The following is a 337,640-nucleotide window of genomic DNA, read 5'->3' on the forward strand; positions in this document are numbered from 1 at the left end:
AAAGAACGTGTCTTCGTGATCGGGGGTGCGCATTTCCTCGCCCTTTTCAGGGTTGGCCGCCGACAGGATCAAGCCGCCGTGCAGCGCCAGCGCCAGCGTGGTGGTGAAGAACAAGGTCACCGCCAGCATGTGAGCCGGATTGTAGTGGAAATGCAGGTACGCGTAGCCTGTGTTGCTGACCCAGTCGAGGTGGCTGAAAATCCCGTAGGGAAATCCATGCCCCCAAGCACCCATCAGCAAAGGACGGAAGATGACCAGTGTCACATACGCCAGGATCGCAAAACTGAAAGCAAAGGGCACGTGATAGCCCATACCCAGTTTACGACAAATCTCGACCTCTCGAAGCGCCCAGCTGACGAAAGCTGCCGTCGCGCAAATCGTGATGATTTGCCAAAGGCCGCCCTCCATGAGCGGCGCCATACCAAGACCGTAGCTGAGGTCAGGTGGCGCAATGTTGATGAGCCAAGGGTTGAATGTGCCTTGATGCGCGGCGCCCCAAAGGATGAGGATCGTACCGAGCATGGCAAAAAAGGCGGTCGTGACCCCGAAGAAGCCCACGTAAAAAGGGCCTACCCAAAAGTCGAACAGATCGCCGCCGATCAGCGTCCCTCCGCGGACGCGATACTTTTTCTCGAAGCTGAGCAGCGCCATCTTCAATTCTCCGCGTTTGGCGGCGCGACCTCGAGTTCGAGGGGGCCGTCATGGTTATCATTTGCTTGCCGCGGGCGACGCGGGGTCCGCCCCGCCCGCCGGCTTCTTTTGGTTGGGCTCTCATGTCCCACGCTGGGCCTAGATGGCCGGCGTGTTTACATGCCTGCCGCTGCTGCGGTGTCGAACCAGTTGATGCCGTTGGACAGCACCACCATGTGGATCATCGCAGCCAGCAGAAACAGGAAGACGCCCTGCGCCACGAACACGCGGCGGGGATCGAAAACGAGCCAGATCTTATAGAACTTTGCCATTTGCTATGCCTTCCTCAGAACCACGGACGCCAGATGAAGGTCGCGAGGTGTGCGACCACCGCAACCGCCGAGAACAGCCAAAGGCCGCTCATGTAGACGGAATGCAGTTCCTGCGCCTGCTCGTCGGTGAGACCTGTGAAGGACAGGTCGGAATTATCAGCCATGAACTTTCCTCCGGAATGTTAGGACTGACGCCGCACACCCTGCGGCCGGGTTTCCCATGGAGAATCCACAGGCATCTGTCCGTCCCTTTCGGAAACGGTCAGCTCTTGCTCCCCACATGATCACGCCGCGCCCCTCGCGCGGCTTTCGGGATCACGCAGAGAAGATCAGGGGCGTGATCCGGTCAGCTTCGGCCCAGGCACGGGCCAACGGGCCGTGCAGCATAAGCGTCTGCTTTTGGAACACCTCCAGCACCCACCCAACGAGGGCGAATGGGATCGCCAACACGAAGATGAGACTGAAGTAGAAAAGAAATTCCGTTCCACGTCTGGCGGTATGCCCTTTGTGGCGCGGTTCGCTCGAAGTGAAATCGGTCATGGCCCGACCTCCTTTTGTTGAACGCGTGGAGCGAGAGCCTGCACCGTTTCAAGAACGACACGTTCAGCCCCCTGTTTCAGCGCTTCGGCCTCAGCGGCGTCGCGCAGATTCTTTGCTGCGGAAATTCGGGTAAGAACCGGATGCTCTGAAACAATGCGATCCAGTTCCGTCTGAGCGTCGGCATCCCAGGGGAAGTCGCGCCGCAGCGGAGTCAGTGTTGCATCGGTCTGATCCATATCGGTTGCCAAAGGCAGGATATGGAACAGGGCATCGAACAGCCCGTTGCAGACTTCTTGCAGAATGTAGGTTGCGCCTGCGTATCCCATAAAGGGTGTTCCGGTATGCCGCCGGATCGCGGCGCCCGGGAAACTGGCAGGCATAAAGACCGGTTGCGGCCCGTGTCCGGCCTTGGTTTCGGCCAGATACATTTTCTCGTTGATCGAGCCCATCAGAACAAGCGGACGCTTGTTGTGCACCAGACTGCGAACTTCTTCATTGTTTGTTTTTGACCCGGCACAGCGTGCCACGGCAAAGGCGCATGGCAGACCCAGATCGTTTTCAAGGTAGTTTCGTACACCGCGTGCGTAGGTTTCGTTTGCCACGATCCCAAAACTCGCGGTGGCAAAGAAGTCCTGTGTCACTGAACGCCACAGATCCCAGACAGGTTTCAGGGTCGAATGCTTTTCCTGTTCGATAAACGGCTCTGGATCGAGATCCAGCATTTCGCCCAGCTTGCGCAGGAACTTGGTTGTGCTCTCAACACCGATCGGAGCCTGAAGATAGGGCTTGCCCAACACTTCGGCCAAACCACGCCCGAATTCACGGTACATGCAAATATTGGCGTCGGCGTTGACCAGATTGCGCATTTCAGCCAGATGAGCGCCCAACGGCATCACCATGTTGACCTCAGCGCCGAGCCCCTCCACGAGACGCCGGATTTCATGCAAATCCGATGGCATATTGAAAGTGCCGTACATGGGCCCAAGGATGTTCACCCTGGGCTTGGAGCCCTCTTCGCGTTTCTTTTCCGGTGGCATCCGGCCTTTGGTCATACCGAATTCGGTAAAGATCCATGTCATGGCGCGGTCCGCGCTCTCCCACTGATCTTCATCGATCGTTCTGGGCAGGAAACGCTGGATGTTGGTGCCTTGCGGCGTGACTCCACCCCCGATCATTTCGGCGATTGAACCGGTCACAACAACAGCTGGTAGAGCCGGGTCGAGCACACCCCAGGCGCGCTTCATGGCACCCTCGGTCCCCTCCCGACCCAGCTCCTCCTCACCGAGGCCAGTCACCACGATAGGGAGCTCATGAGGGGGCAATGCGTCTGTATAGTGCAGAACCGATGTGACAGGCAGGTTTTCGCATCCAACTGGACCATCGATAACGACCTGCAGTCCTTTGACGGCGCAAAAGGCATAGACCGCGCCCCAGTATCCACCCGCTCTGTCATGATCTTGAATCAGCATCAGATCATCTCCTGCGCTTTGGCAGCACGGGCCAGTTTGTCGAGTTTCTTCTGGTGCTGAGCTCGGAAGTCGGGCCGTAAATTGGGCGAGCCCTCCCAGACGCCAGCGGTGTCGCCACTCCCGACACCTTCAAAGAAGTCCTTCATGTGATCCATGCGCGCTTTGCCAGCGATGGCGGCGTTGACCACTTCAGCGAGGCTGCCGGCTCCAGCTGGTCCCATCAGCGGACGCGCGGATATCAGATTGGTGTAGTAGAGACCCGGAATGCCAAGCTCTTTGGCCTTCTGAACAACCGGTGTCGTGCCAATGGCCAGATCCGGCTGGACAGCTTCCATCGCTGCGCAATCGTCCTCGAGCGATGCGCGGAATTTGACCTTGATACCTTTGGCTTCGAGCCATTCACGATCCGGGTCGGACCAAGGTGTCTTGGGGCAAGCCGTGCCGACGTACCGCAGATCCGCGCCACTCTCGACAAGCAGACGCGCGACCAAAAGCTCGCTGCCTTCGTACCCGCTCAGGGTAACCGTTCCCTTTATTGGTGCACCGGCAAGTGCACCTTTGATAGCCGGCAAAAAGGCGTTTTGCGCCGCCGCGATCTGCGCAGCCGGAACGCCGTGTGCTTCTCCGATGGCGCGCAGCCATTCCGCTGTGCCATCATGCCCAACCGGGGCGCTGCCGACGATCGGACGTCCGGCCGCCTGAAACTCACGCACGGCAGCCGTATAGAAAGGGTGAACAGCGGCAACCACAGTGCTGTCCAACGCCGCATACAATTCGCGCCACTCCCGGCAGGGTACAACCGGCCCGGCGGCCATTCCCATTGGGGCCAGCATTGCGCCGATCATCATCGGATCGGCAGGAAACATTTCGCCCAGCAAGGCAACCGTGGGACGGTCAGACTTGCCGCCTTCCGGCGCAGCAACAGGCCCAGCCTCGATTTCCTGACGCGCATAGTTGAGCATGGCGCCAGCCAGAATGTCTTTTGCTTCGGCATGCGTCGGCACCCCGAAACCCGGAACATCAATGCCCACGATTCGGACGCCGTTTATCTCGTCCGGAAGCAATCTCAGCGGCACCCCGGACGCGGTGGGAACGCAAAGATTGGTCACCACAATTGCATCAAAACGATCCGGGTCGGCCATTTCGTGAACACTGTCGCGAATGTCCTCGAACAGCTTTCCGGTAACCAATGTTTCAGAATTGAAAGGCACATAGCCGACAGAACGACGCGCGCCGTAAAAATGGGAAACGAAGGTCAGGCCATAAACACAGCAGGCCGAACCCGAAAGCACGGTGGCGACCCGCTTCATTCTCAGACCAACACGCAGACTCCCGAATGCGGGGCACATGCTCTGAGGTTGATCATGCGGGCCGACAGGGTAATCCTTGGCGTATTGATCCAGCATCTCGGAATTGCCCGCCATGCGCGCGGCCTTTTCCATTTCGGCTCCCGAGTGGCAACCAAGCCCATCTGCCGGAACGCCTTCCACGCTGACTTCATCCCGAGGCGCGCCTCGAATGACCTCAACTTCGGCCGTTTCGTCATATGTCTTTTCGTTGCTCACGGTATGTCTCTTCTTCTCTGTCCCAATACCTCCGGGGTCCGGGGCAGAGCCCCGGGTCCTGCCGTCAGGCGTCGTCGTAAATCACCTCGAGGGATTCTTTTGGCGCTGCATTGCTGCCACGCATGTCCATGTCAGTCGCTGGCTCAAGCACGATGCCCGCGCCAGTTTCCGAACCATCAAACAAATCAAGCAATCCGTCCTGGCTCAGCGGCTTGGGCCGGACTGGCGGAGCCTTGGCAACGTTGTCGCCCAGCGCTGCAAACAATGCGCCCCACTGGCTCTCTTGCGTTCCGACAATCTGGTAGTTGGCCGATTTTTTCCGCAGATCATCATCCTGAGGAATAGAAGCCAGCACAGGAATGCCCGCCGCTTCAGCAAAGGCCTGCGCCTCGCCGGAATGATCGTCTTTGTTCACAACAAGCCCGGCAACACCGACGTTCCCGCCCAGTTTGCGGAAATACTCAACCGCGGAACAAACATTGTTCGCGACGTACAGCGATTGCAGATCGTTGGACCCAACCAGAATGACCTTTTGCGCCATGTCACGCGCGATCGGCAGACCAAAGCCGCCACAGACCACATCGCCGAGAAAGTCCAAAAGGACATAGTCGAAGTCCCAGTCGTGGAAGCCCAGCTTTTCCAGCAGTTCAAAGCCATGGATGATCCCGCGACCACCACATCCGCGCCCGACTTCTGGACCGCCGAGTTCCATCGCGAAAACACCGCCGCGCTTGAAACAGACGTCCCCGATCTTCACCTCTTCTCCGGCCAGTTTCTTTTTGGTCGAGGTTTCGATGATCGTCGGACAGGCCTTTCCGCCAAACAGCAATGACGTAGTGTCAGACTTTGGATCACAACCGATCAGCAGAACGCGCTTGCCCTGCTCTGCCATCATGTGGCTCAGATTTGCCAGCGTGAAGCTTTTGCCAATTCCGCCTTTGCCATAGATCGCGATGATCTGTGTCTTGGACGTTGGTTCTGTCACCGGAATTTCATCCAGTTCCTCGGTCGCTTCGTCTTTGAGGCGCTTGTCGTACCCCTTCAGGTTCGGCACTTCGTCCTTCATGCGGCATTCTCCGATTGTGGCCCGGACGTGTTTGAACGCGTGGGCGACCAGTTCAGGATCATTTTGAGACAGGCCGGATCTTCGAAGGCCGTTTCATATGCTTGCGGGGCTTGCGTGGCGTCGGATTGATGCGTGATCAGTCCGTCAAGGCTCAGCGCACCGTTTTCGACGAGAGCGCGCGTGGCACAGAGGTCGTCGCGCTCCCACTCCGCGGCGACGCGGAAACGCGCTTCTTTCATGAAGGCTGGCGGAAACGCGAATTGGAGCGGCTGAGTGTAGAAACCAGCCAGAACAATTTCTCCGCCCTTCGCAATGCGACCAACCAATTCGTTGAGCAGGTCGCCGCGCCCCGAAGCGTCGTAGATCGATTTGTAATCGCGCCGTTCATCGCTGTCGGGATGAATGACTTCATAGCCGGCTGCGCCCTTTGAGCGGTCGGCATCAATTTCCCAGACCGTCGGCGCAGGCGCGCCCGCAGCAACGGTGAGACGGGCCAAAAGCCGGCCCAAAACGCCATGCCCGACGATGAGGTCAGGCAATGCCTTGTCCAAACCAGCCATGGCATGCCGGGCGGTGGCCGCCAGAGCGAGGAGGGCGCCCTGAGGACCATGCCCCGGATCGATTCGGGTCACACGATCCACATCCGTCACGACACGCGATGCAGCTCCTCCGAACAAACCAAAGGCGCCGTCGTAGCAATTCGCTCCCGGCACAAACACATGTTCACCAGCCTTAAAGCCAGTCTCTGCGCCAGCTTCTACAACTTCACCAGCCGCCTCGTAGCCCGGGACCAGAGGGTAACCCATGCCGGGAAAGGGTGGCATCTGGCCAGACCAGAACAGTTTTTCGGTGCCGGTCGAAATTCCAGAATGTTTGATGTCGACAACAAGATCACGGGGTCCAGGCTGGGAGAGGCTGAGTTCGGACACAGCGAGCTCCTTGGGCCCATTCAGAAGGACGGCGTTGGTCTTCATGATGTTACCCCCCTTGTTCTCAGTTGTTTGCTGCGCTTCAGCGAATCCCCAAAACGGCAAACAGGTTTACATCGTTATTGTAAGTTTACCGTTACATCTTTTAGTGTCAACTAAAATAGACAGTCTGAATTTGCAGGCCTTACGGCTTGGTCGCCGTGACCACGGAAGTCACGAAAGGCCTTGCAGATTTGGGTGTCTGAACGTCGCTAAACCCGGTAGTTTTCAAGAGTTCCGCGATCCGGTTCTGACTGCGTACAGTGCCGGTGCGCATGGCCATGCAATAAAAGGCAAAGTAGACATCACCGGATTTTTCAGGGGTCTGGCCGCCTGACATTGGCTCTGAAATGATGATTCTGCCGCCGCTAGGAAGCGTGCCAAACGCTGCCTCCAACAAGGCCACAACTGTTGTGTCTTCGTGGTCGTACAAAACCCGGATCAGTGAAATCGCTTCTGCGCCCTGCGGGAGCGGGTCATCACGGAACGATCCTGCGCTGGCTTCGATTCGGTCTTTGACCGCTGAATTGCTCAGACGCGTACTCGCGGCATCCACGACCTTGGGCAGATCAAACAAAGTTACCTTTAGATCGGGATAGGCGGTTGCGGCCGCTTCGGCAAAAGCACCGGAGCCACTGCCGACGTCCAGCATCATCTGGATGCCATCCAGTTTGATTGCGCGCAAAGTGTCTTGGGCAACCAAACCCTGAGACTTTGCCATCAGGTCGGAATAAACGGCGGTCGTTTCAGGATCCGTGGCCCCTTCAGCGCCAAATACATAGGGCCAAAAGCCGGCCAGCTCTGTTTCTTTGTTGCCCTTCAGGAACTCAACGGGGTCACTGAGATCGCGGTACAACACATCATGATGAAGGATCATCTGTTGCAGACCCGGGACTCCGATCAGAGCGGCCCCTTTTTGCGTGACCGAAAACAGATCCCCTCGTCTGCGCATCAGGCCCAGAGCAGCGCCAGCCTGAACCAGGCGCTGCATCCGTTCGACCGGAACGCCGGATCCCTGCGCCAACTGCCCCACAGTCATCGGCCCATCCATCAATCGGTGAATCAATTCCAACCGAACGATGGCGAACAGTACCTGCGAAGACACGAAGCCCTGAACAAGGTCGAACAGCGCTTCGCCTTCACGTCTGGCAACACCCCGGGTCAGTGGGAAACGTGCCGCCCACCGTTGAAAGCCGGGCTTGGCAATGATCCGGGCAATTCGGGTGCGCAGACCAACCCGACGAGATTTGGCCTCCGAAGGATTGTCTGCCGTCATCGTCATGATTTAGGCTCTTGCCTTTGCCAAGACTTCTGCCGGGACGAGCTTTTCTGCATACATCCGGACCATTTGCGCCAGCTGTGCCTCGCCCGGACAGGCCGGTATCGAAGCGATTGCGCCGGAAAGAATGTCATTCAATCGGCTGACCGCCCCATTCAGACCCAGCTGCGCAACTGCGTTTGGTCTGCCGTGCAAATCATCCTGTCCCGCTGGCTTGCCCAGCTCCGCTTCGTCACACAGGGCATCGCGCAGATCGTCAGCAACCTGAAACGCTTCACCGATGCGAGCGCCCAACTCAAACCATGGTTCTGCTTCTTGCCCAGCGGCCACCGCGCCCATCTGGGTCGCCGCAATGAACAGCGCGCCTGTTTTGGACAGGTGATAGGCAGACAAATCAATGTCGCTTTCACTTTCCCACCCCTGCCCCGCGCAGATTCCGTGCGGCATTCCGGTTTGACGGGACAGAATTTCAATCAGGCCCAAGGCGCGATCAGGCGCGGCTGGTGCCGCAGCAGCAAGAATTCCAAAACTCTGAATAATGAGAGAGTCGCCCGCCAGTACCGCGAGCGGTTGCGAGAAGGCGCGATGAACGGATGGTTTACCGCGCCGAAGATCGGCGTCGTCAAAGCATGGCAAATCATCATGGACTAGACTGGCGCAGTGGATCAGCTCCAACGCTGCAGCGGCTGCGTCGCTTAGTTTGGGCTGATCGTCGCCACACGCCATGGCAACAGACATCAAGATCGTGGGTCGGATGCGCGCGCCGCCAGGGGTGCAGGCATAGTGTAGGGCGGAAGACAATCTGGCGGGTGCTGTACGGCCCTGCCCCGTCGCGATGGCTGCTTCTATTGCTGCGTCAATTCGAGCATGCATTCCCATTCAGGACTCCCTTGGAGAAGTGCGCTTTTGCGCGGTGTGTCATTCTTTTTAGACATCTATGTGTAAATCATACTGGACAGTTGAAGTTCGCGAGTCAACTATTGGTCTATGAAAAGAACGACAGATACCTTCGGGACAGCCCGCAAAGGACCAGTGGTCGTGGTGGGTGCTGGCATTGGTGGGCTGTGCGCTGCGCTGCCCTTGGCCCATGCCGGGCTGGATGTGACTGTCGTTGACCGGCTTGATGCACCCGGCGGGAAAATGCGCCAGATTCCCAGCGATGCTGGCGGTGTCGATGCCGGCCCCACCGTCCTGACCATGCGCCATGTGTTCGACCACCTATTCGATCACGTCGGCGAAAAGCTGGAATCTCACGTATCGCTTCACAAACAGGATGTGCTGGCCCGTCACTGGTGGCCAGAATCTGGCCCTTTGGATCTATTTGCCGATCGAACACGCAGCGCAGAGGCTATCGAAGCCTTTTGCGGGAGTGCATCACGGCGTGAGTTCGAGGCATTTTGCGCAAGAACAGAGACATTGTTTGCCGCTTTCCGTCAGCCGATGATGGAGGCGCCCGAACCTGAGTTGAGCCAACTGGTCAGGGTGGTTGCATCCAATCCTTCCCTGCTTGGCGCCATGGCGCCTCTTTCGACCTTGGCAGCACTTTTGAAGCGCAGTTTTTCAGACCCGCGCTTGCGGCAATTGTTTGGGCGATACGCAACTTACGTGGGCGGCTCACCTTACAAAGCGCCGGCTCTGCTGTCGTTGATTTGGCAAGCCGAAGAAGCGGGTGTCTGGGTGATCGAGGGTGGGATGCATCGGCTGGCCTGCGCCATAGCCGATCTTATTCAAGCGCGGGGCGGTCAGTTCAGGTTTGGCGCCCATGTAACAAGGATTTTGACAGACAGTGAAGGCGTGACAGGAGTCGCGTTGCAAGACGGAAGCATTTTGCCAGCTGCCCAAGTTGTGTTCAACGGCGATCCCCGGGCATTGGCGCTCGGCCAGCTCGGCGATGCGATGACCGACGTTGCGCCGCAGACAGCCAAGGCCGCGCGCAGTTTGTCTGCTCATGTTTGGGCGTTTGCAGCCGAAGCGAAAGGGCCCGATTTGGCCCATCACAACGTTTTCTTTTGCGCCGATCCTCGCACGGATTTCAGCGCGCTGGAGCGTGGCACGCTTGCAGACGACACAACCTTGTATGTCTGCGCTGAGGATCGTGGGCAGTCCAAGCAAGTTCCGAAATTGGAACGTTTTGAAATCATCCTGAACGCGCCGCCAACCTCAAGGCGCAGTTTGGATGAACGGGAGTTTGAAACATGTCACAGACGGACCTTCACGGCGCTGGAACGCTTCGGCCTGACCTTCTCACCGGCTCCGGGAAAACCTGCGCTGACGACGCCTCAAAAATTCGACACGCTCTTTCCGGGCAGCGCAGGGTCCCTTTACGGGCAGAGCCCGCATGGGATGACAGCGGCCTTGAACAGACCGCGCGCCCGAACGGCCATACCGGGGCTGACGCTGTGCGGAGGCGGGTGTCACCCGGGGGCAGGGGTTCCGATGGCGGCGCTCTCCGGCAGGCACGCGGCCGAGGCGATATTGGGGGGCCAAACTTCCACCTCAACGTCCCGGAAAACGGCTATGCCTGGTGGTATGTCGACGGGATCTCAGATTGCGGGACACGCGCGCTATCCGTCATCGGGTTTATAGGATCTGTCTTCTCGCCCTGGTACGCCTGGTCAGGCAGAAAGGATCCCGAAAACAACGTCTGCATCAACGTCGCGACTTATGGGCCGGGCGGACGGTTCACTATGACAGACAGAGGTCGTAGTGCGCTGCGACAGAGCCCAAGACGATTCACCGTCGGGCCGTCATCCATGACATGGGATCGGGGCACATTGGTTATTGACGTCAATGAGGTTTCCGGACCCCCAATTGTATCCCGCGTGCGTGGACAAATTCGCGTCACGCCCAGCGCGATTACAACAGTCGAATTGCCGCTGACACCGGATGGTGCCCACATTTGGCGTCCATTTGGCCCTTGTTCCCGCATCGAATGCGATCTCGAAGCCAAGGGATGGCAATGGTCTGGTCACGGGTACTTTGACGCTAACTTTGGTACACGAGCGCTGGAGCAGGATTTCAGCTATTGGACATGGGGGCGTTTCCCGGCCAAGGGCGGGGCGACGTGTTTCTATGATGCGACCCGATTGGATGGATCCGAGTTGGCCTCCGGTTTTCATTTTGACGCGCAGGGCAATGCACATGAAATCGCGCTGCCTCCAAAGCTTGGCTTCCGTAGATCTCTTTGGGCGGTCAAACGCGAAACGCGCGGTGACAAAGGAACCAAGCCACGGCAGATCATGAATATGCTCGATGCACCGTTCTATTCCAGATCATCTGTGCAAACGACGATCGACGGCGAGACATGCACCGGTGTTCACGAAGCGCTCGATTTAACCCGCTTCAGATCTCCGCTTCTCAAACCAATGCTTGCCGTGCGTGTCCCGCGACGGGCGGGATGGTCGTTCGGAATTTAGCGCTCTTCCGGGTTCAGCCGCATAACGGATGCATTCAGGGCACCGGCGATCGTCACCCAAACAAGATAGGGTACGAAGAGCAGACCGGATATCCAGTCAACCATCCAAAGGGCAATCATCGTGGCTGCAACAGAAAGCCAAAGAGCGATCAATACAATCAGCCCCAGCTTGATCTTCTGCAATCCAAAGAAAACCGGGGTCCACAATCCGTTCAAAGCGATCTGCAAAGACCACAGCGCCATGGCAAAGGCGTTATCATCGGCCAAGGCAACACGCGCGCCCGCGCTCGCCATACAAATGTAAAGCGTCGTCCACGTAACCGGGAAAACCCAATCCGGCGGTGTCCAGCTTGGTTTTGACAGTTCGCGATACCATGGGCCCGGTGGGAACAAACCACCAGTGGAACCTGCCGCAAAGCAGGCCGCTAAAAAAATCAAGAACAATGCATAGACCATGAGAGGTCAGGTAGGCCGCGCGCGATCCGTTAGCAAGGCTTGTTTGCGGGCGCGGTCATTGGCCGCGAGTGCCGTCAAAGCATCCATCAGACTGTCTGCGCGGCTCCAGGTCTGTTTTTGCTCAGCCGCGGCATCAACCAAAAAGGCCACTTCTGGCAATGGTTCGGCATATAGTGTTGCCGCCTGTGGGCTGACGCATGACAATGCGGATCGCAGTCCGGCCTGCATCAACCATCCCACTTTTTGAACCTTGGACGTGTGCGCACGCGACGTGATGGAATCGTAACCGGCCTCTGCCACTTCAGACCCTATTCCGGCATAAATCAGTCTCGCTGCGTATATCCCGGGACGGCATTTTAAGGGCAGTGCTGCGATGCCCGGTTCCGATCGATAGTACAGTCGGTTGGCTTGCATCACGAGCCGACGGGTCATTTGGCGGATCGCCTTGGTCGGCATCGGATTAGCGAAAAACGCCTCGGGTTCCAGCCCCGCGTCGCTTAGCCAATCAGTCGGTAAATACAGCCTATGTTCCAGAGCATCTTCGCCAACATCGCGCGCAATATTTGTCAATTGCATCGCCACGCCCAAATCGCATGCGCGTGCCAAAGCGTCACGATCACGGACACCCATAAGAACAGACATCATCGCACCAACAGCCGACGCGACGCGCGCAGAGTAGGAAAAGACATCTGACAGCGTCTCATACCGCCGGCCCATGGCGTCCCAGGCCAATCCTTCGAGCAAAGCCTCGGGCAAAGCGCGGGGCATCTGAAAAGACTCGACAACCGCGGCGAACGCACGGTCTGGCGCTTCGTTTCTGGGGCGGCCTTCATAGACCAGCGTCAATCGCTCCTGAAGCTGAAGAACCGCCGCAGCCTTTTCCTGCTGCAAGTCGACGGCGTCATCGGCCAGCCGACAAAAAGCATAGAGTGCAAGTGCAGGGTTTCGCACATCGGCCGGCAACAGTTTGGAAGCGGCATGAAACGACAGGGATCCATGACGGATCATTTCTGCGCAGGCTTCCATATCTGCATTTGCCTGCGTCATTCGGCAGCGACCTTTTGGTGCACAGGCAAATATTCCGGGTCCGGAACAAGCTGACTCAGCACTTCGGCTGACGAAATGACGCCTGGTAGCCCAGCGCCCGGATGTGTTCCGGCACCTGTCAAGTAAAGGCCATCGACCTCTTCGGAAACATTGTGCGGTCTGAACCACGCGCTTTGAAGGATTCGGGGTTCTATTGAGAACCCGGTGCCAAAGGGAGACCGATACCGCGATTCAAAAGTATCAGGGGTAAAGGTTTCTTGCGCTGTGATGCGGTCCGCGAAACCGGGGATCAGCTGTTCATCCAGAACCTTGATCATTTTCTCCCGGTAGCTGTCAGAAACCAACGACCAGTCCGTTGCCTGATCGTGACCAAGATGCGGGACAGGGGACAGAACGTAAAAGGTATCGTCCCCCTCTGGTGCGGCGGTGGGATCAGTCACCGATGGTCTGTGCACATACAAAGACATGTCATCGGCCAATTTGCCTTTGAGAAAGATGTCGCGCACCAGACCTCGGTATCTGGGTCCATTCAGGATGGTGTGGTGACCCACATCCTTCCACATGTTCGCTGTGCCTTTTGTTCCGAAGTACCAGACATACAGCCCCATCGACCAACGCGATTTTCGAAGCTTCTTGGCGGTCCAGCGTTTGCGACTATGGTTTCGCAACAGGTGATTGTAGGTGAACCCGGCATCCGCGTTTGAGACAACCACATCCGCGTCGATCGTTTCGCCCGATGCCAAACGGACACCGGTGGCGCGACCGTTCTGAACGACGATCTCATCCACGTCTGTTTTCATCCGCAGGACACCGCCTTGATCCTTGATAACATTGCCCATGCAACGGGCCATTTCAGCAACGCCGCCCATCGCATAGTGAACCCCGAATTCCTTTTCGAGATGCGACACCAGAATGTACATCGACGTGACGTTGAAGGGATCGCCTCCGATAAACAGGGGGTGAAAGGAAAGCGCCATGCGCAAGCGTTCATCTTTTACCCGTTTGGCAGCATGCGCGTAGACGGACCTGTCAGCGCGCAGCATCGCAAAGCGGGGCAGCACCTGTATCAAATCCCAAAGCTTGTGCATGGACCGGCGGCCCAGATCCTCGAAACCAAACCAATAGCGTGCTTCGCTGTCCTTGATGAACTTGTCATACCCGGCAAGATCACCGGGTGACAGGCGACGCACTTCTTCACGCATCGCTTCACCATCCTGCCGGGCGGTGAATACAGACCCATCTGGCCAGCGAATTTCATAGAATGGGTCCAGCGCACGCAGATCCACTTCTGAATGGAAGTCACGCCCGCAGGCCGCCCACAGCTCCTTGAACACCTGAGGTACGGTGACAATTGTGGGCCCCAGATCAAATCGATGCCCGTCTTTCCAGATAGCAGAGCCACGGCCGCCGGGCACATCAAGTCTGTCGATCACAGTCACCCGGTAGCCACGCGCACCGAGTCGCATTGCCGACGCAAGGCCACCGAGCCCAGCCCCGACGACTATCGCATGCGCATTGGGCGCCGGAGTCATAGATGTGTCTATCTTAGTCATGTCGGATCGAGCCTAGCACTGTCAACTTAAGCTGACAATGTTTCGTTGTATCCCGTTTTCAAGAGGGCATTTTCCTTTTCTTTATACGATCTATGTGTCAGACTAAGTTGACATGCATGGGAAATGCAAAGATGCAAACCGTTAGTCTCAGCCTGTTCCGTTTCGACGGACTCTCGTCACGTCTTTGGGCGCTGGCCATGATGGGCGCGGCACGTCTTTCCCTTCCTAGAATTGATGGATTGTCGTTTTGGAAGCTGTGTGGCTCCGGCACCGGTGAAGGGTTTACGCCTGTGCCAAACACCGCTGTTTACGCCATCTTGTGTGTTTGGGATGACCTGCACACAGCGCGCACGGCCCTTCAAACTCAGAACGTCTTTGCCCGGTATCGAGCGCGCGCTGCCGAAGATTGGACTGTCTTTCTGAATCCAATTTCCTCGCGTGGTGAATGGGCCAACGAAACACCGTTCGTTCCCCAGGACGATTCGGGGGCCGGCCCCATCGCTGCCCTGACCCGCGCCACCCTAAAGCCATCGATCGCGATGAAATTCTGGGGGCAAGTTCCGGACATCAGCGCTGTAATTGGCTCTGATCCAAACGTGATTTTCAAGATTGGCATCGGGGAAGTTCCGCTTTTGCATCAGGTCACGTTCTCCATTTGGCCTGACACCGCAAGCATGGCGAATTTTGCGCGCAAGGATGGCCCCCACGCCAAGGCAATTGCTGCCGTCCGCGACGGACAGTGGTTTCGCGAAGAGCTTTACGCCCGGTTCCGCATCGCTGGCGAAACCGGCAGCTGGGACGGTCAAAGCCCAAGAATTCTCAAGGAGGTCCAGAGATGAGACCCACTAAGCAACCATTCCCGTTTTCTGCCATCGTCGGACAAGAGGCCATGAAGCAGGCCATGATCCTGACAGCGGTTGATCCGGGTATCGGCGGTGTTCTGGTTTTTGGTGATCGCGGAACCGGGAAGTCGACTGCGGTCCGCGCGTTGGCCGGTTTGCTGCCACCGATTGCTGTCGTTCGGGGCAGCCCAACCAATGCGGCAAGCCCCGATGAAGAAGCTGAATGGGCTGAAACAACGTCGGACGAAATCGCCGAAGTTCCGACCCCAGTCATCGATTTGCCGCTTGGCGCGACCGAAGATCGGGTTGTCGGGGCATTGGACATTGAGCGCGCTCTGACCCGTGGCGAGAAAGCGTTCGAGCCCGGACTTCTGGCACGTGCAAATCGCGGTTATCTTTACATCGACGAAGTGAACCTGTTGGAGGACCACATCGTCGATCTTCTTCTTGATGTTGCGCAGTCCGGTGAAAACGTCATCGAACGCGAGGGGCTTTCTATTCGCCATGATGCCCGGTTCGTGCTCGTTGGCTCGGGGAATCCCGAAGAAGGCGAATTGCGCCCTCAATTGCTTGATCGTTTCGGATTGTCGGTTGAGGTTCGCTCCCCGTCTGACATCGAAGAAAGAATCGAGGTCATACGACGCCGCGCGGGTTTCGAAGCAGACAAAAGCCAGTTTCTCAATAAGTGGCGTGCTGAGGACGCCAAGATTCGTGATGCGATTCTGTCCGCCCGCAGTGTTCTGGCTGATGTTCAAACACCAGACGACACATTGCGCGATTGCGCGCAGCTTTGTGTCACGCTCGGTTCGGATGGTCTTCGCGGCGAGCTGACCTTGCTTCGCACTGCCAAGGCGATGGCCGCATTCGAAGGTGCCAGCGTTGTTACCCGCGATCATTTGCGCGCAGTGGCGCCTATGGCGCTGTCCCACCGGTTGCGCCGCGATCCTTTGGACGACGCCGGTTCTGTAACGCGAGTCCAGCGCACGGTGGATGACGTTTTGGCATGATTGAGGATTCCGCCCAGTCTTGGATCACAGGTCAATTGGCCCTGACCCTGCTGGCCGTTGATCCTGCCGGGTTGGGCGGACTGCACCTGCGGTCACGCGCCAGTCCGGTTCGTGATATTTTTCTGGGTTCCCGACCTCCAAGCCTTGCCCCATTGCGGCGCATCACGCCCAACATTGCCGATGCGCAGCTATTCGGTGGCATAGACATCTCTGGCACCTTGGCCCAAGGGCGCGTGGTCAAGTCAAAGGGGCTTTTGGCCGAGCCTCAATTTCTGTTGCTGACGATGGCCGAACGCTGCACGGCAGGATTGGCCGCGCGTTTGGCGCAGGCACTGGATACGCAAATGGGCCATTGCCTGATCCTTATGGACGAAGGCGCCGATGATGACGAAGTGGCGCCAATGGCGTTGCGCGAAAGATTGGCGTTTTCCTTGGAGCTGGACGGTTTGCGCGCGGCAGAACTGGCCGAGATCGTTTTGGATCAGCACGACGTCCTGCGCGCAAGAAAAGCTGTCGGTGAAATCGGCGTTCCAGAAGACGCGCTTGAGATGTTGGTCGTGACAGCGGCGCGATTTGGCATCGACAGTTTGCGCGCACCGCTTTTGGCACTGGCCTGCGCACGCGCACATGCGGCCTTGGTTGGTCATACATCTGTCACCGGTGAAGACCTGCAAATCGCGGCGCAACTGGTCTATTCGCACCGCGCAACGATGATCCCGCAAGAGGCCGAAGACAGCCCTGATCAACCCGATCAAGCCCCTGAGCCAGAAGAGCCACAAAACCATGAGGCGGATGAAAATCTGCAAGACATACCAAGCGAGATGTTGATCGAAGCGGTCAAGGCTTTGCTTCCCCCAGAGATCTTGTCTGCATTGAACAAGCCCGGCAGCGCCAAAGGTGCAAAAGGCTCTGGCGGCGCGGGGCAAAAACGAAAAGGCAACCGGCGCGGCCGGCCACTGCCATCGCGGATGGGTACACCGACCGGAGACAACCGAATAGACATCGTCGCCACACTGCGCGCAGCGGCACCGTGGCAACCGATGCGCCGAAAGGCACAGCCAGAGGCAAGTGGCCTTCTCATCCGATCCAGCGATATTCACATCCGCCAATATCAGGAACTGTCCGATCGTTTGATTATTTTCGGGGTCGATGCCTCCGGCTCATCAGCCGTTGCCCGATTGTCCGAAGCCAAAGGCGCTGTCGAATTGATGCTGGGCGAAGCGTACTCGCGGCGTGACCATGTGGCTTTGATCGCCTTTCGTGGTGAAGGCGCGGAGGTGATCTTGTCGCCTACGCGTTCTCTCGTTCAGACGAAACGCAGGTTGGCAGGATTGCCGGGGGGCGGTGGAACGCCTTTGGCCGCGGGTCTTAAGGCCATGTCCGAACTTGCTCAACAAGCGCAAAGCCAGGGTTTGTCGCCGTCGTTGGCTATACTGACCGACGGCCGCGCCAATGTACCCTTACCCGGACGGGTTGGACGTGCCGCAGCAAAGGAAGACGCCGAGACAATGGCCAGTGTCCTGCGGTCAATGAACTTACCCTCTGTTATGGTTGATACGTCAGTGCGACCGCAGCGCGACTTGAATGTTCTTGCCGGTGTTTTGGGCGCAACTTATGTGCCCCTTCCACGCGCGGATGCACGCGGTCTGAGCAAGGCCATCGGCGCTGCTTTGGAGGTATAAGGTGGATCGCTCTGTGCCGCCGGATTGGCCTTGGGCAGATCATTCGACAGTTATCAGAAACCGGCCACACGAGTGGCATGTCCAATGTGTTGGGTCTGGGCCAGAACTGCTGCTGCTTCATGGCACAGGCGCCTCGACTCACAGCTGGCGCGATCTCATTTCAATTCTGTCAAAGTCGTATCGGGTCATCGCGCTCGATTTGCCCGGGCATGGGTTTACCAGTCTGGGAAGCCGGATGCGATCATCCATGGACTGCGTGTCGCAAGACATTGCAGGTTTAATCAGAGCGCAGGGTTGGCAACCAAAAGCGATTGCGGGTCATTCGGCCGGTGTTGCGATTGCTCTTAGGTTGGCAAGTCTGTTGGACAACGACGCGAAAATCGTTGGGATCAATCCAGCACTGCAACCATTTCAGGGGTTGGCCGGACTCATGTTTCCAATGGCGGCACGCATGATGGCAATGACACCCGGTATGGTCGATATCCTCACAAAGAGCATGGCCCAGCCTGATCGTGTTCTATCACTTTTGGCTGGAACAGGGTCGGATATACCCAGCTCAAACAAGGATCTGTACGCGCGGCTTTTCCGTAAAAGATCACATGTGGATGGGACGCTGCTCATGATGGCCCAGTGGAAACTTGATGGTCTGCTCAGTGATCTGGGACGACTGGAACACCCTTGTTTGTTCCTAACAGGGAGCAACGACAAAATGGTTTCACCGGTCGGTGCGGTTGAGGCCGCAGATCGCATGGTCAACGCACAGGTCATCAGTCTCGATGGCTATGGCCATCTGGTGCACGAAGAAGTGCCCGATGTCGTCGCCGACTACATCCAGCGTTGGTTGACGGCCAACGACATTTAACAGGAAACGCTTGCGAGATTTGATTGGCAGGTTCATAGGCAATTTATGGGCCTGTTCAATTTTCTCAGAGATAACGCACGCTGGCTTTCTGCTGGTGTTCTCCTGACATTTCTTTCCAGCTTTGGACAGACATTCTTCATTTCGATCTTTGCCGGTGAAATCCGCGAAACCTTTGAACTCAGCCATGGGGAATGGGGCGGGATCTATACATTGGGAACCAGTGCATCGGCTGTCGTGATGCTTTGGGCCGGTGGCTTGACGGATCGCTTTCGCAGCCGAACGTTGGGGGCCGTTGTTCTGGCCATGCTCGCGAGCGCCTGCCTGTTGATGGCGCTGAACACTTGGGCTGCTTTGCTTCCGTTTGTCATCTTTGCGCTGCGTTTCAGTGGACAGGGAATGGTTAGCCATATCGCGGTTGTATCGATGTCCAGATGGTTCGTGGCAACGCGGGGCCGGGCGCTATCTGTTGCAGGGCTCGGGTTTGCCATCGGCGAAGCGCTTTTGCCTATCAGCTTTGTGTCGCTCATGCTGATCATGGACTGGCGCTGGCTGTGGGTTGGGGCCGTGATGGTTAGTCTGGTATCCATTCCAATTCTGCTGACTTTGCTAAAACAGGAACGAACCCCGCAAAGCCATGCCGAAGAAGATCATGCCAATGGCATGTTGAACAAACATTGGTCCCGCAAAGACGTTATGGCGCACCCAATGTTTTGGTTCATGGTTCCAGCTTTGTTGGGGCCCTCAGCGTTCAACACTGCGTTCTTTTTCCAACAAGTTCATTTCGCCGAAATCAAAGGCTGGGCTCACATTGATCTCGTTGCTCTGTTTCCGGTTTATACAATGGCCGCAGTGGCTGTGATGGTGGCGTCTGGCTGGATGTTGGACCGGTTTGGCTCTGCTCGTTTGATCCCCTGGTATCAGCTGCCCATGGTCTTGGGGTTCGTCGCTTTTGCGCTGGGACAAAGCATTACGTCTACCTTTGTCGGAATGCTGTTTCTGGCTATGACGACAGGAGCAAATGCAACCTTGCCCAATGCGTTTTGGGCAGAGTTCTACGGCACCCGCCATCTGGGTTCGATAAAGGCAATGGCCGCAGCAATCATGGTTCTTGGATCAGCCATTGGGCCGGGCATAACCGGTGTGTTGATTGACGCTGGTATCGGTCTTGAAAGCCAGTATCTCGGCGTGGCAGCCTTTTTCGTTCTCGCCACGGTTTGCATGGCCGTAGGTGTCGGTCGCTCAGCGCCAGATTTACCGCCCAGCGCGGCCTAGCGCCGCCTGCGAAGATAGACGTAGTAGGCACCACCCCCGCCATGTTTCCGGTGTGCTTCGCTAACCTGCAAGACGGCCTGCGCCACAGGCGGCATGCGAAGCCAAAGGGGCACCTGCGTTTTCAAAACACCGCGTCGGCGCGGCATGGGATCATAAGGATCTTCGCGATCGCCTTTGCCAGTAATCACAAGCACAAGTCTGAACCCGCGGCTTTGAGCCGTTAGTATATACCGAACCAAAGCGCCATGCGCCTGATCCAGCGTCATTCCGTGCAAATCAAGTCGACCTTCGGGGACGAGCTTGCCGCGTTTCATCCGCCCGAACGCTTTTGCATCCATCGAAACGCCATCCTGCTTTAACCGATCGGCAGTGGTCGGCGGCGGGATGATCGTATCGCTTCTGAATTGGGCGGATTGGCCTGCTTTGAAAGGCGTAATAGCTTTGGGATTATTCTCGCCAATCGAAGCCTTTTTGGGCAGTGGTTTGGGTTTTGGCTGCGGCGGTCGATGCTTGTGAAGCGGATCAGTACTACGGGCGATCTGTTGCCAAAGCTCCAATTCGTCCGGCCGCAAGTGCCGCTTCGTCATTGCACCGCTTCCGGCAGCAGAGCATAGGCGCGCTGAATTGGCATCAGAACGACCAGACGACCGGGGTCCTTGATGCGGCCTGCCATGCGACCAGCCTCATCCCCGGTTCCAAAGAAAATATCCGCGCGTTGGGCGCCCTTGATCGCGGATCCCGTGTCTTGCGCCACCATCAGCTGGCGTATTGGCGACTTTCCCTCTTTCTCAATCCAGACCGGCGCGCCCAGCTTGGTAAATGCGGGATCAACTGCGATTGAGCGCATTGTCGTAATGGATCGGTTCATCGCACCCAACGGACCTTTGTCTGCCGGGACTTCGCTGACCTCTCGAAAGAAGACGTAGGATCCGTTGTGGTACAACAATTCCTCGCCTTGTTCAGGGTTTCGGCGCACCCAGTTGGCTATGACCTGAGCAGAGACCTGATGCGGTTGATATGTGCCGCGGCGTACAAGCTCTTGGCCGATTGAGCGGTAGGGATGACCGTTGAAACCGCCATACCCGACGCGGATATACGAACCATCCGGATACTTGACGCGACCTGAGCCCTGAACCTGCAAAAAGAACAGCTCAACCGCGTCATCAACCCATGCAATTTCCAATCCACGACCCTGCATCACATCTGTCGTCAGAATTTCGCGTCTGGTCAGCCAGGGCCGAATTTTTTTGGCCTCGGGGGGCATCGCGTAGATGGGATATTTGTATCGCGGCGTGCGTACAGGAGAGCCATCCAGCTCGGGTTCAAAGTAGCCCGTGAATAGTCCGTCGTTTCCGTCGGTAATCATCACCGGACGAAAGAAAAGTTCAAAGAACTGCTTTGCGTTGCCAGCCTCAGCCGCAAGATTGCAAAGTGCAGTCCAGTCTGGATCTTTCATGTCGCCGCAAGTGTTCTTGAACACCTCAAGCGCGGCGGCATGATCATCGTCTTCCCAGCCGTTCAAATCCTCGAATCCGAGGATGGCATAGCTGGGTTCTGTTTCAGCAGAAACCGGGCCAGCCATCAGGGATATCGCAATTGAAATAGCAAGGAGGTACCGGGTCATTCGTCCGTGGCGATAAGTTGCCAGTTAGGATCGCCTGTTCCCATTTTCCGTGCATAGGTCCAAACGTCTTTTTGTTTCTTTACTGCGCGGTCAGAACCTTCGACGATTTCACCTTCGGCGTTCTTAACCACAGACGACAGTTCACCGATGTACTTCACAGTGATTTCGCCGGTCGCAGTCGCTTCGTCAAAATTGGCATCCACGAGGGACAGTTCCCGGACGCCAATGAACTCCGCCTCAATCTTGAGGCCTTGTTCCTCGCGTGCGGCCACAACTTCAGCAAAGGTCTGATAGACATCATCGGCCAGGAATGGCTTCAGCTCTTCGATCTCGCCACGCTCAAAACCCATGAGGATCATCTCATAGGCGCCCCGCGCGCCGCCCAGAAAATCGGAAACACCGAAACCGGGTTCGGCCTTCTTCATTGCGGCCAAGGCTTCGGCAGCATCACTGCCTGCAAGAACATGGTCTGTGATATCCAGATCTGGGCCGCCATCGATAACTTCGAAGTCGCGGCGCGGGTCGGGGCCAGCCGGTGCTGTAGGCGCTTGGGGCTTTTCAAAACCCTCGCGCGTGCCCAGCACGCTGCGCAAACGCAAAACGAGAAAAATGGCGATACCGGCCAGAACCAGTAGCTGCAGGATAGCGGAATTCATCGGCACCTCTTTCAGGGTGTGGATGGAAAAGGAGTGTTCGAATTCCTATGTAGGGGCTGCACCCGGGCGAGTCCACCTACGCCCAGCTATTGGAGGCGATGCTATGTGGCTGTTTTTGGCCTTTCTATCTGTTCCACTGATCGAAATTGCCCTGTTCATCCAGATTGGCGGTCTGATCGGGCTTTGGCCGACGCTCTTGATTGTGGTTCTGACAGCGATTTTGGGAACTTGGCTGGTGCGTGCGCAGGGAAGGCTGGCCATGAATGACCTCAGAAACAGTTTTTCCCAACTGAATGATCCAAGCGAGCCTTTGGCACACGGGGCAATGATCCTGTTTTCCGGCGCTTTGCTCCTTACACCCGGCTTTTTTACCGATGCCGTTGGTTTTGCCTTGCTGGCACCCCCCGTTCGAAAGGCGGTTTTCCAGTGGGCCCGCAAGCGAGTGAACGTGCAGCGGTTTGATATGGGCGGGCCACCCCAATCCGGTTTTGATGATCACCATCAGCACACGAGCCCCGCTAAAAGGCCGCAGGATGACGTGATCGACGGCGACTACACTGAGGTTTCAGAAGAAAAGAAAGCCAATCATCCGGGTTCTGGCTGGACACGGCATTGAGCAAGGCGCGTCAGCCTGCTATGCCCTGCTGCGATCTATTTTAGCGGAGAGCGGTAAATGGCCGAGAACGAAAACGGTGCAGCGGCGGCGGATGCGCCCCAAGCCCCAAAAATGAACGTATTGGCACAGTTTGTGCGGGACATGTCTTTTGAGAACATTCTTGCGCAAAAAGGCATCAATGGCGAAGTGCAGCCTGATGTTCAGGTGCAGGTAAATCTGGATGCAAAAAAGCGCGCCACAGAAAACCAGTACGAAGTTGTTATCAAGCTCAAGATCGATAGCAAATCCAAGTCAGGCGGCGAGCAGCTGTTCTTGCTTGAACTCGACTACGCAGGCGTTTTCCAGATCGAAAACGTCCCTGAAGAACAGGTTCATCCGTTCTTGCTGATCGAATGTCCTCGGATGATTTTCCCGTTTGTGCGTCGCATCGTTTCTGATGTCACCCGCGACGGTGGTTTCCCACCGCTGAATCTCGAGACTATTGATTTTCTTGCGCTCTACCGCGCAGAAATTCAGCGTCGTCAGGCTGCTACGGCACAGGGTACTGCCTGATCCTAAGGCGTCTAGGTCTTGGACCAAAGTGCCTCAGACCCAAGCTTTTCGACAAAGGCGGCGTGAGCCGCCTTTTCTTTTTCTGACAGGCGCGGCTCTAGCGGAGCAGGGCGGGGTGTGGGTCTCCAAGCTGTCTCGCTACCACCTGCAACCTCGACCTGCTGGCCCGGTGATGCGAGCCCAAAGTCCGGCTGTTTACCACCAATCAGTTCAAGATAAACTTCGGCCAGGATTTCACTGTCGAGCAAAGCGCCGTGTAGCGTTCTGGCGGAATTGTCGATGTTGAAGCGGCGGCAAAGTGCATCAAGAGACGCAGGCGAGCCGGGAAATCTGCGACGCGCAATGTCTAGGGTATCGATAGCGCAGTCAGGTGCTAGGACTGGACGCTTGCACCAACGCAGCTCAGCGTTCAGAAATTTCACGTCGAAAGACGCGTTATGAATGACCAGCTTTGAATCCCCAATGAAGGCGAGAAAATCGTCGGCGATTTTTTCAAAGACCGGTTTATCCCGAAGGAAGTCATCGCCAAGCCCATGCACCTCAAAAGCTTCCTGTGGCATCGACCGTTCAGGATTTATGTACTGATGATACGTCTTACCTGTGGGCACGTGACCCATCAGTTCAACAGCACCAATTTCCACGATGCGATCACCCGTTTCCGGATCAAAACCTGTGGTTTCTGTATCCAAGACGATTTCACGCATCCGGCAAATCCTTTTGTATTTCCCGCAGTATAGCCTGAACCTGAGCCTTTGCATGCTCAAGAGTGTCGGTGACGATTATGAAATCGGCCCGTTCTTGTTTTTCAGCATCCGGCATTTGCCGTGACAAAATGTTTTCAAGGTCTTGTTCAGTCATAGTTCCGCGCTCAAGCACCCTGCGTTTTTGGGTTTCAGCGTCGACTGTCACAACGGCGACTTTATCGCATTGCTCATCCAGACCAGTTTCAAAAAGAAGGGGCACATCCAGAACGACCACGCCTTGGGCCACCTTTAGGAATTCGGCGCGATTGCGCGCGACCATAGGGTGAACAATTGCATTGATTTGATCCAGTACGGTTGAATCCTTGGCGATCAGAGCGCGCAAAGCATCACGGTCAACATGTCCATCAGGTCGGATTGTTCCCGGAAACCGGGCCTCCAACGCTTTGGGTGCAGGTCCATCGGGTGCGTAGAGTTTGTGAACAACTGCATCGGCATCCCAAACCGGAATACCGAGATCTGCAAACATCTGGGAGGTTGTCGATTTGCCCATACCGATCGAGCCGGTCAGGCCGAGAACAAAGGTCATCGCAGTACAGCGGCACGCGTCGCTTCGTCGACTGTTGGCCGTTCTTCGAACCAGCGCTCAAATCCGGGTACAGCCTGATGCAACAGCATGCCCAAACCATCCACTGTCGTGCAGCCCTGTTCAGCCGCGGTTCTAAGCAATTTCGTGTTGAGCGGCGTATAGACGAGATCGTTCACAACCGTCCCTTTGCGCAGCCCATCCAGCGGAACACGCAGTTCTTGCTTTCCCGTCATGCCCAAAGAGGTTGTGTTGACTACCGTCACTGCGTCTTCGAACAAATTTCCGGCCTGAACCCAATCATAAACGTGAACACGATTGCCAAAATCAGCGCGCAGCTTGTCTGCCCGCAGGCGAGTGCGATTGGTCAAACGGATCTCAGGAACACCAACGTCTAGTAGCGATGCGATCACGGCCCGCGCCGCGCCCCCAGCACCAAGGACTGTGGCTGGGCCTGACGAGGCTTTCCATTGCGGGACATTTTGGCGAAGGTTTTCGATGAAACCATAGCCATCTGTGTTGTCCGCATGGATCAGACCGTCTTTTCGAAAGATCAGCGTGTTGGCTGCACCGATCAACGTCGCGCGATCTGAGATAAGGTCGGCGATCTCCATCACGCGTTCTTTGTGCGGAATGGTTATGTTGACGCCGACGAAGCCAAGCTTTGGCAACATGCGCAGCGCGTCTTCCAGATCGTCCGAGGCAATATCCATCGGTATGTAATGGCCGGCGATGCCGTATTTTCGCAACCAGTGCCCGTGCAATCTGGGAGAACGGGAATGTGCAACCGGTGATCCGATTACACCTGCCAATGGTATCTTCGGGTTTGTCATGCCTGGATCGTTCCCCGTAGCGCGAGATAGTTGAGCAGTTCGAGCAGCGGCAAACCTAGAATAGTGAAATGATCACCCTGGATTTGCGCAAAGAGGCGTACCCCTTCTTCTTCGAGTTTATAGCCCCCAACCGAGGTTTGCACAGAGGGCCAATTGCGTTCGAGGTAAGCTTCGAGGAAATCGTCGCTGAAAGGTCGCATGGTCAGACGGGCCATGGAAATGTGGCGCCAGACAGGTTCTCCGTTTTCGTACAAAACCGCGGCCGACAGTAGGCGGTGTGTTTTACCACGCAAAGTTACAAGTTGTTCGCGTGCTTCATCGATTGTCTCAGGCTTGCTGAAAAGCTTGAACTCATGCTCCAGAACTTGATCACAGCCAAGCACCAATGCCCCCGGAACCTTACCCGAAACTTTGCGCGCCTTTGCCTCAGCCAAAGTGTCGGCAATGTCCCTTGGTTTTGCTTCTTCTTCGAGAAGCGCGTTTTTGATCGACTCTTCATCGACGCGAGGCGATTCGACAGCAATCATCAGACCTGCTTTTCTGAGCAGATCAGCGCGGATTTCAGAGCCAGAGGCCAGGATAAGATCAAAATTCATGCGGATGGATTTGTGGACAAGTTCTGTGGAAAGGGTCTGATGGTTTTGAGGATAATCAGACCAATCCGCAAGCCCATGAATAACTCCTCGCTTTTCCAGTCATCTTCAGTGGTTCATGCAGACTGTGAAAGGGATAACCCGGCACCTTGCATGAACGAACTTCAACACTGGTGATCCCTAGTCTTATGCACAAAATTGAATTTTGGTTGAGTTCCAGAATTTTGGCTTTGTTTATCTCGGAGTTTTAGGAATGGTTACTGATGCGTACAGGAACAATCCTGTAAGATGTCCACAGATCAGTGCGGTGTGGATGAAACTTGGGTAAGTCAGTAATCCACAAAGAGTGCGCTGCCTAAGTTCTACTACCACCTTAAATTCTTTTTTATATTTGGTTTTAAGAAAGCAGTGAAAACCACGTCTGATTGACATTTTGCCGTCTTGGTTCTATCGACGCTGTACCTCCTGTTCTGGAGGGTTTCCCCGACACAAGAAAATACAGGGTCATATTTGATCCTGAAGGATATCGTATGAGCCAGGAAAGACTGAACCTAGCAGACCTGAAGGCGCAGAGCCCCAAGGATCTCTTGGCCATGGCCGAAGAACTGGAAATCGAAAACGCCTCGACGATGAGAAAAGGCGAAATGATGTTTCAGATCCTGCGCGAACGCGCGGATGAGGGTTGGGACATCTTCGGTGACGGCGTGTTGGAGGTTCTTCAGGACGGTTTTGGTTTTCTACGCTCACCCGAAGCAAACTACCTTCCGGGCCCGGACGACATCTACGTGTCTCCGGATATGATCCGCAAATATTCCTTGAGAACAGGGGACACCATCGAAGGTGAGATTAAAGCACCGGATGAAGCTGAGAGATATTTTGCGTTGATCAGTGTGACTCGGATCAACTTTGAAGATCCTGAGAAGGCGCGCCATAAGATCGCGTTTGACAACCTCACACCACTTTATCCGGATGAACGTCTGCGTATGGAGATTGAGGATCCGACGATCAAGGATCGATCTGCGCGGATTATCGATCTCGTAGCGCCGATTGGTAAAGGTCAGCGTAGCCTCATCGTGGCGCCGCCTCGGACTGGTAAGACGGTATTGTTGCAAAACATTGCTACCTCAATCGAAAAGAACCATCCTGAGTGCTACCTAATCGTTCTGCTGATTGATGAAAGACCGGAAGAAGTGACCGACATGCAGCGTTCGGTTAAAGGTGAGGTTGTTTCCTCTACCTTTGACGAGCCGGCAACACGCCACGTTGCGGTGTCTGAAATGGTTATCGAGAAAGCCAAGCGTCTCGTGGAACATAAACGAGATGTTGTGATTCTTCTCGATTCGATCACAAGACTTGGTAGAGCGTTTAACACCGTTGTGCCGTCTTCGGGTAAAGTTTTGACTGGTGGTGTGGACGCGAACGCGCTGCAGAGACCCAAGCGTTTCTTTGGTGCGGCGCGGAACATCGAAGAAGGCGGTTCGCTGACGATTATTGCGACTGCGCTTATTGATACTGGTAGCCGGATGGACGAAGTTATCTTTGAAGAATTCAAAGGCACGGGTAACTCTGAAATCGTTCTGGATCGCAAGGTTGCGGACAAACGGGTCTTCCCTGCGCTGGATATCCTTAAGTCTGGAACACGGAAAGAGGATCTGTTGGTGGACAAGATCGATCTGCAGAAGACGTTTGTCTTGCGCCGTATCCTGAACCCGATGGGTACGACCGATGCCATCGAATTCCTGATTTCGAAGCTCAAGCAGACCAAGTCGAATTCTGAGTTCTTCGACTCAATGAACACCTAATCTCAATCGAGGTTGAACATGGATACGATTTTTGCTCAGGCCACGGCGCCTGGAAAAGCAGGCGTGTCGATTGTTCGTGTCTCGGGGGTAGGGGCAGCAGCTATTGCTGAGACGCTTTGTGGTCCTCTTCCAGAGGCCAGAAAAGCAGTACTGCGCGAGCTTAGAGACAAAAATGGCGTGGTATTGGACCAGGTTGTTTTGCTTTATTTCAGCGAGGGTGCCAGCTTTACCGGGGAGCCAATTGTCGAGTTTCACTGTCATGGCAGTGTTGCTGTGGTGTCATCACTGCTGCGGCTGTTGTCTGAATTTGAAAACACAAGACTAGCAGAAGCGGGCGAGTTTACACGCCGGGCTTTGACCAACGGCCGTATGGATTTGACCCAAGTCGAAGCGCTCGCGGATCTCATCGAGGCAGAAACCGAAGCGCAGCGTAAGTCGGCATTGGCTTTGCTTTCAGGGGAACTGTCTCAGAAGATCGCAGTATGGCGATCCAAATTGGTGCGGGCCGTGTCACTACTGGAGGCCGTAATCGATTTTGCAGATGAAGAAGTTCCGGTGGACGTCAGCGACGAAGTAGCGGAGCTTCTTGAATTTGTTTCGATTGAAATTTCTCGACAGTTGCGAGGGTTGGATAGTGCTGAAAGGGTAAGGACCGGTTTCGAAATTGCGATAGTCGGGGAACCCAACGTTGGCAAATCCACATTGTTGAACCAGTTGGCGGGGCGTGAGGCTGCGATCACTTCTGAAATCGCGGGCACGACACGGGACGTGATTGAGGTACGCATGGATATTCTTGGGTTTCCTGTCACGTTACTGGACACGGCCGGAATTCGGGAATCTGACGACACAGTCGAAAAGATCGGGGTTGAACGGGCGCTGGCCCGCGCGCAGGGTGCGGATCTCCGAATCCATCTTTATGCCGATTCAGAACTTGCGATGCAGCCTGGTAGCGATGATATCGTTGTTAAATCCAAGGAAGATGGCGGGACCGGCCCGGATGGGATTTCTGGGAAAACAGGTGCAGGCATTTCTTGGCTGCTTGAGCAAATTGGCTCACGGCTGGAAAATCAAGTTTCTGGTGCAGAGCTTGCCAATCGTGAACGCCATAGAGTTTGTTTGGAGCAAGGTCAGGAAAAGCTGGATGTGGCTCGCAGAATGTTGGTAGACGGTCCCGACGTTTACGAACTGGTCAGTGAAGAAGTTCGTTTTGGTATCCGTGCTTTGGAAAGTTTGGTGGGCCACATTAATGTAGAACATGTTCTGGATGAAATCTTCTCCAGCTTCTGCATTGGGAAATGAGGATTGTTTCACGTGAAACACAGTGATTTCGACGTTGTGGTTGTTGGTGCTGGGCACGCAGGTACCGAAGCCGCTTCGGCTGCCGCGAGGATGGGCGCCAAGACAGCCTTGGTTTCGCTCAAGTTTGCGGACATCGGAGTGATGTCATGCAATCCCGCCATTGGCGGTTTGGGCAAAGGTCATCTCGTTCGGGAAATTGATGCGCTTGACGGGTTGATGGCTGGTGTCGCGGATCGGGCAGGAATCCAGTTTCGTCTTTTGAACAGACGCAAAGGCCCTGCGGTACAAGGCCCCAGAGCACAGGCGGACCGGCAGCTTTATCAAGCCGCGATGCAGGAAGCGATCGGTAAGATCGAAAACCTTGAGTTTATCGAGGGGGAGACCGTCGATTTCTTGATGTCAGGTTTAAATGTTGCTGGCGTCATTTTGCGTGATGGATCTGAGATCAAAGCCAAATCAGTTGTTTTGACCAGCGGGACTTTCCTAAGGGGCGTCATCCACATCGGGGACGTTTCATACCCCGGAGGCCGAATGGGTGATGACCCGTCTTTGAAGCTTGCAGAGCGAATTGATCAGTTTGCCCTGCCTTTGGGGCGTTTGAAGACTGGAACTCCACCGCGGCTTGATGGAAAAACCATCGCTTGGGAAAAACTGGAAGAGCAGCCAGGGGACGAAGATCCAACTCTGTTTTCGTTTCTTTCCAATAAGCCATTTGCGAGGCAGGTTTCTTGTGGGATCACGCATACCAATGAACAAACCCACGACCTAATTCGTAAGAATCTGGATCGTTCTGCCATGTATGGCGGTCATATTGAGGGTGTTGGCCCGCGGTACTGCCCGTCAATTGAAGACAAAGTTGTTCGGTTCTCTGACAAAGCCAGCCATCAAGTTTTTCTTGAGCCTGAAGGGCTGTCAGTGAATACCGTTTATCCCAACGGAATATCGACCTCTCTGCCGGCGGATGTTCAGGAATCCTATGTTCATTCGATTTTTGGTTTGGAGAATGCTGAGATTTTGCAGCCAGGCTATGCGATCGAATATGATTATGTTGATCCCCGGGCGCTTTCGTCGACCTTGGCGGTTCGTGATGTTGCGGGTCTTTTTCTGGCCGGTCAGATCAATGGAACAACCGGTTATGAAGAGGCGGGCGCGCAGGGGTTGGTTGCCGGCCTTAACGCTGCAGCTGTTGCGCTGGGTAAAGATGAGATCACGTTTTCCAGAATGGAAAGCTATATCGGTGTGATGCTGGATGATCTCACGACACGGGGTGTTAGTGAGCCATACAGAATGTTCACATCAAGAGCCGAGTTCCGGTTGTCGCTGAGAGCTGACAACGCAGATCAACGCTTAACGCCTAAAGCGATCGATCTTGGTATTGTTAACGAAGAACGTCGTGAAGCCTTTGAACACAAGGCTGAAATGCTGGAATCAGGTAAAAAAGCCCTGTGCACCAAAACCTTCTCGCCTAGTGAAGTTCAAAAGATTGGTGTGACGGTGAATCACGATGGTACAAAGCGCAGTGCGTTTGATCTCTTGTCGTTCAAAGACGTTACTTTTGAGCACGTTTGTATGCTTGATCAATCGCTTAAGGTCTTGGAACCAATGATTGCCCGGCAGCTCTCCATAGAAGCTCTTTATTCGAATTATATTCAAAGGCAGCAACGTGACGTGGATATGTTGCGTAAGGATGAGGGTATCCAGATCCCGAACGATTTCGATTATGAATCGATCTCTGGGCTTTCGAACGAACTAAAGGCAAAGCTGATCAAGTCTAGACCGGAGTCGATTGGGCAGGCTGGCCGTGTTGATGGTATGACTCCCGCCGCGTTGACTTTGATCCTGGCCTTCATCCGTCAGGCAGAGCGAAAGAAGCGGGCATGAGCCACCCTGTTGTTTCACGTGAAACAAAGGAAAAGCTCCGGCATTTCCTGAATCTCCTGAAAAAATGGAACCCAAAAATCAATCTCGTTGCAAAGTCGACGATCAATGAGGCTTGGGATCGGCATATCGAGGATTCGATACAGGTTTTTGACTGCCGGCCAGACGCTTACGGGGGCTGGGTTGATCTGGGGTCGGGGGGTGGATTTCCCGGGCTGGTCGTTGCAATCCTCAGTCAAGAATTCTACCCAAATAGCTCAGTCACAATGATTGAGAGCGATGTGAGAAAAGCAACTTTTCTTCGTACGGTGCTCCGCGAAACCGACACAGCCGGCACTGTTCTGGCGGAGCGGATAGAATCCGCAACTCCACAAAACGCGGAAGTGGTAAGCGCGCGTGCTTTAGCCCCGTTGGATCATCTTTTGGGTTACTGTGCCCCGCATATCGCGGAGGGTGGCGTTGCGTTGCTTCCCAAGGGGGCTAGTTGGAAAAAAGAGTTGGACCAGGCGTTACAGACGTGGCGCTTCGATTGGGAAATCACTACAAGTAAAACCCAGGCAGATGCCGTGGTAATGAAAATCCGGAACATAACAAATGCTTGACGTTCTTCGAACGAAAACTCCGAAAATCATAGCTGTAGCCAATCAAAAAGGCGGTGTCGGCAAGACCACGACCACGATTAATCTTGGTGCTGCGCTGAGTGAATCTGGGTCCAAGGTGCTGATCGTCGATCTTGACCCTCAGGGAAATGCCTCGACGGGGCTGGGTATCGAGCCCGAAGATCGCGAATTTACGACTTATGAACTCTTGCTGGAGGACGTGGACCTGCAAGAGGTTATCGTGCCAACAATGATGGATGGACTTTCGTTGATCCCGGCAACGGTTGATCTTAGCTCAGCGGATATGGAGCTGATCTCCAACGAAAAGCGTAGTTTTCTTTTGCATGACGCGTTGCGGCAGCCGCAGATAGACGGGTTTCAGTTCGATTATATCCTGATCGACTGCCCACCTTCGTTGAACCTGCTGACAGTGAACGCCATGGTCGCCGCTGATTCCGTGCTGGTCCCCCTGCAAAGCGAGTTTTTTGCGCTTGAAGGGCTTTCACAGCTTATGCTTACGGTCCGAGAGATCAGACAAACAGCAAACCCAAAGCTGAGGATCGAGGGTGTAGTTCTGACGATGTATGACAATCGCAACAACCTTTCGCAGCAGGTTGAGGCGGATGCCCGTGACAATCTTGGAGAGTTGGTTTTTTCGACAATAATCCCAAGAAATGTTCGGGTTAGCGAGGCACCTTCCTATGCGTTGCCGGTTTTGTCCTATGATTCTACATCAAAGGGTGCATTGGCGTATCGCGCGTTGGCCAAGGAATTGGTTGAAAAGAACGGAAAAAATGCCGCCTGACGGCACCGAAAAGGGATTTAACTGATGGCAGATCGTAAAGACCAGAGACGGGGTTTGGGCCGGGGCTTGTCTGCACTTATGGCGGATGTTGAACCGCGCGTGACGGAAGGTGATTCCGCTGGCGCACAGCCTGATCGCAGAATCCCGATTGAGAACATTGCGCCAAACCCTGATCAGCCTCGGAGGCACTTTTCCAAGGATCAGCTCGAGGAGCTGTCCAACTCGATACGGGCAAAAGGCGTGCTGCAGCCCTTAATCGTTCGCCTGGATCCTAAAAATGAGGGGCAATACCAGATTGTGGCAGGCGAACGCCGTTGGCGTGCTGCCCAAATCGCGCAAGTTCACGAACTGCCTGTTATCGTACGCGACTTTGATGATACCGAAGTTTTGGAAGTCGCAATTATTGAGAACATCCAGCGCGCTGACCTGAACGCAATCGAAGAAGCGGCCGGTTATCGTCAGCTAATGGATAAGTTTGGGCACACGCAGGAAAAATTGGCTGAAGCCCTTGGAAAGAGCCGCAGTCACATCGCGAACTTGCTACGTTTGCTTAATCTGCCGCCGAGTGTTCAGGACATGGTTTCAGAGGGCGTGCTTTCTGCAGGCCATGCCAGAACGATGGTTACCGCTGATGATCCTGAAGGCCTTGCCAAGGCGGTTGTACAGCGTGGTTTGTCCGTAAGAGAAGCTGAAAAGCTGGCCAAAGGGGACACCCCAAGTGGGAAACAGAAGAACCCGGCGTCCAAAAGCCAAACTTCAACCAAAGATGCTGATACCAAAGCACTGGAAGGCGATCTTTCTGCGGCTCTGGGTATGAAAGTCACGATCGATCACGCTGCGGGCAAGGAATCTGGGCGCATTTCGATCAACTATGACTCGCTGGAAGATTTGGATTTGCTTTGTGGAGTTCTGAGTTCGGCTAAATAGCGGGCTAGACAGGTTCAGGCAAAAGTTCAGTAATCACTGAGTTCAGCAACAGCGTACCTTGACGCGTCGGTTTGATCCGGCCCCCGTCCAGTTCGATTAAATTGAGATCCTGTAACTCACTCAGCTTTGCTGAAGGCAGAGCATCCGGGTGGATTTGGCGAACCCGATCAACATCTAGGCCGTAAATAGTACGAAGTCCCATCATGATGGCTTCACCTGCCATATCTGGTGGGCTGATCACTGCACTCAAAACATCGGCGTTTCCGAGTTCTGCGGCTTTGATCCATGCACCCGGTGCAGAGATAGCCTCCGTCGCATATTTCTGGCCGTTCTTTGTTACACGACCATGCGCGCCGGGCCCAACACCAATGTAGTCCCCGTAGTTCCAATAAACCAAGTTGTGCCGAGATTCAGATCCATTTTGTGCATGATTAGAGACTTCATAGGCCGAATAGCCAGCCTGATCACAAAGTTCCTGGGTCAAATCATACATATCCGCTGACAAGGAATCTTCTGGCAGGCCCCTCAAACCACCGCGCTGGGCGCGATCCCAAAATGCGGTGCCGGGTTCGATTGTTAGCTGATACAAAGAGAGATGATCGCCTGCCATAGATAGCGCTTCGGTCAATTCACTCCGCCAATCTGCCAAGGATTGGTCCTGCCGTGCATAGATTAGGTCAAAGCTGACCCTGTCAAAGAACTTGCGCGCGGTATCAAACGCAGTTTTGGCCTCGGCTACCGAATGTAAACGACCAAGACGTTTTAGATCAGTGTCGTTCAAAGCCTGTATGCCGAGGGAAACCCGGTTCACGCCAACTTCCGAAAATCCCTGGAATTTTGCGGTTTCGACAGATCCAGGGTTCGCCTCGAGTGTGATTTCGATATCGTTCGCCCAAAGCCAGTTCTTTTTGGATGCTTCCAGAACGGACTGAACGGTTTCCACGGCCATCAAAGATGGGGTACCGCCGCCAAAAAAGATCGATCTCAAAACCCGACCTTTGGTGAGCTCAGAATACCGATCTATTTCTGACACCAAAGCACGCGCCCAACGCTGCTGATCCACAAATTGGGAAACATGTGAGTTAAAGTCGCAATAGGGGCATTTGGACTCGCAGAAAGGCCAGTGCACATAGAGTGCAAAGCCGCCTGCTTTCCAGTCGTCAGCGATCAAAACAGCCCGTCACAAACTTTGAAAACGCATCTGCCCTGTGGCTGATCTTATTTTTTTCCCAGCGATCCATTTCCCCAAAGGTAATTGCATAGCCTTTTGGTTGGAAAATAGGGTCATATCCATGGCCTTGATCGCCACGCATTGGCCAAACGACGCTGCCTTCCATCACACCTGGAAAAACTTCATCGTGACCGTCTGGCCAAGCCAAAACAAGTGTGCAGCAAAACCGTGCCGTCCAAGGCTTGGGCGCACCTGATTGGGCAAGCAAATCATATGACTTTTTCATGGCCATGACAAAGTCCCGACCAGACTCTGTTTCTGCCCAATCCGCAGTATAAACCCCTGGTGCTTTGTCCAGCGCATCGATCTCGATACCGCTGTCATCAGACAGCGCAGGCAATCCTGTGGCCTTGGCCGCGGCATGTGCCTTGATCCGGGCATTTTCTACAAACGTTGTGCCGGTTTCTTCAGGCTCTGGCAGGTTCATTTCCTTTGCGCCGACCACTTCAACACCAAATGGTGCCAAAAGGGCGGTGATCTCTTCCAGTTTGCCCTGATTGTGCGTGGCAACAAGAAGCCGATCACCGTCAAATTTGCGCGTCATGCGACCGCTGAACGTTGAAGAGCAACCAGCTCGCCTACGCCCTTTTCCGCCAGATCCATCAATTCGCCCATTTGCTGTCGCGAAAAGGTCGATCCTTCTGCGCTCATCTGGATTTCGATCAGACGACCGTCACCACGCAGAATGAAATTCCCGTCGACGCCCGCATCACTGTCTTCAGGATAATCAAGGTCCAGAACAGATTGCCCGGCATAGACACCACAGCTGACCGCCGCCACTTCTGAGATCAGGGGATCTGATACCACGGCACCGGTCTTCATCAACTTGTTGACCGCCAATCTCAGGGCCACCCAGCCACCTGTAATGGCGGCGCAACGTGTACCGCCATCAGCCTGAATGACATCACAATCGATCGTGATCTGGCGTTCACCCAATGCAACACGGTCAACACCAGCCCGCAAAGCACGACCGATGAGCCGTTGAATTTCAACAGTACGGCCACCCTGTTTTCCGGCGGCAGCCTCGCGGCGCATTCTGGAAGACGTCGAACGCGGGAGCATTCCGTATTCCGCAGTCACCCAACCGAGGCCAGAGCCCTTGATGAAAGGCGGAACGCGCTCTTCCAATGATGCAGTGCAAAGAACATGAGTATCACCCATGCGGATCAAGCAGGACCCTTCGGCATGTTTTGTAACGCCCGTTTCAATTGAAACTTCGCGCATTTCGCTTAAATCTCGTCCCGATGGTCTCATTTCTTTTCTCCATTGTCTGGTTTTAGGGGATAGCCATGCAGACACATTGGGCGCAACCCTGTTCCGACGCATTCAGCACGGATTGACGCCCGCGCTCAGCCGTCTTTAATGATCCCGTTGCCAAAGGACTGTCATGTCGGATCACGATCAGCTTTTTTCACAAATGAACGATCGGTCACGCGAGGTGTTCCGGCGTGTGGTCGAGGGCTACCTTGATTCTGGTGAACCGGTTGGCTCTCGTTCACTGACACGCACTTTGAGCGAGCAGGTGTCTGCAGCCACGATCCGAAATGTCATGCAGGATCTGGAGTTTCTTGGATTGCTTGATAGCCCGCACGTCAGCGCAGGCCGTATTCCGACGCAGCTTGGTCTGCGGATGTTTGTGGATGGCTTGTTGGAAGTACGTGATCTGGATGAAAACGACCGTGAAAAACTCGACGCCACCATGGGCAGCAACACTCAGGATGTTGGTGGACTGTTGGACCGTGTGGGATCCGCTTTGTCCGGGGTTACGCATGGGGCCTCTCTTGTACTGACTCCAAAACATGAAGCGCCGTTGAAACACGTTGAGTTCGTCAGCCTGTCACAAGACAAAGCGCTGGTTGTTATTGTGTTTGCGGATGGTCACGTGGAAAACCGCTTGTTCACGCCACCACCCGGACAAACCCCCAGTTCAATGAGAGAAGCCGCGAACTTTCTGAATGCGTTTGCCGAAGGCCGTACTCTCAGCGAACTGCAGACTGTGATGACCCATGAAATCAAAAGACGCCGGCAAGAGCTGGACAGTCTGGCCGCACAGCTGGTTGAAAATGGCATCGCATCATGGAGCAGCGATACAGATAATTCCGCGCGCCTGATCGTACGGGGACGGGCGAATCTTTTGGGCGAAGAAACGGCCGAAGATGAGCTTGAACGCATCCGCGAGCTGTTTGATGACCTGGAGCGCAAGCGAGACATCGCTGAATTTCTGGAACTTACCGAAGCTGGCGAAGGTGTTCGCATTTTTATTGGCTCAGAGAACAAACTTTTCTCACTTTCGGGTTCCTCTCTGGTGGTCTCTCCATATATGAACGCTGACCGTAAGATAGTTGGCGCCGTGGGAGTCATCGGGCCGACGCGTTTGAATTATGGCCGGATCGTTCCCATCGTGGACTATACGGCACAATTGGTTGGCCGGCTGATAACAGACCGGTGACAGAGGTGAAGAATGGCAGACGCAAACAAAGATGAGGAATTCCTCGACGATCCCGAAGCTGTCGAGCAGGATCAGGAATTCACTGCAGACGAAGAAGACACGCTTTCGTTGATTGACCAGATCGACGCGTTAACGGCTGAGCGGGACGAATACAAAGATCGCTTTATGCGCGCTTTGGCAGAAGCTGAGAATGCGAGAAAGCGGGCGGACAAAGATCGCCGAGAAGCCAACGCATATGGCGGAACACGGATCGCACGGGATCTTCTACCGGTGTACGACAATCTGCAGCGCGCGTTGGCTGCCGCCAAAGAAGACGAAGGCAATGCTTCGGTCGCTCTGGTCGAGGGTGTGGAACTGACGCTCAAAGAACTGCTAACCGTTTTCGATCGCCATGGCGTGAAACGCATTGCGCCCGAAGTTGGGGATCGTTTTGATCCACAAAACCACGAAGCAATGTTCGAAGCCCCTGTTCCGGGAACAAAAGCGGGGGATATCATTCAGGTCAGCGCAGAGGGATTCATCCTTCACGATCGACTGTTGCGCCCTGCACAGGTTGGCGTTTCGTCAATGACGGGCTAATCCGTGTCGAAAGATCATGAACGGGGCGGGATTTTCCCGCCCTATTTCTTTTGGAGCGCCTTGAGTTCGTAAAGCGCTTGAAGCGCCTCTCGCGGCGTCATTTCATCTGGCAACAATTCGTCCAGTTTGTCTTGTAGCTCAGAGTCGGCTGCGGAAAGAACTGCGGGTTCCGGCGCCGTAGATGCCGCCGAAAACAGCGGTAAATCGTCAATCAGAGCTTTGGGTGATGTTCGGTCACGTTCACCCTGTTCCAAAGCGTCCAAAACTGAACGCGCCCGCGATATTACAGCTTTGGGCAAACCGGCCAATTGCGCCACTTGTACACCGTAAGAACGATCGGCTGCACCATCACGAACTTCGTGCAGGAAAATCACTTCGCCGTCGAACTCCTTAACAGACACAGTGGCATTCTTTACGCCGTCCAACGTGCCTGCCAGTTGGGTCAATTCATGGTAATGGGTAGCAAACAATCCGCGCACCCGGTTCACCGACTGAAGATGCTCTAGGGTTGCCCAGGCAATGGAAAGCCCATCGTATGTGGCTGTGCCTCGCCCGATTTCATCCAAAATGACCAAGGCGTGATCATCAGCTTGGTTAAGGATGGCGGCTGTTTCAACCATTTCGACCATGAATGTTGAACGCCCTCGCGCCAGATCATCCGAAGCACCAACACGGCTAAAGATCTGGCTGACTAACCCGATGTGCGCCGCTGATGCGGGCACAAAAGACCCGATCTGGGCCAACAAAACGATCAAGGCGTTTTGCCTGAGATAGGTCGATTTACCAGCCATGTTTGGACCAGTCAGCAACGTTACAGAGGCACCTTTGTCCGCTGCTGTGAGATCACAATCATTTGCGATAAAGGGTTCGCCAGAACGTGAAAGCGCGTCTTCGACAACCGGGTGTCTTCCTCGTTCAATCCGAAATGCACGCGAAGTGTCCACTTTGGGTTTCGACCAGTCACGAGATCGCGCCAAATGACCCAGACCAAGGGCAAGATCGATTTCCGCCAAGCCCAACGCGCAAAGAGACAAGGCCGGTGCAGATGCCAAAATTGCCGATTTTAAGGTGTCATAGACACGTTTCTCTATCTCGAGCGCCTCATTGCCAGCATTCAATATCCGGGTTTCAAGCTCTGATAGCTCAACGGTCGTGAAGCGAACTTGATTGGCCGTTGTTTGGCGGTGGATGAAGGTTTCAGAGAGAGGGGCCGACATCATCTTTTCGGCGTGGGTTGCCGTGGTTTCGATAAAATAGCCAAGTACGTTGTTGTGTTTGATCTTCAGGCTTTGAACACCCGAAGCCTCAGCATAGTCGGCCTGCATCTGCGCGATAACTGCACGCCCTTCATCCCTTAAACGGCGCGCTTCATCCAATGCGGGGTCATAGCCGGGGGCGACAAAACCGCCATCGCGCAACATCAGCGGGGGCTCAGCCACCAACGCAGAGTCCAGTAACTCCAAGAGGGTGTCATGACCGCTCAAAGAACCAACTGCGTCGGTGATCAGTTCTGGATGTTGTGTGTTATCCAGTGTTTCACAAATCGTTTCTGCTTGGCTTAGTGCATTTCGAACAGCGGCGAGATCTCTTGGGCCTCCACGATCCAGACCAAGACGCGAAAGCGATCGATCCAAATCCGGCACGCGTCGCAGCGCATCACGCAGTTGGTCCGCGATACTGGTCTCGAGGCCCCACTGAACCGCCTCTTGCCTCGCATGGATCAGTGTCAGCTCACGCGACGGCGATGAAATACGTCTTTCCAGAAGTCTGGCGCCGGCTGCGGTCACGGTTTTGTCGATCACGGCCAACAATGACCCTGCACGCCCTCCGTTCATGCTTTGCGTTAGTTCCAAATTCCGACGCGTGGCAGAATCGATTTGCATCAAGCGTGAAACTGTTTCCGTCTTGGGTGGCTGCAGCAGAGGCAGTCGTCCCTTTTGTGTGATGTCCAGATAATCAACAACAGCACCCATCGCGGATAGCTCAACCCTAGAAAAGGAACCGAACCCAGCAAGGCTTTTGACACCAAAAAGACCGCAAAGTCTTGTGTCCGCAGCGGTGCTGTCAAATGACGACGCGCCGATGATTGAGGGGTAAACGCCAAGATCGGACAGCACCTCCCGCATCGATTCATCGACGGCTTCAGTGGTCAAAAGCTCTGATGGCGCAAGGCGAGCGATTTCGGCCCCAATCCGGGATTGGCCAACCGACATAACTTGGAAAGCGCCTGTGGAGATGTCAGCCCAAGACAGGGCCCATTCGTCTCTAACACACGACAAAGCAGCCAGATAGTTGTGCCGACGAGCCTCCAGAAGAGATTCTTCGGTCAAGGTTCCGGGGGTAACGAGACGAACAACATCGCGTTTTACGACGGCCTTGTAACCTCGCTTTTTCGCTTCTTCCGGACTTTCCAACTGTTCGCCGACTGCGACACGAAATCCTTTGCGAATGAGGGTCAGCAGATAGCCTTCAGCTGCGTGGACCGGGACGCCACACATCGGGATGTCTTCGCCGTCGTGCTTTCCGCGTTTGGTCAGCGCAATGTCCAACGCTTCGGCGGCGGCCACGGCGTCATCAAAGAACATCTCGTAGAAATCGCCCATGCGGTAGAACAACAAGGCATCTGGATACTGCGCCTTGATTTCCAAATATTGCGCCATCATGGGCGTTACGGCATTTTTATTAGCCTTGTTTGCGCTCACGGCCTTCCCCCCACCGATTTGCCGTGACATTAAGGCGGCTGACAATCGGGTAAAACCCGAAACAGACAGCCGGTACGGAAAGAACATGTCCAAACTCAAATATACGCGCGAAGAAGCCCTGGCTTTTCACCTCGAGCCTACCCCTGGAAAGTGGGAAGTTCAGGCCACCGTTCCGATGACCACCCAGCGCGATCTTTCGCTGGCGTATAGTCCAGGTGTTGCGGTGCCCTGCGAGGACATCGCTGAAAACCCAGAGCTTGCCTATGACTATACCAACAAAGGCAACCTTGTTGCGGTCATCTCAAATGGAACGGCTGTTCTGGGTCTTGGCAATCTGGGCGCGCTGGGCTCGAAGCCGGTCATGGAAGGCAAGTCGGTTCTGTTCAAACGCTTCGCCGACGTGAACAGCATCGACATTGAACTGGATACCGAAGACCCGGATGAGTTCATCAAGGCTGTTCGTTTGATGGGCCCCACCTTTGGAGGTGTGAACCTTGAAGACATCAAGGCGCCAGAGTGTTTCATCATTGAGCAAACTCTCAAGGAGCAGATGGATATTCCGGTGTTCCACGATGACCAGCACGGGACCGCTGTTATTTGTGCTGCCGGTCTGATCAACGCGCTGCATTTGTCTGGCAAAAAAATTGAAGATGTCAAAATCGTTCTGAATGGTGCGGGCGCTGCTGGAATCGCCTGTTTGGAGCTGCTCAAAAGCATGGGCGCCAAGCACAACAACTGCATCATGTGCGACACAAAAGGCGTAATCTATCAGGGCCGTTCCGAGGGCATGAACCAGTGGAAATCTGCCCATGCGGTTAAAACCGACCTTCGGACGCTGGAAGACGCGATGAAAGGCGCTGATGTGTTCTTGGGTGTGTCGGCAAAAGGCGCGGTCACTCAGGACATGGTGGCCAGCATGGCGGACAATCCCGTGATTTTTGCCATGGCCAACCCGGATCCTGAAATCACGCCTGAAGAGGCGCATGAAGTACGGGTAGACGCAATCGTTGCGACCGGCCGCAGTGACTACCCGAACCAGGTGAACAATGTTTTGGGCTTTCCGTATCTTTTCCGCGGCGCTCTCGATGTCCACGCACGCGCGATCAACGATGAAATGAAGATCGCTTGTGCAAACGCATTGGCTGAGCTGGCACGTGAAGACGTTCCTGATGAGGTTGCGCTGGCCTATGGCAAGGCGCTGACTTTTGGTCGGGACTATATCATCCCGACACCCTTTGATCCGAGACTAATTCACCGCATTCCGCCTGCTGTGGCCAAGGCGTGCATGGACACCGGTGCGGCGCGGCGTCCGATTATTGATATGGAAGCATACGAAGTCGGTCTGAAATCCCGGATGGATCCAACCGCCAGTATTCTTCGGTCGATAAACGCACGTGCACGGGCCGCGCAGGCCCGGATGATCTTTGCCGAAGGGGATGACCCTCGGGTCCTGCGTGCCGCGGTTATGTACCAGCGATCGGGTCTGGGTAAGGCGCTTGTTGTCGGTCGCGAAGCGGACGTGAAAAAGAAACTGGAAGACGCCGGTCTGGCAGACGCGGTCCGTGAGCTCGAAGTCGTCAACGCGGCAAACACACGGCATTTGGAAACCTACAAGGATTTCCTGTACCAGCGCCTGCAACGCAAAGGCATGGACCGTTCCGATATTCACAGACTTGCCGCCCGCGATCGTCACGTGTTCGCGTCGCTGATGCTTGCGCATGGCCATGGCGACGGTCTGGTCACGGGCGCCACGCGCAAGAGCGCTCATGTCATGGAATTGATTAACCACGTTTTTGACGCGGACGCCTCTCATGGGGCGGCCGGCGTTACGGCGCTTTTGCACAAAGGACGGATCGTGATGATCGCGGATACCTTGGTGCATGAATGGCCTGATGAAGAAGATCTGGCAAACATCGCGGAGCGCGCCGCCGGTGTAGCACGGCATCTGGGGCTTGAGCCAAGGGTCGCGTTTGTTTCCTTTTCGACCTTTGGATACCCCGTGTCCGAACGCGCTGAGAAAATGCACATTGCGCCACGCGTTCTCGATAAACGGGGCGTGTCATTTGAATACGAAGGCGAAATGACAGTCGACGTTGCGCTGAACGTCAAAGCGCAGGAAAGCTATCCGTTCCAACGTTTGACCGGACCCGCGAACATATTGGTTGTTCCAGCTCGGCATTCGGCATCAATCTCGGTCAAGCTGATGCAGGAAATGGCAGGGGCTACCGTGATTGGCCCAATCCTTGCGGGTGTCGACAAGTCTATCCAGATTTGTTCAACCAACATGACGGCCAATGACATTCTCAACATGGCTGTCTTGTCCGCCTGCAAGGTGGGATGATCGCGCGTTCTGTGTCATGGTTTGATGGCTTGCGCGTCTGGCGCAAGTCATGAACGGAGGACACTGGCGTGACCATCTTCAATCTTGGATCGATCAACGCAGACCAGGTGTATCGGTTGCCGCATCTCCCAGGACCGGGTGAGACGCTGGCTTCGACCGGCTACAAGCGCGGATTGGGCGGGAAGGGCGCAAACATGTCTGTCGCGGCGGCCCGCGCGGCAGCTCATGTTGTTCACATTGGTTCTGTCGGCCCGGATGGGCAGTGGGCGGTTGAGCGTTTGATGGAATACGGTGTCGACACGCGTCAGCTCGAAATGGTTGAAACAGTGACCGGCCATGCGATCATCGCTGTCGATGATCATGGCGAGAATTCCATTATTCTGTACCCCGGAGCCAACGCGGAAGTATCTGAGACCAAGATTGAGACGGTTCTGGCTGAAGGAACCGAAAACGACCTGTTTCTTTTTCAAAATGAAACCAACGCTCAACGGTACGCCGCTGAAACAGCATCGAAACAGGGTATGCGCATCGCCTATGCGGCTGCGCCATTTGATGCGAATGCTGTCAAATCAGTATTGCCGTTGTTGGACCTTCTGGTCCTGAATGAGGTTGAAGCCGATCAGCTGGAAGAAGCCATTGGCCAAAGTGCTGAACAGCTTCCCGTCAGGGATGTGATTGTGACTTTGGGGGGTGATGGCTGTCGCTGGCACAACACGGATGACGGCATCACGCGGGAATTCCCGGCGATACCCGTCGACCCCATCGATACGACTGGTGCGGGCGACACATTCACAGGGTACCTGCTTGCTGGTTTGGATCGGGGCATGCCCACCGAGCAAGCCATTCAACTTGCCATAAAGGCGGCGGCCTTGATGGTAACCCGTCTTGGTACCGCGGACGTCATTCCGGATTTGAAGGACGTTCAGGACTTTGCGCCCTGAACGCCGATCTTAGCCTGCAAAAGCGGCGTTCTTACCCCAGAGCTGTTTAACCCGTTTGTCACGACCACAAGCGGCTCGATATCTTTTGTAGGCCTTTTCACGCGTGATGTATCCAAACCGGGTCAGAGTCTGTTTCTGGCTCTTGTAGTAGTTCTGGTGAACCTTCTCGGCTTTGTAGAATTTGGATGCCGGCAGGATTGGCGTGACAATCTTACGGCCCAACGCCTTTTCAGCGGACGCTTTGGCGGCCTCGGCCATCAAACGATCTGTCGGGTTGGCGACAAAGATGGCTGTGCGATAGCTGTCACCGCGATCACAAAACTGGCCGCCCGCGTCTGTCGGATCTACAGACCGGAAGAACAAATCATACAGCCGACGTGTATCAACCTTCTTTGGATCATACTTGATTTTGACGGCTTCGTAGTGGCCGGTCCCGCCATTGACGACCTGTTTGTAGTCGGGGTTTTTGACAGATCCCCCGGTGTAGCCGGAAATCGCTTCCTTGACGCCTTTGACCTTTTCGAAGTCCGCTTCCACACACCAAAAGCAGCCACCGGCCACGATGATTTCCGCGGCTTCGACCCGGGGACTGGTCAGGCCTAGGATGACGATCAGGGACAGAACAAAGCTACGCATTTCATACTCCGGTTTGTTTCGTGAAAGATTGCTCTTGTTGGCTGGCTGACTCAACTCACCGCAGCGTGATGTCACGCGGCTGTGAACGCCGCTTGTTTCTGGACAGACCCACTCAATCGTGGTCCGCTTGCCGAAAGCGACAGAATAATGGAACCGGGACAGGTACAGATGAAATCACCGCATTCAGGAGAAAAGGCATGAGGCTGGCTGTTTGGAGCGGGCCGCGAAATCTGTCTACGGCAATGATGTACAGCTTTGCGCAGCGTGCAGATTTCACGGTGTGGGACGAGCCGTTTTACGGCCCGTATCTCCGATTGACTGGCTTGAATCATCCGATGCGCGACGACGTGCTGAAATCCAGGCCAGAGACTGCAGAACAGATTGAACAGACTCTATTAAAGCAGGAATCGAGTGAAAAGACGCACCTCTATCACAAACATATGTGCCAACACATGATCGACGGAATCCCGCGATCGTTCATGATCCAATGTAAAAACGTATTCTTGCTCCGCCACCCAGCGAGGGTCGTCGCCAGTTTTGCCAAGAACTATCCAGAAGTAGACGCCGAAGACATAGGATTTGCAAAACAGGCTGAGCTGTTCTCAGAATTGGTTGATGCCGACCAGCAGCCTTTGGTCCTGGACAGTGAGGATGTTCGACGAAACCCAGAGCACATGCTTCGATTGCTTTGCGAAAGATTGGGTCTGCCGTGGGACTCAAAGATGCTTGCGTGGCCAGCAGGGCCCAAACCCTATGATGGGGCATGGGCGCCGGTCTGGTATAAATCGCTTCACGCGACAACTGGCTTTGCCGGCCCCGAAGGGCCATTGCCGGAATTGAGCGGACGATTGGCCAGTCTCGCGAATGGAGCTTTGCCGCACTACGAATTGTTGCGCGAAAAGGCCATAAAAGGCAGATAGCGGGAAAGGCGTGTTGTTTTCCCCGATGAAACCTGACTGTTGCAGCACCATCTCTGTTTCATGAAACGACGTGATTTTCTTGCCCTCACTGCAGGTGGTGCCGCTGCCGCCACACTGCCTGTTCCTCAAATGGCCGCGGCCACTACGCGGGTTGCTCCACGGTCCATGATGACCGCATGGGCCACAGCAATGGCGCGCGCTGGGAATCCGATTTCTCACAAAACGCTGAACAGCGCGCTCAAGGTTTCCAGCGCCGAGGCATCTGCCATCATGAACCGCTTGGCAGCCCAGGGCGTCATTGCGGCGCCGAATGCCATCGGTGTCGCGCGGGCGGTTTCCGGAAAATCACACACAGACCTATCAAGTGACGGACTGAATCGTTTGCGTGGGTTTGTTGAGCGTTGGGCAAATGAAAAAGGCGCGCCCGAAGAAGACGCGCCCAATTCAAATCTCGATGCTTCGTCCGAACCGGAACAGCTCGATCAACCCTGACGTTTCTTGCGGGCTGCCAACAAGCGCAGACGCAACGCGTTCAACTGGATGAAACCTGCTGCATCCTTCTGATCGTAGGCACCTGCGTCATCCTCGAAAGTAACGTGGGCCTCGGAATAGAGCGAGTTGTCGGACCAGCGACCAACCGTACGCGCCAGACCCTTGTACAACTTCAGACGAACAGTTCCCGAAACATGTGTTTGAGAAGCGTCGATTGCGGCCTGCAACATTTCGCGTTCCGGCGAGTACCAGAAGCCATTGTAGATCAATTCAGCGTAGCGGGGCATCAGTTCGTCCTTAAGGTGGGCTGCGCCGCGATCCAGTGTGATCTGCTCAATTCCGCGGTGCGCTTCCAACAGGATCGTGCCGCCTGGAGTTTCGTAGATGCCGCGTGATTTCATCCCGACAAAACGACCCTCAACCAGATCAAGACGGCCAATGCCGTGTTTGCGACCGTATTCGTTCAGAGCGGTCAGGATCGTGGCGGGGCTCATTGCTTCGCCATTGATCGCAACCGCATCACCCTTGTCGAAGGTCACTTCGATAAATTCAGGCGTGTCAGGCGCTTCTTCGGGTGAAACGGTCCGCTGATACACATACTCAGGTGCATCCTGTGCCGGATCTTCCAGAACCTTGCCTTCCGAGGATGTGTGCAAGAGATTGGCATCAACGCTAAAGGGCGCTTCGCCGCGTTTGTCCTTGGCGATCGGGATCTGGTTCTTTTCTGCGAAATCAAGCAGCGATGTCCGTGAATTCAAATCCCATTCGCGCCAAGGCGCGATGCATTTGATATCCGGGTCCAACGCGGCGGCGCTCAGCTCGAACCGAACCTGATCGTTGCCCTTGCCCGTGGCGCCATGGGCCACAGCATCAGCACCTGTTTCATGTGCGATTTCAACCAGCCGCTTTGAGATCAATGGACGTGCGATTGACGTTCCCAGAAGGTACAGACCTTCGTAGACAGCGTTGGCGCGGAACATCGGGAAAACAAAGTCGCGCACAAATTCCTCGCGAACATCTTCGATGTAGATGTTTTCCGGGGCGATCCCCAACATTTGCGCCTTTTCGCGCGCCGGTTCCAATTCCTCTCCCTGACCGAGGTCAGCGGTGAACGTAACGACTTCACAACCGTATTCGGTTTGTAGCCACTTCAGGATGATGGATGTATCGAGGCCGCCGGAATAGGCGAGAACTACTTTCTTGGGCGCGGACATGGGGATTCCTCTTGTCGGGTCGGGCGCGGATTAGCGGTTTTTCGCGCCTTGAGCAAGCATAGGGCGTTGACGCGAAGCCGCAGGCTGTTACCGGTTGAGTTGCCCAGTGATTAGGAGTGGCCTGATGAAAGGTTGGCAGATTTTTATGCATTCGGTTCGGTTGGTTTTGAACAATCTCGGACCTGCCCTGAAAATTTCGGCGGTTTTATATATGGCTCAGGTCGCGCAGCAGCTGACCTTTTTCATGAACCCTCCGAACATCGATGAAGACGGACTGGTTTTTGTAGCGCCAGATGCCGCTGTTCAGACACTCGTTCTGAGCCTCATTTCACTGATCGCCGGTCTTTGGATTGCGGTGGCCTGGCATCGCTATGTTCTGGCCAACGAAGAACCGCAGGGCTGGCTGCCCAGATGGCATGGTTCAAACATCCTCAGCTATCTTGGACGTTCGATCATGATCGGTCTGCTAATCGGCCTTGGTTTGATTGTTGCAGCTATCCCCGTTGGGTTAGTCGGGGCGTTTGCACCCGGACTTGTCGGTGTGTTGACTTTTGGGTTGATCGGTTTGGCTTCTTACCTGTTTTTCAGGATGGGTGTCATGCTTCCGTCTGCAGCCATGGGTGAACCCATGAGACTGGGTGATGCCTGGAGCGCAACCAACGATAATGATGGCGCGGTGGTCGTTCTGGCGCTGTTGGTCATCGCCGTGAGTGTTCTGGTCCAGATTCCATCATGGCTGAACCCTGATCCGGGTTCGATCATCAACCTGATCTACGGTATCGTGACGGGCTGGTTTGTGACGATCATTGGTGTGTCAGTATTGACCACGCTGTATGGTCATTATGTCCAAGGCCGCCCAATCGACTGACTTGCTTTGGCGATTGCGCTGCGGCACTGATACCAAATGACTAATTTTCGTGATCAGGTCGAAACGGCCACCCAAGCCATGCGTGCGGTTTTCCCCGAAACACCGCTTTTGCTGAATGCGCACTTGTCAGACAGATTTGGTGCTGAAATTTGGTTAAAGCGCGAAGACCTGTCCCCTGTTCGAAGCTACAAGCTACGCGGCGCTTTCAATGCAATGCGCAAACGCGAGAGCGATGACCTTTTTGTGTGCGCCAGTGCCGGAAACCACGCGCAAGGTGTCGCCTACATGTGTCGGCATTTTGGCAAGCGTGGCGTGATCTTCATGCCTGTGACAACACCTGATCAGAAGATTCAAAAAACGGGCATGTTTGGCGGCGATAGTGTCGAAATCAAACTGGTTGGCGACTATTTCGATGACTGCCTTCGTGCGGCCCAAGAGTTCTGCGCCAAGGAAGGCGGTCATTTCCTTTCTCCGTTCGACGATGAGGATGTCATCGAAGGCCAGGCCTCTGTCGCCGCGGAAATCGCGCAGCAGTTGGGCCGCGTACCGGACCATCTTGTGATCCCGGTTGGTGGCGGTGGACTAAGCGCGGGCTGTCTCAGCTATTTCGGAAATGACTGCCAGTACACGTTTGTCGAACCTTCAGGTGGGGCCAGCCTTCGTGCTGCACTGGCAGACGGGAAACCCGCCACTCTGGAGCATGTAAATACCTTTACGGACGGCGCTGCGGTTGCGCGGATTGGAGAAAAGCCGTTTGCGCGGCTTGCCGATGTCGGGCTGGCCAGCACATTGACCATCGACGAGGACCGACTTTGCACAACGATGCTCGAGATGTTGAATGTCGAAGGCATCGTGCTGGAACCGGCCGGAGCATTGTCGGTTGATGCGTTGAAAGATCTTGGTCAGGCTATTCGGGGACGCACGCTCGTCTGTGTGACGACCGGTGGGAACTTCGATTTTGAACGGTTGCCAGAGGTCAAAGAGCGCGCTCAGCGCTGGGCGGGTTTGAAGAAGTATTTTATTCTGCGATTGCCGCAAAGACCGGGTGCTCTCAAAGATTTCCTGAGTCTTATGGGGCCAAACGACAACATCACCCGGTTTGAGTACCTCAAGAAATCGGCCCGGAATTTCGGCTCGGTTCTGATTGGAATTGAAACATCGGACCCAACCAACTTTCCACGCTTGTTCTCTTTGATGGAGGATCAGGGGTATGCCTATCAGGACATCACTGATGACGAGATCATCGCACAGTTTGTAATATGAGCTTTGCCGGAAAAACTGCTTTTGTAACGGGTGCGGGACAAGGCATAGGGCAGGCTCTTGTCCGGCAACTTGCCAAACGCGGAGTGCAGGTGTGCGTGGTTGATTTAGACTCTGTTTCAGCGGAAAATACAGCGTCAGAGATTGGTGGCATTTCTCTGACCTGTGATGTCAGTAAAGCCTCTGAACTGGAATCTGCCATCGAAACGGCCCGCGAAAAGTTGGGGCAAATCGACATGGTGATTTCCAATGCCGGGTTCGCCCATGGTGCATTGGATGGGCCGGCCAGTGCCGATGATCAACAATGGCAAATGAGCTGGGATGTGCACGTTATGGCTCATCTGCGCGCATGCCGAGCGGTCCTGCCGGAAATGCTGGAACGCGGTGAGGGTTGGCTGATCAGCGTCGCATCGGCAGCAGGCTTGCTGAGCCAAATCGGAGATGCCCCCTATTCTGCGACCAAACATGCGGCTGTTTCGCTGGCCCAATCGTTGGCCATCGAACATGGGCATCAGGGAATCCGGGTCAGTACGGTTTGCCCTCTGTACGTGGCGACGCCTTTGCTGGGATATGACGCGGATCAACCGAACGACCGTCCAAATGATCGGGTCTTAACCGCCGCAGAAGTGGCCGCTACGATTGTGCAGGGTATCGAAGAAGAACGATTTATGATCCTGCCGCATCCTGAGGCAGCGGCGCACTTTCAACGGCGCGCGGCCGATACGGATCGATGGATCAAAGGAATGCAGCGATTGCGGGGAGACGCATTTGAGTCGGGGAATCCGCAGCATTTCGTCGATCTGCATCGCTTGATCTGACAGGCGGGTTTCAAGCGGCAAACCGCACGTGAAACCCGGCAAAGAACGCCTCTTTGGATTGTTCAAAGCAGGCTGCAACGACATCCGACTTTACCGCTTGATCGTCGCCACCTTTCGCCCTTTGCTCTGCCTTTGCACATAGATCGGAAAGCTCTGAAAATCCCAGGTTTAAGGCTGCGCCTTTCAAAAAATGCATCTGTTCCTCGGACAGTTTGGCGTCGCCCTGGCATTGTGGGATCTGTTGAATTGCGCTGCCCACCTCGTCGAGGAACAGTTCCACAACTTCTTCGAAATCATCCGCACCGATTTCATCGCGCAGTTCAGAAACCCTTTGCCAGTCAATCATGGGGCGCCCTTTCGTTTTGGTGAAAGAGTGATGCGGGATGGTTAAGAACTTATGTCCGACCCCTGATGAACTACGCAGTATTTTAGCATTCACACACTCTTAATTCCGATTCCACTAAATGGTCTGAACGAGACTTTTTGAGGCGATAAAAGTGAGTAACCCGTCCCCCATCTCAATCGGGCTGGATGCGCAAACGGCGCAGACAAAAAGGGTTTTGATTGTTGACGATAGCCGTCTGCAGCTCAAAATCATGCGTTCGATTTTGATGAAGCAAGGCTATGAGGTTGTCGAGGCAGCCAGCGGCTCTGACGCCTTGGAAATCTGTAGATCGGATCCACCTGAATTGATCGTTTCGGATTGGATGATGCCCGGAATGGACGGGCTGGAGTTCTGTCGGCGGTTCCGGACCCTTCCGCATGAGGGGTATGTTTATTTTATTCTTCTGACCTCAAAGAGCGAAAAGGGCGATATCGCTGAGGGACTGGATGCCGGTGCCGACGACTTTCTGACAAAGCCAGTCAATCCAGCAGAACTGCGGGCGCGGCTGAATGCTGGCGTTCGAATATTGTCGATGCAGCAAGAGCTGTCTGAAAAAAACAGACTGATATCCGAAGCTTTGAGCGAGCTGCAGGTTGTCCATGAGGCAATCGACAAAGACTTGCGACAAGCGCGCACAATTCAGCAATCTCTGGTGCCAGAGCGGAGCCGTGTTTTCGGAACGTCCCGGGTCAGTCTGTTGCTTGAACCATGCGGCCATGTCGGCGGCGATCTGGTGGGAATGTTTTCGCCAAGCGAAGGGCGTCTCGGACTCTACAGCATTGATGTGTCAGGCCATGGGATCACATCGGCCATGGTTACAGCACGGGTTGCCGGCTACATGTCCAGCACCTTTGCGGATCAGAACATCGCTCTGCGCAAAGTCAGCGACGATTGCTACGACATGCGCCATCCTGAAAAAGTTGCGGTTATGTTGAACGATCGTTTGGCCGCTGATCCCGGCGTAGAAGAGTATCTGACCATGGCCTACGTGAACGCCGATCTTTCTTCGGGACATATGAATATGGTCCAGGCTGGACACTCTCCGCCCTTGGTTCTGCGCGCGGACGGTGCAGTGACCTTCTTCGGAGACGGGGGATTGCCAATCGGTTTGGTTGACGACGTCGATTACGATGGCCTTAGCTGTGATCTGTCATCTGGGGATCGCTTATTGCTCTATTCGGATGGCTTTACAGAGGCTGTCCTAAAATCCGGAAAAATGCTGGGCGAATCTGGATTGGCCGATCTGTTTCGAGCCGCCGCAAGACAAGGCGAGGGAACAGAGCTACTGGCTGACATGTTTTGGCGGCTGCGAGAAGCCATGGCCGACGGCGGAACGCTGGGTGATGATGTTTCAGCCGCTCTTCTGGAATACGATGTTGTCTGAAACACGTCTCTAACTCAGCACAAAACGCGCCACGAAGGCTCGATCCCCAGGATTACCCAAATGCGCAACGGCGACCTCTGGCGGCATCCAAAGTGCAAGGTGATCTGGCTCGGTTGGTGGCCCTAGCTGGCGGACAGGTCTGGCCGTGTAAATGATGCAGATTTTTTCGGCCCAGAGGTCGTATTCCGGCATATAGGTATAGCGCCGAAAGGCACCCAACCTGCGCGGGCAGGCGATGCGCCAGCCGGTCTCTTCGAAAACCTCTCGGTGCAGCGCTGCCAAAGGATGTTCACCGGGGTCTATCCCTCCGCCGGGCAGCTGCAATTCCTGTTGATCATCGTCCTGATAGGTCAAAAGCAACGCGTTTTTTTGGGGCAAAATCGCATAGGCGCCGGGTCTGACACGGTATCTTTTGCCCGGTTCTGGCGGGCTTCCTATGCGCTGGATCATATCGCCCCCGTTGCGCTTGCCTTGATCGTCCCTATATGGCTGCGGTATGCCAGCCCCCGGCACATAAGGAAACCCCATGAGCATCGGCACAAAACTCGCTTGGGACGATACAGTCCTGCCCTTTCAGCTTGATCAGGCGGATATCCGTGGTCGCATTGCGCGATTGGACGGTGTTTTGTCCGGCGTTCTAAAGCAACACGCCTATCCGGAGCCGGTCGAGGCCTTGATCGCGGAAATGGCGCTGTTGACCGCGCTGATCGGCCAGACGATCAAACTGCGCTGGAAGCTGTCGCTTCAGGTGCAGACAAAAGGTGCGGTGCGCATGATTGCGACGGACTATTATGGGCCGAACGAAAAGGGTGAACCGGCTCGGATCCGGGCATACGCCAGTTTTGATCAAGATCGCATCACTGACCAGGACCCCTTTACCCAGCTTGGCGAAGGGTATTTCGCGATCCTGATCGATCAGGGTGAAGGCATGCAGCCCTATCAGGGAATTACGCCGATTGCAGGCAATTCCCTGTCTGATTGCGCGTCCGCCTATTTCGCGCAGTCCGAACAGTTGCCAACCAGTTTTGCACTCTCCTATGGCCGTTCCACTGAGGCTGGCGGGCAAGAGCACTGGCGCGCGGGCGGCATCATGCTTCAGCATATGCCCAAGGCGTCGCCCTTTGCCGAAGGTGCCAGTGGCGAAGAAGGGCTGTTGCAGGAGGCTGATCTGGTTCACGGTGAAGAAGGTGAGAATTGGAGCCGTGTGAATTTTCACCTCGATACGGTTGAAGATCTCGAATTGATTGGACCCAGTGTATCGCCCGACCAATTGCTGGTTCGACTGTTCCACGAAGAGTCGCCGCGGGTGTTTGGGGCCCAGTCCATTCGGTTTGGCTGTACCTGTTCAGAAGATCGGGTGCGTCAAAGCCTGTCGATCTATTCTGCAAAGGACATCGAGAAGATGACCAACGAAGACGGTCGAGTAACGGCGGATTGCCAGTTTTGTGGAGCACATTACGATTTGGATCCAACAACCGTTGGATTCGAGGCAGGCAATGACAGCCCCTGATCAGGAACGGGCGCTCAGACGCGCGCTTGCGTGTAAGAGCGGCCCTTCTACAGATTTTGATCTGAACCCTCAGGTTGAATTGCCAGAAGGGCGCAAGTTGCGTGCTGCCGGTGTTCTTGCCGCGTTTCAAAAAAGTGATCACGGACTCGAACTGGTTTTGACGAAACGATCATCGCGGTTGAAACACCACCCGGGCCAGATTGCCTTTCCCGGCGGCAAGCAAGACGAAGGTGATCGTGATCCGGTAGCGGCGGCACTTCGGGAGGCTCAGGAAGAAGTCGGGCTTGCCCCGGATACAGTTGATGTCCTGGGCACGCTTCCCACGCATGAGACTGTGACTGGTTTTCTGGTGACGCCGGTATTGGGCATAATCAGAGACACATTTGCACCCATCCCCGAACCTGGTGAAGTGGACGAAGTGTTTACTGCACCGTTTTCTCATGTGACAGATCCGGCCCGTTTCAGGATCGAAGGCAGGCGGTGGCGCGGGCAGCGCAGATTGTACTACACCGCGCCGCTTGGGCCCTATTATATCTGGGGCGCAACGGCCCGAATTCTGCGCGGTTTGGCGGAGCGTATGAACCGATGACTGGTGTATCCGGTGAATGGCTGACCAATCCCAAGACCCAGCATGTTCTGGGCATGCTCGAGGCTGGGGGCTATGAGGCCTACGTGGTTGGGGGTTGTGTCCGAAACGCACTGTTGGACGTTCCTGTCACTGATGTTGATATCTCTACAAATGCAAAACCCGACGCGGTGATCGCCTTGGCCGAAGCTGACGGTTTGCGATCGATTCCTACCGGGATCGATCATGGCACGGTCACTGTCTTGATCGATGATGAGCCTTTCGAAATCACGACGTTTCGGGCAGACGTCGAAACAGATGGTCGTCGTGCCGTCGTGCGATTTGCCGAAACACTGGAACAGGATGCTGTGCGCCGTGATTTCACGATGAATGCGCTTTACGCAGATCGGTGCGGCAAGCTTTTCGATCCGCTTGGTGGGTTGCCCGATCTGAAACAGCGTCTGTTCCGATTCATTGAGAATGCAGAAACGCGTATCCAAGAAGACTATTTGCGAACTCTGCGTTACTTTCGGTTTTCCGCTTGGTATGGCGATCCCGACGCCGGAATGGATCCCGATGCTCTGGCGGCCATAGCTGACAACCTCGAGGGCCTCGATACTCTCTCACGCGAAAGAGTTGGGTCAGAGGTACGCAAATTGCTGGCGGCACCTGACCCGGTCATGGCGGTTTCAGTGATGGATCAAACCGGAGTGCTGCAACGTGTCCTTCCGGGTGCCTGTGTGCGGCCCCTTGGTCCGCTGACCGTACATGAACGGACTCTTGGTTTGATGCCAGATCCCCTGCGCCGCTTGGCCTCGATCGGGTTTTGGGATGGGGCTGCGCTTCGGTTCTCAAAGGCTCAGACTTCGAAACTTGGGCTGTATCAGAGACTGATTGAATCCAGCCAGGGACTGGCTGAAATCGCTTGGCGTGACGGGTCTGATACTGCATTTGACATTGCTGCTTTGCGGGCGGCCATGTTCGAAAGCCCGCTGGATCCCGCGACGGCTGCGCATATAGCTGAGGGGTCACAGGCTTGTTTCCCGGTTTCGTCTGCAGATTTGAAAGATGATTTTCAAGGTCCAGCGCTGGGCGCGCGTTTGCGTGCGCTTCGGGCCGCGTGGATCGCGTCGGGATTTGCGATGACCAAGGCGGAATTGCTGGCCTTGCCAGCGCAACCAGACAGCGAGGGGTGACAGGCGGTCATATCTGAGCTATGACGTCTGCATTCATTCGGAGGATAGCGCATGTATCGTGACAGGACCCTAATCAGCTTTAACTAAGGCTGCCCTGCGCGCGCGGTGGCCGAGTTGTCCCGCTTTTCCATGCACTATTTGCTCGTTTTTCCCGGAGCTTCCGAATGTTTCGCTTTTTTGAAAATCTTGTAGACCCTTATTGCGACTATCCCCAAGTGGATCGTCCTCCAACGCGTCTTTGGCCGTTTATGAACGACTATGCGCGCCCGTTTCGATCGATATTTGTGGTTGCGGCGTTTCTGTCGCTTGTGACCGCTGCGGTCGAAATCGCTTTGATCCGAATAATGGGCTGGGTGGTCGATATTTTGGCAGGTGATCCTGCACAGGTCTGGGCGGATCACGGCAATACGCTTATCTGGCTTGCTGTTTTTGTTTTGCTGGTTCGTCCGCTTTTGCAGGGCATCGATGTCATGGTCCTGAACAACGGGATCATGCCGAACTTTGGCACATTGATCCGCTGGCGCGCGCATCGTCATGTTCTGCGGCAATCGGTTGGCTGGTTCGAAAATGACTTCGCAGGACGAATTGCCAACCGGATAATGCAAACGCCGCCTGCGGCCGGAGAGGCGGTGTTTCAGGTTTTCGATGCGCTGACCTACGCTGCGGCCTATGTGGTCGGAGCGCTGATCGTGCTGGGCGGCGCCGATCCCAGATTGATGATCCCCTTGGCGGCCTGGTTGGTGCTGTATGGTCTGCTGATGCGCTGGACGATCAGGCGTGTTGGCCCCGCGTCCGAAGCTGCATCAGATGCACGATCGGAAGTCACTGGGCGTGTTGTCGACGCCTATACAAACATTCACAGCGTCAAGATGTTTGCGCATCACGACAATGAAATGGCCTACGCCAAAGAGGCAATCGACAAGACTCGCAGCACATTCATGCGTGAAATGAGAATTTACACGGTGATGGACATCTCGCTGGTGTTCCTCAACGGCCTGTTGATCGTTGGCGTGGTGGGCTGGGCAATAGCCCTGTGGATGAGTGGCGCAGCCAGTGCTGGTATTGTGGCCGCCGCTGCTGCCTTGACGCTTCGGCTGAATGCAATGACGGGCTGGATTATGTGGGCCCTGACCTCGTTCTTTCGCCAACTTGGCGTTGTCGCCGAAGGCATGGAAACCATCGCACAGCCGATCACGTTGCTTGATGCGCCAGATGCAAAACCATTAAGCCTCGAACACGGAAAGATAGAGATACAGTCTCTAACACACCATTATGGACGCAAATCTGGTGGGCTTGAGAGCCTTGATCTGACTATTCAACCGGGTGAAAAAATAGGTTTGGTCGGCCGGTCCGGTGCTGGGAAGACTACGTTGGTCAAGCTTCTGCTGCGTTTCTATGACGCTGAACAGGGCAAGATCCTGATTGATGGTCAGGACATCCAGTCCGTAACGCAGGACAGCCTGCGCCTGAATATCGGGATGGTTCAGCAAGAGTCCTCTTTGTTGCACCGGTCGGTTCGGGACAACCTTCTCTACGGACGGCCGGACGCAACTGAAGAAGAGATGATCGCCGCTGCCAAACAGGCGCAGGCGCATGACTTTATTCTAGATCTGCAGGATCCACAGGGTCGCATGGGCTATGATGCGCAGGTGGGCGAACGCGGTGTCAAATTGTCAGGCGGGCAGCGCCAAAGGGTGACTTTGGCCCGGGTCATCCTCAAGAACGCGCCCATCTTGCTGTTGGACGAAGCGACGAGCGCGTTGGACTCTGAAGTAGAAGCCGCCATTCAGGATACGTTGTATGGCATGATGCAAGGCAAGACGGTCATCGCGATTGCACATCGGCTTTCAACCATCGCGCAGATGGATCGCATTCTCGTGCTTGATCAAGGCAGGATTGTTGAACAAGGCAATCATGACGCGCTTTTGAAGCGCGGAGGCCTATATGCTCAGTTCTGGGCACGACAAAGTGGCGGCTTTATTGATCCGGATATGCGGGCAGAAAAATGAACCTTTTTCGAATTGATCCATTCCAGCCCGCAGATGGCCCACCCCCAAACCGGCTAACCGGGTTTTTCGCTTGGGCACTCAAGGGCAGTTGGCCTGTTATCCTTCTGGCCGGGACATTCTCGGTCATTGCCGGGGTAGGCGAAGTGTTTGCCGCAATCTTGTTGGGCTGGGTTGTTGATGCCGCGCTCGATTCCGATGCCGCAACAGTCTTTTCAGATCACACTGGGCTTTTGACCGTCTCATTGTTGTTCTTTGTTGTGTTCCGGCCTGGCCTTTTGGGTTTGTCCGCGTACAGCCAGTCGATCCTTATGCAGCCGAACGTCATGAATTTGGTTCTGTCGCGTGTGCACAGATACACGTTGGGCCAGTCAGTCACGTTTTTTGACGATGATTTTGCTGGCCGAATTGCGCAGAAAGAAATGCAGACCGCACGCGCGTTGAACGATGTTGTGGTCGAAATCATTCACACGGTTCTTTTCGCTCTGGCCTCGGTTATTGGGGCGATCCTTTTGCTGGGGACTGTGGACTGGCGCATTGCGGCCGGTTTGTTGGTTTGGTTGGTAGGATATGCCTTTCTGATCCGTTTCTTCATGCCCAAGGTTCGCCAGCGATCAAAGGCCCGTGCCTCAGCGCGGGCGATGGTGACAGGACAGGTGGTCGATACGGTAACAAACATCAAAACCGTAAAGCTGTTTGCACATGCCGAACACGAAGACCGTGCCGCGCTGGAAGCCATGGGTACCTATCGAGACAGATTCCTTGAATTCAGCTGGGTTAGTGTCTCATTTCGGTTCTGGCTCATGGCTTTGGCCGGGATCCTGCCGGTTCTGCTTGTTGGCGGCGCACTGTGGTATTGGTCGCTTGGGTTCATCACTGCTGGTGATATTGCCGCAACTGGCGCTGTCAGTCTCAGGCTGGCACAGATGACGGGTTGGGTCAGTTTCACGCTGATGGGACTTTACGCCAATTTGGGCGAAGTCGAGGACGGTATGCGGACTTTGACGCCGGCTCACACTCTTGTTGATGCAAAAGACGCGCCAGACCTGTCTGTTGAGCAAGGCGAGATTTCTTTTGACGATGTTGGTTTCGCTTATGGCCGCGATGTGGGTGGTGTTGAGGGGCTCGATCTGACGATCAAGCCGGGTGAGAAACTGGGCATTGTCGGCGCGTCGGGCGCAGGGAAATCCACATTGGTTGCGCTCGTCCTTCGCCTCTATGATGCCGAGCGCGGCAAGGTGGAAATTGATGGCCAGAACGTAAGCACGGTTACGCAGGAAAGTCTGCGCCGGCAGATCGGCATGGTCACTCAGGAAACGGCGATGTTCAATCGTTCGGCCATGGACAACATTCGCTATGGCCGTCCAGACGCCAGTGACGAAGAAGTCTTCGAAGCGGCCCGCAAAGCCGAGGCTCACGAGTTTATCCAAAGCCTTCAGGATCATGCTGGCAGAAAAGGTTACGCTGCCCATCTTGGGGAGCGCGGTGTCAAATTGTCTGGCGGTCAGCGCCAGAGAATTGCGTTGGCGCGCGCAATCCTGAAAGACGCACCAATTCTTGTGCTGGATGAGGCAACGTCTGCGCTGGATTCCGAAGTTGAGGCAAGCATTCAGGATGCGTTGCAGCGTGTCATGGAGGGCAAGACCGTTTTGGCCATTGCGCATCGGCTTTCGACAATTTCCAGCATGGACCGCATCATCGTACTTGAAAAAGGCCAGATCGTCGAAGCCGGAACACATGATGCGCTTTTGGAACAGGCTGGTTTGTATGCGCGCTATTGGGACCGGCAATCTGGGGGTTTCCTTGGCGCGGATGACCAGCAAGCTGCAGAATGAAACGTGTCATGATTTTGGGGCAACCGGGCTCTGGTAAATCAACACTCGCTGTCTGGCTCGGGCAACTGACGGGCCTACCCGTGGTGCATATAGACCGCATTCATCACATGCCGGGGTGGGTCGAGCGGCCAAAGCCGGAAAAGATCGTTCTTGCCATGGCTGAACAGGCCAAGGATCGATGGATCATGGAAGGCGGATTGTCTGCCACTTATCCGAACAGGATGGACCGGGCAGACACGATTATTTGGCTCGATCTGCCTTTGGGGCTCAGAGTACGCCGGGTGGTTTGGCGAACTTTGCGGTTCTATGGCACGACCCGACCAGACATGCAGGATGATTGCCCCGAAGGCTTTCACTGGGATTTTTTCAAATGGATCTGGGACACAAGGCGCACAGGGCGCCAAGGTCCTGCGCGGGTGCTTGCCTCTGCTGGTCCTGAAAAGGCTCTATTTCACCTCAAGTCACCCAAAGATGTCAGGAACTTTCAATTCAGAATAAAGACGGAATTTGATCCTTTGCATTCCACGCGGGATTCAACCACTTGACGAAGTTATGCAGCCTTGGGATTGCGTAGCCTAGCAAAGCGGTGCGCAAGGCAGACAGAAAGCAGATGGGCAAATGCAGGTAAAGATCGACAGGCTTGGACATCTTGGCGACGGCATCGCGCATACAGACGAAATGGGCGTTGTCTATGTGCCTGGCGGGCTGCCCGGTGAAGTTGCCGAAGGTGCCGTTGAACGCGGCGTGATGTTGGCGCCAAAGATTGTCACACCTGTCCCTGAGCGGATCAAGGCGCCCTGTTCGCATGCCAAAAGCTGTGGCGGCTGTCAGCTGCAGCACGCTTCGGAATCGTTTACAGCGCAGTGGAAGGAAATGGTCGTTCGGCGTGCGCTGGAGGCACAGGGTCTTGAGGCGGAAGTGTTGCCCTGCATCACATCCCCATCGCATTCGCGCCGTCGTGCTTCGTTTTCTGCCAAGAGGACCAAGAAGGGCGCGCTTGCCGGATTTCATCAAAAGAACTCTGATGTCATCGTTGCAGTTCCGAACTGCACATTGGTCACACCTGCATTGGTATCATCTTTGAAAATGGTCGAGGCCTTGGCGGTTTTGGGCGCTTCGCGGAAACATGAACTGTCTGTGCAGGTGACGGAATGTCTGACAGGCCTCGATGTGGCGGTCACTGGCGGCAAACCTGTGGATTCGGCGTTTCGGTCGGCTTTGGCGGATTTGGCCCGCGAATATGATTTGGCGCGTATCGCTTGGGATGACGAAGTTTTGGCAAGACGCCCGGCGACCCAGCGGTTTGGCGAGGCCGATGTTGTTCCGCCGCCCGGGGCATTTCTACAGGCAACGAGATCTGGCGAAGCGGCATTGCTAAAGGGTGTTCTGACGGCGGTGCAGGGCGCCAAGCGTGTGGCTGATCTATTTGCAGGTTGCGGGACCTTTGCCTTGCCCTTGGCCCAGAATGCCGAGGTGCTGGCAGTAGAAGGTGACAAGGCCATGGTTCAAGCCTTGGATCATGGATGGCGCAACGCGAAGGGGCTGAAAAAGGTGACCAGCCATTCGCGCGACTTGTTTCGAAACCCACTGTTGCCGGATGAGTTTGCAAAGATCGATGCGGTGGTGGTTGATCCACCTCGCGCAGGCGCCGAAGCGCAAATTGCGCAGCTGGCCAAGTCAAGGATTGGTCAAATTGCCCATGTTTCGTGCAATCCGGTCACCTTTGCCCGGGATTGCGCGACTTTGGTTGCGGCGGGTTATCGCCTTGGGCCGGTTCAGGTGGTTGATCAGTTTCGATGGTCGACCCATGTCGAAGTCGTCGCAGGTCTTACATTTGAGGGATAATCCATGGGTTTTCGTAGCCAGCTCGAGCAATTCCTAGATCGCGCAACTGTACGCAATGCGATCATTGTGGTGATTGTCCTGAATGCGATCGTGCTTGGGATGGAGACCTCTGAAACATTGATGGCATCCTTCGGGCCATTGATCACGGCGTTCGACAAAGCGTGCCTGGCAATTTTCATCGCTGAGATTGCGGCGAAACTGGTCGCAAAAGGACCGAGGTTTTTCCGTGATGGATGGAACGTTTTTGATTTTGTGATCGTAGGTATCGCACTGATTCCTGCGGCGCAGGGTCTGTCGGTATTGCGGGCGTTGCGAATCTTGCGGGTTCTGCGGGTCATTTCTGCGGCCCCAAGCTTGCGCCGAGTGGTCGAGGGATTCGTCACAGCCCTCCCCGGCATGGGGAGCGTGTTCCTGTTGATGGCTCTGATTTTCTACATTGGGTCTGTCATGGCGACGAAACTCTTCGCGTCCAGCTTTCCCGAATGGTTCGGCGATCTTGGTTTGTCGGCATACTCGTTGTTTCAGATCATGACCCTGGAATCATGGTCCATGGGAATCGTTCGGCCAGTGATGGAGGTCTATCCATACGCCTGGGCGTTTTTCGTGCCGTTTATCATGGTGACCACCTTTGCCGTGGTGAACCTGTTGGTGGGTTTGATCGTGAACTCGATGCAGGACGCCCATACGCAGGAAGAGACCGACAAAACGGACGCCTACCGGGACGAGGTCATGGCGCGGCTAAATGCGATTGAGCGTCACTTGTCCGAAAGCAAAGGGAAGTAGTGCCAAAATCGTGATCTTCTTTGTTGGTCTACTTCAGCCTATACTTGGCAAAAATATTTGAGGCACCGTTATGCGTTTTATCAAGTTCCTGTCAGTTCTGATCTTATTTGCCGGGCTTTCAGCCTGCTCGAAGATTCCGGTTTATACCGGTCCGGCTGTAACCCAGATCGTCGTCAACAAGGGTGCGCGCGAGATGTTCTTGCTGCACCATGGGCAGGTGCTAGAGAGATATGACATCGGGCTTGGCTTTGCCCCGATCGGTGACAAGAAAGTCAGAGGTGACGGAAAAACGCCCGAAGGCGACTATCGAATCGATCGTCGGAATCCGAATTCGGCATTCTACCTAAGCCTCGGAATCGACTATCCACGCCCCGAGGACATTGCCGAAGCGAAGGCGATGGGCAAAAATCCGGGCGGTGACATCTTCATTCATGGACGCGCGAATAAGAATTGGCGACAGCTGCGCAAGCGCGGTCGTGATTGGACCATCGGCTGTATCGCGGTGACCAATGCCGAGATGCGACAGATCTATTCGATGGTCCGCAATGGAACACCGATAAGGATCAACCCGTAAATCGTGAGATTTAGGTCAGGATGCCGTTTCCACCGGTGCAGCACCCGTTCCCGGGATGGCTGCTACGCCAGGGGCGCCCAGAACCATGCACCACCAGATCTTGCCGTTGCTTTCCTGATGCCAAGAAAACCCAAGATCGCGGGCTGTCGAATCGATGATGACCCGGCGTGTTGGCTCTTCTTCCATCCACGCGGCCAACGTCTCCAGCTCGGTCTCATAGGTTTCCGAAATAGTTTCGCCAACAAGACGGCCGTTGTAGCCGACGCGCTGAAGTCGATCGATTGGCGATGAACCATCGGACCCGAAATGCCACGGACGATTTTGAACCGACATATCCCGAGCATGGGTCGCAGCGGCGGCATTGAGCTTTGAGTTCAGTGAGACCGCCGGAACGCCAGCGGCTTCGCGGAGCGAATTCACCGAATCAAGCATTCTGAATTGAATACGTCCGGCCATTCCCGCGGTGATCCGGTAGAGCCGTGGCAGTGGTTTTCCGTCAGGCCCCAACTTGTTTGCGGGTGGCGGGGTCGAAGCGCAAGCCGTCAGGGCCAGCGCTGAAGATGCAATTACGAAAGACCGACGGTTCATTTTTCTGCTCACAAACTTAACTTGTTTGCCTTGGCTTATCCCGACCTGCGTTGCCAATCAAACCCACATCGGCGTGAGCTTGCCAAATAACGGGTGTTTGATTTGCGACTGAGGCTTTCAGGCAATATGTTGCCGATCCAGAAAAACACTGTCTGAGAGGAGCCTCAGAATGAAGAATTTGGCAGGAACATCGTTGGGACGGCGCGCTTTTCTGGCGGGCACCGCTGCTGCGATTGCGTCACCGGCGGTTGCCCAGGACGTCAACGATGGCACGACAGAGATCGAGCGTGACATTTCCAATGTGGTGCGTCGCAATATTTCCAGCTTTCGTACGCTGGATTGGCAGCCCTACTTCACCAACCTGAACAAAGGGGCGATTCTGGTCGATATCAGCTCGCGCGCTTTGCATTACTGGGAAGAAGGCGGTCGATACCACCTGTATCCTTCGTCAGTTCCACTGACCGAAGACCTGACACGCCGGGGCCGTACACAGGTGACGCTCAAGGATCCGAGCCCGGACTGGCGTCCAACGCCATCCATGAAAAAGCGGAACCCTGAATGGCCGGATTACGTGGGTCCTGGTCCTGATAATCCGCTTGGCACACGTGCTTTGCACCTCAGCTGGACGTATTACCGAATCCATGGAACGCACGACACCCGCAAGATTGGCCGTCGTTCGTCCAACGGTTGCATCGGTCTCTACAATGAGCACATCGAAGAGCTGTATGAGATGGCAAAAGTAGGCACACAGGTGTTGCTAATTTGACGACACAAGGGCGTAGCTCGGATTTTCGGCTGCAAGATGCATTTGCAATCGCCTGAAAATACTGGTTATACGGAATTACGAGGTAAGTCTTGGGTGCCTGTCGTGCGGTCCTTTGTGGCCACGATGGGTGAATATCTGGAGGATAACATGAAGAAACTCGCACTCGCCGCAGCATTCGCTGGCGCAGCATCGACCGCAATGGCCGGTTCCTATGCAAAAGACGACGTGGTTATGGAACCAGTCGTAGTGGTTGAAGAAGCCGCACAGAGCTCGTCCTCTGCTGGCATCCTGATCCCACTGCTCCTGCTGGTGGTCATCGCTGCTGCAGCAAACAACTAAGTTGTTGCTGAAGATTTAGGAGAAGGCGGCGCGACGGTGCCGCCTTTTTCTTTTTGTGCAGGACGCATCTGCAAAAAAAGGCTGGCCAGTGAATGGCCAGCCTTTTTCAATTTGCGTTGATTTCGCGGGTTAACGCGCAATCCAGCCGTTCAAATTCTCATCAATAACGGCACAAAGCGCCTTAATATGCGCGTCATCGTCGTTAAGGCATGGGATATAGGTGAATTCTTCACCACCAGCCTCTTCAAAGCTTTCTTTGATCTCTTCGTTGATCTCTTCAAGCGTTTCGATGCAATCGGCTGAGAATGCAGGCGCGCAAACGGCGATATTCTTTTTCCCGTCTTCTTCAGCCAGCCGGGCCACTTCCTCGACGGTATATGGTTTGAGCCATTCTTCGGGTCCAAACTTGGATTGGAAGGTCGTACAGATTTCGGTTTCGTCCCAACCAAGCCGTTCCCGCAATAGCCGCGTCGTCTTTTGGCATTGGCAATGGTACGGATCACCTTCCATCAGGTATCTCTTTGGGACACCGTGATACGAGCAAACCAGAATGTCCGGGCGCTTCTCGATTTTCGCGTAGGCTGATTCGATAGATTGGGCCAGGGCCTCAATATACAGCGGATGTTCAAAGTAGGGATCGACCGTGCGGACCGTCGGTTGCCACTTCTCTTCCATCAAAGCGCGGAAAAATTGGTCATTTGCCGTTGCGGACGTTGCCCCGGCGTAATGCGGATAAAGTGGGAAAAACAGAATCTTACGGCAACCGGCTTCGACCATTTCACGAACTTTGGATTTGGTAGAAGGATTGCCGTAGCGCATGCAGAAATCGACCATCACGTCGTCCCCATACTGCGCTTTCATCTGCTCAGTGACCTTTGTGGCCTGATCCTTGGTGATCGTCATCAAGGGGCTTTCGCCCTGCTCTTCGTTCCAGATCGACTTGTACGCTTCGCCCGAGCTGAAAGGCCGCTTGGTTAGGATGATCAACTGCAACAAAGGCTGCCAAAGCCACGGTGAATAATCGATCACACGACGATCGGACAGAAACTCATTCAAATACCGCCGCATCGACCAATAGTCGTAGTTGTCAGGCGTTCCGAGGTTGGCGAGAAGAATACCGATTTTGGCGGGTTTGACCTTTGGATGGTCAGCTGCCGCATGTGTGGGCCGCATGGCCGTGTTTGTGGCGTCCAACATAACAGGTCCTATCGTAATTTCCGTGCTTGAAGGGCTAAGTAACCTCTACGTCGCTCAGGTCAATCTTTCAGCGGTGTTTCATTGGTATTCAGGGCATCCGCCAAACGGGCCGAAGCAGAGCCGGGTCGCAACGGTTTTGGCTGGCTTTCGTCAGGTGCCCATCCTGTAAGCGTTATGATCTCAAAGGTCGCCGACACCCGGCCATCGTCTGATCCGAACTCCTGCGCATAGAGTGATGCGGCGCGCATCATCACAGAACGGGGGGCTGTCCGGCGCAGACGTTGTGCCAATGCGTTGGTTTCACCCATGGCTCTGAGGTCTCGCATCAGGTGCAGCGCGGATTCGTAACTGGCCTTGAGCGGCCAGCTGTCCGCAACCGGAAGCGCGAGACCTGCGCGCTGCAACAATGCGCCCAAATCACGAATCTCTGCCATGGGCAGCACACGCGGTGACAACCCACCGAGTGTTTCAATCTCGGCCTGACCCAAAACACTGCGCAACTCGTGCAGCGTTTGACCGCCAAGACAGGCAACAAGCAGCAAACCATCCGGCCGAAGCGCGCGTTTGCATTGGATTAGTTGTCCAACGGGATCGTTCGCCCAATGCAGGCACATTGCGTGGATGACCAGATCGTGGCTGTTTTCCTGAAGATCGAGAACGTCATCGTCCGAAACGATATGAGCGTGGTCGAACATGCCATGCCAAATCTGGGCAAAAGGCGAGACGATGGCGACTGATTTAAAGCCTCTGTTAACCATCGACAGCCGATCCTGAATCTCGTCACGAGCGGCTTCGTGCAGAAAAAGCGCCGGTGACTTTGCTGCCCGGGCGCGATGCGCTGCCAAGGCTTGGCGGTCGATGAGTTCAGGAGCAGAGGACATGGAGGACCAAATATGATGTGGCAGCGCGGGATGCAAACTTTGGTTCAGTTGGTGTATCCGCCCCGCTGTCTTTCGTGTGGCGGGCTGGTCGAAAGCGACTTTGGTCTGTGTGGGGCATGCTGGCGTGACACACCTTTCGTGACGGGGCTTGTTTGCGATTTATGCGGCGTGCCATTGCCGGGTGAGTCTGACAGCATTGAACACTGTGATGAGTGCCTTAAGACCGCTCGGCCCTGGATGCAGGGACGCGCCGCGCTGATTTACAAGGATCGCGCCCGCCGTTTGGTTCTGGCTCTGAAACATGGAGACCGGCATGACATCGCAAAACCTGCCGCCAAGTGGATGGCGCGACAGCTACGCCCTATCGTCAAACCAGACACCATCGTCGTCCCGGTACCACTGCACCTCTTTCGGTTAATGGGGCGGCGCTACAACCAGTCAGCGCTGCTGGCGGATGCCTTGGCCACAGAATTGGGATGTGTTTGGTGTCCGGATGCTTTGGAAAGGCGCCAATCAACGCCAAGTCTGGACGGGAAAACTCGCGATGAGAGGTTTGCGATCCTAGCGGGCCGAATCTCGGTTCCGCGTGAGAGAGCCCCATTGCTCAAGGATCGACCGGTTCTCATCGTGGATGACGTTATGACCTCAGGTGCAACGCTGGCGGCTGCCACTGAAGCCTGTTTTGCAGCAGGCGCATCAGAGGTTTGCGTGTCGGTGCTGGCACGCGTGGCGAAAGAAGATTAAGTATCCCGAAACTGCCCATCAAACGGGGAACGGATATGCAGCCTGTCGAACTCTATACCTCGCCACTTTGTGGTTTCTGTCACGCGGCCAAGCGTTTGCTGAAGTCCAAAGGTGTGGATTTTTCCGAGGTCGACATCATGGCCGAACCGAACCGCAGGTCCGAGATGATGGATCGTGCCGGAGGACGGCACACAGTTCCACAAATCTTCATCGGTGACACGCATGTTGGCGGCTGTGATGAACTCTATGCGCTGGAACGGGCTGGAAAGCTTGATCCCATGCTTGCGGGCTGATGCGCGCTGCGATTTTGCAACTGACGTCTTCGGACGATCCTGAGCAAAACACAGAACATGTTCAGTCCTTGCTGGTGGAAGCGGCCGGCAAAGGGGCAGAATGTGTCTTCACTCCGGAAGTCAGCAACTGCGTATCCATGGACCGGGCGCATCAAAACGCCGTTTTGGTCCAGCAAGAGCAGGACGGGTTCCTGCACATGGTCCGTGAACAGTCGAAGGCTTTGAACCTATGGATTCTGACTGGCTCTGTCGCACTCAGGGCGGAGCCCCCGGAAGACCGGTTTGTGAACCGTTCGTTTCTGACGGCACCCGACGGGGGAATCGCCGGACAGTACGACAAGATTCACATGTTTGATGTGCAGGTCAGCGTCGAGGAAACCTATCTCGAATCCAGTGGCTATGCGCCGGGCAGCCGTGCTGTGGCCTGCGAAACGCCTTTTGGCAAAATCGGAATGACGATCTGCTACGATCTTCGGTTTTCCTATCTCTACCGTGCATTGGCCCATGCCGGTTGCTCGATCCTTGCGGTACCATCAGCTTTTTCACCGGGTACAGGGCCCGCGCATTGGCAGCCGCTTTTGCAGGCGCGTGCGATTGAAACGGGCTGTTTTGTCATCGCCCCGGCCCAAACTGGAACGCATTCTGCAAGCAAAGGTAGACAGCGCAAAACCTATGGTCATTCGATGGTGATCAACCCTTGGGGCGAAGTTGTGCTGGACGCAGGAACAGAGCCGGGTATCCATATGGTCGACCTTGACCTTGCTCAGGTGGCAGATGCGCGACGCCGCATTCCTGCTTTGACGCATGACCGGGCTTTTGAAGGACCCTGACTGATGAACGATGCCAGCTCTGTCGCAATTTCGCTGTTCAGCGAACTGCTGACCGCAGACCAGCTCTTGCGGGCGCGGCTGACGAAAGTGCTGCCCAACAAAATGGAGATTTCCCATTTTTCGGTGCTTAATCAGTTGGCCCGCGGTGGCGAACGCACGCCAGCCCAATTGGCGCGGTCTTTTCACGTCACGCGCGGCGCGATGACCAATACGCTGGGAAAGCTCGAGCTGGCGGGCTTCGTGCATATCCGCCCGGATTGGGACGATGCGCGACGCAAGCTGGTTTCGATCAGTGGGTCAGGTCAAGCGGCGCGTGATGCGGCCTTGGCGGCGATCACCCCGTTGATTTCGGAAATGGTTGGCGATCTTGGAGAGGCCAAGGTCAGAGCTGTTCTGCCGGTGTTGCGTGAGTTGCGCGTCAAGTTGGAAGAAGAGTAGCGACGCCGGACGCCGCTCGTTGCCTCTGGCAACGTCGCCCCGCCCGCCGTCCCGTTGACCAGTCCCTGCAATCAGGATTCGAAAACGGTTGAAATCGTATTTGCGCGGAACTCTGTGATCGTCACGGTGACCGCCCCGGCCGTGCAAAACGGATCTTGTGCCATGCGCTGTTCCAAGGCCTCTCGCGATGGCGCGCTGGCGAGGATCATGCCGCCGTTTCGCGGAACTTTGGGCCCGGCCACCAGAAACGTCCCATCATCGAACCCCTGTTTGATAAAGACCATGTGATCATCGATCAGCGGTTCGATCCGATCGAATGGCCAGTCGTAGTGGATATCCACTGCAAACAGACTTTGGCCTTTTTCAAAGATACTCATTGTGGGTTCCCTGAGGATTTATGGTTTGAGTGCGGCGGTCACATAATTGACTGACAGATCCCGATCAGACAGCTTCCACGTCCAGGAAATAGGATTGAAGACAAACCCCTTGCGATCCACCGGGTTTAGCCCGGCATTGCGCATCAGATCGAAAAGCTCATCCGGTGTGATGAACTTGTTCCATTCATGTGTGCCTTTGGGGAGCCAACGCATCACGTATTCCGCACCCACGATGGCCATGGCAAAGCTCTTGGGATTTCGGTTGATCGTTGAGCAAACATGCAAGCCGCCGGGTTTCAGCAGTTGCTGGCAGGCGGTCAGATAGGCCAGTGGATCCGCCACGTGTTCGACGACTTCCATGTTCAGGACGATATCGAATTGTTCGCCTGCTGCGGCCATGGCTTCGGCAGTTGTGTGCCGGTAGTCGATCGTGAGGCCGGATTGAGCTGCATGCGCCTGCGCGACTGGAATGTTTCGTTCCGCTGCGTCCACTCCGATGATTTCGGCGCCGAGACGGGCCATTGGTTCGCATAGCAATCCACCGCCGCAGCCGATATCGAGAATGCGCAGGCCAGCGAAGGGCGTGGCACTGTCCAGATCCTTTTCAAACTCACCAGCGATTTGCGTTGTAATATAGTCGAGCCTGCAGGGGTTCAGCATATGCAATGGCTTGAACTTTCCGTTGGGGTCCCACCATTCTGCGGCCATGGCCTCAAACTTGGCGACTTCGGATGGATCAACGGTATTAGTCATGACATTCCCCATGGTCTTTTGCCTGCCTCAACCAATATAGATGTCCTATGGATAAATTCCCGAGCCAAAAGCGCGCAGTTCAGTATCTCTATCCGCCGATCGACCCGTTCGATCAGCAAATACTGGATGCGAGCGGCGGGCACCGGATTTATGTTGAGCAATGCGGAAATCCTGATGGCGTTCCGGTGATCATCCTGCACGGCGGTCCGGGCGGGGGATGCAGCCCAGCGATGCGCCGATATTTTGATCCCAAAGTCTATCGGGTGATCCTGTTTGATCAACGTGGATGTGGCCGATCGCGCCCGCATGCGAGCGTCAAGGACAACACCACCTGGGATCTGGTTTCGGATATTGAACTTATCCGCACGACGCTGGGCGTTGAGAAGTTTATTTTGTTTGGTGGAAGTTGGGGTGCCACGCTGGCGTTGATTTATGCCATCAGCCACCCCGAGCGCGTGACCCACATGGTGTTGCGTGGTGTGTTCCTGATGACCCAATCAGAACTGGACTGGTTTTACGGTGGTGGTGCAGGAAAGTTCTGGCCAGAGCCTTGGGCCCGGTTTGTCGATATCATTCCAGAAGACGAACAAGACGATTTGATCGCAGCATACAATCGACGCCTTTTCAGCGGTGATTTGAGAATGGAGACCAAGTTTGCACAGGCTTGGTCATCTTGGGAAAACGCTTTGGCGTCTGTGTACTCCAGTGGTCAAGGCGGCGAAGCGCCGGGCGACTATGCGCGGGCTTTTGCGCGATTGGAGAACCACTATTTCATTAACAACGGGTTCCTTGAAGAAGACGGTTGGATTCTGAAAAATGCCGGTCGCCTGAAAGGCATTCAGGGTGTGATCGTTCAGGGACGCTACGATATGATCTGTCCGCCACGTGGTGCCTGGGAACTGGCCCGTGCGTGGCCCGAGAGCGATCTGCGCATGGTGCGAAATGCAGGTCACGCGCTATCCGAGCCGGGAATTAGCGCCGAATTGGTCCGGACGATGGATCAAATTGCCGAAAACCTCTCGTAAATCGGACATCTTTGGTCGAATCGGACTTAGAGGCTTTACACTTGTTGCTCAGCCGTTAACGTTATCGGCAACAATAACAATACGCCGTCAGGGATCTTGAACTCAGTTTTGAAAATCATTCTGCAACGTCTGGCGCTTGGCCTTTTGACGTTGTTCATCGTCTCGATTGTCATCTTCACCGCTGTGAACATGTTGCCGGGCGATTTTGCGCAAGCCATTCTCGGCCAGAGCGCAACTCCGGAAGCTGTCGAAGCGATCAGGAAAGACCTGGGCCTCGATAAAGGGCCCGTGACCCGGTACTTTGAATGGCTTGGTGGCGCGTTGCGCGGCGATTTGGGCAATTCTTTCGCTCAGGCCAATTTTGCAAGCTTTGTCGGCGATGACTCAGGCGTCCGAACATCGGTCGCCCAGCAGATTGCGCCGCGGTTTGCCAATACGATGTTCCTTGCGGGTGTGACGGCGGCGATTGCTGTGCCCTTTGCGGTGACACTGGGAATACTGGCTGCGCTTTACCGAAACTCGGTTTTTGATCGCGTTGCCAACATTTCGACTCTGACGTCGATCTCCAGCCCTGAATTCTTCATGGCTTATGTGCTGATCCTCTTTCTGGCTGTGCTGAACCCGATCCTGCCATCGCTGTCCAACATCTACGACGGGATGAGTTTTGGTGAGCGTCTGGAAAAGACGCTGCTGCCTGCACTGACGCTGACATTGGTGGTGACGGCACATATGATGCGGATGACCCGCGCTGCGATTATCAATCTGCTGGCATCGCCCTATATCGAGATGGCGCGCCTGAAAGGCATCAAGCCAATGCGGGTGATTGTCCGGCACGCGTTGCCGAATGCACTGGCGCCGATCATCAACGTTATCGCGCTCAACCTTGCCTACCTGATCACAGGTGTGGTGGTGGTAGAGGTGGTGTTTGTTTACCCAGGCATTGGTCAGCTGTTCGTAGACAGCGTCAAAATTCGGGACATCCCTGTTGTGCAGGCATGCTGCCTGATTTTCGCGGCGGCATATATTCTGCTGAATCTTCTGGCTGACATCCTGTCGATTTTGTCCAACCCCCGTTTGAGGCATCCGAAATGAGCGGTCTCGCCACCATCGTTGTCGCTCTTGTGGCGATTGGCATTGTGGCCTGGGTGGGCCGCTTTGCGATGCAAAAGATATCCGGTAATGCGCCAAAGTTTCGCGACATGCCCTTTGCAGTCGCTTTTGGTTACGTATTGGCTGCGGTTCTTGTGGCGCTGGGTGTCTGGTATTTCTTCCAGCCCAAAGCCAATGACCAAGGTATTCAGAACGCTGGGGTGATCTTTTTCCGCTGGGCTGTACAGGGCGTTCTGATTGGCATGGTTGCGGCTTGGATCTTTCGCTTTCTGGGTCGCATGGTGGGAACATCCGGTTCTCGCAAATTGTTCCGGCAGATGCCGCTTACAGCCAGTTTTGGAATTCTGGTCATCGTCGTCTATGCGGTTCTTGCGATTTTTGCGGGGTTGATCGCGCCGCATGGGCAGGAAACAGTATTTGCTCAGGCGAACGTCGTTCCGGGCGGAAACCCTGCGCTGGGCGGCAATCCTGACTTTCCACTCGGCACCGACCAGATCGGCCGTGATATTCTGTCCCGATTGATCTACGGGGCACAGAATACCGTTGGCATTGCTTTTGCGACGACGTTGATCGCTTTCTTCATCGGCGGCACGCTTGGGTTTCTTGCGGCAACACTGCAGGGCTGGCTGGATCAGGTTCTGAGCCGCGCTGTTGATGTACTGATGGCAATCCCCTCGCTCATCTTTTCGCTGCTGTTGATTACAGTGGCGTCGGCTTGGGTTTCCGGCTTTGGCCTGACCATTGCGATGGTGCTGATCATTGCCGTGATCGATTCGACACGCGTGTTCCGGCTGGCCCGCGCGGTGGGCATGAACATCGTGGTCATGGATTACATCGAGGCAGCCAAACTACGCGGTGAAGGTTTGGGATACTTGATCTTCAAGGAAATCCTGCCGAACGCGACAGCGCCATTGCTGGCCGAATTCGGTTTGCGTTTCTGTTTCGTGTTCCTGACCATATCGGCGCTGTCTTTCCTTGGCGTTGGTATCCAGCCACCCTTGGCGGATTGGGGGACGATGGTTCGTGACCTGTCAGCCTTTATCAACTACGCGAGCTTTGCGCCTTTGGCGGCCAGTGTCCCGCTTCTGGCGGCTGGCGCGATTGCGCTGCTGACTGTGGCGGTAAACTTCGTGGTGGACTGGATGCTGTACCGCAGCTCCGGACTGAAGGAGTAAGCGCATGTCTGATACCGGCGAACTTCTTGTCGAAATGCGTGGCATCCATATGGAAGGCCGCAGTGATGAGACCTGGAACCCGATCATCAAGGGTGTGGACCTGACGCTTAACAAGGGTGAGGTTCTTGGCTTGATCGGTGAATCCGGTGCGGGCAAATCCACGTTGGGTCTGGCGGCGATGGGCTTTACCCGTGACGGCGTGCGGATCTCTCAGGGATCGGTAATGTTCGACGGGATTGACCTGCTTGCAGCCTCAGCCGACCAGAAACGAGCCTTGCTGGGCAAACGCATCGCCTATGTGGCGCAATCGGCGGCAGCCAGCTTTAATCCCGCACACAAACTGATTGATCAGCATAGCGAAGCGCCCGTGCAGCACGGTGTTATGTCCCGAACTGAATCTGAACAGGACGGGATGGAACTGTACCGCAAATTGCGGCTGCCCAATCCTGAACAAATCGGTTTTCGCTATCCCCATCAGGTTTCTGGTGGACAGTTGCAGCGCGCGATGACGGCCATGGCCATGTCATGCCGCCCCGATCTGATTATTTTCGATGAGCCCACAACCGCGTTGGATGTGACCACGCAGATTGAGGTGCTGGCTAGCATTCGCGATATTGTCGAACAGTTTGGTACGGCGGCGATCTACATCACGCATGACCTTGCCGTGGTTGCACAGATGGCCGACCGCATCAAAGTGCTGCTTAAGGGTGATGAGGTCGAAGAGGCCGAAACCCGCGAGATGCTTTCGAACCCGCAACAGGACTATACCAAGAGTCTCTGGGCTGTTCGTGAATTCCAGCGTCCGCAAAAACCAGCCGTTTTGACAGACGCAACCCCAGTCATTTCGGTACAGGGTGTGACGGCTGCCTATGGCAAAGTTGACGTGTTGCATGACGTCAGCTTCGACATCCACGAAGGCCGCACAGTGGCCGTTGTTGGCGAATCCGGGTCCGGAAAATCAACGACTGCTCGCTGTATCACAGGTTTGCTGCCGCCTCGTCTCGGACAGATTGAACTGGATGGACAGGCGCTGCCGCTTGATTATCGCAAGCGCAACAAGGATCAGCTGAGACAGGTTCAGATGATCTATCAGATGGCCGACACGGCGCTGAACCCTCGTACGCGCATTGGTGACATCATCGGGCGTCCTGTGCAGTTCTACGGGGGCCTGACCGGTAAAGACAAACGCAGGCGCGTCGAGGAATTGCTGGATCAGATCGAGCTTCCGGCGGCCCAGTATTTTGATCGTTTACCATCCGAGCTTTCGGGTGGACAGAAGCAGCGCATCGGGATCGCGCGCGCCTTGGCGGCGGAGCCGAAGTTCATCATCTGCGACGAAGTCACTTCGGCGCTGGATCAGTTGGTGGCCGAGGGCATCCTAAGATTGCTCGCGCGACTACAAGACGATCTGAAGCTATCTTATATGTTTATCACACACGATCTGGCCACAGTGCGCTCTATCGCCGATGAGGTCGTCGTCATGAAGGATGGTGTTGTTGTCGAGCAGGGGCCGAAAACGGACATGTTTAAGCCGCCGCATCACGCCTACACCGACTTGTTGCTGTCCTCGGTTCCCGAAATGGACCCGGATTGGCTTACGAATCTGCTCACTGAACGCGGAGTTGATAACATCGGCGACGCTGCAGTTGATAAGATGACATGAGAATCAGTGCATAACTGAAGAATCGAACGGGCGGGGGACGCCGCCGAAACTAACTAGGGAGATAAAAATGACACGTATCAGCCGACGTGGACTACTTAAGACAGGGGCAGCAGCCGGTGTACTGGCTGCATCCGGTCTGCCACTGCACGCGCAAGCCAAGCGGGGCGGACGCCTTCGCGCAGGCCTGTCCGGTGCCAACACATCCGACAGCTGGGACGGCCGGACGCATTCCGACCTGTTCATGATCGCAGCAGCGCAAGGCACCGTTTTTGACAGCCTGACCGAAGTTGCTGCCGATGGCTCGCTCAAGGGCGAACTGGCCGAGAACTGGGAAGCCTCCGCTGACGCAAAGACGTGGACGTTCAACCTGCGCTCTGGCGTGACCTTCCACAACGGTAAGGCCTTTGGCGCTGACGACGTAATCGCGTCGTTGCAGATGCACGTTGCAGAAGGCGCGAAGTCGGCGGCCAAGCCGATCGTCGAAGCCATCACGGAAATGAAGAAGACAGGCGATCTGCAGGTTCAGTTCACGCTGGCCGCGGGCAATGCTGACTTCCCATATCTGATGTCTGACTATCACCTGCTGATCTACCCAGCGGGTCAGATTGAAGAAGCGATTGCGAAGGGCATCGGTACCGGCCTCTACGCCGTTGACAGCTTTGAGCCTGGTGTCCGCATGGTCGCCAAGCGTGTGGACAGCCACTACAAAGGTGACAACGCTGGTTACTTTGACGAAGTCGAATACATCGCCATCAATGACAACACAGCCCGGATGAATGCGCTGCTGACCGGTCAGGTTGATGCCATTAACCGCGTCGATCTCAAGACCATCCAGCTACTTCAGGCGAACCCGATGGTGCGCATTCAGGAAGTGACGGGCAACCAGCATTATACCTTCCCGATGCTGACAGACGTTGAGCCTTTCAACGACGTGAATGTTCGTCGCGCGCTCAAGTATGCGATCAACCGTCAGGAAATGGTCGACAAGGTTCTGCTGGGTCACGGACGTGTCGGTAACGACAGCCCCATCGGTCCCGCTTCTCAGTTCTTCCACGAAGACATGGAGCAGCTGGCCTATGATCCGGACAAGGCAAAGTTCTACCTCAAAGAGGCAGGTCTGTCTGAACTCAACATCGACCTGTCTGCTTCCAACGCTGCCTTTGAAGGTGCGGTAGACGCGGCCCAGCTGTATCAGGCTTCGGCAAAGTCAGCAGGCATCAACATCAACGTGGTGCAGGAGCCAGCCGATGGCTACTGGTCCAACGTTTGGCTGAAAAAGCCGTTCTGTGCTTGCTACTGGTCGGGTCGTGCGACTGAAGACTGGATGTTCTCTACTGCCTACGAAGCTGGCGTTCCATGGAACGACACCCAGTGGGATCGTGATGACAGCGGTCGGTTCCAGGACCTGCTTCTCGAAGCGCGCGCAGAACTCGACAGCAACAAACGTCGCGGCATGTATCAGGAAATGCAGACCATCCTGAAGGACGACGGCGGTGTGATCCTGCCGATGTTCGCCAACTACGTGCAGGGCGTCTCCAACAAGGTTTCCAGCCCGGAGACTGTTGGTAACCTCTGGCAGATGGACAACGGCCGCATGGCGGAACGTTGGTGGATGGCATAAGCCAAATCAAAGCTTAAACGCACAAACGCCCCGCGGTTTCCGCGGGGCGTTTTCTGTTTACGAGGGTCCTTGGCATCTACCACGACATAGGGGTTTGCTCTGATTCGCAGATTCTGTTATAGAATAGGAGTCAGGCTTGAGGCTTCGCGCCCAAGATTGAAAAGGTCTCAAGCCGCAAGCTTGGGGCCTTTTCTAATTGAGCTCTGGCTGGACGTAGGCGCAAATCGATCTTCGGATCGGACCTCATGACTTTTTCAAGCAATTGAAAACAAACAATTTTTTCCCTTTTGCGAATCGATTCAACGGCTTATGCTTTAGTTCCAAGGAGCGGCGCTAAGCCTTCAAGCCTGACACCTTGGACAGCGTCTCTCCGAAACAGAGTAAGGAGTGACGCCATGATTTGGCCAATTCGAACTAACTCAACCCATCTGTGTCCTAAGACCGGTATCTGGCAGCCCGTGGACGGGCCGCCTGACCGGCAAATTGTGCTGAGGGGAGCTCCATTCCCGAAGCACGACAAGCATCGCGACTGGATGCTGGTTGGAAAATTTGAATGACCTTAGCGCGCCTCTGGCGCGCTTTTTTTGTCCGAGGAGAACTCGATGGAAATTAGATCATATCAATCGGCCGAGCGTTGCCCGGTTTCAGGTATTTGGCGCTGCAACTCATGTCAGATGGCAACGGCAGTATTCGCCGCCGGAGAGCCATTCCCCAAACTACATGGCCAGTCTGTCAAATGGAGACTGGTCCGTTCGTTCGCCTGCTAGACGAGCTTAGAGAACGTAGCGGCTGAGGTCGGTGGAACGCGTCAGTTCGCCGAGGTGACGTTCAACAAAGTCGGCATCAACGACGATGTCTTCGCCGGCCTTGTCCGGTGCGTTGAAAGACAGCTCTTCGAACACGCGTTCCATGACAGTGTACAAACGCCGGGCACCGATGTTTTCTACGCTTTGGTTAACTTCGGCGGCGATCTTGGCCAGCGCCGCGATGCCTTCTTCGGTGAAGGTCACAGTCACTTCTTCGGTTGCCATCAATGCAGTGTATTGAAGGGTCAGCGCATTGTCGGTTTCTGTCAGAATGCGAACGAAGTCTTCTTCGGTCAGCGGACGCAGGTTCACCCGGATCGGTAGTCGGCCCTGCAGTTCTGGCAGCAGATCCGACGGCTTCGCGATGTGAAACGCGCCAGAAGCGATGAAAAGGATATGATCGGTTTTGACAGCCCCGTGTTTGGTGCTGACGGTTGTTCCTTCGATCAGGGGAAGCAGATCACGCTGCACGCCTTCACGGCTTACGTCGCCGCCGCGTGCTTCTTGGCGCGCACAGACTTTGTCGATCTCGTCCAGAAAAACGATCCCATTCTGTTCGACCGCCTCAAGAGCAGCCTGTTTGACTTGCTCATCGTCCAGCAGTTTGTCGGCTTCTTCGGCAATCAACACCTCGTAGCTGTCGGCAACGGTCATTTTCTTGCGAGTGGTTCGCCCGCCCAGTGCTTTGCCGAACAGATCGCCAAGGTTCATCATGCCCATGTTACCGCCGGGTTGCCCGGGTATGTCCATCATTGGAAATGGCGAGGCTGTTTCAGCCACGTCCAGTTCAATCATGGTATCATCCAGCTCGCCGGATTTTAGTTTGCGGCGAAACATCTCGCGCGTTGCGTCGCGCGCATCTTCGCCCGCGATGGCCTCGATCACACGCTCTTCTGCGGCCGCATGGGCGCGCGCTTTGACGTCTTCGCGCATATGTTCACGGACCATCGCGATCGCTGCATCAACCAGATCGCGAACGATCTGTTCGACATCGCGCCCGACATAGCCAACCTCGGTGAATTTGGTTGCTTCAACCTTGATGAACGGGGCTTTGGCCAGCTTGGCCAGGCGGCGACTGATTTCGGTTTTGCCAACGCCGGTTGGCCCGATCATCAAGATGTTCTTTGGATAAACCTCATCCCGCAGATCATCAGAGAGCTGCTTGCGGCGCCAACGATTGCGCAGCGCTACGGCGACCGCGCGTTTGGCGTCACTTTGTCCAATGATGAAGCGATCGAGTTCGCTGACAATCTCACGCGGCGTTAGGTCGGTCATGACGATCCTTTCCGGTGGCCGAATTTCTTTGTTCATTCGGCCAGGCATTGAATTAGCTTAGCCGCCGATTTTCTCGACGGTTAGATTTCCATTGGTGTAAACACAAATGTCGGCAGCAATCGCCATGGCAGACCGCGCGATCTCTTCGGCGCTCTTGTCTGATTCCATCATGCCTCTCGCCGCGGCGAGCGCGAAGTTCCCGCCTGACCCAATGGCTGTCACATCGTGCTCCGGCTCCAGAACGTCGCCCGCGCCGGTGATAACCAACAAGTCGGTCCCGTCCGTCACAATCAACATGGCTTCGAGCTTTTGCAGGTATTTGTCTGTGCGCCAGTCCTTGGCCAATTCAACACTTGCCCGCTGCAATTGGCCGGGAGTTGCCTCCAGTTTTGCTTCGAGCCGCTCAAGCAGGGTAAAAGCATCGGCGGTCGAACCCGCGAACCCACAAACCACGTCATAACCACCCGGGGACAGCCTGCGAACCTTTCGCGCTGTTCCTTTAATGACCGTCTGGCCCAGAGAAACCTGCCCGTCACCAGCAATAACGACTTCGCCACCTTTGCGAACGCCGATAATCGTTGTGCCGTGCCAACCGGGAAATTCATTGTCAGCCATGGGGTCTCCATCCTTGTTCGTGCCCATATGGGGGCTGGACTTTCCCCCGGCAAGGCAGTGCATTGATCGCATAGCGTTATTGGCGGGGAAAGGGAATGGACGCACTCGCGACCGAAGCCATGGGCCTTTGGCCCGAATTGGCATCTCAAATGGGAGAAGACCCCGGCAGCTGGACTGCAAAAGTCATTGCAAAAAGATCTGACAGCCGTGTGCAAATGGTGGTTCTCAGTTTGAACAAAGCGGACCAGAGGCTTGTGCTGAAATGGCAGAAGTCGCCCATTGCCACAGAAGATTTTGCCAAATCCATACATGTCCAGATTCAGGCCGCGGAGGTATTTGAAACTGGCGTTCCGGCGGTTCATGCGATCGATCTGGAAAGACAGGCCTGCGTCATGGATTTCGCTGGCGGCCTGCCATTGGCAGTCGCCATTCAGAACGGCAAACCCGAGGAAAAGCTTCAGCAGGCCGGACAGTGGCTCGACCGGTTTCATAGAACAGGCTTGGCTGAACCAAGGGTGTTTCAGCCCAAATATACGATAAACTATCTTCGGCAGATCCTGACGGAGATCAATCAAGGCATCCGGACTGTGCTGGACCGATCACAGTTCGAACAATGCGCGGCTGCGTTGATCGATCGGCAACCTGTTTTTGAGGGCCGGGTCACACAGGCCGCCACCCCGCATGGTGACCTGCACATGCGCAATCTGATCATGGGTGAGGTCGTAACCGGAATTGACTTTCGCGGTGGCAATCCGGTTCCGGTGGGCCATGATATCGGCAGACTTCTGGCGGATGTGGCCATTCTGCGGGCTGACCACGCGACAGTTCCGCCAGGACAGGTGTTGCCCAGTCCACTGATGGATGCGTTTTTTGCAGGATACACGCTGGTCGGCCCAGAAGACCCATCGGTGCAACTGCTCATGCGTCACCGGTTTCTGGCAGAATGGTGGGGTTTACCCGCCGATATCGACCGTTTGAGCATGGCACAGTTTCGTCGATGGCAAGGCATTCAGAGCCTGTACCCACGGATATTTCCGGCGGTTTAGACACCTGAAAAAAGAACGCCCCACCTATTTGGCGGGGCGTCGTGTATCAGCTGATCAGCCAGTGATCAGATTGTTTCTTCAATCCAGCTTTGCAGAGCTGCCTTTGGTGCTGCGCCGGCGCGGTTCGAAATTGGCGCGCCATCCTTAAAGATGAACAGCGCCGGAATGCCGCGAACGCCCATGGCAGCAGCCGAGTTGGGGTTGCTGTCTACATCGACCTTCACGATTTTGACCTTGCCATCCATTTCGGCGGACAGCTCTTCCAGAGCGGGGCCGATCTGTTTGCAGGGGCCACACCATTCGGCCCAGAAATCCACCACAACGGGGATATCGGAATTCTTTACTTCGGCATCGAAGGTATCGTCGGTGACGGCAACAGTGGCCATGTCAGTCTCCTTGGGATCAGGTGGGAGTCGCGCTGCGTTTCAGGTCAGGGAAGGTATGAGCGCAGGGTGTCGACGTCAAGATGTTGTGGCACGTTGCAGGGCATTGCTCACAAGATCGTGCGACAATGGCATGTAGACCGGTTTTGCGGTCCAGATCAGACCCACCTCAATCTGATGGTCAGGATAGAGCTGGGACAGCATAGCTTCATAGGCACCCATCTGCCGCAGCAGACCTTCGGGCGTCTTTACGCTGTCATCTGGGATCACCCGGTTTGATTTGTAGTCGATTGCCGTGACTTTTTCCGGTGTCACGATCAGCCGATCGATGATGCCATGTAGACGACCGATACCAGCGACTTTGGCCGAAATAGAGACTTCAGCCAAGGATTCAGGCCCGTGCAGCGACGCCAGATCGGGATTGGACAGAACGTTCAACGCTTCGGTTCGAATCTTTGGCAAGAGATCGAAAATGGGTTCCAGATCAATGTCGGTGTTTTGATGGGCCATCAGGGCATCTGCAGCCTCTTGCCTTTCGCTCTCTGGTATCGCCGCGAGCAACTCCAACATCTGGTGCAGCGCGCTGCCCCGAAGCTTTGCGACTTCTTCGGAATCACCTTCGGCACCTGGCAGAGCCTTTGCTCCCCCAAGGTCTGAGGGTGATTTGGTTTCGGGAAAAGGATCGGCTGGCTTGGCTGGTTCCAACAGATAGGCATCCAAATGGGGGGCCGTGTCCGGGACAATTTTCTCTTGAACGAAGGGCAAGTGATCCCAGTCGTTTCCGACCCTCAACCCATCTGTCAGATCAGGCTCACCCAAATCAAACTTTTGCGGAATTGCGCCCGCCCCATCCATCCCGCGTTGGACTTTCTCGTACCAGGTATTTCCACTTGTTCCCGGACTACCAGCACCGGCCACAACCAGCCATTTTTCCGCTCGCGTCAGCCCGACATAAAGCAATCTGTCACGTTCCTGTGCTTGCCTTGTCTTCGCGTCTTCAAGCACCTCGATTTGTCTATCCGGCTGGAGTTTTCCGGGCTGTTTCCAGACGAGCCCTTCGTTGTCCTTCAACAGCTCGCTTCGGATATCGTTCTTTACGTTCACGCAATCGGGCATGATCACAATTGGGGCTTCCAGCCCTTTGGCGCCATGCACAGTCATGACGCGCAGCGTACGCCCGGCACCCTCGGCGGCGCGTTTTATCTGAAGATCATCCGCCTGCACCCATTGCAAAAAGCCTGTCAGAGATGGCACGTCGCTCTGTTCGTATGAAAGGGCCTGACCAAGCAATGCGTTGATCCCGTCCTCGGCTTCGTTGCCAAGACGTCCGATCAGACGGCGACGGCCCGAATGTCGGGTAAGGATGCGATCAATCAAATCGAAAGGCCGCAGGAAATCCGTATTGTCGCGAAGATCCTCTAAGACAGAGACTGTTTCTGCGTAATTTGCCCTTTGCTCTCGTAGATACTCCCAAAGATAGGCTTCGCCACGCCGGTGCGCGAGATCGAACAGATCCTGTTCAGACAGACCAAAGAGGGGTGATCGCAGCGCTGTTGCAAGAGAGAGGTCATCTTCCTGCGTGGCCAGGAATTGCAACAGCGCAACAATGTCCTGAACCGCCAGTTCAGCAGTCACCTTCAGGCGGTCAGCCCCGGCAATCGGAATTTCCGATTGTTTGCAGGCTCTAATGATTTCGCTGAACAGGCGTTGGCGTCCGCGAACAAGAATGAGGAAGTCACCGGCATGCGCGGGCCGTGTTTGATAGGTGCCCGTGTTTCCGATTTCCACCGGAATGGGTGTGCCGATCGTTTGCGCAACGAAATGAGCGACGCGTTTTGCCAGTATGACGGTGTGATGTTGGCTGCCCAGCCGATCAATCGGATCGTACCAGTCGCCGTCAGTTTCGCGGGGGGCGTTGTCAACCAGCGGCCAAAGATCAACCCGTCCAGGCATTTCGGATTTAAACGCCGCGTGTGTTTGATCTGGCTCGAAACCGGATGGCTGAGCGCCGGCAAAGGTGTTGTCAACGACCCGCAGGATTGGTTCAGCCGACCGGAAGCTGTATTTCAATGCGAGGCTTTGGAGTGGTGCGTTGGTGTCTTTCAGACGTTCCGCGAATTCGTTGCGCATGCGGTCGAACTCGTTTGGGTCGGCCCCTTGAAAGGAATAGATTGATTGCTTTTTGTCTCCGACCACAAAGATCGTCCGGGAGACATTGGCGCGCGCGCCAATCCCAGCGGTGAACTCTTGGGCCAGACGTTCGATGACCTTCCATTGCACCGGGGATGTGTCTTGGGCTTCGTCCACCAGAATATGATCGATGCCGCCATCCAATCGGTAGAGAACCCACTCGGCGACGTTTGAATCAGAAAGCAGATCTCGTGCCCGGGTGATCAAATCATCAAAGTCCAGCCAGCCGCGCGCTTGCTTGGCCGCCTCATAGGCTGGAACAAACACGCGACCAAATTCGTATAGCGCCAGTTCACGGTCAGCCGCGACCAACGCCAGCATTTTTTGATGAAGGGCCATGACCTGTTCAGTCAGCGTTGCAAATCGGGGCAGATGCACAGCCATCGGGCCTTCGGCCAGACCCTTGTTAAAGAACTTTTTGCGCAGCTCATTCTTTTGCGTCGTTATGGCATCGAACAGCGCGTCAAAGCTGGGCTTGTCGTTGCCTTTCACCGGTTTCAACGCGGCTCCGAATTTAAGGTCGTTCGCTGATCCGTGAGCGAGGCAAAGCTCAGCCACGTCTTGCACGAAAGAGACGGTATCTTCGAAAAAAAGATCAGCGATCAGGCTTTGTTCGTCCACGCCGGGTTGGATTCCATAGGCAGACCGAATTTCCTGTCGGGTTCGACCGGGGACAAAGTCATCACCATGTTTCGTGATGGCGCGCAGCAGGTCGTCCACATTCTCCTCGACAACGAAAGGCGCGATGCCGCGAACCAGTCTCGATTGCGGCCCATCAGCGATCTGATCGAGGATTTCGGCACGCAGCAGATCGGCTGCACGGTCTTCCATTTCTGTGAACTGTGGGCTGACGCCCGCCTCGAGCGGGAACCGTCGCAAAAGGGCAGCACAAAATGAGTGGATGGTTTGAATACGTAATCCACCCGGTGCTTCGATTGCGCGGGCAAACAGGGTGCGGGCTTGTTGAAGAAATTCGTCCGATAGATCAGCGTCAGCGCCAAGTTGGCGCAACTCGTCGCGCAGGGCGTCGCTGTCCAGCATTGCCCAAGCACCAAGCCGTTTGAACAGGCGGTTCTGCATCTCTGTCGCGGCGGCCTTGGTGTAGGTCAAACACAGGATGTGTTCTGGCTGCACACCGTCCAGAAGCAGTCGTGCAACCCGATCTGTCAAAACCCGTGTTTTGCCCGATCCGGCATTGGCAGCCAGCCAGGTTGAGGCGCCCGGTTCTGCTGCACGAACCTGTGCCTGTGTTGCTTCGTCCCGGATCATTTCAACACAACCTTTTTCGGCGCATCCGTCACGTCCCACTCCCCGAACCGGGACAGGTGATCGTAGTTGGCGCGATCATCATCCTTGAGCAAGGCGCGGCGCGCGGTGAATCCCTGTTCTGCGGACAGATAGGCCGTGATCAGTCTCGTGAACTCTTGCCACGTTTCCTGCGGTGGGCACTGCTCCAAAGGCGCCTCGACTTGTTTGGGATCGCTTGGCTTCAAAGAAACAAATTTGGCGGCTTCGATGTGGCGTGGGCTTACGCCGGGAAACCCACCTTCCAGCACCATGGCCGCCTCAAGCAGCAGCTGGCGATCAAAATGGATCTGCTGTTGTTCACTCGAAGCCTTGCCTGTCTTGTAGTCGTAGATATAGGCCCCTCCGCGTTCGTCGATGTCGATCCGATCGGCCTGAGCGGTCAATGTAAAACCAAGCAAGGGAAGCTGGACTGCGCCTTTGACCTCGAAATTGTCCGGGTGTGGCGTTGCATGGAATTGGCGGTCTTTTTCAGACTGAACAAACCAGTCCGCAACCTTTTGCATGCGGGCAAGCCACAAGGCTCTTGTGGTCGGAAACGGCACCTTTCCGGGATCGCCGATAATTCGCTCTGATACCTCCATGAAACTTTCCGGGGTAAGCCGGTTTGGATCAGCCATCGACTCGCGCAGGAATGCCTCGATGGTGTCATGCAGCATGATGCCCCGCATCAGGGCATCCGGTGCGCGCATCAGCGGATCCAGCTCGCGCAGGCGCAGCACTTTGCTCGCGTAGATATCGTAGGGGTCCCGAACCAGCCTCTTGATGGCCGTGACGGATAGTTGCCGCGGACGTGAATCTACGGGCGGCGCGGGTGAGGGCCGCGGCTCGGGGCTGGTTTCGATAGGAGTTTCCGCGACGCGCGCCAGTGCAAGCCAATGGGCACCGCGATCCTTCATTTGCCCAAGAGCGTCCGGGCCCTGTTGTGCAGGCAGGCCAGCCATGAGATTCATCAACCGATTGACCCACCGCGACGGCACGGTTTCCGCATCATCCGATTTTACCGCCCGCGTCAGCCAGACTTCGGGTGCGGCGGCGGCCTGCTGAAAGTCGTGCGCAGAAAGGCCAATGCGCCTTTCAGGCAATAATAGACCCGCATCTGACCGCATTTTTCTGTTCAGCCAAGGATCAGCACCGGGCATCTCGGGCCAGCTGCCTTCGTTCAGCCCCGCAAGGATCAAGAGATCTGCATCCATGACTCGGGCTTCGAGCGTGCCCCAAATCAGAATATTCGGATGCGGCGCATCGCGATCCCGAACATCTGACTGGGACAGGATTGCGCCAAACAGACTGGCGTAGTCCATTGCAGACATATCTGCGCCGTAACCGGCTTCGGCCTCGAGGTTTTGAACGACGGCCTTTACAACGCGACCGGCGTTTTCCGCCCAAAGCGCACCTGCGTCATCACTGGATGATCCCGCCACGATTGCACTGGCCAGTGCAATATGCTGCTTGACCCAATCCGCCAGTGATCTTTGTCCTTCGACCGAATTGTCCGAGAAGGTCTTGGCCACCCAATTTGCCCAGTCAGGACAATTGCGCGCCTGCCCCCAGGCACGGATCAGATCGGCGTCGGGGTAAGGCCATCCTTTTCTGCGGATGTGTAGTTCGAGATTGGACGAGTTTAACCGATGGGGCCCGCGTTCCGCGCCAGTGTGGGTCAGCGGATGCTTGAGCAGTGTCAAAAGCGCTTCGGCTGTCAAAGGGCCTGAAAAGAGTTCAGCCACGTGGCGCAACAGACGCCCCGGGGGGCTGAGTTGCGCAGGCGTTCCGGCGCTGTCGTCTGGCAGAATATCCCAGCGATCCAGAGCCGATGTCACCTGTCGGGTCAACATACGATCCGGAGTAATCAGCGCGGCCCGAGTTCCCTTTTCCGCGGCCTCACGTAGCCGCAGGGCAATTGCGATGGCTTCTTCGCGCGGACTGCGCGCCTCGAGCAATGTAACGTCGTTCATTGCGTCGGGTAGGCTGGGAAGGTTTGGTCCCTCGCTGCGCCATTGATGGGTGACGGGTGCCGGCCTTAAGGCCAAGGATACTACCGCGTTGCGCGCTGGGCTGGGGGCCGGGTCATTCGCCCAATGACCAACCCGCGAGACACGATAGTCCAGATCAGCCATCATGCGCGCAAAGCGATATTGCGGATGATCTTCAGCCGCGAGGCTGCCCTGATCAGACGACAGCGCCAACCGATCCCAAACGGTTTGTGGCATATCGAAATCGAACCCGGGCAAGATCACTGCTCCTTGTGGCAACTGCGTAACCGCGCGCATCAATTCAGCCGTGGTGCCGCGTGACCCAGTTGATCCCGCAATGATAATTGGGTTTTGAGGCGGATTCTGTTGCCAGCTCTCGAGTTTGGCCCGAAGGGCAATTCTATTAAATCCTGCTGAATCAGGCTCTGATTCCGGGTCGAAAAAGGGCTGAACGATCTTAATGAACTGCAGTGCACGGGCCCAATGGCCGGACTGATCCGAAACGTCGAGGTTGGCCACGGTTTCCGGCAGAACACCTTCACCCTGCATCTCTTCCATAAGCGATGCAAGGCTGTCGGACAGATCAAAAAGCGCACTGCGTGGCGCCAGCTCTTTTTCGGCGTCCAAAAGCCGTGAAACCAGTTGGGTCAGCTCCAAACGACGACGCAATGGCGGGACCGTGCAGGGCAATTTTGCGCGCAGCAAAGGATCCGCAAGATTGGTCACGAGCTTGATCTTGGGAAGGAAGGTGTGTTCGCCGGCGTCAAAAACCGTTCTCAAGCGGCGTGCCATTCGGGTTGTGTTCACAAACAACTCGATCTTTGCAATCTCCTCAGGCGGACCAGCGAGACGTTGTCGCAGCCCGGCCACGAGTTGTTCCGCGAAGTCAGCCCCGGGGGGTAGTCCGAACAGGCGCGGCTCTGCTTCGTCAAACATCATTGGCCAACATCTCTTCTGCCAGACTGATACCCTCTGGATGACCAACGTCACACCAATTGCCCGCATATTGCAGACCATGTAGCCGCCCGGATTCGGCCATTCGATTCCAAAGGACGTTCAGAGAAAAAGCCTCTTCTTTGACCTCATGCAGTAGATCGGTCTTGATGATTTGCGCCCCGGTGTAGACCAGATCGCCTTTCCGAGTGAGGCGGCCCTCTGGCGTTAGACTGAAGTCTCCGCCGCCTTTTCGTCCAATCGCCCGTTCTACCGGAACACACAGCAACAGAGCATCCATGGCGTCAGGGCGCCAAGCGTCACGCAATAGGCCCAGAGGTGCGTCGCCGGACCAAACAGCATCCGTGTTCAGCGTATAGACCGGCGACGTGTTCAGCAGGGGCAGCGCCTTACGCAATCCTCCACCCGTGTCGAGGATGTTCGGCTCTTCAACAGACACAGCAATTCCGGAACCCGCCAGATGATCCACAATTTGATCGGCGTAGTAGTGAGCGTTTACCACCCTGTTTGGAATACCTTCCGTAAGCTCTAATGCATGATCCAGCAGTGTTTTGCCTGCGACGGGAACCAGCGGTTTTGGGCGGCGTTTCGTCAGATCACCCATCCGGGTGCCAAAACCGGCGGCAAAGAGCATTACTGCATCGGGCATGCGGTTTTCAGCCTTTCAAGATGATCGCCAGTTGGCTCTGGAAGAGCATCCAGGATCAGTGGTGCAACATGGGCCAGCGCAGGATGTTTGAGGTCGTTTTTGAGGTGTCCCCAAACACGCGGGATCAGATCAATATACCCGGGCTTCCCACGGGTTTTCGCAAGGCGAGCGAAAACACCCAGAATTCGCAGGTTTCGTTGTGCTCCAAGTACACTCAACGACGTATTAAACTGATCGGAATTCAGCCCAGTTGTGGTGATATAGTGACTGATGCAGGCGTCTTTGGTGCCCGGAAACAAATCCCGTCTGGCGTCTTCGAGCAAAGAAATCAGATCGTAAGCCCTGTGCCCCTGCAATGCGTCCTGAAAGTCCAATAGCCCGGCGCGCGCCGGTCCGTCGCGAGTGTCCAGATCGAGGATGTTTTCCGCATGGTAGTCGCGCAGGATCATCACATCGGTTGGCGTGGCATGGGCTTCGAGGATCGGTTGAAAAGCTGCGGCAACTTTGGCCGCCACATGCTTTTGATCAGCGTAGTGGACAAAAGCCAGGTCGGTCATGTTTGCCAGAGTCCGCGCATCGGCGACCGGCAAATCGGAGGGCGGCTCATGGCGATGCAGTTCTATCAATGCGTCCGTGGCCGTCAGATACAATGCACGTTCCGTGTGGTCATCAATGGCCAGCTTTGCGATCAGACTGTCACCAAAATCTTCAATCAGCAGTAGCCCTGCTTCTGGGTCTTCTGCGTAGATTTCCGGCGCACTGAGTCCCAGAGACTTAAGATGCCGTGAAAGACGAGCAAACAGTGACACATCGCCGTCAGGGTCTTGCATCAGCATCGCGGTTTGACCGTTCATTCGTAGACGAGTGTACCGGCGCGTTGACGCATCTCCCTGCAATGGGTGGTGCTCCGCATCGCCCCACCCGGCATTGACCAGAAACGAATTCATGCCCTCAGCTCCGCACAGACGGTGTCCCAACGAATGTTTGACCAAGTGAACGTCAATGTTCGCTCATGTTCGGATCGGGGCGGGGCATGAGTTTCGAAATTGACCGACAGTGCATTTTCGGGCGTCATGTCCTCCAAACGGTTCGGCCATTCGATCAGACAAATCGCATCCTGCATTGCGTCCAGTAGTCCAAGTTCGGCCACTTCGTCCGGATCGGATAGGCGGTACAGGTCAGCGTGCCACAGCATGCCTTTTTGGGTTTCGTACTCCTGAACCAATGTAAACGTAGGTGATGGGACATCTTCGGGGACGTCTTGCAAAGACTGGATCAAACGACGGGCAAAATGCGATTTTCCGGCGCCGATACCGCCAGACAAAAGCAACACGTCTCCACTCCGGAGCGTTGCGCCGATCCGCACTGCGATCTCGGCAGTTTTTTCCGGTCCATTTGTTGTCAGGGAGGTTGATCGGCTTGTCATAGGCGCAAGGATACCGGGCGGGCAGTCAGCCGCAAGTGCAGATCAATCCCTGACTACTCCGTGGTGTCCATCGTTGCTGCCGGAACCGCGCTTGCTGCGGTCATCTTGGAAAAACGAACTAGGGTCGATCCAGCTGCGACTGGCTCGACAGAGCAAAAGAGGCTCCCACCTTGGCGCAGATCAAGCCCGGTATCCCAAGCAGCGCGATCCCGTAGCGTCAAAACGAATTCACGTATTTCCGGCCATACGGGTGTGGGCACGCAGGCTTTCGACCATGCCTGTGTTGCGTCGACAATTGTCATTTCGGCAAAGGCGCTGTCCGGCTCGCAATCCCACAGGGTTCGGTATGCCGTATTGCAAAACGTCAAAACGCCCAGCTGGGAAAAAACGGCGACCGCGTCGTCAAAACTGTCGATCACAGATTGCGTCATTTCCAGTTCTGATCGAAATCGTCTCGTCAATGAAATCTCGGCGCTGATGTCTTCCAGTAGGAAAGCGATTGCACCGTCGGGATGCGGACGGCCTGTGATCTTGTAGGTCAACCCGGATGGCAGGTTCCAAGTCTCGCAATAGCGGTCATCCTGAGCGGCGTTGACAACGTTGGTCAACTGGTCGCGCCAACTGGTGTAGTTCTTTGGCTCTGGCATCATGCGGTTCTCACGCATGTGATCAAAAAAGCTGAGCAGGTTGGGACGCGCAGACAGGAATTCGACCGGTAGTCTGGTCAGATCAAGGAGCGCGGGATTGAAAAGAACCAGACGGTGATCTTTGTCGAACACGGAAAGCCCGATGGGCAGGTGTGCAAAAGTCTTGGTCAGGGTTTGCACGAAATTGCGCTGGGCCAATTCGGCCGTGACAAGCGCATCAATGTTGCTGGCATAGTAAAGCGTTCCGGTTTCGGTGGGTTGGCTGGTGATTTCAAACCAATGTTTTTTGCCAGCAGCGGTCTCAAGACTAGCACGGGATTGCCGGGCCGTTTTCGTGTCAATGACAGGCAGGTTAAACAGTTGTGTTGCCTGTTCCCCGGCCGCGCCGCAGTCGCGGATCAAAGCATTATAGGCCGCATTGGACCAAATGATTTGGCTGTCGCTATTGGTTTTCCACATGGGTGTGACCGCCATTTCCACGGCTTCTGTGGAAGCATCCTCTGGTGTATCGGCGGCCGCAATGTCGCCGGATGAATGGATGTCTCCAAGCTCAAGGATTCTGGTTTCGCCGTCTGTCCGCAGGAATAGCTGCTGGCCTTTGGCACCAGTGTCGCCCAGAACAACAGGCTGGTCCGGAAGTTCATCGGGGAGACCATCTATAAATGTCGCCAGCCTGTCTTTCAGCCGACACCAACTTTGGCCGGGCAACACGAGATCACCCAGGGAACGCTGTGCATGCTCGTTGCTATGGATGACCAATCCATCACGCAACAGGATCACCGACCGTCGGTTGACTGATGGGCCGACGAACGACGCTTTTTGTATACGGTTGGTCGTCGCTATCAGGAACAAGCCAACCAGCCCGATCCCAATTCCGGCAAAGGATGCTAACCATATGTTCACCAACGATCCCCCCGAATGGCGCTTCGAGGAGAGCGTCGATGACAAAGGTTAATAGCCGCTTAATCGTGTTGGTTAAGTGGGTCCTAGACTTCAAACCTCTGGTTTTCGCCCAGCACCGCTCCGCGCTTGCCTGCCTCGGCCAGAATTTTACTTGCGGGCCAGACCACTTCGACAATGGCGCCGCGGCGCTCGTTGTTTTCCGGACTTGGGAGAAACGGGTCAGTGCCGTTCGCAAAGCTTAGCTCGGCGCCCGTTCGTTCCAAAAGCGTTTTTGCGATGAACAGTCCCAAACCCATACCCTCGTATTCGGGCCGTTCTTTCTTTTCTTCTTCGGTTCGCCGCTTGCGGACAAACGGGTCGCCCATTCTGCCGATCAGATGAGGCGGAAATCCCTGACCGTCGTCCAAGATCCTGATTGAAACCAGGTCATCGGTCCATGTTGCTTCGATCCAGATATTGGCCCGGGCGAAATCAACGGCGTTTTGTACCAGATTCCGCAAACCGTGTATGACTTCTGGACGCCGCAGAATCTGAGGTTGGTTGAAATCGCCGCCGGGGCCCGGACCGTCTTCGATAAAAATATCTTTGCCTCGGTCCTGATGCGGCTCTGCGGCTTCTCGGATGACTTCGACCAGAGGAGCGTGGCGCATATGCAGGTCGTCCTTGCCGGCCCTTCCCATGGATCGCAGGATATCGCTGCACCGATCGGCTTGTTCACGGATCAACAAGGCATCTTCCTGCAACTCCGGGCGATCATCCAGATCGTCGGCCAATTCGGCTGATGTCAGCTTGATGGTGGCCAGAGGAGTGCCAAGCTCATGCGCGGCGGCGGCAACCACACCACCGAGATCATTCAGCTTCTGTGCGCGAGCCAGCGCCATTTGTGTCGCGGCAAGTGCGTCGGACATGGAATGCATCTCGCGGGAAATGCGGCGCGCGTATATCGAAATGAAAACAAGGGCGATGGTGATCGCTGTCCATTGGCCAAAGACGAACACATCAGGTATCCGCAGGATGAAACCCTGTTCGGTCCTAAGCGGCATGTGGTAATAGACCATCCCTGTCACCAGAAGGAACGCTGTTCCGCCCAGAATGATGGTCGACCGCAGCGTCAAGACTGCCGCGGAAACGGTTACCGGGCCCAGCACAAGCAAAGAAAACGGATTGTGCAATCCGCCTGTCAGGTAGAGCAGGAAACACAACTGGAGCAGATCAAACAGAACCATGAGCAGGTTCTCGTTCTCTGAAAGGCGCTTGTTTTCCGGGAATACGAAGATGGCCACCAGATTGCCAACCACGGAAACCCCGACCGCCAGATAGCAAAGCCCGAGTTCAAGTTGCAGGTTGTAAAGACGCTGAGCAATCGTGATTGCGCTGATCTGGCCAATAATGGCCAGCCAGCGCAGCCAGATCATCGTCCGCAGACGAATCCAGTTGCTTCGCTTTTGTTCGCTTAGAAATCCAAGTTCCGATTGTGCCATCTGCGCCTTTTCGTCCCTTGTGCACGGCTAGCCAATTGTTAGGTCTGATGCAGACTCCAATCAATTGGTCAAAAAGGTGCGACATGCAGAAACTTGCGGCGGCGTCAGGTGGTGTTGCCATCCTCGCTCTGATGGGGGCGATGTATTACGTCACAATGGGTCCGGACAGCGATGACAGGTTTGCGGGCTGTCGAAGCGGCGCGATTGCAGGCGGGCCGGGGGCTATTGGTGGGCCGTTCGAGTTGCTGGATGCCAACGGCCAGACGGTTACCGACGCTGACGTCATCACCGAACCAAGCATCGTTTATTTTGGTTACACGTTTTGCCCGGATGTTTGCCCGCTCGACACTGCGCGGAATGCCGAAGCCGTCGATATTCTGGCGGATCGCGGCTATAGCACGACCCCGGTCTTTATTTCTGTGGACCCTGAACGGGATACGCCCGAAGTGGTCGGTGACTTTGCCTATAACCTTCATGAAAAGATGATCGGGCTAACGGGTTCACCGGAACAGGTAAAGGCCGCAAGTCAGGCGTACAAAACCTACTACAAGGCACAACCCGCCGAGGATGAGTACTACCTCGTTGATCATTCGACCTTCAGTTATCTGGTTCTGCCGGAAGAAGGGTTTGTTCAGTATTTCCGAAGAGAAGTTGGGCCGGAACAGATGGCCGATCAGGTGTCGTGCTTTATCGATGCGATGTAGGTTCACAGACAGTGCTCAAATCAATGGTTTGACCCCCCAAAAGCCTAGGGGTAATACTTTTCTTCACAACCGCATCAATCCCGGGAGGAGCGCGCGTGGCTGATCGAGCAATCGAGGAATTGGGTGACGACCGTTCGCTGCTATTGGTTGATGATGACGAGCCGTTCCTCAGGCGATTGGCCAAGGCCATGGAAAAACGGGGCTTCGAGGTAGAGACAGCAGGGTCTGTTGCAGCCGGAAGCGCGATTGCTACGGCCCGTCCACCGGCCTATGCGGTGGTGGATCTGCGGTTGGAGGACGGCAATGGCCTCGACGTGGTTGAGGTGCTTCGCGACAAGCGCCCGGACAGCCGTATCGTGGTTCTCACTGGATATGGCGCCATTGCCACTGCTGTTGCTGCGGTCAAAATTGGTGCCACCGACTATCTGTCGAAGCCAGCCGATGCGACTGACATCATGAACGCATTGCTGGCGCGTGGAGATGATTTGCCTCCACCGCCCGAAAATCCAATGAGTGCCGATCGCGTACGCTGGGAACACATCCAGCGAGTTTATGAACTCTGCGACCGTAATGTTTCAGAGACCGCCAGGCGGCTGAACATGCACAGAAGAACACTGCAACGGATTCTGGCCAAGCGCAGCCCGCGCTGAAGCTTGATTAGATCAAGGACAATGAGGACCGCGCTGACGTGGCGTGTTGTTCTAGCTTTCGTGTCTTTTGCAGGTACCAAGCGATACCGGGCTGACCCTGTTTTTCAGCGTTTTCCAGCGCAATGCGCGCCTCTGCCAAATCCCTTGCACTCAGCAATAGCGCTTCTGCTGCCTTTGCACGAATGTCACGAATTTCAGTCAAACGGGCCTGATAGGAATCCGGCGTGATTTCTCCGGTTTTACGCTGCCGTTTAAGGGTTTCCAATTCCGCAGACTGCGCAGCCAACATCGCGTCCAAGGTCGATTGAAGTGTTGTCATTTGGTCATCTGCCTTGGAAATGGCAGGCATTACGCGGTTCAAATCCACCAGCGCCATACGTTGTTCGACCTGCTTGCGTCCATTGGCATGTCCAATGACGCCACCAACCGCGCCGCCGACCACAGCCGCTTGAGCACAGCGCCCCGCGCCTGACGCTGAAACAGCCGAAAGCCCGCAGCCCAGCACCGCCCCAACGGCAACGCCGCGCATCGTAGATTTGCGCAGGATGTCCTTGGACAACTTCGAAAGCCTGACGGCTTGCTCGCCAAGCGCGACCTCGTGAATGTCGGCACTCTGTACCGGCGCAATCGTTGCGTTGACTGTATTCTTTGACACGAAGGACGGCGCTGCAGTCTCACTACAGCTGACCAACATCCCCGTGCTCAATACGGCGATCAACAAACCTTTTGCACACATGACTACTGCCCTCTGAAACCATAGATGTTTTTTTCTTGTCGTTTCAGATCAGAGAACACTGAGGCAGAAATTGGGCGAATTGTTCGCAAATTGAAGGGTTTTCGAAGGTTTCCGATAGTTTTTTGGGTCACTTCCCCTACAGCGTGTATCTCTTGATTACTCTGTCAACCTTGGCGCCATCTGCGCGGGTGAAGTCATCTTTCCAGACTTCGTGGTCTACAAATCCAAGTCGGCTGTAGAACGCCAGTCCACCGGTGTTATCAGAGGTGATCTTTGCAATGATTTCTTTAGCGCCAAATGCGCGGCTGTCTGCCAGAGTTTTGGCAAACAAGGCGCGGCCGGCCCCTTTGACCGGATTTAGTCGATCAGTAAAGCTGCCGATCGACAGAACGTCATCACCCACATCAAAGGCACCCTGAAACCCAACCACACGTGTTCCAAGCAAGGCCACGTTTGTGACCGGCGCTTCATCCAAGTAGTGATCCGAGAAAGCGTCCTCGGAAAATGGATCTTCGTAGGCTGTTGAGCCGCCCAATGCGATGATGTGGTTCACAATTGCCGTGCAGGCCGGCACATCCACCCGTTTCATGCCGCGAACTCTGATCATCCTGTCTGCTCCAGCAATGTGGCATGACGCGCAGTGAAATCCCGGCGCACTTCCATGGGGGGCCTCAAGCGTATTTGCATGCCTTGAATCAATTCTCGATCCGGGATGCCAAAGAACTTGTTGGCTTCTTCTTCGGTAAATCCGGCGATCTGGATTGCCTCCATCCATGCGCTGATCCGGTCTGCCTTTTTGATAAGCTTCTTGAGCTTGGCCGGTGTCGTTGCGGGTAGTCCAAACCGGATGTGCACCGCTGCCTCGAGCCTTTTATCCAGTTCAGAATAGCCCGGCCCGACAGCCGCTTTCACCGGAGAGATCATATCACCGATGACGTATTCCGGGGCATCGTGCAGCAAAGCGGTCAGCCGTTCTGTCGCCGTTGCAGTTGGGCAAATGCGTCCAAACAAGGCTTCGACCAGCAAGGAATGTTCGGCAACCGAATAGGCGAAATCGCCCCGTGTCTGGCCATTCCAGCGCGCAACAAAGGCAAGCCCATGCGCGATATCTTCGATCTCGATATCGACCGGTGTTGGATCCAGCAGGTCCAACCTGCGTCCGGATAGCATGCGTTGCCACGCTCGGGGTTGTTTGGCCATCTGTTTACTCGTTGTACAGAGAAGTGGCGCCTAGCTAGCGCGAAGGCCTTGGCGCGTAAACTGATCAGATTGAAATGCCGGACCCTTCGACAGCATAAACATGGTTTCCGTGCAGTTTGCCGATACGCTCGTAGCCCAGCCCGCGAAAATTGCGGTTAATCCAATGAAGCTGTCCAAAGTACTCCAATACCAGAATGGGCTTCCATCTGTTGATGATGTGGTACGCGCCTTTCATGGCCTCTTTTTCGTGACCTTCGACATCCAGCTGCAAGATGCTGACCTTTCGATCCAGCGGTACAACGTAGTCGAGCATCATGGCGTCAACGGCCTCGACGCCATCGCCGTCCTCTTGGACGAAATGGGACAAGCCCCCCAGCGACTTTCCCTTGTCGTCCTTGGTTTTGAAGAGAATTTGACCAGAGGTGTTTGAAAGCGCGGCATTGAACAGATTGGCATTTTTCAGCTTGTTCATCTTGGCGGTTTTTTCGGCCGCTTCGAAATTGCCGGGGTTCGGTTCAAACCCCCACAACTGAGCATTCTTTGCCAAGGCGGTGCTCAGGGCGGGCAGGAAATCTCCGAAAAACATACCCGCATGAATGATGTCACCATCCCCGGCGTTGGCGCGCATGAATTTCAACGTGTCGGGTTCGTAGGGAACGCCGGACAAAACGGCCTTGGCAGCGGGCCTGCCCTCGAGGCCTTCGGGTACATGGTAGGTGCCATACTCATTCTGAGGTTTTGCTTTTGTACCGGTCGTTGCCATTGCGCTGCTCGCTTCGCTTTTTAGTTGCATGCAGCTTATCCTCGTTGCTCAAATTGGCAAGGAATGATACCTGCCTGCGCAAGATTAAGAACGAGCAACCTCGGAGGCAGGCCCATGGCCAAGGACTATATTGTCAAAGACATCGAACTGGCCGAATTCGGTCGCAAAGAACTGGACATCGCCGAGACAGAAATGCCGGGCCTTATGGCTTGCCGGGCGGAATATGGCGAAAGCAAACCGCTGAAGGGCGCGCGCATTGTCGGTTCGCTTCACATGACGATCCAGACCGCGGTTCTGATTGAAACGCTGGTGGCGTTGGGCGCAGATGTGCGCTGGGCATCGTGCAACATTTTCTCAACACAGGATCACGCTGCTGCCGCCATTGCGGCAGGCGGAACACCCGTGTTCGCGATCAAAGGTCAGAGCCTGGAAGAGCACTGGGACTATCTCGACAAATCCTTCCTGTTCGATGATGGCCCGAACATGATCCTGGATGATGGCGGCGACGCGACCCTGTACATCCTTCTGGGCGCTCGCGCCGAAGCTGGCGAAGACATCATCCCGGTGCCGACATCGGAAGAAGAAGAGGTGATCAAAAAGCAGATCGCCAAGCGCATGAAGGCAAGCCCCGGCTGGTTCACCAAAATCCGTGACCAGATCAAGGGTGTGTCCGAAGAGACGACAACCGGTGTTCACCGCCTCTATGAACTGGTCAAGCAAGGCCAATTGCCGTTCCCGGCGATCAACGTGAACGACAGCGTGACCAAGTCGAAATTCGACAACAAGTACGGCTGCAAGGAATCGCTGGTTGATGGCATTCGCCGCGCAACAGACACCATGATGGCTGGCAAGGTTGCCGTGGTCATGGGCTATGGTGACGTTGGCAAAGGCTCTGCCGCGTCGCTGCGTGGCGCTGGTGCCCGCGTGAAAGTCACCGAGGTTGATCCGATTTGTGCGCTGCAAGCTGCAATGGACGGTTTCGAAGTCGTGCTGCTGGAAGATGTCGTCGGTGATGCGGATATCTTTATCACCACAACTGGCAATAAGGACGTGATCCGCATCGAGCATATGCGCGAGATGAAGGACATGGCGATTGTGGGCAACATTGGCCATTTCGATAACGAAATTCAGGTTGCTGCACTCAAGAACCACAAGTGGACCAATATCAAGGAACAGGTCGACATGATCGAGATGCCAAACGGCAATCGTCTGATCCTGCTGTCCGAAGGCCGCTTGTTGAACCTTGGCAACGCTACGGGCCATCCTTCGTTTGTGATGTCTGCGTCGTTCACGAACCAAGTCCTCGCTCAGATCGAGCTTTGGACAAACGGCGGCAATTACAACAACGAAGTGTATATCCTGCCCAAGCACCTCGACGAAAAGGTTGCGCGTCTGCATCTGGACCGCATCGGTGTGAAGCTAACCAAACTGGACACCGAACAGGCCGCGTACATCGGTGTGACACCAGAAGGTCCATTCAAGCCAGAGCACTATCGCTACTGATCACGGTCTTCTGGACCTTCAAAATGTTTTGTGGTGCGGCAGTCCAAAATGGATTTGCCGCACCATTCACGAAAAATTTCCCTGTCGATCCGCTCGTTGTCGTTGAAACTCCGGTCGATTTGGACCTTTGATCAATCTCAGATGTTTCGGGCATCCAATGGCCCGAATGTGTAGATCGGAAAGGTCCCAGATGTTCACTAGACGTCACATGGTTGCGACAACTCTTACTGCTCTGGCTGCGCCTGCGTTGATCAATCCTGCATTGGCTTCGCCCAGCGATTGGGACGGCTGGGATTCGCAGGTCACGCCCGCAGACTTCGATCTTGAAAATTCAAACCCCTGGGGATTGCACCGCCGGTTCCTTCCGCGCCGCGTACAGGCAAACGAAGGATTGAAGCCGGGTGATATTCATGTCGATGCTGTCGCCCGCTATCTCTACCACATCGAAGAGGGCGGGACCGCGATGCGCTATGGCGTCGCGATTGGTCGTGACGGGCTCTATGAGCCGGGCGTCTATACAATCAAGCGCAAAGCCAAATGGCCGCGTTGGGTGCCGACCAATGCAATGATCGAGCGTGAACCCGAGAAATATGCACGTTGGGCCGATGGCGGACAGGATCCGGGCCCGGCCAATGCGTTGGGTTCACGGGCCTTGTATCTCTATGTTGGCAACAGGGACACCTACTTGCGCATTCACGGCACGCCCGCTCCGCGTTCCATCGGAACACGGGCCAGTTCAGGCTGTGTGCGTATGGTCATGGCGCATATCAACACGCTTTATGATGCGGTTGATACAGGTGTTACGGCACACCTTTATCCAACGGATGGCGGTGCGCTTTAGCCTTCGGCGTCCTGAGCCTTGGTGCAGATCGGATTTCCTGCTTTGGTCCGCAGGGGAAGCTGCGTCGTCTCGACCGGCCCCTTGTGTGTGTACCAGTAGCATCCGTCTTCTGACCGGATGCGTGCAGTGGTCAGATCCTGAAAGGGCGCCGCGATTGATGAAACGGACTCCGGAACGGTCACGATACCACCGGTAGCTCCGGCATCACCGGGTACAGGTTCGCAGGCGGCCAAGGCCAAGAACACCAGAGGGCAAGCAACAAGAGCGATGGATCGGGTCATTTCAGGACTTTCTCAGGTCTAAACAATTGCCCGCACCGTCGCACCCGGTGCGGTGTTCTACAAGTTCTCACAGAGTATCTGAGCCAGTTAGCACGCTAACGTGACCTTCGCGTAGCACATCAGGGTCATAAGCTTTGCGGCCAAAGACCTCTCGAACCATGGGTTCGAAGTGCTCCAGAGTTTTGCTGTCGTAGTCAGGGTCAAAGCTGGATTGATCCCACCGCTCGCAGAACGCGGCGCAGCTGTCGTAGCAAGGGTGATCCTTGAACTGTTCGCGCGCATTGCGATCCCAGCCATAGTGGTGCCCGTAGTAGAACATTTGGAAAATACCGTGGTGTTCGACCACCCACGCCACGTCCCATCTTACGAAGGGGCGGATCACTTCGGCTGACATGCGGTCGTGGTTCTGAGGAGCCAACCCGTCACCGATGTCGTGCAAGAGCGCCCCAACGACCCAATCAATATCGGCGCCGTCTCGTTCCGCGCGGGTGGCCGATTGAAGGCCATGTTCCAGCCGGGTGATCTTGTAACCTTCCAGCGTGGCCTCACCGGCGCGCTGCAGTTCATCCAATACTCGATCCGCCGTCATACCCAGGAACGGCTTTTCCAGTTCTTCCAGCAGCGCGTAGTCTTGCTGCGTGCCGTCTTTCATCTGCGTAAAGCTGACAGTTCGCGGGTCCGTCATCACTGTTGTCCTTGTGCTTGATAAAGGCCGACGCTGGATTCCGCCCCGGCGGCAAGTGCCTTGGATTGATGGGCCAGAACCTGATCATAAAGCGCCAGATCATCCGGTGCAAAAAGCGTACTGGCACCTGCAACATTGATCCACCCCCGAACAGGATCGCATCCACGCACCAACATCGCGTAGTCGGGGCCCAATGCGGGTTGCCGAACTTCAGGTGTGACATAGCGGATCGCCAGACCAATGCGCCGGTCGTCGGACTCATTCGGGCCGGATGCATGAAAACAGCGGCCGTGATGAAACGACATTTCACCGGGCCGTAGTGGGCCGTGAACCGCCTGCGTTTCATCGATGCCCTGAATTTCCTGGCCGCGTGATAGAAGGTTGTCTGGATCGAATGTGTCGTCGTGATCGACGATTTTCCCTTTGTGGCTGCCTGGAATGAACCGCATGCAGCCGGCTTTGATCGAAACATCCGAAAGGGCAATCCAAGCCGTCAGTTCTTCATCCGTTTCCCCCATGCCCCAATAGGTCAGATCCTGATGCCAACTGACCACGGATTGAGTACGCGGTTCCTTGATGAACAATTCGACCGACCAAACCAGCAGGTTTTTGCCAAGCACGGATTGCACGGCGTCCAGAATGCGGTTCGACCGGCCAACCCGGGCAAGCAGCGGTATGACAAGCTGTCCGTTCACGCGGAAAAACTGACCCAGGTCATGTGCCCCGGACCCAGAGGTATGATTTCTCTCCAGCGTCTCGATCTGCGTTCGCAAGTCGCGCACTTCATCAGCGTTGAATGCTGCCAAGCCGGTGACAAAGCCGTTTTGCCGGTATTGGTCGAGCTGCGAAGTCGTCAAAGTCATGCAATACCCTCCTTCTTCGCTACAAGTTTTCTGGTGTTTTGGAGGTCGTTCTATGCATGTGGCGACATCGTGTGCGTCGTTTCCATACCGCGCGAACGGTTCAGAGGGGAAAAGTCCTGCGGTTTTTTCCGTTGCCCGCACCGGATTTCCCGTTAACCTTGCGCGCGAAGGCTAGAGCCATCACACCAAGCAATGCGGTAGTCCGCTTTATTTTAGGGAGAACACCATGGGAAAACGTGACGATTTGATCGCGAAGTATGCAGACGACCTGCGCAACAAATGCGGAATGGAGCCTGACATGGCCCTTTTGACTAAGGTCACAATCGGTTGCGGTCCCGCAATCTACAATGCAGATGCATCAACCGTTGCAGGTGGTCAGCCCCAAGAGCTGGAAACTGTCAAGAACAACTTCCTCATGAAGAAGCTGGGTCTTGCAGATGGTCCTCAGCTGATGGAAGCCATCGACTCGGTCATCGAAACCTATGGCCGTTCCGAGCGCAACAAGTACCGCGCCGTCATCTATTACATGCTGACCAAGCACTTTGGCAAAGAAGCCGTCTACGGCTGATCTGCTTAAAAGATCTGGTTCAAAAGGCTCCTGCGATTTGCGGGGGCCTTTTTTGTTGTTTGAACCCGCGGTTCGGGCCATCGGAAATTTGACCGACTGCGGCCAAGGGGGTTTGAAACGCCCGAACCCGCTGGGCTTGGACTGGATCAACTGTTTCTGATTTCGAGGCAGTTTGGTGTTCTGGTCCGTGGATTGGGATCATGAACGGTTCCAAAGACCTTATATATGTCATGGTGCCGCTGAAGGGACTCGAACCCCCGACCCCATCATTACGAATGACGTGCTCTACCAGCTGAGCTACAGCGGCCCTTGGTGGGCGGCCAGATAGCACTCCGGCCGCCTTGGGAAAAGCACTATTTGGCAGCCTCTTTTTCCGCTTCCGCGATCGTTTCCGCGTCTTCGATTTCCGGCTCTGCCTCGGGTACTTCCGGTGCCGCCTCAACCTCGTCGACCGGGGTGACCTCGATCATGCCGGGGGCTTCTTCCACCTCTTCCAGTGCAGTTTGCGGGTCTTCAGTGGCCCCGATGAGCAGCGGCAGCATATCTGCGCCTGCCGGCAGAACCACTTCGGATTGTGGTGGCGATTTCCAGCTCAGGGTATCAAAGGCCCCGCAGTTCGAGCAAAGCGGTGCCCATTCTGCGTGGATGGTGTTGCAGTTGTCGCAAACCCACTGTGGCCCACGTGGCGCCGTCAAGGCGCGGGCAAGCCAGCCCCGGACCACATTGTCCGATGCACCTTCACCGCGCTCAACGGCGGCCATGATCGCGAGAACGCGGGCATCCGGATCCTCTTCGACCAGAGTACCCAGTGCACGGCGTGCGGCTGGAAAATCTTCGGCGGCCAGGTTCAATTCCGCGTTCAGCAGTTTTGTTTCGCGATGATCTGCGTTCAAGGACGTCAGTGTGCCAAATCGTTTGAGCCGCTGTGCCGGTGTCTCGTCAGGTTCGATCTCTGCAAAGGCACTGGCAAGATCAGGATGGGGATGGGCTTTCCAAGCCGATTTCAGAACTCGGACAGCATTGCGCTTTCGGTTTTGCTTGATGTAGCCCCGAGCCGCCATGGCGGCCGCCGGGATCAGGTCAGGCGAAGCTTTGTTGGCCTTAATCGCGGCCTCAGCTGCCTGTGCGCTTTGCTCATCGTCCGTGATGGCTTGCGCCTCGGACAAGGCCAAAACTGCATCACGACGGCGATACACGTCGCGGGGCAAAGTGCCGTGTTTGAGCTTTGCAGCAAGTGTTTTGCGCGCACCTTCGTAGTCAGCGGATTCAGCCTGAAGGCGCAGTAGGGTATCCTGCACTTCACCGTGCTTGGGCTTGATCGCAAAAGCGCGCTCAGCCAGTTTGAGCGCTGTGTCGGTATCGCCTGCGTTCAGTTTCTGCTTCATCAGGCCACGCACACCAACGAACCGGGTCTGATCGTTTTGCAAAAGACGTTTGTAGACTTCTTCCGCCTTTTTCTGATCGCCGGTCATCTCTGCTGCCTGCGCGGTCACGAGATCAGTCAGTTCCGGTTTGTGCAGGTATTTTTCGGCACGGGTCGCCTTGGCCATAGCAAGGCGGCCTTCACCAGAGGCCAACGCCATCAATCCTTCGGAGAGGGCCTGATACCCCTTGCGTTCGCGGTTCCGGTCAAAATACCGGCTGAGCGCGGTTTCGTCGCCGTTGATGAATTTGAGCACGGCGATGATCAGGCCGAAAACCTTGAAGAAAAGCCAGGTCAGAATAATCAGCGCGATCAGCGCCAGCGCCAGCTTCAATGGGCTGAGCGAATACTCCACGCCACCAAGTACGACACGGGCTTCTGCCATTCCCGACCCATCGCTTTCAATGAGATAGCCAAGTCCGTAGGTCAGTGCCGCAACGATCGCGACGAAAACGACAATCTTAATAAGAGACCAAAGCATGATCGAAGACCCTTGTTACTGGTTCAGTTGCTGAGCGAGATCAGACGCGGCTGACAGCGCATCGCGCCGCAATTCAGCCTTGCTGGTCCAGTCGGCCAGAACGGATTGCGCGCCTTCCGGCAGCGCACTGATTTCGGTCAGCGCAGCGTCCAAATCACCGTTCTTGACCGCCGCTTCTGCGCGCGAAAGAACTGCATCAGGATCATCACCTTCCCGTGGGGTGACTGAGCGTGCACCAAGTTGATTTTGTAGAAAGCTTGCAAAGCCGCCGCCGCCTTCTTCGGTCTCGTCCGCTGAAGATCGGGCAACACTCAGCGCTTCGCGGGCGACACCCGGGAATTCGGTCGCCAGCGCCGCGAGTGTCGGAACACCATCTGCTGCGGCTGCGGACAGAGCGTCCGGAACAGCAACGCCGTTTGCGGCTAGCACTGACAGAGGACCTGCAAAACTGCGTCCTGCCTGGGCTGCACTGGTCAGTTCCGCCAATGCTGCGCGGCTTGCGGCCAAGGTGGCCTTTTCTTCGGCGCCCGCTTCGGCAGCCATGGCATCTTTTGCCATGGTTTCGATTTCAGCTTTCTGCGCAACCAGAGCGTCCTTCTGATCCTGAATAGCAGCGCGAAGCTCTCCCAGCTCCCGTTCGTAAGCGGCAATTGCTTCAGGGCCAACCGCCGACGCAACGGGCTGCTTTTCCAGAGCGGTCAGGCGACTGTCGAACCCAACAACCTGATCTTCCAGATTGGCCACGGCATCATTGGCTTGAGCGATCTGATCCTCGACACCCGCCAGAGCAGACATGACCGGGTTCAGGTCAATGACCTCGATGGCTTTCTGGGTGTTCTCTACGGATGCGCCCAATGCAGCAATCTGTTCTGCTTGCGCATCCAGACTCTGTTCAACTTCCGCTTTGAAGGGGTCCGGCTCTGGCGCCGGGCCGAAAGGCAACGAAATGTCCGTGAATTGTGCGGCTGCAAATCCGAGGCCTGCAGCCACCACGCCTCCGAGCGCCATAGGGAAAAACCCGCCTTTCCGCTCAATTACCTTTTGTTCGATAATCTGCGGTTCCGGTGCGACGTCCGCGCTGTCAGTCGGTGATTGCTCGGCTTCCGATTCGGCCAAGGCGGCAGCCTCTGGTTCGGATTCGGTCTCAACGATCTCCGGCTCTGCCGGATCATCGTCGCCGCCTTCAATAGCGGAGGCACTGTCTGACTGTTCTTCTGTTTCGGCTGTGACTTCATCAACGGCTTCGACAGTTTCGTCGATCACTTCGGCAGCGGTTTCCTCTACCTTTTCCGCAACTTCCGTTGCGTCTTCAGCGATGTCCTTTGCAGTCTCGACTACATCATCAATCGCCGTTTCGGCTTTTTCGGAAACAGCCTTGTCGGTGGCCGACTTGCTTGCTGTCTTACCTTTTTTAGACTTGGCCACGTCCCGCCACCTCTTCAATAACAATCAAAGTAGACACTCTATGTGTCTACATTAGTTTACACTTACTGCCCATGCCTCTCAAGCGACCTAGCCTCTTCGAGCAGGTCGGCAACGCATTGCCTCATCGAATGAGAATCTGGATTGGCAGCCGTTCTCAGTTTCTGAATATGGAGTTTTTCAAATGGCTTGGCCACTGCTTCACTCATAGCTGCGACAAGAAGCGGTGCCTTTGCCGGTATTTTCGTCAGTTCCAGCGCGGTGCGTGGTGAAAACACCGGCGCAACCACGGGGCTTTCGCCCTGAAGTGCGGCAAGTGCCGCCGGTGTCGGGGGCACCGCAGGTTGGCCGTATAAAACAGTTTCTTGCGTTGGAATCCCTGCGCGCGACAGTTTTTCTGCGACCGAACCGCGGCTGTGTTCGCCGCGAATGTGCATCAAGGGCGCATCGGGTTTGGCATCCACGATCATCTCAATCAGGGCCTGCGCGTTCCCGCTTGCGCTGTTGCTTTGCATTCCCAGTTTGCGACTGGCCTCAGCGGTTTTGTCACCAACACAATACGCCGGCAGATCCAGACGGCCACCAGCGTGGTGGTAGGCCAACACGCCTGCGGCAGAGGTAAAGATCAGACCTTTGAAGCCGTTCAAATCGGGCAGCGCGCGGTTGCGTTCGACGCGGATCAGGGGGCTGACGATGGTTTCGAATCCGGAAATGCCCATTTCTTCCAGCTCGGCCAGAAAACGCGCTGCTCCGTTTTCGGGGCGGGTCAGCAGCAAAATGGGAAGTGTGGCAGGCATTTAAGGTCCGGTGTTGTTAGGCGACTTGCCCGGTGGTACTTGCTGAGCGAAACCGACGCAACGGGAACCCCGCATGAGCCTTCCCCCTCTTATACTCGGAATCGAGAGCAGCTGCGATGACAGCGCGGCCGCCATTCTCAGGGGGCGCGACATACTGGCTTCGGTCGTCAAAGGTCAGAACGCCCTGCACGAGGCCTACGGCGGCGTTGTTCCCGAAATCGCTGCGCGGGCCCACGCTGAGCGGCTCGATTATTGTGTTGAACAAGCCATGCAACAAGCTGGGCTTGAATACGACGCGCTGGATGCGATCGCGGTGACAGCCGGGCCGGGTTTGATCGGCGGTGTCCTGTCAGGTGTCATGCTGGCCAAGGGGCTTGCGGCGGGTTTGGGCAAGCCGTTGATCGGGGTTAACCATCTGGCGGGTCATGCGTTGACCCCGCGATTGACGGACAATCTGGATTTTCCCTATCTTATGTTGCTTGTCTCTGGCGGGCACTGTCAGTTCTTGATTGTACGCGGCCCAGAAGATTTCACGCGTGTCGGTGGCACAATCGACGACGCGCCCGGTGAAGCGTTCGACAAAACGGCGCGCATTCTCGGGCTGCCACAACCGGGTGGCCCATCGGTCGAAGCCGAAGCCGGAAACGGAGACGAAAAGCGGTTTCGCTTTCCGCGGCCTCTTTTGGATCGTGAAGGTTGCGACATGTCGTTCTCTGGTCTCAAGACTGCAATACTTAGGCAGCGCGATTCTCTTATTGCCGAGCAGGGCGGACTGCATATTCAGGATCGCGCTGACATTTGCGCAGGCTTTCAGGCTGCGGTCCGCGATGTTCTGACGGAAAAAACCCGGCGTGCGATTTCGGTCTATCTGGACGAAGCGCCGGGCACACCCGCGATGGCGGTTGCGGGTGGTGTTGCTGCTAACACTGTGCTTCGCAACGCGCTGACAGGCCTTTGCGCGGAAATGGGGCTGTCCTTTTCTGCGCCTCCGCTGGCGCTTTGCACGGACAATGCTGCCATGATTGCGCATGCGGGGGCTGAATTGTTTGCGATGGGGATAGAACACGACATGACCTTGGCGGCTCGCCCGCGCTGGCCTTTGGATCAATCGGCCGTGCCGCTGGTTGGGTCAGGCAAAAAAGGGGCCAAGGCATGAGCGTTTCCATTTTGGGTGGTGGCGCATTTGGGACAGCCTTGGCTGTTGCGATCGGACAGCAACGTCCGGTCACGATTTGGGCGCGCAATCCCGAAACTCTGCTGAGCACCCGGCAAAGCCCACGCTTGCCCGGAGTTTCATTGCCAGATGCGGTGACCGTGAACCCAAATCTCAAGGCCGCATTGGGTGCGGACGTCATCTTGTTTTCCATGCCTATGCAAAGTCTGACCGGCTTTGCCGAGCAGATCGAAGACGGGTTGACGGGCAAAGCACTGGTCGCGTGCTGCAAGGGGATTGACCTGAATACCCTTCGTGGGCCAACGGATATTTTGGCTCAGCAATGGCCGGATGCGACTGCGGCGGTTTTGACGGGTCCGAGTTTCGCTGTCGATATTGCAAATGGATTGCCGACTGCGCTCACCCTTGCGTGCAGGGATGACCAGCTTGGCATCAAAATGCAGGAACAGCTGTCGACCCGCGCGCTTCGCCTATATCGGACAGTTGATGTCACGGGTGCAGAACTTGGCGGTGCGCTGAAGAACGTGATCGCCATCGCTTGTGGTGCCTGCATTGGGCAGGGTTTGGGTGACAGCGCGCGGGCGGCATTGATGACTCGCGGCTTTGCCGAAATCGCGCGGCTCGCTCAGCATTTGGGCGCGGATCCGTCAACTCTGGCTGGTCTTTCAGGCTTCGGAGATCTGGTCCTGACGTGCACGTCAGAAAAATCCCGGAACTACCGTTTTGGGCAGGCGCTTGGCCGAGGCGAGACCTTTGACGATGACACGACGGTTGAGGGTGTGAAAACCGCTGCAGCGGTGACGGCTTTGGCGCGCAAACTATCGCTCGAAATGCCAATCTGTGAAGCCGTGCAAAATGTGTCACAAGGTGCAAGTGTGACCGAAACCATCCAAAGTTTGCTGAACCGACCCCTTAAGGAGGAATGAACATGTTGATCGCGCTGATGGCACAAGACAAAACCGGTGCCCTGCAAACCCGCAAAGACAATCGCGAAGCGCATTTGGCCTATATTCAATCAACAGGCGTTGTTGCCCAGGCGGGACCGCTGCTGGATAGCGATGGTGAAATGTGTGGCAGCCTGATCATTCTGGACGTTGATGACATGAGTGCCGCGCAGAATTGGGCAGACAACGATCCATACGCCAAAGCCGGTCTGTTCCAGAAAGTGACCCTGATCGAATGGAAGCGGGTGATCGGTGGATGAACTACTGGCTGTTCAAATCTGAACCGTCGACCTGGTCCTGGGAGGATCAGGTTGCCAAGGGAGACGCAGGCGAAGAATGGGACGGTGTCCGGAACTATCAGGCCCGCAATTTCATGCGCGACATGGCCTTGGGCGACCGCGGCTTCTTTTACCATTCCCAAAAGGAAAAATCGGTTGTTGGTATCGTCGAAGTGATCGCAGAGGCGCACCCTGACAGCACAACCGATGACGCCCGCTGGGAATGCGTAGACATCAAGGCCGTCCGCCCCGTGAAAACGCCTGTCACGCTGGAACAGATCAAGGCCGATGAACGTTTGAACGATATGGTTCTGGTCAACAATTCGCGGCTTTCCGTCCAGCCGGTCACCTCCAAGGAGTGGCGGATCATCTGTGCGCTGGCTGGGATAGAAGACTAGTCGAAAACATCTTTTGGATGCACACTGTTCCCACGACAGATGGGAGCAAAACATGTTGGAACTGGTAAATGTGATCGTCGCCGCGGTCGTCGCCTTTGCGGCCGGCGCCGTGTGGTACATGAAGCTGTCCGAGCCATGGATGGACGCGTCGGGGGTGCCGCGTGGTCCTGATGGCCAGCCAGAAGGTGGTCAGTCAGCCGGGCTTTTTGCCTTTGGATTCCTGATGCAATTGATCGTGGCCGGAATGATGCGGCACGTGTTTGAGCTGGCAGGAATAGACACGATTGGCAAAGGGATCGTTTCCGGTCTCGGTATCGGACTATTCATCATCACGCCTTGGATCGGCCTGAATAATTCATACGCTGGCCGCCCGCTGAAACTGACGATGATTGACGGGGGCTATGCTGCGATTGCCTGTGCGATCATGGGGGCTGTGCTGACGTTGTTCTAAACGCCGCAAATCGAAAAAGTAGGGGGTCCGGCCAGTGCCGGAACCCCCATCACCCCGCGTGCTCCCTACGCACCACACGCGAATTGAATTTCGGTCCCGGCCGTTCTGGCCATACTTGAACGCTACCGCTTTGCCGCAACATTCGCAAAAGCATACTGTTTGCAATTCAAACCAGTTTTGATGCTTTTGAATATCTGTCAGCGGGCTTTGGTCAGATCGTCGATTTCACGCAGACCGCCCAGAACAGATGCAAGCCGCTCGATTGGAACCATGTTCGGGCCGTCCGACGGCGCGTTGTCGGGGTCTTGGTGCGTTTCGATAAACATGGCCCCGACGCCGACGGCTACGGCTGCCCGCGCAAGAGGCTCCACATACTGTCTTTGACCGCCCGAGGACGTGCCTTGACCACCGGGCAACTGCACCGAATGTGTGGCGTCAAAGACAACCGGGTAGCCTGTCTCGGCCATAATCGGCAGGGACCGCATATCGGACACCAGCATGTTGTAGCCGAAACTGGCGCCCCGTTCGCATAGCATCACGCGCTCATTGCCTGTGCTCGCGATCTTGTCAGCCACATTTGCCATGTCCCAAGGAGCAAGAAACTGACCCTTTTTCACATTAATAGCCGCGCCGGTTTCCCCAGCCGCCAATAGCAAATCTGTCTGACGAGAAAGAAAGGCAGGGATCTGGAGGATGTCCGCGACCTCGGCCACGGTTTTGCATTGTTCCGGCCCGTGAATGTCAGTCAGCACAGGAACCTGAAACTCTTTCTTGATGACCTCAAGAATCCGCAATCCCTCGTCCATGCCGAGACCACGTTTGCCCGACAGAGAAGATCGGTTCGCCTTGTCGTAGCTTGCCTTGAAAACCCAGCCGGTTCTGGCCTGCTCTGCAGCGGCCGCGATTTTCTCGGCGAGCATGCGCGCATGAGATTCAGACTCAAGCTGGCAGGGCCCTGCAAACAGAACAAAAGGCGCAGCATTCGATATCTCAACCGATCCGACAGAGACAGTTTTCATGCTGTATTTTCCTTTTTCAAAACGGATTCGATGCGCTCCACATCGACCGGGTTGTTCAATTCCCAAAACACACGGCCCGGCGCTTCAACCGGAACGCAGGTGACGGGCGCGCCGTTGAACAGAAACCGCAACTGTTCCAGCCCTTCAGCCTTTTCCAGCGGGCCTTCTGGCCACGCGGCGTAAAGGCTCAGGGCCTGTGGTCGGTATGCATAAACGCCAACGTGATGCCAAACCTCGGGCGCGTTGTTCAAATCGCCAACGTAAGGCAGCACCTCTTTGCTGAAGTACAACGCTTGACCATCGTCGCGCATCACGGCGGTCGTTCCGCCAACGCGGCCGTTCTGACGATCGGTGACAAAGTTGGTCAGAGTTTCCGCATCACAGCGCAGAACTGGTGTCGCCATCTGCACAGCAGGGTCTTCCATCGCAGAAACAAGCGCTTCGACGAACCAAGGCGGGGTCAGCGGCGCATCACCCTGCAGGTTGACGATGACATCAGGCGGTGACGGCAGTTGTGCCGCCCCTTCTGCGCAACGCTCGGTGCCATTTCGCGCATCAGACGACGTCATCAAAACGTCGGCACCAAAGCCCCGCGCGGCTTCGGCAATCCTGTCGTCATCGGTCAGAACATAAATCGCATCGACCCCTTTGACTTCTTTGGCGGCTTCCCAGCTGCGCTGAATAAGCGTCTTGGCGATTCCGGTTGCGCCACGCAGTTCGACAAGGGGTTTGCCCGGATAGCGCGTGGATGCATACCGCGCTGGAATGAAGATGACTGTGCTCATGCGACACCTGCCCGTAGAACGTCGTGGATATGCAGCAATCCGACCAGAGTGTGGTCTTCTTCGACTACCATCAAAACTGTGCGTTTGGTTTTGTTCATGATGCCCAGTGCCTCGGTCAGCAATGTATCGGGGCGCGTGATCAGCGGTGTTCGAGTCGCCACTTCTCCGGCGGTGCGGTCCATCAACCCGTCCATGTTGCGACGCAGGTCACCATCAGTGATGATCCCGGCCAGTTTGCCGCTGTTGACCATGGCCGCGACCCCAAACCCTTTTTGGCTCATCACCAGCAGGGTTTCGGACATCGGTGTTTCCTTTGTCACGGTTGGAAGCTCATCCCCACGGTGCATGACCGCTGATACGCGAAGCAACTGTGCACCCAAGGTGCCGCCCGGATGGAAGGCCAGAAATCGTTCTCGATCAAAACCGCGGCAGTTCATCAGCGCCACTGCCAAAGCATCGCCCATGGCCATAGCCATCGTTGTTGACGTGGTTGGAGCCATCCCGATGGAGCAGGCTTCGGGGGCATCCGGCATCAAAAGCAGGTGGTCGGCGGCCTTTGCCAAGGTGCTGCCCGGCCGCTTTGTCATGGCAATCAGAGGAACCGAAAACCGGGCGCAATGGCCGATCATATCCGACAGTTCGCGCGTTTCACCTGAATTGGAAATCAGGATCACTGCATCGTTGGGCGTGATCATGCCAAGATCGCCGTGGCTGGCCTCGCCCGGATGCACCACCTGTGCAGGCGTTCCCGTGCTGGCGAGCGTTGCGGCGATCTTGCCGGCCACATGCCCGGATTTTCCCATTCCGGAAACGATCACACGTCCGGGTATTGCCAACAATTCATCGATGGCCGCATCGAAATCTTGCGGCAGATCCTGACCAAGCTGGTTCAGGGCCTTGCTTTCGGTTTCCAGAACGCCGCGCGCGATATCAGAGGGGGTCTGTGTCATGTCGGTCCACTCGTTAGCCTTGATGGCCTGTTACAGCGCCCGCGCCCGCGTGTCCAATCCGGCATAGGTTGGCTCGCTTTGTTTGCCCTTCGTTGACAATCGACCCCGGCAAGTCGCATTAGAACGCCAAGAGGCCAGCGAAAAGGGCAGAGATATGAAAATCGCTATGATCGGCACAGGCTACGTGGGTTTGGTGTCGGGTGTATGTTTCTCGGACTTCGGACATGAGGTTGTCTGCGTGGACAAGGATCCGCGCAAGATCGAGATGCTCGAGCGCGGCGAAGTTCCAATCTATGAGCCCGGTCTGGATGCCTTGATGGCCAAGAATGTCGAGGCGGGCCGCCTTTCGTTCACACTCGATCTGGAAAAGGCGATCGATGGGGCGCAGGCTGTCTTTATTGCCGTTGGCACACCCACACGCCGTGGCGATGGCCATGCGGATCTGACCTACGTTATGGCGGCTGCCGAAGAAATCGCGAAAACAGCCAAGGATTATGTGGTCATCGTGACGAAATCCACGGTTCCGGTTGGCACTAACAGGCAGGTCAAACAAGTCGTTGCCAAGGCCAACCCGGCGCTTGACTTTGATGTGGCGTCAAACCCGGAATTCTTGCGCGAAGGCGCTGCGATTGAAGACTTCATGAAGCCGGATCGCGTGGTTGTCGGGGTTCAGAACGAACGGGCCAGCGAAGTGATGGCAGACATCTATCGCCCCTTGTACCTGCGCGATTTCCCGATCGTTACGACCGATCTGGAATCGGCAGAAATGATCAAATACGCGGCAAATGCGTTTCTTGCGGCCAAGATCACATTTATCAATGAGATCGCGGCCCTTTGCGAAAAAGTCGGTGCGGATGTCAAACAGGTGTCCAAGGGTATGGGTATGGACAACCGTATCGGCAACAAGTTTCTGCACGCGGGTCCAGGCTATGGCGGCTCGTGTTTTCCAAAGGACACCAAGGCGCTCGCCCGGATCGGTCAGGAACACGCGGTTCCAATGCAGATCACTGAGACCGTCATCAAGGTCAATGAAGAGATCAAGCGTCGTATGGTCGACAAATTGCTCGACCTTTGTGACGGGTCGTTCAATGGCAAGACCGTCGCCGTTCTGGGTGTGACGTTCAAGCCAAACACCGATGACATGCGCGATGCGCCTGCCCTGACAATTGTGCCCGCTCTGGTGGGCGGGGGTGCCAAGGTGCGCACCTGCGATCCCCAAGGACAGCATGAGGGCGAAGCGCTGCTGCCGGGCGTCAACTGGGTGGATGATCCGTACAAGGCGGCGCACAATGCTGATCTGGTTGTGTTGCTGACGGAATGGAATGAATTCCGCGCGTTGGATCTGAAAAAGCTGGCCCGCAAAATGACCACTCCACGCATGGCTGATTTGCGGAATATCTATGCGATCAAAGATGCAAAGCGCGCTGGCTTTGAAGCCTATACAAGCATTGGCCGCAGTGGTTTCGGTGACGACTGATTTCAGGCGCGACTAAACTGCCACAGGGTTTCGCACACTGCCACCGCCACCCTGTGCACAACTTAGGATAGGTGCTAGTTCTGCTTCTGCCTTGGGGGGCACGAAACAAATAGGACCAAAATGCCGTTTCGCGCCATTGCCCTGGCTCTCGCAGCCAGCATCGTAACCGCTACTACAGCGCTGTCCGAAGGTCGGCAGATGCTTGGGAACGGTCGTCTTGTGAACAACGATCTTTTCGGCGATTTGAATGATCGCTGGCACAGTGGGTCCGTGGCAGCCAGTCGCGTCAAAGGCCCCGCCTGGACCGGTGCGTTGCCGCAACGACCCTTTGAAATTCTTGAGTACCGCGTTGGTGCGCAGGTCATGGCGCCTGAAAATCTGCGTGCGCCCGCAGCAGGAGATCGCCCTTTCGCCGGTGCTGTCGCCTTGGGTTTGCATACGCATTTTGAACGCGGCGGGAATGAAATCGCGCTGGGCGGTGACCTGGTTTTCACCGGGCCGCAAACCGGCCTAGGCGCTTTTCAGACCGCATTGCATGATTCGATGGGTGTCAGCCCCGCATCAAATTCTGTCTTGGCCAATCAGGTTAAGGACGGAGTGCATCCGACCTTGGTTGCGGAGGCTGGTCGAACCTTTGCGCTGGGCAGCCGTGGCACGATCCGTCCGTTTACAGAACTGCGCTGGGGCGTTGAAACGTTAGCGCGCGTCGGTGCCGATATAACCTTTGGACCCGCAGGTCAGGGTGAGTTGATGGTCAGAGATCCCGTGACCGGGCAACGGTATCGCAGCGTGCAGCAGTATGTGCCGGGCCTCAGTTGGGTTGTCGGCGGGGATTTCACCTATGTCGAAGACAGTGCCTTTCTGCCGCAATCCAGTGGTGTTCAAGCGACGGACACGCGTACCCGGGTTCGAACCGGCGTGCATTGGCAGGGCGAACAGAACGCGGCGTTCTACGGCGTGACGTGGATGTCAGAGGAATTCACGGCCCAGCCATCGGGTCAAATGGTGGGTTCCATGAGGTTGGAGTTTCGCTTCTAGGAGGCGTGCGTTGTTTTCATGCAACGCAGAGGCGAAAAGTAGGCATTGAATTGTTAACCCTGAGTAAACAAACGCTATTCATAACTCAGAAGCTTTGTTAGGCTATTCGTTAATAATAATTAACAAACGACAAGAGCAAGGCAGGCTTACAGGCATGGGAACGGGCTATCGGGGCACGTTCGTCATCTCTTGGTCACAGACGGATATAGACGGTCTTCAGGCCGCACCTCCGTCGTCGCTTAGTGTTGGGGCCGCATGGTCCTGGCGCGGAGAAGCGGTGCGCGTGGATGGACCATCTTCCATTCTACGGCTGGATCAGGCTGAAGGCGAAGCGGATATAAGACACCGCGCAGCGAAAATGGTGCGCAGGTTGGTGGGTGCGGCTGTGTCGCCATCACCGCGAATTGGAGCAACAGATGTGGAGCATCCACTGACGGACAGCAGTTTCGTCGTAACGGATGGATCCAAAAGCTACACAGTTACATTGATTGAGGTTGGCAAAGCGGCGCGACCGTTGCTGATGTTCCTTGATGAGATGCCGCCGCGGGATTGCGATCTCTGGATCGTGCATCACAATCTGGAGCGGGTCGAAACCTATGCGGCCGGCGATCAGGCCGGCGGCGTGATCTGTTTCACACCAGGGACCGGGATTTTGACGCCAGATGGACAAGTGCCCATCGAGACGCTGCGCGAAGGCGATCTGGTTCAAACCAAGGACAACGGATTTCAGGAAATCCAGTGGATCGGTAGTCGTCATATGACCGGAGCCCGGTTGTTTGCGATGCCGCGTCTGAGGCCCATCAGAATTCGTGCGGGCGCCTTTGGGATCGAAAGGCCGGACGCTGAATTTCTGGTGTCGCCAGAGCATAGAATGTTGGTCCGCGGCGTCGTGGCGCGGGCGCTCTTCAATACCCCTGAGGTCTTGGTTGCCGCGCGTGATCTGGTGAACGGAGACAGCATCGTGGCGGATATGAATGTGCGCGAGGTGACGTATATTCACATGTTGCTTCCACGGCATGAGGTGCTGTTCGCCAATGGTGTTGAAACCGAAAGTTTCCACCCCGCCAATACAGCGATCTCGACGATCAGCGATGGGGATCGGGCACGGCTGTTGTCTCATCTTCCGACGATCAGGGACAATCCTCATACCTATGGTGCTTATGCGCGGCGCAACCTATCCTCATCTGAGGCAGCAATCCTGTTGCACGAAGCAGCCTGACGGCCCTTCAGATCAACGAACGCAAAAAGGCCCGGAACCAGCATGGTTCCGGGCCTTTTGTTCGCAGCGTATCCTATTCGCGTAGTTCGCCGGGCTTTACCCCCCACAGGGCTTCTTTGCGGGCCCAGCCCTTATAGCCGCCAGCCGTCAGGCGGCACCATTGAGGTTGGCATTCACCCAAACGTGCGATGACGCCCATGGCCAGTCGGGCGGTTTCAGGGCTGTCCATGGTTGGCCTGATGTGAAGCGCCAGAAGATCCTTTTCGACGATCACTGTACGCACACCGGACAGAAGGGAATAATGGACCCAACCGCCTGCTCCGTCACGGTCCTGAACCCGGCGCCAATGACCGTGCTCGGCGGTGATTTGCAAAGGCATGTCACGGCGTTTGTAGACCCAGTCTATTCTATGGCTGAGCGATGGGCCGCGACGCACATTGCCTTCCGAGGCTTTCATCGAAACAAAGCGAGGCAAAGGCAGCTTGGTCACGCTTCCACGGTCCTGTCCGGCAGACACCGCCCCCGCAAATAGCGCAAGCACCAGCCCAATCGACAAAGCAATCCGTTTCATAATTCTTGTTGTCCTGCTCGAATTGTTGGCGAGGTTCTTGTGCCTCGTCCGTTGATGTCGCAGTTTAACGGCAAGAGATTGGATCACAAACAACCGGGAGCCCGCTGTGCCATCAAAACGTCTGAGTGTTGTCGTCACGCGACGCTTGCCCGAAGTGGTCGAGACGCGCCTGAAAGAACTGTTTGATGTGCGCCTGCGCGATGAAGACGTTCCGATGACCCGTGCGCAGTTGATCGAAGCCGCGCAAGAGGCCGATGTGATCGTACCGACGATCACCGACAGTCTGGATGCTGGGCTGATCGGTCAGATGGGTGATCGATTGAAACTGATCGCCAATTTTGGTGCCGGTTTTGACCACATCGACGTCGAGACCGCGCGACAGCGTGGCATCCTTGTCTCCAACACGCCGGGTGTCGTGACTGACGACACTGCTGACATGGTGATGGCATTGATGCTGGGCGTCACACGCCGGATTCAGGAAGGTCTTGGTGTCATGCAGGAAGGCCGTTGGGACGGCTGGGCACCCACGGCCTTTTTGGGTGGTAGGCTGGGTGGTCGCCGTTTGGGCATTCTGGGCATGGGCCGTATCGGTCAGGCCGTCGCGCGCCGTGCATCTGCGTTTGGCATGCAGATCCACTATCACAATCGGCGTCGCCTGAGGGCTGAGACCGAAGAGGCGTTGGAGGCGACGTATTGGGACAGTCTCGACCAGATGGTCGCGCGAATGGATGTCATCAGTGTAAACTGCCCTTCGACACCCAGTACTTATCATTTGCTGAATGCCCGGCGATTAAAGCTGCTCAAGAACACGGCCGTGGTCGTGAATACGTCACGGGGCGAAGTCATCGACGAAAACGCTCTGACCCGCATGCTCAAAGCTGGCGAACTGGCTGGTGCGGGTCTCGATGTCTACGAACACGGGATCAAGGGAAACCCGGATCTGCGCAATATGCCCAATGTCGTGATGCTGCCCCATATGGGGTCAGCCACACAGGAGGGTCGTGTCGAGATGGGTGAAAAGGTCCTGATCAACATCAAGACATTCGCCGATGGTCATCGGCCGCCGGATCAGGTGGTTCCGTCGATGCTCTGAACTGTGCCGCTCTTGGCAGTCTCGATATCGTGCAAAACGTCCTGGGCCAGACCCATCCAATCCAGTGCGCGTTCCAGTGTTGGCAGCACTTCGCAGCGCAGTTTGCCTGATCGGCGCACTTGTGATGCGTAGTCCAGCAACAGTGGATACTGGCCCGTGTCATCGCTGACCAAAGCAATTTCCCACGGTTCTTCCATTTCCTCACCATCGGCCACGATGATGTGCGCAACCGAAGTCATTCCGTCAAAATAGGCGCGCAGGCCTTCAAGATGGCGCAGGTCGGCCAACACGAACCGAACGTGATGAGCGCCGGGCATTTTGCGAAACTGATGGTAGTTGTCTGCGACATCTGTCGCAGTAATGACACCGGAGTGATCCATGTAGAGCAACCGGTGTTCATGCATGATTTTGCTGATGATGGGCACAGGTCTGGTCTTCCGCAAATGTTTGGCGGGCACTACGCCCGCCAATCCTTAGTTAAGCGTCTTTATAGCTAATCTCTTTGACGTCTTTTCCAGTTTTTTCACGGCGGACAACCAGCCTGTTGAGCGCGTTGATATAGGCCTTTGCAGAGGCAACCACTGTGTCGGTGTCAGCCGATTGACCGGTGGCGATCATGCCGTCTTCTTCCAGACGAACGGTTACCGTTGCTTGGGCATCGGTGCCTTCGGTCACGGCATGAACCTGGTACAGTTGCAGCCGCGCGGCATTCGGGTGCAGCATACGAATAGCCTTGAACGTCGCATCAACCGGACCATCGCCCTGTGAGGTGGCGCTCACTTCCTTGCCATCGATCTCCATTTCAAGATCGGCAGTCGCCGGACCACCTGTGCCGCAATGAACGGACATGTTCACCAGCTGAAGGCTATCGGTTTCTTCATCGGCAGTGGCAGACACAAGCGCAAGAATGTCATCGTCGTAGACCTCTTTCTTGCGATCAGCCAGTTCCTTGAACCGTACAAAGATGTCCTTGAGTTGGTTGTCACCGACTTCGACGCCCAATTCCTTGAGCTTGGCCCGCAGCGCGGCGCGGCCGGAATGCTTGCCAAGTGGCAAGGATGTTCCGGCAATACCCACATCTTCTGGACGCATGATTTCAAACGTCTCGGCGTTCTTCAGCATCCCGTCTTGATGGATGCCGGATTCATGCGCAAAAGCGTTTTTGCCGACAATTGCCTTGTTGAACTGAACCGGGAATCCAGCAACCGTCGCAACCCTTCGTGAGATGTGCATGATCTTCTTGGTTTCGATCCCGGTGGTGAAGGGCATGATGTCACTGCGGGTCTTGATGGCCATGACCACTTCTTCCAGGGCGGTGTTGCCCGCCCGTTCACCCAAACCGTTTATGGTGCATTCGATCTGACGCGCCCCGCCTTCTACGGCGGCCAAGGCGTTTGCCGTGGCCATGCCAAGGTCATTGTGACAATGCGTGGCGAAAACAACATCAGGCGCGCCGGGGACCGTTTCGATCAGGCGCTTGATCAGATCAGCCGACTCTCGCGGGGCGGTATAGCCCACTGTATCCGGGATATTGATCGTTGTGGCACCGGCCTTGATGGCGATTTCGACAACCCGGCAGAGGTAGTCCCATTCGGTGCGTGTTGCGTCCATGGGCGACCACTGAACATTATCGCACAGATTGCGCGCATGGGTGACCGTTTCGTGAATCCGGTCTGCCATTTCATCCATCGTCAAGTTTGGAATCGCCCGATGCAGTGGGGATGTCCCGATAAAGGTATGAATGCGTGGTTTGCCAGCGTGTTTGACTGCTTCCCAGCAGCGGTCGATATCTGGCAACTGTGCGCGGGCCAGCCCGCAAATCACGGCGTCCTTGGATCGTTCAGCGATTTCGGACACGGCGCGGAAATCACCCTCGGAGGCGATTGGAAAACCCGCTTCGATAATGTCCACACCCATGTCGTCCAGCAGCTCAGCGATCTCGAGCTTTTCATCATGGGTCATGGTTGCGCCCGGGCTTTGTTCGCCATCGCGCAAGGTCGTGTCAAAGATGAGCACGCGGTCTTTGGTTTGATCAGTCATGTCGGTGTCTTTCTTGTCTTCTCAGGTTCACTTGGCGCGATCACGTATCCTCTGAGCGGACGCGCCAGGAACGGCACGCTCAGAGGCGTGTTAGGAGAAGACGCAGGCCAAGCGCAAGCGGCGCCTGAAGGCGCTGAGTGTTTGCGGTATGGCGGATCATTGTCATGGCCTGCACTATACGCAGCAATTCCTAAATGAAAACCCGCTTTTCACGCGGATTTCCGCGCTTGTGGCCACCACGCCTTTGCGCGTTGATGCGCAGTCGGGCATAGTGTTGGCAGGGCAAGGCAACCAATTACCAAAGCAGGGCAATTTCATGATCCGAGTGCTGCTAACCATGTTGGCGTTTGTCGCGCTGCCATCCGGCGTTTTCGCCGAACGCGACCAGAGTAAAGCGTACTTCTTTGGCAATTCGCTGATCAATCACCTGAGCGAAGACGCGGATCATACCAATGTCCCACATTGGATCAATCAAATGGCCAAGGCGTCGGGCAGGCAATTCTCGACGGACGGTCAGTGGGGGTTTCTGCGGAACTTTGCAGACGGTTTGCCGCCAAGCGCGAACTGGTCCTTTCCGGGAGTCAGGGGTGCATGGTCGCCTGATCGGAATGCCTTTGGCGAAGCAGAGTTTGATGCCGTTGTCGTGGCACCGGCCAACTTTATTCAATATCAATTGCCTGACGTTCCCTATGACGGCGACAATCCAACCGGCGACAGCCCTTTGACGGCGTTGCTGCGGTTGTTTGATTGGACCACCAAAAATTCCCCCGGCTCTCGGCTTTACGTTTACGAAGGCTGGGCCGCCATGGGCGAGGTGACCGGTTCGTTTCCACCAAACGCGGCCGCGTTTGAACGCTATCTCGCGTTCAACGCAGATCAGCATGTTGGCTGGTACGACGAGCTTGCCGAAGATATTGCAAAGGCCCGTCCCAATCTTGTCGTGAGACGCGTGCCAACCGCCCGGATACTTTCATCACTGCTTGCCGAAGGGGGTCAGCTGTCCGGATTACCCTCGGAGGTGTTTTTCACAGACGATGCCCCGCACGGGACTGAATCGCTCTACCTATTGGTGGCTATGATCACATATGCCGCCATTTTCGAGACCCCACCACCTGCTGATTGGCAACCGCCCGCAACGATGCATCCGGATCTGGTGCAAGCCTATCCGCAAATTGCCGGGTTGATCTGGGAGGCCATGCCAGAAACTCCGCAAGAGGCCGCGCAAGCGGTCGCGGTTGAACAAGCCGTGGCGGAGCAAGCCGAACAGGCACCCTTGCCCGAACGACAGCCCGTTGCGCTGCCGCCTCGTGGTATTCGCCCGGATGGGGCACCGGCCCTTGGGATGGGGTTGAACGGCGTGGCCGACTGGTCGACTCAGCATCCCTTCATCGATCTGATGAAAACCGCCCGGGACTGGGTGGGGCATTTACCCGATCAGTGGGGTGGGTTTACGTCTGAGCAGCTGCGTGCCGGCGGGCACCTTGATGAAAATGGTTGGCCTATCGCGATGCCCGAAGGCGTGGAGCGCCTCGAAGCAGTTTTGCTGACGGACCAGCCTGAAGAGGCAGAACACCTGCGCGGCGACTACGTGTTGCTCTACGACGGGACCGGAGAGATTGAGCTGTCTGGCCGCGTTCGGCGGGTGCGGTACGAACAGGGGCAGATCACCTTTTCCTACGCGCCGGGCGATGGATTGGTTGGCGTCGTTATCAAGAAGATTCCGGAAAACGATCCCATCCGGAACATTCGAATTCTGAGACAGGATCATATCGATTTGCATGAGGCAGGCGTGCTGTTCAATCCCTTGTGGGTCGAGCGCATTCGGGACCTCCGGTCGGTCCGTTTCATGGACTGGATGATGACAAACGGATCTCCAATTCAAAGCTGGGAAGACCGTCCGCGCCTGACCGACGCCAATTGGACCACTTGGGGTGTTCCGCACGAGGTTATGATCCAGCTGGCCAACCAGATCGGTGCAGACCCTTGGTTTACCATGCCGCACCTTGCGGATGACGTTTATGTCAGGCGGTTTGCCGAGGCCGTCAAAGATGGACTCGACCCCGGTTTGAAAGCCTATGTCGAGTATTCGAACGAGGTTTGGAACTTTATTTTCCCGCAGGCGGTTTGGGCCGGGCAACAGGCTGAATTGCGCTGGGGCGAATCTGAAACTGGATGGATGCAATTCTATGGTTTGCGGGCTGCGCAGGTCATGGATGTGTGGACAGACGTTTTCGGCAGCGAGGTATCTGATCGTTTGGTGCGGGTCGTGTCGACGCACACGGGATGGCCGGGTCTGGAAGAAAGCATTCTGGAGGCTCCGTTGGCTTTTCTGACGCTTGGACGTGCTCCGAGCGAGAGCTTTGATGCCTATGCTGTGACGGGCTACTTTGGGTACGAAATGGGCGGCGCTGAAATGGCTCCGATCATGACCGAATGGCTGGATCGGGCCGAGGCTTTGGCCGAAGCAGAAGGTCGCCGTCAGGGGTTGCGACGTGTGGCGCTTCGGGAATTTGTGAAGCAGAACCGATTTGAAGCAGCCATCGCCCCTGTTGCGCTTGCTCTGCAGGAAGGATCACTTCAGGAGCTCACGCAGGAAATCTTTCCCTACCATGGTGCAGCAGCCCGCAAGGCAGGTCTTCGGTTGGTGATGTATGAGGGTGGCACCCATGTTGCCGGCCATGGCGCTCAGGTCAACGACGAGCGGCTGACCGACTTCTTTACAGAGTTCAACTACACGCCCGAAATGGCAAAATTGTATGAGTTTCTTTTGACAGGATGGGTTGAGTCGGGAGGGACGTTGTTCAACGCATTCGTGGACGTTGCGCCGGCGACGCAATGGGGCAGTTGGGGCGCGTTGCGCCACTTGAACGATGCCAATCCGCGTTGGGATATGCTGATGGCGTTCAATGCTTCGGCACCGACCGGATGGGAGCAGCGCGAAGCGTCAGTCTTTGCCGATGGTATCACGCGTATTGCAGGTTCCGGAAACCAAAGGTTGCAGGGCACCAGTCAAGAGGACGTGCTGATCGCCGGGTCCGGAAATGACACACTGATTTCCAGCGGCGGGTCGGATCACATGCATGGCGGCACCGGGCAGGATCGCGCCGTGTTGCCCGGTGTCAGCAATGACTATGTGTTTACCCGGGAGGGCGAGCAGTTGATTGCGGATGGACCGCGAGGTCGGGTGACATTGACTGCGATTGAAACCCTTGCCTTTGAAGGCGCGCCCAATCAGTCGGTCCCGGTTTCAGAGTTCTGAACGCGCTCTTGCGCTATGGCGATTTCCTGAACCAGCGTTTCGGCCCCTAGGGATGCGCGGTAGTGGGCCTCGACATGCGCGCGGCCCGCTTGTGAAAAGCGCATCATCGCATCGGTGTCGCCGATCAGTTCGCGAATGGAGCGCGCCAGTTCCGCCGGTTTCTTTGGTTCGACCAGCTTGCCTGTATGACCGTCTGAAATCAGTTCTGCGACACCGCCTGCATTTGTCCCGATGACGGGAACACCCATGGACATTGCTTCCATATAGGCAACGCCGAGAGGTTCATGCCAACTGGCGAGCACAAACAGATGCGCGTCGTTCAGCTTTTGCTTTACGGCTCCGGCATCAATTGCGCCCAAGAGTTTGACATGATCCTGCAAGCGTAGCTTTTTCAGATGCGCCTCAAGCTCGGATCGGTAACCCGTGCCTCCGGCGTCATCCTCACCGGCAATTTCAAGTCTGACATCGACACCCTGATCCAAGAGTTGGCGCATGGCACTCATGAGATCCTGATGACCTTTCACGACGTTCAGACGCGCGCAGGAAAAGAGCTGAACCGGCCTGCCGTGTTCGGGCGGGGTATATTTTGATGCCCGGCGCAACACATCGGTGTCGACGCCCATCGGTCTGATTGGCAGTCGGTCTGGCAAATCTCCGGGCAATGCCTGCTGCATTTCACCCAACAGCTTTTGCGTGATGATCGTCGCAAAAGATGCGCCGCGCCACTTAAACGCTTGTCCAGCACCATAGTCGGACAGAGGCCCGTGAAGGGTCAGTGAATAGGGCGCGCCCCCCATTTTGCGGGCAAGTGCAGCAACCAAGGCGGCGCGGCCACAGGAATGAACGTGGATGTGGTCGAGCGCGTGTGTGCGGCAATGGGCCAACAAGGCCTCTGCGGCCGGCGTTGCAATCATGGCATCACGTGAAAAGCTGAACCCTTCCTTGAACATCCAAAGAGGAAGGCCCCTTGGCAGCAGCCGGGCCAGACCGCCTAACGCAAGACCGGGATTCATGCGGCCCAGATAGGTGGTCCGCGCCATGGCCTCATTTGACCAGTCGTGGGCAATCAGACCCTGAGGAGGTTTGCGTGTGGAAAGTACATGTACGTCATGCCCCATCGCTTCCAGCGCCAAAATTTCGCGCCAGAAAAAGATGTGCGTTTGTCCCGGAAATTGCGGGACAAGGTAACCGATCCGCATGGGGTGCGTCACGAAAGCCTTCCTGAGGTGTGTTCAAATTGATGCAAGTAACAGCAGCCCTTGTATATTGCTGGGCAGTTTCATTCTTTGGCCATAGTTAACTGCAAACAGCCTCGCCCAGAGGTATGGGTTTTTTGTAAGGTGTGGCCGCAGTGGTACGGCTGCCGGAAGGTAAGGGGCACAATTCATGGAGCCGGTGACGGTTATCCTTCCTGCCAGCAATGAAGAATCGCTGATTGGCGATTGTCTCGATGCGGTTTTGGCTTCGAGCTGGTCACGCATTGATTCCTTGCAAGTGGTTGTTGTGGCCAACGGGTGTACAGACCGCACCGCCGAAGTCGCACGGACCAGAACCTCCGATTTCGGAGGGCGTGGATGGTCACTTGAGGTAATCGAACTGGCACAAGGCAGCAAGATCGCAGCCCTGAACGCCGGGGACGCAGCCGCGCGGGGCGCGACCCGGATTTATCTGGATGCCGATGTCGTCGTCAGTGCGCCATTGCTTGAACAGATTGCCGGTGTTCTTGATGTGTCCAAGCCGCGCTATGCTTCTGGACTCGTTGAAATGACAGCACAGGGCTGGATCAGCAGAGCCTACGCAGGGATTTGGCGACAGGTTCCCTTCATGGCGGAATGTGTGCCTGGTTGTGGCGTCTTTGCCGTGAACGCACCGGGCCGCAAGCGGTGGGACGAATTCCCCAAGATCATTTCCGACGATACGTTCGTCAGGCTAAATTTCACGCCAGTTGAACGGATTGGAGTTGCCGCAGGATATACGTGGCCGATTGCCGAAGGGTTCCGCAATCTGGTGAAGGTCCGGCGACGTCAGGATGTCGGAGTGGATGAAATAGGCCGCGCATTCCCGGACTTGCTAAAGAATGACGACAAAGTGCCGATGTCAAAACGCAAGACGCTGGGTATGGCGCTGCGCAATCCGGTTGGCTTTGCGGTTTACACAGGCGTTGCCTTGATCAGCAAACTGACCCGCCACCGCGCCAAGGGATGGAGTCGCGGTCGATGAACGCTTTGATGGATAAATTCCGCGGCGGATCGCTGGGTGCCCGAGTTTTGCGATCATCTGTTTTGACCGTTGGGGGATTTGGCTTCAGTCAGGTCATCAGACTGGCATCGAACCTGATCCTGACACGCTTGTTGTTCCCGGAAGCGTTTGGATTGATGGCGCTTGTGATGGTGTTTCTGATGGGACTGGGGCAGTTCTCGGATGTTGGGGTGACACCGGCCATCCTCCAAAGCAAACGGGGTGATGACCGCGCGTTTCTGAATACCGCATGGACAATACAGGTCATGCGGGGTTTTGCCCTGTGGCTGGTGGCTTGTGCGGCCGCCGTCCCGATGGCGTGGATTTATGATGAACCGATGCTCGGGCAGATTTTGCCGGTTGCGGCGCTGACCCTGTTGATTGCCGGCTTTAAACCAACCCGTATGGACACGGCCAACCGTCATCTCATGTTGGGGCGCGTGACAGTGCTGGACATGGTGACCCAACTTTCAGGCGTCGTGGTTGCGGTTCTTTTGGCATGGTGGACCGGATCGGTCTGGGCGCTGGTTGTGTCCGGTGTCGTGGGCAGCATTGTCGAAGTGTTTATCAACTCGGCCTTCCTGCCGGGTGAGCGCAACAGGTTTCGGTGGGAAAAGGCGGCTGCGCGCGAGTTGATCAATTTTGGGAAATGGGTCTTCCTCGCGACAGTTTGCGGGTTCGTGTTTACGCAGTCTGACAAAATCCTGATTGGTAAATATCTGCCTTTGGATGTCTTTGGCGTTTACAACATCGGGTTTTTCCTTGCGGCGTTTCCGATGCTGCTGGGCGGTATTGTGACCCGCAAAATCCTGATCCCGATTTATCGCGAAACCCCCCCGACCGAGAGCCGCGAAAACTTTCTTCGTCTTCGAAAGATGCGCTTTGCTGTGACAACGCTGTTGCTATGTATGGTTACGGTCTTTGCCTGTCTTGGTGTCTGGTTGGTCGACCTCATGTATGACCCACGCTATGCGATGGCCGGTGCGGTTGTCGTCTTGCTGGCCTGCGCCCAAATACCCATGCTGATTGTGCAGACCTATGATCAGGCTGCGCTGGCAGCGGGCGATAGCAGACGGTTTTTTGTACTGGCCTTGGCGCGTGCCGTTCTCATGGTCGTATGTCTTTTGATCGGGCTGGAACAGGCCGGGTTGATTGGTGCGTTGATCGGGCAGGGTGTTGCCTTTGTCTTGGCCTATCCGGTCGTTGTCTGGCTGGCGCGGCGCATGGGTGCCTGGGATGGAATCCACGACGTGATTTTTGCCGTTTTGGGCCTATGTGCTGCGGCTCTCGCTGTTTGGCTGAACTGGTCCGAGATTGTGGCTTTGGCGGGGAAAAGCGCTGGGTAGCTCCCGGTTCCAGAATTGCAACAATTCTGCTAGAGATGGCTACTGTTAACTAGTGGGCACCAGTTTCCTGAAATTGCCCCATAGAACAGGCCTTTTGTGGGGCGGATACCTAAAAATCGCCGCATTTTGCGCGTATTTCAACTCTAGGGGTTGAGTGTGTAGAAGGTGGCGGGATGCGGTTAGCATGACCAGTGACGTTTCAAACTCCTACGGCGATTCTGATATCGCCATCGTTGGCATGGCCGCGCACCTACCCGGTGCGCCGGATATCCATGCCTATTGGCGCAACCTGCGCGATGGTGTTTCATCAATCAGAAGGCTGTCTGACGATGCCTTGAGAGAGGCTGGTGAAGACCCCGGTCTCATGCGGCATCGCGACTACGTTCCTTTCGCTGCGCCGCTTGATGGCTTTGAGATGTTTGACGCCGAGTTCTTTGGCTTCTCACCCAAGGAAGCAGCGATCATGGACCCGCAGCACCGCCAGTTTCTGGAAACTGCGTGGGAAGCACTGGAAACCGCAGGTCACGTCCCGGAAAATTTCCCCGGTCAGGTTGGCGTTTTCGCGGGCTGCGGCATGGGCAGCTATTTCTACTTCAACGTCTGTTCGAACCCTGATCTGGTGGAAAACACCGGCATGTTCCTGTTGCGCCATACGGGCAATGACAAGGACTTTATGACAACCCGGCTAAGCCATGTTCTGGATTTGCACGGGCCGTCGATCAACCTGCAAACCGCATGCTCCACTTCGCTGGTCGCCACGCACTACGCCGCGCAGGCGCTGCTGAATGGGGAATGTGACATGGCCATCGCCGGTGGCGTCACGATCGAGCTGCCCCAGGGTCGCGGTTATCTCTACAAAGAGAACGAAATCCTTTCGCCTGACGGTGCGTGTCATGCATTCGACCACAGGGCACAGGGAACCGTATTTGGATCCGGTTCCGGTGTCGTGGTTTTGCGGCGCATGGCTGACGCAGTTGCCGACGGTGATCACATATGGGCAGTCATCAAAGGTACGGCTGTCAACAACGATGGCGCACAAAAAGCCGGGTACCTTGCGCCTTCTGTCGATGGGCAGGCGCAGGCTGTTGCCGAGGCGCAGGCAATTGCCGGGATCACGTCTGACACGGTCGATTATGTGGAATGCCACGGCACAGGCACATATCTGGGCGACCCGATCGAAGTCGCGGCTCTGACCCAAGCCTTTTCTGAAAGCAGCAGTGCGCTGGGCCATTGCCGGATCGGCAGCGTCAAGACCAACATCGGTCATCTGGACACAGCGGCAGGCGTTGCCTCGCTGATCAAAACGTCGCTTGCGCTTCATCACAAACAGATGCCGCCGTCGCTTGGATTTGAAAAACCAAACCCTGCGATCGATTTCGAAAATTCGCCGTTCCGCGTCAATGACCGGCTCGCAGAATGGCCGGCCAACGACCATCCGCGCAGAGCGGGGGTGAATTCACTGGGCGTGGGTGGTACAAACGCGCATGTGATTGTCGAGGAGGCACCGGAACGGGCGTTGTCTGCGCCCAGCGATTGGCCATTCCAGATTCTGACGGTTTCTGCTCGGTCCAAGGCTGCGCTGGATGGCAATGCCAAGGCTCTTGCTGATCACCTTCGCGCACATCCTGAACAGAACCTTGCAGATGTTGCCTGGACCTTGAAAGAAGGCCGGCGCGCATTTGAAAAGCGTACGGTTGTTGTAGCCGAAAGTCATGAAGAAGCCGCGCGGCTGCTGGAAGACGGAGATGCGCGCCGCGTTCACACACACACTGCGCTCGATCGCCCCGAGGCCATATTCATGTTCCCCGGAGGCGGGGCGCAGTACGCGGGTATGGCGCGCGACCTCTACGAGACCGAGCCGGTCTTTGCCGAATGGATGGACCACGGATTGGCGCATCTGTCGACACTGACAGATGTTGACATCAAAGCCTTGTGGTTGCCGAACAGCGCCGATCAGGCCTCTGCGGATGAAACGCTTCAAAAGCCCAGCCTGCAGTTGCCGCTGATCATGATCGTCGAATATGCGCTTTCGCAGCTTTGGCAAAGCTGGGGTGTGAGTCCAGCCGCATTGGTTGGCCATTCCATGGGCGAAAACACCGCCGCTTGCGTTGCCGGTGTAATGTCTTTCGAGGATTGCATCGGGTTGGTTCATCTGCGTGGACGCCTGTTCGACACGGTCCCTGCGGGTGGGATGCTTTCCGTTGCATTGCCGGCCGAAAAACTGCGGCCTTTGCTGGGGGATGATCTCGATCTGGGGGCTGAAAACGGCCCTGAATTGTCGGTCGCATCGGGACCACAGGCAGCATTGGACGCGCTGGAACAGCAGCTAAAGTCTGACGGGATCGACTGTCAGCGCATTGCAATCAACATTGCCGCGCACAGCCGTATGCTTGAGCCGATCCTCGATGATTTCCGGGCCTATTTGCGTTCGATCCAATTGAATCCACCGCAGATTCCGCTGACTTCAAACCGCACCGGCGAGACGATGACCGATGCGCAGGCGACAGACCCTGACTATTGGGTCGAACACCTGCGCGGAACAGTGTTTTTCGCCAAATGCATCGGAACCCTTGCGCAGGACAACCGTGTGTTCTTTGAGGTTGGACCGGGCAAGGCTCTGTCGGCTTTGGCGCGTCAGCATGATGCGGTGTCGGCCAATCAGGTGCTGAGCTCATTGCGCCATCCACAGGACGCCATTGCAGACGACAAGCATATGTTCGAAGTGCTTGGCCGATTGTCGGCCTTGGGGCTCGACATAGACTGGGATCAGATATGGGGTGATGCGAACAGGCTGCGCGTCGTGTTGCCAACATATACCTTCCAGCGCGCGCCCTATTTTATTGAACCGGGAAAAACATCGGATCAGCCTGCCCCTCAGTATCTGATGCGCAGTGATGAAATTTCTGACTGGGGCTGGAAGCCGGTTTGGCGTCCACGTTCGGCGCAGGTCGAGGTGGATGTGGCGAACGCGTTGAAAGATGCTGATCCGCAAACCTGGCTTTTGTTCATGGACGATTCCGGCATCGCGGAACGGGCCTCACGGCATTTGCAAGATGCCGGGCACCGCGTGGTTGAGGTGCGACCGGGCGACAGTTTCCAAAAGCTGACCGACACACGCTACATTATTGCGCCCGAGCGCGGGCGCGAGGGGTACGACACGCTCATTCGTAACCTTTTGGATGATGGCGTTATGCCGACGCGGGTTGGGCATTTCTGGTTGGTAACAAAGGACCACGGCCACAGACCGGGTTCGAGCTTTTTCCATCGCTTGCAGGAACACGGGTTCTATTCGCTGCTATTCCTTGCGCAGTCGATCGCTGATGAAAACCTGCCGACGCCGCTGCATGTGTCGGTCTTTACAAACGGTGCTGCAAGGCTGCGGGATGAACCGCTGGCCTATCCCGGCAAGGCGACAATCGCAGGCCCGGCCCGCGTGATTCCCCGGGAATTGCCGGGCGTCACAATTGGCACATGCGACATAACCCTACCGCAGATGCCCGAGGCGTCCTTCTGGACCAAAAGCAGTTTGGAGCAAGCACATTCGGATTCGCTCGATGCGCTTGGTTTGCGTGTGCTCGAAGAGCTTTGCGCAGAGCCTGCTGATGTGATCGCCGCATTGCGCGGGGATCGCAGGTTCGAATGCGCAATGAAACAAGTCGCACTCCCGGATGAAACACCCGCGCTTGAGGCCGGGACTTATTTCATAACCGGCGGCTTTGGTGGCATTGGCCAGAGTATCGCGATGCAGGTCGCGGCCAAGGGCGCAAAACTGGTGCTTGTCAGCCGAAATGGCCTGCCTGAACGCGCGGACTGGATCGACCATCTGGCGCGTCATGCCCCGCAGGATCGAACGTCCCTTCGTATTCGTGCGGTGCAAGATTTGGAAAAGGCGGGCGCCGAGGTCTTGGTCGCCGCTGCGGATGTCTGCAATCTCACGCAGATGCGCCGCGTTAAGGACCAGGCCGAGGCGCGATTTGGATCAATCACCGGTGTGATCCATGGTGCTGGTGTGATCGCCGATGCGCCACTGCTGACCAAAACACCAGCCAGCATCGAAGACGTCTTTACGCCAAAAATTCATGGCACCGAGGTGTTGGGTCAGCTTTTCCCGGATGGTTCGGTCGATTGGATTGCTCTGTTCAGCTCGTCCTCGACGGTAACGGCACCTGCCGGGCAGGTCGACTATGTGGCGGCTAATGAATACCTGAACGCATTTGCGCGTGCGCGCAGCGGCGACAGAACCAGGGTTGTGGCGATCAACTGGGGTATTTGGAACGAAGTGGGTATGGCCGCCGAAGCCGTTGCCGCACGCAGTGGTGATTTGCCCAAGGCACCGATCGAGCCGGTTGATTTACCAATGCTGGATTCCAAGAGCTTTGACGAAAATGGCAACCGGGTCTTTTCGGCTGAATATTCCGCAGCGGATTGGTTCATTGACGAGCACCGGACCAAGGCTGGTGATGCCTTGATACCGGGAACGGGATATCTGACCTTGGCGGCCCATGCGCTGCGGGCGCACCGTGAAACCGGCCCCTTCGAAATTGGGGATCTGGATTTTCTGCGGCCTCTTCGTGTGGCCGATGGCGCGGCCCGCGATGTGAAGGTCCGGATGACCCGCAGTGACCGTGGGTATGGGTTTGATGTTCTGGCCGACGCGACTTTGAATGGCCGCAGAGGCCACGCTTTGACTGCGCAGGGGCGTTTGCGATTGCTGCCCATGAAGCGTCCGGATCAGATTGATTTGGCGGCCATCCGTGCCCGCTGTGATGCGCCCGTGGTCGCACAAGGCGGCAAGCTGGCCGCTGCGCAAGAAGTTATGCTCAATTTTGGATCACGTTGGAAAGTGCTCGACGCGCGCGCACTGGGAACCGGTGAAGGCATCGCCGACCTGTCGCTGCCCGCAGTCGCGCAAGACGACGGATGCCTGATTCACCCTGCCTTGATGGATATCGCAACCGGCTGGGCAATGGAGCTTATTGACGGCTGGCAGCCGACGCATCTGTGGGCACCTGTGCGTTATGGACGGGTGCGTGTTCATGCCGATTTGCCAGACCGGATCGTAAGCTGGGTGCGCAACGCCGCCGAGAACAAGGCCGACAACGAAACAGCCAGTTTCGACATCACGCTTTGTGATGAAGACGGCAATGTGATGATCGAAGTGATGGGCTTTACCATCCGCAAGCTCGACAATCTTGATATCCTCAAAGCAGCCCCGCGTTTGACAGCTGCCGAAGTGGAATTCGATGAAGCAGGCGCAGCGCAGCCATTGTCACCCGCCGAAGAACGTCTGGCGCATAACCTGTCCCAAGGCATTCTGCCGCAAGAAGGGGTTCAGGCCTTTACCGCGGCGCTTTCCATGGGCGAGCCGCAGATCGTCGTGTCGTCGATGGATATTGATGCGCTGACCAGACAAACGGCGGCCAGTTCGGCCGAGAAAGACGCCGGTCAAACCTTTGAACGCCCCCAGTTGGAAGGTGACTATGTTGCGCCGGAAAATGACATCGAACGTACCCTTGCCGGATTCTGGGAAGAGTTGCTGGGCGTTTCGAATGTCGGCGTTGAGGACAGCTTCTTTGATCTCGGAGGGCACAGTCTGATCGCGGTTCGACTGTTCGCCAAAGTCAAAAAGACGTTCCGGGTCGACTTCCCGATTTCTGTTTTGTTTGAAGCGCCGACAATTCGCAAATGTGCCGAACTGATCGCCGAACAAACGGGCTTTACGGGTGATGCGGACGAGGCTTCGGTTGATGCCGGAGGCGAGGCTCAGCCGCAGAAGCGGTTCAAACATCTGGTTGCGATGCACGATGGTGACGGTGGCCCGCGCCAGCCGTTTTTCCTCGTGGCGGGGATGTTTGGCAATGTTCTGAACCTGCGTCATCTGGCGCATCTGCTTGGATCGGATCGACCATTTTATGGACTGCAGGCCAAAGGCCTGTATGGCGGCGAAGAACCCCATGAAACGATTGAAGAGGCGGCCAGCGCCTACATCGAGGAAATGCGCAAAGTGCAACCCGAAGGGCCCTACATGGTTGGCGGCTTTTCGGGTGGTGGGATCACCGCATACGAAATTGCCCACCAACTCGAAGCGCTGGGTGAAACGGTTTCAATCGTTGTCATGCTTGATACGCCATTGCCCAAGCGTCGGCCCTTGTCGCGAATGGATCGGATGTTGATCCAGCTTCAACAAGCAAAGGCAAAGGGGATCCTGTATCCGCTGATCTGGGCCAAGAACAGGATCGTTTGGGAATTTGTAAAACGGCGCCAGAACGAAGAAACGCAATCCGAAGGCGCGTTCCACAACGCCGAGATCGAAGCTGCGTTCTACCGCGCTATCGCGGCTTATGATGTGCGGCCTTGGGGCGGACGCCTGATGTTGTACCGTCCGCCGCTTGTCGGGACATGGACGGTTTCCAACGGGGCCATGGTGAATTCCGAACGGACCTATGTGACCCATGACAACGACTGGGGTCTCTACACACCGCAGATCGAAGTTCTCGAAGTGCCGGGTGACCACGACTCGATGGTGCTTGAGCCAAATGTACGTGTTCTTGCCGGGTTGATGCGCGAAGCAATCGAAGCCGCCGAGGCTGGCATAACGACACGAGGAGAGGTGGTCGCCTTTCCGACGCACGCGGCTGAGTGAATCTGATGGCCAAGCTTCTTGTCATATCCCTCAATTACCGAACACCGGTCATGACCCTGCGATCCGTGGATGCAGCGCTGCGGGCAATGGAGGGCTTGGATGCTGAATTGGTGATTGTCGACAACGACAGTGGTGACGGTTCGTTTGAACTGATCGAACAAGAGATCGCGACCAAATACCCAGACGCCCCGGTGCGTGTGCTCCAGTCGCAGCACAACGGTGGTTTCGGTGCGGGCAATAACGTCGGCATTCGCGCAGGGTGGTCCGACGGTTCCAAACCGGACTATGTCTATCTTCTCAACTCGGATGCTTTCCCGGCACCTGATGCTCTGCAAAAACTTTTGGAGCATCTCGAAACACATCCCGAAGCGGGTTTTGCGGGTAGCTATATCCACGGCGAAGATGGGGATGCCCATGTCACCGCGTTCCGGTTTCCGTCAGCCCTGTCAGAGCTGGAAGGTTCCGCGCGTTTTGGGCCTGTATCGAGGCTTCTGAGAAACCATCAGGTGCCACTGGCCGTGCCGGATGAAACCACCCGGGTCGATTGGCTCGCGGGGGCGTCCCTGATGATGCGGCAGACGGCGCTAGATGCCATCGGACTGTTTGACGAAACGTTTTTTCTGTATTTCGAAGAAACGGACCTGTGTCTCAGGGCCGCTCGGGCCGGACATGAAACGCACTATGTTCGCAGCAGCGAAGTGGCACACATCGGGTCTGTTTCGACAGGTATGAAGACATGGCAGCGGGTCCCCGGTTTTTGGCTGGACAGCCGCTGGACATATTTCACCAAGAACCACGGACGGGCCTATGCCGTTCTTGCGACCCTACTGCATGCAGTGGGCGGCGCTATGTGGCGTATCCGGCGCGTCTTGCAACGCAAGCCGGCCGCAGATCCACCGCATTTTCTGCGTGATCTGCTTCTACACGACCTGAAGGCATTTTTTCGGCCCTTGCCGGGAAAGCAGCGGGCGGTCCGCCCGTTCACAGGACAAACCGCGACTGAGACAGGAACGGAGTAACGATCATGGCGACGTTTTCGTGCGTAGTAATTGGCAACGAATCTCTGCTCGTTCAGTGCAGCGAACAGCTTTTGGAACGCGGCAATTCCATTTCTGCCGTCGTGACCCGGAACCCAGATTTGCGGGGCTGGGCCAAAGATCGTGGTTTGCGGGTCGAAACACCAGGCAAGGATCTGGCTGAACGCCTGGGGGATGTGTCGTTCGACTGGTTGCTGTCAATCGCGAACCTGATGGTTATTCCGCAGGACGTGCTGGACCTTGCAGCCAAGGGTGCGATCAATTTTCATGATGGGCCATTGCCAAAACATGCTGGTTTGAACGCGCCGGTCTGGGCCTTGGTCGAGGGAGAAACTCAGCACGGCATCACATGGCATATGATCGAAGGTGGCGTGGACGAAGGCGACATTCTGGTCACGCGCAGTTTCGACATCAGCGCAAACGATACTGCGCTCACGCTGAACACCAAAGCCTATGAGGCCGCGATCCAGAGCTTTCCAGATTTGCTGGCCCAGCTTGAGCGAGATGCCCTGAAACGCCTTCCTCAAGACCTGAGTCAACGCACCTATCATGCGCTTGCGGACAGACCGGGAGGTCATGGCCTGCTCGATTTTGCGAGGCCAGCAGCCGAGCTGGCACGTCTGGTGCGGGCGTTGGATCACGGACCGTATTGGAACCCGCTTTGCACGCCCAAGTTCAAGGCAGGCTCGGCCCTATATAACGCAAGGCATGCGCAGATCACGGAAAGCCACGCGCCAGCGGGCAACGTGCTGGATGTGACTGCCGACCATCTTACTGTGGCCTGCGGCGAACACGCGGTTGTCCTGAGCGGGCTCGAGACGCTGGAAGGTCAGGCCATTGATCCCAAAACTGTGGCACAGGCAGGCGATCAATTGCCTTTGATTGATGCCGAGTTGCTGGATCTTGTGGGTCGGGCAAGTGGCCGGATCGCTGCGCATTCGGGTTTCTGGCGTGAGCGTCTGGCCAAGCTTGAATCTGTTTCGCTTCCCGGGATCAAACCTGTTGCAGACGCATCGCTGTGCGACGTGCCGCTGCCATTGCAAATCGAACAGGAAGGCATCGCGCAGCTCGTTGCCTTGATTGGGCGGGTGACCGGGCAGTCCGCTTTTGATGTTGCGGTGTCAAACACGGATCTGGCGGAAATTTCAGATGCTTCGATTGTGGCACCTTGGGTGCCGGTTCGGATCGAAATGCAAGGTTCACTGAGCGAGATCCGTTCCGATTGGGAACAGTCTTTGAGTGTCGTGCAGAAACGCGTGGGTTTCGCCACTGACATCGCAGCCTGTGCACCCGAATTGGAGAGCCTTGCGCCGCCGGCTGTTGGCATATCGTACAACGGAACGCCGATTGTCGGGACTACCATGACCATTGCGTTTTCCGAAGGTGCGGCTGAGCTTCACTATAACACCACTGTTCTGAGCGAAGCCGAAGCGAACCTTTGGGCGGCTCGGATCAATCTCGTGGCTGCAGCGCCGGTGGCCGGATCAGTTGCTGACATGCCGGTCTTGCCGGATTCAGAAAAAGACGCGGTCTTGCTGGGCTGGAATGCAACCGAGGTTGAGCGCGATCAAACGCTCACCATGCACAGGGCGTTTGAAGCGCAGGTGGACAAAACGCCTGATGCAATCGCGCTGGTCTTTGAGGGGCAAAGTCTTAGCTATGCCGATCTGAACGCGCGGGCCAATCGCGCTGCGCATCTACTGCGCAGTATGGGCGTTGAGCCGGGCAAAGTGGTCGGGCTCTGCTGCCGCCGATCCGTCGATCTTATGGTGGGTGCTTTGGCCATTCTGAAAGCAGGTGGCGCCTATCTTCCAATGGATCCGAGCTATCCGGCCGACCGTTTGCACCATTTTGTCGAGGACAGCGCGGCGCCCGTGATTGTAACTCAGGCCGCCGTAGAAGCGTCCTTGCCCCGGCATAGTGCCGATGTGCTGGTTTTGGACGCTGAACCACGTCTTGCAACGGCCCCGGTTGAAAATCTGCCAGACACGGCCACGGCAAACGATCTGGCCTATCTGATCTATACGTCGGGCAGCACTGGCAAGCCAAAGGGCGTCATGGTCGAACATGGCAATGTGCTGAACTTTTATTGCGGTATGGATGCTGTTGTCCCGCACAGTGAGGGTGGCACCTGGCTGGCTGTCACATCGTTGTCGTTCGACATTTCCGTGCTGGAATTGTTCTGGACGACTGCGCGTGGCTTTAAGGTTGTTCTGACGTCGGACGAAGATCGTGGCCTGATCTCCAAGGGGCCCATGCCGCTGTCGGATCAGGGGATGGAATTCTCAATTTACTATTGGGGCAACGATGATGGTGTAGGCCGGGACAAATACGGTCTGCTTTTGGATGGCGCAAAATTTGCCGATGAAAACGGCTTTGTCGCTGTCTGGACACCCGAACGGCATTTCCATGCATTTGGTGGGCCATATCCCAATCCATCCGTAACCGGCGCTGCGGTTGCCGGTATGACAAAGAACATCGGTGTGCGCGGCGGATCGGTTGTCGCCCCATTGCACCATCCGGCCCGGATCGCAGAAGAATGGTCTGTGATCGACAATTTGACCAATGGTCGGGCTGGAATGGCGATTGCTTCGGGATGGCAGCCCGACGATTTTGTGCTCAGACCGGAAAACACGCCCCCGGAAAACAAGCCTGCGATGATCGAGTCGATCAAGACGCTGCGCAAGTTGTGGGCCGGTGAGGCAGTTGGCTTTCCGCGCAAAGACGGGACCATCCACGAGGTGGTGACACAGCCGAGACCCGTTTCAAAAGAACTGCCTGTCTGGGTAACGACCGCGGGCAATCCGGCCACTTGGAAAGAGGCTGGTCAGCTTGGATGTAACGTGCTGACGCATTTGCTGGGTCAGTCGATTGACGAGGTTGCGGGAAAGATCAAGATTTACCACGATGCGCTGCGCGAGGCAGGGCATGATCCGGCTGACTTTACCGTCACTCTGATGCTGCACACCTATCTGGCGGAAACGCGTGAAAAGGCCAGAGAAGTCGCGCGCGGCCCAATGAAGGACTATCTCAATTCTGCGGCCGGACTGATCAAGCAATACGCATGGGCATTCCCCGCCTTCAAACGCCCTGAGGGTGCGACCAACGCCTTTGATCTTCAGCTGGACGGTTTGGAGCCGGATGAGTTGGACGCGATTCTGGATTTCGCGTTTGAGCGTTATTTCAATGACAGCGGTTTGTTTGGCACGGTCGAGGACGCGCTTTCCCGAGCAGAAGATCTGAAAAGGATCGGTGTTTCGGAAATTGCCTGTCTGATTGATTATGGGATTGATCGTGAGACCGTACTTGAAGGTCTGAAACCGCTCGCGCGTGTGGTGCAACAGGCCAACGTTGCCCCAGAACTGGCTGATGACGATTTTTCGATCGCTGCGCAAATCGTCCGTCACAAAGTCACGCATATGCAGTGCACGCCGTCCATGGCCCGAATGATTGCCATGAACGACGAAGCACGTTTTGCACTGAGCCAGCTTGATCATCTCTTTTTGGGGGGTGAACCGTTGCCGGGTGCGTTGGTCGATGAATTTGCAGCGATCACTAAGGCAAGCGTTACCAACATGTATGGGCCGACAGAGACAACAATCTGGTCGTCGACCGAGACGGCTGTTTCAGACGATGCCGTGGTCAACATTGGTCTGCCTTTGGCGAACCAATCGCTCTACGTTCTGGATGAAGATCGTAAGCCTGTTGGTGTCGGGCAGGAAGGTGAGCTGTGGATCGGTGGTCAGGGTGTGACCCGCGGCTATTGGAATCGTCCGGAACTCACAGCCGAGCGTTTCCAGGAGAACCCGTTTCACGCCGGCCGCATCTATCGCACGGGTGATTTGGTAAGAAGGCGTGTGGACGGGCGGATCGACTATGTCGGCCGTGCAGATCATCAGGTCAAACTTCGGGGTTTCCGGATCGAACTCGGAGAGATCGAGGCCGTGCTGGAATCCCAAAGTGGGGTGACCCAAGCGGTCGTCATGGCGCGCGAGGATGTTCCCGGTGATCTACGTCTTGTTGGCTATTACACCGGCGCTGCCCAAAATGAGGCTGATCTGAAAAAAGCCATGGGCGCCGCGTTGCCAACATTCATGGTTCCGGGTCGCTTTGTTCAGTTGGACAGCTTTCCTTTGACCCCGAACAAAAAGGTGGATCGAAAGGCATTGCCTGCGCCACAAGCAGTCAAGCCCGCACAGGCGGCCCCGATCGTTCGGGCTGTTGTGCAACCGCCGGCCAATCCCAAGGTTGGTGCGCCCAGTGCGGATACGGCTGACCTCGCGAATGCGATCTCGGATATCTGGTCTCGGTTCCTTGGGGTGCAGGGCATCTCAGGTCGGGATAATTTCTTTGAGCTTGGTGGCCATTCACTGCTGGCGGTTCAAACGCATCGGGCCATTCGGGAAGAACTAGGCGCGAACCGTTTGTCGATCACCGACATTTTCCGGTTCCCGGTGTTGTCAGATCTGGCTGAACGCGTCGCCACGATGGTCGATGCCCCCAAGGCGCCGGTACCGGTTGCGTCTACCGGAGCCTCGGTGTCTGAAACCGCTCCTATGAATGATCGGGCGCAGTCTCGTGCCGACGCAATGGCGCGCCGTCGCGCCATGCGCGCGCGCCGCAGCGCGTGACCAATGCCAGTCTGAAAGCTTTGGTAGACCGGGCCAAACAGCCCGGTCTTGCCTTTGGCGTGGCTGGGCCAGATGAATCGGCACCGCTCTATCCGCAGGAAGCAGCTTGTCTCACGACAGCTCGAGATGCGCGGCGTGTTGAGTTCACTTTGGGTCGGCTGGCTGCACGGCGCGCCATGCGTTCGCTTGGTGCGCGGCTTGGAGCAATTCCAATGGCACCGGACAGATCACCGATTTGGCCGGAAGGATTGGTGGGCAGCATCACACACAGTGATGGCTTGGCTGTTGCTGTCGCGGGTTATTCAAAAGACTGGCTCGGGCTTGGGATCGACCTTGAGCCAGCGACCGGTCTGGAGGTTGACCTGATTGACGAAATTGCCCGTCCAGAGGAACGGGCGGATCTTGGAGACCAACGCCCGTTGGCAGCCAAAAGGCTGTTTTCCGTAAAAGAGGCAGCTTACAAAGCGCAGTATCCCATCACAGGTGTGTTGTTCGGATTTCATGCGCTGCGTGTTTCGTGGGCTGACGGGGCCGCGCATTACACGGACCATCCTGAATGTGCCGGAATTATGGCAGCCGATCGCAACCGAATCTTGCCAATAAGGCAGTGGTGCGATGACGGCTTGATCCTGTCACTTAGCGCGATTCCCCGCTAACCAGCCAAATCGTCGGCGAAAACCGGCTGATTTCCTGTAAACATCTGCAAATATGGCGAAATTGTGACCGTGATCCCGGATTCGGATACGCATTGTTTCTCTAAATTCGTGTAAAACAGATGGCGAAAATAAGGCAGCTTCTGTAGTTTATGTCAGGAAGATGGCGCGCTTCGGTCGCATTCTGGACCAGACGCAGACGAGATCGGAGCAGCCAGCTTCCTACGCATTGGGGGCCACTTTGCGGGAGCGATACGATGAACCAGTTCCAGTCTTTTGATGAGGTGCTCTCAGCGCTTAAACGGCGCATGTGGCTGATCCTTTTGATCACATTTGTTGGATGCCTCGCGGCTCTGAACTTTGCCCTTGGACAGATCAAGATCTATGAAGCAACAGCCGTCGTGCAGATTGAAGATGCACAGGTCCCTGACCAGTTGGCCGGTGCCACCGCTGCAAATGAAAATGCGGCACGTCGTGTTCGCCTGATCGAACAGCGCTTGATGGCCCGTGATAATCTGGTTCGTATCATGGACAAGCATCAGCTGTTTTCTGACGACCCGATGCTGACAGTGAACGAGCGTATCTTCCGGATGCGGGAAGCTGCGCGCATCGAAGAAATCATCAATTCGGCTCAACCTTTTGCACCCGGTGGCAATGCGCCATCTGGCTTGCTGATCACGGTTCGCCTTGCTGATCCACAGCAAGCGGCAGATGTGGCCAACGAGTTGATGTATTCCGTTATCGATCAGTCCCGTGACCGCAGCGTTGGCCGCGCGCGTGATACACTGGATTTCTTTGAGGCCGAAGAACTTCGGGTCGGTTCCGAAATTGACCGCCTCGACGCTTCTATTGCTGAATTCAAACGCGCAAACGCCGATCAGCTGCCTTCTGGCGTGACTGATCTGCGGTCGCAGCTTGCCAGCCTGCGCGATGCTGATCTGGATCTCGATCGTGAGATTGTGACAATCGAAACCACATCTGGTCGCCAGCGTGCCGAGGTCAAACAGCGTCAGATCGATTTGCTGAATGAACAGAAGCTCCTGATTGCAGAGCGGGTTGCAGCCATCCAGCTTCAAATCGCAGGTGCGCCTGATATCGAGCGCGCCCTGAACAAGCTTGAGCGTGAACAGACACAGCTTCAGGAACAGTACACCGTCATCACACGCCGCAAGGCCGAAGCGGAAATGGGCCAGGTTCTGGAAGATCGCAAGCAGACCGATCGCTTTGAGGTTCTAGAAACGGCGCTGGTCCCTGAATACCCGGTGTCCCGCAGCCGTAAGAAGACGGCAATCATGGGTGGCATTGCCGCGCTGATTGCTGGCATCGCAGCAGCCTTTGTTATTGAACTTCTGAACCCGGCAATCCGCAGTGCGGCCCAGCTTGAACGCGCGCTTGGTGTCACACCTGTTGTTGCGATCCCGCAGATTGAAACAACCAAGGATCGCCGCCGCCGTGGGCTTTCGATTGTGGCCATGATTTTTGCCGCTATTGCAGCAGTGGCTGCAACATTCGCAGTAATTGGTTCAAAGCTGCCAGTGGGCGAGATGGTTGGTCGTTTCCTGCCGCGCCTTGCGCGCGGCTAAGATCAAACAAACGTCAGATAGCAAAAGGCCCGGATCAGTCCGGGCCTTTTGCTGTTGTGATGTTCAGTATTGGTATCGTGCCAATTCGGTGTTTTCCGCTTTGTTCAGGATCATCCCGAGCAAAGGTGTTGAATCGCCCAAACGGCGTTCGACTTCTTTGATTTCTTTTTCCGTCGTGATGCCACCGCCAAGGACCAACAGCACACCGTCGAACATGGGCCGGAAGGCAATGACGTCATCGTAGAAGAGTGCTGGCGGAAGGTCGAACAACATGACATCCGGTTCAAACGTCTTTTCCACTTGTGCCAGCGACTCGACGGTGCGGGGATCTTGCAGCAATTCCGATGCGTAGGGTTCGATCACGTTGTTGAATCCAAAGGCGATATTGTGACCGGCATGGAAATTGTTTTCGCCGAGACGCATCAGATGATCCTGTGGGGAAATCCGTCCGCGCAGCATGTCACCGACCGGTGCCGGTGCCTTTACGCCCATGACTTTGTGAAGACTGGGCCTGCGCATATCGCAGTCAATCAGCAGTGTGCGGCAGTTTTCCTGCCGTGAGAGGCTGATCGCAAGGTTGGCCGCCGTGAATGTTTTGCCGCAGTCCTTGGTCGGCGAGGTGATCGCAACACGTTTCCACCCATGCTCGGAAAGAGCCTGAAGCAAGCGAGTCCGCAATACATCAAACGCGGTATGCGCAGGATCATCCCGGCTGGCTGTGACAATCCGATTGCGGGTCAGGTGGTCTTCGTCCACGGCGAATTGCGGCAGCGCCGCCCATGCCGCATCGGCGCCAAGTTGCATCGGAGGCGCCTTGGCAACCGGCGCTGGGCTTTCTTCGCGGACAACAGCCGCTGGGCGCGGCGCTGGTTTCGCGACGGGACGTTTTGGCCGAACTGGCTTTGGGACAACCGGGTCTGTCAATTCAAGCGGCGCAGCAAGGATCGCTGCTCGGGCGGCGGCCTCTGCCTTTTCCTCGGCTTCGCGTTTCGCGGCGATTTTTACTTCATTAGCCATACGAATGGCTGCTTTTTCAGCGTCGCGTTGGCGTTGTTCTTCTTCGGCTTGCAGGCGCAGTTTTTCGGCCTCGTCGGCCTTGCGCTTTTCTTCAGCCTTTGCACGAGCGCGTGCTTCGGCCTGTCTGGCTTTTCGCGCTTTTTCAACTTCTTGGCGTTCGCGTTCTTTGCGTGCCTTCGCCTCTTGCAGGCGTTTTTCATTCTGCTCGCGCTCGGCGGCTTCTCGGATTGCCTGCTCTTCGGCCCGGCGCGCTTCTTCTTCGGCAAGGCGGAGTGCTTCGGCCTCAAGGCGGCGCGCTTCCCGATTGGCAGCGTCTTCCTGTTCGCGGCGCAGGGCAGCCAATTCTTCTTCGCGCGCTTTTGCTTCGAGGCGTGCTGCTTCGACTTTGCGGCGGGCTTCGTGCTCGGCTTTTTCTCGCGCGGCTGCAAGCGCTGCGGCTTTGGCTGCTTGTTCGCGTTCCCGGGCCTCGGCCTCTGCTTTGGCTTTTTGTTCTGCTGCTTTGCGGCGGGCCAGCGCCTCTGCTTTGGCTCTGGCGCGTTTCTCTTCTGCGATACGCAGCGCTTCAGACTCGGCCCGTATGCGTGCCTCTTCTTCGGCAGCGGCCCGTTCTAATTCTTCCAGCCGCTGTTTTTCCAGCTTTCGTTGCTGCTGTTCCGCGGCAAGTTTCCTTGCTGCTGCGTCAGCTTCTGCCTGCTGTCGGGCCAGTCGGTTTTTGCGGGGTTCCAAAGGTTCGACCGGGCGCACGTCATCTTCGATGCCCGCCCTCTGGTCGTCATCAAGAACGCTTTTGCGTTTCCGCCTGAACTTGGGCCGTTCCATCATCGTCATGCCTTGTTCCTGCGGCCGAACAACACAAACGAAGGCAGCGAATAGCCGGTGCTACCCGTCTGGCAGAGCGCTATGAAAGCTTGCCAAAGCATCGTGTGTATCATCTCCGATTTGAGGCCAAAGCAGGCCGGGTTGGTCGTCAAAACAGGGTTAAACCAGCAAAATCTGTCCGAAATAGGTCCGAAACAGGGGGATTGTTCACGCAATTAAGGTTATTCAGCGCCCCTAGAAGCCAAATAGATTGGCATCCGAAATGGCTTTTTCAATGAACACGGCCCGATCTGCTTCTGGCGACCAACCCAGCACGCGCTTGGGTTTTTCGTTTTCAAACGGCGAAAAATGCGCTCGGCTTTTCCAATCGGCCAGAGATGGTCTGATCACGCCATGGCGGCGCAGAGCGTATTTCTTGAGCGCGTACTTAACCGCATCAGACGCATAGAACGCATAGAGGTTTCCGGATGAGACCCGGATGCGCGCGCCCAGCGACTGATGAATGGCGTCAAAGTAATCGCGGGCCGAGAACATACGCTCGCCGATCAGGTTAAAGCTTTGACCCTCGACCGGGGCGTCGATCATCCGAACCAACCCGTCAGCGATATCGTCATTCAGAACGAATGGTAGGATGTTGTGCCCATGGCCCCAGATCCGCACGGCACCGGCGCCATGCCAGCGACCGATGCCCCAATGTTGCAGCGGGCCACCGGGCCCAACCACGATACCGGGACGCGCGATGACCAAGGGCAGGCCTTCGCTTTGGTGCAGCTGCATCAGTTGGCGTTCGCATTCGGCTTTTGAGCGCGCATAAAGGTTGCGGTCGCTCATGTCATCGCCAAAGCCTGTATCCTCGGTGATCTTGGTTCCTGGATCGGACATGTCATAGCTGGCAATCGTACCAGTATAGACCAGTCGCTTGACCTTGGCCTTTTGGCTGGCGCGGGCAATGTTCATCGCAACACCAACATCGTTTTGCAGCGCGTCTTCCCATGTCTTGTCCATGGATTTTGCAAGGTTGAAGACAACGTCGATGCCTTTCATCGCGTCGCTCAGGGCCTGTTCGTCACGCAGAGAAACACCGACCGTTTCAACAGAGTCCGGCAGATCCGGGAAGGGGCCGGATGTGCCACGGGACAAGACGCGCACATCCCGTCCGTCAGCCACAAGCCGGCGCGTGAGTGCACGACCAATGAAGCCGGTGCCGCCAATGACCATGGCTGTCGGTTTCGGTTTTCGGGTCTGCACAGCTGGTGCGGCCGTCTCGAGAATTTCAGCCGGAAGCTTGGAAATCGCGTCGTCCAATGCCTGCATGACAGCAATAGCGCTTGATCCTGAAAAGCGGGGATCTTCTGGTTTGCCATCGGCAAGGTTCGAATAGATTGACCCATTCATACCCCGGAAGGACCGGCCGTAGGGGTTCTTGGTGTTCAGCGATGACAATTGGACAAAGGCGTTTCGTACGCCTTCCCGTAGATGTTGCCCACTCAGGGATAGCTGGCGTCTGAGCGGGTTGACCACCAGATCAGAGGCATTTTCCCGCTCTGCAATCAGGACGTCATTGGCATAATCCAACCGCGCCCGTGCCGACGAGCCGCGCAGTGTCACGGATCTGTCGTCTGTTGTTTCGACCATGGAGATGGAAAAGGTCACATCCACATCACCTGCTTTGGCCAGAATGCGAATACCCTGAGGGCGCATGTCATCGCCCGGCAAGGCCACGGGTTTGCTGGCTTCTGCGTGCAGCACCTCGATGGAGCCAAACAGGTCATGAGCAAAAGCCATCAGGTGCGGGCCCAGTTCAAGAATCAGGTTCTTGGGTTCTCTGAGTAGCCAGAGATTGAATGGCCCGGAACGCAAAGGTGCAAGCGGCAGCGCCCAGGTGATTTCAGCAGCCGAAACGCGCCCATAGTCGCCGCGTTGCATCGCGGCCTTCATTCGCAGGTAACTTGGCAGTCCAAGAAAGTTGTGACCGGCATGAAACCGTTTGCCCGAGGCCTCGGCGGCGGCCTGAATTGCGCGGGTTGATGCGGCACTTTCAGCGACGGGTTTCTCAACCAAAACGTCCAATCCGCCTTTGAGACACTCAATGGCGATCGATTCATGCAAATGGGGCGGCGTCAGGATGTGCACAGCGTCCACTGCCTTGGCATTGATCATTTCCGCAACGGAGGTGAACGCTCGCGCGCCATAAGCATCAGCCAAACCCTGCGCTGCACCTGCGGAGACATCGCACACCGCGCTGATTTCAACGCCTGCTGTCGCCTTGAGTGCGTCAGCATGCCAGGTCGCGATATATCCGGCCCCAATCAGGCCTATCCGAATGTCAGACATTGAAACCTCACTTGTATTCGATGATGCGCATGTCGCGCCCACTGAGCCGCCGCATATGAAACCGCAGCATCCCGATCAGATTGGGAAACTTGGACAGGCTTAGCAGCAGCGCCATGCGCGGGGCCATTTCTTTGGGCTGTTGATCGCGGATCAAACCCTGCAGCCCGCGCCAATAGCTGAAAGCATAAGCACCGACCACAGGAACAAGCACCCAAAATGCCATGGGTGAAAACAGTCCGGAGGCAATGCTGGTAATTGCGATCAAGGGCAGCCAAAGCGCAAACAGGATGACCCGCATGCGTTCTTTGCTGAAATATCCCGGCTGCAAATGACCCACTTGGGCAAATCCGTGACCGGTGCGCACCGCCCGTGACCACCATTGCCCAAACCGCAGCATGGCTGCGTCGTGGCGGGTCATGTCATGGGGGATGCGCTGAAGTGTCCAGCCAGCCTTGCGGAACCGGCAGCATATTTCATCGTCTTCGGCGGCGATGACTTGCGCGTTCATACCGCCTACGTCACGCCACAGCGATGCGCGTACCATCATGTCACCACCACAGGCCAGTATTTCGCCAGCGGGCCTGTGCCATTCCCAGTCGCATATCTGATTGTATGGGCTGGCATCGGGGAAAATCTCTGACCGCCATCCGGTGACCATGCCAACCTGTGGATTTGCCTCCAGATGGGCACGGGCTTTGTCGATGTAGCCGGGAACCAAGGCGCAGTCGCCATCGATGAATTGCACAAACTCAGGGTTATCCAAGGCGTCAAATCCGGCATTGCGTGCGCGCGCCGCCGTGAAGGGGATCGACATATCCAGATTGACGACCTTCGCGCCACGGGCTTCGGCCTCGGAAATGGAGTTATCGGTAGAGCCGCTGTCCACATAGACCACTTGTCTTGCCTGTCCCTGAACGGACTCCAGACAAGCGATCAAACGCTGGCCTTCGTTTCGGCCAATCAGGACGACATCAACCGGTGTCATGGCCGTTTCCCCTTGGGCGGGGTGCCAGCATGATAACCGGTGAACAAAGATGAGAGTCGTGCAGCTTCATGTGAAATGTCAAAGTCTGTTTCAACTTTAGAACGGCCGTGCGCCCCGTATTGTCTGCGGCTTTCCGGGTTGTCCAAGAGCGCGCCAATCGCCGTGCATAGCGCGGTGGCATCGCCGGGCGGTACAAGTGATCCGGAGATGCCGTTTTCAACCAATTCCGGCACCCCGGCGATCTGGGTCGTCACAACCGGTACGCCGGAGGCCATGGCCTCCATCAGCACGACCGGCACGCCTTCTGCAAAGCTGGGCAGCACAAAGACATCTGTTTTTGTCAGGGCCTCTGCCACCTCGGTCTGTGATTTGTAGCCAACAAAATCTACGGGCAGATCCTTGGCCTGTGTTTCCAATTCTGCGCGGTCGGGACCATCGCCAACAACCGTCAGGTGCCAACCCTTTGGCAAATCCTGCAATGCCTCCAACAGCACCGGAACGCCCTTTACAGCCGCCAGTCTCCCGACAAACAGCAGCTCGTTTCCTGCGTGTTTAGACGGCAAATAGCGTGCAGGATCGACACCACAGTGAATGATATGGAACCGGTCCCAGTGTTGCTGGTTCGCAAAGGACATCAACTGCGAACGGCAGAAATCACTGATGCATGCGACAAAGGATGCACGCGCAGCCTTTTCGTCGATGCGCCAGTGGTGCGGTTCGAAGAAAATGTCCGGTCCGTGAATCGTGAAACTGTAGGGAATGCCCGACAGCTCAGAAGCCAGCATCGCCACAGTACATGATGCCTTGGCGATGTGGTTGTGCAGATGATCGACGCCTTGCCGGGTCAGTTCGTCGGCCAGAACGCCTGCCTCCAGAAAGTAGATCAAGTTGTACAAACGGCCCTTGATGCCCTTGGGTGCTGATTTCCAAGCCAGTGCCAAAGCCTTCAGGTAACGGCCGGGTGTCTTCATCCAGCGCCCATGCGCTTTGGCCAGCCTGAGTGGCGATTTGCAGGCATCCAGCACTTTGAACGTTTGTGCGTGTTCGTTGCGCTGCTCAGGGCCAACCAAGTGCTCGGCTCCGGTTGTGCGTATAGAACAGGTCAGAACCTTATGGCCCAATCCCCGCAAAGCGGCCACTTCGCGTTGGATAAAAGTGTCAGAGGCACGAGGATATTCCCCGGTCAGGTAGGCCAGCTTGGGTAAGCTCATTGCTCTGCCTCCCAAGTCTGCTTCATCATTTCTGAGAAGGTGCCTTTGTCATTGCCTTGAAGCGCTTGCCGCAGGCGGGTGTTTGGGTAACGCAATGGCATCATGCGTGCGCGCAAAATCGGCTCGCGAAACAGGCCGGGCAGCTTGTCAGCGAGTGGGCGCATCAGGCGGATCAGCGTCAGCCACAGACCATATGGCACCGTTAGGTTCGCGCGCGGCCATCCGTAGGATGCCTTGTGCATGGCCAGAAATTGCGCGCGTGTTGGCAGGTCATCATCGAACACGTTCAATATGGGAACGCCCTCGGTTGGTGTGCGGGCCGCCTCCACGGCGGCACGGGCGACGTGTTCTACATGTGCCAAGGGCAATTGCCCGGTTGACCCAATGGTTATGTGCAGTTTGGACGCCCAGAATCCTTGCAACGCGTGCCAGCTTCGGCCTGGCCCCCAGATTGCGCCAGGGCGCAGCACCCAATCATCTTCTGCATCGTCGTCGTGGGTCAGCATTGCCTCTTGCAGCCGTTTTGCACCGGCATAGGGATCTCTGGCGCTGGCAACAAATTCACGCGGGCTTTCCAGCGCTTGGTCTGGCATTTCGATCAGAGGGCTGGCCTCTGTTATCGTGTCGCCCGGTTGCACAGCCTCTGTGTCGTAGACGGCCAGCGATGAGATCAGCACCATTCTGATGTCGCGCCCGCGCAAGGCATTCATCACGGATCGTGTGGACTGCATCGTGTCCTGAACCAGTCTGTCGATGTCATCGCCCAAATGCGCTGCGGCGTGGATCATTGCACTGTGATCGGGCAGCGCATTTTTCAGAGCCTGAGCTGCGGTTTCGTCACACAAATCCAACTGCAATTCTGTGATATTTGCATCGCTGGCCCATTCCGGCAGTGGTGCGCTGCGATAAACCGCGATGACAGGCAGGTTTTGACGCCGCGCTTCTGCGACGCAGGCCCGCCCCACAAATCCATTTGCACCTGTGATTGCAATCACAGGCTCTGAACCTGACGCTAAACCGCCCATGGCATCGGCTCCATCGGGGTGCAGGTCGTTGTCATGGGCTGGGAACCGCTGTTTTCGCCTGCGTTCTGAATCGCCAGCGTGACTTCGGTCATGTGAAGGGCAAAATCGCCCCCGACGCGGCAAGGTCGGTTCTGTTCAAGTGCGTCGAACACCTCGCCGGGACCGAGCATAAAGTTCATTGCCGCAGCCCCCCACCGTTTCACCTTGGGGTGCGTTGGCTGGCGAAGTTTGATCCGTTTGCGAATGGGCGATTCCATCAACCGCCGACGCAGTGTTATCCGTTTGGCAAAACGAACCTTGGCGGCATTGTCCCACGCCGCATCACAGGACAGGACGCCCTTATCACCGACTACCCGGATCTGGTGATCATGCGGGGCAACGATCGAGCAGGTCAAACGGGTAACCGGGCCGTTTTCAAAAAACAGCGTGGCCACAGACAGATCAGGAGCGAATGGCCCATTGCCCTCTTTGTTCGGGATCGTTTCGGCAGACGCAGCGACCACAGTGCGGACAGAGCCGAACCAGCTGATCAGCCAACCGATATAATACCCGGCATGTTCCAGTGTGCAGCCAACCCGAAATTCATCTTCGTAGGGCCAGGGGGCTCCGCTTTCGGACATCCATTTGTGATAGGCGGCTTGCGGCACAAAGCCATCGTCCAACTCGGCGTAGATCGCACGCGGTGTTCCCGCAACGCCGGCCTTTAGAGCATGACCCATGGTTTGCGCGGCTTCGCCAAGCGCTGAGCACGGTGCCGAAGCGAGGATCAATCCTTTGTCATGAGCCAGAGCGAAAAGCGCTTTCGCGTCCTTGGTGGTCATGGCCAGCGGCTTTTCGGAATAAACGTGCCGACCAGCTTCCAGGCAGGCTTTGGAGGTTTCAAAATGGGCGTGCGGGTTTGTCAGGTTCAGAACCAGCGCATCGTGCGACAGCAAATCATCAAGGGAAGTGCAGGCAGGGACTGTCCAAAAATTGCAGAACTTCTGAAGGCGGGATCGGTCCGTATCAAAGACACCGACAACTTTTATACCCGGTGTGGCCTTGAGCGACCGCATGTACAAGTCGGCGACGAACCCACACCCCAATAGACAGACGTGACGGTTCATTGGAATTCTCCAAAGCCGCCGCCGCCGCCCGAGCGGATGAAATCCATTGTTTGAAAACGCGCCACTGCTCGCCCCACCATTTAACTGCCTTTTCCTTAGTCGCAGATCATGGCCAGAATTCGACAAATTCGGCTCAATGGTGATTTTGCCAAACTCAACGTGATTTTTCGATGGATATTGCTGCTTTGTTGCGCAAATAGCACTGCACCATGCCGCGTGAAACTGTAAGAGCAGGGCAAGGAGAGTTGGTTAATGCAGTTCACTGTTTCAGGTGAGACAATTGTTGTGAACGTGCCGACATGGTCGGCGCTGGAATCACGCGTGTCTGAAAGCCTTGCGAAGAAAAAGGGTTTCGCCCTCGCGACGATCAATCTGGATCATCTGGTCAAGTTGCGCACGTCGCCGGAATTTTTGGATGCCTATCTGGCCCAAGACATGGTGGTTGCGGATGGTAACCCGATCGTTTGGATGTCCAAGGCCGCTGCGCGTCCGGTTGAATTGATCCCGGGATCAGATGCGATTTTGCCTTTGGCCCGGATTGCGGCCGATCAAGGTGTTCCGGTTGCCTTTGTCGGCTCAACACAGGAGTCATTAGGCGCCGCCAAAGACTTTCTGGAACAGGAGGTGCCCGGTTTGCAGGTCGCCTGTTGCATTGCGCCGCCCATGGGTTTTGATCCGGCGGGCAGCGATGCTGCCGCTATCATGAAACAGGTTGAAATCAGCGGTGCCGGAATGTGCTTTATTGCCTTGGGTGCGCCCAAGCAGGAAATATTCGCTGCCACAGGCCGTCGCGTTTGCCCGACGGTCGGTTTCGCATCGATTGGTGCGGGGCTCGATTTCTTTGCGGGAACGCAGAAACGTGCGCCGTCTTGGACGCGCAAATTCGCACTGGAATGGCTTTGGCGTGGGGCGAGTAATCCCAAACGCCTTGGACCGCGTTACCTGAAGTGCGTGATGATCTTTCCCGGCCAGATGTGGAACGCGTTCAAGATGCGTTTTGGTTGAAACCGGGTGACCCGCGATCTTCGGGGTGGCGCTTCAGGTGGTTCGCTTTGATGGTTTCGGATGTATCCCGCGATCCGTCGTGACTCCAGCCGGGCGGGGCCACGGCATACATCCAGCGTTCCCGCAGGCTCAGGCCCGGTTGCACGATGTCACGGAACATTCCGACCCATTCATGAAATGCGACGCGGATTGGATTGAACGTTCCCAGATTGCGAACCAACCCGTAGTCGACCTTTTCTGATTCAAGCTCGGGAACGAAAGTGCCGAACATCTTGTCCCAGACAATGAAAACGCCGGCATAGTTCGAATCCAGATATCTCGGGTTGCGGCCGTGATGAACGCGATGATGGCTGGGCGTGTTCATGATCGCCTCGAACCAGCGCGGCATCCGGCCGATCGCTTCGGTGTGGATCCAGAACTGATAGATCAGGTTGATTCCGCCGCAGAACAAAACCATTGCGGGATGGAAGCCCAAAAGGATTAGCGGCGCGCGTACAACCATCATGAACGTGAATGTGCCAGTCCACGTTTGGCGCAGCGCGGTCGTCAGATTGTAGTGCTGGCTGGAATGATGGTTCACATGGCTTGCCCAGACCCAGCGAATGCGGTGACCAAAGCGATGCACCCAATAGTATCGCAGGTCGTCCAGTACAAAGCAGACCACCACGACCAACCAGGATGTCCCAAGATCAAACGGCGTGATCTGCCAGAGCACCATGAAAAAACCATAGGCAATGAAGCCCAATACAATGCCTGACGCCACATTCCCCGCACCCATCAATAGCGATGTGACGCTGTCCCTTGTTTCATAGCGGCCGCCACGTTTTTTGAGAACGATCCACATCAGCTCGATCAGAATTGCGGCTATGAAAAAAGGAACAGCCAATTGCACGACATCGGGGTAGGTCAAAGCGTCGGTCATCGGGTTTCCTTTATCTGCTGTGCCCAAAGCGAGGCTTCGGCTGGATCGAGCTGCAACGTGATTTTAGGGGCAGTGTAGTCCGGTAAGGCGATTCTCAGGTTGCCCTCTGCGACATCGACCTGCGCCTCCGCCAATAGCCGGGCCGTCGAATCTGCGCCCATGGGCCAAACCACCGCTGGCCCATGGGCGGTGTTCAAAAGCGCCGCGCTGGAATTTTGGCAAAGAACGACGTCATGCACCGGGGTCTCTGGGTATTCTCGGGCAAAGGCCAACCGGGCTTCATCTGCGTTGGCAAACCGGCGTGGTTTGGCCAAGCCCAGCGCCCAGGTCAAAGCAGCGATCCCTGCAATTCCCAGAACAACAAGTGTGATCAAGACACCAAGCGGCATGATTTCCTCCCAATACCCATACTGCCGTCAGTGAAATGTTTGTCAAAATCGCCGTTGCGTCAGGATTGAAGCTGAAATTGCAGAAAACTGGCCCCTTGCCGTACTTGATTCGAGTCCAAATTGGACAGGATTATGGCGGCATTACCGTGGGTTTTACGAACAGACTTGGTCTGTTCGGCCGGATTGTTCGCGAACCGTGGAGCATCACCGCAATTAAGGCAGAATTGCTTGCAGTGCGCCCCGATTTCGCCCAATTTCCTTCTTGTGGGTGGGGGCCCATGACCCGGAGTAGCAAAATGCGTTTCCTGATCCTTGCCCTGTCCCTCGCGTTCTCAGCATCGGTGGCTGCAGCTGATATCAGCTGGAAAGCGGATCGTATGGCCGCCGGATCGGTTATGGTCATGAAGGACAGCGCTGGCGCGATCACCCATGTGAAACGCGGCCAGTCGGGCGACTTGCACGTATTCGATACCTTTAACGGTCAGGGTCGCAACGCGGCTTACATCGGCTCTTACCACACCAACGCACGCGGCGAAGTAACCGCTTTGATTGCTGCGGATGGTGCTGTAACCCGGTTTGCCCCCCATCGTTGTACACGGACGGTTGGCAAATGCAGCTACACGGTCATTCATTCGGACGGTTTTCAGGAACAGCGCACACGGATCACAGAAGAAACACGCAATGGTCTGCGCTATCAGGAATTTGGCTTGGACGGTCTGATTGCAGAAGGCGCATTGGAACTGGATGAGATTGGCGCTGCCAAGAGCGGATGGAAAAAGCAGCGAGGCCAAGGCCGTAAGGTTCGTTCAAAGCGGGTTTTGATTGCCCTGAAATAAGATCCAGGTTCGTCTTCTCTCTCTCTCTCTCTCTCTCTCTCTCTCTTCGGATTGTTGTGTGCTTCGCGTGGTTGCGAAAAGCCGCCCTGGTTTTTCCATGGGCGGCTTGGTTCTGGAAAAATTGACAGGCTCAGTTTGACGCGAGCAGCGCCTCGATCATTGCCTTGGCAGAGGCTGACGCCCAGTCGGCATCACCGCTAAGGCGGGCGATTTCCTGACCGTCCGGGTTCAGGATCACAGTGACCGGCAAACCGAGCACGGCCATTTCCCGTGCCAACGCCGAGCCCGGATCGCGGTGCAGCGGCAGATTGGTTACGTTGATCTCTTCAAAAAATGCTTGCATGGCTTGGGGCGGATTGCGTGTCGTGGCGATTGTGACCACTTCGAAAGTCTCGCCGCCGTATTCGGTCTGCAGCTCAGCCAGCATCGGCATTTCTTTGCGGCAGGGCGCGCACCATGTGGCCCAAAAATTCACCACAGTCCATTTGCCCTGCCATTGTGACAGGTTCAAAGGGTCACCATCGAATGTGGTGAAATCCGCCGTTCCGGCCGGTTTGGGGGCCGGATGAAAGATGAGTTTCTTCATGCTGCCTTCAAGCAATGCCTGCGCAGCAGAAGTATCCACGGTGGAAGTCTGTTCCGGGGTGTCCTGCAAGCCAAACGTAACCGCTGCAGCGATTGCGCCAATGGCGGCGGCGGTATAGAGCAATGGCTTAAATTTCATGCTTCCTCCAGGACAGACGCAATGACCGACAAAACCTCGAACCAGATGTGGGGCGGCCGCTTTGCCGCCGGACCGGATGCGATCATGGAGGCAATCAATGCCTCGATCGGGTTCGATCAGCGGATGGCGGCGCAGGATATCGCCGGATCAAGGGCCCACGCGGCCATGTTGGCCAAGGCGGGCATCATTAGTGATAGCGACGCAGAGGCCATTCGGAAAGGATTGCTCACGGTCTTGTCAGAGATCGAAGCCGGAACCTTCGAATTTTCCACGGCCCTTGAAGACATTCACATGAATGTTGAGGCCCGTTTGAAGGATATCATCGGTGAGCCTGCCGGACGGTTGCACACCGGGCGGTCCCGCAACGATCAGGTGGCAACTGATTTCCGTCTTTGGGTTCGAGATCAACTGGATGCGGCGGAAACCGGTCTTTTGGCATTGATCCGGGCATTGCTGGCTCAGGCCGAGGCAGGGGCCGGTTGGGTAATGCCAGGTTTCACGCATTTGCAGACAGCCCAGCCGGTCACATGGGGCCATCACATGATGGCCTATGTGGAAATGTTCGGTCGTGACCTGAGCCGGGTCAGGGATGCCCGCGCCCGGATGAATGAAAGCCCCTTGGGCGCTGCGGCGCTTGCTGGCACAGGGTTTCCCATCGACCGGGATATGACCGCGGCAGATCTTGGGTTTGATCGCCCCATGGCCAACAGTCTGGATGCGGTTTCTGCGCGGGATTTCGCGCTGGAGTTTCTGAACGTAGCGAGCATCAGCGCGATGCACCTGAGCCGCTTTGCCGAAGAACTGGTGATCTGGTCATCGGCGCAGTTTCGTTTTGTCACGTTGTCGGACCGGTTCAGCACCGGCTCCAGCATCATGCCACAAAAGAAAAACCCTGATGCGGCTGAACTGATCCGTGCCAAGATCGGACGGATCTTTGGGGCCAACGTGGCGTTGATGATGGTCATGAAGGGCCTTCCGCTGGCCTATTCCAAGGACATGCAGGAAGACAAGGAGCAGGTCTTTGACGCAGCCGACAATTGGATGCTGGCTCTGGCGGCAATGGAAGGCATGGTCCGCGATATGCAAGCAAACGTGCCTGCACTCGAGGCCGCGGCATCGGCTGGTTTTAGCACGGCGACCGATTTGGCGGACTGGCTGGTTCGGGAAACCGGGCTACCTTTCCGCGATGCACATCACGTCACTGGTGCACTTGTGGCCATGGCGGAACAAAAAGGCTGTGATCTGCCCGATCTTTCGCTGGAAGACATGAAATCGGTCAGCGATTCGATCACGGATGGTGTTTACGATGTGCTCGGAGTGCATAAATCCGTTGCCAGCCGGATGAGTTACGGCGGCACGGCTCCTGAACAGGTCCGCGCTCAGGTGGCGCGCTGGAATGAGGTGTTGGGATGAGAGTCTTGTTGTTACTTACGGCTTTCGGTCTTGCTGCGTGCGGCGCTGATGGCGAACCGGAGCGGCCCGAGAAAAAACAAGCAGCAACCGAGGTGACCAGATGAGGCTGCGTTGGCTTTGGCTGGCGCTGGCCATTTGGGGCGCTATCCATCCCATGTACTATTTCATGACCTACATGGCCGCGAATGATTGGAGCCTCGGCCTGTTGATTGATGCGTGGTACGTGAACGACAGCACACATGGTCTGGTTTGGGATCTGACCATTGCCGCGATCGCGCTGACGCTGTGGATCTTGTCCGAAGTCGCCGTTCGGAGAAACTGGATCGCCCTGCTTTCGATCCCGGCGATCTTTTGTATCGGCGTGAGCTGTGGATTGCCGCTGTACCTTTGGTTCAGGTCAAAACCGATCTGAACACGGCGTAGAAAGCTGGCCTGATGGGTTGGGCATAGCTGTTGCCTTGCAAACGACCGCATGGCCACAGGCAAGGACCCTCTGAGGTATTTTAAAGCCAAAGAAGCTGGGGGGTTCCGGTGCGATCAGCCTTGCGCTATGGCAGCAGAGGTTTTGCAGGAGGCACGCGTGGATCATTTTCTCTATCGGGATGGCCGGTTGATGGCCGAAGATGTGGATGTGGCAGAAATTGCCGCGTCGGTTGGCACGCCGTTCTATCTGTACTCCACGGCGACGCTTTTGCGTCACTACCAGCTTTTTGACGAAGCCCTGAGCTGGGGTCCGCATCTGGTCTGCTACGCCATGAAAGCCGCGAGCAATCAGGCGATACTCAAAACACTGGGTGATGCCGGCGCTGGAATGGATGTTGTGTCGGGGGGTGAATATGCCCGCGCCAAAGCGGCCGGTGTTCCGGGCGACCGGATCGTGTTTTCCGGTGTCGGCAAGACGGAAGAGGAAATTCGTCTCGCGCTGGAGGGTGGCATCCGCCAATTCAACGTCGAGAGCGAACCTGAAATGCGGGTTCTGAGTCAGGTGGCGGAATCGCTTGGTGTTCTGGCGCCAATCACGATCCGCGTGAATCCAGATGTTGATGCCAAGACCCACGCCAAGATCGCAACTGGCAAGAGCGAAAACAAATTCGGCATCCCGATTGCAAAGGCACGCGCGGTTTACGCAGAGGCTGCCCGGCTTCGCGGTCTCAAAGTCATCGGTATCGATGTACATATCGGCAGTCAGCTAACCCAGCTGGAGCCCTTTGAATTGGCCTATCAGAAGGTCGCCGAATTGACCGAACAATTGCGCGCGGACGGGCATGAAATCTCGCGTCTGGATCTGGGTGGCGGTTTGGGCATTCCCTATGCGCGGTCTAACGAAGCGCCGCCGCTGCCGACAGACTACGGGGCCTTGGTGCAACGGACCGTGGGCCATTTGGGCTGTGAGATCGAGATTGAACCGGGCCGTTTGATTGCCGGGAACGCCGGTATTTTGGTCAGTCGTGTCATCTACGTGAAAGAAGGAGAAGGGCGAAAGTTCCTGATTCTGGACGGTGCAATGAACGACTTGATCCGCCCGGCGATGTACGATGCGCACCATGAAATCGTGCCGGTTGTCGAAGCTGCCGCCGCTGCAGAGCTGAGCCCTTACGACATCGTGGGACCAGTTTGTGAAAGCGGCGACACCTTTGCCAAGGGTCGCCTTATGCCACCCTTGTCGGATGGTGATCTGGTGGCTTTCCGTTCGGCTGGCGCCTATGGCGCAGTCATGGCCTCAGAGTACAACACACGGCCTCTGGTGCCGGAGGTTATGGTGAATGGTGATCAATTCGCCGTCATTCGGCAGCGTCCGACCTTTGACGAAATCATAAATCGCGATACCATCCCTGAATGGTTGTAAGGCATCCTTCTTGCAGCCCATTGCTGCTAGGAGCGATCCATGGCGCTTTTGCCACGTGACCATCAGACCAAAGCTGACATCTATGGCGCTATTCGCTGGCCATTGCGCCTGACCCGTTGGGGTATGGTGGCCGAACAGGCAACCCGCGCATTCTGGCCGCTTTGGTCGATCATATTTGTTGTGCTGGGTCTGCTGATGCTGGGCCTGCAGGATATGGTTGCGACCGAATGGGTTTGGGCGGCCGGTGCGGCGTTTGGACTGGCTGCGCTGTGGGCGTTGGTACGTGGGGCGCGGCAGTTTCACTGGCCCGCCCGTGACGAAGCTCTTCAGCGTCTGGACGGCACGCTCAGGGGTAATCCGATTCAGGCTGCATTGGACCAACAGGCGATAGGCACCGACGATCCGGCGTCCGGGGCTGTTTGGTTGGCGCACCAGAAACGCATGCGAGACAGGCTGAAAAAGGCGAAAGCCGCGGAACCGGATCTGCGCGTCGCCAAGGCTGACCCTTATGCATTGCGCTATGTGGCGGTTCTGACGTTGTCGGTTGCGCTGCTTTTCGGCTCTTTCATGCGGGTTCAGTCGGTTACCTCGATGGGGGCTGGTGGGCCGGATCTCGCGCAGGGGCCGACATGGGAAGGCTGGATGGAGCCGCCGCGCTATACGCGGCTACCGTCGATCTATCTGAATGACATCATTGCACCATCACTGGACGTGCCCGAGGGCGCGCAGATCACTCTGCGTATGTATGGTGAAGTTGGCGCGCTGACGGTTACCGAAGATGTATCGGGCCGACCGATTCCAGAAGACGGGATGCTTGAGACGGCGCAGGAATTCGAAGTCGTGCGATCGGGCGCACTGACGATCGATGGTCCCGGTGGCCGGATTTGGCAAATTGCATTGATCCCTGATGCGTCTCCTACGGTCGCACGGGATGGTGAAATCGAAGTGAGCTACGAAGGCGAATCTGAGATTCCTTTCGCCGCCACGGATGATCACGGCGTGGTTGGGGGAATGGCCCGTTTCGAATTGGTTCTGGCAGATGTCGACCGCCGCTATGGTCGGAGTATCGACCCGGAACAGCGACCAGTTCTTGAGGTTCCGCTGAGCATGCCGATTTCGGGCAGCCGCGCGGACTTTACCGAGATGCTCGTGGCGAATTTCTCATTGCACCCTTGGGCGAATTTGCCAGTGCGACTTGAACTTGAGGTCGAGGATGCCCGTGGCCAGAAAGGGTATTCAGAACCCGAAGTTCTGAACCTGCCTGGCCGGCGCTTTTTTGATCCGGTTGCAGCAGCCGTGATCGAGCAACGGCAGGCGCTTTTGTGGAACCGTGTAAACGCGGCGGATTCGGCGCTTATTCTGCGGGCAATCACGCATAGGTCTGATGCCTTGTTCCGCAAACCAGAACATGCCCAGCAATTGCGCGATATCCTAAAGGAAATGGAACAATATGCGTCGCTTGGCCTGACGGATGAACAGCAGGACGACTTGGCGCAACGGATGTGGGATCTGGCTCTCGAACTGGAAGAGGGTGACCTTCAGGACGCTCTTGAGCGGTTGCAACGCGCGCAGGAACGTTTGGCAGAAGCAATGAAAAACGGCGCTTCGGACCAAGAGATCGCCGAACTGATGCAAGAGTTGCGTGAGGCGACAGATGACTACTTGCGCCAGTTGGCGCAGCAGCAGCGCCAGCAGGCCGAACAAAACCCTGAAATGCAGCAGCAGGGCGATCCGCAAAGCATGATGGAGATGTCTCAGAACGATCTTCAGGAAATGATGGACCGGATTCAGGAGCTGATGGAACAAGGCCGGATGGCCGAGGCGATGGAAGCGCTCGAACAGCTGCAGCAGATGATGGAAAACATGCAGGTCACCGAAGGCCAAGGTCAGGGCGGCCAGTCTCCGGGTGAACAGGCCATGGAGGGTTTGTCAGAAACACTCCGGGATCAACAGGGGTTGTCGGACGAAGCATTTCGTGACCTGCAGGAGCAGTTCAATCCGGGCCAAGGCCAGCGCGGCGAACAGCAAGGGCAACAAGGCGATGGCCAACAGCAACAGGGCCAGGGACAGCAGCAAGGTGAAGGCCAAGGTGAAGGTGAGCAACAGGGTGCCGGCGAACAGCAGGGTGCGGATGGTCAGGGTGGTGACGGGCAATCGCTTGAGGACAGCCTTGCAGACCGCCAGCAGGCACTGCGCAATGAGTTGAACCGCCAACGCCGCAATCTGCCGGGGCAGGGCACGGAACAGGGCGATGCCGCTGCAGATGCGTTGCGCCGGGCCGAAGAGGCCATGGATGGTGCCGAAGAGGCGCTGCGCGACGGAGAGCTGGCCGATGCCATCGGACGGCAGTCCGAGGCCATGGAAGCGCTTCGGGAAGGCTTGCGGAATCTGGGTGAGGCGCTTGCTCAGCAGCAACAGCAAAACCAGGGTCAGCAGGGGATGGCAGAAGGTGGCGATCCTTCGCAGCAACGCGATCCGCTCGGGCGCAATGCGGGCACCACTGGTCAGGTCGGAACCGATGAGGGTTTGTTGCAGGGCGAAGATGTTTACCGCCGCGCCCGCGAACTGTTGGACGAACTCCGACGCAGGTCTGGCGATGCAGATCGGCCCACAGCCGAGCTTGAGTATCTCGAACGGTTGTTGGACCGGTTCTGATCGTGAAAACACCTGAAGACTTGCGTTTGGCGGCATGGGCCGAAATTGCACGCGGCGTAGAGGATCGACATCACCCTGCGCGCAATCCAACCTTGGTCACGGTCGCTAAAGCAGGACCAGAGGCCCGAACCATCGTGCTCCGGTCTTGGGATTCCGGGCGTTCTGTTGCAGAATTTCAAACGGATCGGATGAGCGCGAAGGTCGCTGAATTGGAGGCTGATCCTCGCGCTGGCCTGCATTTTTGGTTGCCGGAAAAACGCCTGCAAATCCGATTTCGCTGTCGGGTTGAGCTGATCCATGCGGATCGTGATCGCTGGGCCCGCATTCCGGATGTTGGCAGGGATGTCTATGGCGGGACGCATGCACCCGGCGTGCCACTGGAAGATCCCGGAGATTTTAAGCCACTGCCGATGCAGGAACGGTTTACAGCCGTGTTGGCTCAGGTGCTTGGCATTGATCTGCTTTATCTGGGCCCGGATCGTCACGAACGCGCTGTTTTTCAGCGTGATGGCAGTAGCTGGGTTGGAGGCTGGGTGGCGCCCTAGACCCAATGGCCGGATCATTCAAGGAGCAGCGCTTCTTGTCAGAATCCATTCCCGGACAGTTTCCGCCTTTGGAAGCAGAGGAATGTTCTTGGACCAAACCAGATAAAAGCCGCGGCCGGTCTTCCAGGCCCATTCGGGCCGGGATGCCAGAAGCCCCTGTTCGACCATTGGGCCGACAAGATGGTGCCATCCGAAGGCAAAACCTTCGCCCGCAATCGCAGCTTGCAGAACCAACGCATAGTCATTCAGACGCAGGCCGCTGCGCGGCGGCTGTTCTGTTATTCCAAACTCATTGAACCATTGCGCCCAGGATGGACGTTCACGAATTGGTTCTTCCAGATGGATCAGGCGTTGGTGCAACAGACCGGTGATGTTGCGCAGATGAAGCGCGGCAGCCATGACCCGTGGAGCAGCAACAGGATAGATGATTTCTTCGGCGATCCGCCGGCAGTCGCAGCCGGGCCAGTTCCCATCGCCCAACCGTATGGCAAGACTAATCGGTTCGACGTTCAGATCCGGCTCCCGGTCACTGGACTGAAGACGCAGATCGATGTCGGGATGGCTTTGCTGGAACGTCTTCAGTCTGGGCAGCATCCAGTAGTTGTTGAATGCAGAAGACGCGCTGAGTGTCACGTGATCGTTGCTGACCGATTGCCGGATCGATGTGGCTGATTGCTCAAGCAACTCAAAGGCACGCGTTACATCAGCAAAAAGCCTGTCACCTGCATGCGTCAGATTTATGCGACGATGGCTGCGTCGAAACAACTGAATGCCCAACGTGGCCTCGAGCTGTTTTATCGAAGCACTAACGGAAGGCTGTTGAACGTTCAATTCCTGAGCGGCGAGCGTGAATGATCCATGTCTCGCAGCGGCTTCGAAAACCATCAAATGGCGCGGTGAAGACAGATGTGTCCATAGGTTTTGCATAATCTGAAATTATCCAAAGCATCAAATTTTTCAACCGTCACAGAGCGCTGTTTTGCGGGTACCACTGTAAATCGAAACATAGGGAGTTCAGACAATGGCACGTCGAGCGCGCGCTGCGAGAAACCGGGCCGACGCCGCGGCTGGCGTTGCAGCGTCCCCCTATGTCCGCAGATCTTTGCCGTTCTTCGATGTCTTGGATGGCGAGCAGATTGAAAAGCTCGAAGCGCAGGTTGACTGGATCATTCAGGATGTCGGCATTGCGTTTCGGGATGATCCCGAGGCTCTGGAACTCTGGCGCAGTGAAGGCGCCAAGATCGACGGCGATATCGTGCGTGCGCCTTCGGACTGGATTCGTGCGCTCTGTGCCAAGGCTCCGCGCGAATTCACCCAGCTTGCGCGCAACCGGGCGCGTTCCGTTACAATTGGCGGCACCAATCAGGTTTTTGCGCCAATCTATGGCGCGCCCTTTGTGCGGGATCTGGAGAAGGGGCGGCGTTACGGCGATATGGATGCGTTCCGCGAGCTGGTTCGCCTGACTTATCTGCACCCGAATTTGCATCACAGTGGTTTTGTCACCTGCGAGCCCTGCGATGTACCGGTCAGCAAACGGCATCTGGATATGCTGATGGCGCACATGACGCTGTCTGACAAACCGCATCTGGGCGCAATCACCGAGATGAGCCGCGCGCAGGACAGCGTAGACATGGCCGAGATCGTTTTTGGCCGCGCGGTGATGGATGAGAACTGTGTGATCATGGGCAACGTGAACACCAACTCTCCACTCTTGGTCGACAAGGTCGTGACCGAGGCTGCGCGCGTCTATTCAACACGCGGGCAAGGAATGATTGTCGTTCCGTTCATCCTGAGTGGTGCCATGGGTCCGGTTTCGACGGCGGCGTCGGTTGCTCAGGCCATGGCCGAAGCCATGATGGTTTGCGCTTATGTTCAACTGTTGCGACCGGGCGCGCCTTTTGTGTTGGGCAACTTCCTATCCTCGATGTCGCTGAAATCAGGCGCTCCGACCTTTGGAATGCCAGAACCGGTTGTTTCCAACTATGCTATTGGCCAGCTTGCCCGGCGGGCGGGCTTGCCCCTGCGCTGCGGCGGCTCGCTCACTGCGTCCAAGATAGAAGATGCGCAGGCCGCCTATGAAAGTGCGGATTCGATGCATTCCACCATGTTGGCAGGTGCGAATTTTGTTCTGCATTCCGCCGGTTGGCTAGAGGGCGGGCTTTGCACCGGATTTGAGAAACTGATCATGGATGCTGACAGGTTGGGCGGCTACCAAAAGGTTCTGACTCAGGGGTTGGATGTTTCCGAAGACGCACTGGCCCGCGATGCCTATGGTGAGGTCGAAGCTGGCGGCCATTTTCTTGGTTGTGGTCACACCATGCGAAACTATCAAACCGCGTTCTATGAGCCGAAACTGAGCGATAGTGAAAATGTGGAAAGCTGGGAAGAAGCCGGTTCACAGGACATGCGCGTGCGCGCCAATGCACGTGTGAAGGATATGTTGGCGCAGTACGAACCGCCGCCAATGGAAGAAGCAACGCGCGAAGCGTTGGAGGCTTATGTGGCCAAACGCAAAGAAGAACTCCCCGACGCTTGGTACTAGGAGAAACACACCGATGCCCGAGATTCAGAAAGACGAAACTGCAACTGGCAAGGCGCTTCCGTCACATGCCAAGGTCGTTGTCATTGGTGGTGGGGTGGTTGGCTGCTCGATCCTGTTTCACCTTGCCAAGTTCGGCTGGAAAGATGTTGTTCTGCTTGAGCGCGATGAACTGACCTCTGGTTCGAGCTGGCACGCTGCAGGTCAGATCCATACGATCAGCTCTGATCCCAACATCTCACGCCTGCAAAGCTACACGATCGATCTCTACAAAGAGATTGAGGAAACATCCGGCCATTCAGTGGGGCTGCACATCACGGGCGGCTTCTACGCCGCCTCGACCAAGGAATGGTACGACTATCTAAAGCGCGAGCGATCGAAGGCGCGATATATGGGGCTGAACCAGGAATTCATCAGCCCCAAGGAATTGGCAGAGCGGCATCCGCTGATTGATCCAAAGCACTACCACGCGGCGTTGTGGGATGATCAGGACGGTGATTTGGACCCTTCGGGCGCGACCTATGCATTTGCCAAATCTGCGCGCGTGCATGGCGCACAGTATTTTACCCACTGCGGTGTCACGGCCATTTCCCAACGGCCTGATGGTTCTTGGGATCTCACAACACCCAAAGGCCAGATCAACGCAGAACAGATCGTCAATTGTGGTGGTCTTTGGGCGCGTGAAGTCGGGCATATGTCCGGCGTGCATTTACCGGTTCAGCCGATGGAGCATCACTACCTGATCACTGACAAAATCCCCATGATTGCCGAGCGTATGGACAGCATGGGAGAGGCAGGCCGTTTGCCGGCCGGTATCGACTATGAGGCCAACATCTATTTCCGTCAGGAACGGCAGGGCATGTTGCTGGGCACCTACGAGCCAAAATCGACCCCTTGGAAGGTGGACGGCACACCCTGGGACTTTGGTCACGAATTGCTGCAACCCGATCTGGATCGTATCGCTGACCGGCTCGAAATGTCCTTTGAGCGCATTCCGGCAATTGGAGAGGCAGGCATCAAGGACATGATCAACGGACCCTTTACTTTTGGCCCAGATGGCAACCCGATGATTGGCCCGGTGCCGGGGATGAAAAACTATTGGGTTGCCGTGGGCGTTATGGCTGGCTTCTGCCAAGGGGGTGGCGTTGGCTTGACCATGGCGGAATGGATGATCGACGGCGAACCGTCCATCGATGTCTGGGCCATGGACGTCGCCCGTTTCGGCGAATTTGCAACGCCGGATTGGGGAACGATCAAATCATCGGAAAACTACGAACGCCGGTTCGTCATGACCTTCCCAAATGAAACACTGCCAAAGGGCCGGATGCAAAAGACAACGGCGCTCTATGACCGGCTCGTTGCCAAGGGTGCATTGATGGATCAGGGCTTTGGTCTGGAAAACGCGCTTTGGTTTGCTGATGGCCCGGACGACGCCCACGAACATCCGACCTTTGAGCGCAATCGGTCGCATGACTACGTGGCGCGCGAAGTCAAAGCGGTGCAAGAGGCCGTTGGCGGCATTGAAATCGCCAATTTTGCCAAGCATGAATTCAAAGGGCCGGGCGCACGCGCGTATCTGGATCAAACCCTTGCAGGTTACGTGCCCAAGCCGGGCCGCCTGACCCTGACACCGATGTTGACGCCCAAGGGTAAACTCTATGGTGATCTGACTGTCGCCTGTCTGGCAGAGGATCATTTCATGTTGTTCGGATCCGGGGCCATGCAAGAGGCGCATCGCCGTTGGTTCGAAAAGGACCTGCCGGATGATGTGACCTATGCGAATGTCTCTGACGATTGGCACGGCATTGCGCTTTCCGGACCAAAGTCGCGGGAACTGCTGGGTCGGATCACGCGCGACGATGTCAGCGCAGAGGCGTTCAAGTTCCGGGACCTGCGTCAAACATTTGTTGGGGGTGTGCCGGTGATCCTGAACCGGATCAGTTTTTCCGGTGAATTGGGTTATGAGATCTATTGCAAGCCGCAGTACCTTTTGCGCCTGACAGAAGCTGTCGAAGAGGCGGGCGCTGATCTGGGTTATCGCTGGTATGGCGCGCGCGCCCTTATGTCGATGCGTCTGGAAAAAGGCTGGGGTGTCTGGACGTTGGAGTTCCGCCCTGACTTTGATGCGGTAGAGTCTGGGATGGATGCCTTTATCAATTGGAAAAAAGATTTCGTTGGTAAAGAGGCCACTCTGGCTATTCGCGACAGCGGTCCCAAACAGAAGCTGGTCACGATGACCATCGATGTTGACGGCATTGATGTCAGCAACGACGAAGCGATCCTTCGGAACGGCGAGGCCGTGGGCTATGTCTCATCGGGTGGCTATGCGCACCGTGCAGGCAAGTCTATGGCGATGGGATACGTCACTGCCGAAAACGCTGCTCCGGGCACAACCCTGCAGGTCGAAATTTTGGGCGAAATGTTCGATGCAGAGGTCTTGGGCGGCCCGATCTATGATCCTAATGGTGCCAACATGCGGTGTTGAAGCAGTCAATATCCGGGCCACGACCTTTAGAAGCTGACCCAAGCGGCGTCTTTACGCGAAGACTCGATACAGGCGGATATGAAACGCATCCCTTTCAGGCCGTCTTCGATGCCGGGTGTGTGTGCCCCTGCCTCTGGCGTTCCGCTTTGGTCATTTCGAATGATGTTGGCTGCTTCGGTATACAGCGTAGCAAATCCTTCGAGATACCCTTCCGGGTGACCCGGCGGGATACGGGTGTTTCTCTGGCCTGCTGCGGTTGATCCTGCGCCAGCTCTGGTCAGGATCTGCTTGGGTTCCCCAAAGCGCGTAAAGTGCATGACGTTCGGGTTTTCCTGTTCCCACTCAAGGCCGCCTTTGGTGCCGTGCACCCGAAGACGAAGAGCGTTTTCATTGCCGACGGCGACCTGACTGGCCCAAAGCATGCCTTTTGCACCACCTTCAAAGCGCAGCAGAACGTGTACATTGTCGTCCACAAGCCGCCCGGGCACAAAAGCATCAAGATCGGCGGCCAAGGATGACGCATTCAGCCCTGTCACGTAGCTGGCGAGATGAAAGGCATGGGTGCCTATGTCACCCACGCAGCCCCCGGCGCCTGACTTTGAAGGATCAGTGCGCCAATCGGCCTGTTTGTTGCTGATCTCTTCGGTGAGCCAGTCTTGCGCGTATTCAACCTGCACGACCCGAATGTCGCCCAGATCACCGGACGCAATCATATCGCGCGCCTGTCGGATCAGCGGATAGCCGGTGTAATTGTGCGTCAGGAAAAACTGTGCGGCCGATGCATGCGCGGCTTGCGCAATGGCTTCGGCTTCTTGTGCTGTGGACGCCAAAGGTTTGTCACAGATCACGTGAATACCCGCGTTCAGGAAGGCAATCGCGGGCGCTGCGTGCATGTGGTTTGGCGTAACAATTGCGACCGCATCAATGCGATCTGCCCGGCCAGATTCCAGACGCACCATTTCTTCAAAACTGACGTAGGCGCGATCTGGCGCGATTCCAAGCTCGGCCGCGGACGCACGCGAACGGTCAGGATCAGAACTAAGCGCGCCGGCAACGAGTTCCCATTGATCATCAATGCGCGCCGCTATTCTGTGCACGGCACCGATGAAAGCACCCTGCCCACCGCCAACCATACCCAGCCGCAAGCGGGTCATCGGTCCAGACCCAGCATTGATTTGATCTGCTCTTTGTCTGTGTCCCCTCCGGCGAAATCGTCAAACGCTTTATCGGTCACATCGATGATGTGAGAAGCGATGAAAGGGGCACCTTCTGCTGCGCCTTGTTCGGGCGACTTCAAACAGCATTCCCATTCCAGCACCGCCCAGCTGTCATATCCGTATTGCGCCATTTTCGAAAAAATCCCGCCAAAATCGACCTGACCGTCGCCAAGGCTCCGGAACCGCCCTGCCCGGTCGACCCAGGACTGATAGCCTGAATAGACACCCTGACGGCCATCCGGGTTGAATTCGGCATCCTTGACGTGGAAGGCACAAATGCGTTCGTGGTAGATGTCGATGAAGGACAGGTAGTCCATTTGCTGAAGCAGGAAGTGCGAAGGGTCATAGTTGATTTGCGCCCGTGCGTGCCCATCAACAGCATCGAGGAACATTTCATAGGTAGCCCCGTCAAACAGATCCTCACCCGGGTGGATTTCATACCCGATGTTGACGCCCTGTTCTTCGTAGGCATCCAGAATTGGCCGCCACCGGCGCGCAAGTTCCGCAAAGGCCTCTTCGATCAATCCTCCGGGGCGCTGTGGCCATGGGTAGAGATAGGGAAAGGCCAGTGATCCCGAAAAGCTGACCGAATTGTCCAAACCAAACCGCCGGCTTGCGCGGGCGGCTTTCATCAACTGATCCACGGCCCATTCCTGCCGGGCCTTTGGATTGCCGTGGACGGCTGCCGGGGCAAATGCATCGAATGCCTGATCATAGGCCGGGTGTACGGCAACCAGCTGCCCTTGAAGGTGCGTGGAAAGTTCTGTGATTTCGACGCCAGCGTCTTTGCAGATCCCTTGAACCTCGTCGCAATAGGCTTGGCTTTCGGCGGCCTTTTCGAGGTCAAACAAGCGCGTATCAAATGTTGGAATTTGAACACCCTTATATCCAAGATCTGCGGCCCATTTCACAATGCTGTCTAATGAATTGAAGGGCGCTTCATCGCCTGCAAACTGGGCGAGAAACAGCGCTGGTCCTTTAATGAGTGATGCCATGATGTTTTTCCTTCAACGTTCAGACTCCGGCGGCGAACCGCCGAAAAAATCAGGTGAGCATTCCCTGGGCTTCATCAGGTTGCAGTGCTTGGGGGCGTTTGCATGTGGTGGCGATCTCGACAAACGATCCTGTTTCCCCAGAGCGTAGAATTGATGTCATCACATCGACAACATGCAGTGAAAACTCCAGCGAACAGCGATGATCACGGCCTTCCGCGATGGCCAGCGCCATATCCGCCAATCCCGATGCGCGATAGTTGGCCCGATCGCCGTCATTGGGGACACTGAACGGGTGTTGCCATTCGGGCATGCCATTCACGAAACTGGCACGCTGGGTCATTCTGACTTCGCCACCAAAGAAATTCGGGTCGGGTACATGCAGCGTGCCTTCGCGTCCGTATAGCTCCATGTTGGAATGGTCGTGCTGCCACACATCCCAGCTTGCGCAGTAGGTGATCTGCGCGCCGCTGTGGAACTCAAGAAGGGCATGAACCGTCGTCGGAGTTTCGACCTTGATCGTTTCTCCATTTCGCGGCTGAGAGGTGATCGTTCTCTCGGCCGAAGCCATACCGGCTGTGGCGCCGACCCGTTTTACTGGGCCGAGCAACTGGACAAGGTTCGAGATATAGTACGGACCAAGATCAAGAATGGGTCCGCCACCCGGCTTGAAAAAGAAGTCCGGATTTGGATGCCACATTTCCATGCCGGGGCTTTGGACAAAACACGTGCCTGACGTGATCTTTCCCACCGAACCGGAGTCGACCAGATGGCGTGCCAACTGATGCGCTCCGCCAAGAAATGTGTCGGGTGCAGATCCGACGCGAAGCCCACGTTTGCCAGCCAGCTCAGCCAGCGCTTTGCCCTCATCCAGCCCCAGAACAAAGGGCTTTTCCGAATAGACGTGTTTTCCCGCTTCAAGGACCTGCTTTGAAATTTCAAAGTGCGCTGCCGGAATGGTCAGATTGACAACAATGTCGATGTCATCTGCGGCCAAGAGACCCTCTACCGTTTCGGCCCGTAGTCCAAACTCGTCAGCGCGCGCTTGGGCTGCCTCTGCATTCATGTCGGCACAGGCACGCATTTCGATTCCTCGAAACATCGGCGCCAGTTTCATGTAGGCCGCCGAGATGTTGCCGCACCCGATAACTCCGATACCCAGTGTCATTGTGTATGGTTCCTTTCAGAGGTTGCGGAAGGCAGCGATAGAGCGGCCCGCAAACCGCGTCGCATCATTGGGCTTGTCGTGCTCCATGACAAACAGATCGACCTGAGCAGCTTTGAGAGCAGACATGATGGCAGTCCAGTCCATTGTGCCATGCCCGACATCCGCCCAGCCGTCTTCATCCTCACACTCTCCATCCGCGGCAATGTCTTTGACGTGGGCTGTGGTGATGCGATCGGCGTGCGCATTGATCCAAGCAATAGGGTCAGCATTGCCCCGAACGATCCAGGCAATGTCGGCTTCCCAGTCGATGGATGGCGCATGCTCCAGAAGCAGATCCATGGCCAGCGCCCCTCCGGGCAGGGGCATGAATTCCCAATGGTGATTGTGCCAGCCAAACCGCAGCCCAGCGTCGTTTACCTTTTTGCAGGCCTCTTCCAGACGGTTTGCCAAGGAGATCCACGCATCCACGTCACCACCAGCCCGAAGATTGTCTTCGGGTGCTGGGCAAAAGACGCGGTCCATTCCCAACGTGCGCGCTGTGGCAATGGTTTCGTCAAGGCTGTCTTCAAAATTCGATACCGGGAAGAAGTGCCCGGACGGCATCTTCAGGCCCGCTTGATCCAAGGCATCACGAGTGGCCTTTGGGTCGTCGTAGACTCCGCCGAATCCTTCAACCTGGGTGTAACCGGCTGCCGCCAGCATGGCGTAGACATCCGACCAGGGTGTGAATTCGCGTGCGGAATAAAGTTGAAAAGAAACGTTCATTTCATGTGTTCCTGGGATTGTGCAGACATGCCGTTTAGAGGCGAGTTTCGCTTGTTTTATCAAAGATATTGGCCATTGCCGGGTCGAACCCGATGTTCAGAGCATCGCCGTCAGCCACTTCGGATTGACCGTCGATCCGCACCCACAGACGCCGATCCCCAATAAGGACCCGGACCAGAGTATCGGACCCCAGCGGTTCGACATGTTGTACGGTGGCTTCCAACTGGATCGGCATAGTTTTTGCTTCAGTACCGACCGCGATGTGCTCGGGACGAATTCCAAGCCAGGCCGTGCCATCTTGTGCGCCGCCTTCGCCGAACTGGTAGCCGTTCAGCGAGAATGTACCGGCATCGCATGCAAAGCTCTGGCCGTTCTCACCAATCTTGCCATCAAAGAAGTTCATGGATGGCGAGCCGATGAATTCTGCGACGTATTTGCTGGCCGGGCGGTTGTAGATTTCCTTGGGCGAAGCAAGCTGCAGGATTTTTCCATCGCGCATGATCGCGATTCTGTCGGCCAGTGTCATCGCTTCGATCTGGTCATGCGTGACATAGATCATCGTGTTGCGCAGGCGCTTATGAAGCTCTTTGATTTCGGCCCGCAGGTCGGTTCGCAGCTTTGCGTCAAGATTGGACAGTGGCTCATCGAACAGGAAAACGTCGACATCCCGGACCAGCGCCCGACCGATGGCCACTCGTTGGCGCTGTCCGCCTGAAAGAGCACCGGGCTTGCGTTTGAGGAGGGGTTCAATCTGAAGAACCTTTGCAGCCCGGTCGATACGTTCGGCGATCTCTGATTTGGAGAAACCTGCGTTTTTCAATCCAAATGACAGATTTCCTTCTACGGTCATTTGCGGATAGAGCGCATAGGACTGGAACACCATGCCGATGCCTCTGTCAGATGGCTCTTCCCATGTCACATTGCGGCCCTGAATAAAAATCTGCCCATCCGTTACATCAAGCAGACCGGCGATGCAGTTCAGCAGCGTGGACTTTCCGCAACCGGATGAACCGAGCAGCACAAGAAACTCGCCTTGCCCAATATCCAGGTTCAGGTTTTTCAGGACTTCAACGGCCCCGAAGCTGAGTTCGAGATCACGGATTGTGATACTGCTTTCCATGGATTCAGCCTTTCACAGCGCCGGCGGCAATGCCGCGCACAAAGAGTTTGCCGGACACGAAGTAAATCGTAAGTGGGACAAGAGCGGTGATGATGGTCGCCGCCATGTTGACGTTGTATTCCGTGACGCCTTGGGTCGTGTTGACGATGTTGTTGAGCGCGACAGTCATCGGATAGGATTCAGGCCCGGTGTAGACAACGCCAAAGAGGAAGTCGTTCCAGATGCCGGTGACCTGAAGGATGACCGCGACGGTAAAGATTGGCAGCGACATTGGCAGAAGCACCCGGAAATAGATTCCCCAGAACCCAGCACCATCGACACGGGCGGCCTTGAACAGTTCTTCTGGCAAAGACGCAAAGTAGTTGCGGAAGAGCAGGGTCAGAATGGGCATTCCAAAGATCGTGTGGACGATCACAAGCCCGGACAGATCTCCATAAAGTCCAAGCTCTCTGAGCATGATGACAATCGGGTAGAGCATGACCTGATAGGGAATGAATGCACCGAAAATCAGGATGGCAAAGAACAGGTTGGCCCCTTTGAAACGCCAGTTCGCCAATGCATATCCATTCACGCTTGCAATGATGATGGACAGGATCACAGAGGGGATCGTGATCTTCACCGAATTCCAGAAATAGCCGCTGAGACCGTTACAGTTCAGTCCAGTACAGGCCTCGGCCCAGGCCTTTACCCATGGTTCAAACGTGATCTCAACGGGCGGAGCAAAGATATTGCCCAGCCGGATTTCCGGCAGGCCTTTCAGTGAGGTGACGATCATCACGTAGAGCGGAATTGCGTAGTAGATCGTCACCATCAGCAAGGTGCCGTAGAGAAAAACATTTTTGCGCGAAAAGGCGCGTTGCGGTTTCGGGCCGCGTGGGCCGCCGTCAAAATCATTCACGGTCTGCGAAGCTGCGGGGATGGTCCGGTCATCAACCATTGTTTTTCTTTCCCCCGAATTCGAGAATTGCCCATGGCACAACGATGATCGCAACGGTGACGAGCATCATGGTCGATGCCGCAAAGCCCTGCCCGAGATTGTTGTTCCTGAACATCATGTCGTAGACGTATTTGGCGGGTACTTCTGTTGCGATCCCGGGGCCGCCACCGGTCTGAGCGACGATCAGGTCAAAGACTTTGACGATGCCGGTCACAACCAGAACAAGCGTTGTGATGAAAACCGGGCGCATCATTGGGATCACAATGAAAATGTACGTTTTCCATGCGGGGATGCCGTCGACCCGCGAGGCCTTCCAGACTTCTTGATCAATGCCGCGCAACCCGGCGAGCATCAAAACCATAACCAGTCCGCTGCCCTGCCAAAGTCCGGCGATCAAAACACCAAAAATGGCGATTTCCGCGTTGTAGAGCGGATCGAATGTAAAGCTTTCCCACCCAAGGCCGCGCATGATGTTCTGGACGCCGAACTCGGGGTTCAAAATCCACTGCCAGACCAAGCCTGTCACGACAAAGCTCATGGCGTAGGGATAGAGGATCACGGTTCGAACCGTGTTTTCAAATCTGATTTTCTGATCGATGAGCGCGGCAAGGATAAAGCCGATCACAAAGACAAGGATCAGCATGGACAACCCATAAATCGCGAGGTTCTCGATTGCGATCAGCCACCGTTTGGTTCCCCAAAGGCGCTCGTACTGGTCGAGGCCGATCCACTTCATTCGGGGCAAAAGGCCCGACTTTGTGAAGCTGTAGACAATGGTCCAGGCGGTCCCACCAACAAACACAAACAGCGCCGTGACGATCATCGGGATCGCTGACACTTTTGCATTCATGTTCCGGAAAAGCTGGTTGGGGCGTTTGGACGCCATGGCTTACCTCTTTCGCGCGCTCTGACCTGTTTCTCCGGCCCGCTGATCAGCGGGCCGGAGCTTGGACATTTTCGGGATCACTCGGCGTCTGCGATGATGTCCACGAATTGCGCCTGCGCGTCGGCAGCCGAGATCGACTTGTCGGCAAAGAACTCGGTGAAGAGCGTGTTGATCTGGTTCACCGTGTCTGGGGTTGCCAGCATGTTCACGTCAGGCAGCAGCGCGCCGTCAGCCAACAGAGCCAATCCCTTTTGCATGCAGTCATTGGCAGCCGAAAGGTCGATGTCGCCGCGGACCGGAAGCGATCCCTTGGCGAGGTTGAAGTTCACCTGAACCTCAGGCTTCAGAAGAAGCGCTGCCAGTTCACCCTGCGCTGCGGCAAGGCTGTCGTCCTCGAGAACCGGGAAATAGAATGCGTCGCCGCCGGTCGAGAGCCGCGGGTTGGTACCCAGACCCGGCAGGCAGCTGTAGTCTTCGCCTGCTACCGCTTCGGCCACGGCAAATTCACCTTGCGCCCAGTCACCCATGATCTGGCCACCGGCCTGCCCGGCAATGACGAGGTTCGTCGCGTCGTTCCAGTTCTGGACGGTCGATTTTGCGGCCATGTCACGCGCTTGTGCAGCCGCGTCGAAAACGGTCGCGACGGCATCACCGCCGGCAACTTCGGTATCCTTGTCTCCGTACACGCTCAGGAAAACTTCGCTGGGAAGCAGCGAGGCCATCATCACGTTGAACGCGCCGGATTGCTGCCAACCTTGCTGACCCATAGCCAACGGAATTTTGCCTGCGCCTTCCAGTGCGCCGGAAGCGGCGGAAAACTCAGCCCAGTTGGTTGGAACATCGACGCCAGCATCTGCAAATGCCTGATGGCTGACCCACAGCCACTGCCACGAGTGAATGTTGACAGGCGCACAATAGACCCGGCCATCGACGGTGCAGGCATCCAGAAGTGTGGATGGGTTTACCAGATCGAGCCAGCCTTCGGCTTCGGCGATGTCTGTGATGTCGCGCAACAGGCCGGCTTCGATCAGCTCTTCGGCCTGACGGCCATGGTTGAACTGAAAGGCTCCCATTGGATCGCCGCCGGTGATCCGGCTGACCATGACGGCGCGGGCATTTTCGCCGCCCGCGATGGCTGCGTCGACCCACGTGTTTCCTGTGGCGTCAAAAGATTTGGCGAACTCGGCGACAGCGGCGGCTTCGCCGCCCGATGTCCACCAGTGCATGACTTCGAGTTCTGCGGCTCCAGCGGCACCCGCCGAACAAACGGCTGTGCTCGCGACTAGAAGGCTGCGGATGGTTTTCATGGCTCTCTCCCTGAAATGCCCTTTGGGCTGATATCTTTCTATGCAATCGATTACATAGCGCGAAAAAGGAAATACAGCGGCTTGTAATCGTTTACAAGAAAAATATGATCTCACCATCGCAGTCCGGATCGCTCATAGTGGATCAAGACGCCCGCGAATTGGCAAAGGAACAAAATTGGTGACCCAGAAGGTTACGAAAATTCAGGATGTTGCACGGGCTGCAGGTGTTTCCACGGCGACGGTCAGCCGCGCGCTGAGCAATCCCGCGGTGGTCGCCGAAAGCACCCGACGGGCCGTTTTTGAAGCCGTTGAGGCGACCGGCTATCGTGTGAATCAGGCGGCGCGGAATCTCCGTCGACAACGCGCAGGCGCGATTTTGGTGTTGGTTCCGAATCTGGGAAACCCATTCTTTTCGCAGATTCTGGCGGGGATCGACGCAGGCTTCGCCGAGACCGATTATGCGGTGCTCATAGCGGATACGAACAACAGCCATTCTGTTGGCCGGAACCTTAACGCCTACCTGATGGATTCCCGGGTTGATGGCGTCGTTGTGCTTGATGGTAACGTCCAGATCTCAAGTGTTGGGGATCTGAAGTCTGATAGCGGACAAAACCGCGTCGTTTTCGCCTGTGAATGGGTAGAGGACACGCCCTGCCCATCTGTGCGCAGCGATAACCCGAAGGGTGCGCGATTGGCGATCCGCCACCTCTTTGAACTCGGACATCGCAAGATTGCCCACGTCACTGGCCCCAAGGGCAATGTTCTGACCAAAGCGCGCCGCGACGGGATGCTCGAAGAACGTGCTTTGCTCGAACTACCTTTCCGGGACGATTGGATCATTCGCGGTGATTTTTCTTTGCGCTCCGGATACGAGGCTGCCGATAGCATCATCGCCATGGATGAACGTCCAACCGCTGTTTTCTGTGCATCCGATCAGGTCGCGCTTGGTCTGATTTCGCGGCTGACCCAAGCGGGGATTCGGGTGCCGCAGGACATATCCGTTGTCGGGTTCGATGATATCGAACAGGCCGAATACTATAATCCACGGCTGACGACGATCCGCCAGAATCGGCCACAACTGGGCAAGTCAGCCGCTGAGCTTATGCTGAATGGCCTCGACGATCCCAGCAATCCGATTGAACCGGGCCATGTCCATCTTCTTGATGTTGAGCTTGTCGTACGCGACAGCACCGCGCCGCCGTCAGATTAATTCCAAAACTGTTTGCGCCGGACGGTTGGCCTAGTCGGGATCAACTTTGCCACGCAGCGCTTTGACCTCTCCCCGCGCTTTTTTGGATTGAAGACGCCGCTTTTTGGAACCCAGTGTTGGCCGTGTCGGGATGCGGCGCTTGGGCTTTTCAAGGGCCTTCAGGATCAGCTCTTTCAGCCGTTCCCGTGCTATATCGCGATTGCGCGCCTGGCTGCGCGTTTCATCCACTTGCAGAACCAATGCGCCCTCTTTGGTCCAGCGGCGACCTGCCAATCGTTTCAACCGGTTTTTGACCGCACCCGGAAGGTTGGGCGAACGTTCGGCTTCAAATCGCAATTCAACGGCAGTGGACACTTTGTTGACGTTCTGCCCGCCCGGCCCAGAGGCACGGATAAACTGTTCAGTCAGTTCCCAATCTTCAATGGTGATGGTTTCGTTGATCTGCATGGTGCTTCTATATCGAAAAAGGGCCGCCCTTGTCAGGCGGCCCTTCGAGAATACGGAGGCGGGGCCGGTTAGGCTCTGCCAATTCGGTGGGCCAAAGCCCCAGGGTCTGCCCTAGAGCGCGGCCTCCCGAACTGTTCCGACACCTCTCTCCAATGACTCTCTTGACACTGGATCACCTCCTTTCAGCTGTTGAAAACGCAAGATGATGTTGCCACGGCTGTGGTGATCCACAAAGTCTTTTTTCACCTCATAGAGCAGGTTGTGCTTTTCCTGCCTTCGAAACGATCATTCTGAAGGGGATCAGGGCGATCAAGGCAAGGGCGAGTTTGACCAACCAGTCCGCAAAGGCGAGCGAAACCCACAAAGGAAGCTCAGACCCGAAGCCAAGGAAAGGCACGGCATCCCATGCCCAGCTGACGGCTTCGTCGGCTTGCGCGCCAAAAACCGCAACACTGGCCGAGAAGGCGATCGTGAAAAACAATGCTGTGTCCAGTGCCGATCCCACAAGGGTGCTGATCAGCGGCGCGCTCCACCAGCGTCCTTCGCGGAAACGATTGAAGATCGATACGTCGACCAATTGCGCGGTCAGGAACGCAATGCCGGATGCAACGGCCACGCGCAGTGGAACAGCAGCGTATGTATAGCCATCACCCTGAAGCATGATCTGGCTGCCGATGAGCGAGCAGATAACGCCAGTGGCAAAGCCAGCGAGCACGACTTTCCGGGCGGCCTGCACCCCATAAAGACGGTTCATCAGATCTGTAACCAGAAAGGCCAAAGGATAGGTGAAAGCACCCCACGTCAGCCAGTTTCCAAAAAGGTACTGCACGAGGATGTTCGAAGCGACGACGATGGTCGCCATGGCAAGAATGCCGGGAAGGTATTTGCGCGTCATTATATGGACCCGTTTTTGCAAGGTTGCGGGGACTTGGCCCGGATCATTCCGGACGGGCGGGCTTTAGGCTCTTAACCACGCTATGGCAAGGGGACAGTGATGCGATACTCAACGAATTCGGTCCGCTGAAGCGCTCGGAAATTGTCATCTGAGATCATTGTGATCCGTATGTCGCCGATTTCGTCCTGCCAAACACCCAGCCCTTCCAGATTGTCGTGGCGCAGCAGACTGGTGCTAAGGAGTGTTTGTTCAGCCACGACCTGATCGTTTTCTATAACAAAGCGCCGGACTCTGCTTTTGAACCCGAACCCGTTGAATTCACGCTCTAGCAGATAGAGCGCGTCATCCGGTCCGAAATCGGCACCGACAGGAAGAAAACCACCGTCGCGGCGCAGACCAAAAGGCTGGGTCCATTGACCATCGTAGCGCCAAACGGGAAACGGCCGCGTCAGTTTTCCAGATCGTTCCGGGATGGCGTAGATGTGTCCCCTCCGATCCAGTGCCAGAGACTCGAGCCCGGAATTGCCCTGAAAATTTGAAAAGGCCTCGGGCCTTGGCAGGCGATCAGCCTGTTTCAATGTGGGGTAAGCCCAAACGCGATGACCGCCTTCAAAGGAAACATAAATTGTTTCGCCGGGCGTGCCTGCCAGACCTTCGGCGTCAGTACGCCAGCCACGCAGGGGCTGCCCTTTGTGATCTGGTAGTGGCACAGGGGGGCCAGAGGTCACCCGGATGATGCGGTCTTCGTTGCGCTCTATCGTGCCCTCGACCACACCACCCCTGTCGCTGATCGCAACAAACCGGGATCCATCTGCAGACAGTTCTAGGCCTGAAAAACCCCCTAGGTTGTGGTCCTCTGCGCGCCACAGATAGCTCCCAAGAAACTCGGCGGCCTGCGAAGAGGCCGCCGATGGAAGCGCCAAAAGCGCAGCAAGAAAAGAGGCGCTTAGCGCGCAGCCAATACGTCGGCGCATTGTCGTGGCAAATCCGCCATTGTCAGTTCACGCCGTGGTTTTGGCGGAGGTGCGTTTGGATCAGGTGGGGGCGGGTTCAGGATATCGCGCACCCAACGTTCGGCATCCGCGCAGCCATCACCAGCCGGTGGAGCTGCCTGTCCATTGCAACCTGGCGACCCTTTCGGACACCCGAGCCGTACGTGGAAGTGATAATGATGACCCCACCACGGACGGATCTTTCGCAGCCAGGCGCGATCGCCTTTCTCAGCTTTGCACATCGCAACTTTGGCGCCGGGGAACACCAGAATGCGTTCCACACGCGGGTCTTTGGCGGCGGCTTTGAGAATTTCGTGATGCGCACGCGTCCAGTTGTTGTTTGTATAGGCACCCGATGATCTGCGCGTTGAAATGGACGACAGGTTTTCCCGCTGTTTGACCGTTAGGTTCAGATCTTTTGCAGGCAGCATCCAAATGTCCACGTCCAATCCGATTTGGTGGCTGCGGTGGCCCGTCAGCATCGGCCCGCCGCGCGGCTGGCTCATGTCACCGACGTACAATCCATTCCAGCCGGGTTGCTTGGCGGCCTGCCGGGACAGCTTCTTTACGAAATCGACCAGTTCCGGATGACCCCAGTTCCGGTTCCGGGACAATCGCATCGCCTGCCAGGTCGGCCCGGTTTCTTCAAGCTGAACGCCTCCGGCAAGACAACCTTTCGAATAGAACCCATGCGCTGCAGGTGATTGACCAGACCCTCCACGCTTGGCCCCGAAAAGCTGTTTTGCTTGTTTTGAAGCAATGACGGGATCCAGCGGTGCACGCTGTGTTTTGACCCGCTCGCCCGAAATGTCGCGCCCGGAATTTCCGCCGCCACAAGCGACCAGTAAACCAACCAAAAGCAGGGCAAAAATACTGCGGATCATTTAGGCTTTACTCCCTCTGGATTAACCCAGCGTAGCAGAAACAGCCCCAAGAGGAAAAGAACGATCACCGGGATATAGCCCAATTGGTTGCTTTGCGTCCAAGCCGTCGCGACCGATACCATAGCCGGTGCCAGAAACGCAGTCGCGCGCCCGGTCAGTGCAAATAGCCCGAATGCCTCGGTCGCGGTTTCGGGTGTACAATGCCTGACCATCAACGACCGTGACGCCGAATACATGGCGCCTCCAGCGCCGCCAATCGCTGCGCCACACAGATAAAAGATCATGTCAGGAAGCCCGGACCCTTCCTCAAGCGGAATGCCAAACAGGCTTTCACGGGACATACCCACAACGACTGCGCAAACCGCGATCAGAACCCAGATACAAAACACGATGACGGGTTTCGGTCCGAGCCGGGCATCCGCCAAACCGCCGACCCAGCTGAGAATTGCCGCAGCGATGGCCGCGATAATGCCAAACACACCAATTTGGATCACGGTCCATTCCAGAACGAGGTTCGCGTAAACACCGCCCGCGCTGTACAGCATGGTCAGCGCATCGCGATAGAACATAGAACCCAGCAAAAAGCTGCCATAGCTGCGTTGGCGAAAGGCGCTTTTGATGCTGCTCCAGAGACGGCTGAGCGCAACGCCAATGTTCGCCCGCTCGTTGGTCGGCTTCTCTTCGGTCCACAAAAAGAACGGAATAGCGAAGATTATAAACCAGATCGCGATGAAGGGTCCGACTGAGCGGGTGCCTTCGCGCGTTTCGGGATCCAGACCAAAGATTGGATCAATCCCCAGCAGGGTTTTACCGCTGTCGTTTTCCGCAAAAAACAGCAGCACGACGAAGAGCGAAAGAACACCACCCCAGTAGCCAAAGGCGGTTGCGCCGCCACTGATCCGACCGGCGTCCTCATTGTCGCCCAGTGATGGAAGGATAGAATTATAGAGCGCGAAAGCCGATTCCGACGCCACGAAGCCGACCCAGAACAAAAGCAGAGCCATCATCAGGCCCTGACCGTCCGGCATCAGGCCCCAAAGCATCGCGGCACAAATGGATGCGATCGCGACAAAGAAATAAAACCACGGTTTTCTGCGGCCGGTTGCACCGGCCCAAGCCCCGATCAGGGGCGCTGAAAAGGCGATGACCAAACCTGCAATGGCTTGCGCGCCTGTCCACAATTCCTGTGCCTGAACGCGGGCTGCTTCGTCTGACAGACCTTCGGCGATAAAGTAACCCACCGCGACCGCCGCAAAATAAGGTCCAAAGATGAAGGTCAGACCCAGCGTAGCATAGGGTTGCTGCGCCCAATCAAAGAACATCCAGCCCCAAATGCGTTTTCGGAGCGAGATTGCTCCCTGCTCAGATACATCTGCCATCTTATCCCCCTGTTTTGCAGCGATAGAACCCCGTGCGCGGCTCTGTGGCAAGACAGGAATGCCGGACGCTGCGTCAGCTATCCTGCATTGGGGGCCAGGGTCTTTGGTCTTCTGCTGCGAGCCATGCCTTGACCCAATCCGGCAAATCGGGCGCATCTGCTGGCTCAAGGTCCATTGCTTTCAGAACGATGTCGGTGGCAACGATCCCATTGCGATCTGTCACAGCGCCGCGATAGACAGCGTGGCTCGCGCAGTCGCCGTTCGATTTCCACATACTCTGTTCGAGATACATGAACTTGCCATCCCATCCGAGCAGGCGCGAGCGCATTTCGATTTTATCAAAGGCACGGACACGTCTGCGGTAGCGGACAACCGCGCCCGCCATAGTCAGACCCCATCGTTTGCGCGCCAGCAGCTTCAAAAGGCCGGATCGCTGAGCCAGCGGAATGCGCCCAAGGTCATACAGCGTCAAAGTGCGACCGTTGTTCAGCTCCATCCAAAGATCGAGATCCCAAGGCCAGCAAATGTGATGCGAAATATGCGTCTCACCAAGTTGCAGTTCTGGAAGTGATCGGGCCTTGAGACCGGATGCCAACAGGCGAATAAACGGATACATTCAATTGCTCCTTATTTGTGCCCTGACTGATCCTGCTGCTGATGAAGGTCAATACCGGACCCTGCGGCACTTGTGATTGGGCCGGGCGCAGCCTATTTCTTGCGCAAACAAGGAGTTCTGCAAATGCAAGCGATCGCCGGGCCAATTGGGCTCATTCTCGACGTCGTATTTTTTGTGATGATCGTACACATCATCATGAGCTGGCTGATCAATTTCCAGATTTTGAACCTGCGTCAGCCGATCGTTGCGCAGATTTGGGATGGTTTGAACCGGTTGCTGGAGCCGATTTACCAGCCGATCCGGAGAATGTTGCCGAATACCGGCGCTTTGGATCTGGCCCCTCTCGTCGCCTTTATCGCGCTTATCTCGCTCCGGGATTACATTCTGCCAACCATGCTGTGTGGCGGACGTCCTCTTGGTTTCTGCGGATAAGCCCGATTTGGCTGGTCGCAGGGCTTGATTAACCGATTCTTAGTATGAGACAGTGCCGACTAGAGCAGATCTAGTATAATTGGCAGGTCTCATGCCTCGCGATGCCGCGCCGTCAGACGCGCTTTTGAAAGACGTCTTTGGATTCGACGCCTTTCGCCCTGGTCAGGGCGAAATCGTGGAGTCCGTTGCACGCGGCGAAAACGTTTTGGCCATCATGCCCACAGGTGGGGGTAAATCGCTCTGCTTTCAGCTGCCTGCTTTGATGCGCGCGGGCATTACAGTCGTTATTTCGCCCTTGATCGCCCTGATGCGTGATCAGGTCAGAGGGCTGCGCGAAGCGGGTGTCGCGGCTGGTGCGCTGACGTCTGGTAATACTGCCGAGGAAAACGACGCCGTCTGGGACATGATGCAGGATGGCAGCCTGAAACTGCTCTATCTCGCGCCCGAACGGTTGGCTTCTGGCGGCACTCAGCGCATGTTGGCGCAGGCCAATGTTTCGTTGATCGCGGTCGACGAGGCACATTGCGTCAGTCAATGGGGCCACGACTTCCGGCCGGACTACCTTCGCATTGGTGAGCTACGGCGCGCACTGGATGTGCCGCTGGCGGCATTCACCGCGACGGCGGATAGCGAAACGCAAGAAGAGATCGTCACTCGTCTCTTTGACGGACATCAGCCCCAAACATTCTTGCGCGGCTTTGATCGTCCGAACATTCATTTGGCTTTTCAGCCCAAGGATGGGCCCCGCCAGCAGATCCTGAGTTTTGCCGCGGCCCGCAAAGGGCAGTCAGGCATCGTTTACTGTGGAACGCGGGCCAAGACTGAAACTCTGGCCAAGGCGCTTTGTGATGAGGGGCATGCTGCCTGCCACTATCACGGTGGGATGGAAGCCGACGATCGGCGCGCAGTTGAGGAACGTTTTGCCACCGAAGACGGGCTGGTTGTCGTCGCTACGGTTGCCTTTGGTATGGGTGTGGACAAGCCGGATATTCGCTGGGTTGCACATGCCGATCTGCCCAAATCGATAGAAGCCTATTATCAGGAAATTGGTCGTGCGGGCCGCGATGGAGCGCCTGCTGAAACCATGACGCTGTTCGGGCCCGATGATATTCGTCTCAGGCGCAGCCAGATTGATGAAGGTCTTGCTCCGCCGGAAAGGCGTGTGGCTGACCATGGTCGTTTGAACGCTCTTTTGGGTTTGGCCGAAGCGCTGGGCTGCCGCCGGCAGGCTCTTCTTCAGTATTTCGATGAAACCGCCGAACCTTGTGGAAACTGCGATCTCTGCGACACGCCGCCCGAGCTGTTTGACGGCACCGACGCCGTGCGCAAGGCGCTTTCTGCGGCCTTGCGGACAAACGAAAGCTTTGGTGCCGGTCATTTGATCGACATCGTCATGGGCAAGAAAACCGAAAAGGTTCTGGCCCGTGGGCACGAAAACCTGCCTACCTTTGGCGTTGGCAAAGATCTATCCAAAGGGCAGTGGCAAGCCGTGTTCCGTCAGATGATGGGCCATGATCTGATGCGCCCGGATGCCGAGCGGCACGGGGCCTTGGTCATGACGGACCGTGCGTTGCCGATCTTGCGAGGCGAAGAAAGCATTCAACTGCGTCGGGATGCCGTGATTCGGGCAACCGAACGCCGACCTGCGGTCAAGACCATGGTCAGCGAAGAAGACGCACCGCTTCTTTCCGCGCTCAAGGCCAAACGTCGCGCTCTTGCCGAAGCAGCCCGGGCGCCAGCCTATGTGATATTCCCCGACAAAACACTGATCGAAATGGCCGAAAAACGGCCATCCAATCTGGATGAGATGGCTCGTATCAGTGGTGTTGGGGCCAAAAAGCTTGAGCGTTACGGCAATGCTTTTCTTGAGGTAATCAACGGCGCTGTCGAAACGCTGCACCCGTCTCGTCGCAAGCTGGCCGCACGCGGCGCAGGCGAAGTTTTTGATGCCTTGATGCAAGCGCAGGCCGAGTTGATCCGCGGGGCGGATGGCACGGACAAGCCGATGTCCTGCAATGCGTCGATGCTGGCCAAGCTGGCCGAAACGCGACCCGATTGCGAAAACAGCATTGCTCGCATTCTGGGTGATCGAAAGGCTGAGCGGTTTGGCACGGCCTTTCTGGAAATTCTGCGCGACGCGTCCTGATCTCAAACGCAGATCGCCAAAGTTCCGATCCCCATGAGAGCAATCAGATGATCGCTGGACCTTGGGGGGTCCCGGCTCTAAGTCTTAGGCCGAACCGTTTTTCATTTCCGTGGGAGGCTCGCAATGCTCGTGGTGATTTCACCGGCCAAACGGCTGGACTGGAGCGATCAGGATATCGACATGACGTCACCAGATTTTGAGCCGGACGCACAGCGCTTGGTCAAAACAGCCCGCAACCTTACTCTTGGTGATCTGAAGTCTTTGATGGGCCTGTCCGATGATCTGGCCAAATTGAACCGAGACCGTTTCCGCAGTTTTGCAGATTCGCCCGAAGCTGAACATTTGCGCCCAGCCGTTATGGCCTTTGCGGGCGATACCTATCAGGGTCTGGAGGCCGGTAGTCTCGATCAGGAAGAACTTGCCTGGGCGCAGGATCACCTGCGTATTTTGTCGGGGCTCTATGGGCTCTTGCGGCCGTTGGACGGCATTCAGCCATATCGTTTGGAAATGGGGTCTCGGCTCAAGACCCGGCGCGGAAAGTCGCTTTATGATTTTTGGCAAGACCAGATTTCCAAGGCGTTGAACGAACAGGCCGAAACCGTCGGCACGGACACTTTGGTGAATTGTGCCAGCCAGGAATATTTTGGTGCGGTTCCGGCCAAATCGCTGAACCTGAAGGTGATCACACCGCAGTTCATGGAAGACAAAAATGGCACGCCCAAGATTGTCAGTTTTTATGCCAAACGGGCGCGTGGCGCGATGGCTCGGTTTATCGTTCAAAACCGGTTGACCGACGCCGAAAGCCTGCAAGATTTCGACCTTGGTGGATATCAGTATCAACCGGATTTGTCCGAGCCAGAAAAGCCGGTGTTCTTGCGTCCGGCCGAAGCACTGGCCAAGGCATCCTGAACCGAACTGGCGTCGGCTACCCTGCCAGTTCGCGCTGCACACGTGCGCCATAGTATTCGATCTTTTCAGCCAGATTGGCCTTGCGAAGCGGCTTGGTTAGATAGTCATCAAGCCCAGCTTCCAAAATGCTTTCCTTGTCGCCTGCCATGGCGTGTGCGGTCACCGCTATGATCGGAACGCGGTGTCCGTCACCCTCGAGCCTGCGAATTTCGCGGGTGGCCTGTTTGCCATCCATCTGAGGCATCGAAATATCCATGAAAATCAAATCGGGCCGTTTGTCCCGATAGCAGGCGACTGCCTCCAGACCATTGTTCGCAAATCTCAGCGTTACGTTGAATCCCGACGCCATTTTGCGAAAGACGAGCTGATTGGTTTTGTTGTCTTCGGCCACCAGCACATCAAGCGGCGTGCCGTTCTCTTGGATCGGAGTGTATGATTTTACCGGCTCATTTAGCGGCTTATCGGGTTCATTTGTTTTTTGGCAGACCGGAGGCGCAAGGTTTTCAAGCGCTGAAAAAAGGGCCCTTCTGGGCGAAGGTTTTTGCAGGACTGCGTCCACTTCTGATCCAGCGACGCGGGCTATTTGACCCGCGGAATCCGACATCAGGATGAAGGGCAAATCGTGTCCTTGCTGGCGAATTTGCGAAACCATTTCCTGAGCGGACATGTCCGGCAGATCGGCTTCGGCGATGATCAGATCCGGGGCTGGGTTCATTCGGTCCAGCGCCTCGACACCGGTCTTGCAAAAGCTTGTTCTCAGGCCAAGCATTTCCAGTTGCTTGGACAAAATCGATCGGTTGGCGCTGTGATCATCCACAACCAGCACGGATTTCAAAAATGAAGGAAGAGCGGCTGTGTCCTGTACGACAGGTTCGTCGGCTGGCAGCACGATGCGCATTCCAAAACAGCTGCCCTTTCCAAGTTCGGATTCGACCCAGACCTCTCCGCGCATCAGCTCGATCAGGCGGCGCGTAATCGCAAGGCCCAGTCCGGTTCCTTCAAACGAACGATTCCTTTCATCTTCGACCTGATTGAATTCACCGAAAATGCTGCCCAACTTGTCATCCGGAATGCCAATGCCGGTATCCTCAATGGTCAGGTGCACTGCGGTTTCACCCATGGAGTCGCTGACACCGACAACACGGATCAGCACATGGCCTTCCACGGTGAACTTTACTGCATTGCCAATCAGGTTGGTCAGGATTTGACGAATGCGGCCCGGATCCCCGACAAAGCGTGTCGGCAGGAAGATGTCATAGTCAATGAGCAAGGCGATGCCCTTGTCACGCGCCGTGGGTTGCAGCAGCATCACGACCTCATGGATCGCGCGTTCCAGATCAAAGGGTTCCGGATGAAGCTGCAGTTTTTCAGCCTCGATTTTTGAGTAATCCAGAATGTCGTTGATAATGACCAAAAGAGCTTCGCCTGATGATCTGATGGTGTCGATGTACAGTTGCTGATCCTCGCTCAGCTCTGTGTCCATCATTAGATCGGCCATCCCGACAACTCCGTTCATCGGCGTGCGGATTTCATGGGACATGTTTGCGAGAAACGCTGATTTGGCACGATTTGCCGCTTCGGCCCGAATGGTTGCTTCGCGCAGGCGTTCCTGATCCTTTTTGACCTGCGTGATGTCGATTCTCAGACCAACGCGGCCGCCGTCGCGGGTCTGGCGTTCATAAACCCGGATCCAACGGCCATCATCCAGACGCTGTTCCAGTTCGGTATTGGCATTTCTGTGAACGGCGAGCCGCTCTTCCAGCCATTCCTCTTCCCGGCCGATTGCATCGGTGTATTGGCCCATCTCCAGACCATAGCGCAGGATGTCTTCAAAGCTGGCACCGGGCGTCATTGAGGGTGCGCTGGCCCTGTAGATGTCCTTGTAGGGATCATTGCACATCAAAAGCCGATCATCGGCATCGTAGATCACGAAACCGTCCGGCAGTTCCTGAACCGCAGACCACATCCGCATCAGATCAGTGGTATCGACTGCCAGCGAAACAACACCGCCTTCGGGTGTTCTGCGGTCCTGCACCTTGATGAAACGACCGTCGAACAAGCGAATGGTGACGCTGGGGATCGGATCCTGATGCCAACGATCGAGCATTCTGGCCTGCCAACGCAGGCTGCGTTCCCCCTGAAGGTCAACAATCCCTTCTTCGCTGAGAATTTCGAGAACCTGCGGATAGGTTGCGCCGGGCCCGATGCAATCAATGTCGTCGAAAATGGAAAGATACGCGGGGTTCGCCAGTTCCATAACGCCATCGCTGTTGAACATGGCGAAACCATCCCTGATGGTTTCAAGCGCCCGCCAAAGCTGATCCTCGACGATTTCGACCTTTTCCGTCACCTCGCCGAGTTGGGTGATGACCCGCTTGTTTTCCGAACGCACTTCCGCGACCTCGGCGCGGGTTTCGGTGATTTCGTGGCTCAGTTGCAGGGCGTGTTCGCCCAGCTTGCGATTGGCGGCTACAAGTTCCGTTTGCTTGAGTTCAAGCAACCGTTCCGCAGCCAACCGAGCGCGCCGTTCCTGTGCCAGTTGTTCGCTTGACGCCACAAGGTTCTCCCGACTTTCACGCGTCGCAAGCTGACATCCACCGATGAAAAAGAGCTTAAGGTTTGCCTTACTTGTTCCGACTCATGTCTACGTGGCAGGCTGGTGAGATAGTCGAAAGGAGCAATTTTATGCGTTTCTTTGTTCTCACCCTGCTCGCAGGGCTTTCCGTCGTGTCATCTGTACAGGCACAGGATGTCATCCCCGAACGTCGTTTGGTGCATACCCGAGACGTGGATTTTCCCGGTTCGGATCTGCAATCTCTTTTCGACACAAACCTGTCCGCATGCGAGGCCGCCTGCCTGAACGATCCAAAGTGCCGGGCCTTTACGTTCAACGCCAACTCCAACGCGTGTTTCCCAAAATCCGACGTCACGGACAGGCAAAGTTTCGCGGGCGCTATATCCGGGCGTGTCGTGGTTGCTTCGGCATCTGAACTGGCGCGCGCGGACGATCGCAAAGCGGATCTTGAACCGTTTGCAGCGGGCTTGCTGCCCGGCGCGCTGAAAGAGGCAAAGGATCTCGCTGCGCGTCACTACGGCGGGCAATGGTCCGTGCGGGCGCTTATGGACGCGGCTGAAAACAGCCGATCTACCCGCGATCTCGTCAATGCATACCATTGGACAGGCGCAGCCTTGGCGCAGTCCGATCAAGCGGATCACTGGTTGCAGTATGGGCATTTGGCAATCGAGCAAGCTGCCCAAACCAAAGGCAATAGGCAGCGTATGTTCCGTCAACGCGCCTTGCTGGCATCTGTGAACGCATATCTGCGCAGCCAAGATGACGCGACCCGTGTTGAGGCCTTGGTTGATCTGGCAAAGGCACGGGAACTTTTGGGTGACGGTCGGGGGATGATTGCGCCGCTGCGTCTGGCCGAAAAGATTGATCCGCAGCCTGAACTGGTCGAGTTGCTGGATTCAGCAATTGCCAAGTATGGCTTCCGGGTTCGGGAGCACACGGTCGAGGCGGACAGCGCCGCACCACGCATTTGCGCGCAGTTCTCTGAACCGTTGGTGCGCGCTGGTCAGGACTATACGCCGTATGTGCGCCTTCCGGATCAGCGGATGGCAATCGATTCCGACGACAATCGCATTTGCGTCACAGGCGTCGAGCATGGAAAACGATACACGGTGACTTTCCGCGCTGGCCTGCCTGCCGCCAATGGCGAAGAGCTTATCCGCGATGTGCCGATCACCGCCTATGTGCGTGACCGCAGCCCGAGCGTTTCATTCCCCGGTCGTGCTTATGTTTTACCGCGGACTGTCGATGCCGGCTTGCCGATCAAGACAGTAAATCTGGATTCCGTCGATCTGGTGCTGCGCCGGGTATCCGACCGCAATTTGCTTCGGTCGCTACAGGACAGCTATTTTGGAAAGCCATTGTCCAAATGGGAAGAGCGCGATTTCAGCAATGACATCGCAGAAGAAATCTGGCGCGGCAACGGAGAGGTCCAGAACCGTTTGAATGCCGATATGCTGACGCGTCTGCCGATGGGTGATGTGGTTGGTGATCTGCCGGCTGGAATCTATGCGCTGACCGCGTCGAAACCTGACAGCAATCCATGGTCAGACGGACGGGCGACCCAGTGGTTCCTGCTGTCCGACATTGGCCTGACAACTCTGCAGGGCAATGATGGGCTGACCGTATTTGCCCGGGGCCTGACGGATGCCGGTGCTCTTGAGGGGCTTGAGGTCAGCCTGCTGTCTTCGGCGAACCGCGTGCTTGATACGGTTCAGACTGACGCAATGGGTATCGCTCGGTTTGCACCGGGTCTGCTTCGGGGCAAAGCTGGTGCGCAAGCGGCCCTTGTCATGGCGAAACGTGGCAATGAGGATCTCGCGTTTTTGTCGCTGACAGATCCTGCCTTCGACTTGTCTGATCGTGGGGTTGCGGGGCGTGACCCGGCCGGGCCGATGGATGCATTTTTGACGACGGACCGGGGGGCCTATCGGGCCGGTGAGGTAATTCATCTGACGGCCCTGTTGCGCGATGCCAAGGCGGCCGCAGTTCAGAACGTACCGCTGGTGGCCGTGCTGACCCGTCCCGATGGTGTCGAGCATTCTCGCCATGTTTCAGACGGTGGGTTGGCCGGTGGCCACGTATTCGATTTGCCACTCGCGTATTCCGTTCCTCGGGGGACTTGGCGGGTCGCTGTCTTTGCGGATCCGGATGCTGATCCGCTCAGCAGCCGATCGGTACTGGTCGAGGATTTTGTTCCGGAACGCATCGATTTCGACTTGGATTTACCTGATGGGGCAATCAATCCCCTGGCGCCTCCACAGCTGGATGTGTCGGCGCGATATCTCTTTGGGGCTCCGGGGTCTGATTTGAACATCGAAGGCGAGCTTCAGCTAAAAACCGGCACCACGCTTGCTGACTTTCCGGGTTATCGGTTTGGCCGGCATGATGCCCCCAGCGATTACCGGACCAACAGTTTTCCCTCACAGTTGGTGACCGATGCAGATGGCACCGCATCTTTGCGTCTTCCGCTGCCTCAAATCGAAGGTGAAGCCCGTCCAATGCAGGCTCGCGTTACGTTGCGCCTGTCCGAGGCATCCGGGCGCCCGGTTGAGCGCAGCATTTCCCGCGCCGTTGCTCCGGATGGTCCGGTGATCGGGATCAAACCGGCCTTTAACGGCACTTTGCCTGAGGGGGCGACTGCCTCTTTTGATGTGATCGCGCTGGGCCCGGATCTGAACCCGCAGCCTATGCAGGTGGAATGGCAGATCAATCGCGTGCGGACGCGTTACCAGTGGTACCAGCTTTATGGCAACTGGCGGTGGGAGCCGATCACCAATCGTGAAACCATCGCCCGCGGAACCGGCGTCATCGACGAGACCGCCTTGGCTGTCGCGGCTGATGTTGAATGGGGTCGTTACGAGGTTGTCGTGGAACGCACTGATGGCGACTACGCATCTGCGTCCATGGGTTTCTCTGCCGGATGGTATGCCCCGGCAACGGCGACGGACACACCTGATATGCTTGAGCTGTCTCTGGACAAAAAAGCATACAAACCCGGCGACACGGCCAATTTGCGCTTGGTGCCACGTTATGGTGGCAAGGCGCTGGTCACAGTTCTGGCGGATCGAGTGATATCCATGCAGGCGGTGGAACTGACCGAGGGCGAAAACACATTGGCCTTGCCCGTAACCGAAGAATGGGGTGCGGGTGTTTACGTGACAGCGCAGGTTATCCGGCCCATGGATGTTGCCGCCGGTATGAACCCTGCGCGCAGTCTGGGTCTGACCCATGCGGCGGTGGATCCCGGCGAACGGAAGCTGCAGGTTTCTTTTGATGCGCCGGACGAAAGCCTGCCTCGGGCCGCCTTGAGAGCGGCGGTGCAGGTGGAGGGTGTTGCCGAAGGAGAAATCGCATATGTGACCGTCGCAGCGGTCGATCTTGGTATTCTGAACCTGACCGGGTTCAAATCGCCGGATCCTTCTGCTCACTACTTTGGACAGCGCAGACTGGGTGTTGAAATCCGTGACATCTATGGCCGCCTGATCGATGGAATGAACGGAGCCATGGGGCAGGTCCGATCCGGTGGCGACTCCGCTGCTTCGATGCGGATGCAAAACCCGCCGCCAACCGAGGCGCTTGTCGCGTTCTTTTCAGGGCCAGTCATGGTCAATGCTCAAGGCACAGCAGAAGTTTCCTTTGACCTTCCGGACTTCAACGGGACAGTTCGCATGATGGCCGTTGCATGGACGCCGACGGCAGTTGGTGAAGCCGAAGCCGACGTTCTGGTCCGCGATCCGGTGGTTATTTCTGCTTCGTTGCCGCGCTTTCTGGCGCCGGGTGATGACTCGAGGCTGTTGCTTGAACTGACCCATGCCAAAGGGCCGGGTGGAACCATGCCCTTGCTGGTAACGGCCGATGGTATTGAACTGGATACCACCTCCTTGCCGCGCGATGTTGCATTGCAGGAAGGGGAAAAGGTTCGCTACGCCATCCCGCTGACATCAGACGATGTTGGTGACCATGACATTTCTATCGTTCTGACCACACCGGAAGGCCAGCGCCTGACCAAATCCCTGACTCTGGGCGTGCGTGCGCTTGATCCAACGAGCGGGCAAACCCGCCGCTTTGCCTTGGAGCCGGGGCAGACCTTTACCCTCGACGATGAGATATTCGCAGGGTTCAGTATGCATGCGTCTTCGGCAATGATTTCCGCAGGTCCCTTGGCCCGCTTTGATGCACCGGGTCTTCTGGCTTCGCTGGATCGGTATCCCTATGGCTGCACTGAACAAGTAACCTCCCGGGCCTTGCCGCTGCTGTACATGTCTGCCGTGGCAGAACCACTTGGATTGGGTGATCCTGAGCGCATAAAAACGCGTATCAATCAGGCCGTGACCCAGGTGTTGACACGGCAAGCCAACAATGGGGCGTTTGGGCTCTGGCGCGCGGGGTCGGGTGACTTCTGGCTGGATGCCTATGTGACGGACTTCCTGTCACGGGCACGTGCCGCTGGACATGAGGTGCCACAAATCGCGTTCCGGAATGCTTTGGACAATCTGGCCAATCGTATCGCCTATGCACCTGACTTTGACGATGGCGGAGAAGACATCGCTTATGCACTGATGGTTCTGGCACGCGAAGGCAAGGCAGCCATGGGTGATCTGCGCTACTACGCTGATGAAAGGGCCGATGCTTTGGCGACGCCGTTGGCGCAGGCGCAGTTGGGGGCGGCCTTGGCCTCGTACGGGGATCAACCGCGCGCGGATGCGATGTTCGCCAAGGCCGCTGCACGGATCGCCGGAACACAGCAAAGCACATCCGTATTCCGTGCCGACTATGGTTCCCCCATTCGGGACGCTGCCGGATTGCTGTCACTTGCCGTAGAAGCCCGGAGTGAGGGCGTCGATCGCGCGGCGCTGACCACACGGATTGCATCGGTCAACCGGCCGCTTTCGACACAAGAACAGGCCTGGGCGCTCTTGGCAGCACATGCGATGGTGCAGGATCCGACGGTATCGGGTCTGTCGATCAATGATGCTCCGCTGGCCGGGCCATTTGTGCGGCGCATCGAAGGACGCGATCTGCAGCCTATGCAAATCACGAACACGGCAGACCAGAAAACAGATATTACCCTGACGACGCTTGGTGTGCCGGATGGTCCTACCGTTGCCTCTGGCTACGGCTATGCGATCAGCCGCGACTACTACACGATGGAAGGCGAAAAGATCCAAGGCTCTGTCAAAGCCGGTACACGGCTGGTGACTGTTCTGACCATTCGCCCGGCTGAAAAGACCCGCGCCCGTCTGATGATCGATGATGCGCTGCCGGCCGGTTTCGAAATCGACAATCCCAATCTGCTTCGGTCCGGTGAGATCAGGGCGCTTGACTGGCTCAAGGTGTCGTCCGGTGAGCACAGTGAATTCCGGTCGGAACGGTTCCTGACAGCGGTCACACATGCCGGAACGGATCCGGTTCGGTTGGCCTACATCGTGCGGGCCGTGTCGCCGGGTACGTATCATCATCCTGCGGCCTTGGTCGAGGATATGTATCGCCCCGACTACCGCGCTACGACGGCGTCGGGAACCGTGACGATTTTGCCATGATGGGCCAAACCATCGCGACGATTGAATGGCGGGCGCTGGATCGGGACGGCACGGACAAGTGCCGTCTCGCCAAAACGCCGGGAGGTTGGATGTTGATCGGGCATGCCCGGTTTCGGGATGCTTCTGGCTGGGCGGCTTTGGACTATGTGGTGCGCTGTGATGCAGACTGGCAGACCACAAGCTGCGATGTCACCGGCACACAGGGCGGCGGGGCAGTCGCCCTCCGGCTGACCAATGCCAACGGCAGTTGGAGTTTGAACGACCAAGAGCAATCACAGATTTCAGGCTGTACTGATGTCGACCTTGGGTTTTCGCCGGCAACCAACCTGATGCCCCTGCGCCGCGCGCCTGAGGTGGGGCGATTGGACGTGCGGGCGGCTTGGCTTCGGTTGCCGGGTCCAATGCTCGATCCGCTGGATCAGAGCTACACCCGCGAGCGCGGTGGATACGTGCACTACACGGCCCGGCAAACGGCGTACGAAGCGCATCTGGCTGTCGATGAACACGGCTTTGTCACGCGTTACCCGGGACTTTGGGAACAAACTCATGAGGCGTGAACGCGGGTCAAGACTGCTGATCGTCGTGGCGCTGTTTCTGGCTGTTCTTGCTGGTGGCCGGGATCAGTTCGACGCATTCATCGATGCGACACGTCTGCCGGTCTTGGTGCATGAAACGTCATCCGAAGTGCGCGACCGGAATGGCCAGTTGTTGCGGGCCTACACAATCGAGGATGGACTGTGGCGCATGTCGGTCACAGCCGATCAGGTCGATCCACTGTTTTTCAAGATGCTGATCGCCTACGAGGACAAAAGATTTCATGAGCACCGCGGTGTGGATGCCATTGCCACTGCGCGCGCGGGTCTGCAGGCGGTCCGGCATGGCAAAATCGTGTCGGGTGCTTCCACGCTGACCATGCAGGTGGCCCGGTTGCTCGAGGATGGAACCACCGGCCAATGGGGTGGAAAGTTCCGGCAAATGCGACTTGCATTGGCGCTGGAACGGCATCTCAGCAAACAGGAAATTCTGTCGATCTACCTGAAATTGGCCCCCTATGGTGGCAACGTCGAAGGGTTGCGGGCGGCATCCCTGATCTGGTTGGGAAAAGAGCCCAAGCGCCTGACACCAGCACAGGCTGCGTTGTTGGTGGCCTTGCCTCAGGCCCCCGAAAGCAGGCGTCCTGATCGCCGCGCAGAGGAAGCGCGTCGCGCGCGTGACCGGGTCTTGGACCGCATGGCGCGCGCTGGGGTGATTTCAGAACAAGACGCTTTGGCCGGCAAAACCGATCCTGCACCCTTTGGCCGCCACGCAATGCCGCAAATCGCGCCCCATCTCACAGACCGTGCAGTGGCACAGCGGCCGGGCGCACATGATCTGACAGTGGATCGTGATTTGCAGCGCAATCTGGAGCAGCTTCTTGCGCGGTATATGAAGGGCCGTGACCCGCGCCTGTCTGTAGCGCTGGTTTTGGCGGACCATGAAACTGGTGCTGTTCTTTCCTCTATTGGGTCTGCCAGCTACTCGGCTACGGCTGGGCAGGGGTTTGTTGATATGACCACGGCACTGCGTTCGCCCGGCTCGACGCTAAAGCCACTGGTGTATGGGCTCGCCTTTGACCGAGGATTGGCACATCCGGAAACGCTGATACTGGATACGCCAGCCCAGTTCGGCGGCTATGCGCCTCAGAATTTTGACGGTCAGTTTAGGGGCGAATTGTCTGTCCGGCGGGCTTTGCAGTTGTCTCTCAACATACCGGTCGTACGCCTGACCGAGGCGGTTGGACCTGCGCATCTGATGGCTGGGATGAAACGCGCTGGGATGAAACCCAAATTGCAGGGGGGCACGCCTGGCCTTGCCCTTGCGCTGGGTGGCTTGGGCGTTTCGCTTGAGGATATGGTCCAGCTATATACCGCGTTTGCTCGGGGTGGCGAAGCGGCGGAACTGCACTGGAAACAAGGCGAGACAACGCAAAATGGCCGTGTGCTTTCGCGTGCGTCCAGTTGGCAACTTGGGCACGTTCTGTCCGCGATTGCGCCCCCGCCATCGGCGGGCGCGGCGGGGCGCGTGGCCTACAAGACGGGAACGTCTTACGGCCATCGCGATGCCTGGGCGCTGGGCTGGGATGGGCAGCACGTTGCCGGCGTCTGGATTGGTCGACCTGATGGCACACCGGTTCCGGGGGCCTTTGGTGGCGATCTCGCTGCACCGCTGCTGTTCGAAGCGCTGGGCCGCGCCCGCTCCGGTACTGCGTTGCTGCCACCGCCACCGCCCGAAACCTTGCTGGTCAGTAATGCTCAATTGCCCAAACCGTTGCAGCGCTTTGGGCCGCGCGCCGGGGCCAAGACACTTCAGGTGACGTTTCCGCCGGACGGGGCGCGGCTGTCCAGCGCTGAAGCGGGGGTTCCGATCAAGTTGCGAGGTGGCACACCGCCCTACACCGTTCTGGCCGATGGTGCCGTATTGGCCAACGGTTTGCGCCAATCCGAGTTTCTAGCCCCTGTCGACGGTCCGGGGTTTTCCACACTGTCCATTTTGGATTCGGCCGGGCAGTCACAACGGGTCTCTATCGAAATGCGCTAGCCCACGGAATGCAAAAAGACCGGACGTTTTGAAACGCCCGGTCCGATGTTGAGTGACAGGTGTGGCCCGATGTCAGAGACGTTCGATGGCCATGGCGATACCCTGACCGCCGCCGATGCACATTGTGATCAAAGCCTTGCTGCCGCCAATGCGTTCCAGTTCATAAAGTGCCTTGACGGTGATGATTGCGCCGGTCGCGCCGACCGGATGGCCCAGGGCAATGGCACCGCCGTTCGGGTTAACCTTGGCCGGGTCCAAGCCAAGACCTTTGTTCACCGCCAGTGCCTGCGCTGCAAAGGCCTCGTTGCTTTCGATCACATCGAAATCCGAAGCAGACAGGCCAGTGCGCGCCAGCAGGTTTTCGACAGCAGGAACCGGACCAATGCCCATGACTTCGGGTCGGACACCTGCATGCGCATATCCCAATATCCGAGCGCGGGGTTTCAACCCTGCTTTCTCCGCAGCGGAGGCCCGGGCCAACACCAGTGCGGCGGCACCGTCATTTATGCCCGATGCGTTGCCTGCCGTTACACTGCCATCCTTCTGGAAAACCGCGCGCAACCCGGCCAGCGCCTCAGGCGTCGTTGCCTTGGGATGTTCATCGGTTTCAAAGGGAACCATGTCCCGTTTCACTTTGACGTCGACGGGTGTGATCTGGTCTTTGAAATATCCTGCTTCGATGGCCTTGGCTGCGCGGGTTTGGCTTTCCATGGCAAAAGCGTCCTGTGCCTCACGGCTGATGTCGTGCTCGGCTGCGACGTTTTCGGCTGTGACGCCCATATGGCCGGTGCCAAAGGGGCAATTGAGTGCGCCCAGCATCATGTCCAGCGTGCGGATGTCCCCCATCTTTGCGCCCCAACGCTGGTCAGGGATGATGAACGGACTGCGCGACATGTTTTCGGCGCCGCCGACAAGGGCAAATTCTGCATCGCCCAGCATCAGCGACTGAGCGCCAGAGACGATAGCCTGAACGCCTGATCCGCACAGACGATTTACATTCATGGCCGGTGTGGTGTCCGGAACGCCTGCACCCATGGCCGCAACGCGGGACAGGTACATGTCTTTGGGTTCCGTGTTGATCACATGGCCAAAGACAACAGTGCCGATCTGGTCTGGCGCAACCCCGGCTCGTTCCAGCGCTGCTTTGCTTGCCGCCGTCCCCAATGCGATGGGCGGCGTGGCGGCCAAGGCGCCTCCGAATGTTCCAATTGCGGTGCGTGCGCCGCTCAGAATGACGATATCGTCTGACATTTCGCTCTCTCCCATTGCTTTGTGCAGACTATGGGCAGAGCTAATTGAAATGTCAGCCCGCAACGTTCCGTCAGAATGGGATGAGATCGAATTAACCGTTGTGTCTGAACCCTCGGCCACCCGGCGGCGGGCCGGACAATCGGGTTGCAGAACGGCGTTTGCTGAACCGCTCAAACACTCTTTTGACCGAAAAAGTGTTTGCGCTGGACAAACCTCTTGGCGGCACGTGGGGCCGGTTGTTGGCCTGATGGCAATCGGCGGCGTAGTTGGATCGGATCAGGCTATGGTCATCCATGCCGGATCATTGGCCTTAAAATGTTTCGCCTTCGTTAATCCAGCACGGTCTTGCTGGACATGGGCGCACCATCCAGCATTCGAACCTCGCGCTGAGGGAATGGGATCGAAATACCATTCTTTTGAAACGCATCCCAAAGCGCCAGATAGACGTTGCCCCGAATGTTGGTCAGGCCGCCCGTGGGATCTTTGATCCAAAATCTCAGAATATAGTCGACCGAGCTGTCTCCAAAGCCAACCACATGACAAACCGGTGGTTTGAAATCGAGCACACGGTCAACGGTTTGCGCGGCCTCGATGGCTATTTCCCGGACCTTGTGAGGATCATCGTTATAGGCCGTACCAAAATAGATATCGAGCCGCACGAAATCGTTGGAGTGAGACCAGTTGACCACCTGACCGGTAATCAGGTCTTCGTTCGGGATCAGGTATTCTTTGCCGTCGCGGGTGACCACGCTCACGTATCGCGCGCCCAGACTGTTAATCCAGCCAAAGGTCTGTCCAAGGCTGATCACGTCACCCGGTTTGATCGACTTGTCCAAGAGAATGATGACCCCGCTGACAAGGTTCGACACCACCTTTTGCAGGCCAAAACCCAGACCGACACCAATCGCACCTGACAGAACGGCAAGGCCGGTCAGATCGACCCCCACAAGCCGCAGCCCAAGAAAAAACGCGAGACCATAAAGCAGCACCTGCAGGAACTTGATTGCAAGCACCTGCATTGATGGGCTGATGTCCTGGTTTTTGCGGATGCTTGCGGTTGATGCGCCCGCGATCAAACGGGCCATGGCAATCAAAACGGCCAGCAGGACAACGGCCTTGATGATCAGCCACAGGGTAATCCGTGTCTCACCAAGGTTTAGTGCGATGCCGTCCAGAACCGTCTGGGTTTCGTCTGTCAAATTCAGGATCGAAAGGGTGACCCAGATCCAAGCGCCGTACCGTGCCGAACTGCGCAGCAGCGGGTTTCCGATCAGGCGTGTTGCAAAGGCGATAAAGAGCCACGCGCTCGACAGGTTCGCGATGATGGCCAGCAGATACGATCGCGATGGCCAGGTTGCTTCGCGCATGACCAGAACAACGATCCAAATCAAGCACACGAAGATGATCATGCGCATTCTGCGCAGAATGATCAGACCGGTTCGCAACCGCCATTTGGGCCAGCCTTCGCGGGACCGTAACCATGTGTCAAAACGGGGCCCCACGAGCACAGCGAGAACATGCGCCAGCGCAAAAACACCAATCGCGATCAACACCTGATACGCCATCCATGGGCGCAACAGGCTTTCCAGAATTGTCTGGATCTGGGTCAACAGAACGCCAAAGACCGATTCAAGCGTTTCGGCGCTGATCTCTTCAATTTGAGGATCTTCGGGGTTCATGACCGGCCTTGCTGCTGCAGGGTCAGGATTGCATCGGGTCCGCTACGAGGCAAGACCAAAGCGCGTCACGGAACCATAACCACCTTTGGCGCTGAATGTACCGGACCTTTGTCTTGCGCAGACACGGCCAGCGCCGCGACGAGCAGCACTGCGATCAAGCTAAGGTTCAAAAGGTTCAGGGCGCTTTGCATAGATGGTTTCCACCGGAATAAAGAAGTTACGTAAGAAAGAGCGATATGGATCACCTTCAATGCGACATTTTCGCTGAAGCGGCATAAATGCTGACCGCAACCTTTCCAAACCCCGGTCTTGCGAGACTCGGCGCGCTTCTGTAATTGCACAACATGAACAGGATTTTCGACAGGGCAGACCGCGCGCGATTGCGCGAACGCTTTTTCGGAGCAACGCACACGGTGCTTGCCCGCCTATAAGGCTGTGTCCGTGCTTGCACGCCTATTACTACGCTTTTCGATCACAACCGAACGGGAGAGGACCCATGTCCCCCAAAACGCTCTATGATAAAATCTGGGATGCCCACGTCGTACATGAAGACGCCGATGGCACCTGCTTGCTCTACATTGATCGGCACCTCGTTCACGAGGTGACCAGCCCGCAGGCTTTCGAAGGTCTGCGCATGACAGGCCGCAAAGTCCGCGCGCCGGAAAAGACGATTGCTGTGCCGGATCACAACGTGCCCACCACGGCGGGCCGCGAAGACCCGAAAAACATGACCGAGGATTCGGCCATTCAGGTCGCGGCGCTCGATAAAAATGCCAAGGAATTCGGTATTCACTACTACCCCGTGTCCGATGTTCGTCAGGGTATCGTTCACATTGTTGGCCCGGAACAGGGCTGGACCCTGCCGGGTATGACCGTCGTTTGTGGTGACAGCCACACCGCGACGCATGGTGCCTTTGGCGCGCTGGCGCACGGCATCGGGACTTCTGAGGTTGAGCACGTTCTGGCCACTCAGACCCTGATCCAGAAGAAGTCCAAGAACATGAAGGTCGAGATCACTGGCAAGCTGAAGCCGGGTGTGACCGCCAAGGACATCACTCTTGCTGTCATCGGCGAGACCGGCACGGCGGGTGGTACCGGCTATGTCATCGAGTATTGCGGCGAAGCGATCCGTGACTTGTCGATGGAAGGCCGCATGACCGTCTGCAACATGGCTATCGAAGGCGGCGCCCGCGCTGGCCTGATTGCCCCTGATGAAACGACGTTCGAATATGTCAAAGGCCGCCCGCACGCGCCGAAGGGCGCGCAGTGGGAAGCGGCGATGGACTGGTGGAAGACGCTGTTCACCGACGAAGATGCGCACTTCGACAAAGTCGTGACCCTGAAGGGCGAAGAAATCGAACCTGTCGTCACCTGGGGCACCTCGCCCGAGGATGTACTGCCGATCTCGGCCGTAGTTCCGGCACCGGAAGACTTCACCGGCGGCAAGATCGAAGCGGCGCGCCGCTCTATCGACTACATGGGTCTGGAACCGGGTCAGAAGCTCACGGATATCGAGATCGACACAGTCTTTATCGGGTCTTGCACCAACGGCCGGATCGAAGATCTTCGCGCAGCAGCAGAAATCCTCAAGGGCAAAAAGATCAAAGACGGCATGCGCGCTATGGTCGTTCCGGGCTCTGGCCTTGTGCGGGCGCAGGCTGAGGAAGAAGGCATTGCGGATGTGTTCAAGGAAGCCGGTTTCGAATGGCGTCTGGCCGGGTGTTCCATGTGCCTTGCGATGAACCCGGATCAATTGGCCGAGCATGAGCGCTGTGCCTCTACATCCAACCGCAACTTTGAAGGTCGTCAGGGGTTCAAGGGGCGTACACATCTTGTGTCGCCTGCCATGGCTGCCGCTGCAGCCCTCACTGGCAAACTCACCGACGTTCGGGAGATGATGTAATGGAAAAATTCGAAAAACTCACCGGGATCGCGGCGCCTATGCCGCTTGTGAACATCGATACCGATATGATCATCCCCAAGCGCTTTTTGAAATCGATCAAGCGCACCGGCTTTGGTGTCAGCTTGTTTGATGAGATGCGCTACAATCGGGATGGCTCCGAGATTGCGGATTTTGTCCTGAACCAGCCGCAGTACCGCGAAGCCGAAATTCTGGTGGCCGGTGATAACTTTGGCTGCGGATCGTCTCGGGAACACGCGCCGTGGGCGATCAAGGACTTTGGCATCAGGTGCATCATTTCGACCAGCTTTGCTGACATCTTCTACAACAACAGCTTCAAGAACGGCATTTTGCCGATCGTGCTGCCCCAAGAGCAGGTGGATGTGTTGATGAAGGATGCCGAAAAGGGTTCGAACGCTCGCATGACCATCGATCTGGAAAACCAGGTCGTCACCAGCTCTGACGGAGAGGAGTTCCCGTTCGAAGTGGATAGCTTCAAAAAGCATTGCTTGCTGAACGGGTTGGATGACATTGGGCTGACCATGGAAAAAGCATCTTCCATCGACACTTTTGAAGCGCAGGCTTCTCAGGCGCGCCCCTGGGTTTGAGGCCGTTAGAAAATCGTGAAAAAGCCCCGCAATTTTTGCGGGGCTTTTTTCTTTTTGGGATGTAGCGCCTATACTGACTTGTGGGTAAATGCGCTTAGTACCCAACATGTTGCGAGGACTTGTTGATCTAACAACAAGCCTGCCTTTCAATTGATGCAATCGCGCACCAATTGCTTCCTGAAATAGCCAAAATGATCTGTGCCACTGGCCCTGAACCTTGCTGTCGAATCGAAAAGGGGGCAAAACTTGGGCAAGAATGAGGCAACTCGCCATAATTGGCGGGATCAGACAGAAACCAGGGAACGGCATTGTACCGCGCCCGGCTGTACTGAAGGGGCAGGTCAGTGATCAAGCGTATGGTGGCATCCGCCGCTCGGGCATTTCTTGTGGCAATGGTCATTTCCATGCCTGCAATCATGCTGCCCGGCGTGAGCTCGGACACCATCCAGATCGTCGCCCTTTTGTCTCTTGTTGCTGCTACGCTCACCTTCGTTGAGTACGTCAGTGAATACCCGTCCCTCATCGAATTTCGCGCGGCACCGCCTTACAATCGGATGCGGTTTATCGCGCTGTTCATCACGGTTTTGACTCTTACGCTCATCAGCCGGGGCGAAACACAGCCCAGCGCATTGAGTTCAACGCTGACCGGGATGGGCATGACCATCGGAAACGCTATGGACTTTCCGTTTTCCCCGGTTCGGTTGATGGTTCTGGTCGCGCCCGCTGAATCGACCCTCAGCGATCTCGAAGCGCTGCGGACCCACGCTGGAATTGCCTACCTGATTTCGCTGGTGACCTTGCTGGCCTTTGTGGCGTTAATCCGATTGCTGACATGGCCCATTCGCAACGGAGCGTTCAATTTCTGGGTCAATCTGCCTTTGTTCGATCCAACGGCCGGGGGTGATGTGCTCTCCCGCCTGAAGCGCGACAGTCACATTAACGTAGCATTAGGATTTCTGCTGCCATTCTTGATCCCGGCGGTTCTCAAGCTGGTGTCCCAACTGGCCTCACCGCTTTCTTTCGACGAACCGCAAACCGTGATCTGGGTGATAAGCGCATGGGCCTTTTTGCCTGCCAGTTTGATAATGCGTGGCGTGGCCCTGATGCGCATTGCGGATCTGATCGAAGAGAAGCGACGCCGCGCATATGCGCAGGCAGAATTGCAGTTTGCTACCTGACGCTTTGCCTGCATCCGTCTGCAGCCTTTTCTGAGACAACCCAACAGATCCGGGTCGCCACTTGGGCCGGGGATTTCAGTCGTAAGGGGCCGGGCCTCTTGCTTCGGGATATAATGCGCGATGACGTTCCGGGTGTTGAGTTGCTGAATGCGGCGGCGGCAGACGTGCTCTTGTTGACCGACATTGATTTTGATGCCGGGCAGGCTGCGCTCGCTGCTTTGAACGATTCAATGGCGTTCCCATACCCGCATGTGTTTTCGAAGCGGCCCAACTCTGGATTGCCCACCGGGTTGGATCTCGACAAAGACGGGTTTCTGGGCGGTCCCCGTGACGCGCAGGGCTACGGCTGGTTTTCCGGCCAAGGGGGTCAGGCAATCCTGTCACGGTGGCCCATTCGTTTGCGTGCCGACTATTCAGACACTCTCTGGCAAGACTCACCCAATACGGCGATGCGTTCAGAGGACACGGGGCGCGACGTGCAGCGTTTGTCTTCTACGGCGCATTGGGCAGTTGAGATCGCCGCGCCACTGGGGGAATTCACTTTGCTAACGGTTGGCGCAACACCCCCGGTTTTTGATGGTCCCGAAGACAGGAACGGACGCCGCAACAGGGACGAAGTTTTGCTTTGGCATCATGTGCTCGGTGGGACATTCGGTGAACCGATAGACGGTGCGGCGGTCGTCTTGGGAAACCTGAACCTCGATCCGACCCGCGGTGACGGGATACGCGATGCTGTACGAGATTTACTACAGAATCAAAGGCTGCGCGATCCACTGCCGGGACTACCCACTGTCGAATGGGACAAGGTGGGCAAGATGCGCGTCAGCTACGTTTTGCCCACCACAGAGTTTCGGGTGATTGCCGCGGGTGTTATTCCGCCGGAAGAGGGGGCGGGCCCTCACGGTTTGGTTTGGGCTGATCTGGCGTACCACGCAAAACCGGGGCAATAGCCTGCTCGACCGCATCTTGGACTGGCGTTTCAAAGAAGTTGGGGATCAGTCGCTGAAAAGACGCGCCATCCAGCCAATGCGCCTTGTTCCAGAGGTAACGCATTTCCAAAAGCGGGGCTGCCAAACGCCAAAAGGGACGTGCCAGATACAGGGGCCACCAGCTCATCGTGGTGATTTTCACCTCCTGCCGCATTGCCAGCGCGCAAAGAGCAGCCAGCTGTTCGCCTGTCAGGGTGTAACCGGTGTAAGGCACATCCGCGAAGCGAGGCAGGTCGTGCCTGACTTCTGCCAGCGCAACTGCGGCGCGGGCCAGATCAGGCAAAAACGCCCAAGCATGCGGAACGTTGGTTGCGCCGGGATACCGCAACACTCCTTTTTTCAGCGGTGGGGCGATCATCATATCAAACCAGTTTCCCGATTCCTCGGTATCGAGGAAATTACCTGACCGAAGAATGATCGTTGGGATACCTGCATCGCGATAGCTTTGCTCCATCTCGATCCGTAATTTGCCCAGCGGATTGGTGGCCGCGTGCGGAGTGTCTTGGGCAAAACGGCTGTCGTCGCCGGACCCATAGACATACACATTGCCAGGAATGATCACAGTCGCCCCGCTGTTTTGCGCAGCGGCAATCACTTTGCCAGTCAAATTGGGCAGAGTGCTTTTCCAATCCGGATAGGCTGGATTCCATGCATTTACGATAACGTCTGCTCCTTGGGCAGATTCTATTAAGTCGTCTGATGCGCGGTCGAACAGACGTACATGCCACCCTGCATTCCAGAAGGCTTCTGCCGCGTTTCGACCGAAACGCCCGCTGGCGCCGAGGATCAATACAGTTTGCATAACGAGCTTCCTTTCATATCCGCGGTCCATTATCGGCATGCGAAAATATTTGGGAATTGCTCAAATTCGCAGATCATGTATTCATTTGTGAATGGATAAAGCCGATAAACTTGACTGGTCGTTGATCCAGACATTCCTTGCTGTCGCCGAAAGTGGATCCTTGTCCGAAGCGGCCCGCCAATTGGGGATTACCCAGCCCACTGCGGGCCGTCAGGTGCGCCAGATTGAGGAAACGCTTAACCTTTCGCTGTTCAACAGGCGGCCACGCGGGTTGGCCCTGACCGAGGCTGGCGCGGCATTGGTTCCGCACGCACGGGCGATGGCGGACAATATGAACGCGCTGGGGCTCGTGGCTGCGGGCCGTGCGGATCATCTATCTGGGCCTGTGCGTATCACGGCCAGTGTTGCCACGGCCCACCATCATCTGCCGCCCATAATCGCCCGTTTGCGTGCCGAAGAGCCGGACATCCAGATTGAGCTGGTTCCCTCGGACGAATCTGAAAATCTACTCTACCGCGAGGCGGATATCGCGGTGCGTATGTATCGATCCGAGCAGTTGGATATTGTAACCGCTCATCTTGGCGAGCTGGAATTGGGGATCTTCGCTGCTAAGGCTTACCTCGATCGAAAAGGACGGCCTCGAAACTTTGGCGAGATGTTTCAGCGCGATCTGGTCGGATACGACCGTTCGGACCGGTTGTTGCGTGGGATGCGGGATTTCGGGATTGAAGCACAGCGGGATTGGTTCGGAACGCGGTGCGATCATCATGCCGTTTATTTTGAGTTGATCCGTGCAGGATGCGGTATCGGATTTGCTCAGACCAGCCTTGGCGAAAGTGATCCCTCTCTGGAACGGCTCTTTCCGGAAGTGCCTATTCCCAGTCTTCCAGTCTGGTTGGCCGCGCATGAAGCCGTGCGCGCAACGCCGCGTGTGCGCCGTGTTTGGGATGCTTTGGCCGATGGGATGCGCGCGCACCTTTCTTGACCATTCCGGCAGGCTTGTTTACCGCAAGGCGCAACGAATTTCCGCAAGAGGACTGCGCCCATGACCAACCCTTCGCTTCTCATTCTGCCCGGTGACGGGATCGGCCCCGAAGTCATGGCCGAAGTTCGCAAGATCATCGACTGGTACGGTGCCAAGCGGGACATGGCTTTTGACGTTAGCGAAGATCTTGTTGGCGGTGCGGCCTATGACAAGCATGGCACGCCGCTGCATGATGACACAATGGCGAAGGCCCAAGAGGTCGACGCCGTTCTGCTGGGCGCGGTTGGCGGCCCCAAGTACGACGATCTGGACTTCAGCGTGAAGCCGGAACGGGGCTTGCTGCGTCTTCGCAAGGAAATGGACCTGTTCGCCAACCTGCGTCCTGCGCAATGCTTTGATGCTTTGGCTGATTTTTCGTCACTCAAGAAAGACGTCGTTGCCGGTCTGGATATCATGATTGTGCGCGAACTGACGTCGGGCATCTATTTCGGTGAGCCGCGTGGCATTATCGAAGAAGGCAACGAACGTGTTGGCATCAACACCCAGCGCTATACCGAGTCCGAGATTGCCCGCGTGGCCAAGGCAGCCTTTGAACTGGCGCGCCGTCGCGGCAACAAGGTCTGCTCGATGGAAAAGGCCAACGTGATGGAGTCGGGCATTCTGTGGCGCGATGTGGTGACCGAAGTTCATCAGGCCGAGTACAGCGATGTGGAACTGTCGCACATGTATGCCGATGCAGGTGCAATGCAGCTTTGCCGCTGGCCCAAGCAGTTCGACGTGATTGTTTGTGACAACCTGTTTGGGGACATCCTGTCTGATACGGCTGCCATGTTGACCGGTAGCCTTGGCATGTTGCCTTCCGCGTCGCTTGGCGCTCCAATGGCCAATGGTCGCCCCAAAGCGCTCTATGAACCGGTCCATGGCTCTGCGCCGGACATCGCAGGTCAGGGCAAAGCCAATCCGATTGCCTGTATCCTTAGCTTTGCCATGGCGCTGCGCTACAGCTTTGACCAAGGGGCCGAGGCTGATCGTCTGGAGCAAGCCGTTGAAACCGTTCTTGCACAGGGTCTGCGCACCGCCGATCTGGCTGGCGAAGAGGGTGTAACGCCGGTCAACACGTCCGAAATGGGCGATGCGATTGTCGCAGCACTGGAAGCGTCGGTCTGATCACGGCGCTCGACTCGGCTGATTTGACTGCCTAACATTCGGGGTATTCTTCAAAAGGAATATTCCGAATGTTTAAATTTTCAGTCTTAGCTCTGGCGACGGTGTTGCCGTTTTCCGCCCTTGCCGATGGTCAGATCCTCGTCGGTGACGTTTTCGACGATCCGCGCAGCATTGGCCGCAGCGCAATTGCGGAATTTTATTTTCTTGAAGAAGGCTTGCCGCACATCTCGGTCGAGATGACCTACGACAAGCAGGACTTCATGACCGTAATCATCACCGAAACCGGGTTTGCCGACGATTCCGTCGCCGGAAGTCGCATCCGCTATGTGTTGCGTGAACGCGAGGAAGGCGGCTGGGTCGTGACCGAAACCGAATCTTTGCAAAAGTGTTACAGAACCGAGAATAAAGACTGGCAAAAAGGCCCATGTGTCTGACATTGGCCAGCGCCTCCTAGAACCTGACAAAAGATCAACAGGATATGTCATGGGACCCAACGCAAAAGGCGCTTTGTTGGCGCTATTGGCCTTCGGAATCTTCTCGACCCATGACGTGATCGTCAAAGTGCTGGGGGCTGATTACAGCGCCTTTCAGATCGTTTTCTTCAGTGTGCTTTTTGGTTTTCCGCTGGTGACGATCATGTTGATCCGCGACAGCAAGCCGGGACATTTGCGCCCGGTCCATCCATGGTGGACCTTGCTGCGGACGGTTGCTGCTGTCGCAACCGGGGTCTCGGCATTCTACGCATTCTCGACGCTGCCTTTGGCCCAAGTCTACGCCATCATCTTTGCGGCGCCCTTGCTGATCACAATACTCGCGATTCCGGTTTTGGGCGAAACCGTGCGTCTGCGCCGTTGGGCTGCTGTTATCGTTGGTCTGCTGGGCGTTATGGTTGTTCTGCGCCCCGGCACGACAGAACTGGGCCTTGGCCATTTGGCGGCTCTGATCGCCGCCTTTGGCGGGGCGTTGGCATCCATTATCGTACGCAAGATCGGCAAGGATGAACGCAGCGTGGTTCTTCTGCTGTACCCGATGTTGGCGAACTTTTGTTTGATGGGTGCCTTGATGCCATTCACCTACCAACCCATGCCGGCGATGCATATGGGTGGGATCGCTCTTATGTCGATCATGGCTTTTATTGCGTCGTCGCTTGTGATCTCGGCCTACAAAGCTGGTGAAGCGGTGGTCGTGGCCCCCATGCAGTATTCGCAAATCCTTTGGGCTGCGCTCTATGGGGCGTTGTTCTTTGACGAATATCCCGATTCATGGACTGCCGTTGGTGCGGGCATAATCATTGCATCGGGCATTTACATCGTCCTGCGCGAAGGCGGCCCAAGCGCGTCGGAAAACACCCCGGTTCTGCGCTCTCGCTCGCGGTTTGAAACCGGGACAGTTCCAAGGGTTAGCCAGTTCCTGCGGCGCGCGGTGCGACGGGAACACAAGGACGATTGAGCCTTGAAAAAGCAAGGGTCGTGGTCTAATTCCGCGGCGACGGTCGGAGTGTAGCTCAGCCTGGTAGAGCACTGTCTTCGGGAGGCAGGGGCCGGAGGTTCGAATCCTCTCACTCCGACCAATATTCACCCAAACACCAATGCAGAAGCGACGTTTCCAAAGCGTGTTTTTGCGACCTCCGCGCATTGTGCAGCACCCTGTTCGCCGGTTTCAGAAACGAACGCCTAAATTACGGCTTTTTCGACCAAAGGCGCATCGCCCAAAATTCGGTCAAAGCCGAACGGTGAAAGGTCCAATGACCGGTAGTTGCCGTAGACCAACAATTCTGCCACGCCGCGCCCCATGGCTGGCGATTGCTGCAATCCGTGTCCGGAAAAACCATTCTGGAAAATAAAATTCTCCACTTCGGGGTGTGGTCCGACGATGGCGTTCTGGTCGAGTGTGTTGAAGGCATAGTGCCCCGCCCACTCTGTCACCACCTTGATTGCCTCGAACTGAGGAATCCGGGTGGCGATGATCGGCCAGACATGGCTTTCCCACAGGCCGTGATCCATTTGGAAATCGTCATAGTTCACGGCGGGGTCGGGATCGCCTTTGCTACCCGCAAGATAGGTTTGCGGACCATCCTGTCGAAAATGAACACCAGATGGATCAATCGTCAGGGGCAGTTCCTGATTCAGTGGCTGTTCCGCAGTGAAGATCCAAGTGAACCTTTTGCGTGGCTCCACGGGGATATCGATGCCTGCCATTGCGGCTGTTCGGGCTGCACGGGGCCCAGAGGCATTCACCAATGTGCCACAGGCAATAACCTCACCTGATTTCAGTGTTACGCTCTGAACGCTGCTACCATTCCGGGCGCGTGTCATGGAAGCAACTTCGTTTGCGATGTATTCAGCACCCTTTTCGCGGGCACTGCGCCGGAACCAATCGAAAACAGCGCCGCCGTCAAAATAACCTTCGTCGTTTGTATTGATGGACCCAAGAAGAATGTCATCGAGATTGTAGAACGGGTATTCGGCGCGGATGTCCTCGGGCGTCATCAATCGGGTGGCTGTTCCGGCCTCAACCTGAATTTTTTGATTGCTGCGTAGCACATCGGCAAAGGCAGAGGTGTCCGCGAGATACAGGTAGCCATAGTCCTGTATTTCCAGTTCTGGAACGCGGGGATCGCCACCCATGAACGCACGCATGTTTTTGACGAACTCGGCAGCGAATTGGGAGATCCGCACATTCAACGGGTTGCTGAACTGCTGCCGCATGCATGAATTGGTGTGCGCGGTCGAGGTGAACTCATAACTCGGGTCGCGCTCGACCACCAGAATAGAGCCGTCGAAATCGGGATTGTTGGCCAGAAACCATGCGGTGGATGAACCCATGATGGCGCCGCCGACAATAACCACGTCGTAGGAGGCTTGTGATGGAGATGACGGAAATGCAGCGCGCATCAAATGACCTTTCCCGGCTTCGTTGTGAACGCGGATTGGCAACCATGCTGCCCGCCAAAATCGACGGCAAGGGGGTCTATCTCTCTCGTCATCTGCCTCTCCCCGATTTTCTTATCTGATCGTACGCGAGTTACCGGAGCTTGATCCAATTTTAATTTGTGGTGCGTTTAGCATTGAATAGCCCCAGCTAACCCTCGTTCTGTCTGGATCACGGTCTGGTTGCAGTCAGTGTTTTTGACACACCAGAAAGAATTTGCCGGAATCGGAAACCTGTGCAAGCCTCAGGACAGTATCGCAAAAAGAATACCGTTTTAAGAAAACTGTTCCATGGGAGGAGCTATTATGAACTTACGTCCCGATCCAACGTTCCACGCAACGCCTAAACTTGCGATGGAAGCGCCGGCCGAGAATTTGGCATTCACATTGATGCTGAGCCCCGATGGCTCGCAACCCGATGGTCTGGCGATTGTTGATGTCGATCCGAATTCGGAAACTTACAGTCAGATTGTTCATCAGGTGATCATGCCAAACACAGGTGATGAGTTTCATCATTTTGGATGGAACGCCTGCTCATCAGCGCTGTCTCCTCTGACCGGTCATGCCTTTCTGGAGCGCCGCTACCTGATCATTCCCGGAATCCGATCTTCTCGGATTTACGTCATTGACGTGAAAGAACCGCTTAAGGCGAAGATCCACAAGATCATCGAGCCGGAAGAGGTGTTCTCGAAAACAGGATATTCCCGTCCGCATACAATCCATTGTGGTCCGGAAGGCATCTATGTTTCCACACTCGGTGGTGGCGGCGAAGACGGCACAGACGGACCTCCGGGAATCTTCATCATGGATTGCGAGACGTTCGAGATCCTTGGCCGCTATGAAATGGATCGCGGCGAGCAGACCAAGCACTATGACTTTTGGTGGAACCTGCCGCGTGACTACATGGTCAGCAGTGAATGGGGCCTGCCGCCGCAGTTTGAAAACGGCATCGTGCCCGAAGATTTGCTGTCCAATAAATATGGGCACAAAATCCACTTCTGGAACCTGCGGGAACGCAAGAACGTCCAGACAATCGATCTGGGGGCCAATCACCAGATGGCGCTTGAAATCCGCCCCGCGCATGACCCGTCCAAGGACTATGGTTTCTGCGGCGTCGTGGTGGATACCACCAACCTGCAAGGCGCGATCTTTACGTGGTGGCAGAAAGACGACGGCACATTCGAAGCGAAGAAGACGATCACAATCGATCCTGTTCCAGCGGATGCGGATGACTTGCCCGAGCTGCTGAAAGGCTTTGGTGCTTGTCCTCCACTGGTTACGGACATCGATTTGTCACTGGATGACAAATACCTCTACGTGGCGTGCTGGGGGCTGGGCGAAATGCACCAGTATGACGTGTCCGATCCGATGAACCCCGTCCTCGCGGGCAAGGTTGAAATCGGTGGCATCGTTAAAAAGACCCCGCACCCCAACGGCAAAACTTTTGGATATGGGCCGCAGATGGTTGAGATCAGCCGTGACGGCAAGCGGGTCTATTGGACCAACTCGCTCTATTCCACATGGGACGATCAGTTCTATCCGGGTGAGCGGGGCGCGGCGATGGTCATGGCAAACGTCGGAGAAAACGGTGGGCTGACTCTGGATGAAAACTTCTGGGTGGACTTCCCGGATGGCTATCGCAGCCACCAGATCCGACTGGAAGGTGGCGACTGCTCCACAGACAGTTTCTGCTATCCTTCCGTCTGACGCATGGAAGCAGTGAATTCGGCGACGGCCCTTTGGTGGGCCGTTGTTGCCTCTGGCATCTATCACGGGGTCAATCCGGGAATGGGTTGGCCCCTTGCGGTGTCGGCGGCCCTGATGGACCGAAAACGCGGAAGCCTCTACAAAGCGCTGGGCGCTTTGGCGATTGGGCATTTGATCGCGATGGCTGCGATCCTTTTTCCATTTTCTGCCTTGTTGTTTCTGGCCGAATGGCAGCGCGAAATTCAGATAGGTGCCGCTTGTCTGGTCATTGCGCTGGGCATCTACCTGTTGATCAATCGTCGGCATCCCCGTTTCCTTGCGCGGGTGCCTCCGACCAAGCTGGCCCTGTGGTCCTTTTTGGCTGCAATGGCGCATGGGGCCGGATTGATGTTGGTCCCGATCTATCTTGGCATTTGTCGAACGATAGAGACGGACGCAGGTCATGCAGCAGCCGATAGCCTTATGGCGGGCAACGCAGGGATCGCGGTTGTTGTGGCATTGGCCCACACGCTTGCGATGACTGTGTCGGGCGGGCTGGTCGCCGTTGGTGTTTACCATTGGCTTGGGCTGAAGTTTCTGTCGAAGAGCTGGTTCAACCTCGATGTGGTCTGGGCCCTCAGCCTTGTTCTGGTTGGTGTTTTGTCGCTCTTGTTTTTGCACTAGTGCGCCAAGCGCCTATTTGGCAAAGAGCGACCCGATCGTTTTTCTGGCAACATGCCGCGCGACAAGCGCTGACAGAACCAATCCACTCGCCACGCCAAGGGCAATCGCGAAACGGACGCCTGCTATTCCAAAGTCAAAGACCGAAGTCAGCAGCCAAATGAAGAAGGCGATTGCGATGACCTGTCGGTAGAACCCGATCCACATCGTCCAGACGGCGTATTTGACGGCCTGCAAGAATGAATTGATCGCAAACAGCATGACGTATAGCGGCAGGATCACGGCCTCGACCTTGAGAAACAATGCACCGTCCGCAATCACCGCGGGGTCGTCCGAAAACAGGCTGGTTGCCCACCCCCCGCCGAACCACAGGAATGGAAATGCGACCGCCGCGGTGGTCCCGCCCAGCATGCAGCATCGCCAAAAGGCTTCCTTGACCCGGTCAAAATGCTCGGCACCAAAGTTTTGCGCGGCAATTGGTGTCAAAGCGATGGTTATGCCAAGGGCTGGCAGCAGGAACAGCTGTTCCATTCTCAAGGCAATTCCGTAAGCCGCGAGCGCTTCGGGCCCGTAGGATTTGAGCGCGAATTGAACGATGAAGCCGCTGGCGAACGTGATCAGCAGGGCGAAGCTGGAAGGGACGGCTTGGCGGGCAATGGTCGCCTGTCTGACCAGTTGCGGCACAAAGTCAGCGACGCGCAGCCCCTCCATGAAATTGCGCCCAAAGACGCGGGAGAGGATGAACAAGGCCACCCCGGTTTGACTGATAACCGTGGCCAGAGCGATGCCGCCAAACCCAATCCCCGGGATCACGCCGGGTATTCCGAACGTTAGCAAGGGTGTCAGGCCGATATTCACGATCAAAGCCACCAGAAGCGCACGCTGCATCGACACTGTATCGCCACGCGCTTGCAGAATGCCGTTCCCGCCATATCCGAGAATAAAGCCCGGTAGCGACAGCACCATCCAGTTGAAATAGACCTGTCCTGCGTCGCGATAGGCGCCCGGCTCTGACACCAAGGCGATCAGAGTGGGGCCTATGATCAGAGCCAACCCCATCATTGTGGCGGTCGCGAGGACGGCGTAGCTCAATCCCTGCGCTGCCAAGTGTCTGGCTTCGTCGCGATCCTTGCGGCCATTGGCATTGCCGATGAGTGCGCTCATGGCAGAGCCGAGCCCAAATCCAACCGCGACCAGAACGAAAAAGGCCTGAAACCCGACGCTCATGCCGGCCTGGGCCTGCGTTCCGAGGTATCCGGCATAGAATGTGTCGACCACATTGTAGAGCGTGCTGAAAAGCATTCCCAACGCTGCTGGAATTGCGAGCGTCCGGAAATGGCCTTTGATCGGGCCTTGGGTCAGATCGTGTTCGATAATTGAGCTGCCAGAATAGGGGGGTCAAAAAATAGCCCCGGGGCCTGTGTGGCTCCGGGGCTGATCATGTGTTCGTCGGGCGGCCTTTACAGGCCCCACTTTGCGGCGGTGCGGTCAAAAAAGCCCTGTTTCTTTTTGAGCGTGATCCAGCTGTTGACGTAGTTGATCCAGACCTGATCTGCCTGAGGAAGCAGCATCGCAATCGGTGTTGGGGCACGTGGTGCTTCGACGCCGATCTGACGCAGGTTCGGGAACTTCTCGAGAAGGGTCGAGCCTTCGATGTTGGAGGTTACAAAGACATCGGCGCGTCCTGACAGAACCTCTTGGTATCCACGTGCGGGCGCTTCGACCACGATGATTTCTGCATTAGGGAACCAGTCGCGCACAAATTTCTCAAAGCTGGTGCCAAGCGTTGTTGCGACCTTAACGTCTGCAGCATTGATTGCGTCCCAGCCATCAAAACGGCCTTCGTTCTCTGCCATTGTAAAGGGCAGGATTTCCACGTCGATGTAGCTTTGGGAATAGCCTGCCGCCTTGAGGCGGGCAGCGCTGATCGAGGCTGAACCGGTCATGTGGTAGTTCCCGGCCACAACACCGTTCACAAGTGTTTTCCAGTCTGTCGGAACCATTTCCAGTTCGACGCCCAGATCTTTTGCCAGTTCGGTCATGACGTCGATATCGTACCCTTTGTACGAATTTGTCGCCGGGTCGCGTACGGACATCGGATTCCAGTCGCCGGTGGTGCCGACTTTCAGAACGCCGCCATTGAGAATTTCGTTCAGGGCCGACTGTGCGGATGCCGGGACTGCCAGTGACAGGGTCACGGCTGCAGCAGCGACCAAAGATTTCAGAAGTTTCATCGATTTACCTATGTTGGTGTCAGTTGGAATAGTTCTGAGCGTTCGTGTGTTTTTGCTATGTAGATTTCTGAGCGGGCAAGTCATACTGATCCTCGGTCATCGGGGAAAAGCCATGTCGCAAAGCGGTCCTGCCATCGAAATCAGCGCGCTCAATAAGTGGTTCGGGGACTACCATGCGCTGAGGGACATTGACTTGCAAGTTGAGCATGGCGAAAGAATTGTCGTCTGCGGCCCGTCCGGGTCCGGGAAATCAACGTTGATCCGCTGCGTTAACTCACTTGAAACGCACGATTCCGGAACAATCCGTGTAGATGGTCTGGAAATGCGGGACGCTGCATCGGTTGCAAAGGTCAGGGCCGAAGTCGGGATGGTCTTTCAACAGTTTAACCTATTCCCTCACCTGACAATTCTTCAGAACCTGACGCTTGGGCCGACGAAGGCGCGCGGCTTGTCGCAAAAGGACGCCGAGCAAAAGGCCATGGCCTACCTTGAACGCGTGCAAATCCCGGATCAAGCGCACAAGAGACCCAAGGAACTCTCGGGTGGTCAGCAGCAAAGGGTCGCTATTGCGCGTTCGCTCTGTATGGAGCCGAAAATCATGCTGTTCGATGAACCGACGTCGGCGCTTGATCCTGAAATGATCGCCGAGGTTCTGGACGTGATCCTAGATCTGGCCAATGACGGAATGACGATGATCGTGGTCACGCATGAAATGGGCTTTGCACGCAAGGCGGCGGACCGGATGATCTTTATGGATCATGGGGCCATTGTTGAAACCGGCACGCCGGACGTGTTCTTTGATGCGCCAAAATCCGAACGCTGCCGCACGTTCCTTTCGCAAATCCTGCACCACTGAAGGCCTGCATATGAGACCTGTATCCATGATACTGATTGCGGCTTGTCTGGTTTTGGCGGGCTGCGGAAGCACCGGAAACTGGGGGTGGTACGTCATCAACCCATCGACCGAGCAAGGAATGAACAACATTCGTTTCCTGCTCAATGGGTTTGGCGCGACAATTCTGCTGTCCGTCATTGCAGCTGCGCTGTCCATGACAATTGGTCTGGTGGTCGCACTGCCCGGGATGTCATCGAACCGTTGGGTGCGCATGCCATCGCGGATCTATATCGAATTCGTTCGCGCGATCCCGCTTTTGCCGATGCTATTCTGGGTCTTCTACGGTTTGCCTGTTGTGCTCAAATCCATGGGGATTAGCGTCAGCATTGACGCCTTCTGGGGGGCAATCATCACGCTTGCCATCTCTGACAGTGCCTTTACCGCTGAAATCTATCGATCGGGCATTCAGTCCATCGCGAAGGGACAGCATGAAGCGGCTAAGACCATCGGGCTGAATTATCGCCAGACTATGCGGTATGTCATCCTGCCTCAGGCCATCCGGCGTATTCTGCCGCCTTTGGCAAACCAGTTCATCTACATCGTGAAGATGAGCGCCTTTGCATCTGTGATTGGCATGCAGGAATTGACACGCCGCGCCAACGAACTGGTGGTGACGGAATATCGTCCGTTGGAAATCTACACGCTGCTAATCTTTGAATATCTTGTTCTGGTTCTGATCATCAGCTTTTTCGTGCGCTGGCTGGAACGCAAGATGGGCGCAGACGAAAGCAAATAAGGAAGCAAGACATGAGCTGGACAGATTTTCTGAATGAAACGAATGGCCGGATCGGGACTCTGCAAAAGCAGACACCGCAAATGTTCGAGGGTTTCGGGACCATGTCCAAAGCCGCGAAAAAGAGCGGTGCGCTTGACGAAAAAACCAAAGAACTGATCGCGCTGGGTATCGCAATTTCCACCCGCTGCGACAGCTGTATCGCTTTCCACGTCAAATCGCTGGTGCGCCTTGGCACGAGCCGCGAAGAGTTCTGCGAAGCGCTTGAGATGATCGGATATATGGGTGGTGGGCCATCGATTGCCTTTGGAGCCAAAGCGCTCGAAGCCTACGATGAATTTTCTGCCGCCGGATAGCCCGGGAATCGCACACAAGCATTGCGACAAGCCGCGCAATCGCGCAGTCTTGGAGCAATTGAACGGGAGGATATTCAATGCGAACGCGCGCAGCCGTAGCCCTGGAAGCAGGCAAGCCACTTGAAGTTATGGAAGTGAACCTCGAAGGCCCCAAAGCGGGTGAGGTTCTGGTTGAAATCAAGGCAACGGGCATTTGCCACACCGACGAATTCACCTTGTCCGGTGCAGACCCCGAAGGGCTCTTCCCGGCCATTCTGGGTCATGAGGGCGCCGGCGTGGTTCTCGAAGTTGGCCCCGGTGTGACCAGCCTGAAACCTGGTGACCACGTCATTCCGCTGTACACGGCTGAATGTCGTGAATGCGAATACTGTCTGCATCCCAAAACCAACCTTTGTCAAAAAGTCCGCGCCACGCAGGGGCAGGGTGTGATGCCAGACGGAACATCGCGGTTCTCGATGCTCGATGGCACGCCGATCCTGCACTACATGGGCTGTTCGACTTTTTCGAACCATACCGTCCTGCCCGAGATTTCACTGGCCAAGATCCGTCCCGATGCTCCGTTTGACAAAGTTTGCTATATCGGCTGCGGGGTCACCACAGGCATCGGCGCGGTGATCTATACGGCCAAAGTTGAAATCGGCAGCCGTGCGATTGTGTTCGGTTTGGGCGGTATTGGTCTCAATGTGATTCAGGGTCTTCGTTTGGCCGGTGCGGATCAGATTGTTGGCGTCGACCTGAACAATGACAAAAAGCCGATGGCCGAAAAATTCGGTATGACGGATTTTGTGAACCCGAACGATGTCGACGGCGATCTTGTGGGTCATCTGGTTGAACTGACCGGTGGTGGCGCGGATTACACGTTCGATGCGACTGGCAACGTAAACGTCATGCGCGCTGCGCTTGAATCGGCGCACAAAGGCTGGGGTGAATCGATCATCATCGGTGTTGCTCCTGCGGGTGCCGAAATCTCGACACGCCCGTTCCAATTGGTCACAGGGCGCGTCTGGCGCGGCACGGCCTTTGGCGGAGCACGAGGCCGGACGGACGTGCCGCAGATTGTTGATTGGTACATGGATGGAAAAATCGAGATTGATCCGATGATTACCCATACGCTCAGCCTTGATGATATCAACAAGGGCTTTGACCTGATGCATCAGGGCAAATCCATCCGATCTGTGGTGGTCTATTGATCACCCGGTTGCCATGAGTGGCACGCCGATCTGACGGCGCCGCGCCCGCGGCGCCGTTTGCATGTCGAGGATAAGACGATGCACATTCGCCCCTACGAACCCCGAGACGCTGATGCCGTCACGGACATTCTCATGCCGGTCTTCCGCGCTGGCGACACCTATGCCATCGATCCGGATATTCTGCCTGCTGATGCGTTGGCTTATTGGACCGGGCCAGAGCGCGCTGTCTTTGTTGCAGAAGAGGACGACGTGCTGCTTGGCACCTACTATATCGTTCGCAATCAAAAAGGCGGCGGCAGTCATGTGTGCAACTGCGGTTACGTCACCGCGGCCAAGGCACGCGGACGTGGCGTGGCCCGGGCCATGCTGACGCATTCTCTGGAAGTGGCCCCAAGGCTTGGGTTTCGGGCTATGCAGTATAACTTCGTGGTCAGCACGAACACACGCGCGGTGGATATCTGGCAAAAGGCCGGGTTCGAGATCGTGGGCCGATTGCCCGGCGCGTTTCAGCATCCGACTGCAGGGTTCGTAGATGCGTTGGTGATGTACAAGGCACTTTGAACTGGACGGGTTCATGGGGGCCTAAGGTCTTATTGACGGATAGCCGAGAGCAACGCATTTTTATCCTGCGAGGGGTTCTTGCTGTGTAGCCATGGGCTGCGCAGCCATAGCCCAAAGGGTACGACATGATCGATATGCCTATCCCCGTGCGGGCCATCGATAGCGATGCCCACGGGCAGGCACCAAGTGGGTTGCCAGAGGCGGCCCTGATGGTTTTGGCTCAGGAAGTCATCTTGCGTCTGGCACGATGGGCGCAAGAGGCAGCCTCGCGTCGTGCCGCGCTCAGTCCCAGTGTTGCCTGTGATATCGACGCACTGTGTGATGCGCTGACCGGAATCGATCCGGGTGCCGCCAAGGTCATCATCATGGATGCTCATGAACGCGGGGCCTCCCATGAAGAACTTTGTCTTTACCACATTGGCGAAGCAGCACGCAGGCTAGGAGAGTTGTGGGACGAGGACCGCCTATCCTATCACGGTATGGCCGTCGCCGCAGGCCGCATACTTCATCTTCTTAAAGACCTTCGCGATCTCGCGCCGCCTTTTGATCCACGGGGGACGCGCAGCGCACTTTTTGCGACAGTTCCCGGTGAGATGCATGTGCTTGGGGTTACGATGGCGGCCGATCTGTTCCGCGAAGACGGTTGGGAGATCGACCTGAAACTCGACAAGTCCGAAGCCGAGTTGAGCGATCTGGTCCAGCGTGGTGGCTATGCCATCGTGGGGCTTTCGGCATCGAGTCTGGATCGCGTCCGGGCCCTTGCCCGTGTTGTAGTGGAACTGCGATTGATTTCGCCGAAGATCCTTATTTTCGTGGGGGGTTATATCGCCAAGCTGGAACCAGATATTGCGATCCGGGTGGGCGCTGACGGAGCCGCTTGGGAAATGGAACGCTGCAAGGGTCAGCTTGAGCACATGCACGAACAGCTGCCTGAGATTATGGGCTATTCGTAACCACGGCGATAACGGCGCTGACCGTGATGATACTTACCATTGTGGATACGAGGATCGACGCCGATACGCGTTGCGGGGCCACGCCATAGTGCTGCGCGAGGATGAATACGTTTCCGGCAACAGGCAGTGCGGCGGCCGATATGACAACCGCGGCTTTGTAGGGGTCCGCAGAAAACAGAAAAAAGGCCCCTAGCGCCACAAAGAGTGGGTGCAGGATCAGTTTGCAGAAGCTGAGCCACGCGGCGACCTCGATGCGTTCCGCGGATTTGGAGGCCAATGACGCGCCGATGGCGAACAAGGCGCCGGGGGTGGCCGCATTGCCGAGTGTGGTCAGGAATTCATTGAGCACATTCGGAATCGAAAGGCCGCTGGCCGAAACGATGAGACCAGCCATGATCGACACGATCATTGGGTTTTTGAGCAAACCCACGCCCACGGTTCGGGCCACTTGTGCGCCGCCACCTTCGCCCCGCGATCCGGTGACAAGGATGACCAGAAGCGAAGAAAAGACGATCAGATCGATTGCCAGTACCAGAATGATCGGTCCAACAGCCGCCTGCCCCAGCAAAAGCGCGAGCATCGGCACACCCAAAAATCCTGTGTTCCCGATTGCGGCGCATTGCGCTTCGATGGCGGCGGTCGCTGTGTCCAGCTTTCTCAGAAAGGCGACAGCCATGGCGATGCCGTAGGTAAATGCCGTTCCCCACAGATAGGCAGCCGCAATCCGTGTGTCGAAAATTTCGGAAAAGCTGAGATTGGCGGAAAACCGGAACAGCATGGCTGACAAGGCAAAGTAGAAGACGAATTTGGTCAGCCATGCCGTTGCTTCGGCCGTGAAAAACCCGGTGCGCCCGGCACCATAGCCGAGCCCGATCAACCCAAAAAAGGGCAGCGTTTTCAGAAACACTTCAAGCATACGTCTGTGGTAGCACGGCGTGCCCCATCGTCAATTGCTCATACCGACAGGCAGCGCTAACGGTTTTCGATTGGTGGGTGCGCATGGGCGACAGGGCCTCCCCAAGTCTCTTGTATGGCCTCGGCGACGGCGGCTGTATGGCTGTAGGCCAGTCCGTGGCCAGCCCCTTCAATCACGTGATGCCGGACATCGCGGTTCCATTGGGCCAGCGTTCCCATCGCGCTTAGTGGAATAACCGTATCGGCTTCGCCCCAGATTGCGGTGATTGGCAATTGGGATCGTGCCAATTCACGATGCGTTCGCTCAAGCGGGCGGCGCAATGTGCCTCGCAACGACGCCAAAACGGATCGAACGTAGCCTTTGTACTTCAGTTCGGCCAGTTGCAGATCGGTGATGTTCTCCACCGTGCTTGGCTGGTCCCTGTCTGCTTCCGAAGATCGCCGGTGCACCCTTGGGAAGCCAAGATGAAAGGCCCAGTCCCCCAGGAATGGCCATTCGGTTGCCCAATGCAACAGACGACCAAGATTGTGCCCCATTCCGGCAGGGGCCAATAGGATCAGACGGCGCAGCCGGTGGTCGTGTTGGGCGGCAAATGTGGCTGCGATGGCACCGCCCATGGAATACCCGATCAGCGTTATGTCGCTTTCGATTTCTTCGTGGGCCAACAGTTCGTGCAATTGCTGGCAGAAGAAGTCCGGGTTCTGAACGCCGCGGGGCCTGTCAGACCAGCCACGACCGTAAAGGTCGTATATCAAGACCCTGAAGCCCTGCTGGACGAGATGCCGTGCCAGTCCAAGATATACGAAACTGGGCGTTGTGAGCCCGTGGACACAAACCGCGACGGGCCCTGATTTTGGCCCGATCCAGTCGTAATGTGTCTTGCCTTGGCTCAAAGCGGCAAAGCGGCCGGGCGCTTGTCTTTGTTTGCGGCCAGACATGGTCTGGCGAAACAGTTCAAATGCACTCGGCAACGCGCCAGCGATCAACGCGGTGCCCCAACCAAATGCTTCGAGCCCGGTCATTGGGCCTCTTGATTGGTTAGTACCCCTTTTGAGACGAGGCAGTTTGCCCAGCCTTGGGGGCCATTGAACTGGTGGACCTGCCAACCACGGGCCAAGGCCGCTGTGATGTTGTCGATTCTGTCGTCTGTAAACAAAAGGGCAGCGGGGTCGATCCCGCAATCATCCTCGACCATCTCGTATATCGTTGCGTCTGGCTTGATCACACTCATATGTCCCGAAACATAGGCATGGTCGAATTCATTGAGGAAGTCATAGACCGGCGTTGCAATCGCCCAGGTTCCAATCCCGAAATTGGTCAGAGCAAAGACCGGCACGCCCTTGTTTCGCAGAGCCCTGAGCAATCGCACGGAATGCGGGATTGCGGGTCTGGCCATCTCCAGCCACTTGTCGTGCCACATGCGAATTTCGGCGCGCCATTCAGGATATTTTTCGGCCCAATCATAGATCGTGGTTTTAAAATCGTGACCACGATCCACCAGATCATTCATACCGTGCAGATCCACCTCGGCAAACATGGCGCGCCGCCTGTCTTCGCCGATTTGTGAATCGAAAAAGCGTTCGGGCTGCCATTCGATCAGAACGTTGCCCACATCGAAAATCACGGCTTCCGGCTTCATGTCTTTGCCTCACGCGTTGCGGCTCGTAGCGTGCGTTCGAGGGCATCCAGAAACCGGGATCGATCGGCCTTGGAAAAGCTTTTGCCGCCCCCCTGCCGAAAAGGATCGGCGGCGCGCAGGTCTGCCATCAGGTCCCGCATTGCCAGCTGTTGACCGATATTTGCCTTGTTCAATTCCGAACCGTCATGGCGAAGCACCCGTGCGCCGGCTTCGACGCATTTGGCGGCAAGGGGCATGTCTGATGTGACGACTACGTCGCCAGAGGATGCCCGGTCTGCGATCCACATATCGGCGACGTCAGGGCCCTCGGGGACCATCACGACTTCGACCAGTGGATTTTGCGACGGGCGCAGCCCGCCGTTGGCCACCAGTTTCATTGCAACCTTGTGCCGGGTTGCGACGCGCTCGGCCTCTTGTTTAACCGGGCAGGCATCTGCATCGATAAAAAGGGTCGTCACGAATACAGTGCCTCGGCATGGAAATCGATGTGTTCGGGGATGAAGGTCGAAACAAAGAAATAGCTGTGGTCATAGCCCCGTTGCATGCGGAAGCTGCCCTCTTGTCTGCGAGCCATCATCGCCTCAGCAAGGCATTCTGGTTTGAGGAGTTCAAGGAATTGATCTTCGCTACCCTGATCGATCAGAACTGGTCCGTCAAAGCCGGTAGCCTGCATCTGAAGGGTCGCATCGTGTTTGGCCCAGACGCTTTCGTCGTCACCCAGGTAGGCCGACAGTTGCTTGCGGCCCCAGTCGCTGGCCGTTGGGTTGGCGATCGGAGCAAATGCCGACACGGACCGGAACCGGCCCGGTAGCCCCATTGCCAGCGTCAGAGCGCCGTGACCGCCCATGGAATGGCCCGTAATGCCCTGTCGGTCGAGATCGATGGCAAACTGTTCCCCCAACAGGGCTGGCAACTCTTCGGCGATGTAGTCCCACATCTTGAAGTGAGAACCCCATGGCGCTTGTGTTGCGTTCACGTAGAACCCTGCGCCTTTGCCAAGGTCGTAGGCGTCGTCATCGGCCACATCGTCACCACGCGGTGAGGTGTCCGGGAAAACCAAGGCGATGCCCGCGTCCGCAGCCCATGCCTGCGCCCCTGCTTTGACCATGGCGTTTTCATGTGTGCAGGTCAGCCCGGACAAATACCACAAAACCGGGACTGGGCCGTCCTTGGCTTCGGCCGGAAGAAACAGTCCAAAAGTCATGTCGCATCCGCACACGGCCGAGGTATGGGTGTAGACACCTTGGGTTCCACCAAAGGCACGGTTTTCTGAAACGGTTTGCATGGATCTCTCCGAGGCAGGGAACGGTTATGCGCCGTACCGTGCCATGAAGGTATCGCAGGCGCCATCCACAATGCGCGCAATTTCTTGTTCCGGGAACGTGTCGCGCACCCCGAAAATCAGTTTGGGCCACAGATCGGCTTTGCACAGCTCGGCGAACTGGTCCGCGGCAAGATCCATGTCGTCAATGATCACTTCGCCACGGGATTGGGCAATTTCCAGATACCCGACAAGAGCCGAGCGCATTGTCATGGGTCCGCTTTGATAAAACTCGCGCCCAAGTTCGGGAAATCGATCGGATTCAGCGACGCAGATCCGAAAGATACGCTGGCCTATGTCAGACAGGATGAAGCCGAGAAACTTGTGGCCGACCTGACGCAGGACAATATTTGGAGGGCGGGACATATCCAGCGTCGTCAAGGCCTCGTCCGCCTGATGCTGGCACTGCGCCTTGGCCACTTCCATGAACAGCAAACGTTTGTCCGGAAAGTAGCTATAGAGGGTCGCCTTGGAGACTTCAGCCTGTTTTGCGATGTCATCGACGCTGGCGCCTTCGAAACCGTCGCGCAGGAATACCTCCCGCGCGCCGTCCAGCACCTGATCGAATTTCCGCCCTTTGCGAACCGCAGTTTGCGTTGTCATCGCATCCTCATTTCCAGACGCTCGACTATAAACCGATCGGTTCACTTGCGGCAAGGATCACTCGTTGGGTTTGCAGTCACCTGCCCTTTGGTCAGTTGTACAGCCTTGGGTGGAGATATCTGGGTTTGGCCCAGGAAAGGTCATGTCTGGCAACGTCATTGGGGGAACGCCGGCACTGGCAGTGACAGGCAGGGCGATGACAGCGGCAAAAATGAAAGATCGCATTTCGAATCCTTTCTGAACTGATCTGTTTAGATATCTAAACTGATTGGTTTAGTTTGCAAGGAAAAATCTGAACTGAATAGTTTAGCTGTTTGGGTTGCGATGTTCGGCGATCGTGTTAGATTAGAACCATTCTAAAATATGAGGCTACTATGCGCTTTTTAACTCAGCGCCGGCATTTCCGAGACCTTTCTGAACAAGAGGTGCTCGCGCTTGCCATTTCGTCCGAAGAGGACGACGCGAGAATTTACAGAACCTACGCTGAAAAACTGAGGTCGGACTATCCGGATACAGCCAAGGTCTTCGAAGGGATGGCGGCTGAAGAGGACACGCACCGCAAAGCTTTGATCGCTTTGCATCGCAAGAGATTTGGCGATGTAATTCCTTTGATCCGTCGTGAACACGTGGCGGGTTACTATGCGCGCCGCCCGGTCTGGCTCATGGAAAACATGACGTTGGAACGCATACGGGAAGAAGCGTCCGCCATGGAAAGTGACGCCGAAAGCTTTTATCTCGAAGCAGCAAAGCGCACCAAAGATGCAGAGACTCGCAAGTTGCTAGGTGATCTGGCTGCCGCCGAAGCAGGGCATCAGCACAGCGCAGAACAGCTTGAGAAAAAGTATTTGGATGACGATGCGCTTGAGGCAGAAGATGCCAGCGCCAAGCGAAAGTTCATTTTGACATGGGTCCAGCCGGGACTGGCCGGTTTGATGGACGGATCGGTTTCGACCCTCGCCCCGATTTTCGCAACGGCCTTTGCCACACAGGATACCTGGACCACGTTCTTGGTTGGCCTGGCTGCATCTGTCGGTGCCGGTATCTCAATGGGCTTTACCGAAGCGGCCTCTGACGACGGGCAATTGTCCGGTCGTGGATCACCGATAAAACGGGGCTTCGCCTCGGGCATCATGACGACTGTTGGTGGTTTGGGACATGCCTTGCCCTACCTGATCCCTGACTTTTGGACGGCCACAATCACGGCGATCATCGTCGTGTTCGTCGAGCTTTGGGCCATTGCGTGGATTCAGAACAAGTACATGGAAACCCCATTCTTCCGAGCGGCGTTTCAGGTCGTTTTGGGCGGTGCTTTGGTCTTTGCGGCGGGTGTCTTGATCGGGAGCGGTTAGACCGTTGCAAAGACCCGGTTCAGGATCGCTTGCAATGCATCCGCGTCTTCCTGGGTAAAGGCATTGGGCTGATCGCTGTCTATGTCCAGAACGGCGATCAGCTGACCCTGTCCGTTCCAGACAGGCAGAACCAATTCAGACCGGGTGCTGGATGCACAGGCGATATGTCCGGGGAAGGCGTCCACATCTGCGACCAGTTGGGCCTTTTCTGTTCGCGCGCAGGCCCCGCAGACACCGCGGGCAAAGGGGATCACCAGACACCCGTGCCCGCCCTGATAAGGCCCGATCTTCAGAACCTCGGGTTCCGTCACGCGATAGAAACCGGTCCAATCAAACCGGTCGTCTGAGTGATGCAATTCACATGTCACTGTCGCCATAAGAGCGACTGCATCGCTCTCGCCTTCGGTGAGGGCCTCAATGGTCTGAGCGAGGGTGTTGTAGTCTGGCATATTCGTTCCGCTGTCTGAATAAGTCGTCAGAGACGCTCGATCGCGATGGCAGTGCCTTCGCCACCGCCAATGCAAATCGCAGCAATCCCGCGCTTAAGTTTGCGTTTCTCAAGTGCATTCAACAGCGTCACAATGATCCTCGCGCCTGACGCGCCGATTGGGTGCCCCAAGGCGCACGCGCCGCCATTCACGTTCACGATATCGCGGCGCAGGCCCATTTCTTGCATGAAGGCCATGGGCACGACGGCAAAGGCCTCGTTCACTTCCCAAAGATCTACATCGGAAATCTTCCAACCGATGCGGTCCAGCAATTTGCGGGCTGCTGGTACGGGTGCTGTCGGGAAATCGGCTGGGGCATGGGCGTGGCTGGCATGTCCCAGAATACGTGCGCGCGGTGCAACGCCCGATGCTTCGGCGGCCTCGAGTGTTCCCAGCACAAGCGCCGCGGCGCCGTCCGAGATTGACGATGAATTGGCCGCTGTGACGGTTCCATCCTTACGAAAAGCTGGCTTCAGCATAGGAATCTTGTCGGGGCGTGCGCGACCGGGCTGTTCATCGCCGGTGATGACTTCTTCGCCAGTGCGCGTGTGCAGTGTCACCGGCGTGATTTCGCCTTCAAATGCTCCGGTTCGTTCAGCCTCCAGCGCGTTGGACAAGGATCCCAGCGCATATTGATCCTGCGCTTCGCGGGTAAATTGAAAGGCTTCGGCGCAGTCTTCGGCAAAGGTTCCCATCAGTCGACCCTTGTCGTAGGCGTCCTCCAGCCCGTCGAGAAACATATGATCCTTCACTTCTGCATGACCGATGCGGGCACCGTCGCGCATCTTGGGCAGCATGTAAGGGGCGCCGCTCATGGACTCCATCCCGCCAGCCACGATGTAGTCGGCATCGCCAAGCGCCAACCGGTCATAAGCCATCATCGCAGATTTCATTCCGGACCCGCACATCTTGTTCAGTGTCGTGGCTGGAACTTCTTCGCCCAGCCCTGCTGCAAACCCGGCCTGCCTTGCTGGCGCTTGCCCTTGGCCGGCTGGCAATACACAGCCCATCAGCAATTCATCAATCGCTGGTTTTCCAGCTTGCTCCAAAGCGGCGCGGATTGCCGTCCCTCCAAGCGCGGCGGCAGAAACATCGTTAAAAACACCCTGGAACCCACCCATCGGCGTCCGTGCAGCCCCCATGATTACGACGTCTTTCATGCCATAGCTCCTTGGTTTGTGTTGCTTATCTGCAGGCGCTCACAGATTGGTAAGAATTGAGCGGTACCTATGTCTCAGAATGCAGATCATGAGGCAAAGATGCAGCTGACTCAACGGCAGATCGAACTGCGCGATATCATTAAAGTTGAAGCACAGCGGATTGATGCGGCCGTTGCCGTTCAGTTCAAGGATGCAATGCGAACCGCAGTTGCAGAAGGGACCGGACCCGTTGTGCTGGACCTAAGCGAAGTTGAATTTATCGACTCAAGCGGACTTGGGGCCATCGTTGCATCGATGAAAGCCATGCCAGAGGGCCGAGTGCTGGAGCTGGCGGGGTTGTTGCCCGCGGTTGACAAGGTGTTTCGCATGACCCGCATGGACCGGATCTTCACGCTGCATGCGTCGGTCGAAGACGCATGCACCTAGGGCCCATTATTTCATCGAAGACCAGATGTCGGAGTGTGCGGCGCATGAACAAATGGGATCAAAACGATCCACCTGGCGCTTTGCGTTTTGAACGCAGAATTGACAGCACCTCAACTGCGGTCAGTGTGTTGCTCTGCGATTTGCGAAATGAACTGCAGGCCGCAAACCATCGGGCCGGTTCCAGCGATACCTGGGAAATCGTACTGGCCGAAGCCATCAACAACGTGGTTGAGCATGCCTATATGGAGCATGCCGGTCATCCGGTCGCTCTCAAATTGGTATTCTCACCTGTGCTTTTGACCGCTGAGATGACAGATTGGGGCCTGCCGATGCCCAATCTGACCTTGCCGGAGGGCGCGGCACCCGAAATTGGCGAAACGGCTGAAGATCAGCCAGAAGGCGGTTTTGGCTGGCATTTGATAAAGGCACTTACAGAACAGCTGGAATACAAACGCCAGGACAGCACCAATAAGCTGCTCTTTTCTGTAAAAATTGACTAGCAAAGCCACCAATGTTTCGGCCTGATTTCCAAAGACCTTTGAATCGCCCGCAACCAAACACATTCCGGCCCGAATCTGACGCCATCCATCAGGTGTAGCTGCATAAAGCTTCCCTCGGTGTCGCGTCGCAACAGCCCCCACCCAGTGCGCGGCACCGAGGACCATTCCCCCATATAGACAAGCGCGCAACACGACTGACCCATTGAGGAAAATGTCGCAATAACGCCTTTGGGTTTCCCAAATTAAGCCGCCATTTGACGTCAGAGATAATCGTGTAGCTGCATAAAGCTTCACTCGGCACCGCGCATAAACAGCCCCCACCCAGTGCGCGGTGCCGAGGTTCCCTCCGAAAATCAATGGCCTCACAGATTGACGCGGGTGCGCGCAGGTCTATTGTCCGCCTTGCAAGGGAGGCTTTTTATGCGCGATTTCCACAAACCGGGCCGTTCGGCTGTCATGGCCATGAATGGCATCTGTGCAACGTCTCATCCACTTGCAGCAGGTGCGGCCGTTGATGTTCTGAAATCCGGCGGCAATGCCATGGACGCGGCGATCGCGGGCGCCGTCATCCTCGGGCTTGCCGAGCCGCAAATGACTGGCATTGGGGGCGATTGTTTTGCGCTGATTTCACCGGCTGGCACCGATCAGGTTGTCGCGGTGAACGGATCTGGCCGGTCAGCAGCCACGGCCGACGCAGCGGTTCTGCGCGGCGAAGGTCACCAAACCGTACCTTTGCAATCAGCCCATGCCGTGACCGTGCCGGGTGCAATGGATGCGTTTTGCACAATGTCGGAAAAGTGGGGGCGCCTTGGAATCGCAGACAGTCTGGCGCCGGCAATACGCTATATGGACGAAGGCGTACCGGTGTCTGCGCGTGTCGCATGGGATTGGCAGGGCTGCGCCCCTGTGTTGTCGGGCCATGGCAAAACCCATTTCCTGAACAACGGCGCGATACCGCAATACGGCGACGTTTTCCGGTTGCCGGGCCAGGCCGAAGTTCTGCGTCGCGTGGCCAAAGATGGAAGGAACGCATTCTACGAAGGTGAGATCGCGGACGATATGCTCGCCACTTTGAATGCTTTGGGTGGGGCGCATACGGCCGAAGATTTTGCCGCAACGCAGTGTACGATCGCTGATCCGCTTGGCGGGACATACAAAGGCCAGGAACTGCTTGAGCATCCGCCCAATGGCCAGGGTGTGGTTGCCATTCTTTTGCTGAACATTCTTTCGCACTTTGACATCGCGAATATGGATCCCTTTGGCGCTGAACGTGCCCATATCGAAGCTGAGGCCGCCAAGCTGGCCTATGACGCAAGAAACCGCTTTTTGTCTGACCCTGCCACGATGGACCGACTGGATCACATGACCAGCATGGAGACGGCCAGCGCGCTTGCCGCGTTGATCAATCCCAGCAAGGCAATGGTATCACCGGCGGCGATTTCCGAGGCGGTTCACAAGGATACTATTTACATTACGGTTGTTGATCGTGACCGGATGTCGGTCTCGTTGATCTACTCCATTTTTCACGGGTTTGGTTCGGGTATAGCCTCCGAGAAATTTGGAATCCTGTTCCAGAACCGCGGTGCCGGGTTCTCTTTGGCCGAAGGGCATCCAAACGAGCTGAAGGGCGGCAAACGTCCCATGCATACAATCATTCCTGCGATGCTGCGCGACCAAGGTCGGGTCACAATGCCGTTTGGTGTGATGGGTGGTCAGTATCAGCCCAACGGACACGCACGCGTTGTAACGAATATGCTCGATTTCGGGATGGACCCTCAGGCCGCATTGGACGCGCCACGCAGCTTTGCCGAGAATGGTAAATTGCAGCTGGAACGTGGCTATGGGGACAGTGTTCGGGCGCAGCTTGCGGACATGGGGCATGATATTGAAACGCCTGATGTTCCGATTGGGGGGGCACAGGCAATCCTGATCCATAAAAATGGTGTGCTTGAGGGTGCCTCTGACCCTAGAAAAGATGGCTGCGCGGTCGGTTACTAGAACAGAGCGACACAACCTTGGGCAGAAAATGCCCCGGGTGTTCCGCCATCTTGCCCAAATTTAGCCGCGGACCCGGTTCAGGCTGAGTGCAGTCAAGAAACCGGAGCAGCAAAAATGTTTGGACCCATCGCGTCGTTCGAAAACTTCATGTTCAACGCTTTCAACTTTACCGGACGCGCCACCCGGGCAGAGTACTGGTGGGTCTATTTCATACGGTTTGTTCTGTTCTTCGCGTGTCTGATAGCGGACGTCATCGCGGCGGGCATGGCGCAAACGGTTTCCATCAATCCTTTGGCGTATTTCACACCATGGGCGATCTTGTTGACGATCATTCCGGCAACCTCCCTTTTGGCCCGTCGGTTGCACGATACGGGCCGGTCTTCGTTTTGGATTTTGGTAGCGCTGGTGCCGGGAATTGGGCTGCCTTGGCTGACGGCAATTCTGTGCGCCAAGAGCGAAGACCAAGACAACAAATGGGGCCCAATGCGCAGCCCATCGGGGTTGCGGCCCAAGCAAAAGACCGCATCCGGGAAAACCAAGAGCGATCCAATGATGGGATACGTCACCTTGCTCAAGGCCTCGCGCGAGCCGACCCCCGAAGAAGTGGCCGCACAGCGGGAGCAGATTTCAGAATATTATCGCACGCAAGTGCTTGGGGCGCGCCAAGCCAGTGCCTAGGCGCGCCGCTGTCCATTTAAGCCACAGACGCCGAACAGATCTTGTTGATGTTGCTGCCGAGGGCGTCGTTGAACTCTGAATCGGACTGCTGTTTGGACAGGCCTTCTGTCAGCGCGCGGCTGAACGACGCAATCATCTTTGGCTGGCGGGCCAGCCGTTCGCAGGCCTCGGCAGTGGAATAGCCGCCGGACAGAGCCACGACACGCAGAACGCGGGGGTGATCGGCGAGATCGTCATACAGCCCGTCGTTCGTTGGGATGGTCAGCTTCAGCATCACATCTTGATTGTCATCCAATGCATCCAGATGCTTGAGGCACTCGGCCTTGAGCATGGCTTCGGCTTCGGCTTTCGTTTCCGAGTGGATATCCACCTCAGGCTCAATGATCGGCACAAGACCTGCGTTACAGACCGTTTTGGCCACATCAAACTGTTGGGCGATGACATCAGCGACACCTTTGGCATTGGCCTCGTGGATGACCGACCGTTCCTTCGTTCCAAACACACCAAAGCCTTTTGCCTCTTCCAGCAAGGCTTGGAGACCCGGCATTGGCTTTAGCATCTGTGCCCCGTTTGCCTTGTCTTCCAGACCCTTGTCGATTTTCAGGAATGGAACAATGCCGCGATCTTCCCAGAGCAGCTGCGCAACGGGCTTGCCATCGATATCGCCGCGCATGGTGCGTTCAAAGAGGATCGCACCAATGACTTTCGCATTGGTGAAATCCGGTGCTTTGATGATGCGGGCGCGCATCGCGTGGATTTCGCCGAACATGGCTTCTTCGCCGTCGTACTGATCTTCTTCAACACCGTAGAGCCGCAGTGCTTTGGGCGTTGAGCCGCCCGACTGGTCCAATGCGGCGATAAAGCCGTTGCCTGTCTTGATCTGCTCAACTTGCTTGGAAAATGCATCCGTCATGGTGCCCTCATGTTCTTGAAATCAACCGTTGCGCTGCTCATAGCGCGAAACTTTGGCTCAATATAGAGGGCTAACGCGTTGTTATCGCTAAACCTGCCTTTGCCCCACGCGTCTACCCGGTTGGCTAGGATCCGTTCCGCTTGTTTATCCGCAGCCAAATGCCGTCCTTTGCGCGAACGGTCAGGTGGGCTTCGGGCACGGGAACACGTTCCGCGTCTGCCTCAAAGCTCAGGTCGCGCAGCAACAACGATAGCAGCAGTGTTCCTTCGGCCATGGCAAAAGCGGCCCCTGTACAAACCCTTGGCCCGGCTGAAAATGGCATATAGGCATCGCGCATGCATTGTTTGCCATTTTCGGTTTGCCAACGCGCAGGATCGAACCCATCGGGATTGTCCCACAGGCGTTCGTGGCGGTGCAAATGCCAAGGGCTCAACACGATCTGGCTGGATTTGGGAATGTCGCGATCGCGGAAGTGTTCAGGGCATGTGGTTTCCCGAACCATCATCGGTACAGGTGGATAGAGCCGCAACGCTTCGCGAAAGACATCACGGCTGACGCGCAGCTTTGAAAGTTCGGAAAACGCACCAGTTTTCAAGGCCTGCGCTTCTTGGGCTACCTTGGTCTGCCACTGGGGGTGCGTTGCCATCAGATACAGTGACCAGCCAAGCGCCGAGGCAGACGTTTCATGACCGGCCAGGAAGAAGATCGCAACCTGATCGACCATCTCGTCGGTGGAAAAGGTTTCACCCGTTTCAGGATCACGGGTTGTCATGATCTTTGTCGCCAGATCGTCCGGCGCTGTCCCGGCTTCGATCTCTGCCATTCGCCTTTCTGTCAGTTGCTTGATCAACCCGCGTATCCGCGTCGCCGCTGCGCGGGTGTCCTTGCGGAAAAACCGTGGGATCCAGCGGGGCAAAGGAATGAAAGCCGCAATGTTCAAGATGGGCTGGCTGCGCTGATAGGCGCGGAATTCATGGAACACTTCGGTCGCGATTTCGTCCTCGATCGGAATCGAAAAGAGCGTCCGGAAAATTACATCTGCGGCGGCATGGCTTGCAACTTCTTCCACCTCGACCCATTCACCGGCCTTGGGCTCTAGTCTGGATCCCGCGGATTGGGCGGCTTCCCACATGGCGCCCCAGGTTTCTCGGATGCGACCACCCTCGAATGCAGGATCAATGATCCGCCTTTGCCGTTGCCACTGGGCACCGTTGGTCAGGAAAACGGAGTCTCCCAACAATGGCCTCAGGCCTTCGCTGATCCGGCCGGATTTGGGGAAATCCATGGGCCTGTCTTTCAGAACGGTTTTCACCAATTCCGGCTGATTAACCAAATAGGATCGAAAGAAGGGTGTTTTGAATTCGGCCATCCACGCGCGGTACAGCCTTGCCGGTTGTGCCGACAGGATGTCGGATCGAAACAGTCGGGCGTATTTAAGCAGCGATACTTTTTCTGATCGGCTGGCCGGTTTGGGAGGGATCATGCCGCGAGACTCGTGAATTTGGACACGGCCTTGTCGATGCGGCTGGCTGATGGGGGTCGATCTGCATAGCGTTTAGCAAGGCTGAGAGGACCGGCGGTGATTTGGAAATAATCATAGTCCAGAGGGCGATCGAAGGCGCACAAATACTGGAAATGCAGTCTGAAAAAGCGCCAGCGTAGTTCTTTCCATCGCTCCGGAGACAGCGATTTTGTGAACTGGGCTGAAAACACCAGCGGCCAACGCTTGTTCTCCGGGGCCACTCCGGACACGGACACAGGATCGCATAGCGCAAAAGCACAGCCATCGCCCGGCGCGGTGACGTCGACCCATGTCAGTTCATCGCGTGCCGCCAGATAGTTCAGATCAGCGCGCAGACGATGGGCATCCCGTAGGAAAGAAACCATTGGCACCACTTGCCCGAGAGACAGGAATGCAAGCCGGGGTCCAGTTTCCGGAATGCGGCCTTGCCGGATGAGATCAGACAGGATTGAAACCGCCAAATGCGCGCCGGAGCTGTGCCCGACAACCAGCACTTCGTCGACATCGTCCTGCAGGGCTTTTGCAATGATTTCGGTGAATTCCGCCATGCGGGCCTCGAGCTCGGGGGGATTTGCACCGCGATACCGCGCCGAATAGGCATAGTCATGCATCAGGTAATAGGCAAAGAACTTGCTGTCTTTGATTTTGAACCATCGCAAGACCAGTCCGGCGACGATGATTCCGCAAACCCCGGCCAATCCATGCCCGAACAATCCGGCCAACGGGATCAAGGCCAGCTTGAGACCGGCGAGGACTGCAGCGCCGATGGCAATCGCGATCAGCAATTGCACGAGCAACATTCCAATTGGGTACAGCGCCGCAATAACCGGCCCCTTGCGCAAACGCATCAGTCGAAACAGCGCGCCAGTGGCGATGTATTCCCAAGCGGTTCGGATCAGTTGTCCGTAGGTCGCAAGAATGGAGTTCGACATCGAGTCGCGCACAATGTCTGACCAGACCAAGACCTCAACTTCGGCCTGTGTCTTTGCGTGATCGATTTCGCTTTCGATACGCCAGCCATAGAGACCCTTGGACGTCTTGGGTGCAAGCGAAACATCATAGCCGGATATTTCGGCCTGAGCCGCAGATTCCTTGCGATACAATTCGCGATAGCGTCTGGGGTGAATGGGATCGTAGCCGGGGATGTAGAACACCCGTCGGCGCGAAACGTCCTGTATATTTTTCCGCTCTTCGGCCATGGTTTTCCAGCCTTGTTTGCGGTCATGATAGCGTCACAATCCGGCAAGAGTAAGGCCAATGGCAGAAGCTGGAAACCGTTGCACCTATGCCGCAGCTGTCGCGGGCGGAGCGGGGTTTTCCCGGATGGGCAGATGGATCAATGCGCTGAACGCGCCCACGCCTACGCCGATCCACCAGACCAACGTGTAGTCGCCGTAGGTGTCGTACATCCGTCCGCCCAGCCAAACGCCAAGGAATCCGCCAAGCTGATGGCTGAAAAAGACGATGCCATAGAGAGTGCCCATGTAACGCAATCCATAAAGGTGCGCGATCAGACCAGAGGTCAACGGAACGGTCGCAAGCCACAGCGCGCCCATAACGGACGAAAAGACCAGCACTGAGGTTGGGGTGATTGGCATAAGGATGAACACCGCAGCAGCAATCGTGCGGCCGGTGTAAACGGCGCTCAACAGGTATTTCTTGCTATACCGCTTGCCCAGCCATCCCGCGCTGAGCGTGCCCAGAATGTTGAACAGTCCGATCAGGGAAATCGCCACGGCCCCAAGCGCTGAGGTGGTGGTTATGCCGATCCCGTGCAGCGTGCCGCCTGGCGCAATCGGCCCGCACAGTTCAGTCACAAAAGCGGGGAAATGGGCCGTGATGAATGCCAATTGATAGCCGCAGGAAAAAAAGCCCAGAAAGATCATGCCAAAGGACGGGTCACGCATCGCCTTGGTCAGAATGCTTCCCATGCTTTGTTGTAATTCGGCCTTGGTGGCGGGCCGCGTTGGCGATCGCATGAAGGGCAACATCAGCAACATACCGAGGATCAAACAGGCAAAGACAACAAACACACCCTGCCATGCCATCATCCCGAGTAGCCATTCCGCCAGCGGTGCGCCAACCACTTGCCCGGCACTGCCGGCAGCTGTCACGATGGCCAGTGACATTGATCTGTTTTCATCGCTGGATGCCCGACCGACGACGGCAAGAATGACGCCAAATCCGGTTCCTGCGATCCCGAATCCGACCAACCATTCCAATTGCTGCATTGCAAATGGCGTCGTTGCATAGCTCGAAAGCACCAGACCGGCCGCGTAAACAAGAGCGCCCATGACGATCGCTTTCCGATCCCCGATTTTTTCGGCCAAGGCGCCAAAAAGCGGCTGCCCGATCCCCCAGGCCAAATTCTGGATCGCGATGGCCAGACTGAATTCGCTGCGCAGCCATCCAAATTCATCGGCGATCGGGATTTGAAACACGCCAAAACTGGCGCGCACAGCGAAAGATGTCAGAATGATCAAGCATCCGACTATCAATACTGGGGTCACAAGAGGGCTGGGCCGGTCCATGGCAGTCCTTTCGAATTTCGCGCAAGGTACGCTATTGAGCGCGGCGGTCAATTTCCAAGATGTGGTGGTTGGCATCACCGAAAATGAACCAAAACCGACTACACAAATTCGGGGCCGCAAGGTATCGGAAGACATGCAAACGGTGGAACAGCTATATAACCAACGTGTCGAGCAGGGGCGCCTGAAGGCAGATCCCGCTCAGCAAAGCGCTTTGCCGTCTCTTGAACGTATCCGCGCCGCCGTTGCCGAACCGGCGAAACGGGGATTTTTCCGCAAGGCGCCGGAACCGCCAAAAGGGTTGTATCTATGGGGCGGTGTTGGACGCGGCAAATCCATGCTGATGGATTTGTTTGTCGATACCCTGAACGTGCCCGCCCGGCGGGTACATTTCCATGCTTTCATGCAGGAAATTCATGCCGAAATGCATCGTCTCCGAAGTGATGGTGTAGAGGATCCTATCAAGCCTGTCGCCAAGGCAGTCAGCGATGCCGTGCGTGTGTTGGCCTTTGACGAAATGCAGATCACCGACATCACGGATGCCATGATTGTCGGGCGCTTGTTCGAGCAGTTGTTTGACGCTGGATGCGTTGTCGTGACGACTTCAAATCGGGTGCCGGATGATTTGTACAAGGACGGTTTGAACCGACAGCTGTTCCTGCCGTTCATTGATTTGCTCAAAGACCGCATGGAAGTTCGGGAACTGGCCTCGGACCGGGATCATCGGCAGGATCGGCTGGCTGGATCGCAGGTCTATTTCACGCCCGCCAATGCAGAAGCGCGCAGCCAAATCGATGTACTTTGGAATGAGCTGACCCATGGTCAGGAAGAACCATTGGTCCTGCATGTCAAAGGCCGGGAGGTTGAACTACCGCGGTTTCATAATGCTGCAGCGCGGGCCAGTTTTTTTGATCTGTGTGGGCGGGCACTGGGCCCGGCAGATTACCTGAAACTGGCTGAATGCGTTCGCATTTTGATCGTTGAGGACATTCCCCGCCTTAGCCGTCAGAATTTTAACGAAGCGAAACGCTTTGTGACCCTGATCGACGCGCTCTACGAGGCACGGGTCAAACTGATTGCATCGGCGGCGGCTCAACCGGAAATGCTCTATGTCGAAGGAACGGGCAGTTTCGAGTTTGAGCGAACCGCAAGCCGGCTGCGTGAAATGCAGGGCGTGGAATGGGGCATGGCCGATAGCTGAAAAAAAGGGGTCCCGAAGGACCCCCAAGGCTGCTCGGTATTGGTCTCTGCCAAATTAGGGTGTTTCTGGAATGGTCAGCACCATGCCTGCGCGCACATCCGCCGGACTGCTGAGTAAATCTGTGTTGGCTTGAAGAATGGTCAGATAGCCAACGGTATTTCCGTAGAAACGATATGAGATCCCAGCGAGGCTCTCGCCTTGCTGAACGGTGTAGAGTTGACTTGCCGCCGCGACGGGCGCAGGTGCGGCAGGCTCTGCTGGCTGCGCGAGCGCTGCCAAAGGCGCGGATTTCTGAGTGTCATCGCGCGGTCCGGGTTTTTGCAACTCGCTGACAATGCCCAAGCTCATCTGGTGCAGGGCCTTCATGACATCGTCTTGCGCTGGTTTGTTCAGCTCTGGTGCGATGGTCGCGGTTTCAACCTCGGCTGCGGGTGCAATAGGCGTTGCGGCCTGCATTGGTTCGGTCAAGCCCGCAGGGCGGGCCACGGGCCGCGTTGGGTCGCGTGGCACGCTCTGGGCTGCAACAATCTGAGGCTCGGCGGGAGTGACGGGTGCCAAGGCAGGTTGCAAAGTGAGGAAGTCAGGGTTCGCGCGGCTTACCTCGTTGATGTCCGGTTGCGGCGCGCTGGGGGCAATCACGAAGGTGTAGACAAGACTTGCCGTCGCGGCCGTGAAACATACGGCAAACAACGCCAGACGCATCATGGGTGCGTCCCCCATGGGATGCGATGGTGTGCAATCTGGTTGCGGCGCGCAAGGCAGCAAAACGTCATTGTCAGTCCCCCATGTTCCGCAGCCTTGTGGCAATCAGCTGCATGAACAGGGATTTTATACGTCAAGTGATTCGCACACGTCAACATATAGTAGGGCTGTCAAGCCCTATGAACAGGAAAGCGTTAGACTACAATAGGTTGAAGCTTATTGGGTAGGCAGGATCAGAGTCTGGCCAGCACGCAAATCGTCAGGACGCGACAAAAACGATTGGTTTGCAACGAACAACGGCCCGGTCATGTTGACGTCGCCGTAAATCTCTTCGGCGATCGAAACCAGACTGTCTCCAACCTGAACAACGTAAAGTTGCGGGCCGTCGACGGCGGCCTTGCGCTCTTGCTCCGCAGGCTTTGTCTGACCGTCATCCAGAGACCGGCGAACGATTGTATGCAGCAGACTGCCCGGCTCACCCGGCGCGCTTTCGCGGCCTGTCGCCTGATTGAGGCTCGATAGCGTCCCCCAGGTCATTTTCCGCAGGGATTGATCATCCATGTCACCGGCGGTGACGGTTTGCTGAATTGGCGCCCTTTTGGGGACGGTGGCCTGTTCAGCAGGCTCTGGTTCAACCAAGCGTGGTGCCGGCGTGATTGCTGGTTCTGCGCGTGTCACGGGTTCGGGGAATACCGGATCAGGCGCCCGGTTGCTGCCGGGCTGAAATATGAGCAGGCCTATCGTTATGACCATGAACCCAGCTGCCAAAAGAAACATTCTGATCATGACTGCTGTACCCTTTTAAAAACCACCTGCATTGCGCTCATTGTCCCACCACGGTCGTCAAACCCAGAGCAAGCCAGCTTTGCAGGCCTCCTCGGTAGTACGACAGTTTTTCGGCCGGATAGCCTGCATCCAAAAGGCTACGCAATGCGCGTGGCGCTTCGTCGGCATCTGCGCCTCCGGCAAAGAAGACCAGAGAGAAGGCGTTCGAAAAGTCATTTCCCTGCACTCCAAGCGCATTCAGGAGATCGTCGCGATACGGGTTGTCCGGCTGGACTGTCGCAAAGGGAACGTTCACGGCACCGGGGATTGTTCCGGCGGCAAAGCCTTCAGGCAAACGCGCATCGACCAACAGGCCACGACCGCGCGACGCAAAGCTGTCGAGAAAATCGAGAACCTCGAGCTCACCAATCGTTGCGATACCGGAAGCGGCTTGCATCGGCTGAAGGCATTTTGACGGACAAGCCGGTCCGTTGCGCTCGATCGTCAGGGCGCGTCCGTTCAGGGTGGTTTCAAAACGGGCCATGTCGCGTGTGATGCGCGTATCCTGCGCAAAGGCAGGCGCGGCAGCACATATTGCGGCCAGTCCGGTCAGGGTAAGACCTTGAAACATTGCTCATCCTCAATCGGCTTTGGTTCGCCGTCGCTCTTATCGTTTTTCCAAAATATAGGGCACTTGAGGCGAATCAGTCAATATCTCGGGGGTAGGCACAATCGGGAATACCCCCGGAATTACTGGGAAAATCAGCCGTTTTCGCGCAGAATTGCTCCGGCCAGGTACAAAGAGCCACAAATCAGGACCCGCGCATCCGGTGTCGCGCAGGCGATTTCAACCAGTGCTTCGCGCACATTCGGGGCAGTTTGCGCCGCAAATCCGCAGTCAGCGGCCATCCGTGCCGTGTCTTCTGCGGGTAGCGTGTTGGCCTCACCGGGGATTGAAACGGCAGTCAGAGAAGTGGCCACCTCGGCCAGCGGGGCAAGAAAGCCGCGCGCGTCCTTGGTGTTGAGCATGCCGCAGATCAGGTGTGTCGGTCGTTCCGGAAGCTTGGCGATGTGAGCCGCGAGCGCTTTGCCAGCCGCCGGGTTGTGCCCCCCGTCCAGCCAAAGCTCGGCCTGAGGGGCGGCTTCAACCAGCGGCCCTTTCCGCAAGCGCTGCATTCGCGCTGGCCAAAAGGCGTTTGTGACCGCTGCCTCGCAGGCTTCTTCGTTCAGGTTCAGTGCGCGCAGCGCCGCGCAGGCTGCCCCTGCGTTTTGATATTGGTGCGCGCCCGCCAAATTTGGCAAAGGCAGATCAAGCAGGCCTGTTTCGTCCTGATAGACCAGACGACCGCGTTCTTCCCAAACGTGCCATTGCTGACCATAGGCCAAAAGCGGCGCCGAAAGTGCAATGGCGCGCTGCTCGATAACCTCAAGCCCCTCTTCGGCCTGCGGAGACACGATACAGGGCACACCACGTTTGATGATGCCGGCCTTTTCCCCTGCGATTGCAGTCAGGGTGTTGCCCAGAAACTGTTCGTGATCCATCGAAACAGGCGTGATGATCGTAAGAACCGGTTTTTCGACCACGTTGGTTGCGTCCAGACGCCCGCCAAGACCGACTTCCAGCAGTGTGTAGTCAGCAGGGGTTCTGGCCATCGCAAGAATGGCCGCCACTGTCGTGATCTCAAAATATGTGATCGGCTCGCCACCGTTGGCGGCATAGCATTCATCGAGGATCGCAGTCAGATGGTCCTCGGCGATGAACTCGCCTGCAAGCCGGATGCGTTCGTGGAACCGCGCCAGATGCGGTGAGGTATAGGCATGAACCTTGTGGCCTGCGGCCTCCAACCCGGCGCGGATCATCGCCTGCGTGCTGCCCTTGCCGTTTGTGCCTGCGATATGGATGACTGGGGGCAAATCATTCTGTGGGTTGCCCAACGCATCCAACAGACGCCAGACCCTGTCTAGAACAAGATCCATGACCTTTGGGTGCAGCGCCATCATCCGTTCGAGGATGATGTCCGAACTTGGCGTGCTCATCGCTTTTATTTCGCAGGTGTTTCATTGCCCGGCGCAGGAAGATCCCCCCATGTCGGTGGGGGCATCTGCATGAGCATCCGGGTCAGCATGATGAGCTCTTTGCGCATTTCGCGACGATCAGTAACCCGATCCAGCATCCCGTGTTCCAGAAGATACTCGGCCCTTTGGAAGCCTTCGGGCAGTTTTTCGCGAATGGTCTGTTCGATCACGCGAGGACCGGCAAAGCAGATCAGCGCATTAGGTTCGGCAATCTGGACATCGCCAAGCATCGCATAAGAAGCCGTCACACCACCGGTCGTCGGATGAGTCAGCACAACGATATAGGGCAATCCGGCTTCTTTCAGCATTTGCACGGCGACTGTTGTGCGCGGCATTTGCATCAGGCTCAGAATGCCCTCTTGCATCCGGGCGCCACCGGCGGCTGAAAACAGGACCAAAGGCCGGCCCAGCTTTACGGCTTCTTCGGCGGCGGCGATGATAGCGTTCCCGACATACATGCCCATGGAGCCACCCATAAAGCTGAAATCCTGCGCGGCAGCGATAATGGGTGTACGCCCGATTTCACCCGCGGCAACCAGCATGGATTCTTTTTCACCGGTTGATTTCTGCGCGGCTTTCATTCGATCCGGGTACCGCTTTTGATCGCGGAACTGCAAAGGATCGGTAATCGGTTCAGGCACGGCAATTTCGTTGAACACACCACCGTCAAACAGCGCATAAAACCGGTCGCGTGGGGTGATGTGCATGTGATGGCCGCAGTTTGTGCAGACGTTCAGGTTGTCGCTGATCTCACGGTGGAAGAGCATCGTGCCGCAGCCATCGCATTTCGACCAAAGGTTTTCGGGCGTTTCACGGCGCGAAAAAATAGAGTTGATCCGGGGTCGGACGTAGTTTGAGATCCAGTTCATGGTCAGCCTGCACCTGTTGTGACGGCGCAGACTTAAGCCCGACGCAACGGAAATGCAATCATGCGCGGATTGCGACCCGGGCGGCTAGCCATGCCAATCCGATGGCTACCAGATCAAGAGGAAGCAATGCCCGGACAGCGGCTTCGTTTTCCGGGCCGAAAGGCAAATGGTACAGGGCGAGGCCGGACAGGTCGCCTTGGAGGGATATAACCGCAATGGCGAGCGTGTTGTTTACAAGGTGCAAGGCGATCGCTGGTCCCAGTGTCCCGGCGCGCATGGTCAGATCCGCAGTCGCCAACCCAAACACGAATGCCCAGATCGCCACGAGGATCGCGTTGCTGCCGTATACCGCCGGTGCATAGTGCCCCAGCGCGAACAGCGCCGAAGGCAGTGTCAGCCAAATCAGCGGATGTGCAAATCGCGCGGCCAACTGGCTTTGGAGATATCCGCGAAACAGCAGCTCTTCGCTGCCGGACTGTATCAAGATTGCGCAGAGCGTCAGGGGTAACAGACTGATCCAGACACCCGCGGGCAGGCCGGGGTTCATATCGCGGGACATTGGCCAAGGCGGCAAAATCGCGATTGCGAAAAACAAAACGGACAGCGCCAAGATCACCCGGCCGAACTGACGCCAGAACAGGTCGCGCGCTCCGAAAAGCCCAAAGGGTCTTCGCTGATGAACGAGTTCGGCCGCGACCAGCGCGCCCAGTCCCATCGCTCCCATCAAGAGCAAAAGAACCAGAAGCCCCAGCGCTGTTTTCCCGGTTTCGACATCAGCTGCGAACGACCAAAAAGTATCGGGCTGGATCAGCATTTGCAGTATTGAGAAAAAGGCGCGGGTCAGACCAAGATAGACCGCTGCGACAATGCCCAGTCCAGCGATCAACCGCCAAAGCTCGGCCTTGGGTCGAGCGGGTTCGACCATCTTTTCAAAGCCGGGGTACTGCATCAATTCAATGTCTTTGCCTGTGGTTTGCTGGTCCCGTTGTCTCAACTTCGTTCAGGGCATGTCAAATAAGGCCCTTGGTGCTTGCTGCTACGGCACCCCTTCGTTATTCCGGGGGCAACGAATTTCATGGGAGGAGCCAAGATGCTCAAGCGTCCGTTCGACAAGTCCAAACTGCCCAGCCGTCATGTAACCGAAGGCCCCGAGCGCGCGCCGCATCGGTCTTACTACTATGCGATGGGTATGACCGAAGAGGAAATTCACCAGCCGTTGGTTGGTGTTGCGACCTGCTGGAACGAAGCAGCCCCGTGTAATATCGCGCTGAACCGTCAGGCCCAGGCGGTCAAGATGGGCGTCAAACAGGGCTTTGGCACGCCGCGCGAATTCACAACAATCACCGTCACCGACGGAATCGCGATGGGCCACGAAGGCATGCGTTCTTCGCTGGCGTCGCGCGAAGCGATTGCCGACACCGTTGAGCTGACTATGCGTGGCCATTGCTACGATGCGATTGTCGGCTTGGCCGGGTGCGACAAATCCCTTCCCGGCATGATGATGGCCATGGTGCGTTTGAATGTGCCTTCGGTCTTTATCTACGGCGGGTCCATCCTGCCGGGTAAAGCGCCTCAGGTTCAGGAAATTCCAGAAGACTTCCGCACCCGTGACCTGACGGTTCAGGATATGTTCGAGGCGGTCGGGCGCCATCAGAACGATCAGATGTCTGACGAAGCGCTGGATATGCTGGAACGGGTTGCCTGTCCTTCTGCTGGTGCTTGCGGCGGCCAGTTCACTGCGAATACCATGGCCTGTGTGTCCGAAGCTATTGGCCTCGCGCTGATGAACAGCTCTGGCATGCCCGCCCCCTACGAGTCGCGTGACCAATATGGCGAGGCATCTGGCCGCGCGGTAATGGATCTTGTTGAAAACAACATCCGCGCCCGTGATATCGTAACCCGCAAGTCGCTTGAAAATGCCGCGCGCGTCGTCGCCTGCACAGGTGGTTCCACCAACGCCGGTTTGCACATGCCCGCAATTGCCCACGAGGCAGGCATTGAGTTCTTCCTCGATGATGTATGTGAAATTTTCCGTGATACGCCTTACTTCGTCGATCTGAAGCCCGGCGGTCAGTATGTTGCCAAGGACCTCTACGAAGCGGGCGGTGTGCCCGTCGTGATGAAGGAGTTGCGCAAGGCTGGCCTGATCCACGAGGATTGCATGACCGCATCCGGTAAGACGATCGGTGAGGAACTGGATCAGATCGCCCGCGAGGCGGATGGTCAGGTGATCTACCCGATCGAAACACCGATCACCAAGACAGGCGGTGTCGTCGGTCTGAAGGGTAACCTCGCCCCTCAGGGTGCAATTGTGAAAGTTGCCGGCATTGCGGCAGAAGATCAGGTCTTTACCGGCCCTGCGCGCGTCTTCGAGTGCGAGGAAGATGCCTTCGCCGCCGTCAAAGCGCGCGGCTACGAAGAAGGCGAAGTGATCGTTATTCGCAACGAAGGCCCGGCTGGTGGCCCCGGTATGCGTGAAATGCTGGCGACGACCGCTGCGCTGTCCGGTCAGGGCATGGGCAAGAAGGTTGCGCTGATCACCGATGGCCGTTTCTCGGGTGCGACCCGTGGGTTCTGTGTGGGTCACGTAGGACCAGAAGCCGCGCACGGCGGACCAATCGCGATGCTGCGGGACGGTGACATGATTACCATCGACGCAGTCTCTGGTTCTCTGAGTGTGGATCTGAGTGAAGATGAACTGGCAGCCCGCAAGGCGGATTGGAAAGGCCCGCGCGAGACGATCTATGCTTCCGGCGCCCTGTGGAAATATGCTCAGCTGGTTGGCGAAACTTATAAGGGTGCGGTGACGCAACCGGGTGGCGGCGCTGAAAAGCACGTCTACGCCGACCTGTAAGGCGTTCGGTATCATGTGTTCTGTTTTACGAGTTCTGGCCTGCTGCCTTTTGGTGGCGGGCTGCGCGAATGGTGTTCCCGAGTCTGGCCCAAGTCAAAAGACTGGTAATGGCGGATTTCTGAGTGGTTTGTTGGGCAACGACAGCAATGCTGCCGCTGGCAGTTCGACCGCGGCCAAACCGGGTACACGACCAAGGATGCCAACACCCTTGTCCAAGGTTGCTTTGGCTGGTGGAGACGTGATTGTCGGCGGACCTGACAACTACTGTATCGATCCGACCACAGTTCAGAAACGGACCGAACGCGGATTTGCCGTGATTGCGTCGTGCCGGATTTTGTCGGGCGGACGTGCCGGTGATCCGGTTGATCCAGCCCTGATCACCGTGACCGTCGGGCCGCGTGGGGATATGTCTGACCTGCCAAGTCCGAACACGCTGGCGGACGTCCATGGTGCGCCGCTCGTGATGGGCCAAAGCGCGAATGATTTCGTAGCCGCAAATCTGGCCCAGGGCGGACAGCAATTTCTGGCGGGTGGCGATGATCGGCACTGGCGCGCTGCCTTCGTGCAAGGCGAGCGGCTGATCGGTTTGGCGCTTTACGCACCAAAGGGCAGCCCGCTGGCTGGCGACGCCGGGGTTTCATTGCTGTTGCGGGTCAAATCACGCATCGAAACACTGTCGCCGGGCGGCGCGAATGCAACAGCGTCACAATCCGTGTCTGGTCCGACACAAGGTGGCGGCTTGCTAGGGCGTTTATTCAATCGTTAGAGTTGTCGGTAATGTTGTCAGATGTGATGCAATCACACGCTGCACTTTGATGCGGGACAAAACATAAAGTGGTACGGGGCACTTTCTGATGGGTCAGGAAAAACAGGGTTGGTTTGAGCGCACGCTCTATTCTGGTGCCCTGCGCCGTTGGAAACGTGCGGCCAAGCAGGCGGGCGAAACTGATCTGCCCGAATTGCGCCGTCAACGGTCGATGGCACGCCGTCTCAAGCAACACGTTGACCAACTGATCCAAGTTGCGGATGGACGACTTGCATTGCCGTTAATCGGCAACCAATCCTTTCCTCGACCGGTCGATGCGGATTGGGCGTGGCGTCCCGAATTGTGGTGCGGGCCTTTGCCGACCCCGGGCATGTCGTCGGTCGAGTCCAAGTCCATGCTTGGCAAAGAGGTGACGCTTTTTCATGACTGCCGTCACTCGGAACTGACTCTGCGCCAGTTGCGCAACATGCGTGAGGCCGATCTGGCCGCCTATGGCCTGCGGATGGATGTTTTCAAATTCGATGGCTCATATCTGTCGCTGGCCGTCGATTTGCCTGAAAGCGCAGGGCGGGGGCTGATCCGCAAGCATCTGATCCGGATTGAAACGATCGTTGAGATGGAAAAGCCGCTGGAAATCTTTGCGCGCCTGAACATCAAACACGGCCCGAACACCGAACAGGTTGTGCGGGAATTGCCGTTGAATCAGGAAGACATCGTTGTCGAATTTGATCTGGCCTACACCAAACTCAATGAAAAGCGCATCGAGAGGATCTGGCTGGATCTCATTTTCGAAGGACCGCAAATGAATCAGGTGATCCTGCGAGACCTCACATTCTCAAGACGCAAGCGCGCCGAACTCTGAGCCGAAGGAAACCCCGGAAATGAGCGTTTTCTCACTGACCAAGACACGTTTCAAAGAAGGCGTCTGGGAAGGCCTGCTGGTGGCCAAGACCAAAGAGGCGCCGGCCCCGGACATCGTGGTCACACTGAACGATCAGACTGTGCCGGGTGTCGTTTTGGCCGATACGGGGCAGGCCGGACGTTGGGCTGTCGAAGTGCCGGTTCCAAAAGACGCCATCGGGGACGGTGTGCAGACCTTTTTGATCCTTGATGCGCACAGCGACATTGTTCTCGACAGCTTCACACTGATTGCTGGTGAGGTGTTGGGCGATGACATTCGTGCCGAAGTGGAATTGCTGCGAGCCGAGCTTGATATGCTAAAACGCGCTTTCCGCCGTCATTGTCTGGAAACTATGTAGGCTGAACGCCTGTTTCGAACGCGCCGACGCACATCAAAAGACGTGACCGGTAATTCGGATGTTGGGTCCGGATCGCTCTGCGCTGCATTGACCCTTGCTGCCCGGAGGTTCATTGATTGACCAAGCAGCACCGGAGTTTTCATGTCGCCCTTCCGAGGCATTCTATTCAAATTGTCTGCGGTGTTTCTTTTCACCATCATGGCATCGCTGATCAAAGCGACCTCGGCCGATGTGCCGCCGGGGCAGGCGGTGTTCTTTCGATCCTTCTTTGCCATTCCGGTGATCATTACTTGGCTGGCCTTGCGCGGGGATCTGACGACAGGGTTCCGGGCAAGCAATCCGATGGGTCATGTCTGGCGGGGCATCATTGGTGTGACCGCGATGGGATGTGGTTTCGCGGCGCTTGGTCTTTTGCCACTGCCCGAAGTCACGGCGCTGGGATACGCGGCACCTCTGTTGACGGTCTTGTTCGCGGCGGCCCTGTTGGGCGAAAGGCTGCGCCTGTTTCGTCTGTCCGCCGTCGGTGTTGGTCTGGTGGGCGTTGTGATTGTGTTGTGGCCACGGCTATCGATTGATGAGGTCGAAACCGTTGCACTGATTGGCGCTGGGCTGACACTGGTCTCGGCGGCCTTTCGCGCGCTGGCGCAAATCCACATACGCCGTCTTGTGGCAACCGAAGAAACCTCTGCCATCGTCTTTTACTTTTCGCTCACAGCCAGCGGGTTTGCGCTGCTGACTATACCGTTTGGATGGACCTGGCCGGGGTGGACTGCGATTGCCATGTTGATCGGAGCAGGTCTGATTGGGGGCGTTGCGCAAATCTTGCTGACGACCTCTTACAAACATTCCGAGGCGGCATTGCTGGCGCCGTTTGACTATGCGTCCATCCTCTTTGCAATCTTGTTCGGCTACGTATTTTTTGACGAAACGCCCACAACCATGGTTCTGATCGGATCGGGCATCGTTGTTTTGGCTGGTATCTTGATCATCTGGCGCGAACGCCAGCTTGGTCTGCGTCGTGGCAAGGCGCGTCCGGGCATGACCCCGAACGGCTGACTAAAGATCAAAGGCGCTGGCCATAGCATAGGCAGGCCAGAGCAGGGCGCGTCTGTGACGCCCAAGAGGAAACCGTTTAGGCACGGCTTTCATCGCGGCGGGATAGTTACTCCGCGGCGCTTCATTCTGTGCAAGTGAGGCCAGCAGTTTGCCGGCGTAGGTGCCCATCGCAACACCGTTGCCGTGAAATCCTAGGCCTGCAAACAGCCCATTGTGACCCGGAACAGGTCCGACAAATGGCGTCAGGCCAGCCATCAGACACACCAGTCCTTGCCAGCTATGGGTGATTTCCACTGCGCTCCATGCCGGGAACAGTCTGGCGAAATCCTTGCGAATTTGTGCTTCGATCCGTGTGTTTGCACGTGCGCTGGCCTTTAGGCCGCCGCGCATCCCAAAGAGAAACCTTCGATTGGGCATGAGGCGGAAGTAGTGCAGCAGGGTGCGGCTGTCGTATGCCATCTGATTTGAATGCCAACCGGCTGCATCAAGCTCGGCATCGGTCAGAGGGCGCGTGACGATCACGCTGGATTGCGTTGGCAGATAGCGGGCGCGTAGCCAATCGGGCAGATCTTCGGACGAATATCCATTGGTTGCCAAAATGACCCGCTGCGCGGTGATCGTCCCTTTCGGTGTTCGCAGGCGCCAGTTGTCCCCAAATCGGTCCAGAGACTCGACCGGCGAGAAATCAAACAACTGTGCACCTTCTCCGATTGCAGCCTGAGCAAGTCCCGAATGATATTTTCGGGGGTTCAGGCCAAAGCCGATCGGAATCGTCATGGCGCCGTGCCATGGCCCGCCCAGCCCATCCTGCCGAAGCGCGTGCTGCGGGGTCAAAATGGGCGAAACGTCGTAGTCTTCTGCGGCAGTCGCGGCCTCGGACTGCATGGAGGACCAGGCTTTGGCGGAATGCGCCAGCAGAGTTTCACCCTGTGAGTGTCTATCGACGTCCAGAGCCAATTGATCGATCAGGCTGCCCACCAGGTCTACAGCGGCAACTTCTGTTTGCCGCCATTCCGCCAATCCATCTTTTCCGAACCGGTGGGCAAGCGAGGCCCGCGATGCCTTGGCTCCGCCGAGACAGCAAAATCCGCCGTTGCGACCCGATGCACCATAGCCTGAGTGTTCCGCTTCGAGCACGGTTGTCTGGATACCTGCCTGAGCAAGATGGTAGGCCGCTGAAACCCCGGTAAACCCACCGCCGATAATGGCCACGTCGGTTTGCAGGTCTTCTGTCAACGCACCCCAGGAGGCGGGCTCAACCGTGTCGGCCCAATAACAGGCGCCTTGCGGGCCATAGGCGGCGGGCTCGTAAATCCGCTTCATGCGGTACGCGCAGCGGCCTGTTCGTCGCGGGCCTGTTGCAGCGCGGTCCTTTTGGAAATTAGCGAGGCCGTGATGACACCCACCGTGACAATGCCGATCATGATGGTTGAAAGGGCATTGATTTCGGGGCTGACTCCCAGCCTGACCGCCGAAAATACCTTGATCGGCAACGTCGTTGCTCCGGGCCCCGTTGTAAAACTTGCGATGACAAGATCATCGAGTGACAGCGTGAAGGCCAGCAACCAACCAGAGATAACAGCAGGCGCAATGATTGGCAGGGTGACCAGCCGGAAGGCATCGAACGGTGATGCGCCCAGATCGAGCGCAGCCTCTTCGAGCGAACGGTCGAAACTGGTTAGCCGCGAGGACACGACCACGGACACAAAGCACATCGAAAACGTCGTATGGGCCAGCACGACAGTCAGCACGCCGCGATCCAGCCCAATGCCGATAAAGAGCAAGAGCAAAGACAGGCCAGTAATAACCTCTGGCATGACCAAGGGCGCGTAGATCATCCCGGAAAACAGGGTGCGCCCGGGGAACCGACCGCCACGCACCAGAACCTGCGCGGCCATGGTGCCCAGCACGGTGGCCAGTGTTGATGAAAAGAACGCGACCTTGACCGTGACCCATGCGGCATCGAGGAATTCTTCGTTCTGCAGGAGTTCGCCGTACCACTTGGTTGAAAACCCGGCCCAAACGGTGACCAGTCTGGATTCGTTGAACGAATAGATCACAAGAATGATCATCGGCAGGTACAGAAAGGCAAAGCCGAGCGTCAGGGACGTTGCGTTGAACCAGCTGAACTGTCTCATGACGTGCACCCGTTGGCATGGGTGTTCGACTGATCAAAACGAGGTGAGCGCGAGCCGGTCATCCTTCTGCCTCGCGCTGTTTTTGTTCGTTGCGTTGGAACAGGACGATTGGGATGATCAGGATCAGAAGCAGGATGACGGCCACGGCCGACGCGACCGGCCAATCCCGGTTCGAAAAGAACTCTTCCCACAGAACTTTTCCGATCATCAGCGTTTCTGACCCACCGAGCAGCGATGGGATGACAAACTCACCCAGTGTTGGGATGAAGACCAGAAAACACCCTGCGATGACGCCGCCCTTGGACAGCGGCAAGGTCACCAGCCAAAACGCCGTGGTGCGTGAACAGCCCAGATCCTCTGCCGCTTCGAGCAGGCTGTCATCAAGCTTTTCCAGCGCCGAATAGATCGGCAGGATCATGAACGGCAGGTAGGTATATACGATCCCGATGTAGACTGCTGTCTGCGTATTCAGAATCTGTAGCGGTTCAGAGATTGCTCCGATTCCGATCAGGAACTGGTTCAGCACACCTTCTGTCGAAAGTATCCCCATCCACGAGTAAACCCGGATCAGAAAGCTGGTCCAGAAGGGCAGAATGACCAGCATCAAAAGCGTCGGGCGCCATTCCTTTGCGGCGCGGGCCATGGCGTAGGCAATTGGGTAGCCGACCACCAAAGTGATTGCCGTGGACAGCGCGGCGATTTTGAGTGAGCTCAGATAGGCCTTCCAGTAGAGATCGTCGCTTGTCAAAAAGACAAAATTTTCAAAATCCAGCTGAGTGATAAAGTCCCAAACCGCAGCAAGACCTCCGGTAAGATCGAGTTGCGGCATGTAAGGGGGACGCGCCAGTGCGATGTCGGACAGCGAAATCTTGAGCACGATGGCAAAGGGCACCAGAAACAGTGCCAACAGCCAAATATAAGGCAGAGCAATGAGGAAGGTGCGCCGCATCATTCGGTCAGCACCACGCCGGCGGTGGCGGAAAAGCTGACCCAGACCTCGTCTTCCCATGTGATGTTGCGGCGGGATACGCGACGGGTGTTGGCAACTTGTGCCTTGACCATCGTGCCGGTCTTCAGCTCGACATGGTAGGTCGAGATGTTACCCAAGTAGGCAATGTCGATGACCTTGCCACGCATCACGTTGGGCGCGTCAGGTTTGGTTTTGGCGATGCCCATTTTTTCCGGACGCAACGCAAGCACAACTTCTTTGCCGTCAAATTCAGGATCGCCGTTGGCCGCGATCAACGCAGGTGTGTTTTCCGCCCAATCAATGGTCAGGCCGCCCTCAGGAACGTGGACTGGCGCCTGAAGTTCTGCAGCGGCCGCCAATTCGGCTTTGGTGGGCGCAGGCAGGGCTTTGGGTTCGTCAACGCGCTGTCCCAGAATTGGAGCAAGCAGACGATCATGCAGCCACTTGCCATAGTCATTTGGCTGCGGTTTTCGCGGATCTTCGTCAGTTTCGATTTTCGTGACGGGTTCTGGCTTGGTTTCCGATTCCGGTGCCGCGGGCGCAGCGGTCGCTACATTGCGCAGATTGGCCGTGCCCCGGATCAGGTTCACATCACCGATAAAGCTCGCAACATACACCGAATTGGGGGCCTCATAGATCGTCTGTGGCGTCGCAACCTGAACCATCTTGCCTTCGTCCATGACGGCGACGCGACTTGCCACGGTCATCGCCTCTTCCTGATCATGGGTGACAATGACAAATGTGGTGCCCGTTGTTTCCTGAATGTCCATCAATTCAAACTGCGTTTCTTCGCGCAGTTTGCGATCAAGCGCCCCAAGCGGTTCGTCCAGCAGCAACAGCTTTGGAGCCTTTGCCAACGAACGTGCCAAGGCCACACGCTGGCGCTGACCTCCGGAAATCTGATGTGGCTTGCGGTTCGCAAATTTCTCAAGGCGTGTCAGCCTCAGCATTTCGTCGACCCGCGATGCGATCGAATCCTTGTCGCGCTTTTCGCGGCGCAGACCAAATGCGATGTTGTCCCATACGGACAGATGCGGGAACAGCGCGTAGCTCTGGAACATCATGTTCACCGCGCGCTTGTTCGGGGGAACATCACCGATGTCGCGGCCTGAGAGCAAAATTTGCCCTTCTGTTGGTGTTTCAAACCCGGCCAGCATCCGCATCATCGTTGTCTTGCCGCAGCCTGAGGGCCCGAGCAGAGCGAAAAATTCGCGTTCAAAGATGTCCAGGGTCAGGTTGTCAATTGCGGTGAAGTCGCCAAAGCGCTTGGTCACACCCTTGAACTGAATCAACGGTTTTTCGATGGGGTCGTTCCACGGCTCAAACGCTGCGGTGCTGGGGGATTGCTTTGGTTTAACTTTTGACTGTGCCATTGCGGCTCCGGCGCATGAAAAAAGCCCGCGCCCCCAATAAACAGGCGCGGGCCGGAAAGGCGTCGGCTCAGGTGCCCGACTTGACCTTGGTCCACATACGGGTCAGCGCGCGCTGTTCACGTGGTGGGAATGGAGTCACGGTGTACAGGTTTTGCAGGGCCGCTTCGTCCGGGTAAATCGCAGTGTCACCGATCACGTCTTCGACAAGGAACTCTTGCGAGGCTTTGTTGCCGTTCGCGTAGTACACATAGTTCGAAGCCGCAGCCATGTTTTGCGCGTCCATGATGAAGTTCAGGAACGTATGCGCGGCTTCCGGGTTTGGTGCATCTTCCGGGATCGCCATCTGGTCGAACCACATCAAGGCACCTTCGGATGGCGCGTTGTATGCAATTTCGACGCCGTTCTCTGCTTCGGCCGCACGATCACGGGCTTGCAGGATGTCGCCCGACCAGCCAATGGCCACGCAGATGTCACCGTTGGCCAAAGCGTTGATGTATTCCGAGCTGTGGAACTTTTGCACGTGTGGACGAACCGCCATCAGCACTTCTTCGGCCTTGGCCAGAGCGTCCTCATCTTTGCGATCCGGGTCCATGCCGGCATAGGCCAGCGCCGCCGGAATCAACTCGGTCGGAGCATCAAGGAAATGGACGCCGCAGCTGGCGAGCTTTTCCATGTTTGCTGGATCGAACACCAAGGCAAGGCTGCCGATCGGGGCGTCGTCGCCCAGAATTTCGGCTACTTTGCCCGTGTTCACGCCAATGCCTGTCGTGCCCCACATGTAGTTGACCGAATATTCGTTGCCGGGGTCATACGTTGCAGTGCGCTCGGCGATCACGTCCCACATGTTGCCCATGTTGGACAGCTTGGACTTGTCCAGCTTTTGGAAAGCGCCAGCTTGGATCTGGCGTTGCAGGAAGGTGCCGGTTGGCACCACAACGTCATAGCCGGATCCACCTGCCAGCATTTTCGTTTCCAGCACTTCGTTGCTGTCGAAAACGTCGTAGATCAGTTCGATGCCGGTTTCGGCTTCGAATTTCTCAAGCAATTCTTCGTCGATGTAGTCGGACCAGTTGTAGACCCGGACTTCTTCGGCCGCAGCCATACCAGCAATCAGCGCGAGGCCGGCTGTGAAACTCATGAGGGTTTTCATCATACACTCCCGTTGGTCATGGGGTCGCTCTTTGCCCCTGATCCTGTGAATTTGATCAAAATTTGCGCGCGGGCGCAATATAGATCATGTTTCCATGTGCGGCAGTTAGGTGCAAGATGGCCCTTGCCGAAGAAAGCAATTGGAATGTCAGGGCGATGAATACACAGGCAGATGGGCAGCGCGCCTTTGCGGGCGCTCCGGTTCATGAACAGGTTTATCAGCGGTTCCGGGATATGCTGCTGTTTGGTGAATTGGAACCGGGGCAGCCCGTGACCATTCAGGGTTTGGTTGATTTGCTGGGTGCAGGCATGACCCCGGTTCGTGAAGCCCTGCGCCGACTGACTGCCGAGGGCGCGCTGGAGGCACAAGGAAACCGCAGGATCGTTGTGCCGCAGTTGTCCCAGTCTGATGTGCTGGAGCTGACACAGGCACGGATTGCACTTGAGGTGCCTTTAGTCGGGACCGCCTGCACCAAGGCGACACCAAAGGCCATCGCGCATTTGCAAGCGATCGACGAGAGGCTCGACACTGCGATTCAACGTGGGGACATCAGGCAATATCTGGTCGAGAACCACGCGTTCCATGCTGCACTGTACGATCTGGCGGACGCCGCGATCTTCAAGGCGTTGATCGATAGTCTATGGCTACGGTTCGGGCCCAGCCTGCGGATGGTCTGCGGACAGGTCGGAACGCGCAACGTGCCCGATCAGCACAAGGTTCTGCTCGAGGCCTTGGCCTCGGGACAGCAAGAGGTCGCCATGCAGGCCATTCGCGAAGACGTAGAGCAAGGCATGGCCCTTATTTCGGCGGCGATCGAAAAAGCGTAGAGGCCGCGCGGAATCGATGTTCAACAGGGATCGATTCGCATGTGCCGATTGACAGTCAAAAATTTGATCATATTCTGAGGCGACCCTAGCCGGAGGCCCTCATGAGCACGATATCGACCAACACACCGACCGCGGAATTGCAGGCTCTTGATGCTGCGCATCACATGCATCCGTTTACCACCGGGACTGAATTGGCCGAAAAGGGCGCGCGGGTGATTACGCGGGCAGATGGCTGCTGGCTGAACGATTCAGATGGCAATCGCATTCTTGACGCGATGGCGGGGCTGTGGTGCGTGAACGTCGGTTACGGGCGGCGCGAATTGGCGCAAGCGGCGGGCCGCCAGATGCTTGAACTGCCGTACTACAACACGTTCTTTCAGACCACGCATGTCCCGGCCATTCAGTTGTCTGCAAAACTCGCAGAGCTGGCTCCTGGCGATCTGAATCATGTTTTCTATGCTTCAAGCGGGTCCGAGGCGAACGATACGAACCTGAGATTGGTGCGGACCTATTGGGCTGAAAAGGGCCAGCCGCAACGACAGTGGGTCATCTCCCGTTGGAATGCCTACCACGGTTCTTCGGTGGGTTCGGGATCACTGGGTGGCATGAAAGGTATGCACGCACAGGGTGGCATGCCCATTCCCGGGATTGCGCATATCGACCAGCCGAATTGGTGGGCCGAAGGCGGCGATCTCAGTCCAGAAGAATTTGGTCTGGAACGGGCGCGCCAGCTCGAAGCCAAGATACTCGAACTTGGTCCTGACAATGTCGCGGCCTTCATAGCCGAACCTATTCAAGGGGCGGGTGGCGTGATCGTTCCACCCGACAGCTATTGGCCTGAAATTCAGCGGATCGTGGATGAATATGGAATTCTGCTGATCGCCGACGAAGTGATCTGCGGCTTTGGCCGGACCGGTAACTGGTTCGGCAGTCAGACCATGAATATCCGGCCTGATATCATGACAATCGCCAAAGGCTTGAGCTCGGGCTATCAGCCGATCGGTGGTTCGATCCTGTCTGACGAAGTGGCCGCAGTCATCAGCGGGACGGAATTCAATCACGGCTACACCTATTCCGGCCATCCGGTTGCTTGTGCAGTCGCTCTGGAAAATCTGCGGATTTTGCAGGACGACGGCATTGTTGATGGTGTGCGCGATGACACCGGACCCTACCTGCAGGAACGTTTTGCAAGCCTCACAGACCATCCGCTGGTGGGTGAAGCCAAGATCGTCGGAATGATGGGGTCAATTGCGCTGACGCCGGACAAAGCGGCAAGGGCAGCCTTTGCAGCAGATGCAGGCACAGCCGGGTTTATGTGCCGCGAACGGTGTTTCGCCAACAATCTGATCATGCGTCATGTTGGAGATCGGATGATCATCTCGCCTCCGTTGGTGATTTCACGGAGCGAGATTGACACCCTGTTTGAACGCGCGTGGCAAAGCCTTGATGAAGCGCATGAGCAGCTCAAGGCAGAGGGATTGATGGAAGCTGCGCCGCGCATGTGATTTCGAGCGCCTCAGTGCGGCCTGCGCAGTTTGATCAGACGCCTGCGGTCAGGCCGACCTGCTGCACGAGCAAGACACCAAGCGTTTGCCCGTCACTGGCGAGTGTTTGGGATGTTAGCAGCGCAAGCGCGCAAAGAGCCGAGACCACTGCCAAGGCACAGGCGGGAACTAGTCGATCCGAGAAATTCATGGCGTCGCCCTTTTGTGAGTTCCTAGATAGAACGCATGGGGCGACAGCTTCCGTCGCTGTCTCAGAGATTTATGTCAGGTGGGTGGTCAGTCTTCACTCTTGACGAGTTTGTAGATCGTCCAGATCGCCGTGCCGCCAAAGAAAGCGCCGGCCACGCCGATGACTTCGAAAAGGGCCGGGCCTTGTGGCCACCCCCGGATGGCCACGGCCGCGCCCAGAAGACAAAGACCGCCGAGGCTGAAAATCAGCCTGAACCAAAGTTCTGAGCGGTCAGGCTTCAGAACCGCACCTCGACGCCCGGAAGCTTCAGCGCTTTCATCAGGTCACGCAGTTCCTGACGCGCGGCGACGTTGGAAATATTGAGCTGCTTTACACCGATGTCCTTGAGGTCAAGGAGCGTAAGGCCACGCGGGAAGAGTTCGCGAAATATGACCCGCTCGGTGAAGCCGGGGGCAATGCGGAATCCAATCCTCTTGGCCAGCCGCGTCAGCGCCTTTTCCATCTTCATCTTGTTGACCATGTTCTGCTTGCCCAGTCGGTTGCGCAACACGATCCAGTCGATTGGCTTTAGCCCCGCCTGCGCCCGCAACTGACGGGCTGACCAGACCATTTCCGAGTAGACCGAGGGGCCGAGGATCTTGTCGCCATCAGCGTCGATGTGCGCCAGCAGATCAAAGTCGATGAAGCTATCATTCAGCGGTGTCACCAGCGTATCGGCCAGAGAATGCGCCACCTGACTGAGACGCGTGTGTGATCCGGGGCAATCGATAATGATAAAGTCGCTTTTGTCTTCAAGCTCAGCGACGGCCTTGGACAGGCGATGGTCGTATGCATTTTCGCCGGGTGCGAGCGATGCCTGATCGATGTCTGGCAGGTCAACGGAATGAGGGCTTGGCAGGTCGATGCCCAGCTTTTCCAGATGGGTCCGGCGGTTTTCGAGATAGCGACCCATGCTCCTTTGGCGCAGATCGAGATCAAGAGCGCCGACGCGATGGCCCATTCTGGCCAAGGCGGTTCCCAGATGCATGGAGACGGTCGACTTGCCCGCTCCGCCCTTCTCGTTTCCGACGACGATAATATGTGCCACTGCGTGCCCTTTATGTTTGCCCGCATGTTCCCTGCGGGTGATGTCGCGCACTTTATTCTGCGCTTTCGATCAAGAAAACCCGCCGCTCGAATAGTTTGTACGCTGCGTGGCGTGTCGGTCGCAGAGCGGTTTTCCGTTTTGACAGGATGTACTGCCGACAAAAAAGGCCCGGCACAGTGGCCGGGCCTCTCGTAAATTGTCGCAAAGCGTTAGTGCAGCTTGGCACCCACTTCGGCAATCGCGTCATCGATGAGCTTGCCAGCGTTCTTGGCGGTCATCTGCTTGGCCACGACTTCCTGAGCGGCACCAACGGCGATCGTGGCGGCGCGATCGCGCACTTCCTTGACCGCGGATGCCTCTGCAGAAGCAATCTGGCTTTCGGCTGCGGCCAGACGGCGCGCAACAGAGGCTTTCATGTCTTCCTTGGCCTGCTCGGCTGCCAGTTCGGCTTCCTCGCGGGCGTGGGCAACGATGCGTTCTGCTTGCTCCTGCACATCGCGTTGCTTGCGCTCATAGCTGGCAAGCAGGCTTTGTGCTTCTTCGCGCAGGGCACGGGCTTCGTCCAGTTCAGACTGGATGTCAGCGGCCCGCTTGTCGAGCATACCGCTCAGCATGCCTGGTATCTTGAAGTAGATCAGAACACCCAAGAACAGCAGAAAGCCGATCAGCACGACAAAGTCGGTGTTGCCAAGTGACAGGAAGGGGCCTTTGGCTGCCAATGCTGGCGTTGCAAAGCCTGAGGCCGCGAGCAGACTAAAGATTGTTGTCTTGCGCATGGCCTTACCCCTTGATCCGGTTGCTGACAGCGGCTGCCACTGCTTTGGCATCGGCCTTGCCGCCCAGCGCCGAAACGATGGCTTCAGCGGTGTCTTTGGCTACGGCTTCAACGTTTTCCATCGCAGTTGCGCGGATATCGCTGATGGCCTTTTCCGACTCGGCTGCTTTGGCTGAAATTTCAGCGTCCGCCTTTGCCATGGCCTTGTCGAGTTCAGCCTTAATTTCATCACGGGTCTTTTGCGCGATGGATTGCGCTTCGGCCCGGGCATCGGCCAGTGCCTTGTCATAAGCAGCTTCGGCTTCTTCAGCCTTGCGCTTGAGATCTTCGGCGGCGGCGATGTCTGTCGTGATCGTTCCCTGACGCTCGGCCAGAACGGACGCGATACGCGGCAACGCGATGCGCGACAGCACGAAGAAAATCACCACAAGCGTGATGACCAGCCAGAAAATCTGGTTGGGGAACCATTCAAAGCACAGCTGCGGCATGCCGATGGCGCTGCCATCTGGTCCGACGCAAGTGCTTGTGGATGTGGCCCCGTTGGATTCGGTCGCCATGTCGTCCTCCGTGGAACGGTGTCGTTACATCGGGCGGTGCATCATGCGGTGCACCGCCCGCGCGTAAGGATCTTAAGTTCCGCGGTTTAGACGGCGAACATCAGCAGCAGCGACACGAGGAAGGCAAAGATGCCCAGCGCTTCTGCGAATGCGATACCGATGAAGAGCGTGGCCGTCTGGCCCGCTGCTGCGGATGGGTTGCGCAGTGCGCCGGCAAGGAAGTTGCCAGCCACGTTGCCCACCCCGATGGCGGCTGCGCCGGAACCGATTGCTGCCAGGCCTGCGCCGATGTGTGCGAGATCGCCTTCCATGTGAATTCTCCTTACGATTGGAAGTTGAGTGTTTGGTATTCGCGGTAGGAAGCGTGCGCGCACGCCCCTGTCGTTAGTGATGCGGGTGCAATGCGTCCTTGAGGTATACGCAGGTCAGGATGGTGAACACGTAGGCCTGAATGAAGGCAACGAGCACTTCCAGTGCGTAGATCGCGACGATCCCAAAGATCGCCAGTGGTGCAACCGCTGTGATTGCGGCGAAGCCAGCAAACACTTTGAGAACAGCGTGACCGGCCATGATGTTGCCCGCCAAACGAATGGAGTGGCTGACCGGACGCACGAAATACGAGATGATTTCGATGATGGCCAGGATTGGACGCAATGCCAGTGGGGCAGAAGACACCCAGAACAGGCTCAGGAAGCTTGCGCCGTTGATCACAAAGCCAAGGATGGTCACGACGATGAACACCCCAAAGCCAAGAACCGCGGTGACTGCGATCATCGATGTCGGCGAGTAGGACATCGGCAGCAGCGCCAGGAAGTTGGCCATCAGGATGAAGATGAAAAGCGTGAAGATGTAAGGGAAGTACTTAACCGCGTCCTTGCCGGTCACGTCTTCAACCATCTTGTAGATAAAGCCATACGCCAGTTCTGCGATTGACTGGCTGCGCGACGGAACGATTGCTCGTTTGGAAGTCCCAAACACCATCAGCAATACGGTCGCGACCACTGCCAGAAACAGCCAGAGCGTGATGTTGGTGATGGTGAACATACCAATTGCGCCGTCGCCAAACAGCGGTTTGATGATGAACTGATCCATCGGGTGGAAAACCAGTCCGCCCTCAGCTTTATCTGCGGCCATCGCCTTACCCTCTCGCGTCGGGGCCTTCGCCCCTTGTGTCGTCGTCTGACGCGGATGCCCGCGCCTCTTGTGCCTTCTGGATTTCAGCGGCGCTGGACATCATCACTTTGATGCCCGCCGCGATACCCAGCAATGTGAACAGCACCATTAGAAACGGCTGGGTTCCGAAAACCACGTCCAGCCCGTATCCGATGCCAAAACCGATCCCCAGACCGGCCACCATCTCAGTTACCATCCGCCAGGCCAGTTGTGCCTGTGAATAGTGTTCCTCCTGGTGGGCTTTCTCGACAACCTGCGACTCGCGCCGTGCCGCCAGCTTGGCTTCTAGTTCCTGCAGTTTCCGTTTCGGATCCACGTCAGTCACGCGAAAGCCCCCAATTTGAGGTTTGCGTCTTGCTATTCGTGTGGTCTGCCTGAGTCAATGCTGGGTTCATGAGGTGAAGGGGTAAGATAACTCACTGAAAATAAATGGGTTTTGCGGTTGGTGTTTTGGTGCGGTCAATGCGCCGCAGGGCTAAATGACGGCAAAACGGCCGCTTTAGTAAATTCAACTTTTTGGTTGAGTTTTCGGCGGCGGCGGGTCATTGCCTCGCTATGTTGGCTTGGTGCTCACAATATGCCTGACCCCCTTGATGCAGTTTTTGCCGCTTTGGCGGACCCGACGCGACGGCGTATCCTTATGATGCTGCTTGAGGATGACATGGCCGTGACGGACGTTGCCGAGCCGTTTGAGATGTCGCTGGCCGCCATCTCAAAGCATCTCATGATCCTGACCCGTGCCGGACTGATCAGCCAGGAAAAACGTGGCCGTGTGAAATGGTGCAAGCTTGAGCCGGACGCCATGCGGGCGGCCTCAGTCTGGATGAAGGGTTTCGGTCAGTTCGAAGAGATCGATCTGGATGGGCTTGAGCGTTTTCTGGAAAGCGAGCTGCGGGACAGCGACGCCTGATTTCATCTGTCTCGTAGTAGCATCAGCAGCGCCAAGGCTGTCAGCGCCACGCCCGGAAGAACCAAAGCGGGTGGCGCGCCCCGTCCCAAGGCGATTTCCCATAGGATCACCCAACTGGGCGTCAGGTAGGTGTAGGCCATGACCTTGGCAGAGGGCAGCCGCAGTGCTGCAAAGCGTAGCAGCAGGAATGTCAGGCTTGTGGCCACAGCGGCGGTATAGCCGATTGTGATCCAGACGATTGGGGGCAGCGCGTTCCACTCCGTTGCTACAAGAGCAGGCCCTGCCCATAGGCAGAGCAGGATCGCGCCAGCCGTCAGAATGGCGGCATTGAAGGCCAAGGCCGGTTCACCACGGCTCAGCTTGCGGAGCAATGGCGCATAGAGCGCATGACCGATGCATCCCCAGAAATAGATCGTTTCGCCGCGTCCGATTTCAAAGGCCAGAAGCGCAGTCAGATCGGCACGAAAAATGACCCAGAGCGCGCCGACGCCGCCCACGGCAATGGCAAAGGCCATCCAGCCCGTGGTGACTTGGCGAACGACCAGATAGCCGAACACGGCCGTCAGTGCGGGGTTCAACGTGAAAACAGCAGCCATGCTGACCGGCGAGGCGGTCTTCAGGCCCTCGAACATTGTCACGAAATAGATCGCGAAAAGTGCGGCCAAAGCAACGTAGCGCCAAGGCGCCGCTTTGATTTCGCGGGTTATCCCCCCGGTCGCCCAAGCGGCTAGCCACAAAAGAGCGCCCGCAATCACAAAGCGTACTGCATTCAGAACGGCGGGATCGATGAAGGGCGCGGCCATGCTGCCTAGGGAAAACGACCCGGCAACCAGAGCTGAGAAGCCAAGCATCGCAAGGTGGCCGCGCGCTGTTTCGCGCTTGGGCCCGTTTGCCGGGGTGCTCACGTTGCGCGACCTACACCTGTGTGCGCTTTTAGGTGCTGTAGAAAGGCCTGCACTTTTGCAGTTCGATGCAGATCGACATGCGTGACCAGCCAAAGGGGCGCGCTCCAGTCTTCTTCGGGCTCCATGACCTGCACAAGATCGGGGTGCATTGCGGCGTCCTCGGTTCCCATAAAGCCAATACCGGACCCTGCAAGGATCGCCCGTTCCATCACTCTTGAATCCGTGCTGCGGAATACGACTTGCCGGTAGGGAATGTTGGCGCGCAACCAGCGCTGAAAGGGCGCGCGCCCGTCTGGATTATCATGTGCCACAAACTGGTGGGTCTTCAGGCTTTCCAGATCTGACGGCATTCCGTGTTTGTCCAGATAGCTGCGGCTGGCATAGAGGCCAACGTTCAGCGTGCAGAAAGGTTGAACGACATTGTCGGGTTCACTGGGCTGCGATCCCGCGCGCAACGCGACATGTGCTTCGCCATATTCCAACCGGAACACGCGGTCGTCTGTCAGGTAGCGCACGACAACATCGGGGTATTTTTTTTGGAAATCGGCGAGAATACCGACCATCAAGGGTGCGAAGCTGACCAAAGAGGTCACCAGCAATTCTCCCGATACATCATTGCCACGGCCCTTGATGCGCCCTTCGAGTTGCTGGAACTGATCGTCCGTGGTTTGCGCCACCCTCAAAAGATCTTCGCCTGCTTCGGTCGCCGTGTAGCCGCGTGCATGGCGTTGAAACAGCTTTACGCCCAACTGGGCCTCGAGCGCATCAACGTGTCTAATAACTGTCGCGTGGTGCACGCCCAATGCTTCTGCTGCACCACTAACCGTGCCAGCACGGGCGACCTGAAAAGCCGTGCGAATTTCGTCCCAGTTGTTCATGGCGTGTCCATATGTGCAAAATATAACAATTCATGCGCATTTTGGTGCCTTGAGTTCGAAAATGCAACATCCTTTGTATGTGGGGTGATTCATACCAAACCAAGGAACAAAACCATGACACAGAAACTCTTGCGGCTGGATGCGTCGTCCCGAACCGATGGATCGGTGAGCCGTGCCCTAGCGGACCAAGTTGTCGAGAAACTGGAGTTCACAGAGGTCGTTCACCGAGATCTCGCGGCGGACATTCCGCAACTGAATGCCGAATGGCTGAATGCAAATGGAACGCCAGAACAGGACCGCGGGATGGATGAAAAGGCGGCGTTGGCACTGTCGGATACATTGATTGCCGAGGTCAAATCCGCTGACACAGTTCTGATCTCGACGCCAATCTACAACTTCGGCGTTCCGTCTTCGCTTAAGGCCTGGTTTGACCAGATTGCACGCGCTGGCATCACCTTTGAATACACCGCCGATGGGCCGCGAGGTCTGTTAAAGGGAAAACGTGCGATCTTGGTCGTTGCTTCTGGCGGTACCGAAGTCGATAGCCCGATCGATTTCGCGACACCTTGGTTGCGGCACGTGATGAACTTCATCGGGATCGAGGATGTGCAGGTTGTGCGGTCCGACAAACTGATGGTCGATGCGGATGCTTCCATGCAGCGCGCGGTCAACGACATCGCGGCCCTTGCTGCGTGATCGAAGACGCGCGGGCCACGCGCACAGGGGGGCGCCGGGATCACTCCGGCACCTCGTGACGCTGCCCAATGACCTGTCTTGCTTGACTCTGAGGGGCGCGGCGCGTAAACGCGCGCCAACCCCGGAAGAGCTACTATATCTTCCGGTCCCATGGCTATTGCCGGGATCGCCCTCCGTCAGCGCGTTGCGCCCACGGGGGCTGTCGCGCATTGGGTCTTGGCAATTGAGATACGCGCTGCGGCCCCTTACCTTTAGGGCAACCGCGGAAAACGAAGGGGGCCAGTGGGCCAATGTTCGAAAATCTATCTGAACGTCTCGGTGGCGTATTTGATCGTCTGACCAAGCAGGGCGCGCTGAGCGAAGACGATGTCAAAACAGCCCTACGGGAAGTGCGCGTTGCTCTGCTGGAGGCCGACGTGTCGCTGCCCGTTGCGCGGCAGTTCATCAAGGCGGTCGAAAAGAAAGCCACAGGCGCAGCGGTGACCAAATCCGTCACGCCCGGCCAGCAGGTTGTCAAAATTGTCCATGACGAGCTGATTGGTGTTTTGCGCGGTGAGGGTGAACCGGGGTCTCTGAAAATCGATAGCCCGCCTGCGCCGATCCTCATGGTTGGTCTGCAAGGTGGTGGTAAAACGACGACCACGGCCAAGCTGGCCAAACGGCTCAAGGAGCGGGACGGCAAAAAGGTACTGATGGCGTCGCTGGACGTGAACCGCCCGGCTGCGATGGAGCAGCTGGCCATCCTTGGTACACAGATTGGTGTCGACACCTTGCCCATCATCAAGGGCGAAGATCCGGTCGCAATCGCCAAGCGCGCCAAGACGCAGGCCGGTCTGGGTGGCTATGACGTCTATATGCTGGATACCGCGGGCCGCCTGTCCATCGACGAAGAACTGATGGCACAGGTCGAAGCGGTCCGTGACGTGGCCAACCCGCGCGAAACGCTGCTGGTGGTCGATGGTCTCACCGGTCAGGACGCAGTGCATACAGCCGAAAATTTCGATGAACGCATCGGCATCTCGGGTGTTGTTCTGACCCGTATGGATGGTGACGGCCGCGGCGGTGCGGCTCTTTCCATGCGCGCTGTCACTGGCAAGCCGATCAAGTTCGTCGGTCTGGGCGAAAAGATGGACGCGCTCGAAACCTTTGAGCCGGATCGGATCGCGGGCCGAATTCTTGGCATGGGCGACATCGTCAGCCTCGTGGAAAAGGCGCAACAGACGCTGGAGGCCGAACAGGCCGAACGCATGATGAAGCGCTTCTCCAAGGGTCAGTTCAACATGAACGACCTCAAGATGCAGCTAGAGCAAATGATCAAGATGGGCGGCATGGAAGGCATGATGTCCATGATGCCGGGTATGGCGAAGGCCGCCAAGCAAATGGGCGACGCAGGCATCGACGACAAGATCCTGCGCCAGCAGATCGCCTTGATCCATTCGATGACCAAACGGGAACGGGCCAATCCGCAGATTTTGCAGGCGAGCCGCAAGAAACGCATCGCCAAGGGCGCGGGTATGGAAGTGTCTGATCTGAACAAACTGCTCAAGATGCAGCGTCAGATGTCCGACATGATGAAGAAGATGGGCAAGATGGGCAAAGGCGGCATGCTGAAACAAGCCATGCGCGGCATGTTCGGCAAAGGCGGTATGCCTGCCGGTATGGATCCATCACAGATGGACCCCAAAGCGCTGGAGCAAGCCGCCAAAGCCATGGGTGGTCCCGGCGGCCTTCCGGGCATGGGCGGCGGTGCTGCTCTGCCACCCGGTTTGTCGGGCTTTGGTAAGAAGAAATGACCGAGGTGGCCTTCTCTCGGCTGATCGAAATCCCCCCTCGCGACGCTTGGGGGCGGGAGGACCGCGACTTCACGCCGTGGTTGGCCGACAACATTGACTATTTGTCTGAAGCAATCGGTCTGTCGCTTGAATTGACGGGCACCGAAGTGGCCGTCGACAGCTTTTCCGCCGATATTCTGGCCAGAAACCAACTCGACGAGTCCATCGTTCTGATCGAAAACCAGCTTGAGACGACCGATCACAAACATCTGGGTCAGATCATGACTTATCTGGCTGGCCTCGATGCAAAAACCATTGTCTGGATCGCTCCGAGTTTCCGAGACGCCCATTTGTCGTCGATCAACTGGCTGAACGAGCACACGTCCGAAGATTTTTCGTTCTTTGCGGTCAAGCTCCGCGTCGTGCGTATCGGAGGCAGCCCGATAGCGCCCGTGTTCGAGGTTGCTGCAAAGCCAGATGGTTGGAGCCGCAGCTTGGCTGACAAGCGCAAGAGCGTCAGCGCAACCCATGACCCGCTATCGGACACGCGTTTAGAGTTTTGGACAACCTACGCAAATTCGCATACTGCGGCGGCCAACGCAGGAGTGCGCCCCAAGCGCAGCTGGAACACCTATTTCAGTTTTGCAGATGGCGCGATCCGCCTGTCCCTTTGGATCGGGGAGAAGCGCGGTGGCATCTATGTCGGCGGACGCCATGGCGACAAATTTTCCGCCAAAGAGTTGCTTGACGCTGACGGACCAGCGATGGCCGACAAGCTGGGGTCAACATGGTATGGCGAGAATGCAAGTGGCCATGTTCTGGGCGACCGTTTGGAGCTGAGCTACCATGACCGGGCCAATTGGCCGCAAATGTATGCCTGGATGGAGCAGAAAAGGGCGGAGTATTTTGCCGTGCTCACCTCCAAATTCGGAGCGCCCGACCAGTGATGCCCGCCCCAACCCTTCATACACCGCGCCTGACGCTGCGCGGCCATGTGATGGCCGATCTCGAGCAGTTGTGCGACCTGTTCGAGACAGACCGTGCCGTGCACATGGGTGGTCCGATCCCGCGCAAGTCTGCGTGGCGCTGGATCGCGTCCGAAGTGGGGATGTGGGATCTCATGGGGCATGGTTCCTGGGGCATTGAAACCAAGGACGGCGACTTTGTCGGGCAGGTTGGCATCATGCAGCCGCCGCATTTTCCCGAAGCTGAAATCGGCTGGACTCTGCTGGAGGCTGGCGAAGGCAAGGGCTATGCCTTTGAGGCGGCAACGGCGGCTTTGGAATGGGCCTGGGCGCAGGGCCGGGAAACACTGGTCAGCTACATAGCGCCCGAAAATGCACGCTCCATCGCTTTGGCTGAACGTCTGGGGGCCACGCATGACCCGGATGCGCCGATGCCCATTGGAGAAACACAACAGGTCACGCTTGTTTATCGTCACAGCCCCGATGCGGATGGAAGCCCGGAGGCCTATGCATGAGCGTGGCGGCACGAAATACAGTCGGGGCATCTGATCTGACATTGACCAACGCACCTGTGTTGGAAACCGACCGGTTGATCCTGCGCGGGCCAGAAAAGCGTGACGCCGAACCAGTCATGGCTTTCCTGCGTGACCCAATTCGCTCGGAAGGTTTTGGTCATATCCCACTGCGTGGTGATGCTTGGCGCTGGTTCACGTTGAACGTGGGACACTGGCATTGGCATGGCTATGGCTATTTCGTCATCGAGGAAAAGTCATCGGGGCAGGCGGCTGGAATCAGCGGAATTTGGAACCCGGAAACTTGGCCCGAACCTGAATTGGGCTGGGTCGTTTTTGAAGGTTTTGAAGGCAAGTCGATCGCCTATGAAGCGGCGGAACGGGCGCGGCGTTGGGCCTATCAAGAATTGGGCTTTACCACTTTGACGTCCAACATTGTGCCATCCAACATGCGGTCCAAAGCTCTCGCCACCCGTCTGGGCGCTCGATTTGAGCGCCTCTACGACAACGAGAACATGGGTGAAGACGAGTTGTGGCGCCATCCCGGACCGGAGGCGCTGTCATGACCGCGAATGCCGGTTTCCCGCGTCTCGAAACAGAGCGCCTGATTTTGCGCGGCCCACTGGAGTCGGATTACCCGGCGGTCGCGGCATTTATGGCCTCCCCACGTGCCACATTTGTTGGTGGTCCGGTCAACGATGAGTTCGCGACATGGCGCGCATTTTTGGCAGTCATCGGACACTGGAGTCTGCGCGGCTACGGTTTCTTCACGCTTGAACACCGTGAGTCGGGTGCCATTGTCGGGCGGGCGGGCATCGTCAATCACATTATGTGGCCCGAGCCCGAGCTGGGCTGGCATCTGTTCGATGGCTTTGAAGGCCAAGGGTATGCCTATGAAGCGGCCGTTGAAATTCGACAGTGGGCCGACAAAAGCCTTGGGCTTGGTCCGTTGATTTCACTCATCGTTCCGGAAAACGAACGCTCGGTTCGCCTCGCGGAGCGTCTGGGGGCCACAGCCGAGTCCGAAATTGAACTGATGGGCGCGACAGGTGTGGTCTACCGTCATCCCAATCTCTCGGCGGAGAGCGCAGCATGAAGGCGCCTTGTGAAAAGCATCGCCCCGGTCCGGCGGCCCGTATAGCAGCCCGGCTTGGCGGCAAGGTGACGAGCATCGACACCAAACGCCTGCAACTGCGCGCACCGCGCATCTATGATTTCAACGCATTTGCCGAAATCATGTGCTCGGATCGCGCGGTTTATATGGACGGACCGCTGACCCGCAAAGAAGCCTGGGCCGAGTTTACCGGTTACACGGCGCTTTGGCTGTTGCATGGGCATGGGCTTTGGACAATCGATGCGCAAACCACGCCATCGGCAGGGTTCGTCAGCCTTGGCTATGAATACGATGACCCGGAGGCAGAGCTGGGTGTGTTCCTGACTGCAGCCGTCGAAGGTCAGGGCTATGCCGAAGAGGCGATGCGCGCTGCTCTGGATCACGCGTTCAAGGAACTTAAGTGGGACAGCGTCGTATCCTATGTCGATCACGAGAACACGCGCTGTATTCGCTTGATGGAACGACTTGGGGCTGCCCGTGACATCACTGCTGAAAAGGCACTGGACGAGGATGTTCTGGTCTACCGGCACCTTTCAGAGGGGGCTGCCTGATGGGCCATCGCGACATCCCCATTCTCGAAACAGAGCGTCTTCAACTGCGTGGACCTGAGCCCGAGGATTATCCTGATTTCAAGGCAACTTTTGCCTCGTACCGTTCGCGCTATATGGGCGGCCCGCTCAATGCCTACGAAGCATGGATGCTCTATGCCGCAGAGATCGGCCACTGGGAAATTCGTGGCTACGGCATGTGGATGATCCACCTGCGCGACACGGACGAAACCGTTGGCATGGCCGGCGCATGGTTCCCGGCAAAATGGCCCGAGCCCGAGATCGCATGGATCATCTGGCCGGATCGGGCCGGCAAGGGATTTGCGCTGGAAGCGACGCACCGTGTGCGCGGGTATCTGTATGGAGAAAAAGGTTGGGATACTGCCGTGTCCTACATTGATCCAAAGAACCTGGACAGTATTCGTCTGGCCGAACGTCTTGGCGCGACCAAAGACAAATCTGCACCAACAGTGGATGGCCACGACGCTGTCTACCGTCATCCTTCGCCTCAGCAACTTGATGGATCGCAGCTGGCCCATGGCATCGACATGGAAATCAGCCATTACGCCGATCCGCTCTTTAAACCGAAAGGTTTCGCCCTTGACTGATGATGTCGTACAACGCGCCGCCGAAATTCTGGCTGGCCATCGTGATAGCATTGACCGGCTGGACGCAATCCTTGTGTTCACGCTGGCCGAGCGGTTCAAACACACACAGGCGGTTGGCGTCCTCAAGGCGCAACACGACCTTCCCCCATCCGACCCCGCGCGCGAACAAAAGCAGATTGCGCGGCTCCAGGATTTGGCGACCCAAGCGGACCTCGATCCGGAGTTTGCCAAGAAATTCCTGAACTTCGTCATTCAGGAAGTCATCCAACACCACGAGAAACACCAATCCTAGGTGCGTGACATCACGCATCCTACGCAAGCCATTCAAAGGAGAAACACTCATGGCTATCAAAATCCGGCTCGCCCGCGGCGGCTCTAAAAAGCGTCCTTTCTATCGCATCGTTGCTGCGGATTCCCGTATGCCGCGCGATGGTCGCTTCATCGAAAAGCTGGGCACCTACAACCCACTGCTGCCCAAAGACAGCGAAGAGCGGGTAAAAATGGATCTCGAGCGCGTTCAGTACTGGCTGGGTCAGGGCGCCCAGACCACGGATCGCGTTTCGCGTTTCCTCGAAGCGGCTGGCGTTGTTGAGAAGAAAGAGCGCAACAACCCAGAGAAGGCCGTCCCTGGCAAGAAAGCACAGGAACGCGCCGAAGAAAAAGCAGCCAAGGCAGCTGAAGCAGCAGCACCTGCGGAAGAGCCTGCGGCAGAAGAAGCCGCTGCGGAATAATCCGCTTGGCAGGGCACATGCCCCTTGTAAAATCTCCGGTGGCGGTTTGTTCTGCCACCGGTGCCTTGCTAGCTGGAAAGTGACGTTTTGTTTCGCCTGATCCGTCTTCCATTCCTTTTGGCCGCTGCTTTTGTGGTCGGCGTATTCTGGGAAAGGATGTCGGAAACCGAGCGTTGTGCAGAACGGGCTGGCATCATGGAAAACGGTTTGTGCATGGAGCCGCGATAATGGAACGCGTCTGTGTCGGAGCAATAGCGGGTGCCTTTGGCGTGCAAGGAGAAGTGCGGCTGAAAAGCTTTACCTCTGATCCTTCCGCAATTGCCGACTATGCACCTCTCACAACCGAAGATGGCTCACGCAGTTTCGAAGTGACCATTTCCCGGGAAATCAAACAGGGTTTTGCGGCGCGCTTGTCGGGCGTTCTGACCAAAGAGCAGGCAGATGAACTGCGCGGTACGCGACTTTTCGCTTTGCGGGATCGGTTGCCGTCTCTTCCTGACGATGAATATTACCATACCGACCTGATCGGTCTTACTGTTGTGGACACGGGCGGGGCAACGCTGGGCACTGTGCGCGCTGTTCACAATCATGGCGCGGATGATTTGCTGGAACTGGCAATGCCGGGTCAAAGCAAAACGGTGCTATTGCCATTCACGCAGGCTGCGGTGCCCACTGTGGATTTGGCAGCTGGCCGTTTGATCGCAGATCCGCCCGAGGGTTTGATAGAATGACAGCCCGGATCGTTATTCATGCCGGATTTCACAAAACTGGAACGACGAGTGTCCAATCCCTGATCCACACAAACCGGCGCATTCTGGAGCGACAGGTTCGTTGCTATCTGAGGCCGGACTTTCAGGAGCTGACAGATGCATGCCGCGTCTTTTCGGTGGATCCGAACCCACGAACTATTCTGGGGATTGCCGACGCCGCAGGTGCGTTTTTCGATGGGCTGAACCCGGATGATCCGCGCGGAATCCTGATGTCGTCCGAGGACCTTTCTGGTCATCTGCCGGGGCGTCATGGGTTGGATCGGTATGACGCTGCCAGCCTGATCATGGCGCAGCTGACCGAATGCATCCGCACCCGTTTCGGAGACGAAGTACCCCTGACGTATTACTTTTCCACGCGGGGACGCAAAGATTGGCTGCGGTCGACCTATTGGCAGAACCTGCGCAGCACGCGTCTCGATCTGGATTTCGAAGACTACAGCCAGCAGATTGCTCCGGCAGCGGACCTGCCGGTGGTCTTGGACGAGGTTGCCGAGGCGGTTAGTCCGGCCGCCGCCGTTGCTGCTTTGCCGTTGGAAGAGAGCAAAGACCAACCACTTGGGCCGCTGACCCCTTTGATGGACTTGTTGGATATTCCCGAGGTGACACGCAGCAAGCTGCGGATGTTGCCGCCCGAAAACGTGCAGCCTGATCTGGGGCTGGAAGATGTTTTCCTGGCCCTCAACCGGTCTGGTTTCAAAGACAGGCATTTGCGCGCCGCCAAGAAGCTTTTGCGCCAATTGGCGAACAAACAGTCAGAAAACGACTGATTGTTTCTATAAGTCTCTGAAATTTAGATAAAATCCAATCTGGCTAACATCAAACTGCCATATTGTGAGTCCATTTTCGCCCTATTCGATTGTGATCTGTACTGGCGTTTTGGAGTCTTCGGTGCACAGAATTTTCCTGACCGGATTGGCGCTTGGCCCTCTTTTGGCAACAGTTATGGGGTCTGCGACCGCGCTCAGTTTGCCGATTGCCGTGGCCGTTGGCGGGGCCGGAAGTCTCTATGCCTTGGTCGCTTCGCTTCGTATTGAACGAGCCTCACGCACATCGGCCCGCACTTCTCAGAACCCGGAAAACAGATTGCTGCACAAAAGCGCACTGGATAGCCCGTCGCTCGACCTGCCGGCGCTTTCGATCATGCGCAGGGCCGTGTCGCAGGCTTTGCAGGTTGCGCCGGACACAATCGATGGTGCGCCTTTGCGGGTCCAAGACGCCATTGCCGCTGCATTGAAACAAGTGATGCGAGCGCATGGCGTGTTTGATCTAAACCGACTCGGCTCTGACGAGCTGACTGATCTGTTTGTTCTGCAACGTTTGCTGCGCTTGCCGCCGGACCAAGCGGGTGCGCTTGCACAGAAATTTCGGCATCCTGATGTTGTGCTCGAAATGCGCGATCGTATTGCGGGCATCGGCCAGGTTCGCGAAGTTTTTGACGGCGAAATGGCGGCCTTTTGGACGACGACTGAACTCTGGGAAACCGTACAAAAGAACAATTTGGGCACTGTTTCCATGCTGGATACGCTATTGGCGATGCAGGCCCCTGATGTCGATCTGTGGCATCACATCGTGGCCAATCATGACCGTAGTGATGCGGACCAAAGGGCAGCTGCGCTCTGGTGTGTTCAGCAGCCGCAATGCGATCAGGCGACGGTCGCCTTGTATCTGTCAGAGCTTGTCGCTGGTGACCGGGTGGTTCGGGCTGCTACAAACGGTGATCTGGCGTTCGCAGATGCGGTTTTGCAAATCGTCTCGAATTGGAATGCCGGTCAATATACCGATCAACGGCTTGCACTTGATCCTGTAGATGCCGTTGCCAAGGATGGCCCAAGGCTTTCCGCGACCCTAGCTGCATTGGCGGAATTGACTGAAGGGCCGCGATTGTCAGACCCTTGCGGAATGTTCACCGAATATCGAGGACGACGACCACGGGATCGAACGTTTTGGTGTTTGGCCACGGGTCAGCCCACGCGCGCGCCCCTTTTGGAAGACTACATTCAACCGGTTTCTGAGCCGTCTGTCTGATACCTGAAAGCAGGCTGATCTTGTCATCTGGTGGCCAACGGCATTAGGGACGTGGCAAACGAGGAAGCCTCTTATGCCAGACACGCCCAATCCCGAACAGTCCGCCGGGAAATCACACGGCCGCAAAACGATCAAAGCATCATTGAAGCCGCGCGACCTGATGAGCACGGACGCCCAGTTGGCGCGGGCTTGGCAGGCTCAGGTCATCACGCTGTTTCCTGAGGCGTTCCCGGGCATTCTGGGCATGTCCTTGACGGGTAAGGCCCTGAAGGATGGACGCTGGCAGCTCAATACCATTGGGCTGCGCGATTTCGGTGAAGGCAAGCATAGAAATGTGGATGATACCCCTGCGGGTGGCGGCCCCGGGATGGTTCTGCGGGCTGACATTATGGGCCGGGCGGTCGAGACCGCCATGCGGCGCGGACCGGGACCGGTCATCTACATGTCCCCGCGCGGAAAGCCGTTCACGCAGGCCATGGCGCGCAGTCTGGCAAAAACGCCCGGCGCGACGTTTATCTGCGGTCGTTTCGAGGGGCTGGATCAACGGGTGATCGATCACTACGGGATTACTGAGGTCTCGGTTGGTGACTATGTTCTGACCGGTGGGGAACTGGCCGCACAAATTGTTCTGGATGCGACCGTTCGGCTGTTGCCCGGTGTGCTTGGCAATGCAGAATCCACCGAGGAAGAAAGCTTTTCAGACGGATTGCTGGAACATCCGCAATATACGCGGCCAGCTGAATGGCAGGGCCTGCCCATTCCCGAGGTGCTGTTGTCAGGCAATCATGGCGCAATCGCCGATTGGCGCCGCCAGCAGTCAGAAGCATTGACCCAGAGCCGTCGTCCAGATCTGTGGAAAGCGCACCAAGAGCGCAAGGCCGAGGACTAGCCGGGATGCTCGCAAGCGACTGATCGTGTCGCGTGCGAGGGATTGGCCGCCAGGGTTCTCGGCTATCCTGCCTTGCAGAGACAGGAGAATCGATATGACCGGATATCTAGCGCAACCGCTCGCTTTTCCCGACAAGGCTCCCGACGGATTTGAGCCGCTTGAAAAAGAGCCAGAGTTTGATCCGCGCCGTCATTTGCAGATTGAACGCCCTGATCGGGTCGAGAGCCTGCGCGACTTTGGGTATTCAGAAGAAGACATCGCGGCTTGCCCCACGGATTTTGCCGTAACATCCATCTTTCGTGTGCTCAGCGACGAAGGTGTCGCGTGCCTGCAGGATGTAGCGAGCCAGCTCGAGCAGTTCACCACCAGCAACGCGCGCATCGCCCGCAATGTTCGTGGCGGCGTGTACCGATCCCGCTTTCTGCGTGACCTCTGTGCCAGCACGGACCTAACCGAAGCGATGTCCGAGATCAGTGGATGTCCGCTCTTGCCGCACACGCTTCCTCATCAGCAGGGGCACTTGAACTACAACCCGCTGGAAGTGGGCAAGAACGTCGATAAATGGCATGTCGATACGCTGCGTATCGATTTCGTCATGTTCGTAACCGATCCGCGGTCTGTGGAAGGTGGAGAATTCGAATACTACCGCGGAACCAAACATGAAGTCGAAGCGCTGGTGAAGGCAGGCAAACCGCTTGATCCAGCAAAAATCGTAGCGCCGGATATGCCTGGGCCGGGGCATGCCGTCTTGCAGCAGGGCAATATGGTCGTGCATCGGGCCAAGGGGCTTCGTGCGCCGGGACGCCGGATTACAATGGTCAACGGCTATGTTCCACGCGACATTACCTTTCCCGATTTCTCGCGTTTCGATCAGTTGTCATTGGTCGATCCCGAAGCCGTGGCAAGCGCAGAATATGCCCGCCATGTTGCGTGGATGGCCCGTGAACGCCTGCAAGCAGAGCTGAATTCGATCTCGTTCGAAGGCAACGCTAATGCGCTGGCGGATAGGTTTGCCAAACACGCAACACTGATGGCTGAAACCGCCGATCAATTGCGCGCTGCCGGAACCGGGCAGCTTGAGCATTTTGGCGACGGCTGAACATAGACTTTGTTCTTGATCGCCAGCCGCGATCTGCCTATATCGGCGCATCCATAGGGACCGGGGCGACTCGGTCCTGTTTGGTTGTGTGCTTCTGCCATGCAGATTACACGAAAACAAAGAACAGCTGATGTATCTCTGTCCTGCTCGTGGGCAAAGCTCTGATCAGACATCATCCGCGGGCAAACCGCGCGTAAATAAGGAGTAGATCAGATGAACCTGATCGCACAGATTGAGGCGGAACAAATCGCCTCGCTCGGGAAAGAAATTCCCGATTTCAAAGCCGGCGATACCATTCGCGTTGGCTACAAGGTGACCGAAGGGTCCCGTACCCGTGTTCAGAACTACGAAGGTGTTTGCATCAGCCGTAAGAACGGCAAGGGCATCTCTGGTTCGTTCACCGTTCGCAAGATTTCTTTTGGTGAAGGCGTGGAGCGTGTGTTCCCGCTGTTTTCGACCAACATCGAGTCGATCACCGTTGTGCGTCGTGGCCGTGTGCGCCGCGCCAAGCTTTACTACCTGCGTTCGCGTCGCGGCAAATCGGCCCGTATCGCAGAAGACGTCAACTACAAGCCCCTCAAGGGCAAGGCATAAGGACCGGCGATATGAAAAAGGACATCCATCCCGACTACCACATCGTCGACGTCAAAATGACCGATGGCACGATCTTTCAGGTGCGCACCACCTGGGGCAGCGAGGGTGACACCCTTGCCTTGGATATCGACCCAACCGTTCACCCTGCATGGACCGGCGGCACTTCGCGCCTGATGGACCAGGGTGGCCGTGTTTCCAAGTTCAAGAAGAAATACGAAGGTCTCGGCTTCTGATCGAAGTCTGTGTGACCCAAGAATTTACGCCGTCCCAACTGGGGCGGCGTTTTTCGTTTAGGGCTTATTGCCAACAAGTTGGCCGTTTTAGGGTCTTTGCTGAGCGTCGCGTACCAATGCCGCAAGACGGAAAAATCCGTGCGCCATTTTGGTATAGGGGGTCAGCACAAAAAAGGCTGCGACTGCCCCCAGATGGAGTGCCAAAAGCGCTGGCATAGCCGCGGTGCTGCCCAAACCATAGAGCGCCAGCCCACTTGCCCCGACAAAACCCAGCAGGCCAACAAATGCCTGATCAGCGCCGTGTGTTTCGGGGTTTGAAAGCGCAGCATCCGCCTTGGCTTTCAACGTAAGCATTACAATGCAGCCAAGGGTCATCAGTAAACCACCTGAAAGCCCCAGCAGTTTAGGCAATGACCAGAAACCGTAGGGGGCTGGCAAATCAAAGCCGTAGTGCAGGAGCGTCCCGCTGCTGGTCGAGGCAAAGCACAACAAGAACCCATACATCACCGCGTGATGCGCGTGGCGGCGGGCTTGGCTGAACCGATCCTGAGACTCAAAGTTGCACCCTTCGCCATGTCCGCCGGACAGGTTCCTGAGAGTAGCGGCTTGCGAAATCGCGTCTTTTAAATGCGCCAGCGTGATGCGTTCACCGCCGATGTCCTTCCAGTAGCGTTTCAAACCAACGAACAGGCAGATCAGAGGAAACAGGAAAAGCGGTGCAAAAAGCGCGACCATGGCCCCATGCGAAAGCACCGCATAGAACCCGTCCCCCGAGGCGGCAGGCAACGCACGGATCAACAGCATCAATGCGGCCACGGCGACAATCGTGATGAAAACACTTGAGACTGCGTTCCGCTGGAAAACCGCACCAAGCGGGGCGGGCCATGAATGGGCTTGCCAGCTCTCGGTTCGCGTTTTGGCCAGCGCCTGCGGCAGATTCAGCGCAAATTCATGGGGTTCTGTGTATTGGCAGGCATAATAGCAGCCCCGGCAGTTATGGCACAGGTTTGCGATTTGGGTGATGTCACCGTCTGCAAAAGCGCGCAGCCGCGTGATCGCGGGAAAGGCCGAGCAGTACCCTTCGCAATAGCGGCATGCATTGCAGATCTGCAGCTGCCGGCGTGCCTCTTCGTAGGTTTCGTTCGAAGACGTATTAAGCATGAGTGGCGGCCTCTCTTCCTGCGATTTGTCCAAAGACCGTGCCAATGGTCATGCCAAAGCCAGCCAAATAACCTTGGCCAAGAATTGAGCCTGCCATGATTTCCCCGGCGGCCCATAGGTTCTCCATCGGGCCCTGTTTTCCCGAGACACGCGCGGTCTGGTCGACCTTCAGACCGAGGTAGGTAAATGTCACGCCGGGGCGCAGTGAATACCCGTAGAACGGCGGTTCATGGATTGGACGCGCCCAGTTTGTTTTTGCCGGGCTCAATCCCTGCGTCGACAACCCATCCAATTCGGTTGGTTTGAACGGGCCCGGTTTGCAGGCCGCATTGAAGGTTTCAATCGTGTGCTCCAGCTTGTTAGGTGCCAGCCCCAATTTGGTTGCCAACTGGGGGATCGTATCTGCTTCGATCGGCGGGAAAACCGAAGGCATGAAAAGGTCACGGGACTTGGAATCAATGATCGCGTAACCCACCTGATCCGGTTGCGCTGCCACCAGACGACCCCAGATCGCATAACGCTTGGGCCAGACATCTTCGCCTTCGTCGTAGAAGCGTTCGGCATTGCGATTCACCACGATGGAGAAGGGGACGCAGTCCAGTCGCGTGACGATCCCTCCGTCGAATTTCGGGGCACGGCCGTCAATGGCCACGGCGTGACATTGCGTGGGGTCGCCGACGCTTTGGATGTCCTGATCCAGCAGGTCCTTCAGGACGACCCCGCGATTGTAGGGCGTGCCGCGGATCAGGAAGTTCTTGGCCGCAGGGCCCCAAGCGCGTGCCAGCCAATCGGTGTCCGCTTGAAAGCCGCCTGACGCGACAACAACGGCAGCCGGTTTGAAGCAAAGCTCTTGTGCTTTGGTGCTCACCCAAACCTCGGTCACTTGGTTATTGCTGATTTCCAGATGATTGGCGTGCGCGTCGTACAAGATTGTGATCCCGGCATCTTCGGCGCGGGCGTAGTAGGCGTTGACCAATGCCTTGCCGCCGCCGAGGAAAAACGCATTGGTCCGAGAGAGCGACAATGTACCGGACAATGACGGTTGAAACCGCACGCCGTGGGCTTCCATCCAACGATAGGCTGACTCGGAGTTTTCGATTGCGAGTTTGGCGAGCTGCGGGTCAGTGTCGCCCTTCGTGACTTTTAGCAAGTCGTCGAAATACTCGTCTGGATCGTAGTCGCCGGTTAGAACGCCAAGCGGACCGTTGTGCATGCATCGAAAGTTTCGCGTGTGTCTGGAATTCCCGCCTCGGTACGCTTTGGGCGCGGCTTCGATGACGGTCACGGATTTGCCCGCTTCACGCGCTTGCAGCGCAGCAGTCATCGCTGCATTTCCGCCGCCAATCACCAAGACATCGGGTTTGAGGTTGTGGTCTTCTGTTCCTGGCTTTGACATGGGCCCAGCTCTCCGTTATGCCTCTTTGTATCCAGATGGATACAAAGAGCAAGCGAGATGTCTGATATAAAGAAATCGAGTGGTGAGCAAGCCTATGATGTTTTGCTAGGCGAAATACGCATGGGCACCTACACGCCCGGTGATCGGTTGCGCGAAGAGGACGTCGCTTCGCGGTTGCGGTTGTCCAGAACACCAATACGAGAGGCGTTGCGCCGTCTTGAAAGCGACGGGATCGTCGAGCATCGTCCCCGCGTTGGGGCGGTGATCCGGACGCTGGCCCATACAGAGGTGGTCGAACTCTATGAAATGCGCATGGTTCTCGAACGCACGGCTGCGGAAATGGCCGCCAAGCACGGCGCATCGGCAGAATTTGATGCCTTGGAGGTCATGAATGATCGGATCGCTGCCGAACGGGACAATCCAGCGCTTGGCGCGGCCATCAATCAGGACTTCCATCGCGGACTTTACCTTGCGGGGCGTAACCGGTTTCTGCTGGAAGCCTCGAGGGCGCTGAACAACGCTTTGCTGCTGCTGGGTCCAACCACATACACCGATCCTGAACGGATCGATGTGGTCGTGCGTCAGCATAGCGCGATAATCACGGCTCTCAGGGAAGGTGACGCCGAAGCTGCCGGTGCCGCGGCAGAAGGGCATCTGCAAACGTCGCTGCTGCACCGGTTGCGGAGCAAGGGCAATTGATGCCCGTTCTGAATGCCTTTGTGATCGCTGCTCTTGGAGTGGCTGCGTTCCACGGCATGGCTTTGCCGTTGCCGTGGTTGTTGGGGCCGATTTCCGCGTGTCTGGTTGCAGCGCTTGTTGGCATCCCCATGGCAGGTGTTACCCCTGTGAACCAAGCGATGCGCACAATTCTGGGTGTGGCGGTTGGCGCGACCCTCACACCTGCCGTCTTGATCAGCCTGCCCGCCATGTGGCCAACACTGATATTGGTGCCTGTCATGGTGTTGGTCATCGGTCTGATTGGCGTGCCGTATTTCCAAAGAATATGCGGCTACGATTTTCCGACAGCCTATTACGCGACCATGCCCGGCGGATTGCAGGATATGATCGTGTTTGGCGAAGAGGCTGGCGCGAATGTGCGCACGCTCAGTTTGATCCACGCGACTCGTGTGCTGGTGATCGTTGTCAGCCTGCCGTTCATTCTGCGCGGGTTCTGGAACGCGGATCTGACCAGCCCACCCGGCGTGCCGGCATCGACGGTTCCTCTGATCGAATTGGCAACCATGGTGGTCTGCGCAATTGGCGGTTGGCAAATTGCCAAAAGGTTGGGGATGTTCGGGGCCTCAATACTCGGGCCGCTGATCCTAACCGCGCTGGTGACGCTGGCGGGCGGCTTGCACAATCGACCGCCTGCCGAAGCGATCTGGGCGGCGCAGTTTTTTATCGGCATGGGCATAGGATGCAAATACGCGGGCATCACGATGCAAGAAGTCAGGCGCGATCTGGCGGCAGGCATGGGTTTCTGCGTCGTACTTATGGTGCTGACATTTGTATTTGTCGAAATCGTCTATGGGTTTGGGCTCGCGCCCGGGATGGAAGCCCTTCTGACATTTGCACCGGGCGGTCAGGCCGAACTGACGGTCCTTGCCTTGATCGTTGGGGCTGATGTGGCCTTTGTCGTCGCACACCATGTGCTGAGAATCTTTGTTGTCATTCTCGGCGCGCCGGTGGTTGCCCGCTTGTTCAACTCCAGACTTCGGGATTGATCATGTGGATTGGGGCGCCGTCTGCGTAGGCGTTCACCTGTTCAAATATGTCGGTGAATTGCAGGTCAAATTCATCTTCGGTGACATACCCAAGGTGCGGTGTGGCGATCACTTTGGGATGCGTCAAAAGTGGATGATTGCTGTCGCGCAGAGGTTCAGTGTCGAACACGTCAACGGCGGCATAGATCCGGTTTCGTGCGATTTCGGCTTCGAGCGCGCCGGGTTCGATCAAGCCTGACCTTGATGTATTCACCAGCAGGCTTCGGGGTGACATGTTTGCCAGATCGGTTGCCGTAATTATTCCGCGTGTGCCGGGCTTCAGGCGCACATGCAGGCTTACAATGTCCGAGGTTCCAAAAAAGGCGTCCCGGCTGGGCGCGACGCATTCGCCATCCTCTGTGGCCCGTTTGCGGCCTTCTTCTGAAGACCACCATTGCACGTTCATGCCCAAGGCTTTTGCATAGCTGGATACGGCCCCGGCAATACGTCCGTATCCATAAAGACCAAGCGTCCGGCCGCGAAGGGTGCGACCGACGCCGGCCTGCCAATTGCCTGAACGCAGGGACGCGACCTGTTCGGGGATTTGACGATAACTGGCCAGCATGAGCGCCAGTGTCATTTCGGCAGCGGCATAGGACGGTGTGCCAGAATGCATGTTTGAGCAAAGCAGGACACCGTTTCTGCTACAGGCCTCGACGTCAACGTGCGGATAGACCGAGCGTTGAGAAACCAATTTCAGATTGCGCAATTGATTGAGGAGTTCAGAGCCGATCTTGGTCCGCTCTCGAAACAGAACCAATGCCTCGGCGTCATGGATGCGTTGGGCCAGGGCCGTGGGGTCAGGTTGATGATCCGTCCAAACGGTAACGTCGTGGTCCGCGAGCAATTCATAACAGGGAAGAGAGCGCAGTGTGTCGAACCAGTCATCCAGAATGTGAACTTTCATGGCCCCGCCCATACCGTCCGAGGAATCATGACTTCGCCGCGCGCCAGTAAGCGTGCGGTGCGGGTCAGTCCGGCTGACTTTACCTCGAACGTGTTGTCCGGGCCGCGCGTGTAGTCCATCCTGACGTCGAGCAAACCCATTGGATGTTCCAGTTTCAAGTCCAGCGGCCCCGTTGGAGGAGCGCTGAGGATGCCATCTGCGATAGTGCCGGGGCACAGCAGACAGGCCGAAAGGCACTGTGACCCGGTCACGGCAAGGCTGGGGTGACAGTTCTTTGGCATGAAATACCGGGTCAGGGCGTGGCCGCCTGCCACGGGCGGCGCCAGAACGCCAAACTTTGGTGTCACGGAACCTGAAACATCACCCATTCCCATCAAGCGTCCTGCCTCGATGCGGATTGGTTCCATGCGTTCGTAAAACGCGCGGTTTTCGTCCAGCTCAGTCGCGGTTTCCTGACCGGTCAGCCCGAAATCTTCTGCGCGGGCGATCGCCATGGGCATCGCCACATCGACACAGCTCACCTCGATCCCATCGATCACGTCAATGCGCCGACCTGTTGGAAACATGGATCCGGTTGCACCGCCGGTCACGTCCATGAACATCAGATCAATCGGAGCAGACGTTCCGGGCACACCATCAATCTGCGCAGTGCCGTCATAGATCACGGACTGTTCATCGGTTCTGACCTGCGCGGCGACACGCGCGCCCGTATTCACAGCGCGTATTTTAACCTCTGTCACAGGCCCATTCGGTTTGATCAGCCCCATTTCAAGCGCAGCGGGCCCGACGCCAACCAATATATTTCCGCAAGTGGGTTTGAAATCGACAGTGCGATCCTCAACACTGACCTGGGCAAAGAAATAGTCGATATCGGCCCAGTTATCATCGGACTTGGACAGCATCGCCACTTTTGTCGTCACAGCGGCCCCGCCACCAATTCCATCGATGTTCAGCGGGTGGCCTGAACCAACGATGGCGATCAGAACTCTGGCCAGTTCGTCAGGATCCGACGGCAAGTCGGATCGCAGCATATAGGGCCCGCGGGATGTTCCGCCGCGCATGAAGTGAAAGGGAAGGGCCGTTTGAGACATCGTGATTATCCCAGCGGCCATGGCAGCTTGACGAGATCCTGCAGCAATCCTGCCGGGAAATCGCGGTTCAGCAGCCCTGCCATCATGCAGATGAACCCGATTCCTGCGACGGTGTAGAGGGCGGCAAAACCCCAACTGCGACGCGCCCGTACCCGAATAAAGGCGAACAGGAATATCGCCAGCGCCAGCACAAAGCCCAGCAGCGCGGTCAATGCCAGCAGACCTGCAAACCAAGCGAGCGTCGACCACAGGCCGTGTTCATTCTTCTCTTCGGCCTCGCGGTCAGCGAACAGCGCATGTGTTTCCGGCTTTAGCATCATCTGGATCAGGACGATCAGACAGGCCACAATCGCGACACCAGCAACAAAGGTTGGGAACACGCGGTCGGCCTTGGCGTAGTCCGGAATCATGGCTGCGTTGGTGTAGGCCACCAGAAGATAGCCAAGAACGGCGATAAGGAAGATCATAGGCGCGCGCTTGCCGCCTGAATTGACTTCGCCCTCGGCCATGATCGACTTGGCTTGACGCAGGCCGATGACGACGGAAAGAAGCGTTATGATGATCAGCACGATCACAATCGGCGAAAAGATGTAGTCGAGCCCCTCTTCAAAGCTTTTGCGGAAACGGGAAGCCGCAATTTGGACTGCCTGGTTCGCGTAGGTTTCAGCCGGGTTGGAGAGGACAAAACCAATCAGAAACGCAGGGCGGGACCAATCAAACCGCCGCATGAGAATGCCCAGCAGACCAATCGAAAAGAGCGCAACAAGATCCAGAATATCCTGCCCAGACTGGAACGCAGCAAAGGCGATGATCATGAACAGGAAAGGCGCCAGAAGCGAAAAGGGGATCGTTGTCAGCCGTGCAATACCGCCAGAGGCAGCAATGCAGATCAGGGTGCCAACCACATTGGCCAGCGCGAGCAGCCAGACAATGGCGTAGGTAATATCGAGGTTGTTCTTGAGCATCGAAGGCCCGACCTCGATGTTACCCGAGCCCAGCAGGGCAATCGCGCCAATGAAGATCGCCATCGATCCGGAACCGGGAATACCAAAGAGCAGCGTCGGAACCAAACCGCCACCTTCTTTCGCGTTGTTCGAGCTTTCTGGCCCGATCACGCCGCGCACTTCACCAGAACCGAACTTGGACTTGTCCTTTGTTGTCTGGACTGCGTGCCCATAGGCAATCCAGTCAACGACAGAACCACCCAGACCGGGGATCACACCGACAACCACGCCGATGATGGAGCAGCGAACAGACAACCAGATGTTGGCGAACCAGTCTTTGACACCGGACAGCCAGCCACCGCCCAGCGGTTTGCGATCAGAAATTGCACGGTCCTGCCGCAGCAGTGCGACGATTTCAGGAATGGCGAAAATGCCCAATCCAACGATGACCAGTTTCAAACCGTCGATCAGATAGGGCATGTCGTAGGTCGCCATGCGCAGTTCTCCCGCGCTGTCGCCTTCTCCGATGGTGCCGATCATCATGCCAAGACCAGCGGCGGCGATGCCCTTGAGTGCAACGCGCCCCGCCAGAATGCCGACCATCGACAGGCCGAAGATCGTGATCATCAACAATTCCGGTGTACGGAACTCCAATACAATGGGGCGTGCGACCAGTATGAATACCGTCAGGAAAGCAGCGCCAACCAATCCACCAAACAACGAGGAGGCAAAGGCAGCCGACAAGGCTCGGGCCGCTTGGCCTTTCTTTGCCATTGGGAACCCGTCGAGAACGGTCGCCTGACTGGCGGATGAGCCGGGAATGCCCATAAGAACAGAGGCAAAGGTATCTGAAGTCGGAACCACCGCGACCATGCCGATCATCAGCGCAAGGCCCAGAACGGGATCCATCCCGAACATAAACGGCAACAAGAGCGACAGTCCCGCGATGCCACCCAGACCGGGGAACACGCCGATACAAAGGCCCATCACAACGCCAAGCACAAGGTAGCCCAGCACAATGGGTTGCGCGATCAGTCCCGCGGCGTCGGACAACGCGGGCAGTGCAACAGAGAGCACGTCCATGGTTCAGACTTTCAGGTTAAACGCATTGGCGCGGGGCAGGCCAATGCCCGCCCCGCGCGCGGTCTTTAGTTCAGCGAAACGCCGTAGCGATCCTTGAGCCAGCCAACGACAAAGTCTTTGGCCGCTTGCGGAACTTGCGTCGCACTCGCGAGTGCGCCTGTGGCTTCGTCACCGGTCATCTGTGGGTATACGCCCAGGCGGCCGGATGAGATTTCTGCAAAGTCTGCGCGGGCTTTGACGGCTTCAAACGCGGCCGTGTAGGTCACGATGGCATCCTCGGACGCGCCTGCGGGCAGGAAGACCATTTTCTGTGCCGGGAAACCCGCAACAAAGAATGCTTTCCATGCTTCCCACTGTTCACCGGATGTTTCGCAGCCGTCTGTGGCTTCGCAAACTTCCTTGAACGTTGGCATGTCTGGGAATGTCGGGTCACGTACAATGTTGCCATCGGCGTCCAGTGCGCCCCAGGACATCATTGGAACCGCTGTGCCTGCTTCGACCAGAGGTGTCACACCCTTCAGGAAGGACGACGACGTCTGGTAGTCGATGTTTGCTTCGCCGCGTTCGAACATCAGGCGGCCGTCGCCGCGACCCTTGATGCCAAAGACAGGCTCAACATTCAGACCCAGCATTTCCCATGCCAGCAGCGGCACAAGGTCAAGACGGGTTGCGCCTTGCGAGCCATAGATGAAATCTGTGTCCCGCAGACCAGAGGCATCGAGACCGTCCATTTTGCCAGCCAGTTCTGGTGGCAGATAGGCAACGCCGCCTGTGCCCGAGGCCAGAACAACGTTCCAATCGTTGTATTCATAGCGAACGCGCGGATCACCCAGAAGATAGGGGAACTGAGTGGAGCCGGACGAGCCAAAGATCAGCGTGCCTTCGCTGTCTTCAAAAGACTGTTCCTGGAACCAGTTCGCGCCTTTGGTTGATCCCGCGCCCGGCATAAACTTGACGACAACTGTTGGCTGGCCAGGAAGCGCTTCGGACAGAAGCGGGGCGTAGAAGTTGGCCCATTTGGCCGAACCGCCGGTTTCCGAGAAGGGGATTACCCACTCCACGGTCTTCCCGGAAAGGTCGATGCCGTGACCGCCTGCGGTTGCAGAGGTCGCAAAGCTTGCCGCTGCTGCGGCCACAAGGCTCATTGCCACGCGACGCGTGGTTTTCATGAAGTTCATAGTTTCCTCCCAATACATGATCCGGTTGATCAGATCACAAATCTCAAACGGGTGATTCCCGCCTTCGTACTGGCAGCCTAGAGGATGAAGCTTGCATCAAGCCTTCATCCCCGCGAAAAATGATTGCTATGCGAATAACCGTGGTCGAAGACAATGAAGGCTTGCGCAAGGGCCTGACATACCGCCTTCAGGATGAAGGGCATTCCGTTGACGCCTTGTCTGACGGGTTGGAGGCGTCGAGCTTTCTGGGGCAGGAGGAAAGCGATCTTGTGGTTCTGGACATCAATTTGCCGGGCCAGACAGGATTGGATGTGCTGCGCGACATGCGCGCCCGCAATGATCACAGGCCGGTAATTTTGCTGACAGCCCGAGGCGAAACCGAAGACCGGGTTGTCGGGCTTGATGCGGGGGCGGATGACTATCTGGTCAAACCCTTTGCAATGGACGAACTGGTTGCTCGTGTTCGGGCCTTGTCGCGGCGCGGTGCGGTCGCACCAAGACGCAGCATTGCGCTGGGCGCACTGGAATTGGAGCTGGAACCGCTGCAACTGATTGCTCCGGATGGCCCTTTGGATGTTCCGCGTCGTGAGCTTTCTGTGCTTTCGGCACTGGCCCGCAGTTCGGCATCTGCGATCAGCAAAACGCAGCTGCTTGACGCCGTCTACGGTGCGGGTGCGGACGCAGACGAAAAGGTGATTGAGGTCTACATTTCGCGGCTCCGCAAACGACTCGCTCCGCACGGGGTTTCCATCTCGGTTAAACGCGGCATTGGATATTCTCTTGAGGCCCGGGGATGACACGTCGCGTTTCGCTTAGGGCGCGTCTGACGTTGGTCATTCTGCCCCCTGTTCTGGGGGTCGCTTTGATTGCCGGGCTGTGGCAGTTGAACGGGGCCCGCGAAACAGCGGACGGTGTTTTCAACAAATCCATGCTTTCGGCCGCTGTTGCGGTTGCAAACGACGTTGCAATCTCGGGCGGGGATGCCCTGTCGCCGCGCACACGCGATATTCTGTCCAGCACGTCTGGCGGGCAGGTGTTCTATCACGTTTTTGCTCCGGACGGTGTTATCGTTGCGGGCTATGCCACACCGCCTGTTGGTATTCCCCGGACAGGCGAAGAAAGCGCAGAGCCAACCTTTTTTCGGGCAGCATACCTCGGCCGGGATGTCAGTGGCGTGCGGTTGCAAACGCGCACGCAGATCGAAGGCTTTACCGGGCTATTCACCACGACGGTTTGGCAAGACAGCGCCGTGCGCGAGGCATTTGTCCGAGATCTGATGATGCGTTCTTTGGTGGTTTCGATGTCGATTCTTGTCGCTTTGGCTTTGATCGTCTGGTTTGGGGTCAGGATCGGTTTGCGGCCTTTGCTGGACCTTGAGCAAGCCATTGCGCAGCGTTCAAGTGGTGACCTGTCTCCGATCAAACGGGCGGTTCCGGCTGAAACAGAAGGGATTGTCGCCACATTGAATAGCCTGTTCGATCAGGTTTCCAGAAGCATGGCAGCGCAGTCCGAATTCATTGCAAACGCCGCGCACCAACTGCGTAATCCGATTGCTGGTGTTCTTGCTTTGGCCGAGTCTGTTGTTTCAGCCAGAACGGACGAACAGGTTCGGGAAAGGTCACGTGACCTTCTCGATGCAGCACAGAAAACGGCGGATCTGAGTAGCCGTTTGTTGATGTTGGAACGCGCTCAGTCTCTGTCGCAGGCCACAGCATTCACCAAACTCGATTTGCAGTCTTCGCTTGGCAACTGGCTTGAGGCAGACAAGCGGTTCGGGCCGGATGGAATCGCGCTTCATCTGGATCTTGGCGAACAGCCGGCCAACGTCATGGCTGATCCGGTGATGTTGAGAGAGGCCATCGTGAACTTGCTAGACAATGCATGTTCTCATGGCGGGCCGGATCTGTCCGAAATTCGCGTCTCGGTTCGCAGCGGCAAAACCGAGCATGTAATCGCCGTGGCAGACAATGGCCGGGGCATTCCAGTACAAGATATGGAGCGTGCCATGATCCGTTTCGTTCAGTTGAACGACGCTGGATCAACGGGTCTCGGACTGTCGATAGTCCGTGCGATTGTGGAAGGACACAATGGTCGGATCAGTTTGGCGGACAACGATGGAGGCCTGGCCGTTCAGGTCACATTGCCGGCCGCTGCGTGATTGATGGAAAGAATCTCGGCGATCTGGGGTACGGTCTAATTGACAGAAGAAATTGCTTCCTTTGATACTGAGCTCACCGACACGCGATCCATTGGAGCATCGCATGATTCCTGAAAAGGAAGTGATCCACGAGTTCTCGAATATCGGCCACAACAGTGGCGGCCGTAATTTTGCAGGATTTGCCGCGCTTTCTTCGAGCCCCGTTCGTGAATTGGATCCGCGCGCGGCCCAGCGACTGGAATTGTCCGCTGGGGATCTGTTTCAAATTGATGTGACGCGCCATGCAGGCCGTGTGGCGCTTCTGGCCTTTGGGCATCGTGGTGAGCGACGCGAAGCCGCTATCGGTTTGGGCGCACTGCACCCTTTGAACCTAGGCGCGTTCGAGAGCGCGGCATTGCTCGGTTGGATCACGGCGAAAGGCGGAGAAGCCGATGCGTTGTCCGCCATCATTCTGGATACGATGGATGAGCCTCTAATACTGCGAGTATCCGAGCCAATGACCATTTGGCTGGCACATCTGCAGGAAAGAGACGGGCTGGTCTTGGGCGACGCTGCTGGCCCGGTCAAATACTGGCATCAGGCGGCCGAAGGCCGGTTCGCGTTGCCCGATCCGCTCGGTCACATTCGTGAGGAATTCACGGTCGGCCGTGGAACCGCGCGCGCCTATGAATTGCACGCAGGCGACTATGTCCAGATCATCGATGCCGAGGGGCAGCAGTGTTCTGATTTTCAGGCGCTTCGGCTGCGTGGTTTGGACAAGGGGCAAGAGTGGGCGATCGACAGCACGGCAACCCGTTCCATGGTGCGACGGGCCTATCCCGGCCCCGGTCTGCTGGACAAGTTTTTCGATGCAGAAATGCGGCCGTTGTTCCGGGTTGTGCAAGACACCTGTGGACGACACGACACGTTTGGTCTCGCCTGCACGGCTCGTGGGTACGAGGAACGCGGTTACCCCGGCCATCTGAATTGCTCTGATAATATTTCCGAGGCTTTGGCGCCATTTGGTGTGGCCCGCCGCTCGGCTTGGCCTGCAATCAATTTCTTCTGGAATACGTGGATGGATGCGCACCACCAGATCCAGACCGAAGAATCCCATTCCCGTCCCGGGGATTATGTTGCGCTTCAGGCCATGGATGACATGGCCTGTGTCACGACAGCCTGCCCAGATGACATTGACCCGATCAATGGTTGGAACCCCACAGATATCCACGTCCGGATTTATAGTCCGGAGACCCGTATTCAACGGGCTGTGGGTTATCGTAAAAAAGAAGATGCCGCGATGAAGATCAGTCAACATTCTGCCTTTCATCCGCGCCTTTCGGCCCTGACCGAGCATTTCGCGCCAGCCCGCGATTTATGGGCTGCGGTTTCCTTTCCCGCTGATGGGAGCATTGGGGAATACTGGGCCTGTCGTGAAGCGGCGACGCTTCAGGATATGAGCAGCCTGCGCAAGGTAGACGTGATCGGCCCTGATGCTGAACGCTTGCTGCAAAACGCTATGACCCGAGACATCGCGCGGTTGGCGCAATGGCGTGGCACGTATTCACTGATGTGCGATTCAAGCGGCGAAGTGATTGACGATGGCACCTTGTTCAGGCTTGGCCCTCAATTGTACCGCTGGTGCTGTGGAACAGAAGAGAGTGCCCGGTGGTTGGAGAAACTGGCCAAGGATGGCGGATTTCAGGTCCGCATTCACGATCTTGGCGGATCGCTGCCAAATCTGGCGCTTCAAGGGCCCAAATCCAGGGACATATTGCGCAAGGTTGTCTTTACGCAGCCGCATGTGCCCGCGCTGGATCAGTTGAAATGGTTTGGTGTCACGATTGCGCGCCTGCACACGCGCGAGGGATCGCCCTTCATGTTGGCGCGGAGCGGGTACACAGGTGAACTGGGCTATGAGATCTTTTGCGCGCAGTCAGATGCGTTGGATATCTGGGATGCTCTTTCTGAGGCGGGCGCTGAACACGGCATGAAGCCGATGGGTACAGAAGCGCTGGACATGATCAGAATCGAGGCAGGTCTGGCCAGCGCGTCCGAATTCGCGCCGGGCCATGACGCATTGGAGGCCGGTCTGGGGTTCGCAGTGGATATGCGGAAACAGGACTTCATCGGGAAATCGGCTTTGGCTCGGAATGCAACTGCACCGAGGCGTGTGATGCGTGGGCTTTTGCTGAATTGCGACGATGTTCCGGCATCTGGCGCGCCAGTTTTCGCGGATGAAAGGCAGGTGGGCATTGTGACCTCGGCCACCCGATCGCCGATGTTTGAACGGGCAATTGCCATGGCGCGGCTGACCGTTGAGCATGCAGAGCCCGGAGTCGAACTGGAGGTCGGCCAACTGGATGGCCGGATGAAACGGCTCAGCGCAACGGTGACCACGATTCCATTTTACGATCCGAAACGGGAAAGGGCGCGGGCGTAGCGGCTTCTGATGAAACCCGTTTTCAAAAGGTTGCCTGCGCAGACATGGCCAGCGCGCCATCGTGCCGTTTGGCCCAAAGCTCTGCGGTGTCATTGGCCCGACGTCCCTCGATTGAGAATGCAGTCAGCCCGGCGATTGGGGCCAGCCCCCGAAAGGTGAAGGTCTTGGGCGATTTGCCGACTTGTCTTGCTGCCAGATCGACCAGCAAAGTGGCGGTCAGAGGCCCATGAAAAACCAATCCGTCATATCCTTCGACCGAGCGCGCGTAGTCGACATCGTAGTGAATTCTATGGCCGTTGAAGGTCAGGGCAGAATACCGGAACAACAATGCCTGATTAGGTGAAACCCGTTCAGAAAATGCAGCGTCGTCTGGTGCGGCCTTGGGTGTGGGCGTTGGCGCAGCGGGATCCGGATCTTCGCGATAGACGATGTCATGCTCTTCGGTCATCGCGCGCACATCGTTCTGGAAAATTTCGTGTTGAACGGTGACGAAACACAGCTTTCCGGTCCGACCGTCTTTTTCTTGGACCGATTTGATTGTCGATTTCTTGATGGCTTCCTGACCGATGATCAGCGGCGTTTCAAAGGATAGCCGTCCGCCGGCCCACATACGACGAGGCAGGGCAACGGGTGGTAGAAAACCGCCGCGTTTCGGATGTGCGTCGCGGCCCAACTCGCTGGCCCGCTTTGCTTCAAGAAAGTACAGCCAATGCCACAAGGGCGGGAGGGTATCGCCATCCTGCAAGCTCGGTTCGATATCCAGTGTTGCCTGCATGAACTGAGAGGGCTGACATCTGAGAATGTCTACGCTCTGTGTTGTTCGGCCGACCCAATCCTGAAGTGTGCTTGTCACGCCTGTGCCTTTTCGTTTCGAAACCTCGAACAGGTTAGGTATAGCGGCAAATTGCGTTCTGCAAACCGCAGGCAACCGATCGGACAAGTCTGTTCAAGGAATAATTGTTTACCCTCGTAACAAACTGCCGATATGGTGCTTTAATCAAGTAGGAGACGTGCGATGTCCAAACACGCTTTGGAGGAAGCCTCGGATAACGGGGCGACCGATCTGGAAGATCTGATCGGCTATAATCTCAAGCGCGCCTACATCATTGTACAATCCGGCTTTCGGGATGCGCAGGGCGAAGGTGGCTTTTCTCCGCGTGTCTTCACCGCGTTGGCGCTGACGGTCAAATTTCCCAACATCACTCAAAGTGCGCTTGCCCGAAAAATGGGAATTGAGCGATCGGGACTGGTCGCAATCGTCGATGAACTCGAAAGCAAGGCGCTCCTTGCGCGGGCGCGTGTGCCGGGCGATCGCCGGGTACAGGCGCTTGTGCCAACAGAAGCCGGGCAACAGGCCTATGACGCGGCCATGGCATCCGTGCGCGCCCACGAGCAAGACGTGTTTTCGAACATGAGCGAGTCTGAAAAGAAGACGCTATTGGACCTGCTGCGGAAAGTTCGGAAAAACGAGGTTTCCTGAGGATCTCACGCGCGGTTAGCGAAATTTTGGTGGGCGTTTTTCCAAAAACGCGCGCAACCCTTCCTTTGCCCCATCAGATGTCTGGGACATGGCGGCTGCCAGGCTTTCGGTGAAGAGCCCTTCTGCGCGGGGCATGTCCTGAATGCGCGGAATAGCCTGCATCATCAGGTAGTTCGAGAACGGCGCGTTGTCCGCGATCTTGCGGGCCAGTTTCTGTGCCAGTGGCATGCCTTCGCCTGCCTCTACTGCGTAGTGCGCCAGTCCCAAGGGGACCGCTTGATCTGCACCATAACTGCGACCGGTCAACATCATTTCCCGCATACGATCTGCCCCGATCAGTCGCCCGACGCGGACGGTGGCGCCACCGCCCACAAAAATGCCGCGCCGGCCTTCGGGCAATTGAAACCGGACGTCTGGTTCTGCGATGCGCACATGGGTCGATGCTGCGATTTCAAGACCGCCGCCAATAACCGCTCCGTTCAGAACAGAGATCACAGGCAGACCGCCAAATTCGATAAGGTCGGAAACCCTGTGCCAGTTGCGCGAATGATAAACGCCAGCGATTGGTTCGCGCTGTTCGTGTTCTGCCAGATCCAATCCGGAACAGAAGTGCCCGCCGCTGCCTGTCAGAATAACTGCGTTGATGCCCTCCGGCGGGTTTGAGAAGAAGGCGTCTAGCTCATCCACAAGCGCGTCGTTCATCGCATTGCGCTTGTCCGGTCTGTCAAAGGTCAGCGTGGCGATATCACCGTCCAACCGGATTTGGATGACGTCTTTGTCTGCGGGTTTTTCCGACATTTCTGGACCTTCCTGAGCGCACTTGTAATTTGTTATAGTCTGTAACGGTTTTTCTGTATAGCGGATTGGTGACAGCCTTTGCGCGAAAAGCGCGAATTATCTGCAGCTTTACGACGCAGCCTTTAATCCCGACAATAATCATCGGGACTGTTCGTCGCTCCGGTTCCAAGCTACATGAGGTCAGTACCCACGTCAGGCACCGACAACGCAATGGACAAGACACTCATTTCCTGGAGCGCCCTATTGGTTGCAGCGATTTGCCTGCTGCCCATTGTCGGCGTAGTCGCGGCTGCTGCGTTTGGCAGTGTCGATACGCTGGTGCAGCTGACCCAGACAGTCCTGTGGCGCTACACCTGGACGACACTTGTTCTGGTCGTGCTGGTGGCAGCAGGCAGTATCGTTATAGGCAGCGTAACAGCGTGGTTGGTCGTCACGAGTGAGTTTCGTGGACGCCGCATTCTGGAAATTGCGCTGGTCGTACCGCTCGCATTTCCGGCCTATGTGCTAGCCTACGCCTATACTGACGTCCTTGATCATCCGGGCATCGTTCAAAGCACGTTGCGTGCGGTTATGGGATGGGGACCACGGGATTATTGGTTTCCTGAAATCCGATCGCTGGGCGGTGCAAGCCTGATGCTGACGCTGGTTCTGTACCCCTATGTGTATCTAATGGCGCGGACGGCGTTCATCTTGCAGGCCGCGACGCCATTTTATGCGGCCCGCTCTTTGGGACATTCGCCGCTTTGGGCTTTTGTGCGGGTTTCTTTGCCCATGGCTCGCCCCGCCATCGCCGCCGGCGCCTTGCTGGTTGTCATGGAAACCATCGCTGATTTTGGCACCGTTGCGCATTTCAGTGTCCAGACCTTTGCAACCGGGATCTACACCAGTTGGTTTGGGTTGGGGGATCGCGGCGCCGCGGCGCAATTGGCGCTGGGCCTGCTGACCTTTGCACTGCTGGTTGCCGGGTTGGAGTATATGAACAGGGGCCGGGCCACCTATGCGACACGAGGGCGGCAGGAAACTTTCGTTCGATTTCAGCTGACCGGCGGGAAAGCCCTGTTAGCGCAAATTGCCTGCGCCTTGCCTGTTCTGCTGGGGGTCGTTCTGCCTGTCGTTACCCTGTTCCTGATGGGTATGAGATCTGAACAGGACATTTTCAGCCCGCGCTATCTGAGGTTCATTCACAACTCGCTGATGTTAGCCGTGATTGCCGCAGTCCTGACCGTCGCAGCGGCGGTTATGCTGGGCACGTTCAATCGCGTGTATTCCGGGCGTGCATCGCTGGCAGCGCTGTTTGTTGGGCGGTTGGGCTATGCAGTGCCGGGCGGTGTGATCGCCGTAGGCTTGTTGGTGCCCTTTGCCAATTTCGACAACTGGTTGGATGCCCGGATGGAAAGCTGGTTCAACGTGTCGACCGGATTGCTGATTTCAGGATCTATCTGGCTGATGATTGCGGCCTACATGATCCGGTTTCTGGCAGCGGCCATCGGATCCTATGATAGCGGCCTTTCCACCGTGACGCATAATGTGGATGCGGCGTCCCGGGTGCTTGGCCGGACGGCTTGGGGGACTGTGCGCAGCATTCACCTTCCGGTGTTGCGGGGCAGTATTCTGACGGCCTTGCTGATCGTGTTTGTCGATACCGTAAAAGAGCTGCCTGCGACCCTGATCCTGAGGCCGTTCAACTATGACACGCTTGCTGTGCAAGCGTTCAGATTGGCGTCTGATGAGCGATTGGAGGGGGCGGCCGTCCCGAGCCTGATGATTGCAGCGATTGGGCTGCTTCCGGTCATCCTGCTATGCATGCGCATCGGAAACCGACAAGGCCGCTAAAGCAAAAGGCGCGCCAAATGGCGCGCCTGCGTATTGTTGAATTTCAGAAGAACGTTCAGTTCCAGCCAGCCTGTGCCAGAATGCGCTGGGCGGTTTTGATGTTCTGGGCAATGTCGGATAACGGAATGTCGTCTTCCTTGAAGTCGCCCAAGGCCTGCACCGACTCGGCCAGTGGTGCGCCCTGAACAACCGGGTATTCGTCATTGCCAGCAGAGAAATAATCCTGTGCCTGTTCCGAGGCGAGATACTCGAGAAACTTGATGGCGTTGTCCCTGTTCGGGGCATGTGTCGCAACCCCACCGCCTGAGATGTTGATATGGGCGCCGAAGTCATCCTGGTTGGGGAAAACCCAGCCAATGGTATCGATGCTGTCGGAAACGCCGGAAACATCACGGCGCAGCGCGCGGGCGAAATAGTAGGTGTTGGACATCGCAATGTCGCACTCACCCGAAACGATCCCACGCAACTGGTCTGTATCACCGCCCTGTGGCTTGCGGGCAAAGTTGCCCACAACGGCCTCGGCCCAGTCAGCTGTGGCCTCTTCGCCCAAGTGTGCAACCATCGCAGCGACGATGTTCTGCGTATAGACGTTCGAAGACGACCGGATGCAAACCATGCCTTCGTACTCTGGCTTGGCCAGATCCTGATAGGTCATTGGCGGGTTTGAGACATCGTTTTTGTCATAGAACAGGATCCGTGCGCGCTTGGAAAAGGCAAACCACTGGTTTTCGTTGTCCTGCAGATTTGCCGGAATCTTTGCCTCTAGCACATCACTGTTGATCGATTGCAAAAGCCCAAGTTCCTTGGCGCGTGTAATCCGCACCGTGTCCACGGTCATGAAAACATCAACTGGCGAGTTTTTGCCTTCAGCCGTCATGCGGGCAATCAATTCATCGGCCTTGCCTTCGATGCGGTTGATGGTGATGCCGGTTGCATCCTCGAAGTCGGAATAAAGACGTTCGTCTGTATCATAGTGACGGGATGAATAGAGGTTCACGACATTGTCTGCACTGGCTGCGCTGGCGGTGGCTGCAACGGCAATCGCGATGACAGATGTTAGGCTTTGCATCGGAGTATCCTGATTTTATTAACTTACTGTTTTTGTCAATTACAGGAAATCCTGACAAGGGCAAGCCTTTCTGACAAAATTACTCAGAATAAATCCGGGCCGAAGAGTTCTGGTGAAAAACAGTCTTGATCCGATGAGGCAGTCTCGACTAAAGAAATTGCAGGGACAGGCGATGGCGTCGCCGCCGATCCAGATCGGTTATTCCCAAACCCACCATCCTGAACGCCGGGATCTTGCTTTGCCGTTTTGCGGTGAGGGAAGGTTCCCCTTCGCTCCTCGCGCCTAAGCGGCTTGAACAGGAGACAAACGATGGACGGAACATCCAACCTGACACCAAACGCACTGCAGCGCCCTGATTTCTATCGGTTTCACCAAGGCGAAAAGACACTGCCTTTTGCCGATGCAGAATACGAAGCCCGCCTGAAAGGACTTCGGGCGATCATGGCCGAACAAGGGATCGACGCTTGTGTGCTGACATCGATGCACAACGTGTCCTACTACTCGGGCTTTCTGTACTGTGCCTTTGGTCGGCCCTATGCGCAGGTCGTGACGCCGACAGACACGGTCACGTTCAGTGCAGGCATTGATGCGGCCCAGCCTTGGCGGCGGTGCTACGGCGACAACATCACCTACACGGATTGGCAGCGGAACAACTACTGGCGCGCCATTCTTTCTGTCACAGGACAGGGCAAGACAATCGGTTTTGAGGGTGACCATCTGTCCATCGCACAGATGGCTTTGCTGGATGATTTCCTGAAACCGGCAAACAAGATCGATATTGCTCCGGCCACGATGACACAGCGGTTCCACAAATCGCCCGCAGAACTCGAACTGATCCGCGCAGGTGCGGCGACAGCTGACGTTGGCGGCTATGCGATCCGAGATGCCATCAAGGCAGGCGCGCGCGAGATCGACGTGGCAATGGCTGGGCGTGATGCAATGGAGCTGGAAATTGCACGGCGGTTTCCCGATGCGGAATACCGTGACACATGGGTTTGGTTTCAATCAGGGATCAACACGGATGGTGCCCATAACCCGGTGACGGCGCGGGCATTGCAGCGCGGTGACATCCTCAGCCTGAACACTTTCCCGATGATTTCGGGCTACTATACAGCCCTCGAACGCACGCTTTTCGTCGAGACGGTTGATGACGCATCGCTGGCGGTCTGGGAAGCAAACGTCGCTGCCCACGAATACGGCATGAGCCTTCTGAAGCCCGGCGTGTCCTGCGCCGAGGTCACGCACAAGATCAACGACTTCTTTGCTGAGCGTGATCTGCTTCAGTACCGCACCTTTGGCTATGGTCATTCGTTTGGTGTGCTGAGCCATTACTACGGGCGTGAAGCAGGGTTGGAACTGCGTGAAGACATCGACACGGTGCTGGAGTCGGGGATGGTCATCTCGATGGAGCCGATGCTGACCATTCCGGAAGGCCAAGCCGGAGCAGGTGGCTACCGCGAACATGACATTCTGTTCATTACTGAAGACGGCAATGAGAATATCACCGGCTTCCCCTATGGTCCTGAACACAACGTCGTCGGCTAAATCAGCCGGTCCGCCGTACCTGAAAGCCGACTGGGCGTTAACGGGTACGGCGGCGCCTAACTGGATGGGTAGACCTGGCCAGAAATCAGCGGCGACGCCCCTTGGTTCCATAAGGGGTTTCGCCGTAGCGGGCCTTGAAATGCCTGCTGAACAAATCGGTGGAATTGAAGCCAGCCGCTGTTGCCACTTCCATTACGGTCATATCGGTTTCCACCAGAAGGGCGCGTCCGCGCTCTAGCCGGATGTTGCGATAGACCGTGGCTGGCGGCTCGCCCATCATGGATTGAAACTGACGCTCCATCTGGCGTCGCGAAAACCCGGCATTCTTCGCGAGATCATCCAGCGTCAGCGGGTCTTCGATGTTGGCGTACATCCCCTGGATCACCAAAAGCAGTTTAGGATTTCTTGAATCCACAGCCGTCGCAATTGATGACCTTTGTTCCCGACGCCCTTTCAGATCAGGATCGTTCAAGCACATGTCGGCGACCAACACGGCAAAGTCCGTACCGTAGTCGCGGGCAATAATTCCCAGCATCATTTCCGTAGCGGCCGACCCGCCGCCACAGGTCAGCAGATCGCCATCTTCTTCAAACCGTTTGCGGGTGGGTTCGAGCATGGGGAACGCTTCGGCGAAGCCGGGCTGGTTTTCCCAGTGGAGCGTGAACCTTTTCCCTTCGAGCAGACCAGCCCGGGCCAAACTGGCCGCCCCTGTACAAATGCCGCCATAACGCCCGCCGAACCGCGCCCGTTTGCGAAGCTCTGCAATCGTGGAATCGCTGGCTGCTTCAAGGCCTGCATTGCCAGAACAGACAAAAAGATGGGCGGTGCGTTCAACCTCTGACAACGCGCCGTGCACTTCCATCGACAAACCAGAAGAGGACGGCACCGACTGGCCATCTTCGGAGACGACTTGCCAGCCATAGAGTGCCTTGCGGGACAGTTGGTTCGCGATGCGCAGTGGATCAAGTGCCGAACTGAATGCCAGCAAGGTAAAGCCGTCGAGCAACAAGAAGCTGAACCAGCGCGTATCGCGCGGGTTTTTCACAGGGAAGCTGAATGCACCGTCAGGTATGACAGGCTTTGGCTTGGGTTGCTTGGTCATGGCAGCTGACCGGGCCTAACCGTGCCGCAAAACAGGGAACCAGTCTTCCCGTAGATGTTGGCCGGCTGTCATGTCATGGCCCGGAAAAGGAGGCGACGTGGGGCCAGGACGCTCGACATAGCGCGCATCTTCACCGACCAGCCGAAGTGAGAATGCCCTGCGGCGCGCGCTGGTTTCATTTCCACGAGCGCCGTGCAGTGTCATGAAATTGAAAGCAACGGCATCGCCGGGCTCCATCGTCCATTCCCGAACCTCCATGCCTTCCGCGTCCGGGTCAGGCACGGGGCGATACGCATCCTCATCCGGGTAGAAACTTGTCTCGGCCAACCAGCGGGTAGGAAGAACAGGTCTGTCCCATTTGTGAGAGCCAACCACGCAGCGCAGCGAGGCGCTGTCCACGGGATCGAGTGGCGACCAGAAACTGATCGTGTGCTGACCTTCAACGAAGTAGTAAGGCCCATCCTGATGCCAAGGCGTCGGTTTGGATGTGCCGGGTTCTTTGACAAGCACATGGTCGTGAAACATCTGCACCCGTTTGCTGCCCATCAGATCACCCGCCACATCGGCTGCGGGTGAGTTCTGAATGACCTCGGCGAATTCTGGAATGCGCTCCCAATTGCAGTAGTCATCAAAAAAACGACCGGCTTCGCCTTCTTTCAGGTTTTCCGCGGCATAGGGGCCGGGTGCCTCCATGTTGCGGGCGACTCCGTCACGCAGTTGTTCCACATGGTCGCGAAACAGCCCTTTGACCAAAACAACGCCATCGCGCTGATAGTCGTCGATATGCTGCTGCGTCAGCAAAGGATGGGTCATGGTGATTACTCCGAGTCACGTCGTTTTGAGCATTGCGCGGCAAAGGCGCGGATGTCCATCAGGATGCTCAGAACGGTGGTCATAGAGGTTCGGGCATTCCCGGCGCTTGGCGCGTTTTCTATGTTGATTTCGAATTTGCAGACTGGCGATGTGACGCTGTAGCGATGCGTGTTGCCCGTCGCCTCGGGATCGGCGATCAGTTCCACTTGTAGCCTATCAAATCCTGCCCCGGCCAAGGCCAAAGCGGCTACAACATTCGCGTTTTTGGGAAATGCCAGCGTCGCTTCCCGGCCTGTTCCCTGAAAGAAGACATGGGGCTGACGCAGGTCGTTCAATGAGACGGATTCTTCTGCGCGCGATCCTGCCCAGGCCTTGGGCGGTTTGATCCCCTGATACATCACATCTACAGGGCCATCCGCCGAGCAGGCGCGGAGCAGATCCAACCCACCGATTGCACCGGACGGAAAAATCAACTGTGTGCCAGCGTTGTCTGCCGCTGACTGCAAAGCTGACAACAATTCTTGGTCGGCAAGAGCACCCTGTGAAGCCAGCATGAGTGCGGTGCCGGATTGAAGGACGTCAACTGCATAGGTCTGAACAGCGGAATGGCCTGCGCATTCAACGACCACATCCGGCTGGGCTGCAAGCAAAGCATCCAATGATTGGACCTGAGCAAGCCCTCGCGGCGCTTCAGGTATTGGAGAACGCGTCAGGGCCGTAACAGTGTTGATTGGATCTTCCGCGAGTCGTTTGTGCAGTTCTCGGCCTATGCTGCCAAATCCGATCAATCCGATGTGCATTTGCGCGCCTATTTTTTCCGGGCTTCACGAACCCATGCTACGATATACTGCCGCGCTTCATCGTCCATCTGAATTGCGTTTGGTGGTGGCATCGCGTGACTGAGTCCCGCTTGCAGATAGATCTGCTCGGCGTGGCGGGCCACATCACCGGGGGTTTCCAGATAGACCCCTTTGGGCGCCCAGTGCATGTTGCCCCAGACAGGTTCACGTGCGTGGCACATAGAGCAATTGCCGACAACCGTGTCATAGGCATCCTGAAAGCCTGCGGCTGACGCATAGGTCTGTTCGTAGGGTGTCAGCTCACGCGCTGCGGCCTGATCATAATCCTCTGTGCCAGAAGCGGTCGAAAGCCAGGCGATCACCAGCATCAGCAGAACCGTCACGCCCCATGTCCAATGTGGACCGGATCCCGTTTTGTGCATCGTGTTGAAGTAATGCCTGATCGTGACGCCGGTTAGGAAAATCAAACTGGCGATGATCCACGCATGTTGCGTCGCAAAGGCCAGCGGATAGTGGTTCGACAACATCAGAAATACGACAGGCAATGTCAGATAGTTGTTGTGGGTCGAACGCACCTTGGCGATTTTCCCGTACTTCGCGTCTGGGGTCCGGCCTGCTTTGAGGTCTGCCACCACAATGCGCTGGTTTGGCATGATCTGGAAAAACACGTTTGCCGTCATGATTGTTGCCGTGAACGCGCCCAGATGCAGCAGTGCTGCGCGACCCGTAAAGATCTGGTTGTAGCCCCAAGACATGATGACAAGGATCACGAAGAGCAAAAGCATCAGGATCGTCGGGTGATCGCTCAGCGATGATTTGCACATGGCATCATAGAGCAGCCAACCGATGGTCAGTGATCCGCCAGAGATCAAAATGCCCTGCCACAGCGCGAGATCTGCTTTGGTCGGGTCGATCAGATAAAGCTCGCCCCCGACCCAATAGATGATCATCAAAAGCGCCGCGCCGGAAAGCCAAGTGCTGTAGCTTTGCCATTTATGCCAGGTCAGATGCTCGGGCATACGGGCCGGTGCGACCATGTATTTGACGGTGTGATAAAAACCGCCGCCGTGCACTTCCCATTCTTCGCCGTGCGCGCCTTCGGGTAGCGCATCGTTTGGCTTTAGCATCAGGTCCAGAGCAATGAAGTAAAACGATGCGCCGATCCAAGCCATCGCAGTGACGACGTGCAACCAGCGAACGGAAAAGGCGATCCATTCCCACAAGATGGCCAGATCGTACATGGCGGGTCTCCCAAAATTTGAATGCTGATGCACACTATGCGCGTGAGGTTTGTTCTAGTATTGCTTGTAAAGATCAAGCAGCATCAAAAAAAACCGAATAATGTCCTATCTCGATAATATCCGCACGTTTGTTCGTGTCTATGAATTGGGCAGTATGTCTGCAGCCGGTCGAGATTTGCGCATCTCACCGGCCGTCACGTCTTCGCGGATATCACAGCTGGAAGAGCATCTGGGTGTCCGATTGTTCCAACGCACCACCCGCAGTCTGACGCCGACAGAGCAAGGGCAATCGTTCTATCGTGGGGCAACTGATATCCTTGAGGCGGTCGAAAGCGCCGAAGCGCAGATCGTCAACATCACTGAGAACCTGCGCGGCTCGTTATTCGTTGCGGCCCCGTTGGGTGTCGGGCGTCGGTTGATCGCGCCGCAGGTGCCGGCGTTTCGGGCGCTCTATCCGGATATTGCGGTTCGATTGCGTCTGACCGACAGAAAGGTCGATTTGACGACCGAGGGGCTGGATCTGGCGTTCTTTCTTGGTAAGCCAGAAGACAGCAATCTGCGCATCCGGAAAATTGCAGATGTACAGCGGGTTTTGTGTGCGTCGCCAGACTACATCGCGCGGCGTGGCATGCCCCGTGACGGCGCTGATCTGATCGCCCAAAAGCATGAATGCCTGAACTTGCGGTTTCCTGGGGCAACAGAATTCCAGTGGCTGCTCACGACCCCTGACGGCCCCAAACGGTTCCGTGTCTCGGGCCACTACGAATCTGATGACGGGGATGTTTTGACGGATTGGGCGCTGGCGGGGCAGGGTGTCGCGATGAAGCCTGTTTTCGAGATCGCCGATCACCTCAGCGCTGGCCGTCTGGTGCCGGTGGCCGAACAAACGCCGCCCGAACCCATCCAAATGGCCTGCCTTTTCACACACCGCCGCATGCAGGATCCCAAGACTCGTCTTTTTATGGAATTTGTCATCGACCGGATCGAAAAGGCAGTCGCGATTCAGGGGTGAAACCGCACGAAGGGAGATCGAGACATGAGCCTATTCCGCCAGCTTCAAAAGAGGCAGGAAGACCAAAGGCCAATCCGCGTCGCCGTGATCGGTGCCGGAAAATTTGGCACCATGTTTCTTGCTCAGGCACTGCGTCTGCCCGGTGTGCATGTTGTCGGGATCGCCGATCTGAATGTTCAGGTGGCCAAGTCCAACCTTGCCTTGGCTGGTTGGCCGGATGAGCAGTACAGCGCCAGTTCCCTGAATGCCGCGATCCAATCCGGTCAGACCTATGTGGTCGACGATGCCAACTTGCTGATCGGTGCGCCGGTCGTGGATCTGGTTGTCGAATGCACGGGCAATCCGATTGTGGCTGTAGACCATGTGATGGCGGCCTTTCGTAACGGTAAGCCTGTTGTCAGCGCCACGGTCGAGGCTGATGCCCTGTGTGGCGCAGCGCTGGCGCAGAAGGCCCGCGAACATGGTGTCGTCTACTCGATGGCCTACGGCGATCAACCAGCATTGGTTTGCGAACTGGTTGATTGGGCGCGCACCTGCGGTTTTGAAGTCGCCGCCGCGGGCCGTGGGCATAAATGGAAACCGGAATACCGCTTTTCCACCCCTGAGACAGTTTGGGATCACTGGGGTCTGACACCAGAGCAGGCCGAGCGCGGGCGGCTGAATCCAAAGATGTTCAATTCGTTTCTGGATGGGACCAAACCCGCCATCGAGTCCGCCGCCATTGCCAATGCCTGTGGACTGGATGCGCCAAGCGAAGGGCTGCTCTTTCCATCAGGCTCTATCGACGATTTGCCGAACCAGATGCGACCCGTCCAAGAAGGGGGCGTTCTGGAAGGCCATGGTATGGTGGAAGTGCAAAACTGTCTGGACGCGGACGGTGATCAGATCGGCTATGACATTCGGATGGGGGTGTTCGTCTGTGTCAAAGCGGTCACCGACTATCAGAAGCACTGCCTTGAGGAATACAAGGTTCGAACCGACGACAGTGGCATTTACATGTGTGCCTACAAGCGCTGGCATTTGATTGGTCTGGAACTGGGGATGTCCGTTGCGAATGTCGGCTTGCGGGGTGAATCCACCGGGACGGCAGACAGTTTCCGTGCAGACGTTATCGCCGTTGCCAAGCGGGATTTGGTTCCAGGCGAAATGCTGGATGGCGAAGGCGGCTATACTGTCGCGGGCCAGTTGCGTCCAAGCGCAATCTCGGTGCCCGCTGGCCTGCTGCCACTCGGGCTCGCTGGTGGGGTAAAGGTCTTGCGTCCTGTCAAGGCTGACCAGCCACTGACATATGAGGATGTCGAAGTTGATACTTCGCTGACTGCCTATCAGTTGCGACGCAGCGCAGAGGCCATGCTGAGTGTCTAGTCAGCTGCCGCGGTAGGTGCTCATGCCGTAGGGCGACAGCAGCAATGGCACATGATAATGCGCGTCAGCGTCTGACATGCCAAAGCGAATGGGTACCTGATCAAGGAACAGGATTTCACCATTGGCCTGACCTGTCTCGCGCAGGTATTCGCCCGCAAAGAAGATCAGCTCATAGGTGCCAGTCTTGAACTGATCGGCGGGAAGAATTGGGGCATCCGTACGCCCATCGCTGTTCGTGACGGTTTCAGCAATCTTGCGATGCGAATTTCCGGACACCCGGTAAAGCGCAATTTTGATGCCCTGTGCAGGACAGCCACGCGCGGTGTCCAGAACATGTGTTGTCAGATAGCCCGTCATTTCAGCATCTCCTGTCGCTCTGCGTGTATCTAGGACATTAATACACAAAGACACAAAGAGGCTGTGCCAGAAGGCTCCTTTTAGTTTTTTTTGAAAAACAAAGAAGATTATCTGGTTTAAGCATTGACCCAATAAAAGGATCTCGCACGTGAAACGTTATCCCCGCGACATGACAGGCTATGGTCGTTCTGTGCCAGACGCACGATGGCCCAATGGTGCAAAAATCGCCGTTCAGATCGTTCTCAATTACGAAGAGGGTGGCGAGAACAATGTTCTGCATGGCGACGCCGCGTCAGAGGCTTTTCTGTCAGAAATTACCGGGGCTGCTCCGTGGCCGGGGCAACGGCATTGGAACATGGAGACGATCTACGAATACGGCAGCCGTGCCGGATTCTGGCGGCTGCATGAAATGCTGAAAGACCTGCCAATCACAGTCTACGGCGTTGCCACCGCTTTGGCACGCGCGCCACAACAACTGGCGGCGATGAAGCAGGCCGGATGGGAGATCGCCAGTCATGGCTTGAAGTGGATCGAGCACAAGGACATGGACCCCGAAGAAGAGCGGGCCCAGATCCAGGAAGCAATCCGTCTGCATACAGAAGTCGTCGGTGCGCCGCCACGTGGCTGGTACACGGGCCGCTGTTCGATGAACACAATTGAGCTGGCAGCCCAAGAGGGCGATTTTGCCTATATTGCGGACAGCTACTCGGACGATCTGCCCTATTGGATGCAAGCAGGGGGCAAGTATCAGTTAATCGTTCCCTACACCATGGATTGCAACGATATGCGTTTTGCGATTCAGGCCGGGTTCACCAACGGCGATCAGTTCGAAAGCTATCTTAAGGACAGCTTTGATCTGCTCTATGCCGAGGGGCAGGCGGGCGCGCCCAAGATGCTATCAATTGGGCTACATTGCCGTTTGGCAGGTCGTCCGGGCCGTGCGATGGCGCTCAAACGCGCGATCGAGCACATGGCAGGGCACGACGGCGTCTGGTTTGCCACTCGGGAACAGATTGCGGACCACTGGGCCGAAACGCACCCACCGTCGCAGGCTCTGCGCCCCTCTGACATGGATAAGCAGGCCTTTGTCGATGCCTTTGGGGGCATTTTCGAACACAGCCCTTGGATTGCCGAAGGCGCCTATGCACTGGAGCTTGGACCAACGCATGATAACGCGGCCGGTGTCCACAACGCGCTGGCCCGTGTTTTCCGTACAGCAAGTGAGGAAAAACGTCTTGGCGTTCTGAACGCGCACCCGGATTTGGCGGGTAAATTGGCTGCGGCCGGTCGGTTGACGGCAGAATCTACAGCCGAACAGGCGGGGGCTGGACTGGATCTGCTGACCGACGAGGAACGCACGACCTTTACCCAGCTCAACGAGACCTACACATCCAAGTTCGGGTTTCCATTTATCATCGCAGTGAAGGACAACACCAAATCCAGCATACTCGAGGCGTTCCATCGCCGGATCGACAGTGACCGGCAGACGGAATTTGCAGAAGCATGTAGGCAGGTTGAACGGATTGCGGAACTGCGTCTCATCGAGAAGTTTGACGCATGAGCGCGCGTATAAAAATACAGCCTTTGACCGCCGAGGGTTTTGCCCCGTTTGGCGATGTGCTGGACGTCAGTGGAGACCCGGACAAGATCATCAATCAGGGAATGTGTGGTCGGTATCATGACCGTGCCGTTCTCGATTTTAACGATGGCCGCGCCGGGATCAGCCTATTCAATGCAAAGCCGCGGGATCTTCCGCTGAAGCTTGATCTTGTTGAACGGCATCCGGATGGCAGTCAGGCCTTTCTACCCATGAGCCAAGAGCCGTTTCTTGTAGTGGTCGCGCCTGATGAGGATGGCACGCCGGGCCAGCCGATCGCATTCCGCACGCAGCCTGGACAAGGCATCAATTTTCACCGCGGGACGTGGCACGGTGTCCTGACGCCGCTGGCCGCGCCCGGCCTGTTTGCCGTTGTCGACCGGATTGGCGAAGGGCCGAACCTGCAGGAGCACTGGTTCCAAGAGGACATCTACATAGACGATTAGCCAAGGCCAGCATCAGGTCCAGTGGACTGGTGCTGGCAAAATCAAGCCGCCGAAGACCCCAAAGGGCATGGCGCATCAGGGAGGGACAAACACCATGACTGACACATCCATCGGAACGCCGGAGCAGCTCCGCGATCCAGACTACACACCACCAATTGCAAAGGCGGTACCGCTGGGAATTCAGCACGTGCTGGCAATGTTTGTGTCTAACGTCACGCCTGCAATCATCGTTTGCGGCGCGGCGGGTTTCGGTTTCGGCTCTAACAGCCCTGATTTTCCGCAAATGATCTACATGATCCAGATGTCCATGTTCTTTGCTGGCATCGCGACGCTGTTCCAATCCATTGGAATCGGTCCGGTTGGCGCGCGTTTGCCCATCGTTCAGGGCACCAGCTTTGCGTTCATTCCGATCATGATCCCTTTGGTGGCCGGAAAGGGCGTTGATGCCATTGCGGTGCTGATGGGCGGTATCGTGGTGGGTGGATTGTTCCACGCGTTTCTGGGCCTGTTCATAGGGAAGCTTCGGTTTGCCTTGCCGCCTTTGGTTACGGGTCTTGTCGTTACAATGATCGGTTTGGCCTTGGTCAAAGTGGGCATTCAATATGCCGCCGGCGGTGTGCCAGCGATTGGCAAGCCAGAGTATGGATCGCTGATTAACTGGAGCATGGCGGGCGTGGTAATTCTGGTTACTCTGGGCCTGAAGTTCTTTGCCCGTGGGATGCTCTCCGTTTCAGCGGTGTTGATCGGCCTGCTCGTCGGCTATGTGTTTGCCTATCTGATGGGTGAAGTGAACCTCGGAAACGTTGGTCGTGCTGCCTCTTTTGCACTGCCCAACCCTCTGCACTTTGGCATGGAATTCTCAGTGGCGGCTATCATTGGCTTTTGTCTGATGTCTTTTGTCTCGGCTGTTGAAACTGTGGGCGATGTGTCTGGTATCACCAAAGGTGGCGCAGGCCGCGAAGCGACCGACAAAGAGATTCAGGGCGCGACCTATGCAGACGGTCTGGGCACCGCGATCTCGGGTTTCTTCGGAGCATTGCCGAACACGTCCTTCAGCCAGAATGTCGGCTTGATCGCCATGACAGGTGTGATGAGCCGCATGGTTGTTACGATCGGGGCTGTGTTCCTGATTGTGTGCGGCCTGATCCCCAAGATCGGCGCTATCATTTCCTCTATCCCGATCGAAGTTCTGGGTGGCGGTGTCATCGTGATGTTTGGCATGGTGGTTGCAGCGGGTGTCTCGATGCTGTCCGACGTAAACTGGAACCGCCGCAACATGGTAATCTTTGCGATTGCCTTGTCTCTCGGCCTCGGTTTGCAGCTTGAGCCGGGCGCGCTTCAGCACTTGCCAAGCACGCTCAAGGTATTGGCCACATCCGGCATCCTGCCAGCAGCATTGATCGCAATCGTGCTGAATCTGGTTCTGCCGCAGGAGCTGTCTGGCGAAGCGACTGAAGAGGTCTCAGGCGGTTTGTCCGGCAAGGGTGACGGCAGCCTGTCTGGCTAAAGCCGGATACCAAGGTGTAAACCTTTGGTATGAAAGACAAAGCGGCCCGTTTTGGCGGGCCGCTTTTCAGTTTCTGGTCTTTGTATCAATCGTGCCGGTCTGGATTGGCGCGTCCTTGCGAACGATCACCCGCCCAAACGCAACGGCATGTGGCGGTTCACATCCTTGTAGAGAAGGTAACGGAACTTGCCGGGCCCACCCGCATAGCAGGCTTGTGGGCAGAAGGCGCGCAGCCACATGTAGTCGCCTGCTTCGACTTCGACCCAGTCGTTGTTCAGCCGGTACACCGCTTTGCCCTCAAGCACGTACAGCCCGTGTTCCATAACGTGGGTTTCCAGAAATGGAATAACGGCTCCGGGTTCAAAGGTGACGACCGTGACGTGCATGTCATGCCGCATGTCGGCTGGGTCTACGAAACGGGTTGTTGCCCACTTGCCGTCGGTACCCGGCATCTCTGTCGGTGCGATATCGTTTTCGTTTAAAATCAGAACATCCGGTTTGTCGAGGCCTTCCACAGGAACGTAAGCTTTGCGAATCCAGTGAAAGCGCAGTGGTTCACCGGAGGTGTTGCGCAGGGTCCAAGGGCAGGATGGTGGCAGATAGGCATATCCACCGGGGGTCAAACTGTGAGTTTCACCGTCGGCAACCAAGGTTGCGGTTCCGTCGACGACAAACAGTACGCCCTCGGCGTCGGGGTCCGTTTCTGGCCTGTCAGATCCGCCACCCGGAGAGACTTCCATGATGTATTGCGAAAAGGTTTCGGCAAACCCGCTGAGAGGGCGAGAGATCACCCAAAGCCGTGTTGATTCCCAGAAGGGAAGAAAGCTGGTTGTGATGTCGCGCATCGTGCCTTTGGGGATGACCGCATAGGCATCGGTAAAGATCGCGCGATCTGTCAGCAGCTGCGTTTGGTCCGGGTGGCCGCCGTGAGGCGCGAAGTATGAATTGTTCATGAATGCTCCAGCTGGAAACGGGGCGTTGAGTTTGAATCTATTTGCCCGTGACATCACAAACCACCTGCAATGGGACAACAACTCTTTTCGGAGTATTTTGACAATTCGCCACGCTTCGAAAGGACACGCGGCGTGTTTGCAGGCTTTCGCGCTGTGACCATCGCCATGAATAAGCTGGCGATCCGGGCCACCAACCTTTGAGGAATGCTGCGATCGAGGCTGGACAGGCCCACGCCTGTCTGACAGCATTTGATCAAATTTACATCGGAGTCGCGTGATGAAAGACGAGAACTTTCTGAAGGAAAACAACGCCCGTCAGCTTTGGCATCCCATGGGTCACCCGCGCGAGTCCCAGGAACATCCGCCGAAAATCATAACCAAGGCGCATGGCGTAAAGATTACAGACATTGACGGACATTCCGTGGTGGATGCGGTTGGGGGTCTGTGGTGCGTCAATCTCGGGTATTCGAACGATCGCATCAAAGAGGCAGTTTCTGCACAGATGGTCGATTTGCCCTACTATTCGGCGTTCGCCGGGAGCACGAACCCAGCAGCGATCGAAGCGGCTTATGCCGTGCAGGCGTTCTTTGCCGAAGATGGTATGGAGCGCGTTTTCTTTACTTCTGGTGGTTCGGATTCCGTCGAAACCTGCCTGCGCCTTGCACGGCAATATCACCGACTGCGCGGCGAACCGACACGCACCAAGTTCCTTAGCCTGAAAAAAGGGTACCACGGCACTCATTTTGGTGGCGCATCGGTAAACGGAAACAACCGGTTCCGCATCAACTATGAACCGCTGATGCCGGGCTGTTTCCATATCCCGTCTCCTTACACCTACCGTAACCCGTTTCACGAAACGGATCCGGCCAAGCTTGCCCAGCTGATTGCGCAGAGCATGGAAGATGAGATTGCCTTTCAGGATCCGTCAACCATAGCCGCGTTTATCATGGAGCCGATCCAAGGGGCGGGTGGTGTGATCGTGCCGCATGAAACATTTATGCCGCTTATGCGCGACATCTGCGATCGGCACGGGATCTTGATGATCTCCGATGAGGTGATCACGGGCTTTGGCCGTACAGGGGATTGGTCTGGTGCGCGGCATTGGGGCGTGCAGCCTGATATGATGAGCACGGCCAAAGGTATCACCTCGGGCTATTTCCCGGTGGGTGCCGCGTTGATGTCTGGCAAGGTCGCCGAAGTGTTCGAGACCTCTGGCGCGGATGGCGGCATATATCACGGATACACTTACAGCGCGCATCCCGTCGGTGCTGCTGCTGTGATTGCCTGTCTTGAGGAAACGCTCAGGCTGGACACATGCGCCAACGCCGGACCGCGCGGCACACAGCTCTTTGAAGGGGTTCAGGCGCTGGCACAGAAACATGACATCATCGGCGACGTGCGTGGTGGGCATGGGTTGATGACCGGCATTGAGATCGTGTCTGACAAGGCCAGCAAAACTCCGATGGATGCTGAGACGATGAAGCGGATTCATCAGACAGCCTATGAGGCCGGAGCGATGGTTCGGTTGGGCATGCACAATATCCTCATGTCGCCGCCACTGACTATAAGTGAAGCAGAGGTCGATACCATTCTGGCTGCGCTGGATGCTGGCTTTGCTGCGGCATGAATTTCGGGTGATGCGTCAGGATTGACCGACAGCGCGCTCCTGTGAGCGCCGAACTGCGGGTTCCTGTCGCAGGCGGCAGAAAAGCGAAATCCAAAACCTATATTTTGCGGTGAAACACAACGCCACAAAGGTAGGTCCATGGACACGCTGATCCTGTCGCGCATCCAATTCGGTGCCAATATTTCGTTCCACATCCTGTTCCCGACGATCACCATCGCGCTGGGCTGGGTTCTTTTGTTCTTCAAGCTTCGTTTTGGCGCAACGGGGGACGAAAAATGGATGAACGCCTACCGGTTCTGGATCAAGGTTTTCGCCCTGTCCTTTGCCATGGGGGTTGTGTCCGGCATCACCATGTCGTTCCAATTCGGTACCAACTGGCCGGGCTTTATGGAAACTGTCGGCAATATCGCCGGCCCCTTGCTGGCCTATGAGGTGATGACCGCGTTTTTCCTTGAAGCGGTCTTCCTTGGCATCATGCTCTTTGGCTTTTCCAAGGTGCCGGGCTGGTTGCATACCCTGGCGACATTCCTCGTGGCTTTTGGCACGACCATGTCGGCCTTCTGGATCCTCGTGTTGAACAGCTGGATGCACACGCCGGCAGGTTTTGAAATGCGCGATGGCGTGGCCCATGCAACGGATTGGTTTGCGATCATCTTCAACCCGTCCATGCCCTATCGTCTGGTGCATATGCTTTTGGCCTCTGGCCTGACCGTGGCCTTTCTGATTGCAGGCATTTCGGCCTTCCGCTGGCTGATGCGGGACCGCTCTGAAGAGGTGCGAACTACGCTGCGTTTTGGCCTGACCTTGGGGGCTTTGCTGATCCCGTTGCAAATCCTTGCCGGAGACATGCACGGCCTTAATACCTTGGAGCATCAGCCCCAAAAGGTTGCAGCGATGGAGGGAAACTGGGAAACGCGCAGCAACGTGCCGCTTGTGCTGTTTGCCATCCCTGACGAAGAGGCGCGGGAAAACCGTTTTGAGATTGGCATTCCCAATGGCGCTTCGCTGATCCTCAAGCACAAAGCCGAAGGTATCGTGCCGGGCCTGAACGACTTTGTCGCCGAAGACGGCACAGTGCAGCACCCGCCCGTTGCGCCCGTGTTCTTCAGTTTCCGGATCATGATCGGCACAGGGGTTGCCATGCTGTTTTTCAGCTGGGCTGGGGTGGTTCTGATGCGCCGCCGCCGTGCCGGCGTGGAAGGGATACCCAAAATGATGTTGATCGCACTGGTGCCGATGGCTTTCTCGGGTTGGCTTGCGACGCTCGCGGGTTGGTACACCACCGAAATCGGCCGCCAGCCGTGGCTGGTTCAGGGGGTCATGACCACCAAGCAGGCGATTGCAGATGTGCCCGCGCCGATGGTGGCCTCGACGTTGTTTGCATACCTGACGATCTATGCGGTGCTGTTGGGCGCCTATATCAGCGTGATTTTCTATTTGGCAGGCAAGGCAGCCAAGGGTGAACCGGTGTCGGTGCGTCCTTCGGCCGGACAAGCAACCGCAAACGCCGTTGCAGCGGAGTAAATGACATGGAACTTTTTGGTGATCCGGCCCAGTGGCTACCCCTGACGTTTGCGGCTTTGATGGGCCTCAGTATCCTGATCTACGTGGTGCTGGACGGTTTTGACCTTGGCGTGGGTGTGCTGTTCCCTCTTGCGGAAAAGGCAGAGCAAGATCGCATGGTCGCTTCTATCGGCCCTTTTTGGGATGCAAATGAAACCTGGCTTGTTCTGGCTATCGGTATCCTGTTGGTGGCCTTCCCTACCGCGCATGGCACGATCCTGACCGCGCTGTATCTGCCTGTGACATTGATGTTGATGGGATTGATCTTGCGCGGCGTTGCTTTTGAATTCCGGGTCAAAGCGCCGGACAAATGGAAGCCGCTTTGGGACAAGAGCTTTTGGATAGGCTCACTCATTACTTCGCTGACCCAAGGCTATATGCTTGGAATGTACATTATGGGTCTCGAAGTGACCCTGTTCACACAGGCTTTCGCGGCCATTACGGCTGTTTTTCTGACGGTCGCCTACAGCTTTATCGGGGCCACATGGTTGATTCTGAAAACAGAAGGCGCGCTTCAGCTCAAGGCCGTGAAGTGGGCCAAGGGTGGCATCTGGGGGGTTGTTCTGGGGCTTGGTGCGGTTTCGATCACATCGCCATTCGTGAGTGACCGGATCTTTGACAAATGGTTCTCTGTGCCCGAAATTTTCCTGCTCGCGCCTTTGCCTCTGTTCTCAGGGTTGATCGTCGCGCTGCTGTGGTACGCCTTGCGCCATTTGCCAACCAAGAATGACAGCTGGGCTTGGTTCCCATTTGTGGCGACCATTTCAGTATTCGTGCTGGGATTCTTTGGGATGGCCTACAGTTTTTATCCTTATGTGGTCCCGGAACAGCTGACCATTTACGAAGCAGCGAGCGCGCCGGAAAGCCTGTTCATTATCCTGATCGGAACCTTGTTCGTGCTGCCCATGATCCTTGGATATACGGCCTTGGCCTATACGGTGTTCCGCGGCAAAGCCACGGCCTTGAGCTATGAGTGACGAATACGTCACGCCCAGTTCTTGGGGCGTGACGCGAAAACATTCCAAAGTTTGAATTTTATGCCTTAACAAATTCTAAAATACGAATATATAGACTCTGTCGAACCGGCGTTCATCGCCTAGAAAGGACAGAGCCATGCCCAAGACACTTGCCAGATACTTCCCCATTTTGACTTGGGGCTCTGCCTACTCGCGCGACACCGCTGCATCAGATCTGGTCGCGGCTGTGATCGTTACGATCATGTTGATCCCCCAAAGTTTGGCCTATGCTTTGCTGGCAGGGCTGCCAGCTGAAATGGGGCTCTATGCGTCCATCCTGCCTCTTTTCGCCTATGCGATATTCGGCAGCTCACGGACGCTGGCGGTCGGCCCTGTCGCGGTTGTGTCCTTGATGACAGCCGCTGCCATTGGCAGCCTGGGGCTCACAGATCCGGCTCAGATCGCCTTGGCCGCTGTGACGCTGGCCTTCATCTCGGGTGTGATCCTGCTTGGCATGGGTTTGTTGCGCTTGGGTTTCCTGGCCAATTTCTTGAGTCACCCGGTGATTGCCGGTTTCATAACCGCGTCAGGTTTGCTGATCGCGGCGTCGCAGTTGCGGCATATACTGGGTATCCCTGCCCATGGGCATACCCTGATCGAGCTGGGGCAAAGCCTGATCGCACATCTTCCGGAAACGAATTTGGCAACTCTGATCATTGGCGGTGGCGCGCTGGCGTTCCTGTTTTGGGTTCGAAAGGGACTAAAGCCCGCGCTGTTGTCCATGGGGCTAAAGCCGCGCATGGCGGATGTGTTGACCAAAGCAGGCCCGGTCGCGGCGGTCGTCATGACGACATTGGCAGTTTGGCTTTTTGGGCTTGAAGCGCGGGGCGTAGCCATCGTCGGTGCGGTTCCGTCAGGCCTGCCGCCTCTGTCAGCGCCCAGTTTTTCGCCCGCTCTTTGGAACCAGTTGTTTTTGTCGGCTCTGCTGATCTCCGTTATTGGCTTTGTGGAGTCAGTGTCGGTGGCCCAAACGTTGGCGGCCAAGAAGCGTCAGCGAATCGCGCCGGATCAGGAGCTGATCGGGTTGGGGGCTTCAAACGTCGCCGCGGCGGTTTCGGGCGGCTATCCGGTGACTGGTGGTTTTGCGCGGTCGGTCGTCAATTTCGATGCTGGGGCCGAGACGCCGGCAGCAGGCGCCTACACCGCGATCGGCATTCTGCTCGCCGCAGTTTTGCTTACTCCGTTGCTGTATTTCCTGCCCAAGGCCACTTTGGCTGCGACCATCATCGTTGCTGTTTTGTCGCTGGTTGATCTGTCCATTCTAAAAAAGGCATGGCGCTATTCGTTTGTCGATTTCGCCGCCGTTTTTGCAACCATTGGTCTGACGCTGGGCATGGGGGTCGAGGTTGGCGTTTCGGCAGGGGTGATCCTGTCCATCGCGCTGCATTTATACAAAACGTCCCGCCCACATATCGCCGAAGAGGGATTGGTTCCCGGTACGCAGCATTTCCGGAATATCCTGCGCCATAAGGTTGAAACCCTGCCCCATGCTGTGACGCTACGCATTGACGAAAGCCTATATTTTGCCAATGCCCGTTTTCTTGAGGATCACATTCTGGAACGGGTTACCAATGACAAGACCATAGAGCATCTGGTTCTGCATTTTGCAGCCGTGAACGAGGTCGACATGAGCGCGTTGGAAACTCTGGAAGAGTTGAACCATCGGCTGCGTGATATGGGGATCACGATGCATCTGTCCGAGGTCAAAGGCCCGGTCATGGACCGGCTGAACCGCACGCATTTTCTAGCAGATATGACTGGGCAGATTTTCCTGTCGCAATACGAGGCGTGGGAGTGGCTGCGCCGCCGTGGCAAAGACACCCCGACCGGTGTGGCGGCCCAATAAAAAACGGCGCCCCTTTGGGCGCCGTTTTCGTTTCAGTGTTTCCGAAATCAGGCGACTTCGAACGAAAGCGATTTGATCTGCTGGAACAATCCGGTTGCGGTCAGATCGGCGATTGCATCTGCAGGAATAGGCTCATCCACGTAAAGCAGGGCGATGGCTTCGTCCTGTGCGGCTTTCCGGCCAAGCGTAAAATTCGCGATGTTGACGCCGTGTTTGCCCATGGTCTGGCCCAGCGCGCCAATGATGCCCGGGACGTCTTCGTTTGTCGTGTAGACCATGTGGCGTCCAACTTCGGCATCGATGTTGATGCCCTTGATCTGGATGAACCGGGGTTTGCCATCGCTGAACACGGTGCCCGCAATTGAACGTTCGCGTCCGTCGGTGACAACCGTCACTTTGACATAGCCCTCAAACGCACCGGATTTGGCTTGGTTCGTGGTGCTGATCTTGATGCCGCGATCCTTGGCGATCAGAGGGGCGGAGACCATGTTCACGTCAGGATTAACCGACTTCATGATCCCGGCGATCAACGAACAATTCAGGGCCTCAAGGTTCATCTCTGCTGCAATACCGTCGTAGAGAATGTTGATGGCCTTGATCGGCTCATCAGTCATCTGCCCGATAAAGCTGCCAAGGTGATCTGTCAGCTTGATCCACGGGCCCATAACCTTGGCTTCTTCGGCGGTGACCGAAGGCATATTGAGCGCGTTCTGCACGGCACCGGTCAGCAGGTAGTCGGCCATTTGTTCGGCCACCTGCAGGGCTACGTTTTCCTGTGCCTCGGTTGTTGCCGCGCCGAGGTGCGGCGTGCAGACAACGTTCGGCAAATTGAACAGCGGGTTTTCCTTGGCAGGCTCTTCAGAGAACACGTCAAAGGCAGCACCGGCAACGTGACCCGACTTCAGCAGATCGGCCAGTGCTTCTTCGTCAACCAATCCACCACGCGCACAGTTGATGATGCGGACGCCTTTCTTGGTTTTTTCCAAGGCTTCCCGGTTCAGCATCCCACGGGTCTGATCGGTTGCGGGAACATGCAAGGTGATGAAATCAGCGCGCTTGAGCAGTTCGTCCAGTTCGACTTTCTCGACCTGCATCTTGTCGGCTTTTTCTTCAGACAGGAACGGGTCGAAGGCGATGACCTTCATCTTGAGCCCGCGGGCGCGGTCACAGACGATTCCACCGATGTTGCCAGCGCCAATAACGCCGAGCGTCTTGCCAGTCAGCTCCACGCCCATGAACTTGGATTTCTCCCACTTGCCGGCATGGGTGGATTCTGATGCTTCCGGGATTTGACGGGCAACGGCAAACATCATGGCGATGGCGTGTTCGGCCGTGGTGATCATGTTGCCGAAGGGCGTGTTCATTACGATCACACCCTTTTGGGAGGCCGCTTCCTTGTCGATGTTGTCTGTACCGATGCCGGCACGGCCAATCACCTTGAGATTGTCTGCGTTTTCCAGAATCTTAGGCGTGACCTTGGTCGCCGAACGGATCGCGAGCCCATCATATTGACCGATCACTTCGGCAAGTTTGTCCTTGTCCTTGCCGAGGTCGGGCATGAAGTCCACGTCAATGCCGCGATCGCGGAAAATCTGGACAGCCGCTTCGGAAAGCTTGTCAGAGATGAGTACCTTGGGAGCCATTGTCTTGGTCCTTAAATTGCTGGGCATAGAGGCGGCACATGTCCGGCCCATGCACATTTCATACGAGCGCTGAGTGCGCAGGTTCATTGCTGGTTTTGGGGGCAAGGCGCGCAGCGTGACGCACCTTGCGAGTTGATTGAGGATCAAAGCGCGCGCGAGCGCGCGACAAACCTTCAGGCGGCTTCGGCCAGTGCTTCGATCTCGGCGTGGAATGCCCAATCAAGCCAAGGCAACATCGCTTCGATATCGGCGGTTTCAACGGTTCCGCCACACCAGATGCGAAGACCTGCAGGGGCGTCACGATAGGCACCGATATCGAGCGCGACGCCTTCGGCCTCAAGCCGTTTGGCGACGGCTTTTGCAAATGCAGCTCCGTCCTTGATGCGGTCGTCTGTGAACTTCAGGCAAACCGACGTGTTCGAGCGCGTGGCTGGGTCGGACGCCAGATTGTCGATCCAGTCGTTCACAGCACAGAAATTCCAGACTGCTTCGGCGCTCGCATTTGCGCGGGCCATCAAGCCATTCAGTCCGCCAACCGAGCGCGCCCAGTCGAGAGCGATCAGGTAATCCTCAACGGCAAGCATGGAGGGCGTATTGATTGTGGCACCTTCAAAGATACCTTCGATCAGCTTGCCACCTTTGGTCAGGCGGAAAATCTTGGGCAGAGGCCATGCGGGGGTATAGCTCTCTAGCCGTTCTACGGCGCGGGGCGACAGGATCAGCATACCGTGGGCCGCTTCGCCGCCCAGCACCTTCTGCCAAGAGAAGGTGGTCACATCCAGCTTGTCCCAGGGCAGGTCCTGCGCGAAGGCCGCAGATGTCGCGTCGCAAATCGTCAGACCATCGCGATCTGCCGGGATTGCATCGCCATTGGCCATCCGAACGCCAGATGTCGTGCCATTCCAGGTAAAGACGACATCCGTGTCGTAATCTACGGCGGCCATGTCGACGATCTCGCCATAGTCAGCGGTTTTCACATCGGCATCGATTTTGAGTTGCTTGACCACGTCAGTCACCCAACCAGATCCAAAGCTTTCCCATGCAACCATGGTTGCTTTGCGCGCGCCGAGCATGGACCACATTGCCATCTCAACTGCGCCGGTGTCCGATGCAGGTACAATCCCGATCCGGTAATCGGCAGGGATGCCCAGCACTTCGCGTGTGCCTTCGATTGCGGCCTTGAGTTTGGCTTTGCCGACGGCAGCACGGTGCGAGCGGCCCAAAGGCGCATCCGCAAGCTGAGTCAATTCAAAGACAGGGGGTTTGGCGCAAGGGCCAGAAGAAAAACGCGGATTGGCCGGCCGCGTGCCGGGTTTGGTCATAGCCATCAATGCTACCCTTCCAGATAAGCGCCCCTCGTTGGGGAGGGGTGTCCCGCCGACGGGTGTATGAGAGGCTGCCTGTGACAGCAAGTCGGAAAATCACCTGAAACGGTCGGTTTCTTCGATGAGTGAGAGACGCCCGCCGCGCATCGGAAACTTTTTGCCGAGCAGGTGGCAACTGCTTTGATTTGTTGTCCGGTGCCGGCTTTCCAGTATCATCTGTCTTTAACAGGTTTAGGTTCGAGGGTTTGAAATGCGGATAATTCTGGCAGTTTTCTTGGGTATTTGGGCGCAAAGCGCCGCTGCTTTTTGCGGGTTTTACGTGGCGAAGGCTGATGGAGACTTGTTCAATCAAGCGTCCAAGGTCGTCTATTTCCGCGAGGGCAATCTGTCTGTGATTACCATGGCATCGGATTATCGCGGCAATCCCAGTGACTTCGCGCTGGTGATTCCCACGCCGACTGTCCTGAAACGCCCGCAGATCAAAACGGTCGACAAAGAAGTCATCGCCCATCTGGACGCCTTCAGCGCGCCAAGATTGGTTGAATACCATGATGCATCCCCTTGTCGGGATCCCAATATGGAGGTGGTGGTCGAAGAGGCTGCGACCACGCGCCTGTTTCGTAAACAACAGCAGCCAACCCAAGCGCAGCGCGCCCGCGCCAAGGGCGTCACCATTGCTGCCAAATATGCTGTTGGGGCCTATGACATTCTCATTCTGAAGGCAGAACAGTCTGATGGGCTAACCACCTTTCTGACCGAAGAGGGTTACAAGCTGCCAAAGGGGGCAGAGCCTGTTCTGGCTGACTACATCAAGATGGGAATGAAGTTCTTTGTTGCCCGAGTGAACCTGTCCCGCCATGCCAAAGGTGAAACCCAAGAACTTCCGCCGCTGCAAATCCGGTTTCGATCGGACGATTTCATGTTGCCGATCCAGTTGGGCAAGCTGAATGGCGACGGTGCGCAGGATGCGCTGTTCTTTATGCTGTCACGCAAAGGTCGGGTTGAGCCGGTCAACTACAAGGTCGCTGAAATCCCTACAAACGTGGATGTGCCGCTCTTTGTCGAAGAACGCTTTGGAGAGTTTTACAAACGCGTTCTCGATAAGGCACTGCCCCGACGCGGGGGCATCTTGCTTGAGTATGGCTGGGATATGGGGTGGTGCGATCCCTGTGCGGCTGATCCATTGAATGGCCGCGAGATGCGCGCACTTGGTGTTACCGGATTGACCGGAAAAGAAGAGCTGGTGCGGGACATCTATGTCACGCGTTTGCACGCGCGGTATTCAAAAGGGCAGATGAAAAAAGACATCCAGTTTCGCGCAACCGACAACCGCCGCAATTTTCAGGGTCGCTACATCATGTGGCATCCGTTTGATGGGGACCTGAACTGTGGTGGCAAGGAAGAGTATCAAGCTTCGGCCAAGGCCTATATTCTGCGGACCCGAAAGAGACTGCAAAGCGAAGCGCGGCAATTGCGTAAGATGACGGGCTGGCCGATGAGTTCCATCAATGCCCGTATCAATGAGACGGTTCAGGCCGCTTACCATCAATAAAGGCCAGAACGGATGGCTAGATCTTGGCCAATCCACCTTCAACGAAATCCCCGGCAAATGCGGCGTAGTCTGCGCGACTCATGCCTTTGCCGGGGCGGTGCCACATGTAAACCCAATTGAGAATCCCGAACACGGACATCGCTGCAGCACGCTGCCGGTCGGCGTCAAGATCGGGGCGCTGACCCAAGACCGCACCAGCCATCAGTGCAACCAGTTCGCGCTGCAAGGCCACCAGCGGGGCGTGCAGGTCTTTGGGTAACAAATGCAAGGCTTCAAGCTGTAGCTTGTGTTCCGCGTCGGCGTCCTCGTAGGCCATCAGGACTGCGGTTATCAGTGCCCGAAGCCCTTTTGGTGCGGCACGACGGGCTATGTCCACGAGATGCGACAGATGGGCATCAAGAATGTCATGCAGCAATGCTTCTTTGCTGCTGTGATAGTGATACAGCAACGCCTTGGACACTCCGCAGGCCTGTGCAACATCGGTCATCGACGCGCGATCAAATCCGTGGCGTGCGAAATAGGCCGCAGCGCCGCTTCGAATGCGGGCGCGTTTCTCGGCGTGATCGTGGGCTAGCCCGCGTGGCATGATCTAGGTTTTGGGCCGGTTGTCGACGATGCGAACCGCTTTGCCCTGGCTGCGCGCCACGCCGCCGGGTTCCAGCAAATCCACAGCAACCGAAACACCGACAACCTGTTTGATCTTGCTGGCCAGTTCCTGCGCAGGATCGCCTACGCCGGCCTCGGGCATGCTCTCGACTTTGACGCGCATTTCATCCTTGTTGCCCACGCGGTTCAGTTCCAATTGGAAGTGTGGCGCGAGGGCTGGAACCGTCATCAGTTGTTCTTCGATTTGTGTTGGAAAAACATTAACCCCGCGCAGGATGATCATATCGTCACTGCGGCCTGTCACCTTTTCCATCCGCCGCATTGACCGTGCGGTTCCGGGCAGCAGTCTGGTCAGATCGCGGGTGCGATAGCGAATAATGGGAAAGGCTTCTTTGGTCAGAGAGGTAAAGACCAGTTCGCCCAATTCGCCATCTGGCAGCACCTCTCCGGTTTCCGGGTCGATGACTTCGGGATAGAAATGATCTTCCCAGATGTGCAACCCGTCCTTGGTTTCCACGCATTCATTGGCGACGCCGGGGCCCATAACTTCTGACAGTCCATAGATGTCCACTGCGTGCATGTCGAAGGCGTCTTCGATTTCACGTCGCATCGCGTTGGTCCAAGGCTCTGCGCCAAAGATCCCGACCTTGAGCGGGGACTTGCGCGGGTCCAGCCCCTGGGCCGCATATTCGTCGATAATGGACAATGAATAGGAGGGCGTGACCGTAATGCCTGTCGCGCCAAAATCCTCGATCAGGCGCACTTGTCTTTGGGTCATGCCACCGGAAATCGGCACCGTGGACAAACCCAGTTTGTCCGCCCCAAGATGAATGCCAAGACCGCCTGTAAACAGCCCGTACCCATAGGCATTGTGCAGGATGTCTCCGGGCTTCAGGCCGGATGCACGCAAGGATCGCGCAACAACGCTGGCCCATGTATCCAGATCGCGTTTTGTATAGCCCACAACAGTTGGCTGGCCGGTTGTCCCAGACGACGCGTGAATCCGCGCGATTTGTTCGCGGGGCACTGCGAACATTCCAAAGGGATAGTTTTCCCGCAGGTCTGTTTTGACGGTGAAGGGAAACCTTGCGAGATCTTCGAGACCTTGCAGATCGTCCGGATGCACGCCTGCGGCATCAAAACTTGCCTTGTAGTGCGGCACGTTTTCATAGGCATGGCGCAGCGACCATTTCATACGATCCAATTGCAACGTCGCGATTTCATCGCGCGAGGCAATCTCAATCGGATCCAACGAGGATTTCGGGGGCGTGAGATCTTCCATGTCGTCTCTCCGTCAAAGCCGTTCCATGACAAGGGCGATGCCCTGTCCAACTCCAATGCACATGGTGCACAAAGCATAGCGTGATTGCGTTTGTTGAAGCGAGTGGCCCGCAGTCAGAGCAAGACGGGCACCGGACATTCCCAATGGATGTCCAAGGGCGATCGCGCCGCCGTTGGGGTTCACATGAAGCGCGTCATCGGGCAGGCCCAGATCACGGGTCACGGCAAGCGCTTGTGCTGCGAATGCCTCATTTAGTTCAATCACGTCCATATCACCGATCGACAAGCCAAGCTGGCCCAGAAGCTTGCGTGATGCAGGTGCCGGGCCAAAACCCATGATACGCGGTGCCACACCTGCTGTAGCCGCGCCCAGAATGCGCGCAACGGGCGAAAGCCCGTGTTTTTCCGCGGCTTCTGGGGAGGCAATTATCAAGGCGGCTGCGCCGTCGTTGACGCCCGAGGCATTCCCGGCAGTTACAGACCCGCCGTCGCGAAAGGGCGCGCGCAGACTGGCGAGTTTGTCCAAGGTGGTCAGGCGAGGGTGTTCGTCCGTGTCCACAACAACATCGTCACCTTTGCGTTTGGGAATCGTGACAGGCGTGATTTCCCGCGCCAGACGGCCAGAGGCAATGGCGGCCGCGGCCCGCTCTTGTGATCTCAAGGCAAAGGCATCCTGATCCTGTCGGGATACATTGAAATCCTCTGCCACGTTTTCCGCCGTTTCCGGCATGGAATCCGTGCCGAACTCTTTGTGCATGGCCTTGTTTACGAAGCGCCAGCCGATCGTCGTGTCAAAGACATCCGCCTGCCGCGAGAACGCGGTATCTGCCTTGCCCATGACAAAAGGCGCGCGCGACATGGATTCGACACCGCCGGCCAGTACGATTTCAGCCTCGCCGCATTTCACCTGCCGTGCCGCCATAGCCACAGCATCCAGACCCGAGCCGCAAAGGCGGTTGACCGTCACGCCGGGCACCTCTTCCCCGATACCGGCCAGAAGCGCGGACATTCGCGCAATGTTGCGATTGTCTTCGCCAGCCTGATTGGCGCAGCCCATGATCACTTCATCTATGGGCACCCCTGAAGGCACAACTGCGCGGATCACCCCGGCAAGAAGATCGTCGGGCCTTACAGAGGACAATGCCCCTCCGTAGCGCCCGATTGGGGTGCGCGACCCCTGACAAAGCCACGCTTCACGCATTGTTTTCTCCTGTGGTGTCAGGTTCTTCGAAGAGCTGACCTTTGATTGTGCGGGACAGGCCACGCATCAGGGCAACTTGTCGTCCATCTTCGCCTGTGACCGTCACGTCATAGACCCCGGATCGACCTGTCAGTGCTTGTTCTGTGCAGGTTGCGGTCAATAACTCGCCGGCTTTGCCGGGTGCCAGAAAGGTGATCTGGTTTTCCTGAGCCACGGTCAGTTTGTTGTAGGAATTGCAGGCAAAGGCAAATGCGCTGTCGGCCAGTGTAAAGATGAAGCCGCCATGACAAATCCGATGGCCATTCAAATGACGATCTTCGACCCGCATGGTCAGCACAGCGCGGCCGGGGCTCACTTCGGCGATTTTCAAGCCCAATTGTTGGCTCGCCTGATCCCCTTGCCAAAGGGCTTCAGCCGAACGCTGTGCGCGTTCTTGCGGTGTCATTGAATGTCCTCCCAGTCGCGAGCGTGCAAAAAGCCGACCAATTGGTCAAGTATGTTTGGAAGCGGCTGCAGGTGCCTATTTGCTTGATTTATCTCCGCGTCGGCGCAACTCTGGCAGAATGAACAGCCTTACTCCGTTTCCGCAGGGCCACGTGGCGCAGCCGGTGGTTTCCTTTCACCGCAAGGAACTGGGTGTCATCCTTTCGCTTTATGGGCGAATGGTTGCCGCCGGGGAATGGCGGGACTATGGAATTTCGTCGCTGCGCGAAGTTGCTGTCTTTTCCGTCTTCCGGCGTACGGCAGAAAATCCGCTTTACCGGATTGAAAAGCGCCCCAAGCTGCGCGGCCGGCAGGGCGAATACGCTGTCATCGGAATGGAAGGGCAGGTGCTCAAACGTGGGCATGACCTGCGGACCGTGCTGCGGGTGCTGGAGCGCAAGCTGATCCGCGCGGTGGACTAGTCAGCGCGCGCTGGGCCTTTTGTTCGGCCCTGCCTTCGGCCTGATGACAGCGATCAGGGACGCGCCAACATGGCGCAAAGCAATTCGAACATGATCGATACGCCCAGAAAAGCCGTGTTGCCACTGGCATCGAACGGGGGGGATACCTCAACCATATCGGCACCGACGATATTAAGACCGTGCAATTCGCGGCATACTTGCAGTGCCTGATAACTGTTGGGACCGCCCACTTCGGGAGTGCCGGTACCGGGGGCAAAAGTCGGATCGACGAAATCGATGTCGTAGCTGACGTAGGTTGGACCTTTGCCAGCGATTTCCCGGGCTTCGGCCATCACGTCAGGGATGCCACGGTCAAAGAATTCCTCGATCTCTATGATGCGGATACCTTCGGCCTTGGCAAAATCGCGATCTTCGCGGTCGTACATGGTGCCGCGAATGCCGATCTGCACGACACGTTTGGGATCAAGCAGACCCTCTTCGACAGCGCGCCTGAACGGTGTGCCATGGGTGTACATGGTGCCGTCGAAATAGCTGTGGAACAGATCGGTATGACTGTCGAAATGCACCATGCCAAGCGGTCCGTCCTTTGCCAGCGCGCGCAAGACCGGCAGGGAGGTCAGATGATCTCCGCCTGCGGTCAGGGGGCGAATCCCGGCAACGCGTACCTCATTATAAAATGCGGTGATGCGGGCCATACTGTCCTGAATATCGGCCGGGTTCGGACCGACATCACCAAGATCGGCACAGTTGACCATCTCGAACGGACGCATGCCGTTGGATGCATGTTGCGCACGGATCATCGTGGAGGCATCCCGGAGCTGGCGGGGGCCATGGCGAGGCCCGGGTCGGTTCGTGGTTCCGCTGTCCCATGGAACGCCGATGACCCCAATGTCCACCTCTTCAAAACGGTCGTGCCCGGGCGCGACGTGCGGCAGGCGCATGAACGTCGGCACACCGGCGAACCGGGGCAGGTCAAAGCCAGAAACCGGATGGAAAAAAGGATCAGACGACATGGTTTGCTCTTTCAGATGATGCTGTGTGCTTACACTGTCCGGGCGGGGCCGCGCACTCAAGCGGTTTGTTGCATGGGGTAGGGTGCTCTCTGCTTTGGAGTTGAAACCACGGTGCAATCGCGTCTAGTAGGGGCAATACGCATTTCTTGAGGGTCTCGATGGCCAAACTCTACCACGTTCCGTTGTCCCCCTTCTGCCGCAAGGTGCGACTCAGCCTTGCTGAGAAGAAGATTGAATGCGAATTGGTCGAAGAGCGCTATTGGGAAAAGGATACGGATTTCCTGCGCCGCAATCCCGCGGCCAAAGTTCCGGTTCTCAAGATCGACGGCAAAACCATGGCCGAAAGCGCTGCAATTTGCGAATGGATCGAAGAAAAGCATCCCGAGCCGCCCTTGATGCCGCGCAGTGCGGAAGCGCGCTATGAGGTGCGTCGTTTGGTGGGATGGTTCGATGACAAGTTCCACAACGAAGTGACCAGCAAGCTATTGTACGAACGCGTGAACAAGAAGGTCATGAAAGCGGGCTTTCCGGACAGCGGGAACGTGAAAGCCGGTGCCAAGGCAATCAAGTACCATCTGGATTACATGGCCTGGTTGCTGGATCACCGCCGTTGGCTGGCCGGTGATTCCATGACTTTGGCGGATTTCGCCGCTGCGGCGCATCTCAGCTCGCTTGACTATATTTCGGATGTGGACTGGAACCGATCCGAAATCGTCAAGGACTGGTACGCCAAGATCAAATCGCGCCCTGCATTCCGCAGCATTCTTGCGGATCAGGTTTCGGGTTTCCCACCGCCGCCACACTATGCCGACCTCGATTTCTAGACCGTCGGAACGGCGCTGTTCAGCGGAGCTGAATGCGCCCCGCCCGCCGTCCCATCCGACGCTGTGCTCCGATGGTTGGCTCAGTGGAGCTGTCCGTGACTCGTGGTGAAAAGGGCGCTCCAACGGACGACCTTAAGTCGCGTCTGTTGAAGCAAGCCCTAGACGAAGGTTTCTCGGCGGCTCGCATTTGCCGTCCGGATGCTGTTCCGCAGGTGATGGATCGATTGCAGGCTTTCGTGCGCGCCGAGCGCCACGGTCAAATGGCGTGGATGGCTGATCGTATGCACTGGCGCGGGGCACCCGATGTGCTGTGGCCTGAGGCTAAATCGGTTATCATGCTTGCGGAAAACTACGGGCCCGATCACGATCCGCTGGATATTCTGGCAAAGCCTGAATTGGGTGCGATCAGTATCTATGCGCAGAATCGAGACTATCATGACGTTGTCAAAAAGCGGCTCAAACGATTGGGCCGCTGGTTGATCGACACGGCCCAGCCGACCAGCGGTCAGGGTGGAGCAGATATACAGATCAAGGTGTTCGTCGATACAGCGCCCGTGCCGGAAAAAGCACTGGCACAGGCCGCCGGTCTGGGTTGGCAGGGTAAGCACACCAACGTTGTCAGCCGTGAGCTGGGAAGCTGGTTCTTTCTGGGCTGCATCTTTACCACCTTGGAGCTAGAGCCGGACGCGCCCGAAGTGGATCATTGCGGGTCATGCCGGGCCTGTCTTGATGTTTGCCCGACAGATGCCTTTCCAGAGCCGTATCAGCTGGATGCCCGAAGGTGCATTTCCTATCTGACCATTGAGCATCGTGGCCCGGTTGATGAGGCGTTGCGCAGTGCTATGGGCAACCACATTTATGGCTGTGATGATTGCCTTGCGGTCTGTCCTTGGAACAAGTTTGCCTCACAGGCGGCCGAGATAAAGTATCATGCCCGGCCGGAGTTGCGCGCCCCTTCGCTGGCCACGCTGGCGGCACTGGATGACGGTGAGTTTCGTGCCATGTTTTCCGGATCGCCGATCAAACGCATTGGACGAGATCGATTTGTTCGCAACGTGCTCTACGCTATCGGCAATTCGAAAGAACCTGCATTGGCCCCGGTTGCCGGTGCTCTTTTAGATGATGCAGACTACGCCGTAGCAGATGCAGCGCGTTGGGCGGTGAAGCGACTTCAAAGCGTCGGAAACGAGCGCGCCTGAGGGGCCGTGCCCTGCCATCACACGCCAGCGAAAGACACGAGGCAAGTATATGAGCATAGCGCTGGGCGTTGACACAGGTGGGACCTATACCGATGCGGTTTTGATCCGCGACGAAAAGCATGTTCTGGCCAGTGCAAAATCCCTGACAACGCGGGGCGATCTGGCTATCGGAATCGGATCGGCTGTGCAGGCTGTGCTGGCCGAGTCCGGCGTCACACCAGCGGAAATTGGAATGGCGGCACTGTCCACAACATTGGCCACCAATGCGCTGGTCGAGGGACAAGGAGGGCGCGTCGGGCTGGTATTGATCGGGTTTTTGGAAAACGATCTGGACGCCCACGGATTGACACAGGCATTGGGCGGTGATCCGGCTTTGGTGATTGCGGGTGGGCATGGGCATGACGGGGCCCAAATTGCGCCATTGGACGAAAACACTTTGCGTGATTGGGCGGCAGAACAGCAAGTGAGTGGGTTTGCCGTAGCGGCGCAGTTCGCGACCCGGAACCCGGAACACGAAGTCAGGGCCGCCGAAATTTTGCGCGCGCAGACTGGATGCCCTGTTACGGCGTCGCATCAGTTGTCAGCCAAGCTGGGTGGACCCAAGCGTGCTCTGACAGCTCTTTTGAACGCGCGTCTGATTGGATTGACACACCGGTTGATCTTGAGGGCCGGGGATATTCTGAAAGACATCGGCGTAAACGCACCTTTGATGGTTGTGCGGGGGGATGGCGCGCTGATGAGCGCGCAGCAGGCCCAGGTTGCCCCGATTGAAACCATTCTCAGCGGGCCAGCAGCGAGCTTGGTTGGCGCGCGTTGGTTGACCGGCGCCGACGAAGCCTTGGTGTCGGACATCGGTGGCACGACAACAGACATCGCGCTCTTGCGTCATGGACGCCCTGCGATTGATCCCCAGGGTGCACGGGTTGGCCCATGGCGCACGATGGTTGAGGCGGTCGCGATGCGGACGCATGGGCTGGGCGGCGATTCCGAAGTGCGTCCCCGCAGCGAAGGTCTTGAGGGCGGAGTGCGGCTTGGGCCGCGTCGGCTGGTGCCGATTGCCTTGATCGCCTCCGAAGCGCCGGATGTTGTGCGCTCTGCTTTGGACACACAAACCCGCGCGCCACTGCCTGGGGAATACGACGGACGATTCGTGCGTGCCGTGCCGGGGCAGGACACAGCGGGTTTGAACAGCCGGGACACCGCTTTGCTGGAACGGATCGGAGATCACGTGCAGCCGCTTGGAGCGGTGTTGCGGATGCGCATTGATGTGCAGGCCTTGGAGCGGTTGGTTGGACGTGGGTTGGTACAAGTCGCTGGGGTCACGCCCACCGATGCTGCCCATGTGCTGGGACGCGTAAACACATGGAATGCCGAAGCCTCGGAAATGGCTTTGGCTCTTATGGCACGGCGCCGCATGGGCAATGGCGAGCGATTGGCTGCGGACGCTGCCGGGTTGGCGCAGATCATCGTTGACGAAATGACACGCTCAACCGGCCTGGCCTTGCTTGAATCGGCTTTTGCCGAAGAAGACTGGGAGGATGCACCGGCGGATCTGGCGCGGCACGCCCTTATGCAGTCGGGATTGCGCGGACATCAGGGTTTGGTTGCCGTTCAAACCAAGCTTGCGGTTCCTGTCATCGGGCTTGGCGCCTCGGCAGGCTGTTATTATCCAGCCGTTGCAGACAGCCTGAACGCAACCGTCGAATTGCCCGAATTTGCCGGTGTCGCCAATGCAATCGGTGCCGTGGTTGGCCGTGTGGCAATGCGGCGGCAGGGCGTTGTGACTGCACCGTCCGAGGGCCGCTACAGGGTGCATCTCGCTGATGGTCCCCAAGATTTTGGGGATGCTGAACTGGCGATTTCAGCCTTGGAGCATGCGCTGGAGACAGACGCCCGCGCTGCCGCAGAAGCCGCTGGCGCGACAGATGTCACGGTGCGTTTGGCCCGGGACATCAGGCAGGCTGAAACCGAAGGCAGACAGGTCTTCATTGAGGCGACCGTTCTGGCAGAAGCGTCGGGTCGCCCACGGATCACAGGTGACATCTAGGTGTTCGCGGTGAAAGGCGCGTGCTGCGAAGCGCCGCGCCTTTCCAGAGGCTGCCTTGGGAGAAGGAAACGCTCTGTCCTGTTGATATGGGGTGCCAAGGCAGGCCGATCAATGATGCTGCAACACCGCTCACTCAATAGCGAGCAGGCTGTCACAGCCATTGCCTTGTGGCCCGGAAACCCCACCTAATAGAGCACGGCAAAATGGAGGAAAGTCATGGCAAAATATGAACGGCGCCCCGAGGTGATCGAGACCCTGACACCTGAACAATACCGCGTGACGCAACAGGACGCGACCGAGCGGCCTGGCACAGGCGAATATCTGGACAACAAGGAACCCGGTATCTACGTCGATGTGGTCTCTGGCGAGCCACTGTTTGCAAGTTCGGACAAATATGAATCCGGTTGCGGTTGGCCGTCTTTCACCAAACCCATTGTGCCGGCGCATATCAATGAGTTGCGGGATACATCCCATGGGATGATCCGAACCGAAGTGCGCAGCACCCATGGCGACAGCCATCTGGGCCACGTCTTTCCTGATGGTCCAGTGGATCGCGGCGGTCTGCGCTATTGTATCAATTCGGCCTCGCTTCGCTTTGTGCATCGTGATGACATGGAAGCGGAAGGCTATGGCGAATACCTGAACCAAGTGGAGGATGTGGCATGAGTCTGGAACGAGCGGTTTTGGCTGGTGGATGTTTCTGGGGAATGCAGGATCTAATCCGCAAACTGGATGGCGTGGAAAAGACGCGTGTGGGCTATACCGGTGGGGACGTGCCCAATGCGACCTATCGCAATCACGGAACGCATGCCGAGGGAATCGAGATTTGGTTTGATCCGGAACGCATCAGTTTTCGCCGGTTGCTGGAATTCTTTTTCCAGATCCACGATCCCAGCACGCCAAATCGACAGGGCAATGACATCGGAATGAGCTATCGCTCAGCGATTTACTATGTCGATGAAGCGCAACGCGCCGAGAGCCTTGAGACGATTGCGGATGTGGATGCGTCCGGTTTGTGGCCGGGTAAAGTCGTGACCGAAGTTGAACCGGTGGGTGACTTCTGGGAGGCCGAACCAGAGCACCAAGACTATCTTGAGCGTATCCCGAATGGCTACACCTGCCATTTCCCTAGGGCAGATTGGGTTTTGCCGCGCCGCGCTGCCGCGGAGTGAGTTACACACATCTGGCGCAGGGTTCACTGTAGAAACCTTGCGCCATTTCAGGCCTGTGCAGCTTTCAGGGTTCTAATCGTGCATGCCGTGTGACAGGCCCGTCACCTTGATCTTTTATGCGTGTGATCGCTTGGCCAAGAGGCTCAAAGCGAACGGCCATATGGTGGGCATTCGCGTGCAGAATGGTATCGCTGTCTGACACCCACGCGACATGACCTTTCCAGAACAGAATATCCCCGCGCTTTGGCGGTGTCGCCTCCGGCATTGTTGTGCCAAGGCTGTTTTGCTGCATGTCGCTGTCGCCGGGGCAAGACACCCCGATGAACGTGCATCCAATCTGGACGAGGCCAGAGCAGTCTATCCCGGCACTGGAATTGCCGCCCCAAAGATACGGTGTGCCCAGCAGTTTTTCGGCCACGGCAACCGGGTCTTTGTCGGCTTCTGCCAGAGGCCTTAGGTGATCGGTTGGCACCCAGCCAAAGGGCGTTTTCGAAAAGCGTCCGGTTTGATCGGAAATGGAAAGTCTGGACCCCATAGGCAGGGCGCACAGATCAGCCGATTTCATATTGGCTTCGGTATAGGCATGGGTGGCACGTGTTTGAACTGTGTGCGTGGGCGCGGGCATCTGAATCAGAGCATCAACGGGCACGTAGCCAACGTAGCCATCCAGCCCTGTCTGAACAAATGCCCAACCGTCGCGCCGTTCCAGAACCGTAAGATTTGCACCGGGCAGGCATTGGCGATCACGAGCACCATTCGGCGCCGCCAGCAGATCAGTCACCGCTGCACCCACATGGGCAAGCTCGCCTTCGACAAAAGTTTCTGCATCGACCTGACCGCGCAGAGATTCTGCGGCGACCCGGTCATTTGCAGGCGTCAGACGCCGGTCCATTACAAATCGAGCGCCTGACCAAGCGCGCCAAGAATTGCGCGTGGTCCCTGACCAAAGCCGCCTTTGCTTCGGCCCGGTGCGGGTCTCGGTTGCCAGCTGTAGATGTCAAAATGCGCGTAGCGTGGACAATCATCGATGAAGCGACGCAAGAACAGCGCAGCGGTGATCGAGCCAGCCATACCGCCCGAAGGCGCGTTGTCGAGGTCGGCGATGCCAGGTTCGATCATTGTTTCATAGGGTTCCCAAAACGGCATGCGCCAAAGCGGATCCGCCTCGCGTTTTCCCGATTGCTCCAGTTCGATCGCCAGAGTTTCATCGTCGGTGTAAAACGGTGCCAGATCGGGCCCCACGGCAACGCGTGCCGCGCCGGTGAGTGTGGCCATGGAAATGATCATGTCCGGCTTTTCTTCGTCTGCAAGCGCGAGCGCATCGGCGAGCACGAGGCGGCCTTCGGCGTCGGTGTTGTTAATCTCGACGGTCAGACCCTTGCGCGATGTCAGAATGTCCTGTGGGCGGAAACTGTTCGACGAAACGCTGTTTTCTACTGCCGGTATCAGAACGCGAAGCTGGATCGGGAGATCCAGTGCCATGATCATTTGGGCCAGCCCGATAACATTCGCAGCGCCGCCCATATCCTTTTTCATAAGGCCCATCGAGCCGCCTGGTTTCAGGTTTAGCCCCCCGGTATCAAAACAAACGCCTTTACCCACAAGGGTCAGCATCGGACCATCTTTGCCCCAACGCATGTCGATCAAGCGCGGCGCCTGTGCAGCAGCGCGTCCAACGGCATGGATCATGGGAAAGTTGTTTTCGAGCAGCGCGTCACCCGTTGTGACATTGATCTGGGCGCCGAATTGACCTGCCAGTTTGTGACAGGCAAATTCGAGCGCTTCGGGCCCCATGTCTGCAGCCGGAGTGTTGACCAGTTCGCGTGTCAGCGCCTCGGCATTGGCGATGATTTCAACCCGGTCCGCATCGATTTCCCTTGGCGCCAGAAGGCGCGCGGTTTTGCGGCTCGAATCCCGGTAGCGGTTAAAGCTGTAGCCGCAGAGCAGCCATCCAAGGCATTCGTTGGCCATGTCCTGTTGTGATGGCCCTTGTTCGATCCGATAGGTGCCGGGTGCAAGGCCTGGAACTGCTGCGGCCAGCACAAAACGATGACGTTTGCGCTGCTCGGCCGTTCCATAGCCGACAACGGCGGCGCAGGGCGCACCACCTGCGCCGGGGATCAGGACGACAGAGCCGATCGCGCCGGAAAACCCGGTCGCTTTCAGCCAGCGCTGGGTTTCGTCGTTCTGTTGCGCGGCCCATACGTCAACGTCTTCTGGCTCGAGCGCATACAGCGGCCAGGCCTCTGCATCTTTTGGTGCGAACGACAGTGTCATAAAGGATCCTTTCACCTGTGCCGCACCAGCCTAGAGCTTGCGCCGGCAGCCGCAAGGGTGATCAGACTGAAAGATCCTGCAAATCCCAAAGAGCCGACAATGAACGTTCACCCATGCGTTCAAGCCGGGCAGTCGTCGCGGCCTGTGCTGTCAAATCCCCGTATTCGATACAGGTCATGACGTCACGCGCGACGCAGGCAAGACCGCAAAGCCCGATCTGATCGGCAATGGCGGCCAATCCCTTGAGAGCTTTGTGCAGTTCATCCTGCGTTTGCCTATCTGACAATTCCTGCAGCCCTAGCAACCGTTGGCCCAGGTCTTCGAAGGCGCGACACAGCATTTCCTCGGCCGCGTGTGCGCCCATCTCTACACAAAGCGTTTCGATCTTTCCGGCATCCATGCGCGGACGTTCCGACGGCATCAAATAACTAAGCTTGTCCACAGCTCACCCCAGTTCTATTGCCCCCACGGCTTGGGCAACTTGCCTCACGGTGGTTCTCATTTCGTTTAGGCGCTTTGGTCTTTTCTCTCGAATTTCCGGAAAAATCCGCGTAACTCACGAAAAACGACACTACCGAACGGAGTTTGCCCATGCATCGTGTGCGCCCGCTGCCCGCTTTTCTTGTCCAGCGTTATCACGGCTGGAAAGCCACTGGTTACAAGGACAATCAAGCTTGGTACCGCCGCTTGGCCGATGAAGGCCAGCGCCCGCGCGCCATGATCATTTCGTGCTGCGACAGCCGGGTGAATGCCACGTCTCTGTTCGAAGCGGACAAAGGCGAGTTCTTTATCCACCGAAATATTGCCAATTTGGTCCCGCCTTATTCACCCGATGGCAACCAGCACGGAACCTCTGCGGCTGTTGAATATGCCGTCACGGCGCTGAAAGTTACGCATCTTATCGTACTGGGTCATTCCAAGTGTGGCGGCGTTCAGGGTTGTCTGGACATGTGTCAGGGACGGGCACCGGCGATGGAGGAAGAGAGCTCGTTCGTGGGCCGCTGGATGGATATTCTTCGCCCCGGTTTCGAGCGTATCAAAGATCTGGACGAAGCGGATCAAGCCGGCGCGCTGGAGAAAGAGGCAGTGGTTGTCTCGCTCGAGAACCTGATGGGCTTTCCGTTTGTGCGTCAGGCCGTTGATGATGGCGAGCTGACCTTGCACGGGCTGTGGACCGACATCGGCGAGGGCGATCTGGAATGGTGGGATCCCTCGACCAATGGTTTTCAGCCTGTCTGAGTGAAATCAGGGCAAAACCGACATTTCTGAAGGCCGGTGTTGACGTAGTGTCGCATCCTGCTTGTAGGCATGTGGCAGGCTCAATATGTAGCGGCGAGTTTGCCAACGGAGATCTGCCATGCTTGCCCTTGCCGCTGACAACCTTTTGTCCCCGATCGTTCTTTCGTTTGTTCTTGGATTGCTGGCAGCCTTGGCACGATCAGATCTTTCCATACCTGAGGCCGTGGCCAAGGGGATGTCGATCTACCTGCTTTTCGCAATCGGTTTCAAAGGTGGCGTCAGCGTAGCGGACCACGGGCTGGATCTGACGCTGGGTATGACCTTGCTGTCCGGGATTATCCTGTCGTTCGCCTTGCCCATTTTGGCGTTTGGAATGTTGAGGGTTCTGTCCGGTATGTCGCGTACGGATGCGGCGGCCGTTGCCGGGCACTACGGCTCCATTTCGATCGTAACATTCGTGGCCGCGACATCGGTTCTCAGCGATGCGGGCATCGTGTTTGAAGGGTATATGGTGGCGGTCGCCGCCGCGATGGAGGCCCCGGCCATCCTATCTGCGCTATGGTTGATTTCGCGCGGTCAGGGCGGCGCCGACATGGGGGGCGATCTTTGGCGCGAAATTCTGCTGAACGGCTCCATTGTGCTTTTGTTGGGGGCTTTCGCAATTGGTGCGATCACTGGACAAGAGGGTCTGGAAAAAATCGCATCGTTCATCGTGAACCCGTTTCAGGGCGTCCTGTGTCTGTTCCTATTGGACATGGGGTTGATTGCCGGGCGTGGTTTGCGCGAAGCCAGAGTGCTGGATCGGGGTGCGATCGCCTTTGGTGTGCTGATGCCCGTCGTCTCTGCAACGCTTGGCCTTGGCGTGGGTCTGCTGCTGGGACTTAGCACGGGCGGCGTTGTCCTGCTGATGGTGCTGAGCGCATCGGCCTCGTATATCGCCGTGCCCGCTGCCATGCGGGTTGCGGTTCCCGAAGCCAATCCGTCGATTTACCTGACGCTGTCTTTGGCAATAACATTCCCATTCAATCTGACCTTGGGCATTCCGCTCTACCTGTCGGTGGCCCAGATGATGACAGGAGGCTGATCAATGCAGATGCACAAAGCGAAACGTGTGGTGATCACGATCGAAGCCGTTATGCAACGACGCCTGACCGAAGCGCTGAAGAGCGCAGGTGTGACTGGCTGGTCGATCTTGCCGGTGATGGGCGGGTCCGGTCGTTCGGGCGAATGGAGCCGAGAAGGGCAGGTCGGGCGTGGAACCGGTTTGGTTCAGGTAATTTGCATTATCCGGCCTGAACGTCTGGATGAATTAATGGAAGCGGCCTTTGCTGTCGTGGAAAAGCATATTGGCGTTGTAACGGTCGCCGATGTCGAAGTGGTTCGCGCGGAACGCTTCTAGCGCAACCTGTCAGCAACGGGCTGCTTGCCCTTTTACCGCAGGGCCCGTCCCTTGAGAATTGCATCGTCGCCAAATTTGGCCCGAATGGCGTCTGTCGCGCGCTCGGCTTTTGCGCGGGTCTGCGCGTTCGGGTCCAGTAAATCCCCAGCACGATCTGCCATATCTTCGGGAACAAGGTCGGATAAACCCGCGCCGAGCAATCGATAGGGGCCATCCCCGGGCACTTGATCAAAGAGCGCGCGGGCTGTTCGATAGAGCCTGTCCGCAATCTGGGTTGCATCCGGAAGCGAGGTGCGCCGCGTCAACAATTTGAAGTCTGATTTCTTCAGTTTCAGCGTCACAACACGGCCTGCCATACCTTTGGCCTTGGCGCGATCCGCCACTTTTTCGCACATGCGCCAGAGATGTCCGTCCAGCAACTCTGGATCGGATGTATCTTCGTGGAAGGTCGTTTCGTTGGAAATGGATTTCATAGGTGCATTGCGCGTCACGCGACGGCGGTCCTGACCGCGGGCAAGATGCCAAAGCCGATCGCCCATCGAACCAAAGCGCGCAGCAAGATCACGTTTGTCCCAACGCAACAGATCCTCGAAGGTACGAATGCCGGCCCGTTCGAGCGAATCCTGCGTTGCGCCGCCCACGCCCCAAATCAACCGAATGGGTTTGGGGCGCAGAAACGCTTCGGTTTCGGCCTTTCCGATCACGGAAAATCCGCGGGGTTTGTCTAGGTCCGAGGCGATTTTGGCGAGAAACTTGTTGTGCGACAGGCCGATTGATCCGGTGAGGCCAAGCTCGTCGCGCATTCGGGAAACTAGACGTGCCAGCATGACGGCTGGTGGCGCGCCATGCAGTCTTGCGGTTCCCGTTAGATCCAGAAAGGCTTCGTCCAAAGAAAGTGGCTCGATGGATGGGGTGAGTTCCTCCATCATGGAACGGATGGCGCGCGAGGCATCGGCATAGGCAGACATGCGAGGTCTCACGATCACGGCATCGGGGCACAAAGCCAGCGCCTTGAACATGGGCATCGCAGATCGAACGCCCTTGATCCTTGCGACGTAGCAGGCGGTCGAAACAACACCGCGCCGGCCGCCACCAATGATCACAGGCTTGTCGGCCAATTCGGGGTTGTCGCGCTTTTCCACGCTTGCATAGAAAGCGTCGCAGTCCATATGGGCTATGGACAGATCCCAGAGTTCATCATGTGCGATGATCCGTGGGCGCCCGCATGATGGACAGCGGCGTCCATGGTCAAATTCAGTCAGGCAATCGCGGCATAGGGCTGGCATTGGGCGTGCTCCGTTCGGGCACTATTGTAGCGGGAGAGGTTGGCCAGAGCCATGTGGTTGAACAACGAAGACTTCACTGGGGCCAAAATAATGGTCTTTGCTGGCAAGGACCTTCTGGTTCTGCACCGCGATCATACTCCGGGTATATCATGGCCGGGCTATTTGGATTTGCCGGGCGGTGGACGCGAAGGCCAAGAGAGTCCGTTGCACTGCGCGTTGCGTGAACTGCGCGAAGAATTGGGTCTTACCGTGTCCGAGGTCGATACGATTTTCGCACACCGCAGGGTTGGTGAGACCGGAGTCAGCTATTTCTATGCTGCGCATCTGGATCACGAGATACGGGACCAGGTGGTTTTCGGAAACGAGGGCGCGGGCTGGGCAGTGATGCCGCCTTCCGAGTTTGCGGGGCACCCGAATGCGATTCCTCATTTCGCGCGGATCGTTTCAGATTATTGGAATGCGGCCCGAGATCAATGAACGAAAAAGGCTGGCGCGCCTAACAGACGCGCCAGCCAGTCTGGGGCATTCCCGGGGAACAGAGGGATGCCCAATGCCAACGCTCAGGCAGCATGCGCTGGCTGAAAGAAAGTCGGGATCAAGCAGCCAGTTGTGAATTTTCACTCAGCGAATGCTGTGGTTTTTCGGGCGCGACAGCGACTCGGGATCTCAGAGCACCAGAGCGCGTGAAGTTTTGAAGCGCATCGCGCAGCAACCCGTCGCTGATGACATCAAAGTCGGCGTTCAGCGTGGCGCGGAATGCAGAAGCGACGCGCTGTGGGCCGGCGATGGTGTGAAATGTGACCAGCGCTTCAAATGCTTCAAGCGCAGGGTTGTAGGCGATTTCGCCAATCTCGGTTTTGATCTGGGACATGCTCATGCCTCCTCAACTAAACTATCCAGGCAAGGCTTTGTGCCTGTGGATAACTTATAGATGGGGTTGGCATTGGATGTTGGAAAGGGGGGAATCACATACCTGTGTTCCCTGTTTGATGTGCAAGCCGTTGAAAACGGGTGGATTTAGGCGGATTTTAGCTCATCCACGATTGCAGAAGCGGCTTGTCGCGGGTTGGCTGCCAAATGAATGGGTCTTCCGACAACAATATGGTCTGCGCCCGCTTGAATGGCGGCTGCCGGTGTTGCGATCCGTTTCTGATCACCCTTGTCGGCGCCGGCTGGACGTACCCCGGGGGTAACGATCAGGCGGCCGTTGGCTTCGGGCAGAGCGCGGATCATCGCCGCTTCGTTCGGAGAAGCAATGACGCCATCTGCCCCGGCCTCAAAGGCGCGGCCAGCGCGGGTTGCCACCAGGTCGGGAATCTCGCCTGATTCAATCAGTGAAGCGTCCAGATCGGCACGGTCCAGCGATGTCAGGATCGTGACGGCCAGAATTTTCATGTCCGAATTCGACGCGCCCTCTCTGGCTGCGCGAACGACGTGGGGGTCACCGTGAACCGTCAGAAAATCGAGATCAAACTGCGCCAGACCGCGTACTGCTGCTTCGACCGTTGCGCCGATGTCGAACAGTTTCATGTCCAGAAAGATGCGTTTGCCGTGTTCTTGCTTCAGTTCATTGGCCAGAGCCAGCCCACCGCCCGTCAGCATTCCAAGCCCGATCTTATAGAACGAAACTGAGTCGCCAAGTGTTTTGGCCATTTCCAGACCAGCAAGAGCGTTGGGAACATCGAGGGCGACTATAAGGCGATCATCTGACATGGCGGGCTCCTTTGCTGGCTCGCTGCGTGATGCGCTCGGTTGCTGCAAACGTCAAGGCTGGCTTCACCAGATCATAAGTGCAAATGTCCCGTTCCTGAGTGGCGCATTGCTTGCGGAACTCTTGAATCCGCGCCAAGGAAATACCATCTCATCCATGAGGCCCGATCCGGGACGTGCTGCTGAGCAGGCGTTGCCAATTCGAAGCGGGCGCTTGAAGAAAAGGAGAACGCCATGAACTTGGAGAAGTTCACGGAACGCTCGCGCGGGTTCATTCAGGCCGCGCAAACGATCGCAATGCGTGAGAGCCACCAGAAACTGGCTCCGGAACATTTGCTCAAAGCCCTACTGGACGACGATCAGGGGATGGCTTCCAACCTGATCCAGCGCGCGGGTGGCGCGTCGGATCGTGTCGTCCAAGTGCTGGACACCAAACTTGCAAAAATCCCGAAAGTCAGCGGCGACGCCGGGCAGGTCTATATGGATTCTGCGACTGGTCGTGTGCTGGATGAGGCTGAAAAGCTGGCGACCAAGGCTGGTGACAGCTTCGTTCCTGTGGAGCGGATGCTGATGGCGTTGGCCATGGTGAAGAGCCCGGCAAAGGACGCGCTGGAAGCCGGTGCGGTCAGTCCACAAAAACTGAATGAAGCGATTAACGATATTCGCAAAGGCCGCACAGCTGACACGGCTTCGGCTGAAGAAGGATATGACGCACTCAAGAAGTATGCCCGCGATCTGACCGAAGCGGCGCGTGAGGGAAAGATCGATCCGATCATCGGTCGGGACGATGAAATTCGTCGTGCCATGCAGGTTCTGAGCCGCCGTACCAAAAACAACCCGGTCATGATCGGCGAGCCCGGTGTCGGTAAAACTGCGATTGCCGAAGGATTGGCCCTTCGTATCGTGAATGGCGACGTGCCTGAATCGCTGCGCAACAAATCGTTGTTGGCGCTGGATATGGGCGCACTGATTGCCGGTGCCAAATACCGTGGTGAATTCGAAGAGCGGCTCAAGGCCATTCTGTCCGAAGTGACAGCTGCGGCAGGCGAGATCATTCTCTTTATTGATGAGATGCATACCTTGGTTGGTGCAGGCAAAGCCGACGGTGCAATGGATGCGTCGAACCTGCTGAAACCGGCGCTGGCACGGGGCGAATTGCACTGCGTTGGTGCGACCACGCTCGATGAGTACCGCAAACACGTCGAAAAAGACGCGGCGCTTGCGCGGCGGTTCCAGCCGGTAATGGTCACAGAGCCTACCGTTGAGGACACGATCAGTATTCTGCGTGGGATCAAGGAAAAGTATGAGCTGCACCATGGTGTGCGGATCAGCGACTCTGCCTTGGTTGCAGCGGCGCAATTGTCGAACCGGTACATCACGGATCGCTTCTTGCCGGACAAAGCCATCGACCTGATGGACGAAGCCGCGTCGCGGTTGCGTATGGAGGTGGATTCCAAGCCAGAAGAACTGGATGCGCTGGATCGTGACATCCTGCAAAAACAGATCGAAGTCGAAGCGCTGCGTCTGGAAGATGATCAAGCCAGCAAAGACCGGCTTGATAAGCTTGAAAAGGATCTGGCTGATCTGCAGCAACAAAGCGCAGAGATGACGGCGCAATGGCAGGCAGAGCGTGACAAGCTGGCCTCCGCGCGTGACGTCAAGGAGCAGTTGGATCGTGCCCGGGCAGAACTGGAGCAGGCTAAGCGTGAGGGGAACCTCGCCAAGGCTGGTGAGCTGTCCTATGGCGTAATCCCACAGCTGGAAAAGCAGCTGTCCGAGGCGGAAAGCGGCGATGATGACGTTATGGTCGAAGAGGCCGTGCGCCCGGACCAAATCGCGTCGGTTGTTGAACGCTGGACCGGAATTCCGGCAGGCAAGATGCTGGAAGGTGAACGTGACAAGCTGTTGCGGATGGAAGATGGGCTGCACAAGCGGGTCGTCGGACAAGAGCAGGCGGTCAAGGCTGTTGCCAATGCGGTGCGCCGTGCGCGCGCAGGCCTGAACGATGAGAACCGGCCACTTGGTTCGTTCCTCTTTCTCGGGCCAACTGGCGTGGGCAAGACCGAGCTGACCAAGGCGGTGGCCGAATTCCTTTTTGACGACGATAGCGCCATGGTGCGTATCGATATGTCCGAGTTCATGGAAAAGCACGCAGTGGCCCGTCTGATCGGCGCGCCTCCTGGCTACGTGGGGTATGATGAAGGCGGTGTTCTGACTGAAGCGGTTCGCAGGCGTCCCTATCAGGTTGTGCTGTTCGACGAAGTTGAAAAAGCGCACCCGGACGTCTTCAACGTTCTGCTGCAAGTCTTGGACGATGGCGTCCTGACAGACGGGCAGGGCCGGACAGTCGATTTCAAACAGACGCTCATTATTCTGACCTCCAACCTTGGTTCGCAGGCGCTGTCTCAACTCCCAGAAGGTGCTGACGGGGCGCAGGCCCGGCGCGATGTGATGGACGCGGTGCGTGCGCATTTCCGTCCGGAGTTCCTGAACCGTCTGGACGAAACCATCATTTTCGACCGCCTCAAGCGGGAAGACATGGATGGGATCGTTGATATCCAGATGGCCCGTCTGCTCAAACGGCTTGCGGCTCGTAAAATCCAGTTGCAGCTGGATGATGGAGCGAAAAAGTGGCTGGCCGATGAGGGGTATGACCCTGTGTTCGGCGCACGTCCGCTCAAGCGGGTGATCCAGCGCGCCTTGCAGGATCCAATGGCTGAAATGCTTCTGGCAGGTGACATTGGAGATGGTGACATCGTCACTGTCAGCGCAGGAAGCGAAGGGCTGATCATCGGAGACCGCGTCGGGTCAACCAACGCGCCCAAGCCGGATGATGCGGTGGTGCACTGATTTGCACAGCCTCTAATGAGAAGGGCCCGCCAAATTGGCGGGCCCTTTGCTTTTGCTCATCGTCTCTAATGATCTCAGAAGATGAAATCACTTGAGTCGATGTCTGCGACCAGGGTGTTTTCCAGCGTGATCGAGTTTTTGCCGTAGAGCGTAATCAGTACGTCGTCGCCCACCTGCTGAATCGAAAGGTCGGCAAATTCGGTGACGCCTTGGGCTGCGTAGCCTCGCAAGTCCAACAAGTCGGTCCCGTCTTCGAAATCAGTGATCGTGTCAGCGTTGCTGCGCATCTCAAAGATAAATACGTCTTCGCCTGCACCACCGGTCATGGTGTCTTTGCCCCAACCACCTGTCAGGGTGTCGTTCCCAGCATCGCCATACATCACGTCACGGCCAGCGCCGCCGTCGATGATGTCATTGTCGTCACCACCCCAGATCCGGTCATTGCCATTTTCACCGATGAGAGTGTCTTCGCCACCGGCGCCGAACAACCTGTCGTTCTTGTTGCCGCCGTTGGCCGAGTCGTCACCTTCGCCTGCTTTGATCAGATCGTTGTCCGCAGCGCCGAGGATCGTGTCGTTGCCGTCGCCGCCATAGAGACGATCGCGGCCAGAGCCACCATCCAGTACGTCGTTGCCGCCTTGCCCAAAGAGCTTGTCTTCGCCTGAGCCTCCGGACAGCACGTCGTTGCCCAAGGCACCGTAAAGGACGTCGGAACCCAATTGCCCGTCCACAACGTCAGTTCCGTCCGTACCATACACGGTGTCGCCACCATCGCTGGTCAGCAAGGGGTCCGGTGTCGGTGCGAGGACAAAATCTGCGTTGGACAACTCGGAAGGTGCAACGCCGGCCAGCAATAGCGAGTTTCCGTTGCCAAGCATGATCAAGCTGCTGCCAGCCAGATCAACGATGTTGAGCTGTGCGATGTCATAAACACCGATAACCGTCAGATCGATAATGTCCGTGCCGACGGTGAAATCGGTGATTGTGTCGTTACCAGTTTTCCAACCGTCGATGACAAAGGTGTCGGCACCGTCTTCGCCGGTCATCATGTCATCGTCTTTACCACCGATGATCGTGTCATCGTTGGCGCCGCCGTTCAGGACATCGTCGCCGTTGCCACCGTTCAGCAGATCGGATGAGTCATTACCATAGAGTTCATCGTTGTTGTTGCCGCCGAACAGGGTGTCCATTCCCAATCCGCCAACCAGAAGATCGTCCGCATTCCCGCCGTTCAGAACGTCGTTGCCATCTTCTCCGTACAGACTGTCGTGCCCGCACGCCCCGATCAGTGAGTCATTGCCCTCACCACCGAGGATTTCGTCGCCGCCGTTGCCACCTAGTAACGTATCATCGCCTAACATACCGAGAACGAGGTCAGCACCGTTCCCTGCCATTACATAGTCGTCGCCTTCCAATAGAGCGATAACGTCCCGTACATCCGTACCAAGGATACTATCGTTGCCAGAAGTTCCGTAAGTGACAGCCATTTTGATTTCCTGCTTCTTATCGGCGCCCCCACGCCATTAACCTAGCGTAAGGAATGGGGGCGCCTTTGTGCAAACAATCTGGTCGAAATAAGGCAAAAACCTACAAATATTCACAATTTAGACTTTTTCTGTTTCCGTCTTTGAATCAGTTGGTCGGATACGGTGGTGATTGTTTTTAGAGAGACCCGGCCGCTCCGAAGATTCGTCTCGCTTTGAGACACAATGAAGGCGTATCAGTCGATCCCGATCGCGGCTTTTGCGATGTCGTCCAGCAAAGTCTGCACTTCTTGCATCGCGCCGTCGGGGAAGGTGCGAAAACCGATTGTCGTTGTATCGGGGCTTTCCGGGCGTACCATGACAAAGATGTCATACGGACAGAAGACGATGTTCATTGGATCTTCTTCCATCGCCCGTCGCGAAATGGCCGCCGAACAGAAGCTGAAGACATCAGCGTGTTCAAACAGAACCTTGTCTGAGCCAACATCGGCACGTGTTCGTTCCAGCATGTCGCCGGTGTGAGATACGCTGTCGATGACAAGCCCGGCATCAAGGATCGCGCTTTCCAGCCCGAACACCACGTCGTCAAAACTCTGGTCCGTGTCATAGGTGATGATGCCATCGGCAAAAGCTGGCGCAGCCAGCAAAGCAAGCGCAGTCGCGAGATACTTCATTTGTGAATGTCCTTTGGGTTGCCGAAGTTTGTATCGGTTGTCACGATAAACGATAAACCGTTGCGTCGAATTGATGCAAATCAACGAATATGAATGGAGAACCGATGGGCGCCGCCATGTACGTCTTGCAGGCCTTGGCCGTTGTTTTTGTCGGGATCATCGGATTGGTGGTTCTGGCAGCGCTGGTCTTGTTTGTTGTGGACCGCACCCAGCGGGCTGATGCAATCCGGCGAAACTACCCGGTGATCGGCCGTTTCCGAAAACTGTTTTCAACGTTGGGGGAGTTCTTTCGCCAATACTTCTTTGCAATGGACCGGGAGGAGCTGCCGTTCAACAGGGCGCAGCGGGAATGGATAGAGCGCGCTGCGCATGGTCACGGCAATACGGTTGCGTTCGGATCGACCCGAAACCTGAACGTCGTCGGCACGCCATTGTTTGTGAACGCAGCTTTCCCGCCGGTGGACGATCAATTCGCGAGCTCTGAGCCCAAGGTCATTGGGGCTGGGGCCCGTATCCCCTTTGCGGCACCCAGCTTCTTTAATATTTCCGGCATGTCATACGGAGCCATTTCAAAACCCGCGGTCAGAGCGCTGAGCCGCGGTGCCAAGAAAGCCAGGGTATGGCTGAACACCGGGGAAGGGGGTCTGTCGCCTTTTCACCTCGAAGGTGGGTGCGATATCGTCTTTCAGATCGGAACCGCCAAATATGGTGTGCGCGATCAAAGCGGATCGCTGAGTGACGAGAAGCTGCGCGAAGTGGCTGCGCACGAAACCGTCCGCATGTTCGAAATAAAACTGGCCCAAGGCGCAAAACCGGGCAAAGGCGGCATCCTGCCAGGCGGCAAGGTTAATGCAGAAATCGCGCGTATTCGCGGTATCCCCGAAGGAAAGGACAGCATTTCTCCCAATCGGCACGCAGAGGTCGACGATTGGGATGACTTGCTCGACATGATCCACCGGGTTCGCGAGGTGACCGGCAAACCCGTTGGCATAAAGACGGTTATTGGCGCGGTCGAAGGCTTTGAGGGTTTTTTTGACGCCATTATAAAGAGAGGTGTGGAGAGCGCGCCCGACTTTATCACGATAGATGGTGGCGAAGGCGGGACGGGCGCTGCGCCCATGCCTTTGATCGACCTCGTCGGGATGTCGATCCGCGAGGCGCTCCCACAAGTTGCCTTGATGCGGAACCGGCATGGCCTGAAGGACCGCATCCGGCTGGTGGCCAGCGGGAAACTGGTGAACCCCGGTGATGTGGCCTGGGCAATTGCATCGGGTGCTGACTTCGTGACCTCGGCGCGGGGGTTCATGTTCTCGCTTGGGTGCATTCAAGCGCTCAAGTGCAACCGAAATACCTGCCCGACCGGGATCACGACACATAATGCACGCCTGCAGGCAGGACTTGTCGTTGAGGACAAGGAGGAGCGCGTCGCGTCTTATGCGATGGATGTGATCCACGAAGTGGAGACCATTGCGCATTCGGTCGGTGTGGCCGAGCCGCGTCTTATGAGACGCGAGCATGTTCGCGTGGTTCAGCCCGATGGGCGCAGTGTCTTGATGTCCGAGTTGTTCCCAGAAGCAGAAGCCTAGCATGCTTTGACAGTGGGCTGCGCTCCGCAAAGATGCCTTTGTGGTCGACTTTTGTTACAATCAGGCCACGGGGAGTTGAGCCGATGTGGTTTGGTCTCTGACAGTTTCGCCCTTAGCTATTGGGCAGCAAACAATGGAGAGGCCGATGGCATATCGCTGGACGAACACACTGACGCGTGCTGATGCAACACCGGAGGCGGCCTTTTTGAACCGCCGTCAAATTCTGGCTGGATTGACTGCGGGCGCTGCGATGGGGCTTGCCCCCCGAGCGCAAGCTCAGGAAGCGCTTGAACCGAACGCATGGGATGAGATCACCAGCTATTGCAACTACTATGAGTTCGGCACCGGCAAAGACGATCCTTCCAAGAACGCGCATATGCTCAACACGACGCCATGGTCGGTCACCATTGACGGCCTGGTCGATAAGCCCGGTGATTATGATTTCGCGCAGATCATGGAAGCCATGACGATCGAAGAGCGGATTTACCGTTTCCGCTGTGTCGAAGCGTGGTCGATGGTCGTGCCTTGGAATGGTTTTGAACTGGCCGATCTGCTGAACATGGCGGGGGTGCAGTCCGGCGCAAAATACGTGGCCTTCGAAACTGTACTGCGTCCTGAAGAAATGCCCGGCACGCGGTTCCCGGTTCTGGACTGGCCCTACGTCGAAGGTTTGCGCCTCGACGAAGCCATGCATCCGCTGACGATGATGGCGACAGGTATCTACGGCAAACCGATCCCAAACCAGAATGGCGCGCCGCTGCGTTTGGTCGTCCCGTGGAAGTATGGTTTCAAATCGATCAAGTCCGTTGTCCGGATCACCTTGACTGACGATGAGCCTCCGACCAGCTGGAACAAGGCGAACGGCCGTGAGTACGGCTTTTATAGTAATGTGAACC

317 protein-coding genes and 2 tRNA genes (2 of these 319 cut by a window edge) are annotated in these 337,640 nt (G+C 56.7%); 164 read left to right on the plus strand and 155 right to left on the minus strand.

The annotated features are described in order from the left end of the window. From pufL to PFY00_RS01455, 10 genes are all read right to left on the minus strand, one after another. Positions 1-651, minus strand: partial view of a photosynthetic reaction center subunit L gene (gene pufL, locus PFY00_RS01410; protein WP_271430732.1) — the 5' portion only. 189 nt of this gene lie to the left of the window's left edge; 651 of the gene's 840 nt are visible here — the first part of the coding sequence; the start codon lies at positions 649-651; the stop codon falls past the left edge of the window. Positions 652-806: 155 nt separating this feature from the next. Beyond that, positions 807-962: a light-harvesting antenna LH1, alpha subunit gene (pufA, locus tag PFY00_RS01415; RefSeq protein ID WP_271430733.1), complete on the minus strand. Its 156-nt coding sequence runs from the start codon at positions 960-962 to the stop codon at positions 807-809. Between the two features lie 14 nt (positions 963-976). Then, complete coding sequence (gene pufB / locus PFY00_RS01420; protein WP_114509227.1) at positions 977-1,126, minus strand: light-harvesting antenna LH1, beta subunit; 150 nt, start codon at positions 1,124-1,126, stop codon at positions 977-979. 151 nt (positions 1,127-1,277) lie between these two features. Continuing rightward, positions 1,278-1,502 carry a cytochrome PufQ gene (gene pufQ / locus PFY00_RS01425; protein ID WP_271430734.1) on the minus strand — a complete coding sequence of 75 codons (225 nt, stop codon included), beginning with the start codon at positions 1,500-1,502 and terminating at the stop codon, positions 1,278-1,280. Further along, positions 1,499-2,971 (minus strand): chlorophyllide a reductase subunit Z, encoded by a 1,473-nt coding sequence (gene bchZ / locus PFY00_RS01430; RefSeq protein WP_271430735.1) that lies wholly within the window; start codon positions 2,969-2,971, stop codon positions 1,499-1,501. Before bchZ ends, pufQ begins: the two co-directional genes overlap by 4 nt. Beyond that, on the minus strand, positions 2,971-4,536 hold the full coding sequence (gene bchY, locus PFY00_RS01435) for a chlorophyllide a reductase subunit Y (protein WP_271430736.1): 1,566 nt from the start codon (positions 4,534-4,536) through the stop codon (positions 2,971-2,973). The genes bchZ and bchY overlap by 1 nt, the downstream gene beginning before the upstream one ends. Before the next feature lie 64 nt (positions 4,537-4,600). Further along, on the minus strand, positions 4,601-5,602 hold the full coding sequence (locus tag PFY00_RS01440; protein ID WP_271430737.1) for a chlorophyllide a reductase iron protein subunit X: 1,002 nt from the start codon (positions 5,600-5,602) through the stop codon (positions 4,601-4,603). Continuing rightward, on the minus strand, positions 5,599-6,576 hold the full coding sequence (bchC, locus tag PFY00_RS01445; RefSeq protein WP_271430738.1) for a chlorophyll synthesis pathway protein BchC: 978 nt from the start codon (positions 6,574-6,576) through the stop codon (positions 5,599-5,601). The genes PFY00_RS01440 and bchC overlap by 4 nt, the downstream gene beginning before the upstream one ends. 139 nt (positions 6,577-6,715) lie before the next feature. Further along, complete coding sequence (locus PFY00_RS01450) at positions 6,716-7,852, minus strand: methyltransferase (RefSeq protein ID WP_333908184.1); 1,137 nt, start codon at positions 7,850-7,852, stop codon at positions 6,716-6,718. A gap of 3 nt (positions 7,853-7,855) precedes the next feature. Further along, positions 7,856-8,728, minus strand: coding sequence for a polyprenyl synthetase family protein (locus PFY00_RS01455; protein WP_271430739.1), 873 nt, complete (start codon positions 8,726-8,728; stop codon positions 7,856-7,858). Between the two features lie 108 nt (positions 8,729-8,836). Between PFY00_RS01455 and crtD the strand changes: the two genes are divergently transcribed. Next, positions 8,837-10,435 carry a 1-hydroxycarotenoid 3,4-desaturase CrtD gene (crtD, locus tag PFY00_RS01460; RefSeq protein WP_271430740.1) on the plus strand — a complete coding sequence of 533 codons (1,599 nt, stop codon included), beginning with the start codon at positions 8,837-8,839 and terminating at the stop codon, positions 10,433-10,435. Next, a complete protein-coding gene (gene crtC, locus PFY00_RS01465) occupies positions 10,390-11,265 on the plus strand; it encodes a carotenoid 1,2-hydratase (RefSeq protein WP_271431434.1) in 876 nt (291 codons plus the stop codon). Before crtD ends, crtC begins: the two co-directional genes overlap by 46 nt. Here crtC and tspO read toward each other — a convergent pair. The 3 genes from tspO to PFY00_RS01480 are packed head-to-tail and all read right to left on the minus strand — an operon-like array spanning position 11,262 to position 14,320. Further along, positions 11,262-11,720 carry a tryptophan-rich sensory protein TspO gene (gene tspO / locus PFY00_RS01470; RefSeq protein ID WP_271430741.1) on the minus strand — a complete coding sequence of 153 codons (459 nt, stop codon included), beginning with the start codon at positions 11,718-11,720 and terminating at the stop codon, positions 11,262-11,264. The two genes, crtC and tspO, sit on opposite strands and share 4 nt — an antisense overlap. 6 nt (positions 11,721-11,726) lie before the next feature. Beyond that, a complete protein-coding gene (gene crtB / locus PFY00_RS01475; protein ID WP_271430742.1) occupies positions 11,727-12,767 on the minus strand; it encodes a 15-cis-phytoene synthase in 1,041 nt (346 codons plus the stop codon). Continuing rightward, entirely contained in the window at positions 12,764-14,320 is a 1,557-nt protein-coding gene (locus PFY00_RS01480; protein ID WP_271430743.1) for a phytoene desaturase, read from the minus strand. Before PFY00_RS01480 ends, crtB begins: the two co-directional genes overlap by 4 nt. A 131-nt stretch (positions 14,321-14,451) precedes the next feature. On the opposite strand from PFY00_RS01480, the gene crtA reads away from it, so the two are divergent. The 5 genes from crtA to PFY00_RS01505 are packed head-to-tail and all read left to right on the plus strand — an operon-like array spanning position 14,452 to position 19,985. Then, positions 14,452-15,159 carry a spheroidene monooxygenase gene (crtA, locus tag PFY00_RS01485; RefSeq protein ID WP_271430744.1) on the plus strand — a complete coding sequence of 236 codons (708 nt, stop codon included), beginning with the start codon at positions 14,452-14,454 and terminating at the stop codon, positions 15,157-15,159. After that, positions 15,156-16,169: a magnesium chelatase ATPase subunit I gene (gene bchI / locus PFY00_RS01490; protein ID WP_271430745.1), complete on the plus strand. Its 1,014-nt coding sequence runs from the start codon at positions 15,156-15,158 to the stop codon at positions 16,167-16,169. Before crtA ends, bchI begins: the two co-directional genes overlap by 4 nt. Further along, positions 16,166-17,851: a magnesium chelatase subunit D gene (locus PFY00_RS01495; protein WP_271430746.1), complete on the plus strand. Its 1,686-nt coding sequence runs from the start codon at positions 16,166-16,168 to the stop codon at positions 17,849-17,851. The genes bchI and PFY00_RS01495 overlap by 4 nt, the downstream gene beginning before the upstream one ends. A gap of 13 nt (positions 17,852-17,864) precedes the next feature. Beyond that, positions 17,865-18,713 carry an alpha/beta fold hydrolase BchO gene (bchO, locus tag PFY00_RS01500; protein WP_271431435.1) on the plus strand — a complete coding sequence of 283 codons (849 nt, stop codon included), beginning with the start codon at positions 17,865-17,867 and terminating at the stop codon, positions 18,711-18,713. 45 nt (positions 18,714-18,758) lie between these two features. Beyond that, positions 18,759-19,985 carry an MFS transporter gene (locus PFY00_RS01505; RefSeq protein WP_271430747.1) on the plus strand — a complete coding sequence of 409 codons (1,227 nt, stop codon included), beginning with the start codon at positions 18,759-18,761 and terminating at the stop codon, positions 19,983-19,985. Here PFY00_RS01505 and PFY00_RS01510 read toward each other — a convergent pair. From PFY00_RS01510 to PFY00_RS01520, 3 genes are read right to left on the minus strand one after another with little or no spacing between them, the layout of a single operon-like run. Further along, entirely contained in the window at positions 19,982-20,572 is a 591-nt protein-coding gene (locus PFY00_RS01510) for a Smr/MutS family protein (protein WP_271430748.1), read from the minus strand. The two genes, PFY00_RS01505 and PFY00_RS01510, sit on opposite strands and share 4 nt — an antisense overlap. Further along, positions 20,569-21,567 (minus strand): murein transglycosylase A, encoded by a 999-nt coding sequence (gene mltA, locus PFY00_RS01515; RefSeq protein WP_271430749.1) that lies wholly within the window; start codon positions 21,565-21,567, stop codon positions 20,569-20,571. The genes PFY00_RS01510 and mltA overlap by 4 nt, the downstream gene beginning before the upstream one ends. Before the next feature lie 38 nt (positions 21,568-21,605). Then, positions 21,606-22,265, minus strand: a complete 660-nt coding sequence (locus tag PFY00_RS01520) for a Tim44/TimA family putative adaptor protein (RefSeq protein ID WP_271430750.1) — start codon at positions 22,263-22,265, stop codon at positions 21,606-21,608. A 103-nt stretch (positions 22,266-22,368) separates the two neighbouring features. Here PFY00_RS01520 and PFY00_RS01525 point away from each other — a divergent pair, with 103 nt between their 5' ends. After that, the gene (locus PFY00_RS01525; RefSeq protein ID WP_271430751.1) at positions 22,369-22,881 is read left to right on the plus strand and encodes an FxsA family protein; all 513 of its coding nucleotides are present in this window, start codon (positions 22,369-22,371) and stop codon (positions 22,879-22,881) included. Positions 22,882-22,938: 57 nt separating this feature from the next. Further along, entirely contained in the window at positions 22,939-23,433 is a 495-nt protein-coding gene (gene secB / locus PFY00_RS01530; RefSeq protein ID WP_271430752.1) for a protein-export chaperone SecB, read from the plus strand. Positions 23,434-23,444: 11 nt separating this feature from the next. Here secB and dnaQ read toward each other — a convergent pair whose 3' ends face one another. The 4 genes from dnaQ to PFY00_RS01550 are packed head-to-tail and all read right to left on the minus strand — an operon-like array spanning position 23,445 to position 26,149. After that, positions 23,445-24,137: a DNA polymerase III subunit epsilon gene (dnaQ, locus tag PFY00_RS01535; RefSeq protein WP_271430753.1), complete on the minus strand. Its 693-nt coding sequence runs from the start codon at positions 24,135-24,137 to the stop codon at positions 23,445-23,447. Next, the gene (coaE, locus tag PFY00_RS01540) at positions 24,130-24,723 is read right to left on the minus strand and encodes a dephospho-CoA kinase (RefSeq protein WP_271430754.1); all 594 of its coding nucleotides are present in this window, start codon (positions 24,721-24,723) and stop codon (positions 24,130-24,132) included. The genes dnaQ and coaE overlap by 8 nt, the downstream gene beginning before the upstream one ends. After that, positions 24,720-25,553 carry a shikimate dehydrogenase gene (locus tag PFY00_RS01545; RefSeq protein WP_271430755.1) on the minus strand — a complete coding sequence of 278 codons (834 nt, stop codon included), beginning with the start codon at positions 25,551-25,553 and terminating at the stop codon, positions 24,720-24,722. Before PFY00_RS01545 ends, coaE begins: the two co-directional genes overlap by 4 nt. Further along, positions 25,550-26,149, minus strand: a complete 600-nt coding sequence (locus PFY00_RS01550) for a Maf family protein (RefSeq protein ID WP_271430756.1) — start codon at positions 26,147-26,149, stop codon at positions 25,550-25,552. Before PFY00_RS01550 ends, PFY00_RS01545 begins: the two co-directional genes overlap by 4 nt. 527 nt (positions 26,150-26,676) lie before the next feature. Between PFY00_RS01550 and rho the strand changes: the two genes are divergently transcribed. The 6 genes from rho to PFY00_RS01580 are packed head-to-tail and all read left to right on the plus strand — an operon-like array spanning position 26,677 to position 33,456. Continuing rightward, positions 26,677-27,948: a transcription termination factor Rho gene (gene rho / locus PFY00_RS01555; protein WP_271430757.1), complete on the plus strand. Its 1,272-nt coding sequence runs from the start codon at positions 26,677-26,679 to the stop codon at positions 27,946-27,948. A gap of 18 nt (positions 27,949-27,966) precedes the next feature. Continuing rightward, positions 27,967-29,247 carry a tRNA uridine-5-carboxymethylaminomethyl(34) synthesis GTPase MnmE gene (mnmE, locus tag PFY00_RS01560; RefSeq protein WP_271430758.1) on the plus strand — a complete coding sequence of 427 codons (1,281 nt, stop codon included), beginning with the start codon at positions 27,967-27,969 and terminating at the stop codon, positions 29,245-29,247. Between the two features lie 3 nt (positions 29,248-29,250). Beyond that, positions 29,251-31,128 (plus strand): tRNA uridine-5-carboxymethylaminomethyl(34) synthesis enzyme MnmG, encoded by a 1,878-nt coding sequence (mnmG, locus tag PFY00_RS01565; protein WP_271430759.1) that lies wholly within the window; start codon positions 29,251-29,253, stop codon positions 31,126-31,128. Continuing rightward, positions 31,125-31,727 (plus strand): 16S rRNA (guanine(527)-N(7))-methyltransferase RsmG, encoded by a 603-nt coding sequence (rsmG, locus tag PFY00_RS01570; protein WP_271430760.1) that lies wholly within the window; start codon positions 31,125-31,127, stop codon positions 31,725-31,727. The genes mnmG and rsmG overlap by 4 nt, the downstream gene beginning before the upstream one ends. Further along, positions 31,720-32,529 carry a ParA family protein gene (locus tag PFY00_RS01575; RefSeq protein WP_271430761.1) on the plus strand — a complete coding sequence of 270 codons (810 nt, stop codon included), beginning with the start codon at positions 31,720-31,722 and terminating at the stop codon, positions 32,527-32,529. The genes rsmG and PFY00_RS01575 overlap by 8 nt, the downstream gene beginning before the upstream one ends. Before the next feature lie 24 nt (positions 32,530-32,553). Further along, positions 32,554-33,456, plus strand: a complete 903-nt coding sequence (locus PFY00_RS01580; RefSeq protein ID WP_271430762.1) for a ParB/RepB/Spo0J family partition protein — start codon at positions 32,554-32,556, stop codon at positions 33,454-33,456. A 4-nt stretch (positions 33,457-33,460) separates the two neighbouring features. Here PFY00_RS01580 and hemW read toward each other — a convergent pair whose 3' ends face one another. From hemW to rph, 3 genes are read right to left on the minus strand one after another with little or no spacing between them, the layout of a single operon-like run. Then, complete coding sequence (gene hemW / locus PFY00_RS01585) at positions 33,461-34,624, minus strand: radical SAM family heme chaperone HemW (RefSeq protein ID WP_271431436.1); 1,164 nt, start codon at positions 34,622-34,624, stop codon at positions 33,461-33,463. Beyond that, entirely contained in the window at positions 34,617-35,231 is a 615-nt protein-coding gene (rdgB, locus tag PFY00_RS01590; RefSeq protein WP_271430763.1) for an RdgB/HAM1 family non-canonical purine NTP pyrophosphatase, read from the minus strand. Before rdgB ends, hemW begins: the two co-directional genes overlap by 8 nt. Then, entirely contained in the window at positions 35,228-35,941 is a 714-nt protein-coding gene (rph, locus tag PFY00_RS01595) for a ribonuclease PH (RefSeq protein WP_271430764.1), read from the minus strand. The genes rdgB and rph overlap by 4 nt, the downstream gene beginning before the upstream one ends. A 133-nt stretch (positions 35,942-36,074) precedes the next feature. Here rph and hrcA point away from each other — a divergent pair, with 133 nt between their 5' ends. Together hrcA and PFY00_RS01605 are read left to right on the plus strand one after the other, a co-directional pair. After that, positions 36,075-37,136: a heat-inducible transcriptional repressor HrcA gene (gene hrcA / locus PFY00_RS01600; protein WP_271430765.1), complete on the plus strand. Its 1,062-nt coding sequence runs from the start codon at positions 36,075-36,077 to the stop codon at positions 37,134-37,136. Between the two features lie 12 nt (positions 37,137-37,148). Continuing rightward, the gene (locus tag PFY00_RS01605) at positions 37,149-37,715 is read left to right on the plus strand and encodes a nucleotide exchange factor GrpE (protein WP_271430766.1); all 567 of its coding nucleotides are present in this window, start codon (positions 37,149-37,151) and stop codon (positions 37,713-37,715) included. Between the two features lie 41 nt (positions 37,716-37,756). On the opposite strand, the gene mutS is transcribed toward PFY00_RS01605, so the two are convergent. Continuing rightward, on the minus strand, positions 37,757-40,378 hold the full coding sequence (gene mutS / locus PFY00_RS01610) for a DNA mismatch repair protein MutS (RefSeq protein WP_271431437.1): 2,622 nt from the start codon (positions 40,376-40,378) through the stop codon (positions 37,757-37,759). Between the two features lie 124 nt (positions 40,379-40,502). Here mutS and PFY00_RS01615 point away from each other — a divergent pair, with 124 nt between their 5' ends. Both PFY00_RS01615 and PFY00_RS01620 read left to right on the plus strand, forming a co-directional pair. Continuing rightward, positions 40,503-42,758, plus strand: coding sequence for an NADP-dependent malic enzyme (locus PFY00_RS01615; protein WP_271430767.1), 2,256 nt, complete (start codon positions 40,503-40,505; stop codon positions 42,756-42,758). 68 nt (positions 42,759-42,826) lie between these two features. Next, on the plus strand, positions 42,827-43,699 hold the full coding sequence (locus PFY00_RS01620) for a ribokinase (RefSeq protein ID WP_271430768.1): 873 nt from the start codon (positions 42,827-42,829) through the stop codon (positions 43,697-43,699). Between the two features lie 9 nt (positions 43,700-43,708). On the opposite strand, the gene msrA (PFY00_RS01625) is transcribed toward PFY00_RS01620, so the two are convergent. Then, complete coding sequence (msrA, locus tag PFY00_RS01625; RefSeq protein ID WP_271430769.1) at positions 43,709-44,335, minus strand: peptide-methionine (S)-S-oxide reductase MsrA; 627 nt, start codon at positions 44,333-44,335, stop codon at positions 43,709-43,711. 197 nt (positions 44,336-44,532) lie between these two features. On the opposite strand from msrA (PFY00_RS01625), the gene PFY00_RS01630 reads away from it, so the two are divergent. Both PFY00_RS01630 and PFY00_RS01635 read left to right on the plus strand, forming a co-directional pair. Beyond that, on the plus strand, positions 44,533-45,255 hold the full coding sequence (locus tag PFY00_RS01630; protein WP_271431438.1) for a sulfotransferase-like domain-containing protein: 723 nt from the start codon (positions 44,533-44,535) through the stop codon (positions 45,253-45,255). 60 nt (positions 45,256-45,315) lie between these two features. After that, positions 45,316-45,747, plus strand: a complete 432-nt coding sequence (locus PFY00_RS01635) for a hypothetical protein (protein ID WP_271430770.1) — start codon at positions 45,316-45,318, stop codon at positions 45,745-45,747. Here PFY00_RS01635 and PFY00_RS01640 read toward each other — a convergent pair. Then, the gene (locus PFY00_RS01640; protein ID WP_271430771.1) at positions 45,738-46,961 is read right to left on the minus strand and encodes an argininosuccinate synthase; all 1,224 of its coding nucleotides are present in this window, start codon (positions 46,959-46,961) and stop codon (positions 45,738-45,740) included. The genes PFY00_RS01635 and PFY00_RS01640 overlap by 10 nt on opposite strands. A gap of 124 nt (positions 46,962-47,085) precedes the next feature. Here PFY00_RS01640 and PFY00_RS01645 point away from each other — a divergent pair, with 124 nt between their 5' ends. From PFY00_RS01645 to PFY00_RS01655, 3 genes are read left to right on the plus strand one after another with little or no spacing between them, the layout of a single operon-like run. Next, the gene (locus PFY00_RS01645) at positions 47,086-47,829 is read left to right on the plus strand and encodes a hypothetical protein (protein WP_271430772.1); all 744 of its coding nucleotides are present in this window, start codon (positions 47,086-47,088) and stop codon (positions 47,827-47,829) included. Positions 47,830-47,865: 36 nt separating this feature from the next. Continuing rightward, complete coding sequence (gene ilvA, locus PFY00_RS01650) at positions 47,866-49,092, plus strand: threonine ammonia-lyase IlvA (RefSeq protein ID WP_271430773.1); 1,227 nt, start codon at positions 47,866-47,868, stop codon at positions 49,090-49,092. Continuing rightward, on the plus strand, positions 49,089-49,907 hold the full coding sequence (locus tag PFY00_RS01655; protein WP_271430774.1) for an SDR family NAD(P)-dependent oxidoreductase: 819 nt from the start codon (positions 49,089-49,091) through the stop codon (positions 49,905-49,907). The genes ilvA and PFY00_RS01655 overlap by 4 nt, the downstream gene beginning before the upstream one ends. Before the next feature lie 10 nt (positions 49,908-49,917). Here PFY00_RS01655 and PFY00_RS01660 read toward each other — a convergent pair whose 3' ends face one another. After that, the gene (locus PFY00_RS01660) at positions 49,918-50,253 is read right to left on the minus strand and encodes an Hpt domain-containing protein (protein WP_271430775.1); all 336 of its coding nucleotides are present in this window, start codon (positions 50,251-50,253) and stop codon (positions 49,918-49,920) included. 151 nt (positions 50,254-50,404) lie between these two features. Between PFY00_RS01660 and PFY00_RS01665 the strand changes: the two genes are divergently transcribed. Next, complete coding sequence (locus PFY00_RS01665) at positions 50,405-51,676, plus strand: PP2C family protein-serine/threonine phosphatase (RefSeq protein WP_271430776.1); 1,272 nt, start codon at positions 50,405-50,407, stop codon at positions 51,674-51,676. 9 nt (positions 51,677-51,685) lie between these two features. On the opposite strand, the gene PFY00_RS01670 is transcribed toward PFY00_RS01665, so the two are convergent. Further along, complete coding sequence (locus PFY00_RS01670; protein ID WP_271430777.1) at positions 51,686-52,126, minus strand: NUDIX hydrolase; 441 nt, start codon at positions 52,124-52,126, stop codon at positions 51,686-51,688. A gap of 76 nt (positions 52,127-52,202) precedes the next feature. Between PFY00_RS01670 and hslO the strand changes: the two genes are divergently transcribed. From hslO to PFY00_RS01715, 9 genes are all read left to right on the plus strand, one after another. Continuing rightward, the gene (gene hslO / locus PFY00_RS01675; RefSeq protein ID WP_271430778.1) at positions 52,203-53,186 is read left to right on the plus strand and encodes an Hsp33 family molecular chaperone HslO; all 984 of its coding nucleotides are present in this window, start codon (positions 52,203-52,205) and stop codon (positions 53,184-53,186) included. Beyond that, entirely contained in the window at positions 53,173-53,775 is a 603-nt protein-coding gene (locus PFY00_RS01680) for a CoA pyrophosphatase (protein ID WP_271430779.1), read from the plus strand. Before hslO ends, PFY00_RS01680 begins: the two co-directional genes overlap by 14 nt. Beyond that, positions 53,772-54,947: a CCA tRNA nucleotidyltransferase gene (locus PFY00_RS01685; RefSeq protein ID WP_271430780.1), complete on the plus strand. Its 1,176-nt coding sequence runs from the start codon at positions 53,772-53,774 to the stop codon at positions 54,945-54,947. Before PFY00_RS01680 ends, PFY00_RS01685 begins: the two co-directional genes overlap by 4 nt. A 164-nt stretch (positions 54,948-55,111) precedes the next feature. Further along, the gene (locus PFY00_RS01690; protein WP_271430781.1) at positions 55,112-56,956 is read left to right on the plus strand and encodes an ABC transporter ATP-binding protein; all 1,845 of its coding nucleotides are present in this window, start codon (positions 55,112-55,114) and stop codon (positions 56,954-56,956) included. Beyond that, on the plus strand, positions 56,953-58,788 hold the full coding sequence (locus tag PFY00_RS01695) for an ABC transporter ATP-binding protein (protein WP_271430782.1): 1,836 nt from the start codon (positions 56,953-56,955) through the stop codon (positions 58,786-58,788). The genes PFY00_RS01690 and PFY00_RS01695 overlap by 4 nt, the downstream gene beginning before the upstream one ends. Further along, positions 58,785-59,333 carry a P-loop NTPase family protein gene (locus PFY00_RS01700; protein ID WP_271430783.1) on the plus strand — a complete coding sequence of 183 codons (549 nt, stop codon included), beginning with the start codon at positions 58,785-58,787 and terminating at the stop codon, positions 59,331-59,333. Before PFY00_RS01695 ends, PFY00_RS01700 begins: the two co-directional genes overlap by 4 nt. 73 nt (positions 59,334-59,406) lie before the next feature. Then, on the plus strand, positions 59,407-60,633 hold the full coding sequence (locus PFY00_RS01705) for a class I SAM-dependent RNA methyltransferase (RefSeq protein ID WP_271430784.1): 1,227 nt from the start codon (positions 59,407-59,409) through the stop codon (positions 60,631-60,633). 3 nt (positions 60,634-60,636) lie between these two features. After that, positions 60,637-61,416 (plus strand): ion transporter, encoded by a 780-nt coding sequence (locus PFY00_RS01710; RefSeq protein WP_271430785.1) that lies wholly within the window; start codon positions 60,637-60,639, stop codon positions 61,414-61,416. Positions 61,417-61,486: 70 nt separating this feature from the next. Continuing rightward, the gene (locus tag PFY00_RS01715; protein ID WP_271430786.1) at positions 61,487-61,990 is read left to right on the plus strand and encodes a L,D-transpeptidase family protein; all 504 of its coding nucleotides are present in this window, start codon (positions 61,487-61,489) and stop codon (positions 61,988-61,990) included. Positions 61,991-62,005: 15 nt separating this feature from the next. Here the strand turns inward: PFY00_RS01715 and dalA are convergent, their stop codons facing one another. Then, entirely contained in the window at positions 62,006-62,578 is a 573-nt protein-coding gene (gene dalA / locus PFY00_RS01720) for a divisome-associated lipoprotein DalA (RefSeq protein WP_271430787.1), read from the minus strand. Between the two features lie 169 nt (positions 62,579-62,747). Between dalA and PFY00_RS01725 the strand changes: the two genes are divergently transcribed. Then, positions 62,748-63,344: a L,D-transpeptidase gene (locus PFY00_RS01725; RefSeq protein ID WP_271430788.1), complete on the plus strand. Its 597-nt coding sequence runs from the start codon at positions 62,748-62,750 to the stop codon at positions 63,342-63,344. Positions 63,345-63,491: 147 nt separating this feature from the next. Beyond that, complete coding sequence (locus PFY00_RS01730; RefSeq protein WP_271430789.1) at positions 63,492-63,683, plus strand: ferrochelatase; 192 nt, start codon at positions 63,492-63,494, stop codon at positions 63,681-63,683. A 129-nt stretch (positions 63,684-63,812) separates the two neighbouring features. Here PFY00_RS01730 and hemH read toward each other — a convergent pair whose 3' ends face one another. After that, the gene (gene hemH / locus PFY00_RS01735; RefSeq protein ID WP_271430790.1) at positions 63,813-64,880 is read right to left on the minus strand and encodes a ferrochelatase; all 1,068 of its coding nucleotides are present in this window, start codon (positions 64,878-64,880) and stop codon (positions 63,813-63,815) included. A 59-nt stretch (positions 64,881-64,939) separates the two neighbouring features. Continuing rightward, the gene (locus tag PFY00_RS01740) at positions 64,940-65,761 is read right to left on the minus strand and encodes a methyltransferase domain-containing protein (protein WP_271430791.1); all 822 of its coding nucleotides are present in this window, start codon (positions 65,759-65,761) and stop codon (positions 64,940-64,942) included. 15 nt (positions 65,762-65,776) lie between these two features. Between PFY00_RS01740 and PFY00_RS01745 the strand changes: the two genes are divergently transcribed. The 4 genes from PFY00_RS01745 to PFY00_RS01760 are packed head-to-tail and all read left to right on the plus strand — an operon-like array spanning position 65,777 to position 68,066. After that, positions 65,777-66,505: a ComF family protein gene (locus PFY00_RS01745; protein WP_271431439.1), complete on the plus strand. Its 729-nt coding sequence runs from the start codon at positions 65,777-65,779 to the stop codon at positions 66,503-66,505. Between the two features lie 35 nt (positions 66,506-66,540). Continuing rightward, the gene (gene grxC / locus PFY00_RS01750) at positions 66,541-66,798 is read left to right on the plus strand and encodes a glutaredoxin 3 (RefSeq protein WP_271430792.1); all 258 of its coding nucleotides are present in this window, start codon (positions 66,541-66,543) and stop codon (positions 66,796-66,798) included. Next, a complete protein-coding gene (locus PFY00_RS01755) occupies positions 66,798-67,628 on the plus strand; it encodes a carbon-nitrogen hydrolase family protein (protein ID WP_271430793.1) in 831 nt (276 codons plus the stop codon). Before grxC ends, PFY00_RS01755 begins: the two co-directional genes overlap by 1 nt. A gap of 3 nt (positions 67,629-67,631) precedes the next feature. Next, complete coding sequence (locus PFY00_RS01760; RefSeq protein ID WP_271430794.1) at positions 67,632-68,066, plus strand: MarR family winged helix-turn-helix transcriptional regulator; 435 nt, start codon at positions 67,632-67,634, stop codon at positions 68,064-68,066. A 71-nt stretch (positions 68,067-68,137) separates the two neighbouring features. Here PFY00_RS01760 and PFY00_RS01765 read toward each other — a convergent pair whose 3' ends face one another. After that, positions 68,138-68,443, minus strand: coding sequence for a YciI family protein (locus PFY00_RS01765; protein ID WP_271430795.1), 306 nt, complete (start codon positions 68,441-68,443; stop codon positions 68,138-68,140). A gap of 18 nt (positions 68,444-68,461) precedes the next feature. After that, positions 68,462-69,196 carry a bifunctional 2-polyprenyl-6-hydroxyphenol methylase/3-demethylubiquinol 3-O-methyltransferase UbiG gene (gene ubiG, locus PFY00_RS01770; RefSeq protein WP_271430796.1) on the minus strand — a complete coding sequence of 245 codons (735 nt, stop codon included), beginning with the start codon at positions 69,194-69,196 and terminating at the stop codon, positions 68,462-68,464. 47 nt (positions 69,197-69,243) lie between these two features. Here ubiG and pip point away from each other — a divergent pair, with 47 nt between their 5' ends. From pip to PFY00_RS01795, 5 genes are all read left to right on the plus strand, one after another. Beyond that, positions 69,244-70,221, plus strand: a complete 978-nt coding sequence (gene pip, locus PFY00_RS01775; RefSeq protein ID WP_271430797.1) for a prolyl aminopeptidase — start codon at positions 69,244-69,246, stop codon at positions 70,219-70,221. 96 nt (positions 70,222-70,317) lie between these two features. Further along, the gene (locus PFY00_RS01780) at positions 70,318-71,313 is read left to right on the plus strand and encodes an ABC transporter permease (protein WP_271430798.1); all 996 of its coding nucleotides are present in this window, start codon (positions 70,318-70,320) and stop codon (positions 71,311-71,313) included. Beyond that, positions 71,310-72,506 carry an ABC transporter permease gene (locus tag PFY00_RS01785; protein WP_271430799.1) on the plus strand — a complete coding sequence of 399 codons (1,197 nt, stop codon included), beginning with the start codon at positions 71,310-71,312 and terminating at the stop codon, positions 72,504-72,506. Before PFY00_RS01780 ends, PFY00_RS01785 begins: the two co-directional genes overlap by 4 nt. A gap of 4 nt (positions 72,507-72,510) precedes the next feature. After that, the gene (locus PFY00_RS01790; RefSeq protein ID WP_271430800.1) at positions 72,511-74,169 is read left to right on the plus strand and encodes an ABC transporter ATP-binding protein; all 1,659 of its coding nucleotides are present in this window, start codon (positions 72,511-72,513) and stop codon (positions 74,167-74,169) included. A gap of 67 nt (positions 74,170-74,236) precedes the next feature. Then, on the plus strand, positions 74,237-75,790 hold the full coding sequence (locus PFY00_RS01795; RefSeq protein WP_271430801.1) for an ABC transporter substrate-binding protein: 1,554 nt from the start codon (positions 74,237-74,239) through the stop codon (positions 75,788-75,790). A 773-nt stretch (positions 75,791-76,563) separates the two neighbouring features. On the opposite strand, the gene hslU is transcribed toward PFY00_RS01795, so the two are convergent. After that, positions 76,564-77,871 (minus strand): ATP-dependent protease ATPase subunit HslU, encoded by a 1,308-nt coding sequence (hslU, locus tag PFY00_RS01800; protein WP_271430802.1) that lies wholly within the window; start codon positions 77,869-77,871, stop codon positions 76,564-76,566. 57 nt (positions 77,872-77,928) lie between these two features. Next, positions 77,929-78,486, minus strand: coding sequence for an ATP-dependent protease subunit HslV (gene hslV, locus PFY00_RS01805; protein ID WP_271430803.1), 558 nt, complete (start codon positions 78,484-78,486; stop codon positions 77,929-77,931). Between the two features lie 95 nt (positions 78,487-78,581). Here hslV and PFY00_RS01810 point away from each other — a divergent pair, with 95 nt between their 5' ends. Next, on the plus strand, positions 78,582-79,532 hold the full coding sequence (locus tag PFY00_RS01810) for a phosphotransferase (RefSeq protein WP_271430804.1): 951 nt from the start codon (positions 78,582-78,584) through the stop codon (positions 79,530-79,532). A gap of 65 nt (positions 79,533-79,597) precedes the next feature. Here PFY00_RS01810 and trxA read toward each other — a convergent pair whose 3' ends face one another. The 8 genes from trxA to regB form a co-directional block, all read right to left on the minus strand. Next, complete coding sequence (trxA, locus tag PFY00_RS01815; protein WP_271430805.1) at positions 79,598-79,918, minus strand: thioredoxin; 321 nt, start codon at positions 79,916-79,918, stop codon at positions 79,598-79,600. A 75-nt stretch (positions 79,919-79,993) separates the two neighbouring features. Beyond that, the gene (gene addA, locus PFY00_RS01820; RefSeq protein WP_271430806.1) at positions 79,994-83,374 is read right to left on the minus strand and encodes a double-strand break repair helicase AddA; all 3,381 of its coding nucleotides are present in this window, start codon (positions 83,372-83,374) and stop codon (positions 79,994-79,996) included. Next, a complete protein-coding gene (gene addB, locus PFY00_RS01825; protein WP_271431440.1) occupies positions 83,371-86,319 on the minus strand; it encodes a double-strand break repair protein AddB in 2,949 nt (982 codons plus the stop codon). Before addB ends, addA begins: the two co-directional genes overlap by 4 nt. Continuing rightward, positions 86,312-86,986 carry a nucleotidyltransferase family protein gene (locus tag PFY00_RS01830; RefSeq protein ID WP_271430807.1) on the minus strand — a complete coding sequence of 225 codons (675 nt, stop codon included), beginning with the start codon at positions 86,984-86,986 and terminating at the stop codon, positions 86,312-86,314. Before PFY00_RS01830 ends, addB begins: the two co-directional genes overlap by 8 nt. Next, positions 86,971-87,933 carry an aminoglycoside phosphotransferase family protein gene (locus PFY00_RS01835; RefSeq protein WP_271430808.1) on the minus strand — a complete coding sequence of 321 codons (963 nt, stop codon included), beginning with the start codon at positions 87,931-87,933 and terminating at the stop codon, positions 86,971-86,973. The genes PFY00_RS01830 and PFY00_RS01835 overlap by 16 nt, the downstream gene beginning before the upstream one ends. Next, complete coding sequence (gene tsaE, locus PFY00_RS01840; protein ID WP_271430809.1) at positions 87,930-88,412, minus strand: tRNA (adenosine(37)-N6)-threonylcarbamoyltransferase complex ATPase subunit type 1 TsaE; 483 nt, start codon at positions 88,410-88,412, stop codon at positions 87,930-87,932. Before tsaE ends, PFY00_RS01835 begins: the two co-directional genes overlap by 4 nt. Positions 88,413-88,465: 53 nt before the next feature. Then, entirely contained in the window at positions 88,466-89,962 is a 1,497-nt protein-coding gene (locus PFY00_RS01845; protein WP_271430810.1) for a PAS-domain containing protein, read from the minus strand. An 83-nt stretch (positions 89,963-90,045) separates the two neighbouring features. Beyond that, positions 90,046-91,443, minus strand: coding sequence for a sensor histidine kinase RegB (gene regB / locus PFY00_RS01850; protein ID WP_271430811.1), 1,398 nt, complete (start codon positions 91,441-91,443; stop codon positions 90,046-90,048). 131 nt (positions 91,444-91,574) lie between these two features. Between regB and PFY00_RS01855 the strand changes: the two genes are divergently transcribed. Next, a complete protein-coding gene (locus PFY00_RS01855) occupies positions 91,575-92,147 on the plus strand; it encodes an SCO family protein (protein ID WP_408648441.1) in 573 nt (190 codons plus the stop codon). 95 nt (positions 92,148-92,242) lie between these two features. Next, positions 92,243-92,797, plus strand: coding sequence for an ActR/PrrA/RegA family redox response regulator transcription factor (locus PFY00_RS01860; RefSeq protein WP_271430813.1), 555 nt, complete (start codon positions 92,243-92,245; stop codon positions 92,795-92,797). A gap of 7 nt (positions 92,798-92,804) precedes the next feature. On the opposite strand, the gene PFY00_RS01865 is transcribed toward PFY00_RS01860, so the two are convergent. The 4 genes from PFY00_RS01865 to PFY00_RS01880 all read right to left on the minus strand — a co-directional run bounded on the left by PFY00_RS01865 (position 92,805) and on the right by PFY00_RS01880 (position 95,526). Then, positions 92,805-93,452 (minus strand): hypothetical protein, encoded by a 648-nt coding sequence (locus PFY00_RS01865; protein ID WP_271430814.1) that lies wholly within the window; start codon positions 93,450-93,452, stop codon positions 92,805-92,807. Between the two features lie 217 nt (positions 93,453-93,669). Then, positions 93,670-94,140: a GNAT family N-acetyltransferase gene (locus tag PFY00_RS01870; protein ID WP_271430815.1), complete on the minus strand. Its 471-nt coding sequence runs from the start codon at positions 94,138-94,140 to the stop codon at positions 93,670-93,672. Then, positions 94,137-94,733 carry an HD domain-containing protein gene (locus PFY00_RS01875; protein WP_271430816.1) on the minus strand — a complete coding sequence of 199 codons (597 nt, stop codon included), beginning with the start codon at positions 94,731-94,733 and terminating at the stop codon, positions 94,137-94,139. The genes PFY00_RS01870 and PFY00_RS01875 overlap by 4 nt, the downstream gene beginning before the upstream one ends. 64 nt (positions 94,734-94,797) lie before the next feature. After that, positions 94,798-95,526 carry an FkbM family methyltransferase gene (locus PFY00_RS01880; RefSeq protein ID WP_271430817.1) on the minus strand — a complete coding sequence of 243 codons (729 nt, stop codon included), beginning with the start codon at positions 95,524-95,526 and terminating at the stop codon, positions 94,798-94,800. 84 nt (positions 95,527-95,610) lie between these two features. Here PFY00_RS01880 and ahcY point away from each other — a divergent pair, with 84 nt between their 5' ends. Beyond that, a complete protein-coding gene (gene ahcY / locus PFY00_RS01885) occupies positions 95,611-96,999 on the plus strand; it encodes an adenosylhomocysteinase (RefSeq protein ID WP_271430818.1) in 1,389 nt (462 codons plus the stop codon). A gap of 190 nt (positions 97,000-97,189) precedes the next feature. Beyond that, positions 97,190-97,840, plus strand: coding sequence for a L,D-transpeptidase (locus PFY00_RS01890; protein ID WP_271430819.1), 651 nt, complete (start codon positions 97,190-97,192; stop codon positions 97,838-97,840). Here the strand turns inward: PFY00_RS01890 and PFY00_RS01895 are convergent. From PFY00_RS01895 to PFY00_RS01905, 3 genes are all read right to left on the minus strand, one after another. Next, positions 97,837-98,121 carry a hypothetical protein gene (locus tag PFY00_RS01895; protein WP_271430820.1) on the minus strand — a complete coding sequence of 95 codons (285 nt, stop codon included), beginning with the start codon at positions 98,119-98,121 and terminating at the stop codon, positions 97,837-97,839. The two genes, PFY00_RS01890 and PFY00_RS01895, sit on opposite strands and share 4 nt — an antisense overlap. 67 nt (positions 98,122-98,188) lie before the next feature. Continuing rightward, positions 98,189-98,806, minus strand: a complete 618-nt coding sequence (locus PFY00_RS01900; RefSeq protein ID WP_271430821.1) for an HD domain-containing protein — start codon at positions 98,804-98,806, stop codon at positions 98,189-98,191. Continuing rightward, positions 98,806-99,669, minus strand: coding sequence for a phytanoyl-CoA dioxygenase family protein (locus PFY00_RS01905; RefSeq protein ID WP_271430822.1), 864 nt, complete (start codon positions 99,667-99,669; stop codon positions 98,806-98,808). The genes PFY00_RS01900 and PFY00_RS01905 overlap by 1 nt, the downstream gene beginning before the upstream one ends. A gap of 226 nt (positions 99,670-99,895) precedes the next feature. Here PFY00_RS01905 and PFY00_RS01910 point away from each other — a divergent pair, with 226 nt between their 5' ends. Beyond that, a complete protein-coding gene (locus PFY00_RS01910; protein WP_271430823.1) occupies positions 99,896-100,237 on the plus strand; it encodes a DUF2853 family protein in 342 nt (113 codons plus the stop codon). Between the two features lie 231 nt (positions 100,238-100,468). On the opposite strand, the gene PFY00_RS01915 is transcribed toward PFY00_RS01910, so the two are convergent. The 4 genes from PFY00_RS01915 to PFY00_RS01930 all read right to left on the minus strand — a co-directional run bounded on the left by PFY00_RS01915 (position 100,469) and on the right by PFY00_RS01930 (position 104,360). Next, positions 100,469-100,544, minus strand: a tRNA-Thr gene (locus tag PFY00_RS01915). A 46-nt stretch (positions 100,545-100,590) separates the two neighbouring features. Beyond that, positions 100,591-102,141, minus strand: coding sequence for a heme biosynthesis protein HemY (locus PFY00_RS01920; protein ID WP_271430824.1), 1,551 nt, complete (start codon positions 102,139-102,141; stop codon positions 100,591-100,593). Positions 102,142-102,156: 15 nt separating this feature from the next. Continuing rightward, positions 102,157-103,566, minus strand: coding sequence for a COG4223 family protein (locus PFY00_RS01925; RefSeq protein WP_271430825.1), 1,410 nt, complete (start codon positions 103,564-103,566; stop codon positions 102,157-102,159). Between the two features lie 62 nt (positions 103,567-103,628). Beyond that, entirely contained in the window at positions 103,629-104,360 is a 732-nt protein-coding gene (locus PFY00_RS01930; RefSeq protein ID WP_271430826.1) for a uroporphyrinogen-III synthase, read from the minus strand. A 73-nt stretch (positions 104,361-104,433) separates the two neighbouring features. Here PFY00_RS01930 and tsaD point away from each other — a divergent pair, with 73 nt between their 5' ends. The 5 genes from tsaD to PFY00_RS01955 are packed head-to-tail and all read left to right on the plus strand — an operon-like array spanning position 104,434 to position 107,605. Next, positions 104,434-105,516, plus strand: coding sequence for a tRNA (adenosine(37)-N6)-threonylcarbamoyltransferase complex transferase subunit TsaD (gene tsaD, locus PFY00_RS01935; protein ID WP_271430827.1), 1,083 nt, complete (start codon positions 104,434-104,436; stop codon positions 105,514-105,516). Continuing rightward, positions 105,513-106,460: an NAD(P)H-dependent glycerol-3-phosphate dehydrogenase gene (locus PFY00_RS01940; RefSeq protein ID WP_271430828.1), complete on the plus strand. Its 948-nt coding sequence runs from the start codon at positions 105,513-105,515 to the stop codon at positions 106,458-106,460. The genes tsaD and PFY00_RS01940 overlap by 4 nt, the downstream gene beginning before the upstream one ends. Before the next feature lie 2 nt (positions 106,461-106,462). Continuing rightward, positions 106,463-106,738 (plus strand): YciI family protein, encoded by a 276-nt coding sequence (locus tag PFY00_RS01945; RefSeq protein WP_271430829.1) that lies wholly within the window; start codon positions 106,463-106,465, stop codon positions 106,736-106,738. Continuing rightward, positions 106,735-107,154, plus strand: a complete 420-nt coding sequence (locus PFY00_RS01950) for an EVE domain-containing protein (protein ID WP_271431441.1) — start codon at positions 106,735-106,737, stop codon at positions 107,152-107,154. Before PFY00_RS01945 ends, PFY00_RS01950 begins: the two co-directional genes overlap by 4 nt. A 55-nt stretch (positions 107,155-107,209) precedes the next feature. Beyond that, on the plus strand, positions 107,210-107,605 hold the full coding sequence (locus PFY00_RS01955; protein WP_271431442.1) for a DUF1761 domain-containing protein: 396 nt from the start codon (positions 107,210-107,212) through the stop codon (positions 107,603-107,605). Positions 107,606-107,802: 197 nt separating this feature from the next. Here the strand turns inward: PFY00_RS01955 and kdsA are convergent, their stop codons facing one another. From kdsA to PFY00_RS01970, 3 genes are read right to left on the minus strand one after another with little or no spacing between them, the layout of a single operon-like run. Then, positions 107,803-108,624 (minus strand): 3-deoxy-8-phosphooctulonate synthase, encoded by an 822-nt coding sequence (gene kdsA, locus PFY00_RS01960; RefSeq protein WP_271430830.1) that lies wholly within the window; start codon positions 108,622-108,624, stop codon positions 107,803-107,805. Beyond that, positions 108,621-109,409 carry a 3-deoxy-manno-octulosonate cytidylyltransferase gene (locus PFY00_RS01965; RefSeq protein WP_271430831.1) on the minus strand — a complete coding sequence of 263 codons (789 nt, stop codon included), beginning with the start codon at positions 109,407-109,409 and terminating at the stop codon, positions 108,621-108,623. The genes kdsA and PFY00_RS01965 overlap by 4 nt, the downstream gene beginning before the upstream one ends. After that, a complete protein-coding gene (locus PFY00_RS01970) occupies positions 109,406-110,359 on the minus strand; it encodes a KpsF/GutQ family sugar-phosphate isomerase (protein WP_271430832.1) in 954 nt (317 codons plus the stop codon). The genes PFY00_RS01965 and PFY00_RS01970 overlap by 4 nt, the downstream gene beginning before the upstream one ends. Positions 110,360-110,513: 154 nt before the next feature. Here PFY00_RS01970 and PFY00_RS01975 point away from each other — a divergent pair, with 154 nt between their 5' ends. From PFY00_RS01975 to PFY00_RS01985, 3 genes are all read left to right on the plus strand, one after another. Then, positions 110,514-111,836, plus strand: a complete 1,323-nt coding sequence (locus tag PFY00_RS01975) for a UDP-glucose dehydrogenase family protein (RefSeq protein ID WP_271430833.1) — start codon at positions 110,514-110,516, stop codon at positions 111,834-111,836. Positions 111,837-111,956: 120 nt separating this feature from the next. After that, the gene (locus PFY00_RS01980; RefSeq protein WP_271430834.1) at positions 111,957-112,874 is read left to right on the plus strand and encodes a lipid A-modifier LpxR family protein; all 918 of its coding nucleotides are present in this window, start codon (positions 111,957-111,959) and stop codon (positions 112,872-112,874) included. A 154-nt stretch (positions 112,875-113,028) separates the two neighbouring features. After that, the gene (locus PFY00_RS01985; RefSeq protein ID WP_271430835.1) at positions 113,029-114,093 is read left to right on the plus strand and encodes a Hint domain-containing protein; all 1,065 of its coding nucleotides are present in this window, start codon (positions 113,029-113,031) and stop codon (positions 114,091-114,093) included. Positions 114,094-114,166: 73 nt separating this feature from the next. Here PFY00_RS01985 and PFY00_RS01990 read toward each other — a convergent pair whose 3' ends face one another. Then, positions 114,167-114,664: an SH3 domain-containing protein gene (locus PFY00_RS01990; RefSeq protein ID WP_271430836.1), complete on the minus strand. Its 498-nt coding sequence runs from the start codon at positions 114,662-114,664 to the stop codon at positions 114,167-114,169. A 106-nt stretch (positions 114,665-114,770) separates the two neighbouring features. Between PFY00_RS01990 and PFY00_RS01995 the strand changes: the two genes are divergently transcribed. Next, positions 114,771-115,757, plus strand: coding sequence for a 2-hydroxyacid dehydrogenase (locus PFY00_RS01995; protein WP_271430837.1), 987 nt, complete (start codon positions 114,771-114,773; stop codon positions 115,755-115,757). Here PFY00_RS01995 and PFY00_RS02000 read toward each other — a convergent pair. After that, positions 115,733-116,182 (minus strand): hypothetical protein, encoded by a 450-nt coding sequence (locus tag PFY00_RS02000; protein WP_271430838.1) that lies wholly within the window; start codon positions 116,180-116,182, stop codon positions 115,733-115,735. The genes PFY00_RS01995 and PFY00_RS02000 overlap by 25 nt on opposite strands. Before the next feature lie 52 nt (positions 116,183-116,234). Beyond that, a complete protein-coding gene (locus PFY00_RS02005) occupies positions 116,235-117,797 on the minus strand; it encodes a 2-isopropylmalate synthase (RefSeq protein ID WP_271430839.1) in 1,563 nt (520 codons plus the stop codon). A 316-nt stretch (positions 117,798-118,113) separates the two neighbouring features. On the opposite strand from PFY00_RS02005, the gene PFY00_RS02010 reads away from it, so the two are divergent. Next, positions 118,114-121,056 carry a calcium-binding protein gene (locus PFY00_RS02010; RefSeq protein WP_271430840.1) on the plus strand — a complete coding sequence of 981 codons (2,943 nt, stop codon included), beginning with the start codon at positions 118,114-118,116 and terminating at the stop codon, positions 121,054-121,056. On the opposite strand, the gene epsE is transcribed toward PFY00_RS02010, so the two are convergent. Then, positions 121,029-122,255 carry an exopolysaccharide biosynthesis GT4 family glycosyltransferase EpsE gene (gene epsE, locus PFY00_RS02015; protein ID WP_271431443.1) on the minus strand — a complete coding sequence of 409 codons (1,227 nt, stop codon included), beginning with the start codon at positions 122,253-122,255 and terminating at the stop codon, positions 121,029-121,031. The two genes, PFY00_RS02010 and epsE, sit on opposite strands and share 28 nt — an antisense overlap. A gap of 187 nt (positions 122,256-122,442) precedes the next feature. On the opposite strand from epsE, the gene PFY00_RS02020 reads away from it, so the two are divergent. The 7 genes from PFY00_RS02020 to PFY00_RS02050 all read left to right on the plus strand — a co-directional run bounded on the left by PFY00_RS02020 (position 122,443) and on the right by PFY00_RS02050 (position 139,187). Next, positions 122,443-123,276: a glycosyltransferase gene (locus PFY00_RS02020; RefSeq protein WP_271430841.1), complete on the plus strand. Its 834-nt coding sequence runs from the start codon at positions 122,443-122,445 to the stop codon at positions 123,274-123,276. Then, positions 123,273-124,640 (plus strand): oligosaccharide flippase family protein, encoded by a 1,368-nt coding sequence (locus PFY00_RS02025; RefSeq protein WP_271430842.1) that lies wholly within the window; start codon positions 123,273-123,275, stop codon positions 124,638-124,640. The genes PFY00_RS02020 and PFY00_RS02025 overlap by 4 nt, the downstream gene beginning before the upstream one ends. A gap of 184 nt (positions 124,641-124,824) precedes the next feature. Beyond that, positions 124,825-131,283, plus strand: coding sequence for a type I polyketide synthase (locus tag PFY00_RS02030; RefSeq protein ID WP_271430843.1), 6,459 nt, complete (start codon positions 124,825-124,827; stop codon positions 131,281-131,283). A 5-nt stretch (positions 131,284-131,288) separates the two neighbouring features. After that, positions 131,289-132,302, plus strand: a complete 1,014-nt coding sequence (locus PFY00_RS02035; protein ID WP_271430844.1) for a glycosyltransferase family 2 protein — start codon at positions 131,289-131,291, stop codon at positions 132,300-132,302. Positions 132,303-132,307: 5 nt separating this feature from the next. Continuing rightward, positions 132,308-136,951 (plus strand): MupA/Atu3671 family FMN-dependent luciferase-like monooxygenase, encoded by a 4,644-nt coding sequence (locus tag PFY00_RS02040; protein ID WP_271430845.1) that lies wholly within the window; start codon positions 132,308-132,310, stop codon positions 136,949-136,951. After that, positions 136,948-137,607 carry a 4'-phosphopantetheinyl transferase family protein gene (locus PFY00_RS02045; RefSeq protein ID WP_271430846.1) on the plus strand — a complete coding sequence of 220 codons (660 nt, stop codon included), beginning with the start codon at positions 136,948-136,950 and terminating at the stop codon, positions 137,605-137,607. Before PFY00_RS02040 ends, PFY00_RS02045 begins: the two co-directional genes overlap by 4 nt. 254 nt (positions 137,608-137,861) lie before the next feature. After that, on the plus strand, positions 137,862-139,187 hold the full coding sequence (locus PFY00_RS02050; RefSeq protein ID WP_271430847.1) for a Wzz/FepE/Etk N-terminal domain-containing protein: 1,326 nt from the start codon (positions 137,862-137,864) through the stop codon (positions 139,185-139,187). 63 nt (positions 139,188-139,250) lie between these two features. On the opposite strand, the gene PFY00_RS02055 is transcribed toward PFY00_RS02050, so the two are convergent. From PFY00_RS02055 to PFY00_RS02080, 6 genes are all read right to left on the minus strand, one after another. Beyond that, positions 139,251-141,032, minus strand: coding sequence for a CpsD/CapB family tyrosine-protein kinase (locus tag PFY00_RS02055; RefSeq protein ID WP_271430848.1), 1,782 nt, complete (start codon positions 141,030-141,032; stop codon positions 139,251-139,253). A gap of 225 nt (positions 141,033-141,257) precedes the next feature. Beyond that, a complete protein-coding gene (locus PFY00_RS02060) occupies positions 141,258-143,357 on the minus strand; it encodes an NAD-dependent epimerase/dehydratase family protein (RefSeq protein WP_271430849.1) in 2,100 nt (699 codons plus the stop codon). 7 nt (positions 143,358-143,364) lie between these two features. Beyond that, the gene (locus tag PFY00_RS02065) at positions 143,365-144,342 is read right to left on the minus strand and encodes a glycosyltransferase (RefSeq protein ID WP_271430850.1); all 978 of its coding nucleotides are present in this window, start codon (positions 144,340-144,342) and stop codon (positions 143,365-143,367) included. Then, a complete protein-coding gene (locus PFY00_RS02070) occupies positions 144,339-145,553 on the minus strand; it encodes a glycosyltransferase (protein ID WP_271430851.1) in 1,215 nt (404 codons plus the stop codon). The genes PFY00_RS02065 and PFY00_RS02070 overlap by 4 nt, the downstream gene beginning before the upstream one ends. Beyond that, positions 145,550-146,578, minus strand: coding sequence for an NAD-dependent epimerase/dehydratase family protein (locus tag PFY00_RS02075; protein ID WP_271430852.1), 1,029 nt, complete (start codon positions 146,576-146,578; stop codon positions 145,550-145,552). Before PFY00_RS02075 ends, PFY00_RS02070 begins: the two co-directional genes overlap by 4 nt. Beyond that, complete coding sequence (locus PFY00_RS02080; RefSeq protein WP_271430853.1) at positions 146,566-147,684, minus strand: Gfo/Idh/MocA family protein; 1,119 nt, start codon at positions 147,682-147,684, stop codon at positions 146,566-146,568. The genes PFY00_RS02075 and PFY00_RS02080 overlap by 13 nt, the downstream gene beginning before the upstream one ends. A gap of 252 nt (positions 147,685-147,936) precedes the next feature. Between PFY00_RS02080 and PFY00_RS02085 the strand changes: the two genes are divergently transcribed. Beyond that, entirely contained in the window at positions 147,937-148,689 is a 753-nt protein-coding gene (locus tag PFY00_RS02085) for a WecB/TagA/CpsF family glycosyltransferase (RefSeq protein ID WP_271430854.1), read from the plus strand. Here the strand turns inward: PFY00_RS02085 and PFY00_RS02090 are convergent. Both PFY00_RS02090 and PFY00_RS02095 read right to left on the minus strand, forming a co-directional pair. Then, a complete protein-coding gene (locus PFY00_RS02090; RefSeq protein ID WP_271430855.1) occupies positions 148,670-149,611 on the minus strand; it encodes a sterol desaturase family protein in 942 nt (313 codons plus the stop codon). The genes PFY00_RS02085 and PFY00_RS02090 overlap by 20 nt on opposite strands. Continuing rightward, positions 149,608-150,000: a hypothetical protein gene (locus PFY00_RS02095; RefSeq protein WP_271430856.1), complete on the minus strand. Its 393-nt coding sequence runs from the start codon at positions 149,998-150,000 to the stop codon at positions 149,608-149,610. Before PFY00_RS02095 ends, PFY00_RS02090 begins: the two co-directional genes overlap by 4 nt. A 278-nt stretch (positions 150,001-150,278) precedes the next feature. Here PFY00_RS02095 and PFY00_RS02100 point away from each other — a divergent pair, with 278 nt between their 5' ends. Beyond that, positions 150,279-150,836 carry a hypothetical protein gene (locus PFY00_RS02100; protein ID WP_271430857.1) on the plus strand — a complete coding sequence of 186 codons (558 nt, stop codon included), beginning with the start codon at positions 150,279-150,281 and terminating at the stop codon, positions 150,834-150,836. A gap of 130 nt (positions 150,837-150,966) precedes the next feature. Here the strand turns inward: PFY00_RS02100 and PFY00_RS02105 are convergent, their stop codons facing one another. Continuing rightward, a complete protein-coding gene (locus PFY00_RS02105) occupies positions 150,967-151,560 on the minus strand; it encodes a TlpA family protein disulfide reductase (protein ID WP_271430858.1) in 594 nt (197 codons plus the stop codon). Between the two features lie 21 nt (positions 151,561-151,581). On the opposite strand from PFY00_RS02105, the gene argH reads away from it, so the two are divergent. The 5 genes from argH to PFY00_RS02130 all read left to right on the plus strand — a co-directional run bounded on the left by argH (position 151,582) and on the right by PFY00_RS02130 (position 158,019). After that, entirely contained in the window at positions 151,582-152,973 is a 1,392-nt protein-coding gene (gene argH, locus PFY00_RS02110) for an argininosuccinate lyase (RefSeq protein WP_271430859.1), read from the plus strand. A 100-nt stretch (positions 152,974-153,073) separates the two neighbouring features. Beyond that, positions 153,074-153,385 (plus strand): DUF2834 domain-containing protein, encoded by a 312-nt coding sequence (locus PFY00_RS02115; RefSeq protein WP_271430860.1) that lies wholly within the window; start codon positions 153,074-153,076, stop codon positions 153,383-153,385. 168 nt (positions 153,386-153,553) lie between these two features. Further along, positions 153,554-154,819 (plus strand): diaminopimelate decarboxylase, encoded by a 1,266-nt coding sequence (lysA, locus tag PFY00_RS02120; protein ID WP_271430861.1) that lies wholly within the window; start codon positions 153,554-153,556, stop codon positions 154,817-154,819. A gap of 39 nt (positions 154,820-154,858) precedes the next feature. Beyond that, a complete protein-coding gene (locus PFY00_RS02125; RefSeq protein WP_271430862.1) occupies positions 154,859-157,474 on the plus strand; it encodes a DUF4175 domain-containing protein in 2,616 nt (871 codons plus the stop codon). A gap of 2 nt (positions 157,475-157,476) precedes the next feature. Further along, positions 157,477-158,019, plus strand: a complete 543-nt coding sequence (locus PFY00_RS02130; protein ID WP_271430863.1) for a pyridoxamine 5'-phosphate oxidase family protein — start codon at positions 157,477-157,479, stop codon at positions 158,017-158,019. A gap of 18 nt (positions 158,020-158,037) precedes the next feature. Here the strand turns inward: PFY00_RS02130 and PFY00_RS02135 are convergent, their stop codons facing one another. Then, positions 158,038-158,946 carry a LysR substrate-binding domain-containing protein gene (locus PFY00_RS02135; protein WP_271430864.1) on the minus strand — a complete coding sequence of 303 codons (909 nt, stop codon included), beginning with the start codon at positions 158,944-158,946 and terminating at the stop codon, positions 158,038-158,040. 94 nt (positions 158,947-159,040) lie between these two features. Here PFY00_RS02135 and PFY00_RS02140 point away from each other — a divergent pair, with 94 nt between their 5' ends. After that, positions 159,041-160,561 carry a trimethylamine methyltransferase family protein gene (locus tag PFY00_RS02140; protein WP_271430865.1) on the plus strand — a complete coding sequence of 507 codons (1,521 nt, stop codon included), beginning with the start codon at positions 159,041-159,043 and terminating at the stop codon, positions 160,559-160,561. 13 nt (positions 160,562-160,574) lie between these two features. Beyond that, positions 160,575-163,043, plus strand: coding sequence for a GcvT family protein (locus PFY00_RS02145; protein WP_271430866.1), 2,469 nt, complete (start codon positions 160,575-160,577; stop codon positions 163,041-163,043). A gap of 26 nt (positions 163,044-163,069) precedes the next feature. Here PFY00_RS02145 and PFY00_RS02150 read toward each other — a convergent pair whose 3' ends face one another. The 8 genes from PFY00_RS02150 to PFY00_RS02185 all read right to left on the minus strand — a co-directional run bounded on the left by PFY00_RS02150 (position 163,070) and on the right by PFY00_RS02185 (position 171,435). Continuing rightward, positions 163,070-164,197 (minus strand): Gfo/Idh/MocA family protein, encoded by a 1,128-nt coding sequence (locus tag PFY00_RS02150; RefSeq protein WP_271430867.1) that lies wholly within the window; start codon positions 164,195-164,197, stop codon positions 163,070-163,072. Continuing rightward, entirely contained in the window at positions 164,194-165,255 is a 1,062-nt protein-coding gene (locus PFY00_RS02155; protein ID WP_271430868.1) for a sugar phosphate isomerase/epimerase family protein, read from the minus strand. Before PFY00_RS02155 ends, PFY00_RS02150 begins: the two co-directional genes overlap by 4 nt. A 49-nt stretch (positions 165,256-165,304) precedes the next feature. After that, complete coding sequence (locus PFY00_RS02160; RefSeq protein WP_271430869.1) at positions 165,305-166,420, minus strand: Gfo/Idh/MocA family protein; 1,116 nt, start codon at positions 166,418-166,420, stop codon at positions 165,305-165,307. A gap of 15 nt (positions 166,421-166,435) precedes the next feature. Then, complete coding sequence (locus tag PFY00_RS02165; RefSeq protein ID WP_271430870.1) at positions 166,436-167,185, minus strand: sugar phosphate isomerase/epimerase family protein; 750 nt, start codon at positions 167,183-167,185, stop codon at positions 166,436-166,438. Positions 167,186-167,219: 34 nt separating this feature from the next. Beyond that, complete coding sequence (locus tag PFY00_RS02170; RefSeq protein WP_271430871.1) at positions 167,220-168,305, minus strand: ABC transporter ATP-binding protein; 1,086 nt, start codon at positions 168,303-168,305, stop codon at positions 167,220-167,222. Positions 168,306-168,309: 4 nt separating this feature from the next. Further along, a complete protein-coding gene (locus PFY00_RS02175) occupies positions 168,310-169,242 on the minus strand; it encodes a carbohydrate ABC transporter permease (protein WP_271430872.1) in 933 nt (310 codons plus the stop codon). Then, entirely contained in the window at positions 169,235-170,128 is an 894-nt protein-coding gene (locus PFY00_RS02180; protein ID WP_271430873.1) for a carbohydrate ABC transporter permease, read from the minus strand. Before PFY00_RS02180 ends, PFY00_RS02175 begins: the two co-directional genes overlap by 8 nt. 77 nt (positions 170,129-170,205) lie before the next feature. After that, positions 170,206-171,435 (minus strand): ABC transporter substrate-binding protein, encoded by a 1,230-nt coding sequence (locus PFY00_RS02185; RefSeq protein ID WP_271430874.1) that lies wholly within the window; start codon positions 171,433-171,435, stop codon positions 170,206-170,208. A gap of 178 nt (positions 171,436-171,613) precedes the next feature. On the opposite strand from PFY00_RS02185, the gene PFY00_RS02190 reads away from it, so the two are divergent. After that, positions 171,614-172,645 (plus strand): LacI family DNA-binding transcriptional regulator, encoded by a 1,032-nt coding sequence (locus PFY00_RS02190; protein WP_271430875.1) that lies wholly within the window; start codon positions 171,614-171,616, stop codon positions 172,643-172,645. A 30-nt stretch (positions 172,646-172,675) separates the two neighbouring features. Here the strand turns inward: PFY00_RS02190 and arfB are convergent, their stop codons facing one another. The 6 genes from arfB to PFY00_RS02220 form a co-directional block, all read right to left on the minus strand. Further along, positions 172,676-173,092 carry an alternative ribosome rescue aminoacyl-tRNA hydrolase ArfB gene (gene arfB / locus PFY00_RS02195; RefSeq protein WP_271430876.1) on the minus strand — a complete coding sequence of 139 codons (417 nt, stop codon included), beginning with the start codon at positions 173,090-173,092 and terminating at the stop codon, positions 172,676-172,678. A 247-nt stretch (positions 173,093-173,339) separates the two neighbouring features. Beyond that, positions 173,340-173,987 carry a queuosine precursor transporter gene (locus PFY00_RS02200; protein WP_271430877.1) on the minus strand — a complete coding sequence of 216 codons (648 nt, stop codon included), beginning with the start codon at positions 173,985-173,987 and terminating at the stop codon, positions 173,340-173,342. Between the two features lie 80 nt (positions 173,988-174,067). Then, positions 174,068-174,961 carry an esterase-like activity of phytase family protein gene (locus PFY00_RS02205; protein ID WP_271430878.1) on the minus strand — a complete coding sequence of 298 codons (894 nt, stop codon included), beginning with the start codon at positions 174,959-174,961 and terminating at the stop codon, positions 174,068-174,070. Continuing rightward, positions 174,934-175,863 (minus strand): penicillin-insensitive murein endopeptidase, encoded by a 930-nt coding sequence (gene mepA / locus PFY00_RS02210; protein ID WP_271430879.1) that lies wholly within the window; start codon positions 175,861-175,863, stop codon positions 174,934-174,936. The genes PFY00_RS02205 and mepA overlap by 28 nt, the downstream gene beginning before the upstream one ends. After that, positions 175,860-177,242, minus strand: coding sequence for an MFS transporter (locus tag PFY00_RS02215; RefSeq protein ID WP_271430880.1), 1,383 nt, complete (start codon positions 177,240-177,242; stop codon positions 175,860-175,862). Before PFY00_RS02215 ends, mepA begins: the two co-directional genes overlap by 4 nt. 73 nt (positions 177,243-177,315) lie before the next feature. Beyond that, positions 177,316-177,858 (minus strand): thioesterase family protein, encoded by a 543-nt coding sequence (locus PFY00_RS02220; protein ID WP_271430881.1) that lies wholly within the window; start codon positions 177,856-177,858, stop codon positions 177,316-177,318. Between the two features lie 123 nt (positions 177,859-177,981). Here PFY00_RS02220 and PFY00_RS02225 point away from each other — a divergent pair, with 123 nt between their 5' ends. From PFY00_RS02225 to yaaA, 3 genes are all read left to right on the plus strand, one after another. After that, complete coding sequence (locus tag PFY00_RS02225) at positions 177,982-178,290, plus strand: YggT family protein (protein ID WP_271430882.1); 309 nt, start codon at positions 177,982-177,984, stop codon at positions 178,288-178,290. A 91-nt stretch (positions 178,291-178,381) separates the two neighbouring features. After that, positions 178,382-180,436 carry a DNA helicase RecQ gene (gene recQ, locus PFY00_RS02230; RefSeq protein ID WP_271430883.1) on the plus strand — a complete coding sequence of 685 codons (2,055 nt, stop codon included), beginning with the start codon at positions 178,382-178,384 and terminating at the stop codon, positions 180,434-180,436. A 123-nt stretch (positions 180,437-180,559) separates the two neighbouring features. Further along, a complete protein-coding gene (gene yaaA, locus PFY00_RS02235; RefSeq protein WP_271430884.1) occupies positions 180,560-181,345 on the plus strand; it encodes a peroxide stress protein YaaA in 786 nt (261 codons plus the stop codon). A 16-nt stretch (positions 181,346-181,361) separates the two neighbouring features. Here yaaA and PFY00_RS02240 read toward each other — a convergent pair whose 3' ends face one another. Next, entirely contained in the window at positions 181,362-183,902 is a 2,541-nt protein-coding gene (locus tag PFY00_RS02240) for a hybrid sensor histidine kinase/response regulator (RefSeq protein WP_271430885.1), read from the minus strand. Positions 183,903-184,030: 128 nt separating this feature from the next. Here PFY00_RS02240 and PFY00_RS02245 point away from each other — a divergent pair, with 128 nt between their 5' ends. The 3 genes from PFY00_RS02245 to pbpC are packed head-to-tail and all read left to right on the plus strand — an operon-like array spanning position 184,031 to position 192,037. Beyond that, positions 184,031-189,460 (plus strand): alpha-2-macroglobulin family protein, encoded by a 5,430-nt coding sequence (locus tag PFY00_RS02245; protein WP_271430886.1) that lies wholly within the window; start codon positions 184,031-184,033, stop codon positions 189,458-189,460. Continuing rightward, positions 189,457-190,017 (plus strand): putative glycolipid-binding domain-containing protein, encoded by a 561-nt coding sequence (locus PFY00_RS02250; RefSeq protein WP_271430887.1) that lies wholly within the window; start codon positions 189,457-189,459, stop codon positions 190,015-190,017. Before PFY00_RS02245 ends, PFY00_RS02250 begins: the two co-directional genes overlap by 4 nt. After that, positions 190,007-192,037 (plus strand): penicillin-binding protein 1C, encoded by a 2,031-nt coding sequence (pbpC, locus tag PFY00_RS02255; protein ID WP_271430888.1) that lies wholly within the window; start codon positions 190,007-190,009, stop codon positions 192,035-192,037. Before PFY00_RS02250 ends, pbpC begins: the two co-directional genes overlap by 11 nt. 72 nt (positions 192,038-192,109) lie before the next feature. Here pbpC and PFY00_RS02260 read toward each other — a convergent pair whose 3' ends face one another. From PFY00_RS02260 to PFY00_RS02270, 3 genes are all read right to left on the minus strand, one after another. Further along, positions 192,110-193,288: an acetyl-CoA C-acyltransferase family protein gene (locus PFY00_RS02260; RefSeq protein WP_271430889.1), complete on the minus strand. Its 1,179-nt coding sequence runs from the start codon at positions 193,286-193,288 to the stop codon at positions 192,110-192,112. 329 nt (positions 193,289-193,617) lie between these two features. Next, the gene (locus PFY00_RS02265; protein ID WP_271430890.1) at positions 193,618-194,967 is read right to left on the minus strand and encodes a mechanosensitive ion channel family protein; all 1,350 of its coding nucleotides are present in this window, start codon (positions 194,965-194,967) and stop codon (positions 193,618-193,620) included. A 65-nt stretch (positions 194,968-195,032) separates the two neighbouring features. Continuing rightward, a complete protein-coding gene (locus PFY00_RS02270; RefSeq protein ID WP_271430891.1) occupies positions 195,033-195,158 on the minus strand; it encodes a hypothetical protein in 126 nt (41 codons plus the stop codon). 305 nt (positions 195,159-195,463) lie between these two features. On the opposite strand from PFY00_RS02270, the gene leuC reads away from it, so the two are divergent. The 4 genes from leuC to PFY00_RS02290 all read left to right on the plus strand — a co-directional run bounded on the left by leuC (position 195,464) and on the right by PFY00_RS02290 (position 199,603). Then, positions 195,464-196,870, plus strand: coding sequence for a 3-isopropylmalate dehydratase large subunit (leuC, locus tag PFY00_RS02275; RefSeq protein WP_271430892.1), 1,407 nt, complete (start codon positions 195,464-195,466; stop codon positions 196,868-196,870). Beyond that, positions 196,870-197,475, plus strand: a complete 606-nt coding sequence (gene leuD / locus PFY00_RS02280) for a 3-isopropylmalate dehydratase small subunit (RefSeq protein ID WP_271430893.1) — start codon at positions 196,870-196,872, stop codon at positions 197,473-197,475. Before leuC ends, leuD begins: the two co-directional genes overlap by 1 nt. Before the next feature lie 344 nt (positions 197,476-197,819). After that, positions 197,820-198,653, plus strand: a complete 834-nt coding sequence (locus PFY00_RS02285; protein ID WP_271430894.1) for a hypothetical protein — start codon at positions 197,820-197,822, stop codon at positions 198,651-198,653. A gap of 113 nt (positions 198,654-198,766) precedes the next feature. Beyond that, the gene (locus PFY00_RS02290; RefSeq protein WP_271430895.1) at positions 198,767-199,603 is read left to right on the plus strand and encodes an endonuclease/exonuclease/phosphatase family protein; all 837 of its coding nucleotides are present in this window, start codon (positions 198,767-198,769) and stop codon (positions 199,601-199,603) included. Here the strand turns inward: PFY00_RS02290 and PFY00_RS02295 are convergent. Further along, a complete protein-coding gene (locus tag PFY00_RS02295) occupies positions 199,524-200,444 on the minus strand; it encodes a Rossmann-fold NAD(P)-binding domain-containing protein (protein WP_271430896.1) in 921 nt (306 codons plus the stop codon). The genes PFY00_RS02290 and PFY00_RS02295 overlap by 80 nt on opposite strands. Positions 200,445-200,535: 91 nt before the next feature. Between PFY00_RS02295 and PFY00_RS02300 the strand changes: the two genes are divergently transcribed. From PFY00_RS02300 to PFY00_RS02320, 5 genes are all read left to right on the plus strand, one after another. Further along, positions 200,536-201,429, plus strand: a complete 894-nt coding sequence (locus PFY00_RS02300) for a LysR family transcriptional regulator (protein ID WP_271430897.1) — start codon at positions 200,536-200,538, stop codon at positions 201,427-201,429. A 60-nt stretch (positions 201,430-201,489) separates the two neighbouring features. Further along, complete coding sequence (gene leuB, locus PFY00_RS02305) at positions 201,490-202,596, plus strand: 3-isopropylmalate dehydrogenase (protein WP_271430898.1); 1,107 nt, start codon at positions 201,490-201,492, stop codon at positions 202,594-202,596. A 68-nt stretch (positions 202,597-202,664) separates the two neighbouring features. Then, on the plus strand, positions 202,665-203,030 hold the full coding sequence (locus PFY00_RS02310) for a hypothetical protein (protein ID WP_271430899.1): 366 nt from the start codon (positions 202,665-202,667) through the stop codon (positions 203,028-203,030). A 49-nt stretch (positions 203,031-203,079) separates the two neighbouring features. Beyond that, positions 203,080-204,045 carry a DMT family transporter gene (locus PFY00_RS02315; RefSeq protein ID WP_271430900.1) on the plus strand — a complete coding sequence of 322 codons (966 nt, stop codon included), beginning with the start codon at positions 203,080-203,082 and terminating at the stop codon, positions 204,043-204,045. Between the two features lie 44 nt (positions 204,046-204,089). Next, positions 204,090-204,166: transfer RNA gene (locus PFY00_RS02320), tRNA-Pro, on the plus strand. 103 nt (positions 204,167-204,269) lie between these two features. Here the strand turns inward: PFY00_RS02320 and PFY00_RS02325 are convergent. After that, entirely contained in the window at positions 204,270-205,490 is a 1,221-nt protein-coding gene (locus PFY00_RS02325) for an NAD(P)/FAD-dependent oxidoreductase (RefSeq protein WP_271430901.1), read from the minus strand. Between PFY00_RS02325 and PFY00_RS02330 the strand changes: the two genes are divergently transcribed. From PFY00_RS02330 to PFY00_RS02340, 3 genes are all read left to right on the plus strand, one after another. Further along, the gene (locus PFY00_RS02330) at positions 205,463-205,609 is read left to right on the plus strand and encodes a hypothetical protein (protein WP_271431463.1); all 147 of its coding nucleotides are present in this window, start codon (positions 205,463-205,465) and stop codon (positions 205,607-205,609) included. The genes PFY00_RS02325 and PFY00_RS02330 overlap by 28 nt on opposite strands. 223 nt (positions 205,610-205,832) lie before the next feature. Beyond that, entirely contained in the window at positions 205,833-207,233 is a 1,401-nt protein-coding gene (locus tag PFY00_RS02335) for a selenium-binding protein SBP56-related protein (protein ID WP_271430902.1), read from the plus strand. A gap of 3 nt (positions 207,234-207,236) precedes the next feature. Beyond that, positions 207,237-207,896 (plus strand): hypothetical protein, encoded by a 660-nt coding sequence (locus tag PFY00_RS02340; RefSeq protein ID WP_271430903.1) that lies wholly within the window; start codon positions 207,237-207,239, stop codon positions 207,894-207,896. Positions 207,897-207,908: 12 nt separating this feature from the next. Here the strand turns inward: PFY00_RS02340 and PFY00_RS02345 are convergent, their stop codons facing one another. Together PFY00_RS02345 and PFY00_RS02350 are read right to left on the minus strand one after the other, a co-directional pair. Then, on the minus strand, positions 207,909-209,270 hold the full coding sequence (locus PFY00_RS02345; RefSeq protein WP_271431444.1) for an MATE family efflux transporter: 1,362 nt from the start codon (positions 209,268-209,270) through the stop codon (positions 207,909-207,911). An 83-nt stretch (positions 209,271-209,353) separates the two neighbouring features. Further along, positions 209,354-210,127, minus strand: coding sequence for a transporter substrate-binding domain-containing protein (locus tag PFY00_RS02350; protein WP_271430904.1), 774 nt, complete (start codon positions 210,125-210,127; stop codon positions 209,354-209,356). Positions 210,128-210,239: 112 nt separating this feature from the next. Between PFY00_RS02350 and PFY00_RS02355 the strand changes: the two genes are divergently transcribed. The 6 genes from PFY00_RS02355 (at position 210,240) to PFY00_RS02380 (ending at position 214,815) form a co-directional block, all read left to right on the plus strand. Beyond that, complete coding sequence (locus tag PFY00_RS02355; RefSeq protein WP_271430905.1) at positions 210,240-210,983, plus strand: amino acid ABC transporter ATP-binding protein; 744 nt, start codon at positions 210,240-210,242, stop codon at positions 210,981-210,983. A 25-nt stretch (positions 210,984-211,008) separates the two neighbouring features. Then, complete coding sequence (locus PFY00_RS02360) at positions 211,009-211,758, plus strand: amino acid ABC transporter permease (protein ID WP_271430906.1); 750 nt, start codon at positions 211,009-211,011, stop codon at positions 211,756-211,758. Between the two features lie 11 nt (positions 211,759-211,769). Beyond that, positions 211,770-212,111 (plus strand): carboxymuconolactone decarboxylase family protein, encoded by a 342-nt coding sequence (locus tag PFY00_RS02365; RefSeq protein WP_271430907.1) that lies wholly within the window; start codon positions 211,770-211,772, stop codon positions 212,109-212,111. Positions 212,112-212,188: 77 nt separating this feature from the next. Then, positions 212,189-213,301, plus strand: coding sequence for an S-(hydroxymethyl)glutathione dehydrogenase/class III alcohol dehydrogenase (locus PFY00_RS02370; RefSeq protein ID WP_271430908.1), 1,113 nt, complete (start codon positions 212,189-212,191; stop codon positions 213,299-213,301). A gap of 78 nt (positions 213,302-213,379) precedes the next feature. Beyond that, positions 213,380-213,862 (plus strand): GNAT family N-acetyltransferase, encoded by a 483-nt coding sequence (locus tag PFY00_RS02375; RefSeq protein WP_271430909.1) that lies wholly within the window; start codon positions 213,380-213,382, stop codon positions 213,860-213,862. A gap of 125 nt (positions 213,863-213,987) precedes the next feature. Continuing rightward, positions 213,988-214,815 (plus strand): cobalamin B12-binding domain-containing protein, encoded by an 828-nt coding sequence (locus PFY00_RS02380; protein ID WP_271430910.1) that lies wholly within the window; start codon positions 213,988-213,990, stop codon positions 214,813-214,815. Here the strand turns inward: PFY00_RS02380 and PFY00_RS02385 are convergent. The 6 genes from PFY00_RS02385 to PFY00_RS02410 are packed head-to-tail and all read right to left on the minus strand — an operon-like array spanning position 214,799 to position 219,294. Beyond that, positions 214,799-215,731 (minus strand): AEC family transporter, encoded by a 933-nt coding sequence (locus PFY00_RS02385; protein ID WP_271430911.1) that lies wholly within the window; start codon positions 215,729-215,731, stop codon positions 214,799-214,801. The genes PFY00_RS02380 and PFY00_RS02385 overlap by 17 nt on opposite strands. 56 nt (positions 215,732-215,787) lie before the next feature. Continuing rightward, positions 215,788-216,753 (minus strand): alpha/beta fold hydrolase, encoded by a 966-nt coding sequence (locus PFY00_RS02390; protein ID WP_271430912.1) that lies wholly within the window; start codon positions 216,751-216,753, stop codon positions 215,788-215,790. Then, on the minus strand, positions 216,750-217,370 hold the full coding sequence (locus PFY00_RS02395; RefSeq protein ID WP_271430913.1) for an HAD family hydrolase: 621 nt from the start codon (positions 217,368-217,370) through the stop codon (positions 216,750-216,752). Before PFY00_RS02395 ends, PFY00_RS02390 begins: the two co-directional genes overlap by 4 nt. After that, positions 217,367-217,828 carry a YaiI/YqxD family protein gene (locus PFY00_RS02400; RefSeq protein ID WP_271430914.1) on the minus strand — a complete coding sequence of 154 codons (462 nt, stop codon included), beginning with the start codon at positions 217,826-217,828 and terminating at the stop codon, positions 217,367-217,369. The genes PFY00_RS02395 and PFY00_RS02400 overlap by 4 nt, the downstream gene beginning before the upstream one ends. Continuing rightward, a complete protein-coding gene (gene fghA, locus PFY00_RS02405; protein WP_271430915.1) occupies positions 217,825-218,655 on the minus strand; it encodes an S-formylglutathione hydrolase in 831 nt (276 codons plus the stop codon). The genes PFY00_RS02400 and fghA overlap by 4 nt, the downstream gene beginning before the upstream one ends. Positions 218,656-218,679: 24 nt before the next feature. Beyond that, complete coding sequence (locus tag PFY00_RS02410; protein WP_271430916.1) at positions 218,680-219,294, minus strand: TetR/AcrR family transcriptional regulator; 615 nt, start codon at positions 219,292-219,294, stop codon at positions 218,680-218,682. Positions 219,295-219,668: 374 nt separating this feature from the next. Between PFY00_RS02410 and mbfA the strand changes: the two genes are divergently transcribed. Then, positions 219,669-220,643, plus strand: coding sequence for an iron exporter MbfA (gene mbfA / locus PFY00_RS02415; protein ID WP_271430917.1), 975 nt, complete (start codon positions 219,669-219,671; stop codon positions 220,641-220,643). On the opposite strand, the gene PFY00_RS02420 is transcribed toward mbfA, so the two are convergent. Together PFY00_RS02420 and PFY00_RS02425 are read right to left on the minus strand one after the other, a co-directional pair. Continuing rightward, positions 220,640-221,092 carry a GAF domain-containing protein gene (locus tag PFY00_RS02420; RefSeq protein WP_271430918.1) on the minus strand — a complete coding sequence of 151 codons (453 nt, stop codon included), beginning with the start codon at positions 221,090-221,092 and terminating at the stop codon, positions 220,640-220,642. The genes mbfA and PFY00_RS02420 overlap by 4 nt on opposite strands. A gap of 26 nt (positions 221,093-221,118) precedes the next feature. Beyond that, positions 221,119-222,291, minus strand: coding sequence for a thiolase family protein (locus PFY00_RS02425; RefSeq protein WP_271430919.1), 1,173 nt, complete (start codon positions 222,289-222,291; stop codon positions 221,119-221,121). Positions 222,292-222,390: 99 nt separating this feature from the next. Here PFY00_RS02425 and PFY00_RS02430 point away from each other — a divergent pair, with 99 nt between their 5' ends. The 4 genes from PFY00_RS02430 (at position 222,391) to PFY00_RS02445 (ending at position 225,893) form a co-directional block, all read left to right on the plus strand. Further along, complete coding sequence (locus PFY00_RS02430; protein WP_271430920.1) at positions 222,391-222,717, plus strand: STAS domain-containing protein; 327 nt, start codon at positions 222,391-222,393, stop codon at positions 222,715-222,717. Positions 222,718-222,761: 44 nt separating this feature from the next. Next, positions 222,762-223,217, plus strand: coding sequence for an ATP-binding protein (locus tag PFY00_RS02435; protein WP_271430921.1), 456 nt, complete (start codon positions 222,762-222,764; stop codon positions 223,215-223,217). Between the two features lie 420 nt (positions 223,218-223,637). After that, on the plus strand, positions 223,638-225,215 hold the full coding sequence (locus PFY00_RS02440) for a gamma-glutamyltransferase family protein (protein ID WP_271430922.1): 1,578 nt from the start codon (positions 223,638-223,640) through the stop codon (positions 225,213-225,215). 114 nt (positions 225,216-225,329) lie between these two features. Beyond that, the gene (locus PFY00_RS02445) at positions 225,330-225,893 is read left to right on the plus strand and encodes a DUF805 domain-containing protein (protein WP_271430923.1); all 564 of its coding nucleotides are present in this window, start codon (positions 225,330-225,332) and stop codon (positions 225,891-225,893) included. Positions 225,894-225,909: 16 nt separating this feature from the next. Here the strand turns inward: PFY00_RS02445 and PFY00_RS02450 are convergent, their stop codons facing one another. The 4 genes from PFY00_RS02450 to PFY00_RS02465 form a co-directional block, all read right to left on the minus strand. Beyond that, entirely contained in the window at positions 225,910-226,806 is an 897-nt protein-coding gene (locus PFY00_RS02450; RefSeq protein WP_271430924.1) for a fructose bisphosphate aldolase, read from the minus strand. A 124-nt stretch (positions 226,807-226,930) separates the two neighbouring features. Further along, entirely contained in the window at positions 226,931-228,289 is a 1,359-nt protein-coding gene (locus tag PFY00_RS02455; protein WP_271430925.1) for a cytochrome P450, read from the minus strand. Continuing rightward, on the minus strand, positions 228,286-229,527 hold the full coding sequence (locus PFY00_RS02460; protein ID WP_271430926.1) for a hypothetical protein: 1,242 nt from the start codon (positions 229,525-229,527) through the stop codon (positions 228,286-228,288). Before PFY00_RS02460 ends, PFY00_RS02455 begins: the two co-directional genes overlap by 4 nt. An 84-nt stretch (positions 229,528-229,611) precedes the next feature. Further along, entirely contained in the window at positions 229,612-230,859 is a 1,248-nt protein-coding gene (locus tag PFY00_RS02465; RefSeq protein ID WP_271430927.1) for an MFS transporter, read from the minus strand. 133 nt (positions 230,860-230,992) lie between these two features. Between PFY00_RS02465 and zapE the strand changes: the two genes are divergently transcribed. Continuing rightward, positions 230,993-232,057, plus strand: a complete 1,065-nt coding sequence (gene zapE / locus PFY00_RS02470) for a cell division protein ZapE (protein ID WP_271431445.1) — start codon at positions 230,993-230,995, stop codon at positions 232,055-232,057. Between the two features lie 54 nt (positions 232,058-232,111). On the opposite strand, the gene PFY00_RS02475 is transcribed toward zapE, so the two are convergent. From PFY00_RS02475 to PFY00_RS02500, 6 genes are all read right to left on the minus strand, one after another. Next, positions 232,112-232,777 carry a LysM peptidoglycan-binding domain-containing protein gene (locus PFY00_RS02475; protein ID WP_271430928.1) on the minus strand — a complete coding sequence of 222 codons (666 nt, stop codon included), beginning with the start codon at positions 232,775-232,777 and terminating at the stop codon, positions 232,112-232,114. Positions 232,778-232,975: 198 nt separating this feature from the next. Beyond that, positions 232,976-233,536 (minus strand): LysM peptidoglycan-binding domain-containing protein, encoded by a 561-nt coding sequence (locus PFY00_RS02480; RefSeq protein ID WP_271430929.1) that lies wholly within the window; start codon positions 233,534-233,536, stop codon positions 232,976-232,978. 46 nt (positions 233,537-233,582) lie between these two features. Next, complete coding sequence (locus PFY00_RS02485; protein ID WP_271430930.1) at positions 233,583-234,155, minus strand: rhodanese-like domain-containing protein; 573 nt, start codon at positions 234,153-234,155, stop codon at positions 233,583-233,585. Positions 234,156-234,286: 131 nt separating this feature from the next. Next, complete coding sequence (locus PFY00_RS02490; RefSeq protein ID WP_271430931.1) at positions 234,287-235,561, minus strand: bifunctional folylpolyglutamate synthase/dihydrofolate synthase; 1,275 nt, start codon at positions 235,559-235,561, stop codon at positions 234,287-234,289. Between the two features lie 5 nt (positions 235,562-235,566). Then, entirely contained in the window at positions 235,567-236,469 is a 903-nt protein-coding gene (gene accD / locus PFY00_RS02495; protein ID WP_271430932.1) for an acetyl-CoA carboxylase, carboxyltransferase subunit beta, read from the minus strand. A gap of 58 nt (positions 236,470-236,527) precedes the next feature. After that, positions 236,528-237,463 carry a CPBP family intramembrane glutamic endopeptidase gene (locus PFY00_RS02500; RefSeq protein WP_271430933.1) on the minus strand — a complete coding sequence of 312 codons (936 nt, stop codon included), beginning with the start codon at positions 237,461-237,463 and terminating at the stop codon, positions 236,528-236,530. Positions 237,464-237,559: 96 nt separating this feature from the next. On the opposite strand from PFY00_RS02500, the gene ilvD reads away from it, so the two are divergent. The 5 genes from ilvD to PFY00_RS02525 all read left to right on the plus strand — a co-directional run bounded on the left by ilvD (position 237,560) and on the right by PFY00_RS02525 (position 242,404). Continuing rightward, positions 237,560-239,323, plus strand: coding sequence for a dihydroxy-acid dehydratase (gene ilvD, locus PFY00_RS02505; protein ID WP_271430934.1), 1,764 nt, complete (start codon positions 237,560-237,562; stop codon positions 239,321-239,323). 13 nt (positions 239,324-239,336) lie between these two features. Then, positions 239,337-240,089 (plus strand): dihydroxy-acid dehydratase, encoded by a 753-nt coding sequence (locus PFY00_RS02510; RefSeq protein ID WP_271430935.1) that lies wholly within the window; start codon positions 239,337-239,339, stop codon positions 240,087-240,089. 88 nt (positions 240,090-240,177) lie between these two features. Continuing rightward, positions 240,178-240,951: a DUF6478 family protein gene (locus PFY00_RS02515; RefSeq protein ID WP_271430936.1), complete on the plus strand. Its 774-nt coding sequence runs from the start codon at positions 240,178-240,180 to the stop codon at positions 240,949-240,951. A gap of 19 nt (positions 240,952-240,970) precedes the next feature. Further along, a complete protein-coding gene (locus PFY00_RS02520) occupies positions 240,971-241,348 on the plus strand; it encodes a hypothetical protein (protein ID WP_271430937.1) in 378 nt (125 codons plus the stop codon). Positions 241,349-241,489: 141 nt separating this feature from the next. Next, positions 241,490-242,404 (plus strand): DMT family transporter, encoded by a 915-nt coding sequence (locus PFY00_RS02525; protein ID WP_271430938.1) that lies wholly within the window; start codon positions 241,490-241,492, stop codon positions 242,402-242,404. On the opposite strand, the gene PFY00_RS02530 is transcribed toward PFY00_RS02525, so the two are convergent. From PFY00_RS02530 to PFY00_RS02550, 5 genes are all read right to left on the minus strand, one after another. Further along, positions 242,405-243,727, minus strand: a complete 1,323-nt coding sequence (locus tag PFY00_RS02530) for an NAD(P)/FAD-dependent oxidoreductase (protein ID WP_271430939.1) — start codon at positions 243,725-243,727, stop codon at positions 242,405-242,407. Continuing rightward, entirely contained in the window at positions 243,724-244,542 is an 819-nt protein-coding gene (locus PFY00_RS02535) for an ABC transporter permease (protein ID WP_271430940.1), read from the minus strand. The genes PFY00_RS02530 and PFY00_RS02535 overlap by 4 nt, the downstream gene beginning before the upstream one ends. Positions 244,543-244,600: 58 nt before the next feature. Next, on the minus strand, positions 244,601-245,491 hold the full coding sequence (locus PFY00_RS02540) for an ABC transporter permease subunit (RefSeq protein WP_271431446.1): 891 nt from the start codon (positions 245,489-245,491) through the stop codon (positions 244,601-244,603). Beyond that, on the minus strand, positions 245,491-246,885 hold the full coding sequence (locus PFY00_RS02545; RefSeq protein ID WP_271430941.1) for an ABC transporter ATP-binding protein: 1,395 nt from the start codon (positions 246,883-246,885) through the stop codon (positions 245,491-245,493). Before PFY00_RS02545 ends, PFY00_RS02540 begins: the two co-directional genes overlap by 1 nt. Before the next feature lie 67 nt (positions 246,886-246,952). After that, positions 246,953-248,035 (minus strand): polyamine ABC transporter substrate-binding protein, encoded by a 1,083-nt coding sequence (locus PFY00_RS02550; RefSeq protein ID WP_408648431.1) that lies wholly within the window; start codon positions 248,033-248,035, stop codon positions 246,953-246,955. Between the two features lie 155 nt (positions 248,036-248,190). Between PFY00_RS02550 and PFY00_RS02555 the strand changes: the two genes are divergently transcribed. Together PFY00_RS02555 and PFY00_RS02560 are read left to right on the plus strand one after the other, a co-directional pair. Next, the gene (locus tag PFY00_RS02555; protein ID WP_271430943.1) at positions 248,191-248,862 is read left to right on the plus strand and encodes a GntR family transcriptional regulator; all 672 of its coding nucleotides are present in this window, start codon (positions 248,191-248,193) and stop codon (positions 248,860-248,862) included. Between the two features lie 101 nt (positions 248,863-248,963). Next, positions 248,964-250,367 (plus strand): aspartate aminotransferase family protein, encoded by a 1,404-nt coding sequence (locus PFY00_RS02560; RefSeq protein WP_271430944.1) that lies wholly within the window; start codon positions 248,964-248,966, stop codon positions 250,365-250,367. Between the two features lie 34 nt (positions 250,368-250,401). On the opposite strand, the gene PFY00_RS02565 is transcribed toward PFY00_RS02560, so the two are convergent. From PFY00_RS02565 to PFY00_RS02595, 7 genes are all read right to left on the minus strand, one after another. Continuing rightward, complete coding sequence (locus tag PFY00_RS02565; protein ID WP_271430945.1) at positions 250,402-250,557, minus strand: hypothetical protein; 156 nt, start codon at positions 250,555-250,557, stop codon at positions 250,402-250,404. Between the two features lie 277 nt (positions 250,558-250,834). Next, positions 250,835-251,644 carry a division plane positioning ATPase MipZ gene (locus PFY00_RS02570; protein WP_271430946.1) on the minus strand — a complete coding sequence of 270 codons (810 nt, stop codon included), beginning with the start codon at positions 251,642-251,644 and terminating at the stop codon, positions 250,835-250,837. Positions 251,645-251,853: 209 nt separating this feature from the next. Then, entirely contained in the window at positions 251,854-252,420 is a 567-nt protein-coding gene (locus PFY00_RS02575; protein ID WP_271430947.1) for a F0F1 ATP synthase subunit B, read from the minus strand. A gap of 4 nt (positions 252,421-252,424) precedes the next feature. Then, positions 252,425-252,976, minus strand: coding sequence for a F0F1 ATP synthase subunit B' (locus PFY00_RS02580; protein WP_271430948.1), 552 nt, complete (start codon positions 252,974-252,976; stop codon positions 252,425-252,427). Positions 252,977-253,062: 86 nt separating this feature from the next. After that, complete coding sequence (locus PFY00_RS02585; RefSeq protein ID WP_072630388.1) at positions 253,063-253,287, minus strand: F0F1 ATP synthase subunit C; 225 nt, start codon at positions 253,285-253,287, stop codon at positions 253,063-253,065. A 73-nt stretch (positions 253,288-253,360) separates the two neighbouring features. Continuing rightward, positions 253,361-254,110 carry a F0F1 ATP synthase subunit A gene (locus PFY00_RS02590; RefSeq protein WP_271430949.1) on the minus strand — a complete coding sequence of 250 codons (750 nt, stop codon included), beginning with the start codon at positions 254,108-254,110 and terminating at the stop codon, positions 253,361-253,363. Positions 254,111-254,114: 4 nt separating this feature from the next. Continuing rightward, the gene (locus PFY00_RS02595; RefSeq protein WP_271430950.1) at positions 254,115-254,474 is read right to left on the minus strand and encodes an AtpZ/AtpI family protein; all 360 of its coding nucleotides are present in this window, start codon (positions 254,472-254,474) and stop codon (positions 254,115-254,117) included. Positions 254,475-254,726: 252 nt separating this feature from the next. On the opposite strand from PFY00_RS02595, the gene PFY00_RS02600 reads away from it, so the two are divergent. After that, positions 254,727-255,059, plus strand: coding sequence for an ArsR/SmtB family transcription factor (locus PFY00_RS02600; RefSeq protein ID WP_271430951.1), 333 nt, complete (start codon positions 254,727-254,729; stop codon positions 255,057-255,059). A gap of 2 nt (positions 255,060-255,061) precedes the next feature. On the opposite strand, the gene PFY00_RS02605 is transcribed toward PFY00_RS02600, so the two are convergent. Both PFY00_RS02605 and PFY00_RS02610 read right to left on the minus strand, forming a co-directional pair. Continuing rightward, positions 255,062-255,964, minus strand: a complete 903-nt coding sequence (locus PFY00_RS02605; protein WP_271430952.1) for a DMT family transporter — start codon at positions 255,962-255,964, stop codon at positions 255,062-255,064. After that, the gene (locus PFY00_RS02610) at positions 255,961-256,842 is read right to left on the minus strand and encodes a LysR family transcriptional regulator (protein ID WP_271430953.1); all 882 of its coding nucleotides are present in this window, start codon (positions 256,840-256,842) and stop codon (positions 255,961-255,963) included. The genes PFY00_RS02605 and PFY00_RS02610 overlap by 4 nt, the downstream gene beginning before the upstream one ends. Positions 256,843-256,956: 114 nt before the next feature. Between PFY00_RS02610 and PFY00_RS02615 the strand changes: the two genes are divergently transcribed. The 17 genes from PFY00_RS02615 to rpmE all read left to right on the plus strand — a co-directional run bounded on the left by PFY00_RS02615 (position 256,957) and on the right by rpmE (position 269,398). Then, on the plus strand, positions 256,957-257,538 hold the full coding sequence (locus tag PFY00_RS02615; protein ID WP_271430954.1) for an FMN-dependent NADH-azoreductase: 582 nt from the start codon (positions 256,957-256,959) through the stop codon (positions 257,536-257,538). 290 nt (positions 257,539-257,828) lie between these two features. Continuing rightward, positions 257,829-259,331 carry a signal recognition particle protein gene (gene ffh / locus PFY00_RS02620; protein ID WP_271430955.1) on the plus strand — a complete coding sequence of 501 codons (1,503 nt, stop codon included), beginning with the start codon at positions 257,829-257,831 and terminating at the stop codon, positions 259,329-259,331. Beyond that, positions 259,328-260,257 carry a hypothetical protein gene (locus PFY00_RS02625; protein ID WP_271430956.1) on the plus strand — a complete coding sequence of 310 codons (930 nt, stop codon included), beginning with the start codon at positions 259,328-259,330 and terminating at the stop codon, positions 260,255-260,257. The genes ffh and PFY00_RS02625 overlap by 4 nt, the downstream gene beginning before the upstream one ends. Continuing rightward, positions 260,257-260,790, plus strand: a complete 534-nt coding sequence (locus PFY00_RS02630; protein WP_271430957.1) for a GNAT family N-acetyltransferase — start codon at positions 260,257-260,259, stop codon at positions 260,788-260,790. Before PFY00_RS02625 ends, PFY00_RS02630 begins: the two co-directional genes overlap by 1 nt. A gap of 35 nt (positions 260,791-260,825) precedes the next feature. Continuing rightward, positions 260,826-261,353, plus strand: coding sequence for a GNAT family N-acetyltransferase (locus tag PFY00_RS02635; protein ID WP_271431447.1), 528 nt, complete (start codon positions 260,826-260,828; stop codon positions 261,351-261,353). Beyond that, positions 261,350-261,883: a GNAT family N-acetyltransferase gene (locus PFY00_RS02640; RefSeq protein WP_271430958.1), complete on the plus strand. Its 534-nt coding sequence runs from the start codon at positions 261,350-261,352 to the stop codon at positions 261,881-261,883. Before PFY00_RS02635 ends, PFY00_RS02640 begins: the two co-directional genes overlap by 4 nt. Continuing rightward, positions 261,880-262,452 (plus strand): GNAT family N-acetyltransferase, encoded by a 573-nt coding sequence (locus PFY00_RS02645; RefSeq protein WP_271430959.1) that lies wholly within the window; start codon positions 261,880-261,882, stop codon positions 262,450-262,452. The genes PFY00_RS02640 and PFY00_RS02645 overlap by 4 nt, the downstream gene beginning before the upstream one ends. Beyond that, complete coding sequence (locus PFY00_RS02650) at positions 262,452-263,057, plus strand: GNAT family N-acetyltransferase (protein WP_271430960.1); 606 nt, start codon at positions 262,452-262,454, stop codon at positions 263,055-263,057. Before PFY00_RS02645 ends, PFY00_RS02650 begins: the two co-directional genes overlap by 1 nt. Then, positions 263,050-263,349 carry a chorismate mutase gene (locus tag PFY00_RS02655; RefSeq protein WP_271430961.1) on the plus strand — a complete coding sequence of 100 codons (300 nt, stop codon included), beginning with the start codon at positions 263,050-263,052 and terminating at the stop codon, positions 263,347-263,349. The genes PFY00_RS02650 and PFY00_RS02655 overlap by 8 nt, the downstream gene beginning before the upstream one ends. A gap of 49 nt (positions 263,350-263,398) precedes the next feature. Beyond that, positions 263,399-263,788: a 30S ribosomal protein S16 gene (rpsP, locus tag PFY00_RS02660; protein WP_271430962.1), complete on the plus strand. Its 390-nt coding sequence runs from the start codon at positions 263,399-263,401 to the stop codon at positions 263,786-263,788. 227 nt (positions 263,789-264,015) lie between these two features. Next, positions 264,016-264,519: a ribosome maturation factor RimM gene (gene rimM, locus PFY00_RS02665; protein ID WP_408648432.1), complete on the plus strand. Its 504-nt coding sequence runs from the start codon at positions 264,016-264,018 to the stop codon at positions 264,517-264,519. Beyond that, entirely contained in the window at positions 264,516-265,325 is an 810-nt protein-coding gene (locus tag PFY00_RS02670; RefSeq protein ID WP_271430963.1) for a hypothetical protein, read from the plus strand. Before rimM ends, PFY00_RS02670 begins: the two co-directional genes overlap by 4 nt. 121 nt (positions 265,326-265,446) lie before the next feature. Continuing rightward, entirely contained in the window at positions 265,447-266,583 is a 1,137-nt protein-coding gene (locus tag PFY00_RS02675) for a hypothetical protein (protein WP_271430964.1), read from the plus strand. 73 nt (positions 266,584-266,656) lie between these two features. Further along, on the plus strand, positions 266,657-267,472 hold the full coding sequence (gene trmD / locus PFY00_RS02680) for a tRNA (guanosine(37)-N1)-methyltransferase TrmD (protein ID WP_271430965.1): 816 nt from the start codon (positions 266,657-266,659) through the stop codon (positions 267,470-267,472). 94 nt (positions 267,473-267,566) lie between these two features. Next, a complete protein-coding gene (locus PFY00_RS02685) occupies positions 267,567-268,571 on the plus strand; it encodes a hypothetical protein (protein ID WP_271430966.1) in 1,005 nt (334 codons plus the stop codon). Positions 268,572-268,784: 213 nt separating this feature from the next. After that, on the plus strand, positions 268,785-269,165 hold the full coding sequence (rplS, locus tag PFY00_RS02690) for a 50S ribosomal protein L19 (protein ID WP_271430967.1): 381 nt from the start codon (positions 268,785-268,787) through the stop codon (positions 269,163-269,165). 11 nt (positions 269,166-269,176) lie between these two features. Then, positions 269,177-269,398, plus strand: coding sequence for a 50S ribosomal protein L31 (gene rpmE, locus PFY00_RS02695; RefSeq protein ID WP_271430968.1), 222 nt, complete (start codon positions 269,177-269,179; stop codon positions 269,396-269,398). Between the two features lie 87 nt (positions 269,399-269,485). On the opposite strand, the gene tcuB is transcribed toward rpmE, so the two are convergent. Next, the gene (tcuB, locus tag PFY00_RS02700) at positions 269,486-270,559 is read right to left on the minus strand and encodes a tricarballylate utilization 4Fe-4S protein TcuB (protein ID WP_271430969.1); all 1,074 of its coding nucleotides are present in this window, start codon (positions 270,557-270,559) and stop codon (positions 269,486-269,488) included. After that, positions 270,552-271,955, minus strand: a complete 1,404-nt coding sequence (gene tcuA / locus PFY00_RS02705; protein ID WP_271430970.1) for an FAD-dependent tricarballylate dehydrogenase TcuA — start codon at positions 271,953-271,955, stop codon at positions 270,552-270,554. Before tcuA ends, tcuB begins: the two co-directional genes overlap by 8 nt. 57 nt (positions 271,956-272,012) lie before the next feature. Between tcuA and PFY00_RS02710 the strand changes: the two genes are divergently transcribed. Further along, positions 272,013-272,654: a GntR family transcriptional regulator gene (locus PFY00_RS02710; protein WP_271430971.1), complete on the plus strand. Its 642-nt coding sequence runs from the start codon at positions 272,013-272,015 to the stop codon at positions 272,652-272,654. After that, on the plus strand, positions 272,651-273,679 hold the full coding sequence (locus tag PFY00_RS02715; RefSeq protein WP_271430972.1) for an AbrB family transcriptional regulator: 1,029 nt from the start codon (positions 272,651-272,653) through the stop codon (positions 273,677-273,679). The genes PFY00_RS02710 and PFY00_RS02715 overlap by 4 nt, the downstream gene beginning before the upstream one ends. Here PFY00_RS02715 and PFY00_RS02720 read toward each other — a convergent pair. The 4 genes from PFY00_RS02720 to PFY00_RS02735 form a co-directional block, all read right to left on the minus strand. Further along, positions 273,657-274,625 (minus strand): D-2-hydroxyacid dehydrogenase family protein, encoded by a 969-nt coding sequence (locus PFY00_RS02720; protein WP_271430973.1) that lies wholly within the window; start codon positions 274,623-274,625, stop codon positions 273,657-273,659. The genes PFY00_RS02715 and PFY00_RS02720 overlap by 23 nt on opposite strands. Then, a complete protein-coding gene (locus tag PFY00_RS02725; RefSeq protein WP_271430974.1) occupies positions 274,622-275,716 on the minus strand; it encodes a 4-oxalomesaconate tautomerase in 1,095 nt (364 codons plus the stop codon). The genes PFY00_RS02720 and PFY00_RS02725 overlap by 4 nt, the downstream gene beginning before the upstream one ends. A 5-nt stretch (positions 275,717-275,721) precedes the next feature. After that, positions 275,722-277,743 carry a tripartite tricarboxylate transporter permease gene (locus PFY00_RS02730; protein ID WP_271430975.1) on the minus strand — a complete coding sequence of 674 codons (2,022 nt, stop codon included), beginning with the start codon at positions 277,741-277,743 and terminating at the stop codon, positions 275,722-275,724. A 65-nt stretch (positions 277,744-277,808) separates the two neighbouring features. Then, positions 277,809-278,894 carry a tricarboxylate transporter gene (locus tag PFY00_RS02735; RefSeq protein WP_408648442.1) on the minus strand — a complete coding sequence of 362 codons (1,086 nt, stop codon included), beginning with the start codon at positions 278,892-278,894 and terminating at the stop codon, positions 277,809-277,811. A 155-nt stretch (positions 278,895-279,049) separates the two neighbouring features. Here PFY00_RS02735 and PFY00_RS02740 point away from each other — a divergent pair, with 155 nt between their 5' ends. From PFY00_RS02740 to PFY00_RS02750, 3 genes are all read left to right on the plus strand, one after another. Next, positions 279,050-279,718, plus strand: coding sequence for a response regulator transcription factor (locus tag PFY00_RS02740; protein ID WP_271430977.1), 669 nt, complete (start codon positions 279,050-279,052; stop codon positions 279,716-279,718). Then, positions 279,715-281,079: a sensor histidine kinase gene (locus PFY00_RS02745; protein ID WP_271430978.1), complete on the plus strand. Its 1,365-nt coding sequence runs from the start codon at positions 279,715-279,717 to the stop codon at positions 281,077-281,079. Before PFY00_RS02740 ends, PFY00_RS02745 begins: the two co-directional genes overlap by 4 nt. A gap of 103 nt (positions 281,080-281,182) precedes the next feature. Continuing rightward, positions 281,183-283,501, plus strand: a complete 2,319-nt coding sequence (locus PFY00_RS02750) for a DUF1989 domain-containing protein (protein WP_271430979.1) — start codon at positions 281,183-281,185, stop codon at positions 283,499-283,501. Positions 283,502-283,523: 22 nt separating this feature from the next. Here PFY00_RS02750 and PFY00_RS02755 read toward each other — a convergent pair whose 3' ends face one another. After that, positions 283,524-284,276 (minus strand): FAS1-like dehydratase domain-containing protein, encoded by a 753-nt coding sequence (locus PFY00_RS02755; protein WP_271430980.1) that lies wholly within the window; start codon positions 284,274-284,276, stop codon positions 283,524-283,526. Between the two features lie 240 nt (positions 284,277-284,516). On the opposite strand from PFY00_RS02755, the gene PFY00_RS02760 reads away from it, so the two are divergent. Continuing rightward, the gene (locus PFY00_RS02760; RefSeq protein ID WP_271430981.1) at positions 284,517-284,981 is read left to right on the plus strand and encodes a MarR family winged helix-turn-helix transcriptional regulator; all 465 of its coding nucleotides are present in this window, start codon (positions 284,517-284,519) and stop codon (positions 284,979-284,981) included. A 15-nt stretch (positions 284,982-284,996) separates the two neighbouring features. Here PFY00_RS02760 and PFY00_RS02765 read toward each other — a convergent pair whose 3' ends face one another. Continuing rightward, positions 284,997-285,779 (minus strand): crotonase/enoyl-CoA hydratase family protein, encoded by a 783-nt coding sequence (locus PFY00_RS02765; RefSeq protein WP_271430982.1) that lies wholly within the window; start codon positions 285,777-285,779, stop codon positions 284,997-284,999. Positions 285,780-285,989: 210 nt separating this feature from the next. Here PFY00_RS02765 and PFY00_RS02770 point away from each other — a divergent pair, with 210 nt between their 5' ends. Beyond that, a complete protein-coding gene (locus tag PFY00_RS02770) occupies positions 285,990-287,612 on the plus strand; it encodes an ABC transporter permease (RefSeq protein ID WP_271430983.1) in 1,623 nt (540 codons plus the stop codon). Between the two features lie 55 nt (positions 287,613-287,667). On the opposite strand, the gene PFY00_RS02775 is transcribed toward PFY00_RS02770, so the two are convergent. After that, the gene (locus PFY00_RS02775) at positions 287,668-288,681 is read right to left on the minus strand and encodes an extracellular solute-binding protein (protein ID WP_271430984.1); all 1,014 of its coding nucleotides are present in this window, start codon (positions 288,679-288,681) and stop codon (positions 287,668-287,670) included. Positions 288,682-289,023: 342 nt separating this feature from the next. Here PFY00_RS02775 and PFY00_RS02780 point away from each other — a divergent pair, with 342 nt between their 5' ends. Beyond that, positions 289,024-290,226 (plus strand): aminopeptidase P family protein, encoded by a 1,203-nt coding sequence (locus PFY00_RS02780; RefSeq protein ID WP_271431449.1) that lies wholly within the window; start codon positions 289,024-289,026, stop codon positions 290,224-290,226. Between the two features lie 85 nt (positions 290,227-290,311). Here PFY00_RS02780 and PFY00_RS02785 read toward each other — a convergent pair whose 3' ends face one another. Genes PFY00_RS02785 through PFY00_RS02800 form a run of 4 tightly spaced genes read right to left on the minus strand, consistent with a single transcriptional unit; the run spans position 290,312 to position 294,182 of the window. Then, positions 290,312-291,328: a GlxA family transcriptional regulator gene (locus PFY00_RS02785; protein ID WP_271430985.1), complete on the minus strand. Its 1,017-nt coding sequence runs from the start codon at positions 291,326-291,328 to the stop codon at positions 290,312-290,314. Between the two features lie 15 nt (positions 291,329-291,343). Then, the gene (locus PFY00_RS02790) at positions 291,344-292,141 is read right to left on the minus strand and encodes a phytanoyl-CoA dioxygenase family protein (RefSeq protein WP_271430986.1); all 798 of its coding nucleotides are present in this window, start codon (positions 292,139-292,141) and stop codon (positions 291,344-291,346) included. A 5-nt stretch (positions 292,142-292,146) separates the two neighbouring features. After that, the gene (locus PFY00_RS02795; RefSeq protein ID WP_271430987.1) at positions 292,147-292,941 is read right to left on the minus strand and encodes an aspartate dehydrogenase; all 795 of its coding nucleotides are present in this window, start codon (positions 292,939-292,941) and stop codon (positions 292,147-292,149) included. 8 nt (positions 292,942-292,949) lie between these two features. After that, positions 292,950-294,182 (minus strand): urate hydroxylase PuuD, encoded by a 1,233-nt coding sequence (locus tag PFY00_RS02800; protein ID WP_271430988.1) that lies wholly within the window; start codon positions 294,180-294,182, stop codon positions 292,950-292,952. A 100-nt stretch (positions 294,183-294,282) separates the two neighbouring features. Between PFY00_RS02800 and PFY00_RS02805 the strand changes: the two genes are divergently transcribed. Then, positions 294,283-295,194, plus strand: coding sequence for a LysR family transcriptional regulator (locus PFY00_RS02805; protein WP_271430989.1), 912 nt, complete (start codon positions 294,283-294,285; stop codon positions 295,192-295,194). Between the two features lie 24 nt (positions 295,195-295,218). Then, positions 295,219-296,559 carry an NAD(P)H-dependent oxidoreductase gene (locus PFY00_RS02810; RefSeq protein WP_271430990.1) on the plus strand — a complete coding sequence of 447 codons (1,341 nt, stop codon included), beginning with the start codon at positions 295,219-295,221 and terminating at the stop codon, positions 296,557-296,559. On the opposite strand, the gene uraH is transcribed toward PFY00_RS02810, so the two are convergent. After that, positions 296,560-296,916, minus strand: a complete 357-nt coding sequence (uraH, locus tag PFY00_RS02815; RefSeq protein ID WP_271430991.1) for a hydroxyisourate hydrolase — start codon at positions 296,914-296,916, stop codon at positions 296,560-296,562. Between the two features lie 148 nt (positions 296,917-297,064). Between uraH and puuE the strand changes: the two genes are divergently transcribed. The 3 genes from puuE to PFY00_RS02830 all read left to right on the plus strand — a co-directional run bounded on the left by puuE (position 297,065) and on the right by PFY00_RS02830 (position 300,466). Beyond that, positions 297,065-298,477 (plus strand): allantoinase PuuE, encoded by a 1,413-nt coding sequence (gene puuE, locus PFY00_RS02820; protein WP_271430992.1) that lies wholly within the window; start codon positions 297,065-297,067, stop codon positions 298,475-298,477. Continuing rightward, positions 298,474-298,959 (plus strand): ureidoglycolate lyase, encoded by a 486-nt coding sequence (locus tag PFY00_RS02825; RefSeq protein ID WP_271430993.1) that lies wholly within the window; start codon positions 298,474-298,476, stop codon positions 298,957-298,959. Before puuE ends, PFY00_RS02825 begins: the two co-directional genes overlap by 4 nt. A 94-nt stretch (positions 298,960-299,053) precedes the next feature. Next, positions 299,054-300,466 (plus strand): uracil-xanthine permease family protein, encoded by a 1,413-nt coding sequence (locus tag PFY00_RS02830; RefSeq protein WP_271430994.1) that lies wholly within the window; start codon positions 299,054-299,056, stop codon positions 300,464-300,466. Positions 300,467-300,591: 125 nt separating this feature from the next. Here PFY00_RS02830 and PFY00_RS02835 read toward each other — a convergent pair whose 3' ends face one another. After that, positions 300,592-301,419 carry a bifunctional allantoicase/(S)-ureidoglycine aminohydrolase gene (locus tag PFY00_RS02835; RefSeq protein WP_271430995.1) on the minus strand — a complete coding sequence of 276 codons (828 nt, stop codon included), beginning with the start codon at positions 301,417-301,419 and terminating at the stop codon, positions 300,592-300,594. A 277-nt stretch (positions 301,420-301,696) separates the two neighbouring features. Here PFY00_RS02835 and PFY00_RS02840 point away from each other — a divergent pair, with 277 nt between their 5' ends. The 4 genes from PFY00_RS02840 (at position 301,697) to PFY00_RS02855 (ending at position 307,471) form a co-directional block, all read left to right on the plus strand. After that, on the plus strand, positions 301,697-303,046 hold the full coding sequence (locus tag PFY00_RS02840; protein ID WP_271430996.1) for an aminotransferase class III-fold pyridoxal phosphate-dependent enzyme: 1,350 nt from the start codon (positions 301,697-301,699) through the stop codon (positions 303,044-303,046). A 138-nt stretch (positions 303,047-303,184) separates the two neighbouring features. Then, positions 303,185-304,570 carry a cytochrome ubiquinol oxidase subunit I gene (locus tag PFY00_RS02845; RefSeq protein WP_271430997.1) on the plus strand — a complete coding sequence of 462 codons (1,386 nt, stop codon included), beginning with the start codon at positions 303,185-303,187 and terminating at the stop codon, positions 304,568-304,570. A gap of 5 nt (positions 304,571-304,575) precedes the next feature. Beyond that, positions 304,576-305,586 carry a cytochrome d ubiquinol oxidase subunit II gene (locus PFY00_RS02850; protein ID WP_271430998.1) on the plus strand — a complete coding sequence of 337 codons (1,011 nt, stop codon included), beginning with the start codon at positions 304,576-304,578 and terminating at the stop codon, positions 305,584-305,586. 136 nt (positions 305,587-305,722) lie between these two features. Then, positions 305,723-307,471, plus strand: a complete 1,749-nt coding sequence (locus PFY00_RS02855; RefSeq protein WP_271430999.1) for a SulP family inorganic anion transporter — start codon at positions 305,723-305,725, stop codon at positions 307,469-307,471. A gap of 47 nt (positions 307,472-307,518) precedes the next feature. Here PFY00_RS02855 and serA read toward each other — a convergent pair whose 3' ends face one another. Together serA and PFY00_RS02865 are read right to left on the minus strand one after the other, a co-directional pair. Next, on the minus strand, positions 307,519-309,114 hold the full coding sequence (gene serA, locus PFY00_RS02860; RefSeq protein WP_271431000.1) for a phosphoglycerate dehydrogenase: 1,596 nt from the start codon (positions 309,112-309,114) through the stop codon (positions 307,519-307,521). Between the two features lie 173 nt (positions 309,115-309,287). Beyond that, a complete protein-coding gene (locus PFY00_RS02865) occupies positions 309,288-310,442 on the minus strand; it encodes a phosphoserine transaminase (RefSeq protein WP_271431001.1) in 1,155 nt (384 codons plus the stop codon). 271 nt (positions 310,443-310,713) lie between these two features. Here PFY00_RS02865 and PFY00_RS02870 point away from each other — a divergent pair, with 271 nt between their 5' ends. Next, a complete protein-coding gene (locus PFY00_RS02870) occupies positions 310,714-311,991 on the plus strand; it encodes a DUF2330 domain-containing protein (protein ID WP_271431002.1) in 1,278 nt (425 codons plus the stop codon). 16 nt (positions 311,992-312,007) lie between these two features. Here the strand turns inward: PFY00_RS02870 and PFY00_RS02875 are convergent, their stop codons facing one another. The 4 genes from PFY00_RS02875 to paaI are packed head-to-tail and all read right to left on the minus strand — an operon-like array spanning position 312,008 to position 315,524. After that, entirely contained in the window at positions 312,008-312,577 is a 570-nt protein-coding gene (locus PFY00_RS02875) for a TetR/AcrR family transcriptional regulator (protein ID WP_271431003.1), read from the minus strand. Between the two features lie 3 nt (positions 312,578-312,580). After that, a complete protein-coding gene (gene paaK, locus PFY00_RS02880) occupies positions 312,581-313,879 on the minus strand; it encodes a phenylacetate--CoA ligase PaaK (RefSeq protein WP_271431004.1) in 1,299 nt (432 codons plus the stop codon). Between the two features lie 12 nt (positions 313,880-313,891). Then, the gene (pcaF, locus tag PFY00_RS02885; protein WP_271431005.1) at positions 313,892-315,079 is read right to left on the minus strand and encodes a 3-oxoadipyl-CoA thiolase; all 1,188 of its coding nucleotides are present in this window, start codon (positions 315,077-315,079) and stop codon (positions 313,892-313,894) included. Then, positions 315,072-315,524 carry a hydroxyphenylacetyl-CoA thioesterase PaaI gene (paaI, locus tag PFY00_RS02890; RefSeq protein ID WP_271431006.1) on the minus strand — a complete coding sequence of 151 codons (453 nt, stop codon included), beginning with the start codon at positions 315,522-315,524 and terminating at the stop codon, positions 315,072-315,074. Before paaI ends, pcaF begins: the two co-directional genes overlap by 8 nt. Before the next feature lie 118 nt (positions 315,525-315,642). Between paaI and PFY00_RS02895 the strand changes: the two genes are divergently transcribed. After that, a complete protein-coding gene (locus PFY00_RS02895; protein ID WP_271431007.1) occupies positions 315,643-315,984 on the plus strand; it encodes a DUF2794 domain-containing protein in 342 nt (113 codons plus the stop codon). 53 nt (positions 315,985-316,037) lie between these two features. Here PFY00_RS02895 and speB read toward each other — a convergent pair whose 3' ends face one another. Further along, a complete protein-coding gene (speB, locus tag PFY00_RS02900; RefSeq protein WP_271431008.1) occupies positions 316,038-316,997 on the minus strand; it encodes an agmatinase in 960 nt (319 codons plus the stop codon). A gap of 158 nt (positions 316,998-317,155) precedes the next feature. Between speB and fzlA the strand changes: the two genes are divergently transcribed. The 5 genes from fzlA (at position 317,156) to msrA (PFY00_RS02925) (ending at position 322,239) form a co-directional block, all read left to right on the plus strand. Continuing rightward, positions 317,156-317,821 (plus strand): FtsZ-binding protein FzlA, encoded by a 666-nt coding sequence (gene fzlA, locus PFY00_RS02905; RefSeq protein WP_271431009.1) that lies wholly within the window; start codon positions 317,156-317,158, stop codon positions 317,819-317,821. 95 nt (positions 317,822-317,916) lie between these two features. Continuing rightward, positions 317,917-319,020, plus strand: a complete 1,104-nt coding sequence (gene queG, locus PFY00_RS02910) for a tRNA epoxyqueuosine(34) reductase QueG (RefSeq protein WP_271431010.1) — start codon at positions 317,917-317,919, stop codon at positions 319,018-319,020. A gap of 49 nt (positions 319,021-319,069) precedes the next feature. Beyond that, the gene (locus PFY00_RS02915) at positions 319,070-321,067 is read left to right on the plus strand and encodes a hydantoinase/oxoprolinase family protein (protein WP_271431011.1); all 1,998 of its coding nucleotides are present in this window, start codon (positions 319,070-319,072) and stop codon (positions 321,065-321,067) included. A gap of 216 nt (positions 321,068-321,283) precedes the next feature. Continuing rightward, on the plus strand, positions 321,284-321,733 hold the full coding sequence (msrB, locus tag PFY00_RS02920) for a peptide-methionine (R)-S-oxide reductase MsrB (RefSeq protein WP_271431012.1): 450 nt from the start codon (positions 321,284-321,286) through the stop codon (positions 321,731-321,733). Then, positions 321,730-322,239, plus strand: coding sequence for a peptide-methionine (S)-S-oxide reductase MsrA (gene msrA / locus PFY00_RS02925; RefSeq protein WP_271431013.1), 510 nt, complete (start codon positions 321,730-321,732; stop codon positions 322,237-322,239). Before msrB ends, msrA (PFY00_RS02925) begins: the two co-directional genes overlap by 4 nt. A 64-nt stretch (positions 322,240-322,303) precedes the next feature. Here msrA (PFY00_RS02925) and PFY00_RS02930 read toward each other — a convergent pair whose 3' ends face one another. The 3 genes from PFY00_RS02930 to PFY00_RS02940 all read right to left on the minus strand — a co-directional run bounded on the left by PFY00_RS02930 (position 322,304) and on the right by PFY00_RS02940 (position 324,958). Beyond that, positions 322,304-323,131, minus strand: coding sequence for a C40 family peptidase (locus tag PFY00_RS02930; protein WP_271431014.1), 828 nt, complete (start codon positions 323,129-323,131; stop codon positions 322,304-322,306). Further along, the gene (locus PFY00_RS02935) at positions 323,131-324,516 is read right to left on the minus strand and encodes a leucyl aminopeptidase family protein (protein ID WP_271431015.1); all 1,386 of its coding nucleotides are present in this window, start codon (positions 324,514-324,516) and stop codon (positions 323,131-323,133) included. The genes PFY00_RS02930 and PFY00_RS02935 overlap by 1 nt, the downstream gene beginning before the upstream one ends. A 61-nt stretch (positions 324,517-324,577) precedes the next feature. Continuing rightward, positions 324,578-324,958, minus strand: coding sequence for a hypothetical protein (locus tag PFY00_RS02940; protein ID WP_271431016.1), 381 nt, complete (start codon positions 324,956-324,958; stop codon positions 324,578-324,580). A 149-nt stretch (positions 324,959-325,107) separates the two neighbouring features. Between PFY00_RS02940 and PFY00_RS02945 the strand changes: the two genes are divergently transcribed. The 3 genes from PFY00_RS02945 to PFY00_RS02955 all read left to right on the plus strand — a co-directional run bounded on the left by PFY00_RS02945 (position 325,108) and on the right by PFY00_RS02955 (position 327,154). Next, positions 325,108-325,755, plus strand: coding sequence for a carbonic anhydrase (locus PFY00_RS02945; RefSeq protein ID WP_271431017.1), 648 nt, complete (start codon positions 325,108-325,110; stop codon positions 325,753-325,755). A 118-nt stretch (positions 325,756-325,873) separates the two neighbouring features. Further along, positions 325,874-326,839: a sodium-dependent bicarbonate transport family permease gene (locus PFY00_RS02950; protein WP_271431018.1), complete on the plus strand. Its 966-nt coding sequence runs from the start codon at positions 325,874-325,876 to the stop codon at positions 326,837-326,839. Between the two features lie 3 nt (positions 326,840-326,842). Beyond that, on the plus strand, positions 326,843-327,154 hold the full coding sequence (locus PFY00_RS02955; RefSeq protein WP_271431019.1) for a P-II family nitrogen regulator: 312 nt from the start codon (positions 326,843-326,845) through the stop codon (positions 327,152-327,154). Between the two features lie 32 nt (positions 327,155-327,186). On the opposite strand, the gene PFY00_RS02960 is transcribed toward PFY00_RS02955, so the two are convergent. Continuing rightward, positions 327,187-328,440, minus strand: a complete 1,254-nt coding sequence (locus PFY00_RS02960; RefSeq protein WP_271431020.1) for a DNA polymerase IV — start codon at positions 328,438-328,440, stop codon at positions 327,187-327,189. A gap of 51 nt (positions 328,441-328,491) precedes the next feature. Between PFY00_RS02960 and PFY00_RS02965 the strand changes: the two genes are divergently transcribed. After that, complete coding sequence (locus PFY00_RS02965; RefSeq protein WP_271431021.1) at positions 328,492-328,917, plus strand: NUDIX hydrolase; 426 nt, start codon at positions 328,492-328,494, stop codon at positions 328,915-328,917. Positions 328,918-329,035: 118 nt separating this feature from the next. Here the strand turns inward: PFY00_RS02965 and PFY00_RS02970 are convergent, their stop codons facing one another. Next, the gene (locus PFY00_RS02970) at positions 329,036-329,311 is read right to left on the minus strand and encodes a hypothetical protein (RefSeq protein ID WP_271431022.1); all 276 of its coding nucleotides are present in this window, start codon (positions 329,309-329,311) and stop codon (positions 329,036-329,038) included. A 146-nt stretch (positions 329,312-329,457) separates the two neighbouring features. Then, positions 329,458-330,153 (minus strand): orotidine-5'-phosphate decarboxylase, encoded by a 696-nt coding sequence (gene pyrF, locus PFY00_RS02975; RefSeq protein ID WP_271431023.1) that lies wholly within the window; start codon positions 330,151-330,153, stop codon positions 329,458-329,460. Between the two features lie 231 nt (positions 330,154-330,384). On the opposite strand from pyrF, the gene clpB reads away from it, so the two are divergent. Then, entirely contained in the window at positions 330,385-333,000 is a 2,616-nt protein-coding gene (clpB, locus tag PFY00_RS02980) for an ATP-dependent chaperone ClpB (RefSeq protein ID WP_271431024.1), read from the plus strand. A 74-nt stretch (positions 333,001-333,074) separates the two neighbouring features. Here clpB and PFY00_RS02985 read toward each other — a convergent pair whose 3' ends face one another. Continuing rightward, entirely contained in the window at positions 333,075-334,487 is a 1,413-nt protein-coding gene (locus PFY00_RS02985; RefSeq protein ID WP_271431025.1) for a calcium-binding protein, read from the minus strand. Between the two features lie 233 nt (positions 334,488-334,720). Beyond that, positions 334,721-335,158, minus strand: a complete 438-nt coding sequence (locus tag PFY00_RS02990) for a DUF302 domain-containing protein (protein WP_271431026.1) — start codon at positions 335,156-335,158, stop codon at positions 334,721-334,723. Positions 335,159-335,262: 104 nt separating this feature from the next. On the opposite strand from PFY00_RS02990, the gene PFY00_RS02995 reads away from it, so the two are divergent. Beyond that, complete coding sequence (locus PFY00_RS02995; RefSeq protein ID WP_271431450.1) at positions 335,263-336,744, plus strand: FMN-binding glutamate synthase family protein; 1,482 nt, start codon at positions 335,263-335,265, stop codon at positions 336,742-336,744. Between the two features lie 145 nt (positions 336,745-336,889). Next, positions 336,890-337,640: the 5' portion of a protein-methionine-sulfoxide reductase catalytic subunit MsrP gene (gene msrP, locus PFY00_RS03000; RefSeq protein ID WP_271431027.1), read on the plus strand. Its footprint extends 152 nt past the window's final position; only the first 751 of its 903 coding nucleotides appear in the window; its start codon is at positions 336,890-336,892; its stop codon lies beyond the right edge, outside the window.

The organism is Thalassococcus lentus (assembly GCF_028023555.1).
GTDB classification, from domain to species: Bacteria; Pseudomonadota; Alphaproteobacteria; order Rhodobacterales; family Rhodobacteraceae; genus Thalassococcus_A; species Thalassococcus_A lentus.

What these genes read in the sequence shown, in the direction of transcription:
- PFY00_RS01440 (WP_271430737.1), bottom strand. Translation starts at nt 5,602, where the DNA reads ATGAAGGACGAAGTGCCGAACCTGAAGGGGTACGACAAGCGCCTCAAA.
- pbpC (WP_271430888.1), top strand. Translation starts at nt 190,007, where the DNA reads ATGAGGCGTGAACGCGGGTCAAGACTGCTGATCGTCGTGGCGCTGTTT.
- PFY00_RS02030 (WP_271430843.1), top strand. Translation starts at nt 124,825, where the DNA reads ATGACCAGTGACGTTTCAAACTCCTACGGCGATTCTGATATCGCCATC.
- PFY00_RS02330 (WP_271431463.1), top strand. Translation starts at nt 205,463, where the DNA reads ATGGAGATGACGGAAATGCAGCGCGCATCAAATGACCTTTCCCGGCTT.
- rsmG (WP_271430760.1), top strand. Translation starts at nt 31,125, where the DNA reads ATGAGCCACCCTGTTGTTTCACGTGAAACAAAGGAAAAGCTCCGGCAT.
- PFY00_RS02795 (WP_271430987.1), bottom strand. Translation starts at nt 292,941, where the DNA reads ATGCACATCGGATTGATCGGATTTGGCAGCATAGGCCGAGAACTGCAC.
- PFY00_RS02670 (WP_271430963.1), top strand. Translation starts at nt 264,516, where the DNA reads ATGACAGCCCGGATCGTTATTCATGCCGGATTTCACAAAACTGGAACG.
- PFY00_RS02215 (WP_271430880.1), bottom strand. Translation starts at nt 177,242, where the DNA reads ATGGCAGATGTATCTGAGCAGGGAGCAATCTCGCTCCGAAAACGCATT.
- PFY00_RS02410 (WP_271430916.1), bottom strand. Translation starts at nt 219,294, where the DNA reads ATGACAACGCAAACTGCGGTTCGCAAAGGGCGGAAATTCGATCAGGTG.
- PFY00_RS02225 (WP_271430882.1), top strand. Translation starts at nt 177,982, where the DNA reads ATGCAAGCGATCGCCGGGCCAATTGGGCTCATTCTCGACGTCGTATTT.
- PFY00_RS02550 (WP_408648431.1), bottom strand. Translation starts at nt 248,035, where the DNA reads ATGAAAACCCTCATGAGTTTCACAGCCGGCCTCGCGCTGATTGCTGGT.
- PFY00_RS02370 (WP_271430908.1), top strand. Translation starts at nt 212,189, where the DNA reads ATGCGAACGCGCGCAGCCGTAGCCCTGGAAGCAGGCAAGCCACTTGAA.
- PFY00_RS01645 (WP_271430772.1), top strand. Translation starts at nt 47,086, where the DNA reads ATGAAAGGTTGGCAGATTTTTATGCATTCGGTTCGGTTGGTTTTGAAC.
- hemH (WP_271430790.1), bottom strand. Translation starts at nt 64,880, where the DNA reads ATGTTGGACGCCACAAACACGGCCATGCGGCCCACACATGCGGCAGCT.
- PFY00_RS01580 (WP_271430762.1), top strand. Translation starts at nt 32,554, where the DNA reads ATGGCAGATCGTAAAGACCAGAGACGGGGTTTGGGCCGGGGCTTGTCT.
- PFY00_RS02625 (WP_271430956.1), top strand. Translation starts at nt 259,328, where the DNA reads ATGACCGAGGTGGCCTTCTCTCGGCTGATCGAAATCCCCCCTCGCGAC.
- ahcY (WP_271430818.1), top strand. Translation starts at nt 95,611, where the DNA reads ATGGCCAAGGACTATATTGTCAAAGACATCGAACTGGCCGAATTCGGT.
- fghA (WP_271430915.1), bottom strand. Translation starts at nt 218,655, where the DNA reads ATGCAAACCGTTTCAGAAAACCGTGCCTTTGGTGGAACCCAAGGTGTC.
- PFY00_RS01905 (WP_271430822.1), bottom strand. Translation starts at nt 99,669, where the DNA reads ATGACTTTGACGACTTCGCAGCTCGACCAATACCGGCAAAACGGCTTT.
- PFY00_RS01670 (WP_271430777.1), bottom strand. Translation starts at nt 52,126, where the DNA reads ATGATCCAGCGCATAGGAAGCCCGCCAGAACCGGGCAAAAGATACCGT.
- PFY00_RS02990 (WP_271431026.1), bottom strand. Translation starts at nt 335,158, where the DNA reads ATGAAGTATCTCGCGACTGCGCTTGCTTTGCTGGCTGCGCCAGCTTTT.
- PFY00_RS02050 (WP_271430847.1), top strand. Translation starts at nt 137,862, where the DNA reads ATGAACCAGTTCCAGTCTTTTGATGAGGTGCTCTCAGCGCTTAAACGG.
- PFY00_RS02035 (WP_271430844.1), top strand. Translation starts at nt 131,289, where the DNA reads ATGGCCAAGCTTCTTGTCATATCCCTCAATTACCGAACACCGGTCATG.
- hslV (WP_271430803.1), bottom strand. Translation starts at nt 78,486, where the DNA reads ATGGCTGACAATGAATTTCCCGGTTGGCACGGCACAACGATTATCGGC.
- PFY00_RS02220 (WP_271430881.1), bottom strand. Translation starts at nt 177,858, where the DNA reads ATGTATCCGTTTATTCGCCTGTTGGCATCCGGTCTCAAGGCCCGATCA.
- PFY00_RS01930 (WP_271430826.1), bottom strand. Translation starts at nt 104,360, where the DNA reads ATGCCTGCCACACTTCCCATTTTGCTGCTGACCCGCCCCGAAAACGGA.
- PFY00_RS02725 (WP_271430974.1), bottom strand. Translation starts at nt 275,716, where the DNA reads ATGTCTCAAACGGCCCTTCCCTTTCACTTCATGCGCGGCGGAACATCC.
- PFY00_RS02770 (WP_271430983.1), top strand. Translation starts at nt 285,990, where the DNA reads ATGGACAAGACACTCATTTCCTGGAGCGCCCTATTGGTTGCAGCGATT.
- rph (WP_271430764.1), bottom strand. Translation starts at nt 35,941, where the DNA reads ATGAGACCATCGGGACGAGATTTAAGCGAAATGCGCGAAGTTTCAATT.
- pip (WP_271430797.1), top strand. Translation starts at nt 69,244, where the DNA reads ATGGATAAATTCCCGAGCCAAAAGCGCGCAGTTCAGTATCTCTATCCG.
- PFY00_RS02515 (WP_271430936.1), top strand. Translation starts at nt 240,178, where the DNA reads ATGGGTCAGGAAAAACAGGGTTGGTTTGAGCGCACGCTCTATTCTGGT.
- leuB (WP_271430898.1), top strand. Translation starts at nt 201,490, where the DNA reads ATGACCAACCCTTCGCTTCTCATTCTGCCCGGTGACGGGATCGGCCCC.
- PFY00_RS02115 (WP_271430860.1), top strand. Translation starts at nt 153,074, where the DNA reads ATGAGGCTGCGTTGGCTTTGGCTGGCGCTGGCCATTTGGGGCGCTATC.
- PFY00_RS01755 (WP_271430793.1), top strand. Translation starts at nt 66,798, where the DNA reads ATGCGCGCTGCGATTTTGCAACTGACGTCTTCGGACGATCCTGAGCAA.
- PFY00_RS01615 (WP_271430767.1), top strand. Translation starts at nt 40,503, where the DNA reads ATGTCCAAACTCAAATATACGCGCGAAGAAGCCCTGGCTTTTCACCTC.
- PFY00_RS02640 (WP_271430958.1), top strand. Translation starts at nt 261,350, where the DNA reads ATGACCGCGAATGCCGGTTTCCCGCGTCTCGAAACAGAGCGCCTGATT.
- mltA (WP_271430749.1), bottom strand. Translation starts at nt 21,567, where the DNA reads ATGGCTGGCCCGGTTTCTGCTGAAACAGAACCCAGCTATGCCATCCTC.
- PFY00_RS01950 (WP_271431441.1), top strand. Translation starts at nt 106,735, where the DNA reads ATGAACTACTGGCTGTTCAAATCTGAACCGTCGACCTGGTCCTGGGAG.
- speB (WP_271431008.1), bottom strand. Translation starts at nt 316,997, where the DNA reads ATGTCGTCTGATCCTTTTTTCCATCCGGTTTCTGGCTTTGACCTGCCC.
- PFY00_RS02435 (WP_271430921.1), top strand. Translation starts at nt 222,762, where the DNA reads ATGAACAAATGGGATCAAAACGATCCACCTGGCGCTTTGCGTTTTGAA.
- PFY00_RS02100 (WP_271430857.1), top strand. Translation starts at nt 150,279, where the DNA reads ATGACCCGGAGTAGCAAAATGCGTTTCCTGATCCTTGCCCTGTCCCTC.
- serA (WP_271431000.1), bottom strand. Translation starts at nt 309,114, where the DNA reads ATGGCTCCCAAGGTACTCATCTCTGACAAGCTTTCCGAAGCGGCTGTC.
- msrA (WP_271431013.1), top strand. Translation starts at nt 321,730, where the DNA reads ATGAGTCTGGAACGAGCGGTTTTGGCTGGTGGATGTTTCTGGGGAATG.
- PFY00_RS02425 (WP_271430919.1), bottom strand. Translation starts at nt 222,291, where the DNA reads ATGAAAGACGTCGTAATCATGGGGGCTGCACGGACGCCGATGGGTGGG.
- regB (WP_271430811.1), bottom strand. Translation starts at nt 91,443, where the DNA reads ATGGCACAATCGGAACTTGGATTTCTAAGCGAACAAAAGCGAAGCAAC.
- pcaF (WP_271431005.1), bottom strand. Translation starts at nt 315,079, where the DNA reads ATGCGTGAAGCGTGGCTTTGTCAGGGGTCGCGCACCCCAATCGGGCGC.
- PFY00_RS02490 (WP_271430931.1), bottom strand. Translation starts at nt 235,561, where the DNA reads ATGAGCACGCCAAGTTCGGACATCATCCTCGAACGGATGATGGCGCTG.
- PFY00_RS01985 (WP_271430835.1), top strand. Translation starts at nt 113,029, where the DNA reads ATGGGAACGGGCTATCGGGGCACGTTCGTCATCTCTTGGTCACAGACG.
- PFY00_RS01630 (WP_271431438.1), top strand. Translation starts at nt 44,533, where the DNA reads ATGAGGCTGGCTGTTTGGAGCGGGCCGCGAAATCTGTCTACGGCAATG.
- crtB (WP_271430742.1), bottom strand. Translation starts at nt 12,767, where the DNA reads ATGACGCAGGCAAATGCAGATATGGAAGCCTGCGCAGAAATGATCCGT.
- PFY00_RS02875 (WP_271431003.1), bottom strand. Translation starts at nt 312,577, where the DNA reads ATGCCACGCGGGCTAGCCCACGATCACGCCGAGAAACGCGCCCGCATT.
- mnmE (WP_271430758.1), top strand. Translation starts at nt 27,967, where the DNA reads ATGGATACGATTTTTGCTCAGGCCACGGCGCCTGGAAAAGCAGGCGTG.
- paaK (WP_271431004.1), bottom strand. Translation starts at nt 313,879, where the DNA reads ATGGAAGATCTCACGCCCCCGAAATCCTCGTTGGATCCGATTGAGATT.
- PFY00_RS02750 (WP_271430979.1), top strand. Translation starts at nt 281,183, where the DNA reads ATGATTCCTGAAAAGGAAGTGATCCACGAGTTCTCGAATATCGGCCAC.
- PFY00_RS01695 (WP_271430782.1), top strand. Translation starts at nt 56,953, where the DNA reads ATGAACCTTTTTCGAATTGATCCATTCCAGCCCGCAGATGGCCCACCC.
- PFY00_RS02525 (WP_271430938.1), top strand. Translation starts at nt 241,490, where the DNA reads ATGTCGCCCTTCCGAGGCATTCTATTCAAATTGTCTGCGGTGTTTCTT.
- PFY00_RS01450 (WP_333908184.1), bottom strand. Translation starts at nt 7,852, where the DNA reads ATGACGATGACGGCAGACAATCCTTCGGAGGCCAAATCTCGTCGGGTT.
- PFY00_RS02760 (WP_271430981.1), top strand. Translation starts at nt 284,517, where the DNA reads ATGTCCAAACACGCTTTGGAGGAAGCCTCGGATAACGGGGCGACCGAT.
- PFY00_RS02125 (WP_271430862.1), top strand. Translation starts at nt 154,859, where the DNA reads ATGGCGCTTTTGCCACGTGACCATCAGACCAAAGCTGACATCTATGGC.
- PFY00_RS02730 (WP_271430975.1), bottom strand. Translation starts at nt 277,743, where the DNA reads ATGGACGTGCTCTCTGTTGCACTGCCCGCGTTGTCCGACGCCGCGGGA.
- bchC (WP_271430738.1), bottom strand. Translation starts at nt 6,576, where the DNA reads ATGAAGACCAACGCCGTCCTTCTGAATGGGCCCAAGGAGCTCGCTGTG.
- PFY00_RS02575 (WP_271430947.1), bottom strand. Translation starts at nt 252,420, where the DNA reads ATGCGCAAGACAACAATCTTTAGTCTGCTCGCGGCCTCAGGCTTTGCA.
- PFY00_RS02850 (WP_271430998.1), top strand. Translation starts at nt 304,576, where the DNA reads ATGGAACTTTTTGGTGATCCGGCCCAGTGGCTACCCCTGACGTTTGCG.
- PFY00_RS02270 (WP_271430891.1), bottom strand. Translation starts at nt 195,158, where the DNA reads ATGCAAAGCGCCCTGAACCTTTTGAACCTTAGCTTGATCGCAGTGCTG.
- PFY00_RS02510 (WP_271430935.1), top strand. Translation starts at nt 239,337, where the DNA reads ATGTGTTCTGTTTTACGAGTTCTGGCCTGCTGCCTTTTGGTGGCGGGC.
- PFY00_RS02965 (WP_271431021.1), top strand. Translation starts at nt 328,492, where the DNA reads ATGTGGTTGAACAACGAAGACTTCACTGGGGCCAAAATAATGGTCTTT.
- pyrF (WP_271431023.1), bottom strand. Translation starts at nt 330,153, where the DNA reads ATGTCAGATGATCGCCTTATAGTCGCCCTCGATGTTCCCAACGCTCTT.
- PFY00_RS01835 (WP_271430808.1), bottom strand. Translation starts at nt 87,933, where the DNA reads ATGAATTCGTTTCTGGTCAATGCCGGGTGGGGCGATGCGGAGCACCAC.
- PFY00_RS02260 (WP_271430889.1), bottom strand. Translation starts at nt 193,288, where the DNA reads ATGTCAGACGATATCGTCATTCTGAGCGGCGCACGCACCGCAATTGGA.
- PFY00_RS02645 (WP_271430959.1), top strand. Translation starts at nt 261,880, where the DNA reads ATGAAGGCGCCTTGTGAAAAGCATCGCCCCGGTCCGGCGGCCCGTATA.
- PFY00_RS01890 (WP_271430819.1), top strand. Translation starts at nt 97,190, where the DNA reads ATGTTCACTAGACGTCACATGGTTGCGACAACTCTTACTGCTCTGGCT.
- PFY00_RS02080 (WP_271430853.1), bottom strand. Translation starts at nt 147,684, where the DNA reads ATGAACCGTCACGTCTGTCTATTGGGGTGTGGGTTCGTCGCCGACTTG.
- PFY00_RS02685 (WP_271430966.1), top strand. Translation starts at nt 267,567, where the DNA reads ATGACCGGATATCTAGCGCAACCGCTCGCTTTTCCCGACAAGGCTCCC.
- PFY00_RS02650 (WP_271430960.1), top strand. Translation starts at nt 262,452, where the DNA reads ATGGGCCATCGCGACATCCCCATTCTCGAAACAGAGCGTCTTCAACTG.
- PFY00_RS01870 (WP_271430815.1), bottom strand. Translation starts at nt 94,140, where the DNA reads ATGATCAGAGTTCGCGGCATGAAACGGGTGGATGTGCCGGCCTGCACG.
- PFY00_RS02025 (WP_271430842.1), top strand. Translation starts at nt 123,273, where the DNA reads ATGAACGCTTTGATGGATAAATTCCGCGGCGGATCGCTGGGTGCCCGA.
- grxC (WP_271430792.1), top strand. Translation starts at nt 66,541, where the DNA reads ATGCAGCCTGTCGAACTCTATACCTCGCCACTTTGTGGTTTCTGTCAC.
- PFY00_RS02560 (WP_271430944.1), top strand. Translation starts at nt 248,964, where the DNA reads ATGAGCACGATATCGACCAACACACCGACCGCGGAATTGCAGGCTCTT.
- PFY00_RS01660 (WP_271430775.1), bottom strand. Translation starts at nt 50,253, where the DNA reads ATGATTGACTGGCAAAGGGTTTCTGAACTGCGCGATGAAATCGGTGCG.
- ilvA (WP_271430773.1), top strand. Translation starts at nt 47,866, where the DNA reads ATGACTAATTTTCGTGATCAGGTCGAAACGGCCACCCAAGCCATGCGT.
- PFY00_RS02845 (WP_271430997.1), top strand. Translation starts at nt 303,185, where the DNA reads ATGGACACGCTGATCCTGTCGCGCATCCAATTCGGTGCCAATATTTCG.
- hrcA (WP_271430765.1), top strand. Translation starts at nt 36,075, where the DNA reads ATGTCGGATCACGATCAGCTTTTTTCACAAATGAACGATCGGTCACGC.
- PFY00_RS01545 (WP_271430755.1), bottom strand. Translation starts at nt 25,553, where the DNA reads ATGACAAACCCGAAGATACCATTGGCAGGTGTAATCGGATCACCGGTT.
- kdsA (WP_271430830.1), bottom strand. Translation starts at nt 108,624, where the DNA reads ATGAAAACTGTCTCTGTCGGATCGGTTGAGATATCGAATGCTGCGCCT.
- PFY00_RS02580 (WP_271430948.1), bottom strand. Translation starts at nt 252,976, where the DNA reads ATGGCGACCGAATCCAACGGGGCCACATCCACAAGCACTTGCGTCGGA.
- accD (WP_271430932.1), bottom strand. Translation starts at nt 236,469, where the DNA reads ATGAACTGGATCTCAAACTACGTCCGACCCCGGATCAACTCTATTTTT.
- argH (WP_271430859.1), top strand. Translation starts at nt 151,582, where the DNA reads ATGACCGACAAAACCTCGAACCAGATGTGGGGCGGCCGCTTTGCCGCC.
- tcuB (WP_271430969.1), bottom strand. Translation starts at nt 270,559, where the DNA reads ATGCTTAATACGTCTTCGAACGAAACCTACGAAGAGGCACGCCGGCAG.
- arfB (WP_271430876.1), bottom strand. Translation starts at nt 173,092, where the DNA reads ATGCAGATCAACGAAACCATCACCATTGAAGATTGGGAACTGACTGAA.
- PFY00_RS01910 (WP_271430823.1), top strand. Translation starts at nt 99,896, where the DNA reads ATGGGAAAACGTGACGATTTGATCGCGAAGTATGCAGACGACCTGCGC.
- PFY00_RS02265 (WP_271430890.1), bottom strand. Translation starts at nt 194,967, where the DNA reads ATGAACCCCGAAGATCCTCAAATTGAAGAGATCAGCGCCGAAACGCTT.
- PFY00_RS01945 (WP_271430829.1), top strand. Translation starts at nt 106,463, where the DNA reads ATGTTGATCGCGCTGATGGCACAAGACAAAACCGGTGCCCTGCAAACC.
- PFY00_RS02250 (WP_271430887.1), top strand. Translation starts at nt 189,457, where the DNA reads ATGATGGGCCAAACCATCGCGACGATTGAATGGCGGGCGCTGGATCGG.
- PFY00_RS01990 (WP_271430836.1), bottom strand. Translation starts at nt 114,664, where the DNA reads ATGAAACGGATTGCTTTGTCGATTGGGCTGGTGCTTGCGCTATTTGCG.
- tspO (WP_271430741.1), bottom strand. Translation starts at nt 11,720, where the DNA reads ATGGTCTATGCATTGTTCTTGATTTTTTTAGCGGCCTGCTTTGCGGCA.
- PFY00_RS01690 (WP_271430781.1), top strand. Translation starts at nt 55,112, where the DNA reads ATGTTTCGCTTTTTTGAAAATCTTGTAGACCCTTATTGCGACTATCCC.
- PFY00_RS02610 (WP_271430953.1), bottom strand. Translation starts at nt 256,842, where the DNA reads ATGAACAACTGGGACGAAATTCGCACGGCTTTTCAGGTCGCCCGTGCT.
- addA (WP_271430806.1), bottom strand. Translation starts at nt 83,374, where the DNA reads ATGATCCGGGACGAAGCAACACAGGCACAGGTTCGTGCAGCAGAACCG.
- PFY00_RS01710 (WP_271430785.1), top strand. Translation starts at nt 60,637, where the DNA reads ATGGGTTTTCGTAGCCAGCTCGAGCAATTCCTAGATCGCGCAACTGTA.
- PFY00_RS02450 (WP_271430924.1), bottom strand. Translation starts at nt 226,806, where the DNA reads ATGACGGATGCATTTTCCAAGCAAGTTGAGCAGATCAAGACAGGCAAC.
- PFY00_RS01830 (WP_271430807.1), bottom strand. Translation starts at nt 86,986, where the DNA reads ATGCCCGATGCAGTAATGCTCTTTGCCGCCGGTTTTGGCACCCGGATG.
- PFY00_RS02460 (WP_271430926.1), bottom strand. Translation starts at nt 229,527, where the DNA reads ATGGCCGAAGAGCGGAAAAATATACAGGACGTTTCGCGCCGACGGGTG.
- PFY00_RS01705 (WP_271430784.1), top strand. Translation starts at nt 59,407, where the DNA reads ATGCAGGTAAAGATCGACAGGCTTGGACATCTTGGCGACGGCATCGCG.
- PFY00_RS01880 (WP_271430817.1), bottom strand. Translation starts at nt 95,526, where the DNA reads ATGCAACTAAAAAGCGAAGCGAGCAGCGCAATGGCAACGACCGGTACA.
- PFY00_RS02180 (WP_271430873.1), bottom strand. Translation starts at nt 170,128, where the DNA reads ATGGCGTCCAAACGCCCCAACCAGCTTTTCCGGAACATGAATGCAAAA.
- PFY00_RS02585 (WP_072630388.1), bottom strand. Translation starts at nt 253,287, where the DNA reads ATGGAAGGCGATCTCGCACACATCGGCGCAGGCCTGGCAGCAATCGGT.
- PFY00_RS02350 (WP_271430904.1), bottom strand. Translation starts at nt 210,127, where the DNA reads ATGAAACTTCTGAAATCTTTGGTCGCTGCTGCAGCCGTGACCCTGTCA.
- mepA (WP_271430879.1), bottom strand. Translation starts at nt 175,863, where the DNA reads ATGATCCGCAGTATTTTTGCCCTGCTTTTGGTTGGTTTACTGGTCGCT.
- PFY00_RS02165 (WP_271430870.1), bottom strand. Translation starts at nt 167,185, where the DNA reads ATGAACGTTTCTTTTCAACTTTATTCCGCACGCGAATTCACACCCTGG.
- PFY00_RS01550 (WP_271430756.1), bottom strand. Translation starts at nt 26,149, where the DNA reads ATGAATTTTGATCTTATCCTGGCCTCTGGCTCTGAAATCCGCGCTGAT.
- PFY00_RS02935 (WP_271431015.1), bottom strand. Translation starts at nt 324,516, where the DNA reads ATGACACTGTCGTTCGCACCAAAAGATGCAGAGGCCTGGCCGCTGTAT.
- PFY00_RS02420 (WP_271430918.1), bottom strand. Translation starts at nt 221,092, where the DNA reads ATGCCAGACTACAACACCCTCGCTCAGACCATTGAGGCCCTCACCGAA.
- PFY00_RS01785 (WP_271430799.1), top strand. Translation starts at nt 71,310, where the DNA reads ATGAGCGGTCTCGCCACCATCGTTGTCGCTCTTGTGGCGATTGGCATT.
- PFY00_RS01730 (WP_271430789.1), top strand. Translation starts at nt 63,492, where the DNA reads ATGAAGAAACTCGCACTCGCCGCAGCATTCGCTGGCGCAGCATCGACC.
- PFY00_RS02040 (WP_271430845.1), top strand. Translation starts at nt 132,308, where the DNA reads ATGGCGACGTTTTCGTGCGTAGTAATTGGCAACGAATCTCTGCTCGTT.
- PFY00_RS02140 (WP_271430865.1), top strand. Translation starts at nt 159,041, where the DNA reads ATGGCACGTCGAGCGCGCGCTGCGAGAAACCGGGCCGACGCCGCGGCT.
- PFY00_RS02865 (WP_271431001.1), bottom strand. Translation starts at nt 310,442, where the DNA reads ATGGCTATGACCAAACCCGGCACGCGGCCGGCCAATCCGCGTTTTTCT.
- PFY00_RS02445 (WP_271430923.1), top strand. Translation starts at nt 225,330, where the DNA reads ATGTTTGGACCCATCGCGTCGTTCGAAAACTTCATGTTCAACGCTTTC.
- tsaE (WP_271430809.1), bottom strand. Translation starts at nt 88,412, where the DNA reads ATGACAAGCCGATCAACCTCCCTGACAACAAATGGACCGGAAAAAACT.
- PFY00_RS02800 (WP_271430988.1), bottom strand. Translation starts at nt 294,182, where the DNA reads ATGTACGATCTGGCCATCTTGTGGGAATGGATCGCCTTTTCCGTTCGC.
- PFY00_RS02075 (WP_271430852.1), bottom strand. Translation starts at nt 146,578, where the DNA reads ATGGGCGGTTTAGCGTCAGGTTCAGAGCCTGTGATTGCAATCACAGGT.
- PFY00_RS01480 (WP_271430743.1), bottom strand. Translation starts at nt 14,320, where the DNA reads ATGACTAAGATAGACACATCTATGACTCCGGCGCCCAATGCGCATGCG.
- PFY00_RS02385 (WP_271430911.1), bottom strand. Translation starts at nt 215,731, where the DNA reads ATGCTTGAAGTGTTTCTGAAAACGCTGCCCTTTTTTGGGTTGATCGGG.
- PFY00_RS02710 (WP_271430971.1), top strand. Translation starts at nt 272,013, where the DNA reads ATGTCTGATATAAAGAAATCGAGTGGTGAGCAAGCCTATGATGTTTTG.
- PFY00_RS01895 (WP_271430820.1), bottom strand. Translation starts at nt 98,121, where the DNA reads ATGACCCGATCCATCGCTCTTGTTGCTTGCCCTCTGGTGTTCTTGGCC.
- PFY00_RS01635 (WP_271430770.1), top strand. Translation starts at nt 45,316, where the DNA reads ATGAAACGACGTGATTTTCTTGCCCTCACTGCAGGTGGTGCCGCTGCC.
- PFY00_RS02555 (WP_271430943.1), top strand. Translation starts at nt 248,191, where the DNA reads ATGAATACACAGGCAGATGGGCAGCGCGCCTTTGCGGGCGCTCCGGTT.
- PFY00_RS01725 (WP_271430788.1), top strand. Translation starts at nt 62,748, where the DNA reads ATGAAGAATTTGGCAGGAACATCGTTGGGACGGCGCGCTTTTCTGGCG.
- PFY00_RS02300 (WP_271430897.1), top strand. Translation starts at nt 200,536, where the DNA reads ATGGATAAAGCCGATAAACTTGACTGGTCGTTGATCCAGACATTCCTT.
- PFY00_RS02765 (WP_271430982.1), bottom strand. Translation starts at nt 285,779, where the DNA reads ATGTCGGAAAAACCCGCAGACAAAGACGTCATCCAAATCCGGTTGGAC.
- PFY00_RS02175 (WP_271430872.1), bottom strand. Translation starts at nt 169,242, where the DNA reads ATGGTTGATGACCGGACCATCCCCGCAGCTTCGCAGACCGTGAATGAT.
- PFY00_RS01495 (WP_271430746.1), top strand. Translation starts at nt 16,166, where the DNA reads ATGATTGAGGATTCCGCCCAGTCTTGGATCACAGGTCAATTGGCCCTG.
- PFY00_RS02055 (WP_271430848.1), bottom strand. Translation starts at nt 141,032, where the DNA reads ATGACGATGATGGAACGGCCCAAGTTCAGGCGGAAACGCAAAAGCGTT.
- PFY00_RS02790 (WP_271430986.1), bottom strand. Translation starts at nt 292,141, where the DNA reads ATGACCCATCCTTTGCTGACGCAGCAGCATATCGACGACTATCAGCGC.
- PFY00_RS02095 (WP_271430856.1), bottom strand. Translation starts at nt 150,000, where the DNA reads ATGCCGCTTGGTGTCTTGATCACACTTGTTGTTCTGGGAATTGCAGGG.
- PFY00_RS01505 (WP_271430747.1), top strand. Translation starts at nt 18,759, where the DNA reads ATGGGCCTGTTCAATTTTCTCAGAGATAACGCACGCTGGCTTTCTGCT.
- PFY00_RS02810 (WP_271430990.1), top strand. Translation starts at nt 295,219, where the DNA reads ATGAGCCTATTCCGCCAGCTTCAAAAGAGGCAGGAAGACCAAAGGCCA.
- recQ (WP_271430883.1), top strand. Translation starts at nt 178,382, where the DNA reads ATGCCTCGCGATGCCGCGCCGTCAGACGCGCTTTTGAAAGACGTCTTT.
- PFY00_RS02390 (WP_271430912.1), bottom strand. Translation starts at nt 216,753, where the DNA reads ATGACCGGGCTCGAAGCATTTGGTTGGGGCACCGCGTTGATCGCTGGC.
- PFY00_RS02530 (WP_271430939.1), bottom strand. Translation starts at nt 243,727, where the DNA reads ATGAAGCGGATTTACGAGCCCGCCGCCTATGGCCCGCAAGGCGCCTGT.
- PFY00_RS02135 (WP_271430864.1), bottom strand. Translation starts at nt 158,946, where the DNA reads ATGCAAAACCTATGGACACATCTGTCTTCACCGCGCCATTTGATGGTT.
- trxA (WP_271430805.1), bottom strand. Translation starts at nt 79,918, where the DNA reads ATGGCCACTGTTGCCGTCACCGACGATACCTTCGATGCCGAAGTAAAG.
- PFY00_RS02355 (WP_271430905.1), top strand. Translation starts at nt 210,240, where the DNA reads ATGTCGCAAAGCGGTCCTGCCATCGAAATCAGCGCGCTCAATAAGTGG.
- ffh (WP_271430955.1), top strand. Translation starts at nt 257,829, where the DNA reads ATGTTCGAAAATCTATCTGAACGTCTCGGTGGCGTATTTGATCGTCTG.
- PFY00_RS02540 (WP_271431446.1), bottom strand. Translation starts at nt 245,491, where the DNA reads ATGCGGCGCACCTTCCTCATTGCTCTGCCTTATATTTGGCTGTTGGCA.
- PFY00_RS02805 (WP_271430989.1), top strand. Translation starts at nt 294,283, where the DNA reads ATGTCCTATCTCGATAATATCCGCACGTTTGTTCGTGTCTATGAATTG.
- PFY00_RS01920 (WP_271430824.1), bottom strand. Translation starts at nt 102,141, where the DNA reads ATGCTTTGGTCTCTTATTAAGATTGTCGTTTTCGTCGCGATCGTTGCG.
- PFY00_RS02600 (WP_271430951.1), top strand. Translation starts at nt 254,727, where the DNA reads ATGCCTGACCCCCTTGATGCAGTTTTTGCCGCTTTGGCGGACCCGACG.
- PFY00_RS02375 (WP_271430909.1), top strand. Translation starts at nt 213,380, where the DNA reads ATGCACATTCGCCCCTACGAACCCCGAGACGCTGATGCCGTCACGGAC.
- bchZ (WP_271430735.1), bottom strand. Translation starts at nt 2,971, where the DNA reads ATGCTGATTCAAGATCATGACAGAGCGGGTGGATACTGGGGCGCGGTC.
- PFY00_RS01455 (WP_271430739.1), bottom strand. Translation starts at nt 8,728, where the DNA reads ATGGGAATGCATGCTCGAATTGACGCAGCAATAGAAGCAGCCATCGCG.
- PFY00_RS02290 (WP_271430895.1), top strand. Translation starts at nt 198,767, where the DNA reads ATGCGCGATGACGTTCCGGGTGTTGAGTTGCTGAATGCGGCGGCGGCA.
- PFY00_RS02745 (WP_271430978.1), top strand. Translation starts at nt 279,715, where the DNA reads ATGACACGTCGCGTTTCGCTTAGGGCGCGTCTGACGTTGGTCATTCTG.
- pufB (WP_114509227.1), bottom strand. Translation starts at nt 1,126, where the DNA reads ATGGCTGATAATTCCGACCTGTCCTTCACAGGTCTCACCGACGAGCAG.
- hslU (WP_271430802.1), bottom strand. Translation starts at nt 77,871, where the DNA reads ATGACCGACCTAACGCCGCGTGAGATTGTCAGCGAACTCGATCGCTTC.
- PFY00_RS02535 (WP_271430940.1), bottom strand. Translation starts at nt 244,542, where the DNA reads ATGAGACAGTTCAGCTGGTTCAACGCAACGTCCCTGACGCTCGGCTTT.
- PFY00_RS02315 (WP_271430900.1), top strand. Translation starts at nt 203,080, where the DNA reads ATGGGACCCAACGCAAAAGGCGCTTTGTTGGCGCTATTGGCCTTCGGA.
- PFY00_RS01790 (WP_271430800.1), top strand. Translation starts at nt 72,511, where the DNA reads ATGTCTGATACCGGCGAACTTCTTGTCGAAATGCGTGGCATCCATATG.
- PFY00_RS02545 (WP_271430941.1), bottom strand. Translation starts at nt 246,885, where the DNA reads ATGGCACAGTCAAAAGTTAAACCAAAGCAATCCCCCAGCACCGCAGCG.
- PFY00_RS01700 (WP_271430783.1), top strand. Translation starts at nt 58,785, where the DNA reads ATGAAACGTGTCATGATTTTGGGGCAACCGGGCTCTGGTAAATCAACA.
- PFY00_RS02630 (WP_271430957.1), top strand. Translation starts at nt 260,257, where the DNA reads ATGCCCGCCCCAACCCTTCATACACCGCGCCTGACGCTGCGCGGCCAT.
- PFY00_RS02520 (WP_271430937.1), top strand. Translation starts at nt 240,971, where the DNA reads ATGAGCGTTTTCTCACTGACCAAGACACGTTTCAAAGAAGGCGTCTGG.
- PFY00_RS01760 (WP_271430794.1), top strand. Translation starts at nt 67,632, where the DNA reads ATGAACGATGCCAGCTCTGTCGCAATTTCGCTGTTCAGCGAACTGCTG.
- PFY00_RS02485 (WP_271430930.1), bottom strand. Translation starts at nt 234,155, where the DNA reads ATGTTTCAAGGTCTTACCCTGACCGGACTGGCCGCAATATGTGCTGCC.
- rimM (WP_408648432.1), top strand. Translation starts at nt 264,016, where the DNA reads ATGGAACGCGTCTGTGTCGGAGCAATAGCGGGTGCCTTTGGCGTGCAA.
- PFY00_RS02480 (WP_271430929.1), bottom strand. Translation starts at nt 233,536, where the DNA reads ATGTTTCTTTTGGCAGCTGGGTTCATGGTCATAACGATAGGCCTGCTC.
- PFY00_RS02105 (WP_271430858.1), bottom strand. Translation starts at nt 151,560, where the DNA reads ATGAAATTTAAGCCATTGCTCTATACCGCCGCCGCCATTGGCGCAATC.
- PFY00_RS02830 (WP_271430994.1), top strand. Translation starts at nt 299,054, where the DNA reads ATGACTGACACATCCATCGGAACGCCGGAGCAGCTCCGCGATCCAGAC.
- PFY00_RS01680 (WP_271430779.1), top strand. Translation starts at nt 53,173, where the DNA reads ATGACAGCCCCTGATCAGGAACGGGCGCTCAGACGCGCGCTTGCGTGT.
- PFY00_RS02150 (WP_271430867.1), bottom strand. Translation starts at nt 164,197, where the DNA reads ATGACCCGCTTGCGGCTGGGTATGGTTGGCGGTGGGCAGGGTGCTTTC.
- PFY00_RS01900 (WP_271430821.1), bottom strand. Translation starts at nt 98,806, where the DNA reads ATGACGGACCCGCGAACTGTCAGCTTTACGCAGATGAAAGACGGCACG.
- PFY00_RS01715 (WP_271430786.1), top strand. Translation starts at nt 61,487, where the DNA reads ATGCGTTTTATCAAGTTCCTGTCAGTTCTGATCTTATTTGCCGGGCTT.
- PFY00_RS02475 (WP_271430928.1), bottom strand. Translation starts at nt 232,777, where the DNA reads ATGGGGGACGCACCCATGATGCGTCTGGCGTTGTTTGCCGTATGTTTC.
- PFY00_RS01855 (WP_408648441.1), top strand. Translation starts at nt 91,575, where the DNA reads ATGGGGGCGATGTATTACGTCACAATGGGTCCGGACAGCGATGACAGG.
- PFY00_RS02340 (WP_271430903.1), top strand. Translation starts at nt 207,237, where the DNA reads ATGGAAGCAGTGAATTCGGCGACGGCCCTTTGGTGGGCCGTTGTTGCC.
- PFY00_RS01975 (WP_271430833.1), top strand. Translation starts at nt 110,514, where the DNA reads ATGAAAATCGCTATGATCGGCACAGGCTACGTGGGTTTGGTGTCGGGT.
- pufA (WP_271430733.1), bottom strand. Translation starts at nt 962, where the DNA reads ATGGCAAAGTTCTATAAGATCTGGCTCGTTTTCGATCCCCGCCGCGTG.
- PFY00_RS02950 (WP_271431018.1), top strand. Translation starts at nt 325,874, where the DNA reads ATGCTTGCCCTTGCCGCTGACAACCTTTTGTCCCCGATCGTTCTTTCG.
- paaI (WP_271431006.1), bottom strand. Translation starts at nt 315,524, where the DNA reads ATGACACCGCAAGAACGCGCACAGCGTTCGGCTGAAGCCCTTTGGCAA.
- PFY00_RS02365 (WP_271430907.1), top strand. Translation starts at nt 211,770, where the DNA reads ATGAGCTGGACAGATTTTCTGAATGAAACGAATGGCCGGATCGGGACT.
- pufQ (WP_271430734.1), bottom strand. Translation starts at nt 1,502, where the DNA reads ATGACCGATTTCACTTCGAGCGAACCGCGCCACAAAGGGCATACCGCC.
- PFY00_RS02070 (WP_271430851.1), bottom strand. Translation starts at nt 145,553, where the DNA reads ATGAGCTTACCCAAGCTGGCCTACCTGACCGGGGAATATCCTCGTGCC.
- PFY00_RS02960 (WP_271431020.1), bottom strand. Translation starts at nt 328,440, where the DNA reads ATGCCAGCCCTATGCCGCGATTGCCTGACTGAATTTGACCATGGACGC.
- PFY00_RS01575 (WP_271430761.1), top strand. Translation starts at nt 31,720, where the DNA reads ATGCTTGACGTTCTTCGAACGAAAACTCCGAAAATCATAGCTGTAGCC.
- mbfA (WP_271430917.1), top strand. Translation starts at nt 219,669, where the DNA reads ATGCGCTTTTTAACTCAGCGCCGGCATTTCCGAGACCTTTCTGAACAA.
- PFY00_RS02590 (WP_271430949.1), bottom strand. Translation starts at nt 254,110, where the DNA reads ATGGCCGCAGATAAAGCTGAGGGCGGACTGGTTTTCCACCCGATGGAT.
- PFY00_RS01740 (WP_271430791.1), bottom strand. Translation starts at nt 65,761, where the DNA reads ATGTCCTCTGCTCCTGAACTCATCGACCGCCAAGCCTTGGCAGCGCAT.
- PFY00_RS01965 (WP_271430831.1), bottom strand. Translation starts at nt 109,409, where the DNA reads ATGAGCACAGTCATCTTCATTCCAGCGCGGTATGCATCCACGCGCTAT.
- tcuA (WP_271430970.1), bottom strand. Translation starts at nt 271,955, where the DNA reads ATGTCAAAGCCAGGAACAGAAGACCACAACCTCAAACCCGATGTCTTG.
- rdgB (WP_271430763.1), bottom strand. Translation starts at nt 35,231, where the DNA reads ATGACGCGCAAATTTGACGGTGATCGGCTTCTTGTTGCCACGCACAAT.
- PFY00_RS02835 (WP_271430995.1), bottom strand. Translation starts at nt 301,419, where the DNA reads ATGAACAATTCATACTTCGCGCCTCACGGCGGCCACCCGGACCAAACG.
- PFY00_RS02310 (WP_271430899.1), top strand. Translation starts at nt 202,665, where the DNA reads ATGTTTAAATTTTCAGTCTTAGCTCTGGCGACGGTGTTGCCGTTTTCC.
- secB (WP_271430752.1), top strand. Translation starts at nt 22,939, where the DNA reads ATGGCCGAGAACGAAAACGGTGCAGCGGCGGCGGATGCGCCCCAAGCC.
- PFY00_RS02465 (WP_271430927.1), bottom strand. Translation starts at nt 230,859, where the DNA reads ATGGACCGGCCCAGCCCTCTTGTGACCCCAGTATTGATAGTCGGATGC.
- PFY00_RS01525 (WP_271430751.1), top strand. Translation starts at nt 22,369, where the DNA reads ATGTGGCTGTTTTTGGCCTTTCTATCTGTTCCACTGATCGAAATTGCC.
- PFY00_RS02930 (WP_271431014.1), bottom strand. Translation starts at nt 323,131, where the DNA reads ATGGACCGGCGTCTGACGCCTGCAAATGACCGGGTCGCCGCAGAATCT.
- PFY00_RS02955 (WP_271431019.1), top strand. Translation starts at nt 326,843, where the DNA reads ATGCAGATGCACAAAGCGAAACGTGTGGTGATCACGATCGAAGCCGTT.
- PFY00_RS02455 (WP_271430925.1), bottom strand. Translation starts at nt 228,289, where the DNA reads ATGATCCCTCCCAAACCGGCCAGCCGATCAGAAAAAGTATCGCTGCTT.
- ubiG (WP_271430796.1), bottom strand. Translation starts at nt 69,196, where the DNA reads ATGACTAATACCGTTGATCCATCCGAAGTCGCCAAGTTTGAGGCCATG.
- rpsP (WP_271430962.1), top strand. Translation starts at nt 263,399, where the DNA reads ATGGCTATCAAAATCCGGCTCGCCCGCGGCGGCTCTAAAAAGCGTCCT.
- PFY00_RS01980 (WP_271430834.1), top strand. Translation starts at nt 111,957, where the DNA reads ATGCCGTTTCGCGCCATTGCCCTGGCTCTCGCAGCCAGCATCGTAACC.
- epsE (WP_271431443.1), bottom strand. Translation starts at nt 122,255, where the DNA reads ATGCGGATCGGTTACCTTGTCCCGCAATTTCCGGGACAAACGCACATC.
- msrA (WP_271430769.1), bottom strand. Translation starts at nt 44,335, where the DNA reads ATGCGTAGCTTTGTTCTGTCCCTGATCGTCATCCTAGGCCTGACCAGT.
- PFY00_RS02855 (WP_271430999.1), top strand. Translation starts at nt 305,723, where the DNA reads ATGCCCAAGACACTTGCCAGATACTTCCCCATTTTGACTTGGGGCTCT.
- leuD (WP_271430893.1), top strand. Translation starts at nt 196,870, where the DNA reads ATGGAAAAATTCGAAAAACTCACCGGGATCGCGGCGCCTATGCCGCTT.
- PFY00_RS01640 (WP_271430771.1), bottom strand. Translation starts at nt 46,961, where the DNA reads ATGTCCGCGCCCAAGAAAGTAGTTCTCGCCTATTCCGGCGGCCTCGAT.
- PFY00_RS02145 (WP_271430866.1), top strand. Translation starts at nt 160,575, where the DNA reads ATGCCCGAGATTCAGAAAGACGAAACTGCAACTGGCAAGGCGCTTCCG.
- dnaQ (WP_271430753.1), bottom strand. Translation starts at nt 24,137, where the DNA reads ATGCGTGAAATCGTCTTGGATACAGAAACCACAGGTTTTGATCCGGAA.
- PFY00_RS02005 (WP_271430839.1), bottom strand. Translation starts at nt 117,797, where the DNA reads ATGACTGATCAAACCAAAGACCGCGTGCTCATCTTTGACACGACCTTG.
- PFY00_RS02170 (WP_271430871.1), bottom strand. Translation starts at nt 168,305, where the DNA reads ATGGAAAGCAGTATCACAATCCGTGATCTCGAACTCAGCTTCGGGGCC.
- PFY00_RS01940 (WP_271430828.1), top strand. Translation starts at nt 105,513, where the DNA reads ATGAGCGTTTCCATTTTGGGTGGTGGCGCATTTGGGACAGCCTTGGCT.
- trmD (WP_271430965.1), top strand. Translation starts at nt 266,657, where the DNA reads ATGCCAGACACGCCCAATCCCGAACAGTCCGCCGGGAAATCACACGGC.
- clpB (WP_271431024.1), top strand. Translation starts at nt 330,385, where the DNA reads ATGAACTTGGAGAAGTTCACGGAACGCTCGCGCGGGTTCATTCAGGCC.
- PFY00_RS02185 (WP_271430874.1), bottom strand. Translation starts at nt 171,435, where the DNA reads ATGAAAACCATCCGCAGCCTTCTAGTCGCGAGCACAGCCGTTTGTTCG.
- PFY00_RS01810 (WP_271430804.1), top strand. Translation starts at nt 78,582, where the DNA reads ATGGACGCACTCGCGACCGAAGCCATGGGCCTTTGGCCCGAATTGGCA.
- PFY00_RS02945 (WP_271431017.1), top strand. Translation starts at nt 325,108, where the DNA reads ATGCATCGTGTGCGCCCGCTGCCCGCTTTTCTTGTCCAGCGTTATCAC.
- PFY00_RS02245 (WP_271430886.1), top strand. Translation starts at nt 184,031, where the DNA reads ATGCGTTTCTTTGTTCTCACCCTGCTCGCAGGGCTTTCCGTCGTGTCA.
- PFY00_RS02085 (WP_271430854.1), top strand. Translation starts at nt 147,937, where the DNA reads ATGCAGTTCACTGTTTCAGGTGAGACAATTGTTGTGAACGTGCCGACA.
- PFY00_RS02060 (WP_271430849.1), bottom strand. Translation starts at nt 143,357, where the DNA reads ATGTCTGACATTCGGATAGGCCTGATTGGGGCCGGATATATCGCGACC.
- PFY00_RS02065 (WP_271430850.1), bottom strand. Translation starts at nt 144,342, where the DNA reads ATGACACCGGTTGATGTCGTCCTGATTGGCCGAAACGAAGGCCAGCGT.
- PFY00_RS01765 (WP_271430795.1), bottom strand. Translation starts at nt 68,443, where the DNA reads ATGAGTATCTTTGAAAAAGGCCAAAGTCTGTTTGCAGTGGATATCCAC.
- PFY00_RS02155 (WP_271430868.1), bottom strand. Translation starts at nt 165,255, where the DNA reads ATGGCATCACTCATTAAAGGACCAGCGCTGTTTCTCGCCCAGTTTGCA.
- PFY00_RS02985 (WP_271431025.1), bottom strand. Translation starts at nt 334,487, where the DNA reads ATGGCTGTCACTTACGGAACTTCTGGCAACGATAGTATCCTTGGTACG.
- PFY00_RS02335 (WP_271430902.1), top strand. Translation starts at nt 205,833, where the DNA reads ATGAACTTACGTCCCGATCCAACGTTCCACGCAACGCCTAAACTTGCG.
- PFY00_RS01655 (WP_271430774.1), top strand. Translation starts at nt 49,089, where the DNA reads ATGAGCTTTGCCGGAAAAACTGCTTTTGTAACGGGTGCGGGACAAGGC.
- zapE (WP_271431445.1), top strand. Translation starts at nt 230,993, where the DNA reads ATGCAAACGGTGGAACAGCTATATAACCAACGTGTCGAGCAGGGGCGC.
- PFY00_RS02395 (WP_271430913.1), bottom strand. Translation starts at nt 217,370, where the DNA reads ATGAAGCCGGAAGCCGTGATTTTCGATGTGGGCAACGTTCTGATCGAA.
- PFY00_RS02020 (WP_271430841.1), top strand. Translation starts at nt 122,443, where the DNA reads ATGGAGCCGGTGACGGTTATCCTTCCTGCCAGCAATGAAGAATCGCTG.
- mutS (WP_271431437.1), bottom strand. Translation starts at nt 40,378, where the DNA reads ATGATGGCGCAATATTTGGAAATCAAGGCGCAGTATCCAGATGCCTTG.
- crtD (WP_271430740.1), top strand. Translation starts at nt 8,837, where the DNA reads ATGAAAAGAACGACAGATACCTTCGGGACAGCCCGCAAAGGACCAGTG.
- ilvD (WP_271430934.1), top strand. Translation starts at nt 237,560, where the DNA reads ATGCTCAAGCGTCCGTTCGACAAGTCCAAACTGCCCAGCCGTCATGTA.
- PFY00_RS02775 (WP_271430984.1), bottom strand. Translation starts at nt 288,681, where the DNA reads ATGCAAAGCCTAACATCTGTCATCGCGATTGCCGTTGCAGCCACCGCC.
- rpmE (WP_271430968.1), top strand. Translation starts at nt 269,177, where the DNA reads ATGAAAAAGGACATCCATCCCGACTACCACATCGTCGACGTCAAAATG.
- PFY00_RS02840 (WP_271430996.1), top strand. Translation starts at nt 301,697, where the DNA reads ATGAAAGACGAGAACTTTCTGAAGGAAAACAACGCCCGTCAGCTTTGG.
- PFY00_RS01685 (WP_271430780.1), top strand. Translation starts at nt 53,772, where the DNA reads ATGACTGGTGTATCCGGTGAATGGCTGACCAATCCCAAGACCCAGCAT.
- PFY00_RS02380 (WP_271430910.1), top strand. Translation starts at nt 213,988, where the DNA reads ATGATCGATATGCCTATCCCCGTGCGGGCCATCGATAGCGATGCCCAC.
- PFY00_RS02895 (WP_271431007.1), top strand. Translation starts at nt 315,643, where the DNA reads ATGAACAGCCTTACTCCGTTTCCGCAGGGCCACGTGGCGCAGCCGGTG.
- hslO (WP_271430778.1), top strand. Translation starts at nt 52,203, where the DNA reads ATGAGCATCGGCACAAAACTCGCTTGGGACGATACAGTCCTGCCCTTT.
- PFY00_RS02970 (WP_271431022.1), bottom strand. Translation starts at nt 329,311, where the DNA reads ATGTCCCAGATCAAAACCGAGATTGGCGAAATCGCCTACAACCCTGCG.
- bchI (WP_271430745.1), top strand. Translation starts at nt 15,156, where the DNA reads ATGAGACCCACTAAGCAACCATTCCCGTTTTCTGCCATCGTCGGACAA.
- PFY00_RS02200 (WP_271430877.1), bottom strand. Translation starts at nt 173,987, where the DNA reads ATGACGCGCAAATACCTTCCCGGCATTCTTGCCATGGCGACCATCGTC.
- coaE (WP_271430754.1), bottom strand. Translation starts at nt 24,723, where the DNA reads ATGACCTTTGTTCTCGGCCTGACCGGCTCGATCGGTATGGGCAAATCG.
- msrB (WP_271431012.1), top strand. Translation starts at nt 321,284, where the DNA reads ATGGCAAAATATGAACGGCGCCCCGAGGTGATCGAGACCCTGACACCT.
- PFY00_RS02440 (WP_271430922.1), top strand. Translation starts at nt 223,638, where the DNA reads ATGCGCGATTTCCACAAACCGGGCCGTTCGGCTGTCATGGCCATGAAT.
- PFY00_RS02825 (WP_271430993.1), top strand. Translation starts at nt 298,474, where the DNA reads ATGAGCGCGCGTATAAAAATACAGCCTTTGACCGCCGAGGGTTTTGCC.
- PFY00_RS02160 (WP_271430869.1), bottom strand. Translation starts at nt 166,420, where the DNA reads ATGACACTGGGTATCGGAGTTATCGGGTGCGGCAACATCTCGGCGGCC.
- PFY00_RS02785 (WP_271430985.1), bottom strand. Translation starts at nt 291,328, where the DNA reads ATGACCAAGCAACCCAAGCCAAAGCCTGTCATACCTGACGGTGCATTC.
- tsaD (WP_271430827.1), top strand. Translation starts at nt 104,434, where the DNA reads ATGAGCCTTCCCCCTCTTATACTCGGAATCGAGAGCAGCTGCGATGAC.
- addB (WP_271431440.1), bottom strand. Translation starts at nt 86,319, where the DNA reads ATGTTTGACGAAGCAGAGCCGCGCCTGTTCGGACTACCCCCCGGGGCT.
- yaaA (WP_271430884.1), top strand. Translation starts at nt 180,560, where the DNA reads ATGCTCGTGGTGATTTCACCGGCCAAACGGCTGGACTGGAGCGATCAG.
- PFY00_RS02325 (WP_271430901.1), bottom strand. Translation starts at nt 205,490, where the DNA reads ATGCGCGCTGCATTTCCGTCATCTCCATCACAAGCCTCCTACGACGTG.
- leuC (WP_271430892.1), top strand. Translation starts at nt 195,464, where the DNA reads ATGTCCCCCAAAACGCTCTATGATAAAATCTGGGATGCCCACGTCGTA.
- PFY00_RS02740 (WP_271430977.1), top strand. Translation starts at nt 279,050, where the DNA reads ATGCGAATAACCGTGGTCGAAGACAATGAAGGCTTGCGCAAGGGCCTG.
- PFY00_RS02090 (WP_271430855.1), bottom strand. Translation starts at nt 149,611, where the DNA reads ATGACCGACGCTTTGACCTACCCCGATGTCGTGCAATTGGCTGTTCCT.
- PFY00_RS01875 (WP_271430816.1), bottom strand. Translation starts at nt 94,733, where the DNA reads ATGGCCAAACAACCCCGAGCGTGGCAACGCATGCTATCCGGACGCAGG.
- PFY00_RS02995 (WP_271431450.1), top strand. Translation starts at nt 335,263, where the DNA reads ATGGGCGCCGCCATGTACGTCTTGCAGGCCTTGGCCGTTGTTTTTGTC.
- PFY00_RS02565 (WP_271430945.1), bottom strand. Translation starts at nt 250,557, where the DNA reads ATGAATTTCTCGGATCGACTAGTTCCCGCCTGTGCCTTGGCAGTGGTC.
- uraH (WP_271430991.1), bottom strand. Translation starts at nt 296,916, where the DNA reads ATGACGGGCTATCTGACAACACATGTTCTGGACACCGCGCGTGGCTGT.
- PFY00_RS02615 (WP_271430954.1), top strand. Translation starts at nt 256,957, where the DNA reads ATGACACAGAAACTCTTGCGGCTGGATGCGTCGTCCCGAACCGATGGA.
- PFY00_RS01745 (WP_271431439.1), top strand. Translation starts at nt 65,777, where the DNA reads ATGTGGCAGCGCGGGATGCAAACTTTGGTTCAGTTGGTGTATCCGCCC.
- crtA (WP_271430744.1), top strand. Translation starts at nt 14,452, where the DNA reads ATGCAAACCGTTAGTCTCAGCCTGTTCCGTTTCGACGGACTCTCGTCA.
- PFY00_RS01795 (WP_271430801.1), top strand. Translation starts at nt 74,237, where the DNA reads ATGACACGTATCAGCCGACGTGGACTACTTAAGACAGGGGCAGCAGCC.
- PFY00_RS02295 (WP_271430896.1), bottom strand. Translation starts at nt 200,444, where the DNA reads ATGCAAACTGTATTGATCCTCGGCGCCAGCGGGCGTTTCGGTCGAAAC.
- PFY00_RS02430 (WP_271430920.1), top strand. Translation starts at nt 222,391, where the DNA reads ATGCAGCTGACTCAACGGCAGATCGAACTGCGCGATATCATTAAAGTT.
- PFY00_RS02720 (WP_271430973.1), bottom strand. Translation starts at nt 274,625, where the DNA reads ATGAAAGTTCACATTCTGGATGACTGGTTCGACACACTGCGCTCTCTT.
- PFY00_RS01520 (WP_271430750.1), bottom strand. Translation starts at nt 22,265, where the DNA reads ATGAATTCCGCTATCCTGCAGCTACTGGTTCTGGCCGGTATCGCCATT.
- PFY00_RS02360 (WP_271430906.1), top strand. Translation starts at nt 211,009, where the DNA reads ATGATACTGATTGCGGCTTGTCTGGTTTTGGCGGGCTGCGGAAGCACC.
- PFY00_RS01510 (WP_271430748.1), bottom strand. Translation starts at nt 20,572, where the DNA reads ATGACGAAGCGGCACTTGCGGCCGGACGAATTGGAGCTTTGGCAACAG.
- rho (WP_271430757.1), top strand. Translation starts at nt 26,677, where the DNA reads ATGAGCCAGGAAAGACTGAACCTAGCAGACCTGAAGGCGCAGAGCCCC.
- PFY00_RS02010 (WP_271430840.1), top strand. Translation starts at nt 118,114, where the DNA reads ATGATCCGAGTGCTGCTAACCATGTTGGCGTTTGTCGCGCTGCCATCC.
- PFY00_RS02755 (WP_271430980.1), bottom strand. Translation starts at nt 284,276, where the DNA reads ATGCAGGCAACACTGGATATCGAACCGAGCTTGCAGGATGGCGATACC.
- PFY00_RS02205 (WP_271430878.1), bottom strand. Translation starts at nt 174,961, where the DNA reads ATGCGCCGACGTATTGGCTGCGCGCTAAGCGCCTCTTTTCTTGCTGCG.
- PFY00_RS01970 (WP_271430832.1), bottom strand. Translation starts at nt 110,359, where the DNA reads ATGACACAGACCCCCTCTGATATCGCGCGCGGCGTTCTGGAAACCGAA.
- rplS (WP_271430967.1), top strand. Translation starts at nt 268,785, where the DNA reads ATGAACCTGATCGCACAGATTGAGGCGGAACAAATCGCCTCGCTCGGG.
- PFY00_RS02915 (WP_271431011.1), top strand. Translation starts at nt 319,070, where the DNA reads ATGAGCATAGCGCTGGGCGTTGACACAGGTGGGACCTATACCGATGCG.
- dalA (WP_271430787.1), bottom strand. Translation starts at nt 62,578, where the DNA reads ATGAACCGTCGGTCTTTCGTAATTGCATCTTCAGCGCTGGCCCTGACG.
- fzlA (WP_271431009.1), top strand. Translation starts at nt 317,156, where the DNA reads ATGGCCAAACTCTACCACGTTCCGTTGTCCCCCTTCTGCCGCAAGGTG.
- PFY00_RS01605 (WP_271430766.1), top strand. Translation starts at nt 37,149, where the DNA reads ATGGCAGACGCAAACAAAGATGAGGAATTCCTCGACGATCCCGAAGCT.